Raw genomic sequence first — 461,373 nt, 5'->3', positions numbered from 1 at the left:
GAGTCCGTCCTAAAAAGCACCTGGGCCAGCATTTTTTAAAAGATCAGAGTATCGCCCGGCAAATAGCAGAAAGCCTGACTGGTCATGGTGGCTATAGCCGTTTACTTGAAATAGGGCCGGGTACCGGCGTACTTACTCAGTTTTTATTGCCGGCGCCATACGAGGTGTTTGTGGCAGAAATCGATCGTGAAAGTGTTGCTTACCTAAAAGAAAATGTTGCTGAACTGGAGGGCCGCATAATTGAGGGCGACTTCCTGAGAATGAAGGGGGAATTACTTCCCGAGAGTCCTTTTGCCATCATTGGGAATTTTCCTTACAACATTTCTTCGCAAATATTCTTTCGAATTCTGGAGATGCGTGAGCAAGTGCCGGAGGTAGTGTGCATGTTACAGCGTGAAGTAGCCAGACGCATTACATCACCGCCAGGCAGTAAGGAGTATGGTATTCTTAGTGTGTTGCTTCAAGCCTACTATGATATTGAGTACTTATTTACGGTAGATAAGAGTGTTTTCCTGCCTCCTCCGAAGGTTCAGTCCGGGGTGATCAGGTTGAGAAGAAATGAAGTGGAGACCCTTCCCTGTGATGAAAGGCTTTTCAAAAGCATGGTAAAACAGGGCTTCCAAAACCGCCGTAAGACCTTGCGTAACGCACTCAAACCTCTAAATTTGCCCGAAGAGGTCAGGCAGGATCCAATGCTTGACAAGCGGGCCGAGCAGCTATCGGTTAAAGATTTTATAGACCTTACACAAAAAACAGAGCGCCTTTGGAACAAGTAATGCCATTTGAACTCAGTAAGGAATTTCTGGATCGCCTGCGGCTGGCCGTGGGCGAGCAGGACGACCGCTTTATTCGGGAAAGCCTGGAAGGGGTAAACCCGGCGGATATTTCCTCACTGCTGTACGAATTGGATACTGAGGAGTCCCGCTATGTGATAGAAGCGCTGGATGCAGAAACCGGGGCAGAGATTATTAATGATCTGGATGAAGACATCCGGCCCAGGTTTCTGGTCAACTTTACCCCTGAAGAAATTGCCCGCTTTATCAATTACCTGGATTCTGATGATGCAGTGGATATTCTGAATGAGCTGCCGGTGAAGCTTAGGGAAGAGGTGATGGCCTTCGTGGAAAATGAAGAGAAGGCGGCCCATATCCTGGAGCTACTCCACTATGAGGAGGACTGTGCGGGCGGCCTGATGGCAAAAGAGTTTATTAAGGCCAATCAAAACTGGACGGTAGTACAGACTATTGAAGAGATCAGGCGCCAGGCAGAAAATGTAGAGAAGCTCTACAGCATCTATGTGGTGGATGACCGTGAACGCCTCATAGGTAGAATCGGTGTGAAAAAGATCATACTGGCTAATGATAATACAAAGATAGCTGATCTGTATGAGCCTGAAATAGCCATGGTGGAAACCTACATGGACGAAGAAGAGGTGGCTCAGATCATGCAAAAGTATGACCTGGATGCAGTACCGGTGGTAAACGTACAGGGTAAGCTGGTAGGTCGGATTACGATAGATGATATTGTAGATGTGATCACGGAACTGGCTGAACAGGAACGTCAGATCATGGCAGGTATATCCGAAGATGTGGAAGAAGCAGACAGCGTATGGATGCTTAGCAGGGCTCGTTTACCGTGGCTTATCATTGGGATGGCAGGTGGTCTTCTGGGTGCCCAGTTTATCGGTTTTTTTGAGAAAGACATCCAAATTATACCTGCAATGGCTTTTTTCATACCCCTGATTACAGCTACAGGAGGTAATGTGGGTATTCAGAGCTCTTCCATAGTAGTACAAAGCCTTGCTAATCCTTCACTTTTCGGCACCGGTATTGGTAAGCGTATTCTCAAAGTACTAACGGTGGCAATATTAAATGGCCTGGTACTGGGACTTATCGTGTTGCTAGCCGTAAAGCTGATCATGGCTGAAGATATACGGTTAGCCCTGGTGGTAAGTATTGCCCTCTTCAGTGTAGTATTGTTAGCGTCGTTTATGGGTACCATTACCCCCCTTATACTGGATAAAGTAGGCATAAACCCTGCGCTGGCCTCTGGCCCTTTTATCACTACTGCCAATGACCTGTTGGGCCTGGCTGTGTATTTCTTTGTGGCCCACTTGCTTTATAATCTTTAAGCACTTTCTAAATCATAGACCCTTATGCGCTGCCTGATCATTGACCGGATGCACGAAAGCCTCATGCCCATGCTGGAAGAAGCAGGTATCAAACCCGACTACCGCCCTGACATCAAACGGGAAGAAATACTGAATATAGCTGATCGCTATGAGGGTATGGTGGTGAGGAGCAAAACGCCTTTAAATGAGGAGCTTATTTCCAGAGCCGAAAAACTGAAATTTATCGCCAGGGCAGGTGCCGGGCTGGATCAGATAGATGTAGAGGTTGTACGCAAAAGAAACATTTACCTGGTCAATGCGCCTGAGGGAAACCGAGACGCCCTGGCAGAACATGGCGTGGGCATGCTTCTGGCCTTGTTTAATAACCTTTTGAGGGCTGACAGAGAGGTGAGAAATAAGGTGTGGGACCGTGAAGGAAACCGGGGCATAGAACTGATGGGCAAGACAATAGGGCTTATCGGGTGCGGATATATGGGACAGGCATTTGCAAAAAGACTTTCAGGTTTCGGATGCAAGGTTTTAGGGTATGATAAGTATAAAAAGGGCTTTTCGGATGATTTTGTGATAGAAGCCACTTTAGATGAACTTTTTAGAGAGACAGATATTCTGAGCTTGCATGTTCCGCTAACAAGTGAAACGAAAGCGTGGATTAATGAGGAGTTTCTTAGTAAATTCAAAAAAGCCATTTTTCTATTGAATACCAGTCGGGGGGAAATAGTGCCATTGAGGGCTTTAAGGGCTGCTTTAGAAAGCGGAAAAGTAAAGGGTGCAGCACTGGATGTCTTAGAAAATGAAAAACTAAAGACCCTGACTGATAGACAGATACAGGACTTTGAGTACCTGGTAGCTTCTGATCAGGTGATATTTTCCCCCCATGTGGCAGGCTGGACTCATGAATCATACGTGAAGATTAATGAGACGTTAGTTAACAAACTGAAATCCATATTTTTTAACGGATAAGGCTGTTAAATTGCTAATCATAGTTGCTGCGATCAAACATCAGCCTCCTCATGATTAAAGCTATCTTTAGCGACCTGTCAGAAAAGATCCATTCTGTTAGCGAAAAGCCTATTCTCACTACCCTTATCGTACTAGTGTTATTGGCCTTCGTGGTGATTGGGTTAAGCCTGCCGTATTACCTTTCAGATTTCAAAAACTTCTATGGTCAGGTGCTTGCCGAAGCTCACGGTATGCTGTTTGATATAGCAGTGATAGGTATACTAATATTCTGGCTCACCAAGAACGGAGAAAGAAGGCAGCGTGTGAGGATGTTTAAAGATGAGATTGATGACTTCAGGCTATGGGAATCAGAAGAGGCTGCTTTCAGGACTACAGGTAATGTGAAGCGACTCAATCGCCATGGTATTTATGAAATTAACCTTGTGAATTGCTACCTGGCCAGAACGAACCTGAACTATGTAAATCTGGTCAAATCCAACCTGAATTATGCTAACCTGGCCCATGCTCACCTGATCGAATGCAAGATGGCAGAAGCCAGGTTGAACCAGACAAATATGAGCTGTGCAAACCTGAATCAGGCAGACTTGAGCGGTGCATATGCCAGCGGCGCCGATTTTTCAGATGCTTTCATGATCAAGGTAGTCTTCAGAGATGCATATTTGATAAAAGCCAATCTGAAGAATGCTTACCTGATGGAGGCTGACCTACGGGGAGCTGATCTGAGCGGGGCCAATTTTGATAGCGCTAACCTATATAAAGCTGACCTGAGAGGGGCTAAAGGCCTTTCCATAGAGCAATTCGCTGACGTAAAAAGCTTATACCTGGCCAGATTTGATGAGGGCTTTGAAGCCCGGATCAATGCCAGATACCCGGGCTTACTGGACGGCTCTCTGGAAGAGGTGACTAAGCATGAAGCCTTAATCGCTTAAGTCCTTTCACTTAATTCCAGCCACCTGAGCTCTTTCTCGTCCAGTTGTTCCTGTAATGTTTCCAGCTCCTGGGACCACCCGGTGAGTTTTTCGTAGTCTTCCTCTCCGCTGTTGATTTTTTGGATTAGTCCTGCTTTCTCCTTTTCCAGTTTAGGTATGTCAGCCTCTAATTGTTCAAACTCTCTTTTTTCCTTATAGCTGAGCTTCTTGTTTTCCTCCGTAGTGGTCTGTGAGGGTTTAGCAGCTTCTTTTTGCGGTTTATTGTCAGCTTTGGGCTCTTTCTCGTGCTCCTGCAGTTTTCTAAATTCCCTGTAGTCCGTATAGTTTCCTGGAAAGTCCCGTATCTCAGCATCACCTTCAAATACAAAGAGGTGGTCGGTAAGCTTATCCAGGAAGTATCTATCGTGAGAAACCACCATAAGGCAACCGTCATAATTATCCAGAAACTCCTCCAGTACGTTCAGTGTAAGAAGGTCCAGATCGTTAGTAGGCTCATCCAGAATCAGGAAGTTGGGCTTGCTCATGAGTGTACGCAGTAGCTGCAAGCGTCGTTTTTCTCCCCCGCTCAGTTTGCCTACTTTATCGTATTGCTTTTTGGGCGGAAACATAAAGTGCTGTAGCAGCTGGGAGGCAGTTATGGTATGGCCGTCGCTCATGGTTATGATGTCGGCTACTTCCTGTACGGTATCAATCACCCGCTGATCATCATCAAATAGGTCTGCTTCCTGTGTATAGTAACCATACTTCGTGTTATGACCTTTGTCTAGCTCTCCGCTATCCGGCTGCTCACGTTCCGTCAGAATATTAAGGAAAGTTGATTTGCCTGTCCCATTTTTTCCGACTATACCTATGCGCTCATTTTTGCGGAATACGTAGTTGAAGTCATCCAGAATTACCAGGTCTCCAAATTGCTTATTAAGGTGTTTTACCTCCAGTATTTTTTTGCCCTGTCGTTCAGTGCCTATGTTCATGGTCATACTGCGCTCCTCAGGGCGATTGCCTGCCTTGTCTTTTAGGTCATAAAAAGCATCTACCCGGTACTTGGCCTTCGTGCCGCGAGCCTTGGGCTGTCTGCGCATCCACTCCAGCTCTTTACGCATCAGGTTACGCGCCTTATCAGCTTCTGCGACCTCCTGTTGTATTCGCTCAGCCTTCTTTTCCAGAAAGTAATTATAATTGCCTTTGTAGGTATGGACCTTACCCTCATCGAGCTCTATGATATGATCAGTCACCCTTTCGAGAAAATAACGGTCGTGGGTCACCAGCAAGAGAGACATTTGTGAAGAAGCCAGAAATGCTTCCAGCCATTCGATACTTTCCAGGTCCAGGTGGTTCGTTGGCTCATCCATGATCACCAGGTCGGGCTTTTCCATCAGCACCCTGGCCATTGCCACGCGCTTGCGCTGTCCCCCACTTAGCAAGCCTACTTTTTTATCCAGGTCGTAGAGGCCGAGGCGGCCTAGTATTTGTTTTGCCTGCACCTCATAATCCCAGGCACCAAGTTCATCCATTTTAGGTATGAGCTCGGTAAGTTTCTCCTGCGAATCCGTATCTGTTACTGATCTATGCAAATGATATTCATATTCTCTCACAAGAGATACTACGGGGTCTGAATCATCAAAAACCTCGTCCATTATTGTGGCCTCTTCATTCATAGGAGGATTCTGGGCGAGGTAAGCTACCCGGAGATCATTGCGAAAGGAAACTTCCCCCGAATCAGGCTTCATCTCTCCGGACAAAATTTTCAGGAGGGTGGACTTCCCGCTACCATTTATGCCCACCAAGGCTGTCTTTTGGCCCTGACTAAGACCAAAGGTAACACCGTCCAGGATCATCCGCTCACCAAATGATTTGGTAATAGATTCTACAGATAAAAAATTCATGTGGCAAAATAAAGAAAAAGGAAGGGGAATGGCGACTATACGAGCAAGGCAATTGCTTTTTTCATTTTAAAAACTTTCGCCTAACTTGGAGGACAGTGGTATTTCTTTGCCAGCCGAAAAAATTAAGGCACTGCAAGAAATTTATTTTCTTATATAGTGGTTATAAGGCAAAGTAGGCCGGAAGCTATGTCCCGGCCTACCTATTGATTATTTGTTTATCGGTGAAGAGTACTAATCTCTCAATCTGAATCTAAAGGGGCCTTTGTGCCCCTTTACTTTTGCGTATTTCGATTCACCACCACCTCTACAGCCTTTTTCAGTTCATTGGCTGCATTTTCAAGGCGAATCTCCACTTCTTTCCATTTATCAGATCGCCGTTCCTGTTCCATTTTGGTTCTGAATTGCTGGAATTCATTTTCCAACTTGTCCCTGGAGCTTTTCAGATCTTCTGATAAATCACCCACCTCTCGTTTTATATCATCTCCGGAGTGGCGCATTTTCTCTACCAACTGGTCAATTTTCTTTCCAAGGTCACTTAACAGGCCTTCTACTTTGCCTCCTTTTTCTTCCATATTCAATTTAGGTTTATTTGTCTACCGGGTTGGTGAAATGACTGGTTTTGTAGTACTGCATCATAGCAAATGATAGCAGGAACCCGCTTGCCAGTCCTTCAAAAACAATAATGGCAGTGACATTATAAGGATTAAGGTACAGACCAAATGGTTCATTATTACGAATTACCTCCATAAACTGGGGCTGGATAAAGCTCAGATATATGAAAACCAATAAGGAAAACGATATCACAGCTATTATTGAGGTGAGCATGCCTGCACCCAAACCACGCAAATAGGTCATTGAGTGAAATGCGTGATGCTTAAAGTACTTAACTGCTGCCAGGACACCACTACCCAAAATGATAAGGTTAAATGCCCGTAATTCAAGATTATGCTCCAGGTTAAATGCTTTCATCAACAGAAAGTAGCCGATTAACCCGGCGCAGGTGAGCAGGCCATACTTTATGCCTACTCTTTCAATTGTCAAATGTTGATTTGCTCTCATAGCATCATACGGTTTTAGTGTGGTACCATAATTAACTCTCTATTAGAGCAATTAGTTATCAGATAGGCGGGTTATGAGGCAAATGGCTCAATAAAGGCGAATTTATCTCCGTCAAACAGCCCCTTATCACTAAGCTTCACCGAAGGAATTACCAAAAGGGCCATAAATGATAAAGTCATAAAAGGGGATTCCAGCTCACTACCCAGCGATTTGGAAAACTTATCTATGGCGCTGTACTGCCTGGCTACCTCGTATCCGTCATCAGCAGACATTATACCTGCCACTGGCAAGGGTAAGACCATTTCCTCATCCCGGCCGACTGCGCTTATTCCACCTTTATTCTTAATAACCAGATTTACTGCCTGGGCAATGGCCTCATCATCGCAACCTACGGCAATAATGTTATGCGAATCGTGCCCGACACAACTGGCCAGGGCCCCATTTTTGAGTCCGAAGTTTCGGATAAAAGAAATGGCAGGGTCTGCATCCTGATAGCGATTTACGACCGTAAGCTTTAGAATATCCCGGTCAGTGTCGGCTATTACCAGGCCATTCTCGATACGGGGGGGCTCCTGGAGCCTGTTGGTAATCAACTGGCCATCCATCGCTTCAATTACATTCAACGTCTGGCCGGAAGCTTTAATCGAGAAATCGTCAGGCGATTTCAGCTCGCAGCTAAAATGGTTTATAATTTCATTGTCTACCCTCGGAATTAAGGTTTTGCCCTCTTCAGCCACTAAGTCCCCATCTATATAGGTTTTATGAACACGGAAGCTTTCCAGGTCATGGAGCATGACAAAATCAGCAGGGTCCCCTTTTTTTAATAGGCCTACAGGCAGGTTGTAGTGAGTGGCAGGGTTTATACAGGCGGCCTGCAGCACTTTATAACTATCTATCCCTTTAGCTACTGCCCTGGCGCACAATGTGTTTATGTGGCCTTCCACAAGATTATCCGGATGTTTATCATCCGAACACAACATCATGCTGTCATAGTGCTCATGAAGCAGATCGGCTAATGCTTCAAAATTCCGGGCCGCACTTCCTTCACGGATCAGTATCTTCATTCCATATTTCAGCTTGTCCAGGGCTTCTTCAGCAGTGAAGCACTCATGGTCAGTGGAGATACCAGCTTCGATATACTTTTTGGCCTGTTCACCCTTAAGGCCGGGAGCATGGCCGTCTACCGGTTTGCCCAGCTCTTTTGCAGCCGCTATTTTTTTATACACCTCTTCGTCTCCATACAACACACCCGGCCAGTTCATCATTTCAGCCAGGTAGCGTATCTCCTCCATTTCCAGCAGGTCACGAACTCCCTCGGCATCAATGGTCGCACCAGCGGTCTCAAATGTAGTGGCAGGCACGCAGCTAGGGGCGCCGAAAGCAAATTTAAAAGGTGTCTTTCGGCCATTTTCGATCATATATTTAACCCCTTCAGTGCCTAAAACATTACCGATTTCATGAGGATCGGAGACAGTAGCCACTGTTCCATGCACTACTGCTAACCGGGCAAATTCTGAAGGCACCAACATGCTGCTTTCCACATGCACATGGGCATCGATAAATCCGGGAATAATAAAATAGGGGTCCGCGGATTCCGTTCGTTGCACTGACGAAATCACGCCATTTTCAACCTGTATGGTACAGGGATAGGTTTCCTTGGCAAGGATATCTATAAGTTGGCCGGAAATGGTAAACGATTTCAAAAAAAGCTGTGTTTGGGTGTAAGAAATAAAACTAAGGGCAGGCAATTCATGACCCGCCGCTTTAATTATTATATTTGTGCCTAAATTAGAAAACAGGTTCGGTTTGAAAAAAAGTATTGCTTATTCTCTGTTGCTTATATTTTGCATGGGCATGAGTCTCTCATCATGCAAAACCAATAAACCGCGCACCATTCCTAAAAGAAAACCTATTCCCTGCCCTATAAAGGACTGCTGATATGTACGACACGGCCACTGACCAGGATAAAAAAATAATTATTGCCATAGACGGATATTCTGCCTGTGGTAAAAGCAGCACCGCAAAGGAGGTGGCATCAAGGTTAGGCTTTACGTATGTGGATAGTGGCGCTATGTACAGGGCGGTGACCCTGTATTTTCTGGACCATAATGTCGATCTGGAAAATCAGCAGCAGATAGCCAAAGCGCTGAAAGAGATTACAATCACGTTCAAATACAACAAAGCTGAAAGGCGCTTTGAGACCTACCTTAATGGGGGCAACATTGAAGAAGACATTCGCAGAATGCGCGTGTCCAATATGGTCAGCAAGGTGTCCGTAATACCTGAAGTACGCTCCGCTATGGTAGACCTTCAGCGTGTAATGGGCAAAGGCGGAGGCGTGGTTATGGATGGCCGGGATATCGGTACCACTGTATATCCGGATGCAGAATTAAAAGTATTTATGACTGCCAATTTTGAGGCCAGGGTAGATCGCCGTATGCGCGAATTAGAAAGTAATGGTGTGGAAATTACTTCTGATGAGATAAAAGAAAATTTGGCTACCCGTGACCGTATTGACAGTACCCGTGAGGTGAGTCCGCTTAGAAAGGCAGACGATGCTCACGAAATTGATACCAGCTACATTACCTTTGAGCAGCAGGTTCAGAAAATTATTGAGCTTGCTCGCTCGCGAATGAAGGCCTTGAGTAATGCCTGACCCAAATAAAGGTTTTTTTTATGAACGTAACGATCGATAAAAACTCAGGATATTGCTTCGGTGTGGAGTTTGCTATCCAAATGGCCGAAGATGAGATGGAAGAAAGCGGTACACTGTACTGCCTTGGCGATATTGTTCATAACGATATGGAGGTAAAACGTCTCCATGCTAAAGGCCTGAGGGTGATAGATCGTGACCAACTCAGTGACATCAGAGATTGTAAGGTGCTTATCAGGGCGCATGGCGAACCGCCGGAAACCTACCAGGTAGCTCTGAAAAACAATATTGAACTTATTGATGCCTCCTGTCCTGTAGTGCTTAAACTTCAAAACAGGGTGAAAAATGCCTTTGATAAATCTCAGGATGCGAAAGGGCAGATCGTAATTTATGGAAAACCTGGCCATGCTGAGGTAATAGGGCTAAGCGGCCAGACACTGGATCAGGCAATCATAGTGATGACAGAAGAAGACCTGGATAAGATCGACTTTTCAAAGCCGGTCACCCTCTTCAGTCAGACCACTAAGAGCACAAAAGGGTTTTACCACATCAGGCAACTGATAGAAGAACGTATCGCTAAAGAAAAAGGGGAACTTAATGACGGTGACTTCCAGGCAAATGATAGTATTTGCCGACAGGTCTCAAACCGCGAGCCTCAGTTGGTGAATTTCTCAAATGAGAACGATGTTATTCTTTTCGTCAGTGGGAAAAAAAGCTCGAACGGAAAAGCCTTATATGGCGTTTGTAAAAGCGAAAATCCGAATAGCTATTTCATTGAAAGTGAAGGTGAAATAGACCCTTCCTGGCTTGATGGAGCAAAAAACGTCGGTATTTGCGGGGCCACTTCCACTCCTATGTGGCTGATGGAACAGGTGGCCAACCATGTTAAAGAGCTTGGGCAGCAGGTGGCTGTCTGAAAACTACCTGGAGATGCGCATTAGTGAAATCCCTGATTGTTGCATTATTCGTTTTGGTGAATAATACTACACTGGGTTTTTCATGAACAAAAATTTACTATTTTTGCCACGTTTTTGAACCTATCGATTCATTTACATATAGACAATGACAAAAGTCATAAAGCTTAAGAGAGGTTTCGATATCAATCTTAAGGGCAAGGCAGAAAACACAGTTTCTGAGGCTTCTATGCCTAAGACATTCGCCTTAAAGCCTACGGATTTTCTTGATGTCACCCGGCCAAAGGTTTTGGTAGAAGAAGGGGAAACCGTAAAAGCCGGTACGCCTCTCGTATATGATAAAAAGCATAGCCGTATTATGCTTACGTCACCCGTCAGCGGCGAGGTGGTCGAGGTAAAAAGAGGAAAGAAACGTAAACTTCTCGAGGTGGTAATTCTCGCAGATAGTGAGCAGGTATACGAGGAGTATCCCCGTTACAGTGTTTCTGAGCTCAATAACCTCACACGTGAGCAGGTAGAAGAGCAGATGCTGAAAAGTGGTGTATGGCCCCAGTTAGTCCAGCGCCCTTATGGCTTATTTGCCGATCCTGAGGAGGCGCCAAAGGCCATTCATGTCTCAGGGTTTGATACACACCCCCTCGCCCCTGACTATGATGTTCTTTTTAAAGGACAGGAGCAGTACTTCCAGGCGGGGATCGACGTGCTTAAGAAATTAACCCCCGGCACCATTCACCTGAACGTAGCGGCCGATCGTGAAATCAATGCTGCATTTGGTAATGCCCAGGGTGTTCAGATCAATAAATTCTCAGGACCTCACCCTGCAGGTAACCCTGGTGTGCAAATACACCACCTTGACCCTGTCAACAGAGGAGACATTGTCTGGACAATCCGTCCTTTTGGCGTAATCCAGATAGGAAAACTTTTCCTGGAAGGTAAGTACGATGCATCACGTATCGTAGCACTTGCAGGGTCTGAAGTTGAAAAACCACAGTATTACAAGACCTACCAGGGTGCTAAGATTGAATCGATCACCAAAGGTAAGTTAACGAATGACCATGTTCGTTACATCAGCGGTAATGTACTTACCGGCACCAAGGTAAATCCTGATAGCTATCTGGGATATTATGATGACCTTATTTCTGTTATTCCTGAAGGTGATAACTATGAGTTGCTCGGATGGATCAAACCTACGAGAAACAAGCTAAGCTACCATCGCGCATTCGGTTTGCTTTCTTTCCTTAACCCTAACAAAGAATATGTTCTTTCTACGAACATGCAGGGTGAAGAAAGAGCATTTGTGCAAACCGGTACCTTCGAGTCGGTGATGCCAATGGATATCCTTCCTACGCATCTTATTAAGGCCATTATGGCAGAAGACTATGATGACATGGAGTCCCTCGGTATCTATGAGGTTATCGAGGAAGATATGGCCCTGTGCGAGTTTGTTGATGTTTCCAAACACGACATTCAGGCCATTTTGCGTGAGGGATTGGACTTAATGAAAAATAGCTGATTGATATATAGTATATGAAAGCTTTAAGAAACCTTCTGGATAAGCAGAAACCTCTTTTCGAGAAGGGCGGAAAGTTTGAAAAATTCTATTACCTGTACGAAGCAGGAGATACTTTCCTCTTTACGCCTAATCATACCACAAAGCCTAAAGGAGTACACGTACGTGACGCTGTAGACCTTAAGCGTATGATGATGACGGTGGTAATCGCCATGATTCCTGCCTTGCTTTTCGGTATGTGGAATATGGGCCACCAACATTTTCTTGCCATTGGGCAGGAAGCTGATTTCTGGACTAAATTCTTCCTTGGGGCTAAGCTTGTGCTTCCCATCGTGATTGTAGCATATGCAGCAGGTGGGGCTATTGAGGCTCTGTTTGCCGTAGTCAGAAAACACCCTATCAATGAGGGCTTTCTTGTAACGGGTATGCTCATTCCACTTTGTATGCCTGTCACTATCCCATTATGGCAGGTGGCTTTAGCTACTGTTTTTGCGGTGGTTATCGCTAAGGAAGTATTTGGTGGTACAGGTATGAACGTGCTTAACGTAGCCCTTACGGCACGGGCGTTTTTATACTTTGCCTACCCTTCAGATATATCAGGTGAGGTTTGGACCTACCTTGGAGATGCTACACCAATAGACGGTTACAGCGGTGCAACTGCTCTTGCTATTGCAGCTGAAGAGGGTCTTGCTAATACAGAAATGGCCGTAACCGGTGCATGGAGCGAATTCTGGGCACCTTTCTTTACATTTAAGCAAATGTTCCTGGGCTCTATCCCCGGGTCTATCGGAGAAACTTCTACGGTGATGGCCCTTGTGGGTGCCGTTATCCTTATCCTCACTGGTGTAGGTAGCTGGAAGATCATCTTAAGTGTATTTGCAGGTGCTTACCTTACAGGCCTTGGATTTGATGCGCTGGGTGGAAATGCCTTTCTTAATATGCCGGCACATTATCACCTGGTGATTGGCGGTCTGGCATTTGGTGCTGTTTTCATGGCAACTGATCCGGTATCAGCGGCTCATACTGAAAAAGGGAAATGGATTTACGGATTATTAATCGGTGTGCTCACCGTAATAATCAGGGTTACCAACCCGGCCTATCCTGAGGGCATCATGCTGGCGATACTTCTTATGAATGTATTCGCTCCTCTTATTGACTACAACGTAATAGCTGCTAACAAGAAAAGGAGATTGAAACGTGCAACAGTCTAACGGATATATCATCATTTTTTCCGCCATCCTTACCGTAGTGCTTGGCGGAGCGCTGGCCATCGCTTCAGTTTCACTGAAGCCTGCCCAGAAGAAGCAGGTCGAACTTGACACTAAGCGTCAGATTCTGAGCGCTGTTATGGATCTCGATGAAAATGCCAATGTGATTGATGTTTACGATAATCGCATTAAATCTGTAGTAGTGAACTACGATGGCATGATCGTGGAAAAGGACGAGGAAGGAAACGAACTCGTTGCTGAGAATATCGATATTGGGAAGCAGTATAAGCGTGATTCACTTGAGCGTTACTATCCCGTATTTAAATTCATGGCTGAGAATGGTCAGGACGTAGAGTCTTACATTCTTCCGGTTTATGGAAAAGGCCTTTGGGATGACATCTTTGGCTATTTGGCTGTAGATGGCTCCTTCAAAGAGGTAGTAGGTGTGACTTTTGACCATAAAGCGGAGACCCCCGGTCTAGGTGCCCGTATCACCGATGCAGAAGTACAGGAACGTTTTCAGGGTAAAAAACTTTTTGACGAAGTCGGAAAACTTGTTTCTGTCCAGATGGTAAAAGGAGAAAGTGGTAACCCCAGTATTTACGACGAGTATCATGTGGATGGCCTGAGCGGTGCTACAAAAACAGCCCAGGGTGTAAACGACATGCTTAAAAACTACGCCGGTTTTTACCAGAATTACTTCAACCGTATCAACAACGGTGAAGAGAGTACGACATCACAGGTAATCCGGTAACTAGCAAAAGAACGCAACTATGAGTACCGATACACTAGAACAAGAGAACGTACAGGTTAAGGAGAGTGAAGGGTTACTCTCTAAAAGGAGGAAGCGGATTGTTTCTGACCCTCTTAATGATGACAACCCTATTACAGTGCAGGTACTGGGTATTTGTTCTGCCTTGGCGGTAACAACTCAGATGAAGCCTACCTTCGTAATGTCACTGTCCGTGATATTCGTAATGGTATTCTCCAGCCTTACCATATCTGCACTGCGTAAGCTTATCCCCAGCCGTGTACGTATCATTGTACAGCTTGCCGTAATCGCCACTCTTGTGGCCCTGGTTGACCAGGTGCTTAAAGCTTACCTGTATGATGTGTCCAAGCTTCTCTCAGTTTTCGTAGGTCTTATTATTACTAACTGTATAGTAATGGGACGCCTTGAGGCATTTGCCATGGGTAATAAGCCATATGACTCTGTACTGGATGCACTGGGTAGTGCGCTTGGTTATTCCTGGATTATTTTAGCGGTAGCTTTTTTCCGTGAATTACTGGGATCAGCAGCCATATTCGGATTTAAGGTTTTTGAGGCTATAGGCATAGACCAGTTCCCTACGAATGGTCTGATGGTAACTCCTGTAGGAGCCTTCTTTGTACTTGGACTTATTATCTGGGTACAGCGCACCAAAACAGGTTACGTAGAACACTAAAACGAAGGAAACAATGCAAGAACTAATCAACTTAGGCGTTAAGTCTATCTTTATAGAGAACATGGTATTTGCCTACTTCCTGGGTATGTGTTCTTTCCTTGCGGTATCCAAGAAAGTCTCGACTGCCACAGGCCTTGGACTTGCCGTAGTATTCGTACTTACCATTACTGTCCCTATCAACTGGCTCATTTACGAGCACATTCTCAGAGAGGGTGCTCTAACATGGATCAGTGCAGATTTTGCCACAGTAGACCTGAGCTTTCTTCAGTTTATCATGTTTATAGCAGTTATCGCGGCCATGGTACAGCTGGTTGAGATGGTGATTGAAAAAGTATCCCCTTCTCTATATGGCTCACTGGGTATATTTCTTCCCCTTATCGCGGTAAACTGTGCCATTCTGGGATCATCTCTTTTTATGGTCCCTCGTGGTTATGGCCTCGGTGAAGCTACTGTATTTGGTTTTTCATCAGGGATAGGATGGCTTCTTGCTATTGTAGCTCTTGCGGCTATCAGAGAGCGCCTTAAGTACAGTAATGTACCCGCCGGCCTTAAAGGCCTGGGTATTACAATGCTAATTACCGGCCTGATGGGTATTGCATTCATGTCCTTTATGGGGATTGAGCTATAAAATCTTATTACCAAAGACACAAAAGGCGCTGCATTTGCAGGGCCTTTTTTTATTTTACGGCAGCAAAAATGCCTATCGACCATGAACCGTTTTTTAAAATACTTTTTCAGAGGCCTTCTTTTTTTAGTCCCTCTTGCCCTTACAGTGTACATTGTTATCGTTAGCATTCAATGGCTGGATAATATTATTGACGTAGCCCTGCCCGGGGTGGGACTTGTCATTATCCTGGCCATCATCACTATGTTCGGGTATTTAGCCTCTACTTTGTTAGCCCGGCCTCTTTTCGATGCAATGGAACGTGCTTTGGTGAAGATTCCATTAGTGAGCCTGATATATACTTCTATTAAAGATCTTATTTCTGCATTTGTCGGAGAAAAAAGAAAGTTTGACCAGCCGGTGGTAGTCGTAATGGATGCACACACTGGGCTCAAAAAGTTTGGCTTTATCACGCAGGATGATCTTAATGTACTGGACATGCCTGGTGACGTTGCTGTATACCTACCCCATAGTTATAACTTTTCAGGTAATTTATACATACTTCCCAGAGACCGTGTAAGCCGCCTCGATGTGCCGGGTTCAGAAGTAATGAAATTTATTGTGAGTGGAGGGGTGTCCGGGTTTAGCGAAGCCGAAATTGTCGATCCAAAGGCAACAAGGATAGAGTAAATAAGTTACTTAGGTATATGGCATCATACGTAATTTCCGATATCCATGGCTGCTACCGTACCTTTAAGAAGCTTTGTAAAGATAAACTGGACCTCGGTTCTGATGATAAGTTATTTGTCCTGGGGGACCATATAGATCATGGACCGAAATCCAGGCAAGTTTTAGATTACTTTAAAGTTCTGGAAGATCGTGTAGATAACCTGATTCTGCTCAGGGGCAACCACGAACAAAGACTGCTTAGGGCATATTATGGAACATCAGATGAGGATAAGGCTAAATGGCTAAACAGTGGCGGTAAAAGAGCCTTGAAAAGTTTTGGTGTTGCCTCTGTAGAGGAGGTACCTGAGGAGTACATCGATATGATTGATGATATGCCGTACTTTCATGAGCATGGAGACTACATGATGGTTCACGCCGGTTTTGATTTCACTTCACATAAACCTTATTCCCAATATGCAGAAATGCTTGAAATACGCAATTGGGAATACGATAAGGAAATAGCAAATGGGCGTACTATCCTGCACGGGCACACGCCCACCCGTATTAAGGATATATTCCGAAATGTGAAGGCCGATGCCTCAGTTATTTGCCTGGACAACGGCTGTTGCAAAGAGGGAAACGGAATAGGCTGTCTTGTAGCGCTGGAACTGGAAAGTGGGAAACTATACAAGCAAAAATGCCTGGATGGGTCATGAGAATCAGGCCTGCCGGGCTTTCAACTGTAATTTTAATTTTTGCTCCAATTCCTCTATCTCAAATGGCTTGATCAGGTAATCATCTGCCCCGCATTCCTGTGCTATGCTTCTCACCTGGGTATTGGCAGAGAACAGGATGATAGGAAGGTGATTCTTTTCTTCCATCCGGATAGTTTTAATACAAACATCACCGGAAATATTAGGCAACCACAGGTCGATAAGTAATAAATCCGGTTTAAAGGTTTCCAGCATGTCTTTGACCTTTATAGCTAGGTCGACTGCTTTTACATTGTAACCAGTCATCTGTAGGAGCATAGTGACCGATGTTCTTACATCCGGGTCATCCTCACACAACAAAATTTTATGAGTGGTAGTCATTCAGGGCTTTCAATTTTCAACTTCACAGTAAATATACTTCCTTCCCCGGATTTACTCTCTAATGTAATGCTACCGTCATAGTGATTCACGATAGACGCAGCCATATAAAGCCCCAGGCCCATACCTCTGATGGATTTGTTTTTTTCGGCACGATAAAACTTTTTGAATATCTGAGGCCTATCGACCTCATCTACACCCATGCCATGATCAATGATCTTTATTACAGCCTCGCCGTCAGTATAAGAGCGGATAATTTGTATATATTCATTATCCGGTGAGTACTTAACAGCATTTTGGAGAAGGTTGTTAAAAACCTGTTCAAGTCTTACCCTGTCTGCCTTGATTGTTTGCCCTATTGTTCCGGACAATTCAAACTGGTGAGTTTTTATAGCCTTTTTATAATCCTCAACCGTCTCCTCTATCATGTTATCCAGTGAGAATGGTTCATCATGATAAGAAAAGTGTGCCTTTCTGGATGTAGAAACGTCCAGTAGGTCTGTAATTAAATTTTTAAGTTTTACTGTGGCCTCATATGATTTTCTAAGATATTCAGGAAAGTCCGGATCGTTCAGAGGGAGCCTTTTTAATAGTCCCAAGGTAGCCATGAGGCTTGTAAGGGGAGTTCTGAGCTCATGACCGGCAATACGAAGGAAAGCATCTTTATATTCCTCTATTTCTTTCTGAATACTTATGTCTGTAAAGGTGCCGAACCATTTGGTTACTTCACCATTTTGCCTCGCAGGGGAGCCCAGCGCTAACACCCAGAACGGGTTGCCATGCAGGTCGGTAAGTTTAAATTCAGCAAAAAAAGGCACCCCTTCTTTTATACATTCATCGTATTTGGCCTTTACCCGCATGCGGTCTTCATCCGCTACACTTTGCAACCACCCTTCGTCAAGGCTGTTCTCAACATCCATCCCGGTCCATTCTTTCCATTTATTACTGAGAAATAATAACCTGCCGTGACTTTCTGCGGTCCAAACCACCTGGGGGATCGTTTCGGTCATGGTTTCAAATTCCTCAGCTTTCAGCGTCATAAGCTGGCTGGTATCATGTTGGTCCTGAATGTCTGTGGCAGTTCCTACCCATTTCAGTAGCTTACCTTCGTTGTCAAAGTATGGCCGCCCTTCTTCCAGAAACCACCTGTAGTTTCCATCATAACATTTTAGACGGTACTCTACCTGAAAGGGTTTATTTTTCTGGATTTTCTGACTCCAGACTTTTTGCGAAGTCTGTAAGTCATCCGGATGAATGGCTCGTTTCCACCCGGATTTTATGGATTCTTCAACCTCCATACCGGTAATTTCACACCACCTTTTATTAAAGTAGTCTGTGATTCCATTTTCATCCCCTGTCCATATGATGACCGGCATTGCGTCCGTAAGCTCCTGCAGGTGCCTGTTCAGGGTGTTCAAGGCCATTGAGGTCCTTTTTAGTTCATCTATATCAAATGCGCTACCATGCCACTTAACTATTTCACCCTTTTGATTCCTCATTGGGTTCACCTTAGTATGGTACCACGCATATTCCCCTGAACGCTGTCGTATCCTATGTTGAGCAGAATAATTATTGCCCTTTTCTATGGCTACACTCCAGCTCTTAAAAACCTCCTCTAATTCATCCGGATGAAGCATTTTGTGTCGCATGCTTCCTTCAGAAACATCTTTATCTGTGAGACCAGTAACCTGCCTGAAGGTTTCATTGATGTATTTCACCACGCCTTTATTATCAGCCGTCCAGATAATATGCGGTAGGTTATCAGCCATGAAGGTGAATTCCTCCATCTCTTCCAGTTTTTTTTCTGCTTCCAGCAGGTCTGAAATATCCCTGCCCTCCGGAAGTAAATAGACAACGTCTCCCTTATCGTCTCTTACTGGTTTCAGGCTGAAATCGATTATGATTACATCTCCGTTTTTATCCTTAATAGGCATGTTTCTACGAACAAAACCCCCGTTAGCTACCTCAGTTACAGCTTCCTTAAGGACGGATAGATTTTCCTCACCAAAAAACCAGGGGCTATCCCAGATATACTGGCCTAGCACTTCGGTAAGTCCAATATCTATAAACTCCAGGGCAGGCTTGTTTACCTCCAGTATCCGGCCTTTGGTATCCATAAGCCCCATAAACTGAAAGGTACCATCAAAGATAGCCCTGAATTTCTGCTTAAGTGTATTGAGCGCAGTCAGGTCATGGCAGGTTATTATGGCTGAGGTAACCTCATTCCTTTCATTTTTTTGGGGTATAAATATGATATGTAGATCGAAGTCCAGGCCTTTTATCTTAAAGGTGTCAAAGATCTCGACCCGTTCGCCCTTCATCACTGACTTAAAGTACGGCAGGAGCCGGTCACGATCTCTCTGAGAAATGTTAAGATCATAAAAATTTTTTCCGATGATCTTGCTATAGTTTATGCCAAAACGCTGTATAGAACCGTTCACATATTGGCAGTTAAGCGATGGATCTATCTTTACAATAATGTCCGGAGTCTGGTTAAGCAGGGTTTGTAGCTTGCTTCTGTCCACACTCTCCATTTCCAGTTGTCTGAATCTGGAAATATCCCTCACCGTAAGAATAGCATTAGATATCTGTCCGTTTTCATCTTTGAGAGGGTTGAAGGCGTATTCGTATAGGGTTGATTCTGATCCGAATGCTCCTTCTGCTTTAAATTCATGTCCGTCAAAAGCATGTTGCCAGGCAGGTAATGCTTTGGCATAATCTTCTTCATTTCCCCCTACGGCATCTAAGAGTGACATACCAGGCTGCAGATCTACGCCATAGACCTTTTTTATTTCATTCTTATAGGGCAGGTTAAATGAGACATAGCAAAATGAAGCATCCACCAGAGCGATGAGATCTGCGGTTTGCTCCAACATTTTAAGCATGAAGTAGGGGGTGTCTGAGACGCCAAGCTTATCGGAGAGGTAGCATATGGCTGAATCGCCAAGGATCACCACCTGTCCTTTTACCTTATAAAAAAGACTGTCTTTCCTGAGTACAAGATCAAATTCCTGCTCCTGACTGGTGCGAAAATGGGCGGCTACAATTTTTTTAAGCTTATCAGTGATATGACCGTCATCATTCGAACCTATTGTGACCATATCATTATACTTGACATTGGTACTCTCCAGCTCAATATCCAATGGGGTGGCGGTTTTTACATGCCCTTTACAGTAGAAAACAACTGCGCCTCTTTGGTCAAATTCGATTACACGTTTGAGGATGTTAGCGTTAGCTCTATCAGGATTCACCTATAATCGGGGATTAGGGAAAAAATATTCCTGTTGAAAAAAGATTAGTCTACAGTGCGAAAATATCTAAATGAGTACGGTATCAAACGTAAAATGTTAAAATTATCTGGACATAATTTAAAATAGTATCTTTCCGGCGGATAGAGATTGTTACGGCTATTCCCCTCTGATTGTCAGGGGTTAACAAAACTTCCATTTATTTATGACCGAGCTGGCTCCTTTTCTTATTTACCGTTCTAGTGCAGGTTCCGGTAAGACCTACACCCTGGCCCGGGAGTATATCCGGCTGGCTATACAACAGCCAGCCACCTTCCGGACAATACTCGCAGTAACCTTTACAAATAAGGCTACGGAAGAAATGAAGAGCAGGATAGTAAGCTTTCTGTATAAGCTGAGCCGGAGTGAAGAGCCGTCTCTGGCGGCTTATCTTATGCAGGAGCTAACTATGGATGAGGCAACCTTAAAGCAGCGGGCTGAAAACACCCTGTCCGAAATACTCCATGGCTTTTCGCGATTTAATGTAAGTACAATAGATAGCTTTTTTCAGAAGGTAATCAGAGCCTTTGCGCGCGAAATAGGCCTTCAGAGTGGGTTTAAGGTAGAACTGGACCAACAAAAAGTACTGGGCGAACTTGCTGACAAGGTAATGGCTGAAGTGGGCCGGAAGAAGGGGCTTACGGAATGGCTTGTAAGGTTCGCAGAGGAAAAGGTGGAGGAAGGGAAAAGCTGGGATCTTCGCGGAAACATCATGGAACTTGGAGGTGAAATCTTCCGGGAGGTCTATAAGAGTGTGGAACCTGGCTTACAACAGGCCTCTGAAAAGGGGTTTTTGAATGAGTTTCGCAAGGACTTGATTGCCGTCAAAAAGAAGTTTGAAAGTGAAATGCAGGCCTGCGGGCGTCAGGCAATCGAAGTTATGCAACAGCATGCGCTTACTATAGATGATTTCAGCTATAAAAAGAGCGGAGTAGGGGGGTATCTCCATGGCCTTGCCGAGGGTAGGGGAGGAGAAAAAGCAAGCGGATTTGCCCCGGGGAAGAGGGTGCTGGATGCACTGGGAGACGCTGAAAAGTGGACCTCTAAAAGTAGTAAACGGCGCAGTGTAATTCTAGAGGCAGTTGAAGGCGGTTTGCAGCAGTGTCTACAGGAAGCGGTAGATTGCTTTGAGCGGGATCATTCCCTCTACATAACAGCATTAGAGGCCCTAAGGTATTTTTATACTTTCGGCATTCTTACAGATCTTACGGCCAAACTTCAGGAGTACCGGGAAGAAGAAGGTGTAATGCTCATTTCTGATGCGGCACCGTTTCTTAACCAGGTCATTAGCGGCAATGATAGTCCTTTCGTGTACGAAAAAGTGGGAGCATATATCCGACACTATCTCGTGGACGAATTTCAGGATACCTCAGCGTTACAATGGCGTAATCTTCACCCGCTGGTATTAGAAGCGATCTCCCAAGGTCAGTTGAGCATGGTGGTAGGAGATGTGAAACAGAGTATTTATCGCTGGAGAGGGGGGGATTGGAGGCTATTGCTGGATGGGCTCTCGCAGTCTTTTCAGGGAATGTATACAGAACTTCACCTTGATCGTAACTGGCGTAGCCGGCAAGAGATCATTCAGTTTAATAATGCCCTGTTTACTCTTTTACCTGCAATACTCAGAAATAAACTGGCCGAACACCTTCCGATGAAAGCAGAAGTGCCTGCTGCAGGTTATTTTGATAAGGTATATGAGCATGTGGCTCAAAAAGATCCTGGCCTGTCAGATAAACGTACTAAGGGGTATATTGAGCTGAATTTCCTGCAGGAGAAAGATGAGAGTTATGGTGAGGACGAGGAGCTTACGAGCTGGAAGGATGAGGTGCTCAGGCGGCTTCCTATGGATATTGAAAGACTGCAGGAAAAGGGATTTGCAGCTGGTGACATTGCTATATTGACTCGTACAGCGCGTGATGGCAAACGAGTGGCCGACCGGCTGATGGAGTATAAAAATACTGCAGAGATAAAAGAGGGTATCAACTATGAAGTGGTCAGTAGTGAAAGTCTCTTTGTGGGCAGTGCTTATTCGGTACATATTCTGCTACAGGCATTCCGCCACCTGCACAACCGCGAGGATACGGTAGCTCTGGCCAATCTGATACATGATTACAACCGATACATACTGGGGGATGTAAAAACGCCAGTGTCTGATCTTCTTCGACCCAGGAAGGCCTCGGATGATAACCTGGCAAATGTATTGCCCCCCACCTTCTGGCATCACAGAGAAAGTTTGGCGAGGCTTCCATTATTTGAGCTTGCGGAAAGACTCATAGCTTCTTTTTCTCTGAACACTATGAAGGATGAGTTTCCTTACCTTCAGGCCTTTCAGGATCTTGTGCTGGACTTTTCCAGGGAGCAAAGGGCTGATATCGGTGGTTTTCTGGAGTGGTGGAATGAAAAGGGGCATACGAGTACGGTACCGATGCCTGAAAAAATGGATGCCATTCGTATTCTGACCATTCACAAAAGTAAAGGCCTGCAGTTCCCTGTGGTTTTTATGCCGTTTTGTGATTGGGAAATTGATCACGGGACCAAATCAAACATCCTGTGGTGCAGTACCGAAGGACTGCCTGAGCCATTTTCCCGTACTCCCTTTCTTCCTATCAGGTATAATAGTGCACTGGCCGGGTCTTACTTTGCAGGAGAGTACCTTGAAGAGATGTCCAGGGCGTTTCTTGATAATTTGAACCTGCTGTATGTGGCGCTTACCAGGCCAGAGTCTGCCCTGATAGTTTATGGCCACTCTGCCTTTCCGGCAGGAAAACCTCCAAAGTTGAAGTCAGCCGGACATTTGCTGCACTATGCCGTATCTCGTGGTTCGGAGGACGTAAAGGAGTTTGCCATGCAGGACTATTATGATGCTGAAAGTGAAAGCTTCCGTTTTGGTACACTAGGTGGAGACAGATCTGATAATGCTGAAAGCAATGAAGAAAGACCTGCCCTAAAGCACTATCCTGTCACAACGGATATCAGCAGCCGGCTGGTCATCAGGCCAAGGTCACCTTACAGGCCGGGACGCGAAGCAGATAACAACGAGGAAGCACGTATGCGAGGCACGGTAATTCATGATATACTGGCTGGTATGGATACGTGGAAAGAACTAGAGCAATCCATGAGACGCACGGCTTTCCAGTATGGCCTGACTGAAAAGGAACGGGATACGTATCAGGACCTTATTGACAGGCTTGGAGAGCTACCGGAGATAAGGGAATGGTATGGCGGAGGATATGAAGTAAAGAAGGAGGCAGAGCTGGTAGCACCGGGCGGGAGAATATACAGACCGGATCGTGTGATGAGAAAAGGGAAAGAAATAATAGTGCTCGATTTTAAGACAGGTACGGATGATGCGGCCCATCACCAGCAGGTTCAGGGGTACCTTACACAAATTCAGGCTATGGGGTATGAAGAAGCTAAAGGATGGCTTGTGTACGTGGATAACCTGAGGCTGGTGCCGGTAACGGCTTCCTCGCAGATGAACCTTTTTGAGCGGTGAAAGATATGAACCTAACTGATATGAATAAGCCCTTCCTTCAGCAATTGGCTGAAAAGTTATTCAATGAACATGGTAAGCAAATAGGTCAGGTAACCGTGGTGTTTCCTAATAGAAGAGCAGGTTATTTCTTTAGAAAGTACCTGTCTGCTCTTATCAAGAGCCCGATTTGGAGCCCTGAAGTATATAGCATCGAGGAGTTTATTATGATGCATAGCCCTCTCCTGGAAGCTGACCGGATTACACTGGTATTTACCCTTTACCAAGCCTATAAAGATATACTCGCCTATGATGAGGGTTTTGATAAGTTTTACGGATGGGGTGAAATGCTTCTTGGAGACTTTGATGAGATTGACCGCTATATGGTAGAGGCAAACAGCTTGTTTCGCAACATGGTCGAATTGAAACGAATTGATACTGTCTTTGCCTACCTCACGGAGGACCAAAGACAGTTGGTGCGTAATTTCTGGCGTTCCTTTAGCGGCGAACTCAGCTCTGAGAAAAAGAATTTTCTTCGTCTATGGGAGAATCTTGAAAAGGTATACGACCGTTTCCGTCAGGTACTGAGTCAGCAGGGGCTTGGCTATCCCGGCATGATATACCGGGAGGTGGCCAACAATATTTCGCAATCGGCAGATGCTAAAAGAAAGGTTGTCTTTGCAGGGCTAAATGCGCTAACCCGGTCTGAGGAGCTTATTATTTCCTATTATCTGAAAGAGAAACATGCCTCCGTTCAGTGGGATGCTGATGATAGCTACCTGCATGATTCCCGCCAGGAAGCGGGTATGTTTTTACGACGATACCGCAACCACCGCGTTTTTGAATCGACTTTCAAAGATCAGAGCCTGACTGATATGCGTAGCCAACCAAAGGAGGTGAACTTAATAGGAGTGCCGCACGAGACAGGGCAGGCTAAAAAGGCAGGGGAGTTGCTACTGGATCTGCAAAAGGCAGGAAAGCTGAAAAACCCTGAAAAAACGGTAGTGGTACTGGCCGATGAGGCTATGCTCTTCCCGGTACTTCACTCGCTGCCACAGTCAAGAAAGGAAGAACAGGATGCGCTGGCGGTGAATGTAACCATGGGTTATCCGCTTCGTGAAACGAGTCTTTATAGCCTGCTGGAACAACTGGTGGAAATGCAGGAGTTTGCTTCACGGCGAGCTAAAGCTGATAAGAACGAGACAGAGCACGAGGGTGTCGAGCAAAACTATGCTTACCAGTACCGACACGTTATTGCCATACTTAGGCATCCGCTGATCTACTACAGGATGCCTGGGGCATCTGATGAAATTCTGGATGATATTGAAAACCGCAATCGACTTTCTATACCGGCCACAGAGCTGACAGATAGTAAGTGGCCGGATCAGTTATGCCGGCTATTTGCACCTCTACCAGCAGCTGGGGGAGTCATACCTTATCTCCTGGCGGTGCTGAAGGATATTCGTATGTATCGATTGGCGGATCTGCAGCCAACCGGCCGTGCAGACCTGGAGCTGGAATATGTGTTTGCTTTTGAGAGTCACCTGAAGCGGCTGGGAGATACGCTGGCGAAGAACTCTCTTGAGATCGGACTGGAAACTTTTCTCAGGCTGTACAGAAACCTGGCCCGTTTTCTCAGGGTGCCATTTAGCGGCGAACCCTTGAATGGGTTACAGATTATGGGGATGCTGGAAACCAGGAATCTGGATTTTGACCATGTCATCATGCTTAATATGAATGAGGGGGTGTTTCCTCCTATATCTTCAGGCAGTAGTTACGTACCATACGCACTAAGGCGTGCATTCGGTCTTTCCACGCCGGAGCATACTGACGCAGTAAGTGCTAATGTGTTTTATAACCTTCTACGCAGGGCTCAAAAAGTCACTTTGCTTTATAATGCCACGGTAAGCACCCGCAATAGCGGGGGGATGAGCCGCTTTCTCTATCAACTTATTTATGAGCGCCCTGAGGAGTGGACTTTTAGCCACACAGTGGTCAGCAATGCTGTTAGGGGGCGGCAGCCGGTGTCAATCAGTGTAGATAAGACTGACTCCATTATGAGTAAGATGGATAAGTGGTTTAAAATAGATGGAGTCATGCCTGAAAGACCCATGACAGCAAGTGCCATCAACGCATATCTGGACTGCCGTCTGCGATTTTATTTCAGGTATGTTGCAGGCTTAAAGGAGGCAGATGAAGTAGAAGAGGAGGTGGACCAGCGTATCTTCGGAAACATTCTGCATGAGGCCATGGAGTTTCTTTATGAAGAGTTTATCGAACGAAAAAAAGAGCCGCTGCTGGAGCCTTCTGATTTTCCTGTCCTGAGGGAAAGGCTTCCTGCTGCCGTTGAGAAAGCATTCAAAAATCATTACGGAGGCACGAATAAGGCTGAGGAAAAAGCATTCAGGTTTGAAGGACGGAATGTAATAGCCAGGGAGATAATTATGAAAATGGCAGGCAAGGTTTTGGATAAGGATCGCCAGGATGCCCCATTTGAAATATTAGGCCTTGAGAAGCAGGGTTATACTCTGGAGGTGCCTGTGAATGAAAGTACGGTCGTACTGGGAGGAATAATTGACCGGGTAGACAGTAAAGATGGCCACGTAAGGGTGATAGACTACAAAACGGGTAAGGATGACAAAAAAGTGGCGAGCATAGAGAGCCTCTTCGACAGGGAAGACCCTAAACGGAATAAGGCGGCCATGCAGACTTTTTTATACGGATTTCTATACCAGACCCAGGCAGGGAAAAAAAGCAGTGCGGTAATGCCAGGACTTTATAATGTTAAAGAGCTCTTTGGCAGGGATTTCAGTATGACGTTTGTCATGGACAAACACCCTGTGTTGGATGTTTCGCCTTACCGGACTGAGTATCTGGAAAGGTTGGGGGGGCTGCTGAGTGAAATATATGATGTGGCTCAGCCATTTGATCAAACCCCTGATGAAGACAAATGCCGGCACTGCCCGTATAAAGTGATATGCCACAGGGGCTAGCCTGGTAGTAGAAATAAAGGAGAGCCGGTAAAGGGCTCTCCCAGTGTGTCGAAACTATATACTACAAATGAATTACTGAGGGGTTGAATCAAGTATATTTCCTTGATTGTCAGTTTTGTATAATGCAATTATGGAGTTGTTTGCAAAGTGTACTGTGCCAAGGAGCAATATATCTCCAAGGGGCGTTCTGGTAATATGATGAATCTCATCAGGGCCCGTTCCACTGCCATAGGATTTTCGCCACAACTCGTTTCCCTCCCGGTCTGTTTTTATTAGCATCCAATCTTCAAGAGAAAGGCCGTTGTCATAGTATCCGCCTAGTAGCAAGCCTCCGTTGCCACTGGGTTCAGCCCAGTTTATTTCCTGGTCTGAGTTGCCAGAGATGATTTTTGTCTGCTCTACAGCAAAGGTATTTCCCGTAAGCCGTATGTTCATTATAGCTATTCTTTTACCGGATCCGGTATGTACATTACCGGCAAGCAGGTACTGACCACCCGTTCGTTGCATGCCGGCAGAGCGAATAGATGAAGCTCCCTCTGGGAGAATGTTCTGCTGACTTAAGATAGCGCCTTGGCTGTCTGTAGCCACAAGCACAATTTCGTTATCCGAACCGCGGGCGACAGTGCCTGCCCAGGCGTATCCTGATGCTGTCTGAACTACTGAACTAATACTGCGCAGGGGGCCGATATTGCCATAGTTTTCAGTCCACAAAGTACTTCCTGCCGCATCTATTTCACGCAGGGCCACGTCAGTGACTTTACCGTTCTCCCCAATAGTATTTCCCAGTATAAATCCGCTTTGGGTTTTCAATATGGTGGCAGCAATGTCATCTTGCCCCGGTATCCCATAAGTAATTGAGTCCATCACGCTACCTGCCGCATCTGTACGCAAGAGCAGAACGTCCATGTCGCCTTCATGGGATGTGACGGTACCGTATAGGATAGCGCCGCCTTCATCATCTGCCAGCACATGGCTTGCATTAGTAAAGGCGCTGTTACCTCCATATGTCCTTTCCCATAGAACCCTGCCATTGAGATCGGTACGGGCGGCATACATGCGGGTAAAACGGGTTCCCTCCGGACTGGCTGCCTGGCTGTTTCCCGCTAGCAGGTACCCTTCGCCTGGCAGGCTGGCTACGGCATAGCCTTCATCATCATAGGCGGAACCGTAGTATCTGATAAACCGCTCCGGTTCGGCCACCTCCACACTATCTGTGCAAGCCCCGAGGCTCAGTATGCCTGCTATTCCGATGGATAAAAGGTGCTTTTTCATGTTATCGGGTCCTTCTTTATTATCGTAGCAGTAGCTTTTTTACCACTTGCTGCCCCTTATTATCATAGATCCTCACAAGGTACAGCCCTCTGGGTAGTTGGCTGATTTGTAATTCATAGGCGCGGCTTCCTCCAGGTACGACGTAATGGCCGTGAGTTTTACCCGTCATGTCAATCAGTGATACTTCATATGGCTGTATGGTAGGGTAGGGGAAGGTAAGAGCGACTACGTCTCTTGCCGGATTAGGGTAAAGGCCTATTTCCTCACTAGCCATATCATCGGCTATCCCGGTCACCCGGGTGGCATCTACGGGCTGAGCCACAGGCAGGTATGCCGATTGCAGCACAGGCCTTATCGGATGATTATATTCATCATAGTACTGTATGTCAGTAAATTGCAGCCAGGACACCAGGCTAAACGTGGAGGCCTCGGCTGTATGAGGAGGGGCCCATTCCATAGTGACATTATCGGTACGGTCTATCCCTGGCTCCCAAGGCCCGTCTATATATACGCCGGTGGCAGGAGATACGAAGTCATAAAACACCTTACGCATGGTTTCGCCACTTTCAGTCATGGTCTCCATCACGACGGCTGTTTTTAGAGATAATCGCTGATTAATAGCTGTATCGCTGTTTATTATGGTGCCATTGTATATCACATCTACTGATATCTGGAGTGGATCTCCATTACGCCCACCGGTGTAAGTGGTTGCCAGTTCGAAAGGTGTGGATTCAAGGGAGTGGAATGTGGTGGCAGTAGGCCCCCATCCGTCGGTGAAATTAACCGGGGAATTGTACCTGCCTTCCACAACTGTTACGCCGGGTCCGGATATCCCATAAGTCAGCCAAGGCACACCATGAACCTGAGGGTTATGTGAGAGGTATACTTCATCTTCCACGGGATCAGGGATGTGGTACTGTATCTTAACTACGTCATCCCTGCTTTCGTCGTAGGTCATTAGTGCCTCACGTTCAGCTTTGGCACCTGCATCTGTCAGGTTGGTGAAATGCTCCAGCAGCACCAGTTTGTTCTTATTAAACACCCTGACCTCATCCAGCGAAAAGCCGCCAAATATAGCATCGATCGGGTTATCTGTGTTACTACCAAATGCCAACCGGAAACGTACCAGTCCATTTCCGGAAGCAGCCGCCGCGGAAACTTCAGCAAGAGGGTATTTACCTACTGTCCAGCCGGTATCTGAGCCGGACCAGCCTTTTCTGGAAGCATTAAACTCTTCGCCGGGCTGTCCGAGCAGGTTATCAGTATTGTACCAGCCCACGCCATCAGGGCCGTCTCCCAGTACTACCCAGTCTATGCCGCCATCTGTACTATAGAGCACTACGGCACCGTCATTTCCATTATCCGTATCGCACTCGTAGTATAGGTTCATCTGGGGGTCGTCATACACGCTCATATCGATACAGGCGCTTTCGAGGTAGCTCTTTTCGTTATTAAAGTATGTGCCGCTATTATCACGGGTCGTCCATGCCATCCCTACAGAATCTATCTGCTCAAGTCTCCAACTGCTTAGTCCTAAGCTATCAAGGATGTGGCTGTTAAGCCAGCCATTGGCTTCAGGTGAGTAGCCGGCTTCAAACTGTTCCCTGTATAGCTCGGCTGAAATTACCGGGAAAATGAATATCTCACGGGTAAGTTGGTCACCGCATCCTTTGGCTGTTTCGATGGTGAGGGTGACTACCTTTTTGCCTGTACTGGTATAGACGTGCTCGGCTATAGGGGTAGAGGCATCCAGTGTATCTGTTACGCCATCACCATAGTCCCATATGTAGCGGTCTATCGAATAGCTGGTATCTGCTGCATCAGCATTGGCGGCTACCGTAGCATCAAAGGTGGTAGGGTTATTTTCGCAGTACCCGTATGAGGTGTAATCCATCACAGGCAGTGGATAAATAGCTACATTCTTTTTAGTGGTAAATGAGCAGCCACCGGCGTTGGTGATAGTAAAGGTAACAGTTTGGAACCCTGCCACGGCAAATTTTTTCGATACGGTACGACCGCGCTGTACCGTACCGTCACCAAACTCCCATACATATGTAGTGGAACTGTCTGCTGCTTCGGGTTCAGTAGCAGTAAATAGTGTTGTCTGTCCCAGGCAGAAATTTTCTACCGTGTACGTGCTGTCGGGTGAAGGGAAAATAGTTACCTCATCTGATTCAAAGATACCGGTACACCCTGTATTGCCATTAGTAAACGAGTATCTTACTATGTACGTATCTGCCGGTAATAACCGGGGCTCAAAGTAATAATCACCGACTGTGTCCTGGGTAATGGCAGCATAGGTGCTGGTGACATCATCCCCGGAAAGGTTAAATATCTGTAGATCCACAGTGTTGGTTTTCGGTTCAGGATTGAGCTTGAGCTCTATTTTTGAAGGATCTGCCTCACAGTATTCTGTTCTAAGCCCTGTAAAGAAAGGGGTGGGGTTAGGGTTAATAGTAATCGGAAATGACCTTGAGGCAGAGCAGCTTCCGGATGCCTTGGTGTAACCTACAGAATAGGTAAAGCCAGGATCCAGTTGTGTGGGGTCAAGGGTAACTTGTCCGTTTGTTTCTACCAGTATATTCGCGGGGTTGACTGTATCTGCAGCGTAAGTGATGATCATGTTACTGATATCTGCAGCAATAAGGTTACCACTCCCGTCATTTTCCATGATAGTCAGTGCGGCTTCAGATTCGCAGACTGCAAATCCTGCAAGTGAGGTAGTATCTGTGGAATTAACGACAGACAGGCCAAAGTCAGGAGACGAAGTGACTGTAAAGCTGTCATTCGCCGTTTCAATACATACTCCGTTATCATACTCTAATACGACAGAGTAAGTACCGGGATTTAGTGCTGAGGGTACAAATTGCTGGGCACTGTTGATAGCAGTACTGGTAATGTCGGTGGTGTCGCTGAGGATAGTGATTGTGCCATAGCCATCATTAGGGCTAACCAGTTCGCCCAGGTTTATATTTGAGCTTTCGTCACAATATTCAGGGGCAAAGGATACTGACACCGCAGGTTTAGCCACTATGGTAAAGCTGGCTTTCCTGGGAGGTGTTTGCTTTTCTGCTGTGCTGCTGCTACAGGTTGTGATACAGTAGTTTAGTTCCTGTTCACAATCATTGTAACATACATCCCTATCCGGGTTGTAATATGTGGCATACGCCTGGTCAGTTACCGCTTTTGGTAATGGAATGGTAGTTGAAAATTGCGGGGCTACTTTGCCACTTTGATTGCTGCTACCGAAGGTCTTAGGGCTGCCAAGCGGCTGATAAAAAGGGTCCGTAGGGTAGAGTATAGGGTCTTTAATAATGATGTCAGGGTACTTTATATCGCATGTACGCCTACAATCATCATAGGAATTAAAGCAAAGGTTTTCACAATCGCCTTGTGAGATGGAGCTATAGGTACGGTAGGCAGAAATGGCTATCGTATCTATAGGATAGTCAGCGAGGTTTATATTAAAGTAAGCATCACCAAGCTCACTGTAGGGATTGCCATTAATATCAAAGAGGTCTACTGTCTGTCCAAATACTTCTACAACAGTACCGGTAGTGCTGCCGCTATATATTTCATCGGGGTCAAAGTATACTTTGAAAGTTCCCTCGTCCTCGCAATAGGTAGGGTCTAAATCAGGTCCACTGATACTTTCAACATGAAATATGGAGGGAATAACAATGGAAAAAGCAATGGGACTTGCACTTGCTTTACAACCATCGTCCTCATAGGATACCTTGAGTGAGTAGGTGCCTGCATCTTCAGGGCAGGTTACAGTGTAGATACCATTATTAAAGTCTACAGTAAAGTTGGAAGTCACATCCTGATTACTTCCATCTTCAATAACTAGAGAATGTTTTGCTTTATCTTTGTCAGGTGCATTTACAACTATATTGAAAGTTTCATTGGGCGCGAATCTGTTATCTACAGAAGTAGTAGAAGCATATATGTAGGCTTCAGGTGTAGTAAATGAAAGCTCAGTAAGGTTATCGAATGTTTGTGAGTCTAAATCTTTTTCGATGAAAATAGACATAGCACCACTTGCAGAAGGGCTTTCTGCTGTAATTTCCAGGCCAGATATAGTTAGCTTGTCCTGATGATCACTGCTTACATTTTTGAATGTAATAAATATTGCTGATGGAGTGTGATAAACATCTATGTTGGATTTTTCAAAATCAGTGTCAGTATTGTCTGTATCTACATTAGCGACGTTATAATCATAGGCACTATTAATCTTATAACCAGTAGGAACTGAAATAACAATTCTAACATTGTTTGAAAACCAAACGTTCTTACCATTTTTTTCACTGATGACAAGATCAAAAGTTCCAGAACTGGCTGATTTACACAATTTAGTGTTTGGGTTGCCGTTTAGCTCTAGATTATAGTCAAGGTTACTTCCCGTTGACCCTGTAAGTAGATCAATGATACTACCTCGTCCAAAGGACGAGGTAGTAACTATCATTATAACAAGTAAACTAAGTAAAAACGTTTTCACCACAGGTTGATTTATTTTTCTGTTCTATACACAAAATCTACAAAGCCAGCTACGTAGTTTTCTCCGGCATTGACCTTTGGAAATTGGGCTGTGTTTTCGCCATTTGTGGCTACAAGGTTTAATAGCTCGATGCTACCTCTTGTAAATGGATAGGTAACATCACTGACGTAGCTTGCATCTTCCCCTAAAGCTATATACATAGTAATCCTGTATTTCTTACCTTCTTCTAGGGCTATAGGGTCTATTAACTCTACGTAGTTAAAAGACGTGGCAGACGTTATCGTTAAACTATCTAATAGTGTCTCATTTTCATCAGCCCACACATATACAGTTACATCTTTACTTGTAGGGTAAACAACTGCCATATCAGTAATGTCGCCACTCTTAAGCGCAGTAAAATGATAACCATATTGGATGTTGCTCGGCAAAGAACTTGTAGTTTTGGCCTCGCTACTGCTGTTGTCAATTTGCTGTTTGAGCGCCATGGTCTCTTCCAATACGGTAAACTCAGCAGTAGATGTGCCTGTCTGACCGTCTACCGTAACTGAAACAGGTCCGCTAACAGCGCCCGTTGGGACTTCTACCTCCAGGCTGGTGGATGAAGCTGATGTGACAGTTGCCGCAACGCCGCTAGAGAAGTTGACGCTGTTTTCACTGCTGGTTTCTGAGAAGTTGGTTCCGTTTATGGTGATTGTCTCTCCTTCTAATCCGCTGTCAGGCGAAAAGGAAGAAACAGTGGGAGCAGGCATTACTTCCGGACCTTCATCATCGCTTCCACATGCTGTCATAAATCCGATCACACCTGCCATGGCGAATGCCTGAAGGGTTCGTAGCTGATTTTTGTAGGTTAACCTCATTTTTTTGAGTTTTGATAAAGTTGAATGATAGTTGATAAATCGATTTTTTAATAGGTTCTAATATCAGACCAGATAGATAAATCCAGCCTTGCAGTAGCCCCAAAATTACTTAATCAATTCGCGTTAAATTGTACTAATCTTGTGTAAATCCTTACCTCTCTAAGAAGAACTCACACAGGGGAAGGAAGAAAGTAAATAGCTGTTCCGACACTAGTTACCGTTGAAGAGAATAAAATTAAGGGGAGAGAGAAATTACCAGTACTTTGGTCCTTTTCCGGTGGTTGTTTTTAGGGGTTTTGGAAGGTATTGTTTTCAGTTATTAGCGATAGTGAGACTACACGGATGCTTGTACAATAATCTTGCAGAAGTTGATCAATACTAGGTTTTTTTGCTTTATTTCAGTAAAAGCACGACGTCAGAAGGGACTTTCATAAACAGCCAAATTTATATTGAAGCCTCAAAACAGGAGGGTGGTTTGCCGGGGGAAACAATAAAGTCCTTTAGCCATATTGCATTCATAGCCTGCATAGCAGTTTAGTAATGTCTGGAGCTGGTAGTTGCCTGCTTGGAATTTTCTATACAATATATAATCTCAAGTGGATGAAGGTTGTTGTAATACAGATAATGGAAATGTACTATTGGGGCAGGGGTTTGAAGAGGGGTTTTCAGCCAAATAGAATGCTGGAGAACAAGCCTACGTTAGGCGGTCTAAAGACGGTTTAGAAACGGTTAAGAGCCGGGTTAGAAATTGCGAATTATCTCCGGTGAAGGGAGGATTCGATTACTTTTTTATTTATTTTAAAAATACAACTTTTGGGTGGGAATATGAATTCTAATGAATAGGGGCTGGCAAATATCTTTAGGTTTAAAATATTTGCTTTAAAGGGTTGTACTGCTGTCAGGCCATTATGTTAGGTAAAGCCTATACAGGCAGCATCCCGAAGTTGCTCTGGCATACTAAAAGAAAAAGGCCTGCGGAAAGGCAGGCCTTAATAAACGTATCTGTAATTATTTTATGACTGCTCGCTCATTTGGGCATCGAGCTTTTGCGCCAGTACATTTTTAGGCACGGCACCTATCTGCTTGTCAACTATCTCGCCATTGCGGAAAAACAAGAGGGTAGGAATACTTCTGATGCCATACTTGGCAGAAATTTCGTGGTTTGCGTCAACATCTACCTTACCTACAACTGCTTTGCCTTCGTATTCACCGGCAATTTCTTCTACCAGGGGACCGATCATCTTACAAGGACCGCACCACTCTGCCCAAAAATCAACCAGTACAGGCTTATCAGTATTTATGATGTCGTTAAAATTAGCATCCGTAATTTCAATGGCTTTACTCATGATATTTTACGCTTTAAAAAAACTCTAGTTAAGGGTACGCGAATATACAGTAAAAAGTTATGGCTAGAAATGTCAGCAGAACGTCAATTAGCCAGAATATCGCGTAAATCTGTTTATACACCTACAAAACTAAAAAGGGCCCGTAGATGTTTAAATTGCCCTATTATTTCAAGTATCTCTAAGTCAGTATCTTACATTTGTCTTCTGATAGTTCGCCCAGAACTTTCAACAGGGCCGTGTCTGGTGACACTAAAAACTTACGGCTATATAAAGGGATATTGTAACCTAGCTCCTCATCACGAATGGTCACTTGCAGCGGGCAATTTCCCGGGTACCTCGTAGCGGTGTCTTCCAGAGCGGCTATAAAGTCTCCATCAACCAGTGAGGGAGTGATTTCCATAAGGATTTTTTTCGCAATCTTTTCCCTGATCTCAGCCAGGAGTTCCATTTCCATTATTTTAAACTCCAACTCTTCTCCTTTCCAGCGAGTACCTACCTTGCCTCGAAGAAATAGAAACCAATCTTTTGTCAGGAATGGCTTGAATTTCATGTAGTCTTCACCAAACAGGTAAAAGGTATGGGACTCGTTATAGTCTTCAAGGTTTAGGATCCCAAAAGGGCGCCCGTTTTTGGTGGTTTTGTGGGCCACATCAGTAACAATACCTGCAGCGGTAACCTCTCCTTTTTGTCTGAGCCGTTCCAGGTCTTTCATGTCACCCAGGGTGCTGTTGCAAAAACTGTTTATCTCCAGTTTAAACTGGTCAAGTGGGTGCCCGGTGATGTACAGTCCTACGACGTCGCGTTCAATATTAAGCTGCTCGAAGGTGCTGAATGGCTCAATAGGTGCCACCCTGGGTTTAGGTACATCCACGCCGGACTCGCCTCCAAATAGTGAAGCCTGTGCACTACTGGACTCCTGCTGAAGCTTTTGAGCGTACTTAATTACCTTTTCACTAAGCGTCTGGCCGCTTTCGTCAGGTTCCAGGTACTGCCGGCGATGGAATTCTCCCAGGCAATCAAATGCACCTGACCGCGCCAGTACTTCAAATGTCTTGCGGTTTACAGAGCGGAGGTCGACGCGCTGGGCGAAGTCGAAAATGTCCTTGAAAGCACCGTTTTCTTTCCTTTCTTCAATAATACTTTCAACAGCGGCCTCACCTGTACCTTTTATAGCCCCCAGGCCAAAGCGTATCTCTCCCTGTTTATTCACCATAAAGTCTACGCCCGATTCATTTACATCAGGGCCAAGCACCTTTATGCCCAGGCTGCGGCACTCTTCCATAAAGAAGGTTACCTTGTCTATATTGCTTTGGTTATGGGTCAGCACCGCTGCCATGTACTCGGCAGGGTAATGGGCCTTAAGGTAGGCAGTATGGTATGCTACTACGGAGTAGCAGGTACTGTGCGATTTGTTAAATGCATAGGCGGCAAAAGCCTCCCAGTCTTTCCATATCTTTTCGAGCTTATCCTTGGGGTGGCCACGTTCCATCCCGCCCTCGTAAAACTTGGGCTGAAGCTCATCCAGAATTTCCTTCTTCTTTTTACCCATACCCTTACGCAGGGCATCGGCCTGGCCTTTGGTAAATCCGGCGAGACTTTGAGAAAGAAGCATTACCTGCTCCTGGTATACGGTAATTCCGTAGGTTTCTCCCAGGTACTCCTCCATTTCGGGGAGGTCATAGTTTACCGGCTCGCGGCCATGCTTACGGGCCACGAAGTTAGGGATATATTCCAGCGGCCCCGGACGGTAAAGGGCGTTCATGGCAATCAGGTCTTCGAAGCGGTCGGGCTTTAGTTCGCGCAGGTATTTTTGCATACCTGCAGACTCAAACTGGAAGGTACCGTTAGTCTGCCCTTTTTGATAAAGCTCGTACGTTTTAGGATCATCAAGGGGCAAATCGTCAGGTATGATTTCCACTCCGTGCCGCTCTTTGACGTATCTACAGGCTGTCTTGATGATAGTGAGGGTTTTAAGCCCAAGGAAGTCCATCTTCAGCAGGCCGGCGTTTTCCACCACGCTGTTGTCAAACTGCGTAACCACGAGCGGGGCATCCTTTGCGACAGCCACGGGTACAAACTTGCGCAGGTCATCGGGGGTGATGATCACCCCACAGGCGTGAATACCTGTATTTCGGATAGAACCTTCCAGCTTTACAGCCTGCTTTAGTACCTCACTGCGCAGCCCGGAGCCGAGCATCTCATTTTTAAGCTGGCTTACTTCCCGGAAAGCTTTGTCTAATGTGATGCCGGGTTTTTCAGGAATCAGTTTGGCCAGCTCATTGGCTTGCGTCAGGTCCAGGTCCATCACACGGGCGCAGTCCCTGATGCTGGACTTGGCAGCCATGGTGCCGTAGGTGATAATGTGAGATACCTGGTTGTATCCATACTTATCTACTACGTACTGAAGTACTTTCTCACGCCCTTCATCATCAAAGTCGATATCAATATCGGGCATTGATACCCTGTCAGGATTTAGGAATCTCTCAAACAGGAGGTCGTAAGCGATGGGGTCCACGTTGGTGATACCTATACAGTATGCCACCGCTGAACCGGCGGCTGATCCCCGGCCCGGCCCTACTGAAACCCCCATTTTTCTGGCCTCAGTGGTAAAGTCCTGCACAATCAGGAAGTAGCCGGGGTACCCTGTGTTTTCGATAACTGAAAGTTCAAAGTCCAGGCGTTCGCGGATTTCGTCTGTTATTTCGGGGTACCGCTTTTTGGCGCCCTCGTAAGTCAGGTGGCGCAGGAAGGCATTTTCACCCCGGTTGCCGCCGTCTTCATCATCTTTAGGGTCGATGAACTCCTCGGGGATATCAAATTTGGGCAGGAGAACATCACGGCTGAGTTGAAACTCCTCAATTTTGTCCAGTATTTCTGTAATGTTCTCTATGGCTTCGGGGTGCTCTGTAAAAAGCTCCTTCATTTCCTGCTGGGATTTGAAATAGTATTCCTGGTTGGTAAAGCCAAACCTTTTGCCACGACCCCGCCCGATAGGGGTGGTTATTTTTTCTCCGTCTTTAACACAGAGTAAGACGTCATGGGCTTTAGCATCCTCTTTGGTGAGGTAGTAAACGTCATTAGCGGCGATGGCTTTAACACCGTATTTTTTTGCAAACCCAAGAAGTACCTCGTTAACCCGGTCTTCTTCGGGCAGGCCATGACGGATAAGTTCTACATAAAAATCGTCGCCAAATAGCCCATGCCAGTATTTGAAGGCATCCTCTGCCTGGTGCTCACCTACATTCAGGATCAGGTTGGGGATTTCGCCACTAAGCCCGCCGGTCAGTGCGATTACGTTGTCTTTGTATTGCTCGATAAGCTCCTTGTCTATACGCGGATAGATGCCATACAAGCCTTCTGTGTAGGCAATGGAGCTTAGCATAATGAGGTTTTCGTAGCCTTTCCGGTTTTTGGCAATAAGGACCTGGTTAAACCGGCGGTCAGGATTGTCTTTCGTAAACCGAAGCTTCGTGCGCTCCTCTGCCACAAAAAACTCACAACCCACCACAGGTTTAAGCCCAGCTTTTAATGCCTCGGTTACGAATTTGAAGGCCCCCATCATATTACCCTGGTCGGTCATGGCTACAGCGGGCATATTATCTTCCCTGGCTTTGGCAATGAGGGATTTTACCTCACAGGTAGCGTTCAGGATGGTGTACTGGGTATGTACGTGCAGGTGGGCAAAAGGGGCGTCTATATTTTTAGCTGCCTGTTTGTCTACCGTGAGACCCCCGTCACTTTTGCTTTGCTTGGCAAAATTAGCCTCGGCCAGCTTCGGTGCTTCGTATATGACATCGGCACAGGGAATTTCGCCCAGCGGCACGATCACCTCATTAGTGATGAGGCCAAAGAAACACTTGGCCGTCGCATCTACGTCATAGGCGGCATCGTGTGCATCGGCAAAGCCCTCACCAAAAAGCTTCTGATGTAATTCGGTCAGGGTGGGCCACTTAAACTTTCCCCCTCGACCGCCGGGAATAGCACAAAACTCAGTGGCCTCGTCTTTAGTATCGATAGGGGTGATGCCGAGCATGACCGTCTCCAGTTCCTTGCGGAGAAACTCTGCTCCCACAACATTGAGGTCAAACTCAATATTATGTCCGATGACCCGGTCGGTACGCTTCAGGTCTACCTCAAACTTGGCCAGCACCTCCTCAAGGGGGTGGCCCTCTTTTATAGCACGGTCGGTACTTATGCCATGGACCTTCTCTGCGTTAAAGGGAATAGTGAACCCTTCCGGCTTTACAATGAAATTTCCGGTACTCAGCAGCTCACCCTTCGAGCCGTGCAGTTGCCAGGCAAGCTGGACCAGCCTTGGCCAGTTATCCAGGTCCTCCAGGGGAGCATCAAATCGTTTGGGTAAACCGGTGGTTTCGGTATCAAAAATCAGGTACATATGCAGAGAGAGGTTTTTACCGGGAAAGTAGTTCGCAATTTAATGATTTAGGGGAGAGGTGACAAAAAAAACCAAGGGGAGATGTGTTTTATATGAGGAGTGTCAGTACTTGTTTCTCAGTCGCTTGTGGAGGTGCATCTGTATGATTCTGATAGGGGAGCATCATCCTGTCCGGATGATGAGCGGTTTCTGTCTTTCTGGAATTTTTAGTAAATTAAAACACACTAAAAATTAAAGCTATGAAAAGAAAAACAACTAAGCTGGAGCAGCTAAAGCTTACCAGTTTTCCTACCACAGACGTCCAGGCTAAGGGCGGTAAAGGAGAGTGTCAGTTCCATACAGCCCGTCATCATTACTGTTCAGATGCGGGGTGTTATTCTGATTACTGTAATTCTACTGATTGTAATTCCGGGGTATACCCTGTTTAATTAGTAAGGCGCCTGGCTTTTGAGTCAGGCGTTTTTCGTTTGGCTCGCCTTTTTCCACTCAGTGATCCATTGCCTGATCTGGCTGATTTTCGCTTCGTCTGCACTGTCAGCCCTAAGCAAGGTGTAGTATTCCTTCATGAGGCCCTTGTTTCTGATATGGTGTACGAAACTCCTGTACCTCTTTCTGCCGGTTTCTGCTTCTTTTTCAAGGGGAGCTCTATTATGGCTCATGGTACGCAGATACTGCCAGGCAAACGAAAGCACATACTTTGCCGGTGCCCCGATGCGGTCAAGCTGGGCCACATGCCCTACCTCATGGGAAAGCATATCCAGCCAAACGTCAAGCCTATTGCCATAGTAGCGGGCATTGCGGCCATATATTTCGCGGAGAAAGAAATTTTCGGTAAAAATGATCAGGGGTCTCTTACGTGTGCCAAGCACTATGGCCCCTCCTCCCCGGGTACTGCGAAACCAGGGAACAGGCAGCGTAAAGGCTCTTTTAAGTATCCGGGTCTTCTGTAAAAGAGGTTTTTCGACTTCCGTAATCTCACTTAGCAGATATATAATAACTGGCGTGAGGTGCCAATACCGGCCTCTTACTGGCGTAAGGATGCCGCGGGGATAAGCATAGGGGAGTTTACGATGTGAAAATAGGTTGACCACATAGCATAAACTCCCTTTTTACATAAATGTCTATTGAGCAGGATTACTATTATCCGTTACCCTTGTTAAAGGGGCTAAAGACCATGCAGGGCAATTGTGGTACCTTTTTTCACAATCTAAGGCCTCAATCTCAACCTGTGAGCGATCATCTGCGAGGAAAATAAGCAGAGAACATAGCTCATCCTGATAAATGTATTTTTTGGCAGGGAAACTGACTTCCATATCCTTTGCCATTTCCATGAGCTCAGGCTGGCCGGATAGTGCAGAGGCTCCGCCTTCATAACGAAGTGCACAGGTAAGCTCGGGGTCACGAACTGTGTAAAGCAGGTAAATATCATCGGCGCCCTCCACAGTAACGGTGATCTCTTGCCTTACGGAGTCATTTTCAAATGCAAATGTGGCATCCTGGTTGATGTCTTCAGGTAATTCCACAGTACGGGCGGGCTCCATCTCCTCACCATCACCCTCCATATCGGGGGTGGTCTCTGTTACTTCTTCTTTAGGCTGTTCTTTCTTTTCTGGCGACCCGCAGGCTACAGCCATCACCAGCAGCATAGGTAGTAGTAATTTATTCATAGTCGATTGAACATGGTTATGTATTCAATCTGAAATATAGGACTATTCTGATTTAAATACCTAACCAAAATCAGGGGACAGCCTCTACTTTTTGCTCCACAATGGGTTCCAGAATTTTCCAGACATTCTGTGCTACTACCTTGTGTCCTGCCACGGTGGGGTGGATGCCATCATCCTGGTTGAGCTCAGGGTTTCCGCCTACCCCATCGAGCAGAAAGGGAATCAGAGATAAGTTATTTTGCTGTGCCAGTCTGCTATAGATAGCCCTGAATTTTTCTGCGTAATCCTGCCCGTAGTTAGGGGGGATCATCATCCCTGCTAACACCAGCTTTACGCCGGGGTAGGTTTCTTTCACCTGGTCTATTATTCCCTGCAGATTCTGCTCGGCCTGCTCCAGTGACTGGCCTCTTAGGCCATCATTAGCTCCCAACTCAAGTACGAAAATATCGGGCTCATACCGCTCCAGTACCCAGTCAATTCTGGCCAGCCCCCCTGCCGTGGTTTCTCCGCTTACTCCTGCATTTACGGTTTTATAGTTGAGGCCCAGGCTGTCCAGCCTGTCTTGTATGAGTGCCGGGAAAGCCTCTTCTGTTTCTACTCCATAACCGGCGGTCAGGCTATTGCCGAAGAAGAGAATAACCTTACTGCCTTGCTCAGGGGCAGGCTCATTATCTGCTTCGGTCAACTGTCCGCTGGTATTATTCTCAGAGCTGCTGGTCTTGCGGTTACTTTCTTCCTGGCATCCCCACATCAATAGAAATAACAGGGCCAGGCTCAGTTTCAATGTTTTCATATAGTGTAAATAAAAAAGACAGGAAAACTTCCTGCCTATACCATCAAAAATTTTCATTTTGATTCAGCAAACCTGGTAGCGACTGCAGCCGGGTCCCTGGCTGAGACAATCGTCAAAAGTGCACATGGCATTATTGCTTTCGCCGCATTCTTCTACATCAAAGGTGTATTCACCAAAGCCGCCTTTTACTTTTTGAGTGGTGGTAAAACTCTGCACTTTCAGCTTTTCAAGAGATAGGGTCTTTCTTTTCATAGTCTGTAAAATTAGTATTGATAAGCTAGAATTTAACTATCGGGCCTGTCAAAACCAAATATTGACCGTTCCCCAGAAATCTATATCTGTTCTAATGTTATCCCGTTAAATAAGGGTAAACGCTAATTCTGATATGCTTAAAGTAGACCGATTAACTAAGATATATTCAAGTGGCTCCCACGATGTGACGGTACTTCAGGATGTTTCATTTGAGGTGCCATCAGGTTCCACGTTCTCAATCGTGGGGCCATCGGGTAGTGGTAAAACCACCCTGCTTGGACTCTGTGCGGGCCTTGATAGTGCCAGTAGCGGATCGGTCACCTTAAATGGTATAGCCCTTCAGGACCTTTCGGAGGACCAGAGAGCATCGGTAAGAAATGAGCATGTAGGATTTATTTTTCAGAATTTCCAATTACTGCCTACGCTTACGGCATTGGAGAATGTAATGGTGCCCATGGAGTTATCCGGACAGACCAAAGCAGCGGGATACGCAAGGGAGCTATTAGAAAAAGTAGGCCTTGGAGAGCGGGTGGACCATTACCCGGCACAGCTTTCCGGCGGCGAGCAGCAGCGGGTGGCTTTGGCCAGAGCATTTGCCAATAAGCCTGCTATACTCTTTGCAGATGAGCCTACAGGTAACCTGGATGAAGAAACAGGCGAACTGGTAGAAACTATGCTATTTGACCTGAACCGTGAAACGGGTACTACGCTGGTACTGGTGACTCATGACCTGGAACTCGCCCGCCGTACCCACCACATTGTCCGGCTAAAAGGTGGTAAGCTTATCGAAAGCCTGCAGGGGCAGTTTCAACCTACCATTACCACTGACATTTAATATGAAAAGACTACGCTGGCTTATTCGAATGGCCTATCGTGATAGCCGCAGGTCACGGTCCCGCCTTCTGTTATTCCTTTCCTCTATTGTTCTGGGCATAGCTGCTCTTGTAGCCATCGGGTCATTTGGTGATAACCTGAAGGGAGACATAGAGCGGGAAACCAAAGGCCTGCTGGGGGCTGACCTGGTGGTACGCACTAACCAGGAGCCGGGCGATACGCTGCAAATGTGGCTGGACTCACTGGATGCTGATGAAATGGCCTCTGAGGTAGAGTTTAATAATATGGTGCTCTTTCAGGGGGCAGGTACTAAGCTGATGGAAGTACGGGGCCTGAGTGGACCATTTCCTTTTTATGGAGATTTTGAGACTGATCCTGCCACTGCTTCGGCATCTTACCTGAATGATGGAGGGGCACTTGTAGATGAGGCTGTAATGAAGGAAATGGGCTTGCAGCCCGGTGACTCGGTCAGGGTAGGGGAGTATTGGTTTAAGGTGGCCGGTACTCTGCTGGATATACCCGGCTCATCCACTTTTTCGCGAAGCTTTACACCGCCATTAATTATTCCTGGCCGGTTAGTGGATAGTACCGGATTGCTGGAAGCAGGAAGCAGAGCTTCATATAAGTACTACCTGAGGTATGACGATGAAACCAGGCCTGATAAGCTAGTGGAAAAATATGAAAAACGCATGCGGTTGGATGACATCCGTACCACGACTGTGGAGGAACGAAAGGAGCGCCTGCGTCGTAACTTCGATCAGCTTACCGGGTTTTTAAACCTTGTGGCCTTTATCGCCCTGCTGCTTGGTTGTATCGGTGTAGCGAGTACGGTGCATGTATACATACGGAGTAAGATCCCCTACGTAGCCGTATTAAGGTGCCTGGGCGCTAAGGGAGCGGATGCTTTCTTCATCTTCCTGATCCAGATAGGTACTATGGGCCTCATTGGTAGTGTAATAGGGGCTATACTTGGTAGCTTGCTGCAATACGTCATCCCAAGTATTTTCCAGGGTATGCTTACTGTGGAGGTAAGTACAGGCCTTAGTGCTCTTGCTATCATTCAGGGGATACTCACCGGCTTCTTCATCTCAATACTGTTTGCGCTACTTCCTCTGCTAAGTATCAGGCAGGTGTCTCCTTTGGTTACGCTGAGGGCTGCATACGAGCCCACCACTTCCAAGCGGGACTGGCTGCGATGGACTGTTATTCTGGCAGTGGTATTGTTCGTGTTTATATTTGCTTTTGTCCAAACCGGAGAGTGGACAGAGGCAGGGCTGTTTACTTTATTTATTTGCTTTGCCTACCTCATATTATTTGGTTCCGGGCGCCTGCTTATGTGGGCTGTTCGCCGGTTTATTCCAGCCGGGTGGCCTTATGTATACCGGCAGGGGGTAGCTAATCTTTACAGGCCACAGAATCAAACTATTGTACTGCTTATATCTATCGGGCTGGGAACGGGTATGCTTGCAAGCCTCGTGTTTGTGCAGCATATGCTCCTTGACGAGCTACGCTTTGCAGACGGGGCAAATAAGGCAAACTTTATCTTATACGACATACAACAGGCACAGCGTGACGGGGTGGTGGAAATCCTGGATAGTGCCGGGTTGCCTCTGCTTACGGAGGTGCCCGTGGTTACCACCCGTATCTCGGGTATAAATAACCGAAGCAGGCAGGCCCTGCTGGCTGATACCACTGATGACTATAGTGACCGTAGCCTGAGCTGGGAATATCGCATCACCTTTCGTGATGAGCTTACGCCTTCTGAAAAAATCACTGAGGGCAAATGGAGAGGACAGGTACAGAATCCGGGTGATTCTGTGTTTATCTCCCTTGACCAGGAGTTTGCGGAACGTCTCGGTGTGGTCATAGGTGATAAGATCACCTGGAACATTCAGGGGTTGCCTGTGGATACTTATGTAGGTAGTTTCCGGGAGATAAACTGGACGGAGGTAGATGCAAACTTCATGGTGCTGTTTCCTTCGGGTGTGCTTGAAAAGGCCCCCCATTTTACCCTGGTTTTCACCAGAGTGTCTTCAGATGAAGTAGCTACGGACATACAACAGGCTGTCGTTAGTAAATTCTCTAATGTGACGATTATCAACCTGGGAAGGATGTTTGATAAGGCCAGTGAAATTGTGGATAAAATGGCCTTCGTAATACGTTTTATGGCCTTATTTAGCATACTAACAGGGCTTATCGTACTTATAGCCTCGGTACTCATCAGTCGTTTTCAGCGTATCCGGGAGAGCGTACTGCTACGTACCATTGGTGCCAGCCGTAAGCAAATATGGCTCATTCAGCTATTCGAATACCTTTTCCTGGGTAGTCTGGCTGTTTTTACCGGAATATTGCTCGCGGCCCTGGCCAGTGCACTGCTCGCTGTTTTTGTCTTTAATATTACCTTCAGTCTGCCCTGGTTGTCGCTTTTACTTATCTTTATCGTCATTACCGGCCTCACTGTGGGTATCGGTTTGTTTAATAGCCGGGAGGTGGTGAGCAGACCTCCCCTGGCTGTGCTCCGTAAAGAAGTATGAACCTAAATGCTTAAATAAATATGAAAACTTTACTGAACCTCCTTTGGCTGGTGCTGGGGGGAATTGCCGTTTTTCTTGAATATGCCTGGGGTGGGCTTGTACTTTGCCTTACCATAGTCGGTATTCCATTTGGGCTACAAACATGGAAGCTTGGTATTGCTCAACTGATGCCATTCGGCAAGAAGGTGGAGCGTACCGGAGGGCTGTTTGTGGTCAATGCCTTTTTTAATATCATCTGGATCATATTTGCCGGTATCTGGATAGCGCTGACGCATCTGGTGCTGGGAATAGGGTTATGTATAACCATCATAGGTATTCCTTTTGGTATTCAGCATTTCAAATTAATGCGGCTTAGTTTTGCGCCCTTCGGGTATGACCTCAGAGAAGAATATTAGCAGGAAGGGGTAAAAAAATAGGGGAGCCCGTAAGGACTCCCCCAAATATCCGTGGGAATAGGTTAGGTTGATCCTAGTCAATCTCACGGTTTAAGATGACACCACCCTTTATTGATTAGTCTGGAAAAAGTAACCTTCCCTGGTAAAGAAGTTTTTTGTTTTAAACCGGATCCACATCAAAAACCACCTGTACTGAGCGGTAGGCCTTATTTTGCTGCAGAGAAATTACTTCCTGCCTCAGCCTTTCTTTTGCTGCGGCGCCCTTGCCGGGGTCCCGCTCCAGCTTGATTGTAATCTCCATCAGCCATTGGTTTCTCAGTTTGGCTATGCCAGGCTCTACCGGGCCAAGGACCCGCTGAGGGTCTATGGCAGCCCTGAAAAGGCTTGCCAGATTCTGCGCAGCTTTTTCCACCCGTTCCCTGTCAGCATGTTTCAGCGTGACTTTTACCAGCCGTACATAAGGAGGGTAAGCGTATTTTTTCCTTTCATCCAGTTCCAGTTCAGCCATGCGTTGATAATCGTGTGCGGCCACCTGTTGTAGTAGCGGCTGCATAGGGTTGCCAGTCTGCACAATGACCCTGCCGGCAATGTTTTTACGTCCCGCACGTCCGCTAACCTGGCTGATGAGGTGATAGGTACGCTCCTGGCTTCTGAAATCAGGGAAATGCAGCATCCTGTCAGCATCAAAGACTGCTACCAGGCTCACATTATCAAAATCCAGCCCTTTGCTCACCATTTGAGTACCCACCAATACATCCACATAGCCCTGGCCGAAGTCTTCCAGTATTTGCTGAAAGCTATATTTTGTCCGTGTAGTGTCCAGGTCCATCCGTTGAACCCTGGCTTCAGGTAGGAGCAGTTTTATTTCTTCCTCCAGTTTTTCAGTACCCAGGCCTACCGTTTTCAGCTTGGCTGAGCCACAGGCAGGGCATACCCCGGGCTGCTTTTCTTTGTAGCCGCAGTAGTGGCATTTCATTTCGTTACGAAACTGGTGGTAGGTGAGGCTTACTGCACATTGCCGGCAGGTAGGAATCCACCCACAGTCTTCACAGGAAATGAAATAACTGTAACCCCGCCGGTTCTGGAATATGATGGCCTGTTCTTTTCTTTCAAAGGTTTCGGTGAGGGCTTCTACCAGTTGGGGCGAAAACTCGCCATGCATTTTTTTCTGCTTGCGTGCCAGCCGGGTGTCCACCAGGTGTATATCAGGCAGGCTGGCCTCCCCGTAGCGGCTGGATAGCTCCACATACCCGATTCGGTTGCGGATGGCCAAGGCATAAGTTTCCATAGAGGGAGTGGCTGAGCCTAACAATACCTTTGCATGATGCTGGCGGGCCAGCATCAGCGCGACGTCGCGGGCATGATACCGGGGGGCAGGATCAAACTGCTTGTAGCTGGGCTCATGTTCTTCATCAACTATCACCAGGCCCAGGTTATCAAAAGGAAGGAACACTGTGGACCGTACCCCGACGATAAAATCAAAGCGCCCTTCCAGCACCCCTTTCCAGGTTTCTACCCGTTCATTGGCCGAGTGGCGGGAGTGGTATATGCCTAGCCTCTCGCCAAAGACGGCCTGCAGCCTCCTTACGATTTGGGTGGTAAGGGCAATCTCCGGAAGCAGATAAAGTACTTGCTGACCTTGCTCCAGGACCTTGGCTATCAGGTCCATGTATATTTCTGTTTTGCCACTGCCCGTTATGCCGTGCAGCAGGACCGCCTCTTTGCTGTCAAACAGATGGATAATCTCATCACGGGCACCCGCCTGAAGCTCTGAAAGGACGGGTAAAGCCTGGTCGGCTTCCGGCAGGTCTCCAAAGCGGCTTATGGTTACCTTGAATTCCTGAAAAATCTCTTTTTGAATGAGAGTACGGATGGCAGCAGGGGAGATGTCTGCCTCGGTGAGGCTTTTTTTGGCAATGCCGGCCACATTAGCCCCCGGCCTTTGCAGTACAGGTACCAGAGCCAGGTATTTCATTACAGCGTCTGTCTGCTTTGGCGCGCGCTCTAACTCAGGCAGTAAAGCCTCCAGCATACCGGGATCCTCCGCATATTCCTCAGCCAGCCGCAGGCGGTTTTCCGTTTTAGGGGCAAATCGCTCACGTTTTTCCTGGTAGGTCAGTATCAGCCCCTTCTCCAGTAGTATTTTCAGTATTCGCGGATAGCTCTTAATCTGCAATATGGCAGCGGCGTCCTGGTAGCTGATTACCTGCTGATCCAGCAGGGCATCAATAAGTAACACCTCCTTATCAGATAAATCGGGCATGGCCGCCTCCGCATCGGCATGAGGGTGTAGCTGAATGAACGACTCGGTGCTTAATTTCAGTCCGGAAGGAAGAGCCGCCGCCATCACTTCCCCAATAGTGCAGAGGTAGTATGAGGCCATCCAGTCATACAGGTCAAACTGTCGGCGATGCATGATTGCCTGTGTGTCAAGCAGTTCATCAATAGGCTTAGGCTCATAGGCTTCGGGGGCTGTATGGTGCAGGCGCTCCACTACGCCGGTTACTACCGGCTGGCGACCAAATGCCACAACTACTCTGGCCCCTTCTGTAATATCGGCGTGCATATCTTCCGGTACCAGGTAGGTGAATCGCTTGGGAATAGGCACCGGCAGGATCAGGTCTGCAAATAATAGGGAGTCGGCGGGAGAGTTATTTTCCATACGCATGCAGCCGGTAAAAATAGGCAATCGCTCGCTCACTTGCGAACCCTCAGCCAGTGATTATCCCTGGTTGCTGCTAAGGCGGTACTGCGTGCGAAGTGCCTCCAGGGTACGAAAGCCAAATATACCATAGTTGGCAGGCCTTATATAAGGTGAGTCGTTTTGGTTGTTTACCTGGTTCAGCCATTGCTGAAAGCGTACCACCGCTTCGTAGGTGGCTTGGCGGTCGCCATTTATCGGGCCATTATATCTTTCCAGCCCTTGCAGTGCCACCTGAATGCTACGGATAGTCGCGGGGGGCGTGCTGTTTTCCAGGCGCAGGTTTATATTTTGACCGTGCATCTGCATTTCAAGCTCAAACAGGGTATAGGCATATTGCCGGCGATGGTTGATTAGCTCATTTCCCGCTTCGGTCAGCGCCCGCACTTGTGCTATCAGGCTATCTTTGCTCATGGAGGCATCAAAGTATTCACCGGAAATCAGCGCCAGTGTCGCAGGTGTTAATGCCTCTTCATTCACTCTTTTACATTCCTCGAGTTTCTTTTCAGCCTGGTCTACTTCCAGGCGGCAGTCTGTGGGTTCGTTCCCTTCATTATCGCCTTTTGCCAAAAGGGGCTGACTTACGAGGCCGAATCCGCATAAAGCAATGCTGAATATCATGAAAATGTAAATAGCAAACAGCATTGGCTGACGTACCATGTCCCGGCCCTGCTCTTTGGTAAGCATACGGAAAGACAGGAAGGCCAGCAAAAAGCCCAGTCCTGCGGTACCCATGCCTAGTATATCTACCACAGGCAGGTCCATTACGGCCAGGAGAGTAATCATTGGTTTCATGGTAAAATGGTTACCTGCAAAAGTAGGTGATGAGGAGTAATGAGAAAAAGTAAATCCTAATTGGATATTACACAATCCAGTCTATAAGTGATGGATAAAGTCCTTTTTCACAAGACCATACAAAATCACATCCTCATATCCCTCGTCGCGTTTTTTGGCAGCACCGCGTAGTATGCCGTCTTTTTTGAAGTTGAGGTTTTTCAGCACCTTTACGCTGCTTTCATTGCCAGGTAGTACCAGGGCATCTACCCGGTTTACCCCGATTTCGGCAAACAGGTAGTCCAGTATTCTTGTAAGGGCCTCGTTCATGAGTCCGTGGCCCCAGTACTCTCTACCCAGGTTGTAGCCAATCTCGAGCCGGTCACCCCTCAGATCAAAATGCACCAGGCCGATATTGCCTATAAATTGATCATCCTGAAATACACCCCAGTACAAACGCTGACTTTGCGCATAACAGGTTTTCCAGTACTGAATCCGCTGGCGGGCATCACGGACATTGGATAGATAATTGCGAAAGTTGAAGTGCGTTACCTCATCATCGTTGAATACCTTAAAGACCCCATCGGCATCATGGCTGGAGACTTCCCTGAGCGTAAGACGGTCGGTATGAAGGGTAGGTATTTTTGAGAAGAGTTTTTTTAGGTCCATGTTTTTCCGGATAGCTTAAGATAGAGATGCCCTAGACGACAGAGTGCATGCCAAGTGGCTGCATAATCTAGCTCAGCCTTAGTTTAGTCTTTTTCCGGGTAAAAGATAATGCTTATTTCCAGCTTGGTAGAGACGGGTTTGCCATTTTTCATACCCGGGTTCCAGGCAGGCATGTTCTTAACAATATTCTCTGCGGCATCTTCATATTCTGCCGGCACTGTACTTAGGTTTTTAACCTTATCTACTGAGCCATCTTTCTGTATGCTGAACGCGACATCGACGACAATTTTATGTTCTTTGAGTGTGCCTTTACGTGGGTGGGTGCTATGCTCACTCAGATAGGCTTCCAAGGCACTTAATCCGCCCTTATAGCCTGGTCTTTTGCTCAGCATAGCCATTTTTTGAGGATTTGCCGCGCGTAAAATGGGCCTTTCATAACCACCATCATGCGAAAGCTTAAATATAATTGGAATTACCATCCTAACATTGACATTTTTGCCTCGCTGTTTGCCAGGTTGCCAGTTTGGGGCGTTACGTATGACTCGTTCAGCCTCTTCGTCACAGCCCGACCCAATGCCCTTTATGGCCAGGACATCACTTATACTTCCATCCTTATTCACTACGAACTGGATATAAACCCTGCCTTCTGTGCCCAATCGCTTAGCCTGTGTGGGGTATTTAAGGTTTTGCTGTAAATAGGCAGCCCACCCTTCCATGCCCCCTGCGGGCACCGGTTTTTCATCCACTATTGTATATGTCTCTTCCGGGTTGTCCTGGGCTATTCCGCTTAGTGTGGTGATGAACAAAAGAATTATTGTTGCGAAACAAGTGTAAAGTGTGTTTTTCATGCTATTAAATAGGTTATGTTCGACCCTTATTTATAGGGAAATTGCGGAGACAGACTCAAAAAATTATGAAATAGAAAATTTATAATAATCAGGTTTTCCATCACACAGAGACCTTATTACAAAGTCAGGTCCTGTTCTTCAAGCCTGAAGTAGACCGTAAGAATCAGGTCTGTGTCAATTTTGTAGCCACTATAGTCTTTTCCGGGCTTCCATTCAGGCATGTTCTCTACTAGCCGAACCAGTTCCTCTTCACATCCATACCCCTTTTCTGTAAGAGGAGTTATGTGACTAACCTTTCCCTCTTCGCTAACAGTGAATCGTACGCTAACAGCGCCCTGTATACTGTCCTTTAAAGCCGCTTCCGGATAGTTAAAATTTTCATTTAAGTAGGTAGTCAATTGAGGCATTCCCTTTTTTAAGATGGGCTTTTTATGAAGAACTGTAAATTTCTCCCAATCGGCAGGTTTTATACCTATGTAAACTTTTTTATCGGGAACGCCATGCAATGAGAAAACTATAGGTAATACCATCCTTACTTTTACCACTTTACCTTCATGCTTTCCGGGTTTCCAGTTTGGAGCATTGCGCACCACCTTGGCCGCCACCGAATCGCATGCTGCTCCTATCCCCTTTAAGACTTTGACTTCGGTTATATCTCCTTCCTTATCCACCACAAACTGGACATATATTCTCCCTACTATGCCGAGCCTTTTAGCATTTTCCGGATATTCCATATTATTTTGAAGGTAATTGGCCCATCCTTCCATACCCCCTGCCGGCACCGGTTTTTCATCTACTATTATAAACACTTGGTTTTTTTGGTCTTCAGAGAGTTTCTGCGTTATACCGGGAAGTGATGAAAAAAGGAGTATATAGCTAAAAATGAAGGTTATAAAGATATTGCTATTCATGCTTTTTTATTTGGTGGTGTGTATGCTGATCAATAGTAGCAGGAATTAATTTGATGTAGCATCCTTGAAGATTTTCATGTTTTTTTACTACGGTCTGAATGTGATGGTAACGATAGCTCTTGACCTTACAGGCCCCTTACATCTGGCTTTGCCAGGGTTCCATTTAGGTGCATTTTCTATCAGTCTGAGGGCTTCTGCCAGAACGCCCATATCATTATCAGTCATCAGTGTATGGCGATATACTTTTGCATTTGTGAGCTCACCGTTTTTCTCCACGATGAACTCAATCATAACCCGTCCGCCAATATTGTTTTCCAGAGCTGCTTTCGGGTACTGAAGATTTTCTTTCAGGTAGGTCTGCCAGGCTATTTGGCCATTTGTGGGGGTAGCCTTCAATTCCAGCATAGAGTATACAGGCTCTTCGGATGAATCAGATTCAGTTGTTAAATGGATAGTTTCTAGATCTTCAGAAGTTGAAGGATTTCCTCCGGAACTATGGCTTATTTTAAGGTCTACCGATACTGCCTCGCCATCCTTTACCCCCGGCTGCCACGGACTCATTTCCTGCAACGCAACTTCGGATCTATACGCAATTTCACAAGGCATACCACTGCCAGTGGAAATATTGCAAAGCTCGCCGTTGGCCGCTACTGTAAAGTTTATGTCCAGGTGTGTATTTTCAGGCGGGTTAATTTTGCTTAGGAAGCGCTTCTCAAATTCATCCATGCCGCCACTGACTTCAGGCTTCCGGTCCAGCTTTTGAAAGCTGCTCCAATCTGCCGGAAAAATAATTCGCGAACCATAAGCAGAAGGTAGTCTGAAGAGTATCGGAAGCATGACTTCAGTCTTCACAGGTTTTCCCTTTCTGGTTCCCGGTACCCAGTTCGGTGCATTTTCTATCAGTCTGATAGCCTCAGCGTCGCAGCCGGCCCCGATGCCTCTTTGAACGTTAGCATAAGCAAGTGAGCCATCTTTTTTTACTGCGAATTTCACAAAGACTCTTCCTTCAAGACCTATTCGCTGTGCTATATCCGGATACTGAAGGTTTTCCTCCAGATAACTAGCCCACCCTTCCATGCCCACGGCCGGGGTAGGGTTGGTATCCTGTTTTCCGGAGTATTTCCATTCGTTGTTTGACTGAGGGGTCTGGCCTGAAACAAAGTTTAAAGCCCCGAGAATGACAAAGGGAAGAAGTATTATCCTTCTTAAAGCTGTTATTTTCATGTTCCGGGCAAATATACGAAAAAAAAAAGAGCCATCCGCCGCCTGGCGAATGGCTCTAATATTAAGGTGATCTGTCTACGGTGCCGGGTTATAGCTTATATACTATCGGTAGTACCATTCTAACTTTTACAGTTTCTCCGTCTTTTATGCCAGGGTTCCAGTGCGGCATTTCGCTAACCACCCGAATGGCTTCCGCATCACAGCCATGTCCGATGCCTTTAATGGCTTTTACGTTTGATATACTGCCGTCCGTATTGACTATGAACTGAACATATACACGCCCTTCTATGCCTAGTTTCTCAGCTTCCCCAGGATACTTGAGGGTTTCCTGTATATGTTGTGCAATGGCTGGAAAACCTCCCTCAGGCATTGGCTGTTCATCCACTATAGTCAGGACATCATCAGGCAGCTCTCCTGCTTCTGATTCAATAGTAGTATGCTCTTTCAGAACAGGCTGTTCCGTCTGTTCTTCTTCGATCACATCTGATTCCTCGCAGCTAACTGTCCAGAACATGACAGCAGCCAGGGGGAACGCCATTAGCAATTTCATTGGTTTAATAGAATTCAGGGTGTTTTTCATCATGGTTATTCTTTTAAGTGATTGATTTGCAAATGAGTGTGTCAGTGTCAGACCTGACTGCTTTAAAGTATATTTGGCTATCAGGCTACCATAACTCTGGGGAGTGGTGTTACGAAGCACTTCCCTGTCGGCCAGGTATTCATGTGTTTCTTCAAAGGCCTTGCGGTATTGTTTCCAGACCGGTAATATCCAGAAGAGGGAGGCCAGGGTGTTTACCAGGAGCAGATCCAGGGTGTGCCATTGTTTGACATGAGTAATTTCATGCTTTAGTACCATGCTTTGCTCCTCCGTACTAAGGCTCATGTGCTGCGGCCAGAATATATAGTGGAAAAAAGTACTTACCGGCACATCCTCCCGTACGTGTACTAACCTGTATCCGTCTTCTGTACTGGATTCCGCTTTTCGTACCCGCTGCATAATATTCGTCAGGTTGCTTACCAGGCGTATAAATAGAATAGCGGATATAGCCAGATAACTCCATAAAACCCACAGGCCCCAGTGTATCGTGGCTTCGTTGGTACTTACATTTTTCCCGCCATTCATTTCTACTTCGGGCAGATAGATGGTGGACAGGTCTCCCACACCTCCTGCCTGGGTATTTATATGAAGCAAGGGGAGAAGGAACATCAATAGTAAGCTTCCTAAAAGGTAAAAGCGGTTAAAGGAAAAGGATTTTTCACCTGCCAGTACCAGCCGGTAGAAGACTAGGAAGATTATGCCGCATAGCAGACTTTCAGCAAGATATGGTAGGATGTTGGTGATCATTTTTCCGAAGGTTTATCATTGCCCATGTCATTTTTTACATGCTTCATCAACTCGTCCATGTCGTTTACGCTCAGATTCTTCTCTTTTGCGAAAAAGGACACCAGCTTACTGAAAGACCCTCCGAAGTAGTTGCCAACAAACGTGTCCAGGTACTCCCGGCTGTAGGTCTCCTGTGTGATGAGCGGATAATACTGGTGTGATTTTCCATAGGCTGTGTAGCCTACAAATCCTTTTTTCTCGAGTATGCGCACGATAGTGCTCACCGTGTTATAAGCAGGCCTGGGGTCCTCCATTTTTACGAGGATTTCCTTCACAAATCCTTTTTCAATGTCCCAAAGGATCTGCATTACCTGCTCTTCGGCTTTAGTAAGTTCTTTCATGGCTTCCTGTTTAATGCTTGCTACAATGTATGACTAAAAAATTAGTTATACAACTAAATAATTAGTTTATTGAGAAAGTGTTCACTTTTAAAGGTAGAAATGTACGGAATTGAACAGCTTGCGAAAGGTGAATAGCGTTAGTTTGTAGTTCAGGGCATTTTTACATAAATGGCACAGGCTTTGGAACACGTGTGGCAAGGTCATTAACTCAAGAACCTTAACACCCTGAACCAACATGAAAAACTATCTGAAAAACCAAACGAATAAACTGCTGGTAATTACCGGCGTATTTGTAGCTGCTCTCCTCATAAGTATGGCATGTGAGAGCAGCTCTGGCTGGCAGGCACACCCCTCAGGCCAGGCCCCAATACCCTTCGGGTCTACCATACATAAGTTTATAGTAGAACAGCCAACTGCCTGGCTATTTCAGAGAAACTGACGCCCTGACGTCGCTTTCTATTTGCTTCAGAGCGGTTTTTCTTTTTTGTAGCCTCGCCTCTGCCTCTAGCACAAGTGGGGCTTCCATTCTTTCTTTACAATCCGGGGCACTACAGCGTTCGCAGGTTTCTCCCACCTTGCGGGTGCGTATGGCAGGGTCATTGATCCACTTTATCTGCTGCAGGAGCTGTCGGTTAAGCCTCAGGCCTATGGAGACACTTACAGTCTGGTCCGGTGTAGGGGAGGCTGGTCTGGCAATGCTGATGAGGAGATACTCATTTTTAGAATCAATATAGCTGCTCCGCTGCGCTCCGCAGAGTGGTCGCGAATAAGTGTCATTTTTCAGTTTCTCTTCCAGCTCCTTTAATATAGTAAGGCTTATCCATCGGCGGCAGTAGTGTTCGTTCAGCACCGTACCGTGCGGATTATGGAGGCCGCTCAGGTGGAGCTCCTTCGTAAGCTCGTAATTGTCTGAGCCTATAGTCGTGTGAAACCTTAAAAAGAACAGTTCATCCATGCCAAAATGCTTCGGAAGCAGGTTGGTCATGCGGTGCAGAAACATTTCCGGCGTAGCGTGGTAGCTTTCCATAATGTCGATAAGCCGTTCCGGCTCCCAGGTGTCCAGTGCCATGAACGTTTTCATGTCTTCCAGAAACCGCCCTTCCCGCATGGCCAGCGCATTAGAGAAGTATGAGGCCCGGAAGTTATTCAGCACTTGGTCAAAGTTATCTACTTCTACCCAACTGCTCGTATAGGTTCTGTCCTTAATGCCCAGGTAGCAGTAGCCCGCCTCGCGCCCTAGCGCAAAGGCCTTCTGGTAAGGGCTGAGCTCATTATTAAGTAATAATACTGGTGGCTGCTTCTCTCCGTCGGCCTCTTTATCCTGTGCAGGCAGGGTCAGCGTGCGCACCGTTTTTAGCATAGGGTACTCCTGTAGCAGAGAGTCGCTTATTTGGTAATCGTATCGTTCGGAAAGAATACGCAGTAATTGCGAAGCATCCGCAGGCTCATCATCCAGCTTGTTTTCGGAGGCAAAGCTTTCTACCGCCTCCTCTATTTCCTGGAAGTAGTTTTCCTGCATCTCCTGGTAGGACCGTAATACCGAGAAGTAAAAGGTTTCTACCCGCATGTCATAGCTCCGGCCTATCTCTATCAGCGTGCTTACGAAAGCAGAAAGCTTGGTAGGTGCATTCGAGAGCAGTTCCAGCAGCCGGCTGGTGTCAATATCAAACATATCCAGTGGCAGCTCGCTGAGAATATTACTCCTGATCAGCTCACTAACAGGTGCCAGTTTCTTGTTCAGCTTTAGCGATACCAGGTGATCATACGTTACCCCCAAAGCCTCTGCCAGAGACATGATTTTATCTCCTTTCGGGTATTTTTTTCCCTTCTCTATTTCATTGAGGTAGCTTATGCTTATGCCGGATTTTTTGTTCAGGTCACTAAGAGATAGTCCGTTATCCAGGCGTAGCTGACGCAGTTTAAGCCCGAATATCAACCTGATATTATTTTCGTGAATTTTCAATGTGCAGATCTATTTGTCAGATGCGCCAACTGTACACAGCCAAAAACAGGTAGCGAAAATTATTTTTTTTGAGCGTTGCAAACGTTTGCGGAGAGTCATTCCCCTCATGGTAAACGCCTTAATCAATCTCAAACATACATAAAATTCAGTGAAATCGCTCGATAAGCGTTTTACTATCATTTAGCGAAAAAGCATTAATAGCGAAAATTCGCTTGATTTAGTATTTTCGCTTTGTTACCTTAGCACTGAGCAATTAATCATTCCCCCCAACCAAAACAGATAAATCATGAGCACAACAGCCCTGGATCATAAAGTCAACGTAAAAGGCGAATTAAAACCTGGGTTCGAAGGGATCCTTACCGCCGATGCGCTCGCTTTTATATCCCACCTGCACGAGACTTTCAATAAGAAGCGACTGGCCCTGCTGGAAGCCCGCAATGAGAAGGAAAAAGCAATAGCCAATGGCCAGATGCCTGACTTTCCTTCCGAAACGGCTGATGTAAGAGCAGGGAATTGGCACGTAGCCGACATTCCTGAGCCACTTCAGGACCGGCGTACCGAGATTACAGGCCCGGTTGACCGGCGAATGGTCATCAACGCACTTAACAGTGGTGCAAAAGTCTTCATGGCGGATTTTGAAGACGCCAATAGTCCCACCTGGGAAAACTGTGTGAACGGACAGATCAATCTCAGGGATGCCATCCGCCGTGAAGTGGATTTTGAAGCATCAAACGGCAAATTTTATTCCCTCAAGGAAGAGGTTGCCACCCTCAAGGTAAGGCCTCGTGGATGGCATCTGGTGGAGAAACACGTACTGGTGGATGGTGAGCCAATCAGTGCCTCCATTTTCGACTTTGGCCTGTTTTTCTTCCATAATGCCAAGGAGCTTATTAACAGAGGGGCCGGCCCGTACTTCTACCTTCCCAAGCTGGAAAGCTACCTGGAGGCACGCCTGTGGAATGAGGTGTTTATAGAGGCTCAAAAGCAACTTGACATCCCCAATGGCACAATAAAAGCTACTGTTCTGATAGAGACTATCCTGGCCGCTTTTGAAATGGAGGAAATCATCTACGAACTGCGGGATCATATGGCAGGATTGAATGCCGGACGCTGGGACTATATTTTTTCAGTGATCAAAAAATTCAGAGACTTCCCGGACTTCGTACTTCCGGACAGAGGACAGGTTACCATGACTGTGCCTTTTATGAAAAGCTATGCACAGCAACTGGTAAAAGTTTGTCATAAGCGAGGGGCCCATGCTATCGGTGGTATGTCTGCCTTTATCCCCAGCCGCCGTGATGAAGAAGTGAACCGGAACGCCTTTGAAAAAGTGCGTGAGGATAAACGCCTGGAGGCAGAGCACGGATTTGACGGTACATGGGTAGCCCACCCTGACCTGGTACCCGTGGCTATGGAAGAGTTTAATAAAAAGCTTACTGATAAGCCCCACCAAAAAGATCGCCAGCGGGACGATCTGAACATTTCTGCTAAAGATCTGCTGAATACCAGCATTGAGGGGGGTAAAATCACTGAGACGGGCCTGAGGCAAAATGTTAATGTAGCCATACTGTATATCGGTAGCTGGCTGCAGGGCACTGGCGCCGCGGCTCTTTATAACCTTATGGAGGATGCGGCAACAGCCGAAATCTCTCGTGCCCAGGTATGGCAGTGGCTGCACAACGAGGGCATCACGCTGGACGATGGCCGCCCCGTGGATACGGACCTTTATCGCCAGGTGCTTATTGAAGAAAAGGAAAGCATCAGGAGCATGGTAGGCGAAGATGCCTACAAGGCAGGTCGCTATGAGGAAGCAGCCGCTCTTTTTGACGACTTAGTGACGGATAAGCAGTTTGTGTCATTCTTGACCCTGCCCGCCTATGAGAAACTGGCCTAGTGCCACTTCTCACTCTTTACCCGATAATACCATTTAACGATACCTTTTTTAATACACCTATATCATGACTACTAAGGACAAGATTTTTCGCATACAGGAAGAATGGAAGACCAACTCACGCTGGAAGGGCGTGGAAAGACCCTACTCTGCCGAAGAGGTAGTGAAACTACAGGGCACCGTAAGGATTGAGTATAGCCTTGCCCGTATGGGAGCCGAACGGCTGTGGGACCTTCTCCACTCAGAAGAATATGTAGCGGGACTGGGAGCCCTTACCGGAAACCAGGCCGTACAGCAGGTAGCCGCCGGACTTAAGGCTATCTACCTTAGCGGCTGGCAGGTAGCGGCAGATGCCAACCTCTCCGGCAATATGTATCCCGATCAGAGTCTCTACCCTGTGGATAGCGTGCCGGCCGTAGTGAAAAGGATCAATAGCGCCCTGATGCGTGCAGATCAGATTCAAACCATGAGCGGAGAGGGTGACACCTACTGGATGGCGCCAATCGTTGCTGATGCCGAGGCCGGGTTCGGTGGCAACCTGAATGCCTTCGAACTCATGAAAATGATGATCGAAGCCGGTGCTGCAGGCGTTCACTTTGAGGACCAGCTCAGCTCTGCCAAAAAATGCGGTCACCTCGGAGGTAAGGTACTGGTACCTACCCATGAGGCAGTGAATAAACTGGTAGCTGCCAGGTTGGCTACGGACGTATGCCAGGTCCCTACCATCATCGTGGCCAGAACAGACGCAGATGCAGCTACTCTGATCACCAGTGATATAGATGAAAGAGACCACCAGTTCCTGTTGGGTGACCGTACACATGAAGGCTTCTACAAGGTGAAAAACGGGCTGGAACCTTCCATAGCCAGAGGCCTTGCCTATGCGCCTTATGCTGACCTTATCTGGTGTGAGACATCTCACCCTGACCTGGGGGAGGCCCGCGAGTTTGCCCAGGCCATCAAGGAAAAGTATCCGAATAAGATGCTGGCATATAACTGCTCTCCTTCATTTAACTGGGCCAGCAAGCTTTCTGAGGCTGAGATGTTCGAGTACCGTGAGAAGCTTGCCGAGATGGGCTATAAGTTCCAGTTTATTACGCTGGCTGGTTTCCATGCCCTAAACACCAGCATGTTTGAGCTGGCATCAGACTACCGTAAAAGAGGTATGGCTGGATATTCTGCTCTGCAGCAGCGTGAGTTCGGGCTTATGGATCAGGGCTTTAAAGCGGTTAAGCACCAGGCCTTTGTGGGTACCGGCTATTTTGATGCTGTTCAGAATACCGTTACCCAGGGACAGGCCAGTACGGCCGCTCTCAAAGGCAGTACCGAAGAAGCCCAGTTTTAGGATTTTATTTTCTGTACCTGCAAAAAGGGAATGTTGCTCATTCCGATTCTTGAAAATCCCGGTTCATCCCGGGATTTTTTTATGGATTACGCGCCTGGTCTATGGTGTAATCTTCCGGAAATGGTGTGTATTCTACTCTCAGCCATGCTTTTAGCTCATCGTTTTCCATCCTGGCGATTTTTTCTTCGCTGAGCCTGTTATTCCGGTAAGAATAGGTATGCACTTCCTTAAGGTGGTTTCTTGCTCCACCGTCCTGGTACACTTTCATTTGTACTATTCTGCCCTCGTTATCATAGTGAAGGTGGAGAATAAAGGACTCATACCCCTGGCCAGGGTACAAGTCCTTCTCCTTAAGAAATATTTTATTGATAAACCCTTCCTGACTTCTAACCACTCTAAACTTTCTTTGCCAGTCATGTCCCCGGCCTGTTTGTCTTCCGGCGGAGTTTCTATTGTTTTCTGCCGGGCTGTCGGCAAAGCTTAGCAGATAGCCTATACTGGTACGTTCGGGGTATAAATAGGCCTTTTCCACCAGTTTTCCCTCTGCAAGTATTTTCTTATCAGCTACATTTTGATAATAGTCATAAGTGGTTTTAAGTAAGAGCGTTTCCTCCTTCATTTCGCCATCCCCTTGCAGGTATACTTCTGCGTATTGATTGAATGCTGAGGGGGAAAGGTTTTCCTCAAATACCACGGCAATCGCATGTTGTAAAAAGGGATGTCCTACCGACCTCACATCAACCTGCTCACCGTTCAGCTCACTGTCATTTACCGCCTGTACCTGTAACGAGGGGGTAAGTGATAGAAAAATAATGGCGTCAGCACCGTACTTTCTGGCCATTTTTCTCATGTCCTGAATCCTGTCGGAGGGGTCGGATCTGTCCGATTCTAGAAAGGCAACCTTGCGGTATGCTTTATCCGGAAGCCGCTCTCCGGGAAAATAAACATCTACCTGCCCTGCATACGGCCTGCTGGGAATAGACGTGTCCAGCACCGCCGCATCAGTATACAGGCCGCTGTTCATATAGCACCCTGGGAGTAGAAGCAGAATAAATAACAGATGAGGGTAAAAGGTCTTCATGCGATAGGTTTATAGTCGAAAAATGCACACTCAGATAATGGCCGGGAGTGCATTACTGATTGTGGGCTTCATTTGTATCATAATCCTCAGGAAAGGCCTTGAAGTCTATCAGCAGCCTGGGAAATTTCTCCCCGTCTTTTATTTTAAACACCTCCTGCTGTATGAGTCGGTCTTTGTCATACCTGTATTCCTCTGCATATACAGGAGATCTTTTGCCATGAACGGTCTCGAAAACGACCAGCTTGGTCAGAAGATCTTCCTGATTATACGTCGGGAAAAGCTCCAGGCTTTTAGCTCGCTGGCCGGGATATAGGTCTCTTTCCGTCAGTTCCAGGCGCATAGGCTGCCGGTTGCTGTTAAAGTAGACCTTAACATACCGCTGCCATCTCCCGGTATTATCTTCCTGCCTTCTTTCTAATACCCGATACTCCCCCTCGTAATGTATCGCAGTCTCTACCCAGTCTTTGGTTCCGTTTATGAGAAAGTCCGGGTTTGTTCGCTGCGGGTACAGGCTTTCTGCTCCCAAGGCCACTGCGCTGTCAGTCACATACTCATTTTTAATATGTCCGCGGTAGTTATACTCCACTGTCTTCAAAACATTACTTCCGTATTTTCCATTTTCTTCATCGTATATTCTTACCTCTGCAAACTGATTGAACCGCTCAGGAGCCAGGCTCTCCTCATACACGATAGCCAGCGCCTGCATGAATGGCACATTGCTGACATACCAGTTATCGGGGATCTCATTACCGGTAAGGGCTTCTGATAGGGATTCATATATGCCCTCGTCGTTAGTAAGTACCGGCTCGGAAGTTGAGGTAAGGATAATGATGGCATCAGCACCGTAGCGGCGGGCCTGTTCCTTGAGTTTGTCTACCCGGCGTGCAGGTACGTCCCCGTGAGTCTCTACCAGCGCCACCTTACGGTATGCTTTTTCTGGCCGGGGCTCACCTGGGAATATGACTTCCACAGGGCCATCGTGTGGTTTTACCGGTAAGGTAGCGTCCAGTAAGTTAGGGTCAGAAGGACGCGGCGAAGTGGCATAGCAGGCAGAAAGCAGAATCAGGAGCAGCGGAAGGTAATAAGGTTTCATAAATAAAAAGGCAAAGTGGGAAATGGTTTCGCCTTAATTCGTATCAAATTTCATGCCTCTTTATGGAAAAGTTCCCCTTTAAAGGGGGTAATTTTCAGTGTATTAAGCCATGTTTCCGCCGCATGCAAGCTAGTGACCTTTTTAAATATGGGGTCAAAAGGAAAGCAAAGGCGGTTATTTAAAAGATCAGGTATATACTGGTCGGCATCTACCACCTCTGCTAAAGCTTTGATAGAGTAGGTAAGGGATTTGGTGATAAGGCTAAACCGGAAAGGGTCATTTTTAGCAAGCGGCCAGTTGGCCTCCCGGCGATCAACAACTATGGTACAGTCACTGATAACCTCAGAAAAAGCAATTTCCATATCTCTGTCAAACTCCATTGCTGTGCCGGGATTATGTAGATATTGCTTAAAGGAAACATAAATCCGGTTGAGGAGGGGGTTAACCGAAATAGTGTAGGAATCCTTTTCGCGAACGGTATGGAGGGTTTTTATATATGATAACATGATTTGGAATACTAACGATTTGTAAACCAAGTAGTTAAAATGTTTTAGTAAAAAAGCGTATCTATTTGGTAATTTTGTGCCGAGTGATGGAAAGAATGCTACATGATGCACCCGAATGGCTTCAAACTTTATACCGCCGGCTGGCGGACGAAGATTTGCCCGGGGAAAATGCCCAACTTAAAATGTCTCCCTCAGAAAGACGGAGAGGAAGTTTTAATAACCTGGAAAGGTTAAATCCACGTAGGGGAGGGGTCATGCTATTGCTATACCCTGAGGGTAACCACTGGTACTTCCCTCTTATCCGCAGACCTCAGTACCCCGGCGTCCATGGCGGCCAGGTTAGCTTCCCGGGTGGCAAGCTGGAAATGGATGAAACAGACCTGCAGGCAGCCCTTCGCGAGACGGAGGAGGAGATAGGCGTGCCAGCCGGAGAAATTAACGTACTCGGAGCATTAAGCAGACTCTATATTCCTCCAAGTAATTTCCTGGTTTCTCCTTTTGTAGGTATGGTCACCCATAAGCCTCAGTTTGTGGCTGAGCCTTTGGAGGTAGCGGAGGTAATAGAAGCAAGGCTTGACCACCTGCTCCTTGCGGAAAAACGAAAAATGAAGGCCATTCCTACCCAGGCAAAATTTTCAATTAAAGCACCTTATTTCGATCTGGAGGGGCATGTGGTGTGGGGTGCCACGGCCATGATGCTCAGTGAATTCGCTACTATACTGGAAGAGGCCGGGGTAGTATAAGCAAAAGGCCCTTTTTGCCATGAGGTAAAAAATGGTAGTTTTACAGGCTAAAATTCTGAATGACCTATGCAGGAAATGACCGATAGCCTGGCTGCCCCGGATAGTTTAGTAGTGGCAGACTCTGCCGCTATGAATGATATCGCCGCGGTAGCTGAAGAAACGACCGAAGCGGTACACAGTGCTGCCTTCATTACTAACGATGCCGTTGTGCTGGGGCTTCTGATGATTACCCTGGCCGCCATATTTTACACCTCTTCCCTCAAAAGCTGGAAGAAATTTTACAGTGTAGTTCCTGCACTGCTGCTGTGCTATTTTATTCCCAGTCTTTACAATACTTTTGGCCTTATAGACGGAGAGAAGTCCCAACTGTATTTTGTGGCCACACGCTATCTTTTGCCTACCAGTTTGGTCCTTCTTACCCTTTCTATTGACCTAAAGGGGATTCTCAAACTCGGCCCCAAGGCTCTTATCATGTTTCTTACGGCCACTGTCGGCATAGTGATCGGCGGCCCTATTGCCCTTATGATTTTTAAAGCGGTTGCACCCAGTATGCTTGGCGAGGGTGAAGATGCACTATGGAGGGGCATGGCAACAATATCCGGTAGCTGGATCGGCGGCGGAGCTAACCAGGCAGCCATGTTAGAAATATTCAAGCCAAGTGGAAGCCTTTATAGTATTATGATTGCCGTAGATGTAATTGTAGCCAACATTTGGATGGCCTTTCTTTTACTGGGCGCGGGTATGTATAAACAGGTAGATAAGGCATTTAACGCAGATAGCTCAGCAATCGAAGACTTGAAAAAACGGGTCGAAGATTATCGTGCCTCAATTTTAAAACTGCCCACCTTATCTGATACTATGAAGGTATTGGGGGTAGGGTTTGTAGTGACAGCTATTGGTCATTTTTTTGCAGATATTATCGCTACTAACATTCAGGAATACATCACTGTGACTAAAGCTGAAGTGGTTACCATTTACGGAACTTTGGAAGCGGCTGAAGCAAGCGGAGATTTAAGTACTGTGATGCTGCTGGAACGCGCTAGCCTGGGAAGCTCTTTCTTCTGGCTTATCGTAATTGCTACAACTTTAGGTTTAGCCCTTTCTTTCACCCGTGTCAGAAAGCTAGAAGGCGTAGGGGCCTCCAGGTTAGGTAGTGTGATGATTTATGTACTGGTAGCTACTATTGGCATGCATATGGATGTTGAAGCTATTAAGGATTATTGGGAGTTCTTTTTGTTAGGAATAATCTGGATGTTGGTTCACGTAACCCTTCTGCTTATCGTCGCGAAGATTATTCGTGCACCTTTCTTTTTTGTTGCTGTGGGTAGTCAGGCTAACGTAGGTGGAGCCGCATCAGCACCCGTGGTTGCATCAGCATTCAGCCCTGCTTTGGCTCCGGTGGGTGTTCTACTGGCTGTATTTGGTTACTTTCTAGGAACTTATGCTGCATATGGATGTGCTCTCCTTATGCAGTGGGTTTCTCAATAAGGCTAAGAGTGAAGAAAAGGCTGCCACTTGTGGAGCCTTTCTTTTTGTAAGAGCTAGGGCCAAAACCATTGCCGTATTACGCTGGAATAAAAAATAAAGGCTGTCCGCTAATAAGCAGGCAGCCCTCATTTTTGATAAGATTTGTAGATAGCCTATCTATACAGTACAGCGTCTACTGCTTCCAGCGTGCGCTTTACGTTAGGCAGCACCGCATCGATGAGGGTAGGCGCGTAGGGGAGAGGCACATCCATGCTATTGATACGGTGGATAGGGGCATCCAGGTAATCAAAGGCATGCTTCTGAATGTGGTAGCTGATCTCAGAAGAAATAGCCGCCAGGGGCCAGGCTTCTTCCACAATGATCAGGCGATTGGTCTTTTTCACACTTTCCACTACTGCTTCATAATCGATAGGACGTACGGAACGCAGGTCAATCACCTCAGCGTCAATATCATTTTTAGCGGCTTCTTCAGCGGCTTCCAGGGCCACTTTCATCATTTTGCCAAAGCTCACGATGGTCACATCGCTACCCTCGCGTACTGTCTTGGCTTTGCCTATCTCTATGAGGTATTCCTCTTCAGGTACTTCGCCTTTGTCACCATACATCAGTTCAGACTCCATAAAGATTACGGGGTCATTGTCACGGATAGAGGTTTTTAGCAGCCCTTTGGCATCATAAGGATTAGAAGGAACTACTACCTTGAGTCCGGGCGTATTGGCATACCAGTTTTCAAAGTTCTGGCTGTGCTGTGAGCTCAACTGGCCGGCATTACCAGTGGGCCCGCGGAATACCATAGGGATATTAAACTGCCCGCCGGACATGGATAGCATTTTGGCGGCACTATTTATTACCTGGTCAATGGCTACCAGGGAAAAGTTAAAAGTCATAAACTCCACTATCGGGCGCAGGCCGTTCATAGCAGCACCCACACCCAGACCTGCAAAGCCCAGTTCGGCGATTGGGGTATCTATCACCCGTTCGGCTCCGAACTCATCCAGCATGCCCTGGCTTACTTTATAGGCCCCGTTATATTCGGCCACTTCCTCACCTATAAGGAAAACACTCTCATCACGGCGCATTTCCTCGGACATTGCCTCGTTCAGGGCTTCTCTAAATTGGATTTCTCTCATGCCACAGCGTTGTTTTAAGTGCGGTAAAAATAGCTAACGATCTCCCAATTAACAAAGGCAGGCCGTATTTGATTGAGGTATAACAAAAAACCCCGGACATTGGCCCGGGGTTTTGAGTATTTCAACCGTTGTGATGATTACATCAAGGCGTTTTTGAACTCCTCAGATTCGCTGTAGTTTCTGAATTCAAGATCGTCCATAGCCTTAGCTCTTAGGTCGCTATTAGCTTCCACAGCTTTGGTCAGGTGCTCATACACTTTGCTTTCCTGCTGCAGACGAGCGTTAGCTACGGCTGCAAGGTAGTGAGCATAACCGTGGATGTCAGACTCGTCGTCCATCATGATCACGTCCTCAAGTGTAGTCAGAGCATTTCTGTAGTCCTGAGTAAGAACCTGTGCAAGCGCAAGGTTAAATTTATTTGGCGCTGTTTCAGGAGCGGAAGACAAAAGGTTAATGGCTTCTCTGTACTCACCGGCTTTGATGGCAATTACACCACGAACACCGTTGCTGCCGCGGGTATTCTCTTCAGTGCTCATCTGCATGTTAGCACCTTTAACAGCCATGTCTTGAGCTTTGTCCATGCGGCCCTGCATCATGTAGGCACCGGCAAGGTTCATATAAGCTTCAGCATTTTCCTGCTTTTGATTAGACATTTCGAACTGATTGATGGCTTTTTCTATCAATTCTTCTTGTGTACTTTCGTTATCAGCGCGCTCAGCCATCTCAAGGTATACAGCTCCCAGGTTATTGTGCGCTACATAGTTATCAGATTTTTTAACGAGAGCAACCAATATCGTCTCTCTCTCCTGCAAATCTGGTGTAAGCACTACGGCATATCCTAACTCTTCAGCAGAAAGTGTATCCGGGGCAGTAGTGCCTTCGGCAATACCTCTTGCCAGTACAGATATCTCTGCGTCTGATTTCTTTTCCTTAACAGTCAGTACTTCAGTTTTAGCTCTACGAAGTTCAGGGTACAGCTCTCTGAATACTTTGTTATAAGTAGGAAGCTGATGCATCTGGTCTTCTTTCTCTACATAAGAGCCTGAACCGTTGATGATATTAATATACTCTTGCTTCTCCTGCTCGCTGATACCGTCATATTCGGCCAGCATAACTTTGAAAGGCTCCCACTCAAGTACTACAGGCTTGAGAATGAACTCAATGCTATCTGCCATACCCTGATAGTCATAGCGTCTCATTTGCTGACGGTACCAGTTCTCAATAGCTTTGGCACGTTCTTCAGAAAGGTTTTCGTTTATACGCTCAGGACCTTCAGGCGAGTGAGTACCTGTGATAGTTACTGTGCGGGTTACGTTCTTCTCAGCAATGAAGCTTTGCAGGTTGTCTCCACGATCACTTCTTCTCTCACTGGGGCGCAGATAAGAGCTACCCTGAGTAAAGTAAAAGTCAATAGTAGTAGGTATAAGCTCCTCTTCGTTGTTATACCCGTGATCAGCATAATTTGAATAGTAAGAATCCATTACCAGCCTTGATGTTGTAATAAGGCCTTCGGCAACTTTCATCTTGTCTGTTTCTTTGCTTTTGTCGCTGTCATTATCTTTGGCAACGCCTTTAATATACAGACCGCCATTGCTCATGTCGGGATCGTATGCAAAAGCAAAATTTTCGGTAATGCGGGGCTGCTGATCATCAGCATTCGGGAACTGCTCGGTAGTAAAATCGATTCCCTCAAGCTCTTTCTCCTGACCTTCGTACTCATAAGTAGGTAGTACGGTATACGTTTTACCCTCTTTGAGCATTTTGACAGGAAGTACAGCCGACATCTCGAACTGAACTGAGTCGCCATGAACCTCAAGTGGATTAGGAGAAACTGTAAGGTCCTGCTCCTCAGCCATCTTGATCATTTTATTCAGCGCACAACCTGTAAAGGCAAATGTACCCAATAAGGTCAGGGCAAAAATTAATCTTCTCATCTGAACCATTTATTTGTTTGAAAACTTTGGTTGAATTACTTGCGAAAGTATCTTTATAAAATTTGTTATGCAATCAAACGTAAGAAAAATAAGCGCAAGCCATTCTGAAATTGAACAATTCGATTATTATATTTGTTTTGAAAATTATTTAAAGAATGAAACGAATCCAGCAATTTTTTGAAGATAGGGCTTTCGGGGTGTGTACGCACATGGGCCATAAGCTTGGTATTCCCACTGCAAGCATTAGGATATTTTTTATATATTCCTCCTTTCTGGCCTTCGGCTCACCAATTATACTTTACTTAGGTTTAGCGTTTATTATGAACTTCCGAAGACACCTGAGAAGGCGCCATAGTCCGATCTTTTATTTTTGATTTTCAGGCAGAAAGTTTAATTCCGAAAAGCGTTTTTTGCCTTTTACGAAATAGTCATATAAGAGGCTGCCCGGGTAGATAACTCTCTCAACCCGCTGTGGTTTTTGCTTAAGCGTATTCTTTCTTTTAATTTTCAGATCACCCCTCATTTTTACGAAATCACGGTGCGCTCTGAATATCGCCTGGCCGAACGCCGGCTTACCCTGTAAAAAAAATCTTGCCGCAGCCACCCAGTCAAGTAATATTCGGCAAGGAATTACCCACCAAATAGTTGCCGGCAGGCAATTTTTGTACAACATCGCCAGCCCGTTTCTAAAGTTGAGGTAGGTTTTCCGGGCGCTGGTCTTGGGTAAAGTTCCTCCGCCTACATGATGTACACTGCTTTCGCCACAATAGTATACTTTATGGCCGGATAATTGTATTCTCCAGCAAAAGTCTATCTCTTCCATGTGGGCAAAAAAGCTATCATCCAATCCGCCGCAGGTATGATAAATATCGGCCCGTACCATCATGCAGGCACCTGTGGCCCAGAACACCCGCCGCGTATCATCATACTGACCCTCGTCCTTTTCAAGCGTGTCAAATAGCCTGCCCCGGCAAAATGGGTAGCCCAGCCTGTCAATGTAGCCACCTGCTCCACCGGCATATTCAAAGAGCGATTTGTCATCGTATGCCAGTATCTTCGGATGACATGCGGCTACTTCCGGGTTTGATTCCATTAGCCTTAGCAGGGGGGCAGTCCAGTCTGGTGTTACCTCTACGTCACTATTCAGCAGTATGTAGTAATCTGCCTCTACCTGTCTTAGTACTTCATTATAGCCGCTGGCAAACCCAAGGTTTTCTTCAGTCTCTATAAGTCTGACTTCCGGGTAAAACTCCTTCATAAATGCCACTGAATCATCCGGAGAACGGTTATCCGCCACTATTACCTCACAGTCTCCGCTGTGTGCCAGTACGCCGGGCAGAAACTTTTGAAGAAAACCCCGCGTGTTATAATTAAGGATGACAATGGCAGTGTGTGGCATTACATCATGCCGCTCAGGTCCAGCCCCGGGATATTAGGCAGTACCCCTTCGGTCTGCTTCTTCATTTCCTCTTTTACCTTCACATCCACAGCAGCCAGTGCACTGTTTACGGCGGCTATGGTCAGGTCTTGAATCATCTCCCGGTCTTCCGGTTTGATCATGTCCTGATCTATCGTGAGCTCGATGATTTGCTTGTGGCCATTAGCTGTGGCTTTTACCATGCCGGCGCCAGCCTCACCGGTGGCAGTTACGTGGACAAGGTTTTCCTGGACTTCACGCATTTTAGCCTGAACCTCCTTCATCTTGCCCATCATTTTCATCATATCGAACATAATACTTGGGTCTAAATCTGAAAAATATCGCTCGATTTGTCTTTTAGGGCTGCAATTATACGCATTCCAGTCGGACTATGGGAGCCATTTACTAATATTAACCAATTAAACAGCGAGAGAGGCCGGGTGTTTACCTGTTTCTAAGCAACATGAAGCTTTCGCGGAGGGTGGTGGTGCCCCCGCTGGTGTCACGTACATCAGTCACACAGGTGTAACGGCCTTCAGGAGCAGCCTGGCCGTTAAAGGTGCCGTCCCAGCCCTGGGTGCCATCGGTCTCAGCGTATACCAGTTCACCCCAGCGATTATACACATAGAGGGAGAAGGTTTGCAGATAGGTGCCAAGGGGAGCGTAGCGGTCATTAATCCCGTCTCCGTCGGGTGTGAATGCAGTAGGCAAGGCAAAGGTCGGCTCCAGGGTAAGGGTCGCCACATTACTTAAAGCTGACAATGCAGCACCGTTCGGCCCGCTACCGGCACTCACGGCTACGACCCGGAATGCGTAATATATACGTTGCTCAAGCTCTACCTGCAGGGTGATAGATGGCGTGGCGGTCGTCGTACTGTTTACTACCTGACCGTTCTCGTCATATTCCTCTACCAGGTAATACAGCAGGTTTTCAAAACCAAAATACTCATTCCATTCCAGTAAAATATTATCTCCGGACTGCTCCAGGGAGAGGATCATGGGGCATGCCACCAGGCTCGGCTGCGATACATTATCGCATTCATCCGCAAAGCGAAGGCTGTAGCAGTATTCATTAGTATTCAGGTTTAGCCTGGAATCAAAGTAGGTGGTGCCGCTGATGGTATCAAGGGGTAAAAATGAGCCCTGGCCCTGGCTACGGAACAATACCCCGCGACCATTGCCCTCATCTTCCGGAGGCAGGAAGGTTACCTGCACACTATCCCCCACCACACTTACTGCGAGGTCTGTAACTGAGGCAGGTGTACGATTAGATATGGCCGTAACACAAGCAGGGTTGCCCTCGGAGGTACTCGTTATATTGCGGGTCTGTACAGTGTAGCAGTATTCAACCTGGCATTCAACATCCTGATCGGTATAGCCCCTGCTGCCACTGGTCGTAATTGACGTAATCAGTTCCCCGTCACGGTACAGGTCAAAAGCATCGAAGTCCAGCACGCTGGTTTCCCAGGTTATGCGGTTTTCATTATTACGGGCCGTGGCCTCCGTTTTTACACTGCACACAATGTTAGAAGGTATGTCAGCGTCAGAGCAACCGGTAGTGGCTACCACACGAAAGCAATAATATCTTTCCAGCGTATTGAGCCCCTCTATGACGGCCTCGGTAGCTTCCGGCTCCAGGGTTCGCACGTAGGTAAAATTATTATAGCCTCCTCGTGATACCTCCAGTTCATAGGTAGTGGCAGGGGCAAGGTTCAGCCCCAGCGTTACCTGGCCGTTGGTACGGTCTGTATTAGTTACCGTCAGGCTTTCTACCTGTCCGGCAGTAAGCTGATTTATGGTAGTGATGGTCTCAGAGTACGTATCGCAGTTCATTTTCCCACCGGCATACAGACCATCTATGGTAATGGTGTATGTGCCCGGGCTTGCGTAGGAGTAGACAGGTATATTTGTACCATCCGTATAAGCCGTATTGCCATCGCCATAGTCTATCAGGTACTGGTCGTAGGAGTCTGCTTCTGTATCGATATCTACCCGTATGGTATGGTTAGTACAGCGATAGACAGTTGCCGTTGGGGGCAGAGGCTCATAGACCGAGATGGTGATCTGGTCCCACTTATCTTCATTGTCAGTAATCTGGTCATCGGGCAGGGCAAGTATCTGTTCCAGAAGGTAATCCCCCGGCTCGGTATAGGTATACGTGAACGTGGTCGCGTTTAACTCCGTGACGTCCGGTGGATTTTCCCGGCCTTTGGGGTGAAAATTCACATTAATGTTCTGGTCCGGCCACAGGTTGGTTATCGTTACATCCAGGGGAACGCATCCCGCCACATAATCTACCCTGAACCTGCTCTTATCACTTTCTATCTGGGCATGCGCTGCCTGTACGACAAATAAGCCGGTGAAAATTAGCGTCAGGAATCTGAACATGGCGAATGTGTATCTTCTCAAATTGGCGAATTAAGGGTATACTCTTTCAGAAACTCTTCCGCATGGCGGATGTCTTCCCGAAAAATACGATCATTATCAATAAACGACACCTTTTCTCTGAAATTGTCTGCAAATTCCTGCAGGAAAGGGGAGGTCTTTTCTTCGCGGAAAGATAATGCTTGTGAGGCACACATGCATTCTATAGCCAGTATGCTGTATAAATTATTAACCACCTCATAAGTCTTGGTAGCAGCATTTGCTCCCATACTTACGTGGTCCTCCTGGCCGTTAGACGAAACAATACTATCCACAGATGCAGGTGTGCACAGTTGCTTATTTCGGCTCACGATGCTGGCGGCCGTATACTGCGGTATCATCAGTCCGCTATTCAGACCAGGGTTAGCCACCAGGAAATCGGGCAGCTCGCGGTTGCCGCTCACTAGCTGAAAGGTACGCCGTTCACTGATACTGCCCAGTTCAGCCAGGCCAATAGCCAGAAAGTCCAGGGCCATGGCCAGGGGCTGGCCGTGGAAGTTTCCTCCCGATATGATCCTGTCTTCGTCAGGGAAAATATTCGGATTGTCCGTCACCCCGTTTATTTCAGCCAGAAACACACTTTCAACGTACCGGATCGCATCTTTTGAGGCGCCGTGCACCTGGGGAATGCAGCGGAAGGAGTAGGGGTCCTGCACGTGCTTTTTCTCACGGGCCATCATTTCACTGTCTTTGAGCAGCTTTCTGAAGGCTTCGGCGGTACGGCGCTGCCCGGCCTGGGGTCTGATAATGTGAATAAGGTCTTCGAAAGGATCGAGGCGACCATCGAAGGCATCAAGTGAAAGGGCGCCAATACGGTCTGCATAGATGGAAAGACGACGGGCCTGCATCAGGCAGTACACGCCAAAGGCGCTCATAAACTGTGTGCCGTTTAGCAGGGCCAATCCTTCTTTTGATTTGAAGGCCACCGGCTCCCAGCCCATACGGCGATTCATCTCTGCCCCGCTTATTCGTTCACCGTCCAGGATTACTTCACCCTCGCCGATCAGGGGCAGGCTCAGATGTGCCAGTGGGGCCAGGTCGCCACTGGCGCCGAGTGAACCAAATTCATACACTACAGGGCAAATGCCGGCATTAAACATATCAATCAGGCGCTGTACAGTGACAAGCTGTACACCGCTGTGGCCATATGAGAGGCTCTGTACCTTCAGCGCCAGCATGAGGCGAACAATTTCCGAAGGAATCTCCCGGCCTGCGCCACATGCATGAGACCGTACCAGGTTCACCTGCAGTTCGGTCAGACTTTCCGCGGGGATGTTTTTTTTGTAAAGTGAGCCAAATCCCGTGTTTACACCGTATACCGGCATTACGGAGTCTTTTACCGTTTTGTCCAGGTAGGCCCGGCATTTTTCTATCTTCTTTATAGCCTCATCACTCAGCTCTATGGTCGTGCCAGGTCGCACAAGTATGTTCAGGTGCTCAAAGGTAAGCTCTTTAGTAGGGTCTATGATGTGCGTACTCATCATGGTAGTCTTTTAGGTTTGTGCGTATCAGTTAGCCTTCATGCGGCTGATAATCTCAGTGGGAGTCAGTTGCACCTGCTCCCCCGTAGTCATATTCTTCAGGGTATATTTGCCGGAGGCTATTTCTTCAGAGCCGGCCAGCACCACATAGGGGATTCCTTTTTTATCGGCATAGTTCATTTGCTTTTTCAGTTTGACGGCGTCCGGATACACTTCGCAGTTGATGCCCTCGTTCCGAAGGTCCGTAAGCAGAGGAAGCACAGCCATGGTGCTTTTGTCGTCAAAGTTAATGAACAGGACGCGGGTAGACTCAAGTACATCCAAGGGGAACAGGTCCAGCTCCTCCAGTACGTCGTAGATGCGGTCTACGCCAAAGCTGAAGCCTACGCCGGACATGTCAGGCATGCCGAATACGCCGGTAAGGTTGTCGTAGCGGCCACCACCCGAGACACTGCCCATCTTCACATTATTCACCTTTACTTCCCATATGGCACCAGTGTAGTAAGAGAGTCCCCTTGCCAGGGTAGGATCAAATGAGATGCGCTCTGTGCTTACGTTCATCGCCTGCATCAGAGAGAATATAGTGCGTATTTCCTCCAGTCCCTTTCGGCCCGCCTCACTGGCAGCAAACATTTTTTCCAGGGCAGCCAGCCGACCGTCATTTCCCTTGTCCATGTTCAGTACGGGGCGTGCCTTCTCTATAGCTTCCTCGCTAAAGCCCCGGCCCCGCAGTTCGTCCATTACCTTTTCCTCGCCTATCTTGTCCAGCTTGTCTATTGCCACGCAAAATTCAGCTTCTTTTCCGGCTGCTCCAATGGCTTCGGTAATGCCGGTGAGCACCTTACGGCTATTGAGGCTTACCGTATAGTCTTTCAGGCCCAGTTTGCCAAAGGCTTCGCTGATCATCTGCATGATCTCCGCCTCGCATATGAGCGAATCAGTACCCACTACGTCGGCATCACACTGGTAAAACTCACGGTAGCGACCCCGCTGGGGGCGGTCTGCCCGCCATACCGGCTGTATCTGGTAGCGGCGGAAGGGAAAGGTTATATCACTACGATTCATGACCACATAGCGGGCAAATGGCACCGTAAGGTCATAGCGTAGCCCTTTTTCGGCTATTTTGGAGAGCATCGCGCTTTCACCGGCTTCATAGTCAGTCGCACGGGTCTTCTTCAGGAATTCGCCGGTGTTCAGGATCTTGAAGAGCAATTGATCGCCTTCGTCCCCGTATTTTCCGGTAAGTACACTAAGGTTTTCCATACTGGGTGTCTCCAGTGGCTGATAGCCAAATTTTTTAAAGACGCTGCGTATGGTATCGAAAATATAGTTTCTCCGGACCATCTGGGCAGGCCCGAAATCTCGTGTTCCTTTAGGTAAAGAGGGCTTCTGATTGCTCATGGGCTAAAAAATTTTCCGCAAAACTAACAAAAAGCTAGGTATTTGCCGTGAAAAAACCACGATTTGCCATGGATTGTGTAGATAAGGGCTTGTGATATGTTAGTATTAATATTAACTTTGCGATTCGTTTCGAAAAAGGATACAATCATGGCTGGAACATCACTTAAGCGTAAAGCGAGAAAAAATAGAGTAGTAGCAAAGAGAAGACAGGACGAGATGAAGCGTCTCAATACTAAGCCTGTCGTGAAGCAGGTCGACATCGAGGAGATCAAAAAAGAATTTGCTGCCAAGTCTGGAAAAAAGACTAAGTCTGAGAAGAAAGAAGAAGCTCCCAAAGCTGAGAAAGAAAGCAAGTCTGAGGAGTAATCTAATCCTTCTTCTATTATAGATATTATCAGCCAGGGCATTTTTGTCCTGGCTTTTTCTATTTGTCTAGCCACTCTTTAAAGTCGTGCAGGCGCTGCCGGCTTACAAAAACGTCTTTCTCTTCCTGGTGGTTCAGTGTTAGCTTCAGCTTGGTAGAGCTGTAGTACACCATGTCCTCTATGGCTTCAAACCGGATTATGTATTGCCGGCTTATTCGAAAAAACTCCGCCGGGTCCAGTTGCTGTTCCAGTTGCTCCAGTGTGTAGTCAGTTACGTGCCTCTTACCGTCCGCAGTTTTCATAAAGGTGATCTTGTCCTTACTGTAAAAGTACAGGATATCGGTCGTCTCTATCGCCTTTAGTCGTTCGCCTATCCGCACCACAAATCGGCCTTTATAGCCCCTGGTGAGTTGCTGCAGGCTACTGGCCAGTTGCTCCAGGTCCGGTATGGCAGGGCTTTTTGCCGGCTTCATTCCGCGGTACTTATCCAGAGCAGCTTCCAGCTCCTGTCCGTCTATGGGCTTCAGCAGATAATCTACACTATTAAGCTTAAAAGCCTGTATGGCAAAGCGATCATAGGCGGTAGTGAATATGATGGGTGCCTTTACCTGTACTTCTTTAAATATATCGAAACTGAGGCCATCTGCCAGCCGGATGTCAGACAGGATCAGGTCAGGGCTATCATTTTCCTTGAACCATTTTATTGCCCCCTCTACCGTATCCAGGGCCCCACACACCTCCGCATCAGGGGCATGCCTTTCCAGTAACTTCTGCAGGTGCCTTACAGCCGGTTGTTCGTCTTCTATTATCAGTACATTGATCATTCCAGGGTCAGTACAGGGACTTTTACAGTGTAGTGTTCTTTGGTTTGGTCTATTATCACCGGTTTTTTTGTGAGGTTTTCATAGCGCTTACGCAACGTCTCCAGGCCCAGCCCGCTGCTGTTATCCTCCGGGGTCTTAGGCCTGAACTGGTTTGTGACGGCTATGTACTCGTTTTCCAGCTTCACACAAATATGCAGAGGCTGCTGCTGAGAGGCAATGTTATGCTTTATCGCATTTTCTACCAGAAGCTGCAGGCTCATTGGAGGTACCACACCATTTACTTGCCATAGCGCCGGTTCAAGCTTGATCTCCAACGCCTTCTCCACCCGGATTTTTTGTAAAAAGATATAGGCATCCAAAAAACCAAGCTCCTCCTGAAGCGACACCACTTCCTGATCGCGGGTATCCAGCACATACCGGTATACCTGTGAGAGCTGACGCACAAAGCGTACACTGGCTTCCTGGTCTTCGTAGATCAGGTTAGTCAGCGCATTCATGCTATTGAATAGAAAATGAGGATTCAATTGACTCTTCAGCGCATCATACCGGAACTTGATGGCCTCGGCCCGCGCTTGTTCTGCGTCTATGGCCGACTGCTTCCAGCTAAGTAAAAAGCCCCTGCTGGTGAGAAAAGCGGTGATGCCCAGGGTGATGATCAGGGGCACATTGAGCACTTTTACAAAAAACTCCCACCCTGCCGTCGCCGTAAACTCCGGATGGCGCAGGCTCAGGAAGACAAAGGAGATGACCAGGGTAATGAATGTGGAATAGCCAAACATGGCTACAAGCCCGATAAGGAGCCTTTTGAGGGGCGTTTCTATCCAGGAAATACGTTTGTCCAGGTAATCACTAATGTAGCCGTTGCCCAGCCAAAGGCCTATGGACAGCAGCAGACTGTACAGGACATCATCCCATATTTTTGCCAGGCCTTCTGCTGTGGTCATGCAGGGCGGGCATATGAACAAAAAGACCACCAGGTTGACTACCAAAATAATGAGTACAGTTCTGGTGGCTTTTTTCCAATGCATATGGTGCTGCTTTTTCAATTACTGTCCTTTTTCTGCAAGAATTTCCGTACACGTTCCAGCCAGTTGCGTCGTATAGTGTTGCCCCCAGGCAGGTTGCATAGATCCTTCAGGTACCTCTTCTGTCCCGAATAATTCCAGCGCCCGGGTGATGTATCCGCAGGCTTCCTCCTCTCCCTTACCAAAAAACCTGGCTGTTCCCAGTTTCATCTGACCCATCACCATATAGGCCCGGGGGTTTTCAGGGTTCATTTGTATCGCTTTGCCAAGTGCCTGCATCACTTCAGGCGTGAGCTGGGGACCGCGGGTCATGGGGTCTACCGTAATCTGACCCATTTTGGCATACCCGAGCAGGGTCTGCAGTTCACTGTTGTCCTCATTTTCCAGTCCGGCTTCCACATGTACCATAGCCTGGTTGAGGTGTTTTTCCCTGATGGCTACGTCACCTTCAGCAAATGCTGCCCGAATATAGCAAAACGCCGCATAATACTGGGGTAGCCATTCACCCTCCTCAACCTTGCCTATCCGGTCAAAGGCCTGTGCGGTTGAGGTAAAGGCTTCCGGTGAGTCAGCCTCATTCAGCTGGGTAAGGGCTTTTTGCATAGCCACCTCATAATTGCCTGCGTATGTCATCCCCGTGATTAGTATAGCGAGTAAAGTCGTAAGAATGGTTTTCATGATCGTGATATTTAAAATTGGTTAAGTAGTTCTTCAGTTGATTTTTTCTCCAGCGTGATGAATAGCCCCGCAAATACAAACCGGGGTGCATCCGGCCTGATGGCCTGCCTGAGCATACCCCCCGGCGTGTCTGCATAGCGGTAGCCGAATACCTGGTCATAGCCCAGCAGGTTGGTGACGCTGGCAAAGAGTACCACCTGGTCACTTATTAAGTGAGCCGCGTTCAGGTCTATGGTAAAGATTGGTTTGGTGCGGCCGTCCATAAAGGCTTCAGTGGCCGGGTTATCGTAAGGTCGGCCGGAGGCATACTGTATGCTGGTGCCGAACTGGGTTCTTATCGGCCGTACAAAATACTTGCCCACCACTGATACCACATGTTTGCTCACAAATGTGGGGGTGGCAGCTACCGGAAAGTTACTGTAAGTCCTTTCCGTGTCCGTATAGCTGTAGCTCACCCAGTAGTCCAGGTTTTTCACAGTCTCGCGGTCACGCCAGAACAGTTCAGCCCCTTTAGCGAATCCTTCTCCGGTGTTTTCAGGCATTCCGGAGAGCGTTCTGGTAAGGCGGTCATAGCTTTTATAGTAAGTTTCTACACGTAGCAGGCGGTCGCTCTTGTTCCACTGATAATTAAGTATGTAGTGCGCAGCCTCATAAGGAGCCAGGCTGTTTTCTGCTAAGAGGTATTCAGCCTCGGCCTGCTGGTAGAAGGTGCCATATGCAGCGGATAGCTGACTATGCTCGCCCGCCTGCCAGGCCAGGCCCAGGCGGGGGCTCAGCCCGTGTGAGCCTGACGGCTGCATGTGCTGGTAACGCAGGCCTGCGCGGGCAGATACAGAGCCACTTAGCCGGTACTGAGCCTCTGTAAAAACAGCCGTAGTATGGCTCTGTACTTCAGATGAGGTACTAAGACTGTCATGGCTCAGCGATTCCACGGTGCGGTCGGCCAGCCATTCCGTGCCGCTTGTTAGCGACAGGCGGGGCAGATGGTGCTCTGCCACCAGCTTAGCATGCAGGCCATTTCGCTCAGTTCTTCTGTTGCCAAGGTCTGTGATGAAGTCATCGAGGTTATAGGAGCCGCTCACCCCGCCCCGTAGTTTCCAGGTGTCAGACAGGCGACCACTCCAGCCTGTCTGTCCATAGAAATAGTCATTTTTCAGGTTCAGGGCATCAGGCACACCGGGGAAAGGCTCTTTCTGCCTAAATGCCAGCTTATTGCTGCTGTATTGGGCAAAGGTCTTCCACAGGCCATGCGCTCCCGTTTCCTGCTGTAGTGATAGCTGGCCGTTCCAGCCACGGGGCGCTTTCTGCCAGTCTCGTTCCGAGTTCATCATTCCCTGGTAAGGCTGCAGGTTAGTATAGTCCGCACGCAGGGCCAGGCTGCCCCTTTTCCAGGGCTGCTCGTGCGCAGCGCCCGCACCTACCGTCATCAGGCTTATTTCGGTAGTAGGCACTGCCCGGCGGTCTTTCGTATTTAGTATCAGCACAGAGCTCAGTGCCTGGCCGTACTCAGCTGAGTAGCCTCCGCTGCTGAAGGTGATACCTTTGAAAAGGAAGGGATTAAAGCGTCCGCGGGTAGGCAGGGCGGGCAGCTTTGTAGCAAAGGGTGATTGCACAGACATGCCATCTATGTAGATGCGGCTCTCGCTGCTCGTGCCACCCCTTACCAGTAGCCTGCCATCATCGGCCGCCGGCTGGGTACCGGGAAGCTTCCGTATCGCACCGCTGATGTCCCCGAGGGCCCCGGCCGTAGTTACTATGTCCATGGGCTTCAGGGCCACCGCACGGCTCTCATCAGTAGCCTGGTAGGCGCCTGCCGTGATCACTACCTCCTCCATTTGGGAGATGTCCTCCTTCAGGCTGATGCGCAGATTTTCGTGGTTGCCGGGCAAAGTAAGTGACTGGCCTTCTCCATGGTAGCCTATGCTGCTGATAATAAGTGTCAGCTCGCCCTCTTCGGAGGTTTGAAAGCCAAAGGTGCCGAGGCTATCGGTAGAAGCGCCATCATAGGTGCCCTGGAGGTATACACTGGCGCCGGGCAGCGATTCGCCTTTAGTATCGGTAATAGTGCCTGCCACCAGGCTTTGTGCCAGCGTCGTCGATGCCGCAAAAAGTAAGAGAAGCAGGGATAGGTAGAGTGATTTCATTGGTCTGTGCGTCTGAGTATGCATCAAAAGTGCAGCACAGCCTCCTCTATAAATAATTAAGGTGCCCCACCGGGCAGTATTTCACTCCGAATGGTAAAGGGTGCGGACTGAGTGGGAGTACCCTTTTTCAGGTAAATAAGACAAGGAGCCAGATCAAACCAGCGTCCCCCTCTTGCCCAGCTCTATCACCTCCATGTTAAAGATCTTACCGCCTTCAATGTCAAAGCGGAGCATGGTCTTTACCTTATGAAAGCCATGTTTACCGGCGGCGCCGGGATTCAGGTAGAGCAGGCCCGGCCGTTTGGGGTCTTTCATCACGCGCAGTATATGGGAGTGCCCACAAATAAAGATATCCGGCATATTACCGTTCATACGGTGGCGAACGTCAGGGTTGTACGTTGGTGGTTTGCCTCCGATGTGCGTCATGTATATCTTCTTCCCTTCACATTCCCAGCGCATATGTTCCGGGTATCTGGCCCGGAGGTCGTGGCCGTCCACGTTTCCCCATACGGCCCTCAGGGGTTTAAAAGCTTCCAGCCTGTCAGCCACCTCCACATTGCCTATGTCACCCCCGTGCCATATTTCATCGCATGCGTCAAAGTATTCGAATATCTTATCGTCCAGGTAACTATGGGTGTCAGATAACAGGCCTATTTTCATATCGTGTGATTGCTCAAAGCGTACTGGCTTTCAAATCTCACAAAAATTACCCACTTTATCCGGCATAATTTCATTTTATGCAGCTACGTTACGTTTTACCCTTAGCCCTATTTATGTTTATTGCCCTGGTGCCTGCACTGTCTTTTGCCCAGGAAGAGCAGGATAGTACCTTGCTAAACAGAGAGTTAGTTATTGGCACCAAGGAGGTAGCCCCCTTTGTCATGCGCAAGGAGGGCGACTGGCAAGGCATGAGCATCGACCTCTGGCGTAATATCGCGCGGCATATGGGGGTCACCTATACATTCAAAGAGTACGATCTCCCTACCCTTATCGAAAAGGTCGAATCAGGAGAGTTAGACGCCGCCGTAGCGGCTATCACCATTACCGAAGACCGGGAGCGTGTAATTGATTTCAGTTTTCCTTACTACCAAACCGGCCTTGGGATAGCCACCCGCTCGCGTGAAAAGAGCCTGATAGAATCTTTTATGGCTTTTTTTAACCTTGACTTTTTTAAGGCAGTAGGCGCCTTACTCCTTGTCCTACTGGTGTTTGGCCTGCTGGTGTGGCTTTTTGAGCGCCGGTCCAACCGTGAACAATTTGGTGGTTCGCCGGTAAAAGGAATAGCGCAAGGCCTTTGGTGGTCGGCTGTTACCATGACCACGGTCGGGTACGGAGATAAGGCACCCGTTACCACTGGTGGCCGGATAGTGGCCCTGGTATGGATGTTCATGGCCCTGATTATAATTTCCAGCTTTACGGCCGCCATAGCTTCCTCGCTGACCATAAACCAGATGAATCACTTGGTAGATGGCCCTGAGGACCTCGATAATGTAGAGGTAGGCAGTGTGGCCAGCACCAGTAGCGCCGCTTACCTGCAGAAGCGTGAGATAAACTACCGCCGATACGATAATGTAGTGGAAGCAGTGGATGCACTGGAGAGCGGAGAAATAGACGCCGTCGTGTATGATGCACCGGTACTGAAGTACATTCTTAAAGAAAAAAAGAGTGAAGAGCTTCAGGTGTTGCCCCAGGTCTTTAACAAGTTTTATTACGGCATTGCCCTGCCCCAGGGTAGCCCCCTCAGGGAAAAGATAAACCTGGTAATGCTGGAAAATATGGCTAAGACCGAATGGAAAGAAACCATTGATCGCTATCTTGAATCAGACGAAAACCCCTGACGCCTATGTGGGAGGCTCTATTGAAAATTATGGGTAATCTGGTGGCCGGTATGGTCATCATTGCCATTATCGACAGTATACGCATCCGTGAGTTTGGGGATAACTTCCTGGTGGCGCTTGTTATTGCCCTGATCAACGCCGCGCTGGTTCCCCTTCTCAACATGCTGGGCTTCCCCCTTCCCTACCTGCTGGTAGGGCTGTCCATTCTCCTTATAGATGGGCTGATAGTCCGTTATATCCATTTGGCCGTGGCAGGCTTTTCAGCACAAGGTATCCGCTGCTCGCTTTTATTCGGCGGCCTCATGGCAGTAGTGAATATACTCCTTATGCTGGCCCTGTAGGGCCAAACCTTCCTCTGCGGCGGAGGTTACCTTCGCATGTATCACTATCAGAATAAAACCATTATAGTCACCGGTGGCGGCCAGGGAATTGGCCGTGGACTGGTACAGGCATTTGCCCGGGCGGGCGGCAATGTTATCATCGCTGAAGCGGACGAGGAAGCCGGCCGCGATTGTGAGCGCCTGGTTAAGGAAGAGAACGGCGAGGCATTTTTCATCAAGACAGACGTGGGCAGTGAAGGCTCCGTGCAGGAGATGCTGGAAATGACCCGTGCACGCTATGGCGCTATTGATGTGCTGATAAATAATGCCGGCCTGAGTGAATTTAAGCCACTGGAAGAGATAGAGGTGGCCGAATTTGACCGTGTACTGGCTGTAAACCTGCGGGGAGCTTTTATGTGTAGCAAATATGCGGCTCCGGATCTGAAAGAGCGTAAGGGGGTCATCCTGAATATGTGCAGCACCCGGCACCTCATGTCTGAGCCTGGCTCGGAAGCCTACGCAGCCAGCAAAGGCGGGATAGCCTCCCTTACACACGCCCTGGCCATAAGCCTGCAGCATAAGGTAAGAGTCAATGCCATTAGTCCCGGATGGATAGAAGTGCGCGACTGGCAGAAGCCTTCTGAAAAAGAAGAGGTGAACCACAGGGAGGTGGATAAAGAGCAGCACCCAGTGGGCAGGGTAGGGGAACCGGAAGATATCGCCAAGGCTGCCTTATACTTATGTGATAATGAAGCCTCGGGCTTTGTCACCGGGCAGAATTTCGTGATTGACGGGGGAATGACCGTGAAAATGATCTACGCCCATTAAAAGAAAAAACCCGGATAAAATCCGGGCATTTCATTGTGTTACTGTCAGTATATATAGCTTCGCGAATTTATCGTTCGCTAAACGATATTCAGTTTGGAATAGCGATTTCTATGTTTGATTGACTGAATCTGCTAATTGTTAGCTCAGTCCATAGAACTTTTAGCTTCGTACATATTCTGGCGCTGTCTGTAGGCCCATGGGGCTACCGGGTTTCCTTCTTTCCACAATCCTTTACCTTTTTCCTGTGCCTTGTCCATAAGGTCCAGCAAAGAATCAGTATGCTCCGTATAGGTAAGTCCCTGCTGCATATGCCATGCATAACCGGCCTCTACCAGCTCATAATTTAGTACCTGCTCTTTTTTTACCAGGCTGACTATTCCGATAAGGGTGCCGTTGGCTTTCTTTTCAGATACCTCCACAGACACATCCTTCCCCAGCGTCAGCTTTTCAGTAAAGCGTTTTGCATCATCAAAAAAAGGCTGTCCTTGTTCAGGGCAGTCTATTTCATCCAGGCGTACATTGACCATGACGCCGTCCCCCACACTTATCACCAAATGGTCGCCTTCACGCACTTCCATTACCTTGCCGTTAACTGTTTCTTTGGCAAAGGCGCCAGCGACCAGAGTCACAGAGAGTAGCAACGAAAGTAAAATTTTCATATCACTAAGGTATGGAGGCTTTACACCTCATACCCATGGTAAGTGTATCTAATCTCAGCAGTGTAACTTTTACGGTATTTTGTGCAGGTTTACGGGGCGCCAGCTAGGGTGGGGTCAGGTGTATAAAATGCTGATAGTAAGTGATTAGGGTAAATGATATTAAACTAACTGTCCAGAAAAATAGCAGGAAGTATTTGACCTGAAAATGAAGTGCTATACACCATTTTTGTCCATTTATCCGCCCTTCATCTTCATATTTTGCCGGTTTCTTTTATGATATTTCAGTCACTAATAAGCCGTTTCGTTCTATTTTACAATCAAATCACTACACCCGGATCATAATGAATGTACTAAGTCAGTTTTGGGTAGGATTCAGAAAATATCCTGCCGCCTGGAGGTTTTTAAAAGAACACGGGCTTATGCCCTGGCTATGGGGTACCGCTTTGTGTAATCTGGTTCTTTTTTCAGTTACCATTTGGCTGGCTTTATATTTTGCCACGGATCTCACAGATTACCTCACGGCCCTTACCGGCTGGGAGGCAGAGGAAACCGGATGGCGTAGTGCCCTGCAGGTGATATTACTTTTTCTTATACGAGTAGTGTTTGTGCTCATATGCTTCAAGGTATACCGTTACCTCGTGCTTACGGTCATGGCGCCCGTACTGGCCTTTCTTAGCGAGGAAATACAGGAGCGGCTTACCGGATACTATAAGCCCTTTAGCTGGCCCACCCTTTGGCGCGACACAAGGCGCGGTATAGCCATTGCGTTGATAAACTTTATCATAGAGATAGGGTTAACCATCCTGTTAGTACTCGTCGGCTGGGTAGTGCCTCTGCTTGCCCCGTTTGTGCCACCGGTCATTTTTATTGTAGAGAGTTATTTCATCGGTTTCTCGATGTTGGATTACCGCAATGAATTCATCGGTCTCGGTTCCAAGGAGAGCAGGAGGTCAATCAACAGGCACTACGGTCTGGTACTGGGTAATGGCGTCATGTTTAATCTCATGATGTTCGTGCCTGTAATAGGCGTGCTCATAGCCCCCGTACTTAGCCTTACCGCAGCCGGCCTGGCCTACAATGAGATCGATAACCCCGAAAACTATGCCTATACAATCCAAAAGTCCTTACTCAGGAAAGATACATAATACATATAATGAGCACACCGACCATGAGGTAGATGAGGCCATCGGCCGCGCACATAGTGCCTACCTTGCCTGGAAGCTGACCACCTTTGAGGAGAGAAGCCGCCTGATGAAAGCTGCGGCAGAGGAGATACGACAGAATAAGGCCCACTATGCCGGCCTTATGACCGCCGAAATGGGGAAACATAAGCGCGAAGCAGAAGCTGAGATGGATAAATGTGCCCTGGCCTGTGACTATTATGCAGACAATGCCGAAAAATTCCTGGCCGATGAAAAGCTGCCGGTAGAAGAAGGAGAGGCCTATATAGCGTACGACCCAATGGGTGTGGTGCTGGCCATCATGCCCTGGAACTTCCCCTACTGGCAGGTCATCCGCTTTGCCGCACCCGCCCTTATGGCAGGTAATGTAGGGATACTGAAGCATAGCTCCGTAGTACCCGGATGTGCACTCGCACTCGAGGAGATATTCCGCAAGGCCGGATTTCCCGAAGGGTGCTTTACCACCCTGCTGGTCAGCGGAAGTAAAGTGTCACGCATCCTGGAAAACCCGAAAGTAAAAGCGGCTACGCTTACCGGTAGTGAGGGAGCAGGCAGCAAAGTCGCTGAAAAATCAGGCGCAGAGCTCAAAAAGACAGTGCTGGAACTGGGCGGCAGCGACCCGTTTATCGTGCTGGAGGACGCAGATGTGGAAGAAACGGCCACCACCGCGGTTAAAGCCCGCATGCAAAACTGCGGACAAAGCTGTATAGCTGCCAAGCGTTTCTTTGTACACGAAAAAATCTACGATGAGTGGCTGGAGAAGTTCCGCTCCGGTATGGAGAGACTTACCCTCGGTGACCCTGAAGACCAGGCCATCGACTATGGCCCCATGGCCACCGAGGACCTGGCCAATGAACTGCTGGAGCAGGTGAAAAAGTCCGTAGATAAAGGAGCTAAGGTACTACTCGGTGGTGACCGGCCCGACAGGGAAGGAGCCTTTTTCAACCCTACCATACTCACGGATGTGAAGCCGGGTATGCCCGCCTATGATGAGGAACTGTTCGGCCCGGTGGCGATGGTATTTAAGGTAAAGGATGAGGAAGAAGCCGTGCTCATAGCCAATGATTCACCCTACGGCTTAGGGGGCTCGGTATGGACCGGTGACATAGAGCGGGGCAAACGCTTGGTGAGAAAGGTAGAGTCAGGCGCTGTCTATATAAATAAAATGATGGCATCTGCCCCGGAGGTACCTTTTGGCGGAGTGAAAAAAAGCGGCTATGGCCGCGAGCTAAGCCACTTGGGTATCCGGGAGTTCGTGAATCAAAAAACAGTATGGATTAGTTAACAGCATCCGGTCACTTCCGGGAGGAGGTTAACCGAAACCAGGGTGCGACATCCCCGAGCCATAAAGTTAGTGTAAATAGTAGTGAGGTGTACCCGAAATAACCTTGCTGTAAGTAATTACGCCTGGCTGTATGCCGGGCGTTTTCATTATCAGCCAGGGTTATTAGCAGGCTATACCCATTGGCGTTATACTATACATAAAACTGTGTGTTTGTCTTGGAGATATAGAAATATTATACTTCAATGTTGTTTTTATTAATTACATAGTACTTAGTTGGTTTTTTATGTATAATACGAATATACAATTATTTCGTTTATCTGCTATTAAGTCCATTTTATCGATAGTTTCAGGTTTTTAGTATTTGATTATTCCATTTTTATTGTTTACATTAAAATGTAATTATTGTTAACTAAAAGCAACTAATGCTATGAAAAAGAAGATATCTTTAGAGAAACTGAACGTAGAAAGCTTTACCACTGATAATAAGAGAAACCACAAAGGTGGTGCCACCCAGCAGACCCTTTGTGGTACTGGTCTGTGTACCGGTTGTCCTCCTATTCAGTGCTACTAATCAGCCAACCACAAAGCCATTCTTAACTCTTGGGAATGGCTTTTTTTATTCTAAACCGCCTTTCAAAGACTAAACCAATCCCCGTTTGGACTGCCCTCGGTAGTAGGTCAGGTATACCTGGTAGTTGCCCAAGGTATAGGGTCGCCTATATCAGGTACCATAGGCAATAGGGGGGATTATGCATGTATTTACTATATCACTGGTAAGCAATGTTATATATGAATGAGAATATGGGCTTGTTAAGTAATATAGACGCGACAAGCCGGTTTGATATAAAGCCTGGTATGTAAGTACCACTCACCTATGTAAAGAAAGACGATTCGGCTTAATATGGTCTGTATTTATCAAACCCGGAGACCTGCCATAGGTATGATACCTTGTGTGCCAGACTGGGTGATATTATCTATTAACTTTTATTAGCTATGAAAAAAAAGATTTCACTAAAAGATCTCAATGTAAAGAGTTTCAAGACCAGTAATCATACCCTTAAAATAAAGGGAGGAACAATCTTTACCCAAACTAATCTGTGTACCTATTGTGCAGGACAGCAGTGCGCAGCATAATGCCATAAGGCTTACTCAGTCCTCAAAGCTTATAATGAGCCGCAGCCATAAGGTATGCGGCTTTTATTAATCGAATTAAAACCACCGTCTTAGACGGTGGTCATGTTTGAGGGCTATGCCAGTAGGGGTATATTGTGGAATGAGCAAGTATCGTAAGCTATCGCATAGCTTTTACTATTGTGTCTATCATGTAGTATGGACCCCGAAGTACCGCCACCGTATACTTCGTGATATTGTTGCAGATACGTTGGAGAATAAGATAAAGACGATATGTGAATGGAAGGAGGTCAAGGTAGAAGAGTTGAACATTCAGCCAGATCACGTTCATTTGGTATGTAGTATACCTCCGAAACTTAGTGTATCAGACTTCATGGGTATTCTCAAGGGTAAGACAGCGATCATGATGTTTAAGAACTTCAAGAGTCTTCGCAGAAAACCCTATTGGGGCAATCATTTTTGGTCACGAGGCTATTTTGTAAGTACGGTAGGCATAGATGAAGAAAAGATAAAGCGGTATGTTAAGTATCAGGAGAAGGAAGATAAGAAAGAGGATGGGGATATAGATATCCCGCTATTCGATAACTGACTATCCCCCTTTGGGGGTAATAACCATTGAAAACCCCCTCCTTTGGTGGGGGTAATTTATTTTATCTAAAAAGTAGTGAATACAATCTCGATGCTAAAGGTGCTCTCGTACTGGTAAAGGCTTTCCCCGAACTTATAGAATGTAGGCCGGTAGCGTCCGCCAATGGTGGTAGACTGAGATAGCTTCAGGCCACCAAACAGATCCAGCCCCGCCACTCTTTGCGTAAGCCTCAGGTCCTCTGCCGGCCACCATTCAAAGTGATAGCTATACGTATGGCTGCCATAGGTAAGTCCGTACCCCAGTACCAGCCGGTTCAGGTACATCTGCCTGGTTAGGCTCAGGTACAAAGCGTGGTAAGTCTGGTAGTCACCTTCATAAAATATGGGTACGGGCACAAATACAGGAAAGTCCGTTATAGCAGTGGCCATAAGACGCAGCGAGCGATTGCGCCTGTCATTAAACTCTATACCTGCCCCCAGACCAAAAAAGCCCGCACTGCGGCCCTTCCATTCAGTGTCGGGTCTAAAGTAAAATGTATTTATATACGGCAAACTGATCACCGCCCCCCACCTACCTTTTTCTTCTGTGAGTTCCTGGTTTAAAAAAGGCCTCACGTTTAAGGCAGGGGTTACATAGATATCCTGCACACTATCTGTTGCGTCTATCCGGTGTGTGTGGCCGTAATGGAAGCGTTTGGGATTTGTGAGATCGACCACATAAGCAGCCGGTGCCAGGTATGTCCAGCAAAGGTTGGTAAACAGAAACTTACGCTCCACTGCCGGGTGTAGCTGTACCGTTTTCCCGATACTGTCATGCTGTACACGAATGCTCAGGGGCTGCTTTGACCGCGTCACGGTAACAAAGGCAGGCGAAGTATAAGTACTGTCACCTATGGTAATCAGACCTTTATTGTCTGGCGTTCCCACCGTTATTTTTTGCGTTTGCTTATTTAACAGAGTGGTGCAACCAGTGCATGCAGCTAGTAGGGCCGAGAGCCATAGCACCCGGCATACGTATGTGTACATAGGGGGTTCAGGGTGTTTGTAGCATAGGCACACCTTAATCGAAAAAGGTTGGAAGCCTCTGCATAATCAGACAAAAACTTTATATTGATCATACCCCTTATTGATTGAATACTAACTCGTTACATTTACCTTAAAAAATAATGAGTGACCTGAAGATAACGACCCCCCACCTAGGGATTAACAGTCCCAAAAAAGCCTTTCTTAAGGACTTTAATATAGCATTTGGCGAAGGGGACATCCCGGCTATAATGAAGGGGGTAAGCGAGGATATCACCTGGGACATACATGGCGACCGCCGCATAGAAGGCAAGGAAGCCTTCGGGAAGTTTTTAGAGGAAATGGTTCAGCATCAGCCATCCGAAGTGCACATACACCATATCATCACGCATGGTAAGGAAGCGGCCGTCAACGGCGAAGTGGTTATGGCTGATAATAAGCGCTATGCTTTTGCAGATATTTACGAGTTTACGAGCGCCGGCAGCCAGGTGATTAAGTACATGAGCAGCTACGTGCACGAGTTGGTATTTTAGACAGGATTATCAGAGAGCAAAGGTTCTGCCCTCGCTCCAAATGAAAAAAGCTTCCCTGCCACAGATTAGCAGAGAAGCTTTTTTTATAAACTTAATAGAGCCTCTTTACTCAGGAATCCCCGAAGATGATTTCTCTAAGCTTGCCTTTTTTCTCCTCTACTACTTCCTCCAGGGCATCCAGCTTTTCTTCTGCCTCTTTCAGTATGCGCTCCTTGTCAGTGATTTCCGCCTCTTTGGCCGACCCTTCCTTCTTCATCTCTTCCAGCTTCTCCAGTGCTTCTTTCAGCCTGCCTTTCCGCTGCTCTATCTCCTCTTCACTCTCTTCTATTTCGTCCTCCAGGTCCTCGGCTTCCTTCTTCACTTTGGCCCTGGCTTCCGCTGACCGTAACTGACCAAACTCCCGGCCTGTCATATTACCCTTGTGCCTGCCGTAGGCATTGCCATTTCCGTGCTTATGAGCTTTGTCTTTGTCATGACTATGGTCATCATCGTCATGGTCGTGCGCATCATCATGATCGTGTGCGTCAGCCTTGTGCTCCTGCCGGCCCTTATCTTTTTTGCCATTACCGCCTTTGTGGTCATGGTCATGGTCATCATCGTCCTCATGGTCGGGCGCCGCTTCTTTTTCCTTTTTGCCGTGGGCTTTCTCTTCCTGCTTTTGCTTGCCCCGCCCGCGCTCTTCAGACTTACCCTGCGCCATCGCCGTGCCACCTGTGCATAGCGCGATAGCGGCAAATAATATGATCAGTTGATTTTTCATGACTTAAAAGTTTTCCAGTAATGAATCTACTTCCTGCAGGCTTTTTTCTCTGGCTTGGCGTACTTCTTCAGCATCGGACTGCAGCTCTACAGATAATTCCTCTGCCGTTTCCATTTCTTCCTCCTCAGTCAGTTCAGTAGTAACCTGTGCTTCTTCTGCTTCCTGCTTTTCCTCACCGCCACCACAGCTAAACAGCATCGCCGGAAAAGCCAACACTAATAGGGACTTCTTCATTAGATTATATTTTTCCGTTAAAAGTACGGCTTACAGAGCAGTATGGGTAACCAATATTTGTAGAAATAGTACATGTGAGGGTAGGGGGCTATTACTATCCACCCCTAGTGGCCTGGTGGGTTAACGTAATCAATAGTCCCTGGTCAACTTAGTCCTCCTTTGGCACTTTTTTTCATGCGGCTATATGATTCAGTTCTGATAGCCGCAGGCAAGCGGCATTATACGTTAGTCAATTGAAAAAGGCCGTATTATTAGCTATATTATGTTTCAACCAATAACAATACGTTCTATGAAAAAGGTAAGACTTAGTGAAGTCCGGCTGAAAAGCTTTAAGGTTATGAATACTCCCAAAATCAAAGGGGGGGGCTAACCGGACGGGCGACCCCTACCAAAATACGGAATGTTGTATAGAGAGCTGGTATCATCCCTGCTATTAAACAATATGAAAGCCGCCATTGGGCGGCTTTTTTTGGTAGATTAAATAGAAAGCCTCTCCTATGAGGCTTTTCTAAATCAGATCATAAAATTAACCCCATTCGAGCACCTGTAGTTAAGTGTTTCGCATCCATTTAGTGGACAGTTGGTATAATAGCTCTTTTCATACCCACCTTTTATAGAAGTCTTTTCTTCTGTGGTTTTGAAGCTTTTCACATTAAGTGAAGAGATATTCAGTTTCTTTTTCATAGTTGAAATATAGATTTAGTTTTCAGCAGTAATTTAATTCTTTTTTGGAAAGTATGCTGAAAGCGTCATCCATGCTTTATACCACCGACACCCGCACCTTTTTCTTCTTCAGCTTCGTGTTATTCACCTTTGGTAGTAGCTCCTTTACCTCAGAGGCTTTTACCGATACAAAAGCGCAGTCATTTTTAAGTTCGATGACTCCCAGAGCGTCTTTATCTAGGTTTCCCTGTTTGATAAATAGGCCTGCTATATCACCTTTAGATATTTTGTCCTTTCTGCCTCCGGAAATGAACAGCGTGCTCCACTGAGGCGCTTCCGGCAGGTCGGTTTTTTCCAACTTTTCCTCGGGTATATCCCCGATGAATTCCGGCACCTCCTCCTTTTCGTATAGCAGGACATAAGCCGTACCATTACTGTTCATGCGGGCCGTCCTGCCATTGCGGTGCGTAAACTCCTCACCCCGGAAGGGCAGGTGGTAGTGAATGATAAAGTCAATTTCCGGCACATCAATGCCCCTGGCCGCCAGGTCAGTCGCCAGCAGTAGCTGATGCGTTCCGTTCCTGAATTTGATCAGTGCCCGCTCCCTGTCCGTCTGCTCCAGGCCTCCGTAGAACGCGCCGTGAGAGATGTTATGTTCCCCCAGGAAGTCGCTGACACGCTGTATCGAGTCTTTAAAATTACAGAAGATAATGCCGTTCCCCTCCCCAATATGCGCGATCAGCTCAAGGAGTGTCTCCAGCTTATCCTTCTCCGGAGAGATCACCTTTTTCAGTTGCAGCCGCGAGCTTCGCTGGTCCAGGTAGTCAATCGTAACAGGGTTTTGCAGGCCTACAAACCTGGGTATGCGTACGCCCTGCGTGGCCGAGGTCAGTATCTTCTTATCCACATTAGGCAGTAAAGTGAGGATGTCCTTCATCTCCCCTTCAAAGCCTATTTCCAGCGACTTATCAAACTCATCCAGCACCAGCGTGGTGATGTGTTTGGTATCGAAAGCTTCCCGCCTCAGGTGGTCAGATACCCGGCCCGGCGTACCGATCAGCACCGCTGGCCGCGTTTTTATCTCCATGCGGTCTTTAGACCCCATACGCCCTCCGTATACCGCATTTACCTTAAAGCCCGTGCCCATCTCGCGCATCACCTGCTCTATCTGTATCGCCAGCTCACGCGAAGGCACGATGATCACGCTCTGGATCTCCTCACAGCTTGGGTCCAGGGCCTCGATGATAGGCAGCAGAAAAGCCAGCGTTTTGCCCGTGCCCGTAGGCGACAGCAAAATCACCTCGCTTTCAGTTGCAATGGCCTCCTTTGCCTCGATCTGCATAGCGTTCAGCTTCTCTATGCCTAATTTAGCTAATATATCTGCCTGGCTTTTAATGTGTGTGGACATGGGGTAGGGGGAGTATTAAATAATAGGGCAAAGATAGGGGCAATTGTTGGGTTCTCTAGCGTGTGAACTATTCTTGCTGGTAATCTTTTCTGTTTATTTTTGCGTTAAAATGATTGAAGGTGATTATAATTGATCATCTGTGAGCAAACCTGATCTTCAGTGAACATATTTGATCGATCATAACACAAATTGATGTTTACACCAAGCTAACCTTATTACCTAAAGCACTTCAGGAGCAGGTTAGTGACTATATTGAGTTTCTTTTGCAGAAGTCTTAAAAGGAGACAGCAGCCAAAAGGAAGCCCGGGCTTGCAAAAGCCATGGTTAAAATGAGAGATGATTTTGATGAGCCGCTCAATGATTTTAACGAATACATGTAATGAGGTAATTGCTGGATACACATGCTATTTTATGGTTCCTCTCTGAGTCTGATCAGCTTCCTGAAAGCGTAAAGAATTTAATAATCGAGCCTGAAAACGAATGTTATGTCTCTGTAGCCTCGTTATGGGAAATGGCCATTAAGCACTCGCTTGGCAAGCTGGAACTGCAAATGTCATTAGAAAAGCTATTTGAATTAATTACGGAAAGTGGCTTCAAATTACTCCCCTTAACCCCTTCTCATGTTTTGGCCAATGCCTCCCTTCCTTTTGTAGAAGGACATCGAGATCCATTTGATAGACTGATCATTTCTCAGTCACAAGCAGAAGGCCTGACTGTTAGATACATTTGGCAACTCATTAAGCCACTTCACTACCTATCCCTCACATACCGCACGCTAAAGCCGCAGCCTTTATTGCCTGCGTCTCTTCCTATCCTGCCATTGGTCAGCCCGAGTAGTCGCTCTATACCTCTGCCTGCATCTACTTCGTCCGCACACCAGAAGTTTGCATGCTGCTGCGCGAAGTTAAACTTCCCGTAATCTGTCATCCAGCCACCGAAGACCACCTCCAGGCCCGTATCCCCTTCTTTCTTCAGGCGGTCCGCCTCATTATTCTCTCCCCTCCAGGTTTTATCATCAATAGCATTAGCGTCTATACCAATATGCCGTTCCAGCTCTTTCCACTCCTCATCGCTGGGCACGTGCCAGCCCTCCGGGGCCAGCTCCCGGGCCGCCTTCCAACTGTATAGCGCCCCATACATTCCGTATTGCGGAGTCTTTTTGGCTTCTGTAAGGCTTGAGCCGTCATAATCATACACCCAAACGCCACAGTCGGCCTCGCCCGGCTCACAAATATACGGCAGGTAAGCGAAGTTTTCCGCCAGCCATTCCTGCTCACCTATCCGTACCGTTTTGTACGCATGGCCATCCCTGGGGTCGATAAACCTATCGGCGGGTAGCTGTACCGTGTTTTGGACTGCGGCTCCTTTTGTACAGCTCAAAATGATAAGCATTAGTAAAATGTGCCTGCGTATCATATTACCTGCTTTCGATGGTGCCGCCGCCTGAGATTTCCTTTTTCACAGCAGGGTCGCCCTGGTAATAGAGCCTGCCTCCGCCTTTTATCTCACCATGGAGGCTTTTCTCAACCGTGGCCATCACCTGGCCCCCTCCCTTGATAGCAGCATGGAGAGAACCAATACGAAGAGCTGATAAATTCATGTCTCCGCCTCCCTTTAGGCTACATTTGAACGACTCGACAGGAGGGAAGCCTTTCATGATGCTAATGCTTCCGCCACCTTTTTGCTGTATGCTGCTAAGGGCTGATGTATAGATGTGTACCTCGATAGGACAGTTTCCCGTAGCATTTTCTGCTGGCCCTATAGATAGTTCTCTATAACTCACGGTAGCCTCCACCTCATCCAGGCACCGGCCCGCCCCTTTTATTTCTATTTTACTGCTCCTGCTATAATGTATATAATAGGTGCCCCCACCCTTAATACTAAGCGATGTAAAGGCCGGCAGGTCAATTTCCTTACCCGGGCCAGTATGTACTGTATTCACTGGCGTGTTAGCCCGCACAAAGCCCGCATGAATACAAAGCAAAGCAAAGATCAGAGGTAGTATTTTCTTCATAATCGTTTAGTCATATGTGATTTACACTGCTCCTTTGCAATGCATATGCCAAATGAAAAAAGGTGCCTGCATCGAATTTGAGGCCTGGTGTACACCTTTAAGCTGTTCGGGGTTGGACACCTAAAGCATACAACCGGACGGTTTTTTTCGCGGTAACATATGTCCCCGCCGAATGAGCTAGCGCATGCAATGGGCGCCATCAGCCTGCCCGCTGACTAGCGGGTCTGGCCCGACATTCTATACCCATAACTACCTTCTCCCGTCTATTCCGATGATAAAGTGAAGGGTGTGATAGATTTATTTAAATGGAATTAATTTCATTTATTATTTATAGAATAATAATAATTAAGTACACTTAAGAAGTGTAACCAAATAAATATCTGAAAACATGAAAAAACATAACATTTTTTACGTTCTATCTTTGCTCATGTTGAGCGGCTGTGGGGTTCAGTTGCAATCTGTGGTAGATCCACATCTTTCTACATCATACAAAAGGCCACTAATCGTCATACCTTTTGAATCCGGCAGAACAGTTACTTTTTCAAACTCCCTTAAAAGGCACCTTGAAGATGTATTTAGTCAAAATCAGCAAGAGGTAGATGTACTTCTGATTAGTGCTGACCGGCGAGATGAACTTGCTTTAAATGTCGAGGATGACAGAGACAAGAAAATCGCCAACGCCATTGTAGAAGGCGGAAAAGATTTGGTTATATTTTTCAAGCCTGAGCAACTTGAATACTATAATGGAACGCTGCAAACCGCGTCATACCAATTAATAGGTATCGATACCGGAACAAACAGGGAGGTCTGGAAAGCAAATTATTCATCTTCAGGTTCCTTTGGCCCATCCATATTTGCAAGAGCCTCAGCTGAGAAAATATTCAAGCAATTATTAGATGATAATATTATAAAGCCTACATCTGCTGGTACCCCGTAAGGTCGCAGCTAACGCTAACCATGTAATCCAGCAAGGGCACCTGACGGTCACCGATTATCCCCGGCGCATGACGTGGGCGCTCTGCAAGAGGTCCCCATCGCCTAGCTTATTGTAGCCATACCAGCAACTGCTTTTTATTGATAATGCCTTTTTAATTTGTCCATGGCACTCCTTATTTCCTCTCTTAGTTTTAGAGGGAATAGGCTTTCCTTTTCAAAAACCTTGCTAGCTATTTGTTCTGCAGTCAAATCAAATACAGTACATATCATAGTGAAAACTGTGTACCAGTCTTCAAGGTTGATTTTTTCGCCTAATACTTTCTGAGTGTCCAGATTCTGCCGAAAGGTTGACCCTGTATGATGGGTTCTAAAATCAGCTATTTGAATGTGAGTTCTTTTTAAGCTTTCAGTCCAGCTTGCATCGATAGAATCAAACTTGGCACCTTTAAACTATTTTAACACCTCGGAAAAGAGATTCAATTGAATGTTGAAGAAAGTTTCCAAACCCAGTAAGCAGAAGTTCAATAATAATAGAAAAAATGGGCGCACAAGTAAACCTATACGCATTATAAATTTTGATAAAGTGTATAGTTTTACTAAACGACCCAAAAAATTCATTTATTGTTTACTATTTAAAAAAATCCTGTAAAAAGATAGTTGCCAAATAAATTAATCATAATCTAATACCTCTAAACAAATTTGAATGCAAGCATCAATATGATTACAGATTTCTAAGACTGGCTGGGTAGGGGAAATCATTTTCATTCTTTCTTATTCCTATTCAGCATGCTTACCGTCAAATTCTTCACCGTTTGCATTTCTTCCGGCTTACTGGATGCTATGAAAAGGGTAAGGCTGGCCAATGCCTCATTGCTGATAATCATTTCGCCTTCGCTGTTTATGAGCATAGCATTCTGTTTTAAGAAAAGCAGGAAGCATGCAGCGGCTATTCTTTTATTACCATCAGCAAAAGCATGGTTTTTTATGACAAGGTAAAGCAACATGGCCGCCTTTTCTTCAAGGGTAGGGTAGAAGTCCTCATCACCAAAGCCTTTGGCTATTTGTGATACTGCACTTTCAAAACCCTTATCTTTTTCAAGTCCAAATACGGCTGAGTCAAACTTTGCCTTCATTGCCTCAATTACCTGCTGGTATTCTTCTTGAGTAGGATATTCTGCCTGCTGTTTAGATACACCTTTAGTATCCAGTTGCTCATGGTCGTAGTCATCCAGTAGTGTTAGCCCCTTGGCATATTGATTCAGCCATTCCAGGCCCTCTTCCGTGGCTTTCTCTTCAATAGCTCTGCTAAGAATCTGAATTCCTGACTTTAAAAACCTCACCTCCTGCTGCGTTTGCTCAAGGCGCTGTTCATTGATCGCATATCCCTTAACCAGGTAATCTTTTAGCCTCTGGGTAGCCCACTGCCTGAACTGGGTTCCCTGCAATGATTTTACACGGTATCCAACTGAAATAATGACATCAAGATTATAGAATTTAGTAGTCGTTTCTTGCATTTTATCGGCCATAGCACCGTGCTGAGTGGTATGTGCAAATTTTGCACATACCACTTCCTCGTCAAGCTCTTCCTCTTTAAAAACATTCCTGATGTGCCTTCCTATAACCGTTCTGTCTCTGCCAAACAGTTGACTAAGTTGTTCCTGATTCAGCCAAACCGTTTCAGAGTCTATTCTAACATCAAGCTGAACATCGCCCTCGGTACTCTGGTATATTTCTATCTTGTTACTGGCCATATGAAGGAAATTACTCAACTTGGCGGAATTTCCTCCAAGTTCAAAAAGCTCGAATTTACGAAAGATCAGGCTAAAATCTCTCATTCCTCTCTATCCGCTATCTCACCCACCACGGCCTCTATATTACGCTTCACGTCTATGTCAGCGAAGCGTAGGAAGTACAGGCCGTATTCTTCTAGTGGCAATCCCCGGCGCATGACGTGGGCGCTCTGCAAGAGGTCCCCATTGCATGGCTCCCATCGTCTGGCAGACTGTAGCTATACCCACCACTGCCCTCAGCCTACAGATAGCATAGATAGTTGGCGGTATTTGACTCAGTCCGCCAGGTTGCATTCTTGAGAATGCATACCGCAAGCGCGACCTTTTCACTAAGGGAGCCTGTATAAGCGTCACTTAGGTGAAAGACCCTATTTTAAAGAAAGCGTCAGGATGCTCTTTGTCAACACTACTCTTTATCAGTGCTTCTCTCATCACGATTGCTTATCCCGGTATTTCCTTCGTAAGTCGTGCCCTGAGCGCGTCGCCGTTCAGGATGTGGTACAGATAAGATTGGGAGCTCAAATACATAAGTGTGGAACGGCTTAATCAATAAAAATTAACTATATCAATTATTTATCTTATTTTAAGAATAACCAAATTAATATGGCCCTAGGCCCTGAATTAAAATCTTTAAATTATGAAAAAAGAAAAATTAAGCCTGGATCAATTAAGATTGACCAGTTTTGTAACAGTCCCTGGCATGAGAGTGCATGGTGGGGTACCCCCAAATCATACGGTCATTGATGATAAATATCCTGATGATCCTGAATGGGAAATGGGAACCCGTGGAGGCTGTACGCATTATGAAAATATGTGTAATGAAACTAATTACCGTAATTGCGCATAACTTTAAAAGAATTGTAACGAAAAAGACCGCCTTGTGCGGTCTTTTTTTGCTTTATGCATATCTATTTAAGTCCTAGCAGACTTAATGTACTAGTATCATCCGGGGATGTCCTGTAAAATGAGCACCAAACCCATCTACACCACCACCTTCCCATTCCCCTCTATCCACTCCGCTATCTCAGGCACCATAGCATCTATATTACGCTTCACGTCGATGTCGGCGAAGCGGAGGAAGTGCAGGCCGTATTCTTCCGGTCACGTATAATCCCCGGATAAGCGAAGCGCATTCCGGGGTCCCCATCGTTTGGCAGACTGTAGCCATACCCGCCACTGCCTTTAGCCGACAGTCTACTTCACTTCTGGAGTCTCTTTAAGCTAGCATTCAGCTAGCAGCCGACGGGTCCCGGGTCGGTGCCCGGGCTAGGCGCCCCCGGATGGCGCTTTAAGGAAGCTTCCGCGCAAGCAACTTCAGAACCTTCCGGAAAGGAATGATGTCGTTCTGTTTCTTATGCATAGCTGGGTGTTCCGGTCACAGATTATCCCCGGGCGAGCGTAGCGGTGACCCGTGGGCGCTCTGCAAGAGGTCCCTATCGTCTGGCTCACTCTTGCCATACCCGCCACTGCCCTTAGCCGACTGCCTGCAATACGTCTGGGGTCTCATTAAGCCAGCACTCAGCTAGTAACCGACGGGTCTCGTTTCACTCGCCCGGGAATGGTGCTTTAAGGAAGCCCCGCGCAAGCAGCTTCAGATCCTTCCGGTAAGGAATGATATCGTTCCGTTTCTTTTGCATAGCTGGGTGTTCCGGTCACGTATAATCCCCGGATAAGCGAAGCGCATTCCGGGGTCCCCATCGTTTGGCAGACTGTAGCCATACCCGCCGCTGCCTTTAGCCGACAGTCTGCTATACGTCTGGGGTCTCTTTAAGCCAGCACTCAGCTAGTAGCCGACGGATCCCGGATCAATGTCCGGGAATGGCGCATTAAGGGAGCTTCCGCGCAAGCAGCTTCAGATCCTTCCGGTAAGGAATGATATCGTTCCGTTTCTTTTGCATAGCTGGGTGTTGTTGGGGCTGCGAATATAGGGTGTAGGGCGGTTTTAGGCAAGTGGTGGTGTTGGTACGCTTTTGTGTGGACACTTCTGCTGTGACATCCCCCGGACGCACCATTCTACTTCCAAATTAACTAATTACCCCTTCCCCCTATCGGATCATCCATACTGCCCTTCCTTATCATTCGCTGCCAAAGGGGGACTACATTCTGCATCTTTTAAGAAAGAGAAAAGCCAATTAAGTGCACACTCAAAGTCCCCCTTTGACAGGGGGCAGGCGTAGAATGCTGCTTTGGAACACCGCCGTTGCGTCCGGGGGATGTCCTGTAAAATGAGCACTGAAGCTACACCACCAACTTCCCATTCCACTCCACCCACTCCGCTATCTCACCCACCACTGCATCTATATTGCGCTTTACGTCGATGTCGGCGAAGCGGAGGAAGTGCAGGCCGTATTCTTCCAGGCGCTCCTGGCGGATGATGTCATTGGCGGCGACTTCGGGGAGGTCGTGGCTCCGGTAACTGATAATCCCCGGGCCGAGACCCGGGGTCCCTATCGTCTGGCAGATAGTTGCTATACCCGCCGCTGCCCATAGCCGACAGTCTGCTATACTGCTGGGGTCTCATTAAGTCAGCACTCAGCTAGTAGCTGACGGATCCCGGATCAATGTCCGGGAATGGCGCATTAAGGGAGCCTCCGCGCAAGCAGCTTCAGATCCTTTCGGTAAGGAATGATGTCGTTCCGTTTCTTTTGCATAGCTGGGTGTTCCGGTCACAGATTATCCCCGGGCTTAGACCCGTGGGCGCTCTGCAAGAGGTCTGTATCGTCTGGCGGAGAGTAGCCATACCAGCAACTGCCCTTAGCCGACAGTCTGCAATACGTCTGGGGTCGCTTTAAGCCAGCACTCAGCTAGTAGCCGACGGATCCCGGAACGGCGTCCGGGAATGGCGCATTAAGGTCACTTTCGCGGCCGAAGGGGGACTCACTGTGTGCTTTTAAAATAGAGTCATTTTCGCCCTGTACCGCCATATCTCGCACAAACCCAAAAAACGAAAAGCCAAACCGAAGCACTGCACAACTCCCCCTTTGACAGGGGGCAGGCCTAAAATGCTACTATAGCAAGCAAATGCCCCGTCCGGGGGATGTCCTACCGTCCACCGCCCCCACGCCCCACCTACAATGATCGAGTTGTTTGAGGGGCTGGGGTGGTGGTTACGCCTTTGGGAATGGTACTTTTTGTTGGTTAAATCATTTCTTTTTTACTTTTGAAGACCCAGAAATATATCTTTGGTCTTGCATACTAATACCTAATTTTGCGCATAGTTGACTCTTTTCCTTAAAAGATATATTAAACATATATAGATAATCAATAACCAGATTTTGCAATAACATATGGCATAATTTATTGTCTTTCATCTCTTCATGATATTTGTCAACTGTTGTTAGGTTAATATTTTTGTATTTAAGTTTTGTTGAAAAATCAATCAATTTTACTGAATTGTAGTTATTCTTAGACAGAACTTTTTTCAATGTAGGATCTAATTTATCTAGCCCTACAGCGTTACTTACTCTATTAATAGTTCCCCAAGTAGCCAAAAACGAAAAGTTAAATAGTGTTTCTTTAGTAAGTTGTTGAACGGACTCTTTAAGTACGTGCCTATCTTTTATATGTTTCCGTGATACCTGTTCTTCAATAATATCAGCAATGGATTCAGAATTGCTTGCTAGCGTATTGATATAAAACGACAATGTTCTAAGCCCTATCATATAGGTCTCAGTTATCAACACTTCTTTAGTTTCACCATCTAGTTCACCCCAGTGCTTTTTAACAACCTGTCCTAACAGATCAATTGCTTTCATAGCCCTACTCAATCTGGCTATAAAATCTAGATTTTCAATATTGTCATCTAATTGAAATTCATCGTATTGCGACTTGTGATTTTGTAATTCTTTTTCCAATAATTCTTGTTCTTCTTCATTTTCTAATTCTTCAATTCTTGCTTGATCAACATCTATATGGTCTAGTATTTGATCTGGAATGGATTCGACTAATTTATTGATTTGTTCAATGTCAGAACTTAATTTTGTCGGACTAAATTCTTTAAATAAATTAGAGCTTTGTTCTATTAAGATTTTTATTATGTACTCATCTTTTGATAGATGCGTTAAGAACATTAAAATATTAGCAAATTCTTTTCTGAAAATTCTTTCTGCTAGCTTAGATATTATTAACTTTATTTCCTTTTTATATATATTATTTGCAATATACTTTGCTACGAAAAAGTAATAAATATAGTTTTCAGGAACTTGAATGCCATTATTTACAATTAATAGATTTGCATTCTCTAAAGTTTTTAAGGTTGTTTTGAAACTCGTTTCGATATCATATCTTTTGCAGAAAAGTATGAAGAAGTTGTCAAATGTATCATAGGAAACTTCTTTTGTCTGCAATTGGAACATATTAAAGCATAACTCCGTCATGAAATTATGGTACAAACTGATGTCCTTTTTATCCTTAACTGCAGTGTTTAACGCATCGTTTATTAAAAGTTCAAAGTAAAATCCATGTAATGAATAATTAGTATTATTAACGACATTTCCTTCATAGGCTTGAAGAATAGTTAATAGATATAAAGGGTAAGATGGTACGTAATTTTTGCCAATAATTGTTTTAATATAGTCGAGGGCAGCATCGTTTTTTCTCAAGACTTCATTTCTGTCTATAAAATTATCTTCGGCACCTAACTTATTCCATTTATCAACAAGCTCCTTTCTTAATATAGGTCCAAATTCTAAAATTCCTAATTTCTCATAATTTGCAAATGGATCCTTGCTGCCAAAGTTTTCCATTAGCATCAATGAGTTTCCTAATAGAACAATATTGGGTGAAATTTTATTTAAATTATTATTAAGGGCATGCCAAAATTTTATTTCTCCTTTAGTTGCCTTATCATAATCGTCTATGACAAAGATTAATTCATTTTTATTTTTAGCATTTATTAGAAAAGGCTCTTTATATTGTTCCTTTACCTTCTTCTCTAAAATTTTAATTATTGTCTCAATACGAAGGTTATTAGTAAAGTCTCTTCCTGATAGTAATATCGGTAGATACGAATAATTGAAATATTCTTTTGTCAAATATTTGGCTATAGAAGTTTTGCCTGAAAGTTGCTTGCCTAAAATTACATATTTAAAGCCTGAATTGTCAGAAGGAAAAGTAGAGGCTATCTCGTCGGTGTTTTTCGTTTTATAACCTGTATTTTCTTTGCTATCAAATGTTTTTAAGTCAGGAGGACAATATATATCATCTAATGTTACAGTTTCAACATTAGAATGAGAGAATTTTGTACCAACATTATTTAAATGGTTTTCAAATTTTTCGGTAAACTCGAATGTTATTTCGTCATTCTCTAATTCATTTGCCGTATCTTTACTTTTCGTTTCCTGTTCTTTGTTTTTCAGCTTTTCAGAGATTGCTAGATATAGATGGTCGTGAACTAAATCTTTAAAATCTGCTAAAGAGCTATAGGGCTTATATAAACTTCCATATGATCCAACCGTTTTTTGAAACTCTTTTACTTTTGAGAACTGTTCAAGATCTATATTGCTGGGATTTGAAGGCACTTCACTGAAGTAAAACATTATCGTAATGTCGCTCCCTTTAAGAAAGTTTTGATAGGCTATGTTGAACTCCTCCTCTGTTCCTGATCCAGCATTTTTTGTTGGAGACCCGAACTTGAGCCACATTATCCCTATAAAAATATCGTAATCAGTTCCGATTTGTTTGTTTATTTCGCCTTGTGCGTATTCACCTGTGGAAGGTCTAGTATCTTCCCATTTTAGCAGCTTAATATTAAAACCCTCTTGACTACCCTGGGTTTTATTTAATCTATCAATTTCCTTTTGACAAATTTCTCTTTCTTTTTGAACATCACTAGGGGAAGCTATAAATACTTTTATTTCTTTAATGTCTTTCATCTGACTTCAATAATTAAACTTTAGAATGCGAAAATATGAATAATTCCACCCCCACCAAACAAAAAAACCGCCCTACTCTCGCAGGACGGTTCTTAATACCGAAGGTATTATACTATACCTTAAAAACTCTCTCTAAGCTCCAATGTCTTCCTGATGCGGGCGATCATGTTGTCTGATTCGCGAAAGTTGAGGGTTTGCTGGCCGTCGGAGTAGGCTTTTTCGGGGATCTCGTGGGTTTCGAAGATTACGCCGTCTGCGCCTGCCATGATGCTGGCCAGGGTGATGGGCTCCACGTGGTGGCGGATACCGATACCGTGGCTGGGGTCGGCGATGATGGGCAGGTGCGTTTTCTCCTTCAGGATCGGAATGGCGTTCAGGTCCATCGTGTTACGGCTCGCCTTCTCGTAGGTACGGATACCGCGCTCACAAAGCAGCAGGCGCTCGTTACCGCCGCTGAATACGTACTCCGCACTGTAAAGCAGCTCCTCGATGGTGCCGCTGATACCGCGCTTGATCAGTACAGGCTTGTCCACCTTACCCAGTTCGTCCAGCAGGTTAAAGTTCTGCGTGTTACGCGCACCCACCTGGTACATGTCGATGTAGTCGTACATCTCCGCGATCTGGCTCACCTGCATGACTTCCGTAATGATCTTGATACCCGCCGCTTTCGCGTGCTGGTGCCACAGCTTCAGGCCGTCGATGCCCAGGCCACGGAAGCTGTACGGGGAGCTACGGGGCTTATACACACCACCGCGCATGATCTTCACGTTGTTCGCCTTCAGGTGGTCTATTACCTTCACGATCTGCTCTTCGCTTTCGATAGAGCAGGGACCGGCCATAATGGCAAAGTCATTGGCACCTACCTTCACGCCGTCGCCCAGGTCTATGGTCGTGTAGTCCACCTTCCACTTGCGGCTTACAAGCTGGTAGTCATCGCTTACCATGTGGATATCCTGTATGCCTGCCATCTGGCCCAGGTCGCGGATATCAAAGTCAGCCTTGCCGGTACCGATCAGGTAGTCGCCTTTCTGCGTCAGTACTTCGGTGGGCTTAAATTTCAGGCTGCTCATCTTATCCGTGATCGCCTTCTTGTTCTTTTCGCTTATATTTTTATCGAGCTGAATAATCATAATGCCGGGTGTTTAGATTCCTTTTACGGAGTGAATAAAAGAAGTAATGTCGCTGCCAAGGTCATTGCTCTCGCGCAGCATGTTGATGAAAGCAGAGCCGATAATGGCACCGCTGGCGTACTCACAGGCACGGCCGAAACTTTCATTGTCGCTGATGCCGAAGCCAATGAGGCGCGGATTGCCTAGCTGCATGTCATTTACACGCTTAAAGTAGCTCACCTGCTCATCGGATATCCCTTTTTTGGCACCGGTGATGCTCGCCGAGCTTACCATATATATGAAACCTGCGCTGTGCTCATCTATCGCACGGATGCGCTCCTCGCTCGTCTGCGGCGAGATCAGGAAGATATTGTGCAGGCCGTGGCTGCGGAATGTCTCCTGGTAGTGGTCCAGGTACTCCTGCAGCGGCAGGTCTGGCAGGATAAGGCCATCTACGCCTATCTCCTCACACTTTTTACAAAACTCCTCTACGCCGTACTGCATCACGGGGTTCATGTAGCCCATCAGGATAATGGGGATGCTCACCTTCTCACGGATACCGCTAAGCTGGTCCATAAGCTTGTGCAGCGTCATGCCCTGCTCCAGTGCGTGCATATTGCTCTCCTGTATCGTAGGGCCGTCTGCTACCGGGTCACTGAAGGGAATGCCGATCTCGATGATGTCCGCGCCCGCTTCCTGCAGGTGCTCCGCTATCGCTGCCGTATTGTCATGTCCGGGAAACCCGGCCGTGAAGTACACGTTCAGGATGCCTTCCTTTTTACTGCTAAAAAGGTCGTCTATCCGGTTATTTATCTGTATTTCTGAAGACATGGTGTCTGAAATTCTTTAGTGAAAAAGGCCGGATCAGTAGCCGCCCCATTTTATATAGGTTTCCAAATCCTTGTCACCGCGGCCGCTCAGGCTGATGACAACCCTGTCCTCCGGACGGAAGGCCACCTTTTCCAGCACCGCAATGGCGTGTGCCGACTCAATAGCCGGAATGATACCCTCTGCACGGCTCAGGCGAATGCCCGCCTGCATAGACTCCTCGTCCGTAATGGCCACAAACTCCGCCCGCTTGCTGTCAAACAGGTGCGCGTGCATAGGGCCGATGCCGGGGTAGTCGAGTCCGGCGCTGATGCTGTGGGGCTCTGTTACCTGGCCGTCAGTTGTTTGCATCAGCAGCGTAAGGCTGCCGTGCAGGATGCCCGGCTTACCCAGGAAGGTGGTGGCCGCTGACTTTCCGCTGTCCACACCATGCCCTGCTGCCTCTGCAGCCAGCAGCTTCACGTTTTCATTTTCCAGGAAATGGTAGTACGCACCCGCCGCATTACTGCCACCGCCCACACAGGCGATCACGTAATCGGGGTATTCCGTACCCGTCTTTTCCTTCAACTGCGCTTTAATCTCCTCACTGATCACCGCCTGGAACTTCGCCACCATATCAGGGTAGGGGTGGGGCCCCACTACGCTACCTATTATATAGTGCGTGTCCGCAGGGTTATTGATCCAGTGGCGCATCGCCTCATTCGTGGCGTCCTTCAGCGTACGGCTGCCGCTTTTGGCAGGCCTCACCTCCGCACCAAGTATGCGCATACGCTCCACATTGGGACGCTGGCGGGCTATGTCCACCTCGCCCATGTACACAATGCACTCTATGCCCATCAGCGCACATACCGTAGCAGTCGCCACGCCATGCTGTCCCGCACCCGTCTCGGCGATGATCTTCTTCTTGCCCAGTTTTTTGGCCAGAATGATCTGCCCGATGGTGTTGTTCACCTTATGGGCACCCGTGTGGCACAGGTCCTCCCGCTTCAGGTACACCTGTGTCTTATATTGTTCAGAAAGCCGCTCTGCAAAGTACAGAGGGGTAGGTCGGCCTACGTAGTCCCTGAGCAGGTGCTGGAATTCCTTCCGGAAGTCCTCGCTCTCCATGATGCTCAGGTAGTTTTGCCGAAGCTCCTCCACATTGGGGTAGAGCATTTCCGGTATGTAGGCGCCGCCAAACTTTCCGTAGTAGCCTCTTTCGTTTACTGCGTGTTTCATACGGCTATAATTAACCCTTGCGGGCCATTTTTTCTGTTAAAGCTATTAGTCTTACTGTGTCTTTCAGGGCCGGTTGGGTCTCAAACCGGCTGTTCACGTCTATACCGTGCAGAGGCAGGCCTTCCAGCGCGCCCAGTTCGCTTACATTCTCCGTGTCTACCCCTCCGCTCAGGATGATAGGCACCTCGTAAGGGTAAGCCTTCAGCACGTTCCAGTCAAACGCCACCCCGTTGCCCCCAAGGTTCTTTCCTTTCGTATCAAAAAGAAAATAGTCCACATGCGGCACGTAGGCTTCCAGCGTCTCAAAGTCAAATGACTCACCTACGGAAAAGACCTTGAAAATGGTAAAGCCTTTGTCCTGTAGCTCGCGGCACTGCTCGGGTGTTTCGTGGCCGTGTAGCTGCAGGGCCTGCAGGCCGTAAGTGTCGGCTTGCTGCAGGATGTACCCCCTAGGGGCATTCACAAAAACGCCTGTCTTGATCGTCCTATCCGGAAAATCTGCCGTTACCGCCGGGTCCAGCACACCTTCCGCATGCCTGGGGCTTTTCTCAAAGAAAATAAAGCCCATATAGTCCGGCTTCAGCGCCAGCACCTCCCGTATGTTTGCGCTGTCGCGCATCCCGCAGACCTTCCAGCGTAAACTCATCAGTAGGCGTTTTCCAGTTGACCTTTTCTGCGTGCTTCCAGGCTTTTTACTTCCTGGATAAATTTGCGGCAGGTTTCCCATGGCCGGCTTGTCGCCATGAAATGCTCACCGATTAGGAAGCCACGGTAGCCGTGCTCACGCAACATCAGCACGCTCAGCGGATCGCTGATGCCGCTTTCGCTTACTTTCACAAACTGATCCGGGATCGCGCGGGCAAGCTGTACGCTCGTATCCGTATTTACCTGGAAAGTCTTCAGGTCGCGGTTATTTACCCCTACCAGGTCCACCTCGTCACACAGCGCTGCTTTAAGCTCTTCACCGTCATGTACTTCCAGCAGCACTTCCAGACCCAGCTTATGGGCAAAAGCAGCCAGTCTTTTCACCTCTTCAGGCTTCAGTATAGCCGCTATCAGCAGGATACAGTCCGCGCCGATGCTCTTCGCCTCGATGATCTGGTACTCATCTATAATAAAGTCTTTACGCAGAATAGGGCAGAAGTTGTACTTACGGGCCGTCTGCAAATCTTCATTTTTTCCGCCAAAGAATTCGGTATCAGTCAGTACGCTAAGGGCAGAAGCACCTGCCTGCATGTAGCCGATGCTCGTCTTCTCCACCTTCGCGTGGTCATTGATAATGCCCTTGCTGGGCGACTGACGCTTGTACTCGGCTATGATACCGTTACGGTCTTCACGCAGCAGGTATTTTTTCATACTGATGGGCTGCGTCGGGAAGTAAATGCTCTTCTCAAGCAATTTTTCCGGAAAGAGGCTTTTCCTCTCCGTTACTTCTTTCTTTTTGTGGGCGGTAATTTTATCTAAAATATTCATAGTAAGATGATTTCGGATGTTAGTTTTTGCCAGCGAGTGCAGGCGATTTCGTTAAATTTCTGAACGTCTCGTAAGCCTTGCCACTCGTCAGGCTCTCGCGGGCTTTCTCCACTGCGCCCTTCAGGCCCAGTGAGTTATCTCCGCAGTACAGCGCCATACCCGCATTTGCCAGTATCACGTTGTTCTGTGCTTCCGTGCCCTTGCCTTCCAGTATGCGCAGGAAGATGTTGGCCGTTTCCTCTATCGTTTTGCCTCCGGCTATTTCTTCCGCACGGCATGGCTTCAGTCCAAGGTCCCGCGGCTCCAGTACGCGCTCCCCCTCGCGGGTGATCATTTTAAAAGGCCCCGTAAGGCTGATCTCGTCGTAGCCGTCCAGCGCGTGCAATATCACAAACTCCTTGTCCGTCTGCTGATACAGGTACGCATACAGCCTCGCCAGCTCCAGGCTGAATACGCCTACGAGCTGCTTGCGCGGGAAGCTCGGGTTTACCATCGGACCCAGCATGTTAAAGAACGTCTTCACCCCCAGGTCGCGACGGATAGGCGCCACATTCTTCATAGCAGGGTGGAAGAGCGGGGCGTGCAAAAAGCTGATACCCGCCTCTTCCATGCTCTTCTCTATCTGGGCCGGGTCGTTCGTAAACTCATAGCCAAAGTGCGCCAGCAGGTTGCTGCTTCCGCAGATGCTGCTCACACCGTTGTTGCCATGCTTCGCTACCGGCTGCCCCGCACCTGCCACTACAAAGGAGGACAGCGTACTTATATTAAAAGTGTCCTTGCCATCCCCGCCCGTTCCGCACAGGTCTATCGCGTCGTACTTCTTCAGGTCAAGGGGAATGCACAGCTCCAGCATCGCTTCGCGGAAGCCGCCGAGCTCCTCCACCGTAATGCTCCGCATGAGGTACACCGTAAGGAAGGCCGCCACCTGGCTCTGGTTATATTCACCCTGCGCCAGGTTAATCAGTATCCGCTTGGCTGTCGCCTTGTCCAGGCTCTTATGGTCAAAGAGGTCGTTTAGAATCTTTTTCATTTTTCCAGCCAGTTTTTAATCATTGTTTTGCCGTGCTCCGTCAGGATGCTCTCCGGGTGAAACTGCACACCGCGCACGTCATATTCCTTGTGCCGCAGCGCCATAATGTTGCCCGTTTCGTCCAGTGCCGTCGCTTCCAGGGCGCCGTTCATGCTGTCCGCCACCACGCTCCAGCTATGGTAGCGGCATACATTCAGGTCTTCCGGTATGCCCTTAAACAGGCGGTCGTCCATATGACTGATGCGGATACGGTTGGCCACGCCGTGCAGTACCTCAGGCATGTTAAATAGCTTGGCCCCAAAGGCCTCCGCTATCGCCTGGTGTCCCAGGCATACGCCAAACATGCTTTTGGTGGGCGCGTATCGTTTGATGAGTTCGGGCATAATGCCCGCTTCTTCCGGTATGCCCGGGCCCGGGCTCAGGAGCACCTTATCATAGGCCTCCACCTCATCCAGCGTGATCTTGTCGTTGCGGATCACGTCTGTGCTGTCGCCATAACCCAGCTCGTGCAGTATGTGCACCAGGTTATACACGAAGCTATCATAATTATCTAGTACGAGGATCTTCATGATCGTCTGTGTGACGGGTGTTTTTAGCTAATCTTAATCGCGTATCTCTTCTGCCAGTTCCAGAGCCGTATGCAGGGCGGCCAGCTTATTGTACACTTCCTGCTTTTCGCTCTCAGCCCTGGACTTAGCCACCACCCCGGCACCAGCCTGGTAGTAAAGGCGATTGCCCGTGCTGCAGAAGGAACGGATCATGATGGCGTGGTTAAACGTACCGTCAAATCCGCAGTAGCCGATCGCGCCGCCGTAGTATCCGCGGCGCAGCGTCTCGTACCGGTTTATCAGCGTCATCGCCATATGCTTCGGCGCACCGCTCAGCGTTCCCGCCGGGAAAGTATCCGCCACCATACGGATGGCAGACGTATTTTTACCCAGCCGGCCCGTTACCTTGCTCACCAGGTGGATCACATGGCTGTAGTATTGTATCTCTTTGAAAGTCTCCACCGTCACATTATCCCCGTTGCGGCTCAGGTCATTACGTGCCAGGTCCACCAGCATCACGTGTTCGCTGTTCTCCTTCGGGTCGTCATACAGCTTCTTCGCCAGCTCCGCGTCCGCCTCGTCATTACCCGTACGGCGGAAGGTTCCCGCGATCGGGTAAATGGTCGCCTCATCGTCCTTGATCACGATCTGCGCCTCAGGGCTGCTGCCGAATAGTTTGTAGTTGCCGTAGTCGAAGTAGAACAGGTATGGGCTCGGGTTTACGCTCCGCAGGGCGCGGTACACGTTAAACTCGTCCCCTTTAAAAGTATTGCTGAACCTGCGGCTCAGTACGATCTGGAACACGTCACCGCGCATACAATGCTCGCGGCCTTTCTCCACGATCTCCATATACTCATCGTCCGTGAAGTTGCTCACCTCTTCGCCGTCCCGCTTAAAGCCGTATACCGGCAGGTTGCGGTTATTGATCAGCGACACGATCTCCTCCAGCTTGCCCGTCGGCTTTTCGCCCTCAGGGTGGTGTTCAAACAGGTAAAGCTCGTTTTTGAAGTGGTCTACCACGATCACGAAGCGGTACGTGCGGTACACAATCTCCGGTATGTGGTACTGAAACTCGTCGTTTTCAGATAGGTCAATGTCCTCGAAGCTCTCCACCGCGTCGTACGACATATAGCCAAACAGGCCATTGGGGAGGAATTTGAAGGGAAGTTCAGGGTTTTTGAATGTCGCCGCAAAGTCATTCAGGCGGCCCACCGCGTCGTGGCGATCAGCGAGCGTCTCTAGGGTCGTTTCCTCGCCCGGCAGTTCTACGCGCAGCGTACCTTTGTCCAGCTCAAAAGAAGCCAGCGGCTCAAAGCAGATGTAGCTGAAACTGTTTTCATTGCCGTGGTAGTCACTACTCTCCAGCATGATACAGTTGCGGAACTTGTCCCTCAGCTTCAGGTACACACTTACAGGCGTGACGGTATCCGCCAGCAGCTTCCGGTAAGTGGTACTCAACTGAATGGTCTTCAATTGGGTTTCCACGTGTTAATTAGTTTTTAGTCTTTTGTAAGGCAGCCTAAAATTAGTCTAAACTGCCCGTAAAACGAAAAAAGCCCGCCGAGGGCGAGCTTTAGGTTCCATGTAATAATATCTTGAAATCATACACTTTTACTACTCGCCACTCATGTGAGAGAATGCCACCAGAAGTAAAAGAAATATGTGTTGTCGTTCATTTTCACGCTGTTAAGGTAATCACGGATTTTTTTCGAGGCAACAACTCTTTTGAAAAAATCTTCCGGCAACGTTTGAGTCCCTGAGCAAAAGCCAATTGCAGCCCCCACCTCAAGTATCAGTTTAGCCCCCACAATCGTGTGTAAGAATGATGTAAGTTTTTCGGGCTATGTGCACGTTTATCGCCTCAGCTTTTCTATGAAAGCGCGGGATTGTTCGGTGGAGGGGGGCTGAATTCTGTGTTGAGGATATACGTAAAGAAGTACGAGCGGGGTTGCTTTTTGGGGAAGTTGAGGCTCCTAGAGTAGGCTGATGGGGCATTGCTGTAGTGCTAGTTTGAAACTTCGGTGCTTAGCCCAGTACAACTGGGTGTAGGTTTCAACCACAAGATATGCTGTCGCTAATCTCGCGGTTGCTTTAGCCTCAATTACAAAAGGAGTATCTAGTTATACTCCAATTACTTTATTGCATGTCGATAGACACTTTGACTAGATAATTTCCCATAATTGGAAATCCGCTAATGTTGCTGTAAGGCAATGCTTCACTGAAGCTTTTTCTATTGGGATTTCTATTAAACTGGGTGAAATATGTTCTCCCATACCTCAACTCATGAGTATCTCCAATGCCTTTTGTAGTCAAGAGACATTTATAACCAAATTGATTTTTGATATGGTGAAAATTAACTATGCCTCTATTTGATATCTCTATCAATTTCTTATTACTCATAATAATACATTATATTCGATTAATATAACTTAATTGAGGTGAGTTTAGTTCGCCAACTACCGCGGGGTTGCCACCTTTGGGAAGTTGTCTCATAGGGATCCCTTCGGGGTACCTCCCAATGCAGGGTGATGGGGCATTGCTTAAATGTAAAAAAGGCAAATATTATAGCACACATTAAAAAAAACTCCCTTCCAAAGTAGAAGGGAGTCAGTCTCAGCCAGATGAGTGGTTTAATCAAAATCAGCTTTCGCTGTTTTTTCGTCACAATTAAAGCATGTTGGTAATCCATTGTATTGAGGGTACTCACCACATAGTTCACACATTTCCGGTTCTTTTTCTTTGCGTAACTCTATGTTGAAATATTCTCTAACAGTATTTCCACCCTCTAATCTACATTCTATATAGTCAATATTACCTTCAGGATATTCTACAACCTCAATATTAATATTCAATGAGTTGTTACAGTGTTCGCATATGAAACCGACTACGTATTCGTAATGTGTTTCATAACCCATGCCCCTTTCTTGAGAGTCTGTGAGATCTAAATTTTCTGAGATATCATCAAACGTCATGATATCTCTTTTCTTACAGCTATTGCAATCATATACTATATAGTTGTCACTATAGTAGAGATTACTCACCATATCATCAATTGTAGTAATGTCTATTTCAGTGGCAAGATGCTTTTGTGATTTGTATATAAAATCAGACAATGTATACATCCAAAAATCCTTCTCTGAGTAATCCATAAACTCTTTAATAAGATCATTATTTGGATGTGTTATCCGTTTTCTATTATCAATATGACACCAGTCATCTTTTTTACTTATGTCATCTATTATTAGTATAATAGGTTTATTGGTTTCTTTAGCGAAGTCTAAAATTTGCTTCCATATGATTAAATCCGCATATTTTTGAATTCCTGATTTTTTGTTTTTATCTCCATAACCTGGAGGGATTTGATTATTGTAGCGGTATTGGCCTTCTTTAACTATTTCTAATTGCTTTTTGAAACTGTAGTTTTGACCAACTTCAAAAGTTTCTTGAAGGATTTTAAAATACGAGTCATCTGCCAGTAGATCATTGATGGCTCTAGTTTGACTCTCAACTTCTGAGTAAATTGGTTCTGATAGTGACTCTACATCTTGCTTGAATTTTTCAATTACATCAACTAGTTTGTTAAAGCTTTGTGAAGGAATGAAAGGGTGTTTATTCTCATTTTTGGTTTCTTTTATTATGTTCGAAATTGTCGTTTTAAATTCCTTCTCTACAATTGAATTTAGATTTTTTAATTTTTCAATTATAGAGTCATATTTTTTAATTGGCTCTTGTAAAACATGCTCTCTATTTTTCAGATACTCGAATTCTACATGACCTGGAATCCAAGCTCTGTCTGATATGCACTTAAAAATCTTCTCTATCTCATGTATATAGCTTATTGGTATATGATATATATTTAATAGTGACGAAGAGTCGAAAATGAAATATGCCTCTTTCCATAATTTGATTTCTTTTTGTTCAGGCATTTGAAATTTACTATAGTTTTTTAAAGATAAATCCATGTAAAATTTAATTTTTTTAATTTTTAATGTAGTACAAATATAGAGTTGTTTTTTCAATAGTCCAAACGCTATTTAGTTAAATATAACAATTATTTAGACATGTTTTTTTAGGAAATTTTTTAATGAATTTATAAAAATTGTATATAGCTTATTTTGGGTAAAATTTTATACATCTATCTATAAATTTAGGTGCCTTTGTATAGGTATTTCTATATGTAGTGATATTTCAAAAACGTGAGAAGGCAGCTAGTAAAAAAAACTACGATTTGTCTAGACAAGATTAAGCTATCGCTAATCTCGCGGTAGTTACATCGTGCAAAGCCAAAGCTACCTACTCAATAAAAACCACCAGCACCCTCTCCCTAACTCCAATAGCCTTAAATGGCGCACCTGCATAATCCACAGCACTGCTATACGGATAGTGTTCTGGTTCCAGTACATAGCCTGCGGCTACCGGGTTTTGGTGGATGTAGTCGAGGCGCTGGTCTATCATAGTGGGTACCTCGAGGAGGCGGAGGACCCCTTCCGACCGCCACGTGGGCATTAGTAATATCCTTATTTTCTTCCTTTCAAACCAGTGTTTCTGTAGAGGTAAGCTAATGCTTTGGCGGCCACCTTCCCGAGGGAAGGATTTTGCTCACTGCTAAAAGTCATTAGAGTTGCCTTATAACCAGCTTTTTATTGATTAAGCTCTGGTGTAAATACCCTCCGCGGAGGGTCGGGCTATGTGGTTGCTTATGAAATCGGACTGTTCACTCCGGGGTGGGTCTGGGAAGTTGTGGATAATGCAAACGCCATAATCACTGCTATAGCCTGTCCAAACCCCGAATAAAGTTATCTCAAGCTGTTTTGCATGAAAAATCATTCAATAACCCTGTTTTTCACTCTTAATGAATGAAAAATCATACAGATACCAGCGTTTTCTTTATTGCCTTCTTCAGGTCAGGTAGTACCTCCACTTCATCCGCAAAGTGCTCCCACTGATTTACGGTATCGTTTACTTCCTGGATGATGTGCTCCGGCTTGCGGATGTTCATGGCTTCGGCTACGGTGAGGAAATCGGCTTTGGTGATGTGCTGCCGCTTGCCGTTGACGCTGAGGGCGTGCTGGCTTACCCACTGGCTGCCTGGGCGGTAGGCGTGGCAGATGTCGTAGGCGGGGGCCAGGGTCCACCTGGCGGTATCTTTTTTCATCAGGAAGGCGAAGTTCTTGGTATGGTCGTCACAGTTGCGGGACAGTACATTAAATACCATCCGGCGATACATCTGCTCGGCCTCGGGGTAGGTGAGCTTTAGTTCGCGCATGGTCTGGAAGAGCTGCTCGTAGCTGTAGCTGGTCACTTCGTTATAGTCGAAGTGCTTCATGGCGCAAAAGGTTTGCATATGGTGCTTGGTGTCCGCACCTTCGCGGTCGAAGCGCTTGGTCATGAAGTGTGCGCGGCCATTCTCTTCCAGCAAGGTGCTGGGCATGATGTCTATACCGCAGTGCTTTGCCATGAGGTAGTAGGCCATCTCCACACGGCCGTAGCCCTGGGTGGCACCGAGCTGCACGTCACTTACACCGTCCAGCTTTATGAGCCAGTGCTCGAAGCCTTTGGGTACACGGGTCTGTCCGGAGCGTACCTCGCCGCTCTTTTCATTATAGGCTATGACGGCTTTGGGTCGCGCCCCACCGGCGGAGGTGCCTATCTTCAGCATCTCGCGGATGGCCTGCTCATCATGGTTATCATCCAGTTCCGTAGCAAAGCCCTCCCGGTACTCCAGCATCTGGCGCGCGATGTCTACCAGTTGGTCTATCTCTACGGAAAAGGTATTGGTACCTGCCTTAAACTGTGCGGGTTCGAACTCCAGTGCCCCCATACCGCGCTGGCCGATGAAGCAGAGGGTTTCGACGGGGTTCATACTATCTTCCGGTCGACCGTTACGTGCGAGCCAGGCATTTATAAGCTGGTTACCGTAGCGGTCGGGCAGTACATCGGCGAGCAAGCCGGGCAGGCCCTTAAAGGTATTATAGGGGTCGTTAGGTTTTTTTCTAAGCTCGGGAAATTCATAGATTCTTCGCCCATCTTTAAGGGGCATTTTCAAAGGGCTAAGGTCCCAGCCGGTTTGGACAAAGGAGGGTGCATACTCGAAGGTAGCCAGTCCCCGGTCGGGCTGCCATGCGATAGCACCGGCATCACGTCCCCATATTTTAACGGTTGCAATGGTGATCATTACCAGTCGGAATCAGGGGCTTCATCGGACTTGTTTTGGCTGCGGGCACGCTTACGTTTTTCCTGCTGTAATTTGGCCAGGGCGATAGGGCTAATGGGTTCTTTTACCTCAAAGGCAGAAAAGATATGAAGCTGATCCAGTACGCGAAGTACACGAATGAGGGTTTCGGTATTGCCGGTCTCGCCACGCTCCAGCAGGCTAAGGGTAGAGCGGCTTATATCGGCTGCATCGGCCAGCTCTTGCTGGGATTTGTTTTGTTGCAGGCGATGATGCTTTACAAATGCCCCTATGAGTTCTTCCAGTTTTTTATCGGTATACCCGTTGTAAGCCATAGATTTAAGGTATGTAATTCCTCTATAAATTTAACGGATTCGCCCGGTATTTGATTCACTTTGTATGAAAAATCATTCAATAACCCCCATTTTGTTCATTAATGAATGAAAAATCATACATTATACTATCTCTAAGGGGCCTGATTGCAGGCTAATGGCCCGGTAAAGCACAGCCATTCGATGATCCAGCCACCTACACCCTTGCAGCCCTAACCCCATCTTTAAAGGCCCGGACCAGTTCACCCATACTACGGAAGTGAATGCTCTCATTGATGGTAAAGCCTACAATGCCTTCACTGTCCGCCTTACCAATATTTATCTGATGTGCTGTGTCGAGGTAGGTGGCCATTTTCTTCAGGTCGATTGAGTCATCCAGTGCCATCCTGTGAGCGTTAGTACCATTCGGAATACGGCTTATCGTAACCCCCTCTATGCCATTCAGCGCCCGGATTAACTCCTCGCCGGACTCCACTACCTTTTGCCAGCGCTCATCTATTCCCTTCAGGTAGTGCAGCGCCATAGCCGTATGTGGCCAGCTATGAAAGGCCGTGCCGCCAAATATCTTTATCTGGTGTGCTACCTGGTCTATGAGTTCCGCCTCACCGCAGAGGATCGCCCCGCCCGTAGCATTCAGGTATTTGTATAGAGAAATATACACCGTGTCAAAGTACGAGCAGTATTCCGCTACCGGCACCTTCGCGTAGGCCGAAGCGATATGCAGGCGCGCACCGTCCAGGTGCAGTTTCAGGCCATTAGACTGGCAGTAGGCCGCCACCTCTTTTATTACCTCAAGTGGCACAAACGTATTATTTTCACGCCTCACCGGGTTTTCAATAGCTACTGCCCCCATGCCGCTTCTGAACACCTCCCCCTCCTGCAGGTAAGTTATCTCCTTTTGCAGGTCCTCTGCCGTAAAATAAGGCTTCCCTTTACCCACCGGGATCAGCCGTTTACTATGAACCGTCTGGGCCGCGTCTGCCTCATCACGGTAAGTATGGCTGTTTTCCGGTACAAAGACCTTCGTATGGTCCCCGCTCAGGAGCTTCAAAGCCACCTGGTTTGCCATAGTGCCCGTAGGCAGGTATATCGCCTTCTCCTTACCCGTAATCGCAGCAAACTCCTCCTCAAGCCGCTGGGTCACACCACCGTTTCCGTATATATCCGGCTGTATACTATTTTCTTTATTTATCGCTTCCAGCTTTTTAATATAATCTGCCGGTGAAAAGGACAGAGAGATATCATCATATATAAAATTGATCCTGCTTTGTCCTGCATCTTCTTCAGGGGTAGCCAGTTCACTACCCAGCGTGGCGGCCAGTCCGCTTACCGGCATAAGCAGGGGGAACGCAGAGAGACTACATGTCTTCAAAAAATCTCTTCTATTATTCATGACAAGCGATTAAGTCTAGGGTAAACATAGCAAATTGTAAGCGGAGGTGGGAGAGATAAACTACTTTAAATTACCTTGCTTTCTTTTGTCCATTTTTCGTAATGTCTATCAGGTAATATATGGCTTTAGTGTTATCACTACTTGATTTATGTTTTTTATTTATATAAATAAAAAACACACATTAATTATTAGAAAGACTAATATCTATTACTATTTCCAGTTTTACTACCTCGGCTATAGACGTGAAGAAGGAAACTCATGAGGTAAAAGGTGAAGAAAGTATTGATGAAAGGATGTGTACAGCCAACGGACCCTTATCTTACCTATGGTGAATGCTTTACGCAGGGCAGTCCTTATGGGGACTGCTCGGATATATGGGTCTGCTATACAGAGTAAAATCCTACGAGTATATTTCGTGGCATTTTTTATATAAGTTTCTTTCTTCTACGGGAATATCCTGCGCGCATTTGGTCTTTTTAACATTTCCATTAAGAAGTTTAATAAAATAGGGTAAGTGATTTTTGGTGAGGCTAATTACTTTTGTTTGGTTATATTGTATTAATAAGACCAATTAAATTAGATTTTATGAAAAAGTTATCATTGAAAGACTTGAAGGTTTCCAGCTTTATAACTGGAAGTAATGTTAAAGGTGGTACCAATCAGATCACCATGTACGGATGTGAATCGTTTAAATGTGGTGATTCAGGGTTCTATAGTTGTGGTCCTTCAGAGGCAGTATCTGCCTGTGTAAGGAATACAATGTGTGTGTATCAATAACATGTCTAGTAATACACTTTATAGGTATTAAAATATTATGAAAAAGCTATCATTGAAAGACCTGAAAGTTTCCAGCTTTGTCACCAAAGCAAGTATTAAGATAAAAGGTGGATGGACTTATAATTCATGTGGACTTGAAACAGTCTGCATTGGCTGTCCGCATGCATCAGGACAAGACGTAGAAACATGCGGCTATTCTGAGGCTCAAACAGCTTGTCAAGGCCCTGATACTGCTTGTATATACCACTAAAAACTTCAGGCACCTGCCTTCATTGTCAGGTGCCAATTATTCCCCAATGATTGAATTTTTCCTATATTTACAGAACAATTCCACCTACTTTGAAAGGGTGAGTTATCCACAAATCCCCCCGAGCTACTTCGTCTCTGCTCCGTTTCTGGTCCGTAACTACTTCGCCTATCCTGTACCTATCCTATAGGTAGCCTATATGTAGGCGGTATATAGCGTTTGGCGCTGGTCAAATTGCCTGTAATTGGACTATTCCGCTACCGCTTTTCTGTCTTCATACCGCCTTTTATCAGAATGGTGCTTTCAGGTATATCCCCTATATTGTGACAAATAACCCTATGAGATATATCCGGCACATAGCGGGCCTTACGTTCGCCCTTATCCTCCTATGTAGTGCAGGCACTCTTGCACAGCAAGCCGCCATGCCCGACCCGGTAGTATATGAAAGATCAGCGGACAGGGGGGCGGCAGGTAGGTTGCCAGTACCTCAGCTACAGCAAGGCGAGTTCTGTATGAGGTTCTACTCCATCTATCCCATGGGCGCAAAAACCCTCGTGCAAATCGCCTTTCAGGATAGCGTCTATCAGCTCAGTGCCTATGTCTACCCCTGGTTTAAGTTTCCCCTGCAGTATAATACAGACACCCTGAATGGTGATATAGAATCATTATGGTACAGGCTGGACAGCCTTAACATCACCACCCTCCCAGACGAAAGCGAGGTGTGTTTGACCATCACAAAAGATGGTGTAATGGGTAAAATAGACCATGAGGAGTTCAGTAAAGTTTGGTCAGATGCAGCGTATTATAAAGTAGAAATAGTTAGCCCTCAAACCTATAGGGTGTATCAATATACGGCCCCTGAATTATATCAACGATCTGCGGACAAATATAAAGACCAATTCACCCTCCGGTTTCCCGACCATGAGCATTTTGCCAGAGTAATACAGGAAATTAATAAAGTGGTCGACCTGGAGCAACTGATTGTTTATCAACAAAGAAAAGAGCTACATATCCGGTACATTATAAAAGTTATGGAGTTTACCAACCTAAATATTTAATGCGCTATAACGTCTTCTTTGGAGTACGCCTCTCTACGTCACGCTTTAATAGGTAATTACCCAAACCGGCACCATGTATAGCCTATACTATAGCATATATATTCTTTGGCGCTCCATTTCTTTCGGCCTAAAGCATATGGAGTACCGGGCCTCAGCCACCTTTGGCCTCATAACCTTCTCCAATATGGTAAGCATCTGGCGCCTGCTCGGAGCAGACCCTGAGCTGATCAGTAAAAACCTGGCCCTGCTCTTGTGCTTTTTATGGGTAATCGCATGTATGGCCTGGTTTTCCAATAGAAAAGTTCACACCGATATCATCAGGAGGTTTTCCCACTGGACTAAGAAGCAAACCTACCTCAGCATCCTGTTTGCAATAGCCTATATCCTTGCGTCAGCACTATTCTTTATCACCACCATGGCTAATTAACGTTGTGTAATCCGCATATTTGCAGAGATATTTAAGTAATACCATTAGAGGAATTAAGGAAATGGCTAAGTATATAGTTCTACTGTGCGTCTGGAGCTTGGTTGGTTTCATCCGCTGTAGTGACAAGCAGGAAGAAAAAGCCGCTGAAACCTCCGGTGTTAGTGACGAAAGCGCCGAAGCCAGGCGTGAGCCCCGGGAAGGTTATAAAGAAATTAATGTAGGAGACTCCATTCAAATGCAGGTGCCTTCCGACTGGCAGCAGGTAAATAGCGAAGCCGTTGAACTGGCCTTTAGAGAAGACTGCGACAGCCGGAATTGTGATAGCATGATCATCTATGGCATAGCCCCAAAAGGTGCTTCCGGCAAAAAAGAACTAATTGTAGCCTTCGAGAAGTTCAGCTTCGCGAGTGACTACATTAGTGACCTTAACCCACTGATCCTTAATAACGATACTACCCGGATTTTGTATGACTATGTCGTCAATACTGATTCCACCTCATATTATGGAGGAGCCCTCTTACATGTAAATGGCGATCACTCCATTGCTTTTACCTTTTCAAGCTTTGAAAATGATAAGGATAAGTTTTACCAGGAGATGCTATATATGTGTAAGAGCATCAGCATTACGCATAATTAAAACATCGAAAGCAGGGTGGGGGATAGGAAATAATGGGGAAAGTAGGCGTTCTTATACCTATGCACGACTACTAATACAACACAATTAGCAGCCAGGGCATACTATAGCTGGCAGGGATTAATGCTGCTTCAGAGGCATAGCCGTCAAGCTAAGGCTCTATCAAAGGTATAGCCGTCAAGTTAAGCACACAAATTACTGTAAATCAATTAATAAGAAGTTAGTCCCCTTTTGAGACTGGGGACGCACACGTCGGGCAGGCGCAGAAATTTACTTTGGAATGGCAATAGCTCACGCCGGGGTGGGTCTAAAGCTGGAGCAATAATCCATTATTTCAGCTTATACCTACAGCCTAACCCAGTCGCCTGCGTACTCGGTCTGAAAGACCCCGGCTCCGGAATCTTTATTTGAGTTCTAAATGGCCATTTGAGGCCGAGTCGGTCCCGACCCCGGCTCCCAGGAAGGTAATTTACATTGGATCAACTCTTAGCTTGACCGCTATGCTAGCAAAGGGAGACTTGTTTCGGTGCTTTGTATGGCTTTCAATAAAGGATGCCTGAACCCCTGCCAGCGGGCAATCCAAGGATTGCATGGTACAAGTGAGATGCGTGCACCAATGAGAGTCCGAAATTCCTTCCCTGTTTTAGGGAAGGTGGCCGCGCCTGAAATGATTCACTCAAATCATATGCCTGTTTAAAAAGCAAATGTCATAGCTACAACGACGGCTCCCTCGCGGACGGAAGGGTACCTGGCAGATAGTGGCTAAATGTGCCAGGGGTCAATTAGTCTGCCTTTGCTGCCAGGTTACATCCCCCCGATGTCAATAACTCAACTTCGAATAGCTGTTTTGCATCTGCTCGTGTGCGAGTTCAACCTCCGTCGGTAGTGCATAGCCCTCGAGTTAAGAATGTAAGCAGTTCAAAAATAGCATGTTACCATTCCCCACCCCTTGGGAGGGGAAAGAAGAAAAAAGGTGACACACTTTTTTCTTCAGGGGCGGGTGCGAGTCAACTTTTCGCCCGAGGTACCAGTTGGACCGCACCCACTCTAAAAAGCCCTCAGCTACCGACATTAAGCCCCTCTATGCAAGAGAGGTAGACCTTGGGCCGAAGAAGCACCTGGAGATAACCAAACATAACCAATACGATTATGAACTGGCCCTCTACTTTATGGAGCATAATGATGTCAGGGTCAGTTTGAGTATACAAAACGACTGGATCCTTATAGAAGACCGTGTAAATATGTCCGGAGCCGTATATCCACTAAAAATAAGCCTTCCTATCCCAAAACGTAAAGAATAAAGTTTCTCATTTCAGGGGGGGTGCCTCCAGCCCTCGAGTTAAGAATGTAAGCAGTTCAGAAATAGCATGTTACCACTCCCCACCCCTTGGGAGGGGAAAGAAGAAAATAGGTGACACACTTTTTTCTTCAGGGGCGGGTGCGAGTCAACTTTTCGCCCGAGGTACCAGTTGGACCGCACCCACTCTAAAAAGCCCTCAGCTACCGACATTAAGCCCCTCTATGCAAGAGAGGTAGACCTTGGGCCGAAGAAGCACCTGGACATAACCAAACATAACCAATGCGATTATGAACTGGCCCTCTGCTTTATGGAGCATAATGATGTCAGGGTCAGTTTGAGTATACAAGACAACTGGATTCTGGTAGAAGGCCGGGTAAGTATGTCGGGAGTTATTTATCCACTAAAATTAGCCTTCCTATCCCACAGGGTTAGTGAAAAGGCATCATATCATTTACCATGTCTGCTGCCTGCAGAAATCGACACCATACCCCTTCCAGCCTGTTTCTTCTATTTCACCAGACTATGCCCTTTTTGTATATCTATAAGCACCCTCTCCACCTGTCGCATATGCCGTTCATTGTGGTTCACAAAGAAGCGTAGCGTATCGCCCAGCTTCACCCTCATCAGCGGGATCGTCATAGGCACCCTCACCCTGCCCAGATCGGCCCCCTTGGCTTCCTGCAGGATACCCAGTAGCGCCTTTTGCTGCTCAATGAAGCGCCCCACCACCCCCTTATCCAGCGTGCTCCCCCAGGGGTCCTTACTTTTAAAGGTCTTCATCTTATTCAGTTTCTCTTTAGGTTGCATCATACCCGCAAACCAGTTGCCAAACCAGCCCGGCCGGTAGGAAGGAGAAGGGTTATGCCTGCTCTTGCCGATCTGCCGTTTCATTTCCGGCAGGTAGTGATCACCGTACAGATTCATGTGCTCCAGGCACTCAAGCGTACTCCAACTAGTAACGTCCGGCTTACGGTTCAGCGTTTCTTCAGGTAGCTGGAGCAATCCCTCTCCCCGCTCAAGGTGCTCATTCACAAGGGCCGTTAGTTCCGCTAGCAATTCGTGGCTGTTGATCTTCATAGCATATCTCGTTTATCCAAAGGTCCCCATTGCTACCCCCAAAAGCATTGATCTTGATTAAGGTTTTGATGGAAAGTCCATCTTTTCAGGTAGTATCCCCATGCTTATTACATTTTATTTTTAACCGGCAGCCCCTATTTTTACAAAAAATCAAAAGCCTTGCCCGGTCAGGATCAAATAGTATTTACCAGCTCCCGCCGCCAGGTCATCATGACATTGGTCGTGTTGGTCCTTATATTTAGGTACTAAGCTATACTGGTTTAATTTTTTTTATGGGCTACTCCCCTCCATACTCATCGGCATATCAGCCATAGCATGGGTGTCTTTAGGTATATCATTCCTGAAACGATACACCGTCACACTCACAAACCAGCACATAATCATCCGCCATGGTAAAAACAAGGAAACCACTATCCTGAAGGCTGATGTAAGAGGCATTCATGTTAAAGACAAAGAAACCCTCCTGCTAATGGCAGGTGAAGAGCTTTTTTCCATAAACCATGACTGTCTGAAAAATAGTGAAAAGCTTATTAAGGCGCTGCAGAGCGAATTTCCTGCCGCCACACCCCCTGCCAATGTGCTGGGACAGTATAAAGTAGCAGATCAGCAGCCAGATAAACATTTTGCCGATGCCTGAGTCTGCTATTCCCGCCACCTTCAGCCTAGCCCTCAAGACAAGGCCCTATTTTACTGATTATGCATGATTTGCTTTTAAAAATGTAGCTCTGTAGCAATAAGCACAAATAATTCCCCTCCTGTGGGAGCATAGCCGTCAGGTTAAGCGTGTAATCAGCTCAAAAATACCACATTAGCCATTCCCCACCCCCTAGGAGGGGATAGAAGAAAAAAGGTGACACACTTTTTTCTTCAGGGGCGGGCCCGACTCTCGGTGGCCCGACTCTCGGTGGCCCGACTCTCGGTGGCCCGACTCTCGGTGGCCCGACTCTCGGTGGCCCGACTCTCGGTGGCCCGACTCTCGGTGGCCCGACTCTCGGTGGCCCGACTCTCGGTGGCCCGACTCTCGGTGGCCCGACTCTCGGTGGCCCGACTCTCGGTGGCCCGACTCTCGGTGGCCCGACTCTCGGTGGCCCGACTCTCGGTGGCCCGACTCTCGGTGGCCCGACTCTCGGTGGTCCGACTCTCGGTGGTCCGACTCTCGGTGGTCCGACTTTCGCTAAGCCGACTCTCGCCCCCCTCACTCCACCTCTCTTTTCACCCGGCTCAGCGTCTCCGGCGTCATACGCAGGTATGAGGCAATGTGCCGGTGCGGCACCTCATTAAATAGCTGCGGGCTTCTCGCCAGCACCCGGCGGTAGCGCGCCTGCGGAGAGGCCGTCAGCAGATCCATTTCACGCTCCATCTGCTGGTGCACAAGGTTCTTCAGTATAGCCTCATATTGTGTACGCATCTCGGGTGTGCTGCGTATAAGCCTCTCAAAAGCCTGCTGCGATATCGCCTTTAGCTCCGTCTTTTTGATCGCCTGCATATAGAACTGTGTCGGGCGGCCCGTCATCAGGCAGTCCAGCACCCCCACCAGGTTGAGCGGGTAGCCAAAGCGCACAACGTGTTCCACACCGTCATCCATTATATACATTCGCAGCGCCCCGCTCACCACCACGTACAGGTGCGTATTCAGGTCACCCGGCGTTGCCACAAACTCATTGCGCTTTAGCCTTATGTCACGCTCCCACAAGTGCTGGCGGTCTATCTCCGCTATCAGTACATCAAGCCCCCTTGGTTTCATGCTGCATAATACACAAGTGTACCCGTAAACAAAAAAAGCGACACCCTGTAGTGTCGCTCAGTACCCATTGCCCCCCTAGAGCCTAGTTAATCCTCGTCATCTTGAACGGATAAGTAACCGAAGGGGCCTGATCAGCCTTTCCGGTAATAAGCCCGGAGTCCCACGTATGATGGTGGCCCGTCAGGTTAACCACCCCCACCTCGCTACTGAGTTTTGCGATCTGTAAATAGACCTTATGAGGCTTATTGTTATAAAACTTAATTTGTGCCCTCGATACCAGGTTTTCCCAACTCGAAGTAAATCTACCTTCTATAATAACGTGATCTGCAGACTGGTCAGATACCACCTCGTCAAAATACAGTTCGCCGTATGCCCCCTCCGTACTAAAATACCACTCACTCTCATAGTAAGCCGCCAAGCCAAAGGGCCGGGGAGTGTCCCCACCGGATGAAGAATACTGCCCCTTAGACGCGTAGCCGCCATAAGTATTCCCGTCCGTATCAGTGAATTGTCCTGCCATAAAGTCATTACGCCTCAGGTAGAACTCAAACTTACGGCCGCTTACCTCATCCCATCGCAGCAGAGGCTTATTATTATCGATATAAAACGTGATCTTATTTCCCAGTACACTGCCGTTGACCCGGTAAGGGTTGCCCTGTGAATCATAAAAAGTGCCTATCCGGTAGTCATTATACTGGATAGGGATAGCCCCCGTAGTATAATTGTACTCAAATACATAGTCCGCCATGCCCGGCAGGTGATAGATGTCCAGAGTACCCCTGAGGCCATCGTAATTCAGTTTCCAGCGGCCAAAGAAGGCAATCTCAGGCCACTCTGATATAGCAGCCGGCCGCTGGATGTAGGCAGCCGCCAAACCATACCGCCTCACGTAATCATACGAAATAGCCGTATAGCCATCCAGATCTAGTGCAGATTCGTCTTCACCCCAACTGTTCTTTACCATGAAGTAATGCCTGGAAGGGTCACTGTCCCGCTTATCAAACCCCACGATAAGCATGCTGTGGGCTATCACATTACAGTTGCCGCACTCCTGCCATACCCCCCGGTCATCCACACCCCCTTCATCCCAGGGCGCGCTTCCGCTAAAGTCCCATACCACTTCCTTGCCGCTTTTCAGGATAGTCTCTATTTCATCCGTATCAGTCGCATCATCCAGATTCCTGTATGCTGCCACCCCATACCAATCCTCATTATGAAGAATATCATGCGTGAGTATCTCAGGGTCCAGGTTAAAGTCGCTATATTCCTTTTGGGTAGCGCCAGCCCCCTTATCCAATGCAATAGTGAGCGCCGGAAAGTTATCCTTGTAGTAATCTTCACTGTCATGGTACCCCATTACCTCTTCCAGCGGTATCTTATAGCCTTTGCTCAATTCCACCACTACGCCCACACCGCCACCGCCTCCGGTACTCCCAAGCTGGGTCTCTATCCTGTGCACACCATCAGCCATGTGATCATCCCAGATAGGATGCAGGTAAGCCGATTTCCTCGTGAAGTTGATAAACTCCTCAGAGAGGTCCGGTTCTCCATAGCCATACCGCCTGTACGACGCCTCTAAAGCCGCCACACCCGCAAACACTATGCACGTGCCCCGGCCACCCTGGTTACGCAGCGCGGTTTGCTGAGGCCTTAGGTCGACAAAATCGTCAGATATAACAGTTTCTGGCGGGGCCTCTACGTTCTCCAGGCAACCCGTAAGTAGTAAAGTGAAAAGGGGTACGGCCATGGCGCATAGCATTCCGTACCAGGATGAGCCAATCTTTTTCATGATAGCAGGTGGTTCATAAAAAGTATCCCATAGTACCGGGAGTTACATCATATGAATATAGCTTATTGCTATCAATATAATTACCCGCAGGACCAGCAAAGTACTGGCTCACAGGGCAATTTATTTGTTTTTGGCTATTTGTCGTGCTTAAAGTGCTATTCCTGATACAGCCACCAGCGGCCAGTCAGTAGATGGTTAAACACTATTTAGTATAATATATAAAATAAAAATCAGGGCCTGAAAGTCATGTGCCCGGCACCCTTTACCCCATCATACCCGCTTTCCGCTCAAATATCCGCGTACCAGATCCCTCACCCATAATCACTAAGTGAGTATAGTTAAGAAATAAGCCCGTCTCTACCACCCCCGGTATGGCATGCAGTTGCCGGTCCAGGTCGTCCAGGTCTCTGAAGTGACCAATATCCAGGTCAATGATATGGTTACCCTCCTGCGTGAGAAACGAATGCCGGCCATTTTTCCGGCGCCGGGGAGAAAACTCCGCCTTTTCCAGTCGCTCCGCTATCAGGTCCGAGGCCATCGGGATAGTTTCTATTGGCAGCCGGTAAGCCTGGTTAAGGTACTGCGTAAACTTAGAAGAGTCCGCAATGATGATATTGCGGGAAGAAGCCGAGGCCACGATTTTCTCATGGAGCAGAGCCCCGCCACCCCCTTTTATCAGCCTTAATTGTTCATCAAAGGCATCCGCCCCATCGATATTCACATCGATGTGCCCCACTTCAGACAAGTTCTTTACCTTTATGCCATGCGATTCGGCCAGCTCTTTCGTGGCTGCCGAAGAGGGTATACCCGTTATCCTCAGTCCCTCTGCCACACGCCTGCCCAGCAGCCGGATCATGATGGCAGCCGTAGAGCCTGATCCCAGGCCTACCACATAGCCGTCTTTTATATAGTCTAGGGCTTTCGTTGCTGCTGCTTCTTTTTCGGTATCTTTTGCCATATACCTACCTAACAGGCTTAGCACAAAAAGGTATGCTGCCTTTTGCTCAGGAGGTAAATTTTCTGATTTCAGCAATCACCTCCTCCGCCGTATCCGTAAGCGAGAGGATCATATTTTCGTATTTCTCCTCATCCGCCATCGCCTTTATCAGCGGATATACCGGGCGGTTATGCTGCCAGTACCCACTATCGAAAAAGACCATTGGGCTCGCATAGCCAAAGCTAAGATAGTGGTTCTGCGTAGCGTCCTGGAATACCTCCTGTATAGTGCCTGCGCTACCCGGCGCATAGATTACCCCCCCTTTAGCCACCGCCAGCAGGCCGTCTTCGCGTACGCTGTTGGCAAAGTACTTCGCTATCAGGCTGGCAAAGGGCGTAGGCGGCTCGTGGCCATACAGCCACGTGGGGATTCCCACACTGTGAAAAGGAGAGGGGGTGTAGCGGTGAATCACCTCAAAAGCCTTATCCAGCCAGAGCGTGTCCGTATAGGCAGGTGCCTCGCACAATATATCCATGGCCTCCTCCAGGTGAGAGCTGTCCTTTCCCGCAAAATAAGCCCCTACATGCGTGGCCTCCATGGCACCCGGGCCACCGCCCGAGATCATCAGGTAGCCTTCTTCCGTCAGCCGTTTACTCACACGGGCCATTTCCAGGTAGTCCGGATTTGTACGCAGCATAGTATGGCCCCCCATGATCGCCACCACCTTTCTTTCATCATACAGCGCCAGAAAGTCATATAGCGCATCCGTAATAGAATGGTCATGCAGCCGCCGCGCCAGCGTATCCTTAATATTCACCGCCTCCTTGCCCGTGTCAAGGTAATAATCATAGATCACCTTATCCGGTGTAAGCTCATACGTTTCAGGCCTGCCACGCACATAGCCCTCCATAAGCGTATCGCGCGTATATAAGTGACTTGGATATACATTAAAAGGCATGTCCATTTTGGGGAATATCACCGAGCTTTTCTCAAATCCATGCATGAGCGAGGCCGGGATGTCACATCCCAAAAACAGGCAGTTAGCAAAAGTGCGCCCACGGGCAATCGTCTCCACCTCATTAAAGTCCAGATTCTGAAAAGCATAATAGCTCAGAGAGGGCTCCTTTTTCAGTACATCTATCAGTTCATTCACGGTTTCTATTTCCCGGTAGGTCATATGTGATGATGAATTTAATAATCCTTTAAGTATAGTTTAATTAATTTTAAGAAGGCTGCACAATAAGATATTTAAACCCGTTCCGCATGAATATCATATAATATCAGTTTTTTTTGATGTGCGGAAACCCCCAATTGCAAATACTGATTATCTGGATAAAAACCCATTTTCATAACCCAGGCCCCTTTTATTTGTTAGCACCAGCCCATAATTGCGATAACAAATATTTTCTCATAACAATACTCTTCTCTACACCTTGAAAATTTCCCTAAACCTTATGTGTAAGTCTCTGTTTCTCACTTACTAAACTACGCACCCTGCTCCATTCATCTGAGTTATGAATGCACATCCTACCACTTTTCAGCAGGTATCCTGACCAGGTAACTTATTTATTTATTATAACTATATAACCTATGAAAAACCTATTTACTTCGGTAAAGGCAGTGATATTATCAACTGCCTTGCTGGCTGTATCCTTTGCAGCCGAAGCCCAGTGGACAGGCACGTCCCCTTTTCTTAGCGGTGAACTCGCCTCCCGGCTCGGTCCCGTTGCCGTGGGTACCAACTCCATACCCTTTGCACCTCCCGGCCCGGCCCTTAAACTCTACGTTAATGAGAACTTTGGCCAGCGATCTGCAGGTACCTTCGGCAGTGTTACCAGCGCTAGTAGCGAATGGACCAGCATCGGCCGCGGACCCAATGGCGTATTACCCTTTTACGGCATACGTATGCAGGACGGCCCCCTCAGTCTGCTAACCGGCTCGGATGATAATAACCAGCCCACCGTCAGTTGGACAGATAACCTCAATACCGCCTCCAGCTCTAACTCAGAGTTACGATTTAACTTCATCGGTAGCGACGACATCAAGCGTACCTACGGCCGCTGGGATGCCCGGGGAAATCTCTTTCTCGGTACCGACCCCGGTGGGGTAAGCGCCGACTTTTACGAGCTGTATGTGTTTGGGTACCAGAATAGTTCAGGCATCAGAGGGCAGAACATAAATGTCGACGCCGGGTCTGAGTCATTTAACTTTGGCCTGTTTGCCAGAACCGTAGGCGCCACCAGCAGCAATACAGCCATCTCGGCTCGTGCTAGCAGCTCCGCTAATGTCGTGACAGCCGTAGATGCCAACGCTTCCGGAGGTAATACAAATTATGGCGTGCGTGCTTCCGCCTCAGGTGGCAGTACCAACTTCGCCGGATTCTTCAGTGGCAATGTTACTGTAACCGGCACCTTCTCTAACCCCAGCGACGCAAGGTTGAAAAATGTGGTAAGCAACGAAAATGCCCGCCAGAACGGCCCCACCGTCCTGGAAAGGCTCCGCATGCTTAAGGCTTACGATTACACATACAAGAACGAAGGCGACCTGCAGCGCCTGAACCTGCCCCGGGGAGAGCACCATGGTTTCATGGCTCAGGAAATGCAGCAGGTATTCCCTGCCCTGGTGGAAGAGATCGTATACATGCATATCGATGAAAATGCCGCCACCGGCGAAGGCGATGTAGCCGAGCCCGATAAGATGGAATACCTCGGCGTCAACTACATAGGCATGATACCCTATCTGGCAGAAGCTATCCAGGAGCTTGACGCCCAGCAGCAGGAAAACGCTGCCCTGCAGCAGAAACTCACCGCCCTGGAATCCGAAATGGCCGATATGCGGCGTAAACTCGATGAAATAAGCAACACCGGCAGTACTGATGCCCTGCAAGGGAAGGCAAAGGTATTCGGCAATACGCCTAACCCCTTCAGTGCCGAGACCCGCATAGCCTACGAACTGCCCGCTAGTAGCAATGCCACCCTGCTGGTATATGATATGAGTGGCAAGCAGGTTATGTCCTTTGATAACCTCAGAGCCGGTAATGGAGAAGTGGTAATAGAAGGCCGCTCACTTGAGCCTGGTATGTACATCTACACCCTCATATCCGACGGCGAAGAAGTAGATACCCACCGCATGATCCTTACTAAGTAAAGAATCAGACCAGTGAGATCATAAAGGCCCTGCCAATAAGGCGGGGCCTTTTCTTTTGCCCATATGAACCATTAACATCATTTAACAGAATTTAACCTCATGCCGGGCCGCAGCCATGTATATTTATCCCCGATCAGTTATGGGCACATATATAACCAAACCCCCCGTATACATGAAAAAGGTAGTTGTTATTTGCCTGCTACTGATGCCCGTCCTTTCCTACGCACAGCAGGCGCAGGAAGATGATCTTATCCGCCAGCGCCTCGAGGCCCTGTTTGCCCATATAGCCACTAATCATTTTGACAGTCTCCAGCCTTATTTGGCAGAAGAACTGACCGTGTCAGGTCATGCAGAGCCTACCGCTACAGCCATTCTTAAGGCCCTGCCCATGCAGGCCAGTGCCCCCGACAGCTATGAAATTGCAGATAGAACACATACCGGGGCCGGCCTGGTAGTAGCCGTAATTGCCATGGTGAAAGGTGAGCAGAAAGAATACACGTTTTCATTTAACGAAAAATACTTTTTCACTGAGATAAACATGTTCAAAGTTGAGGTACAGCAGGTTGAAGAACCTAAAGCCACCCCACTCCCAAAACCTGTCGTGATCCCCTTTACCCTCGTAGACGGGCTTATTTTCATCAAGGTAAAACTGGGACAAACAAAAGACCCGCTGAATTTTGTATTCGATACAGGGGCCACCACCTGCGTACTGGATAGCCTCGTGGCCCGGCAGTATGATATGACAGAAATGGGGCAGCAATCAGGCAAAGGGGCACATGGCAGCTCCACCTATAGCCTCACATCATTAGACACCCTGCTGGTAAATGAGATAAGCCTCAGTAACGTTACCACTGTCCTCGTAGATCTTGATCATCTGGGCGGAGCATACCGTATAGACGGCATCATTGGCCACACCCTCTTATCCAAATACCCCGTAAAGATTGATTATGATAGGGCCCAACTGACCCTGTATAACGATATGGCGCAGGTAACCCGCCTTTACCACAGAGAGCTTACCTTTTCGTTTAAAGATGGCATACAGATTCCCAAACTGCCCATGACGATCAGGCTGGCCTCTGGTCAGTCCTATGCCGGTGATGTGTTTATGGACACCGGGGCCGGACCTGCTTTTCTGCTTAATAGCTCCTATGTAAAAGCCCATAGCCTCAATAAAGAGTTCAGGGAACGCTTTTTTGTAGGCTTCAGAAGCCTCACTAAAGGCCCACGCTCCGGTGACTTCAAATCCACCATACCCGCCCTCCAACTGGGTGCCCACAGACTGGAGGAAATACCCATTATCGTTACAGCCTCTGAGCAAGGAATAAATGCCCTCCCCAATACCCTGGGCATAGCAGGCAGTGGCATACTCCACCGGTTCAACTGGCTGCTGGATTATAACGGGATGAAGGCTTACTATGAACCCAATAGCTACTACGATAAACCATTCTTATACCCCGCCACCAACTTCACCATCAGGCGAAAAGCCGGGAAAATGTACCTGAATAATGTGCAGCCGGGTAGCGAAGAGGCCGAACAGGGGCTGGTCAATGACCTGGAAGTCATCAGCGTAAATGGGCTGGGCTATGAGGAATACGATCAGATAGAAGAGCTCATTGCCACAGACGGCATCACTATCGAACTACAATACATAAATAGCGGGGGGCAAAAGGAGGTAATGAAAATCAGGACAGGCAGGAAAATATAACCTTCAGGCTAAGGGTACCTGGTTTTTTAATTATATCCATTAAAAGAGGAAATAAATCTATTTATAATAAAAATGGATATATTAAATGATAGATAAAATAATATAGCTATGACGAAGACCAGAATGCCCCTTCACAAACTAAATGTTAGCAGCCTCCAAACAACCACCGCGTTTAAAGCAAGAGGCGGAACCAGCCCATCTGCATGTATTTGACTTAGTCAGGCATGCGAAACGTTGTATTAAACAGCCTGTCATGGATATAATGACTGCCGGGAGTTTGACACATCAGAATGTACCTGATACCTGTTGGCTCATTAGTAAAATAGTATGGCCTTAGCACAGGCTATACCCTGCTAAGCCGGCAGTTAATTATTGGCCGGCAAAGAGTGAAATAGTAATCTATTTTATCTCTCATTAATGATATGCTAAAAAAATCATTATATTATCTGACGTAAACATCAAAACACTATAAAAGATGAAAAAGACTAAGCTTACATTAAATGAACTTTCAGTAGCAAGTTTTGCCACTACCGATAAGATCACTGCCCGGGGTGGGGAAGATAACCCTACCTGCCTGCCTGATAGCTGTACCGGCTGTGATGCTATCGCAGATTTTGCATAAAGAGCTATATCACGTTTAATTATAATAAAGGGAGACCCGAAAAGCGGGACTCCCTTTTTTTGCAACCAAAAAGCTGCTTTCGCAGCGTCTGTAGTCTTTATTGATAAGTCTTATTAACCTCCGTTTCGGCCAGGAAAGGATAATCCGTATACCCGTCAGGACCAGGGGTGTAGAAAGTATCCTGATCCCACTCCGCCAGCGGAGCCTCCAGCTCAAACCGCTTGGCAAGGTCAGGGTTAGAGATATAGAGCTTAGCATACGACACCAGGTCAGCCAGGCCCTCTTCTATAAACCTATTGCCCTTCTCACGATCAAATCCACCATTGATCATAAGCGTACCTTTATACATAGGGCGGTAATGCTTCGCAATCTCCGACACCAGGTGGGGCTTATCGCTCACATCCGTAAACGGTTCCGACAAGTGCAGGTAGGCAAGATCATACTCATCACTCACCTTCTTCACGATATAGTCGAAAGTAGGGATCGTCTCCTCATCAGTCTCCATGCCGAATATGCCGTCCAGGCTCGGGTTCAACCGGATGCCGATGCGGCCTTCGGGAAATACCTGCTTCACCTCGTCCAGTACTTCGAACAGAAAGCGCGCACGATTCTCAATGCTGCCCCCATACTTATCCGTACGGTGGTTTGAGGTGCGGCTAAAGAACTGATGGAACAGGTAGCCATTACTTGAGTGGATCTCCACCCCGTCAAAGCCTGCCTCCTTCGCATTCTCAGCAGCCTTTTTAAAATCCTGCACGATAGCTTCCACTTCCTGCGTTTCCAGGGCGTGCGGCTCTACGGTTTCTTTGAACCCTTCCGGAGTATATGCCTTTTCCCCGGGGTTAATGGCAGATGGCGCTACAGGCTTGTTACCACCGTGAAAGTCCGGGTGACTGATGCGGCCTACATGCCATAGCTGAATAAAGATCTTTCCGCCCTCTGCATGTACAGCATCAGTTACCTTTTTCCAGCCTTCCACCTGGGCCTTATTATGTATACCCGCCGTGTTAATGTAGCCCACCCCCTGGGTGCTCACCTGGGAGCCTTCACTTATGATAAGGCCCGCACCGGCGCGCTGCTTGTAATACTCCACATGCAGGTCAGTAGGAGCGTTTTCCGGGTTATCTGCCCGCGAGCGGGTCATGGGTGCCATCACTACCCGGTTTTTTAGCTCCAGGTCGTGCATGGTGTATCGTTGTATGAGAGGTTGTTTGCTCATGGTTAGATCAATTTATGTGTATATACACGTAAATGAGATTCTCAGGTTTTCGTTTTCCTGAAATTTTAATCCCAATCAGGTGCAAACTCCGGATTGATCAGCCGCCCCTCCTTGCTTTGAAGCTCGTTCAGGTCGCTCATTTCATCGGCAGTGAGTTCAAAATCAAAGATATTGAAGTTCGACTCGGCATGGTCTTTAGAAGAGGTGCGGGGAATCGCGGCCACGTTATCCTGCTGCATAAGCCAGCGGAGGGCCACCTGCCCCTCATTCTTATCGTATTTCTTTCCTATCTTCTGTATCAGTTCGTGGCCAAATACCTTGCCCTTGCCCACGGGTGAGTACGCCGTCAGCAAGGCATCATTTTCCCTGACAGCCTCCAGCACCTCACTCTGGTCCATAAAGCAGTGATACTCCACCTGATTTACAGCGATGTTTCCTTTGGTCAGTTCGCTGGCTTTCCGGAACAGCTCCGAGGGAAAGTTACTGACCCCGATAAGGCGCGTCAGCCCTTCCGATTTGATTTTCATCATCTCTTCCAGGGTGTCCTCCAGCGGTACGTCCGTAGTACTGGGCCAGTGGATCAGCAGCAGGTCCGTAAACTCCACCTGCAGTTTCTTCAGGCTATCCTTGAAGTCCTCTCTAAAGTCAGCAGGAGCCAGGCGGTCATGCCATATCTTAGTAGTCACGAATACCTCTTCCCGTGCGCAACCCGCATCTTTTATTGCTGCACCTACATCCGCCTCATTACCATACGCTTTGGCAGTATCTATATGGCGGTAACCAGTCTTCAGGGCATGCTTTATCATCTCCTGCCCCCCCGCACCTTTGAGTGTCCAGGTGCCAAATCCAAGTGCCGGTATCTTTACGCCTTGTTTCTCTATAAATTTCATAAAAAAAGGGGTGTGAATTTACGTATTCAAACCCCTGTGATCCTTAGTTGTTCGTCAAAATATCAGTCCCTTACGCAGCGAACTTTTTGCACGCCTCCTCACAGGCCCTGCACGCTTCCGCACAGTCCTTACAGTGTTGGTGCTCGTGCTTTCCACACTCATCAGCACACAGCTTGCAGACCTCGATACACTCCTTCGCCAGGTGCTTCGCATGCTTGGAATCGCGTGCTACCAGCCTGGCCGTCAATGCACATATATCCGCACAGTCCCGGTCAGTCTTTATGCAGTCAGACATTTTCTTCACGTCATCCTCCCCCAGGCAAGCCGTTGCACAATGTTCACACGCTGCCACACAGGCATTCAACTTATCTAATAAATCTTGATGCTTCATAATAAAAAGTGGGTCTTTTAGTCAAAAAATACATATTACTAACACATTGATTAGCAATCTGTTCCGGTGATGTTAAGATTGATCGCTCCTATTCAATTCATTAATTCCGGTAATAATATACTACCGCGGAGTTGTACCGGGCCGCGATCGGTCCCGTGGTTGCCATTTCGGGAAGTTGTACTTCCCACCAAGTATGCACTCAACAGGCCCTCGAAGCCAGGCGAGGCGCCGTTTTAATCCCACCCAAAACTTAGTTTCAATCCTTGTTGTAGTGGAACAGGCTCTCGAAGCTCTACCAGCTTCCTTGAATACTGGGAAGCACATATGTTTCAATCCTTGTTGTTTTGGATCCGGGTTCCTTTCAGACCGACTATGCGTTCAAGTACCTGTCGAAGTTTCCGGCTCTGACGCATAGCCGTCAAGCTAAGCACACAAATTACTTTTAATTAACTGGTTCGAGATTAGCGAAGCGTATCTTGGACCTATTATTTAAGTTTAGTTTTTAACTGAACAGCCCCTCAGGGGCTAGTAGCTGAGCAGCTAATCCTGGCTGTTCGATACCTGGGGAGCATAAATCGACCTTAGTGCATGCGAAGTCGAACGCGACCCGGTATCAACTTCGCGTAGATGGCAACCACGGGGTACAACCCCGCGGTAGTTATTATTCGGAATACAAACCAGTTGTTAATATTTTGATAAATAGCACTTTATACCCTTAGCTTGACGGCTATGGGCTCTGGCGGGGGGTGGTACTTTACCCGGGTTTTCAATCCTTGTTATAGTGGATTAGGCTCTCGAAGCCGGACGTTGATCCGGGCAACATCCAATCAACAATGTTTCAATCCTTGTTATAGTGGATCCGGGGTCCCTTCAGACCGACTATGCGTTCAAGTTGCTCTCGAAGACCCGGGCTAAGACCTTCTGATGATTCGCTGGCTACGTTTCAATCCTTGTTGTGATGGATCCGGGGTTGCGCTCAACAGGCGCTCGAGGGCGATCACTACGAAGACGATACCCGGCCATGGTAGGTTTCAATCCTTGTTGTAGTGGATCCGGGGTCCCTTCAGACCGACTATGCGTTCAAGTACCTCTCGAAGGGCCAGTTAATGATTCGGATTACACTGACTGTAAGTGTTTCAATCCTTGTACTGGATTAGGCTCTCGAAGTACTTTATAGTCTATAGGAATAACTATAAAAGACTTGTTTCAATCCTTGTTGTAGTGGATCCGGGGTTGCGCTCAACAGGCTCTCGAAGAAACCTGACCCAGACATCGAGAACGGACATTGAAAAGTTTCAATCCTTGTTGTACTGGATTTACCTCTCGAAGTGATTCGCGACCTGATGAACGAGCGCAGCACCATGGGTTTCAATCCTTGTTGTACTGGATTTACCTCTCGAAGTTAACCCCTCGACAGAATAGGTTTATAGAGGCAATGTTTCAATCCTTGTTGTACTGGATTTACCTCTCGAAGTCAGGCAGACAGCCAAGGCAATATGTTCATAAGGTCGTTTCAATCCTTGTTGTACTGGATTTACCTCTCGAAGAAGCGTGTCAATTTCAAAAACAATTAATCATGATGTTGGTTTCAATCCTTGTTGTACTGGATTTACCTCTCGAAGAGATGCGCAATATCGAAATGACCACATGACCAAGGGTTTCAATCCTTGTTGTACTGGATTTACCTCTCGAAGTGGGAGAGAGAAGAGGGAGCCCGCAAGCTCAGGTCGAGTTTCAATCCTTGTTGTACTGGATTTACCTCTCGAAGTAAGAAACACGACTTAGAGGAGGTCCTGACATTGTGTTTCAATCCTTGTTGTACTGGATTTACCTCTCGAAGTAGAAAGCTCTTAGAATCATATCCAATGCCTTTGTGGTTTCAATCCTTGTTGTACTGGATTTACCTCTCGAAGAATAGCCTAAGTCTACCCGGCCAAAAAAGTCACTTCGTTTCAATCCTTGTTGTACTGGATTTACCTCTCGAAGTGTTGATCGATGAATCTAAGGTAATGGGTTTTAAGTGTTTCAATCCTTGTTGTACTGGATTTACCTCTCGAAGAATATGATTCCATCCGTCATCGGATTGCTCGTAAGGTTTCAATCCTTGTTGTACTGGATTTACCTCTCGAAGGCGATTTTCCGTGTAAGAAAAAGATAGCCAGAGAGATAAGGTATTTTTACTATCGGTCTTTTTTGCTGTTTTATCATGTCAAAGAACCATTTTCAGGGCGTTTTAGCCTGATTTGCGCAAGCGTAATCCATTGATGGATAGTGCTTTATCCCCTGTTTTGGCGGGTGCTTAAATAAATTCACACCCGGAAGCGTTCATTAGCTTACCTACAGGCAAAATAAGGATTTTATTCCGGTAAGAAAGAACGGTACCACTATTTGCAGTGTCCAAGGGCCCTTATTTCAATTATGCTGTTAATAATATACTACCGCGGAGTTGTACCGGGCCGCGATCGGTCCCGTGGTTGCCATTTCGGGAAGTTGTACTTCCCATTGCAGGCTGTCGGATGAGACGCCACAAGTCGCGATATGTACCATAGGCATCCCCATGGAACGCCTCTACAGGTGCATGTACTTACCTTTGCGTATACCGGCACAAGTGCTGACTTCTATTATTCAATTACTCTATTACTTAACAATTCACTCATTAACTACCTTCTACTACCTAGGTAAAAAATTCCCCGCCTAATTTAGGCCGGGGACCGGTTTAGCGGATGCTAAACCAGGGGCGGTAACCAGCAGGATGTCCGGACGCCTCTCTATGTTAGTTCTTGTCTGGAAGCCCCTTGAGTCCTTAGTCCAGGCACGGGACCCTACTTCCCATGTGTCAGTTAGCAAGTATATATCAAGTAGAGTCATTGCGCTTCAATCCTTGTTGTAGTGGATGTTGCTCTCGAAGTGATGGCCACCGGCTGGGTCCTACTCACGAAAACGACGTTTCAATCCTTGTTGTACTGGAACAGGCTCTCGAAGATGAGCGTATGTGGGAACCTGTAAGTCCGGTGATGAGTTTCAATCCTTGTTGTACTGGATCCGGGCTTGCGTTCAAGTTGCTCTCGAAGTCAATCCTACATAATAATACCTTTCAGCCACTTTCTGTTTCAATCCTTGTTGTACTGGATGTTGCTCTCGAAGGGATGGCGCTGCGCCTTCTTCCCAGGGGTATTTCTTGCCATACTCGTGTTTCAATCCTTGTTGTACTGGATGTTGCTCTCGAAGACGGTAAGGGATTCGAAACCCTGGGCCTTTCAGGCCACGTTTCAATCCTTGTTGTGATGGATTTACCTCTCGAAGAATCCTATCCCATTGCTCTATAGGTTCAGTAATACGGTTTCAATCCTTGTTGTGATGGATTTACCTCTCGAAGTTCCACAGGTCCGCCGTGCGGTCATTGCTCCGGATCCGTTTCAATCCTTGTTGTTGTGGATCCGGGCTTGCGTTCAAGTACCTCTCGAAGTTCCGGGGGAAACAGTGGACTTGTGCGATTCAATCATGTTTCAATCCTTGTTGTGATGGATTTACCTCTCGAAGTTAACCCCTCGACAGAATAGGTTTATAGAGGCAATGTTTCAATCCTTGTTGTACTGGATTTACCTCTCGAAGAGGGTGGGATGAAACCCTGGCCAGGCTTGCCAATACTGTTTCAATCCTTGTTGTAGTGGAACAGGCCCTCGAAGTGGTTGAGCCTTTACGTAAACCCCGTGGGCTTTGGCCATTTCAATCCTTGTTGTAGTGGATCCGGGGTTGCGTTCAACAGGCTCTCGAAGAACACGCGCGGAAATTGTGACCGATGTGCCCTACGGTTTCAATCCTTGTTGTAGTGGATTAGGCTCTCGAAGAATATACCGGGTTTTCGGATGAGCAGCATCAGGTGCGTTTCAATCCTTGTTGTAGTGGATCCGGGCTTGCGTTCAAGTTGCTCTCGAAGATAGCAAGACGAACCCGATACCCGAACAGCGTGATAGTTTCAATCCTTATTGTAGTGGATCCGGGGTTGCGCCCAACAGGCTCTCGAAGAGTATCTCACCGCTGACGAGTTCAGGCAATTGGATGAGTTTCAATCCTTGTTGTACTGGATCCGGGCTTGCGTTCAAGTTGCTCTCGAAGTGCGATTACTCACGCTACACCCCCTTTCCTAAAGTGATGTTTCAATCCTTGTTATAGTGGATTAGGCTCTCGAAGTATGTTTTTGTAGATGAAAACGACCCAAATATAAATGTTTCAATCCTTGTTATAGTGGATTAGGCTCTCGAAGGAAGATGCAGGCAATGTTCGCGGCCGCCAGCATAAGCAGTTTCAATCCTTGTTATAGTGGATTAGGCTCTCGAAGTGCATGAAAATGCGACTTTTTACAAGGGAGGAGAAAGTTTCAATCCTTGTTATAGTGGATTAGGCTCTCGAAGTGGATATACCAGGAGAGATGTTTTCTCGTATGGGCAGTTTCAATCCTTGTTATAGTGGATTAGGCTCTCGAAGTCGCCGAACTGGCTCTTGAGTTCAAGCTGGTTGTCAGTTTCAATCCTTGTTATAGTGGATTAGGCTCTCGAAGGCGATTTTCCGTGTAAGGTTAAGATATCCAGAGAGATACGGCATTTTTACTATCGGTCTTTTTTGCCGATTAATCATGTCAAAGAACCATTTTCAGGGCGTTTTAGCCTGATTTGCGCAAGCGTAATCCATTGATGGATAGTGCTTTATCGCCTGTTTTGGCGGGTGCTCAAATAAATTCACACCCGGAAGCGTTCATTAGCTTGCCTACAGGCAAAATAAGGATTTTATTCCGGTAAGAAAGAACGGTACCACTATTTGCAGTGTCCAAGGGCCCTTATTTCAATTATGCTGTTAATAATATACTACCGCGGAGTTGTACCGGGCCGCGATCGGTCCCGTGGTTGCCATTTCGGGAAGTTGTACTTCCCATTGCAGGCTGTCGGATGAGACGCCACAAGTCGCGATATGTACCATAGGCATCCCCATGGAACGCCTCTACAGGTGCATGTACTTACCTTTGCGTATACCGGCACAAGTGCTGACTTCTATTATTCAATTACTCTATTACTTAACAATTCACTCATTAACTACCTTCTACTACCTAGGTAAAAAATTCCCCGCCTAATTTAGGCCGGGGACCGGTTTAGCGGATGCTAAACCAGGGGCGGTAACCAGCAGGATGTCCGGACGCCTCTCTATGTTAGTTCTTGTCTGGAAGCCCCTTGAGTCCTTAGTCCAGGCACGGGACCCTACTTCCCATGTGTCAGTTAGCAAGTATATATCAAGTAGAGTCATTGCGCTTCAATCCTTGTTGTAGTGGATGTTGCTCTCGAAGTGATGGCCACCGGCTGGGTCCTACTCACGAAAACGACGTTTCAATCCTTGTTGTACTGGAACAGGCTCTCGAAGATGAGCGTATGTGGGAACCTGTAAGTCCGGTGATGAGTTTCAATCCTTGTTGTACTGGATCCGGGCTTGCGTTCAAGTTGCTCTCGAAGTCAATCCTACATAATAATACCTTTCAGCCACTTTCTGTTTCAATCCTTGTTGTACTGGATGTTGCTCTCGAAGGGATGGCGCTGCGCCTTCTTCCCAGGGGTATTTCTTGCCATACTCGTGTTTCAATCCTTGTTGTACTGGATGTTGCTCTCGAAGACGGTAAGGGATTCGAAACCCTGGGCCTTTCAGGCCACGTTTCAATCCTTGTTGTGATGGATTTACCTCTCGAAGAATCCTATCCCATTGCTCTATAGGTTCAGTAATACGGTTTCAATCCTTGTTGTGATGGATTTACCTCTCGAAGTTCCACAGGTCCGCCGTGCGGTCATTGCTCCGGATCCGTTTCAATCCTTGTTGTTGTGGATCCGGGCTTGCGTTCAAGTACCTCTCGAAGTTCCGGGGGAAACAGTGGACTTGTGCGATTCAATCATGTTTCAATCCTTGTTGTGATGGATTTACCTCTCGAAGTTAACCCCTCGACAGAATAGGTTTATAGAGGCAATGTTTCAATCCTTGTTGTACTGGATTTACCTCTCGAAGAAAAATGATTATGTCAGCGTAATTTTGCTCGGTAAGGTTTCAATCCTTGTTGTACTGGATTTACCTCTCGAAGATTTATTATAACAGGTAGATTAAGCTTTTCTCGGATGTTTCAATCCTTGTTGTACTGGATTTACCTCTCGAAGTGATAGACCACGGACGCTGATAGAAGCCATTAAAATGTTTCAATCCTTGTTGTACTGGATTTACCTCTCGAAGTTGTATAAGAGGTACCAAAAAATAGTAGCTCTATAGTTTCAATCCTTGTTGTACTGGATTTACCTCTCGAAGGCGATTTTCCGTGTAAGAAAAAGATAGCCAGAGAGATAAGGTATTTTTACTATCGGTCTTTTTTGCTGTTTTATCATGTCAAAGAACCATTTTCAGGGCGTTTTAGCCTGATTTGCGCAAGCGTAATCCATTGATCGATAGTGTCTTATCACCTGTTTTGGCGGGTGCTTAAATAAATTCACACCCGGAAGCGTTCACTTGCTTACTCACAGGCAAAATAAGGATTTTATTCCGGTAATAAAGGACGGTACCACTATTTGCAGTGTCCAAGGGCCCTTATTTCAATTACTCTATTACTCAATTATTCTGTAACTCTATTATTCAATTACTCTGTTACTCTATAATTCTATTACTCTATTACTCATTAAAAAAGCCGCCGGCGTTTCCACCAGCGGCTTTTTTGTAATGTTGTGATCAGGAGGAGATTACATCTCGATCGTCTCTTCCACGCGGCCGCACTTCAGCATCGCATCGCCGAAGTAAGGGTTTTTGATTTCCTCTTCGCCACTGATCCAGTAAGCACCTTTGTTATCAAAGGCCATAGGGCAGTACTGGTAATACAGCGTCTGCTCGCTGCCAAATGTTTTTGCCAGGGCATATACCGTGCTGCTCAGTTCTTCAAACGACTTGCGCTGCATAGGCAGATCACGCGTCACGTTGATCGATACCGCGTCGTCGCTAAGCTTTTTCATAGCATTTTTTATATACTCGATCTGGTCTGCAGGCACGTCCGCCATATTGCTTTCGTCAAGCTTAAACCTTACAAGGGGGCTTGCCGCGTGGCTTGCTCCTTCTGCATTGTCCATTGCCAGGCTCGTTTTAATGTCCAGGTAGTGCGTCATTACCTCACTTACCTGTGTCTTTATAGCCTCTGCAGGCTGGTCAAAGCTGGCAGGTTCTACAGGAGTCGCATTACCTTCCATGCCCTCGTCACCCTCCATAGCCCCCATGTCACCATGGTCACTATGGTCATGGCCTTCATGGCCATCCATTTCGCTCACTTCGGAGGTTTCAGTCTCTTCGTTTGCCTCTTCATTGTTAGCGGTATTGTCGCAGGCAGTAAATGCCAGAAGCGCTACTATCGTCATAGCAGCAATAAATCTCACACGTTTCATCTTAGAATTGTTTTGTTATTTGATAGATGGTTGATTACTCTTTTCGTTCAGCACGGCCTTTACCTCCCCGCAGGTCAGCATCATGTCACCGTAATACGGATTACGCACCTGCTCCGACAGGCTCAGCCAGTCCGCCCCTTCGTTATTATCTGCCATAGGGCAGTGCTGAAGGTACAGCAGGTCCTCCGTTATGTCAAAGGTAGTGGCCAGCTCGATCATTCGCTCGCTCAGGTCAATGAAAGCCTTCCGCTGCGTATCGATGCTGGAGACACCCGCTATGTCCTTCGCTGCCATCAGCATAGGCTGCTTCACGTTATTCCACCGTTTTCTTCCTTCAGCAGGCAGGGCAGATTCTTCCGTTGCCAGAATGGCCTTCACCAGTTTTTCCGCTTCCTTCATCACTTCCTCTTCCTTAGCCGCCACTAACAGGTCTTTAATATAAAGGTATTTTTCCAATACGCCTTCCAGTTGTTCCTTCGCTTTCGCGTTTAACGGCTGGTTAAGAGGCTTTTCGCTCATTTTCATTTCCCTCTCCTGCGGGTTGTTCATCATACTTGGCTTATTGCTAAGCTGTGCTGCCGCATCCACGCTAAAGGTGCCATTCGTCACCACCCGCTCGCCTGCCTGCAGACCGCTTTCCACCAGGTAGCTGTCACCGGCCCCTTCGCCAAGTACCACCTCACGCATGTTGAAGGTAGGCTTTTCCGTACCCGGTTCCTTCACATACACCACCGAGCGCGTGCCCGTCCACAGTACCGCCGAGCGCGGCACCAGCAGTTGCTCGCCCTGACCGGCCAATTGGGCATCCAACCGGCCGCTGATCAGCATGCCCGGCTTCAGTACATCCGCCTGGCGGCGTACCGGCCCGCGCACGATGGCCGTACGCTCGTTTGTATCGATCACCGGCTGCACAAAGTTAATGGTGGTGGTGAATGTCTCTCCCGGTACCGATGGCGTGGTAAATGACACCTCGTTGCCTTCCTTCACGAAAGGCAGTTCGCTTTCATACACGTTGAATACCGCCCACAGTTCCTCCAGGTTAGCTACCGCAAAGAGCACCTGCCCCTGCTGCACATAGTCACCCGGCTTCACCTTCTTCTCCGTCACCACGCCGCCTTCCTGGGCGAATACCGTCACCGTATTTTGTACCGTGCCCGAGGCCAGTATTTTATCTATCTGCGCGTTGCTTAGCTTCCAGTTACGCAGCTTTTGCCGGGCCGCCTCAAAGAGCGCCGGGTTGCTTTCGCGAAAGTCCTCCGCCTCCAGCAGTTCACGCTGCGCCGTGACCAACTCAGGTGAGTAAATACGTGCGATGGCCTGCCCCCGCTTGATCTCCTCACCCGTTACCGTAATGTAAAGTTGCTCGATACGACCCGGAAACTGCGCCACCTGGCTGTATTCCCGGCTTTCATCCTGCATGATGCGGCCATCCAGGCGCAGCGTCTTGTCACCCGAGCCCGTTCCTATCAGCGTTGTTTGCACATTGGCAAGGCGCATAGCACTTTCAGACATGCTCACCGCCTGTGAGTTGGCGTCGTCGCCACCCTCATCCATAGGGATCAGGTCCATGCCGCAGATAGGGCAGTCCCCCGGCTCCGGCTGGCGTATCTGCGGGTGCATGCTGCAAGTCCACACCTGCTCCCCCGCTTCCGTCGTCACCAGGCTGTCCCCATTGTGTTCATGGCCGGCCTCTGTGCCGTTTCCTCCGCCCGATATGACGGCAAAGAGCAGAGCGCCCACGATCATGCCGAAGAGCAGGAGCACCAGCGCAGGTTTCAGGTTATTCTTCAGTTGACTCATTTTCTTCCGTTATGACAGACCGGTCCGAACCGGTCAGGTATACGATCTTTTTAGCATTCACAAATTGCCGGGTCAGGGATTCATTCAGCCCCATTTGATAGCGCAGTATCTGCTGCTGCACGTCCAGCACATTTGTCAGTGACTCGTCTCCCGCCCCATAGGTGGAGATGAGCAGATTAAGCGTTTTGTCCGCCAGGTACGTCTGTTTTTTATAGAGTTCTGCATCCGTGGAGGCATTACGGTAGTCCGACACCGCCTCCAGGTAGTCCGCCGTAAGCATATTTTCCATAGCCTGAAGGCGGGCCTCAGCCGCTTCCCTGTCAAGGGCGGCCTGGCTCTGCTGTGCCTTATATTTTTTTCGGAAAATGGGCAGCGACACCGATACCATTGGCATTATCGCATCCTGTCCGTTGTCCGGCATCGTCATATCCTCCCTCTTTCCGGTAATGACATAATCGATACCTGCCCCCAGCATAGGGCGCGACTGCAGCCGTACCACCTCTTCACGCTGGCGGGCCGCCTCCACGCTTTGGCGCGAGCCTTCCAGCCGGTACTGGGTGGCAACAGCTTCCCTGGCTACGGCTGCGGCGGGCAGCTCTGCCAGCAGCGAGTCCGGGGTGGTCACCGCTGCCTCAGGATCCCGGTATAGGGTCAGGTTAAAGGTAGCCACCGCCGTCTCCAGGTCCTGCTCCTTTCGTTTGATCACTGTTTCCAGCTCACTTGCCGCAAGTTGCACCTTCAGTACGTCCGCCAGGGAGCCTTTCGCATTTTCATAGCGGGTCAGCGCGATTCGCTCCAGGCTGGTCACCAGCGCCTCCTGTTCGTGCAGCAGGGCCGTATCCTGACGCAGCCGGTAGATGGCGGCATAGCGGCGGTGTGCTTCCAGGGCAGTAGCAGCCCGGCTCTCCAGGTAATCGTAGTAAGCCGCGCGGGCGGTGACCACGGCCAGTTGTTCACGGACGGAGAGGCTACCGAACCAGGGAAACATCTGCCGTAGGCCGAGCCGGGCCTGTTGGGGCCCCACGCGCGTCTCGATGGGGGAAATGAACACTCCCGCCGTAAGCTGAGGGTCCTCGAGCTGGCCCGCCTGGTCCACTACCTCTTTCATCGCCAGCCACGTCTTTTCCCTGGCTACCAGTTCCGGGTTATTATCCAGAGCCACCTGCACATACCAGTTTTCCGCCAGGGTGCTGTCCTGAGCCCGGGCCGGTAAGCAGAGCAGCAGCGGTGCCAGCAACAGGCTGAGGCTTAGTCGTATCATTTCAGTCCCTGTTTTCATTTCTCTTCAGATTTAAACGCTTCCGCGCCCCACTTGCTTTTCTTTACCTTGCGTTCCATATACATGGCATAGAGTACCGGCACCACAAAGAGGGTGATCAGCTCTATGGCCATACCGCCAAATGAAGGGATCGCCATGGGCACCATAATATCCGACCCGCGGCCCGTGGAGGTAAGCACCGGCAACAGCGCCAGCAGGGTAGTAGCCGTAGTCATCAGGCAGGGCCTGATCCGGCGGCTGCCCGCCTCCGCCACCGCCTCGTGTACCTCCTTCCGGCCTTCCGGCTCCCGGTCACCGTTTACCTGCTGCAGGTAAGTCGCCATCACCACCCCGTCATCCGTAGCGATGCCGAATAGGGCGATAAAGCCTACCCACACAGCCACGCTCAGGTTTACCGTACCCATCTGGAACAGGTCGCGCATATTCTGCCCCGCCAGGCTAAAGTCTGCAAACCACGGTTGGCCGTAAAACCAGAGCATGATAAAGCCTCCGGCAAAGGCCACAGCAATGCCGCTGAATACCATGCCGGTGACGGCCACGGAGCGGAACTGCAGGTAGAGCAGCAGGAAAATAAGGGCCAGCACCAGCGGCACAATGATGGACAGGCGCTTTTCCGCCCGCACCTGGTTCTCATAGCTTCCCGCAAACTCGAAGCTCACACCTTCCGGCACCTTCAGGCGGCCATCAGCTATACGTGCCTGTATGGCCCGGCGCGCATCCTCTACCACTGACACTTCCGCAAACTCCTGCTGCCTGTCAAACAGCACGTACCCGATCAGGAAGGTGTCTTCGCTGCGGATCATCTGCGGGCCTTTTACATAGTTCATCGTCACCAGATCGCCCAGCGGCACCTCTGCACCCGTAGGCGTAGGGATCAGGATTTCCCGCAGGCTCTCAGGGTTATCCCGTAGTTCGCGCGGGTAGCGTACCCGTACCGGGTAGCGTTCGCGGCCCTCCACGGTAGAGGTCAGCGCCATACCCCCCACGGCCACCTCTATGTGCTTTTGCAGTTGCTGCACCGTAAGGCCGTAGCGCGCGATCGCCTGCCGGTCTATCTCCAGTGTCAGGTAAGGCTTGCCCACCATACGCTCCGCAAAGACCGTTTCCTTCTTAATAGAAGGCACATTCATCAGCACCTTTTCCAGTTCAAAGCCAAAGGTCTCTATAGTACGCAGGTCCGGGCCTTTGATCTTCAGGCCCATAGGCGCCCGCATACCCGTTTGCAGCATCACCAGGCGGGTTTCTATTGGCTGCAGTTTAGGGGCTGAGGTCACCCCCGGCACCTTAGTCGCCATGACGATCTCATCCCAGATGTCGTCCGGGCTTTGAATGCCATCCCGCCACTGCCGCAGGTACTCCCCGCCGCTGTCGGGTATCAGATTCTCCGAGTCCACGACCTGGAAACCTTCTGACGGGTCATAATAGGTGCTGTCTTTCAGCATAAACCGCCCCTCGTCATCTGTACGGAAGCGCATCCGGTGGCCGTCCTCATCCATGGCGTACTCTGCCTTGTAGATGATCACGTTCTCAAACATGCTGATAGGGGCAGGATCCAGCGCACTATTCACGCGCCCCAGCTTACCCACTACCTCCTCCACTTCCGGGATAGAGGCCACAGCCATATCCAGGTAGCGGAGCGTCTCTTTATTATACTCGACACCCGAGTGCGGCATGGAGGTAGGCATAAGCAGAAAGGCCCCCTCATCCAGGCTGGGCATAAACTCCTCGCCTATACCGGGAAAGGTATGCACCATAGCCGACCACGGGCCGGAGGTACGGATATTGACCCCTACCACATCAAAGCCCTTGGCAATAAACCCGAACAGGGTATTGAAACCGAGCCAGATCATGGCGCCCCAAATGATCAGGAAGGTAGGGATACTGAGAAAGAGAGCCTTATTCCGCAGGCACCACATCAACATGGGCCTGTAAAAGTAAATAACAGCATAAAACAGGCCGAGCAAGGCACCTATGGCCACCGCCATCAGGATAAAGTTGATAATGAAAGGCACGGAAGGCCCAAGGGGCAGCCACTCGTAGCACAGTAATATGGACACGGCAATTACCACAATGATGGTACGGCCCAGCGGGCGATAGCTTTCCAACCGGCGGTCATACAAGGTATAAATGTTCCACCCACCTATAGCAATGAGCACTAGCCCCGCCCATACGAAGCCCATAAAGAGCAGCACCATGCCGCCTGCTGCCAGGATAGCGTTCAGCAGCAGGCTGGCGTTTTTCTTTTTACTTTTTGAGAAAAATAACCACTGCGCAAAGGCGGGAATAAATACCAGGGTCACCAGTACCGCTGCCACCAGCGCAAAGGTCTTGGTCCAGGCCAGGGGACGGAAGAGCTTACCTTCAGCCGCCTCTAGCACAAATACCGGGATAAAACTGATGATGGTAGTGGCAATGGCGGTGAGGATGGCGGGAGCCACCTCAGTGGCGGCGCGGTACACCAGCGTGACAGGGGCGTAGGGCGTGCCGGACTCATCGTTTCGCTCCTGCTCCTTATGCCGCAGGATATTTTCCGTAAGGATGATCCCCATATCCACCATGGTCCCTATGGCAATCGCGATGCCGGACAGGGCCACAATATTCGCATCCACCCCAAAGTAGCGCATGGCGATAAAGCACATAAGCACCGCCACCGGCAGCAGGCCGCTGATGAGCACCGAAGCGCGCAGATTGACCACCATGATGATGACCACAATAATGGTAATGAGTATCTCCAGCGTCAGCGCCTCTTCCAGCGTGCCCAGCGTTTCCTTTATCAGCGTCGTGCGGTCATAAAAGGGCACCACCGTTACCTTAGACACGGTGCCGTCATCCAGCACCCGCGTGGGCAGGCCGCCGGCTATTTCTTCTATTTTCGCCTTTACATTATTGATAGCCTCCAGCGGGTTAGCCCCCTCACGGGCCACCACCACGCCGCCTACTACCTCAGCACCGCCTTTATCCAGTATACCGCGCCGGGCTGCCGGGCCCATCATCACCCGCGCCACATCGGCCACCTTCACAGGCGTATTATTACTTACCGCCACCACGGACTGCTCCAGGTCTTCCAGGTTCTTCACATAGCCCAGCCCGCGGATGAAGTACTCCACGTTATTCACCTCTATCGTCTTAGCGCCCACATCCAGGTTACTGCCGCGCACACTGGCCACCACCTGGTCCAGCGTAATGTCATACGCCTGCAGCTTGTCCGGGTCCACATCCACCTGGTACTCCTGCACATAGCCGCCAATGCTCGCTACCTCACTTACCCCACCCGCGGAGTTGAGGGCGTAGCGCACGTAATAGTCCTGTATGGAGCGCAGCTCCTGCAGGTCCCAGCCGCCCGTCGGGTTGCCCTCCTCATCGCGGCCCTCCAGCGTGTACCAGAATATCTGCCCCAGTGCCGTTGCGTCCGGCCCCAGCACAGGCTGCACACCGTCCGGTAGCACCCCCGGGGGCAGGGCATTGATCTTTTCCAGGATACGCGAGCGGCTCCAGTAAAATTCGATGTCCTCTTCGAATATGATGTAAATACTGCTGAAGCCGAACATAGACGTGCTGCGTACCGTCTTCACGCCCGGTATACCCAGCATGGCCGTAGTAAGGGGATAGGTGATCTGGTCATCCACATCCTGCGGACTGCGGCCGGGCCACTCAGTGAATACGATCTGCTGGTTTTCCCCGATGTTAGGAATAGCATCTACCGGCACCGGGTCGCGCGGCAGCCACTCCAGCGGCCACGTGAAGGGAGCCGTGGACAGCCCCCAGCCGGTAAGCGCAACCAGTATGATCACGGTGACCAGCTTATTATGTAAAAAGAACCTTATAAATGAATTGAGCATAACAAATAGCGTGTGAAATGGACACAAAGGGACCATGCCGCAACCTTATAAGGTGCGGATAACAAGCTATGTTATGCTTAACAGCGGAAGTTTTGGAAAAGGATGGACAGCGCCGGTCCCGATCGGGGAGGGGAAGTGTCCGTAGGGTAGCCCTCGTTCAGGCCGGTTTCGGCCAGCGGGGCATAGGGAGTAAAGTGATCGATAACAGCTACCAGGGTGGCAGGCGCTAGCTGAAAACCAAATGAGAAAGTCTGCTGCTCCTGGGTCTTTTCCAGTGTCACCTCATGGTCACAGCAGCCGGACCGCTCGCCCATACTGCTGCAGCAAGGCTTCATATCCAGCTCACCCACCACTACCGTGTGCTCCTTCAGCTCACCCATACAGACATGGCTATAGAAAGGCACCCCCGCCGAAATAATCAGCAGGTAGCAGGATAATATAATATGGAGAGCCGCTCTCATTTGTAACTAAAGTACGAAATTACACAATATTTTGTTCAATCGTAATTTTTTCATCCTTCGTTGGGTGGATGTGGATGGTAGTGTGCCAGCAGAGAGGCTTAATGTGTTGACCGTACCGCCTGTTGCCGGGGGCACAAGAGCATTCCTAGCCAAGGGCAGAGCACAAAATTCAAACGTACGCCTTTAGCGACTTAGCGTAAAGAAGAGGACAGTCAGGGTCGGGCAAAAGGAATACCTGCGCCAGGGTGTGCTAATCCGTTGGGTAGGTTTTACTATTTTTACCTGTACAAATGACAAGGCATTCAATACCCATAAAGACATACAGAGGATCTAGTCGACTAGCCAAAATCCTATCGGCTTTTGCGTACGGAGCATTTTTAGGCTTTCTAATACTAGGCATCTTTAAGCAGATAGATTTAAACGTTCCTATGTATCTGGTGGTAGGTGTACTGATTCTTATAGCTGCAGGTATTGTGTCAATAATATTATTGTCGATCAAAAATGATTGGGCACTGAAGAAGTTTTTTAAAATAACGGGAGAATTAAACCTGGAGCAAGGCCTGTTTGATCTGAAGCCTGGTGCCGACGCTCAAATATATGTCGACGCTCAGTATATAAAGGGAGAGGTCCACGGGAAGTATGTAAGGGAGGGGAGTGGAAATAGTATTACGCTTGTCAGGGACAAACGGGCCATATCTGAGATAACCTTTATTCTCGAAAACAGGCAACAGATGGCTATCGTGCATGATTACTTTCAGGAAATGAATAAATCCGGGTATGATATCCGCTTTGAGCCCTTTGTACCAATAATCCCACGGTTTTTATAGTATAATGACAAGGTAGTCATTACCATGTACCCGCTAACCTAACGCACTATTCCCGGCCGGGGAACGAGAGCCGGAATCTGTCGACAAATCGTACTTGGCTGGCTTAATGAGATCCCGCGAGTATAGCAGGAGGCTATTTTTAATTCAATTGTCTGCTATTCGCCACAAGTCGCGATGAATCGCGTCCCTACACGTGCCTGTAATTACGTTTCCCTATACCGGAACAAGTGCCAAATTCCATCATTTCAATTAATCTGTAATTCAATTACTCTGTAACTCTATCATTCACCCATTCTCTCATTCAATATTCACTCATTAGTAACCTTTCTGCAATCCGGGACAAGCCGCGATAAATCGTACCATGGCATCCCCACAGTACGCCTCTACGGGGTGTTTCAATAATTCTATTAATCAATAATTCTGTACCCGTTAACTTAAAGTGCTATTCCCGGCCGAGGAACGAGAGCCGGGATCCGTCGGCCAATTGTACTTGGTTGGCTTAATGAGCCCCACACGTATAGAAGGAGGCTATTTTTCAATTCAATTGTCTGCTATTCGCCACAAGTCGCGATGAATCGCGTCCCTACACGTGCCTGTAATTACGTTTCCCTATACCGGAACAAGTGCCAAATTCCATCATTCAATTAATCTATAATTCAATTACTCTATTAATTATTCCTTCTATCCTTCAAAATTCATTCATTAACTTACCATTATATGAGAACACTCAAACTGCAGGCTCAGATGACGCTGGACGGATTCGTTGGCGGACCTAATGGGGAAATGGACTGGATGACTATGCCATGGACGGATGACGTGAACGCTTATGTTGAGGGTTTGCTGAAAAACGTGGATTGCATGCTGCTGGGGCGTAAGCTGGCGCAAGGTTTCATTCCGTACTGGGCCGGCGTGGCGGATGATAAGGATAATCCCGAGCAGTCCAGCGGCAAATATTTCACTAATCTCCGAAAGGTGGTGTTCTCTAATAGCCTGGACGAGTCGCCTTGGGCAGATAAAAATGCCACGCTGGCTAGTGGGGATTTAGTAGAGGCTGTCAACAGGTTAAAGCAGGAAGAGGGCGGCGATCTGTACGTGTGTGGCGGAGCCACCTTTGTGTCCGAACTGATCAGGCACAACCTCATAGACGAGTATCATCTTTTTATCAACCCCGTAGCAATAGGCAAGGGACTACCCATCTTCGATAAACTGGAGAACAGGCAAAATCTTAAGCTACTGAAATCACTGTCCTTTCAGTGTGGCATCACCGTACTGAATTACGTGTCTGATTGGGATTAGCTTTGGTGGTATTTTTTAGCCAATTTTCTGCTATGGACAAGCTGTCGCGCTTCATCAAAAAACTGGATGATACGAATACGCGAGTGGGAAAGGCCATCCAAACAGTAGAAGACGGCGTAGGCTACGCCCAAGACCTCGCCAAGCACTACAATAATATAGCCGAATGGTGCGGCCTGCCCCAGGTGCCCCGGCTCTTCCTAAAGAAGGAGAAGTGATTATTTCTAATGGATAATTAATGAAGCCGTTAACTTAACGCACTATTCCCGGCCGAGGAACGAGAGCCGGGATCCGTCGGCAAACCGTACTTGGTTGGCTTAATGAGCCCCACGCATATAGCTGGAGGCGATTTTTAATTCAATTGTCTGCTATACGAGAGAAATCGCGATGAATCGCGCCTCTACGGGGTGTTTCAATAATTCTATTACTCAATAAATCGGTAATTCAATTACTCTATTATTCTATTCTCTGTAATTCAATTACTCTGTAACTCTATCATTCACCCATTCTCTCATTCAAAATTCACTCATTAGTAACCTTTCTGCTATTCGCCACAAGTCGCGATAAATCGCGCCTCTACGGGTGTTACAATAAAAAAGACCTTCACATTGCCTATTTTTGATGCGGAACTTAATAGTAAATATGAAAAAACTGCTTTTTACCCTCTTCATGTGCTTTCTGGCCATTATAACCTACTCGCAAGAAGAGGAAGGGCCTATCAATTTACCCACTACTAACTTATTCATTGATCTGCCGGAAGGGTATGAGATAGTAACCGAGCTGGAAGAGGCAGCGAATCTGTCACCCGGCAAGATTCTTTTTTTAGAGTTGCCTCCCAAAACTGCCAGGTCCTTTGACAAGATAGATAGTGCCCAACTGGCAAAGGGCATGGAGGTCCTGTCCTATTCAGAGATTAGCCTTAGCGGCCTGGAGGGTAAACTTATGGAGTATAAAGATAGCCTGGTGAAACTCATTTTTCTGGTTAAAGGCGAAACCGCGGCATATACATTCTTTGCGCCTTATAAAGAGGGAAACTTAAATGAAAAAAGGGAGATTATAACAGCTTTCCATTCTCTATACCGTAACGCAAATGTAACGCCTGATATCTATTCCGATATTTTCTTTTCATTAGATGAAGCTTCGGCGGGGTTTAGATTATACAGTAAATACCGGGATATATATTATTTCTACCTCCCTGGAGACGTAACAGATGCGGATGAGCCTGCCATTACCGCTACAGTAATGCTAATTACCGGAGATATGTATATTTCGCACGGCGGTCCAAGTAATCACATGAAAGGTTTTATCGAACGCCTGTTATACGACCCGGCAAGTGCAAACATAGTAATAGACGGACAGCCAGGATTAGAAGCTATCCATGCTACAGATTCAGGGGATAAATCATCTTACTACTTGGGCGTTAAGGTAAAAGAGGGCTATCTACTGGCTGTTGGGTCGGCTCCCTCAGAAGCCTTTAATGCAGCAGTTTTCAGAGAACTGTTCAGCACGCTGAAGTTCAAATAAGCGTCACTGACTTTCTGCCAAAAAAAATAAGGCTGTCCGCATGAAGCAAACAGCCTTTTTATATCTATAGCGATCTTTTAAATCAGATACACGTATCGATGGTGCAACCGCGAAGGGTAGGGCACGCGTCGATCCAAGAACAGTTAGGATCATTGAGGCCGGTTTCTTTCTTAGGAGCACCACCTTTGGCAGTTTGAACGGTGTTGTTCTCAATTCCGGTCACGAAGCTTTTTAGCTTCAGGTCGTTTAGTTTCATCTTTTTCATAACGTATTTCTTTATGGTTAAAAAGTGATAGTCATGCAACTACCTCTGCAAAGATACGCTTTTTCGGGTTTCCACCTATATCAGCGAGGCTATCTGGCATAGACGTCAAGTCAAGAATGAAAGCAGTTGAAAAATAGCATGTTAGCCATTCCCCACCCGTCAGCTGACGGGTGGGGATAGGATAAAAAAGGTGACACACTTTTTTATTCAGGGGCGGGATCTCCCTTTCAGTGGGCCGCTTAGTCTGAGCCAACTTTTCCCCGGCCCTACCCGCTGGACCGCCCCCACCATCAGCTGACGAGCCGCTCACATCTTCATCACCCCCTGCATATAGCTCCTCCTCATATTCCGTCACATTTCCTGCTGCATCTGCCGCTTCCACCCGTACCCTTACCCCATTCACTGGATCCACATCACCTTTAAGGTTATAAGCATACACCTCATTCGCTATCAACTCATCACACTCACCCCTTTCCAATACAGCACCCCTTCCATCCATTACCGTCACCCGCAAAGAACAAATGCCAAAATCATCAGACGCATATACTTTCAGCACCTCACCCGCCGTTCCCGTAAACCCCTCTGCTACCACCTTTTCCACCACCGGCGCATGCATATAGTCCCTCACCGCCAGGTTCTGCCATGAGATAAAACCCTCCGCTGCCGCCGCATACTTCGCAAACAGCCCATCATCCTCCTTCACCCGCTTGCTATACGCCGTAGCCTCCCTGAACCGTCTGTGATGCGCCTTTTGCTTTTCACTCAGAGGTTTCGATGATGTTGCCGGCCGGGCAGACACAATCGTCCTACCCGCCCGCTGCCGGTACACAATCGCACCTCGCACCATACCTCGCGCACCCTCTATCCATGGATTATTTTCTATGACAGCCATTATGTTGAAGCGTTATATTACCTGAATATTTCTGTCAAAAGTAACCCGCAGCAAGACACCCCCTCTTTTCAGGTAAGATTATCAGTATATATAATGACAATACATATAAACCCCACACACCCCAAACTATAATATATCTTATATCAGCCCCTTTCTTATCCCGTGCCCATCCTGTGGGTATCCCGTGGGTATCCTATAGGCATATGCCCCTTACCTACACGCACGCCTATTTATAACTATTCCTGGACATAGAGAACAGACCCATGTGCCAACCGCCCAAACCATCCTATATGATCACCTCATGTACCTTCCTGCTTAAAAGCGAAAAATTTGCCCTATTCCCACCTACACCGCCATTCCTGCGGCCTAGCCCCCATCGGGGACCGAAACTCCTTCCCTGTTTTAGGGAAGGTGGCCGCGCCTGCAATGCTTCACTCCATCATATGCCTATTTGAAAAACAAATGTCATAGCTGCAACCACAGCCCCCTCGCGGACGGAAGGGTACCTGGCAGATAGTCGGCTAAATGTACCAGAGGCCAAACTTTTTTACCTGGCCTCCTGCGTCATAGAAAACCAACCGACATAGGCCGGAAACTCCTTCCCTGTTTTAGGGCATAGCCGTCAAGCTAAGGGCCTACGATGCTAATTTTGATGATTAGCTTATAAAAATGTCGTACTCTGCAGCGATAGGCACAAATAATTCCCCTCCCTTAGGTATAGCCGTCAAGTTAAGCACACAAATTACTGTAAATCAATTAATAAGAAGTGAGTCCCCTTTTGGGACCATAGCCGTCAAGCCAAGCACCAATTCCCCTCCTGTGGGAATAGGAGAGGTCCGACTTTCGGGGTGGTACATGCAGCAAATCGCAAGAGAGTAATCATTTCAGTGTACTTCTACTTTTAACTTGACGGCTATGGGCTATCTCGGGCGAGAGTCTTTTTATTGTGAGTAGCGGTTGTGGCAAAAAAAAGCCACACAGAAATCTCTGTGTGGCCCGATATCATCAATGGATGATTAGCACTCAACAATAGTGCAACCACGTCCTGAAGGACACTTATCTACTGCAGAGCAGTTAGTATCCTGAAGGTCAGTTTCTGCTCCGCCTTTGGCAGTTTTAGAAACATTAACATCCATACGTGTTACAAAGCTCTTGAGCTTCAGCTCATTCAGTTTCATCTTTTTCATAATAGTATATTTATTAGTTTATAATAAAACAAGGAATTACCTGCTCTGTCTCGGTATACAAGACTATAGACCATAGAGTCTGGCTTGCCTCTTTTAATAATGAGGTAAAGCCATCCGCTAAGTCGAACAGGGCTTGACATGAAATATAGGGATCGTAGATTTTACCCTACTCCCTTGTATGATTATACTGTGGGTCTTAGCAAAGAGCCGTACAACGAGCGGTAGGACAGATATCCACTGCAGAACAGTTAGTGTCGTTCTGGTCAGTTTTTCCTCCACCTTTAGCTGTTTTAGAAATGTTTGCTTCCATTCCTGTTACAAAACTGCTCAGTTTCAGGTCGTTCAGTCTCATCTTCTTCATATCGAAATATTTTTAGTTTTTTCAGATGTGGCGAATCTCACGATTTGCCGTTTCAATTACAAAGCAATTTCTATACAAATATTGTTTCCAAAAACTGATTTTTATCTCAATCTATTGGTATCTAAACATTTAATCACAAAAGAAAAATATTGCTTAGATAATAAATTTGTGAATTTAAAATAATTCGACTATGAGGTGATTTTTCGGTGTTTTTCACTGATTATTGAATGTGGTTATTTATAAATGAATCTGATATTCTCTGATTCTGTCATTCACAATTCATTCCTAAAAACCCTGCCAGCCGGACTACACCCGAAACCATCATTACTACCAATGACTACGATTCTGTAATTAAAAAAATCAGTAATTCTATTACTCTATCATTCACCCATTCACCCATTCAAAATTCACTCATTAATACCCCTCCAGCCGGGATCCGGTACAATTACTATTATTCAATAATTCTGTAATTCAATTACTCTGTTACTCTATCATTCACCCATTCAAAATTCACTCATTAATACCCCTCCAGCCGGGATCCGGTACAATTACTATTATTCAATAATTCTGTAATTCAATTACTCTGTTACTCTATCATTCACCCATTCAAAATTCACTCATTAATACCCCTCCAGCCGGGATCCGGTACAATGACTACTATTCAATAATTCTGTAATTCAATTACTCTGTTACTCTATCATTCACCCATTCACCCATTCAAAATTCACTCATTAATACCCCTCCAGCCGGGATCCGGTACAATGACTACTATTCAATAATTCTGTAATTCAATTACTCTGTTACTCTATCATTCACCCATTCAAAATTCACTCATTAATACCCCGCCAGCCGGGTCCGCTACAATGACTACTATTCAATAATTCTGTAATTCAATTACTCTGTTACTCTATCATTCACCCATTAAAAATTCACTCATTAATACCCCGCCGGCCGGCTCCGGTACAATGACTACTATTCAATAATTCTGTAATTCAATTACTCTGTTACTCTATCATTCACCCATTCACCCATTAAAAAAGCCATCTACTTTGCAGCAGATGGCTTATAATAAGTTTGAAAGAGTTGTATCAGGCGCCGAAGCAGTTGTGGTTAGACTCCTCGCAGCCTACGTCTTCAGTGCCGCAGAAGCCGCCGCCTCCGCCGCTTACTTCCTGCTCTTCGGAAATGACCCTGGCCAGGCCGCCGCGGATCTCATTAGCCGCTGTGATAAAACTCTTTACAGAAAGGTCTTCGATTCTCAGTTTCTTATTTTTCATGGTATAATATGATTATTGTTCCATGTAAAATAAGGAATTTATGCCAGACCTGTGCTAGTAGCCCAGTACTTTCAGCATGGTGGCGCTGTCCTGTTCGTCTGCAAAGAGTTCCGTGATGATATTTCCGTTTTCGTCGCGGTCTATCAGTACATGCTTAGGGGCAGGTATCAGGCAGTGCTGTATGCCGCCATAGCCACCGAGTGACTCCTGGTAGGCACCCGTATGGAAAAAGCCGATGTACAGTTTGTCATCTTTCGGTATCTTCGGCATAAACACCTCAAAGCTGTGTGCTTCACTATTGTAGTAGTCCATGCTGTCGCAGGTGAGCCCCCCCAGGTTTACCCGGTGGTAGGGCTTATCCCACTGGTTCAGGGCCATCAGTATGTACTTTTGGTTCAGGCCCCAGGCGTCCGGCAGGTGCGTGATAAACGAGCCGTCTATCATATACCACAGCTCCACATCGTTTTGGAGTTTCTGGCCCATTACATTATAGATGGTAGCACCGCTTTCGCCTACGGTATAGCTGCCGAATTCCGTCACGATATTCGGTACAGGCACCCCGTTCTGGTCGCAGATCTCTTTAATGTTAGCTACAATCTGTTCGGCCATATATTCGTAGTCGTACTCAAAGTGCAGGCCCGTTTTAATAGGGAAGCCTCCGCCTATATCCAGCGTGTCTATGTCATCGCTGATCTTGCGTAGTTCACAGTACATCTCCACGAAGCGGTTCAGCTCCATCCAGTAGTAGGTAGTGTCCTGTATGCCCGTGTTTATAAAGAAGTGCAGCAGCTTGAGCTTCGCCTTTTTTGACTTAGCGATCACCTCCTTATAGTATGAGGTAATGTCGTTATACCGGATGCCCAGGCGGCTGGTGTAGAAGCCAAAGTTCGGCTCTTCCCCTGCTGCCACCCGTATGCCTACATTAAAGGGCTTATTTGCCTCTGCCTCATAGGCGTCGAGTTCCTCAAGGTGGTCCAGCACCGGAATGCAGTTCTCAAAGCCCTCATTTATAAGATAAGAAATGTTTTTTGTGTATAAAGGCCGCTTAAATCCGTTACATACTATAAGCGTCTGTTTATTGATCAGGTTATCAGCATATAGCTTTTTGATGATCTCGACGTCATAGCCGGAAGAGGTTTCCAGATGCACATCGTTTTGCAAGGCTTCTTTCAGGATAAAGCTGAAATGGGAGCTTTTGGTGCAGTAACAGTAGGTGTAGCTGCCTTGGTAGTCCAGCTTTTGTATGGCTTTGTTAAATATCCTCTGAGCGTTTCGGATGTTCTGGCCCACCTTCGGCAGGTAGGTCATCTTTAATGGTGAACCATACTCCTTAACGATGTCCATGAGGGGGACTCCGTTGAATAGCAGTTCATTCTGGTGGACATCGAACTCGGGGGTGGGGAAATAAAAAGTCTGGCGTATAAGGTCGTCGTAACTCTTCATCTTACGGACTACAAGGTTAAAAATTCAGGCTTACATGAAATATGCGCAAAAGCCCCTTAAGGCGAGCAAAATTCAATAGAAAATAACATCTTTGCAAAATGAAAAAAATAAAAATACTTGAGGTAAAATCCGAAATCGCTGCCGGTACGCGGGGTGCAAGCCTCGGTATAGATGCGATTAAAACTGCCTGCCTGGATAAAGGTTCAGATTACTTCGGTCGCTATGAGAGCGAGGAAGTCGAAAATGTGAACGATATCCTTTTCGATGGCTTCAAACATCCGAATGCCAAGTACATAGACGGTGTGCTTATCATGCTCACCAGGGTCTGCGAGAGTACCTTCACCACTCTCCGCAACGGTCACATGCCACTGGTACTTGCAGGCGACCACTCTACCGCAGCCGGTACCATTGCTGGCATCAAAAAAGCTCACCCCGATAAGCGGCTTGGTGTTATCTGGATAGATGCACACTCGGATCTGCACACGCCCTTTACCACACCCAGCGGCAACATGCACGGTATGCCCCTGGCTGCTGCTGCTAAGATCGACAACCTGGAGTCTAAGGTAAACGACCCTAAGGAAGATACCCTGATGTACTGGGATAAGATTAAGCGTATTGGGGTGGAAGAGCCCAAAATCAACCTGGAAGACATCTTTTTTATCGCGCTCAGAGACTTTGAGAAGCCGGAGTCTGCTTTGATCGAAAAGTATGGCATCAATGTCATCAAAACCCAGGAAGCACGCAGTATCGGAATGGAAGAAACCGCTACGCGCGCACTTACTGCCCTGGCTGCTTGTGACCTGATCTATGTGTCTTTTGATGTGGATAGCCTGGATACGGATGTGAGCCGTGGTACCGGTACGCCTGTGCCCGGAGGACTTACCCTGAACGAAGCCAAGGAACTGAATAGCCTCCTGATGGCCAATGATAAGGTCGTTTGCTGGGAAATGGTGGAAGTGAACCCTACGCTGGACACTGAAAATGCCATGGCAGAAAATGCCTTTGAGGTGCTGGAGGAAGTGACCAAAAGCTATGAAGCCAGAGCCAGCATAGAGGCCTGAGCAACATGATTTTAAACAACCCGAAGATTAAAGAATTTACATAAGACAGGGACGGTTTGTCCCTGTCTTTATAATTTTTGTGTCATACACAAAGCGTAACCACAAGATGAACATAGCATCGCAACTACAACAAGCCATAAGCCAGGCGTTCAAAGACCTGTTTGATGCCGACCTGCCTGCGAGCGAAATCTCACTGCAGCCTACCCGTAAGGACTTTGATGGGACACACACCTTTGTGACGTTTCCTTACGCGCGGCTCAGCAAAAAGAATCCTGAAGAAACCGGAAAATTGATCGGCGCTCATCTGGCCGAAAATCAATCCGGTATAGTGGCCGGCTTTAATGTGGTTAAAGGCTTTCTGAATATCCTACTTCAGCCTGCTGTCTGGACGACGATCTTTAGTGAAATGCACACTAGTGAGGACTTTGGCCAGCTGGAGGCCAAAGGCGAAAAGGTAATGGTAGAGTACTCTTCTCCCAATACCAACAAGCCCCTGCACCTTGGACACCTGCGTAATAACTTCCTGGGCTACTCTGTGTCCCGTATATTGGAGCAGGCCGGCTACGAGGTAGTAAAGGCTAACCTCGTTAATGACCGCGGTATTCATATCTGCAAATCCATGCTGGCCTACCAGAAGTTTGGTGACGGCGAAACGCCGGAATCTGCTGGCATGAAGGGCGACCACCTTATCGGGAAGTACTATGTCATTTTCGACAAAGAATACAAAAAAGAAATAAACACCCTTACGGAGGGTGGCATGCATGAGGAGGAGGCCAAAAAGGAGGCGCCCCTTATGAAAGAGGCCCAGCAGATACTGCGCCAGTGGGAAGAGGGCGATGAGGATACCGTGGCCCTGTGGAAGAAGATGAATGGCTGGGTACTGGACGGCTTTTCTAAAACCTACGACCGTATGGGCGTGGCTTTTGATAAGTTCTACTTTGAGTCAGATACCTACCTGCTGGGTAAGGACATTGTGGAAGAAGGCCTTGAAAAGGGTGTGTTCTTCAAAAAAGATGACGGCTCGGTATGGTGTGACCTCACCGGGGAAGGGCTGGATAACAAGCTGGTACTTCGCAGCGATGGTACCTCTGTATACATGACGCAGGACATGGGTACGGCTGACCTGAAGTATGAAGATCATGGCATGAAAAAGTCCATCTACGTAGTAGGCAATGAGCAGGACTATCACTTTAAGGTGCTGTTTGCCATACTGGACAAACTGGGTCGCCCCTATGCCAAAGGCCTCTACCACCTGAGCTATGGCATGGTAGACCTGCCCTCGGGCAAAATGAAGTCCCGCGAAGGTACGGTAGTGGATGCGGACGACCTCATGAGTGAGATGGTGAGTACGGCTGCCGAGTATACGCAGGACTCTGAAAAGATCAAGGACTTTACGGAAGACCAGGAAAAAGACCTGCACGAGATGGTGGCTATGGCTGCCCTCAAATTTTACCTGCTCAAGGTAGATCCTAAAAAACGCATGCTCTTTAATCCGGAAGAAAGTATTGACTTTCATGGACACACCGGCCCCTTTGTACAATATACTTATGCCCGTACAGCAGCCCTGGGCCGTAAGGCCGCACAGGTAGGGCTCTCCGCCGATGCTGAACTGATTAAGAACTACCATCAGTTGCAGCCCGCTGAGCAGGAGGTGATCAGATTGCTTAGCATATTTCCTGAAAAAGTGGAGGAAGCAGCGGCAGAATACAGCCCTGCCACCATATCACAGTATGTATATGACCTGGCCAAAGAGTATAACCGCTTTTATAGTGAGCACTCTGTTTTTCAGGCAGATGACGAAAAGGTGCGCGCGTTCAGGACAGCCCTTACGGGTATGACCGGCCGGGTGATCAAAAAGGCCATGGGGCTGATGGGCATCACCGTTCCTGAAAAAATGTAGATCGATGATGTCTAAACTCTGCATAATTCTGTTAGCTTACCTGGGCGCCTGTTTTGGTACGGGAAAGACCCTTACAGCGCCTGAAAACACCAACCAAAATAGAATGAATTCGATTTACGACATAACGCTAACTACGCTGGATGGCAGGAAGACAGACCTCTCTACCTATGAGGGAAAGAAACTGCTCATCGTCAATACAGCCTCTGAGTGTGGCTACACCCCTCAGTATGAAGACCTCCAATCTTTTTATGAGAACTATAGCGATGAGGTGGTAGTACTCGGTTTCCCTTCTAACCAGTTTGGCGGCCAGGAGCCTGGTTCAAATGACCAGATCGCGGCTTTTTGCCAGAAAAACTATGGGGTGGAGTTTCCTATGTTCGATAAGGCTGATGTAAAGGGAAGTGACAAGCAACCCCTCTATCAGTGGCTTACCGACAAAGATAAAAACGGCTGGAATGACCAGGAGCCTACCTGGAACTTCTGCAAATACCTGGTGAGTGAAGAGGGGAAGTTACTGAAGTTTTACGGCCCCGCCGTAAATCCTTTTGATGAAGAAGTACTTGATATTATAGAAAAGGAGGATTAAAAAACCCTCCTTTTTCCTTTTAACTTCCTATGAAGTACCGGCTCTGTTTGCCCGTTATTTTTTTGATGGTGAAAATGGCCGCCACGCAGATACCAGTGATCAGCGCCAGCCAAGCGATAAACGTGAGCGTATTGAAGGGCATGGAGAAGCCAGCCTTTGAAAGGCCTGTTTCGGTAATGCGAATGACGTAAAGGTGGATAAAGTAAACCCCGAAGCTGTAGTTTGCCATGAAGTCCAGCAGGGGAATCCTGATCTTACGTATCTTATAAAACAATACCAGCAGCGCGATACAGGCAATAGAGATCTTCATTTTACCGAAGTTCACCACGGTGGCATTGTCCGGTAGTTCCGTATAAAAGCCGTAGTTCTTGCCAATAGCCAGCACATCGAACACCTGCAGGGCTGTGATGCCCAGGTAGAATATAGCGATAGGCAATACCACCTTCATGTCCAGTGCCAGAATATGCCTACGGTATCGACTGGCCCACATACCTACCATGTAGATCGGGAAGTAGTAAAGAAAAGACTCCCAGGTGGGGGCCTCATAGCCAAACTCGTACTGAAAAAAGCTGGCGATAAGTATAGCAGGTAATACAAAGCGGTAAAACCACGGCTGCTTATCCAGCCACAGCATGGCCGGAGCAATCAGGTAGAAGATAGAGATCATGGGGATAAACCAGAAAGGCCCCAGATGCTTACCCGTTATCAGCATATAGCCAATCAGTCCCGCCGGGGAGCTCCCCTCCATCCACTCAGGCAACCAGGGCTTGTAGTCATCAAATAACACCTGGTTTGCAAGCGCTGGTATAGACATGAGTATGTAAGGCAGAATCACGAATTTGAGTTTCTTACCCAGGTAGCGCTTAAAGTTAAAGTGTTGGTGGTTGAGGTGCTGGAACAGCAGTCCGCCAATGAATACGAATATGATCGTACTCTGCGTAAGCAGGGCAAACCAGCTTCGCTGTTCTATCTCGCTGCTCCACTCATAGCTGGTACGGCAGTGAAACCCTACGATAAGCAAAATGGCAAGCCCCCTCAGATAGTGTATATACTGAAGGTGCTCCGCCTTGCGAATGGCAGGGCGGCTTACTGCCTGTTTTTTTTGTTCTTTTTCCAATACCTGCATGTCTTCATCCATTATAGTATACAGAAGAAAAAGGATTAGTACACGGTCTGGAGTAAGGATCATAAAGCCCCAGGTATTTCACCGTGCGTGTTGTATTCATTTTATTTATAAAGAAGTCGGTGGAAAGCAGAAACTTACCCACCAGGTCATCGCGCATTTGTAAATATTTATGTTCGTAAGGCAGGGTAAACATTTTATTCTTCAATAAATGATGCGCTTTGATAAATTCCTGCTTAGAGAGATCATACTGGTTTAGCACGCCTTCCTCTTCAGCTTCATTTAAGAAAGAAGCCACTGCGCCGCTTTCCAGTTCCAGTCCTCTGATACTTTCTCTGATTATTTGCTCCAGTGTTTTTTCAAAAGAAGGGGCAATAGCATAGCCCACCAGTAAACTGCCGGCTCCCGCCGCACCAATAAGCCCTATGAATTTTCTTCTTTTCACTGATACTTATACTCTTTGCCTGTTAAATGCTTTATCCGCCGCCCTTAGTGACAAAGCTGCCAGCGTCAGGGTCGGGTTAGCCGGGCTCATGGTCGGGAATGCCCCGCTACCCAGCACAAATACATTGCGGTACCTATGGTGAACCAGCCCTGCGTCCGTTACGCCCTCGCCAGGCTGTGCAGACATACGGTGAGTACTGCAAATGTGGTACTCTGACTTTTGCAGGTAGCCATCCAGATCAATACGTTCCACCGGTAAAGGGGAGAATACCCTGTTGGCCTTTTCAGCCAGGGTTGGTACCGTACGGTTTACAAAATCACTGTGGCCTTTATAGATCGTTTTAGGCTTAAGGGGATCACCTGTCGTCATTACCCGGTTATCTTCCCTGGGTATATCCTCCATCACGAACTTATACCTGGCTATCTGTCGCCATTTGCCGAAATCACTCCTGATAAAAGGAGTGTTATGGCTTTCGATCAGTATGGCAGACTCCTTCCTGCGGTGTTCGCCATCATACAGCATGTAGCCATTGGCCGGAATGATCGAGCCACCTCCCACATTATCTACGCCGTCCAGATAAACCATCATATACATGCCTACCTGTTCAGAGAGGCCGCGGCCCGTGTGGTAGAGGCTGTCTCCTGAATTCAACAAAATGTGGGCGTTAAAAATTGCATTAGCGCCCAATCCAATGGCATCTGCCATTACTTCTTTATCCTCATCGCCATGCCTGAAGACCAGGCTTCGTGCCGACTGGCCATTGGTATGCAGGGCATAAGCCTGGGCTTCATATACTACCTCCACACGCTCGTCTTCATACAAGCTGCGGAAGCCGTTTTCTATCGTGTACTTTGCATTTACAGGGCACAGACTGCATACTGCACTGCTGCAGCACCCTCCCCGGGAGGCTATTGCCTGACTGGCCCTGGCGGTAGGCTGTGAAATGTAGTCCGTGCCATACGCTTGTTGCAGGAGCTTGTCCGTTTCTGATAGTGCATGCGCCGGCAGGGGGTAGGGGCCTTCCTTTGGAAAAGGTGTTTCCTCCGGACCGGAAATATTCATCAGCCGCTCTGCCTCATCATAGTATGGAGCCAGTTCGTCGTAGCCAAAGGGCCAGTCCATCCCCACCCCATAGGTGCTTTGCATCCGGAAATCATTTGGCATAAACCGCGGCGTGCACCCCGTCCAGCAGTTGGAGCCACCTCCGAAGTTCGGGTTGAATACCCAGTGCTTCTCAGGGGTCTCGTTTTCATACGCTGCCTGCGATTCTGTCCAGTTTATACCTGATAAGGTTTTGTCTTTTCGGCGGGCCTGTACCCGTTCGGCATGGGGCCTGAACACACCTCGCTCCAACACCAGCACTGAGGCACCTGCCGGTGCACTCTCCAGGTACTTGTGGAGAAAAAAGGACGAGGCAAAGCCCGTACCCACCACGATGAGGTCGTAATGTGATTTCATAGTGAATTCAGCCAACTGCAAATTTAATTAATTATATTTTTAAACCTGCATATTTTTGCTATTAACTAGCTGGTTATTTGGTATTTATAAAAAAATACCCGGAGGTCATCCGGGTATTCAACTAAAAATTATCTGTTCGTTTTATCTGATAATGATCTTCTTCTGAATCCGGGTATCACCCTGGATCACGTTGAAGATATAGAGCCCTGGTGTGAGGTTCACATCAGAAGCAATGTTTCTGTTGACAAGTTCAGAAGGGCTAAAGGCACGCTGGTACAGTCTGGCACCTCGTATGTCCATCATCTCTACCATGATCTCGCTACCCTGGTTGCCGGTATTGGCTGTGATGAATATACGGCCGCTCTCAGTAGGGTTAGGGAACACATTCACCGCCAGTGTTTCGGTTAGCGCGTTATTCTGTACCGCTACCACCCTTGAGTAGTCGAAGTCACCATTGAAGTCCGTCTGCTTGATACGGTAGTAAACACTGCCCTGAGGTACAAAGCCATCCGTGAAAGAGTAGCTAAGCACTTCATTGCTGTCACCGGCCCCATCTACCCTGCCTACAGCAGTAAAGGTTTCCAGATCAGTGCTGCGCTCTACAGTAAAATAATCGTTCTCCTGCTCAGTAGCTGTCTGCCATTTCAGTAGTACATCCGTTCCGTCAAGTGTAGCGGTAAAGCTTAGGAACTCAACAGGTAGCGGGGGAGGAGCGAGGTTGGTAATAACTACCAGCGGCGCTGATGGCGCAGACTCATTTCCGGCAGCATCCCGGGCCAGTACCGTAATGGTATAGGTAGTCTCCGGACTCATGTCTTCCAGAATGTACGAAGTCTGCGTAGTCACGGCACTACCAGTTTCCTGGGTGCGGGCACCCGCTTCTACTCTTCCACCCGAAGTACTCGAAGAGCCGGAAGTGTAGTTGATGACATACTCCTTCACCGCAAGATTATCCGTAGAAGCATCCCATCTGAATCCGATGGTAGAATAAGACTTAGACAGCAGTTCCAGATTCTGAGGAACCGTGGGAGCCTCAGTGTCTGCCTGTGTGGTAGCGCTAACCATTGCGCTAAAGTCAGAGTCACCGCTGGTGGATACCGACTTCAGCTTGTAATAATAGGTACGACCAGGGATAAGGTCTGAATCTATATAGCTTGTAGTGCCTGCTCCTGTGGTGGCTATGCTTGCATATGTTCCGCCTGATGTGGTAGACCTGAAGATCTGGAAACCAGCCGTAGCCCCTGAGTAAGGGTCTGTTTTGGCTTTTACCTGATCATAGATCACCGCATGCCCGGCGTTATTTAAGTGTACACCGTCCCCTGATGCGTAGGCAGGGCGAATGCGGTTATTACTGTCAGCTAGCAGGTTGAATATACCAATGCTGAACGGCCCGAAGGTAGACTTGATAAGTCCCGCCTGTTCGGCAAGCCTGTCACGGCTGGTTACATCGATGTCCCTCGGCTGGGTAGTCGTGAAGAACACATCTACTCCCTGGGCCGCAGCCGCTTGCTTTACGGCAATGAGGTTGTTCATCGTCTCCGTATTTGTATAACCTTGCTGCACATCGTTGCTGGGAAGGTTTACAATAATGAAGTCCGGGTTGAGGCTCAGGGCCTCAGTGATATTGCGGTTTGTATCTGGCGTAGGACGACCACTTACACTATTACCGTCGGGCATGATGTGATAGGTAGTAAAGCCTCCCTGGGCCAGGTTTACAACCTGATGTGAAGAGAACGTAGTGCTGTAGTGAGCGTCCAGTAGCTCTACCCAACTATTGCCAGCCGTAGCGCCCACGCCCTCGGCAGTGGATGATCCTAATACGACTACAGTAGGGGTGGGGGCATTCCAGGTCAGGTTAATCTCAGTCATGGACTGAGTGCTGGCCTGCAAGCCCTGAGGTACAGGAGGTGCACCAGGAGTAATGTAGTTGGCACTGCGAAGCACTTCGTCAGGGATATTAGTCCATGACCCTCCGTTTTTCTGCCATTGTACATCCAGTCTCTGACCACCGGTTCTTTCAAAGTAATTTACCTCTATTGAGTGAGGACCCTGCGTCAGGTAAACCTGGTTACCCGCTACCCATGATCCTGCTCCGTGCAGTCCGTCATTGTCCTGCACCTTATTGCCATCAACGATTACGTTTGACCCATCATCAGACCTGGTGCGGAAAGTGTAGTTGGCCGCTTCGTCAATGTAGATATAGCCTGTAAATTTGAAGGCAAAGTAATCATCCTGGTCCCATGCTTTGGTACGGACACTGATATCGAAGTTGTTAACAATACCCTGATCCAATGCTGGCCAGTCCTGGAAGTCTGCAATTACATCCCAGGTACCACCGGCATACAGCAGGTAATTAAGCCCTACCAGGATGGTAGCGCCTTCCACGTAGTTACTTGGTGCCGAAAGGTTGCCGGAAATATCTTCCGCTACTACATAAAAGCTGTAATATGTTTCAGTAGGCAGGCCAGTCATTTCAAACTCAGTAGCGGTGGTAGTACCTACCTGTACCCCGTCACGATAAATTCTGTATTGTGCTACACCTACATTGTCCGTGCTGGCATCCCAGCGCAAACCTATTCTGTCAACGTCAGCCATTACGATCTCCAGGTTGGTAGGAGCCGTAGGGGCATTCATGTCAGCAACTGGTGAGGCACTCTCTGGTCCTATATAAGGAGAGCTGCCATTTTCATATACACCACGTACCTGGTAGAAGTAAGTCTGTTCGGAAGACAGGTTGCGGTCTACGTAAGCTGTTTCATTAGCATCAATAAGCTTAACAAACTGCCATGGGCCGGATGCAGATGTACTTCTCCATACCTCAAAGCCTGTTTCGGTAGTAGAGTTGTCGTTCCAGAAAATGTTTATGGCCGTTTCGTTACGGGGGGTGGTGATCAGGTCAGAAGGAGCAGGTAGATCCACAGGACCGTTATTTACCACATATACGGGTAAGCCATAATTACTGATACAGCCACCGGCTTCTCTCACACTTACGGAAACCCGGCGGGTGTCTGAAACCTGGATAGAAGCATTTGATGAGTTTGTGACAGCTCCGCCTGACGCCTGGATTCTCCAGTCGTAAAGCTCATAGCTTTCTTCAGTGCTTAGCGTAACAGAGGTACTGCCGTCAAGACCGGGAAGTACTGTCGTACCGCTGGCTACAATGTCCGCGTGGTCAGTAAGGGGTCTCTCAGTGATAGGGAGAGGGTCAGACCACTCCGTCCACTGGCCTTCCAGCCGAATGCGTACCCTGTAGTCTCCGTACTGCGTTACCTGCAGGTTGTTATTGTTAGAGTTAGTAATCGTTTGATTATTACGGCTCCACTCATATGCTTCAAAACCGGGAGATATACCGATAGTGGTACTCCAGTTATCCGCTGCACAAAATTCTGTTCTGCCATAGAAAGGATGAATGCTAAGCTTGGAGTGGCGCTTCATGAAGGGGAAGAAGTCCGGCTCATTGTAAGCAGTATTCCATACACCATGACCAAGGTTCTCATAAACCTGGAAGATAGGGGTGCCACCATTGTCGTAATATGGCTGAAGTGCCTGCCGTGAAGTGCTTTCACGGGGGTTAGGGTCGGTTCCGCCCTGAAACTGCCAAATGGGCACATGAAGAGTGTTCCGGTAATCAGTAGTTGTATAATCCTGAATTACCTCACCGGACATAGGGAGGGCGGCGGCAAAAAGGTCAGGCCTTCTTCTTAAGACTCTCCATACACCCTGGCCACCATCAGAAAGGCCATGCACGTAAATACGCAGACGGTCGATAGGGTACATGTCAATTAATTCCTCAATGAAGGTGATGGCATGAATATCATTGTTATTAGCAAACCATCCGCCTCGGTTCTGAGGGAAAAAGATGAACCCGTCGAATGAGTTGCTCTGAGAAGGGTCTCGCTTGGTAGCATTCTGATGCACACGGCCACCATGGTATAAGTTGTGGTCGTTATTCAGGTAGCGGGGGTCGTCTGTGGAATAAATCCTGCGGCCCGGCCACTGAACGCCTGACTCACCGGCACCATGCAGCATCACAATCATGGGATACTCACGGTTGGGATCATAATTATTTGGGAATAACAAACGACCGTTCATCAGCCAGTTGTAAACAAGCTGACCTCCTGAGCGACGCAGGTAAAGGTCTTCGTATTCTTCACTGTTGAAGCCAGCCATGGCACCCCCCGGAGCACCGTAATAGGTGCCTACCTGAAGCTGTGTTCCGATATTGTCATCAGTTATCCTGTAAGATACCGTACCGGGATTTACCTCGTACGTCTGTGCATACAAGTTTCCTAAACCCATCGAAAACGCTAGAAAAAATAGAAGTACGTAGAAACGTTTCATACAACTTTGAACCTTAATGATGGTAACCCTTCGTTAGCTGGAAGCTTTTTCAAAGAATTCTTTTAGAATTAATACGACAATTTGCCTAAAAGTAACCCTCTCTTACAAATGTAAGATAAATATAAGAAATTTTTTCAAGTAAGGACCGGATTAATTAAGCAGCATTAAGTGGAATAATTCAATTAAAGATTGTTTTCAGTCTATAAACGACTGTGTTTCTATTGCTTTATTATACTTAATATATTTTTTATTGAAAAATTTCGCTATCTCTTAGAAGCCTTCCTTACCGTCTTTCCGGCAATAATTTCTTTATATACAATGTAAGACGCTGGTATGTTTCAAGTGAGAAGTAAATTTTTTTGCTATGCCTCAGAGTAAATTTATATTTAAAATGTAGGTGAAAGGAGCTTTTTCTATCGTACATTTTTAAAATTCCCCATGGCTTATTGTGCATGGTTCCAGAGGGTTAATAAAAGCAAAGCCCCGGCAAACCTTAATGCTTTCTTAGCATTTGGTTTCCGGGGCTTTTGCCAGCCGGAACGGCTATTTTTCCGAAGGCTTATTTATTGTCTATCAGCACAGATCCACTGATCTTTTTACCGGCACCCCTAAGCGTCACAATGAAGAAGTACGTTCCCTCAGGTATCCCGATAGAGCCGGAGCGACCGTCCCAGTCATTCTGGTAATTCTCCCAGGAGTGAACCGTCTTACCACTGCTATCCAGGATATATAGGCGTGCTCCGGCCATATTATTCAGGTTTTCGAAGAGGTTGAAGGTATTGGAAAGGCTTTCTTCGGAGAGCTCTCCATTTACTGAAACATGCACCTCATCAGTTCCCTCAAGGCCGTTGGCGTCGATGACTCTCAGAGAGAAAGTATATTCGCCGGGAAGTAAGTTTCTTACTTCTGCTGCATAGCTATTTGTAAAGCTCATTGTAGTGACAGGCCCCTCAGCTTGTGCCCATTCATAGCTAACAATCTCTGCGCCACTTTCCCCGGGTTCGGCTTTACCCTTAAGAAGCAGGTATTCCTGCGGACCAGTCAGTACCTGGTCCTCACCAGCCCACACAATAGGAGCCGTTTCCACGATTACGCCGCTTACTGTTACTCTTACTTCGTCGCTCGCCGTCCCTCCCTTGTTATCAGTTACAGTAACCTTAAATGCATAGCTACCTTCCTCAGGGGATAGCAGGTGCAGTCTGGGGGTAAAGTGATTCGTAAGGGAAATATCCTGACCTGCGACCTGACTCCACTCGTATTGCACTATTTCTCCGTCAGAGTCACTCGCAAAAGCGCTGATGATAACCCTGCCTGCACCCTCCGGTACCATGCGGTCATTTCCTGCCGATACTACTGGCAGTTCGTTTGCTGTACGGGGTTGTGGCTTAACTGTCACAGAAACCTTATCGGTGCCTTTAGCTCCTTTATTATCCGTAACGATCAGCTCGAATACGTACTGTCCCTGTACCAGATTGCTTAGTTCCAGGGTGGACTGGTTCTGGCGATCCAGAGTAGCAGCAGGGCCGCTTACCTTCTTCCACCAGTAGGCTTCCACCTGGCCATCTTCATCATTGCCTGATCCTCTCAGGGTCAGATAATTTTGAGGTAGAGTAATCGTCTTGTCTTGCCCGGCACTGGCTACCGGTGAGGCATTGGGTTGTTGAGGAGCTGCATTTACGGTTACGTTAACGCGGTCCGTACCTTTTGCGCCTTCATTGTCCGTTACGATCAGCTCAAATACATAGCGGCCTTGTACCAGTGAGCTCAGTTTCAGGGTCGCTTTGTCCTGGTCTGCCAAAGTAGCCTGTGGACCGCTCACCTTCTTCCACCAATAAGCTGAGATCTGTCCGTCTGTGTCGTTACCCTGTCCGCTAAGCGCAGTGGCATTAGTAGGTAGGGTCAGTGTTTTATCTGTACCGGCATTAGCTACAGGGCCTTTGTTAGGCTGTCTTACCTTCGCTTTTACCGTAACTGTTACTTCGTCACTACCTCTGGCGCCATCATTATCACCGGCCTTCATTCTGAAGACATAGGTACCCTGGGTAAGGTTTTCGATTCTTGTGTGGGCTCTGCCGGGCGTTACGATGCGGGCATTGGGACCGCTCACCTTCTCCCATGCGATCCATGCGATGTGGCCATCCTGGTCAGTGGCAGATCCGCGCAGCTCTGCCTTATTAGTGGGCAGTGTGATGGTGATGTCCTGTCCGGCGTTTACTACAGGTCCCTGGTTTTGTTTTGGTTCGGCCTTCACCGTAACTGTTACCTCGTCAGTAGCTTTAGCGCCATCATTATCACCGGCCTTCATTCTGAAGACATAGGTACCCTGGGTAAGGTTTTCGATTCTTGTGTGGGCTCTGCCGGGCGTTACGATGCGGGCATTGGGACCGCTCACCTTCTCCCATGCGATCCATGCGATGTTACCATCCTGGTCAGTGGCAGATCCGCGCAGGTCTGCCTTATTAGTGGGCAGTGTGATGGTGATGTCCTGTCCGGCGTTTACTACAGGTCCCTGGTTTTGTTTTGGTTCGGCCTTCACCGTAACTGTTACCTCGTCAGTAGCTTTAGCGCCATCATTATCAGCTGCTTTTATTCTGAACACGTAGGTACCCTGAGCCAGATTCTCCACTCTGGTTTGTGCCTGACCCGGATTCACAATGCGTGCGTTAGGCCCGCTCACTTTCTCCCAGCTTATCCATGCGATGTTGCCATCCTGGTCAGTGGCAGATCCGCTCAGGTCTGCCTTATTAGTGGGCAGAGTGATGGTGATGTCCTGCCCGGCGTTTACTACAGGTCCCTGGTTTTGTCTAGGCTCCGGCTTCACCGTCACCTTCACTTCGTCAGTAGCGGTAGCGCCATCATTATCAGCTGCTTTTATTCTGAACACGTAGGTACCCTGAGCCAGATTCTCCACTCTGGTTTGTGCCTGACCCGGATTCACAATGCGTGCGTTAGGCCCGCTCACTTTCTCCCAGCTTATCCATGCGATGTTGCCATCCTGGTCAGTGGCAGATCCGCTCAGGTCTGCCTTATTAGTGGGCAGAGTGATGGTGATGTCCTGCCCGGCGTTTACTACAGGTCCCTGGTTTTGTCTAGGCTCCGGCTTCACCGTCACCTTCACTTCGTCAGTAGCGGTAGCGCCATCATTATCAGCTGCTTTTATTCTGAACACGTAGGTACCCTGAGCCAGATTCTCCACTCTGGTTTGTGCCTGACCCGGATTCACAATGCGTGCGTTAGGCCCGCTCACTTTCTCCCAGCTTATCCATGCGATGTTGCCATCCTGGTCAGTGGCAGATCCGCTCAGGTCTGCCTTATTAGTGGGCAGAGTGATGGTGATGTCCTGCCCGGCGTTTACTACAGGTCCCTGGTTTTGTCTAGGCTCCGGCTTCACCGTCACCTTCACTTCGTCAGTAGCGGTAGCGCCATCATTATCAGCTGCTTTTATTCTGAACACGTAGGTACCCTGAGCCAGATTCTCCACTCTGGTTTGTGCCTGACCCGGATTCACAATGCGTGCGTTAGGCCCGCTCACTTTCTCCCAGCTTATCCATGCGATGTTGCCATCCTGGTCAGTGGCAGATCCGCTCAGGTCTGCCTTATTAGTGGGCAGAGTGATGGTGATGTCCTGCCCGGCGTTTACTACAGGTCCCTGGTTTTGTCTAGGCTCCGGCTTCACCGTCACCTTCACCTCGTCAGTAGCGGTAGCTCCTTTGTCGTCTCCGGCAGTAAACCTGAACGTGTACGTACCCACTTTCAGCTCTTCTACCTTGGTATTGTTTCTGCCTGGGTTCGCGATTTTTGCATTCGGGCCACTGATTTTTTCCCATTTCACATAGGATATGGATCCGTCAGGATCATTAGCAGATCCATTCAGATCTACCTTATTAGTAGGTAAAGTTACCGTAATGTCCTGACCAGCATTTACCACGGGAGGCTGATTGGTCTGTCTGTTTCCGCCGGGAAGAGTATGTTGTAATAGCCATTCGTAGAGGTTAGGATTGTGAACTCTATGGTCTGTTTCGTAAGCATTTGTCCAGCTATCGTGAGAGTTTGACTCATACACAGTCATCTTTGCTCTTGGACTAGGTGCAGGCCTGCAGGCATTGTAGGCGTCTACCATAGCTTTACCCTTAGCGTAGGTTACTGTGCCATCGCCACGGTTATGAAATGCCCATACAGGAACATTGTATTTGGCCAGGTTACAGGTTTTACCCGCATTACCAAAGCCAGCTACAGGAGCTATGGCAGCAAATCGGTTATCATCTTTATTGTAAGCACCAGTGGCATAGGCCCAGGTACCACCGCCACCAAGGCTTAGTCCTGTAAGGTAGATACGCTCAGGGTCTACGCGATAATTTTGTACTACGTAGTCAATAAAGACATCAAGGTCCTTTTCAGCCCACCAGCCACCACCTATTTGGGGTGACATAACAAGAAAGCTATGAGTTTTACCATTAACCGTAAAGGTCATATCAGACCCCTCGCGATGAATTTCCTTAGGAGGGCCGGCACGAAGGATCTTCTGGAGGGCATTAACCGAACCATTACCAGTTTCACCTAAGCCATGCAGAAATATCATGAGAGGGTACTTTTTACCCGAACCATGGTATCCTTCAGGCAAAAACTCCCAATAACCCAGTCTATTCCCCTGTTTAGGAATAGGTGTATGGGTTTGAGCAATAGCAGCGGTACCAGTAATCAATAATGCCATTAGCATTACGAGTACTCTTTTGATGGTTGAGAATGAAGAAGGTTGGACCGGCTGGCCATTAGTGGCCGAAAAGGCGTTTGCCTTTGAGCCAGTGGTAGCGAAAAGTCTGATCATGAATGTAGCTTACCTAATGGTTCCTAACTGAGTTCTCTTTTTCTTGCCAGTTCACAGTACAATTAGTTGGCTGAGTTGGTTCCTGTGAAAAAGCACTCTAAAATATAAACTGAGATACAAATACCAAAAAGTCTACTCTTTGTAAGTCTCTGAGAAATATGCTAATAAAAAGACTTTTTACGCACAGTTTTGATGGTTTATGGGAGATATGTGAAAGTGGTTGTTTTGTTTTTTATTAAACCAACTATATCGGTCTATTGGAATAGTTCAATTTTTGAAAAGGATATAATTGGTTGGTAAAACCTAAAGGAAAATGTAAATAGTTATATAATTCATCAAATACCTGCAGATACCTGAGACATGATATTTGAAACTGGTCGGTAGCGTGTAGATGGAAAGGCGAAAAATGGAAAGAGATTAGGACCGGGCTTTGATGGTTAAGTCCGGTATTAAGCAGATAAGAACGTTTGCAGTATAAAAATCATAGGTACGTATTACCCCAGGGGATAGTAATTACCTAATGGAGAATGAACTCCATTCTAAAGCAAGAGAACTCAGGGTTATTTATTGAACAGACTGACAATAAGACTATTAAACACTATCAAATGTTTCTGAAAACCTGTAAAAATTAAATGCAAGTCCGGACATACATATCTGTTGGATAGCGTTTTTAAAATTGTACTATTTGCAGGTGATGTCAGGTAGAAAAAATATAAAAAATTATTCCTCACAGTTGTACATGAAGCTCGATAAGTCAAAATGATAGAGATTTCCCCCTATTACCTCATAGCTTACTTCGTCCGTAATGTAAATTTCAGTGTCATTTATAAAATCTATGCCCTCTTTCTGCGAAAAACCTCCTAATGAGATTTTTTGCAATGTTGCGGATGAGAATTTGTCTGGTTTAAAACAGGAAAGAAGAAAAAGCTTATCATACCCCAGCAGAGCAATATGGCTTTCATCCGGACTTATAGCCGCTCCGCCAAGCCAGGTTTCAAGCCTCATGTTCCCTCCCAGTGAGAGACTGTCAATAAGCTCGGCTTCATAATTACCCGGTATGGTTGGTATTTTGTAAATTTTTGTGATGCCACTATAAGGCACCGTCCTGTTTTTTGAGAATAAATAAAGGTGGTTTTTCAGATAAACCATTGCCTCCATATCATAATTCATCCTGGTACTATCCGGAGGAAATGCCTTTTGGTCAGGATACGTAAATTCTATTTTTTCGGCTGGAATCCGGCTGGATTCCTGTTCAGAAGGATTAGGGATCTTAAATACCTGTAAGGCTCTGCGATTATTGCGGTTGTTGCCAAAGTCGCCTATGTAGACATTGCCCCGATCATCCCTGGCCAGATCTTCCCAGTCCAGATTGAAGGCATTGGTTATAATTTTCATGTCTACTACATTCCCAAGCGTGTCAGTCAGGTATAGTACCGGCTGCCCCCCGCTATCATTGTGAGACCAAATCCGGTTAGGGCTTTCCACCCACAATCCTGAAGTTTCTTTTAATGCTGCCGGTAAGGTTGCTACTTTCTGCAGGCGGGGGCTCGCCTGCTTTGGTGGCTGCGGTCGTTTTTTTTCAGTGTTTAGTGAAGCCGCACCTTTCTTTTCTGTATTACTGACCTTCAGTGAATGTTGTAGTAGCCACTCATACACGTTAGGTGCCTGTACCGAATGGGTAGGGTCGTAAGCTTTAGTCCAGCTATCATGCCCTGTATTTTCATAAACGGTATAGTTTACCACACTCCTACCTTGGCAAGCCCTGAGAGCTTTCACCATAGAATTGTCCCTGCTTACAGGGATTACCCGGTCATTCTCACCGTGAAAAGCCCATACCGCAACTTCGCCTTCGGCAATTTTGCACGCCTTGGCAGGATTTCCCCATCCCGATACCGGTGCTATGGCAGCCACCTTAGGTGGTGAGTTTCTGTCATCAAAACCGTAGCGCCAGGTGCCATTTCCGCCCATACTTAGCCCTGTCAGATAAATGCGTGTCTCATCTACCCTGTACGTGCTGGTAATATGTGTAATTAATTCATCAATAGACCTCATCGACCAGCCGTTTGCCTCTTCAGAAAGCTGTGGGCTTACTACTAAATAGGAGTACTCTTTACCTTCTACCTCAAATCTCATGTTGTGCCCCTTTTCTATCCACATCGGGGGGCCATATGCTTTTATTTTTTGCAGGTCTGCTGCAGATCCGTTCCCCTTTTCATCTATACCATGTAGAAATACCAGTAGGGGATAGCGTACCTCTGTAGTACTATAATTCTCCGGCAAGTGCAGCAGATAACCCGTTCCCCCAGGCGATCTTTTAGCTACCTGCTGAGCACTCACGCTAAAAAAAGAAATCGCGAGCAGCAGAAGAATGGCTCCTGATACCCGCGAATAAACGGTTTTACGATGTGTCATATGTAGTTAACGGCCCCTCTTAATCAGATGATGCATTCCGTCAATTATTATTTCTTTACCCAGATTGTCTGAAATCCTCCTACCATACTGTGGGGTAGCTTATCAGCTATCGCACAATCCAGACGCTGTAAAGCATGAATTCTTTTACTTAAAAATGAATAGGGAAAGATATCCTCCATCCAGTCAGCATGGCCAAACTCTATTATCTTAAAGCCATTATTATCAGCCATATGGTACAAATCTGCATGAGAGAAGAACTGAATATGATCCAGGTTATCTGCATCCGATTGTACAGTAGTACCCGAGTAGCCTAGCATCTTCTTCACTCCATTCGTGATTTTCCACATTACGCCGTCTCCGCTACGCATCTTCTGCATCGGTTTCGTCATGAGTACCTCTCGCGGACCTTTGCCGTTGGGCACTGTCACGATAAGAATACCATTATCTGCTAGCAGACTGTACAGAGTCTTAACCAGGTTTTCAGGTTTTTCCAGGTGCTCAAGTACCTCACTGCAGATTACAGCATTATATGTTTTTCCATCAGCTACAAGTTGCTCTGCGCTGATCACGTCAAAGCGTACGTTAGCAAATGTATTCGTTTCTTTGGCTTTTTTGATCGCTTTATCGCTTACATCCACCCCCTGAACCATGTAACCAAGGCCACCGAGCTGGATGCTGATATTTCCATTACCACAGCCTACATCAAGCACTTTCCCCGTGTCAGGAATATGCCGGCGAAGATTTTTGACAATAAAATCGACTCTTTTGAGGTCCACCGCCCGGGTATAGCGGGTAAAGTTCTTTTCAGCTATAGCTTCCATTTTTAAACGGGTATTTGGTGCATACTTTTATACACAGATAAGACCTGCTCGGCAGTGCTTGTCCAGTTGAACTCAGAAGCGCGATTCAGTCCTTTTGTTATTAATTCTGTTCGTAATGCCTCGTCCTCGTGCATTTTGACCATTTGGCTGGCAATACTGTCCGGTTTAAAGGGATCAGAGAGTAGCGCAGCACTTCCTGCCACTTCAGGCATTGACGAAGTATCACTGGTGATAACCGGGGTGCCACAAGCCATAGCTTCCAGTATCGGCATACCGAAACTTTCCCGCAGACTCGGGTAAAGGAAGAACGTCGCCATACTGTATACATAGGGTAGCTGGTCAAAAGCTATGTAGTCCTTCAGATGTAATTTGTCACGCAGATGGCGTGCACCCATTTCCTGAAGCAACTTTTCAATGAAGGCAGGCTCAATATCTGTTATAACCATTGGAAGAGGATCCGAAACCTGGTTACAATAGGAAACATACGCCTTCAGGGCACCTATGGTGTTTTTTTTCGGAGCAGTATTCCCGAATAGAAGAATAAAATCCTCTGGCAGGTCATATGTCTTTCTGATACCGGCCAGTTGCTCCTCATCATCAATCTTTCTGAATTTTCTGTTAATGGCATTATAAACCACTTCTACTTTATCTTCAGGCAGGTCCAACCTGGCTATGATCTTCTCCTTTTCAAAATGGGATACAGTCAGCACCTTTTCACACTTGCCTACTATTCTTGGGACGACATAACGCCGGTAAAGATTACCGAAGTTTTGGTAGGCAGTTCCTTTAAAGCTGACAGATTCCAGGTAAATGATATCGTGCAGGGTAAGCACCATGGGCACCCCTGTCATAAGAGGAGCTGTATTACATGTGCAGTGTAGCACATCCAATTTGTACCTGGAAGCTGCCTTAGGTAAATTTATCTGCTCCCAGATAGGGTAGGAAGCACTTGGAATGGTGACTATCTCAAAGTTTTCAGTAGGCGTGAGGCAATCGGAGTCCTCATCTTCTTTAACAAAGATAAAGTACTCGTTTTCACGGTCTATTTCCTGCAGGTGGCGAATTACCTCCAGTGCCACCACCTCCATTCCGTGTTTCTTTTTTCTAAAAAGCCTCTGTGCCTCTATCCCTATCCTCATAAGAAGTATAAAGGGCACCCAGTGGTGCCCCGTTTAATTATTTTACGGCTACTTTCTTTTTGTCCCAGCCATCAGGCAGGTTTTTCATGATTTCGATGTTATCGAACTCTTTACTCTGGCGTGCGCCTACCTCTTTAGCCCAGTCCACCATCTTTCTGATTCCATCACGAAGCGTAACTGCCTCGCCAAGGCCAAAAGTTTGATGTACTTTGCTGTGATCAGAATAAGCGTGGACTACCTCCTTGCGTGCTTCCAGATGGCGAACGTCAGGAGTTACGCCAAATTCCTCAGAGACAACTTCCGCAAGTTCCAATACCGTATAAGGCTTATCCGCACCTACATTAAATACTTGGTTATAAGCTTCCTTAACATCTACTGAGCGGCTTATGATAGGGGCCACATCATCAATGTAGCTAAATGCGCGCGTTTGCTTTCCATCTCCAAATACCGTCATAGGCTTATCCTGCATGATTTGGTTCATGAAGATACCAATCACATTCCGGTATTTATCCCCGATATTCTGGTTTTCACCATATACATTATGAGGCCTGAATACTACATAGTTAAGGCCAAACATATGGTGCGCGGCCTTCAGGTCAAGTTCAACAGCGTATTTAGCCACACCATACGGGTCTTCGGGCTGTGGTACCATGTCTTCTGTCATGGGTAGCTGACCCGGACCGTATACTGCAATTGAGGAAGTGAAGACAAAACACTTTACATTATGCTTGACCGACTCATTGATCAGGTTCATGCTTCCGATCAGGTTGTTATTATAGTTAAACCTGCGGATAAAGTGCGATAAACCTTCTGCAGCATAGGCTGCCAGGTGATAAACATAATCAAACTTGTACTCGTCAAATAGCTTGGTAAGCAGTTCGTGGTCTGTAATAGAACCTTCAACAAAAGTAGCTCCCGCAGGGAGATGGTCCTTGAAACCACCACTCAGATCGTCCAACACCACCACTTCATGGCCCATATTCAGGCAATGCCGTGCTACATGAGAACCTATGAAGCCGGCTCCACCGGTCACGAGTGATCTAGCCATAATACGTTTTTATTTAGAATTTAGTAAAGAGTCACAAAAATGAGAAATCAAACCTGGGGTACGGGAGAAACTTCCCTGATAGGGTAGTCATCTGCCAGCATGCCCTGTTCGTAAGGTTTGTGATTAAAGTGCCAGAATATTCCTTTAGCAAATGATTTGAGATGTTGCCACTGCCCTTTAATCGTGTATTTTAAAATTGATTTTGGAATTACCAGTAAAGTCAGGAAGAGGAAAAAGCCCAGAAATTCCGTGCCGCTGCTATGTCTTCGCATATACAGGATACGGTTTCGGGTATGATAATATGCCTTAAGCGGGCTTTCTTTACCCATTGTTATCGATTCCTTATGGACGATGGATGCTTTGGGCTGGTAGATGATTTTATAGCCTGCTTTACGGATGCGGGCAGACCAGTCAAGCTCTTCATAATAAATGAAGAACATATCAGCGAACATGCCTGTCTTTTCTATCACCTCTTTTTTTACCAGCATGGCGGCACCATGTGCGTAAAACGTCTCGTTTTGCACTTCGTACTGCCCCATTTCCTTTTCCTGGTTACCTATGCATTCATTTCGCCCGGTAATAGGATTGACCTTCGTAAAACCGGCAAACTGGATCAGTTCCTGATCTTCGTAGTAATAAATCTTTGGACTAACCACACCCACTTCTGGGTCTTGCGCAAAAGGTTCTAGTAACCGCTCCAGCAAATCTCCGCCAACTTCGGTGTCATTATTTACAATGAACATATAGTCTCCACGGGCTGCGCGCATAGCTATGTTATTACCGCCTGTAAAGCCATAGTTCTTATCGGTGACAATAAGCCGAACCTCTGGATACCGGTTGGTAATAACTTCAGTTGGATCTGTCTTGGAAGCATTGTCCACCATCACAATCTCAAAATTGGGATAAGTAAGCGACCTGGTAGATTCCAGGAACTCACAGGTTACCTCCAATTGATTATAGTTAAGGATGATGAGTGAAATCAGAGGGTAAGTTTGTTCTTCCATTGCCATTTCGTTAACCCGTACCGGATTTAGCATGGGCAAGGCACAATGGCCTTTCCCATAACTTATAGTCTAAAAATTAAGAAAAAATAGCGAAATTTTAAGGGATATGATAGTTCTGCGTTCTGCTGGCAATCAGACAGATTCTTTTTGCCACAGTGCAGGGATAGTTTTAAGTATAAGTTTCATGTCCATCCAGAACGAACTATGATTAGCATAAGCCACGTCAAGCTCTTTTCTTTCTCGTTCAGACATTTCTTTTCGTCCACGCTTAGTAACCTGCCAAAGACCGGTGATGCCTGCAGGTGCGAGGAAACGCTTGCTCCACAGATCAGTGGTTAGCATTTCTGCTTCGTACAGAGGTAGCGGGCGATTGCCTACAATAGACATGTCTCCTTTCAGGACGTTGATTAACTGGGGAATTTCATCCAGACTGGTATTACGCAGGAACTTACCCAAACGAGTTACCCGGGGGTCATTGTCAATCTTTACAAAGGATGATTTACCACCGTACTGATTAAACTTTACCAGCTTTTGAAGTTCTGCATCAGCATTCTCACGCATGCTTCGGAACTTATAAAAATCAAATACCTGGTATCCACTGCCAGCACGTTTGCTTACATAAAACACCTTACCTCTTGACTCCAGCTTGATCATTAAAGCTATCAATAGCATGACAGGAAGAGCAAAAAGCAATGCAGTACCTGACACGATCACATCAAACAGCCTTTTGGCAATAGGCATTTTATATTGCTGGTCAGGGCCGACAGGAATTTGGTTCATCCGCTGCTTCTTCAGGTCCTGAAGAAATAGAATGCGATTATGAATGTCTTCCGGATTATCTGTTATAGAGTAGAAGTCATCTATCCCCTTTTTAAGGGCATTTACCTTTTCCTCATTATTGCATTTTTCCGATACAATAATGAAAGGTATTTGACTTAGCCGTGCGTGGTCTTTTAGTTTATCAAAAAGACTGAAGGCATCGCCATTAGAAAGCTTAAGGTCGCAAAGAATTGCATCCGGAAGCTCAGTAGCGGATAGCATACGATTCTCCAACCATGAATATGCCTTGGCAGGGTCGCTTAAAAAGATGCAGTTGTAATTATAGTCAGTAAGGCTTTCGCATACGAAACGCCCGCTATTACCCACAAACAACAGCTTACGCTGTGATTCTCCTACAGACTTGGATAGGGAAGGGGATACCTTAACCGTAGGGGAGGCTGTATCATTTCCTTCTATCTTAAACATGATTATAGTCTTTTTCTTCTGGGATGGTATTATATATCTTTTCTACCAGCTCGTCGAATTTGAATGGTTTAACCAGATAAGTAACCGCTCCGAGGTCCAGACATTTCTGTTTAACCTCCTCGCGATCCATACCAGTAAGCATAATGATAGGTATATCTCTGAAGAAACCACTTTTCTTGCAGTTCTTGAGAAACTCAAAGCCATCCAGTCTCGGCATTCCCAAATCGGCTATAATCAGATCAGGAACATTTCCTTCCTGTAGCCAGAACATGGCTTCCATGCCATCTTTCATTGTACTTATCTTGAAGCCTTTTTTCTTCAGATAAAGCTCAAGCAGCGTTCTGAGGCTATCATCGTCATCTATGATCAGTAAATGTTTGCTCATTAGAATCGGTTTTCTGTTTGTTCGTGTAAGAGATCACTTAGTCGTGCTCAATTTTTGGGCCTAGCTGCATGTACCTATTAAGGTAAACATTATTCAGGAAAATTACCGAAAAACTAAGTTTCAGGTTAAAAAATCAATAATGATCGAACTGCAATTTTAGTTCTTTTTTAGTCAGAAAAGTAACCTTTGATTTTAAGGAACTTTTAAAAAATAATTTAGCTAAGCATTAAGTCATTGATAAACAGATAAGTACAAGTTAATTGGCTTTATCTGCCCATAATCACCGGTTAAATCACATTTTTCAGCGTAACATTCATTCCATTACAGCCAGTAATAAAAGGCTGACTAGAAATTCAGATGACGGAATCTTAAGGTTGTGTTTACAATTGTAAATGTAAGTTTTTTTGATTTTTCGTAAAAACAAAAATATAGAAAAAATAGAAAAACTTGTAAAATTACAATAATTAACCTGGGTTACTTGAGTTAGAATTGCTTGAAAACCATCAATTTAAACATGTTGAACCATAGAGGCTGTGCAAAATCCTTAACCGTCGTGCAATAATTAAAAAATCAAAATTTAGCGCCTGAAGTACTTGATCTTGCTGTAAGTCAGTGCTCTCGACATCATTAAACATCATTCAAAAAAATCGACGAGGATGTTTCGTAGTACTAATACGTATAAGAGGCCAATTGTTTCAATTTTTCAGCGCAAACTGAATCTAATTTTTATAATCCTTTCATTTTCAGGTAAAATACTTTTAAAACCCTTCATTTGGTAATAATTACATACACCTCAGCACCCCTGGTGATTAGCCTGTACTATTTACCCCCTTTCCAATTCGTTCCTGATGCTTGGTATTTATAACCATTCTAAATTGAAACCTCTTAACTCTTCCAAATCTTGGATTCTCTTCATTTTGGCCCAAATTGCCCGAATACGAACATTGGCTACTTCCCATGTTCTAAAATGGGAAAAACAGATGTTTGAAATAAACTTATCCCATAGTACATTTGTGCCGATTTTGAAGGGGTTTGACTTCTGAAATGCGAAAAAAAGAGAATACCATGTCGAAAAGAAGTTCGGGAATACGCCGTATTCTTACACTTATATTTATAGGCGTATTTTTATCGTCGGTATGCAGCACTGAAGTGTGGGCGCAGGATGCCGACACTACGGGTACCGATACTGAGTCAGCCGAGGCAGGCGACAGTACTGCTACCGATGCTGGAGACAGCGCTGCTGCCAGCGATGAGGCTGCAGCAGGAGGTGCCGAGGGCATTCCTACTAGCGATGAAGCCATTGCGTCCGGTCAGGAATTGTTCGAAAACAACTGTACGGTTTGCCATGCAGTAGATGCTCAGGTAGTAGGACCTGCACTGAAAGGTGTAACGGAAAGAAGGCCTCTTCCCTGGTTACTCAGCTTTATCAAGAACTCTCAAAAGGTAATACAGAGCGGTGATGATTATGCTGTAAACCTGTATAATGAGTACAATAAAACTCAGATGCCTTCCTTTGCTTTCTCCGATGAGCAGATTACCAATATTCTGGCTTATGTTCAGGCAAAAAGCAATGAAGCTCCTGCGGGTGGAGGTACTGGTCCTCAAGGTCCGGGTGAAGAGCAGATAACAAACGATCAACCTACCGTTGCCTCCGAATACCTTGTAGCTATTTTCATCGGTCTTCTTATCGTACTTGTACTCATACTATTCGTACTCGTACTTATTATCAATATCCTCACCAGATACCTTAACGACCGTGAAGGTCTCGATGAGGATGATCATGAAGTGATCAATCAGCGTTTCGACGCCAAGAAGCTTGTCACCAGCAAAGGCTTTATTGGTATTGTGGTATTCCTGTTTGCTGCTATAGCATTGAAAGGAGCTGTAGACGGACTTTTCTCGGTCGGTATACAGGAAGGCTATCAGCCACGTCAGCCTATTGCTTTCTCGCATAAATTACACGCCGGACAGTACGAGATAGACTGTAACTACTGCCACACCGGCGTAAGGCTAAGTAAGTCCGCAAATATTCCTTCAGCCAATATTTGTATGAACTGTCACAATGCTATTAAGACCAACTCTCCTGAGATACAGAAAATTTATGCTGCCCTGGATTACACGCCAGGTGAAGGGTACGGTCCTAATAAGCAGCCAATTGAATGGGTAAGGGTTCACAACCTGCCTGATTTGGCCTACTTCAACCACTCGCAGCACGTAGCTGTAGGAAACATAGAATGCGAAACCTGTCATGGTGAGATCAAAGAGATGGAAGTTGTTTATCAGGCAGCTCCTTTGACCATGGGATGGTGTATCAATTGCCACCGCGAAACTGATGTTAATGCAAAAGGCAATGAGTACTACGATAAGTTGGTAGAGATTCACGCAGAGAAGAGTTCCGAGCCTATGAGAGTTCAGGACATCGGTGGTCTCGAATGTTCTAAGTGCCACTATTAATGTATTCGCGAATCTGTTTTACTGAAAGGAAATGAAGAGTAATAAGAAAATATACTGGAAGGGATTCGAAGAGCTTAAAAACGATCCCGAATACGTAAAGCGTGCCGACAGAGAGTTTCCGGATTACCTTCCTATCAACTCTAAAAATGATAACGGAGGTACATCCCGCAGGGACTTCCTGAAACTTATGGGATTTGGTATTGCCGCTGCGTCACTGGCTTCCTGCGAGGCACCTGTACGTAAGGCTATCCCTTATCTTAACAAGCCCGTTGATGTGGATCCAGGCGTAGCCAACTATTACGCTTCCACCTACTATAATAACGGTGATACTGTTTCTATAGTAGTAAAAACAAGAGAAGGCCGCCCCATTAAAATCGAGGGGAATAAGTTATCCAAGATTACCCAGGGAGGTACATCTGCCCAGGTGGAGGCAAGTGTGCTGTCTCTGTATGATAACACCAGGCTTCAGGAGCCTGTAAAAATGGCCGGCGATAAAGTTACAAAAGCAGAGAGCGTTACAGATTTTGACCGTGAAATCATCAATGCACTTCGTAATGCTTCCGGCACCATTTACCTGGTAAGCAATACCATTGCCAGCCCTACAACAAAAAAGGCGATAAGCGATTTTATAGCTCAGTATCCAAACGTACGTCACGTACAGTACGATCCTATTTCTGCAGAGGGAATGCTTAAGGCAAATGAAAGATCCCTTGGAGAGCGAATAATTCCTTCTTATGACTTCAGCCAGGCAGAAGTCATAGTCAGCCTTGGCGCCGACTTCCTTGGTACATGGCTATCACCTGTTGAGTTTAACAAGCAGTATAGCAAGACAAGAAAACTCGGTAAAGACAAGAAGAAAATGTCTCGTCACTTCCAGTTCGAGACTGTTATGACACTTTCCGGTGCCAATGCTGATTATCGCACACCAATTAAACCAAGTGAAGAGGGAGCAGTGGCTGCCGCTCTTTACCAGATGATCAGCGGAGGTAAGACAGATACTAATTATCCTTTCCTGAAGAAAGCTGCTGATGAACTTCGCGCTGCCCGCGGTAAATCATTAGTAGTTAGTGGTTCTAACGATCCTGATGTGCAGGAGATAGTTAATGCTATCAATACCACACTGGGTAACTACGGCACTACACTCAATACGGCATCCCCACTTATGGGACGTCAGGGTAATGATGCTGAAATGAGCCGCTTCATTGATGCAGCCGGAAGCGGTAGAGCAGGAGGCGTTATCTTTATGAACGCTAACCCTGTATACGATCACCCTATGGGAGCTAAGCTTGCAACCGCACTGGGTAAGATAAAATTCAGCCTTTCTACTAATTTTAAGCTTGACGAAACGGCCTCATTGTGCCAGTACGTTGTTCCTGATAACCACTTCCTGGAGTCATGGAATGATGCGGAGCCTAAGAAAGGTTACTATAGCCTTTGTCAGCCTGCTATCACTCCTATCTTCAAAACCCGTCAGGCTCAGGAAAGCCTGCTTGTTTGGGCAGGACAGCCTTCACCTAATTACTTTAACTATCTGCAGCAAAACTGGCAGGGTGGAACAATGGCCTCTCTTGGTGGGGCCAGCTTCCAGGAAGGCTGGGACATGGCATTGTACAATGGCGTAGTAGAGCCTGAAACTACACCCACGGGTGGGCCTGTGCCTTCAGCGAATGTCTCAGGTGCAATCTCCCGTGTAAGAAGTAAAAAAGGTAGTGGAACAGAGCTGGCTGTGTATGCTAAAACAGCCATTGGTTCAGGGTCACAGGCAAATAACCCATGGTTGCAGGAAATGCCTGATCCCATTTCTAAAGCTACGTGGGATAATTACCTTACTGTTTCCATGAGCATGGCGAAGGAACTGGGGATTACGATAAATGATAACGAAACCACCCTTGTAAAACTTACCGCCAACGGTATCGAGTATACACTCCCTGCGCTTATCCAGCCCGGACAGGCAAAAGGTACCGTAGGCCTGGCCTTAGGATATGGCCGTACAGCCGCTGGTAAAGTGGCCAATGGGGTAGGGGTCAATGCCTATCCTCTACTTACCGTTAAAGACTCTTTTGTAAACTATAACCTGAATGGCGTAGAGGTACAGAATCTTGAAGAAAGCTATACCCTCGCCCTGACTCAGACTCACCAGACCTTTATGGGACGTGAGACAGTCATTCAGGAAACCATACTTTCAAGGTACAAGCAAGATCCTTCTGAAGGAAGATACAATCCTATGATTGCTACTTCTGAAGGGCCAACTGATCCTGATAACATCTCCCTGTGGAAAGGACATAAATACCCTAATCATCACTGGGGCCTTGTTGTCGACATGAACTCCTGTACAGGTTGTGGCTCTTGTACCATTGCCTGCCAGGCTGAGAATAACGTACCTGTTGTAGGGCGCGAAGAGGTGATCAACCGGCGCGAAATGCACTGGATCCGTATTGATCGCTACTACAGCAGTTCAGCTGAAACAGATGATCTTGAAGCAATGGAGCAGGCCGCTGAGAATCCTGATGTGGTATTCCAGCCTATGATGTGTCAGCATTGTAATAACGCTCCTTGTGAAACTGTATGTCCCGTAGTAGCTACTACGCACAGTACAGAAGGTCTTAACCAAATGACCTACAACCGCTGTATCGGTACACGTTATTGTGCTAACAACTGCCCTTACAAAGTTCGTCGTTTCAACTGGTTCAAATACCACGACAACGATCAGTTCGCTGATGTTAACACATCGATGAACGGTATGCTCGGACGTATGGTGCTTAACCCTGACGTGACTGTACGTGCCCGTGGTGTCATGGAGAAATGCAGCATGTGCGTGCAGCGTATTCAGGCCGGTAAGCTTGAAGCGAAAAAGCAGGGACGCAGACCGGTGGATGGAGACGTTAGTACTGCCTGTGCTGCTTCCTGTCCTGCGGATGCATTGATCTTTGGCGACATGAATGATCCTGAGAGCGCGATCAGCCAGGCTCTTCGTGAAGATAATCGCGAACGTGCTTACCATGTTCTTGAAGAAATTCGTACGCAGCCTAACGTTTACTACCTGACTAAGGTACGTAACAAGGACGAAAACGATTATAAAGAACCGGCCACTGTATAAGCAAGCCATAGAGTTCAATTTGGAATTATTGAAGACTTTCTGATATACAAATGCAAGTTACTTCACCCGTAAGAGACCCCTTGGTTACCGGCGGCAAAACGCTACACGACATTACAAATGATGTGTGCCGCCAGGTAGAAGGAAAGCCCACTTTACCCTGGATGGGAGGCATGGCCATTGCCCTCGGAGCCCTTTCAATAGGTGCCTATGCTTTGGTTATGACCCTCTGGGATGGTATCGGAATGTGGGGATTGAATAAAACTGTTGGATGGGCCTGGGATATCACCAACTTCGTTTGGTGGGTTGGTATCGGTCACGCTGGTACCCTTATTTCGGCCGTACTCCTTCTATTCAGACAGAAGTGGAGAACATCTATTAACCGGGCCGCTGAAGCTATGACAATCTTCGCGGTAATCTGTGCCGCCATGTTCCCGGTGATTCACATGGGACGTCCGTGGCTGGGTTTCTACTGGGCGCTTCCTCTCCCAAATGCCTTCGGGCCTCTGTGGGTTAACTTTAACTCACCACTTCTTTGGGACGTGTTTGCGATCAGCACCTATTTCAGTGTGTCACTTGTATTCTGGTATATCGGCCTTGTTCCTGACTTTGCTACCATTCGTGACCGGGCGACTAATAAGATTTCAAAAATTGCATATGGTGCCCTTAGTCTTGGCTGGGTAGGTGGGGCTAAGGCCTGGGAGCGATACGAAGCTGTATCACTTATCCTGGCTGGTGTTGCCACCCCGCTTGTACTGTCAGTACACACTATTGTATCCTTTGACTTTGCTACTTCCGTAATTCCAGGATGGCATACTACCATTTTCCCTCCTTACTTCGTAGCAGGGGCTATCTTCTCAGGGTTTGCCATGGTACTTACGCTTATGCTTATCACCCGCCATGTGTTTAAGCTTAAGAATTACATTACCATGACCCATATTGAATTGATGAATATCATCATCATCATTACCGGGTCTATAGTAGGTATTGCGTATATCACTGAGTTTTTTATTGCCTGGTATTCAGGAGTACCTTACGAGCAGTATGCATTCATTAACAGGGCTACGGGGCCTTACTGGTGGGCGTACTGGAGTATGATGACATGTAACGTGATTTCTCCTCAGCTTTTCTGGATTAAGAAAATCAGAACGAGCATCGTTGCCACATTCATCCTCTCTATCATTGTAAATATTGGTATGTGGTTCGAGCGTTTCGTGATCATTGTTACCTCATTGCACAGAGATTACCTTCCCTCAAGCTGGGCGATGTTCTACCCTACATTCTATGACATAGGTGTATACCTCTTTACATTCGGACTGTTCTTTACCCTGTTCCTGGCATTTGCCAAGTTCTTCCCGGTGATCAACATGGCAGAGGTTAAATCTATATTGAGGTCTTCATCTGAAAAGCAACCAATCAGGAGATAATCATGGAAAGCGGTAAAAATTATATACTAGGAATTTTTGACGACGAAGACATCCTTTTAAAAGGTGTCAAAAGTGTGCGCGAAGCCGGCGTTAAGATAGAGGAAGTATTTACTCCTTATCCCGTCCATGGCCTGGAGCATGCTTTAGGGTATAAGCGGAGCAAATTGCCTGTAGTAGCCTTCCTTTTTGGTTTGTTAGGTACTACACTTGCTCTCACCATGCAGTTCTTCATGATGAAGATTGACTGGCCAATGATTATTGGTGGTAAAGACTTTGCTCCCCTGCCTACCTTCATCCCTGTTACATTTGAGCTTACCGTTCTCCTGGCCTCTTTTGGCATGGTAGGTACGTTCTTTGTTATTTCTAATCTTAAGCCCTGGGCACAGCCTAAGGTATTTGACGTTAGAAGTACCGATGATAAAATGGTGATGGCAGTAGACCTTTCTACTAATAAGACCGATTTGAGTAAGATTAAAGAAGTCCTGAAAGGTGCCGGAGCCATTGAGGTAAATGAAAAATCGTTTTGAGAAGAATCAAGAGTTTGATATCGATGCTTAAGAATAACCTTATTCTACTGCTTGTGGCCGGAGTCTTTCTTGCCTCTTGCTCAGCAGACGGAAACAATCCAGGGGTAGAGTATGCCCCTCAGATGTATCATTCGATACCTTATGAGCCCTTGTCTCAAATCGATGATGAAGAGGCTGGCAGCTTCGTGGATTCCTATGATAATGAAACAGGTGAGTACTACAATTCAAACCCATACAATGCATGGGGTATGAACATGAGGCTTCCTGCTGAAAATACAGTTCGTAGAACAGCTTCTGGTGTACTACCTTATCGTATTCCTGCTGATACGGTCGGAAGCACCTATTGGCTTGACTATGCGGCAGCTAATCTTTCTAACCCTCTGCCTGCTACTGAAGAAGTAATAGGCGATGGCCGTCAGCTTTATAACCGTTATTGCTATCCCTGTCACGGGGGAGCCGGTCAGGGTGACGGTCCTGTTGGACAAGTATACAAAGGTGTGCCTGCTTATAATAAAGGACGTGTGGCTGAAGTTTCCCAAGGTCATATCTTCCATGTTATCACTTACGGAAAAGGCCGTATGTATCCTCACGGATCACAAGTGAGCATAGAAGATCGCTGGAAGATAGCCCGATATGTAGAAACTCTTCAGAAACAGTAAAACCGGACAGAGATCGATGATAACTGACGAAAAATTTGTATTTACCTCAAAGGCAAAGCGCAGCCTCATTATCACAGCCGTGATAGGTGTGGTCTTAGCTATCCTTGGGATTTATCTGAATGCCACAGCGGGCCATCATGATGACCACGCTGCTGAAGCTGGTGCTCATACTGAGCATGTTGAAGGCGAGGCTCATGGTGAGGTTGCTCATGGAGATGAGCATGCATCTGCTGTCGGTGAGCATGCTGCTGAAGGTGAGGAACATCATACAGCTGAATATCACTGGACCCACCGTGTAAAAGCCAACCTTTGGATTAATAACGTATATTTCATTGGCCTGGCCGTTATCGGGCTTTTCTTTGTCGCCTTACAGTATGCTGCCCAGGCCGGATGGTCTGCTGCCATACAGCGTATACCGCTCTCATTTGTTAACTGGTTACCTATTGGAGGAGTGCTGATGCTCCTTACTTACCTTTGGGGTAGCCATGAGATCTTCCACTGGACTCACGAGTACCTCTATTCAGACGGGCCTGCAGGCGATGAAATAATTAAAGGTAAAGCAGGCTTTTTCTTTTGGCCACTTGCAGACGGCGGTTTCCCCTTCTTCTGGTTGCTAAGAATGGTACTTTACTTTGTGATCTGGTACGGTTTCTATCGTATGATCAAGAAGACCATTCTTCAGGAAGACCTGCATGGAGGTACTAAATACTGGTATAAGCTCAGAAGCTACTCAGCTATATTTTTGGTTTTCTTTGCTGTAACGAGTTCTACAAGCGCCTGGGATTGGGTAATGTCAATTGATACCCACTGGTTTAGTACGATGTTCGGCTGGTATGTGTTTGCCAGTTGGTTCGTAGCTGGCCTTGCAGCCATCACTCTGGTTACGACACTGCTAAGAGAGGCTGGGTACCTGAAAATGATCAACTCAAACCACCTCCACGACCTTGGAAAGTTTGTTTTTGCTTTCAGTATTTTCTGGACATATATCTGGTTTAGTCAGTTTCTTCTTATCTATTATGCTAACATCCCTGAAGAGACTATTTACTTCGTAGAAAGGCTTGCCAGTGATCATTATGCGCCTGTTTTCTTCATCAATCTGATACTAAACTTTTTCTTCCCATTCCTCGTTCTGATGACGAGAGATTCAAAACGCCACAGCATCTTCTTAAAGATCGTTTGTACGGTCGTCCTCGTCGGACATTGGCTGGATTTCTACCTCATGGTAACACCTGGTGTGTTGAAAGAAAACGGTGGATTTCAGTTCCTCGAAGTGGGCTTTGCGCTAATCTATTTTGCAGCCTTCGCTTTTGTGGCACTACTCAGCCTTTCCAGGCATGCACTAGTGCCCAAGAATCACCCGATGTTGGAAGAAAGTATTCATCACCATATTTGATTGAAAAAATTTAAAAGGGTTCACTATGCTTAATATAATAGTCGGTGTAGGTGTTATTCTGATTGTGGCGATCCTGTTCCTGATATTCCGTATCCAGACACTGGTTGGAGTAGCTAAAGGATCCGAAAAAAAGAGAATTACCGGCGCTAACTCTACGAACGCGATTCTGTTTATTGTCTTCATGGTCCTGAGCCTTGGTGGGTTCTTCTGGTATAGCTTTGCCTACTTTGACGATTATACCCTTCCCGTAGCGTCAGCTCACGGAGATGATTACGAATTCATGTTCTGGTTGACTACCGCTGTAACCGGCGTAGTCTTTCTTCTTACCCAAATTCTTCTTTTCTGGTTTTCTCACAGGTATCAGTTTAAAGAAAAGCGTAAAGCCCTTTTCTACCCTGATAACAGTAAGCTTGAGATCCTCTGGACAGTAGTTCCTGCCATTGTACTTGCCGTGCTTGTATTTACTGGTTGGAAGACATGGACCGAGATCACAGATAAAGCGCCTGAAGAAGCAGAGATTGTAGAGATCATGGGCTATCAGTTCGCCTGGAAGGTTCGCTACCCAGGTAAAGATGGTAGCTTAGGCCAGTATGACTACAGGCTTATCGATCCTGTGAATGAATTCGGTATAGATTTTACTGATCAGGCTAGTCATGATGATTTTATTCCTATGGAAATTCACCTTCCAGTGAATAAGCCTGTTTTATTCAAGATCAGAGCAAAGGATGTATTACACAGTGTATTTGGTCCTCACTTTAGAATGAAGATGGATGCTATGCCTGGTATGCCCACCAGCTTCTGGTTTACCCCTACCAAAACTACCCAGGAAATGCGTCAGGAAACAGGTGATGCCGAATTCAATTATGAAATCGCCTGTACAGAAGTTTGCGGTCGCGGTCACTTCTCTATGAAGATCCGTGTAGTAGTTGAGGAGTTGGATGAATACCAGCAATGGTATGCTGAGCAACAGTCCTTCTTGAGTAACAATCCTGAGTACCTTGCCAAAATACCTGCAGAGAAGCGGGAGCTGGCAATGGTAAAAGCAGGTATTGAGGAAACAGAATCAACAGAAATTCAGCAGTAAGGCGTAAGCTTTATAACGATATAAGATATGGCTACAGCAGATATTCATGTATCAGAGCACACCGCCCATGATGAACATCATGAGCACCACGGTAACTTTATTACTAACTATATTTTCAGCGAAGACCATAAGGTAATTGCCAAGCAATATCTGATTACAGGTATACTGTGGGCATTCATCGGTGGCCTTTTGTCGGTAATGTTCAGGCTTCAGCTTGGCTTCCCAGATATGAACCTTGAGTTCCTGCGCCCTATTCTGGGTAAGTGGATCACTGATGCCGGTTCTATTGATCCGGAGTTTTACCTTGCTCTTGTAACTATGCACGGTACCATCATGGTATTCTTCGTGCTTACTGCAGGGTTAAGTGGTACCTTCAGTAACTTTCTGATTCCTCTTCAAATCGGGGCCAGGGATATGGCGTCCGGCTTTATGAACATGCTTAGCTACTGGTTTTTCTTCCTTGCCAGTGTGGTTATGTTCTATAGCCTTTTCATAGAGACAGGACCTGCTGCAGGTGGATGGGTCGTTTATCCACCTCTTAGTGCGCTGCCTCAAGCCATTCAGGGGTCACAGTTGGGTATGACACTCTGGCTTGTAGCGATGACCTTCTTCATTGTTTCTACGCTACTTGGTGGTATTAACTATATCGCAACGGTGATTAACCTCCGGACTAAAGGGATGTCTTTTTCCAAGCTTCCCCTCACTATCTGGGCGTTCTTCCTGACTGCCGTTATTGGTTTGCTTTCATTCCCTGTTCTGTTTGCTGCGGCGCTTCTTCTGGTATTTGACCGTAGCTTCGGGACAAGCTTCTATCTGAGTGATATTTACATTGGTGGTGAGGCACTTGCCAACTCGGGTGGTAGCCCGCTGCTTTATCAGCACCTTTTCTGGTTCCTTGGGCACCCTGAGGTATATATCGTGCTTCTTCCTGCTCTTGGTATCAGTTCTGAGGTAATCGCTACCAACGCACGTAAACCTATTTTTGGTTATAGAGCCATGATCGGGTCTATGTTGGGTATTACCATATTGAGCTTCGTTGTATGGGCACACCACATGTTTGTGTCAGGTCTGAATCCTTTCCTCGGATCAGTCTTTATGTTCCTTACCCTGATTATTGCTGTTCCTTCAGCGGTTAAGGTATTTAACTACCTGACTACACTTTGGAAAGGAAACATTGTCTTTACACCTGCGATGCTGTTCTCTATCGGTCTTGTATCCTTGTTTATTTCTGGTGGTCTTACTGGTATATTCCTGGGTAACTCTGCACTCGATATTCAGCTTCATGATACTTACTTTGTAGTGGCGCACTTCCACCTTGTAATGGGTAGTGCCTCCTTCTTTGGTATGATGGCTGGTGTCTACCATTGGTTCCCTAAAATGTTTGGCCGCATGATGGATAATCGTCTTGGTTACATTCACTTCTGGTGTACATTTGTCGGGGTTTACGCTGTCTTCTGGCCTATGCACTACATCGGTATAGCCGGCTTCCCAAGAAGGTATTATTCATTTACGAATTTCGATACGTTCGGAGGCTTTACAGACCTGAACATGTTCGTAAGTATTGCTGCCATACTAACTTTTGGTTCTCAGATCATATTTGCCTTTAATTTCTTCTACAGCATATTTAAAGGAAGAAAAGCACCTAAGAACCCATGGAGATCAAACACTTTAGAGTGGACTACACCTATCACTCCGGGTCATGGCAACTGGCCAGGTGAAATCCCTACTGTGTACAGATGGCCCTACGACTATAGTAAGCCTGGTGCAAAGGATGATTTCATCCCTCAGCACATTCCTTTCTCACAGACTCCTGAGTCTAACCTTCCTCATGAAAATGAGCTGATAGACCGCGAGAAAGATAGTGAGGCGGATATCGTAGATGAAACAAGCGATAAATAATCAATCGGATAATACTGGAAAGACCTTCAGGAGGCTCAGCCTCTTGACGGTCTTTTCTATTTATTTCCTGATCCTTGTAGGAGGTATCGTAAGAAGCACAGGGGCCGGAATGGGTTGTCCTGACTGGCCAAAATGCTTTGGTCAATGGGTGCCTCCAACTAATGAGTCAGAGTTACCTGAAGGGTACGAAAGAGAGTTCACCGAGCAACGGCTTGAGAAAAACAGGCGTTTTTCTCAATATCTGAGCTCCCTCGGCTTCGAAAAAAAAGCAGAACAGATTCTTTCTGACCCCGGTATCACTGAGGACATTCCATTTAATGCCGCTAAAACCTGGACCGAGTATGTCAACCGGCTGGTAGGTGCACTGATCGGTTTGTTTGTCTTTGCTACCTTTGTCGCTTCTTTCTCCTACCTGCGAAAAGACCCTGTCATATTCTGGCTATCGTTTCTCTCTCTGATACTGGTTGGCTTTCAGGGCTGGATTGGTTCTATCGTTGTTTCCAGTAATCTCCTTACATGGATGATCACTGTTCACATGATACTCGCACTTGCGATAGTGGCACTACTTATTTATGTATCGTTCAGGAGTAACATGGATAACATCGAGGTAAGGCCTCCAGGCAGTAAATTCAAAACTGTTTATTTTCTGATCATCCTGTGCATGATCACCATGATAAGCCAGATTGTGTTAGGAACCGAAGTGAGAGAAGGTATTGATGAGGTGGCAAGAAGGTTAGGGTACTCGGCCCGGAATCAATGGATTGATGCATTAGGTACTTCATTTTATATCCATCGTACCTATTCTCTGATTATTACGGCTATTCATGTGTGGCTGCTCGTGCTTCTGATGAAAGATCCGGGGGTCGGTACGATTTTAGCTAAGTCAGTGAAATTATTACTCTTATTAATTGTTATAGAGGTGGTTTTGGGAGCCATAATGGCTTACTTTGCCATTCCGGCATTCGCACAGCCGGTTCACCTGTTACTAGCATCCCTGATATTTGGGGTTCAGTTTGTTATCTGGCTGGTTTTAGAACGCCAGCGTAAACTAACAGCAGTTATTGCCTGATATGATTGAGGTTAAAAGCAGAGCGGAAACAACCAGCTATTCGGTAAGAGACCGGGTCAGCGACTACGTAGAACTACTGAAAGGACGTCTTTCTATTCTCGTGGCATTTTCTTCCGTTTTCGGATATGTACTTGGTGTAAACGGTAGCATTGATTGGTTGGTGATGTTTATGCTATTCGTTGGTGGGTTTCTCATTAGCGGAGCAGCAGGCACACTAAATCAGGTCTTTGAAAAAGATTATGATGCCATGATGAAGCGTACCTCTGACCGCCCCCTGCCGCAAGGTAGACTTTCGGTTCAGGAAGCCTTTATTTTTGCCGCTTCAACCGGTATTGCTGGTATCCTTTTACTGATACAATTTACTAATCCACTTACTACTAGCCTGGCCGTACTATCAATGGTGCTATATAGCCTTGTGTATACTCCTATGAAGAGGGTAGGGCCTATAGCTGTAGCCATTGGTGCAGTACCCGGTGCTATGCCGCCCCTTCTTGGGTGGGTAGCTGCCACAGGAACCATAAGTCACGAAGCACTCATTATTTTTGGCATTCAATTCATTTGGCAGTTTCCCCACTTTTGGGCTATTGCGTGGGTTGGAGACGAAGATTATAAAAAGGCAGGCTTTAAGCTGCTGCCTTTAGGGGGGCGTAAAGATTTGAATACAGCTATCCAGATCATGATCTATACCCTCTTCCTTATTCCCTTAGGGCTATTGCCTGCCTATTTTGGGATTACGGGGATACATTCAGCTATCATAGTTACTATCTGTGGTGTATTGTTTCTAGCTCAGACTTTTACACTAATGAAAGACTGTAGCAGACAAGCCGCCCTGCGCATCATGTTTGGTTCATTTATTTACCTTCCGGTCGTTCAGATCGCTTATGTTGTAGATAAGTTATGAGAAAAGATATTGCGATAGAAAGTATTCAAACCAGGGATGAGGCAGTTCAGCCTTTAAGTATGCACCCTCAGAAATTTGCTATGTGGCTATTCATGGTGTCTATTACCATGATGTTCGTAGCACTCACGAGTGCATATATCGTGCGTCAGGCCGAAGGTAACTGGCGCATGTTTGAGTTGCCAGATATTTTCCTTGTAGGTACGGCCGTTCTGTTTCTGAGCAGCGCAACCATGCATTGGGCATATCTTTCTGCCGTGCGTGATAATCTGGATAAGCTCAAAATTGCAATGATTATTACAACCATTCTTGGCTTGGCCTTTTTATATATTCAGTTTAAGGGCTGGTCTGAGTTGGTATCTATTGATGTGTATTTCACAGGCGGTAATCCTTCAGAATCATTTGTTTATGTATTTTCCGGTCTTCACGGTGCCCACCTCATAAGCGGAGTCATCTTCATGATTGTTGTGCTCGTGAAAACTTTCCGGTATAAAGTTCACTCAAAAAATATGGTCAACATGGAGATGTTGACTACATATTGGCATTTTTTGGATGGACTTTGGATATTTTTGTTCTTATTTTTGTGGCTCAATAATTAATACTTGCTAACTGTATTAACATGTCGACAACTTCTACGGTAATAGAAAAGCCGAAGCGAAGCATCTGGGATGGCGGTCAATCGCCATTAAAAGCCAGCTACGGAAAACTCATGATGTGGTTTTTCCTGCTTTCGGATGCTTTTACATTCTCTACACTACTGGTGGCTTACGGAATGATCCGTTACTTCCATCCGGCGTACAATCCTGAGATTCACGGCGCATTTGAATTTTCACAGGACTACTGGCCTATTCCCGAGAAGGTGTTTAACGCCGTTCCATTCCTCCACGGGTGGGATTTACCTCTGGTATTTGTTGGTATTATGACCTTTATCCTTATTCTTAGCAGTGTGACTATGGTACTTGCTGTGGAAGCAGGCCACCGTATGGATCGTAAAGCTGTTGAGAAATGGATGCTTTGGACAATCATTGGTGGAATCGCCTTCCTTGGTTGTCAGGCATGGGAGTGGTCTCACTTCATTCACGGAACTGATGCAGGTGCGTCTCTGGCAGACGGCACTACCATTTTCGGAGCTAACCTTCAGATTAATCAATACGGCCCTCCTCTGTTTGCTGATCTGTTCTTCTTTATCACAGGTTTCCACGGTACGCACGTACTTAGCGGTATCGTGCTTAACTTCATTATCTTTTATAATGTAGTGGTAGGGACCTATGAAAAAAGAGGCCATTATGAAATGGTAGAGAAAGTTGGTCTTTACTGGCACTTTGTAGACCTGGTGTGGGTATTCGTATTTACATTCTTCTACCTCATCTAAACGTATTCAAATCATGTCTGAACATCATTCACATGCCATACCTTCTGACAATGGAAGGGCACAGAGAAAAAGGATATTAGTAGTAGCGGCTGTCCTTTCTATAGTGACAATTATAGAATTTATTATTGCATTTACGATTGATGCCGGTACTTTCAGGACTGCCTTGTTTTTAGGTCTTACCGTTATCAAGGCGTTTTACATCGTAGCTGACTTTATGCACCTTAAGCATGAGGTAAAAGTGCTTATCTGGTCTATACTTATTCCTATGATCTTCGTGGTCTGGTTAGTTATAGCCCTGATAAACGAAGGAAGTGCGATTCTCCAGGTTAGGTAAAACCTACCTTTATAAGATATCAAGCCGGGCCTTTTGTCCGGCTTTTTTCGTGGTTAAACGGAACCTCCCACCAGTTAGCTCCGTTTTTTAACGGGAGTAAATACCCTCAAATGAGTACGGCTAAAAAGATCATTTTACTAATTATTCTACTGGCCCTTCCCGGTTCTGTATTTATCTTTCTTCATTCTTTTGGGGAAAATGAGTTCGGTAATGTGCCTGTGTTATACGAAAATGGTGTGGAAAGCAGTCTGAATGATTGTTCTTTTGAACCCGGCGTTCAACATACAATACCTCCTTTCAGCCTTGTTAATGAGAAGGGAGAGCCTGTTACTGAAGAGGAACTTGAAGGCACACTTACTATTGTCGATTTCATCTTTACTACTTGTCCCAGTATTTGCCCTAAAATGTCGGATGCTATGGTGAGGGTACAGGAATCATTAAAAAATGATGCGAATGTACAGATCATAAGTATCTCAGTGAATCCGGAATACGATACCCCTGAAGTACTGCAAAGTTACGCAGACAGGTTTGGCGCTATTGATGGGAAATGGCAGTTTCTCACCGGCGATCAGAATGATATTTATAACCTGGCCCGTTGTGGATTTCTTTTGCCTGTAGAGGATGGCGGAGAAGTGGTTGAAGACTTCGTTCATAGCCCTATGTTTGTCCTGGTGGACAGCCAGCGGCGTATCAGAGGATATTATAATGGGTTGGACCCTGAGAAGCTTGAAACTCTTGTCACTGAAGCTAAAGTACTTCTGACCAAATTTTAAGAGATGGACATTACTCAAAATGAAACCCGAAACCTCAGAATTATTGGGGTATTGTCTGTGGCCATTCCTGTGGTGGTAGCCATATTATTATTTATGCCTGTACGCCTGGATCTTGGTGCAGACTGGATATATTTTCTTCCCAGGCTTAATGCTACCGTCAATTCTGCCACAGCCATTGCTCTTATAGCCGGGTTTGTTTTTATCCGGCAAAAGAAGATACAGTATCATAAGACAGCCATGCTGGCTGCGTTTGGCCTGGGGTGTGTCTTTCTTGTATCGTATGTGGTATACCATGCTTCTGTTGAGTCAGTTAAATTTGGGGACATTGATGGTAACGGCGTATTAAGCCAGGCAGAGCTTGCAGAAATAGGTTCGGGCCGTATGCTTTACCTTGGGCTTCTTTTTTCCCACATATTGCTTGCTGCTATAGTTGTTCCGTTCGTGCTCTTGGCTTTTTATTACGCTCTTAGCGGTAAGATAGAAAAGCATCGCAAGATTGTTAAGGTTACTCTTCCCGTATGGTTATACGTATCAGTAACCGGTGTTTTGGTCTATTTTATGATCAGCCCCTATTATCCCTACTAAGAATTCATTCCATAAATGAAGTATAGTAAGAAAATATACACCTTCTTTTTTCTCTTATTTGCAGTTATCCTTATTACTGCAGGCGATACATTTGCCCAATGCGCCATGTGTCGTGCTACTGTAGAAAATAATGTGAGCAATGGCGACGTAGGAATTGCGGCTAACCTTAATTTAGGTATTTTGTATATGTTTGTCGCTCCATACCTATTATTTATGGTGATAGCATATCTGTGGTACCGTAAGAGCAGAAAGAATGGCAAAAAGATCAAAACTACTGGCTATAGCCGGGGGTAAGTGTCCCCGGTGTCGGGAAGGTAATATGTTTAAAAACAGCCTTTTGCATGTTACGAAGTTCGACAAAATGCACAAGGAATGTCCTAACTGCGGATTGGTATTTGAACGGGAGCCCGGCTTCTTTTTCGGTGCTATGTACGTGAGTTATGCATTTACTATGGGAATCCTACTTACCACGGCTTTCGTCCTTTACAACTTCTTTGATGATCCTGAACTCATAGTCTACGTACTTACTGTACCTGCTATTGTGATTCTACTGTTACCTCCCATTTTCAGATTCTCCCGGGTTCTCTATTTACATGCTTTTGGAGGTGTAAGCTACGATCCGAAGTATAGTAATTGACCAGCTGTATCGTTATCTTTTCAGGATCGTAACTGACTTATTGAAAATTTGAAGGCCTCACCCTGGAAATCCTTTTTATTATTATTTTTCTCTCTGCTGGTTTTCTCACTGGTATATATGTTATCAGGCAGGGATGCAAGTGATGATAAAGATGAGAAGCGTTTTGCAGGTAAAGTGTCAGAAAACCTTATAAAAGAGGTGGGTGAACTTGAACGCCTAACAGAGTATCTTGACCTGACTTTCAGCAGGACCGATTCAGTAAGTTTTTCCACATTTGCAAAAGATAGCCCATTCCCCTTTGTAGTGTTTTTGGAGGGGCGCTTATTGTACTGGTCTGATTCTGAGGTAGTACCGGTCTACAGGGAGGTAAAGGGCAATTATTCTTTACGCGCAGTCAACCTCAATAAAAGCTGGTTTATAGCCAGCCGCAGAAATATAAATAGGGCAGGTGCTCAGTATGAGATCATAAGCCTTTTGCCTCTTTACCGGGATTATCCTCTCACCAATAATTACATAAAGAGCAGCTATAACCAGGATGTCTTTGGTGAGGGAGGGGTACTTTTTTCAAATGAGCCGGAACAAGGGTACTATTCTATAAATGATGAGGATGGGAATTACCTGATCAGCATTCAGTTTCTGCCAGGTTACCATATGCTTGACCAACAGCTAAAAGGGTTTCTGTTCCTATTATTTCTTATGGGCGTAGCTCTGTATATCTGGGGCCTTTCCGGAGGTGTGGCTCTGTTAGAGCAGAATGTGAGATACCTTACTGCCTGGGTATTTCTGACTACCGCAATTGTGGTGCTCAGGGTAGTAATGATAGTTCTCGAGCTACCGTTCAGTGTCATAGGTTTTGAGGTATTCAACAGCCGTTACTATGCAAGTTCGTTTCTAAATCCAAGCCTGGGTGACCTGCTATTAAATTCGGTGGCCCTTTCCATTATTTCACTTTACCTGTTTTATACCCTCAGGCGCATTACAGCGGTACGAAGAGCCCTTATGAGTAACCCTATTCGGAGGTTCATTCTGTCGATCTGCTTCCTGCTTACCTCACTATCATCTCTGCATCTGGTTTTCTTGCTGCCGCGGACTATAATCTTGCATTCCCAGTGGAGTCTGGATATAACCGAAAGTATTCTTTTTGACTCATTCAGGGTAGTTAGTATACTCATATTTGCCCTGCTCGCCCTTACTGCTTTTCTAATTATCCATAGCTGCTTCTCATTAAGCATAAGGCTGTTGAAGCAAGTACCCCTAAGAGTCATTGGTGCGCTGTCTTTGGCGATTCTCGTGTTTGCTATTTTAGTCAGTCTTAATGGTGACTTCCCATTGGAAACGCTGGGCATTTTAACCATTTATGTAGCGATACTTTTCCTGTTTGGTCTGCCGAGAAACCTATCCACCATGCGGTATCCGACCTTTCTTTACATCTTTCTCGGCGTGATGGCCATGGCGTTTACAGGAGCGTTATCTATTTATAAATACGGACGCACCAGTGAACTTCGGGCTATGGATAGGTTTGGCAATGAGTTGCTTATAGAAAACGACCTGTTTGGAGAATATCTGTTGGACGAGGCCACGAGCAATATATCCTCGGACGCATTCATCAAAAACAGATTATTCAGTGCATTTGCTTCAAAGGAGATCATAGAACAAAAAATCCGAAGGGTACATCTTAATAACTACTTCGACAAGTACGATATACAAATAAGTCTATTTAATGCAGCTGGTGAACCCATGAATAATAGTCCGAGTAACTACCGGCAGCTAAGGGAGACTTATGCGAAGGAACGGTTTGAGACGGAGTATACGGGAATCTATTTTGTAAATGATATCCAGACCGACCAGCCAAGGCGCTATCTTAGTTTTATAGACGTAAGCTTGTACGGGAGTACAGTGGGCCACATAGTGATAGATATGCGGCTTAAAAAGTTTATCCCGAATAGCATTTACCCGGAGTTATTGGTTGACAACCGGTTTGTTCAATCAGGGCTGGGCCGGGATTTTAGTTATGCTGTGTATTCAGAGGGGGAACTGGCTTATAGTTATGGTAATTTTAATTACCAGGTAGATTTTCCTAAGGAGCTAATGGAACAAACCCGGTTATATGACGAGGGGAAAGTAGCCTCCGGATTTCTGCATCATGCTGTTTCGGATGAAGATGAAACGGACATTATCGTAAGTGTGCCGGCTCATAGCAATCGTATACTTATCAGTAACTTTAGCTTCCTTTTCCTGGTAGGCTTGTTCCTTTTGCTGCTCTCTCTGCTGGCACTATCAATAGTGCTTACCTTCAAAAAAATACAGCTGAATTTTGCTGCAAAGATCCAGCTTTACCTTAACCTGGCTTTTTTCCTTCCTTTACTAGCCATAAGCATAAGTACAACAATTCTGGTGAGCAAGTCTTACCGTGACAATATTACGCGAAGCTATGTAGATCGCACTGAAAACTTGAGCAGAAACCTGTCGGGCATTCTCTCACGCTATGCAGGTAACCGTGTAGACAGGGAAGAGCTGAATAATTACCTGGCTCAGTTTGCAGAGTTTACGGAAAGCGATTTAAACCTGTATAATACCCAAGGGAGGCTTATAGCCACAAGCCTTCCTATGGTGTATGATAATGGCCTTGTGAGTCGCTACATAAATCCGCAGGTTCTGAAGCAATTCAGGGACGATAAGTTTGCCAGCCAGGTTATGTCCGAGAGTATCGGATTACTACAATACCGAAGTACCTACCGGAAAGTATTATCTGCAGAAAGCGGGAAGGCCCTGGGGATTCTGGGTATTCCTTTTTTTGAAAGCCAGGCAGAACTGGACAGGCAGCTTACGCTTATTCTGACCCAGGTGATCAATGTATTTGCTTTCTTATTTATCATCCTGCTATTCCTGTCATACTTTGCCAGCAGGGTGCTCACCTTTCCTCTCCGGCTGATTACTCAGAAGATACGACGTACCAGCTTAACCGGGCAAAATGAGCCATTGAAATGGCGTGCAGAAGATGAGATAGGCCTTATGGTGGGCGAGTATAACCGAATGCTGAAAAACCTGGAAGAGAGCCGCAAAGCGCTGGCTAGGAGTGAAAAGGAAAGTGCATGGCGTGAGATGGCCAAGCAGGTTGCACATGAAATTAAAAACCCTTTGACTCCGATGAAGCTTACGCTTCAGCATATGCAGCGCGTCGTTCAGTCGGCTTCTCCTGAGGTGGCAGACAAGACACGGAAGCAGATACATTCTCTGCTGGAGCAGGTGGAAACGCTAAGCAATATCGCTACTACCTTTAGCTCATTTGCCAAAATGCCTGTACCAGAGAGCGAACTCTTTGATGTGTCAGAAGCACTGGCCAGAGCCGTGCGACTATTTCAAAATCATGAAGCTGAGATCGTAGCGGATATTGAAGAAGGTACTCATATGGTACTGGGTGATGAACAGCTTACCGGACGAATATTCAATAACCTCATTATCAACGGCATTCAAAGTGTACCTAAGGAGAGGTCTGCCAGGGTATCTGTTAAGCTTTTTACCACCCATAATCATAAAGTGAGGGTGGAGGTGTCAGATAATGGCTCCGGTATTCCTGACCATATCAGCAAAAAGGTCTTTTTGCCCAATTTCACCACCAAAGCAGAAGGTTCGGGGATCGGACTGGCCATTGCCCGGCGTGGTGTAGAGCATGCCGGAGGCAGTATATGGTTTGAGACTACGGAAGGGGAGGGAACTACCTTCTTCATAGAGTGGCTCAAGGTGGAGTAAAAGTTCACCAAACCGGGGGGATTGACTTCGGAAGAGGGAGTGGCTATTTTGTAAAAAAAACTATGAAGAAGAAAACGAAGATTTCTCTGCAGAGCCTTGAAGTTATGAGTTTCCGAACGGGGGCGAAGCCTAACCGGATAAAAGGAGGGACGGCTGTTTCATTGAATGATCCTCTGGGTTGTACTGCGTTTTGCGGCACAGGCGAGACTTGTCCGGAATGTGCATACACTGAGTATGACACCTGTGATAGGGGGGGTGGTCCCGGTTTTTGAAAAATGATTGGGTCGGTCTGAATATAATGCAGCCTGTATCTATAGGCTCGTTTTGTAAGAATCAATAAAAAAAGAGGCTGTCTCAAAAGTAGAGAGGCCTTATTTCATGTCAAACAATATTTGGTTATTTACTATTTGCATTCTGCATGGCGAAGTACAACTTCGCAAAGATGGCAACCACGAGGTGCAACCTCGCGGTAGTTACGAAAGATGAAAAATTATATTTTGAACAAAAAGAAAGAGGCTGCCTTTTGAGACAGCCTCTTTGAATTTTTAAGGGATCGTACCTGCATCATATATCTACACATAGGGGAATAAGAGTTTCAGGATCGCAGTTTTTGCGGTATGTGTAAGGGGCAGGCCCTCCACCCGTAATTTTCTTGTCAGATGAAATGATGAAGCTCTGCAGTTGTAGCTCCTTAAGCTGAAGTTTCTTTTTCATAATGGTAAAGGTTTGATTCTCTTTCTAAGAAAATAGAATATTGAACCTTTCCAAGGTCTTGACGGTGTATGCTTCGATTTGATATATTCTAAAAAAGAAAAAGGAGGGTGTTGCCCTCCTTTCTAATATCTGTAGCCTTTAAGGTAAATAAATTATGACAGAGACTGGTTTTCTACGGAAGCGAGTTCAAGTATCTTATCATATTCATTACTATTCAGCTCCTTAAAGAAGTAATGAACCGGATTTACATGCTCATTATCTTTTATGACCTCGTAGTGACAGTGGGGAGCAGTAGAGCTACCGGTATTTCCCACATAACCGATACATTCACCTCGCTTTACTTCCTGTCCCTGGCGCACATTGAATGACTCCATATGTGCATAACGGGTCTTATAGCCGTATCCGTGATCTATTACGACCTCTTTACCATATCCACTAAAATTGCTGCGTACTACTGTTACCTTTCCATTACCGGTTGCGTAAATCGGAGTGCCCCGCGGTGCAGAAAAGTCTATGCCCTCGTGCATACGACGGGTTTTGTAAATGGGATGGATGCGCATGCCATACCCTGAGGCGAGGCGTTTCAGTTCTTTATTAGATACGGGCTGAATAGCAGGAATAGAGGCCAGCATAATATTTTTATCCTCAGCCATACGATTGATTTCATCGTAAGAGTTGGTCTGAATCAGCATTTGCTTTTTCAGCTTATCAATCTTCTTGAAGGTCTTCATCATCAGTTCGCCTTGGCTCAGGTCCTGCTCCATCAGTTCCTTATATCGCTGGGCTCCACCTGTTCCGGCCTGTCTTACTGCATCGGGGATAGGGTCGGCCTCAAAGATCACGCGATAAACATTATCATCCCGGTCCTGCAGAGCAGCCATCATCCTACGCATTTTTCCCATCTCCTCGTCTACCAATTCATAGTAGAGTTTCAACTCTTCGTTTTCCTCACGAAGCTGGGCCTCTTTTGGCATTTCGAAGTTGAGGGAATACAGCCATACCAGACCTACAGCAAGGATAAGTGCCAGGCACAAAAAGCCAAGGCCATTGAGTAAAGTATCCCACTTAGAAACCTTTACCCGCTCATAGCGGCAGGTTTCCGTATCGTAGTAGTATTTTATTCGAGCCATACCTTAGGGTAATCCTAAAATCTGTTAATTTTGTGGTCGATTTTTCCTTACGAGCCACACAAAAATACCGAAAAAAATTCACATTCGGTTTTAGTTCCGTACAAGCGCTACGTAAGGGATTGAAAAACAGGAAATAAATTATTCGGTCGCATGATGGAAGCCGCTACCATTCGCCAGAAGTTTCTGGACTTTTTTGAATCAAAATCTCATCAGGTTGTCCCTTCCGCTCCCCTGGTCTTAAAGGACGATCCTACCCTGATGTTTACAAATGCCGGGATGAATCAGTTCAAAGACTACTTCCTGGGCAATAAAGTGGCTACTGCAAAGCGTGTGGCTGATACGCAAAAGTGCTTAAGGGTTTCCGGAAAGCATAATGACCTGGAGGAGGTGGGAATGGATACCTACCACCACACCATGTTTGAGATGCTGGGTAACTGGTCATTTGGCGACTACTTTAAAAAGGAGGCCATCGAATGGGCGTGGGAGCTTCTCACGGAGGTTTATGGCCTTTCCAAAGATCGCCTGTATGTGACTGTTTTTGAAGGGGATGCCTCCGAATCACTTGCGGAAGACAGCGAGGCAAGAGGTTTCTGGCAAAAGCATATTCAACCGGAAAGAATTCTTAACGGTAATAAAAAGGACAATTTCTGGGAAATGGGGGATACCGGACCCTGCGGACCCTGCTCAGAGATTCATATAGACCTGCGTCCGGATGCTGACCGCAAAATGACTCCCGGTGATACGCTGGTAAACCAGGATCATCCGCTGGTGGTAGAGGTGTGGAACCTGGTATTCATTCAGTATAATCGCCTGGCCAATGGCTCTCTGGAGTCTCTCCCCGAAAAGCATGTGGACACCGGTATGGGCTTTGAGCGCCTGTGCATGGCTATACAGGGTAAGGAAAGCAACTATGAAACCGATGTGTTCACACCCCTTATCAGCACGATAGCGGGCATGGCAGGTAAAACCTATGGTGAGAATGAGGAGACTGATATTGCCATACGGGTCGTGGCGGATCATATACGGGCTGTTTCATTCGCAATAGCAGACGGGCAAATGCCTTCAAATAACCGGGCTGGGTATGTGATCCGCCGAATACTGCGCAGGGCAGTACGTTATGGGTATACCTTCCTGGGATTCAGTGAGCCCTTCTTCCATAAAATAGTGGAGCCGCTGGCGACACAGTTTGCAGAGGTATTCCCGGAGCTGGCCGAACAGAAAGATTTTGTAACGAATGTAATCAGACAGGAGGAGGCTAATTTTCTCCGCACCCTGGAAAACGGCCTTAAGAGGCTTGACCAGATTCGTGAAGAGCTTAATACTAAAGGAGAAACAGTCATCAGTGGCGCTCTCGCTTTTGAACTAAATGATACCTACGGCTTTCCGCTGGACCTTACGGCCCTCATTGCCCGTGAGAATGGGCTGAAGGTTGATGAAGCTGGTTTTGCCCAAGAGATGAAGCAGCAGAAGGAGCGGTCTAAGAGCGCTGCTGCTGTGGAGAAAGGTGACTGGACAGTGCTATTGGGTGATGAGGAAAACGTATTCGTCGGATACGATAACCTGGAAAGCAATAGCCGGATCATCAAGTATCGTGAAGTAGCAGATAAGAAGAAGACTTTGTTTCACATTGTGCTTGATCAGACCCCATTCTATGCAGAAAGCGGGGGACAAGCCGGTGATACGGGCTATTTGGATACGGGAAGTGAAAAGATTCGGGTGATCGACACAAAGAAAGAAAATGACCTGATCGTCCATTATACTGAAAAGCTGCCTGCAGACCCTGAGCAGGAGCTAAAGTCTGTCGTAAATGCTGAGAAGCGAAGACTGACAGCTTATAATCATAGCGCTACCCACCTATTGCACTCTGCTCTGCGGCAGGTGCTGGGGGATCATGTACAGCAGCGCGGCTCGTTGGTGAATGAAAAGATACTCCGCTTTGATTTCAGTCACTTCGAAAAGGTTAGCGATGAGCAACTGGAAGAAGTGGAAAGGATCGTGAACCGGAAAATCAGGGAAAACATACCGCTTGCAGAGAAGCGTAATGTCGCTATCGCTGAGGCTAAAGAAATGGGCGCAATGGCCCTCTTTGGCGAAAAGTATGGTGACTTCGTACGCGTGATCACCTTTGATCCTCAGTACTCTGTAGAGCTTTGTGGTGGTACTCACGTGCCTGCAACGGGGACCATCGGCCTTTTTAAGATAATAACGGAAACCTCTGTAGCGGCCGGCGTCAGAAGGATAGAGGCAATTACCGGTGATACCGCTGAGGATTACGTGCGTAAGCAGGAAGACGTCCTTGCTGCTCTGAAAGACTTGCTCAAGAACCCGAAAGATGTGGTTAAAGCTGTAGAGCAGTTAGTAGATGACCGCAATAAGCTTGGTAAAGAGATAGACCAGCTTCATGCCCGCCAGGCAGGTGCTGTGAAACAGCAGTTAATGGACAAACAACAGGCTATTGGCGGTGCTAATGTCATTATCACCCAGGTGACTTTGCCCAATGCAGACGCGCTAAAGAAGATAGGCTTTGAGCTCAAAAACGAGGTAGAAAACCTGGTCGCTGTACTGGCGGCAGATATTGCAGGTAAGCCCCAGATCGCTGTGGTGATCAATGAGGAACTGGTAAAAGAGAAAGGTCTTAATGCCGGACAGATGGTGCGCGAACTGGCCAAAGAAATTAAAGGTGGAGGCGGGGGACAACCCTTCTTTGCTACTGCCGGCGGTAAGGATGTGGCCGGTCTGTCTGAGGTAGTGCGTGTGGCTGAAAAAATGATAAAGGATAAGCTGGGGGAATAAGATTCTTCCGATACCGTTACTTTCACTAAAACGATAATACCATGCTGGAAGAGTCAGTAAGAAATAAGTATGAAGCGGTTATAGGGCTGGAAGTACATGCCCAGATGCTTACAAAAAGTAAGATGTTTGCTTCTGACTCTGCTGAGTATGGCGGGCGGCCTAACCGGCATGTTAGTGTGATCACCCTGGGCCATCCTGGCACACTCCCCAAACCTAATCGTAAGGCAATGGATTATGCCATGCGTATGGGGTTGGCTTGTGCATGCGAGATCAGCAGGGAGAATATATTCGACCGTAAAAATTACTTTTACCCTGACCTGCCCAAAGGGTATCAGCTCACCCAGGATAAAACCCCTATATGTATAGGAGGGCAGGTAAATATCACGTTGGCTGGCGGACAGTCCAGGGCTATCCAGCTGAACCGTATTCATCTGGAAGAGGACGCTGGAAAGTCCATTCATGTACAGGGTGAGGAGGATACGCTGGTGGATTATAACCGGGCCGGGGTGCCTCTGATAGAGATAGTAACCGAGCCTGATATACATTCTTCGGAAGAAGCCTATGCTTTCCTTACGGAGGTAAGACGCCTGGTGCGGTACCTTGACATATGTGATGGCAATATGGAGGAAGGGTCTCTTCGCTGCGACGCCAATATTTCAATAAGGCCGGTAGGCGAGACCAGCCTGGGAAAGAAGGTGGAAGTGAAGAATATGAACTCTATCCGGAATGTGGCGCGCGCTATAGACCATGAAATAGAGCGGCAGATAGCGGAGACTGAGAAGGGAAATAGTATTCCCTCCGAAACCCGCACTTTCGATAGCGTCACAGGTACTACAGCCGGTATGCGTACCAAGGAGGAGCTTAATGACTACCGGTACTTTCCCGAGCCTGATATCAGTCCCCTAATTGTAACCGACGAATGGATAGAGGAGGTGCGCCGTACGATGCCCAGCCTGCCCTGGGAGCTTTATGAGCGTTTCACCCGGGAGTATGGCTTGCCTGACTATGATGCTTCAGTTATTACGGACAATAAAGAGTTTGCCAGGTATTTTGAGGCTATCTGCCGAGACACGACAAACTATAAGTCTGCTTCTAACTGGATGATGGGGCCGGTGAAAAGCCACCTGAATGATCATGGCATACATGCCAGTGAACTGGCTGTAAAGCCTGCGCAGGTAGCGACACTTATCAATATGGTGGATGAAAACAAGGTGAGTGTGACGGCGGCCCAGCAGAGCATCTTCCCCGCTTTGGTTGATAACCCGGAGAAGACCCCGGAGCAGGTGGCTGAGGAATTGAATCTGGTGCAGGAAAGCAATGATGATGCGCTGTTGCCTATCATTCGTGAAGTGCTGGAGGCTAATCCGGATAAAGTAAAGGCATACCAAAAGGGTAAAAAAGGCCTCATAGGGATGTTTATGGGTGAAGTGATGAAAAAGAGCGGCGGTAAAGCCGATCCGAAAAAGACAAACGAATTATTACGTCAAGAATTAGGTTAATTGATAATGTTATACGCTAAAAGATATTTTCTACTGGCATGTGTGGGATTAGCAGCGCTGACTTCGTGCGGCGACAGCAATTCTGCATCTGAAGGTAATGATGGCGAGATTACCCTTTCCGGTAAGGTGAGATACCCACAGTCGGAGGGGGATATTCTGCTTATGCGCATGGACAGCCGTTCCGGTTCTGTTATAGATACCCTTCAGCTTGCCGAGGACAGTACCTTTTCTGTTTCGTTCGACCCCGAGCCAGGCTATTACCGGGTCAACTTTTATAATCGCCAGCAGGCTGCTGTCATTCTCGATGATGAGGATGTAAACCTTGTTGTGGATGGTAATCATCCGCGCGGAGCAGTGGAAGCTTCCGGTTCGGAAGATATGCAGTTGCTTCTGGATTTTCAGAAGTTAGGACAGGATGTGCAGCAGCGCATGGGCGGACTTATTCAGCGCAACCGCATTGCTTCACAAGAGCGTGATACGGCTACACTGGAGGCCAATATGGCTGAGGCTCAGATGATACAGGACAGCGTACGGGCGATCGTGCATGATAAGCTGGAAGGAAATACAGGTAGCCTTGCCGCCATGCAGGGACTTGCCTTCCTTAGCTACGATTCTGACCGTGAGCTTATTGACCAGATACTGGCTGACCTTTCTGAGAAGTACCCTAACGAAATGGTCGTGAAGCAGACGGCTGATCAGGTGGCCCAGGCAAGAAAAACAGCCGTGGGCAGCATGGCCCCGGAGATCGAAATGGCCACTCCTGACGGAGGCACACTTAAACTTTCAGAACTGCGCGGTAAGTATGTACTTATCGACTTCTGGGCTGCCTGGTGTAAGCCTTGCCGTATGGAGAATCCTAACGTGGTAAAGCTTTACAGTGAGTATGAAGATGAGAACTTTGAAATTCTGGGGGTGTCTCTTGACCGGGATCATGCCAAGTGGGTAGAAGCTATTGAGCAGGATGGTCTGCCATGGAAGCATGTGTCTGACTTGCAGTACTTCGATAACCAGGCGGCGCAGGATTATAACATCCAGGCTATTCCCGCCACGGTATTGGTAGACCCTGAGGGGAAAATCATAGCGAAAGACCTTCGTGGTAAATCTTTGGAGAACAAGCTGGCGGAATTATTCGAAAGCTAATTATCTGAAAAGAACAGATCATAAAAGAGGCAGGTTGCACTAGCAGCCTGCCTCTTTTATTTTCTAGACAGATAGAAATACTCCTAACAGCAGTCCGTATGCTGATTATCCGAAACGCAATCGTAATCCAAAGTATCATCCGGAGGCCCGAATGGACATTGGACTAAGATACTTTGTTCATCACCACCCCTGATAGCGAAAGCTCAAGTTCTTGTTATAAAGCTGTTTACAGCCAGCTCATTCAATTTCAGTTTCTTATTCATAGCCATTTGGTTTTATGGGAATAAAAATGGCAGGCTACTTTGGCACCTGCCATACGTTTTATAGGTGGATTATCCTATGCAAAGCTCACCTACATTGGTGCAAAATCCGCACCCGAATGTCTCGCAGGTGTTCGTATTCTCGCAAGGATTTGAAGCACAGTTATAGGTATCTAACCTTGTTCCACCTTTAATTCTGTTTTCCTTTTTTGTGATAAAGCTTTTGACTTCCAGATTCTTTAATTCAAGTTTCTTTTTCATGACAAATTGAGTTTATGTGACACTAAATAAAAAGAGCGGCCCCGGGGCCGCTCATGTGAAATTATCCTATACAAGGTTCGTAGAAGTTGGTACAGTCTCCATACCCAAAGGTAGGGCAGGTCACAGTAGGTCCGCAATCCTGGCAGCTGGCAGGAGCAGTAGGCTCAGCACAAACGGCTGTATATCTTTCACCACCCTGGATGCCTGCCTTTTCTTGGTTAGTTACGAAGCTTTTTACTTCGAGAGAGTTCAGTGTTAGTTTCTTTTTCATAATAGTCGAAATTTTAAATGATATTAAATAAAAAGGAGCAGCCAAGTGGCCACCCCAAAGTCATTATCCTATACAGGGGGTATTAATGTCACTACAGCCACCACAGCCCCAGGTATAGCATGAAAGGCTGTTTTCGCACGGGTTACTGGCACAGTTATTAGCTGTTGGCTTGTCCCCGCCAAGGATCTTTGATTCGGCGCGTTTCGTGATGAAACTTTTTACAGATAGGTCGATTAATTCTAATTTCTTTTTCATAATAGTAAAGTTTAGTCAGGTAACTAAATTTACAAAAAATTCTGCAGAAGCTGGTATAGCTACAATTTACCTGGCAGATAGTTCTGATTTTCAATAACAAATTCTTTTTCGTGAAGGAACATTCCACATCCGTTACTATACAATCGAGATATTTTACTAACGACCACATAAAACAGCCCAGGCAGGTATGGATGGCCTGCCACGGGTATGGCCAACTGGCCAAATACTTTATCAGGCACTTTGATCCGCTTGCTTCACAGGGAGTAAAGGTGGTGGCCCCGGAGGGTATGCACCGTTTTTATCTCAATGGTACTGAGGGCAGGGTAGGGGCTAGCTGGATGACAAAGGAAGACCGCCTGAATGATATAGATAACTATCTTGGTATGCTCAATACGGTTTATGATATGGAGATAGCTCCTCTACAGCCCGTACCGGTCACCCTGTTCGGTTTTTCACAGGGTGCCTCCACCATTTCGCGTTTTGCTATGGATGAGCGCATTCATTTTGACCGGCTGGTGATATGGGCAGGCGTATTTCCGCCGGATGTACCCCTGGAGCTGGGACGTAAACGACTAGAGGGTAAGGAGGTCTGGTTCGTATACGGTACGAAAGATGACTACATTGATGAAAAAAGGGTAGGGCAAATAAAAGACCTGCTTGAAGAAACAGGTCTCAGGTATCAGATAAGATCGTTCGATGGCCCTCACACCCTTAACCAGGGAGTGCTAAAGGAGCTGGCTACTCCTTATTGACCAGCGTGGAAGAGGCCTGGGCTAAAGGCAGTATCAGTACGTCGCTCATCACTACATGAGGAGGCCGTGTGACAGTAAAGGTGATAATTTCGGCTATATCTTCTGCCTCCAGAGCTTTGTAGCCCTGGTACACCTGGCCTGCACGGTCTTTGTCACCTTTAAAGCGTACTTCGCTGAATTCCGTTTCTACCAGCCCGGGGTTTATGGCGGTGACTTTTATACCATGGCCATTCAGGTCTATTCGCATGCCTTTATTTAGTGCATCTACAGCGTGCTTGGTAGCGCTATACACATTACCCCGGGGGTATACCTCTTTGCCTGCCAGTGAGCCGATGTTGACAATATGACCCTTCCGGCGCTCTACCATACCGGGAATTATGGCACGGCTTACGTAGAGCAGGCCTTTTACGTTAATGTCGATCATGGCCTCCCAGTCATCAATGCTACCCTCCTGTATAGGATCGAGGCCATGGGCATTACCTGCGTTGTTTACCAGCACATCTATCTCCTGCCACTTGGCAGGTAGTCCCGCGATGGCTTCTTCCACCGCTTCTCTGTCACGGACATCAAAGGTGAGGGGGTATACCTCTGCCTGCCCTTTAAGCTCATCTTTCAGTGCGTTCAGGCGCTCGCTACGGCGACCGCATACGATGAGGTTATAATTATTTTTAGCCAGGTCCCTGGCTGTGGCAAGACCGATACCAGAGGTGGCACCGGTGATAAAAGCGATTTTGGTCATTGGAAATGAAAAAGTAAGCTTACGGTATTAGTCGTTATACGATCCAGTCCCTCCGTAAGGTTTTCCCTGCTGTCCTTCTTCATGTTCACAATACCCCTGGAAAACCGGATCTCAGGAGAGAATTTAAATAAAGGATAGTAAATATCAAGGCCCAGCCCTAATTCCAGGGCAAAGTTCATGTCCTGGATAGGTAAGCGCTGCACGTCGCCTTCATCTTCTTTTCTTCCGCTTACTTCAAATGAAGGATTGGCCCCTCCTGTAATATACATGCGGTAGTTGCCCCGGCGATAGCTTTTGTATTTCAGCATCAGGGGCAGATTTACAAATACGGTCTCGGCCGTAGCTATCTCATCTTTTTTCTTGGCATACGTGTACTCCAGGTCGTATTCTGCTATCGTAACCATAGGCGTAAGGCGCAGGTCCAGGTACTGATTGAGCCTGAGCTGACCTATAAATCCAATAACGAGGCCTGTAGACCAGGGGGCCTGTATGGCATAGGTGGTGTCGAAATCCTCTGTTACGAAGTTTTCATCGTACCGGGGTTGCAGAGAAGCACGTTGTACCCCTAATAAAAAGCCGTAGCGGATGGGCCGCTCGTCGTAATTAGGATTGTACTTTTCGCGGGTGATTTGGGCATTGGATTCAAAGGGGATAAGCAGGGTAGCCAATAGGGCTGCCAGCACTATTTTTTTCCCGTGTAGATCGAGCTTATGCCGAAAGTAAGTGGTGTCCATGTGGTTTTTTCAAATCCTGTTTTCCCCATAATATCTAAAAATGCCTGGCCGTCAGGAAATGCCTGTACTGACTCGGGCAGGTAGGTATAGGCCGAGTTGTCTTTTGACACCATGCGACCGATAAGGGGAAGAATGTTCTTAAAATAAAAATTGTATGCCTGTTTGAATGGAAACTTCCTGGGGCGGCTAAACTCCACCACGACTACTGTCCCACCGGGTTTCAGTACACGGTACATGTCAGCCAGGCCTTTTTCCAGGTTTTCAAAGTTACGTACTCCAAAGGAAACGATGACCGCATCAAAATTATTATCAGGAAAGAGCAGCCTTTCACTATCTCCCAGCTGAAGTTCGATCTTATCCTGCAGGCCTTTTTTCTTCATCTTCTCACGGCCTACCTCCAGCATGCCTTCGGAGATGTCCACACCGATGACTTTATCCGGGTTTAGCGCAAGTGATTCGATAGCAAAGTCGCCGGTACCTGTGGCTATGTCCAGAATAAACTTCGGCTTTTCGGGTTTAAGCATACGGATGGCCTTTTTTCGCCATACGATGTCGATGCCTGCGCTAAGGAAGTGGTTGAGAAAATCATACTTGCGGCTGATGTTGTTAAACATCGTTGCCACCTGCTCTTTCTTTCCTTCCTGCTTATCCTTATAAGGTACTACTGCCATAAGTCTGTTTCATGTTAGTTGCCTCGGAGGTTGGCCGGGATTCCGTCCCGCCTTCCGTTTGCAAACGGCGATACAATAATACTAGAAAAACCTGAAAGCTCCGGCCTCTGGTCCGGATGATGTCTGATGCGAAGGGCATAGCGGCCTACAGGCCTGCTTATAATAAAAGAGGTCGGGATAGCTCCCGACCTCATCAATACAATTTTTAAGCGTATTTGGTTTACTTACCTCATAAGGTAGCTCCAGGGCTTATTCTCCGACTACTCTGAACTCTACTCGGCGGTTCAGTTCGCGACCGTCCTTCTCATTATCATTAGAGGCAAGCGGCTTTTCTTCGCCATACCCTACGGCCTGCAGGCGGCGGCGGTCTATGCCTTTATTGGCCAGGTAGCTTACCACAGCATTAGCACGAGCCTGCGAGAGATCCTTATTATAGGCTTTGGCGCCTATGTTATCAGTATGGCCGGCTATTTCCACGCTGATGTTTGCGTTTTCCTGCAGCAGCCTTTCCAGCTTATTCAGTTCGAAGTAGCTGTCTTTCGTAAAGGTGGCCTTGTTAAAGTCAAAGTAAATGTTTCTGAGCACGGAGCTTACACCGGTGCGGAGCTTGGTCAGTTCTATGCTACGATTTATTTCTGTGCCTTCGGGCGAGGTACCTGGTAGCTTGGCTTTCAGGTTTTTGAAGAGGTACCCGTCGCTTTCCACAGTAAGCATATACTCTGTGGGCTCGGGCGTGGTCACTTCAAACCGGTAAAGGCCGTCTTCTACGCGCTCGTAGCCTGCTTCCAGGTTGCCTTCTACCGTACGTAGCCTTACACGGCTTTCCAGGGGCATGCGGGTATCAGCATCTCTTACTTTGAGCATGACTATTACGGGCTGCATTTCTGCAGGCTCCTCGGTCTCTTCAGTTTCCGGCTCCTCTTTTGCCTGTATGTTGGCTTCGACATTTTTATTATCAGGCTTTTCCAGGTCTTCAGCCTCCTTGGCCAGGGTTTCTGAACCTTCTGAGTTATCCGGTACAGTTACCATGTAGATGTCGGTAAAGCCCATACCGTCTTCGCGTACCGAGGCATAGTAGCCACGTTTGCCGTCTTTTGTACTTACGAAGAAAACATCGTTATCAGGGGTGTTAATCGGGTAGCCCAGGTTTACCGGTTCGCTCCATTCCTGTGTGGTACTGTCGTATTCTGTTTTGAAAATATCAAAGCCCCCCATGCCTTCGCGCCCACGGGTACTGAAGTATAGAGTTTTGCCATCGTAATCAATAAAGGGGCTCTCCTCATCGTATTCCGTATTAATGGTTGGCCCCAGGTTTTTGACCTTGGTCAGATTGCCGCGATTATCCCGGGTGGCTACGTAAAGATCGAGCTCACCCCGTCCGCCTGGGCGGTTGCTGCTGAAGAAGATGGTATTACCATCCAATGTCGATATGGAATTTTCGGCAAAGCTTGAGTTGATGGCCCCATCCATAGGCTCGGGTGAGGACCATTCATTATTACCCAGGTTTTCAGACACGTAGATGTCTCCGCCGTTCTCATCATTAAACAGGTACAGGAATTTACCGTCGGCGCTCAGGGCAATATTACTATCAAAGTACAGCGTATTTACATTCTCTCCGATGTTTTGGGCAGGCGACCATTTGCCATTTTCTTTCACTGAGTAAAAGATGTCCTCATAGTAAAAGTTATCCTCAAACACGTCAGGGTTCAGGTTGCCCTCCTGGCGGCGGGAGGTGAAGATCATCAGCGTTTCATCCTCATTCAGTACAGGAGCATAGTCATCCCACTCACTATTGATAGCTCCCCCCACGTTCACGATCTTATAATTAGCCGGATTGGCACGGTAGTTCTTAGCATTTTCACACTCGAAAATCCGGCGCTCTACGTCACTAAGCATCTTACGGTCCAGCCCACGGTAGTTCTTTTCTTCTATAGCCTTGGTACGGTACAGGTTATAGTACTTGAGGGCATTATCATAATCCTGATCATACTGGTAGCCTCTGGCTATGAGGTAGTTGATGTCAAAGCGATATTCAGCGTCCAGGGACGCTACGCGCTTAAAATACTTTGATGCCAGAGGCTTCTTTGTGGTTTCCAGACAAAGCTGCCCGGCCATAAAGTTAGCCTTGATGTTGTTAGGGTCGGTCTCTGCCGCCTGGATAAACATATCGCAGGCCTGTACGATCGCCTTGGTTTCATTAAGTACTCCCTCGGCAATTTCCACAAGGTCGGCGGCAATTTGCTTGTTATTCTCCTGTCCGTAAAGGTCTGTGTGGGCTGTCAGAAAACAGACCAATAGTGCGGAAAGGATCAAGTACCTTTTCAACATCCTGTTATTAAGTTTAAGTTACTCGCTGTCTGATAAATAAGTTAAAGCAATAAAGATTTAATTTAAAAGAGAAAAAAGTTTAACTAATGCATATTTCTGACATCAAACTTGCCTGAAACCACCTTTTGAAGATTTTTTTCAAAAAAACAGCTTACCCACCTACCCGGGGTCAGGAGAAGTGTCGAGAAATGGCGGTGATGTCCTTGCTATACCACTCTCTAAGAGTAATGTAAGATTCGGCGTCTACCTGTTAAAATTTTTTATGCAAATCAATTCGGCCCGGGGCTTACATATTGATGCGCTATCTGTTAATTTTGCTGACCTTTAACAAAAGGCCTTCATCCATGAAGATCAAACAAGCCCGATTTCTGATGAGCAATACCGACCCGGCCAAATGCCCCGTGGCAGACAGGCCGGAGTATGCCTTCATCGGACGGTCAAACGTAGGTAAGTCCAGCCTGGTCAATATGCTGACCGATCGTAAAAAGCTGGCAAAGATTTCCGGACAGCCGGGAAAGACGCGAGAGATTAATCACTTTATGATTAACGAAGACTGGTACCTTGCTGACTTGCCCGGTTACGGTTATGCCAAGGTGAGTAAGACCCAGCGGGACCAGTTTGATAAGATGACCAAAAAGTACCTCACGGAAAGGGAAAACCTGGTTTGTCTTTTCATACTACTGGACTCACGACATGAACCCCAGGGCGCGGATAAGGAGTTTATCACTTTCTGCGGGGAGAGCGGGCTGCCAATCGCGCTGGTATTTACCAAAGCAGATAAACAATCCCCCAACAAAACCCAGTCTGTAAAAGCGGCATGGAAAAAAACCATGTTGAAGACCTGGGAGGAGTTTCCCCCGACATTTATTACCAGTGCCGAAAAGGGAGAGGGCAGGGATGAGCTCCTCGAATTTATTGAGGAGTGTAACGTGGCCTGGAGAGAGCAGGCCTGATTTTGGAATCGTTTTTGTTTTAAACAGGTAGAAGAAAATACAGTATCAAATATGGAACTCAACGAAATAGCAACTATATCCGGCAAAGGCGGATTATATCATATCGTAAAACCTACCCGTTCAGGTGTAATTGTAGAGACACTTGACGATAAAAAGAAGCGCCTGGCTGTAAACGCCAATCAGCGCATCTCTATCCTCCAGGAGATATCTATCTACACCACAGATGCTGAAGGTTCAAAGCCTCTGCAGGATATTTTCGTTACGATGAACGAAGAGTTTGGTGATGACCTTGGGGTAAATGGTAACTCTCCCTCCGAAGAACTAAAGGCCTTTATGAAGCACATACTGCCAGACTATGACGAGGAGCGCGTGTATGTAAGTGACATTAAGAAGCTGATAAGCTGGTACAATATCCTGCAAAGAGAGGCGCCTGAGATATTAGAACAAAAAGAGGAAGAAACTGCAGAAGCTTCTGCGGACGAGAGTAAGTCAGAGAAGTAAGTCACCTCAGGGAGTCTTACTGATCCACTCGTAAAGCCTTTCCACATCCGGCCCGTTGCATAGCTCCGAGCCTGGTGTCATGGTGGCAGCCGTACCTGCAGCCACGCCGTACTGTACGGCTGCCACCTTATCCCAACCTCTGTTCAGCGCCAGCATCATGCCCCCCACCATACTGTCGCCGGCTCCTACGGCGCTTACCGTATCCACTGTAGGCGACATCACATAGCTTATTCCTTCTTTGGTAGCGAGCATCGCTCCTTTAGGCCCCAGGGACACTACCATCATCTCGCAGGTACCCTGTGCGATTGCTTTTTGCGCGTACTCTTCCTGCTCACGGGCTTCTATCCGGTCTTTGCCCAGCAGGGAAGCCAGTTCATTAATATTCGGTTTTAGCAGAAAGACCTTTTCTTTAACGGCCTCGTGAAGGGGCTTGCCAGAGGTATCCACCACATAGCGAATCCCCTTTTTCTCCGCGATCCTGCCTATCTGTCCATAAAAATTATCCGGCGCTCCGGGAGGCAGGCTACCGCTTGCCACTATATAGTCTCCGTCCCATTTTTCCACTTCCTCCAGTATACCCTGCAGTTCAGCATCGGTGACAGTCTCACCGGGCATGCCAAAGCGGTACTGCTCATTCCTCGAGTGATCCATCACCACGAGGTTTTCCCGGGTAGGGGCATGGGCAGGGACTACCTTCATTTTTACCCCCTCCTGGTCCAGTAGCTCTGTGATGCGCTCACCCGAGTGGCCCCCGGCCAGATACACGCACAGGCTGTCGCCGCCCATCTTCTTAATGGCACGGGATACATTTATGCCTCCGCCGCCCGGTTCATAGCGAGGTGCTTCGCAACGGATCTTTTTCTCAGGCACTACCTGTTCGGCGGCCGTACTTTTGTCAAGTGAAGGATTAAGTGTGATGGTAAGAATGCTCATGGGTAGTTCGTTTATGAGGTAACGCACCCATGCACTCAATGTTAAGCCTTTTTCAGGGCGCGCCTCTTTCGCCAGCGGTTCATCACCGGGTAGGCCAGTACGCTGAGCAGAATTACAAGGGTACCGAGGTAGAAACCCGAATTCATTTTTTCATCTTCATTGAGAATAATGACGGCAAGCGCAATGCCGTATACCGGCTCCAGGTTTATGGCTAGGTTCACCGCAAAGGCTGTGAGGCGCTTCATGAGCTCTACTGAAATGGAGTAGGCATACACGGTACACACGAGTGAGATGATGCCGATGTAGAGCCAGTCTTCAGCCGTGGGGCTAAGCTGCAGCACCCCGTCTGTAAAATAAGTGGTGTAGATGGGGAAGAACAGGGCTATGCCTAAGGTGGCTCCGCTCATCTCATAGAAGGTGATCATGTAGTGGTTGTGCCGCTTGGTGAGGCGGCTGTTTATGACCGTAAACAAGGCCGCCAGAAATGCGGAGATAAGGGCTAGTACAAGGCCGAGGGCCTGATCCAGCTCAAACCGGAAGATAATATAGAGGCCGGCAATCACTACCAGGCCCAGCATTACTTCATAGAGGCGTATGGGCCGCCTATTAAAAAGGGGGTCCAGTATACTGGTGAAGAGAGTGGCTGTAGCCATACCTGCCAGGCATACGGATACGGTAGATACTTTTGCGGAGGCAAAGAAAAGAATCCAGTGGGCGGCAATGACAAAGCCGGTAGCGGTGATGGCGGCGATGTCTTTCCAGCCCAGGTTGAAGTTCATGCCTTTTACCTTAAGCATAACCGCCAGAGCCAGGGCAGCTATAAGTACCCGGTAAAAGACGATCTCCACCGAAGGGATGCTGATGAGCTTGCCCAATATGGCGGTAAAGCCCCAGATAAACACAATGAAGTGGAGCTTAATATAATCGCGCGTAAGGTGATCCGACATCAGCGGGGAACGGTATTGTACATGATGAGGCCAAGGCCGGTAAATATAATGTTAGGCATCCATACCGCCAGTATGGGATGCATGCTGCCTGCCTCTGCTATGGCCCGGCTCATGACAAAGAATATGATAAATACAAAAGCAATGAAGAAGCCGAGGGCAATCTGAAAGCCGGTGCCTCCGCGACTCTTACGGGCGGATACGATGAGGGCGATAAAGGTGAGGATGATAACGGTAAAGGGAGACATATACCGGATATACTTTTCTATCCTGTAGATGTGCACATCGTCGGCCCCACGTGCCGTTAGCTCATCAATGTAGTCATTGAGCTCGTTCATATTAAGTGTCTCATGACGGCTGTAGCTACTGGCAAAATCCTTAGGTGATATTCTAAGAGTGGTATCTTTTATCACCCCCCGGGTGTAAACCTCATCGAGGCCGTCAAACTGCCGGTTAGTCCAGTCCCGTGCACGCCAGCTCTCACTGCTGTCTATCCATTCCAGCCTGCGGGCTTCAAACTTCTCCGTAAGCTTATTTCCCTCAATGGTCTCAAGGGTAAATTTATGCCCCACATCACTGGTGGTGTTGTATGACTCCAGGTACATATAGGTGCTGGGGCCTGTTTTGAGGTGTATGTCCCGGTCAGAGTAGTTAAATGGTTTTTTAATGTAGGCTATTTCGAAGGCTACCCGCCGCTTATTGCTATTGGGAATGACCCAGCCATTGAGCCAGAAGGAAAGCAGGGCTATGATGAGGGCACCTATGAAATAGGGAAACATAAAGCGCTTAAAGCTGACCCCGCTGCTGAGTATGGCCACGATTTCAGTACGGGTAGCCAGCTTACTTGTAAGCAGTACGGCGGCGATAAAGACGGTAATCGGGGTAATGAGGTTCGCTATGAAAGGAATAAAGGCTGTATAGTAGGGCAGAATTTCCGATATCGTCAGGTCATTCTGAATGAACTTGTCGTTCTTCTCTGTAATATCGATAACGACCACCACGGCAATGATGAGGGCAGCCACGAATACCCATGAAGCCAGAAAGCGTTTCAGTATGTACCTGTCGAGTGTTTTCATTATCTCTATGCCTGCCTTTTCCCTTAATTAATATCAGAGTCTGACCATCAGCTTTGTCACCATTTCGTTTTTCCACGAAGCAAAATCACCTGCGACTATATGCCTACGGGCTTCCCTGGCCAGCCAAAGATAGAAAGTCAGATTATGAACACTAGCAATTTGCGCGCCAAGGATCTCTTTGCTGGTGATCAGGTGGCGCAGGTAGGCCCTGCTGTAAAATGTGCTTACGTAGCCCCCCAGTTCTTTATCTATAGGTGAGAAGTCATCCTCCCACTTTTTATTCCGGATGTTGATAATGCCCTGGGTGGTAAACAGCATGCCATTGCGGGCATTGCGGGTGGGCATCACGCAGTCAAACATATCCACGCCCAGGGCGATCCCTTCCAGTATATTGGCCGGGGTGCCCACTCCCATCAGGTAGCGGGGCTTATCTTTGGGGAGTATGCTGCAAACCAGCTCTGTCATTTCATACATTTCCTCCGCTGGTTCGCCCACGCTTAGCCCCCCTATGGCATTACCTTCTCGCCCCTGGGCGGCTATGAACTCGGCCGACTCTTTGCGCAAGTCCTTATAAGTGCTGCCCTGCACGATGGGGAAGAGGGCCTGGCTGTAGCCATACTTGCCTTCGGTGCTGTCAAACCGTTCACAGCAGCGCTTTAGCCAGCGGTGGGTCATCTCCATGCTTTTGCGTGCATAGCCATACTCGCAGGGGTACGGCGTACATTCGTCAAAGGCCATGATAATATCTGCCCCGATCGTGCGCTGTATGTCCATGACTCCTTCGGGAGTGAAGACATGCTTAGAACCGTCTATATGTGACTTAAAGGTTACGCCCTCTTCTTTGATCTTACGCGTGCCGCTAAGGCTGTATACCTGGTACCCGCCGCTATCGGTAAGAATGGGGCGGTCCCAGCCATTAAATTTGTGCAGTCCGCCGGCCTGCTCCAGTATCCCCAGGCCGGGACGCAGGTACAGGTGGTAGGTATTGCCCAGTATGATCTGCGCGTTAATGTCTTCTTTGATCTCACGCTGGTGTACAGCCTTTACCGAACCGGCTGTACCCACCGGCATAAAAATCGGCGTTTCTATCGTCCCGTGGTCCGTTGTGATAGTACCCGCACGTGCGGAAGAGCCGGGATCATTTACCTCAAGCGAAAATTTCATACGTTTATACCTGCTTTCGTCGCCGCAAAATTACATTTTTCAGGGAGGAAAAGAATCTTTTCTTTGCCTGTGGCTTACACTTTATGTCTATGTTTAGTTTCATGGCCTACAATTTCCTTTCCGGCCCCTGGCCTCTGGTGCTCTTCTGGTGGCTTACGCTGCTATGTGCGGTGCAGGAGCTGACACTGGCAGGGGCTTTTTTATTCAAAGGAAATTCGTCCCGAAGCTCTGCTGAGGGCGGAGGGGTGAGTATCATTGTGGCTGCGCACAACGAACTGGCTAATCTGAAGCACCTGCTCCCAATGCTGGAGGCGCAGCACTATGTTGATTTTGAGATCGTGCTGGCAGACGACCGCTCTAGTGACGGTACCAGGGAGTGGATGCATGCCGAAATGGCAAAGTTTCCCCGGCTCAGGTACCTGACCATAGATGAGGTGCCGGAAGGGCATAATACTAAAAAATATGCGCTTACTAGGGCGATACAAAGCGCCAGCTATGATTTGTTGGTACTAACGGATGCAGACTGCCGGCCTTTTGACCAGGAATGGCTTGCCACTATGGCAGGTTCTTTTCACAATGGCACATCCATTGTTATAGGGTACAGTCCATACCGGAAAGCGGATGGATTACTGAACAGCTTTATCAGGTACGAAACCCTGCTTACGGGTTTTCAATACATAGGCTCTGCCCTGCTGGGGCGACCTTATATGGCAGTAGGCCGCAACCTGGCCTATCGCAGGAGCCTTTTTATGAAAAATAATGGCTTTGAAGGGATAAGCCATATTACAGGAGGGGACGATGATTTGTTGGTGAACCGGCTGGCCACTGCTGATAATACGGCCGTGGTGACCCACCGCTCATCACAAATGTGGTCTATTCCAAAAAAAACCTGGAGGGCCTATTTCCGGCAAAAAACAAGGCATTTATCCGCTGGCAAGCACTACAGACTGGCAGATAAGTTTTTCACCGGTATTTTTGCCCTGTCTGTAGTGGCCTGGTGGGCTGTGTTTTTTATCAGCCTTGTAAATGCCTTTGGTAATGAAAATGAACTAACCAGTGTTGGCACAGGTTTTTTAGTCAGAACGACAATACATGTACTGGCTATGTGCACAGCCATTCGGGTCTTGGGCGAGCGGTTCCGTTGGTGGTATTTGCCTTTATACCATTTAATATTTGCCGTATATTACACCCTGACCGGGGCTGCTGCTCTTTTGAAAAAAAGGATACGATGGATTTGAGTAATAAACAGTTTTCACCAAAAGCTCTTCAGGATTTTAAGCTTATTGATCGCGCCGTGGATGAAAAGGACGAACAGGCCTTTGCAGAACTCATGAAGCGGTACAAAAAGCCCGTATACCATATGATCCTGAAAATGGTGAGAAATGTAGATGATGCTGAAGACCTTACCATTGAAGCTTTTGCGAAGGCATTTAAGAACCTTCACCGCTTTAAAAAGGATTACACTTTCAGTACCTGGCTGTTCCGTATAGCCACTAATAATTCCATTGACTTCATCCGGAAGAAAAAGCTGGAGACTCTTAGCATACATACTGGCTACCAGGATGATAATGGGGACTCCGTCACTATAGATGTGCAGGATGATAACCTCAACCCGCAGGAGGAGGCTATCAAAAGCCAGAAGATAGAGCTCATGCGTATGTTTGTGGATAAGCTACCGCCTAAGTATCAGCGGCTTGTTAAGCTGCGCTACTTCCAGGAGCTTAGCTATGACGAAATTGCCAAAGAGCTGGAAGCCCCCCTGGGCACAGTAAAGGCCCAGCTTCACCGTGCCCGCGAACTCATGTACGATCTGGTGAAGGACAAAGAGAAGCATATCTGATCAGGCTGTTCCAATAAAATGTTCAAAGCCTCAGTGCCTAATCGCGCTGAGGCTTTTTTCGTGGGTAGATTTTCTGCACTGTGCATCAGGGCTACGGTGTCAGGTGGGATTGTAGTGGGCTTATATCAGAGTAGGTCAATTCCCCCTCAATTAGAGAGCCTGGTTGACGGTAATGGCCGAATTGTCATACCACAAACCCCGAAAGTCGGACCACCGAAAGTCGGATCACCGGCTGCGGGCCCAGCGAAAATCGGACCTCTCCTGAGTCCAGAGAGGAATTTTGGTGCTTACCTTTTGGGCTGTGCTTGCAGACGGGTGAGAATGAGCGTTTTTTCGGTTATACAACCCTTCCTTAATTTTTTACCAGACGGGACAAGTCGCGATCAATCACGCCTCTACCGGTACACCCATAGCTAAAAACTCACCACTCAAAACCCTATTATTCAATTATTCTGTTATCACTTCCATCATTCACTCATTACCTTTGTAGATAGGATATTGTTTTTGTACTTTTACTATACGGCTTTCCTCAGCTAAAGCTACCTTTTAGTTAAAAACAGCCCTTTTTCCCATAATTATCCTTCGCTTCTGGTTCGCTCATCCTACGCTTCTGCTTCGCTTCTCCTTCGCTATGAGTATTACACGAGTCTATAGTGCGTTCGCCTTGCCTTCGCCCTTACTCCGTTAAAACCTTCAAATTGAATTATTTTTATAAATCCGTACCCGCTTCCGACAACCTCACCACTCAACACTTTATAACTCCCACTCTATCACTCAATAATTCTGTTACCCACCACTTCCATCATTCACTCCTTCACTCCTTCAAAATTCATTCATTACTCAAAACTCTATCACTTCAAACCTAACGTACTACAGGAGGGGCGTAGTGCTTAGCTTGGCGGCTAGGGCTAGCCGGAGGGGGGTAGTACTTCTTAAGGACTATGCCCCCTTGGGATCTGGCTTACTCTTCTGCTTAATGAAGATTCATTCGTTATATTTGCCGCCTGTTTGGACCTATTTAAAAAATTATGACGCACTTTTTCCTTCGCCTGATTCTTATAAGCTGCTTACTTTCAGGTATAAGCCATTTTTCTGTTGCCCAGACAGATACTACCCTATGGGCCGCGACTAAGTATACTATAGAGAGCGCATACGCTGATACAGACCGGGACTTCTGGGTAAGTCTGCCTATGCAATACGATACGGCTAAGGCCTATCCGGTTATGTATGTGCTGGATGCGGAATGGCGCTTTAACCTTGTCCGGAACATCGTGTGGGACCTGGCAGGAAACAAGAAAATACCTCATCATATCGTAGTAGGCATTCCTCATGTGGAATGGGAAAATCAGCGAGGCAGGGACCTTACTTTTTCTCAAAGCCGTATGGAGTATGATGGCACTCCCGTAGACAGCACCTGGTATAATGCCACCAACTCAGGAGACGCAGACGCCTTTTACCATTACCTTACGGAAGAGGTCGTGCCTATGGTGGATGAACACTATGCCACAGATGGCCGGCGCATCCTCATCGGGCACTCCCTCGGCGGTTACTTTGGGGGCTACATATTACCTTTTGACGGTACTTTCAGCCATTATCAAATATATGATCCCAGTATGTGGTACAGCGCCGGCGAAGTAAATAACCAGATAGAAAAGCTTAACAGGCCCTTGAAAAAAGCGAATGTATTTGTGAGCTTCCAAAGTGTACCTCCCTACCACCGGCAAAAGATCATCGACTTTATTACCCTCCTGAAAAAAGAGGAGGATATCGATCTCAATTATCGTGAGTATACGAACGAGACCCATAACAGCCTCTACATGTATAGCGTGCTGGAGGGTATGCTCCATGCCTATCCTGAGGGGCAGTAAGCCTGTGTTTGCCTGCTTTCTCTATAAAGGCTGGCAGTTTGATGCTGCGTTTCTACCTCCTTGTCTATCTCAACCATGATTTTTCTGATTGTCTTGATTACCCTGATTATTGTATTTGCCTGAAGCAAAACCAATCCCCTTCACCGTAGGTGAAATCAAAATAATCAAGGCAATCAGGGCCATCCTAAGAATCATGGTTTAGACTATTTTGCATCAAGCCACCTCCAAAAGTTCTGTAGTACTTCTTTTTCCAGACCACCGTTACCATCCGGCAGACTGATAAAAGCCAAAGAGCACCCGTGCGCCACATCCTGATGGGCGAGATACCGGCCATAGGTCGCAGGGGGACTTTGAGGTGTTTGAGGATAAAGTAGTATGCTGTGCCTGCAATTCCAGTGCAGGTTGTAGGCATACATCTGCTTCAGGTCGTTGTCTGATGGTTTGGCAAATGTCAGTCGCTTCCATTTGGTGTCGATGACCCAGGTGCAGCCGTCCTTTTCTATCACAATGTCCGGACGGATGGTTTTCACTTGTAAGCCTTCGGCTTTCCAGAAGTGTTTGCTGCTTTGTGCATGCACCATTACGCCCGTCGGGCGGGTGCGGTGCAGCATGCGGAAAATGTATTGCTCCCACAGGTCATTCATATTAAAGAGGATCGCCAGCAGGTTTTCCGTACCGGTTTTTATGTCCGGGGCGTAGTTCAGGATGAGCAGGCGTGCGATGGCCAGGGCCTCCCGGTAGGCCTCCGTATGGCGGGTGGGACGCAGGCGGGTAAAGGTCTCTTCCGTAACAGTGCCGCAGGTACTCACGGACTGAAAGTACAGGGACAGGCCCGCGGCACGGTCTTTTATTTGCGGGGCGCAGGGCAGGCTTTTGATGACTTCCAGACCCTTTTTCAGCACCTGGTTGTAGAGGTTATCGGCCGAGTACACCGTGTGCTCGGTGTAGAAGCGCTCTTTATGGATCACATTTTTACGCAGGTGGGGTGCCATGAGCAGTTTGCCCTTCAGCGCTTTGGTCTGGCCCTGGCGGCGGCCATATTTTTTGATCAGGCCCCGGTGCGCCAAGCTCTCCACCTCGTCCAGGTACTGGTGCAGGTACAGCTCCATCAGTGATGCGTTTCGCTTACGCAGGGTGGCATCGGCTACTACCTTGCGGGGTACCTTGCCGCATAGGGATAGCATTTGCAGTAGTACATTGCGCCAGGCGGTTTCCTCGCGGTTGTCAGTCTTGGGCAGTATTTCTATGGTGGTGCGGCCTACCTGTATCACGCCTACAAAGTGGCTGAACTTTATGCCCCGGCGCAGCACGGTAAAGTATTGGCTGCCATGCCGGTCATTATAGGCACAGAGCTGCTCGTACTGCTGCTGGGTGAGGCAGCGGCCCCGGCTGTCAGCAGATGTGTACAGGGCTTCGTGCTCAAATACGCGCAGGCTATTCATAAATAGCAATAAAGTCTTCCTTCTTCCAGCTATCCGGGCCGGTGAGGTGGTACACCCTGCGCTCTTCGTAGTCCTGCCGCAGGTCGCTGTGCATATCGTCAAATGCCGCAAAGCCATGGCCCTCCGTTTCCCGTACCTTTACAAAGGCCCTGCCCAGCACCAGGCCTATTTTGCCATAGTCGCCGTAGAAGTACTCCTGTAGCAGGGGGATGATGTTCTTCTGAAAAGTCTGCTTCAGTGCCGCCAGCGGATTGTCTGCCTCGTACACCCCCAGGAAGTAGGCGTGGCCTATAGCATGGTCTCTGTCCAGCAGCTTCTCCAGGCGGTAGTTGATCGCCTGCAGCATCTTATTCAGGTTGATGCCGGTGAGTTCTAAGTCTTTCCCATCCAAAACATCTTCAGGAGCCATTACTGACTCATCATCATATCCTTCCCTTATCCATTTCAATGCTTCTAATCTAGGTAATAACCGTAGTGCTTTCGCTCTTACTTCTGTATTGTTACCTAATCCGATAAACTGATACAAACTCTGTTTTTTCAGATCGCTAATATCTTTTTCGTTCTCCAGGATATTCAGGATCGCCCGCTCCGGAGCCAGCAGATCCGGATCCGGTGGCATTTCGCGAAACATAAAGCGGCGCCTCAGGGCCGTGTCCAGTGCCTCTACGCTGCGGTCGGCCGTATTCATCGTGCCCACCAGGTACAGGTTATTGGGTATGCCAAAGGGCTTTTGCGAGTAGGGGAGAGTCAGCTCCAGCGCTTCACTGTTGCCTTTCCGCTTGTCTGCTTCCAGCAGGGTGATCAGCTCACCGAATATCTGCGAGACATTGCCGCGGTTAATCTCGTCTATGATGAGCACAAAGTTGCGGCGGAAGAAGTCCGGTGCCTTGTCTTCCTGTTTTTTAAAGGGCTCGAAGAAGTCTTTTTTGATCAGGTCCGAGTCCAGCTTGTATAGGGTAGACTGGCTAAACTGGTTTTCGTACAGCTTGCCATGGGGCAAATCGATGTCTTTTAGCAGCCACTTAACCTTTCGGAAGTGGTGAAAGTCTATCTCCGTATCGTCGCGGTACTCATAGTCGCCGGTTATTTTGGCTATCGCCCTGAACTTCAGGTTACCGTTAGAGATCACTACATAGTCCCCCTCATTCATATACAGGCGAAAGGGCTTCATAAAGCGCGGCACCGTTTCGTTTATTGCCTGTTCTTTCACAATGCGCTTTATCTCCCCTTCATGCTCCGCCGCCGTAAAGTCCGTATCATCGCCCCAGCCCAGGGCAATCACCCCATGTTTTAAGCAATACTTATAGATCGCGTCACCGTCCTGGCTCTGCGTATTGCCCAACGACATCTTGTAAAAGGCTCCCTTGCTAAAGTCCTCCCGGCTTATGTCTGACTGCTCCTCCTCATCCAGGGTCTTTTTAGTGCTCAGGTAGCCTTCCGCGTTTTTGCAGAGGGCTTTAAAGATGCCGTCCTTAACCTCATAGGCTACCTGCTGGCCCTGCTCTGCTTCGCTGCCGCTGACCAGTTCCGGCTTTATGCCCTCCACAAAGTCCTCATAACCCATGCTCTGGTGAAAGGTGCAAAAGGCGATCTGACCCTCGCTGGCATAGCGGTTATACGTTTCTTTTAGCTCGTCGCGGTCCGTGTATTTTTCCAGAAATTCCTCTTCGCTTAGCTCCTCCACTATCTTTACCGCCTCGCTGATGGTATGGTAGGTCTTGCCCGTGCCCGGAGGGCCGTAAAAGATCTGGTTTAGCGGAGCCTCGTAGGCGGTTTGGGGCTGGCTTTGATTATTGCTTTCCTTTAGCCCTTCATTCAGGCGGAGCCACTCTGCTTTCAGGCTCTGCATGTGCTCAATAAGCCTGTCCCGATCCAGCGGAAGGTTTTCCGAAATGTTGCCTGGGTGGCCGCCTTTAATGTCATGCCCTTTTGCAATGCCGGCCCGCAGCCCCTTGTGCGTAATGCTGAAAAAAAGCTGGTAAGCGTCTTTGTGCGATTTGGCCGTATTGGGGTAGATGGCGGCCCACACCCAGCCCACGCCCTGCTGCCGCGATCCACGAAAGTCTACCACGTGCGTGCTCACCTCCTGCAGCGATAGCTCACGGATGATATCATCCACTAGGCTGACCAGCAAATCCTTTACGTCTTCCCGCTCTTCCGGCCGGTTAAAGAAAGGGAACAGCACATTGGCCGCATTGCTCCACATGGCAAAGGGGCTTCGTGACTTTTCCGGCAGGTTCTGAAAGTCCTGCCTTACCTGCTCGTCCAGGAAGTCATAGGCACCCAGGTCACGTTGCTCCAAGTCTTCCTTTACCTTATCTACTGTGCCCGGCGTGAGCGTTTCGCCTTCGGTAAGCTTGTGCAGCAATATGTAGCGCAGCAGGTTTACCGGCTGGTGACCCAGCCCCTCGCCTTCGTAGGCATGTTTCAGTTGCTCCTTTACCTCAAGAGGCAATACGTTTAGGTCTTCATACAGGGCGGGGTCTTTGGATATGTAGCGGTGGTAGCGCTCCGCCAGAGCCTTCAGTTCTTTCAGGTCCATATAGCCAGGGTGTTTTGCAGGTATTTCTTGTAGGTTAATTATTTGCAGGAATTTTTGCCTTTAGCTTAATTCAGCTATTCTTCAATTGGCCCGTCTTTTTTACTTTCAGCTTTTGGGAATATTTTTCTACCTATTAGCCCTGTAAGTACTAAGAGAGTAGGGGGGATGAAGGCATTTATAAAATAATAGTTGAACCATGGGGCAATAAATATAGGTATCGTTGCTAAAATATTAGCTAATCCCCAGGCGATGACAAATGCAATTATTTCTACAATGATTAAGATCCCTATCCTTTCTGATATAGGAAGTTTTTTATCAGCGAGGGCTGTAAAAAAAATGCCAACCATGAATAGCAATATCCACCATGTCGAAGAAATAAAATGTATTGTACTATTTCTTTGGATTTTATTCTTTGGTGAAATGTCGATTTCATCTATACTAGATGAATCTAAACTTAGTTTTTCATGAAGTAATACGCTATCAATGGAAGCCTTATCTACATCTTTATCCAAAGTGGAATTTTTTTTAGCAAAATACCTAAGGCCCTCGTAGATTATACGGGCAGAATCTTTCGATATATAGTTTTCTCTTATATAAGCTTGTAAAGTATCTCTTTCATTAGATATGGTATCTTCCTTAAAGCTTATTGAGAATAATTTGTCACGTAGTTGTATCGATAATGGTGTGTGTTCAATAATTTCCTCTCTCAGGGCAACCATGTTCTTTTTAGTAGATGAAGAGAGGGTAGTATCCGCGATGATCTTATTGAGTTTTTCGACCTGCTCAATTTTGTAGCTGTTTCTATAATAAAAAGTAAAACTTAGTACATCATTGATTAAGGCAGCAATAAAAATCAGGATTATCGCTACGCCTGCCCTATGCGAAAACTTTATTTTAGGGTCAAAGAATGATTTAAATATCCCGAAAATGTCGGTCATAGCTCTTCAAAAATGTCGATTTCTCGTGTAAATTTAGTGGTAGGCAAAATACTGAAACTGGTATAAAAAGTGTTTATCATAACACCTCTAAAATTTTTGTCCAGAACTTCAATCTTTACCCTTACCAATGATTTTTTTAAAAAATTACTTTTATTTCACAGAATAGAACTTTTGAAATAAATCACTAAAAAAGAATGAACGAGTTTGGTGGAGACTGGACTGAACAAAAAATTGTAATCCTGGAAAAATATGCTCAGGCTTTTCTGAAGGTTTTTAAAGATAAGCCATATATAAAATTGCTCTACTTCGATGGGTTTGCTGGATCTGGGGATATTAAGAGTAGGTCTGGAGAGCTCATTGAGGGTGCAGCCCTTCGGATTTTGAAGATTGATAACCCAAGGCCTTTTGATTTATATTATTTTGTAGAGTATAATGAAGGCTATAAGAATGCCCTTGAAGGTGCTATTCAGGAAAAATTCCCTAATCGAAATTATTATGTAGTAGCTGAGGATTGCAATATTAAGATACAAGACATGGTTACTAAGTTCTTAGGCACAGAAAAAGGAAAAAATTATAAGGTATTAGCTTTCATCGATCCTAAAGGAATGCAAGTTAACTGGAAATCAATTGAAATGCTTAAAGATCATAGTGTTGATTTATGGATACTTAGCCCTACAGGTGGAGCTAACCGTTTACTAAAAAAGGACGGTAAGATAAGTAAAGCTTGGCTCGATCGACTTAACAAATTTATGGGTTTGTCAGAAGAGGAGGTGAAAGCTTATTTTTATAAAAACTCTGACCAAATGGATATATGGGGAAACACTGAAACCTTAGTCAAACAGAAGGATGCTGTAAATCGCTTACATGAGCTTTATGTGAATCAACTGAAATCTGTTTTTAAGTATACCACGGCACCGTTTGTTATGAGAAATAGCACAAATTCTATCATGTTCCATTTTTTCATGGCCACTAATAACCCTATTGCAAAAAAAATAGCAGATTCAGTTATTAAGCCTAAATTTGAACTCTAATGGCACAATCAACAATAGAGTGGACTGAAATGACATGGAATCCTACTACAGGCTGTAATAAGGTCTCTGCAGGTTGTAAATTCTGTTATGCAGAAGTAATGTCACGTCGCCTCAAGGCAATGGGGGTCGAAAAGTATCGTAATAATTTCAAAATTACCCTTCATCCGGATACTCTTTCAGTGCCTTATACTTGGAAGAAGTCAAAAATAGTTTTTGTGAACTCTATGAGTGATCTTTTTCACGATGATGTTCCATTGGAGTACATTCAAAGAGTTTTCAAAGTGATGAATGAGAATCCTCAGCATGTTTTTCAGGTATTGACTAAAAGAGCCCAGCGTCTTGCTGAGTGTAGTTCATCATTAAAGTGGACACATAATATTTGGATGGGTGTGTCTGTAGAAAATGAAAAGGTTGCTGAAAGAATTCAATTTCTAAAAAGCTCTGCTGCAAGAGTTAGGTTTTTGTCATTGGAGCCACTTCTTGGTCCATTACATAACTTATCTCTTGATGGTATCGATTGGGTGATAGTTGGAGGTGAATCAGGCTTTAAACCAAGACCTATGAAGTCAGAATGGGTTTTGGATATTCAAAAACAGTGTGAAGAGTCAGACGTCGCCTTCTTTTTTAAGCAGTGGGGTGGGTTTAATAAAAAGAAGAACGGCCGGGAACTCAACGGCCGAACCTATGATGAAATGCCTGATATTATAAAAATGATATAAAAATATGAATGAAATTAAAACAAGAGGTCAGTGGTTCTTGCCTAATAATGTATCAAATAAAAAATCCGGTGAACTTATCTTTCATCCACAAAATGAACTAACACTTTTACTTGATGCAAGTCTATTATCTGTTTCAGATAATAATAAGGTGTGGCCAGGGTTTACTGATATTAGAGAATCTCATGATGTCATAAATGGAAATACTGAAATAGGGAAAATATCTATCCTCCGAGCATTTATAACTTACGCAGGTAGCGTAATAAAATATACAGGTCAATATTTGCTTATCGGTAAACATTATAGTTCAATTGATGAAATTCATTTTAGTTTTGCCAATGTGGAGATTGATAATCTTCGGGCTTGGTTGAATCCTAGATGTTTTATTGTAGATCCGCCCTTCACTAGTAATTCTCCCAAGATTGAAATCAAAACACCTGGAACTATTTCTTTGTACAATTCAAGACATATTAGTTATTCTTTAAGTACTGTATTAGACATTAAACATAATTTAGAAATCAGCCTTAAGCCAAAATGTCGAATAAATATTAACTCTATTTTGAAAAATGGAATTTCTTTTCTTGAAACTCTAGAAAAAATAAATGTTTTTGAACAGTTTTTAACTCTCTTAACATCGTATCCGTGCTTCGCCTATGATTTAAAATTTAAAGATGCAAAGTCAGATATATCATTGTATTTCAATAGACAAACCGATAATAAAAATAATGAAAACAGTGCTTTCTTTTTTATAAGTTATATTGAGATTAAAGATTCAATCAAAGAAATATATGGTAATTGGATTGAAAAGTGGAAAAAGTTAGAATCAGTATCCAGTATTCTTGTCGATAGTATTCTGCATCAAGATAGATTTTCCTATAATTCATTTTTAAATATTGTTCAGGGGATCGAAACTTTCCATAGAAGATTCAGAAAAATTGATGGTTCTATTAAGAAAGATATGATAGATGAAATTCTGGAAGTATGCCCTGAAAAGTACAAAGCTTGGCTAACAGACAGAATTGGGTCTTATAATCAACCTAGTTTACAAGATAGATTAAATAATTTATTTTCTGAGATAGAAGATGTTAACATTAAAGAATTAATGGGTGATATGGAGGAGTTTGTAAGATCTGTACTTGTAACCAGAAACTATTATACGCATTTTGACAGTGATAAGAAAAGCAAAGCCTTAAAGGGTAAGGAGTTGTTTAGGGCTAAGAGAATTTTAGAATTTATCTTACTTATAAATGTATTAAAAGAGATTGGTGTAGATCAAGACCTATTGTCAAAGTCATTCGATAGACTTAAATATTCAAATTTCTATGAAGATTTCTATTCAAAGCCACCTGTTAAATAATATACCAATCCTGTTGCACTGTGATTATAGCTAGCTATACCACCTCTTCCTCAGCCTCTCCCTCTCCGGCTTGATCAATTTGCTTCCAAGTAGCTTTCCCTACTTCAAATACATTTCCTGTTTTATTGATAAAATCAAGGCCATTAAGCATCATATTAAATTGATCATGACTTATGAACTCTTCAGCCAGTAGCTCCTGCAAAGCTTTTTTCTTTTCCTGGAATAATTGAAGCTCAGACCTTTTATTCTCAATTTTTGACTTTTCGTTAGCTAATCGCTTCTCTTCTATTTGTTGGTAAAGCAGTTCCAGTTCTAATTTTCTCTTCAGATCAGTTTCTTCAGATATAGAATCTTCTAGTTCTTTCTTCTTAATTTCAGTTTCTACTTTAATCTTTTCTTTCTCTGCCTCCGCTTTTTTAGCCTCTTCGTATTCTTTGGTCATTTTCCCCTCAGCAAGCTTTTTGGTATTGTCAAGTAATCGCTTGGCTTCTTCTCTTGCTTGCTCGTTTTCGAGCAATAACTTAAGAGTGGCTTTAATTGATCCTTTTCTTATATCTTCTATCGTCACTTTACATCCCTCAATTTGATTAAGAGATTCTATCAAAAACCATATTGTATGAAGGGCTTTGTGTTCTTGCCTATTACTGATAGATAAATCAATTGTTATTTCTTCACCTACTTTGGGACGAGCATCTAATAGGTTGGGATAGTTTAAACTAAAGTGTATAGTTGGAGTGCTAAATATAAAACTCTTAGTAAACGTTTTCCCTATATAACCATCTGTAAATTGAATCAAGATGCGTTCTATGTCATCAAACTTTTCATGAACGTTATCTTTATTAACATTCACCAATATCTTTCTTTCAAATATATCGGCAAGAGCCAATAGTAAAGTGTTAAAATAGCTTTCTAATTCTTCATCTTTAGAATCAACTAAAGCTTTGTCAATTTTCAAAATAAGCTTTATTATTTCATTTTTATTTTCTATTCCATATTTTATATCATATCTCTCAACTAAAGAAGTGATTTTATCTAACGCATTCCTATCATCTTCTGTGGTTTGTAATCCTAGATAATTCTTTTCCATTGTGGTTAAATTTTTTTTTATCCAAAATTAGAACAATTTTAAATAGATCAAACTTTTATTCTCCTGGAATAGGTGTGGCCTCGCGGCGGCCCGTGCGGCTGCGCAGGGGCATATTTTGTATTTTTTTGAATAGCTCCGGCTCTTCCCTGCGTAGCTTTCGCAGGTCCATCAGGTAGGCCAGGCGCTCATCGCGGTCTTCCTCTGGTACCTTCTCAAACAGTCCGAAGGACTCAAACTCCTCATCCTGTGAGTAGATCTGGCTGTCTTCGCCCAGGGCGGAGTGGAAGCCCTGGAGCTTCATGTAGGCTTTTTTATTCAGCCCGATCATGGTATCGGCCTGGCTGGTAGGGAAGAAGTTGTAGATATACACGTTATCAGAGCGGGAACCAACCCGGTTTACCCGGCCTATGCGTTGCATAAGGCGCGTAGCGTTCCAGGGGATGTCGTAGTTCACAATCACGTTAGAGCGATGCAGGTTTACGCCCTCCGCCAGCACCTCGGTGGTAATGATGATGCGTATGTCATCCTTCTGGCTGGTAAGCGGGTAGTTGGCATCAAAGTTTTTGGTAATGGTGGTGGCATGGTCGGTCACATTGCTGCTGTCTACCGTTAGCACCTGCGTGATGCCTTTTTTCTGCAGTCGCCTTTTCAGGTAGTTGGTGGTTTCTTTGCTTTCGGAGAAGACCACCAGCTTACGTTCGCGGTTCAGGTCCGGCTCCATCAGTTCTTCGGTGAGGCGTTCGTAAAACTCATCAAACTTCGGGTCATCCTCCACGGTTCGCCAGCTTTCCACCAGCTCATTTAGTATTTCCTGGTCGGCTTCCAGGCCTTCTACGAATTCAGGGCGGAAGTCTTCGCCGGTAAACAGGCGGAAGTTGTCCGGGTCTTCGCCCGACTCAGCCATCTCAATCAGTTCATCTTCACGACCATCCAGTATGTACTCGCTTACATTATACTTAGGCGCGATAAAGATGCGGTCATTGGCAAACATCTGCAGCATGGCCAGGTTGGCTTGCTGGTAGCGGCCCAGCGACTTTTTAAATGCATGAAAGCTGCTATCGATGCGTTTTACCAGCATCGTTTTCATAATATGGGCCAGTTGCTCCGATATCATGTCTGCCTGCCTGTACTCCTTCTTTTTCAGGTCGGGATTCAGAAAGCGTATGGCCTGGTAGCGGAAGTAGCGCAGGCCTTTGTTGGTGTCTTTTATCAGCCTGAAAGACCTTTCATAGAGGGCGTCCAGCTCCGGGTCAAGCTGGTACAGTACCTGCCGGGGCGGGTTTATTTCGGGAAAGGAGATACCCTGCTGCTGCAGGTCTTCCTTATATTCCTCAGTGGCCCAGATGTCTGTACGGGTGCGGCGCACGACGATGGGCTTAATGATCTTTTCGCGGATCTCTTCGTAAATCTCCTTTACTCCCTGGCTGATCTTCTCCTTGTCATTCAGTTTTTTCAGTTGCTTATACCGGTCCAGCAGCGGACGGAAGAAGTGCTGCAGGTTGCCCACTTCCAGCGTGCTTTTGCGTGCATCCTGAAAGAGGTAAAGTTGGTTACGGATGTCTTCGGGCGTATTGTTCAGCGGCGTGGCCGTGATCAGCATCACCTTTTTCTCTCGCTTGCCGGAGGGAGAGGGGTTTCGCCGTGGCGTTTTGCAGATTTTCTGCAGCCGGTCAAACATGTCCGACGTATCATTCCGGAACTTATGGGCCTCGTCCACGATGATGAGATCGTACTTTTCCGGCCTTTTTATAGTGTGCAGGCTGCCGTTGGTAATAAAGTCTATACCACCGGGCACGTCAAAGTCATCTACCGTTTTCTTCCAGTTGCGTAGCAGGGCAGGGGGTACCACCACCAGCGTTTTGGTACGGGGACCATTTGCCCAGAAGAACTTTTTGGCGATGATGGTGGCCACTATCGTCTTTCCCAGGCCCACTACATCAGCCAGGATAAAGCCATTGTGCTGCATCAGCTTCTGGAATCCTTCATTTACCGCATCTACCTGGTAGCGTAGTTTATGGTAGCCATCCGGCAGGTCTTCCACACTTTCCGGGTCGTACTCTATGGCCTTGCCAAAGTACTCGATCAGGAACTTGTAGTAGATCTCAAAAGGCGTAAAGCCGTCATTGAGGTAAGTGAGGTCTTTCACCTCTTCCACCTCCTGCGGCTTTATATCTATGCCCTGCTGCCAGAGCTGCTCAAAGGTGGTGGTGGCAAAGGCGACATCGTCATAGTCGCGCAACTCTACGTTAAACTCAAAGTTTTTCTGCACGCCGTGCAGGCTCAGATTGCTGGAGCCGGTAATCACAGAGCCACTGTGGTGCTCGTTAAAGTTCTCCGGCCTGAAAATGTATATTTTGGCGTGGATGTTCTTATCCGGGTGGGCCTTGATCTCGATAGAGCTGTCACCTATCCGGCGGATAAACTCCAGCATGCCCTCTTCCACCTCTTTGCTGTAGGCGGCCTGCTGTATATCCGCGCGCAGCTCTTCCAGAAACTCCTCGCGCGTAGCATCCGCATTAAACTTAAACTCCAGCCCCTTGCGCGCGGCCTCGCTCATGAGGTGGTCCACATCTATGCCTACCAGTATCCGGATCTTTTTTACATCTTTGACAAAGGGATGGATGAGGAAGTAACCGGAAGCGCGGAAGAAGGCAACGAGCACATCAAAGTAAGCGACACCGCAGTGCTCGAAGATGCCTTCGAATTTTTTAAGTAAAGTGTTTTCCTGGTTGTTAGTAAAAAACTTGGTGCTCACAGGCTCTCGTTGCGTCCGTTTAGGGTATCTTTTACAGTCTTTTTAGCCATATTCACAGGAAAAAGACTGCCTCCAATCGCTAAAAATAGAATTTTTCAAGTAAAAGTGTCGAAATTAAACGGGGGAATTTTTTAAGCAATGGATAATTAGTGTCAGTCCTAAAAAGTGCTGCCTTTGTGCTCCTTTGTCTGTACCCTGAATTATTGTCTCCATGCACTGGGATTTCTTGATTACCCTGATTGTGGTATTTACCAAAGGCCAAATTCAATCCCATTCACCGCAGGTGAAAATCAAAAAGAATCAAGGCCATCATGCTAATCCTACGAATCAAGGTCAAGACATTTACAGTTAGACTTCCTTGGGGCAGGGTGCTGCGTTTTGAGGTTTTGCGGGTAAAGCGATGCGTTTGTGCTCCTTTGTCTGTACCCTGAATTATTGTCTCCATGCACTGGGATTTCTTGATTACCCTGATTGTGGTATTTGCCAAAGGCCAAATCAATCATCATTCACCGCAGGTGAAATCAAAAAAAAATCAAGGCCATCAGGCCCATCCTACGAATCAAGGTTTAGACAGTTGCACTTGATGCGTTTGTGCCTGGAACCTCCCTATGCCTGTTTTTTTAATATTGAATTTGATGTTTATCTTATCTATGTAGTTTTACGTTTACGCTAGTAAGCGTTGTAATTTTAGACGTACGATGAGAATCCATAAACTGACTCTTCATAATTTTCGAAATTTTTCTGAGCGCTCATTTGAATTTCCCTCTCTCTTTACGGTAGTCATCGGAGAAAACGGAAAAGGAAAAAGCTCCTTGCTTCAAGGCATGAGGTTAGCCGCAGGGACCTTTCTATTAGGGCTTGATGAAGCAGAAAGGTTACATATACAAAAGGAGGACGTCAGGAGAATAGCTACAGAGAGGCAATTTGCCCCGCAGCCAAACTGTTTTTTCAGAGCAGAAGGTGAGGTTAGTGATAAACCATTTATTTGGCAAAGAACCCTTTCGCGGCTTGGGGGTCGTACGGATACAAAAGATGCCAGCGATATTATTGAAGAGGCTGGTAGGCTTAACAGTGAAGTTAATGTTTCATTAAATGAAAATACAGACCTTCCTGTTATATGCTTTTTCAGTACGGCCAGGCTATGGGTGGAATCAAAACAAACCATTAATCTGAAAAAAAAGGGTTCTATCATAAAAGATGGCTACGTAAGGTGTCTGGATATGCGCCATGATCGTGCTTCAGCTCTAGCATGGGTAAAATCTAACTATTACAAAAACCTTAAAGATGGAAGAGATGGTGGTTTACTAGAAGCTGTGCTCAATGCTATTTCTACCTGCGTTCCGGACTGGACCCCTGAAGAATGGGACGAGGACTATGACGACCTGGCAGGCACCTATGTTACTGAAGAAGGCGTAGAATCTTATGTACCCTTATATTATTTAAGTGATGGATTGCGTACCATGGCCCATATGGCTGCGGAGATAGCCTATCGTTGTGCTATACTTAATGGTCACCATGGAAAGGAGGCAGTGATAAACAGTAAGGGAATTGTGCTTATAGACGAGATCGATATGCACCTGCATCCTAACTGGCAAAGAACCGTTATTCACGACCTCAAAAAAGCATTCCCTCATATACAATTTGTCGTTACCACCCACTCCCCCTTTATCGTTCAGTCTGCCAAAGCGGAAGAATTAATTAATCTGGATACCTTTACAGATGCCAACCCGCCTCAACTATCCCTGGAAGAGGTAGCCACGGAAATCATGCAGGTAGAGGATATACATAGTGTTAGTTATGAAGAAACATATAAACAGGCTGAGGCATATTTCAAAACGCTAAATGAGGGCTCAAAAAAATTCATGACACCGGAGGAAAGTACCCAATACAACAAAAAGCTTGACGAGATAGAGAAAAATATAGAAGATCCTGCTTACGCAGCCTTCCTGAAGCTCAATCGTCTGGCGAAACAAAAAAAATAATTTCCTGCATGCGACCAATAGTTAGAGGAAACGCCCCTGTGGATGAGGAAGGGCAACCGATCAGCTATTCTGACTATGCCAATTTCAGAGGCGCTTTAATACAGAGAATGGGGCAATACTGTAGTTATTGCGATCAAAAATTGCCTGCCTCTTTGGCGGTAGAGCACGTTCAACCGAAAAGTCTTACACCCGAATTGGAAGTAGAATGGACTAATTTTCTACTGGGGTGCGCAAATTGTAATTCTTCAAAAGGTGATACACCTATAAATTTAGATGATTATCTCTGGCCGGACATTCACAATACCCATATGGCCTATGTGTATAATAGTGATGGCAGTATTGACGTATCAGCTGACTTGGAGCCGGAAATCCAACATAGGGCACAGAACACGCTGGATTTGGTAGGGCTTCAGAAAAATCCGAATAGACCCTCTGTATCTGATAGGCGATGGAAAAACAGGACGGTTACGTTTAATAAAGCATTCTCTTGCCGGTTATTAGTTGATGAGGCGGTAAGTAATGGGAATGATTTAAATTATATAGTAAGTTTAATTGGTGAGTTAGCACCAGAAAGTGGTTTTTTTTCCATCTGGTTTAAAGCTTTTACAGGCTACCCGACTGTTCAGGAGGTTTTAGTAGAAAATTTTATAGGCACTGATCGGAATGCATTTGATGAAAACCTTATTCCTAAAAAGCGAACCGAAGTTTTATAAGTAATCGCCTACATACTAGTAAGCTATGACTATCAGGTTGGCACACAGTAGGTGTAACCCGTTCTTTCAGTTAGCCGCCAAGCCTCCCCTCACTCTGTGACAAAAAAATCTCCGGTGTAAAATGTCACAGGATTAGCTGTGCCTGTACCGCCCCATCTGGCTTTGGGGTGGCCTGTAGGAGTGCTTCCGTGCTGCCTTTGTGCTCCTTTGTCTGTACCCTGAATTATTGTCTCCATGCACTGGGATTTCTTGATTACCCTGATTGTGGTATTTACCAAAGGCCAAATTCAATCCCATTCACCGCAGGTGAAAATCAAAAAGAATCAAGGCCATCATGCTAATCCTACGAATCAAGGTCAAGACATTTACAGTTAGACTTCCTTGGGGCAGGGTGCTGCGTTTTGAGGTTTTGCGGGTAAAGCGATGCGTTTGTGCTCCTTTGTCTGTACCCTGAATTATTGTCTCCATGCACTGGGATTTCTTGATTACCCTGATTGTGGTATTTACCAAAGGCCCAATCAATCATCATTCACCGCAGGTGAAAATCAAAAAATCAAGGCCATCATGCTAATCCTACGAATCAAGGTCAAGACATTTACAGTTAGACTTCCTTGGGGCAGGGTGCTGCGTTTTGAGGTTTTGCGGGTAAAGCGCTGCCTTTGTGCTCCTTTGTCTGTACCCTGAATTATTGTCTCCATGCACTGGGATTTTCTTGATTACCGTGATTGTGGTATTTACCAAAGGCCCAATCAATCATCATTCACCGCAGGTGAAAATCAAAAAATCAAGCCCATCAGGCCCATCCTACGAATCATGGTTTAGACATTTACAGTTAGACTTCCTTTGGGGCAGTATGATGCGTTTTGAGGTTTTGCGGGTAAAGCGATGCGTTTGTACCCCTTTGTCTGTACCCTGATGGGCGAATCTGTGATGAGATTGCTCAGAAGACAATATTCGTTACCAGGTTCAGGTGATGGAAGTTTGTGCGGTAAAAGTTTTGGGCCAGGGCAGGGGTTTCCTCCGCAGGGCTGTAGCGGCCTATGTAGAGGAAAGTAAGCTCCAGGCCTTTTAATCTGCCGCCAAATGTATAGCCTGCCTCTGCCAGCACCTGGTAAAAGGACGGTCTGCGGTACTTGTTCAGCTCATCGGCTGCCGGTAAGTCATAGCGGCTTAGCTGCAGCTTCATGTTCCAGCCTCCATGAGGTAGCCCCTTGTAGACGCCTTTTAGTGAATAGACCTTGGCATCGCCCAGGCCGTCTATCCAGGCCCGGGGCTGCGATACGTAAAAATCCTCCCTACCCAGTTCTTTCGGCCAAAGGAAGCGCCCTTCTGAGAAACTTCTCAACGCTGCGGCGGTCAGATGAATATGATCACCTTGCCAGCCCGCCTGCACAGAAGCCACCACCCCTCTTTCATTTGGCTGCATGTAGCGTGTGGTCTGCTCCTGGTTTCTTTGTGCTTTTTGAGGTTGCTGACAGGCAAGCTGCGCCCCAAGGATCAAGCCCTCGTGATGGTAGTCCACCTGGGCCCATTGCATGGTGAATAAGTTATGCAGGTAGTACGACCAGTAGGACAGCCTTATGCCAGGGAGTACGGTGTTTTCATACCCCGCTACCAGCAGGCCTTTTGTCTCCACCTGTTCATGGTACGCTGAGGGCTCCCCTTCAGGAGTCACCCCCATGCCCGCCAGCCCGATGGCCTCCGTGAGGGAGTACCATTCCGTAAAGCCCCTGGGCGATACCTTATCTATCCCTCCCAGCGTAAGGCGGTGTCCCTTTGCCGGGGTGCCCTGCATCCATACCCCTCTATAGACAAAAGGCTTCATGCGCCCGTCACGAGCCAGCAGTAGCGGGCCTTTGTTGATGTTCTGCTTACCTATCCTGATATTCCACCGTGGTCTTTCGTAGTAGAGCCACAGTTCCTCCAGCCTGTCCAGGTCCTTACCCACCCCGGGGCGGCTCACATCATACAGTTCCAGTTCCCACTTAGGTAGTTTGCCACTGATGCTGTCCGGCGTGGTTAAGTCAGGGCCTAAAGTATGAAAGGTGAATATCCAGGCCACCCCCAACTGCAGGCCGTGGTAGGTGGCCGTGGTGTAGTGCACCGCCCCCCCAGTGGCATTACTCCAATAGTCCGACAGTGCCCCTTTATTAGTGGTGGCCATGGTGTAGTTTCTTATATGGCCTTCAAAGTGGCCTTTGGTAAAAAAAGTACGAATGGAAAGGGTAGAATCAGTACTACCTTGTTCGGAGTCACCGGGTTCATATGTATGAAGGGTTTCCGCTCTATAACCTTCTTCCCTTTGGGTGTGCGGGGCAACCATATGTTGCGCAGGCGCCGGACAGGTGAGTAGAAATGCCCCCCAAAGCAGTAGTAGGGTGACGAGGTGTTTGCTCATGGCATTGACATCTGAAATTGTACTGCAAGGTGCACGGATTTGCTAAGGGCTGGTGTAACCAAGGTTACTTATGGAAGGGCCGGTTAATAAATTATCAAGAAGCTGGCGGGTTTAATTTGCTTTAGGTCAGTGATTTTCGTGTTTTCTGTCAAATTGGCAATACCTTCTTACGAAACAGTGACAATTAGTGGCTGGTTTTAAGGATGGAACACCGTTTGTTCTTATAGAAACAGTCTGATCGAACGGTGTTTTTCTGCCGGACTGTCAGTATACTATCCGGAAACGGTGTAAAACCGATAGAAAACGGAGGATTTACAATGGATTACAAAGATTACTATAAAATACTGGGCGTGAAGAAAGACGCCAGCCCGGAGGAAATAAAGAAAGCCTACCGTAAGCTGGCTGTTAAGTATCACCCCGATAAGAACCAGGGGGATCCACAGGCTGAGGACCGCTTTAAAGACGTAACCGAAGCGCATGAGGTACTCAGTAATCCTGAGAACAGAAAAATGTATGACAGGCTGGGGGCAAACTGGAAGCAGTATAAGAATGCCGGCTATGATCCCTCACAGGGAGGTAATGGCAACCCCTTTGGCCAATTTGGCGGTGGGGGAGGTGGCTATACCTACCAGGGCGACCCTTCTGACTTCTTTGGAGGCGGAGGCGGTGGCTTCAGCGACTTCTTCGAAAGGTTCTTTGGCGGCACTGCCGGAGGAGCTGGTTTTGGGGGCGGAGCCGGAGGACGCGCTGGTTTCAGAGGCGGAGGATTCAGCCAGGATATGCCCGGGGCTGACTTGCAGGGTGATTTGCATATAAGTCTCTCCGAGGCCTATAATGGTACGGAGCGTATGGTGAATACCAGTGAGAAAAAGCTTAATGTTAAGATCAGGCCTGGTGCTTATGACGGGCTTAAGCTGAGAATCAAAGCCAAAGGGCAGGCGGGACCTACGGGTAAGCGTGGAGACCTGTACCTCACAGTGAATGTACACGGCGACCCAAGGTTTGAGCGCAAGGGAGATGACCTGCATGCCAGGGTACCGATGGATATGTTTACGGCGATGCTGGGAGGCAAGCAGGAGGTGGAAACCATGACCGGACGTGTAAGTCTCACTATTCCGGAAGGCACCCAAAGCGGTAAGAAAGTAAGGCTGAAGGGAAAAGGTATGCCTGTATATAATGGCTCCGGGCACGGTGATCTCTATATCACCTTCGAGCTGGCCGTACCTAACAAGCTGACCAGGGAGCAAAAAGAGTTGGTAGAAAAATTAAGGGATAGCGTACAGGGGCAACCTGCATGATATCCTGTATAAAATAAGGAAACAATGAAAGGTAATTTTCAAAAGATGATTTCGGGCAGCCAGCCCGTATTGGTGGATTTTCACGCCACGTGGTGTGGCCCCTGCAAAATGCAGGCACCTATACTCAAAGAAGTGTCTGCAGAGACGGAAGGAAAGGCCAGGATACTTAAGATAGATGTGGACCGTAACCGCCAGCTTGCTGACAAATACCAGGTAAGGGGTGTGCCTACGCTCATCTTATTCAAAAACGGTAAGCCAGTATGGAGGCAATCGGGAGTAGCCCAGAAGCATCAGCTAATAAAGCTGATAAATCAGAATGCCTGATTAATAAATATCTGAAAGTCAGTGAGTAATTTATAAACACATTGGCTGTCAACGCAGTTTTGTATTTGATTTACCGACAAAATTGCGCCCGGATATGCAACAAATCATCGAATATAACAGAGGCTATTCCAATCCCTATACAGATGCTTTTCAGGAAGCACTTGATAACCATGAACTCCGCTTCACTAGCCGTAACCTGCAGGAGTTTGGTTTTGACACCTATGGTGAGTTGAGCCAGGCCATTAACCGGGCCATGCAGGTTTGTGCACTAAGCGGCATGCCAGTAGATAAACACTTTCGGTGTGTATACCTCAGTGATGAGGTAAGTAAAACCGTCTGCCAGGATTGGAAACTTTCAAAGTTAGCGTACACCCTGGTGCTGCTCAATGGAAAGCCTGAAAATCCTATGACCAGCCGCATGCAAGTAGAGTTGGTCAGGCACTACGTCGCTTGATCACCTCATTAAACAATTTTTGTAAGAAATCATAAGCAGCCTGCTGTATGCCTGGCTGCGCGCCCTCCGACGGTCCCGCGACATTTAGAATCCTCACATCATGTATGTCCAGCCAGGTGAGTACATCGACCGTTTGTTGTTGATCAGGCAAGAGTATGGCAAGGCTGGGCCTGGCATAAATAGCCGCCGCCTTTTCGGTAAACAATGTTCCTTTACAATTATCAGTCCCTTCCTCACTATCTAAACGAATAATTAACGTCGCATCACTATCACGCACGTTCCATTCCGTTCGTAGTGAGCGTGGTAGGTCCCGTGCGTAGGTACTTCTGTCCTCAGGCGTTGGGTTCAGCCCCAGGCCCTGCTGTATAGTCCCCTCCTCATTTTTAAAGTCCGCAGGGACCCATCCACCTGTTTGCAGCCCCACCTCCCAGGCTGCCACTAGAGCCGCCATGTCCACTCCGGTTTGTCCTCCCGATACGATTTTTTGAAGCATTTTCCTGTATTATTATTTTGACCCGATTGAATTGAATATACCCTTATGTGGTAGTGGCTTAACCGAACCCTTAAGCGGTTCAGTCACGTATAACAGAAGCACACTATGCCTATCATGAAAGTTTATACGAAGATACCCGATACCCTCAGACCATACTTTGACAAAGAGATAAACGCTTACCGGCAGGCCATGCAGGCGGGCGATCTCCATCAGGCGTGGCGCCATCTTGAAAGAGCTCATGTCATCGGGCAGGCCTATCCTTATCAACACTCCTATGCCCATTGGAAGATGCTGCAGTTTGGTTTTCGGATCAAAAGCGTCCGTGAGATAATCGGGCAGATCCCCCGGCTTCTTGTAGGTGGAGTGAAGTCATTTGTTGGCAAAATACCGGTGGGCAATACCGGCGGGGCCAATATACTTCCCTTAAAGCCTCTTCCCATAGAGGCAGATATAAAAGAGATGTTTAGGGCTGCCGGGGTAGCGGGCAGGTAGATTTACTGATCCCATATCTCAATATAATCTATTCATAATTAGTGAATCGTGTTGGTTGTCCTATTTCAGCCCTCATTTATTGGCCTCTCCATCTCCATGCCATTAGCCTGAACAAGGCACGCCTTCCTCTGTTACCCCATTAGATAAGCCAGACGACATGGCTGATTTTTTAATGGAAATATTGATGATTTTTTGAATCTATAGGTGTGGCAAAAGAGAAGAAACTAAAAAGAAGTCTGGGATTTTGGGACGTACTTATGTTTGGGGTAGGAGGCATAGTAGGTGCCGGCATTTACGCCATCATCGGACAGGCCGCGGGGCTTAGCGGCAACATGCTTTGGGTCAGTTTCATAGTGGCTGCGGTGGTGGCCCTGCTCACCGGTCTTTCCTATGCGGAGTTCGTTAGCCGATACCCTGACGCAGGCGGTAGTTTCGAATACATCAAGCAGGGGCTGGGTGAGAAGACCGCCTTGTTTATGTCCATCTTCATGGTTTTTACCGGTGTCGTAGCCGCCGCTGCCATCGCCATTAGCTTCTCCGAGTACCTCAGCCGCTTGTGGGACATACCCAACTGGACAAGCATGGTAGGTATCATCGCCCTTATGGCATTTTTCAATATCATAGGCTCCAAGTATAGCTCTTACTACAATGGCTTTGCCACTATCGTTACCCTTGCCGGCCTGTTATTAGTTATTGGTGTGAGCATACCGGAGTTTGGTACCGTAGATTTGTTTAAGGCGCCCTCTGATGGGGCTTTTGGCAGCATACTCGCAGGCGGCGCCCTGATTTTTTTCAGTTATATCGGTTTTGAGGACCTGGTAAAGATGGCAGAAGAGACCAAAAAGCCCCGAAAGAACATGCCCCGCGCTGTCTTAATGAGCGGCCTTATCGTATTGGTGGTCTATGTGCTTATCGCCATCAGTAGCTTAAGTGTGCTGGATGCCCGGGAGCTGGCGTCATCCAGTGGTCCCCTCGCTGCCGTTATCAAGACAAAACTAGGGCAGACCGGAGCTACTATCCTCGCTGTAGTGGCCTTATTTGCTACGAGCAAGACAGTGCTCAGTAACATCCTGGGCACCTCACGCCTCCTGTATGACGTGGCCCGCGATAGCAAGATCAAGTGGCTGGAGCGGTTTACCACCATTAGTGGTATAGGCAATGCCCCTAACTATGCCATAATATCCATAGCCCTGGTGGCTATCGCTTTTGGCCTTATCGGTAACCTGAAGACTGTGGCCAGTATCAGTAATATCTTCATATTCATCGTCTTCGGCATGGTGAACATTGCCCTGCTGAACTTCCGCAAAAAATATAAGGGCACCAAAGATGACGGGGATGAGCTGTTTAAGATTCCCCTCAATGTCAACCACATCCCTATACCCACCGTGGTAGCCCTACTCACCCTGCTTGTATTGCTGGGCTATAATATTGCTAATATCGTAGGGGGGTAGAGGTAATATTATATTATTGGGTAGCCTATTATTATTTATAAGTACATTTTAAGTGGTATTGCAATAATGCTGGCGTAGGTGCAAATGAGGGTGGTTTAATAAGACTATCCTCAATAGGGCTCAAGAATATCTGATATCCAGTCTGTTCAGATAAAAATATTCGTTCAAACTTACACCATTCGCTTTTACGTAAGTCAACTAGCTATGAAGTGGTATTTTGAATGCAATTCCTGAAAGTCAGAGAAAGTTATTTTGTTTTTTTGTATAAAATATGTGACTTATCTCAGTGAAAAATAATGGAATACTTTATAAGTGACGGGAAGAACCAGCAGGGTCCTTATTCTCTGGAGGATTTAAAAATGATGCGATTAACCCCGGATACGATGATTTGGCATGAGGGGCTGGATGATTGGCAACCGGCAAAGTTTTTTTCAGATCTTCGCGATTGCTTTCGGATAGCCACACCTCCACCTATTAAAAAGAAGAAGAAAAACATCGGCCTTAAGCTTTTCCTGGTTCTGATCATATTGTGCTTAGGGTTTGTCTTTGCAATGGAATCATTGAGATCAGAAAGCTATTTCGATGATAAGTATTCAATTGAAAGATATGAAAAAGCCAGACCTGCCTCATTCCTGCAGGCAGATGGGACATATAGGGAAAATTTTTGGGGCAATAGGTATAAAATTGAATGTAAAGTCAGTAATAAAGCAAGTGTAGCCAGCTACAAAGATGTGGTGGTAGAATTTACCTATTATAGTAAGACTAAAACCGTTTTGTTAATAGAGGAAAAGGTGCTGTATGAAGTCTTTCCCCCCAACTCAAATAAGACATTTGATCTGAAATTAGATGCCTATAGCGATGTAAGCTCAATTGGATGGAAGGTGAAAAGTGCAGTGGCTCTCTGAAATTTTAGGTAGATTGCTCCGTCAATTTACCGGCAATAAGGAATGCAGTTAAAAGATAGATGGACTCAACTCTGCCAGGCCTATACGGCTGATGAAGGCATGGTGGCAGGCTTCTGGCAGGAAATAGTCTCTGCTTATACCTCAGAGGCGCGCGCATACCATAATCAGGAGCACCTGGTGCATCTGGCCGAGGAAATAATGGAGATACAGCCCTACCTGCAGGATGCGGATGCTATATGGTTTGCCCTCTTCTATCATGATATAGTATACAGTGCCACCGCCGGTGATAATGAGGAGAAAAGCGCCAGGCTTGCGGTTGAACGCCTGTCCGCCATGGGGCTTGATCATGAGAAACTCCAGCGGGTGCACAGTCATATCCTGGCCACCAAGACCCACGAGGCGGGTGCAGATTTTGATACATGTTATCTGTTAGATGCTGACCTCGCCATACTCGGGGCTTCGCCTGTAGCCTACCATGATTACACGCGCAAGGTACGTAAGGAGTATAGCATCTATCCTGGGTTTATGTATAAGCGCGGGCGCCGTAAAGTGCTGAAACACTTCCTGCAAATGAGCCGGATTTTCAAAACGGATCATTTTTATCAGAGATACGAGAAGCAGGCCAGGGAGAATCTGGCCCGGGAGCTGACTTCGCTGTAAGTCAGGGCTATTCGCCTATATCTTCATTCCACACCTCAGGTTTTTCGGCAATGAACTTGGCCATCAGTTCTTTGCACTCCTGGCTATCTACCACTTCCACCTCCACGCCCTGAGCCCGAAGGTGCTCTTCCGCTCCCATAAAGGTGCTGTTTTCACCCACAATAACCCTGGGAATACCATATAATAATATGGCTCCGCTGCACATAGGACAGGGAGACAGTGTAGTATATATGGTACACTCGCGGTATACAGAGGCGGGCTGGCGGCCTGCATTTTCAAAGGCATCCATTTCCCCGTGAAGTACCACCGAGCCATTTTGCAGACGCTTATTATGTCCCCGCCCTATGATCTTACCCTCATATACAATCACTGAGCCTATGGGGATGCCTCCTTCATCGTAGCCTTTCTGTGCTTCGGCTATCGCCTCCTGCATAAATTGATCCATCCGTTTATATTCGTCTGATTTAACTTGATGGGTAATATACAACTATTAACAGGCTTAAGAAGCTGATAGCGGGGCTACTGTTTCACCTGTATATTAGTTTTGTTTATTTTTTTGCGTAACAATAAATAGGTTGTAACCTACAAAGGCCCTGAATATCACCATTACCTGCATTATTTTGCTTAGATTTGCATTAACTTTTTTATACGCAAAACATAATTTTTAGCCGATGTATGACTACCTCAGATCGCGGAAAAGTGAGATTTTAAAGGATTGGGTCGATTTTCAGGAAAAGGAAAAGAAGATAGAGACTGACATCCTATCACGTGAGGAAATGGAAGAAGAGAGTGAGGCCTTTCTGGTAAGGTTACTGGCCTATCTGCAGCATGAAGACAAGGCTGAGCTCAACTCCAAGCCTTACGGTGAGCTGAAGGCGTTTCTTATGGAAAGCGCCCGGAATCGTGCTCAACTTGGTTTTTCTCCCAAAGACACCGGACGTTTCGTACAAAGCATTAAGGAAGTTTTGCTCCCTTACATAAAAGAAGCCTGTGGTGAAGATGTAGATAGGTTCAACGCAGGTGCCCTGGTACTTACCACAGTAGTTGATGAGCTGGTCGTTCAGATGTTCGATTACTATATCGAAAACAGGGAGGCCATCATTATGCGGCAGGTAAAGGAAATAGAGGAGATTTCCACCCCTGTTATCCAGGTGTGGGACGGTATCCTGGCCTTGCCTATCATAGGATCGATGGACAGCACCCGTGCACAAAAAACCATGGAGAGCCTGCTCGAAGCCATCGTAAAGCTCGAAAGTGACATTGCTATCCTCGATGTATCCGGTGTGCCCACCGTAGATAGCCTCACCGCCCAGCATCTGATTAAGACAGTGACGGCGGCCAAGCTTATGGGCGCTACTTGTATCATAAGCGGTATACGTCCGGAAACGGCCCAGACCATCGTACAGCTAGGGATAGACCTGAACGAAGTAATGACGAAAGGGTCGATGGCAACTGCACTTAAATACGGAATCGAACTGATGAGCAAGAGCCGCAATGGAAAAGATACCTATCTTAAAAATTAATGATTGTCTGCTCGTCAGTATTCAGGTAGACCTGTATGACCAACTGGCGATAGACCTTCAGAATGACCTGCTGTTAAAGGTACAGAAGACTAAGGCAAGGGGGGTGCTAATAGATATTTCGGCACTTTCAATTGTAGACAGCTTCATGGGGCACATCCTCTATCAGATCACAAAAGTGACCAGGCTAATGGATGCTACCACCGTAGTGGTAGGAATGCAACCTGCTGTGGCTATAACCCTGGTCGAACTGGGCATGGATCTGGACGGTATACAGACTGCGCTGAATGTTGAAAAAGGCTTTGAGTGGCTTAATCAACATCTTTCCGGCAAGGATTAACCTTATCAGGATGAAGCGTGATAATGCCGAAGTCCTTATAATAAGGAAAGAGCAGGAGCTTTCTCTCATGCGCAGTATGGTGCAGAGGGCCTGTAAAGAAATAGGCATGTCTGTACTGAACCAGACTAAGCTCATCACTGCAGCGAGTGAGCTGGCCAGAAACATGCTGCTATATGCCCGGGGTGGTAAAATGACACTGACCATCCTCCCCAAATCGGGTAAGCGCGTGGTGCAATTGATTTTTGAGGATAAAGGTCCCGGTATGGCCGATGCTGAAAAAGCGATGCAAAAGGGGTACAGCTCCAGGGTAAATGGGCTCGGACTGGGACTTCCCGGAACAAAAAGGTTAGTGGATTATTTCAGTCTGGAGACAAAAGTGGGAGAAGGTACCACCGTAATAATCGAAAAAAGCTAACATGTATACTCACCCGTTTAAGCTGTATATGGTTAATGAGCGCAGCAGGATCATGGAGGTAAAATCAGTACTTGCCACTACCTGCCGCAGACTGGGCTTAACGGAACATCAGACCGGAAAGGTAGAGATAGTGGCCTCGGAGATCATGACCAATCAGTTGAAATACGGCCTGAATGGAATGATACTTTTCCGGACAATAAAGAAAAGTGATGAGGCGGGTATCGAAATTTTGGGCATAGACAGCGGACCAGGTATGCAAAATGTCTGGCAAAATATAAAAGACGGGGTATCATCCGGAGAAAGCAGCCTTGGTACAGGGTTGGGAGCTATCAACAGGTTTTCTTCCGAATTCGATATTTATTCATACCCGGACAAAGGTACAGTGATTTATTCGCTGATTAGGTTCAGAGAAGATGAACCGGCCATCCTGTTTCAGCAGGAACCATCTGTTGTCTCCAGGCCCAGAAAAAAAGAAATTAACACAGGCGTGCTGTCTGTATGCTACCCCGGGGCAGATGTATGTGGTGATATGTGCGCCACTATGCAAAAAGCCGGTAATCACTATTTTTTCATTAGTGATGGCCTCGGGCATGGAGTGCCTGCACATGAGGCTTCGCGCAAGGCTGTAGAGTCGTTTACGGATTCGGAAAAGGTGGATCTGCGTGACATACTTACAGACATACATCATGGCATGGAAAAAACAAGGGGAGGGGTAGGAGCGATGCTGCGCCTGAACCTGAATAAAAAACGCCTGGCCTACTGTGGAGTAGGGAATATCACTGGCAAAGTCATCCATGAAGGAAAGGCCAAAAGCCTTATTTCTGTCAGTGGTACTCTGGGGTATAACATGCCCCGGCAACCTCTTGTGGTAGAGCAGGATATAGTACCTCCGGCCGTGGTGGTTCTTCATTCGGACGGCCTGAAAAATAGCTGGGTTTGGTCGGACTATCCCGGATTACAGTCCAGGCACCCCCTGGTCATAGCCGCTGTACTTTACCGGGACAGTAAGGTAACACGTGATGATCAGATGGCAGTGGTAATAAAAATAAATAAGGTCTGATGCCTTTATCCAAACAAACAAAACCTGTAGACTCTTTGCCGGATCCTCTTTTTGAACTGAGGATCGAGACCCGCCTGGATGTGGCCCTGGCCTACAGGCAGGCCATAACGGTGGTAAAACTTTTGGACCTGCCGGTAGTGGAGCAGACCAAGATTGGTACTTCCGTATCTGAGGTGCTCAGGTTTATGGTGGCTCACTTCAGCAATGTTTGGATGAATACCCGTATCCAGGTAGATCAGCATGACAAAAAAGGCCACCTGATAGAGATCAATATAAGCGGCGAAACAGAAAGGGACGACCTGGACGAGGAGGGAATAAATAACCTCCAGGATACCTCCGAAATCAAGACGGCCACGCTGCTGATGGATGAAATGACCGTGGAGGCGCAGGACGACCGGGCTTTGCTTACAATGCGGAAGAATTGCCACCTTATATCAATAACCGAAGAGCATAAGACCAAACTCCAGACTGCTCTGAAAGATAAGGCTGGTGTATCTCCCTACCAGGAGCTAAAGGACAAAAACCAGCAGCTTGAAAGCCTGATGGTGGAATTGGAAAAGAAGAATGCTGAGATTAACTGCCAGCTAAGGGAGATCAAGCTCCTGAATAAACGCCTGGATACCACCAATGAAAGCCTGACGGAGTTTGCTTATACTCTCTCTCATGACCTTAAAAACCCCCTCACCACCCTTAAGCTGCTTGTACAGTTAGGCAGGCAATCAGAAGATAAAACTGAGACATTCGATTTACTGAACCCTGTCATTAATAATATGAATGACATTGTCTCCGGTCTTATTGAGATCATCGATGTGGATCAGGATACCTCCGGTAACGTAAAGACCATTCGTTTTGAAGAGGAACTGAATAATCTGCTGTCTGAATATCGCTATCAGCTTGAAGAGGAGGGGGGAGAGCTTAACCTGCATCTGGAGGTTAAGGAAATCGATTATGTTAAGCCCTATCTTGCCAGTATCGTTCGAAACCTGGTAAGTAACGCCATAAAATACCGTTGCCCCTCACGGAAGCCCGTTATTAACCTTAGCACCCAACGCCAGGATCCTTTTGTGGTGCTCAAGGTAGCTGATAACGGCATAGGTATGGATCTGGAAAAGAATGGTGAGCAAATCTTTAAGCCATTTCAGCGATTTACCGAGGAGCAAACCGGTAAAGGAATAGGCCTCCACCTGATCAAAAAGATGGTGGAAAAAAACCATGGCCGGATGGAAGTAAGCAGTAAGGTGGGGGAGGGGACTACGTTTACTTGCATGCTCATGCCCTACAAACTACAGTAACAAAAACCTTCCTTTTACTTACCCTTAAACCAAAACTACCCGCCCTGTCTTGGACAGAACGGGTAGCTGATGATAAATTTATGCAGGCAGCCTATCAGGCCAATGCCTTTTGACGCCTGGCCGCTGCTGCTTCCTTATAATCATTGATTGCCACAAAGTAATCCGGATCCTCCAGTACATTTACACGGCATATCTTCTCAGCCCTTTTTACCAGCCTCACGCAGTCCTTGCTCAGGTGGTACAGGTGGATAGTTTTGCCTTCCTGTTCGTATTTCTCAGCGATTTTATTAATGGCCTCTATGGCCGACTGGTCCATCACGCGTGACTCGGCAAAGTCTATGATTACAGACTCAGGATCGTTCTTGGGGTCAAATTTAGACATGAAGGTAGTCGTGGAAGCAAAGAACAATGGGCCGAATATCTCATAATGCTTTACTCCGTGTTCATCGGTACGCTTACGGGCACGGATACGCAGGGCATTTTCCCAGGAAAAAGAAAGGGCAGACAGGATCACACCAATGAGTACCGCCACTGCCAGGTCTTCGAGCACGGTAACGATAGATACGACCAGAATGATGAAGATGTCCATTTTAGGCACCTTATTCCACACGCGGAAGCTTGACCACTCAAAAGTGCCGATCGCCACCATAAACATTACTCCTACCAGGCCTGCAATGGGTATTACTGCGATAAACTGACCCAGTACCAGCATAAATGAAAGAAGGAATACGGCGGCGGTAAAGGAACTGATACGACGGCGCGCACCGGAGTTGATATTGATCATACTCTGTCCGATCATAGCACAGCCACCCATGCCACCAAAGAAACCAGTCACGAAATTGCCTATACCCTGGGCAATGGATTCCTTATTACCATTACCGCGGGTATCTGTCATCTCATCTATTAGCGTGAGCGTAAGCAAGCTTTCGATCAGGCCTACGCCTGCTACCTTAAGCGCATAGGGAAAGAGAATGGCCAGTGTGCCTAACGATATGGGTACCGTATCGGGAAACAGCAGAAAGAAGGGTGCGAAAAGTCCTTCCGACATAGTGCTCATATCTGCCTTGTCGCCTATTCTGATTGTATCCTGAAAAAAGAACATGGCAAGTAGGGTAGCTACCACAATGCCCACCAGCGGAGAGGGTACTGCCTTTGTGATCTTTGGTAAGAAGTACATGATCAGCATGGTTACTGCGATCAGTCCGCCAAATATCACTAGCTCCATTCCCTCCAGCGGGCCACCCGTGCGGGTGGTGAACTGGCTGAACTGCGACATGAAGATTACAATGGCCAGGCCGTTAACAAACCCCAGCATCACCGGGTGGGGAATCATGCGGATAAATTTTCCCAGCTTCAGAGCGCCTACGCCTATTTGCAATAATCCCCCTAATATGATAGCAGGGAATAAATACTCCACGCCATGGTCGGCTATCAGGGGTGCCACCACTACGGCTATGGCACCGGTAGCACCGGTGATCATGCCCGGGCGCCCGCCCAGAACAGAGGTAATAATACCCATTAAAAATGCCGAAAATAGGCCTATTTTAGGGTCTACTCCAGCTATTATGGCAAAAGCTATTGCTTCGGGCACCAATGCAATGGCTACCGTAAGCCCTGACAGTATCTCGTCCTTGATATTCCCCCGAAGCTTTCCCTCCAGCAGTCTGATCATTACCATTTCTTTCCTTTCTATTCTGTCTTTTTATTCAAAAACGAAGCCGCAAAGGTACGATTTTTAGCTTAAATCTACTGCCTCGTAAATTATCTGCACGTTAAGGGGCAGCACTTCGCTTTTGCATCCGATTGAAATGAGTGCAGAAGTTGATCTACAACCGAATTAATTTTTTAGTTCAGTTTGAGAGAAGATAGCGCCAGAGGTCTGGCAAGAATAGGTGAATGGCCTGACCAGGCTGTTACCTATGCCCCTGGCGGTGGGGTGTCGAAGAAAAGAGGAAACTGACAGGAGTGAAATAAAGAGAGGTCAGGGAAGAGGGGTGACCTTAAGCTGCAGATCAAAGATTACCTTGATCTTATCTTTCACCTTTACCATGCCCATAAGCCTGGTGGGAGGTTCCAGCCCGAAGTCAGTAAGGTGCACGCTGAGAGCCCCCCTGGCGCTGAGTATGCCGGTGCTTTCGCTGGTGATCCTGAGGGGCAGACAGACCTGGCGGCTGGTACCTGCCACTTTTAGGTTAGCTGTGAGAGAATACAGGTCCTCTTCCAGGTATTCAACAGCGCTAAGACTTATCTGTAAGGTGGGATGGGAGGGGGCATTCAGCAGCTCACGAAAATCTTCGTTCATTTGCTTCAGGCCACAGTCAAAAGAATTTACCTCCAGCGCAATGCGCGCATTTTGAGGATCAAGTAACCACTCGCCCATGTCTTCTGCTGTCTCAATAGCATTTTCAACTACAGGTGTATCTCCGCAATAGGCACAGGTGAAGGTATTTACATTGGTATACCCTTCTATAGCAACGGTGCTACCGGGTAAAAGGGTGACGTTAAGGGTAAGGCTGTCACCAGAATAAGAAAAAGCGCCCGCTGCGCACCCCATCAGGAGGGTACACAGCAAGAGCGCTTTATGGGCAAGTGGGGCTTGCATCAGAAACTGATTACGGCTTCCAGCACAAATCCATCATACTCAGCACCCTGAAACTTCGTGTTATCAAAGCCGGGTCCGCCGTAGTTTCCAGTTACATATTCCAGTTTGGCCAGTACATTATTGGTCAGAAACCAGCCGCCACCCAGGTTGGTACGTTCTATTTCCACTTCAGGGGCACCATCTATAGCTTCACCGCTTACCCGGTTATACCGGGCGCCCACATAGAAGTTTTCCTGGCTGCCAAAGCGGTAGATAAGATCGCCTCCCAGTTGGTTGTAATTGCCTCCCAGTTCATCATCTCCGTTGCTTACGCGCTCATATACTCCGAAGAATTCGAGCCCGCCGGCCTTTACGAAAGGGTTTATCTGCCAGGCCGTCTGGTACGCGTAGCCAGGGTTAAAGCGGGGTAGAAAATCGTTGACACGGGCATCATTCTGGCCTTCCAGCACGCTGTAATACCTGCCACCTGCACGGTCACCGTTGTACAGATAATCGCGTGTGCTCTTATCAGTGCTGTTGTAGCCGGATAGGGTTAGTCTGAAGCGAACGTCATCACTCACATAGTTATCATATCCTACCTTACCGTACAGTACAAACCCATCATCTCCGGACAGCGGTGTCTGGTTCAGGCGTCCGTTGCTTAGCCCGCCTACGAACAGCCAGCCATCCTTTTGCAGCGTCAGTTCAGCAAATGGTTCGGTCGTAAACGCATCCATTATATAATTGCCCACGAAGGGGTTATAAATAGAGCGTGCATTATCAGAGCGGCGGAAATGAGTATCGCCATAGTTTATCTCATCCATACCGAAGCGTATGGTGGCTATTTCCATGAAATCATCCAGAAAGCCTTCCTGGATAAAATCCAGCTTATCTATCTGAAAGTATCCGCCCTTTACCCATGCTTCATTATGGTGACGGCTACTCAGGTAAGTGCGCAGGTGCATGCGTACCCCGTCAGCTATCTGCACATCCAGGTTCAGGTTAGCCGTAGGTAATGTAAAGTTAGAGGCCAGATCTACCAGAGTATCGCCCACCAGGTCGTTGGTTTGGGTCAGTCCCTGGAAGATGATGGAGAAGTCTCCTCCCACCACTACCTTCAGTCCGTCGAACTCCACGGTATCCTGTTTAGGCGTTTCAAACATATTTAATCCTGCCTGGCCCGGAGGGCGAAAATACTGCAGGCTGCGTTGCTGTCCCATGGCCAGGTAACTCATACCCAGCAGGACTATGGTCAGTAGTATGCTCAAGCGTTTCATGGTGCGTGATTATTTTCTGTTTATTGATAGCGAACGTTAAAAATGATGTCTATCTCATTACCCGTTTTGATAGAGCCAAGTAGTGCTGTAGGCGGGTCCACTCCAAAGTCGGTCATTTTAAGAGGTACTTTACCGGAAAAGAGATATCCATTGCCATCCAGGCTGGCGCGCACATCCATATTGATTCGCCGGCTCTTGCCTGCTATGGTCAGCGTACCGGTAGAGCTCAGCAGGTAGCCGCCCTCCACCTTGGTTACGCCGTTTACCTGCTCCAGGCGGTAAGTGATGGCAGGGTTTCTTTTGTATTCAAGTGCTTCAAAAGCATTCTTATCCATAGAGCCCTTACCACTTTCAAGCCCTTTTACAGGGATGGTCAGAGTCAGGTTTTGAACGTCCATTGTACCCTCTGTTTTCCGGATTGTGGCACTGCCTCGTATTTCGGTAGCTTCCATAGTCCAGTCATGCAGGGTGGAGGTACCTGCTATGGTCAGTTTACTGCTCTTTTGGTCCACAGCTGCCTGCTGCCCAAAGGCTGTAAGGCATGCCAGCAGAAGTAGTGTCAGTATAGGGGCTATTTTGTACATGATTTCTCCTTTTTGATATGATCAAAGGTAGCTCATGTATCAGCCGGGCGGTATGACAGCGCTTATCCTCAAACCTGATATTTATCAGCTATTTGGTTATATTTGCCATGCGTTTTATCCGGCATGTGTATGCCGGTATGACTTGCTGAACTTGAATTACATGAAAAGACTATTAGGCATAGTGGCTGTTATGGCCGGTATGTTTCTGGCATTTCCTGCGTTGCTTCTGCTTCTCTCCCCGGTGTACTTATCCATGCTTTGGCCCCTGCTGTATGCATCACAGCCTGCTGGATAGGGTATGTCTCCGGAGCGATTATCCTATACTTATTAATGAGTGACCTACCTGCATGGTGTATTGGCCTTAAGCTCAGGGTGGGACCGCAAAAGGATACGGTCTTTGTGTTAAGTTGATTTGAGACCTGTTTTATCTTCCTGTATAATGCTATAGACTTTCTGAAACATGAGATTTGCTATATTTCTGCTTTTACTACTTCCTGTAAGCCTGTATGCCCAGAATGATGACATATATGGGCTTAAAAACCCGAATGAAGAGGGTAATGAGGCCTGTACTGCCTTTAAACTGGCGCGGAAGGCCCTGCCCCCTGATCTGTCTTATGGCATACATATAGAAGACCGGAAAATAATATTAGCTATCCGGAGCAAAGAGGCTTTTGAAAAGCTGTTTGATCATAAGTATGATGGTATCGCTGTAGATGTGATAGAGCGGCGGCAATATCCCTGCGACCGTGAAAATGGCCGTGCAAGTGCCTGGGCTTATAATGGCTACCTTATGCCTCCCGTGTATCTAAAAGAGCTGGAAGAAAATGCGGTCGTTTTAAACAATAACTGGTATCTGCTAACCTACGGTGAACTGCCCTCGCGCTATGAGGTGGCGGACATAGAGCTAAACCTGTTAATGGTGCAAAAGAAGTACCTGTGCGAGTATATACAACCAATAAATGTAGAATCAAGCCAGTGGAGTCTGCTGGAAATGGGAATGTACAGGGACTCGCTTCCCACGGAGAATAAGGAAGGGGGGCACCAGCTCATTTCGAAAGTGCTGCGCTTTACGGTCCCATTTAACCAGAACCAGGTATCCTTTGAAAAAGAAGAAATTCAGCCTCTGTATGATTCCCTGGACCTTACAGACTATAATATTAAGGAGATCAATGTTAAGGCATATGCCTCTGTAGAGGGATCATTGGAAAAGAACCTGGAGCTGCAGCGTGGCCGGGCCAATAGCATTATATCTGCTCTGCAGGCATACCAGAAGCCGGAGATATCCTCCACAATCATCACCAATGAAAACTGGGTGGAGTTTCTGAACGAAATTCAGGGTACCGAATACAGCTACCTGGCGGGTAAGAGTAAAGAAGAGGTAAAAGAAGAACTGCAAAAGCCGGGGGTACTGAATGACCTGGAGCCGGCGCTGAGCACCCACCGTAAAGCCCTTATAGAGCTCAAGCTGCAGAAGAAGTTCAGTGAGGCAGAGAATGACCCCGTCATGCTAAAGAAGTTTTTTGATCAGAGTATAAAGGAGAAAAACGTTGAGGAAGCCCTCTATATTCAGAATATAGTCTATGAACTGATCAAAGATGAGAAACTGCCCGGTGAGTTTCTTGATAAACTGGAAGTACCCAAGACTACTCAGTACGGATCTTTACTGAATAATCAGTGGGTATTTCGTTATGAGCTGAACGGAGAGGATGTATATGAGCACATTAAAGCATTTGAAAGGCTTAATGAGCTGATGCCGGATAACCGGAAGGTGCTGTATAACCTGACAGCCCTGAAGCTCAAAGCATGGACCCAGGGCGAGCTGATCACGAACAAGCGGGAAATAGAAGGGCTTCTTGACAAACTGCAGCGCCTTGACCTGCATGAATCGCTGCTCATCCGTCTCATTACAAATTATAAAATCATCCTAGTAAGTCAGTACGATGCCGGCATGAATTACAGTAAGAAACGGGCCACCCTGAAAGACATTTCCATGGCCTATTACGACCTGGAACTCAGTGATGCCGACCTGGTAAGCCTGGCTAAGTTTCTGAGCCGGAACGCGGCCTATGACTGGGCCAGAAACATATTGGAGGAACGGGCATACGATGTGGGTGCCAGCGAGGATCTGATCTTCTTCTACCTTAATCTCACAATCGGAAACCCTGCAATGAGGGAGAATATAGCCTACAGGACCCTGCTGCTGAATGCGATAGAGAAGAACACGCTCCGGTTCTGCGAAATGTTCCGCTCCCGTCATGTAGGCGGTGTGTCCTTTCAGTTGCTGGATAATGACTATCTTAAGACCACCTACTGCGAAAGCTGTTCTTTTGAACCATCTAAATAGTAGAAAATAAGTATGAGTAAAGATGTATTAGAAGGGTTTAAGCCCTTTGTTCAGTTGACTGTCGAGGCCAATATCTGGTCGCAAACCATAGCCCGTCATTATATTAAAACAGTGGCTGAACTCACGGGCAAATCTATTGAGGAGATAAAAGCCGAAATAGATGTGATACAACGCGAGGTAAAGGAAGAGCTTTCTCAGAAAATGGAGAACGGCGAAGTCTGAATTCAGTCAATGCCCCTAATTGAGATACATACCCTTATCAAAGCCCCTCCTGAGCGATGCTTTGACCTGAGCAGAAGTATAGACCTGCACGCTGACTCTGTATCGCATACCGGTGAGCAGGCTGTGAGGGGTACTTGCACGGGGCTCATCGGTATGGGTGAGTCCGTAACCTGGAGAGCCCGACACTTTGGGGTCTGGCAATACCTCACCAGTAAAATCACAGCGTATGACCGGCCACACATGTTCGTGGATGAGATGCAGGAGGGGGTATTTGATAGCTTTACCCACCACCACCTGTTTAAGCCACATCCTGAAGGTACGCTTATGACAGATCTCTTCCGGTACAGGTCGCCCCTGGGCCTGGCCGGGCGCCTGGCTGACATTCTCTTTCTAACACAATATATGCGTACGCTCCTCACTACCCGCAATCGGGCTATCATGAATATAGCTGAAAGCGACCGCTATATGTCCTATCTGTTATGATACTGCCAAATTTGCCTTCAATATAACTATCCCATTTTTAGATAGTTATATACGAGAACGCAAATAGATATTAACCAATGGCAGAAATTCATATACGTAAAAAAAGACCCATATGGCCCTGGGTAGCAATAGGGCTTGTACTCTTAGCCATGATTATTTACCTGCTGGCCAGTGGAGTATTTTCAGAAAATGAATTCCAGTCTGACCAGGACAACCCCGAAGTGCCTGAGCAGTCTGAAATAGGTGGTATACGTGAAGGGATGGTTGATGAGGCCCCGCCTTCTGAACTCACCGCATACTATGAGCATATCGAAGACAGTGAGGGCAAAATGGGAATAGATCATATATATACCCACAGGGCTTTTACGCTGCTTACTAATGCCATGAACGCTACCGCCGAGGAAACCGGCTATGACTTCAGGCAAGATATGTCCATGCTGAAAGAAAAAGGCGACTCTATACTGAAAGATCCTATGAAACTGGATCATGCCAATACCATAAAGCATGGGTTCGTGCAGGTGGTGGAGAGTATGAATAACATGCAGAGTTCCGGCATGGATTATATAAGCCAGGATGTGGCTACGCTGGAAAAATATGCATCAAACCTGAATCCTGATGAGCCAACACTGGAACAAAAAGAACTGGTAAAAGGCTTTTTCGACCAGGCCAGTGTAATACTCAGGACCATTCATGATAATAGCTAAGAACATGCCACACAATACGACATTATTTTATTTAGAAGACCTGCCTGGCTATGAGGTGTCAGGTAATAGTAACGATGTTAGAGGTTGGACCCTTAAAGATTCTAACCACCATAAAATAGGTAAAGTAACCAACCTGGTTGTTTCACGGAAGGATGAGTTGGTAAAGTACCTTGAGGTGAAGTTTGATCAGGAAATGATCGATGCCAATCCGCAAAGGCTCAACCCGCAGTTTAAAAGTGATACACCGGAGGAATTTACTGAAGGAAAAGGAAAGTACTATTTTCTGCTACCGGTAGGGCTCGCTGACCTTAATGAAGACGAAAAAACAGTATATGTTGATTCCATAGATAAGGAAACCTTCCGTACCACTGAAAAACGGACTAAAAGCGAGCCTATTGAGCCCCAGTATGAGTTAAATGTGGTGGCACACTTTACGGGTACAAAGGCCGGATATGATCATGTCAAACAAGTGGATCACCGCTTTTATGATCAAAGTACCTTCAGGAATAAAAAATTTAGTCATTAACGTATCGCAGCGTAATACAAAAGGCCCGTATAGGGCCTTTTTCATTTACATCTGTTCTGCTAAAACGTGCTTTTGTTCAGCGGCACGTACAGGCAGGGAAATCCGGAAGGTAGCACCCTTGCGAGTGCCTCCCTCCAGGCTAACCTCTCCGCCACAGGCATTTAACAATTTTCTTACTACGTAGAGTCCAAGGCCGTGGCCTTTACTTTGCTCACTACCGCGGTAATACATTTCAAAAATTCGTTCTCTCATGTCCTCGGGGATGCCCGTACCATTGTCAGCCACCGTAAAGGTCATCGTATGGTGCTGTACTTCTGCCTGGATACGGATGGAGGGTGTTTCCAGGGTCATATCCCGGAACATAATAGCATTTTCTACCAGGTAACTGATAAGACTTACCAGGGTGCTCTGGGGCATACACGTAGTTAATATATCATCCGCTACCTGCTGCTGCCAGTCTATCCCCGCTGTTTTGATCTTTTCTGAAAACCGAGTGTTTACCGTATCGACCACCTCAGTAAGAGAGTACTGCTGCAGAGGGTGGTTTTTTGCCTCATCATTAAGGTCGCTGAGTTTACTTAATTTACCCAGCATATTATCCATACGCTGTGTGTTTACATCACACTCATCAAATATCGCCAGCAAACCAGGGCAGTCCGTCGCCTCATAACGGGCTATGTTCATAAGTCCGCGTATGGAAGTAATAGGGCTTCTGAAATCGTGAGAGGTGCGGTAAAATATCTCTCTCAATTCCCGGTTGCTCTGGTCAAGTTCCATTGTTCGGCTCTGTACCTCACCTTCCAGGTTTCGGTTCAGGGCATTCACTTCAGCATACAGCTTATCCAGCTTTAGGTTGGTCTCATTCAGGGCTTTATTTTTACGATTGAGCTCTGTCAGATACCATAGCTGAGATACCTTACTTATGAGCAATTCGGTCATTAGCTTAAGGAACCTGTGGTCGACCTCGTTAAATGCTGAGTCACTTTTATTAGCCAGCGTTACCATAGCACGGTGCCCTGGCTGCGTATGTTGCGGGTACAGATAAAAATGCCGGGCGCGGCCGGTAGAAAACAGGCTATTCTCCCAGCCCCCCAACTTCTGTATTTCATCAAGTCCGAGCTGCCTGGGCACCCCGCTCTTCATGGTTTCTAATTCAAACTCCATACAATGTTCAGCTCCTATAAGGATCTGGCACTCGCTGCGGTGAATCTGAAATATGACAAACTCTTCTTCCACTTCCAGCAAAATCCTGGCCGTGATGAAATTCACCATATACTTGATGTTGTCCGTCAGTACCGGACGTACATCTTCGTAGCTGGTGGCCCGTCCCAGTTCCGTAGCAAACTTAGTTAGTACTTCGTGCCGAAGCCTGTTGCTGGCCTCTAAAAGCATTGTTGGAGAAGAACTCATTAAACCGGCTCCATCAGTTCGTTATCAATTTTCACACCTGATATTTCTGCTATGGTATTCAGCATGTTTGTCAGGTCTGCCAGGCTCATGAGTTCCTGTATCTCGTCTTCACTAAAGCCTTCATCGCGCAGCTCTTCAAAGTCCTCATCAGTGGTATCCGAAGGGTTCAGGGCAGAAGCCGTTACTACGCGGATAGCCGTTTTGTAACTACTGGGTACAAAGTCGGCATTCATGTTCTCAGTGACCTTTTTAGCGGGGTCGTTAGTAAGGCTTTCACTCAGGCTATCGGCAATTAAGCCGTGAGCGTGAGCACAGTATTCACATCCTTTATTTTTAGAGATATTATATATAATTAGCTGCTTCAGTATAAAAGGCACTTTGCCACGGAGCATCGTGCTGCGAAGTTTCTCCCAGTTGCCACGAAGCAGATTGGCGTTGCCTCCCTGGCATTTGAACCAGTTCAGTACAAAGGGCAAGCCCATTTCCTTCATGGTTTCCTGGTAAATTTCCTGCACCTCGGGCGAGGCGTCATCATAGCTGACTACTCGAAATCGTTTCATTATAAACATTAAAAAGTTGAATTGGAATTTAACCCCGACATTGTAATTGAACAATGCCATGTAATAATTTACCTGAACTAATGAGATTCTGGCTGTATTTAGTTGGCAGGGGAGTGAATTGGCCTATCCGGGGTGCATGAAATGCAAAGTACTATCGATCCTTAGCTAGCGGTATTTCGGTGGAAAATTATTTGACTTTAATTTGTTTGGAAACTCTTTGCACTAAGATAAGGGTTCATTTTCCCTTAACTTATCCTTATAGGCATCTCCATCCTGCCTGGCAAGTGATGAATCCTCCAGTTCCAGTTCGTCATTTTCAATAAGAACAAAGTCCTCATACCATTGCTTATAAAGGGTCAGGCGCTTTTCTGTATCCAGGCCAGTGTGTGCAGCGGTGGTAAGGGCTCCTTTGCGATGGTTTTTGATGTACAGTACGCCAGGGGTATTTACATGATAGTGATAAAGGGCAGAGCGTAGCAACTGCTGTGAATCCAGCCCGAACTTGATAAAGCTCGAAAAGCCAAATTCACCGAGCCATGCCTCGCGCCAGCCGCAGGTGCTGGGGTGTAGCTGACAATGCCCCTGTTTCATACGCAATGAATACGTAGGTACCGGAGGGAAAAATCTGGTCCGTACCGTTTCACCTATTTCATTGAGCATAATAGTGGCCGAACCTGCCACTGCGCAGTCTTCTTCATGGATCAGTTCATGGAGAAGTTGATCCAGCCTGTCAAGAGTAGAATAATCATCCGAATCCTGAAATACGATGATGTCCGCATCAGATTTTTCTATGAGTTGTTGCCGCAACACATAGGGGCCTACCGGCTCTTTCTTTCCCGTGTGATAGAGCCGTACTTTCTGCTGCTTTACCCAGCTTACAGTAGAGGGGTCCGGGTGGCCGTCAATTGCCACCCATACCCTGTGGGCCGGCGCAATTGTGAGGAGGTTATTTAGGCAGCGGCGTAATATAGCAGGGTCACCATAGTGGGGCACTATGATCTGGTAGCTTACATCCATTGCATAACCCGGAATTTCCTCCCCATGCCAGTAGCTGCCCCGGCATATGACGGTGGGGGTGTGATCAGGATTAGAGAACAGCAGGTAGTGCAACAGGCCATAAGCAGATACGTCGTTCCTGAGGTTTATCTCAAAAGCTTCTGCTATACTCTCTTTTACCAACAGGCCACTGACATTATCTTCCATAGAGGCCGTGAAGGCAGGTAGCTCTCTGCTGTCCACCAACACGACTATGTCAGGCTTATAAGCCGAAGAAAATGCTTCTACCCCCTGACAGACCACCCCCCTACTACTTCTTGAAAAAGAAAGGTAGGCGGATTCTTCTGGTAGTGCGTCGTAGCCACTAAGGTGTTTTTCTGCTTCTATGCTACCATCATTACCCCAGTGTGAAGTGTCATTAAGATCTATTATATACACCTGTCCTTTATCGTCCGCTACCAGATCTATTGCACCGAAATCAATAGAATGATGGCTGAAAAAGCGGTCTGCCTGCTTTATGCATGCCTGCTGTACAGGTGAAAGGCCTTCGGGTAATTTTTGTCTGGTATAGCAACAGGTTTTCCGTTGCTCAGCCGTGCTCATTTTTTTGATAGGAGCAGCGCTGCGCCCGCTTAACAACACAAACCGTTCACGATACCTGAATACCCGGTGGAAGCCTCCTTCGGTATTGGTTATGTATTTTTCTATCGTAAGTCCGGGCCGATTCCACTCCTGCGGTAATATCTCGCTATAAGTCTTTACCACATAGTTATTATGGTCAGGCAGCAGAGAGAAATCAACCCTCAGCCTTAGTTGCTTTGCTCCTTCCTGGCTAAGTTTTCTCTCATATTGAGCGCCATAGTTATAGTCTGATTTCAGGATGAGTAAATCATTGGATTTGATAACTTGCTTTTTTTCAGTAAGTAATGAAGGAATACCTGCCTTGCCCAGCATTTGGTGTAATGAGCTTTTGCGGATATCGTATAATCCGGCATTAAGCACATTAAACCCCTTGGATCGGGCAAGCTGGGAGGGCCCATTCGTGTCACTGAAGAAGTACTTCCAGTAAGACAGGTTGATCTGGAATGCCACCTCAGCACCCTTCGGTAAGCAAGCCAAATGAGATGACAGACTATCTCCTATCCGGACTATTATTCTTTTATGGGGCACCAACTTAAAAAGCAGATACTGCTCATCTGTATGGTAACTGAAAATATAGATCATCCCTTGGTCCGGTTTAGTTTCAGATGATACACCTAAGGCCTTATTCCTGTTATTAAGACCAGGACTAAGCTATCAAATAATTTAATTGCCTGCCGGGTGGCTCCCAATCCATCTGTTGGCTTCTTCCATGTACCAGTTATCGCTGAAATTGGTGGCTTTGGCCAGCCAGGTATAATGCTCTCTCGCTCTGGCTGCATCACCCTCCTGGTCATAATAGTTGGCCAGATAGATGTGCACATATGGATTCTCAGGCTCCTTTTCCAGCATAGCCAGACTTGCCCTTTCTACAAGCTCATTATAGCGCTCTGGGTATGTCTTGTCATAGTGGCCTGCCACATCATTTAAGAAAAGCAGGGCATGTATTAGGTTCAGGCTGGCATACTCCTCCACAGCAGGGTAGTGCGTAAAAAGTTTATCCAGTAACGTAAGGCTCTGACCGTATCGAGTGGAATCAAACCGGCTCATATAGGTAGTGGCCATTGCCTGTGCCACCAGCTTTTTTCTGTAAAATTCCCCTTTGGGGGTCAAATCCGTCAGGGAAGCATCTGTTTCAAGAATGGGAGCGTCTTGCTTGCCCATAATGAAGTTTTTCAGAAAGCTGAGGGCAAACAGAGAGGAGGTGAGGTCTCCATTTATCAGGCGGGCCGGGTCGCTCATCAGGTTATTGTTCGCCATCAGGATCAGGGTCAGGTCCTTATCCGGCACAGTAACGAAAAGGCTGGAATAGCAGTCATACTGCCCGTAAGCCCACAGTACCCTTTCTCCATCAATGGTCTGGGTAAAGAGTCCTTTGGCATAGGGAAAGCCCTCCTGGTAGGGGGTGATTAAGGATTTTTTGGAGTCCTTGCTCAATAGCGAGTCCCCTTCCAGCGCTTCAGCAAACACGGCCAGATCCTGCAGGTTAGTTACCAGGCCGGCGGAGGCCGAATAGCCATAGTCCATCGGGCATTTGGCAAGCATGCCATCATATCGGTACCCTGTAGCAATGATCTCCTTGTAGGCATTGCCTTCTTCTTCACTGGCCAGTAAAAAGGTATAACGAAGGTCCAGCGGGTGAAATATTTCATCCTTCATGGCCTCACGAAAGGACTTGCCTGTGGCTTTTTCCACAACTTTGGTAAGAAGGGAATAACGGTTGCTGTAATGAAACTGCTCGCCCACCCTGCCTTCGGATGTATGGGTGAGTAAATGCTCTATCCGGATCGAGTCTATCAGATCAGGAGAGGCCAGGTAGCGATTGACAGGGTTTTTGAGGTCAAGTTTGTCCTGTTCGGCCAGCCGGAGCACCAGCGCAGCAGAAAAAGTCTTGGTGATGGAGGCCACCGGAAAGAGGGTAGTGCTGCTGACAGGTATATTACCGTTAATGTCCGCCTTACCCAGATAGTCCTCGTAGATAACCTCTCCATCATCCAGCACCATCACTGCCATGCCAGGTATCTGAAAATAAGCCTTCAGGTCGGCCAGGTCATCCGCGAAGGCATCGCGCTTTTTTCTTTCCTGCTCTTCAAAATATCCGCAGGCAGTGAGAAATAAACAAATGGGAAGAAGGAGCAGCAGACGTATCATGTGAGTCAGATTCCTACTCTGCACAGCAGGGTATATTGGTTTGGTTTCCCAAAAATAGAACTCCGAAGCAATAATGCCACCTATCCGGCTACTGTCTCAGGGATTTAAGCTTCTTATAATTGCATAATTGAGTATTCCGGCTTACTCCCTTCGTTCATAAACCTCGGTAATGTGAAGCAACTCATCTGTCTCATACTCAGGATAATTAATGAAATACTCACCTTCAGTCAGCGTAGTTTCAATGACTATTTTTTCGGGTATGGATTCCACAATTTGATAGGAGCGAAACATCTCATTGCTCTCATTATATTATAGGGTAAGCGTTTGGTCGGTAAGTGTCCACTGGCCTGAATAGTAATTATATCCATAATAGTCACTAGCCAGAAAAAGCCATATAGATAGGTCCTTGTTAGTTATTACTCCCGGGTTATCCAGGCTTTGTATCTTTATCTCTGTAGCCTGCCAGGTGCCGATCAGGTTTCCATCGGTTGGGGCCGATACCTCTTCCTTTTCACATGAAAAAAAGAAAGTAGGAAGGGCTATCAGGGTAAGTATCCATCGGATGTTTATCATTGGCTCATATTCATTAATAGTTGAATATAATAAAAATAACCAACAGATAAGGGTCATGTCTCTTTACTTATTTTGTATGAATAACTTTTTCTATACCTCTTACTTAACCAGTAATATACCGCACTTAATAATATTATAAACATAAGTAGATAGGCTATGAGGATGTTGTTCGCCTGGTTATCTGTATTATATATGGTGATGCCATTTTTCTCTATTTTTGAGATGTGGAGGTTTATGTCATTACTATGAGGAAGTAATTTGTCATAATATACCGTAAGGTGCTCGCCGGGCAATGCCCTATTAAGCCAGTTAGTCTTATCCTCTGTTGATAAGCCAGGGTTCACTAATATGCCAAATAGTTGATTACTACCCTCGATTTCAATGACAAGAATATCCCTCTGATTATTTCCTCTATAGGGTTCGGTTATAAATTTGCGGGCAATAAGCGTTCCGGATACTGTGGCTTCTCCATGCTTACTTAAATAGCCTCGATAGACGACGAGGGCTAGTGGCAATAGCATAAGTAATAAGAATAGCTTCAGAGGGCCTGTTCTCAACCTGTATTCATGCCTTGATAAAGGGCCGTATAGCCTGTGGCGCCATTTTTCACTAAGCATATCTCTGCTTCACATCGTATTAATCCTTCGAATATAGCATGAAGGGAGGGGAATTAAACCAAATGACTTTCGGTAGCTTTTATAAGCATGAGTAAAATATTAGTAGCCGGAGCATCCGGAGCCCTTGGTTATGAGTTGGTTAAGCTTCTACATGATGAAGAGAGAGAGTTTTGCGGACAAATACGTAATCCGGTCAAGCATGCTGCGCTGGAGCCGTATTGCCAGGATATCCGTGTGGCTGATGTGACAGACCCCTCCACCTTGCGCAGGCTTTGTGAAGGTGTTGATACCATAATAAGTACGGTGGGCAATAGCGTGAGCCTGTTCACCAATGATACAGGGGGCTTTATGGATATCGACTACCAGGGAAACCTGAACCTGCTGCAGGAAGCAAAGAATGCAGGGGTAAAAAGATTTGTCTATATATCAATCTTCGCCAGCGAAACCTCCCCCCGTATGCGGCAGGGGTGGGCGCAGGAGTTATTTAGCCGGAGGCTTATGGAGTCGGGGCTGAGCTATACCATCGTAAAGCCGGTAGGGCTTTTTTCAGGTTTGCATGATCTGCTTATCCTCGGCCGTAAGGGCATAGTCCCTACCTTAGGCAGCGGAAAGGCAGTCACGAACCCCATTCATCAGCGGGACCTCGCCAGAGTGATACTGCCGGTAGTGGATACTGGGCCGGAGGTAATGGAGGTAGGTGGCCCTGAGGTACATAGCAGGCGAGAGGTGTCCGAATGGGTAATGGACATCACAGGCGGCCGGGATATCCGGGTTCCGCCCTGGCTGGCACGCCGGGGGGCTCATCTTTGGCGACCGCTGAAGCGTAGCATTTTTGATAAATTTCGATTCTACACCTATATCACTACCCATGACATGGTCGCCCCTAAGCACGGTTCCTTGTTGTTACGTCCTTACCTGGAGCAGGCTTATCTGCAGATGACCAGCAGGTAATTTTACTGCCGGCAATGGCTGTGAGGCCTACGGTTAGGCGGATAAACAAAGAAACATCACGCCATTTACAGGCATTCGTTTGCCGAAAGCAATAGTTATTCATTGAAAAGTAGTATTTTGATGATTCTAACTCATTTGTGTTGCCGTCATGATTACCAGACTCTTTTTAATAGGGATTACCCTATTACTTACTTTCGAAACCTATGGACAAACCACTACCTACTACCGCGATAAGTACAGGCTGGAAAAAGTAGCTGAGCCACAGGCTCGCTACTACGAGGTTGTCACGGAAGAGGATAGCATTCGCACCATCGAATTTTACCGTGTAAAGGGAAATGTGCTTCTTGATGTTCATGCGTATAAGGGGAACCAGCCCTTCCGGGTGTGGCGAACGTATAACAGAAAGGGTGAAGAGGTATCCTCTCTGGACTATGATTTTGATGTAATCTACCTGGATGAAAAGCCAGACAGCGGGATGTATTTTAGCTGGTTTAATGAAAAGTATGTGACCGACACTACCGGGGAGCTTACCAGGCCTGATATCATTACTTCCGAGCAGCTTGCTAAGTACCTTGCCTATACGCTGCGCTACCCCAGGCAGGCAGTAAGATCCGGTACAAGTGGTAAGGTAAAGTTGCTATGCCGGCTGGATGCTTCAGGTGATGAGGTAAGCATATACATACTGAATGGCGGCGTGGAACCGCACCTGGATAAAGAAGCTGCCAGGGCAGTAAGGCAGGCGCTAAACGGGTACAAACCCGGGCATCTGGATGGCGAGCCGATAGATGTATACCTCTTGCATGAGGTGGTTTTTAAGCTGTCTAATTGAATCGTTTTTACGCTAAGTAATTAGTGCTATCACTTTTCCAATTCTTTGATCCTGTCTATCAGTTCTTTTTCCTTATCCGTGAGGTGGATGTCCTCCATTTTTAAGTTCGGATCCGGCATGTACCAGTCAAACTGACTGAAATATTGCCTGAGCTCAGTACTGTTAAAGTCATACCCATAATGGGCATAAATGGCATTTCGTAATAACCGCAGGTCTGCTTTACTGTACCAATCTTTGATATCGTACAGTTCTTCAGGTTTCACTATCCCTATCGGCGTGTCATCTTGCTCGCCATAGTCGCTTATGAACTCATACCGGTTTGGTTCACCGAAATGGATGTTGTGCTGCGGTTTAAAGTTTTTGACTTCAATCAATACGGAACCGCTACGGATTTTGGCCACCTTTGAGCTGCTCAGCCCCATAAATATACGTTCGCTATCCGTCAATCTGCCTGTACCCACCACAGACCAAAGGGCGCCCTTCCCAAAGTTATCCCCAACATAGAAATACGTGTCCGGCCCCATATCAATTTGCACTGTAAGGTCTCCGATCTTACCGCCGGCCCATTTGGCTCCGGTGGTTAAGATATAATCATATGACTGGGCTGTGAATATACCGTAGCTCGCAGGAAAGTTATAGCTATGCTGTACCCGGTTCATGCCAGGCTTAAAGGTCATTTCAAAAAGATAGACAAAGATGCCTGGCTCTTCGTCGGTGAAGCGGACCGACTCGGGATCTTTAAGTTCACAGTCTTCACACAAGGCAGCTTTTATCTTATACGGCAGGATCTGCCCTTCCTGCAATACAGTAAAGTCCTCTATCTGGTTCAGGTTACTTACTGAATCGGAGACATCGCCTTCTGCGGAGGGTGCCTGAAATCCAATCAGGAGCTTTCTTGCTGTATCCTCAGGGTTATAAAAGTCAAACCGGATACTCACATAGGCGCGGCGTTCGCGTACAGTAAAGGACAGGAATTCTTCCTCCAGGGAAATGCTCGTTTCCTGTTGCGGATAAATAACGCTACCGCTGGTCAGGTATACGCCGTCATTGGCGTAGGTGCTGATGGTGGTGCAGAAGAGGGTGAGGAGTAAGAGAGAGATTATTTTCATGTTTAATGGCGTAGTCACAGCACTGGGCCGGCCTTTGTGATTTTTCAAGGCGTTAAAAATAAGAGATTGTTCCGATTTAATACACAGGCCGGTGCGCCCGCCGTATTTCCGGCTTTTCATATCCGGTGACCTAAACCGGTTCCTTTGAGCAAGCAGGTAAACAATGAACAGGCAGGTTCTTAAGCCAGTACCCTGTGATTACCATTTGGAAAATGAAATCACCTTCTATAGCTGAGGGCTACCTCGACATTGCTACATATTTTATAGATTTACCCCTTGGGTATGCCTCAGTTCATTGGCAACGGACCATGTGCTGCTTACCGGCCCCATTTATCAAAAGAAAAATTAAGTGACTGATTCCAAGAAATCTTTTAGCTGGCGAAAGTTAGTTAACAATATCCACCTTTGGCTGGGTATCGGTAGCGGGCTCATCCTTTTTCTTGTTTGCCTCACAGGTACTATTTATACATTTCGGGCTGAGATAGAGCAAATGCTGGAACCCGGAAAATACACTGTAGAGGTGGCCGAAGGTGCAGGGCCCTTGCAAATAGAGCAAATCGTGAGCAGGGTAATAGCAGAGACAGGCGGAGAGGTCAGCTCTATTGAGGTTCCGGCTGAGCCGGATAAAGCTTATAGCCTAAGAGTAAAGACCTCTCCTGAAGAGCGCAGAGGCACCATGTATTACGTGAACCCCTATACAGGTCTCTTACTGGGTACCTCTGACGGGCCTGCTTCCGGCTTCTTTATGGGAGTGTTCAGAATGCACCGCTGGCTCCTTATGGATTCCTCCATAGGGCGGCCCATTGTAGGGGTGGCTACCCTCATATTTGTTTTCATTATACTTACCGGGCTTGTTCTCTGGTGGCCTAAGAAGCTGAAAAACTGGAAACAGGGATTCAAAGTGAAAACCCGGGCTAACTGGAAGCGCATCAACCATGACCTGCACAATACCCTGGGCTTTTACACCTTCTTTTTGCTGTTGATCATGTCTCTTACGGGATTATGCTGGTCTTTTGGCTGGTACCGTGATGCCCTGGGGATGGTGCTGGGTACAGAGGTATTTGGCAGAAGGGGAGGCGGAGAGTCGCCGGCTTCTACCATACCCGACGGTCAGACTGCCACATTGTCTCCAGAAGAGTACCTGGTCATAGCGTCGGGAGAGTTGAGCTATGCCGGAGACTACCGGCTGTCCATGCCTTCCTCACCGGAGGGGGTAGTGACCATACAGAAGACGGGGAGCGGATTCTTTGCTTCTTCCGGCCGTGATGTAATCATACTGGACCAGTATAGCGGAGAAGTGCTTAAAATTGAGCGCTTTTCGGACAAAGCACTGAATGAACAGATTGCCGGCTCCATCAAGCCTATTCATACGGGAGAGATATTCGGCACATTCTCTAAGATTATTTATTTTATCGCCTGCCTCATTGCTACCAGTCTGCCGGTAACAGGTACGATCATCTGGATTAATAAGCTAAGGAAGAAGAATCGCAAGCGCCGTAAAACCAGGCAAAAGAGCCTTGCCTGATGGCTTGGTTTTAGTATCAGGCATAAAAAAAGAGGCCCTGATGGGGCCTCTTATCTATTCACATGTTTATTACAGCATCAGATCTTGAGTAGCTCAGCTTCGATATTGTGCTGCTTTATGATATCCTGAGTAAACTTCATTGAACCGTGAGGTACAAATATTTTCAGTTCACCGTTTTTGATGCGAGCCACTGTATCAAGTAGCTTCCACTTGTTTACCAGCTTTTCGGGCTCTTTCATCCGGCGGCTGATTTCAAAGTAGTACTTTTCACCATAGCGGTTCACAGCCGTGGCATCAGGAATATATTCATCATTCTTGGTCTGACTTACCAGCTTAGCGGGTGCCTCGTAATCTCCATAGTCGGCACGGATATCTGTAAAACCTTTGCTTTCAATATCTTTAATTACCTTATCGAGCGTATCATCGTACGTCTCTCGTCTCAATTCTTTCAACATATGATAAAAGGGGGTTTAAATCTGCGTAACAATATATGGTACTACTTTTTTAGCAGAATGTCAAGGGCTTAATTTTCAGATAATTAAGAATATGTATAAGAATATCAATAAAATTTGGATTTCTAATAAATTTAACGGGTGATATTCTTTATTAAACAGGGTTCAAATTTACGAAATTTTTTCCGGAAACGCAGCTTTTATTCGCTCATAATGTGAGTTATGTGGAATTACAATGGCTTGAAATTAATGCTTTAGTTAAATATTACGATCAGGCTATATGATATAATATATGCAAAAACAGGTGCCACCCCCCAGATGATGAAAAACCGCCGGACAGTCTTATTCCTGAAAGTTACTTTCACCCCTTTTTTGGTGATACTCAAAGCGATAAAAGCGGCCCCGTTCAATTGTACCAGTGAAGTGGGTATGCCTTTGGTCACAGAGGCCATAAGTAGAAGGCTGGCTACAATAAAGGCGATCAGGGTGGCATAAACCGGGTTTACCTCAATAATATCCTTGCCGGTGGCTTTGGTGCCTCTGTGTCCTAGTAATGAACTGCCTATGGCGAAACAGGGGGCTACCAGCAGCACAGCCAGAATAATCACAGGCAGAAAATTATCAAGCGCTGCCGGGCCAAGTTCATTGGCTGTGAGGGAGGCAATAGGCGCCGCGGCATTTGCCACATTATTGGCCCCTATGGAAAAAGCCACGTACAAAGAAGCCAATACCAGCAGCCCCCGGACCATGTGGTGTTTATTGAGTTTATCGGTACTTCTGATATTTCTCCATTTTTTAATATATGGCAGTACCCACCGGGATAATACGTACATGATGCCAAATGAAATGCAGGGCAGGATGATCCACGTAGGAATGATCTCTACAAACAAGGTGTGCGTATTGAGCCCCTCCAGCCCTGTAGCGGCACCGGCTATAGCCAGCACGGTTGCCTGGCTGGTGGACTGAGGCACCCCCAGCAGGTTAGCGACCAATAAGGAAAGACTGACGGCACCAAGTATGATGGAGGTATTCAGCGGAGTGAAAAATGACTGTGCCAGCAGGCCGGCACCCAGCGTAAGGGATACCTCTTTGCCTGCCACCAGCGCACCTGCCAGCACCATTATGCCAAACAGGCCCGGAATAGCTGAACGGCGCAGTACATTGGCTCCGTATGCCGCACTGAAGGATGGAGCGGTGCCGCTGCCCCCCATATTTATAGCCAGGAACATGGCTAGTAAAAAAGGCAGGGTGATTACATGAAAAAGATCGGACATAATTACGGGCTTGTGGCCTTCTTAAGATTGATGAAATGGTGAAGGGTGGCTCTGAGAATGTGTCGATTGTAAAAATCTGTGCCTGAGGCCCTCTGTTGATACCAATTCAGGTAACCCAGCTCCGCGCCCAGCGCAGGGCTGGCCTGGTATTTTACCGAGGCGCCATAGCGGTTCTGGTCAAAAATATTCAGGGCGACCTGCCTGCCAATATTCAGGTGAATTTCGTCAAAAGCCAGCAGGGTGGTCCTGCCTGAAACGGCATACCGAACCTCAAGCTTATAGCGGGTGCGGTTATGCCCGTAGGCAAATCCGCCCCCGGCTTGTTCAAAAAACCGGAATTCCGTCCAGTACCTGTGGTGGAGGCTAAGTTTCTCCCTCAGCCTCTGCGAATAGGAGACTTCAAGCTGAGGCCTGAGTTCAGTGCGTACCGTATAGTTTTCGGCATCCGGCGCATGCGGCAGGGTCTGGCGGAAATAGGTGAAGCCAAGACCGCTGCCCCAGCCCTCGCTAAGTTTTCTTTCTGCAAAAGTGCGTACGACAAACTGGTGCTGCTGCCAGGTAGGCCAATACACCCTGTTTTCTATCTCCTGGCGCAGGTGATAGCGTTCGTTAAGCGCTGCTTTGAGGCTGTAGCGAGTCCAGACAAGGTGTTGTGTATCTACTTGCTTCTGTGCGTATGCTGACTGACAGGAAATGCAGGCAGTCATTAGCATTAAAAAAATGAAGCGAATCATCTTACTCTAAAAAGTCTTTATAAGAGCAAGGTAGAGAGAAAAACGATTCGTTTTACCAGGATAACCCGGGGGTGAAAAAATTATTTTAATACCTGTTTTTCCTGATACAATAACCTCTCAAGGAGTCCCATTAAGAAGTGGTTAACGTAAGTATTCCTAGCGTAAGGTAAATCCTGACTACCGGATCCCTACATCTGCTATACGGCTTACTCTATGGGGTGATTAGTTAGGATTTTCACTTCACCAACGGTTATTGCTCCACCCCTTGATATTTTTCCTTTTTGCAAATACTCCGTCACCGTTACTAGGGCATCCGGCAACGGGCCTTCGCTATTACGAGGCTGGTTTAGCGTATTTGCTTCCAGGGTGATGTTCAGTCCTTTATCAATAATAAGGCTTTCCCGGCATTCTACGCCACAGTCAGGTCCGCAACTGCCGATAATCAGGTTCCTGCTGTCTATTTTCTGCCCCTTTCTGGTCAAAACGGTAATAGAAGGCACTAGTATGTCGCCAGGTATTAGTTGAATAATCCCGATCAGGGTGTCTATTTCTATATAGCCAAGGGTAGGGTAAGGCTTGAGTGAAAGGCGCTCTGCATCGGTGGGGATATACAGTCCGTCATAAGTAGTCACGCCGGATTCGTGGATGAGAGGTAGCGTTGCAGGATCTAACTGCAGGAGCAGATGATCCAGACGGTCTTTGGTATGTGGGGTAGCGTCCTTATCCTGTTGGCTATTGGTCTTTTGGGAAAGTGATTTGGTCTGGGGAGTTGGTGCTCCCTCATTTTGAGGGGTGTTATTATTGGATTGACAGGAGAAGGCAATTACAATTAAGATAAAAATGCCTAAGGCTTTATTGGTCACAGGGCAAATGTATCCTGAATCATTCCTTTACGAAAGATCACGTGCAGATAATCTTAATAGGCCCATAGAGCCAGGCCTATGATACCGTCGTACCAAAGATATCCTGCCCAGAAGCAGCAGGCCAGCGAGGTCAGTACCACCATGAAGCCACCGGTCCTTTTTATTCCCTGTCGTAGCCCAGTCAACAAACCGGCCACGGACAGAGCCAGAAAACTATAGCCCAATAACCAGAATAAAATGGCCCCCGGGCTATACAGTTTCATAGGATCATATAGGGTGAAAAATGAAGCCACCATACCTGCTAATGACAGGATAGCAAGCAGCGGGAGCCACTCGGAACCCATATTCCGCCCCCTTACAAGGAAGTAAGGCGCTCTCACCAGCCATATCAGCAGGGAGATGACCATGATCGTGAGCGCTATCAATGCTCCGTAAAATAGGCCATAGGCCTGCCAGGCAGGCACTTGTTGGTATGCTGTTTCACTCGTTAACAGCAGGATACCCGTGTCATCCTGAGCAAAGGCAATATCCGCCCTACGGGAGCCAAACGTAGCAAAAAGGCTGTCCCCCATCCACCGCAGAGGTTGGCTATCGCCCAGCATGCCAGACAGCGCTATCTGTGTCCCCTCCATAGTAACTACCTGCAAATCTACCAGCCGGACCAGAAAGCCGGAGAGAGAGCCAAGCTGAGGGAAGCCTGTAACGGGCCGGTAGACGCCGGAAAAATCAGCCGCCGGGGCCTCAGTAGCACTGACTGCTGTCCGGGGTGGTGTGTTGAGGTCTTTAAGCAGGGCCTGCCTGATGCTTTTGAGCGCCCCTCCTGCCTCAGAGCTATTAATGAGGATAACATAACCGCGGCCTGCTTTCCGGCTGTAGGCAAAGTCTGATAGAAAACCTCCGTACCTGCCCGAGTGTCCATAGAAAAGGTAGCCCTTTTGATACGTTGCCCGAAGGCCCTTGGCATACCCTGTCATTATACCTTTGCGGGCGGCCAGGCTGGTTTCAGGCGTTTCCATGCGTTCTATTATCCTGGCACTGAGTATCTGCCTGCCATCCGAATGCCCCCGCTGCATCAGCATGTGCATAAATCGCCCCATATCCTTTATCGTCATGCTAAGGGCTCCTGCAGGCCACTGGGCCAGGCTGGGAAAAGGCACTTCCTCAGGGGGGATAGCATACCCTTTTGCCAACAAGTGCGGCGCCTTGCTTTGCGTGGGATCATATGTCGCCCGCTCCATATCCATAGGCGAAAATACCTTGGCCTCCATGAATGCCTCCAGGGGCATGCCTGTTCCTTCCTGCAGCATGTGGGCGGCTGCTATGGCCCCCAGCGTATTGTATTCGCTGTAGCTGCCAGGCTCCCAGCGCGTGTAGAGTGAATGGTGGCTCAGTTGCATTACCTCCGATAGGGGCGTTTGCCGGTTAGTGCGGGCGGCCAGGTGAAAGTGGGCCTCATCCAGGCCCGAGGTGTGCTCCAGGAGGTGGATTAATCGTACCGGAGACTCTTCCCTCCATTCATTTTTAAGCAGTCCCTCAGGTAGCTCATCTGCCAGCCTGTCCTGCAGGGAGAGCATACCCTGCTCGTCTGCCAGTAGCATGGCTGCTGCCAGGAAGGTCTTGGTAATGGATCCTGTACAAAACAGGGTGCTGTCGCTCACTTCCCGGTCCTCTTTAATATCAGCCTTGCCAAACGTGTAGGTATGCAGCAGGCTGTCATAGCCGGTGAAGGCAATGGCAGCCCCGGGCACCTGGTACTGCGTAAGGATAGAATCGAGTTTTTGCTCCAGGCCGGAGGGTAGCGAACGTGCCGCTAGCCGGGTGGGGGTAAGGCATAGCAGTAGCAGGGCCACCGCGCCTGCGGGGGTTATATAGGATTTCATAGTACGTGGGACAGGTTGCTTTAGATAAAATCGACTAGGGTTCGTAATCAAGAATATCGCCGGGCTTGCAGTCCAGTGCTTCACATATAGCTTCCAGCGTATTGAATCGTACTCCCTTTACTTTGCCCTTTTTCAGCAGGGACAGATTGGTCATGGAGACGCCCACTATTTCGCTGAGCTCCGTTAGCGACATCTTTTTCTTCGCCATTGCCACATCCAGGTTTACTACTATTGGCATATCAGACGATGGCTTCGTTATCGGTTTTGATCACCACTCCTGTACGGAATACCTCCGCTACTACAAGCAAAATGATGCCTGCCAGCAGGGCCTCGAAGTTAAATGACATATCCAGCCAGAGGGTATTGGCTTCGCTTGCAGAGAGGAGGTAAGCCGGGTCTGCTATGGTGTAGTCCGGTACAGAAAGGTGATTTGCAATGTAGGTATGGTAGGCCCAGCACCGTACGATGCTGTAGGGAAAGAGGGTCAATAGCAAAAGGGCCGTTTTCCGGATGCGAGGCGGGTTTTCCGGCAGGAAGGGGCCGTGTTTTTTCAGGGAGGCGAACAGGGCTCTGAGGGTAAAGGTAATCCATATGGCCAGGCCAAAAGGGATGATGATATCCGCCATTTTCAGAAGGTAATACGCTGCCCCGGTTGAGGTAAATGACAGCTCACCTGTATGTGCAGTAAGGTTTCCTGTTTGAATAGGTGGGGTAATGGTGAGCGAGGTGCTGAAGGGGCCTTCACCGCCAAAGTGCACGGGCCATGCGGACAGTAATTCGCCTTCTCCGAATACGGTAAAGGTGTAAAAGATCAGGCTGAGCGCCAGAAATGCTGCTTCGAAAACTAATGCAGCTTCCGTAAGTGTCTTTAAAAAGCCTGCCAGGCGATTCTGACCAGTTTGACTCATAATCGTATTATAGGTTATTGTCTATTCAATAATACGATTAATTTTTACCTAAAACAATATAAGTTTTATGTTTTACGTAAAATATTCTTTGTGAAATGTGAGTAGGAGGCCCCGGTATACCCGGAGCCGTCAAGTTAAGGCTCTATTTTACCGGTTTTGAATGATTTGCTTATAAAAATGTGGTGCTCTGCAGCGATAAGTACGAATAATTCCCCACCTGAGGGAATATAGTCGTCAGGTTAAGCGTGTAATCAGTTCAAAAACGTCACATTCGTCATTCCCCGCCCCCTTATTGCCCATAGCCGTCAAGCTAGCATGCACAATAGCATATTACCCTCCTGGGAGCTGGGCTCGCAGGCGACTGGGCTGGGTTCCCTTTCCGTCCGCGAATCAATTTTTGGATACGAGATGGGAGGGGGAGCAGGGTGTCTATGGGCTACAAGGGCGCCGTTCCGATAGAACCGTTACGGTATTAGGCGCAGGCGATGAGGGGTTGATAATACCCTGGCGACAAGCCTCACTGTAACAGAGGCGGGTGGGCGGCGTGCCTACGGGCTACAAAGGCGTCGTCCCGATGGGACTGGTGGGGGCTCTCATGGTACATTCTGCATGGGTTTTGAAAGGCGGATTGTTGGACCCCGAAAGTCGGGCCCCGAAAGCCGGACCCCGAGAGTCGGCCCAGCGAAAGTCGGACCCCGAGAGTCGGACCACCGAAAGTCGGACCACCGAAAGTCGGACCACCGAGTGTCGGACCACCCGAATGCGGGGCCACCGAAAGTCGGGCCACCGAAAGTCGGGCCACCGAAAGTCGGACCCCGAGAGTCGGACCACCGAGAGTCGGACCACCGAAAGTCGGACCTCTCCTGAGTCCAGGAGGGGAATTTTGGCACCTAGCTTGTGGGCTATGCTCCTGGTAAGCGAGTGGGGGTAGGAGCTGCCTCCGGGCAAAGAGCCAGACGACGCCTCGCGGAGTGCAACTCGCGGAGTGCGACTCGCGGTAGTTGAGGAGAGTATACACTCCTTCCTTGGTTTGGTGCCAGACGGGATAAGACGCGATGAATCGCGTCTCTACAGGCAGGGGTGGTTTAGATGACCTGGTGGTTTTATTCTTTTTTCAATACCGCGGGTGCCTGGGTTGTGATGACTGAATTGCCTTTTACGGGGGAAGGTACATGGGGTGATCATATAGGATGGTTTGCTGAGAAGGTGAGGTAGCCTGTTTCGTGTTTACCGGAATAGTTATATATACACGTGCTTATGGGTTTGGGGCATGTGCATATAGGATACCCACAGAATACCCACAGGATGGGCAGAGGGTAAGAAAGGGGCTGATATAAGATATATTATACTTTGAGGTGCCGGGGGCTTTCTTATAGGCTCATGCTATATACTGATAATCTTACCTGAAATACGGGGGAACTGTGTGTGGGATTAATTTTGACAGGAATAAACATGAAATAAAAGCTGAGGAAAGAATGGCTGTTATAGAGAATAACCCATGGATAGAGGGTGCGCGAGGTATGGTGCGGGGCGCGATTGTATACCGGCAGCGGGCGGGTAGAACGATTGTGTCTGCCCGGCCGTCAAAATCATCGAAACCGCTGAGTGAGAAGCAAAAGGCGCATCACAGAAGATTCAGGGAGGCAACGGCGTATAGCAAGCGGGTGAAGGAGGATGATGGGCTGTTTGCGAAGTATGCGGCGGCAGCGGAGGGCTTTATTTCGTGGCAGAACCTGGCGGTGAGGGACTATATGTATGCTCCGGTGGTGGAAAAGGTGGTAGCAGAGGGCTTTACGGGGAAGGCGGGTGAGGTGCTGGAGGTGTACGCGTCTGATGACTTTGGCATTTGTTCTTTGCAGGTGAGGGTGATGGATGGCAGGGGTGCTGTATGGGAAAGTGGTGAGTGCATTGAGCTGATAGCGAATGAGGTGTATGCTTATAACCTGAAAAGGGATGTGGACATAACGAATGGGTTAATGGTACGGGTGGAAGCGGCAGATGCAGCAGGAAATGTGACGGTATATGAGGAGGAAATAGTAGCTGGGGGTAATGAGGTTGGGCCGAGTTCACCGGCTTCTGACGGGGCCCCTGTGGATACGGACAGAGGGGCGGATGAGCGGCGTGCCTATGGCACTAATGGTTACTTTGGCTTTATGGGGCTACAAAGGCGCCGTCCCGATGGGACTGGTGGGGGCTCTTATGGTACATTCTGCATGGGTTTTGAAAGGCGGATTGTTGGACCCGGAAAGTCGGGCCCCGAAAGCCAGACCCCGAGAGTCGGACCACCGAGTGTCGGACCACCCGAATGCGGGCCACCGAAAGTCGGACCACCCGAATGCGGGCCCAGCGAAAGTCGGACCTCGAAAGTCGGCCCTCTCCCCGGGGGAGCATAGCCGTCAAGCTAGCAGGCACAATAGCATATTATCCTCCCGGGAGCTGGGCTCGCAGTTGACTGGGGTGGATTCCCTTTCCGTCCGCGAATCAATTTTTGAGGGAAGGCAACTACATCTCTTCGATATGCTTCCTGCAGTACTTATGCTTACCACGGCGGCCACCTTTCCCTAAGTAGCCTTGTATTTCACTCAGCTTCTCTTGGGGAAAGGAATTTTTTCGGAAGGGAGGGCAAATACTCTATCACCGATAGTCGGGCCACCCGATAGTCGGACCTCGAAAGTCGGACCTCTCCCCCAGGGAGCATATCTGTCAAGCTAGCAGGCACAATAGCATATTATCCTCCCGGGAGCTGGGCTCGCAGTTGACTGGGGTGGATTCCCTTTCCGTCCGCGAATCAATTTTTGAGGGAAGGCAACTACATCTCTTCGATATGCTTCCTGCAGTACTTATGCTTACCACGGCGGCCACCTTTCCCTAAGTAGCCTTGTATTTCACTCAGCTTCTCTTGGGGAAAGGAATTTTTCGGAAGGGAGGGCAAATACTCTATCACCGAAAGTCGGACCTCTCCACGGGGGAGCATAGCCGTCAAGTTAGCAGGCACAATAGCATATTACCCTCCGGGGAGCCGGGCTCGCAGTTGACTGGGGTGGATTCCCTTTCCGTCCGCGAATCAATTTTTGAGGGAAGGCAACTACATCTCTTCGATATGCTTCCTGCAGTACTTATGCTTACCACGGCGGCCACCTTTCCCTAAGTAGCCTTGTATTTCACTCAGCTTCTCTTGGGGAAAGGAATTTTTTCGGAAGGGAGGGCAAATACTCTATCACCGATAGTCGGGCCACCCGATAGTCGGACCTCGAAAGTCGGACCTCTCCCCCAGGGAGCATATCTGTCAAGCTAGCAGGCACAATAGCATATTATCCTCCCGGGAGCTGGGCTCGCAGTTGACTGGGGTGGATTCCCTTTCCGTCCGCGAATCAATTTTTGAGGGAAGGCAACTACATCTCTTCGATATGCTTCCTGCAGTACTTATGCTTACCACGGCGGCCACCTTTCCCTAAGTAGCCTTGTATTTCACTCAGCTTCTCTTGGGGAAAGGAATTTTGCGGAAGGGAGGGCAAATACTCTATCACCGAAAGTCGGACCTCTCCACGGGGGAGCATAGCCGTCAAGTTAGCAGGCACAATAGCATATTACCCTCCGGGGAGCCGGGCTCGCAGTTGACTGGGGTGGATTCCCTTTCCGTCCGCGAATCAATTTTTGAGGGAAGGTAACTACATCTCTTCGATATGCTTCCTGCAGTACTTATGCTTAGCACGGCGGCCACCTTTCCCTAAGTAGCCTTGTATTTCACTCAACTTCTCTTGGGGAAAGGAATTTTGCGGAAGGGAGGGCAAATACTCTATCACCCGATAGTCGGACCTCTCCACGGGGGAGCATAGCCGTCAAGTTAGCAGGCACAATAGCATATTACCCTCCGGGGAGCCGGGCTCGCAGTTGACTGGGGTGGATTCCCTTTCCGTCCGCGAATCAATTTTTGAGGGAAGGTAACTACATCTCTTCGATATGCTTCCTGCAGTACTTATGCTTAGCACGGCGGCCACCTTTCCCTAAGTAGCCTTGTATTTCACTCAACTTCTCTTGGGGAAAGGAATTTTGCGGAAGGGAGGGCAAATACTCTATCACCCGATAGTCGGACCTCTCCACGGGGGAGCATAGCCGTCAAGTTAGCAGGCACAATAGCATATTACCCTCCGGGGAGCCGGGCTCGCAGTTGACTGGGGTGGATTCCCTTTCCGTCCGCGAATCAATTTTTGAGGGAAGGTAACTACATCTCTTCGATATGCTTCCTGCAGTACTTATGCTTACCACGGCGGCCACCTTTCCCTAAGTAGCCTTGTATTTCACTCAGCTTCTCTTGGGGAAAGGAATTTTGCGGAAGAGAGGGCAAATACTCTATCACCGATAGTCGGGCCACCCGATAGTCGGACCTCGAAAGTCGGACCACTCCCCCAGGGAGCATAGCCGTCAAGCTAGCAGGCACAATAGCATATTATCCTTCCGGGAGCTGGGCTCGCAGTTGACTGGGGTGGATTCCCTTTCCGTCCGCGAATCAATTTTTGAGGGAAGGCAACTACATCTCTTCGATATGCTTCCTGCAGTACTTATGCTTACCACGGCGGCCACCTTTCCCTAAGTAGCCTTGTATTTCACTCAGCTTCTCTTGGGAAAAGGAATTTTTTCGGAAGGGAGGGCAAATACTCTATCACCGATAGTCGGGCCACCCGATAGTCGGACCTCGAAAGTCGGACCTCGAGAGTCGGACCTCGAAAGTTGGGGCGAGTCGGGCGGCTTCTGACGGGGCCTCTGTGGATACGGAGAGATGGGAGCGGGAGCAGCGTGCCTATGGCACTTAGGGTTTTCTTCGGTTCTATTAGCTACAAAGGCGTCGTCCCGATGGGACTGGTGGGGCTCTCATGGTACATTTTGTGTGGGTTTTGAAAGGCGGATTGTTGGGCCCCGAAAGTCGGCCCTCTCCCCGGGGGAGCATAGCTGTCAAGCAAAGGCCTAATTCCCCTCCTGCGAAAGCACAGGAGGGATGCAAAAAGGCGTAGGGCTTTTAGGGGTGGTTCTTACAGAATGTAGCCCTATGCAGCCATGTATAGTAAATTCTAATGCCAGTACTGCTCCTGGTTTAAGAATGCTGTAGCTTTTTTGAACTGTCCCCGTCAGTCAGCTGACTGGATGGGGGATTGCTAATGTGCTATTTTTAAGCTATTTACATCCTTAGCTTGACGGCTATGCGATACAGCCGCAGCCTTCTACACCTCAGGCATTAACCTCCTTCTTTTTCTCTCCTTTTTCTTGCTCCTCTTTGTACTTAATGAGAGACTAGTAGAAGCTGAAGCACATGAATATGAGGATGATAGCAAAGGGAAGCCCTGTAAGGATGGATGCCGCCTGCCCTCCGCCAATAAGAAGTATGGCCGCTATGAGTCCATTCTATAAACGCGGGCTACCTTCGCGTTGAGCTGGTTCGCTTCTTTATTTCGCACGTCTGTTTTGCCCTCACCATCCCCATCTATGGATACTATGTAATAGGAATAGCGGATTTCCGAATGCCGAAGGGTGCTTCTCTCAAACCAAGCTGCAAGTTATTCTTTTTAAAAAGTCATAATCGATCCAGCCCTGTTGTTACACCCCCCCCTCAGGCTCCTCCTCTTCCTGCACCGGGGTCGCCTGAATGATAGGATCCTCCGCCGGCTCTTCCTCATCCTCATCTTCAGGCTGCTCCTGTAGCTCTTTTAGCTTGTCGCTCAGGGCTTTTTTCCGTGTATTGGTAAAGATTTCTTTCACCGTGTCCCAGCTCTGCGTATGCATGAGGGATACCCCCGCGACGGTATATGAGGCATTGTCCAGGGCCTCATTTACCAGGCTAAAGTCCGTACGGTTATACATCTTTACCCGCAGGCGCCCGTCTTCCGTAAGCAGATACTCCAGGGTCCAGTCCCCGGCTATACTGCCCAGATTGGCCTCATTTTGAATATTGGTAAACCCGCCGTCACGGGTTATGCGCAGGCGTCCCTCCAGGAAGGTATAGCTCAGGCGTAACTGGAAGGTGTTAAAAGCATCCGCATCCAGTCCCGCCAGGTCCACATCTATCTGCAGGTTATCGTCAAACTGCGTCACCCAATAGCTAAGCTGGTTACTCAGGAACTCGCTCAGGCTATTACCTATCGTCTCGCCTCCCACGCTAAAGCTGTTTTGCTCACTGAATCGCTGCAGCACCAGCAAGCTGAATACCTGTCGCTTCAGTTCCTGCTCATCGTTTTGTATACGTGCGCTAAAGGCCTGTATGGCGTCAGAGAAGCTAATAGGTCCTGCTGGGGTAACCACCACATCCGGCACATTGCCTATATCGATATCAAAGCCAATATCCGGCTGCAACAGCGGGCCGTCCAGTTCCAGGGCAAGCTCTACCGGGTACCGGCGGATAACCTCCGGCTGGTTATAAAACTCTTCGTCATTTACCTGCAGCAGAGGCGCCAGGCTGGCCCGCTGACGGTACAGGGCGTTAATGTCCAGAATACCCTCATAGGGGTCCCCATACCAGCTTATCCGGCTATTGGGCAATATCTCGAATTCTTTATTAATAATGTTGTACAGGGTAAAGTTGTAGCCCCCCGTTTCGAATACGAAATCGCCGAACATATTAAACTCACCCTCGGTATTGATGAGCATTTTTACATCGCCATTACCCCGGCCCCGGATAATATCCCCCGCCTTTATGTCAAAAATGATTTCCGCATACGCATCTGGCGTAATGCCCAGGTCAAACTCCATCTGTATGCCTCTGAGGTCCACCGCCTCCAGCTCACCCTCTATAGTGGCCCTGATCACAGAGTCCGAGCGGTCCACATAGTTCACGTACGACTTGTCAGTCAGGTCCTCATCCATCTCTACCGGGATAAAGAGGCGCGTGTTAGGTTCCGTTACCGCCGTGGCATCGATGTTCAGATTGCTGGGCGCTCCCAGTATATCCAGGGAGCCAGTCACATGAGCCATGCCGTAGTACAGCTCATTATCCTCTGCGGTGGTATTCAGCACCCGGAAGTTCTCCATCTCCCCGTGCAGGTCTATAACAAAATCACGGAAGCCATCATGGAAGAAACCTCCCGTAAGCAGGGCCAGGTTGTTGCCCGCATCACGTAGCTCCAGGTTACGTACACCGATCTCGTTATCATCAAAAATAAGCCCGCCGTTAAAAGTATAGTCTGTATTGAGATAGTTAAAGTGTGCCCTGCCGTTACGGAAGTCCCCGCGGCCCCTCAGTATCGGGTAGGAGAGGGTGCCGGATATGGTAAACCGGCCCGAGGCTTTCCCTTGTATTTCCGTAAAGATATCATCTACAAATGGCTCCACGACATTCAGGTTAGCCCCGTCAAAGTTAGCGACCAGCTCCAGTGAGTTTTCTTCACGGCGGGGGTAATAAAAGCCGTTTACCGCGATGATCTCTTCTCCTTCACGGTTCACATTAAGTGTGGTGCGCATGCGGTCCTGCTCGCGTTCGTACACCGTATTACCGATAATGCGCCCCACGGGAAAGCGGCCTACCCGGAAGCGTGAAAGAATAAAGTTGCTCTCCAGGAGCCTTTCACCAAAAAAGCCCCGCACGTCAATACTGCCGTCGAAGGTGCCAAACACCTGCGTATCCTCCAGCAGCGAGTTCAGGTTCTCCACCAGGAAGTTATCTACATCCAGCTTAAATACATCACCCACGGAATCTGATAGCACCCCGTTGGCTGCCACTCGCTGGTCTTCATTAAACACCCGCAGGTCCTGCACCACCACATCGCCCCCCGCCAGGGTAATGCGGTTTCGGTCACTCACCCGCCATACCTTTTCCAGTACCTGAAACTCAGTGTCATCCAGGAAGCTGATGACAGTGCTATCCGTGAGAAATTCCAGCTCACCGGATACATTTGCATAATTTTCGCCCCCCTCCTGTTCTGCATAGGCATAGAAGTCGATGTGGTCCCTGTCCCAGATGCCCTCTACACTCAGATCTCTCAGGGCGGCCACATTTTCCAGCTCCAGCATCTCCGCTCCCACAAAGCCACTGGCCAGTACAGCCGTGCTGTCTGCTATTTTGGAAGTAGTGATGTCCGCCTGCAGGTTATGCCATACGTTTGATTTGTAGGCCAGCGTATCCACCATGGTATTCAGCCGTACGATAGAGGTATAACCTCCGTTAAAGCTTCCTTCCAGGCGCGTGTTTCGGCTTATTTCCAACTCCGGCACCAGTAGCTGCAGCAGCGGGTTAGCATTGTCCAGTTGGGCGGAAAATTCTACCTGGTAGTCCGCATAGGTAGTATCCCGCAGGTTTGCGTAATATGCATCCAGTGCATCCTGCTCGTTTTCAAAAGCCAGTTGATACTCTTTCAAAAGCCGTTTGAGGTCCTTGATCAGCGGGCGGTAATCAAACTGCCCGCGGGCATCCACCCGCATGCGTTCCGAGCCTACGTGCAGCTCCCTGTAGTTTGCTTCACGATATGAGTCAAACACCAGGGAGTCCAGGTTCAGGCTTCGGCCCTGATAGCGTATGCGGGTATCCCGCAAGAAACCGCTACCGGTGATACTGTCCACATCCAGACCGGTTATGTCCACGTCCAGTTGACTGTGCAGTGCAAGCTCCTCTTCCATCAGGTTCAGTACGTGCAGGCGCATGGTATCCAGGTTCGCATTGATCCGGATGTGATTCCGGTCATCACGAAGGTCTACCGAAGCATAGCCTGTAAACTGCATATTGGGATCATCCACCGAGAGGTTTCCTTCAAAAAACTCATTGGAAAGCTTGGCTTCCGTAACGATGTTCCGGTAATTGTACCCCTTCAAGCCCAGCTTAGCCACTTCCACGTCCACTTCCACATCCGCCTCTTCCACACTAAAGCCCGAGCCGTTAATGGTTCCTGACATAGTTACCCGCTGCACATCTTCAGGTCGCCCCGTCAGCCGCCCCAGGTTAAAGTTGGTCAGCGCCAGCGAACCCGTGTAAGTACTTGCCGCCCCTGTTTCGCGTATTTTCAGGTTAATGTCCGAGTCAATGGTACCCAGGGGAGTACGGAAGTTGCCATTCGCCACAAAGTCATTGACAAAGCCCGTAAAGCGACCATTGAAGTAGCTGCGCCCGAATACCTGCAGGCGGTCGTACGTGTCCGGCTTAATGTAGGGCTCCAGGTCAGCCGCATTGATGGCAGAGTTCTCCACCTCAGCCTGTATGAACGTGTTTTCCACATCCGGCAGGCCTTCAAAAGACAGCCTCCCTTTGAGACTGCTGCTGCGGCCAAAATCCAGCTCCAGGTTGCGCGCCGTAAAGTTGGTGACCTTACCCCGTACCGTACCGCTTACCGTGTATCGCTGGTTAAATTCTTTAAGCGACGGCGCAAAAAGAGCCAGGTCGCTGGTGTGGATGACTGAATTGTCCAGTTTAGCCAACACCCGGACACTGTCATTGAAGTAGCTCAGGTTGGCCGATTCGTTATAGGTAAAGACCAGGGTGTCCTGCAGCAGGCTCTGGCCCAGGCTGAAGTTCATGTTGTAGAACTCCATGGCACTCTCTGAAAAGCGGAAGTAGGTAGTCAGCTTATTGATTGCCGTGTTCGTCTTCCGTTCCTTCGCATACATCCGCTTGATATCCACCGCCATCGTGTCCGCACGCACGTTAAATTCCTGCCCGTGGATGTCCAGGTCCTCCATAGTGAAGTGATAGTAGTCGAAGCCCTCCGGTATAGAGTCTTTCAGCATATCATTCATGGTAAAGCGGCTATCGGCAAACACGACCCGGTCGATATACAGGTAGGTAGGGTTCTTTTTAGGATTTTTAGGCTTTGTAAGCTCCTTTACGCGCCTTACGAACTGGTTTATATTGATCTCGCTGTCTGCAGGATAGCGCACCATGTTTACCTCTGCATCATACAGCCTTATCTCATCTATCCGGTGCAGCTCGTCGGCGAACATCTCCCGGTAGTCAAAGTTCACACGCAGGCGGTCCACCCCTATCATCAGGTTGTCCTGCTTGTCGCGCACCTGCACATCTTCCAGCAGGATGGTGTCAAACCATCTGATGTTTACATATTTGATAGAGACCGGGAAGCCTAGTTTTTCGGTAAGATTTTCGGAGATTTGCTGTACGATCTTTGTTTGCACCCAGGGGCTTTGCAGCGCAGCTACCGACAGCACAAAGATCAATAGCGATAGTGCGACCAAATAAAGAATTGGTCGTAGTATCCCATTTTTAATAACTTGCCAAAAATTTGACTTTGTTGCCAACGCTAATGTCTCCTACTATCCTGGCGATAGAATCCTCTTGTGACGAAACCTCCGCCGCTGTTATTCAGCAGGGTAACGTCCTTTCTAATATTATAGCTACACAAAAAATACACCAAAAATTCGGTGGTGTAGTTCCCGAGTTGGCTTCCAGGGCACATCAGCAGCACATCGTACCCGTAATAGACCAGGCGCTAAAGGAGGCAAATATAGATAAAAAGATGCTGAATGCCGTGGCTTTTACCCGTGGTCCCGGCCTCCTGGGTGCGCTTTTGGTAGGCACCAGCTTTGCCAAGGGCTTTGCAATGGGGCTGGGCATTCCCCTTATAGAGGTAAATCATATGCAGGCCCATATTCTGGCTCATTTCATAGATGAGCCAAAGCCCTCATTTCCATTTCTTTGCCTCACCGTTAGTGGCGGGCATACCCAGATTGTACGGGTAGACAGCCACCTGGACATGACCGTTATCGGGCAAACGCAGGACGATGCAGTAGGGGAGGCCTTTGATAAGACGGCTAAGCTCATGGAGCTGCCTTATCCAGGCGGACCCCTCATCGATAAGTACGCGAAAGAAGGTAACCCCGAAGCCTTTGAGTTTCCCGAGACCGAGATGCAGGGGCTCAACTATAGCTTTAGCGGCATCAAGACAGCCTTCATGTATTTCCTCCGTGATCAGAAAAAGAAGGATCCTGATTTTGTGCAAAATAACCTGCCCGACATCTGCGCGAGCATACAGCGTACCCTTATCAGCATGCTTATGAAGAAGCTAAAAAGGGCCGCCCGCGAGACGGGTATCAGCGAAATAGCCATTGCCGGCGGGGTGAGTGCGAACAGCGGCCTGCGCAGCAAGCTGCAGTCCGAAGCGGAAAAACAGGGCTGGAATGTGTATATTCCTGCTTTCGAATACTGTACGGATAATGCCGGCATGATTGCCATGGCGGCACACTACCAGTACCTGGCAGGGCAGTTTGCCTCCCTGGATGTGTCTCCCATGCCTCGCATGCCTCTCTGAACAATGGCCCCATGAAAGCACTTTTTAACAAAGGAGATACCAAAACCTACCGCACCACTGTCCAGGAATCGGACACCGCTTCCTTCCATGGCCAGCAGGTGCACCCCGTATGTGCTACCTTTGCCCTGGCCAGAGACATTGAGTGGGCTTCACGGCTCTTTGTTCTTGAAATGAAAGAAGACGGCGAGGAGGGGATCGGCACCATGCTAAGTATAGAACATTTCGCCCCGGCTTTCGTAGGGGAGGAGGTAGCCATTACTGCTACCATAGAGAGCCTGGAAGGAAATAGCATCGTCTGCACCTACCAGGCGAAGGTGGGCGACCGGACAGTCGCCACCGGCCGTACCGGGCAGAAGGTACTGCCCCGCGAAAAGATAGACGCGGTTTTTAACAAAATCAGAAATGGCAAAAGATAAAAGCAAGTTTAGCAATAACATAAGCATACGTAACCGGCAGGCACGTTACGAATACGAATTCCTCGACGTGTACATCGCCGGTATGTCCCTGAAGGGCACCGAGATCAAGTCCATCCGTATGGGTAAGGTAAATTTGTCAAGTGCCTTTTGTGTATTTCACAATGATGAGCTATTTGTCCGTGATCTGCACATCACTCCTTATGAACTGGGCACACATGAAAACCACGATGCAAAGCGCGAGCGTAAGCTCCTGCTGCAGCGCCGCGAACTGAATAAGCTCAAAACCAAGCTTGAGGAGAAGGGCCTCACCATAGTGCCCAGCAAACTCTTTATTAACGACCGCGGCCTGGCTAAACTGGAGATTGCCCTGGCCCGGGGTAAAAAGCTTCACGATAAGAGACAGAGCATAAAAGAAAAAGACCAAAAGCGGGAAATGAGCCGTATCCGCTACTAATAATAAGCTATGGAAGAGAACCAACACGGCATCTGCCGACTCACCCTTATCCCTGTACGTAAGGAACCTACAGACCGTGCAGAGATGGTGACACAACTCCTTTTCGGGGACCACTACACCGTGCTTGAGTGGGCAAAAGACCACCGGTGGGCGCGTATTCGTATTCAGTGGGATAACTATGAAGGCTGGATAGACCATACCCAATTCTACCCCATCAGTGCCGAATATTTTGATGCAGTAAGCAATGCCGACTATAAAATCTGCACGGATCTGGTGACTGGTATTTTATTCAAAAAGCATTATATTCAGGTGCTTATAGGTAGTGTTCTTCCCATTTCTACCAATGAGCTTTTTAAAGTAGAGGAGCAGCTTGCCTTCAATGGCGAGTCCAAAAGCCTGGGGCAAAAGCGTGATTTTGAATTTCTGAAGCAAACGGCTGAGAAGTACATCCATGCGCCCTATCTCTGGGGAGGTAAGTCACCGTTTGGTATTGACTGTTCCGGCTTCACCCAGATGGTTTACCGTATCTGCGGCTACTCCCTGCACCGCGATGCCTCTCAGCAGGTACAGCAGGGTAGTCACGTAGATAGCCTCCCGGACGCCATACCGGGCGATGTGCTTTTCTTTAAGGGAAGTGAGACCGGCGGCAACCATGTAGGCATACTACTGGAAGACCGCACCGTCATTCATGCCAGTGGCCGGGTACGCAAGGACCAGGTAGATGAAACAGGCATATTCAATGCAGACCGAAATAAACATACGCATCAACTAACCGCGATAAGACGAGTAATGAAACAAACGTAAACGCATGAAACGTAGAGTATTGATCCTTAATCAGGACTACAGTCCCCTGATGGTTTGTTCCGTAGAGCGCGCCTTTGTGCTCGTATGGCTAAACAAAGCCGATCTGGTCACGCAAGCCGAAGGATATGCTTTGCACACGGTGAACGACGAGTTTCCTGTTCCGGCTGTCATCCGTTTACATAAATACATCAAGCTGCCCTACCGTGGGGTGGTCCTCACCCGCCAGAATGTATTTAAAAGAGATAAGTTTACCTGCCAGTACTGTGGTGCCGGCAAAGAGCTCACGCTCGACCATGTGCTGCCCCGCAGCCGGGGCGGGCGCAGCCTGTGGACCAACCTGGTCACGGCCTGTAAGCGCTGCAATGCCCGCAAAGGCGATCGCCTGCCCGAGCACGCAGATATGATCCTTAAAACAAAACCAACAAAACCCTCCTACATGACCTTCCTCCGCGACTTCTCAGGCGACGCCCACGCCGAGTGGGAGCCGTTTCTGCTGCGTAAGGCGGTGGTGTGATTCGTAGTCTTTTAAAAACCCAGCTACTTTATGGAAGATATTTCAGTGCCTTCACTTGTTATTGGTGGAATTAGTGGCCTATTAATTAGTTTTTTGGTCGGTTACTTTTTTTACGTTAAAAGTAAAGTCCATATTAAATTAAACCCTTATCTCATTTCTTGTAATTCTTTATTTACCCATTCAAACAAAGAATTATCTGATAACTTAAAACTGGCCTTTAAAAATCATTCTATAGAGAATGTGGCACAGATTAAAATGGTGGTTGCTAATGAAGGAAATAAACCAATTATGAACCTTATCGAGCCGCTTAGAATAGTATTGCCTGAAGATAATGAAATATTAAGTATAGAAATATTAGAGATTAATCCTAACGAAAGAAAAATATTGCATACTGTTAATCGGAATAAAAACCATGCCCAATTTGACTTTGAACTACTAAACCCTCAAGAGTATTTTATCATTAAACTTACGGCTAAATGCTCAATAGATGTTCCAATAAATACTGATGGAGTGAAATTTACAATAACAGGAGAGTATATGCCTTCTGTTTTATACATGAAAAATCTCCCTGATTTTTATTATGATGTAGATAAAAATAATCTAATTAGCTTTTATGGGAATAGGGTAATTGAGTCCTTATTTATATTAATTGGGTTTCTTTTCTATATGTTAATAGTTTATGGGGTAATAGAAGATATGTTTTTATCAGGGTTTAGCTGGTTCGGGTTTGTTACCGGGTCTATGTTTTTAGTATTTGGTGGATCAACGATTTATTTATTCCGTGATTCTTTTCGTAAATCTAAAATTAAAGTGCCGTTAAAATTTAAAGGGTAGGAGAAGAAAACGGAATCTATGGTAGGTTGAGATGTTTACTGATTAAGATTTCAGTAAAAGAGGATGCCTATATAACTACCTGGGGTTTTTTTAACCCTGGCTAACTGTTTGCACCATCTGATTAACTCGTATTTCCTTAAAGTACTGCTTACTGCCCGCTCCAACATTCCCTCATCTCCCCGGTTCTACCTCTAAACAACCAAACCAACTACCATGAAACTACCCCTGATCACCTTTGCCCTGTTATGCCTGCTCGTATCCTGTGATGCCGAAACCCGGCACGACGAGGCCTATGAGCAGAATACCGAAGAGGAAGACGTGGACATAGCCTCTGAAGATTTTGAAGTGGAGAGCATTTCTTTTGAGTGCAGTGAGGCCGTTTTCGATCAGCAGGGTACCCCTACCGCCACCTTGTATGCCCTGTTTGATAGAGAGAGGGTAGAGGTGGCCAAGGTGAATAATTGCAATGAGGTAGCCCAATCCGACTACCCTTCCTACCATATCCATCCGGATGCAGAAGCCGCCATATATAGCCTCCATGCCGGCTATGGGCAGTACTTCTATGCCACTATCGAAGATGGCAAAGCCATGATCTACCGTGTGCAGCGTGATGAGACGGAAACCGGCGACTTCACCTATCAGGCAATAGCGGAATACGGGGCCGAGGGATATAGCAACCACGTTGAGTAATCCCCCTTCTTTAGTTCACTTCCGGAGGTAAAAAGGATGTCCTGAACTTTTCTATGATCACTCCCTGGTTTCTGAAAAATAATTGTATTTTTACTATATCACTTAGTGGCGACTAACCCCGTTCCCGTTCAGAATTTCCTCCCTTGTCTGACAGAATACTGAACCGTCTACAAGTCATGTAGAGGAGGGGGATCGTTCGGCGTTCCTTTGTCTCTCGTCCGGAAGCCTATTATACTTCACTAATTGTAAATTTCCTATATCCTGTTCTGTAGTCCCTTTGCCTCCTGCCAATCATTATCCATACACCTTAGCCTATATACTGAGTCCGTCTTGCACATATCTACAAGGAAAGCACAATCTGCATCCACCTACTTAGCCTAACCCCTGCCATTCTCCACTCTTTTAACAGGGCCGCTGGCCCTGTGGAGGCTACCTTCCTCACCATTGATTGGGTGGCCGCCTGCTTCACCAGGTTCCTGATTGAAGCTTTTGCCCGAGATTGATCCGTCCTATCACTACCCTTTACGTTTTTCTTCATAGCATTTTAACTTTATGCTATTCTCAGTAGTTAAAAAATTCATGAATTGGTTATTTCTGTCGATAATGTTAATGGCCCTTGCCGCTTCATGTGACCGGCATAATGAAAAGGAAAAAGATACTATAGATTCAGTGGCAGTCGAGAAGACCGCCATGATTGGTCCAGCCCCGGATCATTTCCTTTTCGATCATTACCAAACCATCACCGAAATCATAAACAACAGTTATGTTTATAAACATATCTATTCCGGAGGCTATCCAGGTTTTTCAGGTGTGCGAATGAACCCTTACTGCTTTCTTTCCGGTCGTTTTGAGGGCTTTTATGCTAATAGAAATAAATCTACAGTGTATATTTGGTCTCGACTTAAAAATGATATCTTAACGGCTTACTTAAGCTCCGGTTAATAAAACATTTTGAAGAAGTGAGGTTTGGCGGGCAGGATTTGCCCATTTTATTTTTCTTAAGACAAGGTGTTCGGATTAAAATCTTTTGCAGTGGCAGGCATAAGGTAAATCCTGTTTTTAGGATAGTTACCAGCACAGGTGTAGCTTAAACTTAGTTCATTTGCAACCCGGTATTAACGCATGAGTTCAGATAAACTCGACATTGACAACTTAAAATTCGAACATTGTGAGGATGAGCCCATTCACATTCCTGAATCTATCCAGGGATATGGATACCTGTTTGCAATGGATAGAAGTAATAACGGGCGTGTCCGTATCCTCAGTAAAAATGTACTTGATCTGCTAAACCTGAAGGAGGAGGAGATTTTAAAAGGGGACTTTTATGAGTTTCTGGATGGGCCTGAATATCAGGATTTTATCAGAGAGACCTTCAAACGGGCCATTGATCAAAATGCCCGCCTTCCTCTCAGGCTTAAATTCCGGAGGGAATTAGTTCGGGAAAAACATGCTGAAGATTTTTATGCCGTAGTCTATCATACGGGTGATAAAGTAGTGCTAGAGCTGGAGCCGGCTGCAGAGTTCAGGGAAACATACTCGGCCCTCCACTATATCAAGCTTTATGCAATGTCCATTGCGCCTAAATTTAAGCGGAATGAGCCTCTGATAAATATGGCCCAGGAAATCGTGGATACGATAAAGTATGTTACCGGAATGGATCGTGTGGTACTTTACAGGTTTAACGATGATGACTCCGGTAAAGTAATAGCTGAGGCAAAGGAGGACTTCATGGACTCCTACCTGAACTTGTATTATCCTGCCAATGACATACCTGCCCAGGCGCGAGCACTTTATACAAAAAACTGGGTACGTCTGATACCTGATGTAGAGCTTGAATCCTCGCCTCTTATCCCGAGCGTTGATAGCGGAAGAGAACCGCTGGACATGACCTACTCTATCATCCGGACACTATCCCCAATTCACAGGCAATACATCCGTAACCAGGGCATCAAAGCCTCACTATCCCTCTCACTTGTGACGCATGAGCACCTATGGGGTATCATTTCCTGCCACAGTCGTGAGGCGCGCTATATTCCGCAAAATGTACGGCTGGAGTGCGAAAACCTGAGTCAGCTATTCAGCTGGCACCTCTATGCCAAAGAGGAGGAACTGTACCTTGCCAAAAAGGAAAAAACGGACGCGGCCCTAAATGCCATGCTGGATAAAACCTCCAGTAGCAACTCTATTGTCACAGTATTTAAAGAAAATGAAGAAAAGGTACTGGACATGCTGAATGCGGATGGCTTTGCATTCTTTTATGAAGAGGATTCTTTTAAGCTAGGGGTAACGCCTGACAGGGAATCTATGGAGAGGCTGGCTAGTAAGGGCATTGATGAAGGAAGGGATTACTTTTATACGACTGATATTACTGATATCGTAAGTGATGACAGTGATCTCAATGACATACGCGGAGCTATGGTTATTCAGGTCGCTAAACAAAAAAGGTATTATACTGCCTGGTTCAGAAAGGAGCATCGTTATACTCAGCGCTGGGCTGGGGTGCCCAAAGAAGAGGAGGTAATGGCCTCCAAAAAAGAAAGGCTTATGCCCAGGTCTTCCTTTGAGGTGCATGAAAAGGAGATACATAACCAGAGCAGAGAGTGGGATGAAAACGATATAAATATCGCCACCAGGTTCAATAAGGTTTTCATGGCCTATGCGCTGGAAAAGCAGGCGACTATGCGCAAAGACATCAATAGCCTTCAGCAACAGGACCAGTATAAAAACGAGTTTATGGCTACGCTGGCCCATGAACTGAAAAACCCACTGACCCCCATCCGTACCGGCATATCTATACTGGAGCATAGTGCAGATGAGGAAGCCCGTGCCAGGATACTTAAGGTAATGCGAAGGCAGACCACCACCATCACTAAGATGATCGATGACCTGCTCGATGTATCCAGAATCAGTGAGGGTAAGGTTACGTTGGAAAAGCAGAAGACCCACCTGCAGGAGATACTCACCCAGGCGATAGAAGTATGTGATGAGGCTATCAGAGAAAAAGAGCACAACCTGATAATGGACCTGCCTGAGTCGCCTGTATACCTGCATGCCGATCCGCTAAGGCTATCTCAGATATTCATTAATATTCTTAATAACGCAACCAAGTACACGCCAAAAGGGGGCAGAATCACCATTGACATGGAGAGAGAAAGTCAACAAGTCTCTGTGACCATTGCAGACAACGGGCTAGGTATACCCCAGGATAAGTTGGATGATATCTTTGACATGTTTACGCAGATGGAAACCCATGCAGGGAGCTCCCAGGGAGGGCTGGGCATAGGCCTGACCCTTGTGAAAAAGCTGGTATCCCTTCATGATGGTGAAATTAAGGTGAGAAGCGATGGCCCGGGTGACGGTAGCGAGTTCGAGATCATATTACCCGTAGGGGATTTGAGTAATAGCAGGTAAATACTTATTCTATGCGATTCCTTTTGGCGGTAGCTGATACGGCGAAATGCAGGTGGAGAAGTATGTCGGCATTTTTACCCGGGGGAAACTTACCTGCGCAGAAGGTTCTATAACTGCTTGTATTGCATTTAAAGCTTTCGAAGGGAGTGAACATTAGCCTGTTGAAGAATCACACCGCCCGGAAAAGATGGGCACCCAAGCCCATCATCATACATATGAAAATTAATAGGATGATGGAGCATAGCTTATCAAATCCATTGGCCTTCCGCACCCTAAAATCACTATTGCCTCAAAGCTACCCCGAAGCCATAATATTATGTCCCTCTTTTGCAGGCGATGACTGAGAGTATAAACGGCTCCGTCTAATAGGAAAAAGATACCAGCCGTCATTAAGCCCCAAAAGAGCATCATATGGTCCTTATTAGCAGTATCTGTGAGATATAGTCCGGTACATCCGGTAAGCAGTAGGGCGATTGCCACACAGGCTCTCAGCCACAAGGGAATGTGTTTACGGCCGTAAAGAAAAATGAAGCTTAGGCCGAAGCCTGTAATCATGCCTGCAAGTGCCATAATGAATTTATTAGCGCGGGAGGTGTCTGGTACGCATTAGGGGGTAATAAAAAAAGCCGCCTAACGTTACGTTAGCGCGGCTCTTGGTGACCTCACCAGGATTCAAACCTGGAACCTTCTGATCCGTAGTCAGATGCTCTATTCAGTTGAGCTATGAGGCCTTTGTTCCCGTAAGGGATTGCAAATGTATGCAAAAAATTTTCACGTGCAAAAAAAATCAAGAGCTGATCGAAATTTTTTCATTCTTTAAAAACCCTATATTTGTTCCCAACATTATTAAGTGACTTATCAACTATTTACCGATGAGAATATCTGCCGTATTTTTTAGCCTGTTTTTGCTTGTAGCTCCCATGGCTATGGCTACTAACGGAAATACCGGAGCCAATACCGATGCACGCATAGGCCTGCGTGCCATTAATGAGACTAAAGCCAGGCCTAACCTGCCCGGCGATCTGATCATAGAATTCGGATTTAACTTTATAGACGAAGAGTTCCAGTATATCCCGGATCCCAGTACTGACTCTACAGTATCTGTAGGTACCGGTTTCTGGGGTTCTAAGGTAGTCAATATGTACTACAGCCATACCGTCTTTCTGGGTGGCGAAAATTCAGGCCTTACCTTTAATCCCGGTCTTGGCCTTGCATTAGAGAAGTTTGCTTTTGAGGATGACTTTACCCTTACAGTAAACGAGTTTGATAATAATACTGAGCTTATGCCTATCGGTGGGCTGGGTGAAATCAAAAAGACCAAGCTTGCCCTTACCTATCTTGACATTCCTTTAGAAATCCGTTACCATTTTAATAAGTCAGACTACTCTAGAGGCATTCGCCTGGCTGCAGGTGTAAAGGGCGGCCTGTTGCTTGCCAGCCATACCAAAGTGAAGTTTGAGAATGATGAGGAGACCGTGAAGACCAAAGATAAGCGCGAGTTCAACCTTAATGCCGTGCGCTATGGTGTATTCGGCCGCCTCGGTATAGGTGGGTTTAACGTGTACTACTACCATGGCCTCAACGATATATTTAAAGACGGCGAAACGCCTGGAGCCGGACCCGCAGTAAGTCCCTTCCAGGTAGGTATCAGCCTCGTTGGGTTCTGATACCCCGGTATTGAATTAGCAAACCAAACATAAAGGCCGCCTTGGTAGCAGGGTGGCCTTTATGTTTTGATATAGGCCGGAAATTATAAGCCACATAAAAAAAGGGTTGCCTACACTGTAAGCAACCCTTAAACTTTTAAAACCTGTCTCTTACAGGTGAATTACCTCTTCATAAGCTGCGGCAACAGCTTCCATTACCGCTTCTGACATAGTAGGGTGCGGGTGCACCGTTTTAATTATCTCATGGCCTGTGGTCTCCAGTTTACGGGCTGCCACAGCCTCTGCAATCATCTCAGTTACATTAGCGCCGATCATGTGAGCACCAAGCCACTCACCATACTTCGCGTCAAATACCACCTTAACAAAGCCCTCTTTGGCGCCCGCTGCACTCGCCTTACCACTCGCTGTGAAGGGGAATTTACCCACCTTCACATCATAACCGGCCTCTTTGGCGGCTTTCTCTGTGTAGCCCACGCTGGCTATCTCAGGCTGGCAGTAGGTACAGCCCGGGATGTTATTATAGTCGATAGGCTCAGGGTTCATGCCCTTGATAGCTTCCACGCACGTGATACCTTCCGCAGAGGCTACGTGAGCCAGCCATGGCCCTTTGATCACATCACCTATGGCATATACACCTTTCACATTCGTGCGGTAGTAGTCGTCCACCTTGATGCGGCCTTTTTCCATCTCGATGCCCTGCTCTTCCAGACCAATGTTCTCTACGTTAGGCGCTACACCTACAGCAGACAGTACCACATCCGCTTCCAGTTGCTCCTCCCCCTTCTTGGTTTTTACAGTCACCTTACACTTTTTGCCTTTGGTGTCTACATTCGTCACCTCTGAGCCTGTCATGATCTTGATGCCTGCTTTCTTATAGCTTTTCTCCAGTGCTTTGGATACCTCTTCGTCTTCTACTGGTACCAGGTTAGGCAGGTATTCCACTACAGTGACCTTAGTACCTATCGCATTATAGAAGTAGGCAAACTCCACCCCGATGGCGCCTGATCCCACTACCACCATAGACTCGGGCTGCTTGTCCATAACCATTGCCTTACGGTAGCCAATGATCTTTTCGTTGTCTATCTTAAGGGCAGGAAGCTCGCGGCTACGTGCTCCTGTAGCCACTATGATATGATCCGCTTTGTAGTCAGTCGTCTTGCCGTCCTCGCCTTTTACCTCCACAGTCTGCTTGCCTTTAAGCTTACCATGACCTACCAGGTGGTCGATCTTGTTTTTCTTGAAAAGGAACTGAATGCCCTTGCTCATGCCTTCCGCTACTCCGCGGCTTCTTTTGACCATACCGCCAAAATCTGCCTCAGGATCGGCCACTTTTATGCCATATTCCTTGGCATGCTTGATGTATTCGAATACCTGTGCACTTTTAAGTAGCGCTTTGGTAGGGATACACCCCCAGTTAAGGCAGATACCGCCGAGCTCCGCTTTCTCTACCACGCCCACTTTCATGCCCAGTTGAGAAGCGCGGATAGCCGCCACGTACCCGCCAGGGCCGCTACCAATCACAATCAGATCATATTTTGTAGCCATATTGCTATTCAGTTATAAAAATTGTGTCCTGTTTAGTTGCCGCAAATTTAACCGATTTGGCGTTAGATCAAAAGCCCGGTATTTACCTGCTTTCCCTGTCATTTTACGGCCTTTTGCCCTTTCATAACCCAATATTTGGCAGACCCTCCCTCTTCTTAGTCGAAAAGATTAATAAATTGCGGTCGATTACGTTATTTCTTAACTGCAACCACCAAATCAATATAGGTTTATGAAGTTATTGGAAGGAAAAGTAGCCCTTATTACCGGGGCGTCAAAAGGAATAGGCCGTACCATTGCCCTTCAGTATGCCGAACACGGCGCCAATGTGGCCTTTACTTACCTTTCCAGTGTGGAAAAGGGCGAAGCCTTGGAAAAGGAACTACAGGAAAAAGGCGTGAAAGCAAAAGGCTTTCGTTCCGATGCCTCTAATTTTACCGCCGCAGAAGAGCTTATCAATGGCGTCGTAGCCGAATTCGGCAGGCTGGATATCCTCGTAAATAATGCAGGCATCACAAAGGATAACCTCCTGATGAGGATGAACGAAGAAATGTGGGATCGCGTGATAGAGGTGAACCTGAAATCCGTATTCAATACCGTAAAGGCAGCCACCCGTACCTTTATGAAGCAAAAAAGCGGCAGCATCATCAACATGACCTCTGTGGTAGGTATCAGTGGTAATGCAGGTCAGGCAAACTATTCTGCCAGTAAGGCAGGTATCATCGGTTTTACCAAGTCGGTAGCCCTGGAGCTAGGCTCGCGTAACATTCGTAGCAACGCCATAGCACCAGGCTTCATCGAAACAGAGATGACCGGTCAGCTCGATGAAAAGACCATGGAGGGATGGATGCAGAATATTCCCCTGAAAAGGCCCGGTAAGCCTGAGGATGTTGCAGCCCTTACAGTGTTTTTAGGTTCTGACATGTCTTCTTATATATCCGGACAGGTTATACAGGTAGACGGCGGTATGCTTACCTGATCTAAAACAGAATAAGACACCTGATGGCGGGAACAGACTGTGCCCGCCATTGGATTAAACTATATGGTAGAGAACGGATTCGGAATTACCTGGGAGTGGCCCCTCTGGCTGTTACCCCTCTGTGCACTGGCAGGCGCCCTCTTCGCTTGGTTGCTTTACCGTAAGGGAGCTGCAAACAAGCCCTGGGGTAAGGCAGTCAACCGTACCCTTGCGGTGCTCCGTTTTCTTATTGTCACCCTTCTTTGTGTATTGCTTCTCGGGCCACTGGTGCGACTCATCACCCGTACAGAAGAGCCTCCTGTGTGGGTATTGGCAGTAGATAACAGCCTCTCGGTAGCCGAAACGACGGATAGCACAGCCCGCGAGGACCTGAAGCAGTCGCTGGACCGCCTGGCCCGGGAATTACAGCAGCGTGATGCTGCCGTCACCGTCAGGACGCTTGGTGAAGAACAAAATGATGCCGGAGCTATTCGCTTCGAGGCTGACCAAAGTGACCTGGCTGGCATGCTGCGGGAAATTCAGAATGACTACGAGGGGCGCAACCTTGCCGGTGTGGTGCTTGTATCCGATGGCATTTATAACCAGGGCATGTCTCCGGGCTATACGCCTTATGGTTTTCCTGTGTATACCGTAGGAGTCGGAGATACCATTCCCCGTGCAGATATTAACCTGCAAAATATTTATGTGAATAAGGTAGCCTACCAGGGCAACCGTTTTCCGCTGGTAGCTGAAGTTTATAACCAGGGCATGAGCCCCTCAGGCCTGAATGTGACCGTTTCTCGCAATGGCAGGACCCTGGCCAGTGAGCGCATCAGCTTCGAAAATGACCGCCAGGTAAAGCAAGTGCGTTTCCTGCTCGAAGCTGAAGAACAGGGCATGCAGCACTACATTGTCAATGTAGCTCCCTCAGAAGGCGAATTCACCCTGAAAAATAACCGCAAAGACGCTTTTGTTGATATTGTCAAAGGCAAACAGAAAATACTTATTGCCGCCGCCTCCCCCCATCCGGATATCAAAGCCATCAAATCAGCACTGGAAACTAACCAGAACTATGAGGTAAGCACCTACATACCGGGGCTGAATGAAGTAAGCCTCACCGACCCCTATGATGTGGTTATTTTCCATCAGCTACCTGGCAGAAATAACACTTATCAGACAGTAATTCAGGCTATCGGGGACAAAAAACCCGGTCTCTGGTATATAGTAGGTGCTAACACAGCCATTCCTGCCATGGCCAGGCAGGCCAGTGGCATGGATATGGGAGTAGTGGCAAACCAGACAGATGAAGTGATGCCGGTGTATAATAATAGTTTCGGCCGCTTTACATTTTCACCCGAACTCCAGGAGCGACTTAGCGAATATACCCCCCTTACCATACCCTTTGGTCGCTATAGTGTAAAAGGCAATACCGAGGTGTTGTTGAACCAGCGCGTAGGTAGTGTGGTAACCTCAAGGCCACTCTTTACAGTGACCGAAACGCAGGGAAGAAAAGAGGCTTTACTGCTGGGTACGGGCCTGTGGCGCTGGCGTATGGGGGAGTTTTCCGATCATCAGGACCATGAGGCTTTTAACGAACTCGTAAGCAAGACCGTACAGTACCTGAGCACCCGGGAGGATAAGCGTAAGTTTCGTGTGTTTACCTCGGCCAGCGAATACCTGGAAGGCGAGCCGGTGATCTTTGAGGCACAGCTTTACAATAATGTGTACGAGAGAGTGTACGGCCAGGAAGTGAACCTGCGCATCACGGATGAGAATGATAGTATCCGTAATTATACCTTCTCTACCTCCGAAAGTTCCAGCCGCTACAGGGTAGGGGGGCTGCCTGCCGGCGTATATGACTTTACCGCGACCACCTCCCTTAACGGTGAGGCCCTGAGCAGCAGCGGACAATTCAGCATAGCAGACCTGCAAGTAGAGACGCTAAACCTTACGGCAGACTTCGGACTACTACGAAAAATGGCGAGGGAAACCGGCGCGGCCTTCTACAGGGCTGACCAAATGGAGCAAATGACCGGCGAGCTTACAGAGGAAGAGACCCCCGCCATACTGCATGCAGAAGAGCAGCGCCGTTCTATCATGGACATGCCCTGGTTGCTGGCCCTGTTCATTATTCTCATATCAGCCGAGTGGGCATTAAGGAGGTATCATGGTTCGTATTAGTACGTTTATCGCCCTGGCCCTGCTGCTAATCCTGCAAGGGAGTGCCTGTACTACCGGCATGACGTTTAATGAGTGGGTGGGCTGGAAGAAGTACCGCGATGCACCGGGTATTAGCTACCGGCTGCGCTGCCTCGGTAGTTCATTTACCGGTTCCCGCTTTTCCCGGTACGAGGTGGAGCTCTTTAATCACTATCCCGATCCGGTGGCCCTCAGCTTTTTCATGAAAGGAATGGAAGAAAAAGAACGTTCCGAAATAGTGAATCTGAAGATACAGAGCAGTACCCTGCGGAAAGTGAACCTGTACAATGTCCGCACAGGGTGCGTGGACTCTGCCAGCATTTATATTGAAGATATGGTATTCCGTCCCTGACCCTACAGATTTTTTCCTTCTTTGTGAAGCTCCCGCCGGATACCTTCGGTCAGATCCTCTTCCATGATTACCTTATCCCCACGCTCCAGGGCCAGCAAGGAGCAGTAGCGCACCACATTAAGAATGGCCCCACCGGCCAGTTCGTGCGTTTTGCTGATATTCGTGAGATCAATGCAGTCCTCCAGTGTAAAATCAGAAGGAAATGTTTGCTTCCACAGCGTCTTCCGGGTATCAGGAGAGGGCATCGGGAAGTAGATCATCGACTGGAATCGCCGCGTAAAGGCATTGTCGATATTGCCCTTAAGGTTAGACCCCAGCACCACCAGGCCAGGAAAGTCCTCTACACGCTGAAGCAGGTAACTGATCTCCTGGTTAGCATAGCGGTCGTTGGAGCTGCTGGTCTGCGTCCTTTTACCGAACAGGGAGTCAGCTTCATCAAAAAAGAGGACCCAGTTTTCATTTTCAGCCCGGTCAAATACCTTTTTCAGGTTTTTCTCGGTCTCGCCAATGTATTTAGAGACAGTCATTGACAGGTCTATCCGGTACACCGGCATGTTGTAGTGCTTGCCCAGCAGGGCCGCGGTAAGGGTTTTTCCTGTACCCGGAGGGCCATAGAAAAGGCAGCGGTACCCCCGCTTGATCTTTCGGCCTAGTTCCTTATGTGCCATCATCTCACTACCGTGCTTCAGCCAGCGGCTTACCTCGTTCAGTGCCTCCGCCGTGTCATAGTCCAGTACCAGGTCATCCCAGGTAAGCTTAGTATCCAAAAGCTGGGCAGGAAAATCGGGACTGTGCTCTTCAGGTTCAAACTTTCCTTCAAGCAGGTAACCCAGCCATGAGTTAGTCACTGTAAGCAGACGGGCTGTAGGAGGCTCCCCTGGGGCCGTACTGCGCATGTCCAGTATATTTCTTGAAAATAGCTGGGTGCTTTTCTGAAAAAGGCCACGATATAGCTGCCGTTCCACGCCATTATACCCCGCCAGTATGAAGATAGCCGTTTGTACCGTAGGCAGGAATCCCGTAAAGCTACCTCCCCGTTGTCCGCCATATTCGGACTTTGGTTGATTCTGTCCCTCTTCGTTTGAGAACACATCCAGCAGTTCCGGGCGAAAGTGCGGAACCAATGCCAGGATCAGTGTCACCCGCTCTGACCATAGCAAGTGCTGTGCTGCATCTGAATAGGGGCAGGCCCCCTGGGGTAATTCCGGAGCAGGAAAGGCGTCCTGTAGAGGAAGCGACTGGTTAGACTGCAACCGGTGCGTCACAATGTTAAACAGCCAGTCAGATTCCGCCGCCAGTACTTCGGCATTCAGCAATAAAGGGTTCTTTACTTCCTCTTCTACGATCATAGTGGGGTAAAACTAGGTATATCAATGCTTTACTGCACAGAAAGTATGCCACAATTATTACATCCGGTCAGGGTTCGGGCAAGTTTCAAAGCAATGTGTCTGAATACATTACCTCGCCGGACTGTCTACAGCGAGGGGTTGGGATTTAAGCAAGGGTACTACTGCATGACCATAGGCGAAATAACGTGATTATAGATCTGAATACATATCTTGGCGTTTCCGGCTACACTTTGGCCCATGAATTTGGGCATGTATTAGGACTTTATGATGAGTATGACGGGGGCTTAATAGAAAATAGCATGTTCTGGCATGACAACGATCATATACATGACAAAAGTGCAATGATGAATTCCGGTTATTCCGGTATGCGGGACCGCTATTTTGAACACTTTCGTGAAGCAGTGGAAGATTCATCTGCTGACGGCTATTCTTTTGAGGTGCAATGAAGCTAAGTAATGCTTTTTCCGCAATAACCGCCTTTCTTGGTGCTGCTACGGCCTGCTATATGCTGGTATCTTACGTTCACCTAAGTCCTCCGCTGCCACTTACTGATCCCAGAAGCGATAGTATAGGTAATGTGCAGGGCAGCATTTACTATTACATTCCTGCGGTACTTATTTATTCGTTTCTTGCCTGGCGCTATATAAAAAAGTCAGCTACCCTGCCCTGGTATACCCGCGCGGGAGTGGCCCTGCTTAGCATTGGCATAGCCGGTGTGGCCATATTGCTTGCCATGCATAGGGGAGAGGTAGAGGCTATCTTCTTTTTATATACCTTATTTGTAGCGGTTATATGCAGCCTGATTGCTTTCCTTATGCCTCTATTCTTTAAAAAGCAGCGCTGATTTAGGCATTCAGAGACATGGTGTAAATACTTTCCTCCCCTGAAAGATTATCAAAGAGAAAGTACCTGAAAATAAATTGGCCTTTTGTCATTATACAATCCTGCCGACCCGGAAGCTGACTCTCAACGAAGGGGTGCTTTGATCGGTACTGAGATTTAGGCAACAATCACCCCAAATATTACAAGTACGACCGATTTTTCACTGGCATTAGTATTTTTACCCTATGCATCAGGAAAATCAACACACCCACCAGCGGAATAACCAGACCGCTTCAAGAAATAATCAGGCCGCCCAGGCCAAAATGCCGGGAGCTATCCAAAAAAAGCCAATACCACCGGTATGCCTGATGGGGTGAAAGATAAAATGGAGTCAAGCTTTGGTGCCGATTTCAGTAATGTAAAGGTACATGCTACCAGCTCTGAAGCCAAGAATATAGGGGCTCTGGCCTATGCCCAGGGGAATAATGTCCACTTTGCGCCGGGACAGTTCAAGCCCGACACCCGCTCAGGTCAGGAACTGCTCGGGCACGAACTGGCCCATGTGGTACAGCAACGGGAGGGCAGGGTAGCTGCTACTACTCAGGCGGCAGGTATGCCTGTAAACGATAGCCCCTCCCTGGAGCACGAAGCTGATGTGGCAGGTGCCAAAGCCGCCAGCGGCCAGCAGGTTGGCCAGGCAAAGATGGCTGAGCCCTCCAGGGCGGAAAATACGGCTGTCCAAAAGAAGGTTGCACAAAAACAGGATGCGGAAACTGAATCTGCTCCGACTACCCTACAGATCTTTCCTGATGCTGAAACTAAGAGAAGGTATTTAGATAATACTAAGCATCGTATCACACAGGCCTATGCTAATTTTTCTGATGCAGTATCAGAATTAAAAGCTGAAATTATGGATGCGGCTAAAGAAGTGCCCTCAGTAGCCAGTATTTTAGTGGAGGTATCAATGGGGTTTCTGATGCCAGGTGTTGGAAGGGCTATCTCTAGTTTAGCAGACAGAATCCCAAATAACGCCTCGAATACAGCGTTTAGATTAGCGATAGCAGCACAAAATGAAAGAATAACTTCACCAATATTAGGAGGAGCCGGAGCCGCAGCCAAAAAAGCGCTGGAAGCTTTTTTAGTGAGCGGTGCAGTTAGGGAAGCCAATGATCTTACCCAATTTGCAGATGCTTTTAGAGAGCAACAGGGGGTAGCCTACCAGGCACTAAAAGAATCAATGACTATGGACTCTCCCGATGAGATGATACTTACAAATTACGTGGTTTTTGATGCTCATTTCGCTACAGTTGGGAGGTTTAAAAACCAAATACAAGGGGTCTTAGATAATTATAAAAAATACGTATTGGCTATTAGGAAAAGAGATGAATGCACTATCGGGAATGACAGATATCATTCAGTGCGTACCGGGCATCGTCTCACTTATTTACCTGATAGCAATGGGAGAAGAAGGCTGGCTTTAGTTAGAGTATTAATTAATTCCACCATGTTTAGTACAAGACAAATGTATTCATTTGATAGTTTTGTTCCTGAGGAGATGCAAAGTATGGCCTTGACTGAAGCGAGAAGAATGGGTAGGTTTATTTCACTTTCTCCTGACGAAGTAAGCATGAACTAGTGGAATGAGAATATTCATTTGCTTAGCCGTTCTGATAATCTCTTTCTCATGTCATGAGGAAGACCGGGCCGTTACTGTCGATTTGGGTAATCTATCCATGCATCAGAAAGTTGACATTATTCCTCTTACGGGAAGCAAATACCTAACGGGGGTAGGGCCTAACCTGATGATTGTTGACCTGGAAAAAGAAGTATCAAAAAAGCTGCTAGCACTAGGCCTTGCAGGTACTATGCATACCCATTATGTTGGTAAGGAGCAGGTATATTTATTATTTGGTGATAAGTCAGCCGAATCAATTACTTCAATAAATAAGAAAACGGGTAATGTATCCTGGGAAATCTCCCCTCTTCCTGGCGAGCTTGCTACAAACGTATTGTCCTTCTGCGAAAGTGACACTGCATTAATAGTAAAAAGCTTTAATAAGCTATACTTCTTTGACCTTCAATCAGGGAGCTTGGCAGGTATAGAAATGACTGATGAAATACCGAAAGAAGATTACCCGCCACTAAAGGAATGGAACCAGGAGAATTTGGTATGGCTGCCTGAATTATGGAATAGAAAGTCCTGGTCACTTTACCAGGCTGACCCTGATACCATTTATATTGCAGGCCAGATTATAAAGGGTGGATCAGATTCAAACTGGCAATACGAATTCAAAGACCTATCAATCATGGAAGGTCGTAGCTATGCACTTGGTGCACTAACCTATGCAGATAATGTTGTCCTCGCCCAAGTGATTGATCCATCTCATGAAGGTGAAATCGTATATGAAGAGAGGTTTAATGCCAATGAAGATCATGGCTTTTTCATAGATGACCATCATTTGGCTGTCTATACAGAAGGAGAGGGGATTCAGATAACAGATATTCGTACTAATGAAGAGGTTTATAGGGATCAGTCGCCCTATGCTAAAAAATGCGTCAAACTTATAATGGATAAGGGGAGGCTGATTTATATTACCTCTGAAGGCCAGTTTACATCGATGGGATTAAGGGAACTCAATTAAGGAGTTGCTCTTTCAGTCACTCCCTCAGACTACCTCATCGAGAATCCCGATAGGAAGTTTTCTTTTACCCCCGCCTGGTGGTGAATGGATTCATTTCGGATAACAATCATTTTTCCGTAATTTATAGGGGTAATAACTAATTAATGATTTATTAAAAACGGAAAATTAAGTCTGAACCAATTATCAGTAAGTAGTTTTGTCACCAAGCACCAGCACACGGGCAATGTTCGTGGAGGGGCCGCAGAATATACGCAGGAAGCGGAGAGCTCTTGTATTGAGTTCAATTGCACCGTGCAGTGCGAAGGACTTGAAGAAGCCTTGGCATGAAGGCCAGAATGACCCTTGCTGATCTTAAGGTTAGCAGCTTTGTTACCAAAGCTGGCAGCTTACGCATAGCGGGCGGCCGGGCTGCTGAGCCTACTACGGATGCAAACGACAGTTCATGTATCCAGGACTATTGCACATATGACTGTGAAGGTACTGTACTGGCCTGAATCCGGCCTGTCAGATCTTTTCCAGAATAATTTTAAACCACTCGGTGTAGCGTTCCGGGTGGTTTTTTACATTTCTAATAACCTCCTCCATGGGTACGTAGGCCCATTCTGCCACTTCTCCAGGGTTCGGAGCTGGCGGGGCGTTGTAGATACCCGTAAGCAGGTGATCGTACTCATGTTCTATTAATCCACCTCCCACATCTGCCCTATATATGAAGGTGCTTGTTTCCTGCAAAGATGTAGCAAACCCCATTTCTTCCTGTAAGCGCCTGGTAGCGGCCTCAATTACCGTCTCTTCGGGCCTGGGATGACTGCAACAGGCATTAGTCCAAAGTCCCGGAGAATGATACTTTGTTAGTGCTCTCTTATGCAGAAGCATGTCACCGGCATCGTTATAAATAATAACTGAAAAAGCCCGGTGAAGAAACCCCCTGCGGTGGGCCTCCATCTTTTCTTCAGTTCCCACAGGTCGATCCTGCTCATCCACCAAAATAACTAACTCTGGGTTTACCATACCCCTAAATTATAGGGCGAAATGTAATTAGCCATGGCTTCTGTAAAAATTAGCAGTAAAAAAAGAGGCTTTATCCGATGTTTTTCTCCGAAAAAAAGTTTCCTGCAGGCCTTTAAGCTTTAAATTGCAGAAAGAGAAAACCAACCATCCAGCCATATGCCTGAAGAAAAGACAAAGCGGGCTTCTTTGAAGAAGCGTCTGCGTAAGAAGTTTGAGAACTGGGCCGTGAAGAAACACACTGAGCTTGCTCAGAAGAGTCAGGTGCTTCGTTTCCGGATTTTCGAAAAAATGTATACTCAGCGGGAGGATGATATCTATGTGATTTCATCCTATCATTCCGGCTCTGCCATTTTACGGGGCCTCGTATATCACCTTTCTTCCGGAGGAGATACCTCTTTTACAAATGTCAAAAAGGTATCTCCGGCATTGTTGGAATCCGTAGTGGAGCAGGATTATCTGGACCAGCACCCTTCCCCCCGGGTGATATTTTCTCCGGCTGCTTATGAGGATTTCCCCCCTGAAACTAAGGGGAAGTTTATCTTTCTGGTTCGCAATGGTATGGATAGAGGGGCTGCCGGATACCTTTTTGAGAAAACAGTAGTAAATCCTGATCTGGAGTGGATGGCCTATTTACAAAGGGAGTTTGTAAATAATGCACGGAATTGGTTTGTGCATTCCCGTGAATGGCTTGAAAATCCTTATCGCAGACCTATGCTGGTCGTGTCCTATGAAGATATGTTTCAGCAGCCGGATCAGATTATTAAGAGAATCGCCACTTTTCTGAATCTGGATCTTAATGAGGAGCAGATCAATACCGCAAGGCAGTATCTGTCTATGGACTTTATACTTTCTAACAGGTATATGTATGACGAGTCGCCAAATCCCGATAAGGTTTACGATCAGTTTATCCGAAGAGGAAAGTCTGATAAGGGAAAAGAGGCTTTTTCTGACCGGCAGATGAAGTTATACCGCCGCCAGTTCAAAAAGTATCTGGGGAAATTTAACCTTCCTTTTGAGCCTAAGTAAATGTCTTGTCGCTGTGCCGTCAGGATCAATACCGGCCAAAAAGCCTTTTAATGCCATACCACCAGCGTTTGTAAAAGGGTGCACGGATACTTATGCCCCCCATTATCACCTGCTCATTAAGCAGTGAGCGGGATTGGGTAAGTACAAGTTGGCCAAAGTCGGTGTCTGTATTCTGTACAGGAATTACTTTATCTTCAAAGCCAACATTCTGAAAAGTAAGTGTGCTCGTATGGCGCGGGATCATCATTGAAAAAGTGCCATCGAATTCAGATACAGTGTCTGCCACTCTTGCATCGGGGGTGCTGGCTATGATTATGCAGCCTGGTAAGCCATTAACTGAGTCCTCCAGTACCCGGCCCTGTAAAAGAATTGAGTCAGTTACTTCGGTATGGTGGCCAATAGCCATTACAGGTCTTTCCTGCGTCACAGGTATCTGCACAGGCCGGCCGTCGGAATCAGTATATACCAACGTTATGGCAAGGGAGGCCGCTAATATTACAGGAATTTTCCGGAAGGGGAGAAATAAGGGTGGCTTGGGTACGTCCAGTTGCTCTTTTCTAAACCGTCCACAGAGGTTTGTTTCACCCGCATCTATTCTGGCCTTGATCTCCGCTTTTGCCTGTTGGGCTGTTAAGTGAGTGTAGTCCGTAACCTTACTTTGGCAAACTGAGCAATAGCCTTTGTTTCCCTGTTTAGGAAAAGACTCCCATTTTTCCTGACAAGGCTGTGGTATCAATAGTCGCATCTTCATTTTTTATAGAGTAGATGCAACAATAGCCGGCATTCCATAAACAGAGCAGAATACCGGCTATTTTATTGTTTGATCAGTTTTCTACGAAGCAGTTCTTGTTTTCTATGACAAAGGTAAGAAGACTGTTTTTACCATTGAGATTAAGCTTCCGGCATATCCGGTAGCGATGGTTTTCAATGGTTTTGGGACTGTTAAATAGCTGTTCGGCTATCTCGTTAGTCGTCTTTTTCTTAGCAATAAGCTTGAGGATAGTTTTCTCTGTGTCAGAAAGAGAAGACAGCAGGGTAGAGCAATATACATCTTCCCGGGTGCCTTTCTGTTCCCCCTTTATAGCCTTTAGCCACTCAGGGCTCAGGTAGTGGCCTCCGTCTATTACTTTGGAGATACACCTCTCCAGTTCCCGGGTAGTCGCTGTCTGAAGCAGAATGCCATCCACTTTGCTTTCCAGGGTCATAGCTACGTATGTATCACTACTGGCTGAGTTTTTCACCATAAGAATAATCTTACCGGTAAACCCTGCCTCCCGGATACAACCTACCATGCCTGCTACCTCAGCAAGGTTGTCATTCATGTTTAGCAATACCACTTCGGGTGAATCTGTCCTGATACGTTCCTTTGCCTTGTCACAGGTAGCAACTGTGCGGATTACTTCGTATTCGGGCGTTCGTTGAAAGAGAGATTTAATACCTTCTATCACTAGTGCATGATCGCATAGTAACAGAATTTTGGTAGTAACGGTGGTAGAATAATTCATAAAGCTGGTTAAAACAATTGGTTGATGGTTTAAATATAATCGAATTAAAATAAAATCAAAGGTGCTTTTTGTTAACAATTTATTAATAGGTCTTGGACATTCTTTTGCGAAAAGACGAATTCACTGTTGTAAACCTAAGCAACTTCGGCTTTTGCCTACAAGGCATCAGAAGCAGGATAGTCATCGTTTTTCCGTCCGGAATTGTTTTTGCAGTCTGGTCATTTGGCTTCCAAAAAAAATACCCGTTCATTTAAAGACCTTATGAAAATGAAAACTAAAAAAATGCATATGATTCAATTTTTTCTCATAATCCTGTTTTTATCCATGGCTTTCATTCAGGCTGTGGCTCAGCCTCCTGCCGTTGACGAAGAAGGTAGAAAAGCCATGCAGAATCTAAGCTTTCTTGCAGGAGACTGGGAAGGTGAAGGGTGGGTAATGGCCGGGCCAGGGCAGAAAGAATCTATGTCTCTAACGGAAAATATACGCTACGCAGCCGATAGCACATCCATATTTATTGAAAGTGAAAGCAATAAAGCCTCCCGCCCCTCTATAGCCGTCATGATCCACTACGACAGTCAGGCAGGAGAGTATGTGTTTAATATGAGTATGTCTAACGGACTATCAGGAAGAAAAAAGGGCGAATTCACTGATGGTAAATTTATCTGGTATCAGGCAGAAAATGTACGTTTTACCATGTCACCTACAGGGCCCGATAGCTGGCATGAAATAGGAGAGGTACAGCAGGATGGACAGTGGTTTCCCGTTTACGAAGTTAATATGCGCAGGGCAGGTTAGTACTTTGTCCGTAATTTAATTGCTACAGGATCAGCTTTTTCGATTTTCTCCTTAGCCCATACCCGTTCTTCGGATTCGGCACCTGGTCTTTCCTGTACTTTTTCTGCTACCGGCCCGTAGTTTAGCTGGGCATACATAGGAAAATGATCCGACCCTACAGAGGGCAGGCGCTTAATATCCACCAGCGTGAAATCTGAGGAGTGGAAAACGTGATCCAACGGCCAGCGAAATAAGGGGTGCTGAGCGTGAAAAGTATTAAAAAAGCCACGCCCTATCCGTGGATCCAGCAGTCCGGATAGTTTTTGGAAAAGCTGGGTGGTTCTGGACCAGGCCACATCGTTCAGGTCACCAAATACCAGGGTGGACTTATTATTTTTAGCCACCTCTTTACCAACTAATAGCAGTTCAGCATCACGGTTAGTAGAGGTGTCTGCTTCTGTGGGGCTCGGGGGCTTGGGGTGCAGGCAGTATATTTTGATGCGCTTACCAGATCGCATTTTCAGATTAGATTTTACTGATGGTATTCCATCTTGTACCAGATAGCCTACCTCTGCGTTTTCAAGCTCCAGCTTTGAGTACAAATGCATCCCATAGAGGTTGTCCAGTGGAATTTTTACCGTATAGGCATACTTGTGTTCTATTTCCTCGAGTTGCTCTTCCCACCATTTATTCGTTTCCAGGGTAAGCAATATATCAGGATCATATTTCTTTACCAGGTTTTTGAGTTTGTGCGCCTTTTTATTGGTCATGAGCACATTACTCACCATGATCGAGATAAGGTCTTCCTGAGCAACACCTTTATACTGCACTACCTGTCTGGAAGCGAGAGGGGTATAAGGGTAAATCATACGGAACTGATATCCTATAGAGAAGCCAAGAGCTGCCAGGAGTAAAAATGGCCAAGCACTTGTAAAATTAAATGAGAGCAAGGTGGCGCCGATCATGACCAGGTTTATGATCACAATCTGAACACGGGGAAAATCAAAAACTCTAATCCACCATTCGTCTCTTTTTAGCACTGAAGCCAGGGTGGCCAGTATAAGTACAAGTGAAAAAATTAACGTCAGGACCTTATAGATATCCATGTAGTAGCAGTATCAACTTTAAAACTTTGAGCGTAGGGAATTTTTCAACCTTAACAAGAATGACTAAAAAACCGGGCCTATTGTTTGCCTTAATTTTTAGTAGTTTCAGAATAACGTACGCATTTTGATACCTCGCAGGATAGCACAAAAAAGCTTAATCGAAAAATAACATCAGTTCGGTAGTCATCTCTTTAATAGTGTTCATAATCTAATGCAGACCTGGCTTCAATAGCCACATTGGCCAGATCAGTATCATCTGATTCCAGTAGCTTCAGCGTAGCCTCGTAAGGTGTAATACCCGCGCGATACGTAGCTTCCACATCCACACCAAGCTTTATGAGAAAGTGAGTAACGATAGCCCCAATATGGTAGCGACTACGGTTAAATAAGGCGTAATCAATAGCTCCGAAATGGGTGGGGTTGGTAAGAGCTTCCGAATAGCTATGGGTAGGGTCATCATTTACCGTAGGGAAGAAAGTGGCCTCTGCAGTAAAAGTCTCGATATACCGGGCTGCCCCTTCTATTCGCTCCCCTTCAAGCCATACGTGTCTTACCTGACCTGTGGTAGGGTAGCCAATCCGAAGCATTTCATACCGGAGCCCTGCATAATAAGTAAGGTGTTTGCGCATTTCCCTCCTCACTTTCGGCAGTGTAAGCCTCAGCCATGAGGTCATTAAGCATGAGCGCAGGCAATATCAGTTGTTCTGTAATTTCGTAGTCTTCTCCGGCAAAAGCCTTTCCCTGCCAGTACTTGAACTGATAGACATGAAATAGTTCATGAGTATAAATAATAGGGAAAAAAATTGTCTTCGAAGTCCTTGTATTCATAATAGTCATTCGTGGACTGGTAGGGTCTGAGTATCATGTGGTCCACCCCATCAATTTTGTAATAGAAGGTGTAAAACCTCCTGGGGTCAAATGCGGAATCTATTTCTTCTACATAATCATCATTACGGTAAAAATCCATGTTGCCCTCGGAGTATTCAATTTTGTACGCCTCATCAGTAAACACCGGACTGTTCACAAAGTATCCTTTAGGGGTAGGGGTTTCCAGAATGATATAGGCGGGAAATTCAGTCATGTCAAAGGAAGGCCAGACCTCATGCATGGCTTGCTCCATTTTTTGTATTTTCCAGATGATAAGCTCCTCACCCCGTGTCAGGGGAATATCTGCCTTAGGTTGGGCATTAGACTCCGGGGGATCGCTCTCGCAGGCTGATACGAAAAGGAATATGACGCAGATAAGTGGTTTGATGATTTTCATAAGAGGCTGTTTCTTTTTTGACACTTTAGGAAGCTGATCCCTTTAATATATTCAGCCGTAAACTCATCCCGGCACCTTTTCGTACATTTAGAGAAATGTAGTTACCTATGGACGTATCCTTTGTAAAAGACCAGATAGAATATCTGTTTGAGCCTGAGCTCATCGATGAGATCATAGAAAAAGGAGAGTATCGCGAATTTGACCAGGGCGCAGAGCTTATGGACATAGGCCAACAGATCACTCACTTTCCCCTGTTGCTCTCGGGCTCTCTTAAGATCATGACTGAAGATGAGGAGGGTAATGAACTTTTGCTCTATTATCTTGAGATGGGAGATACCTGTGCCATGACCCTCCAGTGTTGCCTTAAGGAAAATAAAAGCAAGATAAGGGCAATAGCTGAGGAAAAGACCCGAATGATCCTTATCCCTGTGGCCCTGATGGAGGAGTGGATCGTACGCTATCAGTCCTGGCGGCGCTTTGTATTCGACAGCTATAATAATCGCCTGAACGAGATGCTCGAAGCAGTGGATAACCTGGCCTTTCGCAACCTGGAAGAGCGGCTGTACAAATACCTTCGTGACAAAGCGCTGATTAACAGCAATGCACAACTCCGCATCACTCACCACCAGATAGCCCAGGAGCTAAATACCAGCCGGGTGGTAATAAGCCGCCTTATGAAGAAACTGGAACAGCAGGGCAAGATTACCCATGATCGTAACATGGTGAGCGTCAGTGAATTTGCCTAGTCTGTGCCGCTTACTGTAACTTAGGTTACGATCCTTCCGGAGAGTTCTCGCGTAATTTGTAATTGAAATTAAATGAGAACTGAAGCGAATGGACGTAATCAACTGGATATTTAAAGAACCCTGGCCATGGTATGTGGCAGGACCGCTGATCGGGATAGTCATGCTGTCCCTTATTTATTTCGGCAAAACCTTCGGGTTTTCCTCCAACTTCCGCACGATGTGTGCCGTCTCAGGCATGGGTAAAAAAGCCAGCTTTTTCAATTTCGACTGGAAAAGCCAGCGCTGGAACCTTGCCTTCCTCCTGGGAGCTGTGCTGGGTGGCTTCATCACTGCCTGGCTTAGTGGCAACACCACCATAGACCTTTCTGCGGACACCGTCAGTGCCCTTCAACAACTGGGCTTTACCCAGGCAGGGGAGGCTTATCTGCCCTCTTCCATATTTGGCCCTGAAGCCTTCACCTCAGTACGTAATATCATTATTCTGCTTGCGGGTGGGTTGATGGTAGGCTTTGGCTCACGCTACGCCGGGGGGTGTACCTCAGGCCATGCCATTACCGGCATGAGCATGCTGCAGTTACCCTCGTTGATTGCCGTAATAGGCTTTTTCATCGGAGGACTTTCCATGGTCTACCTGTTATTTCCCGTCATCTTTTCTTAAGCATTTATCAGAATGAAATACATAAAATATATACTGGCCGGTGCAGTGTTCGGGATTATACTGGCCAAAGCAGAGGTCATATCCTGGTACCGGATTTACGAGATGTTCCGCTTTGATAATTTTCACATGTTCGGAGTCATCGGCTCAGCCATTGCAGTGGGAGTTATCGGGATACAGTTCATCAAACGTACCGGCATGAAGGACATGAACGGTCAGGTAATCACCTTTAATGATAAGGATAAAAGCGTACCCCGTTACCTCATAGGAGGGATAATATTTGGTCTGGGCTGGGCCCTGGTGGGAGCTTGCCCAGGCCCCATGTTTATTCTGGCCGGGTTTGGTTATGCAAGCATTTTCCTCGTTATTTTCGGCGCGCTGGCCGGTACGGCCCTATACGGATTCTTACGACATAAACTACCACACTAAGGGCCTCCCTTAGAAAATAAGCATCAATGGAAATACTCGGATACCTGTTAGCCGTAGTGATGGGTTTTACCCTTGGCCTGCTTGGCGGGGGAGGATCCATACTCACTGTACCTATACTTGTGTATGTACTGGGAGTGGAGCCTGTCCTGGCTACAGCTTATAGCCTCTTTGTGGTAGGATCTACTGCCGTCATAGGAGGTGCGCAAAAACACAGACAAGGACTGGTAAGGTGGAAGACGGGTATCGTCTTTGCCATCCCCTCGCTGGTGGCGGTGCTTCTTACACGCCTCTACCTGGTGCCTGCTATCCCGGAGACCATCTTTCGCCTGGATGGCTTCAGTTTTACCAAGGATATCGCCATCATGGTATTCTTCGGAGTGGTGATGTTGCTGGCTTCATACTCTATGATTAAAGACCGGAAAGATACCAGTGAGCAGAAGGAAAAGCCATTTAACTTCCCCCTGATCCTGGCAGAAGGCCTTATCGTGGGAGTGATAACAGGCCTGGTAGGGGCTGGCGGTGGATTTCTCATCGTGCCTGCCTTAGTTCTGCTTGTAGGGCTGCCCATCAAAGAAGCGGTTGGTACCAGCCTGGTTATTATCGCTATTAAGAGCCTTATCGGTTTTCTGGGAGACATTGGTTCAGGACAGGACATTAATTGGACGTTTTTATTGCTCTTTACGGCTTGTTCATTTGCCGGCATGTTCATAGGTACCTATGCTACCAGGTTTGTCTCAGCAGACAGGCTTAAGAAAGGATTTGGCTGGTTTGTACTTGCTATGGGCATTTTCATCATTCTCAGCGAAACAGTTTTTGCCGTATAGTCTTCATTTTTTATTACCACTAATACTTTTTTGACATGCATATACATCAGTTTTACGATAAACCTCTTGCCCATGCCAGCTATGCCATTATCAGTAATGGGAACATGGCCGTAGTAGATCCTGCAAGAGATCCTCAGCCCTATTATGACTACGCCAGCGAGCATGGAGCAAAAATTAAACTTGTGATTGAGACCCACCCGCATGCGGACTTTGTGAGCAGCCACCTGCAGATCCATCAGGAGACAGGGGCTACTATTCTCACCAGTGAGCTTACCGGAGCGGATTACCCTCATCAGGGATTTGATGACGAGCAGGAAGCTGTGATGGGAAGTATTACCTTCAGGGCTATTAATACACCAGGTCATTCACCGGATAGTATCAGCGTCCAGGCTATTGATAATGATTCTGATGAGAGAGCTGTTTTTACAGGAGACACCCTGTTTGTAGGCGATGTGGGACGGCCTGACCTCAGAGAGAAAGCGGGTAAAATGCGGGCAAAGAGGGAAAGTCTGGCCCGGGATATGTACCGGACTCTCCGCGAGAAGTTTCTTCCCATGGATGATGAAACACTGGTTTACCCGGCACATGGAGCCGGATCATTATGCGGTAAGAATATGAGCTCCGATACCTACAGCACTATCGGCCGTGAAAAGGAGGAAAACTGGGCCCTGCAGGAAATGAAAGAGGATAGCTTTGTTAATGAGCTTCTTCATGAGCAACCATTTATACCAAAATACTTTGGTTATGATGTGGATATGAATAAAAGCGGTGCGCGACCCTATAGCGGCAGCGTGGAATCGGTGAAGCGCCTGGGAGCCGATGAGGAAATCCCCGCTGATGCCCTGGTGGTAGATACACGCGATGAAGCGATATTTAAGCAGGGACATCATCCCAATGCCATTAATATCATGATCTCCGACGGCGATAAGTTCGAAACCTGGCTTGGGTCAGTTATTTCTCCCGAGGAGACCTTTTACCTGGTCAGTAGTTCCGATAAGGAAAGAGAAGCTGCCATAGGCCGTGGCGCAAAAATTGGGTATGAGCTGCTTATGGAGGGGGCCCGGGTAATCGAAGGTTCCGCGGATAGTGCAAAAGCCGACTCGCTTGATATGGCGGACTTCAAATCAAACCCGGAGCACTATACCATAGTGGATATAAGAAATAAAAGTGAGGTAAATGATGGTAAGCTGTTTGCTAAAGCCCTGGCTATACCTCTTCATGAACTGCGCGACCGTTCTGGTGAGGTGCCTTCTGATAAGCCTGTGGTGGTGCACTGTGCCGGAGGCTACCGAAGTGCCGCAGGGTACAGTATTCTTGAGTCTGAAATGAAAGGCACACAGGTATATGACCTGAGTGATCGTGTAAAGGATTTCAAAAAAGACTAAATTCGCGGGCTGTAACTTTGGTTACCCACCTTTAACAGGGTATTTACGTACTTTATATTAAGAAAAACAAAGTAACACTTACGCCACTCCGGCGTGCTAACATACATAATATGAAGATCGAACAGATATATACCGGTTGCCTGGCACAAGGTGCCTACTATATCGAAAGCAATGGTGAGGTAGCTATTGTGGATCCCCTGCGCGAAGTGCAGCCCTATATAGATCAGGCTGAAAAGAGCGGGGCCAAGATCAAATACATACTCGAGACCCACTTTCACGCAGACTTTGTAAGCGGCCACCTGACCCTGGCAGAAAAAACCGGTGCCACTATCGTATATGGTCCTCAGGCCAACCCTAAATTTGAAGCTCATATAGCCAGTGACGGCGAAGAGCTCAAACTCGGTAACGTAACTATAAAGGTACTCCACACGCCCGGCCATACCATGGAGAGTACTACCTATCTGCTTAAAGATGAGGAAGGGGAAGACCACGCCATCTTTACTGGGGATACCCTTTTCCTTGGAGATGTAGGGCGACCGGACCTGGCCCAGAAGGCGGCTCATATGACCCAGGAAGAACTTGCTGCTACCCTGTATGACAGCCTGAGAAATAAGGTCATGCCCCTGGCAGACGACATAATCGTGTACCCTGGCCACGGGGCCGGGTCTGCATGTGGCAAAAACATGATGAAGGAGACTGTGGACACCCTCGGTAACCAGAAGAAAATGAACTATGCCCTGCGGGAGAATATGACCAAAGAGGAGTTCGTAAAAGAAGTGACCGATGGCCTGTTGCCTCCTCCCCAGTATTTCCCCCTGAATGTTCAAATGAACAAAGAGGGCTATGATAGCATAGATGATGTATTGGAAAAAGGCCTGCGTAAGCTGGGGCCGGATGCCTTTGAGGCAGCGGCTAACGAAACCGGGGCTATCCTGCTGGATGTACGTCATCAGAATGAGTTTGTAAAAGGCTTTGTCCCTAATTCAGTGTTCATCGGACTGGATGGTAGCTTTGCTCCCTGGGTAGGTGCCCTTATCAGGGATGTAAAACAGCCTATATTGCTTATCAGTCCTGAGGGCCGTGAAGAAGAGGCTGTTACCAGGCTCGCACGGGTAGGTTTTGATAATGTGCTGGGCTACCTCGAGGGAGGTGTGGAAGCATGGAATCAGGCAGGCAAGGAATTGGACACGATGGCTTTAGAGTCTGCAGAAGACATGGCCACAGCCTATAAACAAGGGGCTATAATCGTCGATGTACGTAAGCCTGGCGAATACCAGTCCGAGCATGTGGAAAATGCAATGAACATACCGCTTGATTTCCTGAATGAGCAAATGGCGGAGGTACCTAAGGATAAGTCTTTTCATATTCACTGTGCGGGCGGATACCGGTCAGTAATAGCCGGGTCCATCCTTAAGTCTCGCGGATATCACGATTTGATCAATGTAGAGGGTGGCTATAAGGCCATTAAGGAAACAGACGTACCTAAAACGGACTATGTTTGCCCCAGTACATTGAAGTAAGTTTTTATATTCACACACTCTCCAAGCCGGGCCTTTACAAGGTCCGGTTTTTTATTTACATAAATGAAAACAGGGTTAACCCTCGCCTCATACCGGTTTTGGTACGTCCGGACATCTGAATATTCACTCGTTACGTTGTAGAGGTAAAACAGCTAAATTCATCTGCTATGAAATACGCCCTCTTATTTATCCTTGCAAGCTTAATATGTAGTTGTACTAACAATCGCCAGTCTACTGTCCTAGATGCACAAACCGAGGCCGAAGAAACCTCACAATCTGTAGATATGCATAACAGCCGAAATTCACTCGACTGGTCTGGCACCTACAGGGGTACGCTGCCCTGTAATGATTGCGAGGGCATACAAACCACAATAACATTGAAACAGGGAGGGGTATTTGAGAAATCCTACCGGCACAAGGAGGTGGATGAGCTTTTTACCTACGAGAGTGGCTCCTTCAGGTGGAATGATTCCGGGGGGCAGATTACCCTGTCGAGTGGGGAACAATACAAGGTGGGCGAAAACCTGCTTATCCCTCTTGGAAGTAATGGCAATCCTCTGATGGATGATGAAACCCAAAAAAGCTATCTTACCAAGGTGAGTACAGATATTAAAAATACGTACTGGAAGCTTATCGAACTGCGGGGACAACCAGTAGAGGTAAGCACCGGTATGAAGAGGGAGCCCTACTTTACCCTGAAAGGTAACGAGCAAAGAGTAGAGGGTCACACGGGTTGTAATTCCATGAATGGTTCCTACAGCCTTTCCGAACCGGCTCGGATCAGCTTTTCCAAGATCGCTTCCACTCGTATGGCCTGCCCGGCGGAAGAGACAGAGCAAGCATTCCTTGAAGTATTCGAGCTGGCAGACAACTATGCCATTAATGATGATACGCTGTTCCTGAACAAAGCCCGGATGGCTCCTCTGGCCAAATTTGTAGCGGTCTATTTCCGGTAAGCCCTGCAGATTAAATGCATTAATTATAGCCCTCATCCTTACATAGCGCTTAACACGTTGATTTTACAGCCAGGCCGGTTTTGCCTATTTTACACACCTTATTACCTCTGGCCTGCGATAGAAAGCAGGTCTAAGCATCCGAATGTCTCTATGATGAAGAAGTATCTTTTACTATGCCTTGTCCTCGGTCTTTTTGCGTGTGAAAAAGATGATGTATCTCCCACAGACAAAATACCCGGTCAGGAGATTTATTTCCCTCCTTTAACCGGTGAGGAATGGGAGACAACAACTCCTGCGGAACTCGGATGGAATGAGCAGAAACTGCAGGAGTTATACAGTTTCCTGGAAAGCAATGGCACACGGGCATTTATTGTGCTCAAAAATGGCCGGATCGTAACCGAAAAATACTGGGGCGAAAACATCACCCGCACAGCGCCTTTTGATAAGGACTCCCAATGGTACTGGGCCTCAGCCGGTAAAACGATTACCGCCTTTTTGGTAGGCAGGGCACAGTTTGACAGGTTATTGAGTATTTCGGATAAGACCTCTGAGTACCTGGGTACCGGCTGGACCAGTATGTCAGCCGCCCGGGAGGAGCAAATCACCATACGCCACCAGCTTACCATGACTACGGGGCTTGATTATACGGTAAATGATATACACTGCACCGACCCTGAATGCCTGGATTATATGGCTGATCCCGGCACCCGGTGGTACTATCATAATGCGCCCTATACACTGCTGGAACAGGTAATCAGCAATGCCTCCGGCATGAGCTATAATGCCTATACCGACGAGAAACTGGAAGACAAAACCGGCATGAGCGGCACCTGGATTCAGAGCGGTTACAATAATGTGTATTGGAGTAAACCACGCGATGCGGCCCGTTTTGGATTGCTTGTGCTAAATAATGGGTTGTGGGATGACATGCCTGTATTAAGTGACACCAGCTATATCCGTGATATGATCAGTCCATCCCAAAGCCTTAACCCTTCCTATGGGTACCTATGGTGGCTAAACGGCCAGCCCTCTGCTGTCTTTCCGGGTAGTCCGGATAGCTACAACATAGCGGTGGCACCTGATGCGCCGTCAGATTTGTACGCAGCTATGGGCAAGAATGGACAAATCATCGATGTGGTACCTGAGGAAAACCTGATTGTGGTGCGCATGGGTGAGGCGCCGGATAATGCCCTTGTGCCCATCACTTTTCATAACCAAATGTGGCAATACCTGAATGAGGTGCTGCCGTAAGCCTGAATATTCGAATACCAATTATCTATTAAGGTAATCCCTGTTTAATGCTCATGATGCGATTTGTGCTATTGTTATCCTTGCTTATAATTTTTCAGTCCTGTCAGAAAGAGAAGGAGCCGGACAGGTATGAATTAGATGTATTGGATGAGGCTACCAGCAGGCAGTGGGATAATAATATGCAGCTTTTTATAGAGTTAAAACAGGTAGTGGATGACAGAGGTAGGCTTACTAATGATGTGACTACCCTCGAGCTTATTTACAGCATGCTAAACCTGAGGAAGGAAGCAGGGATACCCTCTTCTGCAATTTCGGAATCTGATGAGCTGGACTCAGGAAATGTCCTGACTTATGTCCGTCAGATAGATAGCCTCATCCAGGTATTTGACTCCGATGCAGAATTACCGGGAGGGGCTGCCGCTGTTGAAAAACTGGTAAACACACCCGATGACAGAGCGGCATATTCTGATAAGTTATTGCTTCTGCAGGTTCTCCAGTATGAAAACGAATTTATAAGTCATCTTTCCCGAAGCTTTATCGCACCGAGGTTTCCCAGTGGGGTGCCCTTCCGTTTGGCGGTGGACTCATCAGGCATTCGCCCTCATGAAGAGGTTCACTTCATTATTTATATAGCTGAGCAGGTCTCTCCTGAAGTTGTACTTACCTATACTGACCTTGCTATCTCCTGGCAGGGTGAAAAGGTGTCCGTAGATTGGAAACAAATGGGTGATGTGCTAACGGGAACTTTTACTCCGGCCGAAGTCGGCACCTATACACTATCCGGCAGCCTAAGCCTGCTGGTAAGTCGGGTAGCACATGATTATAAACCGGGGTTCAGCTTTGACTTGAGAGTCAGTCAATAAAAAAGCAGCCTGCATTGTAACAGGCTGCTCTATCAATATTATAAACTCTCACTTACAGTATTCGCTTGATACCGATGTAGCGGCGGCGATAGCTTCGGACAATTCCATCCTCTACCACACCGCGGCCTGTACTACTGTGTACAAATCGTACCGGCTCACCGGGCTCTGAAGTCACAATACCCACATGGCCTACTGCCTTACTCTTTGGGTTAGTGCCCCTGAAAAATACCAGGTCACCCTTGCGGGCCTCGCTTTCTGATATTTCAGTGCCTTCTTTGTATTGTGCACGGCTACTATGAGGCAGTGAGATTCCATATTCACCGTATACGAAGTAGATAAAGCCAGAACAGTCAAATCCTGTGGAAGGCTTTACCCCGGCCCATGTATAAGGTTTACCCTTCAGGCTCATGGCGAAGGTCACAATATCAGCTCCCAGTATGGATTTTTCGAGTTCGTTATCAGGGTCGGCAACTACGGAAGCTTTGTCAGCCCCCATTTTATCCATCGGCTCCATGGCCTCCATCCTGGCCGTTTCAGTGCGTACCTCTGGCTTTTCCAGGCGAGCACTGAAGCTGTCTGATACGTGTACCAGCAATACGATGAAGACCACAAAGTATACAAACTTATATCGCATGATCTTTTTACCGTAGTGCAATATCGTCCATGCAGGTGATAGCATATAGATTCTTTTGGTTGTTGACATGGTAACAACAAGCATTATGCTACAAAAAGTTTTTTAAGCACTTCCCAGAGGTTTTTCTTCGCAGAAATGTCGCTGTAAAGTGTTGATAGCGAGTCCGCTAGAACGAATGATTGATGGTCAACTTTTTTGATCTCATAGGGAACTGGAACCTCACCATGAAACAAAAGGGGGTCTTCAACCCCGAAACTAATGAGTAACCGGTGAGGAGGGAGAGAAGCAGGGTCCTGTAGTCCTCTTACGTCTGTCATAGCCACATCCCGTCCTGTGATATTCACGGAAGCCATGATCTTCTTTAGCAGGTCGCGCTGGTCCTGATTAGTAGGCGTATCGATAGCGAGAACGATACTCTTTTCATTTTTGCCCTGAAAAGGTAGTGGTTTTGGGGGAACCGGGGCAGGTGCAGGCTCTTTTTTCTCAGGCTCACCCGCCGCATAGGCAGGTTGCTCCGGCTCTCTTACCCCATTATTATCAGCAGAAGGCTCCTCTGGTACCCGTTCTCTTTTGGCAGGGTTCTCCGCTACTTCGCCAGGAGTCGTTTCGGCAGCAGAAGAAACAGACGTCACCGGTTCTTCCTCATCAAAAAGGTAGACCGGTTCAGTGATAAACAAGGGCAGGTACGAGAGGTCATCTTCCTTCATGCTCATCTGCTATAGAATTATTTGATATTGAAGATACTCTTTAATTCAGTAGCGTCTTCAGGTTTCATTCTTTTTGCCAGTACAAGGCGAAGCTGGCGACGACGGAGGGCCCCGTCATATAACTCTTTTTCCTCGTTTGTTTCAGGTTCTATTTCAGGTACATCTATCGGACGACCACTTTGATCTACCGCTACAAAAGTAAAGAATGCACTGTTGCTTTCGAATTTCTTGCCACTGGGAATATCCTCAGCCTGTACAGAGATGTGCACTTCTATAGATGAACTGAATGAACGCGTTACCCTTGCACTGAGTGTAACCACATTGCCCAGAGCGATAGGTTTGCGAAAGGAGATGTTATCACAACTGGCCGTTACCACAATACGGTTGCTATGCTTCTGGGCGGCTATTGCCGACACGATGTCCATCCAGTGCATCAGCTTACCCCCCATCAGGTTATTCAGTGTATTGGTGTCATTGGGCATCACCATTTCCGTCATAGTAACCGCGCTCTCTTTGGGGTGCTTTTTTAATTTTGCCATATTAGCCTGTTCGTTCGTTTTACCTGTTTATTTCTGCCAGCCGAATTTACCGAGCAAAGGTACAAAGCTAAAGTTATCGAAGGCTTCTCTTTTAATTTGTTTTTCTCCCTGGCGGGTGAGGCGCAGCATTTTTTGCATGCGATCATTGCCCACAGGTATAACCAGACACCCACCTGGCTTAAGCTGATCGAGTAGTGCGGTAGGTACCGTAGGTGCGCCTGCAGTCACTATGATCTTATCGTATGGTGCGTAGGAGGGGATTCCTCTGGAGCCATCTCCATGTACAAACGTTGCCCGGTAACCCATTTCAGGGAGAAACTTCCTGGTACGCTCATATAGTACCTTGTTATACTCTATGGTATACACCCTGGCGCCCATTTCGCATAGTACACAGCATTGATAACCGCTGCCAGTGCCTATTTCCAGTACCTTGTCCTGTGGTTTTACGTCCAGTAGTTCTGTTTGAAAAGCTACAGTATAAGGCTGGGATATAGTTTGCCCTTCACCAATAGGAAAAGCCTTATCCTGGTAAGCATGCTCCAGAAAAGCATTTTCAAAAAACACATGCCGGGGCACTTTACCGATGGCTTTCAGTACGTCGGGCTGAGTGATACCCTTTCCCTTAAGGGTACGAACCAGCGCTTTGCGCATACCTCTATGCCGATAACTATCGTTAATTTCCATACGTGTGGGCTTAGGTTGCAAAAATACACGGCCTCAGCACTTTTCCCGGTCAAATCTTTCCTTTATCCTGCCAGGCCGTTTCAATTGTAGTGTAATCTTCTGACGGTCAGAGAGGTGAAAAAAGGATAGAATTTTAATGGTTTTCTATTCTTTTCCTCTGAAATTGGCAGGTGCGTATATTTAAGTAAAAGATCCCGGCGGACAATGTTTACAGGAATCATCGAAACCACAGGTACCGTAACCGGCCTGGTAAAGGAAGGGACTAACCTACATTTGAAGGTACAAAGCCCCATCTCATCCGAAATGCATATAGATCAGAGTGTGGCTCATAACGGGGTGTGCCTTACTGTTACCAAAGTAGAAGGTGATACCCACTGGGTTACGGCGGTGGAGGAGACCCTGAAGAAGACAGCCATTGGTGAGCTGGAGGAGGGCACCCTGGTAAACCTGGAACGCTGTATGGCTGCAAATGGTCGCTATGACGGGCACATTGTTCAGGGGCACGTAGACGCCACTGGCACCATCAAATCTGTGGAGGTGCTTGAAGGAAGTTGGCTTTACACTTTTCATTACCCTGCTGATTTTCAGAGTCTGATTGTAGAAAAAGGAAGTATTTGTATAAGTGGCATCAGCCTTACCTGCTTTAATGTAACAGAAGATACCTTTACGGTTACTATTATACCCTACACCCATGAACATACCAACCTGAAGCAACTGAAGGAGGGTGACAGGATCAACCTGGAATTCGATATCATTGGTAAATATGTCGCCAGGATGTTACAGCATAGAGGAATGTGAAGTAGGGTAATTACCCTATTTTCTTATATTTGGCAAACTTAAGCCGTATCTGAATGGTGCGGCGCAGGCCAATTACTCGTATCTCTATGAAAATCAACTGTCTTGTAGTAGATGATGAAGAGGTATCGCGTGCCATAGTAAAACGCTTTATCTCGAAAACCAGCTTCCTCGAGTTGGCTGATGAATGTGAAAGTGCCGAAGCGGCAGAGAAGGCTCTGAATGAGAAAAATATAGACCTTCTCTTTCTGGATGTCAAAATGCCGGGTAAGTCCGGTATGGATCTGCTCAGGCACTTAGAAACTCCCCATAAAGTTATCCTCATATCCGGTGCTGAAGAGCATGCTGCGGAGGCTTTTGAAAGAAGTGTGACCGACTACCTGGTCAAGCCCTTCGAGTATCCCCGCTTCCTGCAGGCTGTACAAAAAGCCCGTACTCAGATAGAGGCCATAAGGAAAGAAACCGAGGAGCAGATCGATGTGTATGTGAAAACGGACGCGCGCTTTGTTCGTATCCCTTTCGATGACCTGCTGTATATTGAGGCTATGGCGGATTACATAATTTTTCACACCGCTGAGCAGCGCTATATCGTACACTATACCATGAAAGGAGTGGAGAAAAGGCTCCCCACCAGCTTTTTTGCCAGGGTACATCGCAGCTTTATTGTAAACTGCCGGCAGGTAAACTCCCTTGAGGACCTGAATGTGGTGATCGGAAATAAGTCAATTCCCATAGGTGCAAGCTATAAGGATGCCTTCTACCGGAGGCTGAATTTCCTGTAGCCGGATGCTTATTCCTGTTTCCTGAACTTTTTAACGGCCCCCTTATACCCGATATATACCAGGATTCCGATAATAACACCCAAAAAGCCGCCGACAATGATGTCTCCCGGGTAATGTACGCCCAGGTAAACACGGCTGTACGCTACCGTGGCTGCCCATAAAAAGATAAGGAAGATAAACCGGTAGTGGTGCCGTAAAAACATGAATACAGATGCAGCCAGGGCAAATGTGGTCGAGCTATGCGAAGAAGCAAAGCCATATCTGCCTCCGCAGTGGTCGTTTACTATGTGTACCAGGTCCCTAATGGTCGGATCCTGACAGGGCCTGAAGCGCATAAAAAATGGCTTCATGAATCCGCTCGTTACCTGGTCGGCAATACTTACTGCAATGATCAGGCAAAAGATGATTAGCAGGGACTCCCGCTTTCTGGCCTTATATACCAGAAAGATGAGGAACAAATAGAAGGGCACCCAGGTATACCGCTCCGATACGTAATACATAACCGTATCCCAGAATGGTGTATGTAATCCGTTTAGGAATAAAAAAAGCTCTTCGTCAAGTTTAGCTAGGGTTTCGATCATTGCTTGGTCCAGTCTATGCCTTTTTTAAGATAAGATAAAGTGGCCTCCTCCCGGCTGCCAGGTTCGGCCGTATGTGCATATTCCCAATTAGCGACAGGGGGCAGACTCATCAGAATTGATTCCGTACGCCCATCCGTATCCAGGCCAAATTTGGTGCCTTTGTCCCACACGAGGTTAAACTCTACATAGCGGCCACGTCTGAGCATTTGCCAGGTTTTCTCCCTTTCGCCAAAGCTATCTCCCCGTCTCCGGTTTGCAATTTCGCTGTATACCGGCACAAAGGTCTCTCCTACATCCTTTACAAAGGCAAAAAGCGCCTCCTTATCCGGTCCGGGTAGCTCACTACTGCCAGGCTTACCGGCAGGCTGTCCGGGGGCCAGGCGGTCAAAGAAGATACCACCTATGCCTCTGGTCTCACTGCGGTGGCGAATATAAAAATAGTCATCGGCCCATTTGCGAAAGCGCTCATAGTAATCTGTATTATGCCGGTCACACGTTTCCTTCAGGGTTTTATGAAAGAAAGCAGCGTCTTCCGGCACTACATAATGTGGCGTAAGATCTATGCCCCCGCCAAACCACATGGTACCGTCTGACATTTCAAAGTACCGTACATTCATATGAATAATAGGCACCATCGGGCTGGCCGGATGTAGTACAATACTTACCCCGGTGGCAAAAAACTGCTTGCCACCTAGCTTTAGCGCTGAAAGCATCCTTTCAGGCGCATCGCCATGCACGGCAGAAAAATTCACACCCCCCTTCTCAATCAGGTCACCTCCCTGTATCACACGGCTTCTGCCGCCCCCGCCCCCGGGCCTTTCCCAGTTGTCTTCCTGAAACTTAGCCTTACCGTCCAGGCCTTCCAGTGAAGAACAAATAGCGTCCTGAAGGTTTTTGAAATAGTGTGCAATCTCTTCTTTCTGCATACAGTTACTTATACTTAGTTATACGTACATAATACCCGGCAAAGAGCGAGACAAAGATAGGGTAATCTTGCAAACGATTTAGTTCTTCAAAATTGTTCGTATTTTTGAGCCAAACAACGACCCAATAATGAGTTCATCTGTGACCCACGACGTTGAGTTTGAGATCAGCACCGATGTATTAAAAAAAGCCTACCGGCTCATGTGCACAGCCGGCCGCATGGCGGAAATTTACGATGAAAATAAAAAACTGGCCAGTAAGTATGTGCACTCTACTTCCAGGGGCCATGAAGCCATACAGTTAGCGGCTGCTTTTCACCTGAAGCCCTGGGACTATGCCGCACCCTACTACAGGGATGAGTCCATTCTGCTGGGTATAGGCATGGAACCCTATGAGCTGATGCTACAACTCATGGCCAAGCGCGATGACCCCTTTAGCGGAGGGCGTACCTATTACAATCACCCCAGCCTTAAGCGTGAGGGTATGCCCACCATTCCTCACCAGAGTAGTGCCACAGGCATGCAGGCCATACCAGCTACAGGCATGGCCCACGGAATAAAGTATAAGGAAAGCCAGGGCTTAGGCGATGATAATAAGCCCGTAGTACTCTGCTCTCTGGGCGATGGCTCAGTGACAGAGGGTGAAGTGTCTGAGGCATTTCAGATGGCTATACTGAAAGACCTGCCAATTATTTACCTGATCCAGGATAACGACTGGGGGATATCGGCCACCGGTGAGGAAATGAGGGCCATGGATGCCTATGAGTTTGCGGCCGGATTTAAGGGCCTCAAACGTATGAGGGTAAACGGGGCCGACTTTGCCGATAGCTACAACGGCATGGAGAAAGCCGTCAACTATGTGCGGAAAAACCGCAAACCCATATTGGTTCATGCTAAATGCCCCTTGCTCGGGCATCATACCAGTGGGGTGAGGAAAGAATTTTACCGCGACGAACAAAACCTGAACCTGCACCACGAAGACGACCCCACTCCACGCCTGCGTCACTACCTGCTGGAGGGTGGCATGCCTCAGGACGAAGTGGAAGAGCTGGAAACACAGGGCCGCAAAGTAGCTGAAGAAGCGTGGGAAAAAGCCGTGAATTCTCCAGACCCTGATCCGGCTACCGTATCGGATCACGAGTTTGCCCCCACACCCATTACAGAAGAGACAGGCGAGCGCGAGCCGGAAGGAGCTGAGAAGATCGTGATGGTAGATGCTGCGCTGTTTGCCATGAACGAAATCATGAAAAACAACCCTGAGGCCCTGCTATATGGGCAGGACGTAGGGGCACGCCTCGGCGGCGTATTTCGTGAGGCGGCTACTTTGGGTAAGAAGTATGGCGAAGACCGGGTATTTAACACCCCCATACAAGAGGCCTACATCGTGGGTAGCACGGCAGGCATGTCTGCCGTAGGGCTTGCCCCCGTGGTAGAGATCCAGTTTGCCGATTACATCTGGCCCGGTATAAACCAATTGGTAGAAGAGCTTAGTAAGAGCTGCTACCTGAGTATGGGACAGTTTCCTGTCCGTTCTGTTATCAGAGTGCCTATCGGTGCTTATGGAGGTGGCGGACCTTACCACTCAGGAAGCGTAGAAAGTACACTATGCAATATCCGGGGTATAAAAGTGGTGTATCCTTCTACCGCCGCTGATATGAAGGGGCTAATGAAGGCCGCATGGCATGACCCTAACCCTGTGGTGATGTTGGAGCACAAAGGCCTGTACTGGAGTAAGGTGCCCGGGACAGAAAAGGCTAAATCCAAAGAGCCTTCTGAAGATTACGTAGTGCCTCTAGGTAAAGCCCGCACCGTGCAGGAAGCCGATACCGATATGGTGGAAGAAGGCTACTCTGCCGTGGTTATCACCTACGGAATGGGAGTATACTGGACTCTGGAAGCGTCAAAAAAATTCCCCGGCTCCATTGAGATACTCGACCTGCGTACCCTCAATCCTCTTGATTGGGAGGCTGTCGTAAGTGCCGTACGCCGTCATAATAAAGCCTTGGTGCTCACAGAAGAGCCACTGATGAATAGCTTTGCCGAAAGCCTTGCCGGCCGTATCGCCCAGGAGTGCTTCCAGGAACTGGATGCTCCTGTAATGACTCTCGGCGCCCTTAACCTGCCCGCTATTGCGCTCAACATGGACCTGGAAAAGGAAATGTTGCCCAATGCCGATAAGGTAGGGGATAAGCTGGATGAGCTACTGAATTATTGATTTAATTTGATATTAAATAAAAAGCTGCCGGTAGGCGGCTTTTATTGTTTCAGGCTATATCCTTTGGTATATAGCCCGAGGCACCCTCTTAACATTTACCCTTTTATATATTTAGCCTGTTCCTTGATATGAGATAATGGGGTATCTTGCCTGAAACTATATGATATGCAAAAGACCTTGCTTAAGCCCTTGGCGTTAACCCTTTTTATATGTCTTATAGGTGGGTTTGTGGCCTATAATGCAGGCTATATAACGGGTAGAAAAATCATACTCCTTGGTAACCCGAATGGGGGCACGACTCCTGCCGGATTTGAGTGGACAGGAGAAAGAGCCGATTCTATAAAGGAGGAGTTTGATAATAAAATGATGAAGGCTTTGGGAAGTACCAAGGTACTGATCATAAAGCCTGACCAGGAAAGAAACTTCCTGTTAGACTCTCTGTATCTAGCCATCCCTGATTCGCTTAAGGATAATGATTAGCCTTATAAGTAGTACCATACTGGCGGGTTTTGAAGGCCTCCTGATCAGTATTCTTTTTCTGGGGCTTCTTTTCATACCAATGGAAAAGGCTTTTCCGGCAAAAGCAGGCCAGAAGATCTTCCGCCGCCATTGGTTAATAGACCTAAGCTTTATGGTAGGTCAGTACCTGATCTGGAGTAGTCTTGTTATCTGGGTTTTAGATTATTTATCCCAACCTCTTACAGGCCTCATTCCATCTGCCTGGCAGTCTGCTATCCGTTCGCAGCCCTTTTGGCTACAGGTATTGGAAATGTTTTTCTTTAGTGATCTCCTCATCTACTGGGGACACCGGTTACAGCACCGCATAGATTTTCTCTGGCGCTTTCATAAAGTTCATCACAGTGCAGAGCACCTGGACTGGCTTGCCTCCCACCGGGAGCACCCACTTGATAGCCTGTATACTATTGGCCTCATAAACCTGCCTGCCTTTATCATGGGCTTTCCCCTGGAGAGCATTGCCGGGGTGATCGCTTTCAGAGGCATATGGGCAATATACATTCATAGTAATGTCCGTTTACCTCTAGGCCCCCTGAGGGTATTAATCGGAGCACCTGAGCTCCATCACTGGCATCATAATAAAGAAAGGGATACCGGCAATTATGCTAATATTTCCCCTTTGATGGACGTGCTGTTTGGCACCTACGTATGTCCCGATCATGAACCTGAAGCCTTTGGTCTAACAGAAGAGGCACCGGCCACCTACGCCGGACAATTAGTAAAGCCTGTCGTGTCAAAGAAGGCGTGGGAGCGGCTGACAAGGTTAAGGTCGAAAAGGCCACTCAAAGAAGAGAAGAAAGTAATAGGGTATTGAATAAAGTTGAACAAATGGGAGTCCGATCGGCAGAGAAGGGGTCTGAGGAGCTACCCTCTCTCGCCACTGTATCTTTGGATATGCGGATGGATAAAGGGGTACGAATCCTATCATTTATAGTTCTTCCCCTACTGCCGGCCGGAGCTGCCACCTTCCCCCTTGTCGTTGGTAACGGCCCTGATGGCCTGGGTACCTTGGGTTTAACTATTTTCAGCGTACTTTTCCTGGCTGGCCTGGTGCTGACCATAGTGGGCCTTAGAGATGCCCTCTACGAAAGGGTAGTGATAAAAAACGGGGTTATCCGACATACATCCACATTTACGAACCGGACTTTAAGGTTTGATGAGATTCGTGGCTACAGGAGAACTGATATGTACCTTTATCTGGAACCCCGAAATGCGGACTTAAAAAGAGTAAAAGTGCACAAGTACTACCAGTACTCTGACTTTTTCGAAGCTTTATTGAGCCGGTATTTTCCCGATCTGGATGTTTTGGAACCCGATAATCAGCTAGAGACCACTCTGGATAGCTCAGGTCGGGGGCTGGATGAGAAGAGTCGTGAAGCATTACTAAGGCGGGCAAAAATAACATCTTACCTGTTAAATGGATCAGGGATTGCCGTAGGGGCGGCAGGGCTTTTTATTAGGCAATACTACGAGGTAATTATGTGGGCGCTCGTGCTCCTGCCACTAATTTGTTTACTTACAGTGATCCGGTACAAAGGCCTGATAAGGATGAACAGCTATGAGAAAAGCAGGTACCCTTCCATTTTATATGCTTACTTTATACCGGTACCCGTGATAGGCCTTCGGGTAGTGTGGGACTACAACGTAATTCAGTTCAAGGAGGGGTGGTACATCGCAGGGCTGTGGGGCTTCATGGTCGCCATTTTACTAATGACCGGCACGGATGAATTCAGTAAAAAGACAGCCACAGACTATATGTTGCTATCTGTGATGGCTCTGTTTAGTGCCGCTTATATGCTTGCTGCCAGTTTATTTGTTAACTGCTATTATGACCACAGCCAGCTGGAAAAATATGCGCCGGTGGTTATTGACAAGCGTATTGGAAAGGGAAAATATACCTCTTATCACCTTACTCTGGAGCCATGGGGTCCGTTAACCAGCCCTGAGGAGGTGAATGTAGGCAGCAGTCTCTATCAGGCCACAGAAGTGGGTGATTCGGTACACGTAGAAAAGGGTGTAGGACTACTGGGCATGCCCTGGTACCAACTACCTCAAAATTAATAAAGTCCTCAACTGGCTTGTGCCCCACTGTATAATTGTGGATGCTATACCTGTAGCGTCGGGGTGAATGTATTATAATAATAGACTAATGAACCTGAATAATCTATGTCACTAGTAACTCTCAGATCCTTTCCTAACCATGTGGAAGCTCACTTACTGAAGACAAAACTTGAAAGTGAAGATATACCCTGCTTTATTTTTGATGAAAATATGGTAACTATGAACCCACTGTATAATGTGACAGTGGGAGGTATCAAAGTCAAAGTGCTGGAAGAGGACCAGGCCAGGGCACAGCAATTGCTGGAAGATATGGAAGGCCTACCCTATAAAAACGATCAGGAAGAAGATGTTACCTGCCCCAATTGCGGTAGTAAGAAGTTATATGGGCACTTTATTTCAAACAAAGGAATAAAAGGTGTTCTATCCTCTGTGTCGGCTTTCTTGCTGGCTGTTTTTCCTATTTATGTCCGCACGGTATATAAGTGCAAAAACTGTGATTTTGAGTTCAGGATTCGCAGGTAAGGATCTTTCCGGTAAATAATTATTAGCTCTAAGTCTCTCTCTTTCAAACACTATCCCCGGACGCTGGTTTTTTTTGGGACGATTAACCAAACGACTAGATCATGGCATCCAAGGAAGTGAAAGTAGCCCGCACCGGCGAACTAAGAAATGGTGAGATGAAACAGGTGAAGGCAGGAGATACCGAGCTCCTGCTGGTAAGACAGGATGGCCACTTTTATGCATTGGCGGCCCATTGTACCCACTATGGGGCTCCACTTGCAGAAGGCTCTCTGCACGGTAATAAGGTGGTTTGCCCCTGGCACCATGCCTGTTTCGATGTATCTACCGGCAAGCATTTAAATGCACCAGGGTGTAATGACCTTCCAAAATTTTCCGTAAGGCTCGATGGGGATGATATTTACGTACAGGTTCCTGAACCTGCACCGGAACATGCCGTGCCCCCCATGTCTGTAGCTGATGAGGGAGATGGGCGCGTATTCGTGGTGCTGGGCGGCGGAGCCGCCGGGGCCTATGCCGTTGAGTCCATGCGGGCAGAAGGTTTTCAGGGACGTATCGTATTGGTAACTGCAGAAGATGAGCTGCCCTATGACCGGCCTAACTGTAGCAAGGATTTCCTGCAGGATAATGCCCCTGACGAATGGATGCCCCTTCGTGATAAAGCATTTTATGACCGCATAGATGTAGAATTAAAGCTTGGTAGTAAGGCCACCAGTGTGGACGTAGCTAGGAAGACTGTGAGCCTGGAGGGCGGTGAAGATATTGCCTATGACAGCATATTGATATGTACAGGAGGCAAGCCCCGTCACCTTGATATCCCTGGTCATGACCTGAAAGGTGTGCATTACCTGCGCTCACTGGAAGACAGCCGCCAACTGAGGGATGCAGGCAAAAGTGCCAAAAAAGTGGTGATCATCGGCGCATCATTTATTGGAATGGAGTGTGCCTTCAGCCTGAGAGAACTTGACTGTGAAGTTACTGTGGTTACTCCTGATAGTCTGCCGTTTGCCAAAAAGTTCGGAGAGGAAATAGGTAAACTAATTACTGATACGCACAAGGAGAATGGTACTACGTTTAAACTTGAAACCAAGCCTAAAGAGATCAAAGGGGAAAATGGCAAAGTGACTTCAGTGGTACTGGAAAACGGCGAAACGCTGGAGGCCGACCTGGTAGTAGGGGGGATAGGTGTGCAGCCTAATACTGATATGGTGAAAGGCCTTACTCTCGAAAAGGACGGGGGTATTAAGACTGATGTGTATGCCTATGCCGGGCGGGACGTATATGCGGCCGGGGATATAGCCTACTTCCCTTTTCCAAATGGTCAGAGCCGGATAGAACACTGGCAGGTAGCCTGCCAGATGGGACGTGTGGCCGGACAAAATATGGCTGGCAGGAGAGTGCCCTATAAGAACGTTCCCTTCTTCTGGACAGCCCAGCATGGCTTGTCCCTACACTATACCGGACACGCTGATGAATTTGACGAAGTAGTTATTAGCGGCAGTGTGACGGACAAGGAGTTTTTGGCTTTTTACATCAAAGAAAATGAAGTAAGGGCTGTAATGGAACTGGGCCGCACCGGTGACCTTGCGGCCATACACCATCTGATGCATGAACGACGCATGCCGGAACCTTCCCTAATTAAAAAAGGAGTAGAGTGGAAGCAGATGGTTTCTTCTTTATAGAGATCATTTAACTAAATTATTCTTTATCAGTTACTTAATTGATGATTTTTTGATCTGACCACACGCATATTAATTTTTTTAAATTATGACAGAGATCAATATTGAACGAAAAAAGAAGAAGTCCTCATGGCCCTGGCTGCTGGGTATTATTGTACTGCTGCTGATAGGGTATTTTGTATTGGATGCCCTGCTCGACGTAGAGGATGGTAATATAGAAACCGAACCCGCCGAGGGTGAGGTAATTGAAGATAATGAAATTAACTTCAATATAGAGGATGACTCGCATCCTTCAGGGCTATATGCCAGTAATCAGCATATTTTTTATACCCTATAACATTTTTTTATGGTAACGACCGACTCACACGATAATGCCCCCTTGCAATCATTAAATGATCTTAAGCACTTCCACGTATCAGACGACAGCCACGATATTCGCGGATGGAAGGTAGTAGGTAAGAAAAATGATGCCTTTGGGGTAGTAAATGACCTTATAGTAGATACCGAACGGGGCAAAGCACGGTACCTGACCGTAACGACAGATAAAAAACTGTACGCTAATGAAACCGAACGCCAGATACTGGTACCTGTAGGCAGGACCAGGGTAGAGGGCGATCATAAGGCGGTGGTAGTAGATTCCCTGGATAGGGAAAAAGTACGCTTTTACCCTGTATATACCGGGGAACCCATAACCCGCGATTATGAGTATGGCCTTAAGCACGCCCTGCGGGATGATGACGATACCCGGCATATGTATGAGTCACATCACATGCACTCGCAGGAGTATGAAAATAAACGGCATACTCACAAAGATGGCCTGGAGAGCGATGACCCACTGGTAAGGGCCCGGGCTGAGCGGGATGTAGCCAAGGCTGAAAGGGATATCTATAAATCAAGATATGAGATGCTGCAGCACCAGCTCCGTAATATTCGCCGTGCCGCGACTGGTAAAGATGATGACGAGTTTTATAATGATGAAGATTATAACGATGCCTCTTACCGCGATCGGTATACGCATACATAAGGTTTAAATTATGAATGATATGTGAAAGCCCCCGGCCTCAGGTCAGGGGCTTTTCATTTTATACCCCGCTAAACCAAAACCCTGGTAGCAGGTTGTTCAGGATAAATTTGTTCGACTATGAAAACCCGCATTCGCGAAGCCTTTCAGCGCTTTGGTGAAAAATGGGCTGATAATGCCCCTGAAATCCTTGTAGGCATAGGCCTGTTTATCATTTTCCTTCTCATCGGTATTTTACTCAGAAGACTGGTGGTGCGCAGGCTGTTCAGAAAAGTACACGACAGGCTCCCCGTGGTTTTCGCAGGCCGGTTGGTTATGCTTATTATGGTACTAATAGGCTTTGTGTCGTTTCTAAATGCTGTAGGACTGGCTGGTACAGCCAGGGGGTTGCTGGCAGGGGCTGGCGTTACTGCCCTGGTGCTTGGTTTTGCCTTTAAAGATATTGGTGAAAACCTCCTTAGCGGGGTGTTTCTGGCTTTTGGAAGGCCCTTTAAGATAGGGGACCTCATACAGGTAGATAGCTTTATGGGGAATGTACAAATGCTTAACCTGCGCAATACCCAGATCCGTACCTTTGATGGAAGAGATGTTTTCCTGCCTAACAGCATGCTCATTAAGAACCCCCTGACAAATTACACCAAGGATGGGCTTATGCGCCATGACTTCCTCATCGGGCTGGACTATGGCACCGATGTGGTAGAGGCTGAGCGCATTATCCTGGATATAATGAATGAGCAGAATGATATCGAAAAGAGGGAGCACCTCCGTCCCTTCATTGTAATAGAAGAATTTGCCGCCAGTACGATTAACCTGCGTATCTATTTCTGGATTAATACGCTAGACATGCTTACGTCATTTACTATCCTGAAATACAGGGTAATGCTGGCAGTGATGAACCGGCTTATCGCAAAAGGTATTAAGTTGCCTTCGGACATAGTCGAATTCAAGATGTACGAGGAAGAAAGGCGCTTGCCCATTTCAGTGCTGGTGGATAACCTGGAGATACCTAATCCGCCCAATACAAAACGTGGAAGCCAGCCTCCTTCACCTGATCAGAAAGGATAACCGATACCGATATTAAGCACAGTCTCTTCACGGTCACCAAAAGGCCTGAAGAGCCACTTACTACCCTCTTCTATGGCAGGATCACGGACCTTGGTTGCAATATCCAGCCTGAGTATAAGAAAGCTGAAGTCAAAGCGGAAGCCAATGCCTGTACCTATCGCCATCTCCTGGTAGAAGTCCGTAAGGCTGAAGTCGGCACCTGGCCTGGAGCGGTCTTCCGAGATGGTCCACACATTACCTGCATCTACAAACACGGCGCCGTTTAAAAAGCCTATGATTTTGCGTCTGAACTCCGCGCTTGCTACGAAGATGATCTCTCCCGGTTGTTCAAAGAGACTTTGGTAGTCCCTGGAGCCATCTGCCAGTCGGGGTGTATAGCTTCCTGGCCCAAGCCTGCGCGGACGCCATGCCCGCACACTGTTACTACCTCCGGCAAAGAAATATTTTTCATAGGGTAATGCTTCATTTCTGCCATAGGGCTTGGCAGCACCGGCATTAATACGCCAGGCAAAGGACTGATTTTGATTTAACGGTATATTCTGCCTGTAGTCTGCAAAGAACTTTACCCATTGATAAAAGTCCAGCCCCGTGCTGTCCATCTGTTCTGATTTGAGAAAGCGCGGCTTATAAAGATTGAGGGTCGTACCTCCGCTTTCTACAAACAGCTTCAGGTAGCTGGCCTTCTGCTCATAGTCGCCGTAGTTATTAAAACTAAAGGTGGGGCTGAAGCTCACACTGGATACAAAGGCTGAGTTAAATGAGTTGATCAGGTTATTACCATTCTCAAACAGGGTAAGAAGGAGGCTGTCAAAGGCTTCTGTCGTCCGTGGCGTCCGTATCACACTCAAATCTGCCAGTGTCAGGTTATAAAATATTTTGGTGTCCTTTTGCCAGGTGTACACCAGTGCGGCGTTCAGGTTACTTCGTTCGTACTCCGGTCGGTTAGTAAAGGAATACCCCGTTTGCACCCGGGTTTTCGGGTTGTACTCACCAATCTTTCGCTGAAAATTATCGCTGAAGGGAAAGATAAATTGCGGGAAGATCAGGGACAGGTTGGCGCTGTATTCCCGGCTCTGATATACATTTTCAGGGTCAGAGAAGGAAGCTACACCTTCTGCGGCTATACGACCGTTCAATTCCAGAATCTCCAGCCCTCCGAATACATTTCGTTTTTTAAATGACAGGTTGTAAAAAGGACCGGGTAAGCCCTGGCTCACATTTACACCCACCTCATTACTGGTCTGGTATGATTTCAGCGGACTGGTGAAGATGTTGGCTACGAAGCGGCCGCCTGTGGTATCATAGTTTATGTTGATAAACTTGAACATGTCCAGGTTAGCAAGCTGACGCTGGGTCTCGAAAGTATTCTGCTTGCTGTAGAAGCTATCAGGGTATATGAACAGCCTGCGGTCAAGTATTTTCCGGCTGTATATATCATCATAGTATTTATAGGTCACTCCCTGGTACTGCTTTACCTTCCGGGCTTCTTCTTCGCCCGATTCACTGGCATCTGTTACAAAGATGACAGAGTCCAGCTTATAGCGTTTATGGGTGCCACTGCGGGGTTTTTGCACCACCATTTCCACCCAGGCCTTGTGATCGTCTACCGTGGTGTCTACGTTAAATACCAGATACTGGCGGCTGAAGTCATAAAAACCGTTGTTTTTAAGCAGTTCATCCACCCGCTGACGTTCTGCATCCAGGTCACGGGTTTCGTAGTTCTCTCCCTGCTGGATAGGGCTTTCCTCCAGGGTACCGGATATTAATTCTCTGATCGCTTCATCGTCGGTTCTGAATTGGAAGGTATCTATCGTCCACGCCGTCTTTTCCTCGACATTGTAGGTGACATAGGCCTTTTTATCTTCTACGTCTATATTAAAATCTGCTTCTGAGTTCAGGTAGCCGCGGCTGCTCATAAGCAGTCGTAATTGCTCCGTAGTGGTCCTTACGGCACCCGTATCCAGTACGGCCAAAGGTTCCCCCCAGCGCATCAGAATATTGCCTTCTCTAAGTTTCTTGTCAAACTTTTCCTCCTTTCGTTCCTTCTTACGCTCCAGCCGTTCTACCTTATTTTCCTTATCTTCTGCTTTGGCTTCTTCGATCTTCGCATTGATCTCCACCATCTTATCTTCCTTATCTGCCCGGATTTCCGTTTTGTCATAGTTATTCAAGCCCCAGTGGTACAGATAGACATAGGGGTATACAGGAAAAAAAAGTATCTGCCGGTTGGTTTCCTGCTGATAGTAGCTCTCCATGGTAGTGGCGCTCAACTCTTCATTGCCTTCGATCTGTTGCTTACGAAGCAGTACCTCGTTTTCATCCAGATATTTGGTACCGAGGCATCCTGACAAAAAGAGGGGGATGAATGCCCAAAAGAATACCCGAACCATTATTTTTGTGGCTATGCGGGATGGTACCATGGTTTCAAAAAGTACAGCTAAATTCATACGATCGCTCCAAATAAAAAAATACAGGCAAAAAGCCCAAGCCTTTCTTGTGGAAGGAGAAAAAAGCGTTGCAGAACTCCTTCAGTCACACCTGCATATCGACAAACTGGTTGCCGCGCCCGAATTTATCGAAAAATACGGGACAATGGTAAATAAAAAGGTGGCAGAGCCACTTGAGGCATCACCGGCAGAAATTTCTTCATTGGGTTCCTTTAAAACCAACGAAGCTGCACTTGCCGTAGTACGTATGCCCGACAGCAAACCGGCTTTTCTGCCGGAAGGTCGCTGGGGCCTGATTCTTGACGATGTCAGAAACCCGGGTAACCTGGGTACTATTATCCGCATCGCCGACTGGTATGGCTTTCACTCGGTGATTTGCAGCCGTACCTGTGCCGATTTCTTCAACCCCAAAACGATAGCAGCTACTATGGGCTCTTTTTCCCGTATAGTGCCTGCTTATGCTTCTCTGCCTGACCTGCTTGGCTCTGTATCAGTGCCGGTTTACGGTGCCTACCTGGAGGGCCAGGATATACACAAGGCACAGGCGCTGAAGCCGGGCTGGCTGGTTATGGGCAACGAGTCTACCGGAATCCGGGATGAACTCGATCCTTTTATATCTCAACCCATCACCATACCCGGGCAGGGACAAGCCGAATCGCTTAATGTAGCTATCGCTACTGCCGTGCTCTGTGACAACCTTGTAAGGCTTAGCAAAGAAACATGATACACGGCTATTGTTCTTTATTGCACTAGAAAAATCCTTTGCTTTCCCGGCTGGCCTCTTCCATTACCCGTTCGGCATTCTTCACACCCAGGTAGCGGTCTATCAAATAATGTGCTACGTAAAGTAAAGGCGTAAGGGCTATGGCTATGGCAAACTTATAGAAGTAGTTGTTGAGTCCTACCGCGGCTACCTGCGATAAAGGCCATGCGCCAAAAATGTAAAATGCGACAAATAATACGACAAAACTGTCTACCAATTGACTCACCAATGTGCTCCCTGTGGCCCTCAGCCAGATCATTTTATTGCCGGTAATTCGTCGTAGCTTCTGAAATACGAATACGTCAAGTAGCTGCCCAATAAGAAAGGCAATGAGGGATCCGGCAATAATGCCCATGCCCTGCCGGAATATGACGCCAAAGGCATAATCAATATTAAAGGGGTTGCCCGCCGGGTCTGTTGCGTTAATATTTGTCCAGAATTCAGCAGGGGTCAGGTCTGTCACAAAGTAAATAATGACAAACGCATAGATGATGAAGAGAGCGGCAAGGTAGCTGATTTTGCGTACTCCTTTCTTACCGAAGTATTCATTGATAATGTCGGTGGTGATAAATACTACCGGCCATATAACCACGCCTGCGGTAAGATCAAAGCTAAGTTCATAGCCGCTGATAACCTCTAACCGTGCCGGGGGAAAGCCCAGTGAGCGTTCCAGCGAAAATATTTTAGTACCTATAAGCTCGGCCAGTATGGCATTGGTGAGAAAAATACCGCTCAGAAATATAAACAGGTTATTACGTTTTCTGACCAGTTCAGGGTCATTGAGTACGGAATCAGCCGTACCAGAGGATGCATCGCTCGCCATATTTAGTCATCTATGGTAATGGTCTCGCCTTCCAGGGCAAGACGGGAGGCACGAAATACTTCTTTAGCTTCTGATAAGATGGGGGAGAGGTCTTTATACCGTATGGAGAAGTGACCCAAAAGCAATTGACCCGCCTCAGCATCTTTCGCTATCATGGCTGCCTGTTCTGCGGTGCTGTGAAACGTATCACTGGCACGGCTGGCCTGATCTTTCAAAAAGGTGGCCTCATGGTAGAGAAGGTCCACACCCTTAAAGTATAAAGGCAGGGTGGGGTCAAAAATAGTGTCTGAGCAGTACGCATAACTTCGGGACCGTCTTGGGGGGAAGGTCATCTCCGATGCGTTGTATAACAGCTCACCTTTTTCATCATATACATCTTCACCCTTTTTCAGTTTCATGATGTGTTCCAGCTTCATATTTACTGGCATCACGCTTTTATTAATACGGTAGGGTTTAGGCTTTTCCTGGAAAATAAATCCGTGGCAGGTGATCCGGTGCTGGAGAGGAAAAGCATGTACTTCCAGCGTATTGGTTTCCATGATCAGTTCTTTCTTATCCAGATCCAGCGCATGGAAATGTACCTTGTAGTTAAAGTACATTTCCGAGTGGCGCAGGTGTACGGTAATGATCTCCGCCAGAGGAGCAGGCCCATACAGGTGCAGGTCCTGTTTTCTTCCCTGCAGGTGCATGGTTGAGAGCAACCCTACCAGCCCCAGGTAGTGGTCACCGTGCAGGTGACTGATAAATATATGGGAGATCTTGCGGGCTTTGGCCCGGTACTTTTTCAGTTGCATCTGGGTGCCCTCACCACAGTCGATCAGTATAAACTGGTTCTCGATCTGTAGCAATTGGGCAGACTGATGACGATTATGTGCCGGGGCAGCACTATTAGAGCCCAGTATTTTTAATTTGAACGTCAAAATACTGCCAGGGCCAGCCTGTTATACGTCCTGGTTTGATTCTCCGTTTTCGCTCTTAAGATCATTCTCGATCTCGTTCATGAAAACAGTGTCAATACCCTCTTCTACGGTTGGCAGTATGGTAAGTACCGATTCCAGTTGAGAAATGGTTACCAGCTTTTGTACATGATCGTTAAGGCCGGTCAGTACAAACATGCCGCCTTCCTGAGTATAAGTTCGGTTAGCTACAAGCAGAGAGCTGAGTCCTGAGCTGTCGCAATATTTCACAGGGCTCATATCCAGTACGAGGTTGCGTACCCCTTCTGCGTTTAGCGTGATAAATTCACTCTTTAGCGCGGGCGCTATTGAGGAATCAAGTTTTTCTTCATTAAGGGTGAAGACTGAGTATTTTTCCTCTTTGTTAATGGAGTATTTCATTGATGTAGATTAAAAAGCTGTAGGTTAACCTTCCCTAGTCAACTAAAGTGCCAAATTTATGTTTTTTCGGATACGTTCCAAAGCATCCCCTTCAGCCGGCTTTTGGAAGGTTTCGCCGGTAAATTTCTCGTATAATTCAATATAACGGTTAGTCACTGTCTGCACGAACTCGTCAGGCAGGACGGGTATCTGCTGATCGCCCTGTCCCTGAAAGCCATGCTGAATGAGCCACTGCCGCACAAATTCTTTACTAAGTTGTCGCTGGACCTCGCCGGCCTGCTGTCTGTCCTCGTAGCCCTCTGTATAAAAGTAGCGGCTGCTATCCGGGGTATGAACCTCGTCAATAAGATAAACCTCCCCGTTGTACAGGCCAAATTCATATTTTGTGTCTACCAGGATAAGCCCCTGCTTGGCTGCCAGCTCAGAGCCGCGTTTGTACAAAGCCCTGGTGTATTCTTCCAGTTTTACGTAGATATCCTCAGGTACCAGGCCCTGCTTCAGAATCTCTTCACGTGAGATATCCTCATCATGGCCTTCGTGAGCTTTGGTGGTAGGGGTGATGAGTGGCTCGGGGAACCGGTCGTTTTCTTTAAGGCCCTCAGGCATGGATACCCCGCAGATAGTACGCTTACCGTCACGGTACTCGCGCCAGGCATGGCCCGCCAGGTAGCCCCGGATCACCATCTCCACGGGCAGGGCTTCGCAGCGCTTACCCATGGTCACGTTGGGGTCGGGTACCTTTTCTATCCAGTTGGGTACGATATCTTTGGTGGCTTCCATTGCTTTGGCAGCCAGTTGGTTCAGTACCTGTCCTTTGTAGGGTATAGGCCTGGGCAATACCACATCAAATGCGCTGATACGATCTGTTGCCACCATAGCGACCTTATCGCCAAAGAAGTATACATCACGAACCTTTCCGCGATAAAAGTCGGTTTGTCCGTCGAACCGGAAATCGGTTTCTTTAAAAGCCTGTTTCATCGGCTGCAAAGTTAGACAAGGGGGTGTATTAAAAAAATGTAAAATGCAGGGACTACAGGATTTTTCACTCCTCCCGTGTTTCTACAAGTTCGCCACGGCGGTAAACCTCTGTTTTTTGCAGCTTACCAGCCTCAGTGTAATACTTCCATTCACCTGCTTTACGGTTTCCTGCGTACTCTCCTTCCATTCTTAGGGTACCGTCAGGATACCACTGCCTGGTGGGGCCGTGCATCTTATTATTACTGTAGACCACCACCTCTTTTTTCTGGCCCATGTCGGGATAGTAGACCAGTTGTTCTCCTACTTTCACGCCATTTTGGTAAGCTTCCGTAGCCTGTAGTCTTCCCTTATCGTCATATAGTTTTACCTCACCGGATATCTTTCCCTTATTGTACTCGATCACCGAGGCCAGTGATCCATCCGGGTTATATGAAGTAAACGTGCCGTGGGGCTGGTCTTTTTGTACATACGCCGCATCGCTTTTGAGGGTGCCGTCTTCATAGTAGGCTTTTACTGTATACTCCTGATCCCCTTTAGTATAGTTAGTGCGGTACATGATGCTGCCGTCCTCATAATAGGTAATGACTTCACCGGTAGGGGTGCCATATTGATAGGTTATACTGCGCTCCGGCTGGCCGTTCTCATAATACCTGGTCACTTTACCATGTAGCTGGCCCCGCGCGTAGGCACCTTCCGTATTTAGTTTGCCGGATTTATAGTAGCTTTTAAAAGTGGCGGACTGCCCGTCCTCACTCATTGTCATCACCTTCTCCAGTTGGCCGCCGGGGTAGTAGGTACGGGATTCTCCGACAATGGTGCCGTTTTGGAAGGTGGCCTCCGACTGCAGGCTGCCGTCACGGTAGTAGCGTTTGGCGGGGCCGTTTTGTTTGCCTCCGCTGTAGGTGATCAGTTCCTTAAGGATACCGTCAGGGTAATATTCCTTGACCTCGCCTTCCGGGGCACCGGCTTGAAACATGGTGGTGCTTTTGATAGTGCCATCGGGATTATATACCATAAGGGAGTCGGATAGCTCACCATCCTGGTAATAGCCTTTCTGCCAGATATCTCCTGTCTCGTTGTATACTATAAAGGGACCGTTTCGCTCTCCGCTCTCAAAGCCGGTCTTGCGCTGCAATTGTCCGCCGGGATAATATTCTAAGAAGTGGCCTGTCTTCTGTCCTTTATCGAACATGACAGTAGCCATGGTATCGCCCTCGGGGTAAAAGCGAACGTACAGGCCATCTATCATGGTACTATCGCTATTCAGTATGACATACCGCTCGCGGAGGGGCCTGCCGTCGATATTTTCGTAATAGGTGCGTATCTCTGTCTGGGCGAGTGCCGGCAGGCAGAGGCATGTGAAAAGGGTGATAAGAAGTAGTCGGCTCATAGTGTATAAATAAACAAACTCTGCCCCGAAAAATTGCATTCAGGCAAAATTTAGGCTCATGCCGGTAGAAATTACAGAATATACATAAAAAAATCCCCGGCGGGTAAGGCCGGGGATCAGTATTATCAGGGTATAAGTCGCTTAGTTCATGCGCTCGATTACGATGGCAGAGGCACCACCACCACCATTACAGATACCAGCGACACCGATAGTGGCGTCTTTCTGGTTAAGCACATTGGCCAGGGTGGTAATGATACGGGCACCGGAAGCTCCGAGAGGGTGACCTAGCGCTACGGCTCCACCGAATACGTTCAGCTTATCCATATCCAGTTCCAGTTTTTTCTGGTTGGCGATGGCTACTGCTGAGAATGCTTCGTTGATCTCGTAGTAGTCCACGTTGCTCTTATCCACACCCGCCATTTTCATTGCTTTAGGAATAGCCAGGGCAGGAGAGGTGGTAAACCAGATAGGATCCTGAGCAGCGTCACCAAATCCGAGGATTTTGGCGATAGGCTTGAGGCCAAGTTCCTCTGCTTTTTCTTTGCTTACAAGTACAAGGCCGGAGGCGCCGTCATTAATAGTAGACGCGTTTGCAGCGGTTACGGTCCCTTCTTTGTCAAATACAGGGCGCAGGGCAGGAATCTTTTCGAAGCGTACGTTCTTGTACTCCTCGTCCTCTTCTACCATCACTGGGTCACCTTTGCGCTGGGGTACAGCTACCGGCACGATTTCATTTTTGAAATAGCCGGCGTCGGTAGCAGTGGCTACGCGCTTGTAGCTATTGATGGCGTATTCGTCCTGCTCTTCACGGCTGATGCACATTTCCTTTGCTGTATTGTCAGCACAGTTACCCATAGGGAAGTTATAGTAAGGCTCCCACAGGCCGTCTTTCAGCAGACCATCTGTAAGCTCACCGTGACCGTACTTGTAGCCGTAGCGTGCCTTGGCCACATAGTAGGGGATGTTAGACATGCTTTCCATACCACCGGCAAGTACCACATCATTCTGGCCGAGCATGATGGACTGGGCACCTATCATTACCGACTTCATACCGGAAGAACATACCTTATTAACTGTGGTACAAGGTACGTTATAGCCAAGACCGGCTTTTACGGCCGCCTGGCGGGCAGGAGCCTGGCCCAGGTTGGCCGAGCATACATTACCCATAAATACTTCTTCTACTACATCGGGCTGAATCCCGGCCTTTTCCATTGCGCCTTTCAGAGCAGCAGCTCCCAGGTCAGTCGCTGCAATAGAGGCAAGACTACCTCCAAAGCTTCCTATGGGGGTTCTTACGGCCGAAACGATATATACTTCTTTCATTGATTGAGTTTTTTGCGGTACTAATGATTTGCAAACGGTTGCGAAGATAAAAAATAAAGAGGAATTAGCAGGCAGGCTTACCAGTCGGGCTTACTATTGTCTCTTTTTCGGGGGGCTTTTCTTTTGCGCTGCTGAATATACTGTATTTCAGCATTACGCATGGCCTCTAATATCATGCGTGCTTTCTCTTCGGTCATATTCATGTCCTTGAGTTTTTGCAGGGTACGTTGCCTGAGGGCTTCCTCGCCTTCTTCGTCACTTTCCTCACCCTCTTCGCCGGCTTCCGTCACAGACTCATCGGGAGTGCCCTGCTGGTCACTTTTTTCACCATCCTGTGCTTCAGACTCTTCCTGGCTTTGCTCGCCGTCTTCTCCCTGCTCGCCATCCTTACCCTGCTGTTGCTGGTTTTGCTGTTGCTCCTCTTCCTGCTGACCTTCCTGGTCCTGTTGTTCTTCCTCGCCCTCCTGGTTCTGCTGCTCGTTTTGTTCGCCATCCTGGGGGTTCTGCTCCTTTCCGTCCTGCTCCTCTTTCTCTTGCTGGTCTTTTTCTTCCTGCTCCTGCTGTTCCTGTTCTTTTTGCTGCTGTTGCTGCTCCTTCTGCAGTTTATCCACCAGCTCGCGTAGTTTGCGGTCGTTAGGGTACTGGCGCAGGCCTGTCAGGGCGGTTTGCAGCGCGGCCTGGCTATCACCGGTTATGTGCTGGGTGGCGGCATTATTAAAGTAACCAGAGGGGCTGCCTGTGCCGGCTGAGGCTACATTCTGTGCAGAAGTGGTACCGGCCATGCAGATTATAAGTAAAAGAATACTGACTATTCTCATGGTTGATTTTCTTCTATTTCTGTGATGTCTCCCAGGCGCTGGATATAGTCCATATATTGTTGTACGGTCACATCCATTTTCAGGCCTTGCATCATTAGCCGATAGGCCTCTCCAAAGCGGTGTTCAGACACTAGCTTGTCACTCATCTCCTTTAGCTCCTTAGCAAAATCGCTTGGCTCGTCTGGACTAATCAGGTCAGCGTACATCTTTATGATTTCGTAATTATAACGTGCCAGTTCGTTGTCAGGGTTCGTGAGCAGGGCATTTTTAAACAGATTGAGGCTACGGTCTTCTGTTTTGTCCGTTTTTAAAGCCATTATACCCAGTTGATTATATGCCTGTGATTGGATAGTGCTATCCTGGCTGTCCAGCAGTTGCTCGTATTGCTTGCGGGCAGCGGCAGTGTCTTCCGCCTGGTACAGAGCGCTGGCCTGGTTTAGTTTAAGCATAGGTGCCAGGTAGCCGGCACTGTCTGTCAGGTAGCCATATACATAGGCAGCCGTGTCGTATTCACCTTGTATGTAAGAGGCAGCAGCAAAATTCTTTTGCGCGTTAAAATCCGGTACTTCGGTAAATATATTTTTACTGTCGCAACCGTAAAGTGCCACTATCAGGAGGCAAATGGCTATTATCTCATTTCTCATACCCGTACCGCTTTCAGGTTCAACATCATATCAAGGGCTATGAGTGCCAGGGCCAGGCCAAGGAAATAAATATACTTATTAGACTCCGTATCTACCTGCCGCACATCTCTTACCTCGCCTTCTATGCTGGCTATGGTATTGATAAGGCGGCTTACATCGTTTCTGGCTCCCGAGATTTCGTAGTATTCGCCACCGGAGTTCTGAGCCAGGCTCTTCAGGTCACCTGGCATGAGCTTACTGATAACGAACTGGCCCTGCTTGTCTACCAGGAAACCGCGCGGGGTAGGGACCCGTGCGCCTTCTTCAGTACCTACGCCCAGGGTATACAGGCTTATGCCATTGGTCTGTATCTCGTTGGCTATCTCACTAGTATTGTCGCCAAAGTCCTCTCCGTCACTTATGAGCAGTATGATTTTACTGCGTGTGCCGGTGCCGGGTTCTGAGTCTTCCATTAGTTTATCCAGTGACATGCGCAGGGGCGGGCCAAAGTCCGTGCCACTATTGGGCACCAGGTCGGTACTAAGTGTCTCGATAAAGAGATTGAGGGCACTGCCATCGTATGTAAGGGGGCATTGCATATAGGCACTGCTGCTGAATATGACCAGGCCTATGCGGTCACCGCCAAAGGCATCCGCTATACGCTTAAGTTCAAACTTGGTTTTCTGCAGTCGGCTGGGCTGTATGTCCATAGCATCCATGGAGCGGCTCAGGTCTACGGCAATCATGATGTCCTTACCTACAGATTGGATCTCCTTTTTGGTTTCCCCAAAGGAGGGGCCCAGTATGGCAATGAAGATAAGGCCTATGTAGGCTGCCCGTAGCAGCAACTTAAAGGTGATTACGCCCCAACTGGTTGAGATATACCTCCCGATCTGTCCCATGCGAAACAGGTAGGCAAGGTACAGCGCCAGAAAAATGGGTACGAATATGAGTACGTTCCAGTCTAAAGAATAGAGGAATTTCATTCGTGCTCTTTACATATTAATGCCTGGCCGGGGCGAATGTTGCAATGCACCCGGCACGTGGTTGTCAACGCTGACAGGTGTAAAATTATACGTTTTTGTGAAAATATCTTATCAGAATCTAAAAGGGTGGGGCTCAGACAAGCTTATCCTATAAAAAAGCCTCCTGCCAGAAGCAGAGGGCTAATTCATTATTCCAAATCTATCTATAATCGTCTTATGCTAATTAATAGGCTGCTCTGAAAGTACTTACTGTACGGTTTCCCAATGAATAAAGGGCAATTTCAAGCCTGTTACTGCTTAGAGACTGAATCTCGTATTCAAAACGGTTACCATTCACTCCTATCATGACATCATTGCCATTATTAGTAAAATACCACTGCCCGTATTCGCTGTCTGGCTCTGAAGGGTAGCAGCTCTCATAGCCATGATCCAGCGTATAGCTGCCATTGTGGGCGAAAATGGTGAGATTATCCTCATCACAGTATGAGGGGTAAATGCGCTGGCCGTCTACTGTAAAATACTGTAGTTCCCAGGCTTTGTCAGAGCCGAGCATGCCTGCCAGCATTTCCGTACGAGTCAGTCCTTCGGGGCCTATCTGCTCAAACTCACAGGAAGTAAGGTAAAGCAGCAGAAACAATGAGCTGATTACCAGTAGGAAATAGCCAGGTCTCTTAAGCAGTAGCATGTAGTTATAGCGTCTCATGATTAAGCATTTGCAATTTGCTTGCCAACTTATTCAACCTGCCGGATGATTTTTGAAAAAAAGCGGAAGTACCTCAAACACAGAGCCATTTGATTGATTCCTTAAGAAGAGCTAATCCTTTAATTGTCAGATGGATAGCTTTATATGATTTTTTTAACCTTAAAAACTACTATTATGTCAATTGTAAAGATCATTGAAGTGATAGGTACTTCAGAAAAGAGTTTTGACGATGCTGCACAAAACGCTGTAACGGAAGCATCAAAAAGTGTAAACAACATAAAATCAGTGTATGTGAAGGAAATGAACGGAAATGTTGACGGTAACAAAATCGTTTCATATGGCGTTAATGCTAAAATTTCCTTTACGGTTGATAATTAATTAGCTATTTTAATCCGGCTAAATGCCTGGATTGAATCAGCCGCAGCCTGCATCGTGCTGCGGCTTTTTTTTGCATTAGATGTAAACTAAATCTATTCTGTTTTGGAAAAACCCTATCCTCCCCTGAAGGAATTGCCTGATGCACTGGCACTTCTTGATGAACGATTTAATCTAAAACCGGACAATCTGCCGGTGCTATTTCTGGACTTTGACGGAACCCTGGCTCCTATAGAAAACGACCCTGAAAAGGCCTCGTTGCCTGCGGAAGTAAAAGATACCCTGGTGAAAATTAAACAGGCTGGTTTGCATGTGGCGGTAGTTAGTGGGCGTGACAGGGCAGACGTAGCCCGGAAAGTAGGGTTGCCCGATCTCTATTATGCAGGTAGCCATGGGTTTGACATAAGTGGACCCGGTGGTTTTCATGATCACCTGGACGCCGCTGTAGAGATGCTTCCCGAGCTGGACGAGGCAGAGGCCAGCCTGAAAAAGCAGTTGAGCGGGGTGAAAGGAGCGCTAGTGGAGCGAAAGCGTTTTGCGATAGCTATTCACTACCGGAATGTTGCTGATACAGAAGTGGATAAGGTCAGAGAAGCAGTAGAAGCAGAAAAGCAGCAGCATAGCCGGTTAAAAATGCTTGGCGGCAAGAAAATCTATGAACTTAAGCCTGATGTGAAGTGGGACAAGGGGCAGGCTGTCCTTTGGCTGCTTAAGAGATTTGAGGTAGATAAGGAGAGTACACCTGTATTTTATCTGGGGGATGACCTTACAGATGAGGATGCATTCCGGGTTCTGGGTGGCAAAGGACTCGGGATAATTGTGGGGCCGGATGGACGAGAGACAGAGGCGGATTACGCCCTCGAGGATATTCCGGCGGTGCATCTGTGGTTGAAAAAACTACTGGAGAAGCTGCCCTGAAACTTTGTGCAGTTAATGATAAAGAAAGAGGCTGCCGGTATTAAAGGCAGCCTCTTGTATTTTAGCTCAGATAAAGCTTATCATAATACTCGATCGCCATGCGGCCGGAGTCAAAATAAGGCAGAATATCCTCCATACTGCTTTTCATAAGTCCTATCCATTTAGCCGGATTATCATAGTAAGCAGGGATTAATTCGTTTTCCAGAATATCCAGTAGCTGTTCGGCATCGTACCGGTCCTGTTCATGCTGTGAAGTATACTTATCCTCGTGCGGTACCACAAAACTATTAACGCCGTGCTTGGCAAACTCCGGAATCCATCCGTCATTAGTAGACAGGTTTACTGCTCCGTTCATAGCAGCGGTCATGCCGCTGGTGCCGGAGGCTTCACGGGTTACGCGGGGATTATTCAGCCATACATCAGCCCCCTTTTTTAGCTGTTTGCTCAGCCATAGCTCATATCCTACTAACACACTGCAGTTTTTATACTGCTTACCCATATGAACGAGCTTATTAAATATGCTAATGGCATTATAATCCTGGGGGTAAGGTTTGCCCGCCCAGATAATCTGTACGGGGCGGTCCTTGTCCGTGATCAGTTTATGAAAGCGCTCTTCGATAGAGGTAATAAGGTCAGCGCGCTTATATTCTGCAAAACGCCTTGCCCACACAATGGTGAGCACATCAGGATCAAATAACTGGCCTGTCTGGTCGGCTACCAGGTGAAATAATTGAGATTTCAGGTGCCTTTTGCGGCTTTTGAGAGCCACATCGTCTTTTTTTCTGAGCGCTTCTTCCAGGCCTTTATCCTGCCAGTATTTCCGGTTCTGGGCATTAGTAATAGAAGTGATGGGAGCTATGGTATGGTATTCAGACCACATCTTACGGGCCACCTCCCCATGCATACGTGATACGCCGTTGGCGAGCCTGGCAAGTCTTAGGGCACCCAGAGAGTGATCGAAGACATCACCCTCCTGGCCGGTAATCTTTTTCACCTCTTCCAGTGGCGTATGGCAGAAGAAATTCATTTTTTCAAGTAGCCGGATGTCATGCTTTTCGTTACCTGCAGCTTCCGGGGTATGGGTGGTAAAAGTCAGACGGTTACTTACCTCTTTTACATCCTTATACTTATTGTAAAGATAAAAGGCTGCTGGCAGGGCATGGGCCTCGTTTATATGATACGTAGCAGGCTCATACTCCAGGATTTCCATTAGTCTGACACCTCCTGCTCCCAACAAAATACTCTGGGCCACCCGGGCATTAGGGTCTGAATCATAAAGCCGATGCGACGTGGTGCGGGCCAGGTAATCGTTTTCCGGCAGATCCGTACTCAAAAAGAACATAGGTACCGTGCCAAAGGTATCGGGAGCAAGGTAATAGGCCTTTACATGAACAGGATGGTTATTAATATCAACCTGGAAAACCAACCCTGTATCTTCCAGAAAGCTATAAAACTTCTCCTGAAAAAGGCTGTCCATGCTCTGGTCCCCTTTACGGACCTGGTCATAGTATCCATATTTCCAAAGTATGCCTATTCCCACCATATTTTGCTTAAGCTCATAGGCACTGCGCATATGAGAACCAGCCAGAAAGCCCAGTCCGCCTGAGTAAATCTTCAGGGCCTGGTCTATGGCAAATTCCATACAGAAGTAGGCTACAGGTTTTTTGTATTTAGGATCGAATGCGTAGGGGTGCTTAAATTTATCAGGTAATGCCATATAATCGATCGTAATTTTTTTTAAGTGATTTGTAAGCTGAAAAGGTAAAATGTATCGGGTTTCTTTAGTGACTTTAACCACCTAATGGCAAAGTGGTTATCTGTCGGTTCTATTTGCTAGATACAAAAGAATATCTTCCGCCTGCAATAGCCCGGCTAGTTATTTTAGGCAGGTAACAGTGTGGTATTTTGATAAGCGGTAGCTTGTTTAAGGCATAATTTCCCATTTTACTGTCAAACAATCGTTTGAAGTATGAAGACCCGTCTACTGATGAAATCTGCCGCCATATTCTTTGGAATAGGAGGGGTGATGGCCTTGTTTCTTCCGCAGGAAGCCAGCTCTTTTCTCGGCGTGGCTCCGGACCCTGTAACTGACCTGATGTTTCAGTTACTTGGCGGTGCCTGGGCAGGGCTGGGGCTATTGAACTGGATGGGCCGTGGTAACCTGATAGGGGGCATTTATTCCCGTCCCGTGGCAATGGCTAATTTGACCTATTTTGCCATCGCTACCCTTTCTATGGGCCGCTATTGCATGTCATATAACCAGGGGCAATATGTACTTATCCCCGTACTGGTCATTCATGCCCTTTTTATGGCCTGCTTCGGCTATATCGCATTTACTCATCCCATAGCTAAAAAAGTCTGAAGCAGGCGTTTCTAACTTGTGATTATGCCTTTTGGTGGGTATCTTCTTAAATTAATTAATCATACCATGACGATGAGAAAGACTAAAATTTCCCTATCAAAGCTAGCAGTACGTAGCTTTACTACTTCCCATAAGCACTCCGTGAGGGGTGGTGAGTCAGCAAACAGAATATGCGCTTCCTATTATAATTGTGACACCAAAATGATTTGTGACACAGTTAATTATACTACCTGTGATGGCGGAGATGTCTGTAGCAGAGGATAAATTGATCAAAGATGAAATCAGAAAAGCGCCAACAGGCGCTTTTTTATTAACCGTACTAAAACCACCGTCTTGGCCGGTGGTCATGTTTGAGGGCTATACCAGTTTGGGATATAGTGAGGAATGAGCAAGTATGGTAATCTTTCGCATGGCTTTTACTACTGCCGTAGTAAGCTAAATTTCTTACAGAACCTAGCTTAATCTCCCCACTGTGGCCTTAGGTTTGAGCTTTATTAAAATTCCTGGTATTAGAATAGAGTGAGATCAGCTGGTGAACTAATTCGGGTTATCTAAAACCTTAACCTGACGGCTATGCAGCAAGGATGGAGATGTACACAAACCTCATAATGTACAATTGGTAAGTAGTAGCCCCAGGGCCTGGCCAGCCCGGACGATGGGCGAAGGAGGGGGCTTCAATATACGGTTTAAAGACGGTTCAGAAACGGTCCAGCATTGGGTTGGTAATTGGGGGAAAACAGGGGGAATTTTTCGAGGGCAGGGGTGAATGGCTTGTTGTAAAAATACAATTTATAGGTAAGTTGTCAAGCTAAATTGTACGTAAAATCGCTATGCTTTTATCCTTGTCCAGATGGTCACGCACCTTTGGTGGGGGTAGTTTGTTTTGAAAGTGGTAGATTCCGTGTCGTGCTTTATTTTTTTCTTCATTACCTTAGCAGCGTTTTAAAAAATTATGCTGTCAACTTTCCCTGCTATGTAATAGAAATTTGAAAGTTCGCATGAAGAAAAACCCTCATTTACTTACCCGAAAGATCCACCGTTACCTGGGTGTGATTATTGGCATTCAATTTTTGTTCTGGACTATCGGAGGTTTATATTTTAGCTGGACCAATATAGATGAGATTCACGGTGACCAATATATTGGTCATAACATGGATCACGCTCTCTCCTCCCTCGTACTTGGAGACTCTCTTAACTCCGACCCTGAGATCAAACAAATGAGCCTGATGTTTGTGGGGCATAAGCCCTATTTATGGGTGAATGATTCATACCTGGTAGATCCGCAAACCTGGGAAAGGAAGGAGCAAATTAGCGAAGAGGAAGCCTTGTCTGTGGCTGATATGCATATGAAACCTGAGTATAAGATTGCCTCTGCTGAATATATTGAGGAGGTAGGAGACCACCACGAATACAGAGGTAAGCCCCTGCCGGCCTATGTGATTACCTACGAAGGGGATGAAAACCTTAAGGCCTACGTAGGGGCCCGTGATGGAAGTTTTCAGCGGGTAAGACACGACTCTTGGCGGGTGTTTGACTTTCTGTGGATGTTACACACAATGGATTACGAAGGACGCGACAATTTCAACAATTGGTTGCTTCGGGCCTTCAGCATCTTCGGGCTTGTGACCATCATGTCTGGTTTCATGCTCTTCTATTATTCTTCTCCCACGATCAGAAAGATGCGGAAAGGTAAAAAGAAGAAAAAAAAGAGAAAGAGCTAAAATAACTGCCTGCAGAATTATCACTTTTCTTCGTTAGCGGTTTGCCTTTTAAAATTTTAGTTCTACTTTTGTGTCCCCTTACGGAAATAAGGGCTCTAAAAGAGGGAAGATCAATATGATTCCGTAGCTCAGTTGGTAGAGCATCTCCCTTTTAAGGAGAGGGTCCTGGGTTCGAGACCCAGCGGGATCACCACTTGGGACAAGTCACTATTTTGCTGGCTTGTCCCTTTCTTTTTGTCCTTAATTTCGCGGTTTACAGTATATAGAAGGCTAAATACCTCATTGACGCGAGTGGTTCGATATCCGCTTTCGGTAAACGTCAGATTTTCCGGGTAGATCGAACCAACCAGTTTCCGCTTCCTCTCCAAATCAGCCTCTTCGTACAGTTTTTCTATGTTTAAAGCTATATCCAGGGCTTTTTCTAATTGAGGCTTTAGTGTGTTCCTTTGCTTGGTCTTGTAGCAGGCAAGGCGGCTTTCCAGGTCTATCAGCTTCTGATTACAGGCTAGTTTTATGGCCTTGTAATCTTCCTGGTCTATAGCATCATCAAGCAGCAGCATACGTGCCTTACTTAGCTTCTCGTTTTGTTCTTCTATCCCTTTTATAAGTTCTGCCCTGCCGTCAGTAGAAGCTTTAATTTTTTTATTATAGGTTTCTATTATGACCCCTTTTAATATATCACCTAATACGGGGTTGATGGTATACTTCGCCAGCTCATTTACGAAAGCTTTGTTTACCTCTCCGGCTTTGTGACGCTCCCCACATTGTGAAGTACAGTGGTAATAATAGTAATACTTATTGCGGCCTTTGCTTGCACTACCTGTTAGCATCCGTGTGCACTTAGGACACTTCAAAAAGCCCACCAGCGGTATGTTTTCGTGAGTGACTACCTTTGTCTTACGTTTAGGTCTTCTGCCTTCCAGTATCTCCTGCACTTTATAAAATAGCTTTTCGGATACAAGGCCTTCGTGCTGGCCATTAATTATTCGGGCCTCTTCATCCTTATACTGGTGAATGAATATCTTCCCACAATACACCGGATTCCGTAAAGCATGGTAGAAGGCATTTTTACTACACTTAAAGCCGATCTCCTTCCGGGCTAACTTTAGTACCTGCTCACTGGAATAGATTTCCTCTGCGACGCGTTCAAATATCCACTTGATCTGGCTGGCCTGCGGCTCCCTGGGAACAATCACCTTATTACCGTTATCGTCGCGGGTGTTCTTGTAGCCTCGTGGTGCTGAATGGCAGTATCTACCCTCTTTCTTCGCTCTGCGCATGCCGTGCAAAACATTCAATGCCCTGCGGTCGTTTTCTACTTCCGGAGCGGCCAGGTAGAAAGCCAGCATCATTTTGTTTTCCGGGATGTTCAGGTCTAAAGGCTGCTCTATAGCCTGCGGTTCTACTCCTAATCGTCTGAGCTTACTTATCATCATATAAGCATCACCGGCATTGCGGCTGAACCTGTCCCACTTGGTGAAAAGTACCAGCGTGCTGCTTAGCCGCTTGCGGCTCTTCAGGTAGTTTAGGTAGTGTGTCCATTCGGGGCGCTCGAAGCTCTTGGCCGAATGGTCTTCAAAGATCACCTTCCCGGGTATCAGGTTATTTATCTCGCAGTACTTCAAAAGCATTTCTTCCTGGTTACGCTGGCTGTAACCTTTGTCTGCCTGTTCGTCGGTGCTTACGCGTATGTATAAATCAGCTGTTGTCATTTTTCAGTACGGTTGTGACAGCTATTTCAGCTATCTCTTTCATTAAATTAAGAAGATTACGGCAGGTATCCAGATCACGGTGAATACCCTTTTCACTTAGTGCCTTCTGTACCTGCCGTGGTGTGAGGTGTTTTCTGCCAGCCATACGCCTAAGGGTTAGCTTATAAGCTGGCAGAACCTTTACCTATTTGCTCAGCCCTTACAATCAAGATGGGAATCGGGCAATTTGTAAGATGTAATTCCTTCGTCCTGGAAGGAATAGTAGCCATCCAGTGTAATAATGAGATTGTCCAGTAATCTGATGTCCAGAAGCTTGGCTGCGTTTTCCAACTTCTTACCCACCGCTATTTCAGCATTGTCCGGCTTACTGTCTCCTGATGGATGGTTATAGGCGACAATCATGCTGGTAGCTCCTGATTTGATAGTGGCAGCAAATATCTGCTTGTAATCGATCGGTACGGAAAACGCAGAACCGGAAGCAATATTAACCAGTCCTAAGACCCTGCTTTTCGTGTTCATCAGCAGTACCTTATACTGCATCACCATTTCAATCTTCTCGTGGTCCCAGCATTTTAATAATAGCTGGTAGGCATCCCATGAGTTATTAATCTGAGGCCTTTCGTTCGGGTTAACGGTGTTCGAGTAGCTAAGCTTAATTTCGGTGATGTTGCTTAGTTCTTTGGCTGTTATATCCATAATCAAAATCGTTTGATAAGTGAAAAATTAATTATGGGGCCCGCTTACGGTTACGGCCGACTCAGGGCCAAAAGGAATCGGAATAAATGAAGGGTATGCGGGCGGGGCTGTGTTTATGCCGAAGTCTTTTGGCCAGACAGGAGGCCTAACCGGATATTTGCGCCAAATTGATAGAGAATGAATTAAGGGATGAACCTTGCAAAAGGAAAAGGACAGTCTTTTGAGTAGGAAGGTATGAGAGTAGAAGCAGGTAAGGAATCCGGAAACCCGGGAGAAAGAAGCAGTAAACGGCGTAGTGCCGTTATCAGGCCCGCCTGAGCCCTTCGTGTTTGATGAATTGGAGGGGAATGTTGGAGAGAGTCTTTAGGCCGCATTTGTCGCCTTCAAGTTCAAGATCATAGAGTTCGGTATCTCCTGTAATCTTGGTGCCGGTCACAACGGCGCGATGAATAGCCTCAGGTAAAATTACGGATACCTCCTGGCCTAGAATCAGGGTAGCTTCTTGCGGCAAGGTGTAGCCAGTGCTTTCCCAGTACTCGCTAATCGCCTCCTGGTAGAGCTGCAGCAACTCAGGCTTACCTAGCCCCTGAATAGCTTGTTTTAGTTTCATTCGTGCATTCATAGTCATTGATAAATTTAAACACTTACAATATAGGCCTAATTAGGCCTTTTTGTCAAGCCTTAAATCAATGACTTTTGACTGTGGCTGATAATAAACCAAAATTAGCAAAGCAATTTGCTGCCAGACTCAAAGAGAGGCGTAAAGAACTGGGCTTAACTCAGGCCAAAGTAGCTGAAAAAATAGGTGCAGATCTTAGGGTTTACCGTAAGATTGAGAACTGCGAGACAGTACCGAATGTGATTTTAGCCTATAAGGTTTTAAATGCGCTTAATCTAACTTTAGAGGAAGCTTTGAGGGATTAGCCTTTTAAACAATATTTTTTAATTTTGGTAGACGCAGCCAAAATCACTTTTCCGGGTGGCAATTTATTTGGAGAAGGCCGAAAACGGGCTATAACAAATTGACTGTCAATTACTTTTGCTTGCGCAAATTTGCTAAAAGCAGGTAAAATACTGCTCTTTGACGTACTGATTTTGAGAAAAAGGCCGATAGTAAAAAGCATGTTTCTCACTAGCTTACAGCCACTTAGCTCCAAAATCGACTTCGTGAGCTACATCCACTACAATAAGGATTGAAACGGCCTGCCTCCTTAATTGGAACCCAACCTTTTAGCACTTCGTGAGCTACATCCACTACAATAAGGATTGAAACATTCCATAGTCTGAGCTTCTAAAACAACCTTTAAAGCTTCGTGAGCTACATCCACTACAATAAGGATTGAAACAATTATAAGCATGTTATACACTAATCACGAAATCACTTCGTGAGCTACATCCACTACAATAAGGATTGAAACAAGAACTTCGTCACCAGTGTTAAATGGTTAGAGCAGGCTTCGTGAGCTACATCCACTACAATAAGGATTGAAACTTTTTCAGACGAAGCAATTCTAGGTTCTGTTGCTTCTTCGTGAGCTACATCCACTACAATAAGGATTGAAACAGGTTAAAGTTTTCAAAAACATGGTAATAGAACCGCCTTCGTGAGCTACATCCACTACAATAAGGATTGAAACGAGATCACGGTTGAACTTCTCTACGCCCTTCTTTTCTTCGTGAGCTACATCCACTACAATAAGGATTGAAACGAGATCACGGTTGAACTTCTCTACGCCCTTCTTTTCTTCGTGAGCTACATCCACTACAATAAGGATTGAAACGTGCCGGCACTGTGTCTGCGATCTTTTCCAGTTCGCTTCGTGAGCTACATCCACTACAATAAGGATTGAAACTACGGACCATTCTCAAACAATAGCCAATCTGCATTACTTCGTGAGCTACATCCACTACAATAAGGATTGAAACAGCATGAAGCTGCAGAGGCCTACGAGGACGCGGAGCCTTCGTGAGCTACATCCACTACAATAAGGATTGAAACGTTGTTAGTAGGTCCTTCCTTCGAAAGGCTCACCTGCTTCGTGAGCTACATCCACTACAATAAGGATTGAAACAAAAGAACCTAGAACGAATCAGATGATACTACCTACTTCGTGAGCTAGTTGAGCGCAACCCCGGTTCCACTACAATAAGGATTGAAACGTAATGCTACTGTATCCCTCCAATCATAATCCAATCTTCGTGAGCTAGTCGGACGCGACCCCGGTCCATTACAATAAGGATTGAAACTGGCGGAGCCATTCCCGGTGGGCAGTCTGAGAGCTGCTTCATGTGCTAGTTGAGCGCAACCCCGGATCCACTAAAATAAGGATTGAAACGCCAGCTTCCCGGACGCTGGCCCAGCTCGTGCTCGACTTCGTGAGCTACTTCCACTACAATAAGGATTGAAACTTAGCTGTTTTCATATATATGATGGAATTGTAAGCTCTTCGTGAGCTAGTTGAACGCAACCCCGGATCCACTACAATAAGGATTGAAACTTTTCTCTTGCCCCCCTTCGGACATCATAATTCATACTTCATGAGCTAGTCTGTTTGACTCCGGCCCATTACATTGAGGCTGTAAAAGGTCAAATTTGAATGCCTATGCCCCTGGATGGTGGCTACCTGGCATTCTTAATCAGCGATGAAGGTATATATTGGGCTTTGAATGATTACTAAAAATGTATATTTTGCTACTCGTTCTGACAAAAGAAAAATTTTACTGCTAGCGGGCGATGAGCCCCGTATTTACAACCAGCTGAAATACTGACCTACACAATCTTCCTTTCTGCGTGGGAAGTCTTAGTAGGTTAACTCAGGTCATCTTTCAGATTAGCCCGATTGGGCGAATACGGGTAAGCTACGCCCATTTGCTTTTTAATGGAGAAAGATGAAAAAATACAGAGATCGAATATTTGCAAGATCGCGGCAATTTCGCCAGCAAAGTTTAACCTGTCCCTTACTGCAGGCTAGGCAGATTGCTAAACTTCCCCTGTCACAAAAATCATTGTATTTTGTCATATCTTAATTTATGAAGCTTAAAAAGCCCCTAAAGGCCTGCTAAGCACTACTCAAAAAATTTATCGATATGATGAAAACCAGAAAAGAAAACTTCGACAGTGTCAGGCAATACGGCCTGAAAAATGTACACGCAGCCGGATTATTCGGTGGAACCGGAGATGGCGGAACCACTGGCAGCAGTGGGGGCGGTGCTGGGGAATCAGAAGACCCGCCACCAATTTGGATTGATGATAACTCCAGTGCTCGTATGAGTACACCCATACCAAGTTAATATGAAAAAGATAATACCAGTTATTTTTATCAGCCTATTAATGGTAGGCTGTATGAAAGACAATTTGGAGGAAGAGCTTTCCAGCTCTTCCCCAAAAAACGAGTACATCATAGTAGATGAGTTGCTCAACAGGGCGAAAGCTAATTTTGACACTGATCCTGATAAAGCATTAGAGCTTGCTCAAAGTGCACTAACTCAATCTGAATCCTCCTTCTACCTTAAAGGCGAACAAAAAAGCCACAATGTATTACACTGGCTTTATCTCAATAAGTTTGATGACTATACTAAGGCTGGCAACCATCATGAAGCTTATAAACGAGTCACAGAAGAGCTAAAAGAAACTAAAGATTTGGCCCTACTAAACTATAAAAAGGGCTATACACTCTTTAAAAGTGAAAAGCTTACTGAAGCCGTTCCATACCTATTTGAAGCAAGAGACCTATATCTTTCACAAGGGGAATTTCAAAAAGAGGCTTATGCTCTTTATGCCATTTCCAAAGTCTTTGACAAAGTTGGTAAATATGATGATGCCCTCAAATATTTAAATAAGATATACTTTGAAGAAGTAGATGACTCTTTTTTGTGGACAGTTTATCAACTTCAAGGGATACTTTATTCCAACATTGAAGAATATGAGAAGGCTCAAAGTAGCTTAAAAAAATCCTATACGATAGTTTCCGTATTCAATAATCCGAACGCTAAAATAAAAATTTTAAATGCCCTATCTTATCCAGCCATAAAACTGGGTAAGTACGAGTTAGCCGATCAATACCTTTCCGAAGGTTTAAAGTTGGCCCAACATCATAATAATACTGAATTACTAGCAACCCTATACCTTAAAAAGGGATATCTGCTTGAAAATTCTATTGGGTATCGCGAAGCCATACCCTTTTACGAAATGGCCTACACAATAGCCTCAGAAAATGGCATTACAGACGTTCAACTGAATGCCACGCTAGACTTATCAAATTGCTACTTTCACCTCAATGAATATAAGGAGTCAGTTACCTACTCAAAGAAGGGAGTTCTTCTCGATGAAAAGGGGACCTCAAATATCATTCACAGCTTGTATCATAATTTGAGTCTTGCGAATAAGCTTTTAGGTGATTCAATTTCCTATTATAAGTTTCAAAGTAAAAAGGATCAGGTACGAGTAAAGCAACTCAACAACAGCCAATATGTTGGGGTGCATAAAGCTGAACTGGCTTACCGGGATAAGGTCCATACAAAGGAACATGAGGCATATATCGAAAACATTCACCACGAAATGGCTGAAAGCGAAAGACGCTATGACTTTTATACCCTATGCCTGATCGGATTTTTTGTCCTTGCCATTTTGGTAATGGTCCTTTACAAGCCCTACCGGCTATATATGGACAACTCCAAAAAGGTATTAATTAGAACCGATGATTTACAAAGGGCATTTCAAAAGCGCTTAGCAGGCTATTCGGCTATATTTCCCACCCTTAAGGAAAAGAAAGTACCAGGACCTCCCGATGAGCGGGATATCCATAATATGTGGGACCGCCTGAACAAAAAGAAAAATAAGCGTAAAGGTGGTAACCCTGACGATGAAAACGAATCGGGTAAGGATAATGACTAATAAAGCAGCTGACTCATGGATTATTTAATGGAGGATATCATTTTGCTTTTAATGGGCGCTGCCTTATTGTTGGTCATTTTTGCTAATGTGCTGGTCATTAGCCGGATGAACCGCATGACGAACGTTTGCCACCATAAGCTTAATGAGGCTTTAGTGGCATTAAATGTTATGCAGGTGCCGTATGACAATAGATATATCCAGCAGGTTATCTTTCAGTCAAAACGACAAAATCGCAGGCAGATAGCTCATCAGGTAGAAGACAGGATCATTAAGCGGTTTGAAAACCTGATATTGCTTTTAGGTGGCATCTTTGACGAACTATCTCCTGATAATACAAAAAGCCATCAGTATTTTAGCGATCTGGTGGATGAAGTTGACCGCGGGGGCAAAGTTAGCCGGTTGCTTAAATCTTGCCTGGCCTCGGACACGTTTATAAAATACGGCATTTCGGGGGTACTTGACATATTCTGTGTTTCGATGATGCAAAAGGATTTTGATGACCTTGCTTTCACCTGCAATGATAAGGAGCGTCGGCTTATGCTGGAATTAGAGGAAGAACTGATAGTGATTTATCTATTAATCTTTATCTATTATGCCTTTGACCGGACACCCTCTGCTATCAGTATGGACCTGTTTTTTGGAGACGAAGAGGTCACCTTTACCATAGAAGATAATGACCCTGATAGTACGGATGGCCTCAGCCTACAGTACTCCTCATTAGACCATTGGCCGGATGCACTCGAACAAGCCTATACCTTTGCAAGGTTATACGGTGGCATGGCAGGTGCGGATCCTGCATTTTCCAGCGGGCTTAGGTATCGTATAGTGGTGCCGTATCAGCCGGTAAAAAGGATTTCTGAGAGCGGGTATTAATCCTCCGCACGACCTGCAGCACCCACCACCCCGCCGTTTCTTGTTAAGCCGCCCCCATCGCTAAGGGCGGGACTAGGGCAAGGCTTTTGGTGAAAAGTTTACCCGAAGGGGACAGTTTTCGCCAAAACCCCAAAGGGCACCGGCCTTGCCACTGTGCCGCCCGTGCATACCGTTGGCGGAGCAGGAAGCGGACGGGGGCTGATATCACTCCGCGTTAGGGGCTGAGCCATTGTCGGAGCCCGGAATGGCTTTTGCGGGTGGACTGGCGACTGGTGAAGGCCCGCCCGCAGGGAACGCCCAAATACTTATCATCCTGAATTACAGGTTTTTGCTTCTGCTCTTCTTTTTCTTCCTAAAACCATAGGCTATGTCTTCATCAGTATACCCAGTGGTTAAAACCTCTACCAATTCCTTTAAACCTGATAAATCCGGCGTTTTAAAGCTTACAGGCTTCATGCTAAAGGCCCTGTCTCTGTTACTTTCTTTAATTACTAAAGCTACCAGCTCCAATACTGGTTTGCCTTCCATGCGGTTTATTATAGCATTTACGCTGTACTCTTTACCTAAGTCACTGCCTTTAAAAGCGGTCCTGGTAACATTGTCCACGAAGGTAATGCCATAGGTCAGCCCCTCTGCGTTTGTCCTGTAAAAGACTGCTATTCCCTTCTTTTTCAGTGCTTGTTGCAGGCTCTCCTTTGTATGTAGCTGATTGTGGGCTAATACCTGATCAATGGCCCCTCTCAAACGCGGGATGTCTCTTTTCCTGAGTTCTTTATTCCTGGCAAAGCGTTTTTGCAGGTTCTTTAAGGTAGGCTTTGCTTGTAAAGCACTTGCCTTGATAGGCACTCCCAGCTTTTGTCCTTCATCGTCTGTGATGCTGTAGACCAGACCCCCGTTTTTATACTGGTGGGTGCCGGGTTCTCCACGACTTGCGTTTATATTGAACTGGCTCAGTATGGCATTTAGCTCCGGCAGGCTGGCGTACTTATAGTTCTTTACTACTTGCTTTACAATGTCTCCTATGGTAGTTTTAGTCTCCCCTTTACCGTATTGGGCCTTTTCAATGTGCAAAGGCTTTAGCGTTTTAGGCTTTTGCTCTTCGGCTTTTACCAACCTGAATTCCTCCTCAATCCCCTTCCTGGCTGCTTCTGATTTGGTCTTACCCAGGTTGTGCATATTGATGCGGCTTCCGTCGGCGCGGATGTTGGTCGTGACCAGGTGAATATGTGGGTGGCTGGTATCAAAATGACGGTAGACGAGGTAAGGCTGATCGCCGAAGCCTATTTGCTCCATGTAGCTATCCGCGATGGCCTGCATGGTAGGGGTGTCCACCTCATCATTCGCAGAGAAGCTCAGGGAGATATGCACGGCATTGGTTTTGGTGCGCTGGTTTTTATGGGTAAGCTCAGTAAAACCTCCCAGCTTATCGTAAAAGCTAAGGGCACCGGCCTCATCCGCATAGCCATTGGCTAAGATAAGACTGGCTGCACCCTTTTTCACTTTCTGCTCATTGTAGTTAAGCATGCCCTGAATGCTTTTTCCTGTACTGATCTTTGCAATCATCTTTTTAGCAGGTGACTAATTCCTTTTAATACGGTGATTACCTGGGTGTGTGCCTGCTCGTATAGGTGTATGATTTTTTCTGCCTGTGCCTGTCTTAAAGCCGGGCTGTCCTGCCTGTGGAAATAGCGCACCATCTGGTTGATGTTTACCCCAATCTTGCGCAGGTCATTGCGTAGCCTGATCAGCTCAGCCCTGGCTTCGTCCTGGCTGGCATTGCGGTAATCCAGAGTAATACGCCTGTGAAATAGCAGGTGCCTTACCAGTTCACTTATTGACCTGTGGCAGTGACTTTTTGAAAGCATTTGCTTCAGCTTCTCCTTTTCGGCCTGGCTCATGCGAACGTGCACACGGGCCTGCAGGGGGTTCTTTTTCTCCCTTTTCATAGCCCACTTATTCGAGTTCCGAGAATGAATTTACCCACGTGCAACTTCGGCAGCACATTTGGGTAATTCACCAATTGTCCCACAATTGTACATCTTGCTGATTGCACTAAAGGCAATCTGAATCCTATTGAAAATTGAGGGCTTTGAGTTGAGGAAAGTGAGGCTTTGAAATGATTGGGATGGGTTTCGTAAGCTTTCGGCTGCAATAGGCTTAGCCCTTCTGATTGATAAGCCAAGGGCCTGTAAGTGCTTAGGATATTTTGACCTGTTGGGAATGCACTTTTAGAGTGGGTTAGGTAATGGTACCTTTCTTTTATCAGCTTCATGTCTGTTAGGTTTGATGAGCTGATAAGGTGGGGAGGGGAGTAGTTAGATGTTCACAAGGGGGGATCTTATGGTATGGATTTTAAATCAGAAATATATTAAAGCGTATTATAGCAGGTTGTTTTTATTGAAAAAAAAGAAGATTTACTATACCTTTACTTATTAATAAAAATTTTTAAAAAGCTATGAAAATTAATATGCTTAAAGCATTTAATGGTGATTCTATCCACATTTTTTTTAAAGATAGTGAAGGTGTCTTACGAAACATTTTAATTGATGGAGGTCCAGGAAACACCTACCAATTTAAAAATAAGAAAGACAAACAGGAAGCGGGTGAGCTTCAGAAACTTATCAGAGATATAAAAAGTAAACATCAAATTATTGATTTACTTATCCTGACCCATGTAGATGACGATCATATTGGTGGCTTGCTGAAATGGTTTAAAAATGATAAAGAGGCCAAGTATCTAATAAAAAAAGTATGGTTTAATTCCGGGCGGCTTATCTCAGAATATTTTGGAGAAGAAAATACCGAAGAGAATGCCCTTTCTTTGGGTGACGCAACAGGCCTGGACACTAGTATAAGACAAGGTGTTAAGTTTGAAGAGTTCCTGGAAGAAAATGACTTGTGGGAGAGGCGCTTGATACATTCATCTAAGAAGCTAAAGCTATTTGACTTTAAACTTACTTTTCTTTCTCCCGACATAGATAAACTAAAAGTCCTCTTAGGGAAGTGGGAAAAAGAAGCTCCCATTACGGAAACATCAGGTAAGGATGATTACGGTTGGTCTTTAGAGAAACACATTCAAGAGGATTTCTTCAAAGAGGACACGTCCGTTCACAATGGCAGTTCAATAGGCTTTATACTCGAATATAACGGCAAGCGAGGGGTGTTTCTGGGAGACGCTCATCCGAACCAAATAGCTGAGTGTCTTCGTTCTTTGGGGTATAGTGAACGAAAGCCATTGGAGGCAGAATTTCTCAAGGTATCTCATCACGGCAGTAAGGCCAATACGAACTATGAATTATTGGAACTGATTGATACGGATAATTACATCATATCCTCCAATGGAGACAAACACCAGTTACCTGATAAGCAATGCCTGGCAAGGATTGTAAATCACAATAATAAAGCGAAGATTTACTTCAATTACCCTGAAAAAATACCTGTGATTTTCAAGGATGAGGACTATAATGCCTTCCCTGATTTTCAAGCCATGAGTGCCGAAAATGGCTTTACATTATGACGATAGATCAAGCCAGGGAATATACCGTAATCGTTAACGGAGGCAGCGGATGCTTCTTTCAACCGGCCGACCCGAAGGCTACCTATATCCTTACGGCAAAACATAATATTGTAAATGCAGGTGACCGGATTACTGATTTAACGCATTTTCAGTACCAAAATGATCATTGGGAAATATTTACTATTCCTTTTGACAACTTGGAAACAGGCGTTAACTATTTTCCGCACCCAGATAAAGACATTGCCATAATAACGGTTCCTAGAATAGAAGGCTTGAATGCCCTTTATAAATTAATCGACCTGGATACTAATCCTGAGGAATTTTGGCTATTAGGTTACCCTGAAACCAGACGAAATGGATCACCCGATTATAAAATTCAATGGTTTCGATCCGATAAAGGAATTGGCATCCTAGGTACCACCGAGAATGCACGCAGGGAAGCGCACATTCCAGGAAATCCTGATCTGGGTGAAGTACGAGGCCATTCTGGCGGGTGTATTTTAAAAGATGCCGGCAACAAGCTGTATTTGGCAGGAATACAAAACAGTATGGCCCAAGCGGTAGATGAGCAGTTAGGTAGAATAGAGTTTACGCCAGTTGAAATTTTCAATGAGATAATCGAGGAGCATCCTGATAAGCTTTCTCTTTTATTCCCTTCCTACTTATCCAGTTTCGATTTTCTAAGAGGGGAAGCGTTCGATTTAAAGGCTGGCCTTTCCCAAGACAATATTAGCTACACCAAAGGTTATCTCCAGCATAAATGTAAAGAGGTAATCGACAATGAATTTACACCTATTGGTATCAAGAATTTTTTTCAAACTAGACTGCTCATAGACCAGAATAAAGGAGAGGAACTGGAAACAAAAAATATCTGGATACTCTGGCTTGAGTTTCTGACCATATTAAATATTGTGAAGAAGCAAGTACACACTGTGGATAACTTGTCCGATATTTTTGATCAGTATCGCTTGTTGTTTTCTGATACCAATGGAGATTGGTGTCATGAAATACCCAAGCTTGTATATTCAGATTACAAGGGGTTAAAAAAAGGTGGCCTCGTAATAGTAGGGGTTGAAAAACCACCGGAAGATGAAACCTATATTATCGACGGGTCTATACCTCTTATTGCACAGGTACGAAGTACCCAGGATCGTGATCAATTAAAGATCGATGATGGGTTCGGTTTTCCCTTTGATGAATTCAAATTCATTCACATCGATTTCTTTAAAAAGGAAAGCATTATCAAACGACACCAGGAATATGCAGCAATCAATAAAGACCAGGATTTGCTGGACAAACTAAGGGTAGTATATGGAGAAGTCTTTACCGATTAAAGAGCGTTTTGAAGTTGTGATGAAAAGGTCTTTTCCTGAATTAACCTTTTACCATCATATAGAAGAGATGAAAGGGCAGATCAATGTCTTCTTCATTGAACTTGCTGATGAAAAAACGCTGGGAGAGCTTTGGGAAAAAATACGCAATGTTATAGCCGTATATTACCAGAATCATTTAGAAACAGATTTTGAGCTTTGGAACATCTATATCATCTTCGTCTTACCTGTAGCAGTATCCAATGAACTGAAGTATAAAATTGAAAATGATCAGTTATCCAGCCGAAAGATTGTGGTGGACAACTTTGAGCAAAAGATGGACGATAAAACCAGAGGAGTGCTGTTGTCTACCTACATCAATAACGATTTATTTCTGCCCCAAACCAGTGGGGATACGCAGAAAAGGTCAACGGAATATACCTCTGACTCTAAAGTCTTTTCAGTTATTAATGCACCTGGTAAGAACAATAAAGGAAAAAATCAACTTCAATTCCTTTATACCAACCTTTTAAACAAATTGAAAAATGAAGATACAGAAGGTTGAAATACAAGCATTCCGGGCTTATGATAAAGTTGAAAACGGAACCTTTGACTTTTCAACGAAGTCCAATGAGGTTGCAGATTTTATTTCCATTTATGCACCAAATGGCTTCGGTAAAACTTCATTTTATGATGCGGTAGAGTGGGCTTATACCAATCGTATCAGCCGGTTCGACAGAAAGGACAAATTTAATAAAGCGCTTGCCAAATCAGAAAGGGACATTCAAACCCAAGGTTCTGGAAGGCCCAGACAATGGATTATCAGGAATAAGTTTTCTGAACTTGAAGAGGGATTTGTGAGACTTTATACCACTTCCAGGGAGGAACCATTTACGAATACTGTGCCGGTTGTAGGAAAGGGCAGTTCGGATTATAAATTTGGAACTCAGAAACGAACAGATAAGAAAGAATACTTCCATGAAGTTCTTTTATCTCAAGACTTTATCGATGCCTTTTTGAAAGAAGATGATCCTCATTCCCGCTACGAAAAGTTTATCCAATCCTTTGGTGATATTGACCTGGATAAGAAGTATAAAACGGTAGTTGACCTGATTAAGATCAACGATGACAAAATAAAAGACATCACTGATCAATTGAAGGGCATCCAATTAATATTAAAACTGGATTTTGACAATGAGCTACTGTCCAAAATCAACTTATCTATTGAGGAGTTCAATGCCAAAGGTGAAAACCTACCCAAAGTAGATGCTCATTTTGGCGAAAAGGAGGTGCTTGGGCTAGCTAATCTTATAGCTGAAAGAAAGAATGACCTGAAGGCGGAAATTGACAGCTTAAAACAGAAGGAAAATAAAGTTGACCAAGCTGTAAGTGGTAGAGCAAATGAACAGCTAGGTACGGAAAGTTACTTTGAGACGAAAGAACAATTGGCCGATCTAAATTCCCAATTGGAGAAGTTACGAGCGCAAAAAGATTTACTCAAAAAACACGAACAAACACGTATTCAGCTCTTAAATCTGGAAAAAGAATTGGAAGAGCGATTGGAAGAGGATAAAAACCTGGCAGAATTAATTAGGGCTTTTCCTACTTTTGCCTGGCTGAGAAAAAAGATAACTGAGGAAGAATCACAAATAGACAATAATAAGTACGAGATAAACAAATTAAAGACAGTTTTAAACGATATCCTTAGAAACAGGGGGGACTTAAATGCTAGAAAAAACACCCAACAAACAGACTACCAAAAGTTATCTGACAGACTTAATCAATTACCTGAGGTATTACAAAAGCTATCGGGCTTAAATAATGAACTGAAAGCCACAGCGGACTCGAAGGACAAGCGAGTAGAAGAATTGGAGAAAATGAAAGATTCTATCAGTAAGAAAGAATCGGATATACTAGCCTTTTCAGCCTTCAAAAAGAATATGGAAGATGATATTCTTCCTACGAAGAATCATGAATACTATAAGGAGTATGGAGAACTTATTGAAGCTCTAATCGCTGTAAAAGACGAACTAAAGGAGGTTCAAGCAAATCTTGAGAAGGCTCAAGGTCGTTTCGCTGAAACTGATTCCATGAACCAGGAACTCAAAGAGTTGATTGAGCAAGGAGCCTCTATTGTCAATCGCAATCAATCTTCCTCTTGTCCGCTGTGCCAACAGCAATACCAGAGTTTCACGGTTTTGGCCGAAAGAATTTCGAATAACCCACTGCTTGGGAAGCAGATTAGCGAATTATTGGAAGAAAAGGGGAGATTAGAAGTAGGACAAAACCGGTTACTGAAACTAATCGAAGAAAGAAAGGGTGAACTTGTAAGTAGCATTGATAACGAATTAGAAAAGCGTAGAGCCTCTTTAAAGACTCTAACTGAGCATCGCGATTCAATCAGCCGCTCCCTAAGTGAGTTAAATGAAAGACTACATTTATTGAATAGCCAGATAAGCGAAAGCCTACAGATACTAGGTTTGTCTGATCATCCTTCCGAAGACTTTGAAGCCAAGCTCAGGCAGGAAATAGCAGAAGTCAAATCTGCCTTGGATAAAGTACTCAAATCTCTAGGAAAATCGTCTGTAGCAGAGAAAAAATTTGAAGAAAAAATTCAAGTTCTGCAGGATCGGATAAAGCGATCTGAAGAAAAAATTCAGGATTTTAAAAATGAGCCTACTTACCCACGATTTATCTCATTTCAAAAAGACCGTTTGATGGATGATCTTCCCTCACAACAAAACCTGGACGATAGCAAAGAGGCTTTGAGATTAAAGATAGAAAGGATCAGAAATCAATTAACAGAATTTAAGACTACTCTTGAGGGTCTCGATGAAAAGTTGAAAGGTATTGTGAGGGATGAGGTTGAAAAGTACATATCTGAATCGGAATCTATAAGAGAAAACTTAAGAACTAAGATTCTCTCCTTTGAAAACCTGCTGAAGTCGTTTCTGGATATTTCCTTATCAGGTTCGTCCGGGGAAGAGCTGCTCAAAACACTCGAAAATGAGAAAAAGGAGATTCTGGCGACCATCAAGCTCGCAGACGAGAAAATAATTGATCTCACCAAAATCGATGCCTATCGGGAGAACGTAGTCCCATTTCTCAAGTATCAGGTAAGCCTAAACAAAAGTTCAGAGCTTGAAGCCGAAAAGAAATTCTTGACTAAAGTTGTGAGTAAGCAGTTAGAAGAAGAACGGAATCGGATATCGGAATTTATCCATCAGCAGGTGGAGTCCTTTTTTTACCAAGGCTTGATCAATTCCCTCTATCAGAAAATAGATCCCCACCCTTCCTATAAAGAAATATCCTTCAAGTGTGACTTCTCTACAAAAAAGCCAATGCTCAATATTTTTGTGAGCGATGATACACAAAACACGATTGTGCCAACACTTTACTTTAGTACCGCACAATTGAATATATTAAGCTTGAGCATTTTCCTGGCCAAAGCTTTGAATGTTAAGAATGAAAAGGGAGAACCGGTCGATTGTATTTTTATTGATGACCCTATCCAATCCATGGACAGTATTAACATTCTTTCTACTATTGATCTCTTCCGGAGCATTGTGGTGAACCTCGGCAAGCAGATTATCCTATCTACCCATGACGAAAATTTCCAGAACCTCTTAAAGAAGAAAATCCCGGCCGATTTATTTCCGGCTAAGTACTTAGAATTGGAGACTTTCGGAAGGGTAAAAGCTCCAAAAGATCATGGAAGTCCAGGAAAGCAACTGGCCGGAGCCTGATTTTCAGACTAACCAAAATGGATTATTGTTAAAGGTTTCCCAGTCTTTTTGCAGTGCTTCGGTCAAGGCCGCTATCTCCGGTGTTTGATACTCGTCTGGAAGTTTCATCACATAATCCAAAAGGTTATAGCAGGTGGTAAACTGCCCGCAGGCTACCAGGTTTTTCAGACGGTTAAGTTTTCGGTCCTTTTCATCAAACCAAAGGGTAGTGCCGGTATCCATTGCAATTTCGGCAGCATCAAAGACCTTTTCGCTGGGTTTGGGCAAAAAAATCCTTTCGGCCACTTTCATATTTTTGGTGCGCTCGTCTGATTCTGAACGCAAAAACTCATCCCTGGTAAGTTCATAGATCAGGGAGGTAATTCGCCTGTTTTCCAGCTCATCCTTAGCAAAAAAGAGGTTGTAATTGAGCCTGCGGATCTGTTTCAGGAATACCTCATTCACCATTTTACTCCTGAACTCAGGCGTTCTTTCAATATCCGACTAAGCAGGCTAAACCGCAAGCGGCTGAAATACTCGAGTTTGCCACGCAGAAACGAAGGCAACAACTTATCGTGAAGGAAATTAAACGTTATGGTTAGTATTGTTAAGGATAACTTACTCAACAACCACAAACCTCAGAGTATGGCTGATGGAATACTGCACACCCAGGCCAATACCACAAGGAGCGTGGACCGGCCAGGATCAATGCCGGCTTTTAGGCCAAAACCATAAGAGTATGATTGTTAAACTTGTAAAGAGAATAGCAAAGATCAGTAGCTTTTTACGCGTACTCCATTTTCGTCATAGGCTGAAAATGGAACCACTACCCTTGCTATAAACTTCATCTGACTTATCCCAGGGTTTCATCTTGTATGAAGATACATCACATACCAAAATCAGGTCAAATTGCCGGTTGCCTTTCTTTCTCCTTTTATTGGCATTCATGATACTTCCAATGCCCTGGTTGTCTACTATACCGCCATCCATCAGACCTATACCGCTGTGCATATAGTCCAGAGACTTTAGCTTTTGATAATCAGGATCGTTATAGTCTGCGAAGAAATTATCTGGCATGATCATCAGTTCAAAGCCCAGGGGAAAGCCAGAAGAGGCAGCCATTGCCAAAAATCCTGGTAGAATCGCTGAAGGCTCTTTCCATTGCTGGTTTGGGCCGAATAAGCTGCTCCTACCAAAGTTCCTCCGCTAACCGTACTGAGGCCTTCCACCCGCATTAGCAAAGGTTATTGTTTAAATTGGACTTGGTTGAAATAGCTTAATTTGCCCAGGTTAAAAGAAGCTGCTCGGTACCCTCCACCACTAAAGCAGAGTGCGATTTTATATAAAGGGTCTAATTCAGGTGCTTTCAGAGTTTTTTATTAACTTAATTATGTTAAAAAATATACTCATTTTTAGAATGGAATATGCGCCTTTTAAAACAGTTAGTTCTTACCCAGAATGTGGGGGAAAACCGTTGCTTGATGTTTGTAATAGCTTGTGTAATCTTTCAAAGAAGCCGCTTACGAAAATCTTATTACAACCAACTAATGAAGCACTTACGCCACATTCACAGATTGGAAGATGGTAACAACAACAAAACAGCAGGCTGAAAGAGTCTCTTTACTAAGCTGTGTTGATCGGAAATATCCTAGTTAATGACTTATTGATGAATAAGGTAAAAATTCAACATACAGACGCTGTTAAGTCTGCTTTAGATAATTCTCTTACTAAAAATAGATCAATAGTTGTTCGTGTGTTTTTACTAAAATTGTATTATTAACTTCAATCGATAACTCTTTATTATGGTTGTATCACATTTAAGTGAGCATCGATTCTGGGAGATTGTCAATGATAACAAGAAGTTTGAATTGATGAGCTATCTGCTCATGGCTGCCGTACACCCCCAACTACAGTGGCACAAGACACCTGAGACCAGAGATGGTAAACGCGATGGTATTGCTATGTCAGAAGGTGCAAGATTCTATTTTGAATCAAAGCACTTTGAAGAAAATACCAAGAAACTATCCCATGAAATGGTGGGGGCATCAATCAACATAGCCATTGTTGAAATGGCTGATGTTATTTGGATTTTAACCAATGGCCTTATTCAGAACGATCTTCTTAGGTTTATTCAAAGTCATAATGAAATTCATAATTGGATTCTGAAATCTCCTTTGGCCGTTAAAACAATGAACGGACGACAGTTTTTACACCTTTTTTTGAGTTACCCGATGAAGTTGTATTTTGAAAAGCTGGAAACCATCTCCTTGACCGGCTACAAATCAAAAACTCCATTGCAACTATCAAACAAAGTACAAGAATTTCAAGATAAAGGTGCTGTAATTCTCAGAGAGATAGAGTTACTCAAAAAGAAGGAGACTTTTCTTGATAGGTCTCCGCTTACCATAAAAGCACTGTTAGAAGATCAAGTTGCTGATGTCTTTAAGGCTGATATTTTAAGAAATCTTATTGTAGCCAATCTCACTATTGCCAAAAATAACTTCCAGGTACCCCATAAATCAGAACTTATTGTGGGTGCTGGATTTGAAATACAATTACATGTGCAAAATTACTTTTCCGATAGCCTCAACTGGAAACTCGAAATTATCCCCCAGGGGCTCATCCAATTAGGAAACGGCCTGAAGATTGATGAGGGAAAGCGCATATACTTTTTAGAAGCGGTTACACCTGCATCGACCGAGAGAGTAGTGTTTATACCTGCAAAAATACAGCGGTTTCCTTTCAAAGGCTTGGCATGGAAATTACTGGTTGACAATCATGAGGTATATTCATCTTATCTCAACCTCAATGCGCGAAATCCGTTGTTTTTCGCCCCTTTTATAGGAGAAAATAACATAATAAACATCGGACTCTTCAATGAGAAGATAGATCGGGTATTTCTTGAAAAACGCTTTTTCTTTGCTCTGGTTTCTGGCAGGGCTGGAGTGGGAAAAACAAGGTTCATTGAAGAGGCAATGAACCACACGGAACATTACCCCCACATGAAATTGCACATTAATGTAATTGCCACTGAAGGGGAACTAAGAATTATCGAGAAAATGATCTGTTTCTGTCTTGGACTTAGTGAAGGTTCATTTGTTGGCCTAGCAGATCGGGTATTGGCGAGGTTTGCCAAAGAATCTGAATTTTCAGACATATTCCAGAATAAAGCTGATTTTGAGGCATTCATGAGCTGGGCCAGGAAAATATCTTCCTTTGGTGAGAAGAATATTCAGACACATGAATTAAAGATTATCGCTTCATTCTTAGTCAAAGTGCTTTCGGCTATAGGGCAAAAAAAGATGGTCGTATTGATTATAGAAGACTTGCATTTGGCCAACAGGTCGTTGATCAACTTTCTAAATTTTCTTTACAACGGCCTTAAAGCTGTTCGTTGCAAAGTGGCAATCATTTCGTCAGCCCGTACGGAGATTAAAGAACGGAATAGTGCATTCATTGAATTTCAGTATAATGTCAAATCTGACCCTACCTATTCGATTATAGATGTTGAAATAGAAGAGCTATCTGATAATGACGCAACTAGTTTGGTCAATGAGTTAATTGTGCTCGAGTCAAAATATCATAATTCCTTGGTTGAGCAGATTAGAGAGAAAACTGGAAATACACCATTCAACATAATTCACACTATTGTACACCTCAGGAACATTGGTGTAATCCATGAAAAGAACCATCGTTTGGAATGGCATGATGTTCATAAGCTCGAAGGTGTGGTCCTTCACCATGAGGTTAAGAAATTACTAGATGCTCGCTTTGATTACTATTTGAAGAATACAGATATAGGCCATGATCTAATGGTGCTAATGCATATCGTCAGCCTTTTGGAAGCAAGTATTTATCTAGATGATCTGCGTACAATTGCTAATTTGAAAAATTTTGAACAATGTCTGGAATTGGCCATTGATGAAAGACTGATCAATGTGAGGGGGCTAAAGGTGTTCTTTTCTCATGAAAACCTTTTCAACTACATCTCGGAAAACCAATCTGCTGATGCCAAAATTGCGGCAGGCCGGATATTGAGTTGGCTAAAAAATGAGCCAAATGTTCAAGATCGCCATGGAATACAAGTAAGATGCCTTAATCAGGTTTTCCCCGATGAACAGGAAATATTCTATCCATCTTTACTATCATATTTTGCCAAAGCCCAACAGGCCGACGATTGGAAGAAAATGGAGCGTTATGGTCAGCTAATACTCGACCATAGAGTTGATTTGATCCCTGGGCTGGAATTAAAATCATTTAGTGCTCGGTATGCACTTTGGGAGATTCGTTCTGAGACTTACCCGCTAGATGAGGTCATTAGGTCTTTTGATACTTTAGCTACCGAAATCAAAAGGCATCTTTTAGATCATCAGATTACAGTGTCTGCTGATGGGTATTTATCATTTAAGATGTTGGAATTCAACTGCAAATTGAAATGCTCAGATGTTGTGATCATGGCGAGTGAATATCGTGATGGTCAAGTGAGGTTGAATGTTCTGAAAAAGGAATTACAAAACATTGTTGCCAACCAAGAAGACGCTAATAAGGATGAAGCTAATGAAATGCTCATCTGGACATTGAACAGGCTTGGTGTGGCTCAAAGGGGTTCTGGCGAAATCCTGCGTGGTTATAAGACCATGGAACAAAGCCTGGAAATGGCTAAAAAGTCTGAACATCTGTATTACATACATCATAACTATTATGACATGGCGGGTTGTCAACTTTGTATGAACGACCTGGACAAAGCAATAGAGTTACACGAAAATTCCTATAATAAATCGGTTCAGATTGATTTGAATGCCAAGTCAAGAACCGCCATTCGTTATGGGATACTGTTGACCCTGAAGGGAAAACTTGACGATGCAGCAGCGGAATTTGAATCTGGTATTGCCATCGCTCGCGAGAGAAATTATAGTTGGGAGTTGACACGGGGCCTAATTAACCTGGGAAACATGTATATGCTTAAGGGTGATCAGGACTTAGCCAGAAAAACCTATTTCACCGGCCTTCATTTTATCGACTCTCACAAAGCTAAGGCTTTGGAGTTATGCTTGCATAACAACCTGAGCATTCAAGATTTATTTGAATTTCAAACGGGGAACAACACAAATTCATTAGAAAACGCCCTAGCCTACCTAGAAAAGGTTTGTGATTGTTTGCTTTTCTCTGGGTCGATTGATGTTCACAGACTAAGCAGGTATGAGCAAATCGCCATCATAAATTTATTTCGAATGGAGCAGGTAGAGAGCATAAAGCTCAATCCTCAGTTTAAGAAAATGACAGGAATTCAAAAGACACTTTCTATCTTCAGACCCGTCCTTGATCAAATAAACTATCCGGAATTTTATAAGCTCTTTGAATACAAAATGGGCCATGATACTTTTCTACTCATGTTCATGAGTTTCAGTTAGCAGTGTCAAAGAATTTCTTGATACTACTAATAACTTTATCTACTTCTTGTTCTTCCATATTTGGGTGCAAGGGAATGTTCAATGCAGTCTCCTTAAGTATTTCTGTATTTTCAAGCATTAGTCCATTCATATAGACTTCATTTAAATGAATGGGGAAGAATCTAAGGGTAGTATAAATATCTTCTGACAAAAGAAAATTTGCCAATTGGTCGCGCTTAGGTGTCCTTATAGTATAAGTAAAGTAGGAGTGCTGGCTATTATCAAACTCCTTTTCAATAGGTAAATGAAGCTCGTTAATGTTAGCCAATTCAAGGTGGTACCTCGTCCATACTTCCTTTCTTCGCTGTTGTAGCACGGGAAGTTTTGCCAATTGGCCAAGAGCAACGCCTGCACTTATGTCAGAAGGCTTAAATTTGAGAGAGGCTTCTCTTGCCCCCAACTCCCACCATCGGTCTTTGTTGCCACGCATTTCATAACTGGATTTTCCCAGTCCACAAAGCCTCAGTTTCTTAGCCCTTTCAAAGTGCTCTTCACTTGAAAATGCTATACCACCTCCTTCTCCCACCGCTAGGTTTTTCATGGAGTCAAAACTAAAGACACCAATCTTTCCAAGTGTACCGCACCTACGGCCCTTATAAGTAGAGCAAACGGCATGGGCAGCATCTTCAATAATAGGGTAACCCAATTCAATAATTGGATTCATGTCTACCGATAGCCCTGCATAATGAACTACCATTATAGCGGAGGTTTTTCTGGTGATTTTTGGTTTGATGGTTTCCACAGATACATTCTGAGACTCAATTGCCACATCACAGAACACTGGCTCAAAACCGGCTAATTTTATGGCATGAGCGCAACCCACCCAGGTAAAGGAGGGACAAATGATTTCTGACCCCGGTTCCAAACCCAACAGTTGACAAGCGAGAAATAGCCCATTGGTAGCATTGTCAATCATAGTAAAATATTGGGTAGACAAGTCTGAAGCCATAGAATCTTCAAACTGTTTTAACTTAGGCCCTCCACCCAGCCATTGATTTTCTATAGACTGTCTGACATGTTCAAGTTCCTCCACGCCAGCTTTTGAACTAAATACTCTGATCATTTTGCTTTTCGATTAATTATTTCCTCAAAGCGGAACAGATTAAATGCATCATCAAAAACCAGATCCGTTGAGTTTGCTCTGTTTTCAAACCAGTAAAGGTTGTCTTCAAGGCTGTTATAATAGTCGGGGAAATAGACAATGGGGTATCTTAAATTGAGATGATTGAAGGGTAAAACCGCTAACAAATCAATTTTTGTTTTTTGATAATAAGCTGGTGTCTGCTTTAGGTAAGTTGAGAAGTCGAATAGAGCGATTTGTTTAATACCACTGTATTCTTTGAAGGCTGTGATCGTAGCTTCTGAATTCTTTCTATTGAGGTTGAAGAAGTACGCTCGTTCTGGTAGCTCATTTCCGTTATTTGAAAAACGCTTTAGAGATATCTCAAATACTTCTTTGGTTTCATCTTCGATATGATCCTTCCATTTCTCGAAAAGTTTTTTCTTGTCTTCTTTGACCTTTTTGTAGCGGTCTTCGCCCGATGCAGCCGTTTTATGATAACCTATGATGTCTGGAGTAAAGTAATTACTAAAGCCAGCTTGTTGAAAACGAAAGCAAAGGTCAAGGTCTTCTACACTGGTATGATAGGACTCATCGTACGCTCCCACCGAGAGCAGGGAATCTCTGTGCATAGTAGCAAGGGCATCGGACCCGGCCTGTAGCTTTTTAAATTTAGTAGCCGGCTCAAAATCAGGGGAGGACATTCGCCAGGCATTGAAACAATACCCTTTTCCAAAATAAGCTCCACAATGCATCAACAGGCCATAATCAGGATATATTAACCTAGCACATAGCATACCAACCTTGTCATAATTATTGAATATGCTTCTTGTTACATTTAACCATTCCTTATCAAGCAGGATGTCCGTATTGATGGTTGTGATGAACCTTCCTTTGGCAGCATTAATTCCCTTATTCACAGCACCGGAAAAGCCCAAATTTTTCTCGTTAGATAAAAGTTGAACCCCTTCTGGCAGCTCTTCTGATATTTTCATATTAGGATGGCCGTCATCCACCACTATTACTTCACATTGTTCATCTAAAGTCCCTAGTAGGGTAGATAGGAGGATGGTGAGAAGCTTTTCATTGCCAAAAACCGGAATGACAACTGAGTTTTCAATCATGGATAATAAAGAGTTATCCTTTATTGGGAATCCGAGCACGATCCAAACTCAAAGCCGTTCCTGGGGTGCTTTGTGCTCAAGATTTGTTGCTGCTTGGCACTGTTAACGTGAGTGTAAATCTGTGTAGTAGCGATAGAGCTGTGCCCTAAAAAGTGCTGGATATATTTAATATCCACATCCTCCTCCAAAAGCAGGGTAGCGAAAGTGTGCCTAAACGTATGAGGAGTAATATTTTTGTCGATAGCCGCCAATTGAGTATAACCTCTGATAAGCCTGCGAATAGATTGGTCGGATAGCCTCCTATCTAACCTGTTAATGAAAAAATAGCCGCTTTGCTCTATCTGCTCTTCAAAGTACCGCCGGTATTCACATAGAATTCTAAGCACACCAGGATTACACACTTGAATTAATCTTTCCTTACTGCCTTTTCCATTAATAGTTATCACCCCGTTTTGGAGGTTAATGTTCTTATCCTTTAAATCACAAAGTTCAGATACTCGAATTCCCGTTGCAAATAGTAATTCCAATACTGCAATGTCCCTGAGTTTAGTTAAATAGTCACCATCTGATGTAGTCGCCTCCTTAGCAGTGTAAGCTGCTTTGAAGATCTTTTGAACTTCGTGGGTACTCATTAGATTAGGTAGCCTCCTGGGTTCCTTAATTTTTACCCGAAGTTTGCGAAAAGGGTTAACCATAATTATATCTTCAAACTCCAGGAAATTGAAAAATGCTTTAAGAGTGGCCAATTTGCGTTTGACCGTCTTGGGTTTAAAATGGGCTATGTACTTCAAATAATCTTTCAGGACGTATTTGTCTATTTTCCCAATCTGACTATCTGATTTGTAGTTCTTCAAAAAGGATTGAAATTGCCTGAGATCGATGGCATAAAATTCAAGCGTCTTAGCCGAAAGGTTTTTTTCAAACTGACAGTGATCCAGGAAGTATTCTTGTGCTTTTGCAAAGGTCATAAATCATAGGTTTTTATATGAATGACCAATATATCCCTCACTTGACGAATTACTAACCCATTACCAATGATGGGTGCTCTAATGTTCCGAACCTAAGAATAGCTTTCATGTTCTTTTGTTGTTTGCTCATTCCTAATTATAATGCCCTATATTCGCAAGTGACCGAAAATCCCCCTCAAAATGGTTCGAGAAACGCACCAAGTGGATCACATCCTACTTATCAAATAAGGTTAAAAGCCACTGGAATTTAGTTTCCAGTGGCTTTTTTCATTTTTCTTAAACCAGTTTAACCCGTTTCATTTCAATAAAAATGCACTCTATTCGGTGCCCTGATTTTCTTTCTATATTAGAGGGGGCTGAATGGGTTATAAACAACTGGTATGCAGTTGATTGAAGTCATTTTATTTGAAGCTTTTTACCTCGATTTGGTAGCTCATTCGATGCATTGACAAAAGGTGATTCGCCGAAAATGTTTCACCCAAATGCAATCGAAATGGATACGTTCCGAGTCACTTCTTTTAATGAACCGAGGTCCATTCAGATCGACTATGCGTTCAGCTAGCTCACGAAGCTGACGACTGATTACAATATACGATGAGATACAACGGTTTCAATCCTTATTGTAGTGGATCCGGGGTCCATTCAGACCGAGTATGCACTCAACTGCTCACGAAGCCGGCTCGAGGATGGCCACACCACCAGGTACTGGATGTTTCAACCCTTATTGAAGTGGAACCGGGCTTGCGTCCAAGTAGCTCACGAAGCCGCCGTCTACATAATCCACGCGGATAAGCCTGTAAGTTTCAATCCTTATTGTGGTGGAACCGGGCTTGCGTTCAAGTAGCTCACGAAGGCCTTTTCAATACTTGTTAGAATATCAATACTTTTATGTTTCAATCCTTATTATGCTGGAACCGGGTTATGCTGGAACCGGGGTTGCGTTCAACTGCTCACGAAGTAGTTGTTCGCCATGACGAAGCGTTCGCGGCCAATGTGTTTCAATCCTTATTGTAGTGGATCCGGGGCTGCGCTCAACTGCTCACGAAGCCTCTGATAAGTCGCCGTCGCTATCCTCTATGCGATCGGTTTCAATCCTTATTGTAATGGATCCGGGGTTGCGCTCAACTGCTCACGAAGACCGAGTTGTCAACAAGAACTTCAGGGTCGGCGCCGTTTCAATCCTTATTCTAATGGACCGGAACCCCGGACGGTTTGCTCACGAAGTACCGGCTTGGATATACTGAGATGTGCAAGGACGGCACGTTTCAATCCTTATTGTAGTGGATCCTGGGTTGCGCTCAACTGCTCACGAAGATCCCTCAGCGGGCACGCAAAGGAAAGCACAGCCAGTTTCAATCCTTATTGTGGTGGAACCGGGCTTGCGTCCAAGTAGCTCACGAAGTTCTCTTCCTGGATTATCTGCATGGCGTACAGGTCGTTTCAATCCTTATTGTGATGGACCGGAACCCCGGACGGTTTGCTCACGAAGTCCGATATCCTGCCGGAAGGTACTCCCTTCAAGGCGGATGATATGTTTCAATCCTTATTGTGATGGAAGTAGCTCACGAAGAAGGATTTTCTTTACAGTAACTAGTTCGAACGACCTGTTTCAATCCTTATTGTGATGGACCGGAACCCCGGACGGTTTGCTCACGAAGTGCCTCCTCCAGAAGGGTATAGCTGAACACGTCGCCGGTTTCAATCCTTATTGTGGTGGAACCGGGCTTGCGTTCAAGTAGCTCACGAAGTCCTATCACTGCCAGGCATTATTGATTCTTGAATATGTTTCAATCCTTATTCTAATGGAAGTAGCTCACGAAGTCCTTCGACAATCGGCCTTTCTCAGTCTTCACCTCAAGTTTCAATCCTTATTCTAATGGAAGTAGCTCACGAAGAGAAAAAAGGCCATCTTCTGTTAGACTGGCAAAGTAGTTTCAATCCTTATTCTAATGGAAGTAGCTCACGAAGAGAAATAGGGAAGGGACAAACCACTATTCAAAATTTGTTTCAATCCTTATTCTAATGGAAGTAGCTCACGAAGTGATTCTGAATCCGTAAGGATCGCAGATCTGCTAGTGTTTCAATCCTTATTATGATGGAAGTAGCTCACGAAGTAGGCGATCAATCAGGAGTAAATACAAATATTCATGAGTTTCAATCCTTATTATGATGGAAGTAGCTCACGAAGGAAGAACAAAGCCATCCCCCGGCTGATCTATGATTGTTTCAATCCTTATTATGATGGAAGTAGCTCACGAAGCGGTAGGCTTCAAAGCAAAACTTAGCAGATAATGGGTTTCAATCCTTATTATGATGGAAGTAGCTCACGAAGAACTTCAATACTGTTCTTAAATTTTAAGCTTTCAAGTTTCAATCCTTATTATGATGGAAGTAGCTCACGAAGTCTACTAACATGAAAGGTGACTTTGTTTGTTTTAAGTGTTTCAATCCTTATTATGATGGAAGTAGCTCACGAAGAATCATGCGTTGTTACACCTCCCTTAGTCACCTTCAGTTTCAATCCTTATTATGATGGAAGTAGCTCACGAAGCCGGAATTAGCCGGCTGCCTGAATTAATGTAGTTGAGTTTCAATCCTTATTATGATGGAAGTAGCTCACGAAGTCAGAGTACTTTATATGGCTTATGTCGATGGTGTCTAGTTTCAATCCTTATTATGATGGAAGTAGCTCACGAAGCAGTTCGTCCGCGTTCTTAATGTTATGGACGTGAGGTTTCAATCCTTATTATGATGGAAGTAGCTCACGAAGTGGGTTCTTCTTTTGGCTTTGCCTCGCTTCGATCAAGTTTCAATCCTTATTATGATGGAAGTAGCTCACGAAGCTCAACACATACAGTGTTAGAGCTTTTTGTTAGCGGTTTCAATCCTTATTATGATGGAAGTAGCTCACGAAGTATGGGATTAGTATAGGCAAGTTATCTGATAGGCTCGTTTCAATCCTTATTATGATGGAAGTAGCTCACGAAGATTGACCCGTCAGGCGGATCCAAATCCATTAAAAGTGCGTTTCAATCCTTATTATGATGGAAGTAGCTCACGAAGATATTAGAGTTAGCCACGATTATAAGGATCTGTCTAGTTTCAATCCTTATTATGATGGAAGTAGCTCACGAAGCTTGGTGAATATTCAGCCGGTTATGTAGGAAACTAGTTTCAATCCTTATTATGATGGAAGTAGCTCACGAAGACAATATTGTGAAGTGGATTAATAGTAATTGGCCCGAGTTTCAATCCTTATTATGATGGAAGTAGCTCACGAAGCGCGCATCGCGATGGATAATACTGAACCCTTCATAGTGTTTCAATCCTTATTATGATGGAAGTAGCTCACGAAGGCCCAGGCCATTCAGTGCTTTTTTCGGCGCTGGAAGTTTCAATCCTTATTATGATGGAAGTAGCTCACGAAGTCGATTTCGGAGCTAAGTGGCTGTGAACTAATGAGAAACGTGCTTTTTACTATCGGCCTTTTTCTCAAAATCAGTACGTCAAAGAGCGGTATTTTACCTGTTTTTGGCAAATTTGCGTAAGCTAAAGTAATTGAAAGTCAGTTTGTTACGGCCTGTTTTCGACCATCTCCAAATAAATTGCCACCCGGAGGAAGTGCTACTGCGTGCAAACGTTCCGGTAGGTACAAGATAGGCAACGCTTTTTGTATTTGGTAGCCTTTGGGTAAGTCTTTCCGCCGATAATGGTCCTTATGCTGTCCGCAGCCGCCTTTACCTTCTCCACATCCTTACGGGCTACGGGCACTTCCAGCAGTTTGTTTTTGCTGCGGGTGTATACGATGTAGCCGCGGTTCACCTCTCCGCCGTAGTTTTCCTCTATCAGCCAGGCATAGCAGTAGAGTTGCGTCTTGTAGGTATCGTACAGCTTGCCTTCGTAGCGGGCAAACTTATAGTCCAGCGGGGCCAGCGTATCATCCTGCAGGGTGAGCACCTCGTCTACCCGGCCGCGCAGCAGGCCATTGGTCAGGTAGATGTCTTCCTGCTTGTCCTTTACGCCAATACGTTTGCGCAGGTAGCCTTTGTTCTCCTCCAGTTTGCGGTCGTGCAGCTCGCGTCCACGCATGACCTTATGCTGCTTCTCTTCATACTGCGGCAGCGTAAGCACGTACTCAAACCAGGTAAAGCGCGGACAATACAAATATTGTATAATGTGCGAGGGTGTTATGCTGATACAGGCACTCATAGAAACAGCGCCCTTACCTCATCCGACACCAGTTTTTTGTCAAAGGCCTGGCCCATAAGTATGCAGGATTGCAGCTCCGATTTGTTCATTGGGAAGATGTAGACTTTATCGACTTCCTCATCTATTTCTTCTTCTATCTGCAGTTCCAGCGTGTCTTTTTCGTGGCCGTTTAGCGTACCGAGGAAGCAGGAATACTGCACGCGGTACAGGCCGGCCTGCTTGCAGTATTTGGCCACATTGCGCCGCGCCTTATTGTCCTGTATATCGTATAGTACCCAGCAGATCATCAGTAGTCTTCCGTTTCATAGTCGTCATCCTTTTCCAGCAGGCTGTTCGCAAAGCCGTGGGCTTCGGCCTGCATGGCATTGGCCCTTGTCTGGTTGCGGTTCAGCACCCGTATGGTGTCCTCATCCAGGTAGTCCGTAAAGGCCGCTACCAGCAGTTGCTTGCCCTCCTTATTCAGCGAGTAGCCCACGCTCAGCTCATCGGTATGCTGCTGGTTTACCTTTTTACCGGAAAAGAGCCTGAACACCACCGTATCGGCATAGATGCGGTAGGGCTCTATGAAGTCATACACAAAGCTGAGCTGGTTATAATCATCGCGGTGCAGAAAGCCGGTATAGGGATCCAGCCCCGCCACCATCAGTGCCTTTTCCACCCGGCTGTACAGGATGCCGTAGGCGTAGTTCAGGAAGGCGTTGAAAGGGTCTTTGGCCGGTCGGCTGCTCCGGCCTTTAAAGGCCCATGCGCTGGGTATCGCTTCGCTGAGTCCGGCAAAGTAGAGTCTGCCCGCGCTGCCTTCCAGTCCGCGAAGGCTGTCCGCCACATCCGCCGTGCGGTCGCCTTCCAGGTCCTGCACGGACTTTTGCAGTTCGGCTATGCGCTCCCGCTTTTCGGTAAAGCTGGCTTTCAGATGCGGGCGGTGCCGCAGCAAATCAAAGAGAAAGTCCGCCTGGTTCTGCATCTTCCGAAGCGTCCAGTTCTTTACCCAGCGCAGGCCCGTTTCCGAAAGGCTCGCCTCCAGTTGCCGCTTGCGGATGCGCGTAGTGCTGCCGGGCTTGCTGTGCCACACCCGGCCAAAGGGCTGCCCTCCCCGCTCCAGGAACACAATATCGATATGGTGCGCCATCGCCAGCTTAATGGCATCGGTACTCAGCGCCGCCGAAGTGGTCATCACAATCGTCCGCACCTTCTGCGCGGCCACATGGTGCTTCTGATACTGCTTACTGCCTTCGGACTCCGGCACCCGCACTTCAAACAACTGGTCTTTGATGTGCAGGTAGGTGCCGTAGGTGTTTAGGTAGAGGTGCATTTATAAATTGATAATAACTGAGGAAAGAATAAGGTTTAAGAAGTTCCCCAGCCACTATCGCGGGTTTAGCGACAGCGTAACTCGTGATTACCATTTTTGTAAGTTTTCAACTTACTGCCTTTCAAGAAAGGCAAATGGTGGGGATGAGATAGAAAGTTTATTATTGAAAATTCTAGCCACTTAATTTATTAATTTCTATAGCCAATTCAAGGATTGAATTATATAGAGATTCTAAATCATAATTTTCTCCTTGAAACTTAAAATTCATCCCGTCAAGAGCTCTTAAAGATGCCTTATCTGGATAACCTCTTGTGCCAGTCACAAAATTCATATCAAAAAATGTATGATCATCATATTCTTTTATCCAAGAATCAAGTCTTTCATCAAAGTGCTCTAAGTGATTTCTTAACCTCCTAAATTGTCTTATATCAATTTGTATGAGTTGATCTCCAAAAACTTCTTTCCTAAAATTATTACTTCTAACATCCAGTAGTTTATCAATATTAGAAACATGAATGAGAAAATGATGGATACTCATAAATGATGGCAATACGGCATCATCTTCATAAGATTTTAAGAAAAAAGCATATGACAGCTTAGCAAATTCAATTTGTGTTTCTATTTCGCCTATGTAAACGTCTATTTTTCTCATTCTAGATGCTTTTTGTTTGGACATCCTTCACTCTCGCAATGTACGCCGTAGGATTCATTGGGGACAACTTCTCATAATAGACGACAATGGGTGTATACCATGCAATTGACAACCCTGCGGAGGTTATATCTGGCTTGTATGCATTAAATCCCCTACTTGCCCTTCAACTCTCTCATTCGATTCAAAAGTTTAACATGCTTATCACCTGTATAGCCAATTCTTTCATGCTCCATAAAAATATGATTCTCATCTACGAATGATTGCCTTTCCTGCTCTCTGAGTTATTCAAGCTCTTGGTTTAAATCAGCTAATCTGCTCCTGAGTTGCAATATGAACTTATCCAAAAATTCATCTCTATTTTTAAAAACTACACCCAACTTATCAGTAACCAATAGGTAGCTAATCTCTTCATTTAGCATATCAGTCATTTTATAAATTTTTCTAAACTCAATACCACTATCTTTTAACTGCGCTTTGAAATTCAGCCCCGTTAGCTGGCTAACTTTATCATATACTTCAGGATTGTAAGAAGGAATCTTCAACATTTTATAAAAGAGATTACTATTCTATGTTCTCGTTGATCTGTTTCTTTTAATACTGGCTTCGCGAAGTCGGACGCGGCCCGGTACCACTTCGCATAGAATGGGAACCAGGGGGTACAACCCCGCGATAGTAATTAGTTTTATATTATTGAAACTTCCCCATTTAGTTCAGGTATAGATCTCTATACTCCTTTAAATACCCATCAATAAAGACTATTCCATATTTATAGCATACAGATTTAAAAACTTCTTTCACCACCAATAAAACTTTGTCATTTATATTCACATTTCCGTAAAACTCAAGCCAATAAACACCTCTATTCTTCTTTAGCTCATAGGAATAATCACTCAAATCAAAGTCTTTATCAAAAAGGGTTAATAATATAGATTTAGCTGCCCATTCAAAATCCTCAAATAGCTTTTCCTCTATCTCAGATTCCTTTTCCAGTGCATCCATTATTTCATCTATATAATTACGCCTGTCATTCATGATTTCCTCATCATACTTTTGGAGTTTAGATTCTACTAGTCTCAAAGATGGCATTGCTTCTTTAAATTTTTCAATTGGCACTTGACTAGTGTAATATCTTATATCTCTTACCAGCTTACCTAAAGTATGATTATATGATCCTTCGGGTGAATCCAAATATTCGTATTTCAGTAAATCCATTTTCTTTATAATTCTAGTTTTTAAAATTTATTTCTAAGACAAAAAAAAGCCTCGCGGTAGTTAGTGTGTAGATTATAGGTTAAGTAGCTAGCAATTCCCAACAGCGTACCTCACCGTTGGGGGCCCCGCTATTCAGCGGGGACTAGTGCTAATTAGTAATATTAAGTATTGTTTAAAGGCTGGATTTATCTGCACTTACACCCCGTCCCTACTATCCAGCGGCAGCAAGGGTCGGTTTCGCAGGGGCTTTTGTTTTTATTGGAGCAGCCGCAATTGGCTGTGGTGGGGCATATCGTTACGCTGTTGCCCGGTTCTTCACAGGCAATGCCATCATTATCAGCATCCAGATCGCCCCTGCAATCCGGGTCTGCATCATACGCCGCCTGAGCAGCAGCCTGTGAGTAGTAGTCTGAACAATTAGTATCTATACAAGTGGGAGAGGGCAGGGGCGGCGGAGGCGACGTGGGCGATACATCGGAATCCGTAGTGCCCTGACAGCTAACTATAAATAATATTGCAATGCTCAGCAGCAAGCTCCTTAATGAATGTCTCATACTCGAAATGACTTTAGCCTGTTCAATTAAAATAAGGGCAAGTAAAGGAGAAGCTGAAAAGCGTTTTCCCAACACGGCATTTTATCATCCCAAAGCATTAATGAGTTATTGTCTAGCAGAAATTGGCTGTTTAACTAGTCTTGGAGAATTAGCAAATCGGCAGAATAATGCCGAATTGACGAAGTATGATCCTGTAAATAGTCTACAAACAACGAATCCGGCAGTACTTTGCCGGATTTATTGCTTTGATGGAGCATTAGCCGTACTTTTACCTAAAATCGGCAGAATATTGCTGGATATGGATATCAAGGAAATAGGAGAAGTAATAAAAGAGCGCAGGAAATTTCTCAGGATCACGCAGGAAGACGCGGGGGAGATTTCAGGCATATCAGAGCGCACCTTGCGTGATATAGAAAAAGGACTGGCTAATCCGGAATTGGCCAGCCTGATGAACCTGTGCGAAGTACTGGGACTGGAACTTACCATTGATGTGATCAAATGAGTAAAAAGGCGCAGGTATACAATAATGGCTTGCTGGCGGGTTTGCTGGAGAAGACCGAAGGGGAGGGGTATATTTTTTCGTATGATAAGGAGTATCTCAACAACCCCGATACATTTGCCATCAGCCTGACTATGCCCAAAGCCCCGGAACCCTATCGGTCAGAAGTGCTTTTCCCTTTTTTCTTCGGCCTGTTGTCAGAAGGCGTAAACCGGCAAACACAATGCAGGCTATTAAAAATTGATGAGGATGACCACTTCAGCCTTCTACTTAAAACGGCGGGCAGCGATACGATAGGTTCCATTACCATTAAAGCATTATCATCATGACCTGCAGGGGGTGTTTAAAGGAAAGCGAGAGAGATTTTTGCACGAAATGCCGCAAAGAACTATTTGATAGGAAGAAAGTAAGCTCAGTTTTACCTTTCCCCTCTCCGTATGCAGATGAGTCAGAAGCCTTTCCGGATCAAACTAAGAGAATATCCATATCCGGCGTACAGGTAAAGTATTCCCTGAGCCTGGAAGACAATGTGCTTCAGCTTACCAAAGAAAGTGGTCAATATATTCTTAAACCCATACCCGTAGGAACGTTTAAATACCTGGATCAAACCCCGGCAAATGAGCACCTGACCATGCAGATTGCAAAACAGGCATTTAAACTCAGCGTACCTCCAAATGCACTAGTCTACTTTAATGATAAAACCCCGGCTTACCTTGTACGCAGATTCGATCAAACCAGCGACAGTAAGCGGCAGCAGGAAGATTTTGCTCAGATAGCGCAAATGACTTCAGAAACGCACGGAACAAACTATAAGTACGACCTGTCCTATGAAGAAATTGCCGGGCTGATCAAGCAATATATCCCTACACACAGAATAGAAATGGAGAAGTTCTTTCGCCTGATCCTATTCAATTATATATTCTCAAACGGAGATGCCCACCTAAAGAACTTCTCGGCCATACAATCCGCGCAGGGAGACTATGTGCTTACGCCAGTATATGACCTGCTGTGTACCCGTATCCATTCGCCAAGTGAATCGGACATGGCACTGACCCTGTTTAAGGATCGCTTTTCAACAACCTATGACGATTATGGCTTTTATACCTACCAGGATTTTTATGAATTTGGCCATCTAATCGGCATCAGGGAGTCACGGATCAAAAAGATTATTGCAGAGTTTACAACCCCCACCGACCTGATTCATTCCCTTATTGACCGCTCCTTCTTAAAAGACCAGCTAAAGGCCGCTTACAGGAATCTCTATGAAGATAAAGTAAAGAGGCTGAAGATGATGCCTAAAGATGACTCACGGTAGAGCCTCGCGGCAGTTAGTGTGTAGATGATAGCTTAAGTAGCTAGCAATACCCAACAGCGTACCTCACCGATGGGGGCCCCGTCATACGACGGGGACTAGTGCTATTCAGGGATTGACACTAATTAACAACTAACCATTAACCATTAAAAGAAACCACCCCAAATCCCCGACTAACCGCTTTCCCAAGCCCCACCGCACCCGGCAGCAAAGCATTGGTCGTAAACTCCCCCGTAAATCCCAGCATTTCCTGGTTTTTGAAGTTGATGCGTTTTGGGCTGAGCTTGGCGGTGAGCAGGATGCGCTCATCGGGTGAGAGGCGCAGGGCCATGCCTTTGTAGAAGCTGAGGATGTTGCCGGTAAGGACGCGCTGCAGCAGCTTTTGCTGCTCTTCCGGGCTGGCCTTTTTGTATTTCTGGTAGTTGGCTTCGTTCAGGCCCAGCCAGGGGTTTACGAAGGTGTACTGGTGCAGTCCGGAGGGGTCTACGCCTATGGCTACCTTTTCCTGCCGTAGGTCTTTGCCTTGTATGGTGTAGTGGGTACCGGCTATGTCCAGCTCGCGCACTTGCAGGAATAGCTCCGTAAGCAGCCCGGCGCCTTCTTCCAGCCCCAGCAGGGTGGGCACGCCTTTGATGACTTTATACTGCACCAGCGGGTAGCCATAGCGCAGGCTGCCGTCCTCGTAGTGGTTGTGCAACAGCGGACTATGCTCCCGGAACAGGTTGCCGAAGTACCCGCGCAACTGCGCCGCCTCCCGCCGCTGCAAGCGCAGATCGGGAAAGCGCAGCGTGGTGGTCTGTATAGTATGTGGTTTTGTGTCTGTGGTTTCCATTTTTTCTTAAACTAATAAATCAGGTAAGCACCTGTCCCCGCTGAATAGCGGGGCCCCCATCGTCTGGCACTCTGCTACTATACCCACAACTGCTTTTAGCAGGGTGTCTGCATAAACCCACCCCGGACGGAATATTATTGTTTCATAAGCAATATTGTACGCCTGCCCCTCCATGGAGGGGATTTACTGCATCTCTTTAGCCATCTCTCTACCATTCCCAGAGGTCGCTTTAAGCAGTCTTTCTGCTAGTAGCCGGGGGACCCTCCGTCAGTTGACGGACAGGCTGCTATGCAGCGGGGATTGTGCTTTAAGGCCAGCTTACAGTATCATCGCTCCTTTCTTTTCTTCTTTTTCAGCCTTCTCAGGAATTATAAACCCCATTTCCTCATCATAAAACTCACCTACCTCAATCACAAAAAAACCGTGCTGTTTCTCCATGCTGCGGCCTACGGTTTGAGCGGCATCTTTTACAGGTACGTTGATGACGTGGTCGTAGAAGAAGTTGCGGAACGGGCGGAATGCCTTTTTACGCTCGTGGCCTTTTAGTTTTCCATCTTCCATCAGGGTTGCGTACCTGTCCCAGACTTCCTGTGCTTCATGGTCCAGCAGTACGAATACGCTATCCGTTTCACGCTCCTCTATAAACTCAAACTTACCCACCTCGCCAAACTCCATGGCCGCCATGTTATTGAGCAGATCTTCGTCTGCATTATCGGCAAACTGTCGGACTTCTTTGAAGTATGCCTGGATAATCTGAAGGTAATCCTTCTCCGGTATTTCGGCGTAATGCTTTAGTACCGATTTGGTTTTGTCTAATAGCGGGCCTCCGTACACTTTCGAAGTACCGCTTTTCCACTCTTTAATTTTATAAAGAAAAACGTCTGCCTCCCGGTCCTGCTTGTTATAGCGGTTGGCCCGGCCTGCGGCCTGTATGATGGAGTCCAGCGGTGCCTGCTCCCTGAATACGGCCCCCATGCTGATGTCTACGCCTGCTTCTATGAGCTGGGTGGTGATGAGGACGAGCCTTCCTTTGTACTTCTTATTCTTCACCTCATCTATCACCTTTTTCCGTTGGCGCGGGGTAACGTAGGTGCTGAGGAAGCGGAAGGTCGTGTGCCCGTCTCCCCAATTATCCTTTAAAAAAGCATAAGTCTCCCGTACTGTCCTTTTGGTGTTCACGATTACGAGCAGGTCTTTGTCCTTATGCTCTTTTCCATACTCCATAATGTCCTGCCAAAAGGCATCTTTACTTACCTCCGTGTTCAGCTTATTGTGCAGCCGCGTTCGGTTAAAGAAGCGGAAGTACTGCCCGTAGTCCGGCACCAGCTCTGTGATTTCCTCGCCGGGTGTGAAGATGAGGGGCTGGGTGGCCGTAAGCAGGATAAAGCGGGTGCCGCAAAGCTGGCTCAGGGCATGGCAGGCTTTGTTAAATAGCTTCCAGTACTTCCAGGGGATCTGCTGCACCTCGTCCAGCACCACGATGGCATTGGCAAAGGCCGGTAGCTTCAGCAGCATGCTTTTGTTGGCACTGAACAGGGTTTCCATCAACTGCACAAAGGTGGTAGCGACTACGCGCGACTGCCAGGTCTCTATCATAAACTGGCTCTTGTCCTCGTCCAGCTCGTCTTCCGATGTTTTGTAGGCAGGCTCTGCCCGGTGGTGATGGGTCAGGAACATATCCGACCCCTCGCCGAGGATGTCCCGGTATACCTGCGCGTTCTGGTCTATGATGCAGGTAAACGGAATGCACACGATGATTCGGGGGTCGTCTACGGCGCTCAACTCTGCCAGCTTCATCGCCAGGGCCATGCTTGTTACCGTTTTGCCCAGCCCGGTGGGTAGGGTAATGGAGTAAAAGTGCTGCTCCGGGCTGTACACCTTTTCCAGATTTTGGAGGCTTTCGAAGTAGGCCTGGTTCTGTTTTTGCCTCAGCCCTTTCTTAAACTCATTCCACCCATTTTCTTCTCTATATTCATTAATCGCTTTAAAGGGTAAGCCCGGTAGCCCTTGCCTCTCACCCACAATCACATCCTGCTTATCGGCCTGCAGCAGGCAACCGTATATGGCCTGGTGGCCGTAGAACCACAAAAGCTTTTCTTCCGGCTTTATCTTTCCCCATACCCTTTTGTGTTTGAGGTATTTCTTGCCTAGCAATTGAGCATGAAACGCATCACTTTGTAACTCATCCATCAGCTCCGGCCATTCCGGTAACGTTAGTGTTTCGCCTAGCAATTCCCCCAACATCAGGCCAGCCTCTTCCGGCATGGCGGCAAACTGATCTTTCAGGTCAGACACATCCGCATCCGCCAGCGCCACATCTGCGCTCAGGTCGTTCAGGTTGCCGTGGTGCCTACGCACGGCCGTGTATACAAAGAGCGGCCCCCATATTTGCAGCAAGCCATCCGCATTTTGCTGCTGCAGGTACCGCTCTGCCAGCCAAAAGGCGATAATGGCAGAGGGATGGGCGTGGTTTTTCAGGTGGCTGTGCACCTTATGGGGATTCCGAATGTAGGCCTGAAAGTAACGCGTAGCCTTGGCGATGTCATGGCAGGCCCCGGCTATCCGGCAAAGGGCCGGCAGGTGCGGCCCCAAACCGAATTCCGTCCCGTAAAGCTTCTTTGCCAGTCTTTCGCATTCATCCGCCACCTGACGCAGGTGGTGGATGAGGGGTACGCCGGGGTGTGACCAGATGTGCTTCATATTATAAAAAATGAATATGCTGCCCGGTCTGGGTACGGTAGAGTTCTGCGCCCTTTACCTTTATGGGGTTGCCGTGCGTTTCCAGCAGTACCTCGCCGTAGCGGCCTATCTCGCGCTGCAGGTTCATTTCCAGCGGCAGGGTATCGGTATGGTAGTGCTGCTCATCTCCAAAATCAATCAGCCTCCCTTCCCCTTCCAGCAGGCTCAGGTTTATAGCCGAGTGGCATGCTTCAAACTCATCATCTCCGCTCACCTTCTTTAGCTTTTCTGTGCCCTCACCGTCCAGCTCAGCCGTAAACTGGCTCAGGCCCAGGTAGGGCGTAAAGTGGTGCCTGCGCACAGACAGCCGCTCCGCCAGTTCATCGCGACGGGGGTGGTCCCACTGCAGGTATATGCGGTAGGCCAGGTCTTTCAGCAGTTCAAACTCTACCTGCGTGCGGCCCTTGTTCGCCCGGCCGTCCAGGTTGTAGTAGTCGGCAAAGGCCTTGGTATTGATCAGGTTAAAGCCGATGTACACTTTCTTTACGGGATGAATGACCTGCACGGCCCAGCGACAGCGCTTCGGCGAAAAGGCTTCGCGTAAGGGCTCCCCACCACCCGGCAGCTTGCCCCCGCTGTCTTCGCGCTCTATACCCAGCACCGCCCCCATCAGCCCCGCCAGAGCCGTAGGCCCCGGCAGGCTGTAGCTCAGCGGAGAGGTGGTGGTGTTAAACTTGCGGAAGTGCCCGTATTCCCCGCGCAGGGTGAATGCCAGTACTTCCTCAGAGTTCATTCGCCTGGTAGTTTTTGCTTGTCCACTTTATTTTCTCATCACCATCTACCAGTTGCAGGCGGTTGTCTATACGCACCTCCACATGGTCTATTTTGTCCGCCACTTCGCGGATCGCCTCACGCAGGCGGCTCACATCCAGCGTATAGTCCTCCGTGCTGCGGATCATCTTTTCCGCTACCCCTTCATTGCTTTTCACCTGCAGCCGCTGGCGCAGGCTGCCTATCTGGTAAGAGTCTTTATAGTGTATGGCCACCATCAGCAGCGGAAATTGCCCGTACTTCGAGCGGGAGATCAGGTTTTTGGTACCTTCCCATATCCCCTCCATCAGTAGCGCGCGGTCCTCCTCCGTCATGTGCGTATACTGCGCCGCCTTTTCATTGATGATGCCGTTAAAGCCAATCAGCGCATAGGGCAGCTTGTACTCCATACGGAAAGTGCTCTGCTTTTTGCCATCTCCGCTACTAAAGGCACCCGTGCCCTGCTCTGGTGTTACCTCCGTTTTGTTCAGTGAGCGGCCCATCTGAAACTGCACCGGCCCGGTAAAGGTCAGGCTATCACCCTTTAGCGGCAGTACCGCACCAAACACCCGCACGTCCAGGCACTCTTCCAGCACCTTGTCCTTACTGTCTTTAAACTTCTCCGCCCGGCGCTTACCGGATACGATGAACTTCTCGCCCTTATCCCCCTCATAGCTCGTCTCTCTTACAAATATGTCCTTGCCATTCTCCCCGTTGTAGCCCTTGTATTCCAGCCAGTAGTCGCGGATGGTACGCTTCAGGCGCACATCGCTCACCAGTGCCGTGCTGTCCTCCGCATCGTAGCGCGGGCGGTTCTCGTTCATCGGGTCCCCGTTCGGGTTCGTGTTTTCTGCCTCAAAAAGAAATAGCAGTTCTGTGCGGTTGTTTATCGTGTTCATTGTGTATCTCTTATGCGATTTCAGTTTCTATTTCGTGTGTGTCTGCCTCTTCAGGATCGGTGCGGAAGTGCTGCCCCAGCTCCAGCCCCGCTACCAGGTAAAAGGATAGCTCGTTCGGGTCCATCGTTTTCAGCCTCTTCGCATTCGTAGAAAAGTTCAGCGCAATAAATTCCTTCAGCTCCCCATAGATGTAAAAGTGCTGGTACTGGTTCAGCTTATCCAGCGTGTCCATGTACAGCCGCATAATGTCCTGGTAGTTCAGGTGGTAGCCCTTAAACTTTTTGGCAAACGGCGTATTGTTCAGCTCCCGTTTCTGTATGTTGATCAGCAGGCGGATCAGTACGCCCACCGCAAATACACCCTGGTGCTCCTTAGTGGTCAGAAAGTCTGCTTTTTCTTCCAGGAAAGCCTTGAATTTGGCCATGTCAAAGGCCCTTTTCTTTGGTTCGCTCATAGTATATTGTGTAGAGATTGAGTCGTTCATTGTTTCCGCCACCATGTCCTGCAGCACCCCCAGCTTTTGCAGGTAGCGCATTACTATGTGGGCCTTCAGCACCGTAGTGCGCGTGTTTTCGTGCATTTTACCCGTCAGTGCATTGGCATGCTGCTCGCGTATACGGTGCATCACCCGCGCAAAAAACTCCGCCCGGTCTATCGGTTCACCCATAAATACCTTCTGCGTAATCGCGTAGTAGTCATTGCCCCGCCAAAGGCTATACAGGTGACTGAAGTTAAAGCGCAGGTCGCTCGTCGTCTTTTTCTTTGTATCGTAGCGGGCATTTTTGTAGAGTGCATGCCCATTAATTTCATTCGGTACTGTATTAAACATCAGCCGGAAGCGAGAGGGCAGTATCTCCTCCAGCATCAGCTTTATCGTAATCGCCTTCGTCGTCTGGTTTTCTTCGTAAAAGAGCAGGTTCAGCGTAAAGCTGTTATCCTCATCCTTCGCCACCTCCGCCAGAGCATCCTCCGTCACCACCCTGTTATCCTCCTTTTCCGGGTCTTTCATATCTGCCACCAGGTCCACCGCATAGCTAAGCGTGTCTTCGTCCATGGGCATTACCGCCTTTGGTATCATATAAAAATTGCGATGGTGAAAACGCTTCTGCAGGGCATTTACCACATACGTTTTGCCTACTTCCAGTTCCAGCGCGCAGTCCTTGCACACCGGGTAGTTTGCCCAGTTGCGCCGCTGGTCAAAGTAGCCGCTCACAAAGCCCGGCTTGTCCACCGTGGCATACTTAAAGGGCGAAGCAAAGCCATACACCTCGGGCTTTTGCTCCCGGCACACACTGCACACCTTCTTTTTCGCCAGGGACTTCTTGCTGTACTTCTCATACTTGCCCGTAAGGCCGTGCCCCTCCAGTTGCTGCTGTATCGTTTTGTAGTGCGTCAGCGGCCTCAGTGTGCCGTCCGGTTCCACCATCCGCACGGTAAAGCCCGCCTTGTTCTGCTCCGTTTTATCCCCAAGGCTGTCATATTTCTCCTGCAAAGCCGCCAGTATTGCCTCCTGCTGCTCCTCAAAGGCTTTTTTCAGGCTGCGAAATAGCCCCACTTCCTTAGGCGCATGTTTCTCCGCCACCGCCACCAGTGCGGGTAGTTGGTTTTGCACCAGCGTATTCATTTTTTTAGTAAAGTCCCCAAACTTGGTTGTCAGCGTAATGTCGCCACCCCGTGCCGAGCCTTTGCGGTAGCCGTATTCCAGGTAGTTATCATCGCTGGCCCTGTATATATCGCATGTCGCATACTCCACCGTCCCGTCCGGCTGCAGCGCAAAGTCCGCCGTTACCATCCAGTGGCTTTGCCCCGGCTTTATACTCTCCGCATAAAGCTGCCAGGGCTCCAGGTTCTGTTTCTGTTTCAGTTGCAGCCTGCCAATGGCCGCTATCGCTCGGTCTTGCATGGGTGGTTCATAGTTTTTCCGGTTTAATATGCTCACCACCCGCTTTCCCCGGAAGTTTTCTTTCCGAAAGCGGGGTTTGGGTTTCCGAACGATACAGAAAACAGTAAATTAATGAGGTAATTTTGGAGAGGAGGAAGAAGGGGATTTGGGCGTGTCCCGTCTGCTAATGGCAGCCGGGTCGGGCTATCACTACTCGCCCCGGCTAAGGCCGTGGCTCAGACAATGGCTCTATCCCTTACGCGTAAAAATATAGTTTTTAGTAAAAGTATAATACGAAAATGAAGAAGCCCATTTTGTTACAAAAACGTGAATTAATTAAACCTATTAGTCAGGCAATATCGAGAATTGAAAAAATAATAGAAAAAACTGGAGCTTTAGATAGTATTGTTCTTGAAGGATTATTTGCACTAGGAGTATCATCCTTTGAGAATTCGTTGAGTGATACATTAAAGATATTATTTTATTATATACCTGACAAACTCAATATTAAAGATGAATCAATACCAAAGCAACAACTATTAAACGGAAATCCATTGGTATATACCATTGAAAAAAAAGTAACCTCGATCACCTATAAAAGCCTAGAAGAAGTTCTGACATGTTTTTGTAAAGCTGCTGATATTGATAGTGAAATAATTGACGATAACGATATTAATCATTTAAAAGAAATAAAAGCAACAAGGAACCTTCTACTTCACAATAATCTAATTGTGAATTCATTTTATTTAGCTACAGCAGGGCCGAACAAAAGGGAGGCTCAGAGCAACAAAAGATTGAACATTAGCCAGGAGTACCTATTAATGTCGCTAAATACGTTAAAGAAAATTTTAGAATTATATGAGAATGAGTTATCAATTAAATATTCCAAATACACAAAAGTAAATGCCATAAAAAAATTATTCAAATATATCTTTCCCACCGAAATAATGAAATTTGACAATGAGTTTGATATTGATGAAAAAAGAGATGTGATTAGTTCAATTAAAAGTAAAACAAGTAAGAAAAAACACTTATCATCAAGTGAGCGATTTTATTATGATTTATGGATTTCTCACACCCACGGCCATGAGTTTAAGATTAAGCCCGGTCAGTTTTTCATGTTGGATGATTCGGATAAATTATCTTTTCTATTTCAACATATAAATCTTTTAAAAACATAATTAATGTTTGTGTATAAGGGGGTTTAGCTCCTTATACACAAGTAAATTATAGTAATCTTATTAGATAAAGCCCCTTTGGCGCAAGCATATACCCCACTTAGTTCAAGCGTCGCGCTTGGACTAAAACTCGCAGGCTGATAGTTATCATCGCATAGAGTAAATCTTTATCTGTTACAGTGTGCAAAGTTGCAATCTAAGGATTGCCCGGTACAAGCGAGACGCTTGCACCAAGGGGGGCGAAAACCTTGCTGGTAGCAGCTCACCCGCCATAAGCTATATACGTTGTAAGCTGCTGTTTTTTTCTTTTTTTATTTCTTCACGCATTTTGTCGTAAAGTTCTTTCAGATTATGTACTTCTTTAGGCCAATTAAAGTTTTTCATAAATTGATTATCCCAAAGTTTGAAAGCAAGGACAGCAATTCCCCAATGAGGGTCTGAATCTACTGCATTAACTTTTTCAATTAGTTCATGCATTCTGTCGTCAGTTGCGGGGTGTGTTGTTGTTTCAGACTTCTGTTTAAAAAACAACATACTACAAAGTCCCATCAATACTCCGATTTCAGATGATAGTTTCGTTTTGTTTGTTAAGCCACTTAAAACTAATTCCATTGCCCTTGAATCTGCTTCTTTTTCAAATTTGAGTATGTCGGCTTTTGTGTTTTGTCCTTGTTTTTTATTTTCTATATGGTCAAGTTCAATATGAGCAAATTCATGGCATAGAATAAAGTTCATGGCATAGATAAATAGACCGTTTGCTTTTTCTATGTATAAAGCATCATCTGTTGAGTATTCTTCAGGGTTGGGCAAGGTATCCTTATTCCAAGGAATGAAACTAACGATTAGCGATTTTGCATAGTCAAACAATTCTTGTGCTTTATCAATTTTTTGAGTGTCAATTTCATGCAAGATTGTTTTTGAAACTTGGTTCTGACTGGTTTTTGCGATAGCTTCTTCATATAGAATGAGCATTGAGTAACAAACACACCATACATAGGATAAGAAGGTTTCATGGACATATATTTTTCCCTTTTCATTTACAAAAGGGGTTTGCTCGTGCCCATCAACTTTTTCAAGAATTGATTTGTCGTTTATATAATACCCAATTCCTGCCTGCAGTCCTTTCTCCTTAATAACTGTTTTTGATAATTCAATGAAAGTTGGGTTTGTAGTCTCAAATTGAAATATCACATTATGCTGTAAGACCCTTATAGGTTGATTGCCCGCGTGAGATGAAGAAAGTCTATTTATTTTCATCTATGTTTTTTTAATGTTGCACAACGGTTTGGCTATGAGCAGGCGGGCTTTTATGGCTACTTACCTGTCAGCCGAGACCAAAATTGGTTAAAAGTATTATAGTTTCGTTTAGTAATTTTCACCCGCTTGCTTATAGGTGTTAGGCTACAGTTTTTTATTTAAACTCCACCGTTTTCAAGTCTTCCAACACATTTTCTTCTGAAGCATTATAAGATGCGTAAAAAATATGTCCCTCTAAGAATTCAGGCTTAAAAAAGCTGTACACATTGACATTTGCTTTCGGTGCTCTAAATTCTTTTCCGACAAAATCATAGAAGTTGCCAACATGTGTGAATTCGGGAGAGAAATAAATAGTCGCTGGGATTACCATCCTATTCTTAAAAACATCTATTTTCTCTGAATCTACATTGAAGAGAATAGAGTCGTTTCTTACAATTGATTTAGGATACGAACTTTTAACTGCTTCAAGAATTATCTCATCGATTCGGTCATTTGGATAGTTCTTTTGCTTAGAATACTCCTGAAGAAGCCGCGACCAAGAATCGGAGTCTTTTTCTTTTTCGTCTTCTTCTTGCTGTTTCTTGAAGTTGTAATTTTCGGTCAAAGGTCTCGTGTAGAGAATGCTTCCAAGTTCAGTTTCACCATTTTTTCGGTCGGAAATAATAATGATCTGTTTCAACACTTTCATTTCATTAATTTTCAACCATTTAAGTACTATTTCTTCCATTTTTTGTCTGTTTTATAAATTGTAGCCAACGTTTTGATAAACAAACCTATTCAAATTAGTAAAATAAGACTAACAGTTTAAAGTTGTATATACAAATCTTTCTTAGCAAGCTTGTATAACTATTAAATTGGTTGGTTATGATGCCGCCCTTTACCGCTAGTATACGAACCCCACTTAGTTCAAGGGCGCCATGCAATGGGTGCTGTTCGTCCAGACTGGATCGTCCCGAAAGTATTGGACTAAAATAGCAGGCTGTAGCCTATTGCAACGCCATCTGTAGAAATATAAAAGTCAACATTTCTAACAAGGAGGGTATAGCCATGATCTGCCAGACCCGCTGGTTAGCGGGCAGGCTAGTGGGGACCCCGGCACGCGTTTCACTTGGCTGGGGATTAGTACTTACCTGATTTAGTCAATACTGATAAGAAAAACACCATTCTGTCCATCCCACTGCGTGGCGCTCTAAATCCTTCATAATTCTGAGCCAGAATGCAGGCTGCAGCGGCTAGCAGGAAGGGTAGTGGTGCCTGGGCTAATTCAACGTAGAAGATTAAAGTATACCCCCTACATCCTGGCGACCTACTATAGCCATAATTTCTACGCTTAGGTCCGACACTTTGAAATAGATGCTATCGGAGCCACAGGTGCAGCGCCTGTAGCCTTTTCTTATGGTTTCAACTGATTCAAAGGAGAAAGGCCTTTCGGCAATCTTATCAAAGCACTCAAAGAGTTTGTTGAAGTACCTGTCAGCCTGGGCCATGCCAAATGTTCTGGCCCCGTATTGATGTATTCTTATTAAGTCCTCCTTTGCTTCATTGGCTAATTTGTAGTCAGCCATTCAGCCTGGATTTGGATTGGGCAAGGATATCCTGTTTGCTGTCTTCTGTAAAACCGCTTTGTTCCGCCTTCTCCAGTTTAGCCCTGAGCCAATTTACCTGAACCTGTTGTTTTCGAGCCTGTCTGATCAGGTCATTGACAAGTTCGCTTTTACTGGCATATTCGCCACTATCCACCTGGCTTTTTAGCCATTCATCGTTGGGGTCCGTAAAGGAGATACTTTGCCTTGCCATAACTACTATGTTTGGTGTAAATTTACATCACAAACGAGTCTTTGGCAAATTGGTTCTTGTAGATATCGTAGATCTAACCATCTAAGTGAATCCATACATCTAAACTCATACTTTCTTCCACATAGCCTCAACAAAACACCCTTATAGGTCTGATTTACTACGAAGGTATACTTATTAAGTAAGCTTCGCGCTGACGCGCTCACGAAGTCACGAAAACGACCAAGTCATCGAAAGCAGGAGAGGGTTTCAATCCTTATTCTAATGGATCGTGTTCATGAAGATATCTACACTAGGCAAGCATTATGCACTAATAGGTGTTTCAATCCTTGTTCTGATGGATGGTGCTCACGAAGAATTGTTCTGTTGTGTTTTTACAACTGGTTCTTTTAGTTTCAATCCTTATTGTAATGGATAGTGCTCACGAAGTATTTGAAGGCCCGACTAAGCTGATCGAAACTTCTGGTTTCAATCCTTATTGTAGTGGAAGTAGCTCACGAAGTGGCCCGTAGCCTGATAAGAGTGAAAAAAGTTAGCAGTTTCAATCCTTATTGTAGTGGATGTAGCTCACGAAGTCGGCCAACCTGTATCCTGATCAATCCACCATGAAAGTTTCAATCCTTATTGTAGTGGATGTAGCTCACGAAGAACTGGCTGCTGAAAGGGAATTACTTAGTAGAGAGCGGTTTCAATCCTTATTGTAGTGGATGTAGCTCACGAAGGACTGAAGCATACTCGTCAGAAGAGGATGTTTATAGTTTCAATCCTTATTGTAGTGGATGTAGCTCACGAAGCGAGCACGGTAATGGTCAGGCATTAGACATTGAGTCGTTTCAATCCTTATTGTAGTGGATGTAGCTCACGAAGGCTGGTAAAGAGGTTTTTAAGTCGATTGTTCAACTAAGTTTCAATCCTTATTGTAGTGGATGTAGCTCACGAAGTAGCTCGAATACTTCCCTTAGCCAACTGGCATCACCGTTTCAATCCTTATTGTAGTGGATGTAGCTCACGAAGGACTCCATGTTTTAGTTTTACCCCGTAGCCAATCCAGTTTCAATCCTTATTGTAGTGGATGTAGCTCACGAAGCGGCCAGCCACATTTCAAGCGCACGAAAGAGAAGGTTGGTTTCAATCCTTATTGTAGTGGATGTAGCTCACGAAGCGGCCAGCCACATTTCAAGCGCACGAAAGAGAAGGTTGGTTTCAATCCTTATTGTAGTGGATGTAGCTCACGAAGGGTACATCGTGCTTTAGTTGCGTTTCGATGTAAGTTTCAATCCTTATTGTAGTGGATGTAGCTCACGAAGTACGCCTAACTTTTTTTGCCATAATATTATAGGGGGTGTTTCAATCCTTATTGTAGTGGATGTAGCTCACGAAGTGTACCACTTACGACCACCATTGATAAAGACAACCTTGTTTCAATCCTTATTGTAGTGGATGTAGCTCACGAAGCTGGACATGTTTTAGACGATGGGTCAACATTTGGGGATCTGTTTCAATCCTTATTGTAGTGGATGTAGCTCACGAAGTCGATTTCGGAGCTAAGTGGCTGTGAGCTAATGAGAAACGTGCTTTTTACTATTGGTCTTTTTCTCGATTTCATCATGTCAAAGAGCGGTATTTTACCTGTTTTTGGTAAATTTGCGTAAGCAAAAGTGGTTGATATTCAGGTTGTTGTAGCCTGTTTTTGGCCAACTCCAAATAAATTACCACCCGGAAGAGCATTTATACTCTCAGTCCTACCAAGATAAGGACTTATAATAAAAAGCCCTAAGTCATTTACTAATTAAAGGCTTATTCCCGATTCTATTCTCTATCAATTTGGCGCTAAGTTCCGGGTAGGTCTCCTGTCTGGCAAAAGACTTCGGCATAAAGACAGTCCGGCCCAAATGCCTTCATTTATTCCGATTCCTTTCGGCCCTGAGTCCACCGTAACCGGGAGGTCGCACTATAATTAATTTTTCATTTTTCAAACGTTTTTAATTATGGAAGTAAATGACCTTTATAATGTCGCTGAAATCAGGCTGACCTACCTTAATCATTTTAGCCCTGATGATCTCCCGATTCAAAAACTGCAGAAGCAATACATAAGAATCGCTTTTTTCTAGTCCGCCTGCCCACCTATTTCGTGGAAATCCTTCCCGGTCGAAATGGCTCGTATAGGAAGCTGCTAATAAAGGATTACGACTTCTACATAAAAGGTAGCTTTAACTGGCTATCATACTCCGGCCGCGAAACGGAAAGATATGCAGTAGAGGAGAGCCACCCAGTTTTTTAATAATGTGCAGCAGTTCTGGCAAAAGGTGTTCTAAGACTATCAGCTCGATAAGTCCCTAATTGATTTTTGATGATGGGTATGTCAGATTAAATGAACAGGGTACACAGGGTGTTTCTCTGGCTAAAAGCGGCCCTTGTATCTCTCCTAGCCATTGACTACCTTTTATAGGTGAGATTAGCCAGCCTATATGAAAAAGAAGAAAGCAAAGAAGGTACAGTATAATGGGATCTTTTTCGACTCTACATTGGAGTTGAAATTTGCTTTGCTAATCGAAGATACCTGCGAATATATTTATCACCCTCTATCCATATGGTATGATAGGAATGATCTTTCCAAATTCGGCAAGCAGGTATGTCCGCACCGCTACGAGCCTGACTTCCTGGTTAGAAAGCTCCGGAATCACTCGGCACACCTAATTGAGATAAAGAACAGTAATATGGTCTCTGCTGAGGCTGTCAGGATAAAGCAGGCCGTGGCGGAAAGCTACATCAGGCGGAAGAGTTATGATTGGTCATATAAAGTTTTGACAGACCGGGACATACGGCTCTCGCCGGAGCAATACAAGAAGTTTAAAGAGATCATTACCACCCGGCGGTTTCACAGCAATAAGATCAGGATGCTCAGGAAGGAGGCACATGCTTCAAACACCTCATATTACACTCAAAAAGTGCCTTATAAAACGGCTCTCGACCTGGATGAAGCCGAGCATTATCTATTTGTGAAAAAGGGTCTGATGAAGGAGTTCTCCTGAGCTTATGCAAACACAAAGCCTTTCTTACTAATAAAGAGAGTTGAAAGTTAATAGGCGAATCGTGATCCATTCAGGACTCGGACCTGAAACCTACGGTTTAGGAGGCAGTTGCTCAATCCAGTTGAGTTACTTGCAGGGGTAAGGACAGAAATTATCTCTCTTCTGAGTCATGGCATAGTGACCTCACCAGGATTCAAACCTGGAACCTTCTGATCTGTAGTCAATAAAAAAGCCTTCATAGTTTTCACTAAGAAGGCTTTTGATTCAGCAGTGCTTACGGTACGTTTTTCGAACCAATTTGAAGAAGATTTTATGTCAATTGCCTCATCAATATAAAAAATTGGCTATCTCGGAACGATCAGGGATAGCCATTTTCCTCTTGAAACTTCATGAGGATGGCACCAAACAAGCGCAAAGCAGGCAGATAGCAGACCTACGCCTAAGTGCATTTCATCCACTTTATATTTTGTATTTACATACTGCACTTTGCCGGCTTTTGCCACGAAGCTTTTTTGTCCCCAAAGGTACAATTGTCGAACCACCGAAAGTCGGACCTTTTTGAGGAGGATATCAATAGAATGATGAATATTCATCTTTAGTTTGTCTTTGCAAATACGATGAATTGCAATCCAATGAAGGTTGTTAATCCTTACTTTACGATAGGTCATTTTGGACTCATCATTTATAAAAAATCAGGACATCTATATCTAATACAAATCTTATTGTGATGGACCGGAACCCCGGACGGTTTGGTCAAGAAGTCGATTTGTGGGCTAAGTGTCTATTAGATAATACGGTAATGCTTTTTGCTAAAGGGCTGTTTCTCTCGCAGGATAATAATCATATTTGTCTTCTATATTTTTCGAAAACCTAAGCCAATATATGCATACTGACTCCTAACAATGTAGCTCTGACATGAAGGTGTATGGCTTCTCTGCTGTACATAATTCGACATCGCTAAAGGGCACTGAAAAACATATGTACAGCCGTTTAAAGCGGTTAGTTCACTCAAAGGCACTTTTGGCTGCCGGGTAAAATAAAAGATGGTAGTTATACCTACACCGGTTTGCTTATTTCTGGTAGCACTACGCATTGAGGCGCACAGCCGTATTTCTCAATTTGCGACAGATACATCCAGGAAGATATGAGCAAGTTGGGTTATACTCTGTTTACAATTATTTATTTGACTGCCTTTCCTCTAATGGCTCAGGAGGATATATGGACTTTTGCAGACTGTATTGCCTATGCCAGGCAGCATAATATGCAGATCCAGGATAACACGTTTGCTGAACGTTCTGCAGAGTTAGAGATTTATTACGCTAAAAAGGCTTTTGTTCCCACCATTACATTAGGTACCTCAGTGAATGTTGGTATCGGCCGTACGATCGATCCTTTTACTAACCAATTTACCACTGAGCCTGTAGTTTCTAACTCCTGGAATGCCAATGCAAGGCTTACGGTATTTAACGGGCTTCAATTGCATGCTAATTTAAAAAAGGCCAGGCTCTCTCAACAAACGACTCAGCTTTCCTCACAGCAGACTAACCGTGACCTGGAAATACAGATAGCTAATGCCTATCTGCAAATTTTATTTAATAAAGAACAACTGACAAACAGCCAGAAACAACTACGGCTTAGTAAAGCCGAAGTGGATCGTACGTATAAACTCATAGGGGCAGGCCGCCTGCCAGAATCAAAGATTTATGAACTGCAGGTACAGGTGACAAACTCTGAAGTGCAGACGGTGGCGGCTGAGAATAACTTATTAATAGCCAAACTAGCTTTAAAGCAATTACTCGGTCTGCCTGCTGAAAAATCAATAGATGTGGAGTTTCCCACCATTGCGGAACCTGACAGTTCCTTTCTCTTCTTCTCCTTTGATGAGCTGGCTAAGCTAGCCTCGGTACAACCTGAGGCCCAAATCTCCAGCATTGATATTCAAAAGGCCGAAATCGACTTGCGGCAGGCTAAAAGAGCTTACCTGCCCAACTTATCTATTTCCTACGGTGTAGGAACACTCTATTCCAGCCAGGCCCGGTCAGTTGTGCCAGGAGATGGTGAACCTCAAACGATCATTACTCCGATAGGGTTCGTATCCTCCGATGGGGGGCAGACAAGTGAAGGTACGGTGTATCAGGAGAACGTAATAGGGCCTCAGTTAATAGCTGTGCAGGTTCCCTATGAAGAGCAATTCAGGGATAACATCAACCAGTCTACCAATCTCAATTTCAGCATTCCCTTTCTGAGTTCTGCTACTAGCCTGAAACAGGGCTTACGCAACTCCCGTCTGGCGTTAGAAAAGGCCAAAATGAAAGCTTTCAATCAACAGAATCAACTGAAGCAGACGCTGTATCAGAAATTTGTGGAAGCACAGGCTGCCTTTCAAACTTATAAGATCAATCAGAAGAAGCATGCTATACAGCAGGTAGCTTATGCTCATGCGGAAAGTAAATATCAGAAGGGGCAGATCAATGCGTTTGAGTACACCACGGAAAAAAACAACCTGTGGAACAGTGAGAATGAGCTGCTTCGCAGCAGGTACGACGCAGTACTAAAGATTAAGATACTGAAATACTACATGGGTGAGGAGCTGAGCTTTTAGGGCCACTTTAACTTAACGACAGGACAATGTTTGGAAGACTAAAAAAATTCCCGAATTATAAGCAGGCAGATTCAAATGATTGTGGACCTACGTGTTTGCGAATGGTGGCAAAACACTATGGCAAAGACCTCTCCGGACCTGCCATTCGCAAGCTTGTGTATCGTGGAAGCCAGGGGGCCAACCTGCTGAACTTGAGTGACTCAGCCGATACACTGGGGTTCCGAACCATGATGGTGAAGTGCTCCATAGAGATGATGGAGGCGGAAAAGCCTACGCCTTTCATTGCGCACTGGAATCAGAACCATTATGTGGTAGTATATAAAATTAAAAACGGTAAGTTCTATATCTCTGACCCCAACGGAGAAAGAGGGGTGCTGGACAAAGAGGCCTTTCGTAAATCCTGGTGTAGTGCCAGAACGGACGGAGAGGATGAGGGGATAGCCTTATTGTTCGAAACTACCCCTAAGTTCTACACCTTTGAGGTGGAAGAGGAGGAGGAAGGTGTCAACCTCAAATTTTACCTGAAATATATCATTCCTCATTGGAAGCTCATACTACAACTGGCCATAGGGCTTGGGCTGGGGAGTATTTTTTCCCTCATAACACCCTTTCTGACCCAGGCGATGGTAGACCAGGGTATTCAAAATAATGACATGAACTTCGTATATGTGGTACTGATAGCCCAGGTGATGATGTTTCTGGGTACTACCACCATAGAGCTTATAAGGAGTTGGGTAATGCTGCATATGAGCACCCGCATTAATATCTCTGTTTTATCGGACTTTCTGGTAAAGCTAATGAAGCTTCCGCTAGGCTTTTTTGATGCGAAGAATTTAGGAGATATCATGCAGCGAATGGGGGACCACTCACGTATAGAATCTTTCCTTACCTCCCAGTCTCTCTCTATTGTCTTTTCGCTATTAAACCTGGTGGTGTACAGCTTTGTGATGTTTACCTACAGCATAGAAATGTATGGTATTTTCGTTATCTCCAGTGTGTTGTATTTCCTGTGGGTAATAGCCTTTTTAAAGAAGCGTAAAGAGCTGGACTATAAGAACTTTGGTGAATCTGCTAACAATCAGAATGCCACTGTGGGGCTCATACAGGGCATGCAGGAAATTAAGCTGCATACCTGTGAAAAACAACGGCGCTGGGAGTGGGAGAGGGTGCAGATACGGTTGTTTAAGCTAAGCATTAAAAGCTTGATTCTGGAGCAATTTCAAGGCACCGGCAGCTCTTTCATCAGTCACCTGAAAACCATTGTCATCTCATTTTGGGCTGCCAAGGAAGTGATTGAAGGCAATATGACCTTAGGTATGATGATGGCCGCCACGCAGATACTTGGTCAGTTGGATGGGCCTATCAATCAATTTGTCGGCTTTATACAGCAGGCCCAGGATGCAAAAATAAGCCTGGAGCGTCTGGGAGAAATTCATAACAGAAAAGATGAAGATGCGGATAGTATGGAAAATTCATCTTTCACGATTCCTGAAAATCAGGGTATTGAGGTAAAAAACCTGAGCTTTCGCTATGGAGATCCCACAGGCTTATGGGTATTGGATAATCTGAGCATGACCATTCCTTATGGCAAGACCACTGCGATAGTGGGCGAAAGCGGAAGTGGTAAGACTACCCTTATGAAGCTATTATTACGGTTTTATGAACCGGAGAAGGGTGAGATACTACTGGGAAATACAAACCTGCAACACCTGAATGCCCGGGAATGGCGGAAGCGTTGCGGAGCCGTACTGCAGGAAGGTCACATATTTTCGGATACCATAGCACGAAATATTGCCATTGCTGATGAAAACCCGGACGTAAAACGCTTGATGGATGCTGCTGATACGGCTAATGCCCGGATGTTTATTGAAAACATGCCCCTTAACTATAATACCAAAATCGGGGCCGAAGGCAAAGACCTGAGCACAGGGCAGAAACAACGCCTGCGTATTGCAAGGGCAGTTTATAAAAACCCTGAATACATATTCTTCGATGAAGCCAGCAGTTCGCTGGATGCTAATAACGAGCGCGAAATTACTGAAAAGATTGCGCGCTTTAACCGGAACAGAACGGCTGTCATCATTGCCCACAGGCTCAGTACCGTTCGCCATGCGGATAATATAGTGGTATTGCAGAAAGGCCGGATTGCAGAACAAGGGACCCATGAAGAACTTACTGCTAAAAGGGGCCTTTACTTTGATCTGGTAAAGAACCAGCTAGAGCTAGCAACCTGATTGTAGGTGATCCACATACGTACATAGCCTGTGTTTGTGTATAGCTATGGTGATCACTTATCGGAAATATTATTAACCCTGTCGATAGGCTTATTGCATGCTTGCCCCTGTTTTACTGAAAAACAGGGGCATTTGGTTTTTGTGGGTATCAGGTTAAGCGTCTCAGGATGAAGGTTTCGGTTTGAAGATATCAGACCGAAAATAGTTGCAGAATATTCTCTGCCATTAACATCCGCGATCAGATAGTAGCAGCCGTAGGTAAGTAAGGCTAAAGCGGCATTTTTACCTCTCCTCTGTTGCTTCATACTGGCTCATATTATTCTTATGTAAAAAACAGTAGTACTACCCTAAGCCATCAGGGTAATTAGCGTATTACTACCAGTACAAAAAGTGTATCATATATATGATGTTTGTGTCATGCCATTGATGAATGTAACACTAAAATATATGCCATATGAGTACCCGGCGATGGATAAAGCAAAAAGATAAGGATCATAATAGCGTGGCAGTGATGCAAAACCTGCTACGCGCGCTGAATGTAAAGGTCACTGATCAAACTGTGGAGGATGTCCTGAAAGAAAACCCGGATTATCCCAGTCTGGCTTCTCTTTCCGACGGATTAAATGACTGGCGTATTGAAAACCTGGCGGTGCGCCTGGACGCCGAAGACCTCGTGGATGTTACCTTTCCCGTCATAGCCCACCTGCGTCCACTTCCAAAGACACCTGAAGAGATGGAGGCCGAACAGCAGGAAGGACCTGCCTGTGGCCTGGATGATGAAGTAGAAACACCCCGCTTTGTCATGGTGTCTGACATGGACGACACCCAGGCCACATACCTTGATACCAATAGTGGCTGGGTCACTGAAGAGAGGGACGTTTTCCTGAAAAAATGGACTGGCATCATGTTACTGGTAGAAAAGAAACCCGAGTCAGGTGATCCAGATTATAAGCAAAATGCCCTAAACGAAAAATTACACAAACTGAAGCTGCCGGCTGTACTATCAATTGCTGGCCTGATTATACTAGCCTTGGTTTTTACGGGAATAAGTACCCAGGCAAGTCTTGTTACCTGGCTGCCTCTTTTAGCGACCAAGCTAATAGGGTCTACCATATGCATACTGTTACTGATCCAGTTAGTAGACAAGGATAACTCACTGGTAAATAAAGTCTGTAATATAGGATCCGGCCAGACTACACCTCAGCAAAAGCCCAGCAGTTGCGGGGAGGGTATTTTAGAATCAGAAGCGGCTACCCTTTTCGGATGGCTCAGCATGTCAGAGCTAGGTGCCTTTTACTTCCTGGGAGGCCTGCTGTCTATTGCTATTGGTTTGTTTTCCAGCGTAATGACCAGCGTATCTTATGTGTTGATTGGCCTTAACTTCCTAGCACTACCCTATACGGTGTTCTCTATCTATTACCAGAAAAAACATGCCCAGTGGTGTAAACTATGTGTGGCCGTTCAGGTGGTTCTATGGATAGAGTTTGCCGCCGGAGCACTCATATGGACAGAAGGTGCAGGCACGTTTAATGGTTATGCATTGGCTGTAGTGGCCCAGGGTTTCTTATTACCGGTAATGATCTGGATGGTTTTCAGGTCAGAGCTTGGCAAAGAAAAGCAACTGAAAGAATTTCGCAGGCAGCTCAATATTTATAAAAGAAATCCTGCCATTATTAAAGATGTACTGGACAAAGGGCGAAAGCTGGAAGAGAAAAGACTGCCAAACGATGTGGTCCTGGGTAATGCCGACTCTCCGTTCTCAGTCACTATTTTCTCTAACCCCTTTTGCGGCCCCTGTCAGAAGGCTCATCAGCTAATCGATCAGCTTCTGGATGAGTTTGCAGATGGTGTTCGCGTAGTCTTCCGTTTTAGTGCCCAGGGCAGCCCCAGAGAAAGTATAGAGCAGGAGCTGGAGAGAATTCAGTCAGAGTTTGATCAGGCACAGGATGATATTCAAAAGCAGAAACTGAAAGAATGGTATGGAGGAGACACCCGTGAAGTCTGGGAGAAGAAAATAAAAGAAAATGTCGCAGCTAATGAGAAGCTAAATTCCATTGCTCTCACTCTGCATGCATTGGCTTACCTGGGTAAAACAGATACGCTGCATACGGCGATGTCCGAATGGTACAATGCCGAAGATAAATCTAACCAGGCCATAGATGAGTGGTGTAAAAAGTATCCTGTGTCCCGGGAGCTGCTGGATCAAATGAAGCCTGCCCTCAGAGATACCCGGGAGTGGGCCTCTGAATCAGGTATAAATGGAACCCCAACAGTGTTTGTCAATGATCAGGAGCTTAAAAATGGTCTTACTTATGTGCCGGATCTGAAATACTATATCCGCGCCATGGAAGAAGAGATGGAAGCTAAAGCTGCCCGGGAAGAACAAGGACAGAATATGCCGGTCATTCAGCCAGTATAACTCAATGTATTAAACAGCGCTCCCGGACCAGGTAATGGTACCGGGGGCGAATAGTGTATCTTTAAAGAACATCAGGATGTCTGCAAATAGCCCCAACCCCGATTTACTGGAAAAACCTGTACCCCATAGTGATGAGGAATATGACTATCGCAGCGGGTATGACGAGGGAGCCCCCGCGGTGGTCATGCGGGAGGAAGATGTAGACATTAAATCCGATGAGGTGCGGGAAGTAATGGGCAACCCGCCTCACTGGATAATCCGATCCGGCATCATGATGATAGCCATCGTAACCCTGCTTTTATTAACGGCATCTTATGCGGTCCGTTACCCCGATACCCTGGCCACTGAGGTAACTATTGCCACAGAAGCCATACCTACCAGTGTAAAGGCCCGTCAAAGCGGTAAACTAACCCACCTGTTTGTTCAGGAACATCAGAGCGTGGTAGAGGGAGAATATCTTGGTATCCTGGAAAACACCATAGAGTATGAAGCCATCCGCCCGGTAAGAAAATGGTTTTTTGAGTTTTGGGATCAACTAAATAAAAAGCAGAAGATTATCCCTTTCTATACAGACAGTATTCCGGAACTGGGCACTATGCAGGCAAGTTTTGCCGGGCTTAAAAAAGCGCATAATGATTACCGGCTATACCTTGAACAGGATGCTAATCAGTTAAAGGTCGATCAGCTACGCAGACAAATACTTGTACAGGAGCAACTTCGTGAAAGCATTGAACAAAAAATTGCTGTTAACAGGCAGACATTTGCCCTGACGGAGAAAAAATACCTGGCAGATAAGGGATTATTTGAAGAAGGTGTGATCTCCGAACAGGAGTATGACAATGCGGAGAAAAATTACCTCAATGAGAAACTGACGCTGGCTAATACAAGTAATGACCTTGCTTCCCAGCAATTGCAGATAGAGTCTCTTAAGCAACAGATAGTAGAACTTGAACAACAGACCATAGAGCGGATCGTAGCCTTAAAAGACGCTATACGCCAGGCAGCCATTACCTTTCACACTCAACTGATCCAGTGGGAGGAAAACTATGTGCTGAAGGCACCCATTAAGGGAAATGTTTCTTTCTATAAGTTCTGGACGCAGAACCAGGAAGTTCAAAGTGGGGATGAGGTTATGGTGGTTATTCCTTCGTCAGACCAGCTATTTGCCTATTCTTATCTTCCGGCGGCCAATTCAGGAAAAGTTAAGGAAGGCCAAAAGGTACGTATTGAGCTCAAGGACTTTCCCTTTCAGGAATATGGCTATGTATATGGGGTGGTCACTGCCAAGTCTAATATTTCCAGGGAGGGTAAGTACCTGCTGAGAATAGATATGCCCAATGGATTAATGACTAAATACGGTGAATCACTGCCCTTTTCACAGGAGATGACGGGTACCGCTAATATCATAACTGAAGACTTACGGTTGCTGGAAAGGTTTTTCAAAAACTTCCGGGGTACCATGGAACAGTTCTTATGAGCGTCCGGATATAGCTTAAGTCCCAGCAAGGTACTCATTTGTATATGTCTACATAGGTTTCCCACCTTGAACAATTGCTAATCAGAGCATAGATAGTTCCCCTTCCTGCTTACCAGAAGGGACCTTAACATTTTCGCACCTTACCCTCTAACTCTATGCTCTTACTTTCTTAGCTAAATTACATGATGCTATTGGAGTACAAAGGTAGTCAGGGGTTCTATCATAAACTTTTGCTCGCTGACTAAATATTTTCCTCTCTTTTATATTGAAAATGTTCTTTCTGAAGCTTCCCAGTCTACTTCCATAGGGTTCATTTGCAGTAATAAAATACGTAATACTACTGGTGTAATATGTGCTTTTAGGTATTTGTACTTAGGGTAATCTGTATATATGCTGGGTTTACAGCATTGATCCTGACGGTATATTTGTATTAATGATATAATTAATCCAAACTTAATTGACTATTATGAAAAAGTTTTTGAACAAAAAACTGACCACTGGTGAAGCCAGAGATATTCTGGGAGGGGGTACTGAAACATGTCCGAGTTCCCATCACACCACTGCCGGGCTGTACAAATGCACTTTGAATGCCGGTAATTTTGATCCGGGGTGTGATGTTGCTGAGGCCAAGTGTGCGACCGTAGGTGGTAATCATATATGGGTGGTGCAGATTGAAAGTAAGTTTGCCCAGCCCTATAAAGTACACTGTTACTCATTAATACCGTTAAGCTGTAGTACCAGTGTAGGGTAAGTGTTATTGCTTGTTGAGTTTTATGTATTCATTGCTCTGTCATTAGATAATGGCCTATTTTAAGAGTATAGAGGGTTTGTAAAACTTCATGTGCTATTATTTTCCGTAAAACATATATGTTTTATGCGTTTTTAACTTAGTTATGTTTAATAATTTATTATGAAAAAGTTTCTTAACAAAAAAATTTCTTTAGATCAGGCAAGAGAAGTTGGCGGTGGTATTTTTGGTGTACACACATGTCAAGGGAGTTCGAGTGCTAGTCACACGGCTACGACCTACCATTATACATGGGCATCGGACCCTACACCATATGCTAGCTGGTGTGACTGGGCAAAATCTATGTGTAGATCACAGGAAATATTCTATGGTGCCATAACGTACGTGGCCTGGAATCACCATGATGTTAGAAGAAAGGCCACCTGTCATTATAGCACAAATGTTGTAGTTATCAGTTAATCTATACAACTGGTATTCTAATTTACTTAAAGAGCTGTCTGATATCAGGCGGCTCATCTTTTTTAAAGCCATAGTACGTATCTTATTTATCATCGATGGAGAGGAATAGTGTGATGGATGGTAAGAGAGCCAGCTTATAGGTAGCTGAGCTGGCTGTAGAACTTCACTAAAATATCCCGCCAGGGTATTCCTTAAAGCTACTATCCTACTGATATCAACATAAAATTCAGAAACACTACTGTCCTAATTCCGTAAACCTACTGATTTTTTGAAAAGTGGAAGAAGGTAGATTTACTATTATGTAAATTAAATCAAATCTGAAATTATGAAAAAATTTCAAAACTTTTCAAGAAAAAGGCTAAGCGCCAGAGAGGCTCGTGATGTATCGGGTCAAGCCGTTGATTGGTGTGGCTCTCCCACCCAAACTAGGGCACCTGATGACCATAATCAGTCATACAACTATTCTTGCGGGGGTTGTTACGACTTTTGTGCACAAAGAAAGCCGCAAGACCATAAAATTGAATCCTGGAGAAAGAATGGCCATAAGTATGATGAGTTTTGGCATATATGGCCGGATTGCTATTGCTGGTATAAGGATGACGGGTTTGCATGCAGCGGTAGCCTAATTTGGTGCTAATAAGGCAGATTATACTTGGGCGTGAAGTGATTATTTAAGCTGTCTGTAATCTATACTACATGGCGTAAGTCAGTTAATAGCTAATAGAAAACACTCTTTAATAAATAATTACCAAATCGCCCAAATTTTATTAATCGAATTAAAACCACCGTCTTAGACGGTGGTCATGTTTGAGGGCTATGCCAGTAGGGGTATATTGTGGAATGAGCAAGTATCGTAAGCTATCGCATAGCTTTTACTATTGTGTCTATCATGTAGTATGGACCCCGAAGTACCGCCACCGTATACTTCGTGATATTGTTGCAGATACGTTGGAGAATAAGATAAAGACGATATGTGAATGGAAGGAGGTCAAGGTAGAAGAGTTGAACATTCAGCCAGATCACGTTCATTTGGTATGTAGTATACCTCCGAAACTTAGTGTATCAGACTTCATGGGTATTCTCAAGGGTAAGACAGCGATCATGATGTTTAAGAACTTCAAGAGTCTTCGCAGAAAACCCTATTGGGGCAATCATTTTTGGTCACGAGGCTATTTTGTAAGTACGGTAGGCATAGATGAAGAAAAGATAAAGCGGTATGTTAAGTATCAGGAGAAGGAAGATAAGAAAGAGGATGGGGATATAGATATCCCGCTATTCGATAACTGACTATCCCCCTTTGGGGGTAATAACCATTGAAAACCCCCTCCTTTGGTGGGGGTAATTTATTTTTCAGTTTTAATAAACCAACCTTTGAAAAATTTTATAAATAAGCGTCTATCTACCTTGCAGGCAAGAGAGATACAGGGAGAGCGCTCAGGCTATTGTAAAGGTGATGCAAGCACCCCATATGATAAAAAAACCTTTGGTGGAGGGTATGCGTTCTTTTCACCTTGTAGTTTTTTCAATGATGTATGTGCTAGCCCGGTAAATACGCCTGATGGTATGAAACTCGTTGCGGTGAGATGGAGGGAATCTCTTTATACCCTTGATGCCCTGGCATTAGTAGATTGCTTTTATGCTAAGGATGAATTCCCTTGTACGGGTAGCCTCATTTGGTGCTAGGTCTGAATGACCTGTAAAGGCTGATTTGTTAACTATAAGTTAATAACATCACTTATTTTAAAATCAATAACTTTAATGATCATATAGTAATGAAAAAATTTGAACACAAGAGAGTTTCGTTTGCCCAAGCGAGAAGTATTCAGGGAGAATACAATGATAAATGCGGAAGCACTAATGCTGACTATGATAAGGAGTATATCAATGATATCAATGGAAAGGTGACTGATTGTCTTTATGCCAAGGCCTTTATTTGTAATGATGCTGATGGCGTAAAAGTTTATTGGAGGCAAGTTTATGGAGGGTGGAAAACAGACCTTACTTGCTACTATGATAACTTTCAGTGTTCTGGCAGCCTTATTTGGTGCTAATTAATATTCTTTTGTACAAAAGGTCGCTTTATATTGATAAGGGGACTTTTTTTCTGAAGTCCTTGCATTGTAAGCACTATTTGATTTAGTACCACCCTTATTTATGGTGTTAGTGTGCTACTATAATATTTCTGATAACCTATTGCCTGTTTTAAGAAAACACGAAGAAACTAGACAGCCATAAAATTAAGTGTTACTACTTAGTAAATATAGTAGATTTGCTGATCTGAATTTTTTCACAAAGTATAATCTTTGTATATAAATTAAAAGTCTATCATTATGAGAAAATTCATTGAAAAAAGGTTAAGTGCCACTGAGGCCAGAGATGTTCAGGGAACAGGGTAACACTCCCCATTTATTAGACCACCAGTTGGTTAGTCTTAGTTGAATTAGGCAGCCTGTTTGAACAACTCGACAGGTTTTATTCTGCCGATACCCTGATGCCTTCTTTTGTTGTTATACTTTTCGATAAACTTATTTATCCCCTTGTATAGGGTTAGTCCATCGTCTGCCGGATGTAAGTATACATGTTTGTATTTTAATGTCCTGAAAAACCGTTCAATAAAGGTATTGTCTGTGGCTCTGCCCTTTCCATCCATACTTACTCTTATACGCCACTCTTTCAAGGTTTCTACCCAGTGTGAACAGGTGTATTGGCTACCTTGGTCTGAGTTAATGATTTCTGGCTTACCATATTTTTCTATACAGGCTGTCAAAAGGGTTGTTTGGGTTTCTTTGTCCAGGCTGTTGGATAATTGCCAGCCTACTATATAGCGGCTATATACATCGATTATCCCCGTCAGGTACATAAACCCCTTTGCCATGGGAATATAAGTTATGTCAATAGCCCAAACCTGGTTCCTTCTGTTCACAGTCAGGTTTTTCAGCAAATAGGGATAGACATACTTTGCCTGCCCCAGCTTACTTAAATTACGTTTCGGATAGATCGGTTCTACGCCCATTTTGCGCAACAGCCGACGGATACGCTTGACATTATAAAATAAACCCTGCTCACGTAGCTCATCCTGCATACCGATAACACCCAGGGTAGGATCTTCGGTAAACAATCGATCCATGATTTCCATCAAGTCCAGATTCTCTATAGACTCGCCCACAGGCTTATAATAAAAGCTGCTACGGGGGATATTTAAAACCTCACTCTGATGGCGTATGCTGAGCTGGTGACTAGGGTCAACCAGAGCCAATCGCTGTTTTAAAGGCCGGTTTTCTTCAAGGGGGCGGCCCCCCGCCTTTTTTTTAGAAAGTCATTCTCAACCTGTAATTGCCCGATCTGCTGATAAAGCTGATCCACATTAATCTGAGGCTCCTCCTTTGAGCTTTTCTCTCCAAAAGCCTTATCAGCATTTTCCTGAAACTCACGTTTCCACAACGAGATCTGATTGGGGTGAACTTCGAAACGCTGAGCTAACTCAGATAAGGTCTGTTGCTCTTTAAGGGCTTCTATAGCCACTTTTGCCTTAAAGGCCGGTGAAAATTTTCTCCTACTTCTTTTCATTACTATCAGTTAAAGGTAACTAAAAATTATCATCTTAACTGATGGTCCCAATTTTGGGGAGTATTACACAGGATGGTGTAGGCCAACGTGGAATAATAAAGGGTCTTATAGAAATAAACCTATACCAGGTCCTTATTGTGATTTGGCTAAATCAGGTTGCCAGGACTTTGAAGGAGAGTATGATAAGCTTAATAACTATGGGTACTTCTCCAGTGGTGATGGTGGTTGGGAGTGCCGATGCTATATTCAGTTTAATTATTATGCTTTCGGCTTCTAATAGAATTCGGCTAGATAGCTCCGACATTAGCCGGGGCTATTTCTATACCCTCTATTAGATTTTAATTTAAAACGTATAAATATAAAGCAGATGCCTATATAAAATAGTAGAGTTTTTTTAATGTATGTGAAGCCTATTCCGAGAATAATCTTAATAAATATCTCTTAAGTCAGTAATACTACATATAAATTATATCCTCACCCCTGCATTTTACAGCTAAAAATATATCCTTGGCTGGGTTTTTAGAGATACCCGGCTAAAACCTACTATATGTCTCAAAGATATGGTTACCAGTAGCCAGGTAGCTCCCTTTACTCTACTTTTTTACATCTTTGATCTGATAATCGAATGCCTTCTACCTGTATGCAGGGTTTAAATGGCACCTGGGGGTAGATGGTTTATTGGGTTTCAGGAAAGGTAGTGAAACAGTATACCTACTGATGAATGGATCGATAATAGGAAGTACTACTTAAATAATACCGAAGGCCTACTGATTTTTTTGAAAAAGGGTAGTGGGTAAATTTGTCAAAATCTATTCTTAATCTTTAAAAATGATGATTATGAAAAAATTTGAAAATTTTTCCAGAAAGAAACTTACTGCCAGAGAGGCTCGTGATGTATCGGGTCAGGCGTCTGATTGGTGTGGGACAACACCGCAATCCGATGCCGCTGATAAGCATTTTGGAGGAGCATCTCATTACACTTGTGGATCTTGTTTTAATGCCTGTTATGCCGCAACACCCTCTGGCAAAAAAATTCAATCCTATAGAAAGGATGGCCACAAACTATGGGATGGGGCACACGTATGGACTGATTGCTACTGCTGGTATGAGTGGAAGAATGTCACTCCAGGATTGATTTAATTTATTATGTATAAGTAATTATTAGTATATAAATTTAATTATATATTTCATTAATCCAGTGAAAAAAGGGGGTTTTAAGTAACCCTCTTTTGCATTATAGTTCTTTAAAGGGTGTTGTCTGCTTACCTTTTTCATGGAAGTAAAACAAACTCAGTAAATGGAGATACTTCTCCAGTGATGATGGTGACTAGGAACTCCGTTACTTTATTAAGTTTAAATCTGGTGTTTTCGGCTTCTAATAGAATAAGGTTAGGTAGCTCCAATATTAATAGTCGGGGCTTTTTTTATCCTTCTCCATCATGTTTTAGTTAATAACGTATTAATATGAAATTGATTTTTAATAAAAAAGCTGGCCTTGTAGTATAGTTGAGTTTTTATGGGAGGCATTTTTGAGAATATGCTTAATAAATACCTCTAAAGTCAGTAATTCTACTTATAAAAAACCAATAATATACTTATTTATTGGCATTTAGACATTCAATACCTTTGTGAGCCTAACGGTTAACTATTCAATATGAAAAGCTTTATAAATAAAAAACTGAGCAGTCATGAAGCCAGAAACGTACAGGGTACTGGCGTTTGGTGCATGGGTAATTCTACTATAGCTGCTACGTGCTATGCTTACCCACAATCACTCGGAGCAGATGGATCGTGCTCGAATGCAAACAGTAAATGTGTCTCCTATGTGGGCTCAACCTACTTGAAGGCCGTTGAAGTAAAAATTGATAATTCTGCTGGAGGAGGCCTCCTGGTGAGGTATAAAGCTATTTGCTACTCTTTCATACCTCTTTAATTCAGATGTTTACATAGTCAAGTGTAAAGGAGTTGGTGCAAATCAACTCCTTTTTTATTAATCGAATTAAAACCACCGTCTTAGACGGTGGTCATGTTTGAGGGCTATGCCAGTAGGGGTATATTGTGGAATGAGCAAGTATCGTAAGCTATCGCATAGCTTTTACTATTGTGTCTATCATGTAGTATGGACCCCGAAGTACCGCCACCGTATACTTCGTGATATTGTTGCAGATACGTTGGAGAATAAGATAAAGACGATATGTGAATGGAAGGAGGTCAAGGTAGAAGAGTTGAACATTCAGCCAGATCACGTTCATTTGGTATGTAGTATACCTCCGAAACTTAGTGTATCAGACTTCATGGGTATTCTCAAGGGTAAGACAGCGATCATGATGTTTAAGAACTTCAAGAGTCTTCGCAGAAAACCCTATTGGGGCAATCATTTTTGGTCACGAGGCTATTTTGTAAGTACGGTAGGCATAGATGAAGAAAAGATAAAGCGGTATGTTAAGTATCAGGAGAAGGAAGATAAGAAAGAGGATGGGGATATAGATATCCCGCTATTCGATAACTGACTATCCCCCTTTGGGGGTAATAACCATTGAAAACCCCCTCCTTTGGTGGGGGTAATTTATTGTCAAATTCCATTCGTGTTTTTTTCAGAGAATAAAGAGGTGTGGGAAGGCCGGTATATTAGATTCAGTGTTGAGGCTGTTTTACGTATATTAACTGTTGAATTTAAGTGAATATACTTATTTTATAATGTATTGCCTTTTTTGATATTTGAAATGTTAATTAAGAATTAAGCTGATCAAAATGAAAAATTTTAATTCAAAAAAGCTGTCCATTAGTCAATCCAGAGAGATACAGGGGGGAGCTGATTTTAAGTGTGGTAATAACCCTTGGAACGCTCACAAAGTTAATATTCAGGTGAATGGACTTATGGATGATTGTATTCTGATAGAAATGCAATACTGCCCTTACCTTAGTGGTAAAAGATACGTAGGGTCTAATGGAAATATAAATAGACATTATTACGGATTTACTACTGATATTACCTGCTATTATGCCGTATTGATGTAGTCAGGGGTTTATATTTATGGAATTAATATGTCATCCTGTAATGAAAATGGATGATAAATATTATACTTGGTTTATGTTCTACAGGTAGATCTGTTCATGTGATATTCTTAAATATGACTATGGAAGGCCTTGTAGAGTTAGTCTTTATTTGTTAATTGATTATTTGGCCACTGAACCCATAAGTTCAGTGGCTTTTTATGTTCATTGTTTTTGTTTTTTCGTATGGTGTAATTATAAGTAGTGTTACTGTATATGTGTTGTGTTTTCAGTATAAGGACTGATGATATACCGCAGGATTGCTATACTTATTAAAGTGCGCTTTATCTACCTTTGTTTTATTATAAACCATATAAGTCTCTATAGCTATGAAAAAATTTATTGAAAAAAGGATCACCCCTGAGCAAGCAAGAGAAGTTCAGGGTGAAAAAACCTATTTGTGCGCCACCCCCAATAGCGGGACTATAACGTCAGTTTTAAATGGCCCTTATCATTTTACTACAGGCCTGTACCCATCCTGGTGTGATCTCGCTAAGGCATACTGTGATGGGAATAAAAGTATATACGGAAAAATAATTAAAGTGGAGGCGGTAACTTTATGGTATGGCGGAGGCTATGGCAGATGTCATTTCAGTTCTCAGGAAGATGAGTTTCCTTGTACGGGTAGTCTTATCTGGTGCTGATGTTGGGGTGACCACCCATTAATATGAAATACATACTGGGTGGTCTTTCTTTCAGGTGAAGCTGCTTTAGCTAAAGAAACCTTACCATTGCCGGCCATAGCTTCTCTCTTTTACTAATTACTCTCATATAGAGAGTACTTCTTCCTTCACCTTAATGGGTAATGTCAGTGTAAATGTGCTACCTCTGCCTGGTTCGCTACTTACTGATAGATAACCGCCTACTTTTCGGGTAAAATCATAGGCAACGGCAAGGCCCAGGCCTGCTCCATTTTTTCCATACTTATCTGGAGTAGCCCTTGAGGGGGCAATATGATGAAATAAATTATTCAGCGTATCTTCATCGAGGCCCGGACCAGAATCAGATACATGAATGACAACGTTCCTATAGTCTCTTGATACTTCGATAATGACCTCCCGGCCGGAAGGACTGAACTTAATAGCGTTGGCAATTAAATTTCGAATAATGAAACTGACTAAATTAACATCAGATCTAATTAGTAAATTTTCAGTAATATTTAATCTGATCTCAATATCCTTTTCTTTTGCCGGTAATGAAAAGATTTGCTTTGTTTGCTTTAGCTGGGTAGCAAGGTCAAAGGTTTCCTCATATACCTGGATGGCATCTTCCTGTTCCAGGGCCCAGAACAGAAGGTTGTTTGCGAGATTGACTACTGTGGAAAATTCCTCTTCCACATCCATGATGAGGCGATATACAGTAGCTATGCTAAGCTGGTCTTTGCCTGCGTTTTTCAGGTAGGTTAATATTCCCTGAAAAGAAGAGAGCGGTGAACGAAGTTCATGCGATACTACGGCCAGCAGGCGGCTTTTCGTATGATTGCTGTCTCTTAGTTCCTGTAGGTTTTTTTTACTTTGCAGGGTAGTCTTAATACGAAATATCAGTTCTGTGGACTCAAGAGGTTTGCGTATGAAATCAGAGGCACCAGCCACAAAAATTGACTTCAAGGCATTTGGTTTAGCCTCCAACCCCAAAGTTGTTATAATGGGAATGTGCTCTGTTTTCACACTCTCTTTGAGTGCCGTTATGAGGGCTGCTGTAGCAGATGTTTCTATTTCCCATTCCAATAAAATGAGGTCAGGCAGATGTTTTTTAGCCAGCGGTATCACCTGGTGATACTTACCGGTAGAAATCACTTGATAACCGGCCTGGTCTAAGATGTGGTTAAGCTGGTCAATAATACCTGGATTTTGGTCGGCTACTAAAATTACTTTTTGACACATAGATATAACTGGTTAATGTTTGTAGGATAGTCATCCTTATCAATTATAGGAATGACTTTATGCTAGTAAGCATATTCGGGCAAGGCAAAGATATGGTGTCTTGGAAAATGATATAATGTCTTATCGACAACAAGAATCATGGGGCCTGTGAGGGCCAGCAGCCTGCGTATAAATGCTGGCCCTCACAGACAGATTCCTTTAATTTGCCGGGTTATCTTAAGCAGGGGTAGGTAGGCTCAAGATCATGCGTTTGTTCTGAAAAGCATAACTCAAAAGCCCGTGTTTACCCTTTAGACCCAGCTTTTGGTTTATATTATACCGGTGGCTATCAATGGTACGGGTGCTCTTGCAAAACTCTTCAGCGATTTCCGGGGTGGACTTTCCTATTGCGATTAATTTGAGAACCTTTATTTCTGTTTTTGAAAGAACGGATAGCAATGAATTGCCGGCGTCTGCTGAAGAGGTTGAATACCGGTCATGAACATCCAGGCAATCAGTGCTGATGTACGAGTTTCCTTTGATTACATTGTCCAGGCATGGGCTTAGCTCGCAGAGTGGGGTAGACTTAGAAAGAAATCCCATCACGTTAAGAGACAGACACTCTTCAAAGGTGTAATGAGTGATGGCATTGCTTAGTAGTACAACTTTGGTAGGAAGCTTTGTCATGATGATGTGTCTGGCTATTTCTATACCACTCGCTCCAGGCAGGTCTACGTCCAGAAGGGCCAGATCAGGTTGATAGCGAGATAACAGGACCATAGCACGGTTACCGTCTTTAATGTCGTCATCTATCAATCTGAAGCCGGGCATTCGATCTATAATCGTCCGAATGCCGATTCTTACGATTTCGTGGTCATCAACATGTAAAATGGAATAGGTTCGATCACTAACTGGTTTGATTGACATACGTTGAAAGTTAAATTGGATTAATCTTGCTTTTCATAGTAATGCTTTACAGTGGTGAAAATGGATGAAGCAAGCTTGCTTTTTTTTCTAAAAGTCAATAGACAAAATTTATCAATCACTAGACACTTTTACGTGTTTTAATGCAATAAGAGCAAACTGTCGGTTTTTGTCTGTTGAAAAAATACGACCTGGTAGTAGTCTGCACTAGGATAGAAATGACATCAAGTTCGACCTATCATCAGGAAGAAAAATGATGATAGCGAAGTGGATAAGTTGTTTTTTCCTAAAGGAGCTGCAAGACAGCTAAGAAAAGGCTTTACTCAATTTTGTGGTCTGGTTCAACTCAATTTCTTTCATATAGCAAAGGATCTTGTAACAAGCCCCTGATTATGGGCGATTTTTATACAGCTTTTCTGTATAGCTAGCTTATACAAGCGGTAAGGCCATCGGGCCTTTTATTTTATCCCTGCGAAAAACGGGAAAATATTCTTTGAGTGTCATTAACAGTCAATACCCAACTTCTCTGCCAGCAAGCGTTTTTTTGACAAGGCTCTTATTCCAAATAATCATCTTAAAAATGACAAATAGGTCTATGATAATATTTGTTTATGGAGCAAATAAGAAATATTAATTCAATTAATTGACGGGTTGGTTCTGAGTCCTCTGATTTTCCTTTAAGTTTAGTAAGATGATCAAGACCAGCACTAATTTTTCCTGTATCAGGAAATACTGTTTGCTATACCTAGTATTTACGTGTTTGATAGTGCCAGCCCTTGGCCAGGAATACGTACTCAAACAAAAGGTGTACAGGATTGAAGACGGGTTAGCCAATGCTAATATCAACTTTATACTGGAAGACAGTCAGGGCTTTATGTGGTTTGCCCACCAGAATGGCTGGATGAAATTTGATGGAAACACCTTTGAAAATCATACATCCAATAACGGGCAGAATATAACCCGATTAGCTGAAGACCCGCATGGCCGGATATGGGCCTATCACTCTGCCAGCAGCTATTTCCATACACAGGCGGCAGCTATCAGTATCATAGACCCCTATAGCACGCAGGGCAAGTCTATCACTCAGGTATTTGATACCCTGCCTTTTCGGATAGGTGATGTTCAGGAAATAAAATCCCTTGATGGGACGGTGGTAATCGACTTAAGTACTGACGGTAAACGTAAGTATCTCTATGATAAAGAGGGGTTTAAGTTACTCGATGATAGTTTTTATACAAAAAATGAAGGCCAGGATAAGACTTTTAAAAGTGCGTTTCATTATTATCTTAATAAAGACATTAGGGAAATATCTCAAAAGCGTGATTATAGTCAGAAGGTATTACATACACTGGTAAGCTTCGCTAAGCTTAGTGCTGATCAGGGGAGCCCTTCCAGGAATACTTTCCTCTTAAAGGATACTACGGGTGGTGAGGTAAAGGTAGATATAACTACTGATGCTTCCCCATATCCATCGACTACCATATATACTACTGTCGGGGTTAGTGCTAATGAATTAGTATGGATACGAGGGGAAAGATGTGTTATTGCCAATCAGCTGGTGAAAAATCACTTTTCTGAAAGTAAGCACTTAGATAAACCGGTACGGGCTATCACTAAATCAGGAGAAGAACTGCTATGGTGTAATGAGGGGCTGATTTATCATAAAGGCCACACTCACTTTGTTAAAAATTTTGATGTAATCTCCATCTATCCCTATGCAAACGGGCATAGAATGAGGCTTGGAGGATTCAATGGTACACTATTAGTTGATACCTTGAGTAGTTTTACCTCTGAGGTCGATACAGCCATTCCTGAGGTCTGGACATTTCATCGCGATCGTGATGACCGGCTGTGGGTAGGTGGTAAAGGATTGGGGTATCTCTCTGATAATGAAGGGAGCATTCATTTATTCGAAAACTATAATGCCCATAAGGACCTGAAAAAGGCAATTATTTACCATTTTCAACAAACCGGCCAAGGATTCTGGCTGGCAACGAGTAGAGGGCTATACCTGATTGATGCCAGTAAAGGAGTGATACGTCATGTTTATGATGAGGGTGAAGACAAAGACTATATCCCCTTCAACCATATTGTGCATATACATGAAGATGAGCAAGGGTGGTTTTGGCTGGCCAGTCAGGGAGGAGGCCTGCTCAAATGGCATCCTGAACAGGGCTTTGACAGACAGTATACCACCAAAGATGGCTTTCCTAATGATGTTATTTACGAAGTTTACCAGGATGATTTCGGCTACCTGTGGATGGGAAGTAACCAGGGCTTAATCCGTTTTCATAAAGCATCAGGGCTCGTACATGTATATACCGAGGAAGATGGTATTACGAATAACGAGTTTAATCGCGGAGCGCATTATGAAGGTAAGGATGGTACACTTTACTTCGGTGGCCTTAAGGGCATTACTATATTTCATCCTAAAGACTTTATTGGAAACGCCGAAACAGGGGCCCCACCTATTCGCCTGACTGGCATGCAAAAGCATTTGGCTTCCGGAGCTACCATGTCTATTGCTGATGAATCCATTCCTGCTAAAAAGGTCATCCTTTCTCCCGATGATCCTGGGTTTACGGTTCGTTTTAGCTTACTCGATTATATAGAACAGGATAAAGTGAGGTATAGCTATAAGATAGAAGGTATAGATGCTGATTGGATACCATTGAAGGAGCCCCATGTCCGTATAAACAAACTGCCATACGGAACCCATCAGGTGCGTTTGCGGGGTAAGTCTCCCAAGTCTGACTGGACCAGGCCGCTCACCATAGAAGTAAAGGTGCTCCGCCCTTTTTATCTACAAACATGGTTCATTTTCTTAGCCGGGTTAACACTGACCTTAAGTATTGTATATGGCCTCCGGCATCGCGTGAGGTCTCTGAAACGCGCCGAACGCGACCTGAAACTAAAGGTTGCCAGTAAAACCGTAGAGCTCCGGAGACAGGCAAAAGAGCTTATCCGGGACAAAAAGATGATAGAGAAACAGGCTGCCGAGTTAAAGACCCTAGACCAGGCCAAGTCACGTTTTTTTGCCAATATTTCCCATGAGTTCCGTACCCCGCTTACCCTTATCATGGGGCCGTTAGAGAAACTAATCCAAAAGCAAAATAAATTTTCTGACCCGGAATTGACAGAGCACCTTGCTCTGATGAAGAGAAACAGCCGGCAGTTGCAGGGGTTAGTTGATGACATTCTCGATTTGTCCAAATTAAGCTTCAATAAACTGGTCTTACAAGAGCGCCCTGTTGTTATAAAGGCCTTTTTAGAAATTATTTTCACTAATTATATCTCACTAAGCAAACGGTTAAATATTGAATACACCAGTTCATTTGATGATTTGGAGCATCAATATGTCAAATTGGATGTTCCGAAGCTTGAGCAGGTTTTAAATAACTTATTGTCCAATGCCTTCAAGTACACTCAAAAGGGAGGAACTGTAAAATTTGAGGTGACCCGGGAGCCTGGATTTATATGTTTTGCGGTAAGTGATACAGGGCAGGGCATTTCTCCGGAGGAGCTGCCCTATATTTTTGATCGCTTTTACCAGGGCCGTCCGGCAGAAAATTCTCTGCAAAGTGGTACCGGAATAGGGCTATCCCTGGTGCGGGAGCTGGTAAAGTTAATGGGAGGAGAAATCTCTGTCAGCAGTTATCCCTTGAAAGGTAGCAGGTTTTCTTTCAGGTTGCCCCTCAAGCCAGCAGAGATTAACGATACTGAATATGTCGAAAAGATTGTGGATAAGAAGGCCTCTGAAACTTTCGATCCTGGAGTGACTGTCGATCACGCCATATTGATTGTAGAAGACAATACTGACATGCAGCGTTTCATTCTCTCCCTGCTGCAGCCATATTACTCGTGCCTGCTGGCAGATAACGGGAGGGAGGCCCTTGAGAAAATAGCCCATAATACTGTAGATCTGGTAATATCCGATTTAATGATGCCTGAAATGAACGGCCTGGAGTTAATTGAAAAACTGAAAACGAATGATGACTACCTGGCTGTACCCATGATTATGTTAACTGCCCTGAATGATGAGTCTACAAGAATACGGGCATTGACAATTGGGGTTGATGATTATCTGACTAAACCGTTTTATCCTCAGGAGTTACTTGTAAGGGTATATAACCTTCTCTATCGAAGCATAGAAAGAAGGAGGTGGCATGGGACAGATACGGAGGTAATCAATGATTCTTACGGCAACACGGTAAATTATGCGGGCTTGCTCTCCCAGGACCAATTGACCCTTGCGGTGACTAAAGCTGATATATCATGGCTTAAAGAAGTGGAAGAAATCATTAGAAGTGAACTTACCAACAGTGATTTCCTCATACCTAACCTGGCTGAACAGTTTCATTTAAGTAATAGCCAGTTCGCTCGTCGTATTAAAAAAATAACTGGTTTAACCCCCAAGAAGTATCAGCAGGAAATAGCCCTGCAAACTGCCCGTGAAATGCTGGAGCAAGGCACATGTGATAAGGTTACCGCGGTAGCATATTCTGTTGGAATCAATAATATCGGGCGCTTTTCCAAGCTTTACGAAGAACGGTTTGGTAAACGTCCAACTGCTTATTTCAACTCATAAGTTCGCTCTTTCTATTGAATTATCCGGGATAGCAAGTCATGCGTTAACATAACCAAATTGGGGGAAGGTGACTAAGTATAACTACTTACTCAAATGCGATTTTTAAGTATAAATACGTAGGTTTTCCCGTACAAGTATTTATATGCCTTACCTCATATGCTGGCTAACTTTACATATGTCTTTTGAATAACTAAAGATATCATGTCTGAAACCAGTCTTGTATTATTTGCTTCCCACAGACTTCCCGTAGCCCGTATGGGCCTGTCAGGATGGGTAAGGAAAATGCCTCTGTTTGAATATGCCGATTTGGATATACATGATGGCGAGCAAGCCCTGTTAGCTATACTTCGCCACCAACCGGATATAGCTATTTTAGATATAAATCTACCTAAAATGAATGCCCTCGAGGTTGTAAAGATCCTCGAAAAGAATCATTCAAAGACAAAAACGATACTTTGGGGTAGTGGTACCGAGCTCTCACTCATTTCTATGATTCAGGTCCAGAGCTTTGGGTTAAGTGTACTGACATTTGAAGACGATCAACAGGACCTGCAGGATTGTTTGTCTGCTATTCACAAGGGTAAAAGTTATATTAGTAACAGCTTTTTTTCATCTGTATCATCGGCACCTTCAGACAGCAATAAGCCATCTTCTTTACAAAGCAGGTTCGCTCATGTCGCAATCCAAAAGCTTACTGACCGCGAAAAGACGGTTATGAAATTAATATCAGGTGGTAAAAGCACGGTGCAGATTGCCGACCACCTTTGTCTCAGTCACAGGACCATAGATAGCTACCGCCTCAAAATTGCTAAAAAGCTAAACCTTAAAGGCAAAAATACTTTACTGCTATTCGCCCATGAAAATAAAGATGTATGGCAGTGCCTTTAGAAACTTCCTGTCTGAATAACCATACCAACCACTAAACACCTAAGCCAGGCTAATCCGGTAGGGGAGGCCTGGCTTGTTACTATTTCGTGATTTTCAAAGGCTGAACTTACCGTCAACTGTCGGCGATCAAGTTCTCAATTAGTAGGGAGGAGAATAGACAAGACGTTTCAATCCTTGTTCTAATGGATAGTGCTCACGAAGACAAAAAGGCACATTTACTCTTTCACAACTTTATCGTTTTAATCCTTATTCCTGATTCTATTCTCTATCCATTTGGCACCCGGTTCCGGGTAGGTCTCCTGTCTGGCAAAAGACTTCGGCATAAAGACAGTCCGGCCCAAATGCCTTCATTTATTCCGATTCCTTTCGGCCCTGAGTCCACCGTAACCGGGAGGTCGCACTATAATTAATTTTTCATTTTTCAAACGTTTTTAATTATGGAAGTAAATGACCTTTATAATGTCGCTGAAATCAGGCTGACCTACCTTAATCATTTTAGCCCTGATGATCTCCCGATTCAAAAACTGCAGAAGCAATACATAAGAATCGCTTTTTTCTAGTCCGCCTGCCCACCTATTTCGTGGAAATCCTTCCCGGTCGAAATGGCTCGTATAGGAAGCTGCTAATAAAGGATTACGACTTCTACATAAAAGGTAGCTTTAACTGGCTATCATACTCCGGCCGCGAAACGGAAAGATATGCAGTAGAGGAGAGCCACCCAGTTTTTTAATAATGTGCAGCAGTTCTGGCAAAAGGTGTTCTAAGACTATCAGCTCGATAAGTCCCTAATTGATTTTTGATGATGGGTATGTCAGATTAAATGAACAGGGTGCACAGGGTGTTTCTCTGGCTAAAAGCGGCCCTTGTATCTCTCCTAGCCATTGACTACCTTTTATAGGTGAGATTAGCCAGCCTATATGAAAAAGAAGAAAGCAAAGAAGGTACAGTATAATGGGATCTTTTTCGACTCTACATTGGAGTTGAAATTTGCTTTGCTAATCGAAGATACCTGCGAATATATTTATCACCCTCTATCCATATGGTATGATAGGAATGATCTTTCCAAATTCGGCAAGCAGGTATGTCCGCACCGCTACGAGCCTGACTTCCTGGTTAGAAAGCTCCGGAATCACTCGGCACACCTAATTGAGATAAAGAACAGTAATATGGTCTCTGCTGAGGCTGTCAGGATAAAGCAGGCCGTGGCGGAAAGCTACATCAGGCGGAAGAGTTATGATTGGTCATATAAAGTTTTGACAGACCGGGACATACGGCTCTCGCCGGAGCAATACAAGAAGTTTAAAGAGATCATTACCACCCGGCGGTTTCACAGCAATAAGATCAGGATGCTCAGGAAGGAGGCACATGCTTCAAACACCTCATATTACACTCAAAAAGTGCCTTATAAAACGGCTCTCGACCTGGATGAAGCCGAGCATTATCTATTTGTGAAAAAGGGTCTGATGAAGGAGTTCTCCTGAGCTTATGCAAACACAAAGCCTTTCTTACTAATAAAGAGAGTTGAAAGTTAATAGGCGAATCGTGATCCATTCAGGACTCGGACCTGAAACCTACGGTTTAGGAGGCAGTTGCTCAATCCAGTTGAGTTACTTGCAGGGGTAAGGACAGAAATTATCTCTCTTCTGAGTCATGTGGCTTAGTGACCTCACCAGGATTCAAACCTGGAACCTTCTGATCTATAGTCAATAAAAAAGCCTTCATAGTTTTCACTAAGAAGGCTTTTGATTCAGCAGTCCTTACGGTACGTTTTTCGAACCAATTTGAAGAAGATTTTATGTCAATTGCCTCATCAATATAAAAAATTGGCTACCTCGGAAAGGTCAGGGATAGCCATTCTCCCCTTGAAACTCCATGAGAATGGTGGTAAATAAGCACGGTCTATGGGAATAAGTAGCCTACTATTTTGTCCTCCCTTATTCAGTCACTTGACATATTAATCAATATGGTGTGGATTCGGGGTCGCGCTCAACTGCTTAGGAAGCCTGTGGTTATGCTCTTCGAAATGCTCACCTAGTAGGTTTCAACCCTTGTTCTAATGGATGGTACTCACGAAGTCAGTGTCCGTCTTTTCATGCTTAGTATAGTCTTCTAGTTTCAATCCTTATTGTGGTGGAACCAGGCTTGTGTTCAAGTAGCTCACGAAGGCATGTCAGCCCAAGAGACGGGGGCCGCCCACGTGGTTTCAATCCTTATTATTCTGGACCGGAACCCCGGACGGTTTGCTCACGAAGACGCCCGATAGTTGTATCCTTTGACCTCTTCCCGCTGTTTCAATCCTTATTGTGGTGGAATCGGAGTTGCGCTCAACTAGCTACGAAGCCATCCACGCTTATACATAGCACCTAGCATAGCCGGTTTCAATCCTTATTATGATGGAAGTAGCTCACGAAGGAACGCCGAGGCAGTATCTACGCTGGCCGATATGCTCGTTTCAATCCTTATTCTAATGGAAGTAGCTCACGAAGCTGCATTTTCCGCCATAATCGTTTATGGCTTTTGTGCGTTTCAATCCTTATTGTAGTGGAAGTAGCTCACGAAGGAAACGCAAGGATCGTGGTCAAAATCGGTAATGATGGTTTCAATCCTTATTCTAATGGAAGTAGCTCACGAAGCTCTCACCCCTATGCCTGCCCGATATATTATTACAGGTTTCAATCCTTATTGTAATGGAAGTAGCTCACGAAGTCCTGTCAGCCTCATAATGGAAGAGTCAGACCCAGAGTTTCAATCCTTATTCTAATGGAAGTAGCTCACGAAGCAGGTTATCTGTGATCTCAAAACCAGTTCCTACTTGTTTCAATCCTTATTCTAATGGAAGTAGCTCACGAAGTGCTCCATTCCTTCAGGTTGCCGTCTTCGTCTAGTAGGTTTCAATCCTTATTGTGGTGGAACCGGGCTTGCGTTCAAGTAGCTCACGAAGTAATGGTTGTTTAAATGAGTAGTGTAGCAGAAAGACGTTTCAATCCTTATTGTAGTGGATGGTGCTCACGAAGTCAGTTTTTCGGAAAGAATCAAAAGGCAGAAGGAAGTTTCAATCCTTATTGTAGTGGATGGTGCTCACGAAGTGCCCTGGAAATTGTTGAGCTTCATAAGGAATTCGGGTTTCAATCCTTATTGTAGTGGATGGTGCTCACGAAGCATTCCCTTTTGTGCCAATTCCCCATGAATGAGCCTGTTTCAATCCTTATTCTAATGGAAGTAGCTCACGAAGTGGTGGCGAATAAGCAGCAGTAGTATTGTTACGAGGTTTCAATCCTTATTCTAATGGAAGTAGCTCACGAAGCATCAGACAGCTTACTTTCATGTAGATATGTCTGAAGTTTCAATCCTTATTCTAATGGAAGTAGCTCACGAAGAAGTGACCTTGCAACGCTGCTCCCATAGGGGCATCCGTTTCAATCCTTATTCTAATGGAAGTAGCTCACGAAGATGACACGAGATTGGATCTATACACCCGGGGGTTACCGGGTTTCAATCCTTATTCTAATGGAAGTAGCTCACGAAGTCGATTTCGGAGCTAAGTGACTGTAAGCTAATGAGAAACGTGCTTTTTACTATCGGCCTTTTTCTCGATTTCATCATGTCAAAGAGCGGTATTTTACCTGTTTTTAGCAAATTTGCGCAAGCAAAAGTAATTGGCAGTCAGTTTGTTACGGCCTGTTTTCGGCCATCTCCAAATAAATTGCCACCCGGAAGAAGCACTACTGCGTGCAAACGTTCCGGTAGGTACAAGATAAGCAACGCTTTTTGTATTTGGTAGCCTTTGGGTAAGTCTTTCCGCCGATAATGGTTTGTATGCTGTCCGCAGCCGCCTTTACCTTCTCCACATCCTTACGCGCTACGGGTACTTCCAGCAGTTTGTTTTTGCTACGGGTGTACACAATATAGCCACAATTTACCTCCCCGCCGTAGTTTTCCTCTATCAGCCAGGCATAGCAGTAGAGTTGCGTTTTGTACGTATCGTAGAGCTTGCCTTCGTAGCGGGCAAACTTATAGTCCAGCGGGGCCAGCGTGTCGTCCTGCAGGGTGAGCACCTCGTCTACCCGGCCGCGCAGCAGGCCATTGGTCAGGTAGATGTCTTCCTGCTTGTCTTTTACGCCGATGCGTTTGCGCAGGTAGCCTTTGTTCTCTTCCAGTTTGCGGTCGTGCAGCTCGCGGCCGCGCATCACTTTATGCTGCTTTTCTTCATACTGCGGCAGGGTGAGCACGTACTCAAACCAGGTAAAGCGCGGACAATACAAATATTGTATAATGTGCGAGGGCGTTATGCTGATACCGGCACTCATAGAAACAGCGCCCTTACCTCATCGGACACGAGCTTTTTATCAAATGCCTGGCCCATAAGTATACAGGATTGCAGCTCGGATTTATTCATGGGGAAGATGTATACTTTATCGACTTCCTCGTCTATTTCTTCTTCGATCTGTAGCTCCAGGGTGTCCTTTTCGTGGCCGTTGAGTGTGCCGAGGAAGCAGGAATACTGCACGCGGTACAGGCCGGCCTGCTTACAGTATTTGGCGACATTGCGCCGCGCCTTATTGCCCTGTATGTCGTATAGTACCCAGCAAATCATCAGTAGTCTTCGGTTTCGTAGTCATCGTCTTTTTCCAGCAGGCTGTTCGCAAAGCCATGCGCTTCGGCCTGCATGGCATTGGCCCGTGTCTGGTTGCGGTTCAGCACCCGTATGGTGTCCTCATCCAGGTAGTCCGTAAAGGCCGCTACCAGCACTTGCTTGCCCTCCTTATTCAGCGAGTAGCCCACGCTAAGCTCATCGGTATGCTGTTGGTTTACCTTTTTACCGGAAAACAGCCTGAACACGACCGTATCGGCATAGATGCGGTAAGGCTCGATGAAGTCGTACACAAAGCTGAGCTGGTTATAATCATCGCGGTGCAGGAAGCCGGTATAGGGGTCGAGCCCGGCCACCATCAGCGCCTTTTCCACCCGGCTGTACAAGATGCCGTAAGCGTAGTTCAGGAAGGCATTGAAAGGATCTTTGGCCGGTCGGCTGCTCCGGCCTTTGAAGGCCCAGGCACTGGGTATGGCTTCGCTAAGCCCGGCAAAATAGAGCCTGCCCGCACTGCCTTCCAGTCCGCGGAGGCTGTCCGCCACATCGGCCGTACGGTCGCCTTCCAGTTCCTGTACGGACTTTTGCAGTTCGGCTATGCGCTCCCGCTTTTCGGTAAAGCTGTCCTTCAGCTGGGGACGGTGCCGCAGCAGGTCAAAGAGAAAATCCGCCTGGTTCTGCATCTTGCGCAGCGTCCAGTTCTTCACCCAGCGCAGGCCGGTTTCCGAAAGGCTCGCCTCCAGTTGCCGCTTGCGTATGCGCGTAGTGCTACCGGGCTTGCTGTGCCACACCCGGCCAAAGGGCTGTCCGCCCCGCTCCAGGAACACGATGTCGATATGGTGCGCCATCGCCAGTTTAATGGCATCCGTACTCAGCGCCGCTGAAGTGGTCATCACAATCGTCCGCACCTTCTGCGCGGCCACATGATGCTTCTGGTACTGCTTACTGCCTTCGGACTCCGGCACCCGCACTTCAAACAACTGGTCTTTAATGTGCAGGTAGGTGCCATAGGTATTTAGGTAGAGGTGCATTTATGGTTCAAATAAATTAGGTAACACTAACTGCCACGAGGTTGCACCTCGCGGTTCTCATTTTGCCAGGTTGTACCTGGCCACGCCTTAGCCTGTATGACACTCCCTGCAACAGAAATAACAGCCATTTGCATATCTATATCTTCGCTTTGCTTCTCGCACAGCCTCTCTACACCCTGAATACTGACCTAAATATTCAGGATAATGCATATTCTTGTAATGAGTACAATACTCAGTATGCACCTCATGGTCCCCATTTGGATTTACATAATACCTCATAACATATTTTATTTAATTTGAACAGCATATTGCACAAAGTATAGTAGGTCTCCCCGTACCGTTAGTTGCACTTAAGGCAGATTCACAACTTTTATGCCGTCCCAACCAGGGGGTATTGTTATTTGGTAAAAGGGCACAACCTTCTCTATGGACTTTATTTGCCAAACCTTGCTTTGATTCTAATTCTAAAAAAAACTCACTCATATTACATGTATTTTAATAAAGAAATTTACTTACACACACAACAATTTCGATGTGTGTCATTTATAAATACTTTTATTTTCAGGAAAAACTTAATTCAAGAAAAAAACTTAGATGTTATTTATTTTCGCGAAGTCGGACGCGACCCGGTACCACTTCGCATAGATGGTAACCACGGGGTACAACCCCGCGGTAGTTTAAGAGTATGTTTATTCGTACAAATTGGACACCCATTTAATATCTATTGTAGACATAAAAAATGTGCTCCATTTAAACTATTAATACCTGGCCTATATTGACTATAAACATCTTCATTCAAACATTTTTGATTTTGATCTATATATTGTTTGAATGCTCCTAGAATATTTTTATCCGTTGCTGTTCTTTCATTATTTGGAGCATATCTTGTCACCCTATCTGTTACTTCCTGTGGTTCTTGGTCAGTAGATATGCAATCTTTAACTCTATTTATATCTGACGCAGATATTATAATGTAGTGAACGTTAGGATTTTCAAAAAAATCCATTTCGTTACAATTCCTAATAATTCCATCTATATCATTAGACACATTTTCTATCAAGAAATATCGATGTTCAGCACTTTCAATTTTTGTAAATAAATCATTCATAATTCTATTCTATTATATAATTACTATCAGATATTAAAAAATCTCATATCCATTAATTTTTTTTAAGATCTACTGACTACCATCGCCTCCAGATTAGATACAACCCAACGGCAGTCATATGTAAACGGTAGTAGCACTTCCCAGCATAGTACCTCTCCGATGGGGGCCCCGTCATGCGACGGGGACTAGTGCTATTCAGAGATTGACATTAATTAACAATTGACAACTAACAATTAACCATTAGAAACCACCCCAAATCCCCGACTTACCGCTTTCCCCAACCCCACCGCGCTAGGCAGCAAGGCATTTGTCGTAAACTCACCGGTGAAGCCCAGCATCTCCTGGTTTTTGAAGTTGATGCGTTTCGGGCTGAGCTTTGCGGTGAGCAGAATGCGCTCATCGGGTGAGAGGCGTAGGGCCATGCCTTTGTAGAAGCTGAGGATGTTGCCGGTAAGCACGCGCTGCAGCAGCTTTTGCTGCTCTTGGGGGCTGGTCTTTTTGTACTTCTGGTAGTTGGCTTCGTTCAGGCCCAGCCAGGGGTTTACGAAAGTGTACTGGTGCAGTCCGGCGGGGTCTACGCCTATGGCTACCTTTTCCTGCCGCAGGTCTTTTCCCTGTATGGTGTAGTGGGTACCCGCAATGTCCAGCTCGCGTACCTGCAGGAATAGCTCGGTGAGCAGCCCGGCGCCTTCTTCCAGCCCCAGCAGTGTAGGCACGCCTTTTATCACTTTGTACTGCACCAGCGGGTAGCCGTAGCGCAGGCTACCATCCTCATAGTGGTTGTGCAGCAGCGGACTATGCTCCCGGAACAGGTTGCCGAAGTATCCGCGCAACTGCGCCGCCTCCCGCTGCTGCAACCGCAGATCCGGAAAGCGCAGCGTGGTGGTCTGTATGGTATGTGGTTTTGTGTCTGTGGTTTCCATTTTTAAATACTAATAAATCAGGCAAGCACCTGTCCCCGTCCGCCAGCTGGCGGACGGGGCTCCCAACCTTTGGCACTCTGCTGCTATACCCGCAACTGCCGTTGGCAGACTGTCTGCGACTCGAGTGGGGTCGCTTTAAGCAGGCTTTTCTGCTAGTAGGTGACAGACCCCGGGTCAGGGCCCGGGGATTGTGCTTTAAATAATCACAACATCATAGCGGTCTCCTCTTTTGCTTTGTCCCTGTTAAAGCCTGTGGTATTGTTATAAAAGTCATTTACCTCTTCGGCAGGCACTACGTAGAAGCCTTCGGTTTTTTCGTAGAGGCTGCTCATTTGTATCAGTTCCTTTGCCTTTGACAGGTAATCGGGTACGGCCAACGTGTGCTGGTGGAAGGTGCGTTTGTGCTTTGCATTAAACTCTTCGCGGCCCAGGTCGCCGGAGAGCATATCGTAGAAGGCCTTTAATGCTTCGTTGGCTTTCTCATCGGCTTCTATAAACACGCTGATGGTTTTGCCTATGTCTTCGATGACTTTAAATGAGCTTACAGAAGGTTCATCGTTAATCGGTTCATACTGCAGGCATTCCATAGCCTTAAAGATGTCCCGGCTTTCGTTGAAAGCACTTGCTTCGCTAATGCCGGTAAAGTAGGTGGTCACCATGTCCAGGTAGTGGGCCTCTTCTATTTCGGGGCCGTGGACTTCCATACCTGCCTGCAGGGCTTTGGTAGCCTGCTGTTGGGTTATTTTGCCATAGATACGGTTGGAATCGCCCATGTTTACGATGTGTACGGGCGCGTGCTCCTTACCGGGGCTGTCATTCCGGTTTATCCTGCCTGCTACCTGTATAATGGAGTCCAGCGGCCCAAGGTCACGGAAGCCCATGTCAAAGTCCAGGTCTACTCCCGCCTCTATGCATTGGGTACTCACAAGTATGGGGGCAGGGCCTTCGCCTTCCCTATGGGCTTCAAGTGCTTCGGCTACGCTATTTCTCACTTCTTCCCGGTGTACGGGCAGCAGGTTGGTGCTGAGGTAGTAGAGGTTGGCATTACCAATCTTTTTCTGCAATAATGCATAGAGATCTATGCTGCGCTGTACCTTATTGCAAACGATAAGGGCGGACTTTCCGGTTTCTCTTTTTTCCACAATAAAATCAGCCCAGTCTTCGGTGCTCTCCATCTCATCAAGATGTGGAATGAGTTTGGTTCTTTTCAGCTCTCTGAAGTAGCGCTCATGGTTGGACAGTAGTTCAAGAGGCTGGTGCAGGCCTTCCAGCTTTACGCCGCGTTTGCTGAGGATTTCCTGCTCTGCGAGTTCAAAGATTTTCGGCTTGGTGGCGGTCATAAGGATGACGCGGGCATCCAGCAGGTGGGCGAGGTAGTAGAAGGTGGCCCCGACCAGCGGCAGGTGCTTCAGGCTCATGTTCTGCACCTCGTCCAGTATGAGAATACTGCCTGCGAAGTGGTTAAACTTCTTTAGCAATCTATTTCTGTTGCCGATCAGCGTTTGCAGCAGTTGCACAAAGCTGGTAATGACGACATCGGACTGCCAGGTGTCCAGGGCCATTTGCTGCTCCCGGATAAACTGCTCTTTGTCTTCCCTCTCTTCAGGGTTCTTTTCATCCTTTCTGAAAATATCAGCAAACTGGTAGTGGGCCAGCAGGTGGGCATTTCCATTCAGTACCTTTTCATACACGCTTATGGACTGCTCTATGATATTGATAAAGGGTAGGGCATAAATGATTTGCGGCTCGTGCCCTTCTTTCTCACGGATGAGACTCTTCAGCCGCAGGGCAAAGTCCAGCGAGGTGAGGGTTTTGCCTATGCCGGTTGGGGCCGTTAGGGTAAATAGCCTCCTTTCCAGTATATCAGGCGCATCCAGATGGCTAATCACTTCCATGCGGGCGTTGTGCCGTTGGTTGTTTTGCGTGGTATCTTCTGTGGTTTTTTCTTTTAAAAAATCATCTACCAGGGCTTTCGCTACGGCTTTGCGCAGGTACTGGCTGGTGTCGGTGGCATCCAGTTTATCCGCTTCTATCAACAGGCTGAAGGCGTAGTTTACCAGGTAGTACCGGCGTATGTCGCCATTATCTCTGCTCCAACTATACAAGGCAAGTAAAATATCCTCCGTAGGCCAATGTAGCAGGTTTTCCAGATTATCTACACCGGAGTCGGTTTGCACCTCATTTAGAGTACTTTTCAGACTTTTTACCTGGTCCCGGAATTGTAATTGATTTTCAAAACACTCATTATACCATCCTTCCAGCCTTCGCCAGTTGGGCAAGTTGGTGTGGTGCTTCAGTACAAGCACCCAAGCCAGCATAGCAAGCTCCTTATCACTTTCTTGCCAGGCATTGTAAATGGCCTGCGCGCCGAAGGCTGCATGCCGCTTTAGCCGGGCAAAAAAGGGTTTGTCATTCAGCAAGTACTTCTGAAAATCCGGGAGGTACTTGCCCAAATCATGGTAGGTAGCCAGGTCGGCGATGAAGCGGGAAAACTGCTCAGGGTCTACGCCCAGCCTGATACGGGGGTGGATGGCGGCCACGGCCTTATCCCTTACCCCACCGGTATGAACGGACAGGTGCTTGGTGCCTACACGGGGAGCGTCCTTGTCTGGTTTGCTTCCCCTATGGGCCTCATCCTCCAGCACCCTGGCATGACTGTAATATACCTTTTCTTTCATTCCATAAAGGTGATATGCTGCTCCGCTTCTCCATCATGCACACGGTAGTAGCTGCCCTCCAGGTCTACGTGTAGCCCATCGGGGTCGGTAGCAAAGAGCAACCGGTTCATTTTAGTTACCTCACGGGTGCCGTCGGGCATAAAGTCTGCAGGCATCAGCTCTTCCTCTATCTGCCGGTAGGCGCTGTGGTCATCATCACTAAAGTGTACGCGCTTTACCCTGTCCGCAGGCAAGGCGGTATGCACAAGTACCGGTTCAGTACCTGCTTCTACTTCGTGTATATCGGCTTCCGCTACTTTTTTCCAGCTCTTCAGGGAAGCCTGAAAGTTGGCCGTGCCGAAACTGATGGCATAACTGTTACCGCGTTGCAGCAGGGCCTTTTTTATCTCGGGCAGGCTGTCTCCTTCACTACCAGGTGCCAGGTACAGGCGGTAGGCCACCTTGTCCCTGGCGGGGTGGTGGCCGGTAACCACTTCCACGGGCATCTGCATAGGTTTGTTAATTCCACGAAAGTCATCAGCCTGCTTTATATTCAAATAATTCAATCTATGAAAAGACTTTTTCAACTTAGTACGTATACCAACAGCTATCCGCAGCTTGCCAGAACCAAAGTCCTCGTAGTAGCTATCGCGCTCACGCCCGGTGAGGGCCGCCAGCATGCCCATGATAGTGGTGCGTGGCGGTAGGGTATAACTCATGGCGGTGTTATTGGCAAAGAACTTCCGGAAATGGGCCATGGGGCCTTCAAGGTCTATGATAATCATAGGCATATCAGGCATTACCGAATGGGTGCTCAAAAGCCGGGGCACTCTTCACGATTACTTCTTTTATGGCCTTGCCTTCGCCTGTATGTTCTTCCAGTAAAGCTTTTAGGGCAGAGAAGTCAATGGTTAAGTCATTGATATTCCGGATTTGCTTTTCGGTTTTACCCTCTTTCGGAGATACGCTAAGGTGCTGGCGCAGGTCACCGAAGCTGCCATTACCACAGTCATCATTATAAATTATCTCCAGGTAAAATTTTGGGTATTGGTTTTGTTTTGATCGTGTAGGAAGACACGGTATACTCTTCCACAGCGCATCCCTGAAGCTTTCGGCATCCTCTTCGCTCATGCCGGTGCGGCGGGCCTGGTGCTTGTTTATGGTCCCATGAAAGGCCAGCAGGCTGTAATGTATGCGGTAGTCCTTGCCAAAGGTGCTGTTGTCGTCTGCCATTATGGTTACCAGACTGTTGCTTTCCATCAGCTCCACAGGGTGCAGACTGTAGCCCCAGTTTATTTGTACGGGGCCGGTATAGGCTTTGGTAAAACCGGCTACGGCAAAGGCACTACCAAACAGACGAATATCCAGGAAACGGGCCTTAACAAGATACTCTAATATGTAGCGGTTTAAGTCTAATTCCTTAGATCCCTTTTTAGCCCCTTGAAGCATTTTAAATATGCTCTCGCCATCCTTTTTCTTTTTCATTAAGTCTAAAAAAAGCTTCTTATACTCCGGCTGGTCTGCAAAAACTTCATTTACAAAAGCCTCGTCACTCATCAGCCGGTCAATAACAGCCTTAAGCTTACTGTCTGCACTTACTTTGGAGTCGCCCTCCATGTCTACAAATACCTCCAGGCCGTTTTGCTTCAGGTAGTCACGCACGTAGCGTTTCAGGCGCACGTCCGTTACCAGATTGGTTTTGGTCTCATAGTCCATACGTGGTTTGTTCTCCTGGTCGGGGTCACCGTTAGGGTTGCACTGTATGGCCTCGTATATAAAAAGGAAATCCGCATTGTGCGGCAGGGTCCGGGTTGCTTCTATTGTGCTCATTATTCGCTGGGGGTTTCTTCGGTTTCTTTCTGTTTTTTGTCAAAGTAGCTATAGCCTGCAAACAGATAAAAGATGGTTTCCTGCGGGCTTAGCCGCCAATCCTCTTCTCTGGCCTGGAAGTGCTGCTGAAAGCGCGACAGCAGGCCTTCGGTAGATTTGTGGATACTATACTGCTGGACTTTTTCGCGCAGGTCATTATGCAGCCGTATTATCTGGCTTCGATCCATCCCATTAAAGTTTACTTTATTCAGAACTGGTTTTTTCGAATAGCCTTTCTCTTTCTGTTTATCGGCTACTTTTTTTAGCGCAATACCCAGAAAAAAGAGGGCCCGCTGGGCGGACTGCTCATAGCCCACACGTTCCATAAATGTGTCAATGCGCTGGTAGTAATCTTTTTCTTCAGGCTCTTTTTCTATTGTATTGTCAGTCTCCATAGTGGGTATTGGGTAAAGCCTGTCCAGTAGCAGGAGCAGGGCGTGGTATTTCATAGTGGCCTCATGCAGGGCATAGTCCAGCTCATTATGGGCGTATATGTTTTTATAAGAATTGTGTCGGCCGTAACGGTGGCAGAGGAGTAGTTCGGTATAGTAGGAATATAATTGGTTCCGGTCTATAAGCCTGTGCTCCAATATATTTTTGAAGAGGACTAAAGCTCTGTTCACTTTTTCCTTTTCTTCATCACGTACCGGAATAAGGTGATATACACTGGTCAGGTTGAAGAAACTGTTATTCAAATATTTCCATCCTGTACCAGGGGTTTCTGCCATAAGGTTATTAACCTCTACCAGTAATTTATTAATAGTAGTCAGGTAAGGCTGGCTTACCTCTTGTATCATATTAATGGTTTTGAATGACTTCCCGTGACTCAAATCATAGGCTAAGAAGGTGACCCAAGTGATATCTTTAGCCATTTTTCCCAGGTATGTAGAATCTGCCCTCACCTGTTTTTCCTGAAAAATCAGGTCGACATCAGTTTTTAGTTGGCTTAAAGCTGCCTTTAATTTCACATTTGATTTATGCCTGATTTGGGGAATTATAACATGGAATAAACCGGCTATTCTGACTTTGTAGTTTTCAAAAAGGTAATTACTGCCTCTTTCCAGAAATGTTACTGATTCAGGACTCAGTTGGTAATTACGATATAGATTTTGCTTTCGTAAATTTTGGGCATGATTATAAGTTGTTCTTACGAACATCTTATTCATATTATATTTACTACCAAACTCAGCAACTGATACATTTTCTCTTATCTCTCCAATACTATAGTCCAGCCCTTTCCTTCCTTCAGCAGTATGGAAAAAGAGTCCTTCGAAAAACTCTTCAAATCCAGGCAAGAGTACTAAAGGAGTAGGCTCATCAATTCCCATATCCGGCCACAATACTTCAGCTACTAACACAATAGCGCGATCATTCCCTTCTATACCTGCCCATTCCTGTATCTTGCGACTACTTATCGTACCCTTATCCTCATCATTAAAATGCTGCTTAAATTCTTCATGCAGGTGCACAATTTCCAGCAGTACCTTGCCTAACAATGTTTCTTCAAAGCCATCCATTATCCCCTCGGCCTCCAGGTATAAGTGTCCCTTGTCAGGTCTTACGCCATCTTTAGGTTTACCGAACAGTGTTTTATATAGCAAATCGGGCTTTTCCGCATCTACCGTGGGGTATATGGCTTTAGCATTTCTTTTACGAATTATAAGGCGTCGCAACCCTTCACGGCGCGGGGTTCGTTCCGGGTCATACGCTGACACTTCACCTTTTTCTATTTTATTTTCACCCAACCGGAATACGATCGGCAGCACAAGGTCTCGTGTTTTCTTTTTGGGGTCCTTCCTAGGCGGTTTCAAATCCAGGAAATCGTCCCAGGAGTCCAGTCCTTCGCTAAGTTCTTTTCCTAATGTATAGAGCGTATGAAGCATTTAATTCATTTACTTATTTATCCAGGTAGACTAACCAAATTCAATTATCAGCACTGATTCGATGATTAAGCTATGAAAAAAAGGCTTGTAACGAAAGTGCTATTAAATTGAATAATTCCCGGCTGAGCAATCAAATTGGTAATTGGCAGGCGGTCAGTGAAATTCATTTTCCCAACACCCGGTTTTTCTTTCCGAAGAGATTAAAATATATCGAGCACTGCTTTAACGATGGGCAATAGCAGCCACCATCTAAGGGATGGAGGTTTTAATTTCTCTTTACTTTTTTTGAAAAATTGGAAGAAGGATAGTACCCAAGACCGGCCTTGCCTACAAAATAATATACTTTACGTGTAGAGAACTCACCTACCGTATTTGATTTGAGGAAAATAGCCTGTAAAGAATATTAGCTTTATAATGAAAGAAGACAACCTAATAATTAGTTAGAGGTAGGCACATATTCCATTAATCTACTTAATCACCCTTTCTATCAGCCATAATTCATGGGTTTGATCATTCTTTTGATATCCATCATTGAGGTTGAGAATCTTTATTGCGTTTATGTCCTTTGAGGGATAGATGAATTGTATTCTATCACTAATTAATAGATACCGATAGTTTTTATATAGTTTGAAATCGTGGATTCTGGCGGCAAATGCATACAACGGGATTTTGTCGATTTCCTGATTCATAAGAGCTAACGATAGCTGGAAGCAGCAAAAAGTGGATGATAGCTCAGACCTGAAGGGCACAGTTAATTGCGGAAGTGAACTGAGGAATTTTACCCGATCCGGTGCCTTAAGGTATGCCTCATGGTCCAGCAAACTTATAAGAGGTACATGGTGGAATTTATCAGATAAATAGCCTTTATAGGCAAGGCCTCCCAGTACTTTGACAATGCCACTTTGCCTTAATCTCAACTGAGTAATCTTAAAATTAAATGAGTCTAGGTAGCTACTCGCATCGCCATAGGGTAAGCTGTCATAGAAATACCGGGCATCAACTCCAAGCCGAACATAAAAATCAATGAGCGTATGATGTATAAACTTCTTTTCGCCATTTTCTAAAAGGTGAAGTTCTTGTTGACTGATGCCAGTATGGGTACTTACCTCTTTTTGATTGAGCCTGAGTGCTTCCCTTACGGCTTTAAGCCTGTGAAAAATTGTATCCATTTGAATGCGCTTATAAGAAAGGAAGCTCCCATGAGGAGCTCCTTTACTACCTTTGAAAAGAAAATTTGACAGTGTCAGGTTAGGAAAGACTGACGACTGATTACGGGAGTAAATATACCTAAAAAGAATATTCTAATGCAAATAATTGTACCCCCTTTGGTGAAAAAGGGTGAGTGAATTCATCTGAAGGCTGGCTAATTGATTCATCAAAAAATTATTTTATGAGTCAATTATTGATAGAAAAGCAATCTGGTGATAATTATTCGCCCACTATTTTTCAGGTTCGTCTTTACTTCATCGAACTGGATGCACCCGAACAGGAAGCCGATTCTTTTTACGAATATTATCAGTCCCTAAACTGGTGCTGCGAAAACGGTAGAAAGGTCCACGACTGGAGACAACAAGCTGACGACTGGCTATTCAATTCGGAAGCTTGACAAAGATTCAAAGGCACCTGAATCAACGCTATTTCTATTCCTTTCAAAGGATTTCAGATTGCGCTTTTTAGCAATCAGCTAGATGTAGGATTGTCTGACACAATCCGATTTTGGTCCCTTCGCTGCCGTAGTTGCGGGGCCTTCTTCTCTTACTCGGAACTCGTAAATTTTCGCTATGGCTCGATTCAATAATACCAAACGTATCCACCGAATTACCCTTAGGCTAACCGACCATGAAATTGACAAGCTGAGAAAGCTCCTGTCTAAAAGCCGGGGCGATCATACGCTAAGTCAACTGATTAGGAGGATGTTATTTGATAAGGAGCTGACCGTCAATACCCGTAATGCCTCACTGGAAGAAGTTAAAAATGAGTTGATTTTGATGCGAACTGAGATCCGTAGGGTAGGGGTAAACATAAACCAGGTAGTTCACTATTTTAATGCACAGAGGGAGGTGATAGATAAAGTTAAGTACGCTAGGGAAGTGGCCTCACTTTATCAGCCTATGGTCCAATTGTCTGACAGCCTCATTACTCACCTTGATGGTACCCTTCGGCTATGGTTGCCAAAATAATCACCGGGAAGAGTTTACAGGGTGTCCTGAATTATAATGAGAATAAAGTTAAGCAAGGTCAGGCGGAGTTGCTTTGTGGCCAGGGCTTTACAGTAAATGATGCTACCAGGCTCACCTTTTACCAGAAGCTGGAGCGCTTTAAAGAAGTGACCTCGCTAAACAGCCGGACTAAGACAAATGCCATTCACATCTCATTAAACTTCTCTAATGAGGACAAGCTGAATGACCCGTTGTTAATGAAGATTGCGGATGACTACATGCAGCGCATCGGTTTTGGTGAGCAGCCCTACCTGGTGTACAGGCACTACGATGCCGGCCACCCTCACATTCATATTGCTTCCACTAATATCCAAACCAACGGCAAGCGAATAGAAACCCACAACCTGGGTAAAACCAAAAGCGAAGACGCCCGCAAGGGGATAGAGAAAAGCTACAAGCTGGTAGTCGCTGAAGAGCAAAAGAAAAAAGATACTTTCTTGCTAAAGCCTCTGGACAAGGTGACCTACGGTAAGGCAGAAACAAAAGCAGCCCTGTCTAATATAGTGAGCCAGGTGGTAAAAGGCTATAAATACACGAGCCTTGCCGAGCTTAATGCCATACTGCGGCAATTCAACGTAACGGCTTATCGTGGTGAACCAGGCACACGCATGTACGAACGCGGTGGGCTGGTGTACAGTATCACCGATGAGAAGGGTGATATGAAAGGTACCCCCGTAAAAAGCAGTGCGCTATATGGCAAGCCTACATGGGCCAACCTGAAGAGACGATTCGAGCGAAATAGGTCAGCAAGAAAACCCCACGCTCCCCGTCTGAGCCAGATGATAGACACTGTATTGAACACCAACAATACTCTGACTAAAGAGGCCTTCACCGAAGCCCTGCGGAAAAAGGGAATAGCGACTTCCTTCCACACAAATGACCAGGGCCGCACATATGGTATCACCTTCGTAGACAATGTAACACGCTGTGCCTTTAAAGGCAGTGCATTAGGTAAAGGATATAGCACGGCAGCCATACTTTCCAGACTGAAAGGCACCCATAAGCAAGATGCTGAAGATTGGGGAACAGTCGACATTCAAGAGAAACAGCCTGTCCAGGGAGAAGGTCCTACACAGTGGACCGCTCCTGATCTTTCAGGTATATACGACCTACTGGAGGCTCTTACTTCTGGCTATGCGGAGGAACAGGTGGCTTGGGGGTTTAGGAGGAGGAGAAGGGGGAAAAGGGTATAATTCACCTATTGTTCTTATTTTAGCCGAATGAAACTGGAATACACCAACGAACAAGAGGTTCTGAAAAGCTTTGTCTTAAATTTTTAGTGAAATCTTTTGTCGGTTACAATAGATGGTATTTTTGTAAATGGGAGAAAGAGAGAATTACATAAAATTTATCAGCGATACCTTCGCGATATGGGAGGTAAAAATTCAGAATAGAAATACGATAAGTCTTCATGATGCGAATATTATTTCTGAAGATGTCATATGCGAATTACTGAATATCTTGTTCGGCTACAAGCTTATCAATGTCAATGCAGTGCAAATTAATCACCCGGCAATCGATTTAGCCGATGAAAAAAACAGAATAGCATTTCAGGTAACATCAACAAAGGATAGGAAAAAAATTCAAGGAACATTGAATAAGTATTTTGATGCAGGACTACAGAATAAATATGATGACCTGTATTTTTTGGTACTTGGGAAAAAACAGTCAAAGTATTCTCCTTTTTCTATTCCTTGTAACTTTTCTTTTGATAATGATAGGCATATTCTGGGCTTTCAAGAATTACTTTCTCAGATCAAATATCTTCCTGCTTCAAAGCTCAAAAAGATTGTAACGCTCCTTCAAGATGGTACTAATCAATCAAAATCTCTATACAATAATAATTCCTCTGTACGGCTGAATAGGAACTTGTCTTTGAAAAAGAGGATGAAGAAGGATTTGTTACTTGATTTAGATAGAAAATATTGGGCAGATGCTCGCTATGAACCTGGGATAAAGTTTCTTTATAGTCAGGTAATTATCCGCAATGCTAATGCGGATACTTATCCTGAAGATCATGATATACCTAATGAGATTAGCAATTGGTTTAAGATTGATTTTTGGGATCTTTACGATCGCGGAATCGAATTTATTGGAATGGGCGGGCCTACTCTGATTTTTGATAAAAATGGCTATTGGGACCAACTAAACTGGCGAGGGGATAAACGAGAAAATAATCCTGATTATGTAAAAGTCGAGGCCTGGAAATTCTTAAGGATTCCGTATGACTTCATAGTTGCCTATGATATGGAACCTGATCCTTACAACAGCTTACCCTCCATATATGTGGATTATGCGAAAGATGGAATGCCTTATGATGAAATTTTATATGGAATACCAGGTTCCAGAAAAAGGAAAACCTATACGGAATATTTTGATAATAAGATGAGGAAAGAATTAAAGTAAAGAATATGCAAAATGGATTAGCCCTGTTGGTTGGAAAGGCTGACTATCGCTATAACAAATCATTCTACTATAAAATCCCATAAGCTTGTTTAATGAAAGAATTAGGAAATCAAGGCTTTAAGCTACTGGCTATCCAACCCCGAAAAGGCTGCCACCCGGATTTCAGAAAAGTACTCAAGGAAGGTGAGATCTACTCCTTTTATCCTGCCTATAAGTTTGAAAGAAACAAAGCCGGAGAGGTTACCGAAATTATAGCACCTAAACAAGAACCACGGTTGTATGATATCGGAGATATTTCTGTGAATATTTCTGCCGTGGTAGGAAAGAACGGCAGCGGCAAGAGTACGCTTATAGAGCTTTTGTATTATACTGTTTATTTTCTTAGTACTTCTCTGCCAAGCCTTGAAAAAAATAATGATAACCCTGTTCTACTTCCTACTGCCTCTCAGTTGGATGATGAACTTAAGGGGCTCGAAGAGGAAAAAAATAGACTACGAAATGAATTAAGGGAAGAAAGAGAAGCTCAAAAAGGTTTGTATAATGAGGATAATACGTATATAAACCGAAAAGCATATATAACGAATACCCAATCTATTCGGGGAATAGGAGAAGAATTGGAAAAGTTAAATGATAGGATTAGAGACTTAAACAAAGAAATCGCTCTGGAAGAAAATGCGCATCAATTAATTGTAGACCACCTTAAGCTAAGCGTCTATTATCTCTTCAATGGCTGTTTTTATGAATTGCAAATAGATCGAAGCGGAGACCTTTCCGTCCATGAGTCCAATCAGACTATAAACGAGTCAGCAATAGAAAAAAATAGAAGTTTAAATTTTACCAAAATTCTATCCAAGGGAAGGAAACCGATTTCTTATGAACATAGTAAAGAAGTTCTGGATAACTTCTTCTATACTGTAGCGATAAATTATTCGCATTATGCCTTAAACAGTAATAGTATAGGCAAATGGATAGAAAGGCTGTTTCATAAAAATGATGCCTATACCGCCCCAGTGGTAATTAATCCAATGCGTAACGAAGGTGGCTTTGATATTAATGAAGAGAATAGCTTTGCGAAATACCGGCTTTTATACAACCTGCTAATTGAAAAGAATTATGATAAAGACAAAAGGGTTAAAATTACGGATAACCAATACGTAGATAAGGTACGGTTTACATTAGATTCAGCCAAGATAGATAGTGCAGCCTCAAACAGTATAAGAAATAAAATCGAAAGGGAACAGTTTTTCCCACTACTAAATAGGCATTTTCCTGATAATAACTATCCTAGCATCAGTATTAACAAATTAATTAATGGACTTTATTCAAAAGAGATATATGAATACATCAGAAATAAACTTAGAAAGATATCCCGTACTTATCCCATGTATAATGATTTGGCCTTAAAGGGAGGATTAGAATATCAAAGTAGTGTTACTGAGTTTTTGAAAAGGCTTAAAGAAGATAATAGCCACATCACCTTCAAATTAAAGCAGGCTATTAATTTTCTACGGGCCAATTCACCGGATAAACCTAATCCCTGGTCGGAACCTACAGGTTTTAGTCAGGGGCAACCTTATTTTGAATTTACTTTGGATGAATTACTGGATTGGATGCCTTACCAAAAGGATAAACCGGAAGATATTATAAACTATCTGCCACCTCCGATATTTACTATCGACTTTCTGTTTACTACGAATCCTGAAAGTAGCAATGTAAAACCTGAGGTGTCTCAGTTTTCTGCATTGAGTTCAGGCGAGCAACAGCTAATTCATTCTATTCAGTCTGTATTATATCACCTGAATAACCTTAGGTCTGCTCATCATGGCCAGGATGAAAGACAGAAATACAAGGCAGTAAATATTGTCTATGATGAGATAGAACTCTATTTCCATCCGGAATACCAGCGCAAATTCATTTGCAGGTTTTTGAAATCTATAAAGCGTTTAAATTTAGTTCCAGAGAAAGAAGGTATCAAATACATTAACATACTCTTTTCCACTCACTCTCCTTTTGTGCTGTCAGACATTCCCTCTACTAATATACTTCGCCTAAAAGAAGGAAGGTCAGAGTCTGAAACGGATAAGAGTAAAACCTTTGGTGCCAATATATACAGCTTACTTAAAGACAGCTTCTTTCTGGATGCCTATATAGGTAAGCATGCCAGGCTGGAAATACAAAAGCTTATTAATACGCTAAGGGATAAACCACCTAAAGATAACAGTGATCTGAAAATTGATGAAAAATTAGACGAATCATCTGAACTACTAAAAGAACGGATTGAAATGATAGGAGAGCCCTTCTTGCGGGAAAAATTATCAGAAATGTATTATAAAAAGTTTGCCAGGGAAAAGCGGATCTCGGATTTGGAGAATGAAATAAAACGACTTAAAGAGGGAGGAGAGCTATGATACAGATTCCTTTATCAAACAAGAAAGTTGTTGACCAGCATGTAGCGATGTGTAGTTCTTTGATTAAGAAAGGACTTAATAAAATTAACAATGAAGGTTTTACATATAGAAATAAAAGGATAGAGTCAAATCCGAATATTGTAAGTGTCCTTGAAAAATTGCAAGACGATGAGTTTTTGCAATGTTTAATATCTTGTAAACCGGAAAAAATTGGTTCGATAAGTAGGTATGTCATAGGTAAATACCCTAAGGTAACTTCACTCTATGATAAGATTAACCGCTTATTAAAATTTATTTTTGTTACTAATGGTTATAATACTTTAAGTATGGAACAGAGATGGGATTTTATCCAAAGTCTTAATTTACATACTTGTCCCTACTGCAATCGTAGTTATACGTATAGTCTTGATGAATCGAAGGCCGTTAAACCAGATATTGACCACTTTTATCCAAAGAGTAAATATCCCTTTTTAGCATTAAGCTTTTATAATTTAATCCCTAGCTGTAAATCATGCAACAGCTCGCAAATAAAAGGAGTGAAGGATCCCCAAACTGAAAATATACTTTCTCCTTATTTAATAAATAATGACTCATTCAAATTTTCTTACAGAATCCTTTCCATTGATGCATTAAGTCCGCTTGAAAGAAAAGATAAAATTAAGGTTATCATTTATCCTGAAGATGATGGCAACGTAAAAGCTTTTAAGCTGGATGAGTTGTACCAAAAGCACGAGGATCATGTTTTGGAATTAATAATCAAATCCCAACTGAATTATGCGCAGGAGTATCGTAAATATTTACAACATTATGAAGGTCTTTCCTTTTCAGATACCGAAATAGACCGCATGATCATAGGTAATTATACCCAGGTTGATGAGCTGCACAAAAGGCCTCTCTCAAAACTCTATCGTGATATTGGGATTGAGCTCGGTTTGATTAAAGGCGACTGAAAATTCCCCCAACTTGTGAACACCTAACACCATCCTTTTACACATTCCCCTCTGTACCAAAATTCACCATCATGCATACAGGGGAAAATACCGAGGGGCTTCGGAAGATTATTGATTGGACCAGGCTGATTTCTGTGAGCCTTCTGGGGCTTCACATTTACTACTATGGCTACGGGCAGTTTGAGGCTTGGGGTCTGACGGCAGAGATCACCGACCGGCTGCTTATCAACATAGCCAATACAGGGCTTTTTCAACACATCTTGTACAGTAAGGCATTAGCCTTAGGCGTCTTAATTGTATCTCTGATAGGAGCCAAAGGGAAGAAATCCGAAAGCCTAACAGTTGCGTCAGCAATTCAATTCTTAATACCCGGTGTACTCCTTTTCTCGCTGAGCCACTTAGTCTTCTATATACGTATGGAGAGTAGTAGCCTATTCTACCTGTATAGTGGCGTGACTATATCAGGCTATTTGCTTATCATGGCAGGAGGCACCCGCCTTTCCAGGATAGTGTCGAGGAAGCTAAAAGGCGATATCTTCAACAAGCAGAACCAGACCTTTCCACAGGAAGAGCGAAAGCTGGAAAATGAATATTCCATTAATCTACCTGCCAGGTACAGCCTGAAAGGTAAGCTGCATAGGTCCTGGGTCAATATTATCAATCCTTTTCGTGCTTTACTCGTCATGGGTACTCCAGGTGCAGGTAAGAGCTACTTTGTCATTCGTCACGTGATCACCCAGCATATTAGTAAAGGCTTCACGATGTTCGTGTACGACTTTAAGTATGATGACCTGAGCCGTATTGCCTATAACAGCCTTTTGCAAAACGCACATCGCTACCCTATAAAGCCAGCATTCTATACCATCAACTTCGATGATCTGGCTCATACGCATCGCTGTAATCCGCTGGAGCCTGCCACCATGCTCGACATAACCGATGCCACAGAGTCTTCCCGTACCATCATGCTAGGGCTAAACCGGGAGTGGATACGTAAGCAAGGTGACTTCTTTGTCGAATCACCCATCAACTTTGTCACCGCCGTTATCTGGTTTCTAAAGAAGTACAAGAATGGAAAGTACTGCACCCTTCCGCATGTCATAGAGCTTATGCAGATCGACTACGATAAGCTCTTTTCCGTTCTTCGCCTCGAGCCGGAAATAGAGGTACTCATTAACCCTTTTGTATCAGCCTATCTTCATGGAGCTGCCGAACAGCTCGAAGGACAGATAGCCAGTGCCAAGATTACCATGGCCAGGCTCGTATCGCCACAGCTTTATTATGTGCTTTCAGAAAGCGAGTTTACCCTGGATATCAATGATCCGGAAGCACCGAAGATTGTCTGTATGGGAAATAATCCTCAGAAGCAGCAAGTGTATGGCGCGGTGCTATCCCTTTTCATTTCCAGACTGACCAAACTGGTCAATCAGAAGCACCGGCAAAAGAGCAGCCTCATCTTTGATGAGTTTCCCACCATCTATTTCAATGGCATAGATAGCCTTATTGCCACTGCACGTAGTAACAAAGTAGCCACCACCCTGGGCGTACAGGATTACAGCCAGCTTAAAAAAGATTATGGCCGCGAGCAGGCAGAAGTGGTCATGAATGCTGTCGGGAACATCATAAGCGGACAGGTAAGCGGTGACACGGCCCGCTCCCTGAGTGAGCGGGTTGGTAAGATCATGCAGGAGCGGGAGAGCCTGTCCATCAATAGCAGCGATACTTCGCTAAGCAAAAGCACTCAACTTGATTCCGCCGTTCCGGCTTCGGCCATAGCCTCCCTTTCGTCCGGTGAGTTTGTAGGGGTAGTGGCGGACGACCCTCAGCAAAAGATAGCTTTAAAGGCCTTCCACAATGAAATTCTAAATAATCATAAAGCAATTGCCCAAGAAGAGGCAGTTTATCAGGACATCCCTGCTGTACGAGCTATTACTCATGAACAGGTGGAGGCCAACTATATGCGTATTAAGCAGGATGTGAAAGAGCTTATTGACCGGGAAATCGAGCGAATAATGGATAGCCCGGGCCTCAGCCACTTACTAATTCACCCACCCGGAAAATAAGGTTACTAAAAATGAATAAAAAAATACAATATGTGAATCTTACATGAGTTATATTCGTAGAATCTTAAGTGTGAATTGACTTGATTATGTCTGCTTAGGTGTTGCCGACGACTGATTACACATTGTCAACCCTATTCCTGACACTTATGAAAACCTACTGCAACGAGGCGTATGAAGACCTGAAAAACACTTTACAGGCCACAGAAAACGAAGGGCTTAACAGCCTCCAATATACCGAAAAAGCCTTCAGGTTATGTCGGCAATCCCTGCTTACCATGAGAGAGAGGCTTTTAAACCACACCTTTGCGGACACGCTGGAAGAAATTCATTTTTTCAAAACCATTAAGCCGCGCTTTGCCGCTGAGATGATCTATTACGAAGAGCGATTCTGGCTGGAGTTTAAAAACCCAGGTACCCCCAAGGAATCATGTGAGGCAAGATTGCAGCAAATACTCGATTATTTCCAGGAGAGGAGGGAGCTCTTTGGTTATTACCGTCTGGGAATGAGTCACCATGATCAGGCGTACTTCACCAGAGGGGCAAATGGTAATGATCTGCCACCGGGCCCTGATACGGTTATCGATCCCCAATTTGCCACCCGGCATAGCTATACCTTTGCCCGGTTTATGGCCTATGAAAAGCTGGTTATCTTTCTCAAAGCCCAGCTTAATGAAAAAGAGATGACCGAAAGCGAAATGCCGGTTTTACACTGGACCGGCATGAAGGTACACCTGGTAGAGCTCACCTACGCCTTACACGCGAGCGGCTGCGTTGGTAATGGTCATACCCCCATACGCGAGATCATCGAAGGCCTGGGAAGGCTCTTCAACATTGAGATGAAAGAATTCTACCGCACCTTCAAGGAAATACGCATTAGGAAAGGTAGCCGTACCCGGTTTATAGATATGTTACAGGAAAGCCTGGAAAATTATCTGGAGAAGGGGGATGAGTGATTAAAGATACTTTTATTTATACCTATAAAATAGATACCAATACTAATATGGTTTATATAACTAATTCCTATAAAAGAATAAGCCTTTAGCTTGGTGATTTAGCCAGGTAATATAAATTGTAAAGCTTTGAGGAAGTTAAGAGCTCTTACTATATTTTCCTTAATAAAATTACAGAAGGACTAGTTTTTTGAAAGAATCGAGGTCTTGAAACATATGTTTTGATCTGAATTTTAGTTTGGAAGTTAATACTACTGTCTGATGGCTGAATTAAAATTGACCAAAAACCTGGTTCTACTCTAGCTGAAGTTTTACCTGATTGAGAATTTATAATTGAGAAATTAGGTACATGTTTAATGGTTTTAGATATGGCACCTATAGAATCCATAGGAATTAAATAGGTATTTACCGGCCCCCCATCTATTACTTCAAAGCTTAAATCAATAACGTCTCTGAACCCTTTCCTAAGATCCATATCATAAATTAATATTTGACCTGGGTTAATAACAGCTAATTCATCTCTTAATTTTTCCTTTGAAAATATTGGCCTGGTGATAAATCCATACACTATCACGCAAAGAATGAAATAATACACTATACGGCCTAAGTTTATTAAAGCCTTCAATTCTGAAGCTTCTCGTTTTCTCCTTTTATATGCTTTAAATATTAATTGTACTAGAGCTTGGAAAAATAATAATATAAGACCAGCTATCAAGCTGATTATAATTCCGGTTATTGTCTCTGGAGATGTCATAATTTGGCTTTATAATTACATGGTTTTTTGCCGGAATAAGGTTTAAAACACGATAAAAATTTTCACCCCCTGTATCCTCAGGGGTGAATACCTCTATTTTTAGTCCACCACCTTTGGAGCATACTAACTCATTGTATGCCCATGACATTACCCTCTATCGGCTGGACTTCATTTATTTTATTGGCCGCTTGTTTAGTTGCCGCCTATTACGGCTGTGCCGCCTGGCGATACCGCCAAACACTATCTAATATAAAAATTCTCAAGCGGAATAAGTCACCCGGAGCGGAAGAAAATAAGGCTGATCCTGATTTTGTTAAGGCCCTGGAGGCTTATCAGGCTCTATCCGATCAGTTAAAAGCCACCACCCGCAAGGCCACTACCAGCGAGCAGCTATTGCAAAAACTGGAGCCCCTTCGCCTGGAGGGTATCTACGCCTACCCCGCCTTACGCGAAGCCTTAGTCAACACCGTCCACCGTCAGGCCACCGAACAGGGCCTGACCGTTACGCGGCAGCAGGTCAGCGCCCGGCTGATTACGACCCCTGAACCTGGTACCTACTTTTAATACCCATAAACATGAAAACGAACCTTCCCCTTCACCTCGCAAAACAACTATGCGTCTTCCTTCTGCTAATGCTATTCGCAGGAGCAGCCCTTGCCCAGGACGGCAACGCCGGTATCGATGAGGCCACCAGCCGCGTAAGCAGCTACTTTGCTTCCGGCACCAACCTCATGTATGCCATCGGAGCCATCGTCGGCCTGGTAGGAGCCGTCAAAGTCTTCAATAAATGGAACAGCGGAGAGCCCGACACCGGTAAAGTCGCCGCCGCCTGGTTCGGTAGCTGCGTCTTCCTGGTGGTGGTTGCCACCGTGCTGCAAAGCTTTTTCGGCGTATAGCACCTTTTGTTCAATGATCGCCGGTGCCCGAAAGGGTGCCGGCTCTTTTCCTCATCCCTTAACCCACACCGTATGAATACCCCCTTATACAAGATCAATAAGGGCATCAATAAGCCCCTGGAATTTAAAGGGCTTCAGGCCCAGTATATCACCTGGCTTGCCGCCGGATTGTGTAGCGTCCTGTTGCTCTTCGCCCTACTCTACCTGTGCGGGCTGCCCATGCTCCTTTGCCTAATCATACCGGGCATACTGGCCGCCTGCTGGCTTGCCCTGGTCTTCCACCTCAATGGCACCTACGGGCGTTACGGCCTTATGAAGCGCTCCGCCCGCAGGCAGGTGCCTGCGCGACTCGTCTGCCGTACCACCATTTCCTTATCCCAACCTTCCCATCACTCATGAGTACCAAAGAACTGAAAGACCTCTTTCCCCTCTGGAAGATAGAAGGGGAGGCCCTGCTTGCCCGCCACGGGGATGCCACCCTCGGCTATCGCATTAGCCTGCCCGAGCTGTTTACCCTCAGCGATGAAGACTACCGGCACTACCATCAGACCTGGGTAAAGGCCATTCGCATGCTGCCTCCCGGCTATATCGTTCACAAACAGGACTACTTCACCGAAGCGGGCTACCGGCCCCCTTTCGCCTCAGATGCCTACCTGTCCCATTGCAGCGACCGCTTTTTCTTTGAAAGGCCTTACCTCGACCACCGGTGCATGGTGTGGCTCACCCGCCGCTATGCCGGTAAGCCCCTGGCCTCATCGGCCATGTCCGGTCTGTTGCGTAAAAGCCTCGCCCCGCCCGAGATGATGGAGCCCAAAGCTATGGAAAGCTTCCGCGATACCGCCGGACAATTTGCCCGCATCCTGCAGGACGGCGGACTGAGCGTTCAATCCGTTTCGGCCGATGCCCTCACCGGAGACAGGAAGCACCCTGGCCATATTGCTGACTACCTGTACCTGGGCCAGCCCGGCCTGTGTGACATTACCTTTAAACCTGACCTGAAGATCGGCCCTTATCACTGCCTGCTGTATACCCTGGCCGATGCCGGCGACCTCCCTTTACACTGCCAGCCGGAAAACCGCTACGAGCCCTACAGCACCGGCCGTACCGACTGCTTTACCGGCTTCGCAAGCTCGCTAGGCGCCTTACTCCCCTGTAACCATATCTATAACCAGTACATCGTCACCACCGACACCCGGGAGACCCTCAAGCGTCTGGAGAGCAAACGCATCAAGCTGCAATCCCTGTCCGCCTACAGCCGGGAGAATGCCATTGCCCGCGATGCCACGGCCGACTTCCTGAATGAGGCCATCAGCGAAAGCCGCCAACCCGTAAAGGTCCACTATCACCTGCTTGCCTGGACCGACGAGAAGAAACAGGTAAAGGAACTGCGTAACCTCATTGCTTCCGCCCTGGCCAAGCTCGATACCACCCCCAGGCTGGAGATCCTCGGTGCCCCGCAGCTTTACTGGGCCGGTATCCCCGGCAATGCCGGATCGCTACCCGATAACGAGACCTTCGACACCTTTGCCGAGCAGGCCTGCTGCTTCCTGGTGCAGGACGCCAACTACAAGCATCACCCCGGCGCGAAAGGTATACGGCTGGGAGACCGGCTCACTGGCAGGCCCCTGGAAGTGGACATCTCCGATGCCCCCATGAAAAGAGGGCTCATCACCAACCGTAATAAGTTCATACTGGGCCCCAGTGGTAGCGGGAAAAGCTTTTTCACCAACCACATGGTCAGGGCCTACTACGAACAAGGCACCCACATTGTCCTGGTAGACGTAGGCCACAGCTACCAGGGGCTCTGCCATCTCGTCGGAGGCTACTACTTCACCTACCGTGAGGAAGAGCCCATCCGCTTCAATCCCTTTTACATGGAAAACCGCGAGGCACCTGGCACCGAAAAGAAAGAATCCATTAAAACCCTGCTGTTGGCCCTTTGGAAAAAAGGCGATGAGGCCTATACCCGTAGTGAGTACGTCGCCCTCTCCAATGCCCTGACCCACTATTACACCTATCTGGCCGCTCAC

Annotated in this window: 402 protein-coding genes, 2 tRNA genes, 6 pseudogenes and 8 CRISPR repeat arrays (2 of these 418 cut by a window edge); of the genes and pseudogenes, 199 read left to right on the top strand and 211 right to left on the bottom strand. The window is 46.3% G+C overall.

Features of this window, described 5'->3' with window-relative positions; translation table 11 throughout:
• The 4 genes in view from rsmA to AB9P05_RS02730 are tightly spaced (at most 50 nt apart) and all read left to right on the top strand, a layout consistent with a single transcriptional unit that may run on beyond the window.
• Positions 1-776: the 3' portion of a 16S rRNA (adenine(1518)-N(6)/adenine(1519)-N(6))-dimethyltransferase RsmA gene (gene rsmA / locus AB9P05_RS02745; protein WP_371907282.1), read on the top strand. 7 nt of this gene lie to the left of the window's left edge; the window shows 776 of its 783 coding nt (coding positions 8-783); its start codon lies beyond the left edge, outside the window; the stop codon is at positions 774-776.
• Entirely contained in the window at positions 776-2,131 is a 1,356-nt protein-coding gene (gene mgtE / locus AB9P05_RS02740; RefSeq protein WP_371907281.1) for a magnesium transporter, read from the top strand. Before rsmA ends, mgtE begins: the two co-directional genes overlap by 1 nt.
• 24 nt (positions 2,132-2,155) lie before the next feature.
• Positions 2,156-3,091: a 2-hydroxyacid dehydrogenase gene (locus AB9P05_RS02735; RefSeq protein ID WP_371907280.1), complete on the top strand. Its 936-nt coding sequence runs from the start codon at positions 2,156-2,158 to the stop codon at positions 3,089-3,091.
• A 50-nt stretch (positions 3,092-3,141) separates the two neighbouring features.
• On the top strand, positions 3,142-4,020 hold the full coding sequence (locus AB9P05_RS02730; protein WP_371907279.1) for a pentapeptide repeat-containing protein: 879 nt from the start codon (positions 3,142-3,144) through the stop codon (positions 4,018-4,020).
• Here the strand turns inward: AB9P05_RS02730 and AB9P05_RS02725 are convergent.
• From AB9P05_RS02725 to ade, 4 genes are all read right to left on the bottom strand, one after another.
• Positions 4,017-5,903: an ABC-F family ATP-binding cassette domain-containing protein gene (locus AB9P05_RS02725; protein WP_371907278.1), complete on the bottom strand. Its 1,887-nt coding sequence runs from the start codon at positions 5,901-5,903 to the stop codon at positions 4,017-4,019. The two genes, AB9P05_RS02730 and AB9P05_RS02725, sit on opposite strands and share 4 nt — an antisense overlap.
• A 272-nt stretch (positions 5,904-6,175) precedes the next feature.
• Positions 6,176-6,475 (bottom strand): hypothetical protein, encoded by a 300-nt coding sequence (locus tag AB9P05_RS02720; protein ID WP_371907277.1) that lies wholly within the window; start codon positions 6,473-6,475, stop codon positions 6,176-6,178.
• Between the two features lie 13 nt (positions 6,476-6,488).
• Positions 6,489-6,962 carry a DUF4199 domain-containing protein gene (locus AB9P05_RS02715; RefSeq protein WP_371907276.1) on the bottom strand — a complete coding sequence of 158 codons (474 nt, stop codon included), beginning with the start codon at positions 6,960-6,962 and terminating at the stop codon, positions 6,489-6,491.
• 71 nt (positions 6,963-7,033) lie between these two features.
• Complete coding sequence (gene ade / locus AB9P05_RS02710) at positions 7,034-8,665, bottom strand: adenine deaminase (protein WP_371907275.1); 1,632 nt, start codon at positions 8,663-8,665, stop codon at positions 7,034-7,036.
• Positions 8,666-8,901: 236 nt separating this feature from the next.
• Between ade and cmk the strand changes: the two genes are divergently transcribed.
• The 9 genes from cmk to AB9P05_RS02665 all read left to right on the top strand — a co-directional run bounded on the left by cmk (position 8,902) and on the right by AB9P05_RS02665 (position 16,681).
• On the top strand, positions 8,902-9,618 hold the full coding sequence (cmk, locus tag AB9P05_RS02705) for a (d)CMP kinase (RefSeq protein WP_371907274.1): 717 nt from the start codon (positions 8,902-8,904) through the stop codon (positions 9,616-9,618).
• A gap of 20 nt (positions 9,619-9,638) precedes the next feature.
• Positions 9,639-10,532 carry a 4-hydroxy-3-methylbut-2-enyl diphosphate reductase gene (locus AB9P05_RS02700; protein WP_371907273.1) on the top strand — a complete coding sequence of 298 codons (894 nt, stop codon included), beginning with the start codon at positions 9,639-9,641 and terminating at the stop codon, positions 10,530-10,532.
• Between the two features lie 145 nt (positions 10,533-10,677).
• Positions 10,678-12,042, top strand: coding sequence for a Na(+)-translocating NADH-quinone reductase subunit A (locus tag AB9P05_RS02695; protein WP_371907272.1), 1,365 nt, complete (start codon positions 10,678-10,680; stop codon positions 12,040-12,042).
• Positions 12,043-12,056: 14 nt separating this feature from the next.
• The gene (locus AB9P05_RS02690) at positions 12,057-13,250 is read left to right on the top strand and encodes an NADH:ubiquinone reductase (Na(+)-transporting) subunit B (RefSeq protein WP_371907271.1); all 1,194 of its coding nucleotides are present in this window, start codon (positions 12,057-12,059) and stop codon (positions 13,248-13,250) included.
• A complete protein-coding gene (gene nqrC, locus AB9P05_RS02685) occupies positions 13,237-14,001 on the top strand; it encodes an NADH:ubiquinone reductase (Na(+)-transporting) subunit C (protein WP_371907270.1) in 765 nt (254 codons plus the stop codon). Before AB9P05_RS02690 ends, nqrC begins: the two co-directional genes overlap by 14 nt.
• A gap of 19 nt (positions 14,002-14,020) precedes the next feature.
• Entirely contained in the window at positions 14,021-14,692 is a 672-nt protein-coding gene (locus tag AB9P05_RS02680; RefSeq protein WP_371907269.1) for an NADH:ubiquinone reductase (Na(+)-transporting) subunit D, read from the top strand.
• A 13-nt stretch (positions 14,693-14,705) separates the two neighbouring features.
• Positions 14,706-15,320 carry an NADH:ubiquinone reductase (Na(+)-transporting) subunit E gene (gene nqrE / locus AB9P05_RS02675; protein ID WP_371907268.1) on the top strand — a complete coding sequence of 205 codons (615 nt, stop codon included), beginning with the start codon at positions 14,706-14,708 and terminating at the stop codon, positions 15,318-15,320.
• Positions 15,321-15,401: 81 nt separating this feature from the next.
• Complete coding sequence (locus tag AB9P05_RS02670; protein ID WP_371907267.1) at positions 15,402-15,986, top strand: DUF502 domain-containing protein; 585 nt, start codon at positions 15,402-15,404, stop codon at positions 15,984-15,986.
• A 17-nt stretch (positions 15,987-16,003) separates the two neighbouring features.
• Positions 16,004-16,681: a metallophosphoesterase family protein gene (locus AB9P05_RS02665; RefSeq protein WP_371907266.1), complete on the top strand. Its 678-nt coding sequence runs from the start codon at positions 16,004-16,006 to the stop codon at positions 16,679-16,681.
• Positions 16,682-16,684: 3 nt separating this feature from the next.
• Here AB9P05_RS02665 and AB9P05_RS02660 read toward each other — a convergent pair whose 3' ends face one another.
• Together AB9P05_RS02660 and AB9P05_RS02655 are read right to left on the bottom strand one after the other, a co-directional pair.
• Entirely contained in the window at positions 16,685-17,059 is a 375-nt protein-coding gene (locus AB9P05_RS02660) for a response regulator transcription factor (RefSeq protein WP_371907265.1), read from the bottom strand.
• Positions 17,056-20,307, bottom strand: a complete 3,252-nt coding sequence (locus AB9P05_RS02655; RefSeq protein ID WP_371907264.1) for a PAS domain S-box protein — start codon at positions 20,305-20,307, stop codon at positions 17,056-17,058. The genes AB9P05_RS02660 and AB9P05_RS02655 overlap by 4 nt, the downstream gene beginning before the upstream one ends.
• Before the next feature lie 202 nt (positions 20,308-20,509).
• On the opposite strand from AB9P05_RS02655, the gene AB9P05_RS02650 reads away from it, so the two are divergent.
• Together AB9P05_RS02650 and AB9P05_RS02645 are read left to right on the top strand one after the other, a co-directional pair.
• Positions 20,510-23,839: a UvrD-helicase domain-containing protein gene (locus tag AB9P05_RS02650; RefSeq protein WP_371907263.1), complete on the top strand. Its 3,330-nt coding sequence runs from the start codon at positions 20,510-20,512 to the stop codon at positions 23,837-23,839.
• Positions 23,840-23,859: 20 nt separating this feature from the next.
• Positions 23,860-26,808 (top strand): PD-(D/E)XK nuclease family protein, encoded by a 2,949-nt coding sequence (locus AB9P05_RS02645; RefSeq protein ID WP_371907262.1) that lies wholly within the window; start codon positions 23,860-23,862, stop codon positions 26,806-26,808.
• 72 nt (positions 26,809-26,880) lie between these two features.
• Here the strand turns inward: AB9P05_RS02645 and AB9P05_RS02640 are convergent, their stop codons facing one another.
• The 5 genes from AB9P05_RS02640 to dnaE form a co-directional block, all read right to left on the bottom strand.
• Positions 26,881-28,080, bottom strand: coding sequence for a hypothetical protein (locus tag AB9P05_RS02640; RefSeq protein ID WP_371907261.1), 1,200 nt, complete (start codon positions 28,078-28,080; stop codon positions 26,881-26,883).
• Positions 28,081-28,099: 19 nt separating this feature from the next.
• Positions 28,100-32,545, bottom strand: coding sequence for a PKD domain-containing protein (locus AB9P05_RS02635; RefSeq protein ID WP_371907260.1), 4,446 nt, complete (start codon positions 32,543-32,545; stop codon positions 28,100-28,102).
• A 44-nt stretch (positions 32,546-32,589) separates the two neighbouring features.
• The gene (locus AB9P05_RS02630) at positions 32,590-33,435 is read right to left on the bottom strand and encodes an IPT/TIG domain-containing protein (RefSeq protein ID WP_371907259.1); all 846 of its coding nucleotides are present in this window, start codon (positions 33,433-33,435) and stop codon (positions 32,590-32,592) included.
• A 1,013-nt stretch (positions 33,436-34,448) separates the two neighbouring features.
• The gene (gene trxA, locus AB9P05_RS02625; protein ID WP_371907258.1) at positions 34,449-34,781 is read right to left on the bottom strand and encodes a thioredoxin; all 333 of its coding nucleotides are present in this window, start codon (positions 34,779-34,781) and stop codon (positions 34,449-34,451) included.
• Positions 34,782-34,959: 178 nt separating this feature from the next.
• Positions 34,960-39,177, bottom strand: a complete 4,218-nt coding sequence (gene dnaE, locus AB9P05_RS02620) for a DNA polymerase III subunit alpha (RefSeq protein ID WP_371907257.1) — start codon at positions 39,175-39,177, stop codon at positions 34,960-34,962.
• A 239-nt stretch (positions 39,178-39,416) separates the two neighbouring features.
• Here dnaE and AB9P05_RS02615 point away from each other — a divergent pair, with 239 nt between their 5' ends.
• Positions 39,417-39,605 (top strand): hypothetical protein, encoded by a 189-nt coding sequence (locus AB9P05_RS02615; RefSeq protein ID WP_371907256.1) that lies wholly within the window; start codon positions 39,417-39,419, stop codon positions 39,603-39,605.
• Positions 39,606-39,629: 24 nt separating this feature from the next.
• On the opposite strand, the gene AB9P05_RS02610 is transcribed toward AB9P05_RS02615, so the two are convergent.
• From AB9P05_RS02610 to AB9P05_RS02595, 4 genes are all read right to left on the bottom strand, one after another.
• Positions 39,630-40,268, bottom strand: coding sequence for a hypothetical protein (locus AB9P05_RS02610; protein ID WP_371907255.1), 639 nt, complete (start codon positions 40,266-40,268; stop codon positions 39,630-39,632).
• A 30-nt stretch (positions 40,269-40,298) separates the two neighbouring features.
• Positions 40,299-40,844 carry a hypothetical protein gene (locus AB9P05_RS02605; protein WP_371907254.1) on the bottom strand — a complete coding sequence of 182 codons (546 nt, stop codon included), beginning with the start codon at positions 40,842-40,844 and terminating at the stop codon, positions 40,299-40,301.
• Between the two features lie 70 nt (positions 40,845-40,914).
• Positions 40,915-41,637, bottom strand: a complete 723-nt coding sequence (locus AB9P05_RS02600; RefSeq protein ID WP_371907253.1) for an arylesterase — start codon at positions 41,635-41,637, stop codon at positions 40,915-40,917.
• 63 nt (positions 41,638-41,700) lie between these two features.
• The gene (locus AB9P05_RS02595) at positions 41,701-41,889 is read right to left on the bottom strand and encodes a hypothetical protein (RefSeq protein ID WP_371907252.1); all 189 of its coding nucleotides are present in this window, start codon (positions 41,887-41,889) and stop codon (positions 41,701-41,703) included.
• A gap of 133 nt (positions 41,890-42,022) precedes the next feature.
• Here AB9P05_RS02595 and AB9P05_RS02590 point away from each other — a divergent pair, with 133 nt between their 5' ends.
• The 3 genes from AB9P05_RS02590 to AB9P05_RS02580 are packed head-to-tail and all read left to right on the top strand — an operon-like array spanning position 42,023 to position 45,652.
• Entirely contained in the window at positions 42,023-42,724 is a 702-nt protein-coding gene (locus AB9P05_RS02590) for an ABC transporter ATP-binding protein (protein WP_371907251.1), read from the top strand.
• A 1-nt stretch (position 42,725) separates the two neighbouring features.
• Positions 42,726-45,257, top strand: a complete 2,532-nt coding sequence (locus tag AB9P05_RS02585) for an ABC transporter permease (protein ID WP_371907250.1) — start codon at positions 42,726-42,728, stop codon at positions 45,255-45,257.
• A 20-nt stretch (positions 45,258-45,277) separates the two neighbouring features.
• Positions 45,278-45,652, top strand: coding sequence for a YccF domain-containing protein (locus AB9P05_RS02580; RefSeq protein ID WP_371907249.1), 375 nt, complete (start codon positions 45,278-45,280; stop codon positions 45,650-45,652).
• Positions 45,653-45,812: 160 nt separating this feature from the next.
• Here the strand turns inward: AB9P05_RS02580 and priA are convergent, their stop codons facing one another.
• The 9 genes and pseudogenes from priA to AB9P05_RS02535 form a co-directional block, all read right to left on the bottom strand.
• Positions 45,813-48,314, bottom strand: a complete 2,502-nt coding sequence (gene priA / locus AB9P05_RS02575; protein ID WP_371907248.1) for a primosomal protein N' — start codon at positions 48,312-48,314, stop codon at positions 45,813-45,815.
• 60 nt (positions 48,315-48,374) lie between these two features.
• The gene (locus tag AB9P05_RS02570) at positions 48,375-49,148 is read right to left on the bottom strand and encodes a peptidoglycan-binding protein (protein ID WP_371907247.1); all 774 of its coding nucleotides are present in this window, start codon (positions 49,146-49,148) and stop codon (positions 48,375-48,377) included.
• An 81-nt stretch (positions 49,149-49,229) separates the two neighbouring features.
• Positions 49,230-49,796, bottom strand: coding sequence for a GNAT family N-acetyltransferase (locus tag AB9P05_RS02565; RefSeq protein ID WP_371907246.1), 567 nt, complete (start codon positions 49,794-49,796; stop codon positions 49,230-49,232).
• 83 nt (positions 49,797-49,879) lie between these two features.
• Complete coding sequence (locus AB9P05_RS02560) at positions 49,880-50,188, bottom strand: energy transducer TonB (RefSeq protein ID WP_371911330.1); 309 nt, start codon at positions 50,186-50,188, stop codon at positions 49,880-49,882.
• A 60-nt stretch (positions 50,189-50,248) separates the two neighbouring features.
• A pseudogene (locus AB9P05_RS02555) lies at positions 50,249-50,530 on the bottom strand (energy transducer TonB); the annotation flags it as partial.
• Between the two features lie 230 nt (positions 50,531-50,760).
• Positions 50,761-51,378: a TonB family protein gene (locus AB9P05_RS02550; protein WP_371907245.1), complete on the bottom strand. Its 618-nt coding sequence runs from the start codon at positions 51,376-51,378 to the stop codon at positions 50,761-50,763.
• A gap of 264 nt (positions 51,379-51,642) precedes the next feature.
• Positions 51,643-52,779 (bottom strand): energy transducer TonB, encoded by a 1,137-nt coding sequence (locus AB9P05_RS02545; protein WP_371907244.1) that lies wholly within the window; start codon positions 52,777-52,779, stop codon positions 51,643-51,645.
• An 88-nt stretch (positions 52,780-52,867) separates the two neighbouring features.
• The gene (locus tag AB9P05_RS02540; RefSeq protein WP_371907243.1) at positions 52,868-54,124 is read right to left on the bottom strand and encodes a TonB family protein; all 1,257 of its coding nucleotides are present in this window, start codon (positions 54,122-54,124) and stop codon (positions 52,868-52,870) included.
• Entirely contained in the window at positions 54,121-54,504 is a 384-nt protein-coding gene (locus tag AB9P05_RS02535; RefSeq protein WP_371907242.1) for a BlaI/MecI/CopY family transcriptional regulator, read from the bottom strand. The genes AB9P05_RS02540 and AB9P05_RS02535 overlap by 4 nt, the downstream gene beginning before the upstream one ends.
• A 235-nt stretch (positions 54,505-54,739) precedes the next feature.
• Here AB9P05_RS02535 and AB9P05_RS02530 point away from each other — a divergent pair, with 235 nt between their 5' ends.
• Entirely contained in the window at positions 54,740-54,943 is a 204-nt protein-coding gene (locus AB9P05_RS02530) for a hypothetical protein (RefSeq protein ID WP_371907241.1), read from the top strand.
• On the opposite strand, the gene AB9P05_RS02525 is transcribed toward AB9P05_RS02530, so the two are convergent.
• Positions 54,926-56,467: a helix-turn-helix domain-containing protein gene (locus tag AB9P05_RS02525; protein WP_371907240.1), complete on the bottom strand. Its 1,542-nt coding sequence runs from the start codon at positions 56,465-56,467 to the stop codon at positions 54,926-54,928. The two genes, AB9P05_RS02530 and AB9P05_RS02525, sit on opposite strands and share 18 nt — an antisense overlap.
• 286 nt (positions 56,468-56,753) lie before the next feature.
• Between AB9P05_RS02525 and aceB the strand changes: the two genes are divergently transcribed.
• Together aceB and aceA are read left to right on the top strand one after the other, a co-directional pair.
• Positions 56,754-58,361 (top strand): malate synthase A, encoded by a 1,608-nt coding sequence (gene aceB, locus AB9P05_RS02520; RefSeq protein WP_371907239.1) that lies wholly within the window; start codon positions 56,754-56,756, stop codon positions 58,359-58,361.
• Positions 58,362-58,425: 64 nt separating this feature from the next.
• Complete coding sequence (aceA, locus tag AB9P05_RS02515; RefSeq protein WP_371907238.1) at positions 58,426-59,700, top strand: isocitrate lyase; 1,275 nt, start codon at positions 58,426-58,428, stop codon at positions 59,698-59,700.
• A gap of 79 nt (positions 59,701-59,779) precedes the next feature.
• On the opposite strand, the gene AB9P05_RS02510 is transcribed toward aceA, so the two are convergent.
• Genes AB9P05_RS02510 through AB9P05_RS02500 form a run of 3 tightly spaced genes read right to left on the bottom strand, consistent with a single transcriptional unit; the run spans position 59,780 to position 62,380 of the window.
• Entirely contained in the window at positions 59,780-60,781 is a 1,002-nt protein-coding gene (locus AB9P05_RS02510; protein ID WP_371907237.1) for a hypothetical protein, read from the bottom strand.
• Positions 60,782-60,833: 52 nt separating this feature from the next.
• Positions 60,834-61,874, bottom strand: coding sequence for a hypothetical protein (locus tag AB9P05_RS02505; RefSeq protein ID WP_371907236.1), 1,041 nt, complete (start codon positions 61,872-61,874; stop codon positions 60,834-60,836).
• A 50-nt stretch (positions 61,875-61,924) separates the two neighbouring features.
• Positions 61,925-62,380 carry a hypothetical protein gene (locus AB9P05_RS02500; protein WP_371907235.1) on the bottom strand — a complete coding sequence of 152 codons (456 nt, stop codon included), beginning with the start codon at positions 62,378-62,380 and terminating at the stop codon, positions 61,925-61,927.
• 86 nt (positions 62,381-62,466) lie between these two features.
• Between AB9P05_RS02500 and AB9P05_RS02495 the strand changes: the two genes are divergently transcribed.
• Positions 62,467-63,123, top strand: coding sequence for a CoA pyrophosphatase (locus AB9P05_RS02495; RefSeq protein WP_371907234.1), 657 nt, complete (start codon positions 62,467-62,469; stop codon positions 63,121-63,123).
• A gap of 129 nt (positions 63,124-63,252) precedes the next feature.
• Positions 63,253-64,611, top strand: coding sequence for a DUF819 domain-containing protein (locus AB9P05_RS02490; RefSeq protein ID WP_371911329.1), 1,359 nt, complete (start codon positions 63,253-63,255; stop codon positions 64,609-64,611).
• Positions 64,612-64,763: 152 nt separating this feature from the next.
• On the opposite strand, the pseudogene AB9P05_RS02485 reads toward AB9P05_RS02490, so the two are convergent.
• Positions 64,764-65,747 (bottom strand): annotated as a pseudogene (locus AB9P05_RS02485) (pyruvate dehydrogenase complex E1 component subunit beta); the annotation flags it as partial.
• A gap of 131 nt (positions 65,748-65,878) precedes the next feature.
• Positions 65,879-67,675 carry a hypothetical protein gene (locus AB9P05_RS02480; protein ID WP_371907233.1) on the bottom strand — a complete coding sequence of 599 codons (1,797 nt, stop codon included), beginning with the start codon at positions 67,673-67,675 and terminating at the stop codon, positions 65,879-65,881.
• A gap of 155 nt (positions 67,676-67,830) precedes the next feature.
• On the opposite strand from AB9P05_RS02480, the gene AB9P05_RS02475 reads away from it, so the two are divergent.
• The gene (locus AB9P05_RS02475; protein ID WP_371907232.1) at positions 67,831-68,049 is read left to right on the top strand and encodes a PspC domain-containing protein; all 219 of its coding nucleotides are present in this window, start codon (positions 67,831-67,833) and stop codon (positions 68,047-68,049) included.
• Here AB9P05_RS02475 and AB9P05_RS02470 read toward each other — a convergent pair.
• The 5 genes from AB9P05_RS02470 to hisS all read right to left on the bottom strand — a co-directional run bounded on the left by AB9P05_RS02470 (position 68,040) and on the right by hisS (position 74,398).
• Positions 68,040-69,074 carry a glycosyltransferase family 2 protein gene (locus AB9P05_RS02470; RefSeq protein ID WP_371907231.1) on the bottom strand — a complete coding sequence of 345 codons (1,035 nt, stop codon included), beginning with the start codon at positions 69,072-69,074 and terminating at the stop codon, positions 68,040-68,042. The two genes, AB9P05_RS02475 and AB9P05_RS02470, sit on opposite strands and share 10 nt — an antisense overlap.
• Positions 69,074-69,406, bottom strand: a complete 333-nt coding sequence (locus tag AB9P05_RS02465) for a YbaB/EbfC family nucleoid-associated protein (RefSeq protein ID WP_371907230.1) — start codon at positions 69,404-69,406, stop codon at positions 69,074-69,076. The genes AB9P05_RS02470 and AB9P05_RS02465 overlap by 1 nt, the downstream gene beginning before the upstream one ends.
• A gap of 130 nt (positions 69,407-69,536) precedes the next feature.
• Entirely contained in the window at positions 69,537-71,501 is a 1,965-nt protein-coding gene (locus AB9P05_RS02460) for a gliding motility-associated C-terminal domain-containing protein (RefSeq protein ID WP_371907229.1), read from the bottom strand.
• Positions 71,498-73,000 (bottom strand): histidine ammonia-lyase, encoded by a 1,503-nt coding sequence (gene hutH / locus AB9P05_RS02455; protein WP_371907228.1) that lies wholly within the window; start codon positions 72,998-73,000, stop codon positions 71,498-71,500. Before hutH ends, AB9P05_RS02460 begins: the two co-directional genes overlap by 4 nt.
• A gap of 24 nt (positions 73,001-73,024) precedes the next feature.
• Positions 73,025-74,398, bottom strand: a complete 1,374-nt coding sequence (hisS, locus tag AB9P05_RS02450; RefSeq protein ID WP_371907227.1) for a histidine--tRNA ligase — start codon at positions 74,396-74,398, stop codon at positions 73,025-73,027.
• A gap of 147 nt (positions 74,399-74,545) precedes the next feature.
• Here hisS and AB9P05_RS02445 point away from each other — a divergent pair, with 147 nt between their 5' ends.
• A complete protein-coding gene (locus AB9P05_RS02445) occupies positions 74,546-74,764 on the top strand; it encodes a hypothetical protein (protein WP_371907226.1) in 219 nt (72 codons plus the stop codon).
• Positions 74,765-74,822: 58 nt separating this feature from the next.
• Here AB9P05_RS02445 and AB9P05_RS02440 read toward each other — a convergent pair whose 3' ends face one another.
• From AB9P05_RS02440 to AB9P05_RS02420, 5 genes are all read right to left on the bottom strand, one after another.
• On the bottom strand, positions 74,823-75,587 hold the full coding sequence (locus AB9P05_RS02440) for a LytR/AlgR family response regulator transcription factor (protein WP_371907225.1): 765 nt from the start codon (positions 75,585-75,587) through the stop codon (positions 74,823-74,825).
• On the bottom strand, positions 75,584-76,615 hold the full coding sequence (locus AB9P05_RS02435) for a sensor histidine kinase (protein WP_371907224.1): 1,032 nt from the start codon (positions 76,613-76,615) through the stop codon (positions 75,584-75,586). The genes AB9P05_RS02440 and AB9P05_RS02435 overlap by 4 nt, the downstream gene beginning before the upstream one ends.
• 18 nt (positions 76,616-76,633) lie before the next feature.
• Complete coding sequence (locus AB9P05_RS02430; protein WP_371907223.1) at positions 76,634-77,290, bottom strand: tetratricopeptide repeat protein; 657 nt, start codon at positions 77,288-77,290, stop codon at positions 76,634-76,636.
• 11 nt (positions 77,291-77,301) lie between these two features.
• Positions 77,302-79,434 carry a TonB-dependent receptor domain-containing protein gene (locus AB9P05_RS02425; RefSeq protein ID WP_371907222.1) on the bottom strand — a complete coding sequence of 711 codons (2,133 nt, stop codon included), beginning with the start codon at positions 79,432-79,434 and terminating at the stop codon, positions 77,302-77,304.
• A 153-nt stretch (positions 79,435-79,587) separates the two neighbouring features.
• The gene (locus tag AB9P05_RS02420) at positions 79,588-80,094 is read right to left on the bottom strand and encodes a metallophosphoesterase (RefSeq protein WP_371907221.1); all 507 of its coding nucleotides are present in this window, start codon (positions 80,092-80,094) and stop codon (positions 79,588-79,590) included.
• 77 nt (positions 80,095-80,171) lie between these two features.
• Between AB9P05_RS02420 and AB9P05_RS02415 the strand changes: the two genes are divergently transcribed.
• From AB9P05_RS02415 to AB9P05_RS02405, 3 genes are read left to right on the top strand one after another with little or no spacing between them, the layout of a single operon-like run.
• Positions 80,172-81,272, top strand: coding sequence for a transporter substrate-binding domain-containing protein (locus AB9P05_RS02415; RefSeq protein ID WP_371907220.1), 1,101 nt, complete (start codon positions 80,172-80,174; stop codon positions 81,270-81,272).
• 5 nt (positions 81,273-81,277) lie between these two features.
• A complete protein-coding gene (locus AB9P05_RS02410; protein ID WP_371907219.1) occupies positions 81,278-81,613 on the top strand; it encodes a phage holin family protein in 336 nt (111 codons plus the stop codon).
• Between the two features lie 36 nt (positions 81,614-81,649).
• The gene (locus AB9P05_RS02405) at positions 81,650-82,420 is read left to right on the top strand and encodes a glucose 1-dehydrogenase (RefSeq protein WP_371907218.1); all 771 of its coding nucleotides are present in this window, start codon (positions 81,650-81,652) and stop codon (positions 82,418-82,420) included.
• 143 nt (positions 82,421-82,563) lie between these two features.
• On the opposite strand, the gene AB9P05_RS02400 is transcribed toward AB9P05_RS02405, so the two are convergent.
• Positions 82,564-83,079 carry a thermonuclease family protein gene (locus AB9P05_RS02400; RefSeq protein ID WP_371907217.1) on the bottom strand — a complete coding sequence of 172 codons (516 nt, stop codon included), beginning with the start codon at positions 83,077-83,079 and terminating at the stop codon, positions 82,564-82,566.
• A gap of 341 nt (positions 83,080-83,420) precedes the next feature.
• On the opposite strand from AB9P05_RS02400, the gene AB9P05_RS02395 reads away from it, so the two are divergent.
• The 4 genes from AB9P05_RS02395 (at position 83,421) to tnpA (AB9P05_RS02380) (ending at position 87,265) form a co-directional block, all read left to right on the top strand.
• A complete protein-coding gene (locus tag AB9P05_RS02395) occupies positions 83,421-84,224 on the top strand; it encodes an EI24 domain-containing protein (protein ID WP_371907216.1) in 804 nt (267 codons plus the stop codon).
• Positions 84,181-85,545 carry an NAD-dependent succinate-semialdehyde dehydrogenase gene (locus AB9P05_RS02390; protein ID WP_371907215.1) on the top strand — a complete coding sequence of 455 codons (1,365 nt, stop codon included), beginning with the start codon at positions 84,181-84,183 and terminating at the stop codon, positions 85,543-85,545. The genes AB9P05_RS02395 and AB9P05_RS02390 overlap by 44 nt, the downstream gene beginning before the upstream one ends.
• A 427-nt stretch (positions 85,546-85,972) precedes the next feature.
• Positions 85,973-86,116: a pinensin family lanthipeptide gene (locus AB9P05_RS02385; protein WP_371907214.1), complete on the top strand. Its 144-nt coding sequence runs from the start codon at positions 85,973-85,975 to the stop codon at positions 86,114-86,116.
• A gap of 702 nt (positions 86,117-86,818) precedes the next feature.
• On the top strand, positions 86,819-87,265 hold the full coding sequence (gene tnpA / locus AB9P05_RS02380; protein WP_371906921.1) for an IS200/IS605 family transposase: 447 nt from the start codon (positions 86,819-86,821) through the stop codon (positions 87,263-87,265).
• Positions 87,266-87,330: 65 nt separating this feature from the next.
• On the opposite strand, the gene AB9P05_RS02375 is transcribed toward tnpA (AB9P05_RS02380), so the two are convergent.
• The gene (locus AB9P05_RS02375) at positions 87,331-88,191 is read right to left on the bottom strand and encodes a hypothetical protein (protein WP_371907213.1); all 861 of its coding nucleotides are present in this window, start codon (positions 88,189-88,191) and stop codon (positions 87,331-87,333) included.
• A gap of 239 nt (positions 88,192-88,430) precedes the next feature.
• Between AB9P05_RS02375 and AB9P05_RS02370 the strand changes: the two genes are divergently transcribed.
• Positions 88,431-88,820 (top strand): nuclear transport factor 2 family protein, encoded by a 390-nt coding sequence (locus tag AB9P05_RS02370; protein WP_371907212.1) that lies wholly within the window; start codon positions 88,431-88,433, stop codon positions 88,818-88,820.
• Between the two features lie 109 nt (positions 88,821-88,929).
• Here AB9P05_RS02370 and AB9P05_RS02365 read toward each other — a convergent pair whose 3' ends face one another.
• The 4 genes from AB9P05_RS02365 to AB9P05_RS02350 form a co-directional block, all read right to left on the bottom strand.
• Positions 88,930-89,580 (bottom strand): hypothetical protein, encoded by a 651-nt coding sequence (locus tag AB9P05_RS02365; protein ID WP_371907211.1) that lies wholly within the window; start codon positions 89,578-89,580, stop codon positions 88,930-88,932.
• Between the two features lie 3 nt (positions 89,581-89,583).
• Positions 89,584-89,814 carry a hypothetical protein gene (locus AB9P05_RS02360; protein WP_371907210.1) on the bottom strand — a complete coding sequence of 77 codons (231 nt, stop codon included), beginning with the start codon at positions 89,812-89,814 and terminating at the stop codon, positions 89,584-89,586.
• Between the two features lie 513 nt (positions 89,815-90,327).
• Positions 90,328-90,498 carry a hypothetical protein gene (locus AB9P05_RS02355; protein ID WP_371907209.1) on the bottom strand — a complete coding sequence of 57 codons (171 nt, stop codon included), beginning with the start codon at positions 90,496-90,498 and terminating at the stop codon, positions 90,328-90,330.
• Between the two features lie 76 nt (positions 90,499-90,574).
• Positions 90,575-91,885 carry a DEAD/DEAH box helicase gene (locus AB9P05_RS02350; RefSeq protein WP_371907208.1) on the bottom strand — a complete coding sequence of 437 codons (1,311 nt, stop codon included), beginning with the start codon at positions 91,883-91,885 and terminating at the stop codon, positions 90,575-90,577.
• Positions 91,886-92,178: 293 nt separating this feature from the next.
• Here AB9P05_RS02350 and AB9P05_RS02345 point away from each other — a divergent pair.
• Both AB9P05_RS02345 and AB9P05_RS02340 read left to right on the top strand, forming a co-directional pair.
• Positions 92,179-92,265: pseudogene (locus AB9P05_RS02345) on the top strand (DUF2281 domain-containing protein); the annotation flags it as partial.
• Positions 92,266-92,273: 8 nt separating this feature from the next.
• A pseudogene (locus tag AB9P05_RS02340) lies at positions 92,274-92,591 on the top strand (type II toxin-antitoxin system VapC family toxin); the annotation flags it as partial.
• A 44-nt stretch (positions 92,592-92,635) separates the two neighbouring features.
• On the opposite strand, the gene AB9P05_RS02335 reads toward AB9P05_RS02340, so the two are convergent.
• Both AB9P05_RS02335 and AB9P05_RS02330 read right to left on the bottom strand, forming a co-directional pair.
• Positions 92,636-93,277, bottom strand: a complete 642-nt coding sequence (locus AB9P05_RS02335) for a fibrobacter succinogenes major paralogous domain-containing protein (RefSeq protein ID WP_371907207.1) — start codon at positions 93,275-93,277, stop codon at positions 92,636-92,638.
• 25 nt (positions 93,278-93,302) lie between these two features.
• Positions 93,303-93,899 (bottom strand): GIN domain-containing protein, encoded by a 597-nt coding sequence (locus tag AB9P05_RS02330; RefSeq protein ID WP_371907206.1) that lies wholly within the window; start codon positions 93,897-93,899, stop codon positions 93,303-93,305.
• Positions 93,900-94,287: 388 nt separating this feature from the next.
• On the opposite strand from AB9P05_RS02330, the gene AB9P05_RS02325 reads away from it, so the two are divergent.
• The gene (locus tag AB9P05_RS02325) at positions 94,288-94,836 is read left to right on the top strand and encodes a hypothetical protein (RefSeq protein WP_371907205.1); all 549 of its coding nucleotides are present in this window, start codon (positions 94,288-94,290) and stop codon (positions 94,834-94,836) included.
• A gap of 760 nt (positions 94,837-95,596) precedes the next feature.
• On the opposite strand, the gene rhuM is transcribed toward AB9P05_RS02325, so the two are convergent.
• Positions 95,597-96,670: a RhuM family protein gene (gene rhuM / locus AB9P05_RS02320; protein WP_371907204.1), complete on the bottom strand. Its 1,074-nt coding sequence runs from the start codon at positions 96,668-96,670 to the stop codon at positions 95,597-95,599.
• A 592-nt stretch (positions 96,671-97,262) separates the two neighbouring features.
• On the opposite strand from rhuM, the gene AB9P05_RS02315 reads away from it, so the two are divergent.
• Complete coding sequence (locus AB9P05_RS02315) at positions 97,263-97,472, top strand: hypothetical protein (protein ID WP_371907203.1); 210 nt, start codon at positions 97,263-97,265, stop codon at positions 97,470-97,472.
• Positions 97,473-98,863: 1,391 nt separating this feature from the next.
• Here the strand turns inward: AB9P05_RS02315 and AB9P05_RS02310 are convergent.
• The 15 genes from AB9P05_RS02310 to AB9P05_RS02240 all read right to left on the bottom strand — a co-directional run bounded on the left by AB9P05_RS02310 (position 98,864) and on the right by AB9P05_RS02240 (position 116,601).
• Positions 98,864-99,001: a hypothetical protein gene (locus AB9P05_RS02310; protein WP_371911328.1), complete on the bottom strand. Its 138-nt coding sequence runs from the start codon at positions 98,999-99,001 to the stop codon at positions 98,864-98,866.
• A gap of 767 nt (positions 99,002-99,768) precedes the next feature.
• The gene (locus AB9P05_RS02305; RefSeq protein ID WP_371907202.1) at positions 99,769-102,498 is read right to left on the bottom strand and encodes a DUF4062 domain-containing protein; all 2,730 of its coding nucleotides are present in this window, start codon (positions 102,496-102,498) and stop codon (positions 99,769-99,771) included.
• A 119-nt stretch (positions 102,499-102,617) separates the two neighbouring features.
• Positions 102,618-103,628: a 3-deoxy-7-phosphoheptulonate synthase gene (gene aroF, locus AB9P05_RS02300; protein ID WP_371907201.1), complete on the bottom strand. Its 1,011-nt coding sequence runs from the start codon at positions 103,626-103,628 to the stop codon at positions 102,618-102,620.
• Positions 103,629-103,640: 12 nt separating this feature from the next.
• Positions 103,641-104,438: a tryptophan synthase subunit alpha gene (gene trpA / locus AB9P05_RS02295; protein WP_371907200.1), complete on the bottom strand. Its 798-nt coding sequence runs from the start codon at positions 104,436-104,438 to the stop codon at positions 103,641-103,643.
• 33 nt (positions 104,439-104,471) lie between these two features.
• Positions 104,472-105,653 carry a tryptophan synthase subunit beta gene (trpB, locus tag AB9P05_RS02290; RefSeq protein WP_371907199.1) on the bottom strand — a complete coding sequence of 394 codons (1,182 nt, stop codon included), beginning with the start codon at positions 105,651-105,653 and terminating at the stop codon, positions 104,472-104,474.
• Positions 105,654-105,663: 10 nt separating this feature from the next.
• The gene (locus AB9P05_RS02285) at positions 105,664-106,299 is read right to left on the bottom strand and encodes a phosphoribosylanthranilate isomerase (protein ID WP_371907198.1); all 636 of its coding nucleotides are present in this window, start codon (positions 106,297-106,299) and stop codon (positions 105,664-105,666) included.
• Positions 106,299-107,126, bottom strand: a complete 828-nt coding sequence (trpC, locus tag AB9P05_RS02280; protein WP_371907197.1) for an indole-3-glycerol phosphate synthase TrpC — start codon at positions 107,124-107,126, stop codon at positions 106,299-106,301. Before trpC ends, AB9P05_RS02285 begins: the two co-directional genes overlap by 1 nt.
• Before the next feature lie 19 nt (positions 107,127-107,145).
• Positions 107,146-108,156, bottom strand: coding sequence for an anthranilate phosphoribosyltransferase (gene trpD / locus AB9P05_RS02275; RefSeq protein WP_371907196.1), 1,011 nt, complete (start codon positions 108,154-108,156; stop codon positions 107,146-107,148).
• Positions 108,153-108,725 carry an aminodeoxychorismate/anthranilate synthase component II gene (locus AB9P05_RS02270; protein WP_371907195.1) on the bottom strand — a complete coding sequence of 191 codons (573 nt, stop codon included), beginning with the start codon at positions 108,723-108,725 and terminating at the stop codon, positions 108,153-108,155. Before AB9P05_RS02270 ends, trpD begins: the two co-directional genes overlap by 4 nt.
• 33 nt (positions 108,726-108,758) lie before the next feature.
• On the bottom strand, positions 108,759-110,177 hold the full coding sequence (locus AB9P05_RS02265) for an anthranilate synthase component I family protein (protein ID WP_371911327.1): 1,419 nt from the start codon (positions 110,175-110,177) through the stop codon (positions 108,759-108,761).
• A gap of 1,157 nt (positions 110,178-111,334) precedes the next feature.
• Positions 111,335-112,666: a PIN-like domain-containing protein gene (locus AB9P05_RS02260; protein WP_371907194.1), complete on the bottom strand. Its 1,332-nt coding sequence runs from the start codon at positions 112,664-112,666 to the stop codon at positions 111,335-111,337.
• Positions 112,667-112,997: 331 nt separating this feature from the next.
• Positions 112,998-113,210: a hypothetical protein gene (locus AB9P05_RS02255; RefSeq protein WP_371907193.1), complete on the bottom strand. Its 213-nt coding sequence runs from the start codon at positions 113,208-113,210 to the stop codon at positions 112,998-113,000.
• A gap of 358 nt (positions 113,211-113,568) precedes the next feature.
• Positions 113,569-114,879: a type II toxin-antitoxin system HipA family toxin gene (locus AB9P05_RS02250; protein WP_371907192.1), complete on the bottom strand. Its 1,311-nt coding sequence runs from the start codon at positions 114,877-114,879 to the stop codon at positions 113,569-113,571.
• Positions 114,879-115,211 carry a helix-turn-helix domain-containing protein gene (locus tag AB9P05_RS02245; RefSeq protein ID WP_371907191.1) on the bottom strand — a complete coding sequence of 111 codons (333 nt, stop codon included), beginning with the start codon at positions 115,209-115,211 and terminating at the stop codon, positions 114,879-114,881. The genes AB9P05_RS02250 and AB9P05_RS02245 overlap by 1 nt, the downstream gene beginning before the upstream one ends.
• Positions 115,212-115,404: 193 nt before the next feature.
• Positions 115,405-116,601 carry a low specificity L-threonine aldolase gene (locus tag AB9P05_RS02240; protein WP_371907190.1) on the bottom strand — a complete coding sequence of 399 codons (1,197 nt, stop codon included), beginning with the start codon at positions 116,599-116,601 and terminating at the stop codon, positions 115,405-115,407.
• Positions 116,602-117,186: 585 nt separating this feature from the next.
• On the opposite strand from AB9P05_RS02240, the gene AB9P05_RS02235 reads away from it, so the two are divergent.
• The 6 genes from AB9P05_RS02235 (at position 117,187) to AB9P05_RS02210 (ending at position 121,045) form a co-directional block, all read left to right on the top strand.
• A complete protein-coding gene (locus tag AB9P05_RS02235; protein ID WP_371907189.1) occupies positions 117,187-117,378 on the top strand; it encodes a pinensin family lanthipeptide in 192 nt (63 codons plus the stop codon).
• Between the two features lie 37 nt (positions 117,379-117,415).
• Positions 117,416-117,628, top strand: coding sequence for a pinensin family lanthipeptide (locus AB9P05_RS02230; protein WP_371907188.1), 213 nt, complete (start codon positions 117,416-117,418; stop codon positions 117,626-117,628).
• Between the two features lie 335 nt (positions 117,629-117,963).
• Positions 117,964-118,683 carry a hypothetical protein gene (locus AB9P05_RS02225; protein ID WP_371907187.1) on the top strand — a complete coding sequence of 240 codons (720 nt, stop codon included), beginning with the start codon at positions 117,964-117,966 and terminating at the stop codon, positions 118,681-118,683.
• Between the two features lie 136 nt (positions 118,684-118,819).
• The gene (locus AB9P05_RS02220; RefSeq protein ID WP_371907186.1) at positions 118,820-119,110 is read left to right on the top strand and encodes a hypothetical protein; all 291 of its coding nucleotides are present in this window, start codon (positions 118,820-118,822) and stop codon (positions 119,108-119,110) included.
• Positions 119,111-119,171: 61 nt separating this feature from the next.
• On the top strand, positions 119,172-119,747 hold the full coding sequence (locus tag AB9P05_RS02215) for a hypothetical protein (RefSeq protein ID WP_371907185.1): 576 nt from the start codon (positions 119,172-119,174) through the stop codon (positions 119,745-119,747).
• A gap of 1,028 nt (positions 119,748-120,775) precedes the next feature.
• Entirely contained in the window at positions 120,776-121,045 is a 270-nt protein-coding gene (locus AB9P05_RS02210; RefSeq protein WP_371907184.1) for a hypothetical protein, read from the top strand.
• Between the two features lie 506 nt (positions 121,046-121,551).
• Here the strand turns inward: AB9P05_RS02210 and AB9P05_RS02205 are convergent.
• Positions 121,552-122,121 (bottom strand): DinB family protein, encoded by a 570-nt coding sequence (locus AB9P05_RS02205; protein ID WP_371907183.1) that lies wholly within the window; start codon positions 122,119-122,121, stop codon positions 121,552-121,554.
• Between the two features lie 319 nt (positions 122,122-122,440).
• On the opposite strand from AB9P05_RS02205, the gene AB9P05_RS02200 reads away from it, so the two are divergent.
• Complete coding sequence (locus tag AB9P05_RS02200) at positions 122,441-122,758, top strand: hypothetical protein (protein WP_371907182.1); 318 nt, start codon at positions 122,441-122,443, stop codon at positions 122,756-122,758.
• A 558-nt stretch (positions 122,759-123,316) separates the two neighbouring features.
• Here the strand turns inward: AB9P05_RS02200 and AB9P05_RS02195 are convergent.
• The 4 genes from AB9P05_RS02195 to AB9P05_RS02180 form a co-directional block, all read right to left on the bottom strand.
• Positions 123,317-123,865, bottom strand: a complete 549-nt coding sequence (locus AB9P05_RS02195; RefSeq protein ID WP_371907181.1) for a Crp/Fnr family transcriptional regulator — start codon at positions 123,863-123,865, stop codon at positions 123,317-123,319.
• Positions 123,866-123,947: 82 nt separating this feature from the next.
• Positions 123,948-125,654 (bottom strand): C1 family peptidase, encoded by a 1,707-nt coding sequence (locus AB9P05_RS02190; protein ID WP_371907180.1) that lies wholly within the window; start codon positions 125,652-125,654, stop codon positions 123,948-123,950.
• Between the two features lie 262 nt (positions 125,655-125,916).
• On the bottom strand, positions 125,917-126,612 hold the full coding sequence (gene rpiA, locus AB9P05_RS02185) for a ribose-5-phosphate isomerase RpiA (protein WP_371907179.1): 696 nt from the start codon (positions 126,610-126,612) through the stop codon (positions 125,917-125,919).
• A 46-nt stretch (positions 126,613-126,658) separates the two neighbouring features.
• Positions 126,659-127,768: an LOG family protein gene (locus AB9P05_RS02180; protein WP_371907178.1), complete on the bottom strand. Its 1,110-nt coding sequence runs from the start codon at positions 127,766-127,768 to the stop codon at positions 126,659-126,661.
• Between the two features lie 413 nt (positions 127,769-128,181).
• Here AB9P05_RS02180 and AB9P05_RS02175 point away from each other — a divergent pair, with 413 nt between their 5' ends.
• The 3 genes from AB9P05_RS02175 to AB9P05_RS02165 all read left to right on the top strand — a co-directional run bounded on the left by AB9P05_RS02175 (position 128,182) and on the right by AB9P05_RS02165 (position 132,065).
• On the top strand, positions 128,182-129,738 hold the full coding sequence (locus AB9P05_RS02175; protein ID WP_371907177.1) for a tail fiber domain-containing protein: 1,557 nt from the start codon (positions 128,182-128,184) through the stop codon (positions 129,736-129,738).
• Between the two features lie 172 nt (positions 129,739-129,910).
• Positions 129,911-131,443 carry a retropepsin-like aspartic protease gene (locus AB9P05_RS02170; RefSeq protein ID WP_371907176.1) on the top strand — a complete coding sequence of 511 codons (1,533 nt, stop codon included), beginning with the start codon at positions 129,911-129,913 and terminating at the stop codon, positions 131,441-131,443.
• A gap of 475 nt (positions 131,444-131,918) precedes the next feature.
• Positions 131,919-132,065 (top strand): hypothetical protein, encoded by a 147-nt coding sequence (locus AB9P05_RS02165; protein WP_371907175.1) that lies wholly within the window; start codon positions 131,919-131,921, stop codon positions 132,063-132,065.
• A 97-nt stretch (positions 132,066-132,162) separates the two neighbouring features.
• Here AB9P05_RS02165 and AB9P05_RS02160 read toward each other — a convergent pair whose 3' ends face one another.
• The 8 genes from AB9P05_RS02160 to AB9P05_RS02125 form a co-directional block, all read right to left on the bottom strand.
• The gene (locus tag AB9P05_RS02160) at positions 132,163-133,284 is read right to left on the bottom strand and encodes an alkene reductase (protein WP_371907174.1); all 1,122 of its coding nucleotides are present in this window, start codon (positions 133,282-133,284) and stop codon (positions 132,163-132,165) included.
• A 65-nt stretch (positions 133,285-133,349) separates the two neighbouring features.
• Complete coding sequence (locus AB9P05_RS02155) at positions 133,350-134,174, bottom strand: aldo/keto reductase (protein WP_371907173.1); 825 nt, start codon at positions 134,172-134,174, stop codon at positions 133,350-133,352.
• A gap of 70 nt (positions 134,175-134,244) precedes the next feature.
• Positions 134,245-134,565: a four-helix bundle copper-binding protein gene (locus AB9P05_RS02150; protein ID WP_371907172.1), complete on the bottom strand. Its 321-nt coding sequence runs from the start codon at positions 134,563-134,565 to the stop codon at positions 134,245-134,247.
• Positions 134,566-135,857: 1,292 nt separating this feature from the next.
• Positions 135,858-136,696: a CRISPR direct-repeat array (repeat unit 37 nt; unit sequence GTTTCAATCCTTGTTGTACTGGATTTACCTCTCGAAG).
• Positions 136,697-138,068: 1,372 nt separating this feature from the next.
• A CRISPR array of direct repeats spans positions 138,069-139,118; the repeat unit is 24 nt; unit sequence GTTTCAATCCTTGTTATAGTGGAT.
• A gap of 1,377 nt (positions 139,119-140,495) precedes the next feature.
• A CRISPR array of direct repeats spans positions 140,496-140,895; the repeat unit is 37 nt; unit sequence GTTTCAATCCTTGTTGTACTGGATTTACCTCTCGAAG.
• Between the two features lie 425 nt (positions 140,896-141,320).
• The gene (locus tag AB9P05_RS02145; RefSeq protein ID WP_371907171.1) at positions 141,321-142,010 is read right to left on the bottom strand and encodes a DUF3347 domain-containing protein; all 690 of its coding nucleotides are present in this window, start codon (positions 142,008-142,010) and stop codon (positions 141,321-141,323) included.
• A 15-nt stretch (positions 142,011-142,025) separates the two neighbouring features.
• Positions 142,026-143,810, bottom strand: a complete 1,785-nt coding sequence (locus tag AB9P05_RS02140; RefSeq protein WP_371907170.1) for an efflux RND transporter periplasmic adaptor subunit — start codon at positions 143,808-143,810, stop codon at positions 142,026-142,028.
• Positions 143,791-145,089: a TolC family protein gene (locus tag AB9P05_RS02135; RefSeq protein WP_371907169.1), complete on the bottom strand. Its 1,299-nt coding sequence runs from the start codon at positions 145,087-145,089 to the stop codon at positions 143,791-143,793. Before AB9P05_RS02135 ends, AB9P05_RS02140 begins: the two co-directional genes overlap by 20 nt.
• Positions 145,086-148,928, bottom strand: coding sequence for an efflux RND transporter permease subunit (locus AB9P05_RS02130; RefSeq protein WP_371907168.1), 3,843 nt, complete (start codon positions 148,926-148,928; stop codon positions 145,086-145,088). Before AB9P05_RS02130 ends, AB9P05_RS02135 begins: the two co-directional genes overlap by 4 nt.
• Positions 148,929-149,005: 77 nt before the next feature.
• Positions 149,006-149,389 (bottom strand): hypothetical protein, encoded by a 384-nt coding sequence (locus tag AB9P05_RS02125; protein WP_371907167.1) that lies wholly within the window; start codon positions 149,387-149,389, stop codon positions 149,006-149,008.
• A gap of 428 nt (positions 149,390-149,817) precedes the next feature.
• Here AB9P05_RS02125 and AB9P05_RS02120 point away from each other — a divergent pair, with 428 nt between their 5' ends.
• The 4 genes from AB9P05_RS02120 (at position 149,818) to AB9P05_RS02105 (ending at position 153,033) form a co-directional block, all read left to right on the top strand.
• Positions 149,818-150,216, top strand: a complete 399-nt coding sequence (locus tag AB9P05_RS02120; RefSeq protein ID WP_371907166.1) for a hypothetical protein — start codon at positions 149,818-149,820, stop codon at positions 150,214-150,216.
• A 717-nt stretch (positions 150,217-150,933) separates the two neighbouring features.
• Entirely contained in the window at positions 150,934-151,512 is a 579-nt protein-coding gene (locus tag AB9P05_RS02115) for a dihydrofolate reductase family protein (RefSeq protein ID WP_371907165.1), read from the top strand.
• Between the two features lie 32 nt (positions 151,513-151,544).
• Positions 151,545-151,727, top strand: a complete 183-nt coding sequence (locus tag AB9P05_RS02110; RefSeq protein ID WP_371907164.1) for a hypothetical protein — start codon at positions 151,545-151,547, stop codon at positions 151,725-151,727.
• Between the two features lie 424 nt (positions 151,728-152,151).
• A complete protein-coding gene (locus tag AB9P05_RS02105) occupies positions 152,152-153,033 on the top strand; it encodes a hypothetical protein (RefSeq protein ID WP_371907163.1) in 882 nt (293 codons plus the stop codon).
• Between the two features lie 82 nt (positions 153,034-153,115).
• Here AB9P05_RS02105 and AB9P05_RS02100 read toward each other — a convergent pair whose 3' ends face one another.
• From AB9P05_RS02100 to AB9P05_RS02075, 6 genes are all read right to left on the bottom strand, one after another.
• Positions 153,116-153,298 carry a pinensin family lanthipeptide gene (locus tag AB9P05_RS02100; protein ID WP_371907162.1) on the bottom strand — a complete coding sequence of 61 codons (183 nt, stop codon included), beginning with the start codon at positions 153,296-153,298 and terminating at the stop codon, positions 153,116-153,118.
• Positions 153,299-153,329: 31 nt separating this feature from the next.
• Complete coding sequence (locus AB9P05_RS02095) at positions 153,330-154,190, bottom strand: hypothetical protein (protein WP_371907161.1); 861 nt, start codon at positions 154,188-154,190, stop codon at positions 153,330-153,332.
• A 1,016-nt stretch (positions 154,191-155,206) separates the two neighbouring features.
• The gene (locus AB9P05_RS02090) at positions 155,207-155,377 is read right to left on the bottom strand and encodes a pinensin family lanthipeptide (protein ID WP_371907160.1); all 171 of its coding nucleotides are present in this window, start codon (positions 155,375-155,377) and stop codon (positions 155,207-155,209) included.
• 196 nt (positions 155,378-155,573) lie between these two features.
• The gene (locus tag AB9P05_RS02085) at positions 155,574-155,738 is read right to left on the bottom strand and encodes a pinensin family lanthipeptide (protein ID WP_371907159.1); all 165 of its coding nucleotides are present in this window, start codon (positions 155,736-155,738) and stop codon (positions 155,574-155,576) included.
• A gap of 1,088 nt (positions 155,739-156,826) precedes the next feature.
• Positions 156,827-157,015 carry a pinensin family lanthipeptide gene (locus AB9P05_RS02080; RefSeq protein WP_371907158.1) on the bottom strand — a complete coding sequence of 63 codons (189 nt, stop codon included), beginning with the start codon at positions 157,013-157,015 and terminating at the stop codon, positions 156,827-156,829.
• A 54-nt stretch (positions 157,016-157,069) separates the two neighbouring features.
• Positions 157,070-158,458 carry an arginine decarboxylase gene (locus tag AB9P05_RS02075; protein WP_371907157.1) on the bottom strand — a complete coding sequence of 463 codons (1,389 nt, stop codon included), beginning with the start codon at positions 158,456-158,458 and terminating at the stop codon, positions 157,070-157,072.
• 98 nt (positions 158,459-158,556) lie between these two features.
• On the opposite strand from AB9P05_RS02075, the gene AB9P05_RS02070 reads away from it, so the two are divergent.
• From AB9P05_RS02070 to AB9P05_RS02060, 3 genes are all read left to right on the top strand, one after another.
• The gene (locus AB9P05_RS02070; RefSeq protein WP_371907156.1) at positions 158,557-159,519 is read left to right on the top strand and encodes an arginase; all 963 of its coding nucleotides are present in this window, start codon (positions 158,557-158,559) and stop codon (positions 159,517-159,519) included.
• A 106-nt stretch (positions 159,520-159,625) separates the two neighbouring features.
• Complete coding sequence (gene argS / locus AB9P05_RS02065) at positions 159,626-161,419, top strand: arginine--tRNA ligase (protein WP_371907155.1); 1,794 nt, start codon at positions 159,626-159,628, stop codon at positions 161,417-161,419.
• Positions 161,420-161,522: 103 nt separating this feature from the next.
• Positions 161,523-162,005 (top strand): glutathione peroxidase, encoded by a 483-nt coding sequence (locus AB9P05_RS02060; protein ID WP_371907154.1) that lies wholly within the window; start codon positions 161,523-161,525, stop codon positions 162,003-162,005.
• A gap of 19 nt (positions 162,006-162,024) precedes the next feature.
• Here AB9P05_RS02060 and AB9P05_RS02055 read toward each other — a convergent pair whose 3' ends face one another.
• The 12 genes from AB9P05_RS02055 to AB9P05_RS02000 form a co-directional block, all read right to left on the bottom strand.
• Positions 162,025-163,194 (bottom strand): acyltransferase, encoded by a 1,170-nt coding sequence (locus AB9P05_RS02055; protein ID WP_371907153.1) that lies wholly within the window; start codon positions 163,192-163,194, stop codon positions 162,025-162,027.
• The gene (locus AB9P05_RS02050) at positions 163,136-163,573 is read right to left on the bottom strand and encodes a hypothetical protein (RefSeq protein ID WP_371907152.1); all 438 of its coding nucleotides are present in this window, start codon (positions 163,571-163,573) and stop codon (positions 163,136-163,138) included. Before AB9P05_RS02050 ends, AB9P05_RS02055 begins: the two co-directional genes overlap by 59 nt.
• A 6-nt stretch (positions 163,574-163,579) precedes the next feature.
• Positions 163,580-165,031, bottom strand: a complete 1,452-nt coding sequence (locus AB9P05_RS02045) for a GMC oxidoreductase (protein WP_371907151.1) — start codon at positions 165,029-165,031, stop codon at positions 163,580-163,582.
• A 141-nt stretch (positions 165,032-165,172) separates the two neighbouring features.
• Positions 165,173-169,330 carry a fibronectin type III domain-containing protein gene (locus tag AB9P05_RS02040; RefSeq protein WP_371907150.1) on the bottom strand — a complete coding sequence of 1,386 codons (4,158 nt, stop codon included), beginning with the start codon at positions 169,328-169,330 and terminating at the stop codon, positions 165,173-165,175.
• Positions 169,331-169,931: 601 nt separating this feature from the next.
• Positions 169,932-174,197, bottom strand: a complete 4,266-nt coding sequence (locus tag AB9P05_RS02035; protein WP_371907149.1) for an Ig-like domain-containing protein — start codon at positions 174,195-174,197, stop codon at positions 169,932-169,934.
• 720 nt (positions 174,198-174,917) lie between these two features.
• Positions 174,918-176,609 (bottom strand): alpha/beta hydrolase-fold protein, encoded by a 1,692-nt coding sequence (locus AB9P05_RS02030; protein ID WP_371907148.1) that lies wholly within the window; start codon positions 176,607-176,609, stop codon positions 174,918-174,920.
• 47 nt (positions 176,610-176,656) lie between these two features.
• A complete protein-coding gene (locus tag AB9P05_RS02025; protein ID WP_371907147.1) occupies positions 176,657-177,430 on the bottom strand; it encodes a class I SAM-dependent methyltransferase in 774 nt (257 codons plus the stop codon).
• Positions 177,431-177,432: 2 nt separating this feature from the next.
• Positions 177,433-178,569, bottom strand: coding sequence for a glycosyltransferase family 4 protein (locus AB9P05_RS02020; RefSeq protein WP_371907146.1), 1,137 nt, complete (start codon positions 178,567-178,569; stop codon positions 177,433-177,435).
• A 37-nt stretch (positions 178,570-178,606) separates the two neighbouring features.
• Positions 178,607-179,617 carry an NAD-dependent epimerase/dehydratase family protein gene (locus AB9P05_RS02015; protein ID WP_371907145.1) on the bottom strand — a complete coding sequence of 337 codons (1,011 nt, stop codon included), beginning with the start codon at positions 179,615-179,617 and terminating at the stop codon, positions 178,607-178,609.
• A 47-nt stretch (positions 179,618-179,664) separates the two neighbouring features.
• The gene (locus AB9P05_RS02010; protein ID WP_371907144.1) at positions 179,665-180,621 is read right to left on the bottom strand and encodes a glycosyltransferase family 2 protein; all 957 of its coding nucleotides are present in this window, start codon (positions 180,619-180,621) and stop codon (positions 179,665-179,667) included.
• A gap of 132 nt (positions 180,622-180,753) precedes the next feature.
• Positions 180,754-181,866, bottom strand: a complete 1,113-nt coding sequence (locus tag AB9P05_RS02005) for a sugar transferase (RefSeq protein ID WP_371907143.1) — start codon at positions 181,864-181,866, stop codon at positions 180,754-180,756.
• Positions 181,859-182,251, bottom strand: coding sequence for a response regulator transcription factor (locus tag AB9P05_RS02000; RefSeq protein WP_371907142.1), 393 nt, complete (start codon positions 182,249-182,251; stop codon positions 181,859-181,861). Before AB9P05_RS02000 ends, AB9P05_RS02005 begins: the two co-directional genes overlap by 8 nt.
• Positions 182,252-183,316: 1,065 nt before the next feature.
• On the opposite strand from AB9P05_RS02000, the gene AB9P05_RS01995 reads away from it, so the two are divergent.
• The 18 genes from AB9P05_RS01995 (at position 183,317) to AB9P05_RS01910 (ending at position 204,206) form a co-directional block, all read left to right on the top strand.
• Positions 183,317-184,705 (top strand): c-type cytochrome, encoded by a 1,389-nt coding sequence (locus tag AB9P05_RS01995; RefSeq protein WP_371907141.1) that lies wholly within the window; start codon positions 183,317-183,319, stop codon positions 184,703-184,705.
• 31 nt (positions 184,706-184,736) lie between these two features.
• Entirely contained in the window at positions 184,737-187,802 is a 3,066-nt protein-coding gene (locus AB9P05_RS01990; protein WP_371907140.1) for a TAT-variant-translocated molybdopterin oxidoreductase, read from the top strand.
• Between the two features lie 50 nt (positions 187,803-187,852).
• A complete protein-coding gene (gene nrfD, locus AB9P05_RS01985; RefSeq protein WP_371907139.1) occupies positions 187,853-189,226 on the top strand; it encodes an NrfD/PsrC family molybdoenzyme membrane anchor subunit in 1,374 nt (457 codons plus the stop codon).
• A 2-nt stretch (positions 189,227-189,228) separates the two neighbouring features.
• Positions 189,229-189,753 carry a DUF3341 domain-containing protein gene (locus AB9P05_RS01980; RefSeq protein WP_371907138.1) on the top strand — a complete coding sequence of 175 codons (525 nt, stop codon included), beginning with the start codon at positions 189,229-189,231 and terminating at the stop codon, positions 189,751-189,753.
• Between the two features lie 23 nt (positions 189,754-189,776).
• Positions 189,777-190,412, top strand: coding sequence for a cytochrome c (locus AB9P05_RS01975; protein WP_371907137.1), 636 nt, complete (start codon positions 189,777-189,779; stop codon positions 190,410-190,412).
• 16 nt (positions 190,413-190,428) lie between these two features.
• On the top strand, positions 190,429-191,805 hold the full coding sequence (locus AB9P05_RS01970) for a quinol:cytochrome C oxidoreductase (RefSeq protein ID WP_371907136.1): 1,377 nt from the start codon (positions 190,429-190,431) through the stop codon (positions 191,803-191,805).
• A gap of 25 nt (positions 191,806-191,830) precedes the next feature.
• Positions 191,831-192,889 carry a cytochrome c oxidase subunit II gene (locus AB9P05_RS01965; protein ID WP_371907135.1) on the top strand — a complete coding sequence of 353 codons (1,059 nt, stop codon included), beginning with the start codon at positions 191,831-191,833 and terminating at the stop codon, positions 192,887-192,889.
• Positions 192,890-192,916: 27 nt separating this feature from the next.
• On the top strand, positions 192,917-194,788 hold the full coding sequence (locus AB9P05_RS01960; RefSeq protein ID WP_371907134.1) for a cbb3-type cytochrome c oxidase subunit I: 1,872 nt from the start codon (positions 192,917-192,919) through the stop codon (positions 194,786-194,788).
• Entirely contained in the window at positions 194,769-195,857 is a 1,089-nt protein-coding gene (locus AB9P05_RS01955) for a heme A synthase (protein WP_371907133.1), read from the top strand. The genes AB9P05_RS01960 and AB9P05_RS01955 overlap by 20 nt, the downstream gene beginning before the upstream one ends.
• A gap of 1 nt (position 195,858) precedes the next feature.
• Positions 195,859-196,758, top strand: coding sequence for a heme o synthase (gene cyoE / locus AB9P05_RS01950; RefSeq protein ID WP_371907132.1), 900 nt, complete (start codon positions 195,859-195,861; stop codon positions 196,756-196,758).
• Positions 196,755-197,354: a heme-copper oxidase subunit III gene (locus tag AB9P05_RS01945; protein WP_371907131.1), complete on the top strand. Its 600-nt coding sequence runs from the start codon at positions 196,755-196,757 to the stop codon at positions 197,352-197,354. Before cyoE ends, AB9P05_RS01945 begins: the two co-directional genes overlap by 4 nt.
• 20 nt (positions 197,355-197,374) lie before the next feature.
• Positions 197,375-198,127 (top strand): cytochrome c oxidase subunit 3, encoded by a 753-nt coding sequence (locus tag AB9P05_RS01940; protein ID WP_371907130.1) that lies wholly within the window; start codon positions 197,375-197,377, stop codon positions 198,125-198,127.
• 13 nt (positions 198,128-198,140) lie between these two features.
• Positions 198,141-198,461 (top strand): cytochrome C oxidase subunit IV family protein, encoded by a 321-nt coding sequence (locus AB9P05_RS01935; protein WP_371907129.1) that lies wholly within the window; start codon positions 198,141-198,143, stop codon positions 198,459-198,461.
• Positions 198,462-198,571: 110 nt separating this feature from the next.
• Positions 198,572-199,234 carry an SCO family protein gene (locus AB9P05_RS01930; RefSeq protein ID WP_371907128.1) on the top strand — a complete coding sequence of 221 codons (663 nt, stop codon included), beginning with the start codon at positions 198,572-198,574 and terminating at the stop codon, positions 199,232-199,234.
• Between the two features lie 3 nt (positions 199,235-199,237).
• A complete protein-coding gene (locus tag AB9P05_RS01925; protein ID WP_371907127.1) occupies positions 199,238-199,819 on the top strand; it encodes a DUF420 domain-containing protein in 582 nt (193 codons plus the stop codon).
• Between the two features lie 15 nt (positions 199,820-199,834).
• On the top strand, positions 199,835-200,113 hold the full coding sequence (locus AB9P05_RS01920; protein ID WP_371907126.1) for a hypothetical protein: 279 nt from the start codon (positions 199,835-199,837) through the stop codon (positions 200,111-200,113).
• Entirely contained in the window at positions 200,073-200,456 is a 384-nt protein-coding gene (locus tag AB9P05_RS01915) for a DUF983 domain-containing protein (RefSeq protein WP_371907125.1), read from the top strand. The genes AB9P05_RS01920 and AB9P05_RS01915 overlap by 41 nt, the downstream gene beginning before the upstream one ends.
• Before the next feature lie 117 nt (positions 200,457-200,573).
• Positions 200,574-204,206 carry an ATP-binding protein gene (locus tag AB9P05_RS01910; protein ID WP_371907124.1) on the top strand — a complete coding sequence of 1,211 codons (3,633 nt, stop codon included), beginning with the start codon at positions 200,574-200,576 and terminating at the stop codon, positions 204,204-204,206.
• A gap of 564 nt (positions 204,207-204,770) precedes the next feature.
• On the opposite strand, the gene AB9P05_RS01905 is transcribed toward AB9P05_RS01910, so the two are convergent.
• Positions 204,771-204,920, bottom strand: a complete 150-nt coding sequence (locus tag AB9P05_RS01905; protein ID WP_371907123.1) for a hypothetical protein — start codon at positions 204,918-204,920, stop codon at positions 204,771-204,773.
• A 152-nt stretch (positions 204,921-205,072) separates the two neighbouring features.
• Positions 205,073-206,050, bottom strand: a complete 978-nt coding sequence (locus AB9P05_RS01900; protein WP_371907122.1) for a M23 family metallopeptidase — start codon at positions 206,048-206,050, stop codon at positions 205,073-205,075.
• Between the two features lie 153 nt (positions 206,051-206,203).
• On the opposite strand from AB9P05_RS01900, the gene alaS reads away from it, so the two are divergent.
• The 3 genes from alaS to AB9P05_RS01885 are packed head-to-tail and all read left to right on the top strand — an operon-like array spanning position 206,204 to position 211,482.
• Positions 206,204-208,843, top strand: coding sequence for an alanine--tRNA ligase (gene alaS / locus AB9P05_RS01895; protein ID WP_371911326.1), 2,640 nt, complete (start codon positions 206,204-206,206; stop codon positions 208,841-208,843).
• 41 nt (positions 208,844-208,884) lie between these two features.
• On the top strand, positions 208,885-210,342 hold the full coding sequence (gene gatB / locus AB9P05_RS01890; protein ID WP_371907121.1) for an Asp-tRNA(Asn)/Glu-tRNA(Gln) amidotransferase subunit GatB: 1,458 nt from the start codon (positions 208,885-208,887) through the stop codon (positions 210,340-210,342).
• A 6-nt stretch (positions 210,343-210,348) separates the two neighbouring features.
• Positions 210,349-211,482, top strand: a complete 1,134-nt coding sequence (locus tag AB9P05_RS01885; RefSeq protein WP_371907120.1) for a peroxiredoxin family protein — start codon at positions 210,349-210,351, stop codon at positions 211,480-211,482.
• A gap of 203 nt (positions 211,483-211,685) precedes the next feature.
• Here AB9P05_RS01885 and AB9P05_RS01880 read toward each other — a convergent pair whose 3' ends face one another.
• From AB9P05_RS01880 to AB9P05_RS01865, 4 genes are all read right to left on the bottom strand, one after another.
• The gene (locus AB9P05_RS01880; protein ID WP_371911325.1) at positions 211,686-211,745 is read right to left on the bottom strand and encodes a pinensin family lanthipeptide; all 60 of its coding nucleotides are present in this window, start codon (positions 211,743-211,745) and stop codon (positions 211,686-211,688) included.
• Between the two features lie 69 nt (positions 211,746-211,814).
• Positions 211,815-212,003, bottom strand: a complete 189-nt coding sequence (locus AB9P05_RS01875) for a pinensin family lanthipeptide (RefSeq protein WP_371907119.1) — start codon at positions 212,001-212,003, stop codon at positions 211,815-211,817.
• 61 nt (positions 212,004-212,064) lie between these two features.
• Positions 212,065-212,274 carry a pinensin family lanthipeptide gene (locus AB9P05_RS01870; RefSeq protein WP_371907118.1) on the bottom strand — a complete coding sequence of 70 codons (210 nt, stop codon included), beginning with the start codon at positions 212,272-212,274 and terminating at the stop codon, positions 212,065-212,067.
• 63 nt (positions 212,275-212,337) lie between these two features.
• The gene (locus AB9P05_RS01865; RefSeq protein WP_371907117.1) at positions 212,338-212,529 is read right to left on the bottom strand and encodes a hypothetical protein; all 192 of its coding nucleotides are present in this window, start codon (positions 212,527-212,529) and stop codon (positions 212,338-212,340) included.
• A gap of 110 nt (positions 212,530-212,639) precedes the next feature.
• On the opposite strand from AB9P05_RS01865, the gene AB9P05_RS01860 reads away from it, so the two are divergent.
• Positions 212,640-213,281, top strand: coding sequence for an alpha/beta hydrolase (locus AB9P05_RS01860; protein ID WP_371907116.1), 642 nt, complete (start codon positions 212,640-212,642; stop codon positions 213,279-213,281).
• On the opposite strand, the gene AB9P05_RS01855 is transcribed toward AB9P05_RS01860, so the two are convergent.
• From AB9P05_RS01855 to AB9P05_RS01840, 4 genes are all read right to left on the bottom strand, one after another.
• Positions 213,268-214,020, bottom strand: coding sequence for an SDR family NAD(P)-dependent oxidoreductase (locus AB9P05_RS01855; RefSeq protein ID WP_371907115.1), 753 nt, complete (start codon positions 214,018-214,020; stop codon positions 213,268-213,270). The two genes, AB9P05_RS01860 and AB9P05_RS01855, sit on opposite strands and share 14 nt — an antisense overlap.
• The gene (locus AB9P05_RS01850; RefSeq protein WP_371907114.1) at positions 214,017-214,754 is read right to left on the bottom strand and encodes a porin family protein; all 738 of its coding nucleotides are present in this window, start codon (positions 214,752-214,754) and stop codon (positions 214,017-214,019) included. The genes AB9P05_RS01855 and AB9P05_RS01850 overlap by 4 nt, the downstream gene beginning before the upstream one ends.
• Complete coding sequence (ubiE, locus tag AB9P05_RS01845; protein ID WP_371907113.1) at positions 214,703-215,425, bottom strand: bifunctional demethylmenaquinone methyltransferase/2-methoxy-6-polyprenyl-1,4-benzoquinol methylase UbiE; 723 nt, start codon at positions 215,423-215,425, stop codon at positions 214,703-214,705. The genes AB9P05_RS01850 and ubiE overlap by 52 nt, the downstream gene beginning before the upstream one ends.
• 249 nt (positions 215,426-215,674) lie before the next feature.
• On the bottom strand, positions 215,675-217,753 hold the full coding sequence (locus tag AB9P05_RS01840; protein ID WP_371907112.1) for an OmpA family protein: 2,079 nt from the start codon (positions 217,751-217,753) through the stop codon (positions 215,675-215,677).
• Between the two features lie 344 nt (positions 217,754-218,097).
• On the opposite strand from AB9P05_RS01840, the gene yihA reads away from it, so the two are divergent.
• Together yihA and AB9P05_RS01830 are read left to right on the top strand one after the other, a co-directional pair.
• Entirely contained in the window at positions 218,098-218,706 is a 609-nt protein-coding gene (yihA, locus tag AB9P05_RS01835; RefSeq protein ID WP_371907111.1) for a ribosome biogenesis GTP-binding protein YihA/YsxC, read from the top strand.
• Positions 218,707-218,757: 51 nt separating this feature from the next.
• Complete coding sequence (locus AB9P05_RS01830; RefSeq protein WP_371907110.1) at positions 218,758-219,207, top strand: DUF5606 domain-containing protein; 450 nt, start codon at positions 218,758-218,760, stop codon at positions 219,205-219,207.
• 6 nt (positions 219,208-219,213) lie between these two features.
• Here AB9P05_RS01830 and AB9P05_RS01825 read toward each other — a convergent pair whose 3' ends face one another.
• From AB9P05_RS01825 to tgt, 4 genes are read right to left on the bottom strand one after another with little or no spacing between them, the layout of a single operon-like run.
• On the bottom strand, positions 219,214-220,140 hold the full coding sequence (locus tag AB9P05_RS01825) for a 1-phosphofructokinase family hexose kinase (protein WP_371907109.1): 927 nt from the start codon (positions 220,138-220,140) through the stop codon (positions 219,214-219,216).
• Positions 220,141-220,181: 41 nt separating this feature from the next.
• Positions 220,182-221,087, bottom strand: coding sequence for a DMT family transporter (locus AB9P05_RS01820; RefSeq protein ID WP_371907108.1), 906 nt, complete (start codon positions 221,085-221,087; stop codon positions 220,182-220,184).
• Positions 221,087-222,160, bottom strand: coding sequence for an LptF/LptG family permease (locus tag AB9P05_RS01815; protein WP_371907107.1), 1,074 nt, complete (start codon positions 222,158-222,160; stop codon positions 221,087-221,089). Before AB9P05_RS01815 ends, AB9P05_RS01820 begins: the two co-directional genes overlap by 1 nt.
• Positions 222,161-222,193: 33 nt before the next feature.
• Positions 222,194-223,324 (bottom strand): tRNA guanosine(34) transglycosylase Tgt, encoded by a 1,131-nt coding sequence (gene tgt / locus AB9P05_RS01810; RefSeq protein WP_371907106.1) that lies wholly within the window; start codon positions 223,322-223,324, stop codon positions 222,194-222,196.
• A gap of 89 nt (positions 223,325-223,413) precedes the next feature.
• On the opposite strand from tgt, the gene AB9P05_RS01805 reads away from it, so the two are divergent.
• The 3 genes from AB9P05_RS01805 to AB9P05_RS01795 all read left to right on the top strand — a co-directional run bounded on the left by AB9P05_RS01805 (position 223,414) and on the right by AB9P05_RS01795 (position 227,032).
• Entirely contained in the window at positions 223,414-224,562 is a 1,149-nt protein-coding gene (locus AB9P05_RS01805) for a glycosyltransferase (protein WP_371907105.1), read from the top strand.
• The gene (locus AB9P05_RS01800) at positions 224,553-225,164 is read left to right on the top strand and encodes an RNA polymerase sigma factor (RefSeq protein WP_371907104.1); all 612 of its coding nucleotides are present in this window, start codon (positions 224,553-224,555) and stop codon (positions 225,162-225,164) included. Before AB9P05_RS01805 ends, AB9P05_RS01800 begins: the two co-directional genes overlap by 10 nt.
• Positions 225,165-226,192: 1,028 nt before the next feature.
• Positions 226,193-227,032: an alpha/beta hydrolase gene (locus AB9P05_RS01795; protein ID WP_371907103.1), complete on the top strand. Its 840-nt coding sequence runs from the start codon at positions 226,193-226,195 to the stop codon at positions 227,030-227,032.
• Between the two features lie 203 nt (positions 227,033-227,235).
• Here AB9P05_RS01795 and AB9P05_RS01790 read toward each other — a convergent pair whose 3' ends face one another.
• The 3 genes from AB9P05_RS01790 to AB9P05_RS01780 form a co-directional block, all read right to left on the bottom strand.
• On the bottom strand, positions 227,236-228,474 hold the full coding sequence (locus AB9P05_RS01790; protein ID WP_371907102.1) for an McrC family protein: 1,239 nt from the start codon (positions 228,472-228,474) through the stop codon (positions 227,236-227,238).
• A complete protein-coding gene (locus tag AB9P05_RS01785; protein ID WP_371907101.1) occupies positions 228,467-231,016 on the bottom strand; it encodes an AAA family ATPase in 2,550 nt (849 codons plus the stop codon). Before AB9P05_RS01785 ends, AB9P05_RS01790 begins: the two co-directional genes overlap by 8 nt.
• A gap of 74 nt (positions 231,017-231,090) precedes the next feature.
• Complete coding sequence (locus AB9P05_RS01780) at positions 231,091-231,954, bottom strand: hypothetical protein (protein ID WP_371907100.1); 864 nt, start codon at positions 231,952-231,954, stop codon at positions 231,091-231,093.
• 194 nt (positions 231,955-232,148) lie between these two features.
• Here AB9P05_RS01780 and tcmP point away from each other — a divergent pair, with 194 nt between their 5' ends.
• From tcmP to AB9P05_RS01765, 3 genes are read left to right on the top strand one after another with little or no spacing between them, the layout of a single operon-like run.
• Positions 232,149-232,985, top strand: a complete 837-nt coding sequence (gene tcmP / locus AB9P05_RS01775) for a three-Cys-motif partner protein TcmP (protein ID WP_371907099.1) — start codon at positions 232,149-232,151, stop codon at positions 232,983-232,985.
• On the top strand, positions 232,985-233,704 hold the full coding sequence (locus AB9P05_RS01770) for a DUF5131 family protein (RefSeq protein ID WP_371907098.1): 720 nt from the start codon (positions 232,985-232,987) through the stop codon (positions 233,702-233,704). The genes tcmP and AB9P05_RS01770 overlap by 1 nt, the downstream gene beginning before the upstream one ends.
• 4 nt (positions 233,705-233,708) lie before the next feature.
• Complete coding sequence (locus tag AB9P05_RS01765; RefSeq protein ID WP_371907097.1) at positions 233,709-235,058, top strand: HEPN domain-containing protein; 1,350 nt, start codon at positions 233,709-233,711, stop codon at positions 235,056-235,058.
• A 34-nt stretch (positions 235,059-235,092) separates the two neighbouring features.
• Here AB9P05_RS01765 and AB9P05_RS01760 read toward each other — a convergent pair whose 3' ends face one another.
• Together AB9P05_RS01760 and AB9P05_RS01755 are read right to left on the bottom strand one after the other, a co-directional pair.
• Positions 235,093-236,145, bottom strand: a complete 1,053-nt coding sequence (locus AB9P05_RS01760; RefSeq protein ID WP_371907096.1) for a hypothetical protein — start codon at positions 236,143-236,145, stop codon at positions 235,093-235,095.
• Between the two features lie 55 nt (positions 236,146-236,200).
• Positions 236,201-238,900, bottom strand: coding sequence for a helicase-related protein (locus tag AB9P05_RS01755; RefSeq protein ID WP_371907095.1), 2,700 nt, complete (start codon positions 238,898-238,900; stop codon positions 236,201-236,203).
• A 698-nt stretch (positions 238,901-239,598) separates the two neighbouring features.
• On the opposite strand from AB9P05_RS01755, the gene AB9P05_RS01750 reads away from it, so the two are divergent.
• On the top strand, positions 239,599-240,882 hold the full coding sequence (locus AB9P05_RS01750; protein ID WP_371907094.1) for an AAA family ATPase: 1,284 nt from the start codon (positions 239,599-239,601) through the stop codon (positions 240,880-240,882).
• Positions 240,883-240,920: 38 nt separating this feature from the next.
• Entirely contained in the window at positions 240,921-241,595 is a 675-nt protein-coding gene (locus AB9P05_RS01745) for an HNH endonuclease (protein WP_371907093.1), read from the top strand.
• An 89-nt stretch (positions 241,596-241,684) separates the two neighbouring features.
• On the opposite strand, the gene AB9P05_RS01740 is transcribed toward AB9P05_RS01745, so the two are convergent.
• Positions 241,685-241,831, bottom strand: a complete 147-nt coding sequence (locus AB9P05_RS01740; protein WP_371907092.1) for a hypothetical protein — start codon at positions 241,829-241,831, stop codon at positions 241,685-241,687.
• Between the two features lie 704 nt (positions 241,832-242,535).
• Positions 242,536-243,993, bottom strand: coding sequence for an OprD family outer membrane porin (locus tag AB9P05_RS01735; RefSeq protein WP_371907091.1), 1,458 nt, complete (start codon positions 243,991-243,993; stop codon positions 242,536-242,538).
• Positions 243,994-244,310: 317 nt separating this feature from the next.
• Here AB9P05_RS01735 and AB9P05_RS01730 point away from each other — a divergent pair, with 317 nt between their 5' ends.
• The 3 genes from AB9P05_RS01730 to AB9P05_RS01720 all read left to right on the top strand — a co-directional run bounded on the left by AB9P05_RS01730 (position 244,311) and on the right by AB9P05_RS01720 (position 246,069).
• Complete coding sequence (locus AB9P05_RS01730) at positions 244,311-245,291, top strand: DnaJ C-terminal domain-containing protein (RefSeq protein ID WP_371907090.1); 981 nt, start codon at positions 244,311-244,313, stop codon at positions 245,289-245,291.
• A 24-nt stretch (positions 245,292-245,315) separates the two neighbouring features.
• Positions 245,316-245,615 (top strand): thioredoxin, encoded by a 300-nt coding sequence (trxA, locus tag AB9P05_RS01725; RefSeq protein ID WP_371907089.1) that lies wholly within the window; start codon positions 245,316-245,318, stop codon positions 245,613-245,615.
• A 94-nt stretch (positions 245,616-245,709) separates the two neighbouring features.
• Positions 245,710-246,069 carry a hypothetical protein gene (locus AB9P05_RS01720; RefSeq protein WP_371907088.1) on the top strand — a complete coding sequence of 120 codons (360 nt, stop codon included), beginning with the start codon at positions 245,710-245,712 and terminating at the stop codon, positions 246,067-246,069.
• On the opposite strand, the gene AB9P05_RS01715 is transcribed toward AB9P05_RS01720, so the two are convergent.
• Positions 246,050-246,562 (bottom strand): YpsA SLOG family protein, encoded by a 513-nt coding sequence (locus AB9P05_RS01715; RefSeq protein WP_371907087.1) that lies wholly within the window; start codon positions 246,560-246,562, stop codon positions 246,050-246,052. The two genes, AB9P05_RS01720 and AB9P05_RS01715, sit on opposite strands and share 20 nt — an antisense overlap.
• A 114-nt stretch (positions 246,563-246,676) precedes the next feature.
• Between AB9P05_RS01715 and AB9P05_RS01710 the strand changes: the two genes are divergently transcribed.
• The 4 genes from AB9P05_RS01710 (at position 246,677) to AB9P05_RS01695 (ending at position 250,070) form a co-directional block, all read left to right on the top strand.
• Complete coding sequence (locus AB9P05_RS01710) at positions 246,677-247,054, top strand: DUF3703 domain-containing protein (RefSeq protein ID WP_371911324.1); 378 nt, start codon at positions 246,677-246,679, stop codon at positions 247,052-247,054.
• Between the two features lie 206 nt (positions 247,055-247,260).
• The gene (locus AB9P05_RS01705; protein WP_371907086.1) at positions 247,261-248,505 is read left to right on the top strand and encodes an APC family permease; all 1,245 of its coding nucleotides are present in this window, start codon (positions 247,261-247,263) and stop codon (positions 248,503-248,505) included.
• A gap of 296 nt (positions 248,506-248,801) precedes the next feature.
• Entirely contained in the window at positions 248,802-249,410 is a 609-nt protein-coding gene (locus AB9P05_RS01700) for a DUF4339 domain-containing protein (protein WP_371907085.1), read from the top strand.
• 42 nt (positions 249,411-249,452) lie between these two features.
• Complete coding sequence (locus tag AB9P05_RS01695) at positions 249,453-250,070, top strand: hypothetical protein (protein WP_371907084.1); 618 nt, start codon at positions 249,453-249,455, stop codon at positions 250,068-250,070.
• A 7-nt stretch (positions 250,071-250,077) separates the two neighbouring features.
• Here the strand turns inward: AB9P05_RS01695 and AB9P05_RS01690 are convergent, their stop codons facing one another.
• Entirely contained in the window at positions 250,078-250,515 is a 438-nt protein-coding gene (locus AB9P05_RS01690) for a nucleoside deaminase (protein WP_371907083.1), read from the bottom strand.
• A 226-nt stretch (positions 250,516-250,741) separates the two neighbouring features.
• Between AB9P05_RS01690 and AB9P05_RS01685 the strand changes: the two genes are divergently transcribed.
• From AB9P05_RS01685 to AB9P05_RS01665, 5 genes are read left to right on the top strand one after another with little or no spacing between them, the layout of a single operon-like run.
• Positions 250,742-251,593: an STAS domain-containing protein gene (locus tag AB9P05_RS01685; protein WP_371907082.1), complete on the top strand. Its 852-nt coding sequence runs from the start codon at positions 250,742-250,744 to the stop codon at positions 251,591-251,593.
• A complete protein-coding gene (locus AB9P05_RS01680; RefSeq protein WP_371907081.1) occupies positions 251,565-251,930 on the top strand; it encodes an STAS domain-containing protein in 366 nt (121 codons plus the stop codon). Before AB9P05_RS01685 ends, AB9P05_RS01680 begins: the two co-directional genes overlap by 29 nt.
• A 10-nt stretch (positions 251,931-251,940) precedes the next feature.
• Positions 251,941-252,345, top strand: a complete 405-nt coding sequence (locus tag AB9P05_RS01675; protein ID WP_371907080.1) for an anti-sigma regulatory factor — start codon at positions 251,941-251,943, stop codon at positions 252,343-252,345.
• A 1-nt stretch (position 252,346) separates the two neighbouring features.
• Positions 252,347-253,405, top strand: coding sequence for an ATP-binding protein (locus AB9P05_RS01670; RefSeq protein ID WP_371907079.1), 1,059 nt, complete (start codon positions 252,347-252,349; stop codon positions 253,403-253,405).
• Complete coding sequence (locus tag AB9P05_RS01665) at positions 253,405-254,697, top strand: ATP-binding protein (RefSeq protein WP_371907078.1); 1,293 nt, start codon at positions 253,405-253,407, stop codon at positions 254,695-254,697. The genes AB9P05_RS01670 and AB9P05_RS01665 overlap by 1 nt, the downstream gene beginning before the upstream one ends.
• Positions 254,698-254,791: 94 nt before the next feature.
• On the opposite strand, the gene AB9P05_RS01660 is transcribed toward AB9P05_RS01665, so the two are convergent.
• The 4 genes from AB9P05_RS01660 to AB9P05_RS01645 all read right to left on the bottom strand — a co-directional run bounded on the left by AB9P05_RS01660 (position 254,792) and on the right by AB9P05_RS01645 (position 259,139).
• Complete coding sequence (locus AB9P05_RS01660) at positions 254,792-256,375, bottom strand: SulP family inorganic anion transporter (RefSeq protein WP_371907077.1); 1,584 nt, start codon at positions 256,373-256,375, stop codon at positions 254,792-254,794.
• Positions 256,376-256,678: 303 nt separating this feature from the next.
• Positions 256,679-257,299 (bottom strand): YceI family protein, encoded by a 621-nt coding sequence (locus AB9P05_RS01655; RefSeq protein WP_371907076.1) that lies wholly within the window; start codon positions 257,297-257,299, stop codon positions 256,679-256,681.
• Positions 257,299-258,555 (bottom strand): hypothetical protein, encoded by a 1,257-nt coding sequence (locus AB9P05_RS01650; RefSeq protein WP_371907075.1) that lies wholly within the window; start codon positions 258,553-258,555, stop codon positions 257,299-257,301. Before AB9P05_RS01650 ends, AB9P05_RS01655 begins: the two co-directional genes overlap by 1 nt.
• Before the next feature lie 20 nt (positions 258,556-258,575).
• Positions 258,576-259,139, bottom strand: coding sequence for a YceI family protein (locus AB9P05_RS01645; protein WP_371907074.1), 564 nt, complete (start codon positions 259,137-259,139; stop codon positions 258,576-258,578).
• Between the two features lie 160 nt (positions 259,140-259,299).
• Between AB9P05_RS01645 and AB9P05_RS01640 the strand changes: the two genes are divergently transcribed.
• From AB9P05_RS01640 to AB9P05_RS01615, 6 genes are all read left to right on the top strand, one after another.
• Positions 259,300-259,434, top strand: a complete 135-nt coding sequence (locus AB9P05_RS01640) for a hypothetical protein (protein WP_371907073.1) — start codon at positions 259,300-259,302, stop codon at positions 259,432-259,434.
• Between the two features lie 165 nt (positions 259,435-259,599).
• Positions 259,600-261,483: a hypothetical protein gene (locus AB9P05_RS01635; protein WP_371907072.1), complete on the top strand. Its 1,884-nt coding sequence runs from the start codon at positions 259,600-259,602 to the stop codon at positions 261,481-261,483.
• Between the two features lie 12 nt (positions 261,484-261,495).
• On the top strand, positions 261,496-261,705 hold the full coding sequence (locus tag AB9P05_RS01630; RefSeq protein WP_371907071.1) for a hypothetical protein: 210 nt from the start codon (positions 261,496-261,498) through the stop codon (positions 261,703-261,705).
• A 9-nt stretch (positions 261,706-261,714) separates the two neighbouring features.
• The gene (locus AB9P05_RS01625) at positions 261,715-262,188 is read left to right on the top strand and encodes a cell division protein (RefSeq protein WP_371907070.1); all 474 of its coding nucleotides are present in this window, start codon (positions 261,715-261,717) and stop codon (positions 262,186-262,188) included.
• 77 nt (positions 262,189-262,265) lie between these two features.
• Entirely contained in the window at positions 262,266-262,892 is a 627-nt protein-coding gene (locus AB9P05_RS01620) for a hypothetical protein (protein WP_371907069.1), read from the top strand.
• Positions 262,879-263,418, top strand: coding sequence for a hypothetical protein (locus AB9P05_RS01615; RefSeq protein WP_371907068.1), 540 nt, complete (start codon positions 262,879-262,881; stop codon positions 263,416-263,418). Before AB9P05_RS01620 ends, AB9P05_RS01615 begins: the two co-directional genes overlap by 14 nt.
• A 45-nt stretch (positions 263,419-263,463) precedes the next feature.
• Here AB9P05_RS01615 and AB9P05_RS01610 read toward each other — a convergent pair whose 3' ends face one another.
• The 7 genes from AB9P05_RS01610 to AB9P05_RS01580 form a co-directional block, all read right to left on the bottom strand.
• Positions 263,464-264,810 (bottom strand): sensor histidine kinase, encoded by a 1,347-nt coding sequence (locus AB9P05_RS01610; protein WP_371907067.1) that lies wholly within the window; start codon positions 264,808-264,810, stop codon positions 263,464-263,466.
• A 17-nt stretch (positions 264,811-264,827) separates the two neighbouring features.
• Positions 264,828-265,388, bottom strand: coding sequence for a carboxymuconolactone decarboxylase family protein (locus AB9P05_RS01605; RefSeq protein WP_371907066.1), 561 nt, complete (start codon positions 265,386-265,388; stop codon positions 264,828-264,830).
• Between the two features lie 222 nt (positions 265,389-265,610).
• A complete protein-coding gene (locus tag AB9P05_RS01600) occupies positions 265,611-267,608 on the bottom strand; it encodes a glycosyltransferase family A protein (protein WP_371907065.1) in 1,998 nt (665 codons plus the stop codon).
• 81 nt (positions 267,609-267,689) lie between these two features.
• Entirely contained in the window at positions 267,690-269,198 is a 1,509-nt protein-coding gene (locus tag AB9P05_RS01595) for a serine hydrolase (RefSeq protein ID WP_371907064.1), read from the bottom strand.
• Between the two features lie 117 nt (positions 269,199-269,315).
• On the bottom strand, positions 269,316-269,465 hold the full coding sequence (locus tag AB9P05_RS01590; protein ID WP_371907063.1) for a hypothetical protein: 150 nt from the start codon (positions 269,463-269,465) through the stop codon (positions 269,316-269,318).
• A gap of 18 nt (positions 269,466-269,483) precedes the next feature.
• Positions 269,484-269,747 (bottom strand): hypothetical protein, encoded by a 264-nt coding sequence (locus tag AB9P05_RS01585; protein WP_371907062.1) that lies wholly within the window; start codon positions 269,745-269,747, stop codon positions 269,484-269,486.
• 53 nt (positions 269,748-269,800) lie between these two features.
• Positions 269,801-270,364 carry a hypothetical protein gene (locus AB9P05_RS01580; protein WP_371907061.1) on the bottom strand — a complete coding sequence of 188 codons (564 nt, stop codon included), beginning with the start codon at positions 270,362-270,364 and terminating at the stop codon, positions 269,801-269,803.
• A gap of 87 nt (positions 270,365-270,451) precedes the next feature.
• Between AB9P05_RS01580 and AB9P05_RS01575 the strand changes: the two genes are divergently transcribed.
• Complete coding sequence (locus AB9P05_RS01575) at positions 270,452-271,315, top strand: SDR family oxidoreductase (protein ID WP_371907060.1); 864 nt, start codon at positions 270,452-270,454, stop codon at positions 271,313-271,315.
• Positions 271,316-271,463: 148 nt separating this feature from the next.
• Positions 271,464-272,144, top strand: coding sequence for an energy transducer TonB (locus tag AB9P05_RS01570; protein ID WP_371907059.1), 681 nt, complete (start codon positions 271,464-271,466; stop codon positions 272,142-272,144).
• A 29-nt stretch (positions 272,145-272,173) separates the two neighbouring features.
• Here the strand turns inward: AB9P05_RS01570 and AB9P05_RS01565 are convergent, their stop codons facing one another.
• Positions 272,174-273,253: a YARHG domain-containing protein gene (locus tag AB9P05_RS01565; protein WP_371907058.1), complete on the bottom strand. Its 1,080-nt coding sequence runs from the start codon at positions 273,251-273,253 to the stop codon at positions 272,174-272,176.
• 349 nt (positions 273,254-273,602) lie between these two features.
• Between AB9P05_RS01565 and AB9P05_RS01560 the strand changes: the two genes are divergently transcribed.
• Entirely contained in the window at positions 273,603-274,778 is a 1,176-nt protein-coding gene (locus AB9P05_RS01560; protein WP_371907057.1) for a PepSY-associated TM helix domain-containing protein, read from the top strand.
• A 77-nt stretch (positions 274,779-274,855) separates the two neighbouring features.
• On the opposite strand, the gene AB9P05_RS01555 is transcribed toward AB9P05_RS01560, so the two are convergent.
• The 7 genes from AB9P05_RS01555 to AB9P05_RS01525 form a co-directional block, all read right to left on the bottom strand.
• Positions 274,856-275,233 (bottom strand): hypothetical protein, encoded by a 378-nt coding sequence (locus AB9P05_RS01555; protein WP_371907056.1) that lies wholly within the window; start codon positions 275,231-275,233, stop codon positions 274,856-274,858.
• Between the two features lie 251 nt (positions 275,234-275,484).
• Positions 275,485-276,504, bottom strand: a complete 1,020-nt coding sequence (locus AB9P05_RS01550; protein ID WP_371907055.1) for an anion permease — start codon at positions 276,502-276,504, stop codon at positions 275,485-275,487.
• A 2-nt stretch (positions 276,505-276,506) separates the two neighbouring features.
• Positions 276,507-277,211: a DUF2490 domain-containing protein gene (locus AB9P05_RS01545; RefSeq protein ID WP_371907054.1), complete on the bottom strand. Its 705-nt coding sequence runs from the start codon at positions 277,209-277,211 to the stop codon at positions 276,507-276,509.
• A gap of 233 nt (positions 277,212-277,444) precedes the next feature.
• Positions 277,445-278,101, bottom strand: coding sequence for a hypothetical protein (locus tag AB9P05_RS01540; RefSeq protein WP_371907053.1), 657 nt, complete (start codon positions 278,099-278,101; stop codon positions 277,445-277,447).
• Positions 278,102-278,154: 53 nt separating this feature from the next.
• Complete coding sequence (locus AB9P05_RS01535; RefSeq protein ID WP_371907052.1) at positions 278,155-279,981, bottom strand: serine hydrolase; 1,827 nt, start codon at positions 279,979-279,981, stop codon at positions 278,155-278,157.
• Between the two features lie 34 nt (positions 279,982-280,015).
• A complete protein-coding gene (locus AB9P05_RS01530) occupies positions 280,016-280,219 on the bottom strand; it encodes a helix-turn-helix domain-containing protein (RefSeq protein ID WP_371907051.1) in 204 nt (67 codons plus the stop codon).
• Between the two features lies 1 nt (position 280,220).
• Positions 280,221-280,889, bottom strand: a complete 669-nt coding sequence (locus tag AB9P05_RS01525; RefSeq protein WP_371907050.1) for a hypothetical protein — start codon at positions 280,887-280,889, stop codon at positions 280,221-280,223.
• Positions 280,890-282,364: 1,475 nt separating this feature from the next.
• On the opposite strand from AB9P05_RS01525, the gene AB9P05_RS01520 reads away from it, so the two are divergent.
• Positions 282,365-283,282, top strand: a complete 918-nt coding sequence (locus AB9P05_RS01520) for a hypothetical protein (protein ID WP_371907049.1) — start codon at positions 282,365-282,367, stop codon at positions 283,280-283,282.
• Positions 283,283-286,478: 3,196 nt separating this feature from the next.
• Here AB9P05_RS01520 and AB9P05_RS01515 read toward each other — a convergent pair.
• Positions 286,479-291,050, bottom strand: a complete 4,572-nt coding sequence (locus AB9P05_RS01515) for a translocation/assembly module TamB domain-containing protein (RefSeq protein ID WP_371907048.1) — start codon at positions 291,048-291,050, stop codon at positions 286,479-286,481.
• 68 nt (positions 291,051-291,118) lie between these two features.
• Here AB9P05_RS01515 and tsaD point away from each other — a divergent pair, with 68 nt between their 5' ends.
• The 7 genes from tsaD to AB9P05_RS01480 all read left to right on the top strand — a co-directional run bounded on the left by tsaD (position 291,119) and on the right by AB9P05_RS01480 (position 295,835).
• Positions 291,119-292,123 (top strand): tRNA (adenosine(37)-N6)-threonylcarbamoyltransferase complex transferase subunit TsaD, encoded by a 1,005-nt coding sequence (tsaD, locus tag AB9P05_RS01510; RefSeq protein ID WP_371907047.1) that lies wholly within the window; start codon positions 291,119-291,121, stop codon positions 292,121-292,123.
• Positions 292,124-292,134: 11 nt separating this feature from the next.
• Positions 292,135-292,539 carry a thioesterase family protein gene (locus AB9P05_RS01505; protein ID WP_371907046.1) on the top strand — a complete coding sequence of 135 codons (405 nt, stop codon included), beginning with the start codon at positions 292,135-292,137 and terminating at the stop codon, positions 292,537-292,539.
• Positions 292,526-292,993, top strand: a complete 468-nt coding sequence (smpB, locus tag AB9P05_RS01500; RefSeq protein ID WP_371907045.1) for an SsrA-binding protein SmpB — start codon at positions 292,526-292,528, stop codon at positions 292,991-292,993. Before AB9P05_RS01505 ends, smpB begins: the two co-directional genes overlap by 14 nt.
• Positions 292,994-293,002: 9 nt before the next feature.
• Complete coding sequence (locus AB9P05_RS01495) at positions 293,003-293,797, top strand: NlpC/P60 family protein (RefSeq protein WP_371907044.1); 795 nt, start codon at positions 293,003-293,005, stop codon at positions 293,795-293,797.
• 4 nt (positions 293,798-293,801) lie between these two features.
• Positions 293,802-294,311, top strand: coding sequence for an HNH endonuclease (locus AB9P05_RS01490; RefSeq protein ID WP_371907043.1), 510 nt, complete (start codon positions 293,802-293,804; stop codon positions 294,309-294,311).
• Between the two features lie 30 nt (positions 294,312-294,341).
• Complete coding sequence (locus AB9P05_RS01485; RefSeq protein ID WP_371907042.1) at positions 294,342-295,145, top strand: hypothetical protein; 804 nt, start codon at positions 294,342-294,344, stop codon at positions 295,143-295,145.
• A gap of 213 nt (positions 295,146-295,358) precedes the next feature.
• Positions 295,359-295,835 carry a hypothetical protein gene (locus AB9P05_RS01480; protein ID WP_371907041.1) on the top strand — a complete coding sequence of 159 codons (477 nt, stop codon included), beginning with the start codon at positions 295,359-295,361 and terminating at the stop codon, positions 295,833-295,835.
• Positions 295,836-296,175: 340 nt separating this feature from the next.
• Here AB9P05_RS01480 and AB9P05_RS01475 read toward each other — a convergent pair whose 3' ends face one another.
• Complete coding sequence (locus AB9P05_RS01475; RefSeq protein ID WP_371907040.1) at positions 296,176-296,373, bottom strand: hypothetical protein; 198 nt, start codon at positions 296,371-296,373, stop codon at positions 296,176-296,178.
• A gap of 41 nt (positions 296,374-296,414) precedes the next feature.
• Here AB9P05_RS01475 and AB9P05_RS01470 point away from each other — a divergent pair, with 41 nt between their 5' ends.
• Both AB9P05_RS01470 and AB9P05_RS01465 read left to right on the top strand, forming a co-directional pair.
• A complete protein-coding gene (locus AB9P05_RS01470) occupies positions 296,415-296,777 on the top strand; it encodes a hypothetical protein (protein WP_371907039.1) in 363 nt (120 codons plus the stop codon).
• A gap of 180 nt (positions 296,778-296,957) precedes the next feature.
• The gene (locus AB9P05_RS01465; protein ID WP_371907038.1) at positions 296,958-299,246 is read left to right on the top strand and encodes an ATP-binding protein; all 2,289 of its coding nucleotides are present in this window, start codon (positions 296,958-296,960) and stop codon (positions 299,244-299,246) included.
• 654 nt (positions 299,247-299,900) lie between these two features.
• On the opposite strand, the gene AB9P05_RS01460 is transcribed toward AB9P05_RS01465, so the two are convergent.
• Positions 299,901-299,977: transfer RNA gene (locus AB9P05_RS01460), tRNA-Arg, on the bottom strand.
• 141 nt (positions 299,978-300,118) lie between these two features.
• Between AB9P05_RS01460 and AB9P05_RS01455 the strand changes: the two genes are divergently transcribed.
• Entirely contained in the window at positions 300,119-300,913 is a 795-nt protein-coding gene (locus tag AB9P05_RS01455; protein WP_371907037.1) for a porin family protein, read from the top strand.
• A gap of 150 nt (positions 300,914-301,063) precedes the next feature.
• Here the strand turns inward: AB9P05_RS01455 and lpdA are convergent, their stop codons facing one another.
• Positions 301,064-302,458: a dihydrolipoyl dehydrogenase gene (gene lpdA, locus AB9P05_RS01450; RefSeq protein WP_371907036.1), complete on the bottom strand. Its 1,395-nt coding sequence runs from the start codon at positions 302,456-302,458 to the stop codon at positions 301,064-301,066.
• A gap of 229 nt (positions 302,459-302,687) precedes the next feature.
• Between lpdA and fabG the strand changes: the two genes are divergently transcribed.
• The 3 genes from fabG to AB9P05_RS01435 all read left to right on the top strand — a co-directional run bounded on the left by fabG (position 302,688) and on the right by AB9P05_RS01435 (position 305,964).
• Positions 302,688-303,434, top strand: a complete 747-nt coding sequence (gene fabG / locus AB9P05_RS01445; RefSeq protein ID WP_371907035.1) for a 3-oxoacyl-[acyl-carrier-protein] reductase — start codon at positions 302,688-302,690, stop codon at positions 303,432-303,434.
• Between the two features lie 63 nt (positions 303,435-303,497).
• Positions 303,498-305,594 carry a hypothetical protein gene (locus AB9P05_RS01440; RefSeq protein ID WP_371907034.1) on the top strand — a complete coding sequence of 699 codons (2,097 nt, stop codon included), beginning with the start codon at positions 303,498-303,500 and terminating at the stop codon, positions 305,592-305,594.
• Positions 305,581-305,964, top strand: coding sequence for a hypothetical protein (locus AB9P05_RS01435; RefSeq protein WP_371907033.1), 384 nt, complete (start codon positions 305,581-305,583; stop codon positions 305,962-305,964). The genes AB9P05_RS01440 and AB9P05_RS01435 overlap by 14 nt, the downstream gene beginning before the upstream one ends.
• A gap of 2 nt (positions 305,965-305,966) precedes the next feature.
• On the opposite strand, the gene AB9P05_RS01430 is transcribed toward AB9P05_RS01435, so the two are convergent.
• Entirely contained in the window at positions 305,967-307,313 is a 1,347-nt protein-coding gene (locus AB9P05_RS01430; RefSeq protein WP_371907032.1) for an ATP-binding protein, read from the bottom strand.
• Positions 307,314-307,498: 185 nt separating this feature from the next.
• Here AB9P05_RS01430 and AB9P05_RS01425 point away from each other — a divergent pair, with 185 nt between their 5' ends.
• The 7 genes and pseudogenes from AB9P05_RS01425 to AB9P05_RS01395 all read left to right on the top strand — a co-directional run bounded on the left by AB9P05_RS01425 (position 307,499) and on the right by AB9P05_RS01395 (position 311,271).
• Positions 307,499-307,759 carry a hypothetical protein gene (locus AB9P05_RS01425; RefSeq protein WP_371907031.1) on the top strand — a complete coding sequence of 87 codons (261 nt, stop codon included), beginning with the start codon at positions 307,499-307,501 and terminating at the stop codon, positions 307,757-307,759.
• Positions 307,756-308,157: a hypothetical protein gene (locus tag AB9P05_RS01420; protein WP_371907030.1), complete on the top strand. Its 402-nt coding sequence runs from the start codon at positions 307,756-307,758 to the stop codon at positions 308,155-308,157. Before AB9P05_RS01425 ends, AB9P05_RS01420 begins: the two co-directional genes overlap by 4 nt.
• 339 nt (positions 308,158-308,496) lie before the next feature.
• Positions 308,497-308,706: pseudogene (locus AB9P05_RS01415) on the top strand (DUF4157 domain-containing protein); the annotation flags it as partial.
• A gap of 42 nt (positions 308,707-308,748) precedes the next feature.
• On the top strand, positions 308,749-309,771 hold the full coding sequence (locus AB9P05_RS01410; protein ID WP_371911382.1) for a hypothetical protein: 1,023 nt from the start codon (positions 308,749-308,751) through the stop codon (positions 309,769-309,771).
• A 166-nt stretch (positions 309,772-309,937) separates the two neighbouring features.
• Positions 309,938-310,777: a hypothetical protein gene (locus tag AB9P05_RS01405; RefSeq protein WP_371907029.1), complete on the top strand. Its 840-nt coding sequence runs from the start codon at positions 309,938-309,940 to the stop codon at positions 310,775-310,777.
• Positions 310,778-310,927: 150 nt separating this feature from the next.
• Positions 310,928-311,104, top strand: coding sequence for a pinensin family lanthipeptide (locus AB9P05_RS01400; RefSeq protein ID WP_371911323.1), 177 nt, complete (start codon positions 310,928-310,930; stop codon positions 311,102-311,104).
• Positions 311,101-311,271: a hypothetical protein gene (locus tag AB9P05_RS01395; RefSeq protein WP_371907028.1), complete on the top strand. Its 171-nt coding sequence runs from the start codon at positions 311,101-311,103 to the stop codon at positions 311,269-311,271. The genes AB9P05_RS01400 and AB9P05_RS01395 overlap by 4 nt, the downstream gene beginning before the upstream one ends.
• Before the next feature lie 10 nt (positions 311,272-311,281).
• Here the strand turns inward: AB9P05_RS01395 and idi are convergent, their stop codons facing one another.
• The gene (gene idi, locus AB9P05_RS01390) at positions 311,282-311,785 is read right to left on the bottom strand and encodes an isopentenyl-diphosphate Delta-isomerase (protein WP_371907027.1); all 504 of its coding nucleotides are present in this window, start codon (positions 311,783-311,785) and stop codon (positions 311,282-311,284) included.
• Positions 311,786-311,941: 156 nt separating this feature from the next.
• Between idi and AB9P05_RS01385 the strand changes: the two genes are divergently transcribed.
• A complete protein-coding gene (locus tag AB9P05_RS01385; protein WP_371907026.1) occupies positions 311,942-312,811 on the top strand; it encodes a sulfotransferase domain-containing protein in 870 nt (289 codons plus the stop codon).
• 25 nt (positions 312,812-312,836) lie between these two features.
• Here AB9P05_RS01385 and AB9P05_RS01380 read toward each other — a convergent pair whose 3' ends face one another.
• Together AB9P05_RS01380 and AB9P05_RS01375 are read right to left on the bottom strand one after the other, a co-directional pair.
• Positions 312,837-313,556, bottom strand: a complete 720-nt coding sequence (locus AB9P05_RS01380) for a hypothetical protein (RefSeq protein WP_371907025.1) — start codon at positions 313,554-313,556, stop codon at positions 312,837-312,839.
• 79 nt (positions 313,557-313,635) lie between these two features.
• Positions 313,636-314,316 (bottom strand): response regulator transcription factor, encoded by a 681-nt coding sequence (locus AB9P05_RS01375; RefSeq protein ID WP_371907024.1) that lies wholly within the window; start codon positions 314,314-314,316, stop codon positions 313,636-313,638.
• Between the two features lie 288 nt (positions 314,317-314,604).
• On the opposite strand from AB9P05_RS01375, the gene AB9P05_RS01370 reads away from it, so the two are divergent.
• Complete coding sequence (locus AB9P05_RS01370; RefSeq protein WP_371907023.1) at positions 314,605-315,111, top strand: hypothetical protein; 507 nt, start codon at positions 314,605-314,607, stop codon at positions 315,109-315,111.
• Here the strand turns inward: AB9P05_RS01370 and AB9P05_RS01365 are convergent.
• Together AB9P05_RS01365 and AB9P05_RS01360 are read right to left on the bottom strand one after the other, a co-directional pair.
• A complete protein-coding gene (locus tag AB9P05_RS01365) occupies positions 315,108-316,196 on the bottom strand; it encodes an endonuclease/exonuclease/phosphatase family protein (RefSeq protein WP_371907022.1) in 1,089 nt (362 codons plus the stop codon). The genes AB9P05_RS01370 and AB9P05_RS01365 overlap by 4 nt on opposite strands.
• Positions 316,197-316,387: 191 nt before the next feature.
• Positions 316,388-316,825 carry a hypothetical protein gene (locus tag AB9P05_RS01360; RefSeq protein ID WP_371907021.1) on the bottom strand — a complete coding sequence of 146 codons (438 nt, stop codon included), beginning with the start codon at positions 316,823-316,825 and terminating at the stop codon, positions 316,388-316,390.
• Here AB9P05_RS01360 and AB9P05_RS01355 point away from each other — a divergent pair.
• On the top strand, positions 316,818-316,970 hold the full coding sequence (locus AB9P05_RS01355; RefSeq protein ID WP_371907020.1) for a hypothetical protein: 153 nt from the start codon (positions 316,818-316,820) through the stop codon (positions 316,968-316,970). The genes AB9P05_RS01360 and AB9P05_RS01355 overlap by 8 nt on opposite strands.
• 1 nt (position 316,971) lies before the next feature.
• Here the strand turns inward: AB9P05_RS01355 and AB9P05_RS01350 are convergent, their stop codons facing one another.
• A complete protein-coding gene (locus AB9P05_RS01350) occupies positions 316,972-317,460 on the bottom strand; it encodes a hypothetical protein (RefSeq protein WP_371907019.1) in 489 nt (162 codons plus the stop codon).
• A gap of 107 nt (positions 317,461-317,567) precedes the next feature.
• Here AB9P05_RS01350 and AB9P05_RS01345 point away from each other — a divergent pair, with 107 nt between their 5' ends.
• The 9 genes from AB9P05_RS01345 (at position 317,568) to AB9P05_RS01305 (ending at position 326,089) form a co-directional block, all read left to right on the top strand.
• Positions 317,568-318,206, top strand: coding sequence for a Crp/Fnr family transcriptional regulator (locus AB9P05_RS01345; RefSeq protein ID WP_371907018.1), 639 nt, complete (start codon positions 317,568-317,570; stop codon positions 318,204-318,206).
• An 88-nt stretch (positions 318,207-318,294) separates the two neighbouring features.
• Positions 318,295-318,864: a YeeE/YedE family protein gene (locus tag AB9P05_RS01340; protein ID WP_371907017.1), complete on the top strand. Its 570-nt coding sequence runs from the start codon at positions 318,295-318,297 to the stop codon at positions 318,862-318,864.
• A gap of 12 nt (positions 318,865-318,876) precedes the next feature.
• Positions 318,877-319,290 (top strand): DUF6691 family protein, encoded by a 414-nt coding sequence (locus tag AB9P05_RS01335; RefSeq protein WP_371907016.1) that lies wholly within the window; start codon positions 318,877-318,879, stop codon positions 319,288-319,290.
• Positions 319,291-319,316: 26 nt separating this feature from the next.
• Positions 319,317-320,114 (top strand): sulfite exporter TauE/SafE family protein, encoded by a 798-nt coding sequence (locus tag AB9P05_RS01330; RefSeq protein WP_371907015.1) that lies wholly within the window; start codon positions 319,317-319,319, stop codon positions 320,112-320,114.
• Positions 320,115-320,149: 35 nt separating this feature from the next.
• Entirely contained in the window at positions 320,150-321,499 is a 1,350-nt protein-coding gene (locus AB9P05_RS01325) for a rhodanese-like domain-containing protein (protein WP_371907014.1), read from the top strand.
• 110 nt (positions 321,500-321,609) lie between these two features.
• The gene (locus tag AB9P05_RS01320; protein WP_371907013.1) at positions 321,610-323,019 is read left to right on the top strand and encodes a rhodanese-like domain-containing protein; all 1,410 of its coding nucleotides are present in this window, start codon (positions 321,610-321,612) and stop codon (positions 323,017-323,019) included.
• Between the two features lie 167 nt (positions 323,020-323,186).
• Positions 323,187-323,975, top strand: a complete 789-nt coding sequence (locus tag AB9P05_RS01315; protein WP_371907012.1) for an META domain-containing protein — start codon at positions 323,187-323,189, stop codon at positions 323,973-323,975.
• A gap of 150 nt (positions 323,976-324,125) precedes the next feature.
• Positions 324,126-325,226: a serine hydrolase domain-containing protein gene (locus AB9P05_RS01310; protein WP_371907011.1), complete on the top strand. Its 1,101-nt coding sequence runs from the start codon at positions 324,126-324,128 to the stop codon at positions 325,224-325,226.
• A 53-nt stretch (positions 325,227-325,279) separates the two neighbouring features.
• Positions 325,280-326,089 carry a hypothetical protein gene (locus AB9P05_RS01305; RefSeq protein ID WP_371907010.1) on the top strand — a complete coding sequence of 270 codons (810 nt, stop codon included), beginning with the start codon at positions 325,280-325,282 and terminating at the stop codon, positions 326,087-326,089.
• A 52-nt stretch (positions 326,090-326,141) separates the two neighbouring features.
• Here AB9P05_RS01305 and AB9P05_RS01300 read toward each other — a convergent pair whose 3' ends face one another.
• Genes AB9P05_RS01300 through AB9P05_RS01285 form a run of 4 tightly spaced genes read right to left on the bottom strand, consistent with a single transcriptional unit; the run spans position 326,142 to position 328,653 of the window.
• Complete coding sequence (locus tag AB9P05_RS01300; RefSeq protein ID WP_371907009.1) at positions 326,142-326,768, bottom strand: C40 family peptidase; 627 nt, start codon at positions 326,766-326,768, stop codon at positions 326,142-326,144.
• Between the two features lie 38 nt (positions 326,769-326,806).
• Positions 326,807-327,436, bottom strand: a complete 630-nt coding sequence (locus AB9P05_RS01295) for a hypothetical protein (protein ID WP_371907008.1) — start codon at positions 327,434-327,436, stop codon at positions 326,807-326,809.
• An 11-nt stretch (positions 327,437-327,447) separates the two neighbouring features.
• Entirely contained in the window at positions 327,448-327,969 is a 522-nt protein-coding gene (locus tag AB9P05_RS01290) for an acyl-CoA thioesterase (protein ID WP_371907007.1), read from the bottom strand.
• Positions 327,970-327,996: 27 nt separating this feature from the next.
• A complete protein-coding gene (locus AB9P05_RS01285; protein ID WP_371907006.1) occupies positions 327,997-328,653 on the bottom strand; it encodes a protein-L-isoaspartate(D-aspartate) O-methyltransferase in 657 nt (218 codons plus the stop codon).
• 204 nt (positions 328,654-328,857) lie between these two features.
• On the opposite strand from AB9P05_RS01285, the gene AB9P05_RS01280 reads away from it, so the two are divergent.
• On the top strand, positions 328,858-329,451 hold the full coding sequence (locus AB9P05_RS01280) for a riboflavin synthase (protein WP_371907005.1): 594 nt from the start codon (positions 328,858-328,860) through the stop codon (positions 329,449-329,451).
• A gap of 86 nt (positions 329,452-329,537) precedes the next feature.
• Complete coding sequence (locus AB9P05_RS01275; protein WP_371907004.1) at positions 329,538-330,230, top strand: LytR/AlgR family response regulator transcription factor; 693 nt, start codon at positions 329,538-329,540, stop codon at positions 330,228-330,230.
• 8 nt (positions 330,231-330,238) lie between these two features.
• On the opposite strand, the gene AB9P05_RS01270 is transcribed toward AB9P05_RS01275, so the two are convergent.
• The gene (locus AB9P05_RS01270; protein WP_371907003.1) at positions 330,239-330,811 is read right to left on the bottom strand and encodes a phosphatase PAP2 family protein; all 573 of its coding nucleotides are present in this window, start codon (positions 330,809-330,811) and stop codon (positions 330,239-330,241) included.
• On the bottom strand, positions 330,808-331,737 hold the full coding sequence (hemF, locus tag AB9P05_RS01265; protein ID WP_371907002.1) for an oxygen-dependent coproporphyrinogen oxidase: 930 nt from the start codon (positions 331,735-331,737) through the stop codon (positions 330,808-330,810). Before hemF ends, AB9P05_RS01270 begins: the two co-directional genes overlap by 4 nt.
• 127 nt (positions 331,738-331,864) lie before the next feature.
• On the opposite strand from hemF, the gene AB9P05_RS01260 reads away from it, so the two are divergent.
• The 9 genes from AB9P05_RS01260 to AB9P05_RS01220 all read left to right on the top strand — a co-directional run bounded on the left by AB9P05_RS01260 (position 331,865) and on the right by AB9P05_RS01220 (position 340,810).
• Positions 331,865-333,949 (top strand): thiamine pyrophosphate-dependent enzyme, encoded by a 2,085-nt coding sequence (locus tag AB9P05_RS01260; RefSeq protein ID WP_371907001.1) that lies wholly within the window; start codon positions 331,865-331,867, stop codon positions 333,947-333,949.
• A gap of 165 nt (positions 333,950-334,114) precedes the next feature.
• Entirely contained in the window at positions 334,115-334,429 is a 315-nt protein-coding gene (locus tag AB9P05_RS01255) for a hypothetical protein (RefSeq protein WP_371907000.1), read from the top strand.
• Positions 334,422-335,279: a sterol desaturase family protein gene (locus AB9P05_RS01250; RefSeq protein ID WP_371906999.1), complete on the top strand. Its 858-nt coding sequence runs from the start codon at positions 334,422-334,424 to the stop codon at positions 335,277-335,279. The genes AB9P05_RS01255 and AB9P05_RS01250 overlap by 8 nt, the downstream gene beginning before the upstream one ends.
• Before the next feature lie 14 nt (positions 335,280-335,293).
• On the top strand, positions 335,294-336,526 hold the full coding sequence (locus AB9P05_RS01245; RefSeq protein ID WP_371906998.1) for a hypothetical protein: 1,233 nt from the start codon (positions 335,294-335,296) through the stop codon (positions 336,524-336,526).
• A 105-nt stretch (positions 336,527-336,631) separates the two neighbouring features.
• Positions 336,632-337,048, top strand: a complete 417-nt coding sequence (locus AB9P05_RS01240; RefSeq protein ID WP_371906997.1) for a DUF2007 domain-containing protein — start codon at positions 336,632-336,634, stop codon at positions 337,046-337,048.
• A gap of 101 nt (positions 337,049-337,149) precedes the next feature.
• A complete protein-coding gene (locus AB9P05_RS01235) occupies positions 337,150-338,727 on the top strand; it encodes an FAD-dependent oxidoreductase (protein WP_371906996.1) in 1,578 nt (525 codons plus the stop codon).
• Positions 338,728-338,812: 85 nt separating this feature from the next.
• Positions 338,813-339,061 (top strand): hypothetical protein, encoded by a 249-nt coding sequence (locus AB9P05_RS01230; RefSeq protein ID WP_371906995.1) that lies wholly within the window; start codon positions 338,813-338,815, stop codon positions 339,059-339,061.
• A 9-nt stretch (positions 339,062-339,070) separates the two neighbouring features.
• Positions 339,071-339,748, top strand: coding sequence for a PRC-barrel domain-containing protein (locus AB9P05_RS01225; RefSeq protein WP_371906994.1), 678 nt, complete (start codon positions 339,071-339,073; stop codon positions 339,746-339,748).
• Between the two features lie 117 nt (positions 339,749-339,865).
• Entirely contained in the window at positions 339,866-340,810 is a 945-nt protein-coding gene (locus AB9P05_RS01220; protein ID WP_371906993.1) for a mechanosensitive ion channel family protein, read from the top strand.
• On the opposite strand, the gene AB9P05_RS01215 is transcribed toward AB9P05_RS01220, so the two are convergent.
• Entirely contained in the window at positions 340,798-343,257 is a 2,460-nt protein-coding gene (locus tag AB9P05_RS01215) for a BamA/TamA family outer membrane protein (protein WP_371906992.1), read from the bottom strand. The two genes, AB9P05_RS01220 and AB9P05_RS01215, sit on opposite strands and share 13 nt — an antisense overlap.
• Here AB9P05_RS01215 and AB9P05_RS01210 point away from each other — a divergent pair.
• On the top strand, positions 343,172-343,981 hold the full coding sequence (locus AB9P05_RS01210) for a TrmH family RNA methyltransferase (RefSeq protein ID WP_371906991.1): 810 nt from the start codon (positions 343,172-343,174) through the stop codon (positions 343,979-343,981). The genes AB9P05_RS01215 and AB9P05_RS01210 overlap by 86 nt on opposite strands.
• 25 nt (positions 343,982-344,006) lie before the next feature.
• Here AB9P05_RS01210 and AB9P05_RS01205 read toward each other — a convergent pair whose 3' ends face one another.
• From AB9P05_RS01205 to AB9P05_RS01160, 10 genes are all read right to left on the bottom strand, one after another.
• Positions 344,007-344,843 (bottom strand): queuosine precursor transporter, encoded by an 837-nt coding sequence (locus AB9P05_RS01205; RefSeq protein ID WP_371906990.1) that lies wholly within the window; start codon positions 344,841-344,843, stop codon positions 344,007-344,009.
• A 2-nt stretch (positions 344,844-344,845) separates the two neighbouring features.
• Positions 344,846-345,763, bottom strand: coding sequence for a ribonuclease Z (locus AB9P05_RS01200; protein ID WP_371906989.1), 918 nt, complete (start codon positions 345,761-345,763; stop codon positions 344,846-344,848).
• A gap of 21 nt (positions 345,764-345,784) precedes the next feature.
• On the bottom strand, positions 345,785-346,180 hold the full coding sequence (locus AB9P05_RS01195; RefSeq protein ID WP_371906988.1) for an STAS domain-containing protein: 396 nt from the start codon (positions 346,178-346,180) through the stop codon (positions 345,785-345,787).
• A gap of 42 nt (positions 346,181-346,222) precedes the next feature.
• A complete protein-coding gene (locus tag AB9P05_RS01190; protein WP_371906987.1) occupies positions 346,223-347,158 on the bottom strand; it encodes a phosphoribosylaminoimidazolesuccinocarboxamide synthase in 936 nt (311 codons plus the stop codon).
• Between the two features lie 64 nt (positions 347,159-347,222).
• Positions 347,223-348,548 carry a toxin-antitoxin system YwqK family antitoxin gene (locus tag AB9P05_RS01185; RefSeq protein ID WP_371906986.1) on the bottom strand — a complete coding sequence of 442 codons (1,326 nt, stop codon included), beginning with the start codon at positions 348,546-348,548 and terminating at the stop codon, positions 347,223-347,225.
• Positions 348,549-348,689: 141 nt separating this feature from the next.
• The gene (locus AB9P05_RS01180; RefSeq protein ID WP_371906985.1) at positions 348,690-349,871 is read right to left on the bottom strand and encodes an acetyl-CoA C-acyltransferase; all 1,182 of its coding nucleotides are present in this window, start codon (positions 349,869-349,871) and stop codon (positions 348,690-348,692) included.
• Between the two features lie 77 nt (positions 349,872-349,948).
• Positions 349,949-350,689, bottom strand: coding sequence for a hypothetical protein (locus tag AB9P05_RS01175; protein WP_371906984.1), 741 nt, complete (start codon positions 350,687-350,689; stop codon positions 349,949-349,951).
• Positions 350,686-351,333, bottom strand: a complete 648-nt coding sequence (locus AB9P05_RS01170; RefSeq protein ID WP_371906983.1) for a tetratricopeptide repeat protein — start codon at positions 351,331-351,333, stop codon at positions 350,686-350,688. Before AB9P05_RS01170 ends, AB9P05_RS01175 begins: the two co-directional genes overlap by 4 nt.
• On the bottom strand, positions 351,330-352,298 hold the full coding sequence (locus AB9P05_RS01165) for a VWA domain-containing protein (protein WP_371906982.1): 969 nt from the start codon (positions 352,296-352,298) through the stop codon (positions 351,330-351,332). The genes AB9P05_RS01170 and AB9P05_RS01165 overlap by 4 nt, the downstream gene beginning before the upstream one ends.
• A 223-nt stretch (positions 352,299-352,521) precedes the next feature.
• Positions 352,522-353,001, bottom strand: coding sequence for a lipocalin family protein (locus AB9P05_RS01160; protein WP_371906981.1), 480 nt, complete (start codon positions 352,999-353,001; stop codon positions 352,522-352,524).
• Positions 353,002-353,175: 174 nt separating this feature from the next.
• Here AB9P05_RS01160 and AB9P05_RS01155 point away from each other — a divergent pair, with 174 nt between their 5' ends.
• Both AB9P05_RS01155 and otsB read left to right on the top strand, forming a co-directional pair.
• Positions 353,176-353,379, top strand: a complete 204-nt coding sequence (locus AB9P05_RS01155) for a dodecin family protein (protein WP_371906980.1) — start codon at positions 353,176-353,178, stop codon at positions 353,377-353,379.
• Positions 353,380-353,481: 102 nt separating this feature from the next.
• Entirely contained in the window at positions 353,482-354,294 is an 813-nt protein-coding gene (gene otsB / locus AB9P05_RS01150) for a trehalose-phosphatase (RefSeq protein WP_371906979.1), read from the top strand.
• A gap of 61 nt (positions 354,295-354,355) precedes the next feature.
• On the opposite strand, the gene glgP is transcribed toward otsB, so the two are convergent.
• Positions 354,356-356,011, bottom strand: coding sequence for an alpha-glucan family phosphorylase (glgP, locus tag AB9P05_RS01145; protein WP_371906978.1), 1,656 nt, complete (start codon positions 356,009-356,011; stop codon positions 354,356-354,358).
• Positions 356,012-356,263: 252 nt separating this feature from the next.
• Here glgP and AB9P05_RS01140 point away from each other — a divergent pair, with 252 nt between their 5' ends.
• From AB9P05_RS01140 to AB9P05_RS01130, 3 genes are all read left to right on the top strand, one after another.
• Positions 356,264-356,656: a hypothetical protein gene (locus AB9P05_RS01140; RefSeq protein ID WP_371906977.1), complete on the top strand. Its 393-nt coding sequence runs from the start codon at positions 356,264-356,266 to the stop codon at positions 356,654-356,656.
• 998 nt (positions 356,657-357,654) lie between these two features.
• A complete protein-coding gene (locus AB9P05_RS01135) occupies positions 357,655-358,377 on the top strand; it encodes a PepSY domain-containing protein (protein WP_371906976.1) in 723 nt (240 codons plus the stop codon).
• A gap of 117 nt (positions 358,378-358,494) precedes the next feature.
• A tRNA-Lys gene (locus AB9P05_RS01130) sits at positions 358,495-358,570 on the top strand.
• Between the two features lie 730 nt (positions 358,571-359,300).
• On the opposite strand, the pseudogene AB9P05_RS01125 reads toward AB9P05_RS01130, so the two are convergent.
• From AB9P05_RS01125 to AB9P05_RS01110, 4 genes and pseudogenes are all read right to left on the bottom strand, one after another.
• Positions 359,301-360,089: pseudogene (locus AB9P05_RS01125) on the bottom strand (recombinase family protein); the annotation flags it as partial.
• Positions 360,076-360,234, bottom strand: coding sequence for a hypothetical protein (locus tag AB9P05_RS01120; RefSeq protein WP_371906975.1), 159 nt, complete (start codon positions 360,232-360,234; stop codon positions 360,076-360,078). The gene AB9P05_RS01120 and the pseudogene AB9P05_RS01125, both read right to left, overlap by 14 nt.
• A gap of 47 nt (positions 360,235-360,281) precedes the next feature.
• Positions 360,282-360,785 carry a JAB domain-containing protein gene (locus tag AB9P05_RS01115; RefSeq protein ID WP_371906974.1) on the bottom strand — a complete coding sequence of 168 codons (504 nt, stop codon included), beginning with the start codon at positions 360,783-360,785 and terminating at the stop codon, positions 360,282-360,284.
• Between the two features lie 304 nt (positions 360,786-361,089).
• Positions 361,090-361,407 carry a hypothetical protein gene (locus AB9P05_RS01110; protein ID WP_371906973.1) on the bottom strand — a complete coding sequence of 106 codons (318 nt, stop codon included), beginning with the start codon at positions 361,405-361,407 and terminating at the stop codon, positions 361,090-361,092.
• A gap of 80 nt (positions 361,408-361,487) precedes the next feature.
• On the opposite strand from AB9P05_RS01110, the gene AB9P05_RS01105 reads away from it, so the two are divergent.
• The 4 genes from AB9P05_RS01105 to AB9P05_RS01090 all read left to right on the top strand — a co-directional run bounded on the left by AB9P05_RS01105 (position 361,488) and on the right by AB9P05_RS01090 (position 366,552).
• Positions 361,488-361,709 carry a helix-turn-helix transcriptional regulator gene (locus AB9P05_RS01105; protein ID WP_371906972.1) on the top strand — a complete coding sequence of 74 codons (222 nt, stop codon included), beginning with the start codon at positions 361,488-361,490 and terminating at the stop codon, positions 361,707-361,709.
• 239 nt (positions 361,710-361,948) lie between these two features.
• Positions 361,949-363,121: a CRISPR direct-repeat array (repeat unit 37 nt; unit sequence CTTCGTGAGCTACATCCACTACAATAAGGATTGAAAC).
• A gap of 751 nt (positions 363,122-363,872) precedes the next feature.
• Positions 363,873-364,076 (top strand): hypothetical protein, encoded by a 204-nt coding sequence (locus AB9P05_RS01100; protein WP_371906971.1) that lies wholly within the window; start codon positions 363,873-363,875, stop codon positions 364,074-364,076.
• 1 nt (position 364,077) lies between these two features.
• Complete coding sequence (locus AB9P05_RS01095; RefSeq protein WP_371906970.1) at positions 364,078-365,679, top strand: tetratricopeptide repeat protein; 1,602 nt, start codon at positions 364,078-364,080, stop codon at positions 365,677-365,679.
• Between the two features lie 15 nt (positions 365,680-365,694).
• The gene (locus AB9P05_RS01090; RefSeq protein ID WP_371906969.1) at positions 365,695-366,552 is read left to right on the top strand and encodes a hypothetical protein; all 858 of its coding nucleotides are present in this window, start codon (positions 365,695-365,697) and stop codon (positions 366,550-366,552) included.
• A 318-nt stretch (positions 366,553-366,870) separates the two neighbouring features.
• On the opposite strand, the gene AB9P05_RS01085 is transcribed toward AB9P05_RS01090, so the two are convergent.
• Together AB9P05_RS01085 and mobC (AB9P05_RS01080) are read right to left on the bottom strand one after the other, a co-directional pair.
• The gene (locus tag AB9P05_RS01085) at positions 366,871-368,115 is read right to left on the bottom strand and encodes a relaxase/mobilization nuclease domain-containing protein (RefSeq protein WP_371906968.1); all 1,245 of its coding nucleotides are present in this window, start codon (positions 368,113-368,115) and stop codon (positions 366,871-366,873) included.
• The gene (gene mobC / locus AB9P05_RS01080) at positions 368,112-368,498 is read right to left on the bottom strand and encodes a plasmid mobilization relaxosome protein MobC (RefSeq protein WP_371906967.1); all 387 of its coding nucleotides are present in this window, start codon (positions 368,496-368,498) and stop codon (positions 368,112-368,114) included. The genes AB9P05_RS01085 and mobC (AB9P05_RS01080) overlap by 4 nt, the downstream gene beginning before the upstream one ends.
• 509 nt (positions 368,499-369,007) lie before the next feature.
• On the opposite strand from mobC (AB9P05_RS01080), the gene AB9P05_RS01075 reads away from it, so the two are divergent.
• The 4 genes from AB9P05_RS01075 to AB9P05_RS01060 are packed head-to-tail and all read left to right on the top strand — an operon-like array spanning position 369,008 to position 375,125.
• Positions 369,008-370,069, top strand: coding sequence for a ComEC/Rec2 family competence protein (locus AB9P05_RS01075; RefSeq protein ID WP_371906966.1), 1,062 nt, complete (start codon positions 369,008-369,010; stop codon positions 370,067-370,069).
• Positions 370,066-371,403 (top strand): ABC-three component system protein, encoded by a 1,338-nt coding sequence (locus AB9P05_RS01070; RefSeq protein WP_371906965.1) that lies wholly within the window; start codon positions 370,066-370,068, stop codon positions 371,401-371,403. The genes AB9P05_RS01075 and AB9P05_RS01070 overlap by 4 nt, the downstream gene beginning before the upstream one ends.
• Positions 371,381-371,944 (top strand): ABC-three component system middle component 1, encoded by a 564-nt coding sequence (locus tag AB9P05_RS01065; protein WP_371906964.1) that lies wholly within the window; start codon positions 371,381-371,383, stop codon positions 371,942-371,944. Before AB9P05_RS01070 ends, AB9P05_RS01065 begins: the two co-directional genes overlap by 23 nt.
• Positions 371,925-375,125, top strand: coding sequence for an AAA family ATPase (locus tag AB9P05_RS01060; protein ID WP_371906963.1), 3,201 nt, complete (start codon positions 371,925-371,927; stop codon positions 375,123-375,125). The genes AB9P05_RS01065 and AB9P05_RS01060 overlap by 20 nt, the downstream gene beginning before the upstream one ends.
• 3 nt (positions 375,126-375,128) lie before the next feature.
• Here AB9P05_RS01060 and AB9P05_RS01055 read toward each other — a convergent pair whose 3' ends face one another.
• On the bottom strand, positions 375,129-375,572 hold the full coding sequence (locus AB9P05_RS01055) for a hypothetical protein (protein ID WP_371906962.1): 444 nt from the start codon (positions 375,570-375,572) through the stop codon (positions 375,129-375,131).
• A 336-nt stretch (positions 375,573-375,908) separates the two neighbouring features.
• Positions 375,909-376,226: a hypothetical protein gene (locus tag AB9P05_RS01050; RefSeq protein WP_371906961.1), complete on the bottom strand. Its 318-nt coding sequence runs from the start codon at positions 376,224-376,226 to the stop codon at positions 375,909-375,911.
• Between the two features lie 680 nt (positions 376,227-376,906).
• On the opposite strand from AB9P05_RS01050, the gene AB9P05_RS01045 reads away from it, so the two are divergent.
• The gene (locus AB9P05_RS01045) at positions 376,907-380,515 is read left to right on the top strand and encodes a hypothetical protein (protein ID WP_371906960.1); all 3,609 of its coding nucleotides are present in this window, start codon (positions 376,907-376,909) and stop codon (positions 380,513-380,515) included.
• Here the strand turns inward: AB9P05_RS01045 and AB9P05_RS01040 are convergent.
• From AB9P05_RS01040 to AB9P05_RS00995, 10 genes are all read right to left on the bottom strand, one after another.
• The gene (locus tag AB9P05_RS01040) at positions 380,508-381,617 is read right to left on the bottom strand and encodes a DegT/DnrJ/EryC1/StrS family aminotransferase (RefSeq protein ID WP_371906959.1); all 1,110 of its coding nucleotides are present in this window, start codon (positions 381,615-381,617) and stop codon (positions 380,508-380,510) included. The genes AB9P05_RS01045 and AB9P05_RS01040 overlap by 8 nt on opposite strands.
• Positions 381,614-382,738, bottom strand: coding sequence for a glycosyltransferase family 2 protein (locus tag AB9P05_RS01035; RefSeq protein ID WP_371906958.1), 1,125 nt, complete (start codon positions 382,736-382,738; stop codon positions 381,614-381,616). Before AB9P05_RS01035 ends, AB9P05_RS01040 begins: the two co-directional genes overlap by 4 nt.
• Positions 382,739-382,758: 20 nt before the next feature.
• The gene (locus AB9P05_RS01030) at positions 382,759-383,706 is read right to left on the bottom strand and encodes a tyrosine-type recombinase/integrase (protein WP_371906957.1); all 948 of its coding nucleotides are present in this window, start codon (positions 383,704-383,706) and stop codon (positions 382,759-382,761) included.
• 1,711 nt (positions 383,707-385,417) lie between these two features.
• Positions 385,418-387,134: a CRISPR direct-repeat array (repeat unit 37 nt; unit sequence GTTTCAATCCTTATTATGATGGAAGTAGCTCACGAAG).
• A 196-nt stretch (positions 387,135-387,330) separates the two neighbouring features.
• Positions 387,331-387,915 (bottom strand): CRISPR-associated protein Cas4, encoded by a 585-nt coding sequence (cas4, locus tag AB9P05_RS01025; protein WP_371906956.1) that lies wholly within the window; start codon positions 387,913-387,915, stop codon positions 387,331-387,333.
• On the bottom strand, positions 387,912-388,202 hold the full coding sequence (gene cas2 / locus AB9P05_RS01020; protein ID WP_371906955.1) for a CRISPR-associated endonuclease Cas2: 291 nt from the start codon (positions 388,200-388,202) through the stop codon (positions 387,912-387,914). The genes cas4 (AB9P05_RS01025) and cas2 (AB9P05_RS01020) overlap by 4 nt, the downstream gene beginning before the upstream one ends.
• Positions 388,202-389,227, bottom strand: coding sequence for a CRISPR-associated endonuclease Cas1 (gene cas1 / locus AB9P05_RS01015; protein ID WP_371906954.1), 1,026 nt, complete (start codon positions 389,225-389,227; stop codon positions 388,202-388,204). The genes cas2 (AB9P05_RS01020) and cas1 (AB9P05_RS01015) overlap by 1 nt, the downstream gene beginning before the upstream one ends.
• Before the next feature lie 172 nt (positions 389,228-389,399).
• The gene (locus AB9P05_RS01010) at positions 389,400-389,879 is read right to left on the bottom strand and encodes a hypothetical protein (protein ID WP_371906953.1); all 480 of its coding nucleotides are present in this window, start codon (positions 389,877-389,879) and stop codon (positions 389,400-389,402) included.
• 281 nt (positions 389,880-390,160) lie between these two features.
• Positions 390,161-390,424: a hypothetical protein gene (locus AB9P05_RS01005; RefSeq protein ID WP_371906952.1), complete on the bottom strand. Its 264-nt coding sequence runs from the start codon at positions 390,422-390,424 to the stop codon at positions 390,161-390,163.
• Between the two features lie 160 nt (positions 390,425-390,584).
• The gene (locus tag AB9P05_RS01000) at positions 390,585-391,091 is read right to left on the bottom strand and encodes a hypothetical protein (protein WP_371906951.1); all 507 of its coding nucleotides are present in this window, start codon (positions 391,089-391,091) and stop codon (positions 390,585-390,587) included.
• A 185-nt stretch (positions 391,092-391,276) separates the two neighbouring features.
• Positions 391,277-391,645, bottom strand: coding sequence for a hypothetical protein (locus AB9P05_RS00995; protein ID WP_371906950.1), 369 nt, complete (start codon positions 391,643-391,645; stop codon positions 391,277-391,279).
• A gap of 7 nt (positions 391,646-391,652) precedes the next feature.
• On the opposite strand from AB9P05_RS00995, the gene AB9P05_RS00990 reads away from it, so the two are divergent.
• From AB9P05_RS00990 to AB9P05_RS00980, 3 genes are read left to right on the top strand one after another with little or no spacing between them, the layout of a single operon-like run.
• The gene (locus AB9P05_RS00990) at positions 391,653-392,147 is read left to right on the top strand and encodes a helix-turn-helix domain-containing protein (RefSeq protein WP_371906949.1); all 495 of its coding nucleotides are present in this window, start codon (positions 391,653-391,655) and stop codon (positions 392,145-392,147) included.
• Complete coding sequence (locus tag AB9P05_RS00985; protein WP_371906948.1) at positions 392,144-392,473, top strand: HipA N-terminal domain-containing protein; 330 nt, start codon at positions 392,144-392,146, stop codon at positions 392,471-392,473. The genes AB9P05_RS00990 and AB9P05_RS00985 overlap by 4 nt, the downstream gene beginning before the upstream one ends.
• Positions 392,470-393,459, top strand: a complete 990-nt coding sequence (locus tag AB9P05_RS00980; RefSeq protein ID WP_371906947.1) for a HipA domain-containing protein — start codon at positions 392,470-392,472, stop codon at positions 393,457-393,459. The genes AB9P05_RS00985 and AB9P05_RS00980 overlap by 4 nt, the downstream gene beginning before the upstream one ends.
• A 136-nt stretch (positions 393,460-393,595) precedes the next feature.
• Here the strand turns inward: AB9P05_RS00980 and AB9P05_RS00975 are convergent, their stop codons facing one another.
• The 5 genes from AB9P05_RS00975 to AB9P05_RS00955 form a co-directional block, all read right to left on the bottom strand.
• The gene (locus tag AB9P05_RS00975) at positions 393,596-394,288 is read right to left on the bottom strand and encodes a CRISPR-associated endonuclease Cas6 (RefSeq protein ID WP_371906946.1); all 693 of its coding nucleotides are present in this window, start codon (positions 394,286-394,288) and stop codon (positions 393,596-393,598) included.
• A gap of 318 nt (positions 394,289-394,606) precedes the next feature.
• Entirely contained in the window at positions 394,607-396,988 is a 2,382-nt protein-coding gene (cas3, locus tag AB9P05_RS00970) for a CRISPR-associated helicase Cas3' (RefSeq protein WP_371906945.1), read from the bottom strand.
• A gap of 1 nt (position 396,989) precedes the next feature.
• Positions 396,990-397,760 carry a type I-B CRISPR-associated protein Cas5b gene (gene cas5b / locus AB9P05_RS00965; RefSeq protein WP_371906944.1) on the bottom strand — a complete coding sequence of 257 codons (771 nt, stop codon included), beginning with the start codon at positions 397,758-397,760 and terminating at the stop codon, positions 396,990-396,992.
• Complete coding sequence (cas7b, locus tag AB9P05_RS00960; RefSeq protein WP_371906943.1) at positions 397,750-398,676, bottom strand: type I-B CRISPR-associated protein Cas7/Csh2; 927 nt, start codon at positions 398,674-398,676, stop codon at positions 397,750-397,752. Before cas7b (AB9P05_RS00960) ends, cas5b begins: the two co-directional genes overlap by 11 nt.
• Before the next feature lie 10 nt (positions 398,677-398,686).
• Positions 398,687-400,579, bottom strand: a complete 1,893-nt coding sequence (locus AB9P05_RS00955) for a TIGR02556 family CRISPR-associated protein (RefSeq protein WP_371906942.1) — start codon at positions 400,577-400,579, stop codon at positions 398,687-398,689.
• A gap of 278 nt (positions 400,580-400,857) precedes the next feature.
• Here AB9P05_RS00955 and AB9P05_RS00950 point away from each other — a divergent pair, with 278 nt between their 5' ends.
• Complete coding sequence (locus AB9P05_RS00950; RefSeq protein WP_371906941.1) at positions 400,858-401,739, top strand: hypothetical protein; 882 nt, start codon at positions 400,858-400,860, stop codon at positions 401,737-401,739.
• Positions 401,740-402,012: 273 nt separating this feature from the next.
• Here the strand turns inward: AB9P05_RS00950 and AB9P05_RS00945 are convergent, their stop codons facing one another.
• From AB9P05_RS00945 to AB9P05_RS00930, 4 genes are all read right to left on the bottom strand, one after another.
• Positions 402,013-402,993 (bottom strand): phage exclusion protein Lit family protein, encoded by a 981-nt coding sequence (locus AB9P05_RS00945; protein ID WP_371906940.1) that lies wholly within the window; start codon positions 402,991-402,993, stop codon positions 402,013-402,015.
• A 154-nt stretch (positions 402,994-403,147) separates the two neighbouring features.
• Positions 403,148-403,720 carry a hypothetical protein gene (locus AB9P05_RS00940; protein WP_371906939.1) on the bottom strand — a complete coding sequence of 191 codons (573 nt, stop codon included), beginning with the start codon at positions 403,718-403,720 and terminating at the stop codon, positions 403,148-403,150.
• A 550-nt stretch (positions 403,721-404,270) separates the two neighbouring features.
• Complete coding sequence (locus tag AB9P05_RS00935; RefSeq protein ID WP_371906938.1) at positions 404,271-404,558, bottom strand: type II toxin-antitoxin system RelE/ParE family toxin; 288 nt, start codon at positions 404,556-404,558, stop codon at positions 404,271-404,273.
• Entirely contained in the window at positions 404,551-404,790 is a 240-nt protein-coding gene (locus AB9P05_RS00930; RefSeq protein ID WP_371906937.1) for a type II toxin-antitoxin system ParD family antitoxin, read from the bottom strand. The genes AB9P05_RS00935 and AB9P05_RS00930 overlap by 8 nt, the downstream gene beginning before the upstream one ends.
• Positions 404,791-405,033: 243 nt before the next feature.
• A CRISPR array of direct repeats spans positions 405,034-406,320; the repeat unit is 37 nt; unit sequence GTTTCAATCCTTATTGTAGTGGATGTAGCTCACGAAG.
• A 935-nt stretch (positions 406,321-407,255) separates the two neighbouring features.
• Between AB9P05_RS00930 and AB9P05_RS00925 the strand changes: the two genes are divergently transcribed.
• A complete protein-coding gene (locus AB9P05_RS00925) occupies positions 407,256-407,819 on the top strand; it encodes a DUF1064 domain-containing protein (RefSeq protein WP_371906916.1) in 564 nt (187 codons plus the stop codon).
• Positions 407,820-408,163: 344 nt separating this feature from the next.
• Here the strand turns inward: AB9P05_RS00925 and AB9P05_RS00920 are convergent, their stop codons facing one another.
• Entirely contained in the window at positions 408,164-408,487 is a 324-nt protein-coding gene (locus AB9P05_RS00920; protein WP_371906936.1) for a hypothetical protein, read from the bottom strand.
• Between the two features lie 476 nt (positions 408,488-408,963).
• Here AB9P05_RS00920 and AB9P05_RS00915 point away from each other — a divergent pair, with 476 nt between their 5' ends.
• Together AB9P05_RS00915 and AB9P05_RS00910 are read left to right on the top strand one after the other, a co-directional pair.
• Positions 408,964-410,421 carry a TolC family protein gene (locus tag AB9P05_RS00915; RefSeq protein WP_371906935.1) on the top strand — a complete coding sequence of 486 codons (1,458 nt, stop codon included), beginning with the start codon at positions 408,964-408,966 and terminating at the stop codon, positions 410,419-410,421.
• A 26-nt stretch (positions 410,422-410,447) separates the two neighbouring features.
• Positions 410,448-412,655 carry a peptidase domain-containing ABC transporter gene (locus AB9P05_RS00910; protein WP_371906934.1) on the top strand — a complete coding sequence of 736 codons (2,208 nt, stop codon included), beginning with the start codon at positions 410,448-410,450 and terminating at the stop codon, positions 412,653-412,655.
• A 53-nt stretch (positions 412,656-412,708) separates the two neighbouring features.
• Here the strand turns inward: AB9P05_RS00910 and AB9P05_RS00905 are convergent, their stop codons facing one another.
• Positions 412,709-412,960 carry a hypothetical protein gene (locus AB9P05_RS00905; protein WP_371906933.1) on the bottom strand — a complete coding sequence of 84 codons (252 nt, stop codon included), beginning with the start codon at positions 412,958-412,960 and terminating at the stop codon, positions 412,709-412,711.
• 149 nt (positions 412,961-413,109) lie between these two features.
• Here AB9P05_RS00905 and AB9P05_RS00900 point away from each other — a divergent pair, with 149 nt between their 5' ends.
• The 3 genes from AB9P05_RS00900 (at position 413,110) to AB9P05_RS00890 (ending at position 417,302) form a co-directional block, all read left to right on the top strand.
• On the top strand, positions 413,110-415,074 hold the full coding sequence (locus tag AB9P05_RS00900; RefSeq protein ID WP_371906932.1) for a thioredoxin domain-containing protein: 1,965 nt from the start codon (positions 413,110-413,112) through the stop codon (positions 415,072-415,074).
• A 76-nt stretch (positions 415,075-415,150) separates the two neighbouring features.
• Positions 415,151-416,551 carry an HlyD family efflux transporter periplasmic adaptor subunit gene (locus tag AB9P05_RS00895; protein WP_371906931.1) on the top strand — a complete coding sequence of 467 codons (1,401 nt, stop codon included), beginning with the start codon at positions 415,151-415,153 and terminating at the stop codon, positions 416,549-416,551.
• A gap of 466 nt (positions 416,552-417,017) precedes the next feature.
• A complete protein-coding gene (locus AB9P05_RS00890; RefSeq protein ID WP_371906930.1) occupies positions 417,018-417,302 on the top strand; it encodes a hypothetical protein in 285 nt (94 codons plus the stop codon).
• A 348-nt stretch (positions 417,303-417,650) separates the two neighbouring features.
• Here AB9P05_RS00890 and AB9P05_RS00885 read toward each other — a convergent pair whose 3' ends face one another.
• Positions 417,651-417,851, bottom strand: coding sequence for a hypothetical protein (locus tag AB9P05_RS00885; RefSeq protein ID WP_371906929.1), 201 nt, complete (start codon positions 417,849-417,851; stop codon positions 417,651-417,653).
• Positions 417,852-418,195: 344 nt separating this feature from the next.
• On the opposite strand from AB9P05_RS00885, the gene AB9P05_RS00880 reads away from it, so the two are divergent.
• The 4 genes from AB9P05_RS00880 (at position 418,196) to AB9P05_RS00865 (ending at position 419,809) form a co-directional block, all read left to right on the top strand.
• Positions 418,196-418,384 (top strand): hypothetical protein, encoded by a 189-nt coding sequence (locus AB9P05_RS00880; protein ID WP_371906928.1) that lies wholly within the window; start codon positions 418,196-418,198, stop codon positions 418,382-418,384.
• A gap of 214 nt (positions 418,385-418,598) precedes the next feature.
• On the top strand, positions 418,599-419,045 hold the full coding sequence (tnpA, locus tag AB9P05_RS00875) for an IS200/IS605 family transposase (RefSeq protein ID WP_371906921.1): 447 nt from the start codon (positions 418,599-418,601) through the stop codon (positions 419,043-419,045).
• 84 nt (positions 419,046-419,129) lie between these two features.
• Positions 419,130-419,441, top strand: a complete 312-nt coding sequence (locus AB9P05_RS00870) for a hypothetical protein (RefSeq protein ID WP_371906927.1) — start codon at positions 419,130-419,132, stop codon at positions 419,439-419,441.
• A gap of 89 nt (positions 419,442-419,530) precedes the next feature.
• Complete coding sequence (locus tag AB9P05_RS00865; RefSeq protein WP_371906926.1) at positions 419,531-419,809, top strand: hypothetical protein; 279 nt, start codon at positions 419,531-419,533, stop codon at positions 419,807-419,809.
• A gap of 389 nt (positions 419,810-420,198) precedes the next feature.
• Here the strand turns inward: AB9P05_RS00865 and AB9P05_RS00860 are convergent, their stop codons facing one another.
• Together AB9P05_RS00860 and AB9P05_RS00855 are read right to left on the bottom strand one after the other, a co-directional pair.
• On the bottom strand, positions 420,199-421,014 hold the full coding sequence (locus AB9P05_RS00860) for an IS3 family transposase (RefSeq protein WP_371906925.1): 816 nt from the start codon (positions 421,012-421,014) through the stop codon (positions 420,199-420,201).
• Positions 421,015-421,022: 8 nt separating this feature from the next.
• The gene (locus AB9P05_RS00855; protein ID WP_371906924.1) at positions 421,023-421,325 is read right to left on the bottom strand and encodes a transposase; all 303 of its coding nucleotides are present in this window, start codon (positions 421,323-421,325) and stop codon (positions 421,023-421,025) included.
• Positions 421,326-421,467: 142 nt separating this feature from the next.
• On the opposite strand from AB9P05_RS00855, the gene AB9P05_RS00850 reads away from it, so the two are divergent.
• The 3 genes from AB9P05_RS00850 to tnpA (AB9P05_RS00840) all read left to right on the top strand — a co-directional run bounded on the left by AB9P05_RS00850 (position 421,468) and on the right by tnpA (AB9P05_RS00840) (position 423,835).
• Positions 421,468-421,602, top strand: a complete 135-nt coding sequence (locus AB9P05_RS00850; RefSeq protein ID WP_371906923.1) for a hypothetical protein — start codon at positions 421,468-421,470, stop codon at positions 421,600-421,602.
• Positions 421,603-422,162: 560 nt separating this feature from the next.
• Positions 422,163-422,465: a hypothetical protein gene (locus AB9P05_RS00845; RefSeq protein ID WP_371906922.1), complete on the top strand. Its 303-nt coding sequence runs from the start codon at positions 422,163-422,165 to the stop codon at positions 422,463-422,465.
• A 923-nt stretch (positions 422,466-423,388) separates the two neighbouring features.
• Positions 423,389-423,835 (top strand): IS200/IS605 family transposase, encoded by a 447-nt coding sequence (tnpA, locus tag AB9P05_RS00840; RefSeq protein ID WP_371906921.1) that lies wholly within the window; start codon positions 423,389-423,391, stop codon positions 423,833-423,835.
• Positions 423,836-425,146: 1,311 nt separating this feature from the next.
• On the opposite strand, the gene AB9P05_RS00835 is transcribed toward tnpA (AB9P05_RS00840), so the two are convergent.
• Positions 425,147-426,262, bottom strand: a complete 1,116-nt coding sequence (locus tag AB9P05_RS00835) for a hybrid sensor histidine kinase/response regulator (RefSeq protein ID WP_371906920.1) — start codon at positions 426,260-426,262, stop codon at positions 425,147-425,149.
• Positions 426,263-426,478: 216 nt separating this feature from the next.
• Positions 426,479-427,168, bottom strand: a complete 690-nt coding sequence (locus tag AB9P05_RS00830) for a response regulator transcription factor (protein WP_371906919.1) — start codon at positions 427,166-427,168, stop codon at positions 426,479-426,481.
• A 763-nt stretch (positions 427,169-427,931) separates the two neighbouring features.
• Between AB9P05_RS00830 and AB9P05_RS00825 the strand changes: the two genes are divergently transcribed.
• The 3 genes from AB9P05_RS00825 (at position 427,932) to AB9P05_RS00815 (ending at position 434,122) form a co-directional block, all read left to right on the top strand.
• Positions 427,932-431,753: an ATP-binding protein gene (locus tag AB9P05_RS00825; protein ID WP_371906918.1), complete on the top strand. Its 3,822-nt coding sequence runs from the start codon at positions 427,932-427,934 to the stop codon at positions 431,751-431,753.
• Positions 431,754-431,954: 201 nt separating this feature from the next.
• Positions 431,955-432,641 carry a LuxR C-terminal-related transcriptional regulator gene (locus AB9P05_RS00820; protein WP_371906917.1) on the top strand — a complete coding sequence of 229 codons (687 nt, stop codon included), beginning with the start codon at positions 431,955-431,957 and terminating at the stop codon, positions 432,639-432,641.
• Between the two features lie 917 nt (positions 432,642-433,558).
• Complete coding sequence (locus AB9P05_RS00815; RefSeq protein WP_371906916.1) at positions 433,559-434,122, top strand: DUF1064 domain-containing protein; 564 nt, start codon at positions 433,559-433,561, stop codon at positions 434,120-434,122.
• An 807-nt stretch (positions 434,123-434,929) separates the two neighbouring features.
• A CRISPR array of direct repeats spans positions 434,930-435,492; the repeat unit is 37 nt; unit sequence GTTTCAATCCTTATTCTAATGGAAGTAGCTCACGAAG.
• Between the two features lie 37 nt (positions 435,493-435,529).
• A CRISPR array of direct repeats spans positions 435,530-436,167; the repeat unit is 37 nt; unit sequence GTTTCAATCCTTATTCTAATGGAAGTAGCTCACGAAG.
• 196 nt (positions 436,168-436,363) lie between these two features.
• Here AB9P05_RS00815 and cas4 (AB9P05_RS00810) read toward each other — a convergent pair.
• From cas4 (AB9P05_RS00810) to AB9P05_RS00765, 10 genes are all read right to left on the bottom strand, one after another.
• Complete coding sequence (gene cas4 / locus AB9P05_RS00810) at positions 436,364-436,948, bottom strand: CRISPR-associated protein Cas4 (RefSeq protein WP_371906915.1); 585 nt, start codon at positions 436,946-436,948, stop codon at positions 436,364-436,366.
• Positions 436,945-437,235 (bottom strand): CRISPR-associated endonuclease Cas2, encoded by a 291-nt coding sequence (gene cas2 / locus AB9P05_RS00805; protein WP_371906914.1) that lies wholly within the window; start codon positions 437,233-437,235, stop codon positions 436,945-436,947. Before cas2 (AB9P05_RS00805) ends, cas4 (AB9P05_RS00810) begins: the two co-directional genes overlap by 4 nt.
• Positions 437,235-438,260: a CRISPR-associated endonuclease Cas1 gene (cas1, locus tag AB9P05_RS00800; protein ID WP_371906913.1), complete on the bottom strand. Its 1,026-nt coding sequence runs from the start codon at positions 438,258-438,260 to the stop codon at positions 437,235-437,237. The genes cas2 (AB9P05_RS00805) and cas1 (AB9P05_RS00800) overlap by 1 nt, the downstream gene beginning before the upstream one ends.
• A 721-nt stretch (positions 438,261-438,981) precedes the next feature.
• Positions 438,982-439,368: a hypothetical protein gene (locus AB9P05_RS00795; RefSeq protein WP_371906912.1), complete on the bottom strand. Its 387-nt coding sequence runs from the start codon at positions 439,366-439,368 to the stop codon at positions 438,982-438,984.
• A gap of 233 nt (positions 439,369-439,601) precedes the next feature.
• On the bottom strand, positions 439,602-440,291 hold the full coding sequence (locus AB9P05_RS00790; RefSeq protein WP_371906911.1) for a CRISPR-associated endonuclease Cas6: 690 nt from the start codon (positions 440,289-440,291) through the stop codon (positions 439,602-439,604).
• Between the two features lie 203 nt (positions 440,292-440,494).
• A complete protein-coding gene (gene cas3 / locus AB9P05_RS00785) occupies positions 440,495-442,969 on the bottom strand; it encodes a CRISPR-associated helicase Cas3' (RefSeq protein WP_371906910.1) in 2,475 nt (824 codons plus the stop codon).
• Complete coding sequence (gene cas5 / locus AB9P05_RS00780) at positions 442,966-443,739, bottom strand: CRISPR-associated protein Cas5 (protein WP_371906909.1); 774 nt, start codon at positions 443,737-443,739, stop codon at positions 442,966-442,968. Before cas5 ends, cas3 (AB9P05_RS00785) begins: the two co-directional genes overlap by 4 nt.
• 1 nt (position 443,740) lies before the next feature.
• The gene (cas7b, locus tag AB9P05_RS00775; protein ID WP_371906908.1) at positions 443,741-444,778 is read right to left on the bottom strand and encodes a type I-B CRISPR-associated protein Cas7/Csh2; all 1,038 of its coding nucleotides are present in this window, start codon (positions 444,776-444,778) and stop codon (positions 443,741-443,743) included.
• On the bottom strand, positions 444,778-446,700 hold the full coding sequence (locus AB9P05_RS00770; RefSeq protein WP_371906907.1) for a TM1802 family CRISPR-associated protein: 1,923 nt from the start codon (positions 446,698-446,700) through the stop codon (positions 444,778-444,780). Before AB9P05_RS00770 ends, cas7b (AB9P05_RS00775) begins: the two co-directional genes overlap by 1 nt.
• A 467-nt stretch (positions 446,701-447,167) precedes the next feature.
• Positions 447,168-447,869 carry a helix-turn-helix domain-containing protein gene (locus AB9P05_RS00765; protein ID WP_371906906.1) on the bottom strand — a complete coding sequence of 234 codons (702 nt, stop codon included), beginning with the start codon at positions 447,867-447,869 and terminating at the stop codon, positions 447,168-447,170.
• Between the two features lie 221 nt (positions 447,870-448,090).
• On the opposite strand from AB9P05_RS00765, the gene AB9P05_RS00760 reads away from it, so the two are divergent.
• The 8 genes from AB9P05_RS00760 (at position 448,091) to AB9P05_RS00725 (ending at position 457,696) form a co-directional block, all read left to right on the top strand.
• Positions 448,091-448,306 carry a hypothetical protein gene (locus AB9P05_RS00760; protein ID WP_371906905.1) on the top strand — a complete coding sequence of 72 codons (216 nt, stop codon included), beginning with the start codon at positions 448,091-448,093 and terminating at the stop codon, positions 448,304-448,306.
• 175 nt (positions 448,307-448,481) lie between these two features.
• A complete protein-coding gene (locus tag AB9P05_RS00755; protein WP_371906904.1) occupies positions 448,482-448,880 on the top strand; it encodes a mobilization protein MobC in 399 nt (132 codons plus the stop codon).
• A complete protein-coding gene (locus AB9P05_RS00750; RefSeq protein WP_371906903.1) occupies positions 448,865-450,112 on the top strand; it encodes a relaxase/mobilization nuclease domain-containing protein in 1,248 nt (415 codons plus the stop codon). Before AB9P05_RS00755 ends, AB9P05_RS00750 begins: the two co-directional genes overlap by 16 nt.
• Positions 450,113-450,239: 127 nt before the next feature.
• The gene (locus AB9P05_RS00745) at positions 450,240-451,325 is read left to right on the top strand and encodes an SMEK domain-containing protein (protein ID WP_371906902.1); all 1,086 of its coding nucleotides are present in this window, start codon (positions 450,240-450,242) and stop codon (positions 451,323-451,325) included.
• A 92-nt stretch (positions 451,326-451,417) separates the two neighbouring features.
• On the top strand, positions 451,418-453,733 hold the full coding sequence (locus tag AB9P05_RS00740; RefSeq protein ID WP_371906901.1) for an AAA family ATPase: 2,316 nt from the start codon (positions 451,418-451,420) through the stop codon (positions 453,731-453,733).
• Positions 453,730-454,683 carry a hypothetical protein gene (locus tag AB9P05_RS00735; protein ID WP_371906900.1) on the top strand — a complete coding sequence of 318 codons (954 nt, stop codon included), beginning with the start codon at positions 453,730-453,732 and terminating at the stop codon, positions 454,681-454,683. The genes AB9P05_RS00740 and AB9P05_RS00735 overlap by 4 nt, the downstream gene beginning before the upstream one ends.
• Before the next feature lie 71 nt (positions 454,684-454,754).
• Positions 454,755-456,743 (top strand): conjugal transfer protein MobC, encoded by a 1,989-nt coding sequence (gene mobC / locus AB9P05_RS00730; protein ID WP_371906899.1) that lies wholly within the window; start codon positions 454,755-454,757, stop codon positions 456,741-456,743.
• A 146-nt stretch (positions 456,744-456,889) separates the two neighbouring features.
• Complete coding sequence (locus tag AB9P05_RS00725) at positions 456,890-457,696, top strand: RteC domain-containing protein (RefSeq protein WP_371906898.1); 807 nt, start codon at positions 456,890-456,892, stop codon at positions 457,694-457,696.
• Between the two features lie 148 nt (positions 457,697-457,844).
• Here the strand turns inward: AB9P05_RS00725 and AB9P05_RS00720 are convergent, their stop codons facing one another.
• Entirely contained in the window at positions 457,845-458,447 is a 603-nt protein-coding gene (locus AB9P05_RS00720; RefSeq protein WP_371906897.1) for a hypothetical protein, read from the bottom strand.
• Positions 458,448-458,588: 141 nt separating this feature from the next.
• Between AB9P05_RS00720 and AB9P05_RS00715 the strand changes: the two genes are divergently transcribed.
• The 4 genes from AB9P05_RS00715 to AB9P05_RS00700 form a co-directional block, all read left to right on the top strand.
• Positions 458,589-459,011 (top strand): hypothetical protein, encoded by a 423-nt coding sequence (locus AB9P05_RS00715; RefSeq protein ID WP_371906896.1) that lies wholly within the window; start codon positions 458,589-458,591, stop codon positions 459,009-459,011.
• Positions 459,012-459,079: 68 nt separating this feature from the next.
• Positions 459,080-459,343 (top strand): DUF4134 domain-containing protein, encoded by a 264-nt coding sequence (locus AB9P05_RS00710; RefSeq protein WP_371911322.1) that lies wholly within the window; start codon positions 459,080-459,082, stop codon positions 459,341-459,343.
• A gap of 72 nt (positions 459,344-459,415) precedes the next feature.
• Positions 459,416-459,742 carry a DUF4133 domain-containing protein gene (locus AB9P05_RS00705; protein WP_371906895.1) on the top strand — a complete coding sequence of 109 codons (327 nt, stop codon included), beginning with the start codon at positions 459,416-459,418 and terminating at the stop codon, positions 459,740-459,742.
• Positions 459,739-461,373: the 5' portion of a TraG family conjugative transposon ATPase gene (locus AB9P05_RS00700; protein ID WP_371906894.1), read on the top strand. The gene runs 807 nt beyond the window's last position; the window shows 1,635 of its 2,442 coding nt (coding positions 1-1,635); the start codon lies at positions 459,739-459,741; the stop codon falls past the right edge of the window. The genes AB9P05_RS00705 and AB9P05_RS00700 overlap by 4 nt, the downstream gene beginning before the upstream one ends.

This window comes from Roseivirga sp. BDSF3-8 (assembly GCF_041449215.1).
GTDB lineage: Bacteria > Bacteroidota > Bacteroidia > Cytophagales > Cyclobacteriaceae > JBGNFV01.
Note: the sequence above shows the minus strand (reverse complement) of the source record. Positions and strands in the feature narration are given on the sequence as shown.

Bases quoted from the DNA above. Each gene is read 5' to 3' on its own strand.
- mgtE (WP_371907281.1), top strand. From the start codon at position 776: ATGCCATTTGAACTCAGTAAGGAATTTCTGGATCGCCTGCGGCTGGCC.
- AB9P05_RS02735 (WP_371907280.1), top strand. From the start codon at position 2,156: ATGCGCTGCCTGATCATTGACCGGATGCACGAAAGCCTCATGCCCATG.
- AB9P05_RS02730 (WP_371907279.1), top strand. From the start codon at position 3,142: ATGATTAAAGCTATCTTTAGCGACCTGTCAGAAAAGATCCATTCTGTT.
- AB9P05_RS02725 (WP_371907278.1), bottom strand. From the start codon at position 5,903: ATGAATTTTTTATCTGTAGAATCTATTACCAAATCATTTGGTGAGCGG.
- AB9P05_RS02720 (WP_371907277.1), bottom strand. From the start codon at position 6,475: ATGGAAGAAAAAGGAGGCAAAGTAGAAGGCCTGTTAAGTGACCTTGGA.
- AB9P05_RS02715 (WP_371907276.1), bottom strand. From the start codon at position 6,962: ATGAGAGCAAATCAACATTTGACAATTGAAAGAGTAGGCATAAAGTAT.
- cmk (WP_371907274.1), top strand. From the start codon at position 8,902: ATGTACGACACGGCCACTGACCAGGATAAAAAAATAATTATTGCCATA.
- AB9P05_RS02700 (WP_371907273.1), top strand. From the start codon at position 9,639: ATGAACGTAACGATCGATAAAAACTCAGGATATTGCTTCGGTGTGGAG.
- AB9P05_RS02695 (WP_371907272.1), top strand. From the start codon at position 10,678: ATGACAAAAGTCATAAAGCTTAAGAGAGGTTTCGATATCAATCTTAAG.
- AB9P05_RS02690 (WP_371907271.1), top strand. From the start codon at position 12,057: ATGAAAGCTTTAAGAAACCTTCTGGATAAGCAGAAACCTCTTTTCGAG.
- AB9P05_RS02680 (WP_371907269.1), top strand. From the start codon at position 14,021: ATGAGTACCGATACACTAGAACAAGAGAACGTACAGGTTAAGGAGAGT.
- nqrE (WP_371907268.1), top strand. From the start codon at position 14,706: ATGCAAGAACTAATCAACTTAGGCGTTAAGTCTATCTTTATAGAGAAC.
- AB9P05_RS02670 (WP_371907267.1), top strand. From the start codon at position 15,402: ATGAACCGTTTTTTAAAATACTTTTTCAGAGGCCTTCTTTTTTTAGTC.
- AB9P05_RS02665 (WP_371907266.1), top strand. From the start codon at position 16,004: ATGGCATCATACGTAATTTCCGATATCCATGGCTGCTACCGTACCTTT.
- AB9P05_RS02660 (WP_371907265.1), bottom strand. From the start codon at position 17,059: ATGACTACCACTCATAAAATTTTGTTGTGTGAGGATGACCCGGATGTA.
- AB9P05_RS02650 (WP_371907263.1), top strand. From the start codon at position 20,510: ATGACCGAGCTGGCTCCTTTTCTTATTTACCGTTCTAGTGCAGGTTCC.
- AB9P05_RS02645 (WP_371907262.1), top strand. From the start codon at position 23,860: ATGAATAAGCCCTTCCTTCAGCAATTGGCTGAAAAGTTATTCAATGAA.
- AB9P05_RS02640 (WP_371907261.1), bottom strand. From the start codon at position 28,080: ATGAAAAAGCACCTTTTATCCATCGGAATAGCAGGCATACTGAGCCTC.
- AB9P05_RS02635 (WP_371907260.1), bottom strand. From the start codon at position 32,545: ATGATAGTTACTACCTCGTCCTTTGGACGAGGTAGTATCATTGATCTA.
- AB9P05_RS02630 (WP_371907259.1), bottom strand. From the start codon at position 33,435: ATGAGGTTAACCTACAAAAATCAGCTACGAACCCTTCAGGCATTCGCC.
- trxA (WP_371907258.1), bottom strand. From the start codon at position 34,781: ATGAGTAAAGCCATTGAAATTACGGATGCTAATTTTAACGACATCATA.
- dnaE (WP_371907257.1), bottom strand. From the start codon at position 39,177: ATGTACCTGATTTTTGATACCGAAACCACCGGTTTACCCAAACGATTT.
- AB9P05_RS02615 (WP_371907256.1), top strand. From the start codon at position 39,417: ATGAAAAGAAAAACAACTAAGCTGGAGCAGCTAAAGCTTACCAGTTTT.
- AB9P05_RS02605 (WP_371907254.1), bottom strand. From the start codon at position 40,844: ATGAATAAATTACTACTACCTATGCTGCTGGTGATGGCTGTAGCCTGC.
- AB9P05_RS02600 (WP_371907253.1), bottom strand. From the start codon at position 41,637: ATGAAAACATTGAAACTGAGCCTGGCCCTGTTATTTCTATTGATGTGG.
- AB9P05_RS02595 (WP_371907252.1), bottom strand. From the start codon at position 41,889: ATGAAAAGAAAGACCCTATCTCTTGAAAAGCTGAAAGTGCAGAGTTTT.
- AB9P05_RS02590 (WP_371907251.1), top strand. From the start codon at position 42,023: ATGCTTAAAGTAGACCGATTAACTAAGATATATTCAAGTGGCTCCCAC.
- AB9P05_RS02585 (WP_371907250.1), top strand. From the start codon at position 42,726: ATGAAAAGACTACGCTGGCTTATTCGAATGGCCTATCGTGATAGCCGC.
- AB9P05_RS02580 (WP_371907249.1), top strand. From the start codon at position 45,278: ATGAAAACTTTACTGAACCTCCTTTGGCTGGTGCTGGGGGGAATTGCC.
- priA (WP_371907248.1), bottom strand. From the start codon at position 48,314: ATGGAAAATAACTCTCCCGCCGACTCCCTATTATTTGCAGACCTGATC.
- AB9P05_RS02570 (WP_371907247.1), bottom strand. From the start codon at position 49,148: ATGAAACCAATGATTACTCTCCTGGCCGTAATGGACCTGCCTGTGGTA.
- AB9P05_RS02565 (WP_371907246.1), bottom strand. From the start codon at position 49,796: ATGGACCTAAAAAAACTCTTCTCAAAAATACCTACCCTTCATACCGAC.
- AB9P05_RS02560 (WP_371911330.1), bottom strand. From the start codon at position 50,188: ATGCTGAGCAAAAGACCAGGCTATAAGGGCGGATTAAGTGCCTTGGAA.
- AB9P05_RS02550 (WP_371907245.1), bottom strand. From the start codon at position 51,378: ATGGAATATCCGGAAAATGCTAAAAGGCTCGGCATAGTAGGGAGAATA.
- AB9P05_RS02545 (WP_371907244.1), bottom strand. From the start codon at position 52,779: ATGAAAATAACAGCTTTAAGAAGGATAATACTTCTTCCCTTTGTCATT.
- AB9P05_RS02540 (WP_371907243.1), bottom strand. From the start codon at position 54,124: ATGATCACCAACATCCTACCATATCTTGCTGAAAGTCTGCTATGCGGC.
- AB9P05_RS02535 (WP_371907242.1), bottom strand. From the start codon at position 54,504: ATGAAAGAACTTACTAAAGCCGAAGAGCAGGTAATGCAGATCCTTTGG.
- AB9P05_RS02530 (WP_371907241.1), top strand. From the start codon at position 54,740: ATGAAAAACTATCTGAAAAACCAAACGAATAAACTGCTGGTAATTACC.
- aceB (WP_371907239.1), top strand. From the start codon at position 56,754: ATGAGCACAACAGCCCTGGATCATAAAGTCAACGTAAAAGGCGAATTA.
- aceA (WP_371907238.1), top strand. From the start codon at position 58,426: ATGACTACTAAGGACAAGATTTTTCGCATACAGGAAGAATGGAAGACC.
- AB9P05_RS02510 (WP_371907237.1), bottom strand. From the start codon at position 60,781: ATGAAGACCTTTTACCCTCATCTGTTATTTATTCTGCTTCTACTCCCA.
- AB9P05_RS02505 (WP_371907236.1), bottom strand. From the start codon at position 61,874: ATGAAACCTTATTACCTTCCGCTGCTCCTGATTCTGCTTTCTGCCTGC.
- AB9P05_RS02500 (WP_371907235.1), bottom strand. From the start codon at position 62,380: ATGTTATCATATATAAAAACCCTCCATACCGTTCGCGAAAAGGATTCC.
- AB9P05_RS02495 (WP_371907234.1), top strand. From the start codon at position 62,467: ATGGAAAGAATGCTACATGATGCACCCGAATGGCTTCAAACTTTATAC.
- AB9P05_RS02490 (WP_371911329.1), top strand. From the start codon at position 63,253: ATGAATGATATCGCCGCGGTAGCTGAAGAAACGACCGAAGCGGTACAC.
- AB9P05_RS02480 (WP_371907233.1), bottom strand. From the start codon at position 67,675: ATGAGAAGATTAATTTTTGCCCTGACCTTATTGGGTACATTTGCCTTT.
- AB9P05_RS02475 (WP_371907232.1), top strand. From the start codon at position 67,831: ATGAAACGAATCCAGCAATTTTTTGAAGATAGGGCTTTCGGGGTGTGT.
- AB9P05_RS02470 (WP_371907231.1), bottom strand. From the start codon at position 69,074: ATGCCACACACTGCCATTGTCATCCTTAATTATAACACGCGGGGTTTT.
- AB9P05_RS02465 (WP_371907230.1), bottom strand. From the start codon at position 69,406: ATGTTCGATATGATGAAAATGATGGGCAAGATGAAGGAGGTTCAGGCT.
- hutH (WP_371907228.1), bottom strand. From the start codon at position 73,000: ATGATGAGTACGCACATCATAGACCCTACTAAAGAGCTTACCTTTGAG.
- hisS (WP_371907227.1), bottom strand. From the start codon at position 74,398: ATGAGCAATCAGAAGCCCTCTTTACCTAAAGGAACACGAGATTTCGGG.
- AB9P05_RS02445 (WP_371907226.1), top strand. From the start codon at position 74,546: ATGGCTGGAACATCACTTAAGCGTAAAGCGAGAAAAAATAGAGTAGTA.
- AB9P05_RS02440 (WP_371907225.1), bottom strand. From the start codon at position 75,587: ATGATCAATGTACTGATAATAGAAGACGAACAACCGGCTGTAAGGCAC.
- AB9P05_RS02435 (WP_371907224.1), bottom strand. From the start codon at position 76,615: ATGCATTGGAAAAAAGCCACCAGAACTGTACTCATTATTTTGGTAGTC.
- AB9P05_RS02430 (WP_371907223.1), bottom strand. From the start codon at position 77,290: ATGAAAACCATTCTTACGACTTTACTCGCTATACTAATCACGGGGATG.
- AB9P05_RS02425 (WP_371907222.1), bottom strand. From the start codon at position 79,434: ATGAAATCACTCTACCTATCCCTGCTTCTCTTACTTTTTGCGGCATCG.
- AB9P05_RS02420 (WP_371907221.1), bottom strand. From the start codon at position 80,094: ATGAAAATAGGCCTGTTATCTGACACCCATAGTTACCTGGACGATAAG.
- AB9P05_RS02415 (WP_371907220.1), top strand. From the start codon at position 80,172: ATGCAGCTACGTTACGTTTTACCCTTAGCCCTATTTATGTTTATTGCC.
- AB9P05_RS02410 (WP_371907219.1), top strand. From the start codon at position 81,278: ATGTGGGAGGCTCTATTGAAAATTATGGGTAATCTGGTGGCCGGTATG.
- AB9P05_RS02405 (WP_371907218.1), top strand. From the start codon at position 81,650: ATGTATCACTATCAGAATAAAACCATTATAGTCACCGGTGGCGGCCAG.
- AB9P05_RS02400 (WP_371907217.1), bottom strand. From the start codon at position 83,079: ATGAAAATTTTACTTTCGTTGCTACTCTCTGTGACTCTGGTCGCTGGC.
- AB9P05_RS02395 (WP_371907216.1), top strand. From the start codon at position 83,421: ATGAATGTACTAAGTCAGTTTTGGGTAGGATTCAGAAAATATCCTGCC.
- AB9P05_RS02390 (WP_371907215.1), top strand. From the start codon at position 84,181: ATGCCTATACAATCCAAAAGTCCTTACTCAGGAAAGATACATAATACA.
- AB9P05_RS02385 (WP_371907214.1), top strand. From the start codon at position 85,973: ATGAAAAAGAAGATATCTTTAGAGAAACTGAACGTAGAAAGCTTTACC.
- tnpA (WP_371906921.1), top strand. From the start codon at position 86,819: ATGAGCAAGTATCGTAAGCTATCGCATAGCTTTTACTATTGTGTCTAT.
- AB9P05_RS02370 (WP_371907212.1), top strand. From the start codon at position 88,431: ATGAGTGACCTGAAGATAACGACCCCCCACCTAGGGATTAACAGTCCC.
- AB9P05_RS02365 (WP_371907211.1), bottom strand. From the start codon at position 89,580: ATGAAAAATCAACTGATCATATTATTTGCCGCTATCGCGCTATGCACA.
- AB9P05_RS02360 (WP_371907210.1), bottom strand. From the start codon at position 89,814: ATGAAGAAGTCCCTATTAGTGTTGGCTTTTCCGGCGATGCTGTTTAGC.
- AB9P05_RS02355 (WP_371907209.1), bottom strand. From the start codon at position 90,498: ATGAAAAAGAAACTGAATATCTCTTCACTTAATGTGAAAAGCTTCAAA.
- AB9P05_RS02350 (WP_371907208.1), bottom strand. From the start codon at position 91,885: ATGTCCACACACATTAAAAGCCAGGCAGATATATTAGCTAAATTAGGC.
- AB9P05_RS02335 (WP_371907207.1), bottom strand. From the start codon at position 93,277: ATGCTTATCATTTTGAGCTGTACAAAAGGAGCCGCAGTCCAAAACACG.
- AB9P05_RS02330 (WP_371907206.1), bottom strand. From the start codon at position 93,899: ATGAAGAAAATACTACCTCTGATCTTTGCTTTGCTTTGTATTCATGCG.
- AB9P05_RS02325 (WP_371907205.1), top strand. From the start codon at position 94,288: ATGAAAAAACATAACATTTTTTACGTTCTATCTTTGCTCATGTTGAGC.
- rhuM (WP_371907204.1), bottom strand. From the start codon at position 96,670: ATGAGAGATTTTAGCCTGATCTTTCGTAAATTCGAGCTTTTTGAACTT.
- AB9P05_RS02315 (WP_371907203.1), top strand. From the start codon at position 97,263: ATGAAAAAAGAAAAATTAAGCCTGGATCAATTAAGATTGACCAGTTTT.
- AB9P05_RS02305 (WP_371907202.1), bottom strand. From the start codon at position 102,498: ATGAAAGACATTAAAGAAATAAAAGTATTTATAGCTTCCCCTAGTGAT.
- aroF (WP_371907201.1), bottom strand. From the start codon at position 103,628: ATGATTATTCAGCTCGATAAAAATATAAGCGAAAAGAACAAGAAGGCG.
- trpA (WP_371907200.1), bottom strand. From the start codon at position 104,438: ATGTCTTCAGAAATACAGATAAATAACCGGATAGACGACCTTTTTAGC.
- trpB (WP_371907199.1), bottom strand. From the start codon at position 105,653: ATGAAACACGCAGTAAACGAAAGAGGCTACTACGGAAAGTTTGGCGGC.
- AB9P05_RS02285 (WP_371907198.1), bottom strand. From the start codon at position 106,299: ATGAGTTTACGCTGGAAGGTCTGCGGGATGCGCGACAGCGCAAACATA.
- trpC (WP_371907197.1), bottom strand. From the start codon at position 107,126: ATGAATATTTTAGATAAAATTACCGCCCACAAAAAGAAAGAAGTAACG.
- trpD (WP_371907196.1), bottom strand. From the start codon at position 108,156: ATGAAAAAGATTCTAAACGACCTCTTTGACCATAAGAGCCTGGACAAG.
- AB9P05_RS02270 (WP_371907195.1), bottom strand. From the start codon at position 108,725: ATGAAGATCCTCGTACTAGATAATTATGATAGCTTCGTGTATAACCTG.
- AB9P05_RS02260 (WP_371907194.1), bottom strand. From the start codon at position 112,666: ATGGATTTATCTTTAAAAAACTATAGTAAATTTCAAATGCCTGAACAA.
- AB9P05_RS02255 (WP_371907193.1), bottom strand. From the start codon at position 113,210: ATGCCCACGTGGCGGTCGGAAGGGGTCCTCCGCCTCCTCGAGGTACCC.
- AB9P05_RS02250 (WP_371907192.1), bottom strand. From the start codon at position 114,879: ATGATCACCATTGCAACCGTTAAAATATGGGGACGTGATGCCGGTGCT.
- AB9P05_RS02245 (WP_371907191.1), bottom strand. From the start codon at position 115,211: ATGGCTTACAACGGGTATACCGATAAAAAACTGGAAGAACTCATAGGG.
- AB9P05_RS02240 (WP_371907190.1), bottom strand. From the start codon at position 116,601: ATGAATAATAGAAGAGATTTTTTGAAGACATGTAGTCTCTCTGCGTTC.
- AB9P05_RS02235 (WP_371907189.1), top strand. From the start codon at position 117,187: ATGAAAAAGTTATCATTGAAAGACTTGAAGGTTTCCAGCTTTATAACT.
- AB9P05_RS02230 (WP_371907188.1), top strand. From the start codon at position 117,416: ATGAAAAAGCTATCATTGAAAGACCTGAAAGTTTCCAGCTTTGTCACC.
- AB9P05_RS02225 (WP_371907187.1), top strand. From the start codon at position 117,964: ATGAGATATATCCGGCACATAGCGGGCCTTACGTTCGCCCTTATCCTC.
- AB9P05_RS02220 (WP_371907186.1), top strand. From the start codon at position 118,820: ATGGAGTACCGGGCCTCAGCCACCTTTGGCCTCATAACCTTCTCCAAT.
- AB9P05_RS02215 (WP_371907185.1), top strand. From the start codon at position 119,172: ATGGCTAAGTATATAGTTCTACTGTGCGTCTGGAGCTTGGTTGGTTTC.
- AB9P05_RS02205 (WP_371907183.1), bottom strand. From the start codon at position 122,121: ATGAAGATCAACAGCCACGAATTGCTAGCGGAACTAACGGCCCTTGTG.
- AB9P05_RS02195 (WP_371907181.1), bottom strand. From the start codon at position 123,865: ATGAAACCAAGGGGGCTTGATGTACTGATAGCGGAGATAGACCGCCAG.
- AB9P05_RS02190 (WP_371907180.1), bottom strand. From the start codon at position 125,654: ATGAAAAAGATTGGCTCATCCTGGTACGGAATGCTATGCGCCATGGCC.
- rpiA (WP_371907179.1), bottom strand. From the start codon at position 126,612: ATGGCAAAAGATACCGAAAAAGAAGCAGCAGCAACGAAAGCCCTAGAC.
- AB9P05_RS02180 (WP_371907178.1), bottom strand. From the start codon at position 127,768: ATGACCTACCGGGAAATAGAAACCGTGAATGAACTGATAGATGTACTG.
- AB9P05_RS02175 (WP_371907177.1), top strand. From the start codon at position 128,182: ATGAAAAACCTATTTACTTCGGTAAAGGCAGTGATATTATCAACTGCC.
- AB9P05_RS02170 (WP_371907176.1), top strand. From the start codon at position 129,911: ATGAAAAAGGTAGTTGTTATTTGCCTGCTACTGATGCCCGTCCTTTCC.
- AB9P05_RS02165 (WP_371907175.1), top strand. From the start codon at position 131,919: ATGAAAAAGACTAAGCTTACATTAAATGAACTTTCAGTAGCAAGTTTT.
- AB9P05_RS02160 (WP_371907174.1), bottom strand. From the start codon at position 133,284: ATGAGCAAACAACCTCTCATACAACGATACACCATGCACGACCTGGAG.
- AB9P05_RS02155 (WP_371907173.1), bottom strand. From the start codon at position 134,174: ATGAAATTTATAGAGAAACAAGGCGTAAAGATACCGGCACTTGGATTT.
- AB9P05_RS02150 (WP_371907172.1), bottom strand. From the start codon at position 134,565: ATGAAGCATCAAGATTTATTAGATAAGTTGAATGCCTGTGTGGCAGCG.
- AB9P05_RS02145 (WP_371907171.1), bottom strand. From the start codon at position 142,010: ATGAAACGTGTGAGATTTATTGCTGCTATGACGATAGTAGCGCTTCTG.
- AB9P05_RS02140 (WP_371907170.1), bottom strand. From the start codon at position 143,810: ATGAGTCAACTGAAGAATAACCTGAAACCTGCGCTGGTGCTCCTGCTC.
- AB9P05_RS02135 (WP_371907169.1), bottom strand. From the start codon at position 145,089: ATGAAAACAGGGACTGAAATGATACGACTAAGCCTCAGCCTGTTGCTG.
- AB9P05_RS02130 (WP_371907168.1), bottom strand. From the start codon at position 148,928: ATGCTCAATTCATTTATAAGGTTCTTTTTACATAATAAGCTGGTCACC.
- AB9P05_RS02125 (WP_371907167.1), bottom strand. From the start codon at position 149,389: ATGAGAGCGGCTCTCCATATTATATTATCCTGCTACCTGCTGATTATT.
- AB9P05_RS02120 (WP_371907166.1), top strand. From the start codon at position 149,818: ATGTATCTGGTGGTAGGTGTACTGATTCTTATAGCTGCAGGTATTGTG.
- AB9P05_RS02115 (WP_371907165.1), top strand. From the start codon at position 150,934: ATGAGAACACTCAAACTGCAGGCTCAGATGACGCTGGACGGATTCGTT.
- AB9P05_RS02110 (WP_371907164.1), top strand. From the start codon at position 151,545: ATGGACAAGCTGTCGCGCTTCATCAAAAAACTGGATGATACGAATACG.
- AB9P05_RS02105 (WP_371907163.1), top strand. From the start codon at position 152,152: ATGAAAAAACTGCTTTTTACCCTCTTCATGTGCTTTCTGGCCATTATA.
- AB9P05_RS02100 (WP_371907162.1), bottom strand. From the start codon at position 153,298: ATGAAAAAGATGAAACTAAACGACCTGAAGCTAAAAAGCTTCGTGACC.
- AB9P05_RS02095 (WP_371907161.1), bottom strand. From the start codon at position 154,190: ATGGCTGTCATAGAAAATAATCCATGGATAGAGGGTGCGCGAGGTATG.
- AB9P05_RS02090 (WP_371907160.1), bottom strand. From the start codon at position 155,377: ATGAAAAAGATGAAACTGAATGAGCTGAAGCTCAAGAGCTTTGTAACA.
- AB9P05_RS02085 (WP_371907159.1), bottom strand. From the start codon at position 155,738: ATGAAGAAGATGAGACTGAACGACCTGAAACTGAGCAGTTTTGTAACA.
- AB9P05_RS02080 (WP_371907158.1), bottom strand. From the start codon at position 157,015: ATGAAAAATAAGAAACTGAGAATCGAAGACCTTTCTGTAAAGAGTTTT.
- AB9P05_RS02075 (WP_371907157.1), bottom strand. From the start codon at position 158,458: ATGAAGAGTTACGACGACCTTATACGCCAGACTTTTTATTTCCCCACC.
- AB9P05_RS02070 (WP_371907156.1), top strand. From the start codon at position 158,557: ATGAAAAAAATAAAAATACTTGAGGTAAAATCCGAAATCGCTGCCGGT.
- argS (WP_371907155.1), top strand. From the start codon at position 159,626: ATGAACATAGCATCGCAACTACAACAAGCCATAAGCCAGGCGTTCAAA.
- AB9P05_RS02060 (WP_371907154.1), top strand. From the start codon at position 161,523: ATGAATTCGATTTACGACATAACGCTAACTACGCTGGATGGCAGGAAG.
- AB9P05_RS02055 (WP_371907153.1), bottom strand. From the start codon at position 163,194: ATGATCCTTACTCCAGACCGTGTACTAATCCTTTTTCTTCTGTATACT.
- AB9P05_RS02045 (WP_371907151.1), bottom strand. From the start codon at position 165,031: ATGAAATCACATTACGACCTCATCGTGGTGGGTACGGGCTTTGCCTCG.
- AB9P05_RS02040 (WP_371907150.1), bottom strand. From the start codon at position 169,330: ATGGGTTTAGGAAACTTGTATGCACAGACGTACGAGGTAAATCCCGGT.
- AB9P05_RS02035 (WP_371907149.1), bottom strand. From the start codon at position 174,197: ATGATCAGACTTTTCGCTACCACTGGCTCAAAGGCAAACGCCTTTTCG.
- AB9P05_RS02030 (WP_371907148.1), bottom strand. From the start codon at position 176,609: ATGACACATCGTAAAACCGTTTATTCGCGGGTATCAGGAGCCATTCTT.
- AB9P05_RS02025 (WP_371907147.1), bottom strand. From the start codon at position 177,430: ATGGAAGCTATAGCTGAAAAGAACTTTACCCGCTATACCCGGGCGGTG.
- AB9P05_RS02020 (WP_371907146.1), bottom strand. From the start codon at position 178,569: ATGAGGATAGGGATAGAGGCACAGAGGCTTTTTAGAAAAAAGAAACAC.
- AB9P05_RS02015 (WP_371907145.1), bottom strand. From the start codon at position 179,617: ATGGCTAGATCACTCGTGACCGGTGGAGCCGGCTTCATAGGTTCTCAT.
- AB9P05_RS02010 (WP_371907144.1), bottom strand. From the start codon at position 180,621: ATGGAAGAACAAACTTACCCTCTGATTTCACTCATCATCCTTAACTAT.
- AB9P05_RS02005 (WP_371907143.1), bottom strand. From the start codon at position 181,866: ATGTTTAAGATAGAAGGAAATGATACAGCCTCCCCTACGGTTAAGGTA.
- AB9P05_RS02000 (WP_371907142.1), bottom strand. From the start codon at position 182,251: ATGAGCAAACATTTACTGATCATAGATGACGATGATAGCCTCAGAACG.
- AB9P05_RS01995 (WP_371907141.1), top strand. From the start codon at position 183,317: ATGTCGAAAAGAAGTTCGGGAATACGCCGTATTCTTACACTTATATTT.
- AB9P05_RS01990 (WP_371907140.1), top strand. From the start codon at position 184,737: ATGAAGAGTAATAAGAAAATATACTGGAAGGGATTCGAAGAGCTTAAA.
- nrfD (WP_371907139.1), top strand. From the start codon at position 187,853: ATGCAAGTTACTTCACCCGTAAGAGACCCCTTGGTTACCGGCGGCAAA.
- AB9P05_RS01980 (WP_371907138.1), top strand. From the start codon at position 189,229: ATGGAAAGCGGTAAAAATTATATACTAGGAATTTTTGACGACGAAGAC.
- AB9P05_RS01975 (WP_371907137.1), top strand. From the start codon at position 189,777: ATGCTTAAGAATAACCTTATTCTACTGCTTGTGGCCGGAGTCTTTCTT.
- AB9P05_RS01970 (WP_371907136.1), top strand. From the start codon at position 190,429: ATGATAACTGACGAAAAATTTGTATTTACCTCAAAGGCAAAGCGCAGC.
- AB9P05_RS01965 (WP_371907135.1), top strand. From the start codon at position 191,831: ATGCTTAATATAATAGTCGGTGTAGGTGTTATTCTGATTGTGGCGATC.
- AB9P05_RS01960 (WP_371907134.1), top strand. From the start codon at position 192,917: ATGGCTACAGCAGATATTCATGTATCAGAGCACACCGCCCATGATGAA.
- AB9P05_RS01955 (WP_371907133.1), top strand. From the start codon at position 194,769: ATGAAACAAGCGATAAATAATCAATCGGATAATACTGGAAAGACCTTC.
- cyoE (WP_371907132.1), top strand. From the start codon at position 195,859: ATGATTGAGGTTAAAAGCAGAGCGGAAACAACCAGCTATTCGGTAAGA.
- AB9P05_RS01945 (WP_371907131.1), top strand. From the start codon at position 196,755: ATGAGAAAAGATATTGCGATAGAAAGTATTCAAACCAGGGATGAGGCA.
- AB9P05_RS01940 (WP_371907130.1), top strand. From the start codon at position 197,375: ATGTCGACAACTTCTACGGTAATAGAAAAGCCGAAGCGAAGCATCTGG.
- AB9P05_RS01935 (WP_371907129.1), top strand. From the start codon at position 198,141: ATGTCTGAACATCATTCACATGCCATACCTTCTGACAATGGAAGGGCA.
- AB9P05_RS01930 (WP_371907128.1), top strand. From the start codon at position 198,572: ATGAGTACGGCTAAAAAGATCATTTTACTAATTATTCTACTGGCCCTT.
- AB9P05_RS01925 (WP_371907127.1), top strand. From the start codon at position 199,238: ATGGACATTACTCAAAATGAAACCCGAAACCTCAGAATTATTGGGGTA.
- AB9P05_RS01920 (WP_371907126.1), top strand. From the start codon at position 199,835: ATGAAGTATAGTAAGAAAATATACACCTTCTTTTTTCTCTTATTTGCA.
- AB9P05_RS01915 (WP_371907125.1), top strand. From the start codon at position 200,073: ATGGCAAAAAGATCAAAACTACTGGCTATAGCCGGGGGTAAGTGTCCC.
- AB9P05_RS01910 (WP_371907124.1), top strand. From the start codon at position 200,574: ATGTTATCAGGCAGGGATGCAAGTGATGATAAAGATGAGAAGCGTTTT.
- AB9P05_RS01905 (WP_371907123.1), bottom strand. From the start codon at position 204,920: ATGAAAAAGAAACTTCAGCTTAAGGAGCTACAACTGCAGAGCTTCATC.
- AB9P05_RS01900 (WP_371907122.1), bottom strand. From the start codon at position 206,050: ATGGCTCGAATAAAATACTACTACGATACGGAAACCTGCCGCTATGAG.
- alaS (WP_371911326.1), top strand. From the start codon at position 206,204: ATGGAAGCCGCTACCATTCGCCAGAAGTTTCTGGACTTTTTTGAATCA.
- gatB (WP_371907121.1), top strand. From the start codon at position 208,885: ATGCTGGAAGAGTCAGTAAGAAATAAGTATGAAGCGGTTATAGGGCTG.
- AB9P05_RS01885 (WP_371907120.1), top strand. From the start codon at position 210,349: ATGTTATACGCTAAAAGATATTTTCTACTGGCATGTGTGGGATTAGCA.
- AB9P05_RS01875 (WP_371907119.1), bottom strand. From the start codon at position 212,003: ATGAAAAAGAAACTTGAATTAAAGAATCTGGAAGTCAAAAGCTTTATC.
- AB9P05_RS01870 (WP_371907118.1), bottom strand. From the start codon at position 212,274: ATGAAAAAGAAACTAACACTGAACTCTCTCGAAGTAAAAAGCTTCGTA.
- AB9P05_RS01865 (WP_371907117.1), bottom strand. From the start codon at position 212,529: ATGAAAAAGAAATTAGAATTAATCGACCTATCTGTAAAAAGTTTCATC.
- AB9P05_RS01855 (WP_371907115.1), bottom strand. From the start codon at position 214,020: ATGACCAAAATCGCTTTTATCACCGGTGCCACCTCTGGTATCGGTCTT.
- AB9P05_RS01850 (WP_371907114.1), bottom strand. From the start codon at position 214,754: ATGGACACCACTTACTTTCGGCATAAGCTCGATCTACACGGGAAAAAA.
- ubiE (WP_371907113.1), bottom strand. From the start codon at position 215,425: ATGGCAGTAGTACCTTATAAGGATAAGCAGGAAGGAAAGAAAGAGCAG.
- AB9P05_RS01840 (WP_371907112.1), bottom strand. From the start codon at position 217,753: ATGTTGAAAAGGTACTTGATCCTTTCCGCACTATTGGTCTGTTTTCTG.
- yihA (WP_371907111.1), top strand. From the start codon at position 218,098: ATGAAGATCAAACAAGCCCGATTTCTGATGAGCAATACCGACCCGGCC.
- AB9P05_RS01830 (WP_371907110.1), top strand. From the start codon at position 218,758: ATGGAACTCAACGAAATAGCAACTATATCCGGCAAAGGCGGATTATAT.
- AB9P05_RS01825 (WP_371907109.1), bottom strand. From the start codon at position 220,140: ATGAGCATTCTTACCATCACACTTAATCCTTCACTTGACAAAAGTACG.
- AB9P05_RS01820 (WP_371907108.1), bottom strand. From the start codon at position 221,087: ATGTCGGATCACCTTACGCGCGATTATATTAAGCTCCACTTCATTGTG.
- AB9P05_RS01815 (WP_371907107.1), bottom strand. From the start codon at position 222,160: ATGAAAACACTCGACAGGTACATACTGAAACGCTTTCTGGCTTCATGG.
- tgt (WP_371907106.1), bottom strand. From the start codon at position 223,324: ATGAAATTTTCGCTTGAGGTAAATGATCCCGGCTCTTCCGCACGTGCG.
- AB9P05_RS01805 (WP_371907105.1), top strand. From the start codon at position 223,414: ATGTTTAGTTTCATGGCCTACAATTTCCTTTCCGGCCCCTGGCCTCTG.
- AB9P05_RS01800 (WP_371907104.1), top strand. From the start codon at position 224,553: ATGGATTTGAGTAATAAACAGTTTTCACCAAAAGCTCTTCAGGATTTT.
- AB9P05_RS01795 (WP_371907103.1), top strand. From the start codon at position 226,193: ATGACGCACTTTTTCCTTCGCCTGATTCTTATAAGCTGCTTACTTTCA.
- AB9P05_RS01790 (WP_371907102.1), bottom strand. From the start codon at position 228,474: ATGAATAGCCTGCGCGTATTTGAGCACGAAGCCCTGTACACATCTGCT.
- AB9P05_RS01785 (WP_371907101.1), bottom strand. From the start codon at position 231,016: ATGGACCTGAAAGAACTGAAGGCTCTGGCGGAGCGCTACCACCGCTAC.
- AB9P05_RS01780 (WP_371907100.1), bottom strand. From the start codon at position 231,954: ATGACCGACATTTTCGGGATATTTAAATCATTCTTTGACCCTAAAATA.
- tcmP (WP_371907099.1), top strand. From the start codon at position 232,149: ATGAACGAGTTTGGTGGAGACTGGACTGAACAAAAAATTGTAATCCTG.
- AB9P05_RS01770 (WP_371907098.1), top strand. From the start codon at position 232,985: ATGGCACAATCAACAATAGAGTGGACTGAAATGACATGGAATCCTACT.
- AB9P05_RS01765 (WP_371907097.1), top strand. From the start codon at position 233,709: ATGAATGAAATTAAAACAAGAGGTCAGTGGTTCTTGCCTAATAATGTA.
- AB9P05_RS01760 (WP_371907096.1), bottom strand. From the start codon at position 236,145: ATGGAAAAGAATTATCTAGGATTACAAACCACAGAAGATGATAGGAAT.
- AB9P05_RS01750 (WP_371907094.1), top strand. From the start codon at position 239,599: ATGAGAATCCATAAACTGACTCTTCATAATTTTCGAAATTTTTCTGAG.
- AB9P05_RS01740 (WP_371907092.1), bottom strand. From the start codon at position 241,831: ATGGAGACAATAATTCAGGGTACAGACAAAGGAGCACAAAGGCAGCAC.
- AB9P05_RS01735 (WP_371907091.1), bottom strand. From the start codon at position 243,993: ATGAGCAAACACCTCGTCACCCTACTACTGCTTTGGGGGGCATTTCTA.
- AB9P05_RS01730 (WP_371907090.1), top strand. From the start codon at position 244,311: ATGGATTACAAAGATTACTATAAAATACTGGGCGTGAAGAAAGACGCC.
- trxA (WP_371907089.1), top strand. From the start codon at position 245,316: ATGAAAGGTAATTTTCAAAAGATGATTTCGGGCAGCCAGCCCGTATTG.
- AB9P05_RS01720 (WP_371907088.1), top strand. From the start codon at position 245,710: ATGCAACAAATCATCGAATATAACAGAGGCTATTCCAATCCCTATACA.
- AB9P05_RS01715 (WP_371907087.1), bottom strand. From the start codon at position 246,562: ATGCTTCAAAAAATCGTATCGGGAGGACAAACCGGAGTGGACATGGCG.
- AB9P05_RS01710 (WP_371911324.1), top strand. From the start codon at position 246,677: ATGAAAGTTTATACGAAGATACCCGATACCCTCAGACCATACTTTGAC.
- AB9P05_RS01700 (WP_371907085.1), top strand. From the start codon at position 248,802: ATGGAATACTTTATAAGTGACGGGAAGAACCAGCAGGGTCCTTATTCT.
- AB9P05_RS01695 (WP_371907084.1), top strand. From the start codon at position 249,453: ATGCAGTTAAAAGATAGATGGACTCAACTCTGCCAGGCCTATACGGCT.
- AB9P05_RS01690 (WP_371907083.1), bottom strand. From the start codon at position 250,515: ATGGATCAATTTATGCAGGAGGCGATAGCCGAAGCACAGAAAGGCTAC.
- AB9P05_RS01685 (WP_371907082.1), top strand. From the start codon at position 250,742: ATGTATGACTACCTCAGATCGCGGAAAAGTGAGATTTTAAAGGATTGG.
- AB9P05_RS01680 (WP_371907081.1), top strand. From the start codon at position 251,565: ATGGAAAAGATACCTATCTTAAAAATTAATGATTGTCTGCTCGTCAGT.
- AB9P05_RS01675 (WP_371907080.1), top strand. From the start codon at position 251,941: ATGAAGCGTGATAATGCCGAAGTCCTTATAATAAGGAAAGAGCAGGAG.
- AB9P05_RS01670 (WP_371907079.1), top strand. From the start codon at position 252,347: ATGTATACTCACCCGTTTAAGCTGTATATGGTTAATGAGCGCAGCAGG.
- AB9P05_RS01665 (WP_371907078.1), top strand. From the start codon at position 253,405: ATGCCTTTATCCAAACAAACAAAACCTGTAGACTCTTTGCCGGATCCT.
- AB9P05_RS01660 (WP_371907077.1), bottom strand. From the start codon at position 256,375: ATGGTAATGATCAGACTGCTGGAGGGAAAGCTTCGGGGGAATATCAAG.
- AB9P05_RS01655 (WP_371907076.1), bottom strand. From the start codon at position 257,299: ATGCAAGCCCCACTTGCCCATAAAGCGCTCTTGCTGTGTACCCTCCTG.
- AB9P05_RS01650 (WP_371907075.1), bottom strand. From the start codon at position 258,555: ATGAAACGCTTGAGCATACTACTGACCATAGTCCTGCTGGGTATGAGT.
- AB9P05_RS01645 (WP_371907074.1), bottom strand. From the start codon at position 259,139: ATGTACAAAATAGCCCCTATACTGACACTACTTCTGCTGGCATGCCTT.
- AB9P05_RS01640 (WP_371907073.1), top strand. From the start codon at position 259,300: ATGAAAAGACTATTAGGCATAGTGGCTGTTATGGCCGGTATGTTTCTG.
- AB9P05_RS01635 (WP_371907072.1), top strand. From the start codon at position 259,600: ATGAGATTTGCTATATTTCTGCTTTTACTACTTCCTGTAAGCCTGTAT.
- AB9P05_RS01630 (WP_371907071.1), top strand. From the start codon at position 261,496: ATGAGTAAAGATGTATTAGAAGGGTTTAAGCCCTTTGTTCAGTTGACT.
- AB9P05_RS01625 (WP_371907070.1), top strand. From the start codon at position 261,715: ATGCCCCTAATTGAGATACATACCCTTATCAAAGCCCCTCCTGAGCGA.
- AB9P05_RS01620 (WP_371907069.1), top strand. From the start codon at position 262,266: ATGGCAGAAATTCATATACGTAAAAAAAGACCCATATGGCCCTGGGTA.
- AB9P05_RS01615 (WP_371907068.1), top strand. From the start codon at position 262,879: ATGATAATAGCTAAGAACATGCCACACAATACGACATTATTTTATTTA.
- AB9P05_RS01610 (WP_371907067.1), bottom strand. From the start codon at position 264,810: ATGCTTTTAGAGGCCAGCAACAGGCTTCGGCACGAAGTACTAACTAAG.
- AB9P05_RS01605 (WP_371907066.1), bottom strand. From the start codon at position 265,388: ATGAAACGATTTCGAGTAGTCAGCTATGATGACGCCTCGCCCGAGGTG.
- AB9P05_RS01600 (WP_371907065.1), bottom strand. From the start codon at position 267,608: ATGATCTATATTTTCAGTTACCATACAGATGAGCAGTATCTGCTTTTT.
- AB9P05_RS01590 (WP_371907063.1), bottom strand. From the start codon at position 269,465: ATGTTTCGCTCCTATCAAATTGTGGAATCCATACCCGAAAAAATAGTC.
- AB9P05_RS01585 (WP_371907062.1), bottom strand. From the start codon at position 269,747: ATGATAAACATCCGATGGATACTTACCCTGATAGCCCTTCCTACTTTC.
- AB9P05_RS01580 (WP_371907061.1), bottom strand. From the start codon at position 270,364: ATGCTTAGTGAAAAATGGCGCCACAGGCTATACGGCCCTTTATCAAGG.
- AB9P05_RS01575 (WP_371907060.1), top strand. From the start codon at position 270,452: ATGAGTAAAATATTAGTAGCCGGAGCATCCGGAGCCCTTGGTTATGAG.
- AB9P05_RS01570 (WP_371907059.1), top strand. From the start codon at position 271,464: ATGATTACCAGACTCTTTTTAATAGGGATTACCCTATTACTTACTTTC.
- AB9P05_RS01565 (WP_371907058.1), bottom strand. From the start codon at position 273,253: ATGAAAATAATCTCTCTCTTACTCCTCACCCTCTTCTGCACCACCATC.
- AB9P05_RS01555 (WP_371907056.1), bottom strand. From the start codon at position 275,233: ATGTTGAAAGAATTGAGACGAGAGACGTACGATGATACGCTCGATAAG.
- AB9P05_RS01550 (WP_371907055.1), bottom strand. From the start codon at position 276,504: ATGTCCGATCTTTTTCATGTAATCACCCTGCCTTTTTTACTAGCCATG.
- AB9P05_RS01545 (WP_371907054.1), bottom strand. From the start codon at position 277,211: ATGACTGCCTGCATTTCCTGTCAGTCAGCATACGCACAGAAGCAAGTA.
- AB9P05_RS01535 (WP_371907052.1), bottom strand. From the start codon at position 279,981: ATGAAATCCTATATAACCCCCGCAGGCGCGGTGGCCCTGCTACTGCTA.
- AB9P05_RS01530 (WP_371907051.1), bottom strand. From the start codon at position 280,219: ATGCCAATAGTAGTAAACCTGGATGTGGCAATGGCGAAGAAAAAGATG.
- AB9P05_RS01525 (WP_371907050.1), bottom strand. From the start codon at position 280,889: ATGAGTCAAACTGGTCAGAATCGCCTGGCAGGCTTTTTAAAGACACTT.
- AB9P05_RS01520 (WP_371907049.1), top strand. From the start codon at position 282,365: ATGGCTGTTATAGAGAATAACCCATGGATAGAGGGTGCGCGAGGTATG.
- tsaD (WP_371907047.1), top strand. From the start codon at position 291,119: ATGTCTCCTACTATCCTGGCGATAGAATCCTCTTGTGACGAAACCTCC.
- AB9P05_RS01505 (WP_371907046.1), top strand. From the start codon at position 292,135: ATGAAAGCACTTTTTAACAAAGGAGATACCAAAACCTACCGCACCACT.
- smpB (WP_371907045.1), top strand. From the start codon at position 292,526: ATGGCAAAAGATAAAAGCAAGTTTAGCAATAACATAAGCATACGTAAC.
- AB9P05_RS01495 (WP_371907044.1), top strand. From the start codon at position 293,003: ATGGAAGAGAACCAACACGGCATCTGCCGACTCACCCTTATCCCTGTA.
- AB9P05_RS01490 (WP_371907043.1), top strand. From the start codon at position 293,802: ATGAAACGTAGAGTATTGATCCTTAATCAGGACTACAGTCCCCTGATG.
- AB9P05_RS01485 (WP_371907042.1), top strand. From the start codon at position 294,342: ATGGAAGATATTTCAGTGCCTTCACTTGTTATTGGTGGAATTAGTGGC.
- AB9P05_RS01480 (WP_371907041.1), top strand. From the start codon at position 295,359: ATGAAACTACCCCTGATCACCTTTGCCCTGTTATGCCTGCTCGTATCC.
- AB9P05_RS01475 (WP_371907040.1), bottom strand. From the start codon at position 296,373: ATGAAGAAAAACGTAAAGGGTAGTGATAGGACGGATCAATCTCGGGCA.
- AB9P05_RS01470 (WP_371907039.1), top strand. From the start codon at position 296,415: ATGAATTGGTTATTTCTGTCGATAATGTTAATGGCCCTTGCCGCTTCA.
- AB9P05_RS01465 (WP_371907038.1), top strand. From the start codon at position 296,958: ATGAGTTCAGATAAACTCGACATTGACAACTTAAAATTCGAACATTGT.
- AB9P05_RS01455 (WP_371907037.1), top strand. From the start codon at position 300,119: ATGAGAATATCTGCCGTATTTTTTAGCCTGTTTTTGCTTGTAGCTCCC.
- lpdA (WP_371907036.1), bottom strand. From the start codon at position 302,458: ATGGCTACAAAATATGATCTGATTGTGATTGGTAGCGGCCCTGGCGGG.
- fabG (WP_371907035.1), top strand. From the start codon at position 302,688: ATGAAGTTATTGGAAGGAAAAGTAGCCCTTATTACCGGGGCGTCAAAA.
- AB9P05_RS01440 (WP_371907034.1), top strand. From the start codon at position 303,498: ATGGTAGAGAACGGATTCGGAATTACCTGGGAGTGGCCCCTCTGGCTG.
- AB9P05_RS01435 (WP_371907033.1), top strand. From the start codon at position 305,581: ATGGTTCGTATTAGTACGTTTATCGCCCTGGCCCTGCTGCTAATCCTG.
- AB9P05_RS01430 (WP_371907032.1), bottom strand. From the start codon at position 307,313: ATGATCGTAGAAGAGGAAGTAAAGAACCCTTTATTGCTGAATGCCGAA.
- AB9P05_RS01420 (WP_371907030.1), top strand. From the start codon at position 307,756: ATGAAGCTAAGTAATGCTTTTTCCGCAATAACCGCCTTTCTTGGTGCT.
- AB9P05_RS01410 (WP_371911382.1), top strand. From the start codon at position 308,749: ATGCCTGTAAACGATAGCCCCTCCCTGGAGCACGAAGCTGATGTGGCA.
- AB9P05_RS01405 (WP_371907029.1), top strand. From the start codon at position 309,938: ATGATTGTTGACCTGGAAAAAGAAGTATCAAAAAAGCTGCTAGCACTA.
- AB9P05_RS01395 (WP_371907028.1), top strand. From the start codon at position 311,101: ATGAAGGCCAGAATGACCCTTGCTGATCTTAAGGTTAGCAGCTTTGTT.
- idi (WP_371907027.1), bottom strand. From the start codon at position 311,785: ATGGTAAACCCAGAGTTAGTTATTTTGGTGGATGAGCAGGATCGACCT.
- AB9P05_RS01385 (WP_371907026.1), top strand. From the start codon at position 311,942: ATGCCTGAAGAAAAGACAAAGCGGGCTTCTTTGAAGAAGCGTCTGCGT.
- AB9P05_RS01380 (WP_371907025.1), bottom strand. From the start codon at position 313,556: ATGCGACTATTGATACCACAGCCTTGTCAGGAAAAATGGGAGTCTTTT.
- AB9P05_RS01375 (WP_371907024.1), bottom strand. From the start codon at position 314,316: ATGAATTATTCTACCACCGTTACTACCAAAATTCTGTTACTATGCGAT.
- AB9P05_RS01370 (WP_371907023.1), top strand. From the start codon at position 314,605: ATGATTCAATTTTTTCTCATAATCCTGTTTTTATCCATGGCTTTCATT.
- AB9P05_RS01365 (WP_371907022.1), bottom strand. From the start codon at position 316,196: ATGGATATCTATAAGGTCCTGACGTTAATTTTTTCACTTGTACTTATA.
- AB9P05_RS01360 (WP_371907021.1), bottom strand. From the start codon at position 316,825: ATGCGCAAACACCTTACTTATTATGCAGGGCTCCGGTATGAAATGCTT.
- AB9P05_RS01350 (WP_371907019.1), bottom strand. From the start codon at position 317,460: ATGAAAATCATCAAACCACTTATCTGCGTCATATTCCTTTTCGTATCA.
- AB9P05_RS01345 (WP_371907018.1), top strand. From the start codon at position 317,568: ATGGACGTATCCTTTGTAAAAGACCAGATAGAATATCTGTTTGAGCCT.
- AB9P05_RS01340 (WP_371907017.1), top strand. From the start codon at position 318,295: ATGGACGTAATCAACTGGATATTTAAAGAACCCTGGCCATGGTATGTG.
- AB9P05_RS01335 (WP_371907016.1), top strand. From the start codon at position 318,877: ATGAAATACATAAAATATATACTGGCCGGTGCAGTGTTCGGGATTATA.
- AB9P05_RS01330 (WP_371907015.1), top strand. From the start codon at position 319,317: ATGGAAATACTCGGATACCTGTTAGCCGTAGTGATGGGTTTTACCCTT.
- AB9P05_RS01325 (WP_371907014.1), top strand. From the start codon at position 320,150: ATGCATATACATCAGTTTTACGATAAACCTCTTGCCCATGCCAGCTAT.
- AB9P05_RS01320 (WP_371907013.1), top strand. From the start codon at position 321,610: ATGAAGATCGAACAGATATATACCGGTTGCCTGGCACAAGGTGCCTAC.
- AB9P05_RS01315 (WP_371907012.1), top strand. From the start codon at position 323,187: ATGAAATACGCCCTCTTATTTATCCTTGCAAGCTTAATATGTAGTTGT.
- AB9P05_RS01310 (WP_371907011.1), top strand. From the start codon at position 324,126: ATGATGAAGAAGTATCTTTTACTATGCCTTGTCCTCGGTCTTTTTGCG.
- AB9P05_RS01305 (WP_371907010.1), top strand. From the start codon at position 325,280: ATGATGCGATTTGTGCTATTGTTATCCTTGCTTATAATTTTTCAGTCC.
- AB9P05_RS01300 (WP_371907009.1), bottom strand. From the start codon at position 326,768: ATGCTATCACCTGCATGGACGATATTGCACTACGGTAAAAAGATCATG.
- AB9P05_RS01295 (WP_371907008.1), bottom strand. From the start codon at position 327,436: ATGAGCATGAAGGAAGATGACCTCTCGTACCTGCCCTTGTTTATCACT.
- AB9P05_RS01290 (WP_371907007.1), bottom strand. From the start codon at position 327,969: ATGGCAAAATTAAAAAAGCACCCCAAAGAGAGCGCGGTTACTATGACG.
- AB9P05_RS01285 (WP_371907006.1), bottom strand. From the start codon at position 328,653: ATGGAAATTAACGATAGTTATCGGCATAGAGGTATGCGCAAAGCGCTG.
- AB9P05_RS01280 (WP_371907005.1), top strand. From the start codon at position 328,858: ATGTTTACAGGAATCATCGAAACCACAGGTACCGTAACCGGCCTGGTA.
- AB9P05_RS01275 (WP_371907004.1), top strand. From the start codon at position 329,538: ATGAAAATCAACTGTCTTGTAGTAGATGATGAAGAGGTATCGCGTGCC.
- AB9P05_RS01270 (WP_371907003.1), bottom strand. From the start codon at position 330,811: ATGATCGAAACCCTAGCTAAACTTGACGAAGAGCTTTTTTTATTCCTA.
- hemF (WP_371907002.1), bottom strand. From the start codon at position 331,737: ATGCAGAAAGAAGAGATTGCACACTATTTCAAAAACCTTCAGGACGCT.
- AB9P05_RS01260 (WP_371907001.1), top strand. From the start codon at position 331,865: ATGAGTTCATCTGTGACCCACGACGTTGAGTTTGAGATCAGCACCGAT.
- AB9P05_RS01255 (WP_371907000.1), top strand. From the start codon at position 334,115: ATGCAAAAGACCTTGCTTAAGCCCTTGGCGTTAACCCTTTTTATATGT.
- AB9P05_RS01250 (WP_371906999.1), top strand. From the start codon at position 334,422: ATGATTAGCCTTATAAGTAGTACCATACTGGCGGGTTTTGAAGGCCTC.
- AB9P05_RS01245 (WP_371906998.1), top strand. From the start codon at position 335,294: ATGGGAGTCCGATCGGCAGAGAAGGGGTCTGAGGAGCTACCCTCTCTC.
- AB9P05_RS01240 (WP_371906997.1), top strand. From the start codon at position 336,632: ATGTCACTAGTAACTCTCAGATCCTTTCCTAACCATGTGGAAGCTCAC.
- AB9P05_RS01235 (WP_371906996.1), top strand. From the start codon at position 337,150: ATGGCATCCAAGGAAGTGAAAGTAGCCCGCACCGGCGAACTAAGAAAT.
- AB9P05_RS01230 (WP_371906995.1), top strand. From the start codon at position 338,813: ATGACAGAGATCAATATTGAACGAAAAAAGAAGAAGTCCTCATGGCCC.
- AB9P05_RS01225 (WP_371906994.1), top strand. From the start codon at position 339,071: ATGGTAACGACCGACTCACACGATAATGCCCCCTTGCAATCATTAAAT.
- AB9P05_RS01220 (WP_371906993.1), top strand. From the start codon at position 339,866: ATGAAAACCCGCATTCGCGAAGCCTTTCAGCGCTTTGGTGAAAAATGG.
- AB9P05_RS01210 (WP_371906991.1), top strand. From the start codon at position 343,172: ATGAATGCCCAAAAGAATACCCGAACCATTATTTTTGTGGCTATGCGG.
- AB9P05_RS01215 (WP_371906992.1), bottom strand. From the start codon at position 343,257: ATGAATTTAGCTGTACTTTTTGAAACCATGGTACCATCCCGCATAGCC.
- AB9P05_RS01205 (WP_371906990.1), bottom strand. From the start codon at position 344,843: ATGGCGAGCGATGCATCCTCTGGTACGGCTGATTCCGTACTCAATGAC.
- AB9P05_RS01195 (WP_371906988.1), bottom strand. From the start codon at position 346,180: ATGAAATACTCCATTAACAAAGAGGAAAAATACTCAGTCTTCACCCTT.
- AB9P05_RS01190 (WP_371906987.1), bottom strand. From the start codon at position 347,158: ATGAAACAGGCTTTTAAAGAAACCGATTTCCGGTTCGACGGACAAACC.
- AB9P05_RS01185 (WP_371906986.1), bottom strand. From the start codon at position 348,548: ATGAGCCGACTACTTCTTATCACCCTTTTCACATGCCTCTGCCTGCCG.
- AB9P05_RS01180 (WP_371906985.1), bottom strand. From the start codon at position 349,871: ATGAAAGAAGTATATATCGTTTCGGCCGTAAGAACCCCCATAGGAAGC.
- AB9P05_RS01175 (WP_371906984.1), bottom strand. From the start codon at position 350,689: ATGAGAATAGTCAGTATTCTTTTACTTATAATCTGCATGGCCGGTACC.
- AB9P05_RS01170 (WP_371906983.1), bottom strand. From the start codon at position 351,333: ATGAGAAATGAGATAATAGCCATTTGCCTCCTGATAGTGGCACTTTAC.
- AB9P05_RS01165 (WP_371906982.1), bottom strand. From the start codon at position 352,298: ATGAAATTCCTCTATTCTTTAGACTGGAACGTACTCATATTCGTACCC.
- AB9P05_RS01160 (WP_371906981.1), bottom strand. From the start codon at position 353,001: ATGAGACGCTATAACTACATGCTACTGCTTAAGAGACCTGGCTATTTC.
- AB9P05_RS01155 (WP_371906980.1), top strand. From the start codon at position 353,176: ATGTCAATTGTAAAGATCATTGAAGTGATAGGTACTTCAGAAAAGAGT.
- glgP (WP_371906978.1), bottom strand. From the start codon at position 356,011: ATGGCATTACCTGATAAATTTAAGCACCCCTACGCATTCGATCCTAAA.
- AB9P05_RS01140 (WP_371906977.1), top strand. From the start codon at position 356,264: ATGAAGACCCGTCTACTGATGAAATCTGCCGCCATATTCTTTGGAATA.
- AB9P05_RS01135 (WP_371906976.1), top strand. From the start codon at position 357,655: ATGAAGAAAAACCCTCATTTACTTACCCGAAAGATCCACCGTTACCTG.
- AB9P05_RS01120 (WP_371906975.1), bottom strand. From the start codon at position 360,234: ATGGCTGGCAGAAAACACCTCACACCACGGCAGGTACAGAAGGCACTA.
- AB9P05_RS01115 (WP_371906974.1), bottom strand. From the start codon at position 360,785: ATGGATATAACAGCCAAAGAACTAAGCAACATCACCGAAATTAAGCTT.
- AB9P05_RS01110 (WP_371906973.1), bottom strand. From the start codon at position 361,407: ATGAATGCACGAATGAAACTAAAACAAGCTATTCAGGGGCTAGGTAAG.
- AB9P05_RS01100 (WP_371906971.1), top strand. From the start codon at position 363,873: ATGATGAAAACCAGAAAAGAAAACTTCGACAGTGTCAGGCAATACGGC.
- AB9P05_RS01095 (WP_371906970.1), top strand. From the start codon at position 364,078: ATGAAAAAGATAATACCAGTTATTTTTATCAGCCTATTAATGGTAGGC.
- AB9P05_RS01090 (WP_371906969.1), top strand. From the start codon at position 365,695: ATGGATTATTTAATGGAGGATATCATTTTGCTTTTAATGGGCGCTGCC.
- AB9P05_RS01085 (WP_371906968.1), bottom strand. From the start codon at position 368,115: ATGATTGCAAAGATCAGTACAGGAAAAAGCATTCAGGGCATGCTTAAC.
- mobC (WP_371906967.1), bottom strand. From the start codon at position 368,498: ATGAAAAGGGAGAAAAAGAACCCCCTGCAGGCCCGTGTGCACGTTCGC.
- AB9P05_RS01075 (WP_371906966.1), top strand. From the start codon at position 369,008: ATGAAAATTAATATGCTTAAAGCATTTAATGGTGATTCTATCCACATT.
- AB9P05_RS01070 (WP_371906965.1), top strand. From the start codon at position 370,066: ATGACGATAGATCAAGCCAGGGAATATACCGTAATCGTTAACGGAGGC.
- AB9P05_RS01065 (WP_371906964.1), top strand. From the start codon at position 371,381: ATGGAGAAGTCTTTACCGATTAAAGAGCGTTTTGAAGTTGTGATGAAA.
- AB9P05_RS01060 (WP_371906963.1), top strand. From the start codon at position 371,925: ATGAAGATACAGAAGGTTGAAATACAAGCATTCCGGGCTTATGATAAA.
- AB9P05_RS01055 (WP_371906962.1), bottom strand. From the start codon at position 375,572: ATGGTGAATGAGGTATTCCTGAAACAGATCCGCAGGCTCAATTACAAC.
- AB9P05_RS01050 (WP_371906961.1), bottom strand. From the start codon at position 376,226: ATGGCTGCCTCTTCTGGCTTTCCCCTGGGCTTTGAACTGATGATCATG.
- AB9P05_RS01045 (WP_371906960.1), top strand. From the start codon at position 376,907: ATGGTTGTATCACATTTAAGTGAGCATCGATTCTGGGAGATTGTCAAT.
- AB9P05_RS01040 (WP_371906959.1), bottom strand. From the start codon at position 381,617: ATGATCAGAGTATTTAGTTCAAAAGCTGGCGTGGAGGAACTTGAACAT.
- AB9P05_RS01035 (WP_371906958.1), bottom strand. From the start codon at position 382,738: ATGATTGAAAACTCAGTTGTCATTCCGGTTTTTGGCAATGAAAAGCTT.
- AB9P05_RS01030 (WP_371906957.1), bottom strand. From the start codon at position 383,706: ATGACCTTTGCAAAAGCACAAGAATACTTCCTGGATCACTGTCAGTTT.
- cas4 (WP_371906956.1), bottom strand. From the start codon at position 387,915: ATGAGTGCCTGTATCAGCATAACACCCTCGCACATTATACAATATTTG.
- cas2 (WP_371906955.1), bottom strand. From the start codon at position 388,202: ATGATCTGCTGGGTACTATACGATATACAGGACAATAAGGCGCGGCGC.
- cas1 (WP_371906954.1), bottom strand. From the start codon at position 389,227: ATGCACCTCTACCTAAACACCTACGGCACCTACCTGCACATCAAAGAC.
- AB9P05_RS01010 (WP_371906953.1), bottom strand. From the start codon at position 389,879: ATGAGAAAAATAGACGTTTACATAGGCGAAATAGAAACACAAATTGAA.
- AB9P05_RS01005 (WP_371906952.1), bottom strand. From the start codon at position 390,424: ATGTTGAAGATTCCTTCTTACAATCCTGAAGTATATGATAAAGTTAGC.
- AB9P05_RS01000 (WP_371906951.1), bottom strand. From the start codon at position 391,091: ATGGATTTACTGAAATACGAATATTTGGATTCACCCGAAGGATCATAT.
- AB9P05_RS00995 (WP_371906950.1), bottom strand. From the start codon at position 391,645: ATGAGACATTCATTAAGGAGCTTGCTGCTGAGCATTGCAATATTATTT.
- AB9P05_RS00990 (WP_371906949.1), top strand. From the start codon at position 391,653: ATGACTTTAGCCTGTTCAATTAAAATAAGGGCAAGTAAAGGAGAAGCT.
- AB9P05_RS00985 (WP_371906948.1), top strand. From the start codon at position 392,144: ATGAGTAAAAAGGCGCAGGTATACAATAATGGCTTGCTGGCGGGTTTG.
- AB9P05_RS00980 (WP_371906947.1), top strand. From the start codon at position 392,470: ATGACCTGCAGGGGGTGTTTAAAGGAAAGCGAGAGAGATTTTTGCACG.
- AB9P05_RS00975 (WP_371906946.1), bottom strand. From the start codon at position 394,288: ATGGAAACCACAGACACAAAACCACATACTATACAGACCACCACGCTG.
- cas3 (WP_371906945.1), bottom strand. From the start codon at position 396,988: ATGAAGCACATCTGGTCACACCCCGGCGTACCCCTCATCCACCACCTG.
- cas5b (WP_371906944.1), bottom strand. From the start codon at position 397,760: ATGAACTCTGAGGAAGTACTGGCATTCACCCTGCGCGGGGAATACGGG.
- cas7b (WP_371906943.1), bottom strand. From the start codon at position 398,676: ATGAACACGATAAACAACCGCACAGAACTGCTATTTCTTTTTGAGGCA.
- AB9P05_RS00955 (WP_371906942.1), bottom strand. From the start codon at position 400,579: ATGCAAGACCGAGCGATAGCGGCCATTGGCAGGCTGCAACTGAAACAG.
- AB9P05_RS00950 (WP_371906941.1), top strand. From the start codon at position 400,858: ATGAAGAAGCCCATTTTGTTACAAAAACGTGAATTAATTAAACCTATT.
- AB9P05_RS00945 (WP_371906940.1), bottom strand. From the start codon at position 402,993: ATGAAAATAAATAGACTTTCTTCATCTCACGCGGGCAATCAACCTATA.
- AB9P05_RS00940 (WP_371906939.1), bottom strand. From the start codon at position 403,720: ATGGAAGAAATAGTACTTAAATGGTTGAAAATTAATGAAATGAAAGTG.
- AB9P05_RS00935 (WP_371906938.1), bottom strand. From the start codon at position 404,558: ATGGCTGACTACAAATTAGCCAATGAAGCAAAGGAGGACTTAATAAGA.
- AB9P05_RS00930 (WP_371906937.1), bottom strand. From the start codon at position 404,790: ATGGCAAGGCAAAGTATCTCCTTTACGGACCCCAACGATGAATGGCTA.
- AB9P05_RS00925 (WP_371906916.1), top strand. From the start codon at position 407,256: ATGAAAAAGAAGAAAGCAAAGAAGGTACAGTATAATGGGATCTTTTTC.
- AB9P05_RS00920 (WP_371906936.1), bottom strand. From the start codon at position 408,487: ATGACCTATCGTAAAGTAAGGATTAACAACCTTCATTGGATTGCAATT.
- AB9P05_RS00915 (WP_371906935.1), top strand. From the start codon at position 408,964: ATGAGCAAGTTGGGTTATACTCTGTTTACAATTATTTATTTGACTGCC.
- AB9P05_RS00910 (WP_371906934.1), top strand. From the start codon at position 410,448: ATGTTTGGAAGACTAAAAAAATTCCCGAATTATAAGCAGGCAGATTCA.
- AB9P05_RS00905 (WP_371906933.1), bottom strand. From the start codon at position 412,960: ATGAAGCAACAGAGGAGAGGTAAAAATGCCGCTTTAGCCTTACTTACC.
- AB9P05_RS00900 (WP_371906932.1), top strand. From the start codon at position 413,110: ATGAGTACCCGGCGATGGATAAAGCAAAAAGATAAGGATCATAATAGC.
- AB9P05_RS00895 (WP_371906931.1), top strand. From the start codon at position 415,151: ATGTCTGCAAATAGCCCCAACCCCGATTTACTGGAAAAACCTGTACCC.
- AB9P05_RS00890 (WP_371906930.1), top strand. From the start codon at position 417,018: ATGAAAAAGTTTTTGAACAAAAAACTGACCACTGGTGAAGCCAGAGAT.
- AB9P05_RS00885 (WP_371906929.1), bottom strand. From the start codon at position 417,851: ATGATAAATAAGATACGTACTATGGCTTTAAAAAAGATGAGCCGCCTG.
- AB9P05_RS00880 (WP_371906928.1), top strand. From the start codon at position 418,196: ATGACCATAATCAGTCATACAACTATTCTTGCGGGGGTTGTTACGACT.
- tnpA (WP_371906921.1), top strand. From the start codon at position 418,599: ATGAGCAAGTATCGTAAGCTATCGCATAGCTTTTACTATTGTGTCTAT.
- AB9P05_RS00865 (WP_371906926.1), top strand. From the start codon at position 419,531: ATGAAAAAATTTGAACACAAGAGAGTTTCGTTTGCCCAAGCGAGAAGT.
- AB9P05_RS00855 (WP_371906924.1), bottom strand. From the start codon at position 421,325: ATGAAAAGAAGTAGGAGAAAATTTTCACCGGCCTTTAAGGCAAAAGTG.
- AB9P05_RS00845 (WP_371906922.1), top strand. From the start codon at position 422,163: ATGAAAAAATTTGAAAATTTTTCCAGAAAGAAACTTACTGCCAGAGAG.
- tnpA (WP_371906921.1), top strand. From the start codon at position 423,389: ATGAGCAAGTATCGTAAGCTATCGCATAGCTTTTACTATTGTGTCTAT.
- AB9P05_RS00835 (WP_371906920.1), bottom strand. From the start codon at position 426,262: ATGTGTCAAAAAGTAATTTTAGTAGCCGACCAAAATCCAGGTATTATT.
- AB9P05_RS00830 (WP_371906919.1), bottom strand. From the start codon at position 427,168: ATGTCAATCAAACCAGTTAGTGATCGAACCTATTCCATTTTACATGTT.
- AB9P05_RS00820 (WP_371906917.1), top strand. From the start codon at position 431,955: ATGTCTGAAACCAGTCTTGTATTATTTGCTTCCCACAGACTTCCCGTA.
- AB9P05_RS00815 (WP_371906916.1), top strand. From the start codon at position 433,559: ATGAAAAAGAAGAAAGCAAAGAAGGTACAGTATAATGGGATCTTTTTC.
- cas4 (WP_371906915.1), bottom strand. From the start codon at position 436,948: ATGAGTGCCGGTATCAGCATAACGCCCTCGCACATTATACAATATTTG.
- cas2 (WP_371906914.1), bottom strand. From the start codon at position 437,235: ATGATTTGCTGGGTACTATACGACATACAGGGCAATAAGGCGCGGCGC.
- cas1 (WP_371906913.1), bottom strand. From the start codon at position 438,260: ATGCACCTCTACCTAAATACCTATGGCACCTACCTGCACATTAAAGAC.
- AB9P05_RS00795 (WP_371906912.1), bottom strand. From the start codon at position 439,368: ATGAATGATTTATTTACAAAAATTGAAAGTGCTGAACATCGATATTTC.
- AB9P05_RS00790 (WP_371906911.1), bottom strand. From the start codon at position 440,291: ATGGAAACCACAGACACAAAACCACATACCATACAGACCACCACGCTG.
- cas3 (WP_371906910.1), bottom strand. From the start codon at position 442,969: ATGAAAGAAAAGGTATATTACAGTCATGCCAGGGTGCTGGAGGATGAG.
- cas5 (WP_371906909.1), bottom strand. From the start codon at position 443,739: ATGCCTATGATTATCATAGACCTTGAAGGCCCCATGGCCCATTTCCGG.
- cas7b (WP_371906908.1), bottom strand. From the start codon at position 444,778: ATGAGCACAATAGAAGCAACCCGGACCCTGCCGCACAATGCGGATTTC.
- AB9P05_RS00770 (WP_371906907.1), bottom strand. From the start codon at position 446,700: ATGCTTCATACGCTCTATACATTAGGAAAAGAACTTAGCGAAGGACTG.
- AB9P05_RS00765 (WP_371906906.1), bottom strand. From the start codon at position 447,869: ATGGATACAATTTTTCACAGGCTTAAAGCCGTAAGGGAAGCACTCAGG.
- AB9P05_RS00760 (WP_371906905.1), top strand. From the start codon at position 448,091: ATGAGTCAATTATTGATAGAAAAGCAATCTGGTGATAATTATTCGCCC.
- AB9P05_RS00755 (WP_371906904.1), top strand. From the start codon at position 448,482: ATGGCTCGATTCAATAATACCAAACGTATCCACCGAATTACCCTTAGG.
- AB9P05_RS00750 (WP_371906903.1), top strand. From the start codon at position 448,865: ATGGTTGCCAAAATAATCACCGGGAAGAGTTTACAGGGTGTCCTGAAT.
- AB9P05_RS00745 (WP_371906902.1), top strand. From the start codon at position 450,240: ATGGGAGAAAGAGAGAATTACATAAAATTTATCAGCGATACCTTCGCG.
- AB9P05_RS00740 (WP_371906901.1), top strand. From the start codon at position 451,418: ATGAAAGAATTAGGAAATCAAGGCTTTAAGCTACTGGCTATCCAACCC.
- AB9P05_RS00735 (WP_371906900.1), top strand. From the start codon at position 453,730: ATGATACAGATTCCTTTATCAAACAAGAAAGTTGTTGACCAGCATGTA.
- mobC (WP_371906899.1), top strand. From the start codon at position 454,755: ATGCATACAGGGGAAAATACCGAGGGGCTTCGGAAGATTATTGATTGG.
- AB9P05_RS00725 (WP_371906898.1), top strand. From the start codon at position 456,890: ATGAAAACCTACTGCAACGAGGCGTATGAAGACCTGAAAAACACTTTA.
- AB9P05_RS00720 (WP_371906897.1), bottom strand. From the start codon at position 458,447: ATGACATCTCCAGAGACAATAACCGGAATTATAATCAGCTTGATAGCT.
- AB9P05_RS00715 (WP_371906896.1), top strand. From the start codon at position 458,589: ATGACATTACCCTCTATCGGCTGGACTTCATTTATTTTATTGGCCGCT.
- AB9P05_RS00710 (WP_371911322.1), top strand. From the start codon at position 459,080: ATGCTATTCGCAGGAGCAGCCCTTGCCCAGGACGGCAACGCCGGTATC.
- AB9P05_RS00705 (WP_371906895.1), top strand. From the start codon at position 459,416: ATGAATACCCCCTTATACAAGATCAATAAGGGCATCAATAAGCCCCTG.